Source organism: Pseudofrankia sp. EUN1h (assembly GCF_001854645.1).
In the GTDB taxonomy this organism is placed as follows: Bacteria; Actinomycetota; Actinomycetes; order Frankiales; family Frankiaceae; genus Pseudofrankia; species Pseudofrankia saprophytica.
Map to the genome: position 1 here is coordinate 1 of NZ_MBLN01000049.1, position 380,744 is coordinate 380,744.

Consider the following 380,744-nt stretch of genomic DNA (forward strand, 5'->3'; position numbering starts at 1 on the left):
TCATCCGGGTCCACGACGGGCTGCGCGACCAGTTGCGCCAGGCCGAGGGCCGCCGGCCGCGGCCGACCGCCGGGGTGATCGACTCCCAGTCCGTGAAGGGCGCCCAGACCGTCACCCACCCCAGCCGTGGCTACGACGCGGGCAAGAAGGTCAACGGCCGCAAGCGGTTCATCGTCGTCGACACGTTGGGCCTGCTGCTGGGGGTACTCGTGCTGCCCGCCAGCCGCCAGGACCGCGACGGCGCTCGCCAACTCCTGCTCGACCACTACTTCACCACCCCGACGTGTCGGCACCTGTTCGCCGACGGCGGCTTCGCCGGCAAGTTCGTCACCTGGGCCACCGACATTCTCAAGACCACCGTCGAGGTCGTCCGCAAGAAAGACGGACAGAAAGGCTTCACCGCCCTCCCGAAACGATGGGTCGTCGAGCGCACCCTGGCCTGGCTCACCGCGCACCGCCGCCTCGCCCGCGACTACGAACGAGACCCGGCAAGCTCGGTCGCCTTCATCCGCTGGGCCATGATCCGCACCATGGCCCGCCGCCTCGTCCGCGGCAAGCCCGTCGAACGCTGGACGGCCCGCGAGCAACCGAACACGGCGAGCTGATAGCCCTTCAAGATTCAGGACAGGCTCTGAGACAAAAGCAGCTTCAGCGAGACGGGACAGCGAGCCGCCCCTCGTCCCATCGGCCAGCACGCGCCCCTCCCGGGCACCYGGTAGGAACGGAAGGGAAAACCGGTGTTGCTGTCAAAGTTTTTGACGACCGAGGCCGGGTCCGCCAGGGTGTCGTAGGTGAGCGATGACCCGACGGTCGGTTTCCTGAAGGCGGATGTGGCGCGGTTCTGTGCCGGCCTGGACGATCTGGCGCCCGCGATCCGGTTGCGATTGGTTGTTGAGCTGCGGCGGGCGCTGGACGAGGTGACAGACACGGCGTTGGACAGCGGGATGGCGGCGGCGAGGGCGGAGGGGTGGGGGCTACGTCAGATCGGCGGTTTGGTGGGTCTGTCGCACGAGAAGGTCCGCTACCGGCTCGCTCGTGCGGCGGGCGAGCCGGCCGGGTCTTCTTAGTCCGAGGCGGTGGCGTCGGCGGGTTTGCGGGTGGACCGGAGCTGGCCGCCTACGACCTCGGCGGGCAGCGCGAAGCTGTAGCGGCCGTGGAAGTTAATGTGGGCGAACTTCAGGGGCGAGAGGCGGGCGATGTCCTCGTTGCGGACGTGGGTGCCCTCGGCGCGCATCTCGTCGATGATCTGCTGGAAGTAGACCGTGTTCCACAGGACGACGATGTTGAGGATCAGTCCCAGTGCGCCGAGCTGGTCTTCCTGTCCTTCGCGGTAGGACTGTCGTAGCTCGCCCTTCTGCCCGTGGAAGATCTTGCGGGCGAGGTTGTGGCGGGACTCCTGCCGGTTGAGCTGGGTGTTCACGCGCCGCCGGAGCAACTCGTCGGCGAAGTAGGTGGACAGGTAGGCGCTGCGGTCGAGCCGGCCGATCTCCATGATCGCCTTGCCGGTGGGGGTGGGCTTGCCGCCGGGTGCCAGCACGCGCAGCACCTCGGATGCCTTGATCGTGCCGGAGTGCAGGGAGCCGGCGACGCGCAGGACGTCGTCCCAGTTGGCCGCGATCTGCCCGAGGTTGATCCGGTCACGGGTCAGCGGGTTGAGGGGGCCGTAGTCAGCGCCAGGGTCGGCGCGGTAGAGGGTCGCGCTGCCGGCGTCGGCCAGGCGCGGGGAGAACTGGTAGCCCAGGAGGCGGAACAGGCCGAAGGTCATCTCTGAGGCGCCGTGGGTGTCCGAGGTGACCTCGACCGGCCGCAGGGCGGTCTCCTGTTCCAGCAGCCCGTCGAGGATGTAGAACGAGTCGCGCTGGGTGCCGGGGATCAGGATGCCGTGCAGGCCGCTGAACTGGTCGGACAGGAAGTTGTAGAACGTGGCTCCGTGGCGGCGGGTGCCGAAGTACTTCGGGTTGGGGCCGGAGTTGAGGGTGCGGACCGGGGTGAGGAACCGCAGGCCGTCGGCGGAGGCCAGCTCCCCGCCGCCCCACGCCTGGACGAGCGGCAGGAGCGTGTGGAAGGCGACGAGGCGGGCGTTGGCCCGGCTGAGGGTCTGGGAGCGTATGTAGTTCTGCTCGACCCAGAACAGCCGGTCGCGGCTAAGCACGGCGATGCCGTCGTGGACGATCGGTTCCATGCCGACGTTAGTGGCCTCCGCGGTGAGCACGGCGGCGACCGACAGCTCCAGGTCGTCCATCCGGGACTCGGCCTCGGAGACGTGGGTGAACTCGGCCAGGTAGGGCACCCAGGAGTTGACCTCCAGCACCATCTCGGGCAGGTCGACGGAGGGCAGGCGGGCGTCGACCTGCCGGTTGAGCTCGTCCAGGGACGGCGGGACCTCCAGGCGGTCGAGGCCGGTGAGGATGATGCGGTCGCGGCCGTCCTGGCGCTCGATCCGCACGGCGGGGTTGGCCGCCAGGCCGTCGACGAGCTCGCGGTGGGAGCGGTCCAGCCGATCGACCCAGCCGGCCAGCGTGGCGTCGGCGTCGGTGGCCAGGTCGAGTTCCTCGCAGACCCGGGGCCTGGCGGYCATCCAGGTGTCGTCGCTCAGCAGCCGCGCGTTGGGGTCGCCCCACCGGCGCAGGCCCGGGACGTAGATCTCGTGGYGGTGCAGGCTGGTGCGCAGGGCCTCGGCGGGGGCGACGACGTAGGCGCGCTTGTCCGCGATGCCTACCGGGGCCGGCTTGGGTGGGAAGACCCTGCGCAGCCAGGCGGCGGACAGGAACGTGGTGGGGGCTTCGCCGCTCTGGATGGGCCGGCGCCGGCCCTTGAGGGACGTGACGAAGGTGACGGCGTCCAGGACGTCCTGCCCGTCGGGCCCGGCGTGGAAGTCCAGATGCCGCAGTAGGTCGGGCAGGAACTTGGCGATGGTGTTGTACCGGGCTTCGAGCATCTGCTCGAAGCCGTCGTCGGGCTCCTGGGCGAGTTCCTTGACGATGTCGGCGGCCGCGTGGACCGGCGCGACGTCCATGGCGGCGAGCATCGCCCGGATGTCGCCCTCGGGGTCGGCGGCCGTGGTGGTCACCGCGAGCCAGGCCTGCCGCAGCAGGAGGGCGGCGGCGTCGAGGTCCTTGAGGGAACGCAGCCGTTTCTTGGTCATCTTCGTCGCCGAGTCGCGGATCACGTCGCCCATCACGAGGTCGAAGACCTCGATCGCCTCGTCGGCTGCGACTTGCGGCATCACCGCGGCGAACGCGACCAGGGTGGCGAGGCGCCGGTGGCCGCCGAGTTCGGCGACGGCCTGGGCGCGGGCGGCCCTGGCGAAGCGCACCAGCGCCTGGATGCGACCGGGCGGGATCGCGGACAGGTCCCAGGTCGGCCCGCCGAACGTCTTCAGCGCGTCGTACCGCTCCAGGGCCTTGACCACGCCGCGCGGAGAGATGTCGCGCGGGGAGCGCCGCAGTCGGTCGAGCTCCGAGATCCGCCGCCCGCCGGGGACGACGACCAGCTGCTGCAGCCGCTGCGCCTGCGGCGCGGTGGGCGCAGCCGCCAGCGTCGCCCATAAGCGCTTCTCGGCACGCTCGCGGATTCCCGAGACCAGGCGCTCCAGCGTGGTCACCCCGGGCAGCAGCACCTGGTGATCCAGCAGCCGTTTCGTGGCCAGGTCGAACAGCAGGGTCGGCCGTTCGGAGCCGATCCATGCCCGCTGGTACATCCAGCGGGCCAGGGAGAACCACTGGTCGAAGTCGAACTTCCGGTAGCCGTACGCCTCGCGGATCTGCTCCTGGTGGTCCCAGCGGTGCTCAGCCGTGCCATAGCCGGCGAGGGCCGCTGGCGGCAGACCCAGCTGTTCGGCGACATAGTCCACGACGACGGCGGGCACGTCGGCCGGGTCGTCCAGGAACGTGCCCAAATAGCGCAATGTCCCGAGCTGGATCGCCCAGCCGAGCCGGTTGCGCGGGCCCTTCGCGGTCGCGGCCCGCCGCCGCGCCGTCTGGTCGAGGAGGAACGACCCGGCGAGCTGGCCCTCGTCGGGGATGCCGGTGAACCGGCCGTAGCGCTTGCGCTGGTCCTCGGTCAGGAAGTTGGTGGGCACCGCTCGCTCCTTGACCGTCAGGGTGGCTCGCGCGCCATGCTCTCAAGGGATCTGTCGGCGCTTCGGTGGCCTTCCGTTCCGAGATCCTGGGACCTACGCGACAGGCTCCACTCACCGCTCTGGACGACCCGGACCTGCCAGAGGGTGCTGGCCGGGTTCGCTGCGGCCCACGCCGACGAGATGGGCTCGGACACCGCCAGAGGAGGAAGCCGGCGGCCGTGAACTCGGCGATCCAGTTCTGCAGGGGCTGCCGCCAGTAGCGGTGAGTTCGTGGGTTGAGTACTCGCCGAAGCAGCGGATGTGCTCGGTCAGGCACGGCCACCTATGAAACGCGTCCTGTCACGAGTGCCGGCGTGCTCATCTGACGGCAGTGCCGAACCACTTCGGCAGCTGGCTGAGCAGATCCTGCTGGTCTTCACCGACCCACGCCACGTGGCCGTCCGGACGCAGCAGCACGGCGGGCACGTCCAGTTCCTCGCCGACGTCGACGACATGGTCGACCAGATCCGCCCAGGCCGCTACCGAAAGCCGGCCGGTCTGGTCGAGCAGCAGCCCGCGGCCGCCACGCATCAGCCCGAAGAGACGCCCTCCCTTCAGCTCCACGTCCCGCAACCGCCGACCGAGCAGTTCATGCCCCTCTCCGAAGTCGTAGCGGACCCCGATCGCGGTGACCTTCTCGATCAGGTACCGGTTGACCTCCTCGAAGTCCATCAGTTCCGACAGCAGCCCGCGCACCGCCCGGGGCCCGGGCTCGGGGGAGAGCAGTTCGCTCTGCGCGCGGGTGTCGTCCAGCACGTCGGCGGCCACTGGGCGCCGCTCGGCGTGGTAGCTGTCCAGCAGCCCCTCCGGAGCCCAGCCGCCCACCTCGGCGGCCAGCTTCCAGCCGAGGTTGAACGCATCCTGGATGCCGAGGTTAAGGCCCTGCCCGCCCAGTGGCGGGTGGATGTGCGCCGCGTCGCCGGCCAGCAGCACCCGGCCGACCCGGTAGCGCTCCGCCAGCCGCGTTGCGTCGCCGAAGCGGGACAGGAACCGCGGTGAGTGCACCCCGAAGTCGGTGCCGGCGACCTCCCGCAGCCGCCCGGTGAACTCCTCGAAAGTCGGCGGGATCCTGCGGTCCTCCGCCACCTCCTTGGCGCGCACGACGAAGCGGAACACCCCGTCCTCGTGGGGTGCAGGGCCAAACCGCAGGCCCGCCGTGCCCAACTCGGCCGCCACGGCGTTGAGCGCCTCCTGCGGGAAGGCCACCTCCATCTCGCCCAGCAGCCACTCGATTTGGGCGGGCTCACCAGGGAAGCCGATGCCGAGCAGCTTGCGTACCGTGCTGCGGCCGCCGTCACAGCCGACGAGGTAACGCGCGCGCAGCCGGGTGCCGTCGGCCAGCTCGGCGTTCACCCCGTGCTCGTCCTGGCTCAGCCCGACCAGTTCGCAGCCGCGCCGGATCTCGGCGCCGAGTTCGGTGGCGTGGTCGATCAGCAGGCGCTCGGTGACGGTCTGCGGGATGCCGAGGATGTAGGGATGCGCGGTGTCCAGCCGCTCCGGCGCCGGCTTTCGGATGCCGGCGAACAGACCACCGATCGGGGGTACGTCCTGCCGTGTGCGAGAAACCGTCCCAGCAGGCCGCGTTGGTCCATCACCTCGATGCTGCGCACGTGCAGACCGAGCGCACGGACCTGCCTGGTCGGCTCCGCGTCCCTCTCCAGCACCAGCACCTGCACACCGTGCAGCCGCGGCTCGCCGGCCAGCATCAAGCCGCTCGGTCCGGCGCCGACCACGATCACGTCGATCATCAAATCCCTCATTCACCACGTTGTATTTCGGGCCGGTGAGGCTCCCCGCCGGCCGCTCCCCGGGGTACGGGTTCAGCGGCGCAGGGAGGTCTCCCGCTCCAGGCGTGACAACTTCTCGGGGTTGCGCACGAAGTACAGCCCGGTGATCAGGCCGTCCTCGGTCCGCACCGCTAGGACGCCCTCGACCTGGCCGCCGATCCGCATGATCAGTGCCGGGTGGCCATTGATCTGCGCCGACTGCACCGCTGCGGTGCCTGCGATCCTGCCCAGCCCCGCTGCCAGCAGGGCTGCGACCGGATCGGCGCCGACGACGGGCTCCAGCGCGGCCTGGACGACTCCGCCGCCATCGCTCAGGAAGACGACGTCTGGGGCGAGTTGGTCGAGCAGGCCCTGCAGGTCGCCGGTTTCGACTGCGCGTCGGAACGCCAGCAGAGCGGCGCGGTTCTCGGCCTGGGAGACAGATGTGCGCGGGCGCCGCGCGGTGACATGGTTGCGCGCCCGGTGCGCGATCTGCCGGACCGTGACCGGGGTCTTGTCGACGGCCTCGGCGATCTCGTCGTAGTCCAGGCCGAACACCTCCCGCAGCACGAACACCGCGCGCTCGGTGGGCGTCAGCGTCTCCATCACCAACAGCATCGCCATCGAGACGCCCTCGGCCAGTTCGACGTCCTCGGCCACATCGGGCGCGGTCAGCAGTGGCTCGGGCAGCCAGGGGCCGACGTAGGTCTCCTTGCGCCGGCGAAGCGAACGCAGCCGCATCAGTGCCTGCCGGGTGGTGACTCGGGTCAGATACGCGCGCGGATCGCGCACGACGCCTTGATCGACATCCATCCACCGCATCCAGGTCTCCTGCAGGACGTCCTCGGCGTCAGCCGCCGAGCCGAGCATCTCGTAGGCGACGGTGAACAAGAGGTTCCGGTGGGCGACGAAGGTCTCGGTGGCGTGATCCACGCGGTTGCCGCCGGTGGTCGGTTCGGTCCTCTGCATGGACCCGTCACTGCGCTCGCTCATCCCGGCTCCCACCCGTTCTGGATCTTCCTCGTGCCGCACACAGGATGCCGGTCCCGCCGGCTCCGTGACATTCGGCTTCGGTGACATAGGTCACATAAGCGTCGGTGTCACGCCGCTGGGGCCACCGGCATCTCCTGTTCGACCTCCGCCTGACGACGACGCACACGGAGCACACCATGACCGCTCGTTTGAGCCTGTTCGGCAACCCGGACGCGCCCGCGGCCAGGGCCGCCGGCCACTTCGGCACCGCGAGCAAGACGATCCTCCAGGACTCGACTCTGCCCGCCGCGCTGCAGAAGCTGGTGCTGCTGCGGGCCAGCCAGATCAACGGGGACGGCTACGCCACCGACGTGTGGGCCAAGAACGCCGCGGCCGCCGGAGAGAGCGCCACCCGCATCCACCTGGTCGCTGCCTGGCACGAGTCCACGGTGTTCACCGACGCCGAACGCGCGGCGCTGGCGCTGACCGAGCAGGGCACCMGCGTCGCCGACGCGGCCGGCGGCGTCGGCGACGAGGCCTGGACCGACGCCGCCAAGCACTACGACCAGGACCAGCTGGCCGATCTGGTGATGCTCATCGCCCTGATCAACGCGACCAACCGCATGAGCGTCATCGTCCGGCAGCGCGGCGGCGACTACGAGCCCGGCCGCCTCGGCTAGCCGGCGGTCGGTGTCCGCGATTCGCAATACGCCGCGTGAAGGATCCGCGCGGTACCCAGACCCACGAGGCAAGGACAAACACCATGGAACCCCGATTCGATCTGCTGGCCAACGACCTCGGCGCCAAGATCGCCAAGCGGATCTACAACGTCGCCCTAGCGATCGTCGACTCGCCGCTGCCCCAGGCCACCCAGAACCTGGTGATGCTGCGCGCCAGCCAGATCAACGGCTGCGGCTTCTGYGTCGACTACCACGCCAAGGACRCCACGGCCGCGGGCGAGACCGCGGTCCGCCTCAGCCTGGTCGCCGCCTGGCGCGAGTCCACGGTGTTCACCGACGCCGAACGTGCGGCGCTGGCGCTCACCGAGGAGGGCACCCGGATCGCCGACGCCCACAAGGCGGTGTCGGACGAGACCTGGGCCAAGGTGCGCGAGCACTACGACGACGACCAGATCGCCGCGCTGGTCTCCCTGATCGCCATGATCAACGCCAATAACCGGCTCAACGTGATCGTGCGCAACCCCGGAGGCTCCTACCAGCCCGGTCAGTTCGCTGGCATGGCCAACTGACCAGCACGCCGACCACCGCCCGGCCCGGGGTCACCCCCCGGGCCGGCATCAACGACTGCATCGAAGGAGGAGTCATGAACATCGCACTCTGGATCGCCGCCGGCCTGCTCGCCCTGGTCGCGCTCACTGGCGGCCTCACGAAGTCCTTCATCCTGAAGGCGAAGCTCGCCACCATCCACGGCGCCGAATGGACCACGGGATTCGGTGCCAACGCCATCAGAGCCCTAGGAGCCCTCGAACTCCTCGCCGCGGTCGGCCTGGTCCTGCCCAAGGCGCTCGGTATAGCACCGGTCATGGTCCCGGTKACCGCCGCTTGCTGGATCGCTCTGATGCTCGGCGCGATGGTCACCCACGGCCGCCTCGGCCAGTACAAGCTCGTGGCGGTCAACGTCATCTACCTCGCGGTCGCGGTCTTCATCGCTGTGGGACGCGTCTAGACGGTATGTAGGTGCCGGTCGTGGGCTTCGTTGTCCTCCCATCCGGTGTCACGATCGTCATCGAAGAGGTCGTTCACCTCATCCTCGGTGAGGAGTTCACGCGCGTCGTCCATGGCTCTCATGATGCCGACCCGGCCGGATGGCCCGCCGTCGGTGCGGGCGCCTCCGCCTCCATCGGGGTGCGTGGTCCCGGCAGCGCGAGCGCTGGCGTGAGGTCAAGCCGGTGATTCATGTCCAGCTCGAAGCGGCCGTAGGGGTTGATGTGCGTCCAGAGCAGCGGGGACAGGGCCCGCCGGTCGGCGTCGGTCAGGCGCTCGGCCCACTCGGGGTCGGCGAGGATCTGCTGAAGCAGCAGGGTGTTGACGTGGACCAGGGCTGACTGCAGGAGGTGCAGGGCGAGCATGGAAACCTCCTGTGACTCCTTGTCCTTGCCGGTCAGATCGCCGTCCTTGCCGTAGAACAGGTCCTTGTCCGCGCTGTTCCAGTTCTCCACCACCTGCAAGCCCTCGTGGATCTCCCGTCGCATCTCGGCATCGGCGAGGTAGTCGCAGATGAACGCCGTACGCACCGCCCGCCCCAGCTCCTCGATCGCCCGGCAGGTCGGGTGCTTGGGACCGCCGCGGGTGAAGCGCCGCAGCACCTGCTCAGCCTCCGCCGTCCCCAGACGCAGCGCGGTGGTGTACTTCACGATCTGGTCGTACTGCTGGCGGATCAGCTCCCAGTCGATAGTGCGGGTGGACAGCACCGGTGCCAGAGTGGGCCAGTTGTCGTCTTCCCTGGCGGCCGGCCGGTACAGCCGGGAGGAGCCGATGTTCTTCAGTCTCGGCATCAGCTTGAAGTCGAGCATGTGGGCGAAGGCGAACCCGACGATCGAGGCGCCGTGGGTGTCGGTGTACTGCCGGTCCACGACCATCTCGGTGCAGTGCCGCAGCACGCCCTCGATCATCGCGGCGACCTCGGAGGCCGAAGCGGAAATCCTCGAAGGTGCACGCATCGACACACCTTCCACCCCGTGCCGTCGCGGGCTCGGACCGCTACCCGCCCAGACGGTGAGCTCTGATCGCGTCCGCGAACGAACGTTCACGAGACGCATAGATTCGAAGCGCGTTTCCGCAGGTCGACGGTGTAACGCAAGCCGTGTACGCGCCCATGTCACGCGTTGGCCCGGTCGCGAGACGCACGTACTCGGGCCGGTCCGATCATGAATGCTGCGCCACCTCCCACGCTTTGTCCCGGTCTCGGACACCACCCCACCCGAACAGACCGTCACCCGGCTCGATGTCACCCTGGCCGGCTGAATGCCCGTCGTCGATGGAGGAACCGGCCCTGGCCTCGCCTGTACTTCGTCAGCGGCACCTGGGAGCGTGGCCCCGACATCCTGGTGGCGGCCAGCGATCAGACCGGCGGCAATGTCACGCAGGCGATCACAGCGTGGCGGTCCCACTCACGTTTGAGCCCTACATCCGCCGTGAGTCCCCGCAGTTCCTGCTCCAGGTCGAAGGACGACCCCAGCGGGACAGTCCCAGAACTTGACTTCAAGCGCTTGAGGTTCCTCACGATGACCTCATGTCGCTGGAGGAGGACGGGGTCGTGGAGAGTTTCGCGACCATTCAGGAGGTGTCCGCGCGGAGCGGCCTGCCAGCTCCGACGCTGCGCTACTACGAAGAGATCGGAGTGATCGACCCGGTTCCACGGGATCCCTCCAGCGGGCATCGGCGATACCCGGCGGCGGTCGTCGAGCTGGTCGAGGCGCTGGCGTGCCTGCGCTCGGCCGGCATGAATCTTCAGCAGATCCGGGCCTTCCGGGACGGGCTTTCCGGTGGCCGGGAGGACGCCGACCGCATGGTGCGCCTGTTCGAGGACCATGCGGCTCAGCTGCTGCGTCAGAGGGAGGCCATCGAGCGGCAACGGACCTACGCGGTCGCGAAGGCGGTGCTGTGGAGGTCACGCGCCGAGGGCGACCGGGAGGCCGAGCGTCGGGCAGTCGAGACCGTCCGCGAGCTCATGCCGACGCTCCGAGACGGTGGGGCCAACCGCTCCCTGGGAATCACGACAGGTGAAACAAGATGACGATCATCAGCATCCGTCGGACATTCCCGGCGGTGCCGGCCCGGGGCGGCGTCGCACTCATGGCGGTGGCGTCCTGAGCGGGGAAAGGGTACTCGTCACCGGCGGCACTGGGTACCTCGGAGTCCACACGATCGCCGCGCTCCTGCGCGCCGGATACGCCGTCCGCGCCAGTGTGCGGACGCTTGAACGCGAGGGCGAGATCCGCGGCGGGCTCGCAACGGCCGGGCTGGCGGAGGACTCCCCTCTCGAACTCGTCGTCGCGGAGCTGTCCGCGGACGACGGGTGGGCGCGGGCGGTCCAGGGCGCCCGGTTCGTGCTGCACGTCGCCTCGCCGTTCCCACCCGCGATGCCTGAGAGCGATGACGAGGTCATCGTCCCGGCACGCGACGGGGCGCTGCGGGTGCTTCGAGCCGCACGCGACGCCGGTGTCGCGCGTGTCGTGATGACGTCCTCGTTCGCCGCGGTCGGATACGGCCACCCGCCGAGGGAGCGTGCCTTCACCGAAGAGGACTGGACCAACATCGACGCGCCGCTGAGCGCCTACATCCGCTCCAAGGCCGTGGCCGAACGCGCTGCCTGGGACTTTATCGCCTCCGAGGGCGGTGGCCTCGAACTCGTGGTGGTCAACCCGGTGGGCATCTTCGGCCCTCCGCTGGTCCCGGACCTCTCGGCATCCACCGGTCTCGCACGCCAGATGATCACTGCGATGACCGCGGTTCCCCGCCTGTTCACGACCGTCGTCGACGTGCGCGATGTCGCCGACCTCCATCTGCGAGCGATGACCGACCCGGCTGCCGCGGGAGAACGTTTCCTCGCCTCGTCCGGGGAACCCATCCCCTTCACGGAGATGGCGAAGATCCTGCGGGAGGCCGCCGGTCTCCCGGACGCCGCACTCCCCCTGCTCGACGACGACACCGTGCGGGAGGCGGCCAAGACCGACCCCGGAATGGCCGGCATGGTCGGCGAGCTCGGCAAGGTCCGTCGCGTCTCCAGCGAGAAGGCAGGCACACGGCTCGGCTGGCGGCCGCGCTCGAACATCGAGACCCTCCAGGCGACCGCGACCGCTTTCCAGCAACTCGGCCTGCTCACCACCTGAACCGGTGGACCGGGCTCACCTCGGAGACCCACCGGCCGCATGCCGACGGGTACACGAAATGACCGAGAAGGAAGAATGACATGTCGAACGCAATGGTGATCACGGAATTTGGTTCCCCCGAAGCGCTGAAATGGCGCGAAGTCGACACGCCGAGTCCGGCGCGGGGCGAGGTACTCATCCGGGTGAAGGCTGCGGGCGTCGGGCCCACCGACCTGCACATCCGGGCCGGCCACCTGACAGCGGTCTTCCCCCAGGGACCGGGCGACGTGCTCGGTTTCGAGGCGGCCGGCGTCGTCGAGCAGCTCGGCGAGGCAGTGAGCGGCGTGGCCCTTGGYGATGAGGTTGCCGCATATCTGCCGCGGCAGGGCGGGTACGGCGAACTCGTCGCGACACCCGTCTGGTTCGCGAAGCCGGCCGAGGTGAGCTGGGATGCCGCGGCCGCTCTGCCGGCATCCGCCGAGGCGGCGGTCGGCACCCTGCGCGAGGTCCACGCGAAGAACGGCGAGACCATCGTCGTGCTGGGTGCCGCCGGATCGGTTGGGACGATCATCCTGCAGCTCGCGCGTGCGTGGGGAATACGGGCGATCGGCGCCACGGCGCAGCGGGATGCGGGCCTCGTCCGCGAACTCGGCGGCGAGTTCGTCGCCTACGGTGACGGGGTCTTCGACAGGGTCGGCGCGACCACCGATCGGGTGGACGCCGTCATCGACGCCGCCGGCCGCGGTGGATTGGCCGAGGCGGTGGCGGCCACTGGCGACGCCTCGCGGGTCGTCACTCTCGTCGGCGGTCCCGAAGTAGCACGCGTCGGTGCACTGATGTCACATCCCGGGCCCGATCGTGCGCCTGACGCGCTCCCCGTGACCATGCCGCTGCTTGCGAGCGGCGCTCTCCAACTCAAGCAGCGCCGTTCGTTGCCCATCACGAAGGCCGCCGAAGCCCACCGACTGCTCGAAGCGGGCGAGACTCGCGACAAGATCGTGCTGACGTTCGACTGAGTCGGTCGAGAGCAGTCCATGGCATAGGTCGGGGTCCTCCCGAGGAGAGGAGGCAAAGGCCGAACGGCCGCGCTGCACAGGCTGCGGCCGGCCGTACCGGCACAAGGACAGCCGCACGATCGTGCTGCGCTCCCTGTTCGGCGCCCACCTACTCCTGCAGGTCCGCACCCACGTCCTCAACGACGACCTCGCCACCGACTTTGCCCGCTGGTACCCCACCCGGCCGGCCCGAGAAGCCGCCGAACCGATCATGAACGTGGCGTAGCCTCCCACGGTTTGTCCCGGTCTCCCTCCCCCCCCCCGGATTCTGACGCGTGAGAAGTGAAGCTTATCGAGCGTTAGAAGTTTCGTCGCACGACTGGAAGCGTTTCGTTACGTCGTTGCGTTTCGTCTCTGCTACGTTCTGAACGAAACGTAATGGCGTGGCGGAGGGGCGGGCGGGCGTGGCGAGGACGAGGGTGGACACCGGGGCCGGCGAGGAGCTGCCAACGACCGGTGTGGTCGGCGCGGACGGCGGGGCTTACGCGCTCGCCGCGGGTGACGCGGATGACCCGGTCAGCGGGGCGGCGCTGGCGGCCGTGGTGCCGCACGCGCGGGTCGACCTCGACGTCGCCCTGTGCGGGTATCCGGGGTGCGGACGGCCGTGCGCGCCGGCGGAGGGGCCGGGACGGCCGCCGGCGTACTGCGACGACCCGGCGCACACCCGGCTGTCGGCCTACCGGCGCCGCCGGGAGCTCGCCGCCTCGACTGCCGCCGACGGTCCGGGCGGCAGTGGCGGCGGTACGGGCCGGGGCCAGCCGGCGGTTCCCGCGACGCGGGGAGCGCGGGCGGCGGGCCCGGCGGGGAACGAACTGACGCACCGGCCGGTGGCGTTGGCCCGACTGCGGGCGGACGAGCTCGCCGCGCATGTCGGCACGCTTGCCACGGACCTGGGCCGCACCCTCGACGCGTTCACCGTCACCCTGGGCCGCCTCGGGGACGTCGCCGCCGCGGAGGCGCAGGTCGAGGCCGCCGAGGCGGACGCGGCGCGGCGGGTCGCGGAGGCGACCGCCCGGGCCGTGCGCGCGGAGGCCGCGACCCGGGGCGAGGCGGCGGCCCACGAGGAGGCCGAGGTGGTCGCGGCGGAGGCGGCGACCGCGCTCGACGAGCTGGAGCGCCGGCTCGGCGAGGCGACGGCGCAGGCACGGGCCGCCCAGGCTGAGGCTGACGCGGTCCGCCAACGCGCCGCCGAGGAGACCAGCCAGGTCCGCGCGCAGGCCGCGGGCGCCGTGGACGCCGCCCGCGCCGAGGCCGACACGGCCCGGGCCGACGCCCGCGCCGAGGCGGCCGCGGCACGCCGGGACGCCGACGAGCGGGCCGAGGCGGCCCGGGCGGACGCCGCGGCCCGGCTCGCGACCATCCGGGCGACCGCCGAGCGGGAGATGGCGACGCTGCGCGGGCAGCTCGCGGCGGCTCGCGCGGAGCTCGCCACCGCCCACCGGGACGTGGAGGCCGCAGCGAGGACGATCATCGAGCTACGCGCCGAGCTCGTCTCCCTGCGGGAGTCGGCCGCCGCCGACCGGTCCGCCGCGGCGGCGGACCTCGACCGGGCCCGCGCCGCGGCCTCCGCCGAGGCCGACCGGTTGCGCCGCGAGGCCGCCGACGAGCTGGCCCGGGTACGGGCGGAGGCCGCGGCGACGCGGGAGACCGACCGGGCGGCGGCCGACGAACGGGCGTCCGTACTCGCCGAGGCCCGCGCCGACGCCCGCGTCCGCGCCGAACGGGCCGAACGCCAGGCCGACGACCTGGCCGCCCGGCTCGCCCAGCTGTCCGCCGTGCCCGACCACGTCTACGACGACGAACCGCCGGCCGGACGCGGCCGCTAGGAGCTCCCCGGAGATCCTGTTCGCCGCGTGCCCTTCCAGGCGGCCGCCGGCGGCCATACGTCTGGGGCCGCGCTCAGCCACGGGTCAGGTCCTGCAGGCCTACCACGCGCAGCAGTTCCAGCCGCTCGTAGGAGCTGCTGCCCGGGCGGGCGGTGTGGACGACCAGCCGTTGGTCGTGCTCAGGGCTGAGCAGCACCTCGCAGTCCAGCTCCAGCAGGCCGACGACCGGGTGCAGGAAGCGTTTGACGTCGGTTCGGCGCACGGCGACGTCGTGGGTGTCCCACAGCGCCGAGAACTCCTCGCTGCACGCGCGGAGCCGGCGTACGAGCGCTGCCAGCCGTGCGTCGTCCGGGCGGCGGGCGAAGGTGGCGCGCAGGTCCGCGACCGCGGCGCGGGCGCCGGGGTCACGGTCCTCGGCCGGGAAGAGCTCCCGCGCGGTCGGGTCCGTGAAGTAGCGCCAGGCGACGTTTCGCTCCGCCTCGGGGCGGGCCGACGCGTCGCCGTGCAGCGCCCTGGCCAGCGCGTTCTGCGCGAGGATGTCACCGCGGTCGCTGATCACCTGGGCGGGAATGTCGGTCAGCCGGTCGAGGACGAGAAGCAGGCCGGGGCGGACGTGCTGGGTGGTCGACCGGTCACGTGGGGGTTCCTCGCCGGCCAGGTGGAAGAGATGGTCGCGTTCGTCGTTGGTCAGCCGCAGGGCGCGGGCGACGGCGGCGAGCATCTGGCGGGATGGGCGCGAGCCCCGGGCCTGTTCCAGCCGCGTGTAGTGGTCCGTGGACATGGACGCGAGCTGCGCCACCTCCTCACGACGCAGTCCCGGCGTGCGCCGCCGCGTGCCCTGCGCCAACCCCACGTCGGCCGGGGTGAGTCGGGTACGGCAGTGGCGCAGGAAGTCGGCCAGCTCGGTTCTGTCCACACCTCCACCATGCCCCCGACACGTGGCGCAGCCAGGGACGGCCAGTCCCCGGATAGAGGCGTCTCTCCCGCCAGCACCCACACCGCCACACGCTGGAAACCGGCCCGGCGGATCTGCCGGCGCCACCAGCCACCTGGCCTTACGCGGAGAGGGACGATTTCGCATGCAGTACCGCACGCTTGGCCGCACCGGGATCAAGGTCAGCCCATACGGGCTCGGCGCACTCATGTTCGCCACGTCCGTCGGCAACCCCGACCCCGACGACTCGGCCCGCATCATCCACAAGGCACTGGACGCGGGAATCAACCTCATCGACACCGCCGACGCCTACGGCGACTCCGAGGAGATCGTCGGCAGGGCGCTCAGAGGGCGACGGGACGCCGTCGTCCTCGCGACCAAGGTGAGTCGCCCGATGGGCGACGATCCCAATCACCAGGGCGCCTCCCGACGCTGGATCATGACCGCGGTCGAGAACTCGCTGCGCCGCCTGCGGACCGACCACATCGACCTCTACCAGATCCACCGGCCGGACCCCGCCACGGACATCGAGGAGACGCTCTCCGCGCTCTCCGACCTGATCCACAGCGGGAAGGTCCGGGCGATCGGGACGTCCGGGATGCCGGCGTCCGACCTCGTCGAAGCCCAGTGGGTCGCCGAGCGGTGCGGCCTGGAACGGTTCCACACCGAGCAGCCGCCGTACTCGCTGCTCAACCGCGGCATCGAACGCGAGGTCCTGCCCGCCGCCCAGCGCCATGGCGTGGGCACGCTGGTCTGGGGCCCGCTCGGGCAGGGACTGCTCACGGGACGCGTCCGCAGGGGCCAGCAGAACGAGCTGCGCCGCGCCGGCCTGGTCAGGCACCTGGGCGACGAGCGCCGGCTCGACGCCGTCGAGCAGTTCGTCTCGCTCGCCGAGAAGGCGGGTGTGGCGCTGACCCACCTCGCGATGGCGTTCGCGATCGCGCATCCCGGCGTGACCAGCGCGCTCGTCGGGCCCCGCACGATGAGCCATCTCGACGACCTTCTCGCCGGCCTCGACGTGGCGCTCACCGACGACCTCCTCGACCAGATCGACGAGATCGTCCCGCCGGGCACCGACGTCGGCGCGCTCGACCAGGCATACGTGCCGCCGGCTCTCCAGCGGGAGAGCCTGCGGCGCCGGCCAGTCGGCGAACGCACCGCCGCCTGACGCCTCCCGCCATCGACGGCGGGACCGCCGGGGCGCCGAGCCGTCCGCTCGTCCGCCGGCCCCTACCGAGGTGGCCGGCGGACGAGCCCTCAGATCCTCGGACCGGAGGCGCGAACGGCGGTCAGGAACCGCCGCTCGTCGGCTGTGCCGCGCCAGATGCGCAGACGTAGGTGATGGACACGTAGCCGCCCCTGGCCACCCGGGTTCCCCCGGCGGGGCTCTGCGCCGTCACCGGGCCGTAGCCCCAGGGGCAGTTCCACTCACCGCCGTAGGTGACGTTGAAACCGGCGCTTTGTAGAGCGCTGTTCGCTTCGTCCGCCGGGGAGCCGACGACCGTGGGAACGGTGACGCACTCGCTGGCGACCTGGAGGGTGACGGTCGGCTGCCGTCCGGCCTGCGTGCCCGCGGCTGGCGACTGGGCGAGCACGACGCCGGCCGGGACGTTCGGGCTGGCGCAGTCCTTCGTCTGACTCACCGTGAAACCCGCGGCCTGCAGGGTTGCCGTAGCGGCGGCGGCGGTCTGGCCGACGACGTTGGGAACCGTGGACGCGGGCCGTGACGGCGGCTGGGTGCCCGCGGGCCGGGTGGACACCTCGGAGGTCGGCCTGGGCGCAGGCGCGGAGGCCGTGGGGGCCGGCCCGCCGGTCGCCGTCGCCCCGGGCGTCGGGCCGCCGGTCACGGCCGTGGGCGCCGCGACGGGCCGGGCCGACGTCGTCACGGGGGCGCGGCCGCCCGGACGCGCGCCGCCGGTGAGCACGACGACGATGGCGATGACCGCGGCCGCGGCGAACGCCGTGACGGTCACCGGCACCGCGGCGGCGAGACGGCGACGGCGGCGCGCCGCCGGGGCCGCGGCGAACGCGGCCGGGACCAGTCCGGGGGGCGGGGTGGCGCGTACCTCGCTCGCGGCGGCCCGGAGCCACTCGACGGTCGCCACGTCGGCGGGCTCGTCCCGGTCGGCCGCCTGGTGACGGGTGGACTTCACGGCGTCTCCATTCCGCGGGGCGCGGTCGACAGCGAGGCCCGTCCGCGCGCGCTGGGCTGGGCGGCGAGGGCGGGCGGGCTGAGGGCGGCCACGGCCGGGTCGGCGCGCAGCTTCGCCAGACCCTTCGACGCCTGGCTCTTGACCGTGCCTTTCGAGCAGCGCAGCAGCGCCGCGACAGCCTCCTCCGACATGTCCTCGCAGTAGCGCAGGATCACCACGGCCCGTTGCCTGGGCGGCAGGGCGGCCAGCGCGGCGGCGAGCCCGGCGCGGTCCTCGACGGCGGCGAGCTGCGCCGAGGCCTGCGCGGTCTCCGGTGGGCTCTCGACGAGGACATGGTGGACCCGGCGGCGACGGAACCGGCTCGTGTTGGCGTTGATCATCACCCGTCGGGCGTAGGCGTCGAGCCGGTCGTGGCCGGACACGCGGTGCCAAACGACGTAGACGTGGGTGAGCGTCGTCTGGGTCAGGTCCTCGGCCTCCTGCGTGTCCCCGGTGAGCAGGTAGGCGAACCGCAGCAGCCCCGCCGCGCGCGGTTCGAAGTAGGCGGCGAACCCGTCATCGCCGTCAGCTGATCGCATGTGACCTCCCGTCCTACAGAGGCGACCGCCGCGCCGCGAGGTTGCCCCACGCCCCGCGGGCATCCGCGGTCCGACCGATGAGTCACGTGCCCGAGCGGCGTCTACCGGGAAAGCCATCGAAGAGACGAGGCGAGATGACCGATGTGGACACGCGGACGGTACGGCGAGCGCGGACGTTCGCGCTGATCCCCGGGGCCGGGGGGGCGGCCGTCTACTGGCAACGGCTCGCGCCGCTGCTGCGCGAGGCCGGGCACGAGGCCGTCGCCGTCGACCTGCCAGGCGGCGACCCGGACGCGGGCCTGCCCGAGTACGCCGCGCTGGTCGCGGCCGCGGTGGACGGCCGGGACGACGTGGTACTGGTGGCGCAGTCTCTCGGCGGGTTCACCGCGCCGCTGGCGGCCGACCGGGTCCCGGTCAGCGCGATCGTGTTCGTGAACGCGATGATCCCCGTGCCGGGCGAGACACCAGGTGCCTGGTGGGACAACACCGGGCAGTCCCAGGCCCGCGTCGACGCCGCCGAACAGGGTGGCTACAGCGCCGAGTTCGACCTGGAGACCTACTTCCTGCATGACGTGTCCGCCGAGGACTTCGCCGCGATCCGGGAGGATCCTCGCCCCGAACACGACGTCGTGTTCGAGTCCACGTGCGCGTTCGACGCCTGGCCGCCGGTCCCGGTCCGGGTGGTCGCCGGCGCCGATGACCGGTTCTTCCCCGTCGAGTTCCAGCGGCGGGTCGCCCGGGAGCGCCTTGGCGTCGAGGCCGACGTGCTGCCGGGTGGCCACCTGGCAGCGCTGTCCCAGCCCGAGGCGCTCGCAAGGTACCTCGTCGACCTCTGACCCGCCCGGCGCAGGGGAGCCCGTGCGGACGACGCCGGCCCGGGTCAGCCGGCGTCGTCGAAGAGATCCTCCAGGTCCGCCGCCCCGGGGTCGTTCGACTCGTGGCCGGCCGTCCTCGGGGCGGCGTCGGACTCGTCGTCGAGGGCGGCGAGGCGTTCGGCGACCGCCTGGGCCAGCTCGGCCGACGCCGCCTCGCCCAGGTCGTCGAGACAGGTCGCCAGCGACTCCCACAACACCGGCTGGGTCGGCTGCAGCGAGATCGCCGGCACCATCGCGTCGAGCGCGCCCTGGCGCTGGCCGAGGCCGCGCAGGCACTGTGCGGCCTTCCAGTGGCCGACGTCGCACCACGGGAAGTCGTAGACCAGCCGCTGGGCGGCGACGGCACCGTCATGCCAGCTGCCGGCGTCGGCGAGCTCGGTGATCGTGGCCAGCGCGGCCATCACCTCGGCGACGTCGCGTTCCTGCGGTAGTCCGCCTGGATGGTCGGCGACGTCGCGGGGCGGGCCCGCACGCACGAACGGCGGTGCACCGCCGTTCCTGGTTCGCAGCGCGGCCGCGACCCGCCATGACGGGGTGAACCAGTGCGGGGGCGTCGGCCGGACCAGCAGCTCGTCGGGCACGAGCTGCCGCTCCGCGCGAAACCGCCGCCCGGCGGTGCTGGTGCCCAACCGCGCCGCGAGCGCCGCGGCCACGTCGTCCTCGTAGGCGAGGCAGGCGGGCAGCGACCCGCCGGCGAACGCGACCATCAGTGCGGCGACGTCGGCGCGCTGCTCCTCCAACTGGGCGAGGATCGCGCGGACGCTCACCGACGGGCGGGCGAGCGCCGTGGCGACGGCGGTCTGCGCGACGGCGACGAGCCGCGACAGGGTGTGCAGGCCGACCAGCCAGGTGTCGAGGTCGGGCGCGGCCAGGGTGTCGCGGCGGGCCGTGAGCACCGCCTCCAGGATCCGGGTGACGATCCGCGTGGCCGCCGGCGTCGCCACGTCCAGCGGGGTCAACCAGGCGGCCGGGACCGTGGCCGGTTGCCCGTCCTCGTCGGCGAGGTCGGCGGCCAGGGGGGCGCGCAGCTGCGCCGGGGTGGGCTCGGCCGCGGAGGCGATGACCAGGATGCCGGCGACGTCCCCGGCCGAGCGGGGGTCGAGCACGTGACCGCGGGCGACGAGCTCGAGAAGGTGGTCGATCGCGGCCGGGATCCCGCCGTCGGCCGCCGCGGGCAGCGCCACGGCGAACAGGTGCGCGGCCTCGGCGGCCGCCGGATCGTCGGCGGTGATGATCCAGCTCCGGATCCCCAGCAGGGTACCCGCGAGCCGGCCTGGCGTTACCGGACCGTTGTCACCCTGGCTCGCGTGGTCGCCGGGCGATGCGGCGCCGGCAGCGTGGTCGGTGGCGTGGGGCGGCGGTGCGTCGTCCTCGGCGTGCGGCCCGGTGCCGGCGTCCAACGCGTCGAGCGCCTCGGTGATCGCGAGGCCCCGGTCGAGGAGGTGGCCGGTCAGCGGCTCCGGGTCGTCCAGCCGGTCGACGACGGTGAACGTCGCGACCAGCTCCAGCTCGCGCAGCAGCTGCCCCGCCAGCAGGGAGAGCACCGGATGGAGGTCGCCCGCGGCGGCGCCCACCGTCAGACCACCAGGCCGGCGATGCTGACAAGGTCGGCGAACCGGGAACCGACCACCTGGTAGCCGCGGATGAGCCACTCGCGTAGGGAGAGGCGCCCCGTCCGCTCGTAGCGGATCTTCCGGGCCGCCAGGCGCGCGCCCAGCCGGGTGCCGAAGTCGTCGTCCGGCCCGTCGCGGCCCACCTCGTCGGCGAGCGCGAGAACCTCCCGCAGCCTCGCCGCCACGTCCGCAGGGCTGGCGAGCCCTGCGAGCCCGACGTACACCGCGTCGGGTTCCCGGCCATCGGGGTCGAGGGTCTGGAAGAACACGATCCCCGGCAGCGGCGGCACCGCCGCGTCGGCGAATAGCAGGCGGACCAGGTCGTACGACGGGTGGCCGCGGGCGTCGAAGTCTATCCAGCTGGTGAATGCGTCCGCGCCGAGCGGCACCGGCGCCGAGGCGGGGGCGTCGAGGGCGAACAGGACGAGCAGGTTCGGCCCGCTGTCCGCGGCGAGCGCGCCACCGCGGACATAGTCGGCGACCGCCTGGTCGGCACCCGGGTGGAACGCGAGGAACGCGGTGACCGGCGCGACCCGCGAGAGCGCCGCCAGGGTCGGCCGGTCCAGCAGCTTCGCCGCGTCCCTGACATCGCCGGCGAAGTTCTTGAGACCCGGGTCGGCGGTCAGCTCCTCCAGGACCGTCAGCAACGAGAGTGCCAGCATGTCCGTCCTCGCGGTGGGCCGAAGTGGGCCGAAGGTGACCAGGTCGGATGCTATCCGTGTCCGGCGGCCGAACGGGCCCGAGCCTGCGGTCGTCTGGTAGCCGTAGTCGACGTGCTGCCCGGCAGGCGGCCACCTGTGGCGCTGTCCCAGCCGGACGCGTCGGCGCGCCATCCGATCGGTCTGTGCATCGGCGGGCGAATGGTCACGGCGTGGGCGTAGCGTGCCGGTGCCAGGTGGGACCGGCCCACGCGGAAGTCCGGGAGGCGGGACGGCGATGTCCGAACAAGCCACGGCCGGGCAGGCGGCGATGTCCGAACAGAAGCGGCGGATGCTCGCTGGGGAGCTGTACCACGCGGGGGACGCGCAGCTGACCGYCGACCGGCTGCGCGCCGCTCGTCTGCGCGAGCGGTACAACGCCACCCGCGCGCACGAGCCGGAACTGCGCGCCGAGATCCTCGACGAGCTGCTGGGCACGGTCGGGGAAGGGGTGGAGATCCTCCCACCGCTGCACGTCGACTACGGCTACCAGACGACCGTGGGCCCGGGCACGTTCGTCAACACCGGTGCGGTGCTGCTCGACGTCGCCCGGATCAGTCTCGGCGCCGACGTCCAGATCGGCCCGGGCGTCCAGCTGCTCACGCCCACCCATCCGCTCGACCCGGTCCTGCGCCGCACCGGCCGCGAGGCCGGCGAGCCGATCACCATCGGCGACAACGTGTGGCTCGGCGGCGGCGTCATCGTGTGCCCCGGTGTGACCATCGGGCAGAACTCGGTCGTCGGCGCCGGCGCCGTCGTCACCCGCGACCTGCCGCCGAACGTGCTGGCCGTTGGCAATCCCGCCCGGGTGATCCGCGCCCTGTGACGCTGGGCCGCCGTCCGGCTCGGTGCCTCGCCGGGGGTCAGCGTGGACGGAACCGGCGGGTCAGGGCTTGGTGGCGCGCAACGAGTACAGGAGCGGGACCCGAGGGACACCGGGCGGGAAGCGGTAGAGGCCGTCGTCGCCGCGGACCAGGGTGTCGAACCGCTGGGACGGCGAGCAGTCGTGCTCGTGGAGGAACTCCAGCCGCAGCCCGGCGCCGATGACGGCGGTGACGATCGACCCGAGGGTGTGGTGGTACTCGACGGTCACGTTCGCGTCGGTCTCCGCGTCGGGGTCGGCGTAGCTGCCCTCCTCCTCCCAGACGACCGGGCCGATGTCGAAGTAGTCGAGGTCGAACGTCGATCCCGACTCGTCGTCGAGGACGTCCTGCACCGGATGGGTCTCGGCAAGGTAAAGGAAACCGCCGGGGGCGAGCAGCCGGGCGACGACCTCGGCCCAGCGGGCGACGTCCGGCAGCCAGTTGAGCGCGCCGATGCCGGTGTAGACGATGTCGAACGTCTCACCCGCGAGGACGGCAGGCGCGTCGTAGACGTCCGCGGCGACGAACCGGGCCGGCAGGTCCAGCTCCCTGGCCAGTGCCTGCGCCGCGTCGACCGCCGGGGCGGAGAAGTCCAGCCCCGTGACGGTCGCGCCGCGGTGCGACCAGGACAGCGTGTCCAGACCGATGTGGCACTGCAGGTGCAGCAGCCGGGCATCGGTGACGTCCCCGACCTCGGCGGTCTCGAAGTCGCGCAGCACGTCGGGCTCGGCGAGAAACTCGTCGAGGTCGTAGAAGTCGCTCGCGAGGTGGATCGGTACCCGCTCGTCCCACCAGGCCCGGTTGGCCACCGTTCCGTCGCCGGGCCCGGCCCGCTCACCCAGCTGCGTCACGCCGGTGACTGTAGCCCCTCGGCCCCGTTCCTTCTCTCGATTAATCCGCGACCCCGGGACCAGTTCACCTGCGCACACCCGAACAGTGGGTCAGGACCACCCGCGGACCACCGACTGGCGGGAACTCGGCGGTCGGTTAGATTCCAGCCATGACGACGTTCCTTGCGGCCCCGCCGGCGGTGGTGGGAACGGTGGGCCGGCATCTGGTGGCCGTGCTCGCGGTCGACGGGGTGGTGCCGTTCGACCTGGCGGTGCCGGTGGAGGTGTTCGGCCGGGCCCGGTTCGCGGACGGACGGCCCGCCTACCGGGTCGTCGTCTGCGCGGCCAGGCCGGGAGCCGACGTCGAGGCGGGGACGTTCACACTGCGGGCGCCTCACGGGCTGGAGGCGCTCGCCGAGGCCGACACGGTCGTCGTGCCCGGCACCGGTGACGTGGCCCTGCCCGTCGAGGCGGCCGTCGTCGACGCACTGCGGGCCGCCGCCGGCCGCGGGGCACGGCTGGCGTCGGTCTGTTCGGGCGCGTTCCTGCTCGCCGCGGCCGGGCTGCTCGACGGGCGGCGGGCGACGACGCACTGGCTGGGAACCGAGCAGCTCGCGGCCCGGTACCCGGCGGTGGACGTCGACCCGGGGGTGCTGTTCGTCGACAACGACGGGAAGGTGCTCACCTCCGCCGGCGCGGCGGCCGGGCTGGACCTGTGCCTGCACATGGTCCGGGCCGACTTCGGGTCGGCGGTGGCCGCCGACGCGGCGCGGCTCTCGGTCATGCCGCTGGAGCGGGCCGGCGGCCAGGCGCAGTTCATCGCGCACGAGCCGCCGGCGCCCGACGGGGTCTCGCTGGAGCCGCTGCTGCGCTGGCTCGCCGACCACCTCGACCGGGACCTGTCCCTCGACGACATCGCCCGCCAGGCGGCGCTGTCGACACGCACCCTGACGCGACGGTTCCGGGAGCAGACCGGCACCACCCCGGCCCAGTGGCTGACTCGCGCCCGGCTGCGCCACGCCCAGCAGCTGCTCGAGTCCACCGACCACCCGGTCGAGTGGATCGCCACCCAGGTCGGCTACGGCTCGCCGTCCACGTTCCGCGACCGTTTCCGCCGCCTCGTCGGCACCAGCCCCCAGTCCTACCGCCGCGCCTTCCGCGCCCCCGGCGTGGCCAGGGCGGCCTGAGCCGCACCGGCATCCGGCCCACGGGCCCGTCAGACCGTCAGACGCCGGTGGTCGAGCCAGGTCGGACGATCATGAGGACGACGACGGCCGCCCAGAGCAGGTTGAAGATGCCGGTGGTCATCGCGAGCCGCGCGGCCACGCGTGACAGGGGCGGCCGGGCGTCGGTCCCCGCCTGGACCGGGGACGTGACGGCGACCGGCCCGGCGGAGTCCGTCGCGACGATCGCGGCGTCCGACCCGGACACACCCTCGCCGGCGGCGGAGAAGGAGGGGGCGTAGGCGGGCTGCGCGGCCTCGGGCGGGACGGTGCCGGGCAGGGCGGCGAGCGCCCGGCGCTGGCCGGGGAGGATGACGGCGGCGAGCAGGGCGGCCGCGGCGGCGGTCAGCACGATGGAGATGATCACCCAGGTGTCGCCGAAGACGTGCAGCGGGCCGGCGGTGGCCAGGCCGAAGAACGGCACCGCGATCCCGAGCAGCGCGTAGACCCGGCAGGTCCGGTGCAGCGCCCTCGGCACGTTCGCCGCCGAACCGTCCACCGGTCCCGCCGCCGCGAGCCGCAGGTACCGGGGGAAGATGCTGGCGGCCACGGCCACCGGCCCGATCGCGAGGATCGCGGCGAGCACATGCAGGCTGAGCAGGATCTTGGCCACGGATCGGTCTTCTCTCCACGGGTCGTCGAGGTCGGTTCCCGACGCTACCGACGCGGCAGCCGGCCGAGCAGTGGCCAGAACGCCACATGCCGCCGGATTCCGGCCAGCCGTTCCGCCAGCCCGCCCGGTGGAACCGCCCTCGCCGTGGAACCACCTTTGCGCCGGGCCGATGGGCCTTAGGCTGTTGACCGTGACCTGGCGACATTGATCCCACCAGCGACAACCCGAACGGCGACGAAGCCCGGCGCGGCCCGAACGGGCGCTCGCGCGGCGGCTGTACCTCTACGCGTTCCTCGAGGAATGCGTGCCGTTCTACCCCCTCTACGCGCTGCTGTTCGCGGACAGCGGGGTGTCGACGGCGGGCATCTCGGCGCTGTTCGCGCTGTGGTCGGCCGCGACGTTCCTGCTCGAGATCCCGTCAGGGGTGTGGGCGGACGTCGTCTCCCGGCGTCGGCTGCTGACGTTCGCCCCCGCGCTGGACGCGGCGGGCTACGCGTTGTGGGTGGCCGTGCCGTCGTTCTGGTCGTTCGCGACGGGGTTCGTGCTGCTCGGCGCCGGAACCGCCCTGCGTTCCGGCGCGTTGCAGGCGCTCGTCTACACCGAGCTCGACCGGCTTGGCGCCACGGCGGCCTACCCCCGGCTGATCGGACGTTCCCAGGCGGCCGGCGGCACCGCCGGCCTGCTGGCCACCGTCCTGGCCGGCCCGCTGGTGGCCGCCGGCGGCTACACCGCCACCGGCGCGGTCAGCGTCACCGCGCTGCTCCTGTGCGCCGCCGCCGGTCGCGCCCTGCCGGAACAACCGGCGCCCCAGCCGCCGGGCGGCCAGGACCGGTCCCGTCGGGACGGCACCGGCGCACCGCCCGGCGACGACGACGACGCGATCCTGGGTGAGGAGCGGTCGGGGCTGGCGGTGCTCCGGTCGGGACTGGCCGCGGTGCGGCGGACGGCGGCGGTGCGCCGGGCGCTGCTGCTGTCGGCGATGCTGACCGTCGTCGGAGCACTCGACGAGTACGTGCCGCTGCTCGTCCGTGACACCGGCGCCGCGCCCACGGCCGTGCCGGTGTTGGTGGCGGTCGTGGTGGCCGGGTCGACGCTGGGCGGGCTGGTCGCGGGCCGCGGCGGCCGGTGGCTCATTCCTCTGCTGTTCGCCGCCGCGGTCCTGCTGGCCCTCGGCGCGGGCAGCGGGGCGCCGGTCGGCGTCATCGCCGTCGCCGTCGCGTTCGGGATCTTCTACTGGGCCCTGGCGCAGGCCGACGCACGGCTGCAGGACAGCCTCGACGACAGCTGCCGCGCCACCGTCACCTCCCTGTCCGGAGCCGGCATGGAGGCTGTCGCCATAGCCACCTTCGCCGCCTACGGCGCGGGCGCCGACGGGCTGGGTCTGCCGGCCCGCTGGCTGTTCGCCGCCGCCGCTGGCCCCTACCTCCTGCTCGCCCTGGCCGCCCGCCGCCGCGGTACCCGGCCGCGCGGCGTCAGGACCCGTCGCGGCCCGGCCTAGCCGGCAGCGGCAACCAGCCAGAAAGACCAGTGTGTCGCCGTGGCTGTGGAAGATCTGGCGCAAAGTCGATCACCATGGTTCACTGTCCGCACCGCGCCCGGAGCCGGACATCAATGTCGGAAACCGCGCCGCCTTCTTCCCCATATTCGACACATTCGACGGCTGGAGTGGGTCCTCATGGCAGAGCAGGCGCCGCCGCCGTGGGTCCTCGCCGCCGCCGCCGAGCGCGATCTCGGCGCCTTCGAGAGCGCTCATAGATCCATCCGCGTCCTACAGCTGATCGGACCCCTGGCCCTCCTGGCTCTGATAGTCGTGATCTTCAGCAGTTCCGCGGGTGCCGTCGTCGAGACACTGTCCATCGCCATCGTGGTCGTCATCCTGGCGGCCGTGCTCGCCATCGGGCTGCTGAACGGACGACGCCTGTACCTGTTCGCAGGCGGCATCGTCACCGATGGCCCCCGTGCGAAGCACCGGAACACACTCGCCTGGGCCGACGTCAGCCACATCGCGATCTACCTGTCGCGGGCACCGCTCTACCTGCTGGTACTCGCCAACGGCGGCACGGTCACGGTGGGATACTTCTTCCGGAATTCCAGCCAGGTCGTTCAGGCCGTCGAGGACCGGGTCTGCCCGCGGCTGCTGCAGGAGAGCCTCGCGGCCGTGGAGTCCACCGGGATCGCCGAGTTCGGCTCGCTGCGCGCGGAGCGGGCCGGGCTCGCGAGCGACACCGGCGAGCATCTGGTCGCCTGGCAGGACATCAGCAAGTTCCTGGTCGAGGACAACCAGCTCAAGGTCTACAGCGCGCAGAAGCGGTTGCTGCCCGTCGCGCTTGCATCGCTGCGCGAGCTCCGTGATCTCCCTGTCCTGATGAGCGTGATCACACACTTCACCCAGAAGGCGGGACCTCCGTTGCGCCGAGAAGGCCTCTGGGCACGGTGGTTCTCGACGGCGCGGTCCCGTCCGGCGTCGTGACCGGATGACCCGGCCGGCCGACGGCCGGCCGGGTCATCCGGTCACCTCCCCGCTCCGTCAGACCTCGGCGACGGCCTGGGCGAACTGCGCCTGGTAGAGGCGGGCGTAGGCGCCGTCGGCCGCCAGCAGTTCCTGGTGGGTGCCCTGCTCGACGATCGAGCCGTGCTCCATCACCAGGATCGTGTCGGCGTCGCGGATCGTGGACAGCCGGTGGGCGATGACGAACGCGGTCCGCCCGTCCCGCAGCTGCGACATGGCCCGCTGGATGAGCACCTCGGTGCGGGTGTCCACCGAGCTGGTCGCCTCGTCGAGGATAAGGATCTGCGGGTCGGCGAGGAACGCCCGGGCGATCGTGATGAGCTGCCGCTCGCCGCCGGACACGCCGGTGCCCTCGTCGTCGAGGACCGTGTCGTAGCCGTCGGGCAGGGTGCGGGCGAACCGGTCGACGTGGGCGGCCTTCGCCGCGGCGATGACCTGCTCGCGGGTGGCGCCGTCGGCGCCGTAGGCGATGTTGTCGGCGATCGTGCCGCCGAACAGCCAGGTGTCCTGCAGCACCATGCCGGTCGCCGCGCGCAGCTCGTCGCGGGTCATCGTCGCGATGTCCACGCCGTCCAGGGTGATCCGCCCGCCGGTGACCTCATAGAACCGCATCAGCAGGTTGATCAGCGTGGTCTTGCCGGCGCCGGTGGGGCCGACGATCGCGACCGTGTGGCCCGGCTCGGCGACGAGCGACAGGTCCTCGATGAGCGGCTTGTCCGGCTCGTAACGGAACGCGACGTGCTCGAACGCGACCCGGCCGCGCACCTCGGCGGGCCGGGCCGGCTCGGCCGGGTCCGGGTCCTGCTCGGGGGTGTCGAGCAGCTCGAACACCCGCTCGGCCGACGCCACCCCGGACTGCACCAGGTTCGCCATCGACGCGACCTGGGTGAGCGGCATCGAGAACTGCCGGGAGTACTGGATGAACGCCTGCACCGAGCCGATCGACAGGTCACCGGAGGCGACCCGCAGCCCGCCGACGACCGCGACGAAGACGTAGTTCAGGTTCCCGATGAACATCATCGCGGGCTGCATCAGACCGACGATCGCCTGCGCCCGCCAGCTCGCCTCATAGAGCTTCTGGTTCTGCTCGGCGAAGATCGCGGCGGACTCCTCCTGCCGGCCGAACGACCGCACCAGCATGTGCCCGGTGTACATCTCCTCGACGTGGGCGCCGAGCCGGCCGGTGGTCTTCCACTGGTTGACGAAGTGCGGCTGCGCGAACTTCCCGATCCGCGCCGCGAGCAGCATCGACAGCGGGACCGTGACGAGCGCGATCAGTGCCAGCAGCCAGGAGATCCAGAACATCACCGCGAGCACGCCGATGATCGTCAGGACGGACTGGACGAACTGCGCGATGCTCTGCTGCAGGCTCTGCCCGAGGTTGTCGATGTCGTTGGTGACCCGGGACAGCACCTCGCCGCGCTGCGCCCGGTCGAAGTAGCGCAACGGCAGGCGGGTGATCTTCTCCTGGACGTCGCTGCGCAGCTGGGACAGCATCCGCTGCAGCGCGGCGTTGGTGAGCCGCGCCTGCAGCACGGAGAAGACGCCGGCGAGCAGGTAGACGGCCAGCACCCAGCCGAGCACGGCGCCGATGGCGTGGAAGTCCATCCCGGCGCCGGGGGTGACGTTCAGCGAGTTGAGCAGATCGGCCTGGGTGCCGTGACCGGTGGCGCGCAGGTGGGCGACCGCCTCGGCCTTCGTCGTGCCCGCCGGCAGGTTCCTGGAGAAGACGCCGGTGAGTACCAGGTCGGTGGCGCGGCCGAGCAGCTTCGGGCCGCTGACGTTGAGGGCGACAGCGAGGGCGCACAGCACCAGCGAGGCGACGAGCAGCCGCCGCTGTGGGCGCAGCAGCCCGAGCAGGCGCCGCGTCGACCCTCTGAAGTCCGCGGACTTCTCGACGCCGCCGCCCATCATCATCCGTACTGCCGGGGGGCCGCCCCCCGCCGCCGGGCGCGGCGCCGGCGGCGCCCCGCCTGACCGGCCGTTGGGGCTCGTCATGCGGCCGCCTCCTGTTCGGTGAGCTGGGACAGCACGATCTCCCGGTAGGTCTCGTTGCCGGCCATCAGCTGGTGGTGGGTGCCGACGCCGACGACCCGGCCCTCGTCCAGGACGATGATCTGGTCGGCGTCGCGGATCGTCGCGACCCGCTGGGCGACGATCACGACCGTCGCGGCCGCGGTCTCGCGGGCGAGCGCAGCGCGCAGCGCCGCGTCGGTGGCGTAGTCGAGCGCGGAGAACGAGTCGTCGAACAGGTAGATCTCCGGGCGCCGCACCAGCGCGCGGGCGATCGCGAGCCGCTGGCGCTGCCCGCCGGAGACGTTCGTGCCGCCCTGCGAGATCGGTGTGGCCAGCCCGTCGGGCATCGCCTCGACGAAACCGCGGGCCTGGGCCGTCTCCAGGGCCTGCCAGAGGTCGTCGTCAGTGGCGTCCGGGTTGCCGTAACGCAGGTTGGAGGCCACGGTGCCGGTGAACAGGTAGGGCTTCTGCGGGACGACGGCGACGGTGGCGGCGAGCAGCGCCGGATCCAGCTCGCGGACGTCGACGCCGTCGACGAGCACCGCCCCCTCGGTGACGTCCATCAGCCGCGGGATCAGGGACAGCAGCGTCGACTTGCCCGACCCGGTCGACCCGATGATCGCGGTGACCTGGCCGGGGCGGGCGACCAGGCTGACGTCCCGCAGCACCGGCTCCTCCGCGCCCGGGTAGCGGAACCCGACGCCGCGCAGCTCCAGCTCGCCGTGCCGCGTCACCAGCATGACCGGCGCGGCGGGCGGCAGCAGGGTCGTCTCGGTGTCGAGAACCTCCCTGATCCGCTCCGCGCACACCTCGGCGCGGGGGATCATCATGAACATGAACGTCGCCATCATCACCGACATGAGGATCTGCATCAGGTAGCTGAGGAACGCGGTGAGGGCGCCGATCTGCATAGCCCCGGAGTCGATGCGGTGCGCGCCGAACCAGAGGACCGCGATGCTGGAGAGGTTCACCATGGTGAACACCAGCGGGAACATGAGCGCCATCAGCCGGCCGAACCGCAGTGAGGTGTCGGTCAACTCCGCGTTGGCGACCCCGAACCGGGTCCGCTCGTGGTCGTCGCGGACGAACGCCCGGATCACGCGCAGGCCGGTCAGCTGCTCGCGCAGCACCCGGTTGACCGTGTCGAGCCGTTCCTGCATCGCCCGGCCCAGCGGGCTCATCCTGCGGATGATCAGTGAGATGATGATCGCCAGCGCCGGTACGACGACGATCAGCAGCGTCGAGAGGCCCACGTCCTGGTGGATCGCCAGCGCGATCCCGCCGATGCACATGATCGGCGCCGAGATCATCATGGTGAAGCCCATGAGGACGAGCATCTGCACCTGTTGTACGTCGTTGGTTCCCCGGGTGATCAGCGAGGGGGACCCGAAGTGGGCGACCTCGCGGGCGGAGAACGACTGCACCCGGTCGAACACCGCGGCCCGCACGTCCCGGCCAAGCGCCATTGACGTGCGGGCGCTGAAGAACACGGCCCCGGCGGAGCACACGATCTGCCCGACCGTGATCGCCAGCATGATCCCGCCGACCCGCACGATGTAACCGGTGTCCCCGGTGATCACCCCGTGATCGATGATGTCGGCGTTCAGCGTCGGCAGGTAGAGCATCACGAGCGTCGCCGCGAACTGCAGCGCGACGAGCGCCGCGAGCTGCGGGCGGTAGGGCCCCAGATGGGCCCGCAGGAGTCKGATCAGCATGCGGTCGCGGTCCCTCTCTGCGACGGGGCGGGCGGTGACGACGCTCGCGCACGGGTGTGACAGCTGGTGGYCGCCGGGCGGCGCGGACTGGCCAGCGCGCGGGCGGCACGTTCGGACACTACGGACTCACCTCCAGGCGAGGTCAAAGACATTTCGACGCGTTCCCGCGCCGGACAACCGGCGGCCACCGGCGGCCAGGGTCCCCGACGGGTGGCCCCGCGTGACGGCCACGCCGGTCCTGACCGGCCGGCCGGTCAGTGGTCAGTTCATTGAAGCGGACGCGCTGCCGCGCCTCGCACCCGCGGTCTGGTGGGATCCGGCGGCCTCCTCCCTCCGACCGGGATCTGGCCGGAGGAGGGTGGCGTCCTCCTAGGGGGACGGGTCGCCGAGCTGGGTCCGGATGGCGGCGCGGTCGACGCCGAGCCGGTCGAGCAGCGTGGCGGCCGGGTCCGGTGGCTGGCGTTCCAGCAGTGCCAGCAGCAGGAGCTCCGGGGTGACCCGGCGGTCGGGGCTGGTGGGCGCGGCGACGACGGCCTCCGCCAGCACCGCGCGGGCGCCGGAGCTCAGCCCGGCACGCAGCTGGACGATCTGCGCGGGCGTCGGCCGGCGACCTTCCCGGCCGAAGAGAGCGGCGCGACCGTCCAGGTCCTCGGCCGGCCCGTCGCCCGCTCCCGGGCCGCAGCCCGCTGGCGGCCCGGGGGGCCACGGCTGCGCGTCGTCGTCGCCCGGCGCCCCGGCCGCCGTCGTGGCGACGGCGATGCCGAGCGCGGCCAGTGCGTCCCCGTCCAGCATGGCGAGCGCCCCGCGTGCCTCGGCCAGGCCCACGCCGAGCGCGCGCGCCGCGTCGGTGCCTGGATGACGCAGGACGCCGAGGAGCAGGTGCTCGGTGCCGATCCGTCGATCGCCGCGCAGCCGCGCCTCGGCCAGCGCGGCGCCGACGACCCCACGGGCACCGGGGGCGAAGCGAGTGGGCATCGGCCGTTGCCTCCTTCCTCGTACCGCTCGAATGCGTCCCGCTCGCATGGCGCGCCGGCCGGTCGCTAACTGGCCGCGCGACCGTGCTTGGCGTGCGCGGACTGCCGKGACACCCCCAGGGCGTCGCCGATCTGCTCCCACGACCAGCCGTGCTCCCGGGCCGTCGCGACGGCCTGTGTCTCGACCTGCTCGGCGAGTCGGTGCAGCGCCCCGACCGCCCGCAGGCCGAGGGCCGGGTCGCCGGCCCGTACCCGCGCCAGCAGATCGTCGACGTCCATGTCCGTCAGTTTGAACTGACATTCCGCCCCTTGTCAATTCAGACTGACAGGAGGATCCCGCCAGCGGGCCGGCCTTGCCGGCGCGCGGCGGGCGGGAGAACACTTCTCCCATGGCCACCGGACCCGAGCCAGCCGCCGACCGCGCCCCGCGGACGACCGCGACGACGTCGACGACCTCGCCGGTGGCCGGCCGGGCGGTGGGGAGGTCGTCCGGCTGCCCGCGAGGGGCGACGCCGAGCTGGCGCCGGCCGGCGACATGGAGCTGAGCACGGCGCTGGCCGACCGGGTGACCCAGTACGCCCGGGCCGCGCGGGCGACCTCGACCTGGCGGGCCTACGACACCGACCTGCGGCACTTCCGCGCCTGGTGCGCCGCCCAGCCGACGGCCCCGGCGGCGGTGCCGGCGGGCGCGCTGACCGTCGCCGGCTACCTCGCCGCCCTCGCGGACGCCGGTTACAAGCCGTCGACGATCCGCCGGCGCCTCGCCGCGATCTCGGTCGCCCATCAGCTCGCGAAGGCGCCCAACCCGGCGACGTCCCCGGAGGTCGCGACCGTGTGGGACGGCATCCGCCGGGTCCACGGCGCCCGCCCCGCCCGCAAGGAGGCACTGGAGACGTCACTGCTCACCCGCGTCCTCGCCGCGATCGACGAACCACCCGCCGATGCGGCGGCGGGTACCGACGCGCCGGCGGGGAACGTGGCACCAGACCCGGCGCCGGGCGCGGCGGCCGCCACCCTCGCCGCCGTCCGGGACCGGGCGTTGCTGCTCGTCGGATTCGCCGGCTGCCTGCGCCGTTCCGAGCTGGTCGGCCTCGACATGGCCGACATCGAGGTGACCCCCGACGGGCTGGTGCTGTCGGTCCGCTCGTCGAAGACCGACCAGGAGGGCCTCGGCGCGCTCGTCGGCCTCGCCTACGGCTCCTACCGGCCGACCTGCCCGGTACGCGCCTGGCAGGCATGGGCCGCCGCCGCGCGGCTCACGGCGGGTCCGGCGTTCCGCGGGATCAACCGGCACGGCCACGTCGGCGCCGGCCGGCTGCACCCGGGCTCGGTGGCCCGGATCGTGCAGCGGCGGGCCGCGGCCGCGGGCCTGGATCCGGCCGACTTCGCGGGCCACTCGCTGCGTTCCGGGTTCGCGACCGCCGCCGCCCGCGCCGGCGTCAACGACCGGGCGATCATGCGGCAGGGCCGGTGGCGCTCGGCGTCCTCCCTCGACAGCTACGTGCGCGCGGGGCGGCTCTTCGACCGCGACAACCCGTCCGGCCGCGTCGGTCTCTAGCGGCGTCCCGCGGGTCCACCTGGTGTGGGGCCGGCTGGGACGGACGGCGGGCCACGTGGGAGGCTCGCGGACGTGACAACGGGCAGCGTGACGGGCGGATCGGCGGCACCAGGCGGCGTCCGGTGGGACCTCGCGGTGAGTTTCGCCGAACCTGACCGCGGCTGGGCCGACTGGCTGGTCTGGCAGCTGCAGGACGCCGGCCGGCGGGCCACCGCCGAGCCGCTGCCCGCCGGCCGCCCGGGCACGCCGGCGGTGGCGGCCGCGCTGCGGACCGCCGCCGGGCACGCCGACCAGGTCATGGTCGTCCTGTCCGCCGCCTACCTCGCCGCCCTCGGTGACGACGAGGCACCCGACGCGCCCACCGGTGGCCAGGGCCAGGAGGCCGACCCGGGCGAGGCACCGGCCGTGGGGCTGATCGTGGCCCGGGTCGAGGACCTGCCGCGGCCCGCGCTGCTGCGCCGGGCCGTGTCGTTCGACCTGTTCGGCCTGGAGCCGCCGGTTGCCCGTGAGTGGCTGCGCCGCCAGCTCGCCGCCCTGCCCACCGCCACCGCCCGCGCCGGGGATCCCGCGCCGGCACCTTCGAGCGCAGCCCCGCCCGTTCCACCCGCCCCGGGGGCGCCCACCTCGGGCGCGGCGGCTCCCTCCGAGGCGCGGCCGGCGGAACCGGCAGCGCCGGAGGCCACGGAGACGGCGCCACGGATGCTCGCCGAGGTCCCGGGGCCGCACTCCCCGATGCGCGCCGTCGTGTTCCCGTCGACCGGGGGCATGCTGGTCAACGGCGCCCAGGACGGCAGGGTCCGGCTGTTCGACCTGGCGAACCCGAACCGGCCCACCCTGCTCACCGTGATCGAGTACGGCTCCCGGCTGAGCCAGGAGTGGGTCCGGGCACTCGCGGTCAGCGCCGACGGCACCCGCGTCGCCGTCGCCGGCGACGGGAGGCGGGTCGCGCTGTGGGACATCACCGATCCGTCCGCGCCGGAGGAGGTCTTCTCCGAGCACGGCCACCGTCACTACATCCGCGCGGTCGCGCTCAGCCCCGACGCCCACCTGATCGCATCCGGCGGCCAGGACAAGGTCGTCGCCCTGTGGGACACCCGCCGCTCCGGGCCGGACAGCCTCCTCGTCACGCTCACCGACCACCGCAAGGGGCTGCGGACCGTCGCGTTCAGCGTTGACGGGCGGCGCCTGGCCACCGGCGGCGACGACGACGTCGTCCTGCTCTGGGACCTGGCCGACCCGGCCAAGCCGACCCGGATGGCGACACTCGCCGCGCACCGCGACTCCGTGCACGCCGCGCTGTTCGTCCCCTCCGGGACCCTGCTGGCCACCGCCGGCGGCGACCGGGTCGCCCGGCTGTGGGACGTCGCGAGCCCCGCGCACCCGGAGCCGGTCGCCGACCTCTCCGGGCACCGCAAGGCCGTGACGGCGCTCGCGGTCACCGCCGACGGCCGCGGGCTCGCCACCGGCGGCGCCGACGGCGCCGTCCTGCTGTGGGACCTCACCGACCCGGCCCATCCGGCGCGGGTCGCGGCGTTCGCCGCCGGGCATGGCGGTATCAACGATTTGGCGTTCTCCCGCGACGGCGCCCTGCTCGCCGCCGCCTGCGCCGGCAAGGCCACCATCCTGTGGAGCACCGGCAGCCTGCTCGCCGCCGCGCGCCACTGATCCGAGGCTCGCTCAGTTCGAGGTCCGGCTCAGGGCCGGATGGGCCCTGCCTAGGCGTCCGAGTGGCGCTCGCCAGGGAAGCCATGGATCGCGGTGTGGTACTCGAGGACGCGGGTGAGCAGCCGCACCAGCTCGGCGCGCTCCGGGGCGTCCAGGGGAGCGAGGATCGCGTCCTGGAGGTCCGCGGCCACCACGTCGAACTCCGCCAGCCGTGACCGGCCGGCCGGGGTGATCGCGATGATGTTGCGGCGGCGGTCGGCCGGGTCCTGCGTGCGCTCGACGTGGCCGGCCTGGACCAGCTCGTTGGTCATGGCCGCGACGTCGCTGCGGTCGAAGCCGCAGCGACGGCCGAGGTCGGCCTGGCTCGACGAGCCGAACTCCTCCAGCGAGGCGAGCAGCGCGTAGTGGTAGCGGCGGCCGCCGACCGCGGTGAACGCCTCGGCGGTCAGCCGGTGCGAGTGCACCGCCGTCTTGTTCACCAGCCAGCCGGCGAGCCCGCGGACCCGGGCCGGCCAGAACGCGGCGAGCGTTCCGGCGACGGTCGACCCCGGGGGGCACGCGGCACCCGCCGCGGCCTCCTCGGTGCCGCCCGTGTCGGTACGACCCTCACCCACCCGGCTCCACCTCCACACTCGACGATTCCGCCACATATTTGTTGGCGCTACCCACGAATCTTGTTAGTGTTGGCAACACCAACGTTGGTAGTTCCCATGATAGTGCCGCCGGAGCCTGGCATCCCACACCTGGTTTCGGCGCTCGGCACCGAGACCCGCCACAGCGCGGGACGAGGGTGGAAACGCGATGAGCACCGACACGTCACCGACGCGGCCCGCCGCCCCGGCCGCCGCGCAGGCCAGCCCAGACCAGGACGACGGCGCGACCGACCCGCGGCGCTGGCGGGCGCTGGCCGCCGCGGCGCTCGGCCAGCTGATGGTCGCCGCCGACTTCACGATCATGAACATCGCGCTGCCATCCGCGCAGCGCTCGCTGCACATGTCCGACCCGAACCGGCAGTGGGTCATCACGATGTTCGCCCTCGGCTACGGCGGCTTCCTGCTGCTCGGCGGCCGGGTCGGCGAGCTGCTCGGCCGCCGCCGCGCGCTGCTGATCGGCCTGGCCGGCTTCGCCGCCGCCTCCGCTCTCGGCGGCGCCGCCGTGAACACCGAGATGCTGCTGGCCGCCCGCGGCCTGCAGGGCGTCTTCGGCGCCCTGTTCACCCCCGCCGCGCTGGCCCTGCTCGGCACCACGTTCACCGTCCCGGCCGAACGCGCCCGCGCCTTCGCCATCTTCGGCACGGTGATGGGCTCGAGCTCGGGAATCGGGCTGATCGCCGGCGGGCTGCTCACCGGCTACCTGTCCTGGCGCTACAGCCTGTTCATCTCCATCCCCCTGGCCATCCTCGCGAGCATCGTCACGATCAGCGCCGTGCCCGCCAAGGCCGCCCGGCCCGCCCGCGGCACCGCGGCGGCCGCGGCGGCCAACGCGGCGCGGCCGCGGCTCGACGTGCTGGGAGCGCTGCTCGCGACCGTCGGGCTGATGGCACTCGTCTTCGGGTTCTCCCGGGCCGAGACCCACGGGTGGGGCGCGACGACGACGGTCGTGTCGCTGGTCGCCGGTGTCGGGCTGCTGGCGCTGTTCGTGCTGGTCGAGTCGCGGACCGCGAGCCCGATCCTGCCGCTGCGGGTCATCGCGCACCGCGGCCGCGGCGGCTCCTACCTGGCGACGTTCAGCCTGGGCGTGGCCGTCTTCGCGGGGATGTTCTTCCTGACCTTCTACCTGCAGGAGGTGCTCGGCTACTCGCCGACCCGCACCGGCCTCGCCTTCCTGCCGCTGACCGCGGGGTTGATCATCGGGGCGCGCATCGTCGGCCGGCTGATCGTGCGGCTGCCGATCCGCAACCTGCTGGTCACGGGCCTGGTCAGCGCCGCGGTCGCGCTCGCGCTGATCGGCCTGCTGCGGCCGGACAGCTCCTACTGGACCGGCGCGCTGCCGTCGCTGGTCGTGCTCGGCTTCGGGATGGGCTGGGTGATGATGCCGGCGAACAGCATCGCCACCCTCGGCGCCGGCCGCGACGCGGGCGTCGCCGGCGGCGCGGTGATGACCTCCCAGCAGATCGGCGCGTCCCTCGGGCTCGCGCTGCTGGGCACCATCGCCGGCACCGCCACCTCCGGTTACCTGGGCTCCCACCCGGCGGCCAGCGGGATCGCGGCCCACGGGCTGCTGACCGCCGCGACCGTGCACGGCTTCAACGTGGCCAGCCTCGCCGGCGCGGCGTTCCTCGCGGCCTCGGCCGTCGCCGTCTTCCTGGTCGTCGGCGCCCGCGGGTCCACGGCCACCGGCGGCGCCACCGGGCGAGCCGCGGCCGCCGCGGCCGAGCCGGCGGCCGTCCCCGCCCAGGGCAGCGCCCCCGTGGCGACCCCGGCCCCGCTGGCCGCCCAGCCCGGCGGATGACCGATGACCGGCCTGCTACCGCGCGTCACCCGGCGCGCGGTGGCAGGCCGGTCGCGGCCAGGACGCGTTCACGACGTTCCGCCAGCCCAGCGGGCATGGCGGGCCGAGCCGTGGGATGATCCCCGCCGGCCGGGGTGCCCCAGGGTAGGCACGCGGGTGGCCGTGGGAGTGACGATGGTGGAGACGACGCCCGAGACAGCACCGGGGCAGCCCGCGCCGGGTGGCCTGAACCCGGCCGTGAGCCGGGGCGACGCCGGCGAGGCCGCGAACGCGGCGACCTGGCCGCAGGGTGCCGAGACCACCAGGCCGGGCGCCGGGCGCTCGATGGTCGGGCGGACCGTCGTCATCACCGGGGCGAGCGCGGGGATCGGCGCCGCCGCGGCCCGCCAGCTGCGCTCCCTCGGCGCCCGGCTCGTCGTCCTCGGCCGCTCGCCCCAGCGGACCGCCGCCGTCGCCGCCGAGACCGGCGCCCTGCCCGTCATCGCGGACTTCGCCCGCCTCGCCGACGTCCGCCGCGCCGCCGCCGAGATCACCGAGGCCTGCCCGCGCATCGACGTGCTCATGAACAACGCCGGTGGGCTGTTCCCCGGGCCGACCCTGACCGAGGACGGCAACGAACTGACGTTCCAGGTCAACCACCTGGCGCCGTTCCTGCTCACCTGCCTGCTGCTGCCGCGGCTGTCGGCCACCGCCGGCTCACGGGTGATCGTGACCAGCAGCGTCGTCAACGCCATCGGCCGTATCGACCTGACCGACCTGGACCGGGCCCGACGCGGCTACCAGCAGTTCAGCGTCTACTTCGACAGCAAGCTCGCGAACGTCGCCTTCGCCCGCGAGCTCGCCCGCCGGACCGCACCCGGCTGGCCGACGGCCACTGCCGTGCACCCGGGAGTCGTGGTGAGCAGCTTCGGGCGTGACACCTGGTTCGTGCACACCTTCTACCGGCCGCTGCGCCTGGTCGGCGCCCGCACCCCGGCCGGCGGCGCCCGCCCGCTGGTGGCGCTGGCGACCAGACCGGACCCGGAGACCGTCAACGGCGCCTACCTGCATCGCTACAAGGTGCGCGACCGTTTCTTCATCGGCCGCCAGGCCCGCGACGCGACGCTCGGCAGAGCGCTGTGGGAGTACTCGGCGGCCCGCGTCGGCCTGCCCGAATGACCTTGAGCGACACGGAACCCGCCCTGGCGGCCGCGCCAGCGGTGCGCCGCCGGCGCCCCCGGCCGCTCGCGGGGACGCATGGCGCGGTGATCGCCGTCGTCGCCGTCGGCGGGGTGGCCGGTTCCTGCCTGCGCTACGCCGCCACGCTCGGCTGGCCGACCCCGCCGGGGGCGTTCCCCTGGACGACGTGGGCGGTCAACACGGTGGGCTGCGCGGCGATCGGCGTGCTCATGGCGGTGGTCACCGCCCGCCCAGCGGTGCACCCGCTGGTCCGGCCGTTCCTCGGCACCGGGGTTCTCGGCGGTTTCACCACCTTCTCCGCCTATGCCGTCGACGCGCAGCGCCTCCTCGACGCCGGCCGGGTGGGCCTCGCGCTGGCCTACCTGGCGGGGACGGTGACGGCGGCGCTCGCGGCTGTCACCCTGGCCTCCGCCGCGACCAGGCTTACGCTGCGGGCGGGGCCGCGGGCGGCCCGCGCGCTGCTCGGGAGGCACCGATGACGAGGCTCGCCGGCCGGGCGCTGCGGCTGACCGTGTTCGTCGGGGAGAGCGACCAGTGGCACCACCGGCCGTTGTCGAGCGAGATCGTGCGCCGGGCCCGCGCCGCAGGCCTCGCTGGCGCAACCGTGTTCCGCGGCACCGAGGGCTACGGCGCCTCGTCCGTCATCCACACCACCCGGCTGCTGTCGCTGTCGGAGGACCTGCCGGTCACGGTCGTCCTCGTCGACGAGGAGCCTCGGGTGCGGGCGTTCCTCCCCGAGCTCGACGAGCTGGTCGGGGAAGGGCTGGTCGTGCTCGACGAGGTCGAGGTCGTCCGCTACACCGGCCGGCCGGCGACGCGGTGAGCTGGCTGCTCGTCGCCGCCGGCGCCGCGGTCGGCGCGCCGCTGCGCTACCTGGTGGACCGGGCGGTGCAGGCCCGCCACGGCACCGTGTGGCCATGGGGGACGCTGACCGTGAACGTGGCGGCGAGCCTGCTGCTGGGCCTGGTCACCGGGGCGGTCACAGCCGGCGCCACGTCGGGGCGGGTGGCCCTGCTGGTCGGGACGGGGCTGTGCGGGGCGCTGTCGACCTACTCCACGTTCTCCTACGAGACGCTGCGCCTGGCCGAGACCGGCTCCCGGCTGGCCGCGGCGGCGAACGTCCTCGTCACGGTGCTGTGCACCCTCGGGGCCGCTGCCCTCGGGGTCGCCGTCGCGAGCGCCGCCTGGGGCTGAGCGGCCCGGGGCTGGGAGGTGGGACGGCCGGCGGCCACGGCGCGCTGCCGGTCGGCGCGGCGGGCCAGCAGCCGCTCGGCGAGCGCGTCGGCGCGTTCGATGTCGTCGAGGGTCGCCCGCTGGCGGGAGTCCACCTCCAGGATCGCGGCGAGCAGCTCGGCCGACAGCCGGGTCCGCGCCGCGACGCGGGCGACGCTCGGCGGCAGGGCCGCCGGGGCCAGGAGGGGGACGCCCGGACCGGCCGCCCGGACCGTGGCGGCCGGTGGGCGACCGACGGTGGCGCGGTGCGCGAGGCCGGGTGCCGGGACGAGGCCCGGGGCCGCCACGGCGGCGCGGCGGGCCGCCTCGTCGGTGATTGTCTCGTCGCGGCGGAGCCGGTGCATCAGGGCCATGCACCCAGTGATACCTGCGGGCCGATCTCGTTCAACGCCTTGACATCCGGCCTGTTGGCGGGATCAGCCATGTCCCACAGGCGATCCCCAGCCCGTACCCCCTCGGTCCCCAGGGTGACCCCAGTTACCCACCGTGCTGTCGACAGGGTTATCCACATGTCGATCATCATGTGACGGATCTCACATTTACTGGATGGGAGGCCATTGTGGTCCGCGACGGGCGGGATGGGTCTCCAGCCGGCCCGCCGGCGGCGCCGAGGTGGCCGTGGTTCCACCACCCCTGTGGACGAACAGCGCCTTTCCACAGGGCCTGTTCGGCCCGCCTCGGCCGATCCACGCTCGGTCCCGCCCGGTGGCACGGCCCGGGCTCGCGGCCGGCGGTCATCCGCCGTGGCCGACGGCGGCTGACGAGGACGAGAGGCCTGGCATGGCGATGACAGTGCGGCGCGGCGGGGCCGCGCACGCGGGAGGCGGCGCCACGGCGCGGCGGCGACACCATCCGGCGCTCCCGACGGCGGGACGGGCGCTCGGGGGTGCCCGGTGAGTGGCGAGGCGGCCACGGCTCCGGTGAGCCTGGTCGCGCCCGGCCGGGCCAGCGGGGGGCCGGCTACCCGGGCCGCCGGCCCGGCGGACGTGCTGCACCTGCGGCTGGAGGCCGACGACGCCACGGCGGGGGTGTCGCTCGGTCAGGCCAGGGCGCTGCTCGTCGGGGTCGCCCGGCTGATGCAGGCCGCCGCGATGGCGGCCATCGGACCGGCGTCGCGGTTCGCCGGGCGGCGCCCGGACGTGGTGAAGGCGTTCGTCGAACGGGACGTCCGGTTCGTCCACGCCGAGGCGGACAGCCCGCTGCTGGCGGTCTTCACCCGGCTCGACGACGACCCTGTGCCCGGCGCTGCCCAGGGCACGGCCGCGTCCGTGCCCTGGGCAGCGGGCGCGGTGCGGCTGGCGCCGTTCCAGCGGCGGGTGGGCACGACGCTGGCGGGCGCGCTCGTCGAGGTCACCGACGCGGTCCGTGAGCACCGCGCGCCTCACCGCCTGGCGCTGGCAGCGCCGGCGGCCGGCGTCCCGGCGGCCGGCGGGACAGGCGGCGGCCCGGCCGACGCTGGAACGGCGCCGTCTGGGCTGGTGCTGCGCGGGGTGAGCGTCGACCTGTGCGACGCACTGCTCGGGATGGTGACCGCGCCGCGGGTGCACCTGCTGGAGCTGGCGTTCTACTGGGCGCCGCGCGCCGGGCTGGACACCCCGGCGGTGGTCCGGCTGGCGCTGCGCCGCCGCGACACCGAGGCGCTGCTGCGGCTGCGGGACACCCTCGCCGCCCTGTCCGAGCGGCCCAGGACGGCGGTGTACGGACAGGTCATCCGGCTCGACCGCGGCGAGGCCGACGACGGCGGGGTCGCCACGATCGACGGCGTCGTCGGCCGGTCGACCCCGCGCACCGTGCAGGTTCCCGTGTCCGGCGCGGAGTACGACGAGGCGATCCGCGCGTACCGGACCAGGGAACCGGTCATCGCCACCGGCCGGCTGCGCCGCCACGGCGGGGTGCACGTGCTCACCGGCCGGTTCGCCATGGCCAGCGCCGGCCCGTGACGCCGCCTCCGGCCCCGGGCAGGGCCGGGCCGGCGGCGGCGTTCCGGCTTAGTCGCGGGCCCAGGGGGAGCGGGGTCGGGTGGGCGCGGGTGGCTCCGTCGCCGCCCACACCTTGCGCCACCGGGCCGGCTCGCCGCCGCCGGGTGCCGGGACGGCCGCGCGGGAACCACCGGGCGGCGGTGCGGGCTGGCCGGGCCGGGGCAGGGAAGCCCACCAGGACGTCTCGTCCTCGGTGACGAGCCGGTCGACCTCGGCGGTCAGCCGGGCGGTGAAGCCGCGGACGTCGTCGTCCTCGCCAGCTCGCAGCGGCCGGCCGAACCGCACCGACACCTCGGGGCGGCCCGGCACCGGCCACGACCGGCCCCGCGGCATCGCCGCGAACGTGCCGCGCAGCCCGACGGGCACCACCGGCACCCCCGCGTTGATCGCCAGGAACGCGGCGCCGAGCTTGAAACGGCCCCGCGCCCCGTCCGGGGACCTGGTGCCCTCCGGGAAGATCACCAGGTTCCAGCCGTCACGCAGCAGGTCCACCGGCGTCGTCGACGGGGCGCCGCCGCTGCGGTCGATCKGCACCGTGCCGAACGCCAGCGCCGTCGACAGGCCCCGCCACGTCGACTCGAAGAAGTAGTCCGCCGCCGCGGTCACCACCGTGCGCTCCCGCACCGCCGCCGGCAGCGCGCACAGCAGCACCGTGGCGTCCAGGTGGCTCGCGTGGTTCGCCACGATCAGCGCCGGCTGCTCGCCCAGGTCGGCGAACACGTCGGCGCCCTCGACCGTCCACGTCAGCTGGGAGTGCAGCAGTGGGTCCATGATCCCACCGAGGAACGCCGCCCGGGCCGTCCGGGCCGCCGGGCCCCGCGCCCACGCCGTCGGGAACTCCCGGCCCGCCAGCGGCGGCCGGAACTCCTGCGCCGACGCGGGTACCAGCCGCTGCCCGCCGAGGCGGAACCCGCGGGTCGCCTGGCGCAGCCCCACCCCGGGGCTGCGCGACGAGGATGACGACGAGCCTGCCCGCACCGGCCGGCCCGACGCCCCGCTGACCCGGCTCACCGGACGTCCGCGATCGCGTGCGGCGGCGAGTGCAGGTAGGTGATCGACGGGTCCCGGCCGACCGTTCCCGACACCATCTCCAGCGCGTCCGCGAACGTCGAGGCCGCGCGGAACCCCATCCGGGCGCACGCCCTGCGGTCCCCGCCGACCCAGACGACGTCGCCGAGGTGGTCCATGCCGTGCGTCGCCCAGTACCACATGTAGAAGGGGTGGACACCGTGGTAGGCGTGCGAGGTCCGGTACAGGTGGATGTACCAGGGGTCGGTCGCGTACTGCTTCTCGAACTTCGCCTCGATCGTCGCCGGGTCCGTCGACTCGGCGAGGACCTCCTCGTAGAAGTCCACGTAGGAGGGGTGGTGCAGCTGGGTGAACTCGGGCGTCACCGGGTGGTACAGGATCATCGCGCCCTTGTGCCGGACCAGCGGCTTGCCCCGGTACATGTTGAAGAAGTAGCCGAGCCCCAGGCAGGTCGCGAGGATCGGGTTCATCACCGCGTCGGAGTTGTACGGCCYGATGTACGGCAGGCCGACGATCAGCACGTCGGACTGGCCGTCGACCTCGACGAGCTGCTGGCGGTGCACCGACTCCAGGGTCTTCTCGTGCACCGCCTCGGTCTCGCCGGCGTTCACGGCGGTGACCTGGTAGTCGGCGACGATGTTCTGGAACAGCCGGTGGCGCTGCCGGGCGGGCAGCTTCGGCAGCGCGGCGGTCATCCCGTAGGCCATCGCCTGGTCCTTGCGCGACCATTCCCACTCGCGCTTCGTCAGGAAGCCGTACTTCTCCGGGAACGCCTGGTTGTTCACCGTCGTCTCGACCGTGAAGATCTTGACGTGCTGGGCGAGGAGCCGGCCCATCCGCCACGCCGACGAGTGCATCGCCGAGCGGGTGTGGTCCATGAACGAGTTCGAGTGCAGCATCGTGTGGCTGTTGTGGTGATGGCGCAGACTGTTGTACGACGCCAGCCCGATCGGCACCGACTTGTGCCCGCCGTCCATCGCGACCAGGTTCACGTTCACGTACACGATCAGGTCCGACTCGGCGGCCCGCCGGTTGATCTCGACGTCCTCGCCGTGGTCGGTGACCCCGATGTGCAGCAGGTTGTCGCGGTCCTCCGCGTCGTGGTTGTACAGGTTGTCCGGCCAGAACGACCGGAACACCCGCTCCCCGACGACGTACTCGATCTCGGCGGCGGTCATCCGCCGGTGCAGTGCCGTCGCGACGATCAGATGGACGTCGTCGACCCCGGCCTCGGCGGCCAGCGTCAGCACCTGCTCGATCACCCGCTGGCGGATGTCCGGGCGGCGCATCCTCGGCAGCGGGATCGACAGGTCGTCGAACGCGATCGTCAGCTTCATCCCGGGGAACAGCAGCGCCTTCAGCGGCTCGCTGTTCTGCGGATGCTCGAGCGCGTCGGCGATCACCGCCTCCACGTCCGACACACCGGGCAGCGACTCCGGCGGGTACACCACGCGCGTCCCCAACGGGAACTGCTCCAGCAGCAGACCCTCACCCTGGTGCACCAGCAGCGGGGGAGTCCGCTCGTCGACCTCGAGCACGAACCCCGGTCTCACAGCCACGTTCCCCTCATCGCGGGCCCGCACGGCCGGCGCCTGCCGCCGTGTCGGGCTGTTCGGAAATCCACCCCGGCCGCGGGCCGGGCCGGTTGTGCGGCCGCGGCGGCCCGCGCCGCGGTGGTGTCTGCGGCATCGTCGGCGGCGCGCAGCCGGGTGTCCAGGTCGGTCATGCCGACATCGTCGGGTCGAACGCGACCTTCACCGCGCCGAGCCGGCCGGCGGACAGCGCATGGTCCAGTGCCTCCCGCCAGCGCGCCAGCGGGTAGACCGCCGAGACGACCCCGTCCAGCGGCGCGGACGCGGCCAGCTCGAACGCCCGGCCGAAGTCGGACCGGGCCCCTGCCGCGCCGTCCACCCCGGCCGCCGCGCCCGAGCCCGCCGTCTCCAGCTCCGGCCCGGCGCCGGTGGCCGCGTCCGCGGGCCGGCCGGTCCGGCCCGACGACGCGTAGGTGCCGACGAGCTCCAGCTCCCGGTACCACAGCGGCGTCAGGTCCACCGACCCCGACGGCACGCCCGACAGCACGACCCGCCCACCCGCGCGGGTCACCCGCAGCGCGGTCGACAGCGACGACGACGAGCCGGCGCAGTCGACGGCGACGTCGACCCCGCCGAGCAGGAACGGCCCGCCGAGCTCCGGCTCGGCGCGCAGCGCCCTGGTCGCGCGGCGCACCCCGCCGAGCGCGTCCGACGGGGACAGCACCTCGTCCGCGCCGAACCGCCGCGCGAGCTCCACCTGGCGGCGGTGCTTCGCGACCACGGTGATGTGCGCCGCCTGGGTGTACGCCCGCAGCGCCAGCAGCGTGAACAGGCCGACCGCCCCGGAACCGATCACCAGCACCCGGTCCCCGGGAGCCACCCTCGCCCGCCCGGCGGTGTGCACCGCGGTGGCCAGCGGCTCGACGAGCACGGCCCGCTCGTCGGTCAGGTCGCCCGGCACCGGGTGCAGCTGGCTGTGGTGGGCGACCAGCGCCCGCGCCCAGCCACCGCCGGTGTCCTTGCAGTACCCGGTCTGCAGCCCCGGCGACAGGTGCCCGACCGTCACCCGGTCGCAGCGGCTCGTCAGGCCCGCCGCGCAGTGCGCGCACGGTTCCAGGCCGCGGGCCGCGCAGCCGAGCACCGGGTCGATGACGACCCGGCTCCCGGCCTTGTAGACGGTGCCGTCGGGCAGCGCCGCGTCGGACTGCAACGTGCCGACGACCTCGTGGCCCGGCGTGAACGGCATCGACACCAGCGGCGAGAAGTAGAACGACGACTGGCCGGTGACGGTCGCCAGGTCCGACCCGCAGATCCCCGACAGCGTCGGTCGCACCGTCACCCAGCCGCTGCCTGGCAGTGCCGGGTCGCCCTTGTCGACCAGCCGCAGCGGCGCGGCCGACGTCGCCGCCGCCCCCGCCAGCGACGGGACCCTGCTCGAGAGGACCCGGGCCGCGGCGTAGCGCGGCATCGACCGGTACAGCTCCAGTCCGCGGCTCACCGCGCACCCCCGTCCCGCCCGGCGGCACCGGCACCGGTGCCGACGCCGGTGAGCGTGGCCGCGGCGGTGCGGGCCGCGTGGAACAGCGACCGTTCCCGCAGCGACGGGACGACCGCCCGCGGCTCCCCGGGCGTCGACGGCCACTCCTCGACCGCCCAGCCGTTCGCCTTCGCCAGGCGGAACAGTGCCAGGTCCGGGTTGACCGCCACCGGGTTGCCGACCGCCCGCAGCATCGGGATGTCCGACTGCGAGTCCCCGTAGGCCCACGACGACGACAGGTCCGCGCCGACCCGGCCCGCGAAGTGGTCGAGGAACGCCGCCCGGGCGTCCCCGACCAGCGGCGACGACGCCAGCTTCCCGGTCAGCAGCCCGTCCGCGCCGACCGTCAGCTTCGAGGCGACGACCTCGTCGAACAGCGGCGCCAGCGGCCGGACCAGGAAGTCCACCGACCCGGTCAGCAGCACCGTGCGATGCCCCGCCTGCCGGTGCGCCCGCACCCGGCGGATCGCCGCCGGCTTCACCCGCCGCAGCAGGATGTCACCCGCCACCTCGTCGATGATCCTCGCCAGCTCCTCCGGGTCCGCGCCCTTGTACCGGGCGTACACCGACCGGATCAGATGTCCCCGGTCGGTGCGCTCCGCCCGCAGGAAACGCGGCAGCACCGCCCCGAGCCCCGCCAGCTCCCGCGCCCGGCCCGCCGGCGCCTCGTCCGCGAGCCGCAGCCACAGGTACGACTCGATCACCGTCGAGGTGACCAGCGTCCCGTCGAGGTCGAACACCGCGAGCGCGTCCGGGTTCGCCGGCAGGTTCACGCCGCTGCGCTTGGGCGGCGCCGGGTCCCGCGGCCTGCGCAGGATCGCGGTGACCGCCGGGAAGTGCACCTCCTGCAGGTAGTGGTACCAGTCGTAGCAGGCCGGGTCGAAGTTGAAGTCGGCCTGGTCGGCCTCGTCGAGGCCGTCGAAGAGCGCCTTCGTCGCGTCGTCGACGTAGACCAGCTCGGCCTTCGTGTACGCCCGGTAGATGTCGGCGTAGCGGCGCAGGAACCCGACCCGTGACTCGAACCGGTCGAACTCCTGCGCCCAGCGGCGGACCTTCTCCGAGCGCGGGGCGTGCTCGAGCACCCGGCCGGCGACGGCCGCGACCCGCTCACCGTTGCGCAGCTTCGCCTCGGCCGCCCTCGCCCCGGCGAACGGCCACTCGGGCACCGCGATCGGTCCGCGGCCCCGCTTCGGCAGCGGATGCTCCTGGAAGTACTCGTGGACGTGCTCGAACAGCTCCCGGAACAGCAGCGGGTTACGGAACCCGGAGCACACCGTGTAGTACGCCGGCTCGGCCGCTGGCGGCGTCTGCGCGGCGGCGGCGAGGATCGCGTTGACGACCAGGTCCACCGGGATGATGTCGATCGTGGCGTCCGGGGACGCCGGGAAGTCGGGGAACTCGCCCCGGCCGTAGGCGAGGATCAGCGGCTCCGCCATCTTGAAGCCCTCGATCCACCCCGGGAACGGCCGCGCCAGCGCCGACTCGATGATCGAGGGCCGGACGATCGTCAGCGGCAGGTCGCCGTGGGAGTCCTCCAGGCAGCGCTCCGCGAGCGCCTTGGTGAACGTGTAGCAGTCCGTCCAGCCGAGTACCTGCGCCCGCTCCGCCCCGGAGCGGACCAGCCGGTCACGCACCCACTGGCGGCGGCGGTCCTCGGCGTCCCGCGACACCGACTGCGCCCCGGCGCGCAGGTGCTTGGCCTGCGCCTCCGCCAGGAACTGGGCCGAGCGCTCCGGCGTACGCGACGCGTCCTCCGCGRCCTGGCGGGTACGGCCGGCGGCGGCCTTCTCCGCCACCCAGTCGACGTCGTGCGCGAGCCGCCCCTCGGCGATGTGGCCCGAACGCAGCCCGGCCACGTACGCCGTCGACACGTGCACGATGTGTGGCGACGCGCCACCGGCGCGGGCCGCGCGCAGCAGCTCCTGCACGCCGCCGATGTTCGTCGTGAACCCCTCGTCGACCGGCGGGTCGAACGACACCTCACCGGCGCAGTGGATCACCAGGTCGACGTCGGCCGGGATGTCCGGCATCGACGCCAGGTCCCCGTCGACGACCTCGACCCGGGCCGCCAGCTTCTCGACGGCCCCCTCGCCCACCTTCTCCCGCAGTGCCTTGAACGCGGGCTTGCGCAGCTGGCGCCGCAGCCGCGACGCCCCGTCCTGCCCGCCGCGGGGCCGTACCAGCGCGACGACCCGGGTGTCCGGGAAGTCCGACAGCAGGCGCTCCAACAGCGCCTCACCGACGAATCCCGTCACCCCGGTCATGTACACGCGCCTACCCGCGAGCCGCTCGCGCAGCCCCACCCGTCACCTCGTCTCTGCTCCGCTTCGTCGTGCACGCGCTCCGGCGCCGTCGTCCATCCCCTCCGACGACACCTCCGCGCGCACTCCTTCGCTCCGTGACTACCGCACCGACTCATCCGCTGGGCAACGGTAGGCGGCGATGGACCCACAGGCGGTGTCCTGGCCGAATCATTCGCGCGCGCGTGCTGCCCGAGCCGGAGTATGACTGGTCAAACTACCGGCCCACCGACCTGGCGGCGCCGGCACCCGGCCGCCGCGCCGCCAGCCGCGCCGTCAGCCGCCCCGACGGACGCCCGGCCCGATGCCCGGCACCCGCAGTCTGTACCGCGGGCGCCCACCGATCCGGTAGGCCCGCGCCGACCGGGCCCAACATCGCCGCCCCGCCCATCTCGGCCGGCTCCTCTTGCCCCGGTGTGGGCGATATCTCCCGGCCCCGGGCGGTGGCCGCGCCGTCAGCCGGCGGCGGCGGTGGTCGCCAGGGCGCGGGCCAGCCTGGTCGCCGCGGACGTGAGGCCCCAGCGTTCGGCCAGGGCCAGCACCCGGTCCGGGTCGGCCGGGGCAGCGGGCAGCGCGGTGCGCAGCGGGGGCAGCTGCACGTCCGGCACGACCCGCACGACCACCTCGGCCCGGTCCAGGTAGTCGCGGGCGGCCTCCAGCCGTCGCCGGGCCCCGGCCGGGAAGCCGTCCTGCTGGCCGGCGTCCAGCGCGGCCAGCGCGCCGGCGAGCGACCCGAACCGGGTCAGCAGCGCCGCCGCCGTCTTCGCGCCGATTCCCGCCACCCCGGGCAGCCCGTCGGACGGGTCGCCGCGCAGCGCCGCGAAGTCGCCGTAGGCCCGGCCCGGCACGCCGTAGCGGGCGGCCACCGCCGCCTCGTCGACGAGGGCGAACTTCTCCACCGAGTAGCGGACCCGCACCGGCACGTCGTCGCGGATCAGCTGGAACAGGTCCCGGTCGCCGGTCAGCACGTCCACCGGCCCCGCCCAGCCCCCCGCCGGCGGCCCCTGCCCCGGCGCCGGGTCGCGGACGGCCCAGCCGTCGCCGCCGTAGGGGAACCGGGTCGCGAGCGTGCCGATGACGTCGTCGGCCTCGAACCCGTCGGCCTCGGCGCGGGCGATGCCGAACGCGTCGAGCATGTCGTCGATGACCGGCAGCTGCGGCGTCAGCTCGTCGGGCACCTCCTCGACCTGCACGCCACCGTCGCCACCCGCGCCGGCCTCGGCCCCGCCGCCGTCGACGACCGGGGCCACGGGGGCGACGGGTACAGCCGCCGGCGCCGCGGCCGGTTCGAGCACCTCGGCGACCCGGTGCGCCTTGTACGACGCGACCAGCTCGACGCGGAACGCCGGGCGCCAGTCCGCGTCGAAGCAGCAGACCAGGTGCCGCGGCCGAAGGTCCAGGATCTGGCGGGCGAGCACGTCGAGCAGCCCCCGCACCGCGTTCACCGGCGTCCCGTCCGGTGCCGTCACCGACCGCGGGACGCCGTAGAACGCCCGGAAGTACAGCGACGGCGTGTCCAGCAGCGCCAGCCCACCGCCCCGCTCTGTCCCATCCACACCGCCCACCCTGGCATGGCCCACCGACAACCCGACAGCCCCGCCCGGTACGGACACACCCAGGCGACGCCCCGACCTCTCAGCCAGACGCCGCGCCTTTACCACATCCCGCTGGTTGCGTCACCCCCGGTAGCCTTCCACGTCTCCACGCATGCCTCCCACTAGCCCATTGGTGCCATCGCGCGAGGCAACTTCCTGACAGCCGCGGGCGTGGTCCAACGGCCGGCCGCTGGACCACGCCGCACCCGGCGGATCACCGGTGAACGGGCCGTCCGGCCAGGCCCTACGCTGCCCCTCGTGCTGGAAGATCTCGACCGCCACATAGTGCGGCTGTTGTGCAACGACGGGCGGATGAGCTTCACCGACCTCGCCAGGACCACCGGGCTGTCCGTGTCCGCGGTCCACCAGCGCGTCCGCCGCCTGGAACAGCGCGGCGTGATCACCTCGTATGCCGCGCAGGTCGACGCGGCGCTCGTCGGCCTGCCGCTGACCGCGTTCATCTCGATCAAACCGATCGACCCGTCGCAGCCCGACGACGCCCCCGACCGGCTGCGCCACCTCACCGCCATCGAGGCCTGCCACTCCGTCGCCGGCGAGGAGAGCTACCTGCTCAAGGCCCGCGTCGCCGCCCCCGCCGACCTGGAGACCCTCCTGCAACAGGTCCGCGCCGCCGCGAACGTCTCCACCCGCACCCTCGTCGTCCTGTCCACCCCCTACGAGGGCCGCCCCCCGGCGCTGTAGCCAGCCCTCCAGGCCCCGACCGCCGGTGCCCGCCGGCAGTGCCGACGGGCCGGCGGGGGCGGCGGGCTCAGAACCCGGACGGGCAGGAGCGGAACACCTGGGCCATGCCCCCGCAGAAGCTCAGCTGGGTCACCTTCCAGCCGCTCGGAGTCAGCACGAACCGGACATCGTTCGCGACAGGCCCGTCCAGCCCCGGCTCGTCCGGATAGCTGATCTTCACCTCGGCGCCGGCGTCCCGCGGGCTGAGGAAGACGACAGGCCCGACGGCGACCACCCGGACCGTGGCACTGGCCGTCGGCTCCTCCGACAGCCCCTTGTCCACGGACAGCCGGGCCCGGCCGTCGGTGTCGTCGACGGCGTCGAGCATCGCCAGCCCCGTCGACCCGTCGAACGCCCGGCGCGCGGCGGCTTGGACCCCCGCCACCGCCGAGCCCGGATCGGCCGGACCGGGTGGCGGCGGGCCGAGCGTCAGGTTCCGCGCGATCCGCAGCACGACATCCAGGTCCGTGCCGTTGACGCCCACCTCGACACGCGCGTTCTCACCGTCGATACCGTCGAACCAGTGCACGCCCCACGCGAAGTCCGGCTGGGGCCCGGGGAGATGCACCAAGGTCGCTGGGTGACCCGCGACCGTCACGTCCTCGTAGGTCACCCCCGTCTTGGCCGTCGTGCGCCGCTGTTCCTCCGGGGAAGGCCGATGCACCTGGCCGCGGCTCACGCCGACCTGGTACTGCGGCCCGTCGAGCCGGACCTTGTCCGCGGCGCGCACGGCCGCGACGTCGGACTGCGTCGCGAACCTCGCCGTCTGTGAGGCGAAAGCTGGCACCACCCGCCCGCTGGAGTCCCGCACCTCGCCGCCACCCGCGCCGAAGATGTCGCCGGTCTTCACCATGCCGTCGGGCAGCCAGCCGATCGTCACCCCGAACACCGCGGCCGGCCCCGTCGGTCGCTCGCCGGGCACGGCCGAGGACGGCCGGGCCGTCGACGCGACGACCTCCTCCTGGCCCGTTCCGGCCCCGCATCCCGGCAGGGCGACCATGGCGACAGCGGCCGCCACGGTCACGCCAGCCCACGCCCGCCGACGAGTCCCGGCCAGCCGTTCGGCGCTCGGCCTCGCGCCCACATTCGGCATCTGTTCGTCCCCTTCCGCCGCCTTCCGTGCCCTCAAGACGCGGCCGGACCCGGCCACGCTGACACCCTTCGCCGCGCCCCGCCGGGCATGGCAGCGGAGGGCGCGCTCAGCAGGCCAGCGACAGGGCCGGGACCTGCAGGGAGGCGATGTTGTCGCAGTAGCTGGCCCGGGTGACCTGCCAGCCTTCGGTGCCGCGGGCCACCGTCACCCCGATGGGCAGTGCGTCGGTACCGAGCGCCGTCGGCACCGTCGGGTCGGTGAACGACAGCAGCACGCTGGCCTGGACCGTGTCGGCGTCGACCCGGGTCATCGTGTCGACCGTGGCCTTCAGGGTGCTGGCGAGGCCGGGGAACAGCCGGGCCGTCTTGGCCCGGACCGTGAGCAGGTCCGGGCCCTCCTGCAGCGCGGCGGCCCACCGGTCGTCCGGCGTGCCGGCGGTGTAGACGGCCTCGATCGCGGCGCGCGCACTGGCCGCCGTCGCGGCGTCGACCGGGACCGGCGCCGCGCCTGGCGGCGTGTAGCCCGCGAGCGTGGGCATCGTGCCCAGCACGATGCCGTCGGCGATCCGGTGCGCCACCGCCGTGTCGGGATAGCTCGGCCCGTTCAGTTCGACCGACAGCACGATGCCGGTCGCGTCGACCCATTCCAGCGCCGTCTGGTAGCGGCTGGCTGCCGGCGGCGAGGTCGGCTGGCCGGACGGCGGCGAGGCGAACTGGGCCTCGGTGGCCGTGTCATGGCGCAGGACGAGCGCCGGCCGGCCGGCGACGGTGTCCGGCGTGACGTCGACGTTCCCGCCGCCGCCCTCCACGAACGAGTCGACGCTCTGCCTCATCGTGTGCACGTTCGTGGTGGTCTGCGACCGCCAGGTCACGGTCACCCAGGCCGCCGACGGGTTGGCGTCGGACCGGGCGTCGGTGGTGGCGAACAGGCTCCCGAACGTCGTCGGGTCGGCCGCGACGACACGGCGGGTCAGGTTCCCGGGAAGGCTCCCGGCCTGGCCCGGCGGCAGACCGTGCCCTGCGCCATCGACGGGGCCGTAGGCGGCGGTGTTCAGCTTGTGGGTCAGCCCGTCGGGCAACCAGGTCACGGAGAAGCCGCCGAAGGAGAACACAGGGGTCCTGGCGGGGACGACGCTCGCGCCTGTCCGCCCGGAGCCGGCCAGCAGGCCGACGGGAACGCCCACGCCGACGGCGACGAGGACGGCGAGTGCCGCGGCACCGGCGACCCGTGCCCGGTTGCGGCGGCGGCGGGCGCCGGCGCGGACAGCGCCGGGGAACGCCGGGGCGAAGACGCGCTGGGGCAGCTCGGTGGGCAGGGCACGCAGCCGCGTCCGCAGATCGTGGTCGGTGATGCTCATCGCGTGTCCTCCTTCGTCGCCTGCGCGGCCGTCGCCACTGGCGCCGCCGTCTGGGAGCGGGGTTCGTTCGTCAGGATGTCCGGCGCGCCGGGCGGTGCCATGGCGCGTACACGGCCCGAGACCACCGCCGGGTCCAGGGCCCGCAGGTGCTCGCTGGCCCGCAGTTTCGCCAGGCCGCGGGAGGCCTGGCTGCGTACCGAGCCCAGTGAGCAGCCCAGGGCGGCGGCGACGTCGGCCTCGGCCAGGTCGTCGATGTAGCGCAGGACGACGACGGCGCGCTGCCGCGGGGGCAGGGCGCGCAGGGCGCCGACCAGGCTGTCACGCTGGGTCATCCGGTCGGCGTGGTCGGGGCCCGTCGAGGCCACGTCGGCGGTCCATTCGCCGTCGACGACCAGCGGCACCTCGCTGACCCGGGCCCGCAGCCGCCGCCAGCGGCTGGTGGCGCCGTTGACCACCGCGCGGCGCAGGTAGGCGTCCTCACGGCCGGCGCCGATCTTGTCCCAGCGCAGGTAGACCCGTTCGAACGCCCCCTGGACGAGGTCCTCGGCGGCCGCCCAGTCGCCGCCGGTCAGCAGAACCGCGCTCAGCAGCTGCCGGTTGGCCGTCCTGGCCACGAACTCCTCGAAAGCCCGCTCATCATCCGCACGCACCCTCGGCTCCCCGCCTGTGTCCGTTCTGTCGCAGTCCAGACGCGCCAGCCGCGGCCCACGATGAGCCAGGGCCTCCTGAGCCGCACACGGCGGACGAGCAGGGCGGACGGCGCGCGGTCTCAGCCGGTGCCGCACGCCGTGGACGACCAGACCCGGGCCAGGGCGTGGCAGTAGCTCACAGCTGTGATCTTCCAGCCGTCGGCGGTGTCGACGAACCGCGCCGCCTCGTCCAGCTGGCCGGTCTCCTCATCGCCGGGAGTGGTGATGACCGGCCGCCTCACCGCGGCCTCGGTGTCGTTGAGGAAAACCACGTCGGCGTCGTCGAACTCCGCTGACCGGACATTCCGCGCGCCATCCGGGTCCGCCGCGAGCGCCTTCTCCAGCGCCGGTCGCAGGCGTGCCCCGTCGGCCACAGCGGCCAGGGCCTTGGTTCCGGCCGGGCTGTCGAAGGCGGCCCGCGCCGCCGCGCGTATCTGGTCGACAGCGGCGGGCCGGTCGGCCGGCCCGGGCGGCGGGCCGACGACCGCCGCGCGCGCGATCCGCAGCACCGTGGCCTGATCCGCCCCGAGAACCTCCACCGAGGTTCGGTCGCCGCCCGGTCCGTCCACCACCCAGTACACGAGGTACCAGCCGTTCTCCGGGTAGGCGGCCAGCAGCGCGGGCCGGGGGCCCACTGTCGTGGATGTCACGACCGAGGACGGCGGGCCCGCCTCGACCGACCGGCGCAGCTCCTCCAGGCTGCGCAGCCGGTCACCGTCACCGGAGCGGGTGACCGTCACCGTCACGGTTTCGCGCGGATCCTGCGTCCCCTCCCCGGTCTCGGGCCTGGAGAACCCGGCCTGATACACCCACCACTGGCGGTACGGAAAGTCCTGCGAGGTGCGGGCATAGTCGCCGCGCTGAGAGATCACGCCGTCCGGCAGCCAGCCGAGGGACACCCCGTAGACGGTCGCCCGCACCCCCCGCGCCCCGCCCGCCGCCACCACCGACACACGGTCGTCGTCGCGCAGTACCCGGGGCAGTGCCGTCACGCCGGCGGCGACCAGTGCCACGGCCACCGCGACGGTGACCCCGGCCAGCACCCAGCGCCGCCGCGGCGCCGACCGGCCACCCCACCGATGCCGATGCCGCCCGGCGCCGGCGACGACCGCGGCGCCGGCGGTCGCCGGCAGCTGGATGCCGCGGGCGGCCGCGCCGAACCCGGCCCGCAGGTGACGCTCGAACTCGGCGACCTCCGCGGGATCGGCGCAGGCCGTCGGACTGTCCGTCCTGCTCACAGGGACACCCCCTTCATGGGCACGGGCCGCGCGGACGCGGGCTGGACGTGTCGCGCCGGCGCCGCCCCGGACGGCGGCGCGGGGGGCAGTGCCGCTCCGGCCTCCGGGCCGAGCAGCTCGCGCAGCCGGGCCAGCCCCCGGGCGGCGTGGGTCTTGACGGTGCCCGGGCCGCAACCGAGCTCCGCGGCGATCCGCGCCTCGGACAGGTCGTCGAAATAGCGCAGCACGATCACCGCCCGCTGCTTCGCGGGCAGCCGGCGCAGTGCGCCGAGCAGGTCGTGGCGGTCGGTGGCCTGGCCGGCCTCGTCCGCCGGACTGGCATGCTCGGCGCCGTCGCCGGGAACGGCCGACCAGTCGACCAGTTCCTCCCTGGCCCGGCCACGCCACCGGAACCTGCTCGTCGCGGCGTTCACCAGGGCACGGCGCAGGTAGCTCTCCGGCTCGTCGACGTCGTCCCAGCGCCGGTAGGCCCGCAGCAGGACGTCCTGCAGCAGGTCCTCCCCGGCGTACCGGTCACCGGTGAGGAACACCGCGGTGCGCAGCAGAGCCGTCCCGCGGTCGGCGACGAACAGTTCGAACGACCGGTCGTCGCGGCGCGGCCGGCCGCCACCGTCCGGCATGTGCGTCCCCTTTCGCCGTTCCATCCCTCCCTCAGACGCCGCCGAGGCCGCCGCGGTGGACACACCCGCCACTCGCCGTGGTCTCGTCCAGCGCAGCCGGCCACGGCGCGGGCCTCAACCGTCCGGTTCATGATCGGGTGGGTTCTTCGGCGTCGTAGCGCCGAAGAACCCACCCGATCATGGTTGTGCGGCGGGGTCGCCACGGCGGACGGTCCGGGCGGCGGGAGACTCGGGGGCGTGACCAGCCGACCCGCGCCGCGGACGCCGGCCCGGCCGGCGCCGACCCGGCCCTCGGCCCGCCAGGACGAGCCCGGGCGCGCCGTGCTCTACCGCGGCGGCCATGTGCACAGCCCGGCGCACCCAGCCGCGACCGCGCTGCTGACCGTCGGCGACGTCGTCACCTGGGTCGGCGCCGACCCCGACGAGATCGGCGCGCCGGGGCCCGGCAGCGGCGTCGACGCGGTCGTCGACCTCGACGGGGCGCTCGTCACCCCCGCGTTCGTCGACGCCCACATCCACGCCACCGCCACCGGGCTCGCCCTCGGCGGCCTCGCCCTCGCCGCCGCGCCCACCCTGACGGCGGCGCTCGACGCCGTCGCCGCCGCGGCCCGCGCCCAGCCGGGCGCGGCGCTACTCGGCACCGGCTGGGACGAGACCCGCTGGCCCGAGCGGCGTGCCCCCACCGCCACCGAGCTCGAGGCGGCCGCACCCGGCCGGCTCGTCTACCTCGCTCGCGTCGACGGCCACACCGCCGCCGTCTCCACCGCCCTGGCCGCGGCGTCCGGCGCCGCCGGCCTGCCCGGCTGGCTCGGCGCCGGCCTGGCCCGCGACGACGCCCACCACGCCGCCCGCGTCCACGCCTACGCCACCATCAGCCCGTCCCAGCGCGCCGGCGCCTGGCGGCGGCTGCGGACCACCGCGGCCCGCCTCGGGATCGCCGCGCTGCACGAGATGGCCGGACCCGAGGTGTCCTCCGCCGATGACCTCGCCGCCCTGCTCGCCCACGCCGCCGCCGAACCCGGCCCCGCCATCCACGGCTACTGGGCGGGTGACCCGGCCGTCCTCGCCGACCTCGACCCCGACGGGCGGCTGGCCGTCGGCCTCGGCGGGGACCTGTTCGTCGACGGGTCGCTCGGCTCGCACACCGCCGCCCTGCGCGCCCCCTACGCCGACCGCCCCGGCCACCGGCCCGGCCCGATGCTCGACGCCGCCGCCGTCCGCGACACCGTGCTCACCGCGGTCGCCGCCGGCCGCCAGCCCGGGTTCCACGCCATCGGCGACGGCGCGCTCGACGTCGTCCTCGCCGGCCTGGACGCCGCCGCCGAGACCGTCGGCCGCGGCCCGGTCGCGGCCAGCCGGCCCCGGGTCGAGCACTGTGAGCTCGCCCATCCCGACCAGATCGTCCGGCTCGCCCGCGTCGGCGCCGTCGCGGTCGTCCAGCCGGCGTTCGACGCCGCCTGGGGCGGACCGGACGGCATGTACGCCGCCCGGCTCGGCGCGGACCGGGCCGGCGCGATGAACCCGTTCGCCGCGCTCACCGCCGCCGGGGTCAGCCTCGCGCTGTCCTCCGACGCGCCCGTCACCCCGCTCGACCCGTGGGGCGCCGTCCGCGCCGCCGCCGGCCACCACACCCCGGCGGCCCGCCTCGACCCGGTCACCGCGCTGCGCGCCGCCACCCACGGCGGCTGGCACGCCGCCCGCGCCGACACCGACGGTTCCGGCACCCTCGCCCCCGGTCACCCCGCCACCCTCGCCGTCTGGCACCTCCCAGCCGGCCTGGCCGGCGCGGCCGAACCGGCGAAGCCGGCCAGGCCGCCGGTGGCCGACCTGACCGGCCCGGACCCGGTATGCGCCCGCACCGTCCTGGCCGGCGCCGTTCTGTTCGACCTGTTCGGCGCAGGCGCCGATGGCTGACCACCCCCGCGAGCCCCTCCGGGGCCGTCCCGGCGTCCCGACCACCGAACCCCCGTCCGGCGTGGATACGTTGGTCTCATGTTGTGACTCCGGTTGTCGTCCGGACCGGGCCGCCGCCGCGTCCTGAGAAGGGACCCAGCCGGCGGAAGGGGACAGGATGCCCGACGGTGGCGCGGCGCCGCGCCGCGACGACCGGTCGTTCGAGGACTACGTGGCCGACCGCGGCATGACCCTGCTGCGCACCGCCGTGTTCCTCACCGGCGACCGGCAGGCGGGCGAGGACCTGCTGCAGGACGTCCTGCTGCGCACCTACCGGCGCTGGCGGCACATCGACGACCCCGACAGCTACCTGCGCCGGTCGCTGGCGAACGCCGCCGTCAGCCGGGCCCGGCGCGGGCTGAGAACCCGGGAGAGACTCGTCGACTGGGACGACCCCGGCGTCGACGAGCCCGCCGGGACCGCCGACGAGGCCAGCCAGGTCACCGACCGCCATGACCTGCTGAGCGCGCTGCGCCAGCTCACTCCCCGCCAGCGGGCGGTGATCGTGCTGCGCTACTTCGGCGACCTGTCCGAGGCCCAGGTCGCCGCCGAGCTCGGCTGCGCGCCCAGCAGCGTCAAGACCCACAACGCCCGCGGCCTGCTGCGCCTGCGCGCCCTCCTCGGCGCCTCGGCGCCCCCCCTGACCCCGTTGCTCGCGCCGTCCCCGCACCCGTCCTCGAAGGGAGCGACCACATGAGGGCGCCCGAACCGGCCGGCCAGGCCCCCGGGCCGGCCGAGCCCGCCGGGATGGCCGGGATGGCCGGGTTCGAACACCGCCTGCGCGCCGAGTTCGACGCCGCGGCGGCCGGCATCATGCCGCCCGCGCCGACCGGCGCCGCCGTCATCACCCGCCGCCGCCACCAGCGCCGGGCCGTGACCGCCGTGATCGCCGTCGCCGCCGCCGTCGCGCTCGTCACCGGCGGCGTCACCGTCCTGACCGGCGCGACCCGCCACGCCGCCCCGGCGACCGTCCCCGCGCACACCCAGCCCGAGACCCGGGTCCGCCTGTACGGCGTGACATTCGGTTGGCTGCCCCCGGGGGTCGCCCGCTACGACGACACCGTCACCGTCCTCGGCCCGACCTCCAACCAGGCCGGCGCCAGCGTCCGGACGGGACCGACGATCCAGCAGGAGCTCGGACTCGCCCCCGTCGCCGAGGTCGACCAGGCGCTGGCCGGCGGCGACCCGCCCAGCCCCGCGACCACCTACACCGTCGCCGTGCTGCGCGTACAGCCCGATCCGGCGACCGGCACGTCCCCCGAACCGGGCATCGAGCTGAGCCGCCAGTGGGACCGCTTCGAGATGTTCTCCCGTGACTGGACGGCGACCGAGGTCTATTCCCCTGGCATACCCGCCCGGTCCACGGTGCTCATCCGCCGCAACGCCCGGCCGTCCGGCCCGTCCTCCAGCCCGTCCGGCGACATCCCACCCGTGTCCTACGCCCTGTACGTCCACGTCCCGGGCGCCCCCGCCGGAGTGATCGTCACCGGTCCGGACCCGGACACGATCGGGCGGATCGGAGTCGCCGCCACCGTCGACCCCCAGCCAGCCGTCGCGCCGGCACAACGCGCCTCGGCCCTCGCCGGGATCCGCCAGGCCGCACGCGCCGCGTTCGACGGCCCCACCGGCGCCGCGATGCTCACCGCCCTCACCGCCCCCGACCAGGCACGCCCCGCACTGACCGAGGCCCTGTCGAAGCGGGGACCGCGGATCCACGACCTGCGGCTCGTCGGGCTCGGCGAGGTGGGCGACGACCGGCTGGGCGACGACCGGCCCGACCCGCAGTTCCTCAGCCCCACCGAAGCCGAGGTGACGGCGAGAATCGACCTGCTCACCGCCGACGGTCAGCGGCACGCGGCCATACCCGTCGACCTGCGTCTCGTCCTCACCGGCGGCCGTTGGAAGGTCACGACGGCGAGCTACTGCGCCGCGCTGACCCCCGTGCTGCGCTGCCCGACCATCCCCTGAGGGGCCGGCAGCTCTGATCCGGCCCACGCGGTGCCACCCACGACCACAAGAACAAACATGTGTCACAGAACGTTACGAACACCACGGTGAGTGTTCACGAGGGCGGCCGGGTGGCGCGGGTCGCCACAGGGACAGGCGGATCCGGACAGCGGGGGAGCGGGCCGCAAGGGGCACGGGGATGGGCAGGACGGGCACTCCCGCCCACCAGATCCGTTCTGTCCAGCACACTGGGACCGTGACACCGCCGTCCGCCGCCTCCGCGCGCACCGGCCCGCCACCTCCGGTCGAGTCCCGCCCCGGCGGCCCCGCGACCAAGGGAACGGCATCCGGCGTCGCCACCGTCCCCGCCCGGCCCCGGCGGCGACGCCTCCGGCCACCCAGGGCCGCGACGCTCGCCCGCGCCGTGGCCGCGCTCGCCGCCGGGGCCGGCCTCTACCTGGCGTTCCCGCCGGTGGGTGCCTGGCCGCTCGCGCCCGTCGCCGTCGCCGCCCTCACCCTGCTGGTGCGCGGCCGGCGGCTGCCGTCCGCATACCGGATCGCCTTCCTGTTCGGCCTGGGTTTCTTCCTGCCGCTGCTGCGGTTCGTCTCGTTCGTCGGCGACGACGCCCTCTACGCCCTGGCGATCGGCGAGGCCGCGATCCTCGCCGTCGTCGGCCCCGCGACCGTGCTCGCCCTGCGGCTGCGCGCCGGCTACGCCTGGGCCGCCGTCGCCTGCGTCTGGGTCGGCCAGGAGGCGCTGCGCGGCCGCGCGCCCTTCGGTGGCTTCCCCTGGGGCCGGCTCGCGTTCAGCCAGCCCGACGGGCCCTACACCCCGCTCGCCGCCGTCGCCGGCGCCCCGGCGATGACGTTCGCCGTCGCCGCCACCGGCGCGCTGCTCGCGCTCACCCTGCACACCCTCGTCACCACCGGCCGCGCCGCGCTGGCCGCCCACCTGCGCGTCCCCGACGTCACCACGCCCCCCACGGCCGTCCCCGTCGCCGTGCCCACCCAGCGACCCGGCGACGGCGACACCGACCGCCTCCCGGCCGCCGGCCGGCACCGCCGGGCGCTCGCCCTCGGCGCCGCGCTGCCCGCCGCCGGCATCGCGGCACTCGCCGCCGCCGGCCTCGCCGTCCCGCTGCCCACCGCGCCCCAGGACGGAACCCTGCGGGTCGCCGCGATCCAGGGCGACGTCCCCGAACCCGGCGGCCTCGACGCCCTCGGCGAGAAGTTCCAGGTCACCCGCAACCACGTCGACGAGACGCTGCGCCTCGCCGCCGACGTCGCCGCCGGTCGCACCCCCCGGCCGGACCTGGTCGTCTGGCCGGAGAACTCCTCCGACGTCGACCCGTTCGTCGACCGCCGCGCCGCGGCGCTGCTCGACGAGGCCGCCCGCGCGATCGGCGTCCCGGTCATGCTCGGCGCCGTCCTCGACGGCCCCGGCGCCGGCCACGTCCGCAACGCAGGCCTCGTCTGGACCGCCGACGGCTGGGCCGGCCAGCTCTACGTCAAGCACAACCCCGTCCCGTTCGCCGAGTACCTCCCCGGCCGGGCCATCCTGCAGAAGGTCATCACCCGGTTCGCGACCGAGATGCCCAGCGACTTCGTCCACGGCACCGGCCCCGCCGTGCTGCCCGCCGCCGGCACCACCATCGGCGACGTCATCTGCTTCGAGGTCGCCTACGACGGCAACGTCCGCGCCTCCGTCGACCAGGGCGCCCGCCTGATCGTCGTCCAGACGAACAACGCGTCCTTCGGCCGCAAGGGCGAAAGCCAGCAGCAGCTCGCGATGACCCGGATCCGTGCCGTCGAACACGGCCGGGCCACCATCCAGGTCTCCACCAGCGGACAAAGCGCCATCATCACCCCCGACGGCACCGTGCTCGCCCAGACTGGCCTGTACGAACCCGGGATACTCTCCGCCGAGCTGCCACTGCGCACCGGCCGCACTCTGGCCGACCGGGTCGGGGCCATCCCGGAGGCGGTCGCGACCGCCCTGGCGGCGGCGGCCATTATGACTGGGATCGCTACCGGGCGCCGGCGCCCACGGCCCGCCGGCCAAATCCCTTCCGGCGCAGGGCACCCCGGCCCCGGCGCCACCCCGCGGGACACCCCCGCCCCGCGGGCAGGCCACCGGCCCGACGGCYGTGGACCAGAAAGGAGCGGCGTGGACGCCCACCGGGTAGTCGTCTGCGTGCCGACGTACAACGAACGGGAGAACCTGACCCGCACCGCGCTGCGGCTCCGCGAGGCGAACCCGACCGTCGACCTGCTCGTCATCGACGACAACAGCCCCGACGGCACCGGCCAGATCGCCGACGAGCTCGCCCGCGAGGACGCGCAGATCCACGTCCTGCACCGCGCCGGCAAGTCCGGTCTCGGCTCCGCCTACGTCGCCGGTTTCTCCTGGGCGCTGCGCCACGGCTACGACGTCATCGTCGAGATGGACGCCGACGGCTCCCACCAGCCCGAGGAGCTGCCCCGCCTGCTGGCCCGGCTGAACACCGCCGACCTGGTCATCGGCTCCCGATGGGTCCGCGGCGGACAGGTCCGCAACTGGCCACGCAGCCGGCTCGTCCTGTCCCGCGGCGCGAACCTCTACGTCCGCGCCGCTCTCGGTATCCCGACGCGTGACGCCACCGCCGGCTACCGGGCCTACCGGGCCGAGGTGCTGCGGGCCCGTGACCTCGACGCGATCCAGTCGCAGGGCTACTGCTTCCAGGTCGACCTCGCCTGGACCGCCTGGCGCGGCGGTTTCCGCGTCGCCGAGGTGCCCATCACCTTCGTCGAACGCGAACGCGGCGCGTCCAAGATGAGCCGTTCGATCATCATCGAGGCGTTCTGGCGCACCGCGCTGTGGGCGCTCGTCTCCGGCCGCCGCGGCCCGGCGCCCCGCCCGGTACCCGCCACACCGGTCAGCGTCCCCGCGCCCGCCACCGAGCCGGCGCTCGTCGCGGCGACCGCCGCCACCCCGCCCACGCAGCCGACCAAGCCCACGATCGCCACGGGCGGCATCGCGATCAACGGTTCGGCCGCCAGCCCGGCGCCAGCCTCGGCCGCCACCGGCGGCGCCACGACGAACGCGGCGACACTGCCCGCTCGGGACGATCCCAGCCTGGCGCCCTGACCGGGCCGCGCCCCGCGGACAGCGGGCGGACCCGTCGCACCGGACAGCAAAAGGGGCGTGGCCTCAGCGCCACGCCCCTTGCTGCCGCGGCCGCCGCGTCGCGTCCGCTACTACCTGATGCACACTTACGTACTTACTCGCTCGCTCCGCTGACCCCTGCACAGGGCCGTGCCCGACGAAGAAGCCCCGAGGGTCACCCCCCGGGGCAGTCAGCTGGCCCGACCCGCCGGGCAGCCACCCCAAGGGATGGCCGACCACGGACGGCCTCGCTACCCGTCAGCTGGCCTGGCGGCTGTCCCCACGCAGGACGGCCAGCCGCTCCGCCAGGACCTCCTCCAGATCCGCCGTCGTCCGGCGCTCCATCAGCATGTCCCAGTGGGTACGCGGCGGCTTGGCCTTCTTCGGCTCCGGCCGCTCCCCGTCGAYGATCACCGACGCCTCGCCGCACACCCGGCACTCCCAGACCGAGGGCACCTCGGCCTCGGCCGCGAACGGCATGGTGAACTGGTGGCCGTTCGGACAGTCGTACGAAGCTGTCTGGCGCGGAGCAAGCTCCGTGCTGCGGTCGGTCTCGTAGGACACCGCGCCGAGACGGCTGCCCCGCAGAACGCGCTCGCCCATAGAACCCCTCCGAGCGTTGATTACCGGTGTCTCACTTCTCCGAACGTCGGAGCCAGCCGAGACGTTCCCACAACGGAAGGGTCGGTAACGAGACCGTGGCCACACTGCGTGTTCGCACGCTCACATCGATTGCACCGCAAGCCGGCAGCAGGACGCATCTCGGCCTACTCGCCCTCGGCCGCTGCGCCATCGGCGCCGCCGCGCTCACCCGCCCCGTCACCGCCCTGCGCGCCACCGGCGTCGACCGGGTGACCGCCGAGAGCACCGCCTGGGCCGCCCGCCTCCTCGGCGGCCGCGACCTCGCCCTCGGCGGCGGCCTCCTGCACGCCCTCGCCCGCCGCCACCCCACCAGCGGCTGGGTCTGGGCCGGCGCCCTGTCCGACACCGTCGACGCCGTCGTGCTGACCACCGCCGCCGCCCGCCGCCAGGTCTCCCCGGCCGCCGGCGCCCTCGCCGCCCTGCTCGGCGCCGGCGCCGTCGCCTGGGCCGCACCCGCCCTCACCGCCACCCCGGACGAGCCAGCCACAGCGGTCATCGACTAGCCCCACCGGGCTCACGGCTGGCCCGGCAGTGCCCCCGCGCCCTGGCTTGGCCATGGGCTTGATCGTCGGTCGTGTACCGGAATCCGAACGAGCGCGAGCTCGGAACTCGGATCGAGGTACACATGTGGCGATCTTCGTGCCAGTCACCAGGGGAACGTCACTGTGATCGGCACCAGGCACGCGGCACCGGCGCTCGTCGGACGTCGGACGTCGGACTAGGGAACCCCCCACAGCCACACCGTGCCGTTCTCCTCCCCGGTCGCGACGACGTTCCCTGGCTTCAGATCACGGTGGATCACCCCGGCCGCATGGATCGCCGTCAGCGCCGACGCGACCGCGAGCCGCTTGTGAGCTCCGCCGGCGGCAACGGCCCGTCCGTGCGCACGGCGGCGAACAGCGTCGGCCCGTCGATGAACTCCGTCACCAGATACGGCCGACACCCCGCAGAGCTGACGTCGATCACCTCGGCCGTGCGGAACCTGGCCACCCGCTGCGCCGACCGCGCCTCCGCAGGAACCGCTCCCGGAACTCGGGGATACGCGCCAGATCCGGCCGGATCACCTTCAACGCCACCAGCGGACCCACGCCGTCCAGCGCACCGCCCACGCCGGCGGCCTCGCCGGAACCGTCGGCGGCCCGGCGGCGTGCCAGCTACACGCTGCCCATGCCGCCGTCACCCAATCGGCCCAGCAGGTCATACGGACCCACCGACCTCGGGTCGTCCTCGTCCAACGGCAGGCCCGACACCACCGGCGAACCTCAACCCCCCGGGCCGCGAACGGCCCCGCCCTCGCGAACCGCCCACACGGCCACATCCGCACTTGATCACAAGAAGACCGACACCGGCCGTCCTGCGTGCTACCACTGACCTTCACCACCGACCCGGCGCCCTCACGAGGACCCAACCGCCCCCGACCCGGATCCGCGTCGGCGACGCCACACCACGGGAATGCCAGTAATGGCGGGACCGCTGCACCATGTGACGGTCGACGACCACGCCAGACACGCACTGGAGCAGTCCCGCCAGGACATCCGCGACCGTCAGCTACCGCCCGCCAGCCAAGGCCAGAAGATGGAGAAGCCGCGACGACGGCGCACCGCGCCGACACCCCGCGGGTACCCACAAACGGCAGGGCCACGGCAACCCGTCCCGACGACCGACGCGACGTCGTCCACCGACAGGAGCACCATGACCGACAGCCAGAGCAGCACCCCGCGCGCCGCCGACGAGAAGGTCGTACGCGACGACACCGAGTGGCGCGCCCTGCTCGACCCGTCCCGCTACGCCATCCTGCGCCAGGCCGCCACCGAGCGGCCCTTCACCGGCGCCTACACCTACTCCAAGGACACCGGCACCTACCTGTGCGGCGGCTGCGGCAACCCGCTGTTCACCTCCGACACCAAGTACGACTCCGGCTGCGGCTGGCCCAGCTTCTACCAGCCGATCACCGAGGGCGCCGTCGAGTACATCGAAGACCGCACCCACGGCATGCTGCGCACCGAGGTCCGCTGCGGCCGCTGCGGCTCCCACCTCGGCCACGTCTTCGACGACGGCCCAGCCCCCACCGGCCAGCGCTACTGCATGAACAGCCTCGCGCTCGACCTCGACACCACGACCAACACCACCTGAGCCCAGCCGCCCAACCACAGCAGCCCCTACACCAGCCTCGGCCCGGCGTCGCGCCCTTCGCCACCAGCACCCGGATCTGTGGACGGCCCGCCGGCATCCACAGCGGGGCTCGCCGGCACCGGCCCACCTCCACGCCAGTCCGTAGCGTGACCCACCGGAGGACCACACAGGCGCACCGACCCATCACCCGGCTCCCAGGACCCCGGAGCCGCGACCCGCCAGCCCGGCAACCCCGCCCGGCCGGCAACGCAGGGGGCGTTCCACCGCACAGCGGGAGACGCCAATGAGCAAGCACCGCGGCCCCCGGACCCGGCCGCGCAGCACCCTCACCATCACCCACGCCACCACCGGCCACACCCACGCCGCCAGAACCCACAACGCCACCCCGGCCGTCGGCCCCAACCGGCTCATCAACACCGAACACGAACTGGACCGCCTCTGCGACCAGTTCGAGCAGCGCTACACCGCCGTCCTGGACGCCACCATCGCCGAACACGGCTGGGCCCTCCAAGGAGTCGGCGACGACCCGTGCCTGCCGCGCCACGTCTACACCATTGGCCTGACCGGCTACGACCATCCCGAACTCGTCGTCGTGGGCCTGCGCACCCACCCCGCCGCGCACCTGCTCAACACCCTCGGCGAACAGGTCCGCGCCGGCACCCGCCTCACCGGCCGCCGCCAGTGCGCCGACTTCCCCGGCTGGCCACGCCTCGCCCTCCTCGACGTCGACCCGGGAGCCTCCGCCGACCTCCTCACGTTCGCYAACCGCCGCTACCAGCCCCCCGACGGCCCACCCGTCGACGCCCTGCAGATCGTGTGGTGCGACGCCACCGGCCAGTTCCCCTGGGAACCCGGCTGGGTCCTGCCCCACGACACCCAGCCAATCCTGTACTACCCCCTCGATCCCTTCGCCGCCCTCGACGACGAGGACGAGGACCGTCACCCCGCCACCGGCTGACCACCCTCGACCCCAGCGAACCGGTCTCCCGGACAAGGCGGCCCATCCCGCCGGGGGACCGGTCCCTACAGTGGCCGCCATGCCACGGACCGAGGCGACCCGCCTGCCCGAGCTGATGTCCCACGACCGCGCCGACCTCGACCGGCTGCTCGCCTCCACCGTCGTCGGCCACGTCGGGTTCATCGACGACGGCCACCCCGTCGTCCTACCCACCGCGGTCGTCTACTGGGACGACCAGATCGTCATCCACGGCTCGACGGGCTCCCGCTGGCTGCGCGCGATCGCCGCCGGCTGCCCCGTGTCGGTCTCCATCGCCGCCATCAACGGCGTGCTCATCGCCCGCTCCGCCTTCGAGTCGGCGCTCCTCTACCGCGGCGCCGTCCTGTTCGGCGCCTTCACACCCCTCACCGGCACCGACAAGGAAACCGCCCTCGACGTGCTCACCGACCGGATCATCCCCGGCCGCGTCGCCGAGCTACGCCGCCCCACCGCCAAAGAACTCGCCGCCACGCTGCTGCTCGCCATGCCGATCCGGCAGTGGTCGATGCGCATCCTCGACGACTGGCCCGACGACCCCGCCGACGACGTCACCGGACCCGCCTGGGCCGGCCAGGTCCGCTTCGGCGCGCCACCCCTCACCGTCCTCGACGCCCCCGACCTGCGCCCCGGCATCCCCGCACCCAGCTCCGCCATCGCCATCACCGGCATCCACTGACCCCCGGACCAGCAGACCACCAGCTCGCCGCGACCACCCAACGGCTCCGTATCCCCAAGCGGCTCCGCACCGGAACCCCGCCCGAGGTATCCCGCACATCGACGGGGGAGCGGCAGACCCGCCGGGGGACTATCGAACCGCCACACACCCGGATGTACGACCATCTCGCCGAAGGGGACACAGTGACCGACGACCCCTGGCACACCGAACGCCTCGACCTCGACGCCTACCTCACCCGCATAGGCGTCCCAGCCAGGCCACCGGCACGCGCCGCCCTCGACGAACTCCACGAGGCCCACGTCCGTACCTTCACGTTCGACAACATCGACGTGCTCCTCGACCAGCACCCCGGCATCGACCTCGACGCCGTCCAGGACAAGTTCGTCCGCCGAGGCCGCGGCGGCTACTGCTTCGAACACGCCACCCTGCTCGCCGCCGCCCTGGACCGCCTCGGCTACCACGTCGAGCGCCGCCTCGGCCGCGTCGGCGACCCCACCGCGCCCCGCACCCACTGCGTCCTCGTCATCCACGACCTCAACGACACACCACTGCTCGCCGACCCGGGCTTCGGACTGAGCCTGCTGCGCCCACTCCCACTCACCGACGGCGCCACCGACGACGACCACGCCGGCCTCGCCTACCAGCTCCGCCAGGTACCCATCGGCGACGGCCACGGCTGGGCACTGCACCGCTGGCGCGACGGCGACTGGGAACTCATGCACACCCACGACGAGCTCCCCGTCCACCCCACCGACCTACAGATCGGCCACCACTACACCAGCACCCACCCCACCAGCCACTTCCGCCACGGCCTCATGCTCACCCGACACGGCGACGGCCAGCACACCGCCATCACCCACAGCACCATCACCGTCCGCCGCCCCGGCCAGCCCACCGAACACCGCGACATCGACACCGCCGAGCTACGCGACCTACTCCGCCACCMCGCTGTCCCCCTCACCGACGACGAGGAACAGCGCCTCCTCGACCGCATCGCCGAACTGCGCGCCGCATCCCGCCCCTGACAGTCCGCAGACCGCCACAGACCGCCCGCTGGCCCAGGCTGACCGAAGCCGAAACTCCAGAACCCGGACCTGTGTCCCACCTCCAGGTCCCGACCCACGCCAGCTACTTGCAATCTTGGAAAGCACTTCTGCGCCCGACCCCGGCGAGGCCTCGGCGGCACTGGACGAGGCACTGCGGTCCCAGGCCAGGCTCACCGCCAACCTCCGACTCCCCAGCTGGTTCTTCGGATCCATCGCAGTGGCCATCGCCGGCCAGATCCTCACCACCGCGACCGGCCTCGTCATCGACTCCACACAGGCCCGAGCCGCCCTCGCAGCCGGGCTCCTGCTCTTCGCCCTCGTCGCCACAACCCAGGTCGCCCGGTTCCGCCGCACCAACGGCGTCTGGATACACGGCCTCGTCAGCCGCGTCGTCCTCGGCAGCGCCACCACCACGTCACTGATCTACGCAGCCGCCCTGGCAGGCTCGCTCTGGGCCGGCTACGCCGGCCACTGGTGGCTCAGCGCCGTGTGCGCCGCCGCCGGAGGCGCCGGCTACGCCGCCAGCGGGACACACTGGCTACGCCTCTACAGGACAGACCCGCAAACCAACACCCGGGCCGAGTCGCTGCGCTGGGCCGTCGCCGCGATCATCCTCGCGGTCACCGGGCTGCTTCTCCTCATCCTGGGAAGCTGATGCTCGGCCTCGACCCCCACCTACAGGCACCCGCACGCCTCAAACTCATGAGCCTGCTCGCCGCCGTATCCGAAATGGAGTTCTCCACCCTCCGCGACGAACTCGACGTCAGCGACTCCGTCCTGTCCAAGCACGTCACCGCACTCGTCCACGCCGACTACGCCCGCAGCCGAAAGGGCATCCACCTCGGCCGGCGCACAACCTGGATCTCCACCACACACACGGGCCGGGCCGCCCTCGGCGAACACGTCACCGCCCTGCGCGCCATCATCGCCGGCATCGACTGAGCCCCCGCCGACCCCGCGCCCCGCCGGAAGTGGGCGACCGTGCGGCATCCAGGCCGGGAACCCCACCCCCCGACCGTCGCCGCACCCGACGGGAGACCAAGACCCACCGGCGCCAGGGCCACGCCAACRGGGGAGCCAGTGCCGCCGTAGTCAGGTGGCCGCACTACCCACCCAACGCCACAGCAGGGCCTGAGACCGACACACCCCCGTCCACCGGAATGTCCACGGCCAGGACACCCGGACGGCCCAGGTCCTGGCCCTGATGGACCGTCACCCTCGCCGGCGGGGACACCAACCCCAACGCACGCAGATAGCCACCCAACGCCGCCGCCGCGGCACCCGTCGCCGGGTCCTCGACAACCCCACCCGGCGGGAACGGGTCACGGGCATGAAACGTCACCTCGTCCGCCCGCCACACAAGCTGCACCGTCGTCCAGCCCTCCACCGCCATCAGCTCCGCCAACCGGTCGAAGTCGTAGTCCAACGCCGCCAGCCGCCCCCGCGAACCCGCCGCAACGATCGGATGGAACGCCCCCGCATAACCGACCCGCGGTGGCAGTGCCGGATCGAGATCCTCCGGCGCCCAGCCCAACGCCGCCAGCAGCTCCGCCAACGACCCGGCCGACACCGGCGCCACCCGCGGCGGCACGCTCGTCAACGTCGCGACCACCCCCGCGTCCGTCACGGCCGTACCGACCTGCACCAGCCCCGCCGCCGTGTCGAAGACCAACCCACCCGTTCCGTGCCGATCCGCGTAGGCCACCGCCGACGCGATCGTCGCGTGCCCGCAGAACGGCACCTCCGCCTGCGGGCTGAAATACCGCACGTCGAACCGGCCGCCGCCCCGCCCGACCAGGAACGCCGTCTCCGAATAGCCGACCTCCGCCGCGATCCGCAGCATCTCCGCGTCGGACAACCCGACCGCGTCCAACACCACCCCCGCCGGATTCCCACCCTCCGGCGACGACGTGAATGCCGCGTACCGCAACACCTCGACGCCCGCGACGCCCGCCACCAGTACCAACTCCCATCCGCTCACGAGCTCCAACGACCAGATCCGGCCACCGCGCACGTCACCGAACACCACGCCGACGCCCGAACACGGTGCCACCAGTCGCACCCCGACAACAGCCAGCCAGCACCACTTCTCATCCCCGAACCCACCCCGAGCCGCATTCCGGTGCCCCCACAGTCCCGCGCCAGCGGCGACCACGGGTGAGAGCCCGAGCCGTCGGCGCGCCGCCAGACCGCCAGACCGACGCCCGTTCCCAACCGCGGAAAAAACCCCACGCCACCAGCGGTTTCGCCACTCTCCCCCAAGCGCCGATAAGGAACATTATGTCAAGTACAGGGGAGTAGAGCCGGACCCTCGCCACCCCGCCAGACAGACCGCCCGCGAGCAGCCCGCCCCGCAGGCCGTCCTCGAAACAGACCGGTCACGCAGCCCGACCACCAGAAGATGATCCAGAACCAGAAGATGATCAAGCCGCTCCCCCGGTCGATGCGGATTTCTTGATCACCAAGATCAAGTGCGCCGATGCCTGCTCGTCAACAGTGTTGATTATCTTGTCGGGGGACGCCGCCACGCTTGCCCGGGTCCGGAATCCCGGCGCGGCCACCGGTGACGACCGCACCTCGTTTCGATGTCGCGTCGTTTCGATGTTTCGATCCGCCGTATGCGGCCGGCCTGACACCGGCCGATGTCGCCGACGTACGGGGGGAGGGAAACACCCAGCAGTTACCGACCGTCAATACCGGCGTAACCGAATTCCGGACGGCCGACCGGTGAAGAAACCCACTGACGGCCGGGTTGGCCTCCCCGCGGCGGCTGGGCGGCGACCATCCGGACGCGGCGAATCCGGTCCCCCGGACAGTCACCCGCGGGGCGCACGAGGAAACGTGAGGAAACGCCTGCCCGAGAACTCGAGAATTCTCCCGGACGCCCGGCCGCGCCCGCCTACTCTGATGGAGGTACGGCGAGCCTGGGAGCGGCTCCTCCCGATGGCCGCCCCACCGGCGCCGACAGAGGCTGGCTTCCCGTCGCCGCCCGGCCCCGAACGGACGCTCCGGACGCTCTCGAGGAGTCAGCATGGTCGAACCCGCCACGGACGAGTTCCCCGGCGTCGACGGCCTTGACGGCCTTGACGGCCTTCCCCGGCAGGCCAGGCGGACCCCGCGAAACCCTCAGGAAACCGAGCCCAGAACGGGCCGCGGAATACAGGTATCCCGCCGCCACACGACCCCGGACGCGCATCCCTACGACGAGGTGACCTGGGAGCAGCGGGACGTGGTTCTGACCGGCCGGGACGGCACGGCCTATTTCGTCGAGCGCGGCGTGGAGTTCCCGGACTTCTGGTCCACACACGCCTCCGACATCGCGACCAGCCGGTACTTCCGGGGCGTCCCCGGCACCCCCGGCCGCGAGCGGTCGCTGCGCCAGCTCGTCGACCGGGTGGTCGGCGCTCACACCGCAGCGGGACGGTCCGCCGGCTACTTCGCCTCCGACGAGGACGCGCTGGCGTTCGAGCACGAGCTGACCTGGCTGCTCGTGCACCAGGTCTTCAGCTTCAACAGCCCGGTCTGGTTCAACGTCGGCACGCCGGCTCCCCAGCAGGTGGCGTCCTGCTTCATCCTCTCGGTCGACGACTCCCTCGAATCGATCATGGACTGGTACCGGGCGGAGACGCTGCTGTTCCGCGGCGGCGCCGGGGTCGGAGTGAACGTGTCCCGGCTGCGGTCGTCACGGGAGCTGCTGTCCTCGGGCCGCCCCGCGGCGGGCCCGGTGAGCTTCGTGCGCGGCGCGGACGCCACCGCCGGCGCCATCCGGACCGGCAACGCCACCCGGCCCGCGGCGAAGATGGTCGTCCTGGACGTCGACCATCCCGACATCGTCGACTTCGTCGAGTGCAAGGCCCGCGAGGAGACCAAGATCCGGGTACTTCGGGACGCCGGGTTCGACCTGGGCGTGGGCGGGCGCGACCTGGGCTCGGTCCAGTTCCAGAACGCCAACAACTCCGTGCGGGTCAGCGACGCGTTCATGCGGGCCGTCCTCGACGACGCCCCGTTCGCGTTGCGGGCGCGCCGGGACGGCCGGACCGTCGAGACGGTGCGCGCCCGTGAGCTGTTCCGGGCGATCGCGCGGGCGGCCTGGGAGTGCGCCGACCCAGGGCTGCACTACGCCGACACGATCGACGGCTGGCACACCTGCCCGCAGTCCGGGCCGATCTCGGCGAGCAACTCGTGCAGCGAGTACATGCACCTGGACGACTCGGCCGCCACGCTCGCGTCGCTGAACCTGATGCGCTTCCTGCGAGCCGACGGCGGCTTCGACGTCGACGGGTTCGTCGCCGCCGTCGAGCTCGTCCTGCTGGCGCTGGACATCGCCGTCGGATTCGGCGAGCTCCCGACACCGCGGATCACCCAGGTGACCCGTGACCATCGGCAGGTGGGCGTCGGGTACGCCAACCTCGGCGCGCTGCTGATGGCGATGGGGTACGCCTACGACTCGACGGAGGGCCGGGCAACGGCGGCGGCCGTCACCTCGCTGATGACGGCGGTCGCCTACCGGCGCTCCGCGCAGCTCGCCGCCGCGCTCGGCGCGTACGAGGGCTTCGCCCGCAACGCGGCCGCACACCGCCACGTCGTCGGCCGCCACGCCGAGGCCAGCGCCCAGGCCTGTCCCGCGGGTCCGGCCGACGCCGCGATCCTGGACGTGGCGGCCGCCGAGTGGGAGCGGGCCCGGGCGCTCGGCGCGCGCCACGGCTGGCGCAACGCCCATGTCAGCCTGATCGCGCCCACCGGGACGATCGGCCTGGTCATGGACTGCGACACGATGGGCATCGAACCCGATCTCGCCCTGGTCAAGACCAAGAACAGCGCGACCGGTTCCGTCATGCGCCTCGTGAACCGGACCGTGGCCCGGGCGCTGCGGGCGCTCGGGCACGGCGAGACGGCCGTCGCCGCGATCGTCGCGCACGTCGCCGAGCACGGCCATGTCGCCGGCGCCCCCGGCCTCGCGCCCGAGCACCTGACCGTGTTCGACTGCGCGGTCGGCGCGCGGTCGATCGCACCGTTGGGACATGTGCGGATGATGGCGGCCGTCCAGCCGTTCCTGTCCGGGGCGATCTCGAAGACGGTGAACCTGCCCGCGTCGGCGACGGTGGACGACGTCGAGCGGATCTACCTGGAAGGCTGGCGGCTGGGGCTGAAGGCGCTCGCGGTCTACCGGGACGGCTGCAAGGTCGGCCAGCCCCTGTCCGCCTCGACCTCGACGACGGGCTGACGGCCCGGGGCGCCAGCCCGCGGTGGACGGTCACCGCGCGGGCGCCGCCGCATGCCGGGCGAACTGTCGGTGGCCTGTGGCACATTGCGGACATGCCGGAGCGCCCACCCGTACCGCGCGAGATGGTCAGCCGCCTTGGCGCCCTGCTGACCGGGTTCCCCGACTGCGTCGAGGAGGACGCCTGGACCGGCGTGCGCTGGCGCGTCGGGCAGGCCACGGTGGCACACGTGTTCGGCGGGGAGGACCAGCTCCTCAGGATCGTCTTCCGGGCCGAGCTCGGCGAGGTGATGGCGTTCGAGCGCCTCGGCGCGCCGTACTTCAAGGCGTCGTGGGGCGAGAACGTGGTCGGCCTGCTCCTGGATGACCACACTGACTGGGAAGAGCTGAGCGAGCTCCTCACCGACTCCTACTGCCTCCAGGCACCGTCCCAGCTCGCCGAACGGGTGCCACGCCCGGACCTGACCGGCCAGCTCGACGGCGCCTAGGCTTCGCACTCCGGAGGCCGAATCCCCTCCCCCTGGATAGATCAACTACGTCTGACCAGATCAACTACGTCGCGGCCGGAGCGTCAACACCGTTGACTATCTTGTGAGTCTCCGGCCCAGCGACGGCGCGGCGGCGCTCAGCGGGTGCTCGGGGCGACGACGGTGCTGCCGGCCCGTTTCGCCGACCATGACCGACTCTGGCTGGCCATGCCCTCGGATCGCGCCGGTCTGGATCAGATCTCGGCCGGGAGCGTGGGCATGTTGTTACCGTGCCGGCATGAGGCTTCTGGACGGACGGGCGATGGCGGCCGAGATCGGCCGGGGCGTCGTCGACGAGGTGGCGCACCTGGCCGGGACAGGAGTGACACCGACGCTGGCGGTGGTGGTGCCGGGCGACGACCCGGCGGCCCTGTCCTACGTCCGCGTTCTCGAGCGCACCGCCGGCCGAGTGGGCGTCGCCTTCCAGCGCCACCAGCTGACCGACGATCCGGCGGAGCTGGTCGCGACGCTGGACCGGCTCGCCGCCGACCCGTCCGTGCACGGCATCGTCGCGCAGACGCCGCTGCCGGCCGGGCTGACCGCGGGCGAGGTGGGCGACCGCATCCCACCGGGCAAGGACGTCGACGGGATGAACCCGGTCAGCCTCGGCCGCCTCGCGCTCGGGCTGGCGGCGTTTGCCCCGGCGACGGCCGCGGCGGTGGTCGAGGTGCTGCGCCGAGGCGAGGTGGTGATGGCCGGCGCGCGGGCCTGCGTGATCGGGCGCAGCGCGGTCGTCGGGAAGCCCGCCGCGCTGTTGCTGCTCGCCGAGAACGCCACGGTGACCGTCTGCCACTCGCGGACGACGGAGCTGGCGACGGTCGCGCACGAGGCGGACATCGTGGTCGCCGCCGTCGGCCGGCCGAAGCTGGTCGGCGCGGGTTTCGTCCGCCCGGGCGCCGCGGTCATCGACGTCGGCACGAACGTCACCGACACCGGCCTGGTCGGCGACGTCGACGCGGACGCGATCGCCGGCGTCGCCGGCGTCCTCACCCCTGTTCCGGGCGGTGTCGGACCGGTCACGACGATGATCCTTCTTCGCCACACCGTCCAGGCGGCCCTGCACGCCGCTCGCTGACCGTCCGGCGCACTCCCCCGTCTCCGATCCCCCATCGACCCCGAAGATCATCGTCGTCGACGCGAGGCTGTCAACACCGTGGACAACACCGTTTCATCGTGACGCGATGCCCCGGCCGCCCGCGGTGGTTATGGGCGGTCCCGGCGGCCAGCTCGTGGCGGGAGGCTGTCCCCTAGTCGGCCTGGGTGACCTGGGTGGGGACGGAGCAGGCGCCGTCCTGGACCGGCGGCCCGTCCACGGCGGCCTGCGCGGCGGGCACCGTGGCGCCCGCCGGGTCGGCGAGGGCGAGGTGGACACGGTCGCGGCCGGCGGCCTTGGCGCGGTACAGGGCGGCGTCGGCGCGCCCAAGCGCGGAGGCAAGGCCGGCCCCCGGCTCGCAGGCCGCCGCGCCGACCGAAACGGTGACACCCACCGCCTCCCCGTCACCGTCGTCGCCCACGCCGGGACCGAGAGGGGACGGGGCGTCGAGCGGGCAGCGGACGGCGGCGACCTGGCGGCGGATCCGCTCGGCGACGTCGGCGGCGGTGGGCAGGTCGACGTCCGTGAGCAGCACGACGAACTCCTCGCCGCCGAACCGGCCGACCAGGTCCCACGGCCGGGTCGCCGCCCGCAGCGCGTCGGCCACGGCGACCAGCACCGTGTCACCGAACAGGTGACCGTGGCGGTCGTTGACCCGTTTGAAGTGGTCGATGTCGACGAGCAGCACCGACAGCGGCCGGCCGGCACGCAGGCTCCTGGCAAGCTCGGCCTCGGCGACCTCGCGCCACCACACCGCGTTGGCGAGCCCGGTCTTCGGGTCGGTGCGGGCGGCGGCCAGCAGCTCGTCGGGCGGGAGGCTGCTGGCGAGCAACAGCGCGGGTGGGACCGCGGCGAGCATGAGCAGCGGGTTCGCCGCCCACAGCGCGGCGATCGCCACCCCGGAACACAGCTCGGCGACCGCCATGCCCACGGCGGGCCGGCGCGCACCGGGCCAGTGCCCACCCAGGCCCATCCCGTCGGCGGGTGCCGGCCCGCGCCACCAGCCCAGCCAGGGCGTGCCCGCGCTCCAGGCCTCCCCGCGGAGCCCGTCCCCGGCCGGCACCGGCGCGCCACCCTGGCTGGGGACCCGGCTGGCGGCCAGCTCCCGTCCGCCAGCCGGGCCGGCCGTGGCATCGGTGGTCACGCCGGAGCCCGGGCTGGCCCGTCGGCCGCGCCGGCCCGTCGGCCGCGGCGAGCCGAGCAGGAGGCGGCGCACCAGGGCATAGCCGAGTGCGGCGGCGGCCACCGCCGCGAGCCGTCCCGGCGAGCCGACGAAGCTGTGCGCCGTGTAGGGCTCGCCCGCGGGCACCAGCAGGCCGTGCAGCCAGGACGCAGCCGCCCCGGCCACCCCGAGCGCCACCGCCACGCGGACCCGCCGGTGCCCGTGGCGCGCCGGCCCCGGCGCCGCCGTCGGCGGGGGCACGGCCCGCTCCCCCACGCGCCGGGCCGCGGCCCGGCCGGGCCGGCCGGTCGCGAGCAGGCAGAGCGGCAGATGCGTGACCAGGGCGTAGACCGGCGGGAGCAGGAGGGCGACCGGCAGGGTCCAGATCTCCAGCAGGTCGTCGCGAAAGCGCACGCCAGGACGGCGCGAGGCCGTCAGCGCTAGCGCTGCGAGCGCGAGCAGCGTCCCGAAGGTGAGCACGTCCACCAGCCGGAACAGCGGATCGATCAGCCAGCTCGCGGCCAGTCCCAGCCAGACCGCCCCCAGCGCCGCCGTCCGCCAGCCCGGCCACGCCGCTCTCGGGCCGCGGCGCGGCCGCCGGGGCGGCGGCACCAGACCAGGCGAGGCCGCGGCGGGTGCCGTCAGCGGCCGACGGCCAGTCGGCGCGGCGGCCGGCGGGCCTGGCTCCCGCCAGCCGTCGACGCCGGTCGGCAGCCAGCGCGCGGATGCGCCGACGACGGCGGCGGCCGGCGGGCGCGGCCGCTTGCCAGGTGGGCGGGAGACGCCCGGCGCGCCGGGCAGGCCCTGCCCGGGGGGCGCGTCCGTCGCGCCGGCGGGCGCCGGGATCGTCGGCAGCCCGGTCGGCGGCGTGTCGACGACCCAGCCGCCGTCCGCCAGGACGTCGAGGACCGGGACGGGCGGGCGTGCCCGCCGCGGCGGGCGCGGGGGGCCCGCCGGTCGTGTCATCATGGCGTTGTCCGGACCGATGGCCGTGTCGAGCCGTAAGGGCGCGGGCTCACTCGTCCGCCGCCACGAGTCCGGCCAGCACGCGCGCAGCGCGGCGCCCACCCGGTCGCGGCGTCGGCCCGGGACGACGTTCTCCACGGCGCTGCCCCGTCCGCGGCGCTCGCCGTGGGACGCGGCGGCTTCGGTCGCTGTGGCCATGGGGCATCGGCCTTCCTCGTCCAAGGTCCAGGCGGGAATCGCCGGTCTAGGGCCCCCCTGGGGTATAGCTACTCCCTGTGCTCTGCTGAGAACAAAGAGTACGAAGGTCGGGCGGGCATCGGCAACTACTTCGCCGATGTCGGTCATCTGTCGCCTTAGGTAACCACCGTCTCCGATCTATATACACACAGCAACATAGTGACCACCTCGCCTCGGCGCTGACCTGCGCGAACGCCCACTCCCCACCCCGTACCCCCCGGCTCCCGCGGCACCGACCCGGCCCGCGGGAGCACTGTGGCCTCCCCCCCAGAAGGTCACGGCACGTCCACACCGCGCCCCACCGGCCGGCCGCGGGACCGCGCGCCATGGCACCTCCGGGCGGATCGGCCCAGCTAGCCCCCGCTGGCTCGGCGCCAGCCCGGGCTACCCGGCGCGTACCGGGATCACGCGGTCGGGCTCCCGTGGCGGGTTCCGGCGACGTCGTCGGCCGACCGACGGTGGTGGTGGCCGGTGGTCATCCCGAGGTACGGGCGACGGCCTCGACCATGGCGGACGTCACCGTGGCGACATCCGCGGTCGAGGTGATGAAGGGCGGCATGGTGTAGACGAGGCGGCCGAAGGGGCGGATCCAGACGCCCAGATCGACCAGCAGGGGCTGGATGACGGCCATGTCGACCGGCTCGCGGGTCTCGATGACACCGACGGCGCCCAGGGTGCGGACCTCCGCCACGCCTGGCAGGTCGGCGGCCGGCGCGAGGCCGGCGGCGAGCTCGGCCTCGATGCGCCGCACGGTCTCGCGCCACGGGGACGACAGCAGCAGGCCGAGGTTGGCGTTCGCGACCGCCGCGGCCAGCGGGTTCGCCATGAACGTCGGGCCGTGCATGAACGCGCCCGCCGGCGGCGCGCACACCCCGTCGGCGACCTCCTCGGTGCACAGCGTCGCCGCCATCGTCAGGTAGCCACCGGTCAGCGCCTTGCCGACGCACATGATGTCCGGGCTGATCCCGGCATGGTCGCAGCCGAACAGCTCTCCCGTCCGGCCGAACCCGGTGGCGATCTCGTCGGCGACGAGCAGCACGCCGTGCTCGTCGCACAGCTCGCGGACCCGGGCGAGCCAGCCGGGGGCGTAGGCACGCATCGCGCCCGTGCCCTGCAGCACCGGCTCGAGGATCACGGCGGCGACCTCGTGGGCGTGGGCCGCGAGCAGGGCCGCGAACGGCTCGGCGTCGGCGTCCTCGAACGGCTCGGCGAACCCGCGCGCCGGCGGCGGGGCGAACAGGTGCCGCGGGAGCAGCCCGGCGAACAGGTGGTGCATGCCGGTGTCCGGGTCACAGACGGCCATCGCGCCGGAGGTGTCGCCGTGGTAGCCGCGCCGGATCGTCAGCAGCCTGGTCCGCTCCGGCCGGCCCCGCCCGGCCTGGTACTGCAGCGCCATCTTGATGGCGACCTCGACGGAGACGGACCCCGAGTCGCACAGGAACACCCGGCGCAACGGCTTCGGGGTGATCGCCACCAGGGTCTCGGCGAGGGCCACCGCCGGCTCGTGGGTGAGCCCGCCGAACATGACGTGCGCCATCGTGTCGATCTGGGCGTGCGCCGCGGCGTCGAGGACAGGGTGACGGTAGCCGTGGATCGCCGCCCACCACGACGACATCCCGTCGACGAGCTCACGCCCGTCGGTGAGCGTGAGCCGCACGCCCGCGGCGGACGCGACCGGGAACAGCGGCCCGCGGGCATCCGGCCCGACCGCGGCGTACGGGTGCCACACCACGGCCCGGTCCCGCTCGACCAGCCGCCGCGCCGCGCCGGCCCCGGCGCCGCCGCTGGTCGTTCCGTCCCGGCCGCCCATCAACGGCTCGCTCAGCAGGTCCACATCCMCACTCTGCCCGACCTGCCCCGGCCTGGCGCCCGCCGTCCGCCCCGTGCGCGCCGCGTCACGCCCCCGCGCCGCGCGGTGCCCGCCGCAGCAGGACGAGGACGGTGAGAGCCAGCAGGCCCACGACGGCGACGAAGATCAGTCCCGCGGTCCGCAGCGTGGTCAGCGTCGCGAGCACGCCGATACCGACGACCGGCACCGACAGAGCGATGTAGGCGACGACGAAGAACGCCGACGAGGTCTGCGCCCTGGCCGCCGGGGCGGCGGCGGCCAGCAGCGCGCCGAGGCCGGCGGCGAAGCTCAACCCCTGCCCGACGCCCGCGGTCACCCCGCCGACGACCAGCAGCGCGAGCGAGCCGAACACCAGCGCCAGCGCGACCAACCCCACCCCGACGACCAGCACGACGCAGCCGAGCGGCAGGCCCAGGACTGGCCCGGTCCGGCGGGCGACGAGCTGGCCGGCCGCCGACGCCCCGAACACCGCGCCGACCACCAGCCCGGTGACCAGCGGGTTGTGCACGCCCAGCTCCTCGCCGAGGAACGCCGGGCAGACGGCGGTGAACATGCCGAGCACCGCGAACCCGGCGAACCCGGCCAGCGCGGCCCGCACGAACACCGGCCGCGCCGCCGCCGCGACCCGCGGCCGGGCCACCAGCCGCCCGCTCGCCCGCGCCGCCGCCCGCGCGGCCGGCGTCACCGTCTCCGGCAGCAGCAGCACCCCGAGCGCCGCCAGGACGAGCAGCGCGAGGTCGACGACGAACGTCAGCCGCAGCGGGTGCTCACCGAACCGGGCGACCAGGCCGGCCACCACCGGCCCGCAGCCCAGACCACCGATGTTCGCGACCGTGGCGACCAGCGCGGCGCGCCCGGCCCTCCCCGGCGCGGCGAGGTCGACGATGGTGGCGGTCGCGGTGCCGGTGAAGATCCCGGCGGACAGGCCGGACAGCAGCCGGCCGGCGAGCAGCTCCGGCAGCCCGCCCGCGAGCAGGAACACCACCGCGCTCGCCGCCGAGGCCACCAGGCCCGGCAGCAGCACCGCGCGGCGCCCGACCCGGTCGGACAGCCGGCCGAACAGCAACAGCGCCGCGATCACCCCTATCGCGTAGGTGGCGAAGATGACCGTCACCATCAGCTGCGAGAAGCCGAACTCGGCCCGGTAGGCGGGGTACAGCGGCGTCGGCAGCGTGGTGCCCGCCATCGTCACCACGAACGCGTAGGCCGCCACGGCGAGCCCGGCCGCCCGGCCCAGTGCCACCCGCCGGTCTCCACCGCCGACCGCCCGCCAGGCGGACGCCCGCCCGTCGGTCAGCACGGACGGGGACGGGGACGGCACATTGCTGGCGGCGCGCACCTCACGGACAATGCCCGCTCACCGCTCCCCCGTTCCCCGCCCACGCCGTGACGACCACCACCATGGAACCGGCGAGCCCAGGCGCTGACCGGCCGCGGCCGCCCTGCGCCCAGGTCCCTCCCGGACCGGGGCCGATCCCCGGCACCGGACGGCGGGACGTGTCGGGACGTTGTGACGCGCCCCCGTGGCGCCGGGGTGAACGGCGCCCGGCAGGATGTCGGGCGTGGTCATCCCCATCCACGACATCAACCCGCTCAGCCGCCGGCCTGTCATCACCTGGCTGCTCATCGCGGTCAACGTGCTGGTCTTCGTGCTGCTCACCCCCGTCGCCACCGCGGTGATGGGGCTGCACCGGGACGGGCAGGCCGCCAGCGTCTGCGAGCAGCGCCGGTTCTTCGAGGAGTGGGGGGCCATCCCGAAGGAGCTGCTGGGCGGCAGGCAGCTGCCGGCGGCCGACACCGGTGACCTGCAGCTGCGGCCCGACGGGACCACCGGCTGCCAGATCGCCAGCCCACCGCCGTTCCACAAGAACCCGGTGCTGTCCGTGCTGACGTCGATGTTCCTGCACGGAAGCTGGCTGCACCTGCTTGGCAACATGCTGTTCCTCGGGGTGTTCGGCAACAACATCGAGGACCGGATGGGCAGGCTTACCTACCTGCTCTTCTACCTGGCCTGCGGGTTTGTCGCCGCCTACGGCTTCTCCCTCGCCCAACCCGACTCGCAGAACACGCTTATCGGCGCTTCCGGCGCTATCGCCGGCGTGCTCGGCGCCTACCTGGTGCTGTTCCCCCAGGCCCGGGTGATCGGCCTGATACCGGTCCTGTTCTTCATCCCGTTCTGGCTACCGGCCTGGATCGTGCTCGGGTTCTGGTTCGTACTTCAGTACCTGTACTTCACCGGAATCGGCGTCTCCTCCGGCGGCGGGGTCGCCTACGGCGCGCACGTGGTCGGCTTCGTGTTCGGCGCGCTGGCCGTGCTGCCGTTCGTCCGCCGGCTGCGCGCCGCCGGGCCACACCCCCGCCGGCACGCGCCGCGCGCCCGCTGGGTTCGCGACACCGGCTGGTGACCCCCAGGCCGGCCCTGTCCGGCCCGCCGCGGTGTGAGGGGGCTCGCCGGTAATCCGATGGCTTCCGCGCCGCCGGTCAGGCAGGGTGGGACCGGCCAGGGGACCACGCGACGGGCGGCGCATGCCCGTCGGTCCGCGCCCCGGCAGCCGGGCGTGCGCCGCGGGGTCAGCCGCGGGCGGTCGCCGGCAGCTGTTGGCGGTGTTGGCGGCTCGGGAGTCCTCTGTTGGCCAGTGTMTACCGGCAGGCGTTCGCGACCCCGGGCGCCGCCCGCTTCGTGCCCGCCGCGTTCGTCGGCCGGCTGCCGATCTCCATGGTCGGGATCGGGATCGTCCTCTACGTCCAGCATGTGACCGGCTCCTACGGCGTCGGCGGCACGGTCGTCGCCGCCGGCACGATCGGCGAGGCGGTGCTCGCCGCCCGGCTCGGGCGCGCGCTCGACCGGTTCGGCCAGGCCCGGGTGCTGCTGTGGTGCCTGGCCGGCCATCTGGTGGGCCTGGTCGGTCTGCTCCTCAGCGTCGGCCTCGGCGCGCCCCGCCCGCTCTGGTACGTCGCCGGGGCGCTGACCGGCGGCCTGTTCCCGCCGCTGGGCGCCTGCGTGCGGACCCGCTGGAGCCACCGGCTGGGCGGCTCGCGGTTGCTGGGGACCGCGTTCGCGCTGGAGGCCGCGCTCGACGAGGTGATCTTCATCTGTGGGCCGGTGCTCGTCACCTGGCTGGTGACCGGGGTGACGCCGGCGTCGGGGCTTGCCGTCTCCGGCGTGCTGGTGACGGTCGGGACGCTGGCGCTGGCCGCGCAGCGCGGCAGCGATCCCGGGCCACGGCCGAGCGCGGCCGGCCTGCCCAGGCCGCGGGTGTTCCGCGACCCCGCGGTGCGGGCGCTGCTCCTCGTCACCTTCTCCGTCGGGGTGTCCTTCGGCGGGGTCGACCTCTCCTCGGTCGCGTACGGCCGGGCGGCCGGGCTCGGTGCCCTGTCCGGTTTCACCCTCGCGCTGTTCGCGTTCGGCTCGGGCCTGAGCTCGCTGCTGTACGGGGCCCGGGCGAGCGCGAGTGGCCCGACCCGGCGCTTCCTGGTCGCCGCCGCGCTGATGTCGGTGGCGATGTGGCTGCCGCTCGCCGCGCCGAACCCGGCGGTGCTGCTGCCGTTGCTGGTGCTCGCCGGCGCCACCGCCTCGCCGACGCTGATCAGCGCCAACGCGCTGATGGAGCGGCTCATGCCGCCGGAGGCGCGGACCGAGGGCTTCGCCTGGCTGCAGGTCGCGCTGGTGGCCGGCATCTCCGCCGGGGCGCCCCTGGCCGGCGCCCTCATCGACCGGCACGGCCCGAGAGCCGGGTTCGCCGTCGTCGCCGGCGCGGGCGTGATGATCGGCCTGGCGGTGCTGAGCGCCCGCCGGGCCCTGCCGGGCAGCGCGGTGACGCCGTCCGCCGGCCCGCCGAGCACCGCGGCGGGACTGGCGCCGGCCGGGGAGACCGTCGAGGAGCCGGGCGGCCCGCCCGCCACCGAGGCGGCCGCGGCCGACCGGGGGTAACGGGTGCCGGCCAGGCTCGCCGGCAGGTCGCCCAGAAGATACACATAGGACATGCACCAACCCTGGCATCGCGGTGCGCGAGCGGCGGTTCTCCACTGCCGGTATGCGACGGGAGGCCAAGAGCCAGCGAATCGGCGAGGACGTCGCACAGTGCCGTCGAATAATCACCCGGGACGAATTACCTGACCTCACGGGCCCTTGCGTGCCAGTAGGCATCCCTGCTGGCGGCCCGGTCGGTCCAGGTCAGTGAACTCCCGCGTTATACTCTCGCTGCATCACGTGACACAGCGCGTGACACAGAGAGTCTTCAACGACAGCGGGTCTGGCGGGGTCAACGGTGTCAGAGGTATCAGCGGACATTCCCGCATCGGCGAGTGCCCGGAGCAAAGCCGCGGACTTTCCCGCGGGTCTGACCGGGGCACCGGCGGTGGCCACCGGCGAGCCCGCACCGCCTCCCGGCCGCACGATCCGTATTTTCCTGCTCGACGACCATGAGGTCGTCCGGCGCGGCCTGCGGGACCTGCTGTCCGAGGAGCCGGACATCGAGATCGTCGGCGAGGCCGGCCGCGCCGACGAGGCCCTTGAGCAGATCATGGCGCTTCGTCCGGACGTCGCCGTCCTCGACGCCCGGCTGCAGGACGGCAGCGGCATCGAGGTCTGCCGCCAGGTCCGCTCCAACGACTCCACCATCGCCTGCCTGATCCTGACGTCGTTCGACGACGAGGACGCCCTGTTCACCGCGATCATGGCCGGCGCCGCCGGGTACGTGCTCAAGCAGATCCGCGGCGCGGCGCTCGTCGACGCCGTCCGCCGCGTCGCCGCCGGCCAGTCGCTGCTCGACCCCGAGGTCACCCCCCGGGTCCTCTACCGGCTGCGGCAGGGCCCGGCCGAGGACGAACGCCTCGCGGGCCTCACCGACCAGGAACGGCGCATTCTCGCCCTCATCGCCGAGGGACTCACCAACCGTCAGATCGCCAACCGCATGTACCTCGCGGAGAAGACGGTCAAGAACTACGTCTCGAGCATGCTGTCCAAGCTCGGCCTCGAGAGCCGCACCCAGGCCGCCGTCTTCGCCACCAAGCTGGGAACGTAGGGCACTCGGGACACAGGCCGGCCGTCCCGCGCGGGCGCTACGGGCGGGGAAGGCTCGGCGGGGTGGGGGCGGCGGCCCAGTCGGGCGGTGACTCCCGGCCCAGCGTGGGGACCTGCCAGCGGACCCGGGTCCCGACACCACCCAGACCAGGGCCGAAGTCCAGGTGACCGCCCAGGTCCATGGCCCGGCGGCGCAGGTTCGCCAGGCCGCTGGTGACGGTCGCGCCGCCAGGCCCGACGCCGTCGTCCTGGACCTCGACCACCACGAGGTCGTCGCCGGCCCGGACCAGCACCCGCACCCGGGTCGCCCGCGAGTGCCGGGCGATGTTCGACAGCGCCTCGCGCAACGCCGCGAGCAGATGCGGATGGATCACGACCGGCACCCGCTCGACCGGCCCCTCGACCCGCACCGCCGGGCGCAGCCCGAGCGAGTGCTCGGCCTGGCCGACGATCCGGTCGATCTCGGCCCGCAGGTGGGCGCCGTCCGGGGTCGGCGAGGTCAGCGAGAAGATCGTGTGCCGCAGCTCCGAGATGGTCTGGTCGAGCTCGGCGACCGCGCCGGCGACCCGGGCGGCGACCGGCGGCGGCACCGAGCGCGCTAGCCCCTGCAGCGACAGGCCGGTGGCGAACAGCCGCTGGATGACGACGTCGTGCAGGTCGCGGGCGATGCGGTCGCGGTCCTCGAAGACGGCCAGGCGCTCCCGGTCACGCTGCAGCCGGGTCAGCTCCAGGGTGAGCGCCGCCTGCCCGGCGAAGGCGGTCGCCATCTCCAGGTCCAGCGCGCTGAACGGCGCGACGCCGCCCACCCGGCCCAGCGGCGCACCCACCGAGGCCGACACCCCGGGGGCCGCGCCCGCCGACGCCTGGACGCCGAGCAGCAGGCCGCCGACCGGCCGGCCCGCCGCGGCCATCGGTACCACCATCACGCACGACAGCGCGAGCCCGTCGGCCGCGTCCCCGAGCAGGTCACCAAGGTCGTCGGCGCACACGACCTGGGCGTGACCGGCCCGCATCGCCTCGACCAGCTGGCTGCGGTCCATCGGCAGCGACCGGCCGCGCAGCGCCTGCGCCCCCGGCCCGTCGGCGTTCGTCACCACGAACCCGGTCCTGGCGTCCGGCAGCACGATCGCCGCCAGACACGCCGAGGTGACCTGGCGGGCGCGGCGGGCGACCAGGTCGAGCGCGGCCCACGGCTCGTCGACCGACACCAGCGCCGCGGAGATCTCACCGCTGGCCGTGTGCCAGGCCTGCTGGCGGCGGGCCTCGTCGCGCAGCCGGGCGTTCTCGACCGCGATCCCGACCGCCGCCGCCAGCGCCGTCACCAGCTCCTCGTCCGCCCGCGTGAACGAGCCGCCGCCGCGCTTGCCACCGAGGAAGAAACCGCCGAACGCGACCCCGCGCACGGCGATCTGCACGCCCAGGAACGTGTCGAACGCCGGATCGTCCGTCGCGAGCCCCATCGCCTCGGGCCTGCGGGCGACATCGTCGACCCGCAGCGTCCAGGTCTCCCGCAGCGCCTTGCCGAGCAGCTCGTGCCCGGCCGGCAGGCAGCCGATGCTGGCCGCGTCCTGCGACTCGACGCCCGCCTGCACGAGGTCGGTGATCCGCCCGTCAGCCCCGAGGACGCCGATCGCGCCGTACTCGGCGTCGGCGAGCCGGCAGGCGGCCTCGACGGCGCGGCGCAGCGTCGCCGGCAGGCTCGGCTCCTGGGCGGCGGCGACGACCACGTCGACCAGGCCCCGCATCCGCCCCTGCCCGGCGAGCGCGTCGTCGACCCGGTCGCCGAGCCGGGACAGCATCCGCTCTATCCGCTCCTCGAGCGGGGCGCCCGGCTCGGCGTGGACCGCCTGGCCGGTCCGCGGCGGCGGGGCGGCGGCCTCACCGACGCCCGGCGAGGTGGCGGGGACGGCCGGGCCGGGGGGCGACGCGGCGTCGCGCGCCGCGGCCTCAGGCCTGTCCTGGGTGGGCAGCGACGACCGCGCCGCGCCGAGCGGCCGCGTCGCGGCGGACGACGCCGACGGTGGAACCCGCGCATGGCCGGCCTCACTGGTCACCGCCAGCACCTCCTACCGCCTCGCCGGCCCGCGCCCGTGCCGGCGAACCGCTTTCGCGGTGACGACGATCAGCCGCCCCGAGCTGCACAATACGACGCCCGCCCGGGTCGAAAGTCCCGCCCACCACGACAGACCGCTACCAACGCGTTCCCTAGGGCCGCGATGCCACTTCTGACCTACCCGAAAGGGGCAAAGCGTGGCGGAAAGGTGACGAACAGCCGGCACGACAGTGATCTGCCCGGTTCCGCCGGTCCGGACGGCGCAACAGGGTCGTCAGCGCGGAGCAGGGTCGTCAGCATCGTTGACTATCTTGCGGGGCGCGGTCCAGATCGGCGACGGCGGGCGGCCGGGGCGGATACCATCGGCGCATGGCAGTCGTCCTCCTGCTGCACAGCGACCGCGTCACCGATCTGGGTCGGCTGGCGAGCGGCATGTGTACCGAGGCGGCCGTCCCCGCCCGCTGACCTCCGGTCGGCTTCCGGACAGCCGACGGCGTCCGCCTGGAGGGGCGAGCCGCGCACCGACGACCCGGCCGTCCGCCGCCGGCAGCCGGGTGAACGGCTCACGCACCGCGCGCCCCCGCGCCCTGCCGGCCTTCGGCCTCGCCTCAGCCCGTGCCGCGAGCGCCGGTGAGAGCCATCGGAGCATCGCCGCCGCGGTGCGACCGGACCCGGCCCGGACGGGAGCGCACGCCTCGCGATCTTCCAGCGGCACGCCGCGCGCCATTTCCCATCTTCCCGATCGGAAATAGCTGACAACCGGGAGTGCCCGCCAGGGCCCGGACGCGCCGACGCCGCCGGCGCGTCGCTCCCGGCGCCGGCCCAGGTGGCTCGCCGCCAGCCGTTCCCGCCGCCCACCCGACTCTCCTGACCCACGCGCGCGTCGCGCGCGCCGCACCCGCTGGAGTCTCACGTGCCACTCGTCCATCCCGCGATCCTCGGCCTGACGACGGCGTCCGCGACCCGCGAGACCGACCATCCCTGGCAGACCGGGCCCGCGCCGGCCACCGCCCGACCACGACGGGACTGGACGGCGCCCGGCGATCCGTCCGCGGACCTGCTACCGGCCGGTCTCCTGCCGGCGGGCCTCGGCGCCGCCGTGCTGCGCGACGACGACACGCCGCTCGGCCACGCCGCGCTGGGTGACCTCGCCGGGCGCCTCGCCGCCGCGAGCTGGCTGTGGCGGCCGATCGTGCGCCACGACCCTCAGCGGCGCTGGTACACCCGGCTGCTGCTGACCGGCGCCGTCGAGGTGTGGCTGATCGGGTGGGCACCCGGCCAGCACACCGCCGTGCACGACCACGGCGGTGCGCTGGGCGCGCTCGCGGTTGCCGACGGCGCCGTCGAGGAGGACATCCACGACCTGCGCCGGGAGTCCTGGCACCGGCGCGAGACCCACCGCTACACCCGCGGCCAGGTCGTCAGGTTCGGCGCCGACCACGTCCACCAGATCGTCAACCGCGGCGACGTCGCGGCCACCACCGTGCACGCCTACTCCCCACCGGAGCTTCCGCTGCGCTACGAGCCCGCCGGCTCCACCCGGATCCCGACCTCCGCCCTGCTCCAGCCGGCCGTGGCGGCCGTCGCCGCGGCGGCGGTGGCCCCGTGACCGCCGCCGCGGCCGGCCACGGCACCGGCCACGGCAGCCGGGTCGACGCCATGCTGGCCCGCGCCCGCGCGCAGCTGCGCCGGCTCGACCCGCCCGCCGCCGCGGCGGCCGTCGCCGACGGGGCGCTGCTCGTCGACATCCGTCCCGCCGCGCAGCGCGCCGCCGAGGGCGAGATCCCCGCCGCCCTCGTCATCGAGCGCAACGTGCTCGAATGGCGGCTCGACCCGACGAGCGACGCCCGGCTGCCCGTCGCCACCGGAGACGACCTGCGCGTGATCGTGATCTGCTCGGAGGGCTACACCTCGAGCCTGGCCGCGGCCTCGCTGCGGGAGCTGGGCCTGCACCGCGCCACCGACGTCGTCGGCGGCTACCACGCCTGGGCCGCCGCCGGCCTGCCCACCGTCGCGCCGGCCGAGCCCGGCTGACCGACCGGCCCGCCGGCCGGCTCGACGCCGGTCACGGCGAGCCGCACGCCACCGGCGAACCGCGCCGCCCACCGACGCCCGGACAGCGGCTGGACACCGTCCGGCGGCCGCCTCGCCCTGCCTCGTCCGTACTCTGGCCGCCTCGGCGACCGGCTCCGGACACGTCCCCGAAACGAGCCTGCTAGCGGGCCTGGCCCGCAGTACGGCACCGGATGCCATTATCCGGAATGGGGGGTGATTTCAAGGGGGCTCGGACCGCTGTGGTACTACGCACACTTCGATGCGGCGGGCGGCCTCCGCCGGGCCGGTGACCGCGCGCACCGAGCACGAAACACGGCGGCGCTCGCCCGCCGAACATCCCCCGCGGCCGGCCCGCGCTCCGGGTACCACCCCGCGCACCGACGCCTCGGCCGTGCGCGGTCGCCGCGCCGAAGTGCCTGCACAGCAGGGGTTTCAGCACCCGAGACGGAGTCGGTGCAGCGGCCGGGCGAGGGGGTCTGACCCTCGTTCGCCGGGGGACCACCCGTCCATCCGGAGGGGTGCGATCCGGGCCCGCAAGGCCCGACAGACGAACATCAAGAGGCCTCTCGGGTATTCGGACGTCCGCGTTCCGGAACCCTTGCTATCCGGTCGAGAGACGTCTACGTTTCCCCGTTAACGAGACGAGACGGGTTCGTTTCCACGCAGCGGGGCACCGGTCATAGACCGGGCCAMACACCCCGGACCTGCACGGATCGCCCGGGGGCTACTCGGCTCACCCTGGTCGGACCGTCCATTGGCGCGCCCTTTTCGGGCAGCTTCGACGGTCCCCCGSACGCCTGTCCGCATTGCACTCGCAGGAGACGGTATGCCCAGTCAGCCCACCGTGCTACTCATCAGTAACCCGGTTGTCCTGCCCCGCACGGAGTGCGTCCTTCCGGAGGGAGCCCGATGAGCGCCGGCGTCCCTGTCCTTCCCGGTCGTGACCTGCCGCCCCAGCCGTTCGGCCCGGGCTGGCCCGCCTACTGGCGGCAGGACGCCGCCTGCCGCGACGGCGACCCGGACGCGTTCTTCCCGCCGGACGGCCGCAACACCAAGGCCCGCGCCGCCGCCGAGACCCGCGCCCGCAAGATCTGCTCGACCTGTGCCGTACGCCGGCCGTGCCTGGCCACCGCCATCTTCCGCCAGGAGGAGCACGGCGTGTGGGGCGGGCTGACCTCGGACCAGCGCGCCAACCTCATCCCCCGCGGCCGGATCTCCGCCGAGGAGGCCCTCGTGATCGCCGACCGGCTGCTGCCCGTGGTCACCGTCGCCGGCTGACCGCTCGACACCCTCGGCGCGACGACCGTCGGCACGAGGACCAGCACCACGCCACCATCAGCACCACCGCTCGCTGGCCCGGCGGCTGCAACCAGCCGGCAMCCCCAGACCCCCGGAGGCGATGCCCCGGGAGGTAGGACCGGCCACGCCGCGACATGGCGGGCCAGCCGGCGGCACCGCACCTCGCGTCGTCACCAGGCGGGGTATCCGCGCCCACCGGCGTGGGTACCCCGCTTTCGTGTCCTGCGCGTTCGGAATAGCCTTGTCTGGGCCGAACGCACTCGTCCGCCGGGTCGGCGGCCCCCGTGGCGACGGCGTCCACGGCAATGATCCGTCACCACGCGCGAGGAGGACCCGTGTCCGGTGACGCCCCGGGCGTCCCCAGCCGCTCCCCTCGCCAGGCATTGCGCTTGGCCGGTGGACCGGTGGCCAGGTGGTGACCGGCGGCCGGCGGCTGATGCTGCTGCGCCACGCCAAGTCCGACTGGGCCGACGCGGAGACCGCCGACGCCGAGCGGCCGCTGTCCCGCGACGGCCGGGAGGCCTGCAAGCTCGTCGCCGAGCACGTCAGCGTCGAGCGGCTCGCCCCCGACCTGATCCTGTGCTCGTCGGCGCTGCGCACCCGCCAGACCCTGCAGCGGCTGGCGTCCGCTCTCCCGCCCGAGGTTCCCGTCCTCACCGAGGACCGGCTCTACCTCGCCGGGCCGGACGAGCTGCTCGCCCGGCTGCGCGAGGTCGACGACGGCGTGCCGAGCCTCCTGCTCGTCGGGCACAACCCGGGTATCCACGCGCTGGCCGTGGGCCTGCTCCCGCCGGCCGACCGGGTGAAGATCCCCACCTTCCCGACCGGCGCCCTGGCCGTGCTGGACCTGGGCACCCGGCGGTGGGCCGAGCTCGGCCCGGCCAGCACTCGCTTCGACTCCTTCGTCACCCCGCGCAGCCTGCGCCACGCCCTCTAGCCGCCCACGGCCGCCGTCCCCGCCTCCTCGCCGGGCCCTGAGCCCGCGGCCGTCAGTACGCCTGGTCCGTTCAGTAGGCCTGGTCCATGATGCGGGAGGCGAGGGCGATGGCCCCGCCCGCGACCAGCGCCACCCCGGTCACGATCCACAGCGCCATCGAGTGGCTCGCCAGCGCGAACACGCCCACCGCGAACCCGACGATGATCAGTGAGACGGCGATCCAGGAACCGATGTTGGCCCGGTGATGCCCAGCCCGGCCGCCGGCCCGCCGGCCCGCCGGCCGGTCCTCCTGGCGTGTCGCCGGACCCGCCTGCTCCTCGGTACCCCGCATCGTTCCCACCATCGCCACCGACCCCCAAGTCACCTGAGACCTGCCAACCGGCCACCGCCGGGCGACCCGCGCTCCAGGTCATGGTTCCCCACTCGCCGTCCGCTGGCACCTGCCCGGCGGTCGCAGCCGCCCTGTCCTTCCGACCCGACCCGACCGCGCCGGACCAGGCAGGACAGGCGGACGGGCCCAACGGACGGACCGGGGCAGGGACGTACCGCCGGATGCGCGCCCCCGGTCCGGGCGAGACCGGGGGCGCGCACGGGCGGGGGCGGATCAGGCGAAGCCGGCGACGCGGCGCAGGTCGGTGAGCTGGTCGCTCAGCCAGCGCGCCACGTCGTGGGTGCGGACCTGCTCCGCCGCCGCCGCCAGCCGGCGGTGACGCTCCTCCAGCGGCATGGTCAGCGCCGTGTAGAAGGCGTCGGCCATCTGCTGGATGTCGAACGGGTGCAGGGTCACGGCGAACTCGCCGAGCTCCTCGTGCGCGCCCGCCGTCTCCGACAGCGCCAGCACCCCGCCACGCCGGTTGACGACAGCCACCTCCTTCGCGACCAGGTTCATCCCGTCCGCGATCGCGTTGACGACCAGCACGTCGCAGATCGAGTACGCGGCGACCGCGAGCGGGAAGTCCTCCACCATCCGCAGGTCGATCGGCTGGCGGCCTTCCTTGGTGTACTTCGCGTTGATCTCGGCGACGACCCCGCCGATCAGCGCGATGTAGTCGGCGTACTCGGGCACGTCGGTGCGGCTCGGTTGCAACAGCGCCAGGAAGCTGACCTTGCCGACCAGCTCCGGGTGCTGCTCGAGAAGCGTGCCGAACGCGAGGAAACCGCGCACCACGTTCTTGCTCGGGTCCGTCCGGTCGACCCGCAGCATCAGCTGCCGGTCCTCGTCGAGGAAGATGTAGCGCAACATGGCCACATGGGCGTTGACCTGCTCGCTGGCGAGCGTCGCGTCCAGCGCCGCCGGGTCCACCGAGATCGGGTAGTAGCGGGCACGCACCGTCCGGTCACCAACAGTGATCGTCAGGGCGTCGAGGTCGGCCGGCAGGCCGAGAAGTTCACTCGCGCACAGCACGAAGTTGCGGGCGTAACGGCGGGTGTGGAAGCCGACTACGTCGCTGCCGAGCAGGCCCGTCAGCAGCCGTTCCCGGATGCCCGCGGGCAGCACCCGCCACTCGTCCGGCCCCGGCCACGGGATGTGCACGAAATGGGTGAGCACGACGTCGGGGCACTGCTGGCGGACGTGCTCGGCCACCAGGTAGAAGTGGTAGTCCTGCAGCAGTACGAGCGCCTTGCCGCCACGGGCTCGCACCTCGTCGGCGACCGCGTCGGCGTAGACCCGGTTGACGGCGGCGTAACCGTTCTCGAAGGCGTCGTGCTCCGCCTGCGTCAGCACCGGGGACAGTGAGCGGCCGTAGAGGCCGTGCTGGACGAACCACAGGATCGGGTTCGACCAGACCGAGTAGAAGTCCGCGTAGGCGGCCGGGTCGGTGACGACCACCCGCACCTTTATCGCCGGGCCGTCGGGCTCGCCCTCCCCGAGGCGGGGATCGAGCAGGTGCGGGATGGGGTGGGTCTGCACGACCAGCGCCTGGCCGGCCGACTCCCTGGCGACCGCGACGTCCTCGTCGGTCGCCGCCCCGCAGACCCAGACCGCGTCCTCGAGATGTTCGGCGAGGCCCGCCAGCGCGGAGACCAGTCCGCCCGCGCCCCGGTTGACGGTACGGCCTGAGGCGTCCCGGTCGAAGGTGACCGGGCCTCGGTTCGACAACAGCACCAGCGGCAGGTCAAGCACATCGATGTGCGCCACGTAAGGAGGCCCTCCTGGTGGTCTCTGTTCAGTTCCGCTTCTTCGGCATGAGGGAGCACGGTGGTTCCTGCCCGTGCCCCGGCGGCCCTCGGGTGGCGGTCCCGCCTGCCCTGGGCCTCGAAAAATCCCGGATATGCCGAAAGAGGCGCGATCTGGTTGGTCGCGCCCCGGACGCCTTCCCGGGAGCCCCGGCCGGGAAAGGCCGTGTCCTGTCAGGTACCCGTCCTTCCTCCCTCCGGTGAGTGACCTCGCCGCGCGCTCGCGCTGCCCAGGCGTCAGGCCTCGTCCGGTGCCGCGCGAGGTACTCGGTGTCAGGTCCACACGACCCGGGACCGACGGACGGCCCGGGCATGTTCGTACGACGAACACTCGACCGCACGGGTGTCGATTCGGACTGTAGCCAGATCCCGGCGTGGGGTGCACCGGGTTGCGACCCCGCTAGCCGGTTGTTACCCAACCCTTCACGCGGTTACTACCACCGTCCGACCCCCACCCCGCGATCCCCTGTGGCACAGGCGACATTCGGGTGCGCCACGCGCCGGCGGGCGTGTCGGACCGGATGGGGCGCTCGGCGCGACCGCGCCTAGAGGCTGTCGCGATAGTCGCGCACTTCCTGGACGGCGGAGCCGAGCGCGGCGAGCGAGTTCGCCAGCGTGTCCCGGGTGTCGACTAGGGCGCTGGTGAGCAGCTCGACCGCGTGGTGCTCACTGCCGTCCGTCGCGGCGATCACCATCGCCTGGKCCTCCTCGAGCAGCGTCAGCGCGCCCTCGAGCTGGCCTGCGACCTCCTCCGCCCGCCGGAACGCCTCGTCCAGCTGCGCCTTGACCTCAGCGATCGAGCCTGACACCCCATGCCCCGTTCCTCCCGGCCCCCGCCTGCCTGTCCCCCGCCCAGCCGTCGGGCAGGCCGGTCACCGACGCTCCCCGCCGCGGCGCCGGCCAACTCCGCGTCGGCTAGCGGCGCCGCCCCGCGCCCCCGCCGGGGGCCGGCTGCTCGGGCTTCGACGCTCCGAAACCCAGACCGAACCGGACCGCCGCGGCCAGCGACGCGAGCGACAAAATGATCGACGCGGGCGCGGTCGGCGCCACCCGCGCCGTCGCCAGAACCACCGCGCCGGCGACCCCGGCCGACAGCAGCGCCGAGCGCACCGCCGCCTTCGCCCCGCCGTCGGTCGACACGCTCACGAGCGCGGCGCCGGCGATGATCCCCGCCGCCAGGCAGGGCAGCCCGTCCGTGTCGAGGAACAGCCGCGCCGCGGCGGCGAGCAGGCCGACCAGCACGCACGTCCCCGCGGTCACCAGACCCACGGACAGGCTCGAGGAGGCGCGCTGCACGCCGCGCAGCTCCGCGGCCGTGGCCAGCGCCCGCATCCACAGCCGGCGGGCCTGCTCGACCTCGGCGGCGACGTCCAGGCGCCCGTCCTCGTCCTCGCCGCCCGTCGGCACGGATGTCGCCGCCATGCCGCTGCCCGCGGAGCCGCCGCGCCGGCCTGGCTGGGGCGCGGGCGGGCGGGCGCGGCGGTCCAGGCCATGGCGGGCGCCCCGCGACGATGACGAGCGCCGGCCGTCCCCCTCGTCGCCGAGACCGATGCCGGGAAGCGCCCCGGCCGCAGGAAGCGCCCCGGTGGCCGGTGAGCTGGCACGCACCTGGTCCAGATCGTCGACGCCGAACGGCGCGAGCGACTCGGCGACCTGCCCCCACACCCTGCGGACCTGGACACGGATGCCGGCCGCGGCGTCCCGGTAGCTCTCGGCGAGGGCCCCCACCTCCTCCTGGCCTGCCCGCAGCAGCGCCTCCCGCTCCCCGCGGGCGCGGTCCTCGTCGGCGAGCAGGTCGGCGAACCGGCGGGCCGCGACCCGCGGGTCGAGCAGCTCCTGCCCGCCACCGCCGCCCGGCCAGCCGGCCGGGCCAGCCGGACCGGTGGGCTGGCCCTGGTAGGACGCCGCCGGGCCGGCGGGGGCCGCCACCGGCCGCGGGACCGCGGGCAGAGCCGGCAGCAGCGCTCCCGAACCGCCGGCCGGCTGGTCGCCCGTTCCAGTGGGCACGGCGTGTCCCGCCCCCGCGCCACGCCCCTCGTCGCCGCCGATGGAGGCGGCCGCGGCGGCGTCGACGAGACCGTGGCCCGCGAGGCTGTAGTCGAGGTCGGCCGGGTCGAGGTCGGCCGCGGCCGGGCGGCGGCGGGCGCCCAGCGGGCGAGCGGGCGAGCGGGGCGCACGGGCGGCGGGGGCAGCGTCGTCGAGGTCGACGTCGGGGAACCACGGGACGATCCGGTCATGGTCAGCCACTGGCCCCGCTCCCTCCTAGCTCGCCCGCCGCGCCGAACGCGCCCGCCGGGTCCTTCGCCGCGCCGAACGCGCGGGCAGCGTCGTCGCCATCCCCCACATCCAGCGGGGCAAACGGGACGACGGTGAGCGGCTCGGCGCGCGCGTGCCGATCGAACAGCACCCCCCGGTTCGCCGCCGTCCCCGCGGCGACCGAGCGGTGCCCGGCCAGGGCGAACAGGTCGCTGCCCGGAACCCCGACCGCCACCCAGGCGGCGACGTCGTCACGGTGGCCGGGTCCCAGGTCGTCGAGCAGTCGCGACGGGCCCCGCCACCAGCCGAGCACGTGAACGCGCACCGACGGGCCGCGCCGGGTCACCAGCCGCAGATCGTCGAGCCCGGTGCGCCGCCCGGAGCCGCTGGACGCCTCCAGCGCCGCCCGGGCGGCGTCCGCCGCGAACAGGACCAGCAGCCGCAGCGGGTAGCCGCCACGCGCCTCGTCGGCAAGTCCCGAGCCCTCGCGGCGGGCCACCTCGGCGGCGGTCTCGGTGACGACGCCGGCGAGCCCCGTCATCCCGGTCACGGTCACCGCCGTCCCGGCGGCGCGCAGCACCGCGGCCAGGTCGTCGACCGCCCCGAGGGCCTCGTGGCTCGCCGCGACCAGGTCGACGCGCAGCCCGCCGGGACCCGCCTGGGCGGCGACGCTGCGCACCGCGGCCTGCAGCACGCCGACCGCCTCCCGGCGCAGCGGGCCGAGAACCGCGAGGTTGCGGCCCGGCTGGGCCGACAGCCGCACCCCGACGGCCGGGGGCGCCAGGTCCAGCGGGGCACCCACGAGCGCCACCGGGTCGGCCGGCGCCGCCGGGCCCAGTGCCGGGGCCGGGGCGCGCAGCGCGGCGAACGCCGGGTTCGCGTCCAGCAGCGCGGGGGCGTGGCCGACGAAGACCCGCGGCGGGCGCGGCTCGTCGACGGTCGCGGCGAGCGCCTTCGCCAGCCGCGGGCGAAGCACGGCGAGCGTGTCGACGTCGGGCCGCGCCACCCGGATCAGCTCGTTGCCGGCCGGATGCCCGTTGCGCCGGTTGACGACCGCCTGGCCGACGCCGGACAACGCGCCAGCGGCCTCGTTGCTCGTCGACAGCAGCACCCGAGACTCGCTGATCGAGGTGCGCAGCGCCACCCGCAACGCGAACTGGCCGAAGATCGACCCGCGCTTGCCGGCGGTCGCGTCCAGCGCGTCGATACCCGACAGCGTCTGGCTGGCCAGCAACAGGTGGATGCCATAGGCGCGGCCCTGGCGGGCGATCGCTTCGAGGTGCGCGATCGCCTCACGCGCGACGGCGTCCAGTGGGGTGAGCATCACCTGGAACTCGTCGACGACGACGAGGAGCCGCGGCCAGGCGCCCCGGCCGGGGGGAGTGCGAAAATCTCCTTCCTTCGCACTCCCCCCGGCCGCTGAGGGCTGCCGGTCGTTCGCGCGCAGGCCGCGCAGGTCCCGGGCACCGGCGGCGCGCATCGCCACCGCCCGCCGGGACATCTCGCCGCGGACGTGGCGCAGCACCGCGACGCCGAATTCCCGGTCGCTGTCCATCCCGACCGTCTCGGCGTGCGGAAGGAAGAACGGATCCCGCTCGCGCGGCCCGAACTGGGCGAACTCCAGACCCTCCTTGAAGTCCAGCAGGTGCATGCGCAGCTGGTCCGGGCCATAGCGGGCGGCCAGCCCGTAGATGATCGTGAGCAGCAGGGTGGACTTACCCGCGCCCGCCTGCCCGCCTACCAGGCCGTGCACGGTGTCGTCGTCGAAGCCAAGCAGGCAGGGGCCGTCGGCGCCGAACCCGACCGGCACCGAGATCCCCGCCGCACTGTCGTGCTCCCACAGCCCGTCGGGCAGCAGCGCGCCGAGCCCGGGCGCCCGGGCGGCCGCGTCGGCGGCCGCCGCGGCGACCGAGCCCGCGACCGCGGCGACCACGTCGGCCGGCGGCGCGGCGTCGAGCGCGCAGTCCAGGCCGGGCGCGAGCGAGCAGCGCCACCGCGCGGGGGCGGCCGCGAGCAGCGCCACCTCGTTCGGCAGCGGGCCGGCGGCCGGCCGGCCGGTGGGGGCCGCGTCGGGCTCGTCCGGCTCGGTCACCGCGACCACGTGCACGCCGCACGCCGGCCCCTGCGCGGCAAGGCCCAGCAGCGACCGGGACGCCTCGTCGGGCAGCGACGGCCAGGCCAGCAGCACCAGCACCCGCCACGGCTCGGACCGCGGCAGCCCGGCGTCCTCCCGCTCGCGCAGCGTCGCGAACGAGCCGCCGAGCCGGTCGACGGTCACCCGCCCGACGTGGCCGGACAGGTCGGCCAGCGCCGCCTCCAGCGCGGAACGGGTGGTCAGCGTCGGGCCGACGACGCCGGCCGCGCGCAGCGGCGCGAACCCGGCGATCCCGGCACCCAGCTCGAACGGGTCGTAGACGGTGAGCTCCACCCGCCCCGGCGGCACCGACGCCAGCACCCGGGTCAGCAGCCCGCGCACCAGGTCGACCGCCTCGGCGCGCCGCGCCCGGGGAGCGGTGATCCGCAGGTTGCCGGCGTCGAGCAGCGGCACCGCCAACGGCACGGCCCGGGTCCCCGCCGGCGCCAGCACCCGCCCGACCCGCCACAGCCCCGGCCGGAACCGCCCCGCGGCGCCGGCCGCCGGGTCCCGGGAACCCTCGGCGGCGGGGGTGCTGAAGGCCGACCACGCCGAGGTGCCCCAGCCCGCGCTCGCCAGACCTCGGGCCTGCGCGTACACCAGCTCGGTCGCCTCGGTGAACACCGCCCCGAGCCCCGTCCGGTCACCTGCGCCCTCGGCCCCGGCGCCGCCCGCGGGTGCGCCGGCGAGCCGGTCGGCCTGCCGGTCCAACCGGTCGGCGACGGCAAGCGCCCCGGCCAGCGAGGACTGGACGGCCTCCGCGAGCGTGCGTGCCCGCCGGCTGCCCGACACCGCAAACCTCCCCGCTCCGCCGATGGCGTGACGTAGACGACGCGGCGCCGGTGCCGACTCGGACGGCAGCCGCCATAGTGGCTACCAACGTCAACACTCACGCTAGCCCACAAAGGCCGGACGTCCGTGACCCTTTGCCGGACTCCGGCCGTGACTCCTTTGCCGGACAGCGCGGCCGGCGCCGTCTGGACCGTATCGAAAAGCGCCGCGATGTGACCGAGCGGCCGCCCCCTTCCCCGTGTCCCAGCGTCTACCTCTCCCGTCGGGGACGAGGCACCCCCGGGGCCGAGGGGCGGGGGCGCAACCGGCCAGTATGGAACGAACAAGACGGGCGTGCGGGCGGCGGCACCCGGTGCCGGCAGGGCCACCGGGCCGGTGGCCGGGCCTGTGAAGGAGGACGGGCGTGGACGAGGCGGGCGAGGCCGGCGACGCGGGCGCGGAGCGGCCGGTCGCGGTGATCGACGTGGACGGTGTGGTCGCCGACGTCCGGCACCGGCTCGGCTTCCTGCGCCAACGCCCGGGCGACTGGAACGCGTTCTTCGCCGCCGCGACGGCCGACCCCCCACTGCCGCAGGGCGTCGAACTGGTCCTGGGTCTCGCCGCCGACCACGACGTGGTGTGGCTCACCGGCCGGCCGGAGCGGTCGCGCGCCGACACCGAAAGCTGGCTCGCCGCCCACGGACTGCCGATCGCGACGTTGCGGATGCGCCCCGACAACGACCGCCGCTCGGCCCGGGTCTTCAAGCGCGCCGAGCTGCGCCGCCTCGCGCGGACCCGCCGCGTCGCCGTGGTCGTCGACGACGACCCGGCCGTGGTCACCCTCCTGCTGGACGACGGCTGGCCCGTCGTCCACGCCGACTGGCTGCCCTACGAGGACACCCTCAAGAACGCCCAGGAGGTCGAGGGCCGCACCTAGGCGCCCGCACCCATCCGCCCCTTTGGTGCTCCCGGGGACCACGGCCTCCGGGCGTGCGAAGGAAGATCATTTTCGCACGCCCTTTGGCTCTCTAGGCGGAGCTGCGGCGGGCCCGGCGGCCGGCGAGCTCGTCGCCAGGGTGGCTGGCCGGGGGCTGGCCGGGACGCTCGCAGGGCAGCGAGGCGAGCTGGCCGCGCATGTCCTGCACCGCCCGGCCGACGGCGRTCGCGAACACCCCCTGGCCGCCGCGGACCAGGTCGACGACCTGATCGTCGGAGGTGCACTCGTAGACCGTCGAGCCGTCGCTGATGAGCGTCAGCTCGGCGAGGTCGTCGACGCCGCGGGTGCGGACGTGCTCGGCGGCGGAGCGGATGTTCTGCAGGGACACGCCGGCCTCGAGCAGCTTGCGCACCACCCGAAGAACGAGGATGTCGCGGAACGAGTAGAGGCGCTGGCTGCCGGACCCGGTCGCGCCGCGCACGCTCGGCACCACCAGCCCGGTCCTCGCCCAGTAGTCCAGCTGCCGGTAGGTGATGCCGGCAGCGGCGCAGGCGGTCGGGCCCCGGTAGCCGACGTCGTCACCGGGCGGCCCGGGCAGCTCGTCCGGGAAGAGCTCACCCTGCTCGATCATTGCCGTCCCGTTCCCGGTCGCCACGCCCCCGACCTCTCACTCGTGCCTCCAGTGGGAACCGGACGGCCACACGGCCGGCGGACGTCGCCGCGACGGCGCCGAAGGTGGCGGGCCAGGTACATGTCCGCGCCTCCTCTGGCCGCCAGCCCTCGGCGGGCGCCGGCCGCTCTCGGCGCGCCTGGCCGGCGCACCGCCTGAGTGACCCGGCCTCCCCCGCGGCGCGGTCACCTCGTCCCGGCCGCCAGACCGGTCCCCCCAATCGGACAGGCGGCACCCGAGCTCGGCGCGGACCTCCCGACCGTAGGAGCGCCGCGCCGTCCCTTCAACGATCCAGTTCGGCGTGTCTCCCGTCCAGCCGACAGAACTCACCTACCGGACGGGCCAACCACAAACGCCCACCATCTGCCGCGCAAACCATCGCAAGCGGCGCACAACGCCTTCAGCCTCGCCCAAGCTTCTCCCAACCGGATTTTCAGACTACGCCAGCAATCCGCTCGGCACCGCCCAAACGCGGTCGACCCCCACCCGCCGATGGCCGGCAGACCGGACGGCGGTGGCGGAACCGGCCCCGGACATGCGTCGGCCCCGGCCGCGATCGACGCGGCCGGGGCCGACGGAGACGACGGAGACGACGAACGTCCCGCTCCGAACCGGAGCAGCCGGGCTAGGAACCAGGGCTGTTGAAGTCCTCCGGGGAGATCGTGTCGAGGAACTCGCGGAACTTCTCGAGCTCGCTCTCCTGCTCCTGTTCCTGCTCTTCGGGCACGGTGATCCCAGCCTCGGCGAGCACCGCCTCGACGCCGTAGACCGGCGCGCCCATCCGCATCGCCAGCGCGATCGCGTCCGACGGACGGGCGGAGACCTCGACGCCGTTGGCGAACCGCAGGGTGGCGAAGAACACGCCGTCCTGCAGGTCGGTGATGGTCACCTGGGAGAGCTCCGTCTGCAGCGCCCGCAGCACGTCCCGCATCAGGTCGTGGGTCATCGGGCGCGCGGTCGTGATCCCCTCCTGGGCGAAGGCGATCGCCGTCGCCTCGACAGCACCGATCCAGATCGGCAGATACCGCTCACCGCCGACCTCCTTGAGCAGGACGATCGGCTGCTTCGAAGGAAGCTCGACTCGCACGCCGACGATGTCCAGCCGATGCACCGATCTACCTCCTCGCGCGGGTGACCCCGGGAGACACCCCGTCGACCCCGCCTCGCCCGGACGGCCACCCCACCGCTGGGCCCCGACCATCCACCTCAGAGCAGTGAGCCTGAACAGCGCCGGGCCCGGAAACCCCACTCTGGAGACAGTATCTCCGCGGCGACCCACCCGTCAGCGCGCCCGTGAGTTCCATGGGTCCCGAAGGGGCCGCGACCACCCCCGCCGGTCGCGCCTCTGTCAGCTGCGGGAGCCGAGGCGGGCGCGCAGGAGGGCGGCGTGCAGCCGGACCAGGAGCAGGGCGAGCTCGTCGACAGAGTCGCGGGGCAGGTCGTCGGCGTCCGGAGCGGCTCCGGCGCTACGCGGAGCGCGCAGGGGCGCGACGGCGGCCTCGATGAGGCCGGCCTCCCGGTCGGCGGCGGCGCGGGCGGCCCGCAGATGGCGGGCCTGCACGCCGTGCGCGGCGAGCAGGCCGACGGTGCGGGCGACGACCAGCGCGTCCGCGTCGTAGTAACCGCCGCCGGAGACGGCCCGCAGCAGGCCGTGCCGCTCGAGCTCGGCCAGTGCCTCCTCGTCGAGACCGCTGGCGGCGAGCAGCTCGCGGCGCGACATCCGGACCCGCTCGGCGCCGAGCAGCACGTCCAGGCCGGTCGCCGGCGGCGTCGCGGGAACCGCGCGCGGGCCTGGCGGCGGCGCGGTCGGCACCTCGCCGCGGTCCATCGCCGCCAGCTCGTCCTTGATCACCCGGAGCGGCAGGTAGCGCTCACGCTGGGCGTGCAGGACGTACCCGAGCCGGGCGACGTCGGCGGCCGAGTACTTGCGGTAGTTCGAGCTGGTCCTGGCCGGCTCGACCAGGCCCTCGGCCTCGAGATAGCGGATCTTGGACAGGGTGATGTCCGGATAGTCGACCCGCAGCCGGTCAAGCACCTCGCCGATGTTGAGGACCTTGGCGCTGTGCCGGGCATCCGCCTCGGCGTCGGGCACCGGGCGGCCAGAATGGCGCCCGGGCCGGCCAACGCGGGACTGGCCTGGGCCGAGGCTGCCCGGAGCCGGCGCCGCGATCGCGGCCGCCGCCGACAGTCGCGCGCTCACCGCGGTCCCCCCGCCCTCACAACGGACCACCCCCCGAGTAGGGGGACCCGGTCAGGAACACCAGCCGGAACTTGCCGATCTGCACCTCGTCCCCGCTGGTGAGGTCGGCGGAGTCGATCCGCTCCCGGTTCAGGTAGGTGCCGTTGAGACTGCCGACGTCACGGACCGTGAAGCCCTTGGTGTACGGCGAGCGCAGGAACTCCGCGTGCCGGCGGGAGACGGTCACGTCGTCGAGGAAGATGTCGCTCTCCGGGTGCCGGCCGGCCGTGGTCAGGTCCGCGTCCAGCAGGAAGCGGCTGCCCGCGTTCGGGCCCCGTTTGACGACGAGGAGCGCAGAGCCGGGCGGTAGCGCGTCCACCGCGGCCACCGCGTCCCGTTCGTTGGCCTCGTCGGAGTGGTCGCCGTCGACGCGGTGCAGGGCGGCGGTCGCCAGGTTCAGGCTGGACGTCTGGTCCCCCGGTCGCTCAGGCGCCACCGGCTCGCCCGGGCGTACCAGGGGTGACCCGCACCGCGCGCAATAAAGCGCGTCGGGCGGGTTGTGCTGTCCGCACTTCGTGCAGAACACCGTCGCGTCCGCCTCCTGCCGACGCCCGCGGGCACGGGCCACCGGCCGCTCGGGCCACCGACCTGGTGGCGAGAACGTCGTCTTCCCAATCCGCGGGGGTCGCCGAACCAAGCCGCCCACCCCCACACACGTCACCCCGGGCCTGGTCACCGCCCGCGCCAACCGCGGGTGGCGCCACCACCGCCAACTGATGCAACCGAGGCTAGTGCATCAGGGGCAGGCTCGTGAAAAGGGTGCGACAACAGCTACCGGCGTGGCGCCCCGAAAATGGCCCGTCGAGGGCCTCGGCGGCGAGAGTATCGTACCGCCACCTCTACGGACCGCCACGGCATCATCCACAACGAGCTGCCGGGCCACCACCAGCCGCACCGAGGCCCTCCGGACGCATGCACCGCGCCGCCGTGTGGTCGGACTGTCGCCCATCCGACAGTCCGTCACCCGGCCCAGCGCGCCGACGGTCTCTCCGGCGCGCGACCACTACCCAGACCCCGCCCACACCAGGCCAGCCCGGTCGCCGGGGTCCCCGCCGATTCCGCCCCCGACCCGGAAAGAGACCGAACCTCCGGAACCGGCCGAACCGGAATCGGCGGGGAGCGTCAGTGGCTCTTCACGTGCTCCTGGTAGGCGGCGGCGTCCAGCAGCTCGTCGAGGGCCGACAGGTCCGCGACCGCGACCTCGATGAGCCAGCCGTCACCGTACGGGTCGGAGTTGAGCAGCTCGGGCGAGCCGTCGAGCGCGTCGTTGCGGGCGACCACCTCGCCGGACGCCGGCGCGTACACGTCCGACACGCTCTTGGTCGACTCCACCTCGCCGAACGGCTCGCCGGCCGAGACCTGGCCCCCGACCTCCGGCAGCGACACGTACACGATGTCGCCGAGCGCCTCCTGGGCGTACGAGGTGATCCCGACACGCATCGTCGCGCCGGCCACCCGGACCCACTCGTGCTCACGCGAGTACTTCAGGTCCTCCGGATACACCGAGTCGCCTTCCATGAGCCCAACCCCTCCCGCCAGTCCAGCGACGCGGCCCGGTCGCGCCGCGTCGTCTCACCTCACCGCGCGGATCTCGACCCGGCCGGGCTCGGTGACCCGCGCCGTGGCGCCCTCACGGGTTGCCACCGTATCGAGCACCCCGCCGGGGAACCGCATCGCCTCCGCCAAGGTGTGCGGATCACCGATCGCCCGCACCGTGTAGGGCGCGGCCACGGCCGTTCCGTCGACGGTCAGCCCGCCGCCTCGCCGGTTGACGATGTAGCTCTCAGCGGCCAGGCGCACCCCGGACAGCTCGATCGCCTCGGCCCCCGCGTCGCGCAGCTCCTGGAGAAGGTCGACGAAGACGTCGGCGCCGATGTTGCCGCGAGGGTCGGTGACGGTCAGYTCGACGCCTGGCCCGGCGACCGGCACCGTGCCGGCGAGCACCGCAAGGGCGTCGGCGCGGGCGCTGGCGGCGGCGAGGGTCACCCTGTCCGGGGTGGCGGAGGCCAGCGCGGTCCGTTCCCGCTCGAGCCGGTCGATCTCGGTGGCCAGCCGCCTGCCGTCGGCGCCGAGCGCGCCGACCTGGTCGACGAGGCGAGCCGTGCCCGTGCCGGCGGGCGCCGTGTCCCGGGCCGCCGAGACCGTCACCGGAATCGCGAACCCGGCCACGGCCAGCAGCGCCGCCACGGCGGCCCTCGCGGCCCGCGGGCGCGAGGGCGGGCGCGGCGCGGGCACGGACGGCTCGGCGGGCGGGACGGGCGCTTCGTCGGGCACGGCTACACCCCGAACAGGTGGCGGCGCAGCGCCGTGGCGTTGGTGAAGATCCGGATTCCGAACACGATGACGACGGCGGTGGTGAGCGCGCCGCCGACGCCGAGCCGGTCACCGACCAGCACGAGCAGCACGGCGACCGTCGTGTTCGTCAGGAACGACGCGACGAAGACCACATCGTCGAAGACCCGTTCCAGGGCGGCGCGCAGCCCGCCCACCAGGGCGTCCAGCGCGGCCACCACGGCGACCGGCAGGTAGGGCGCGAGCCAGCCCGGCGCCGACGGCAGCAGCAGGAACCCGGCGACCAGCCCCGCGACGAGCGCCAGCGCCGGCGCCGCCCCGCCCGCCACCGCCCACCGGCGGTCCGGAGGCGGGCCGTCGGCCACCTCCCCACCGGCGTCGCCGACGTCGCCGCCTGCCCCGCCGGCTCGCCCGGCGCCCGGCGGCAGCGCTCCGTCAGGAACGTCATCCTCGGGAGCGCCGTGCTTGGGGGTCTCGTCCTCGGGGGTATCCGGCAGGTCCGGTGCGTCGGGGCGGGTCACGGCGCCATCACTGGCTCTGCCTCCTCGCGAGTCTGGGCGGCGTCACCAGCGCGGCGGGCACGGTGAGGTCGCGCATCGTGGTCGTGGCGCGCAGCCGGGCGCCGGTCAGGTGGCCTGCGGCGAGCCGGCGCCCGGTGTCCGAGCCGAGGAGGGCCGCGAGCAGCCGTGCCGGGTCGCCGACGGCATCGATGCGGTACGGCGAAGCGACCGGCTGGAAGCCGACGAGGATCGCCTGTCCCGCGGTGCGGATCGCGCTGGTCGGCGCCAGTCGCACCCCGCCGACGGCGATCGCGCTGGCGTGGCCGCTCCACAGGGCGTTGACGAGCTCGGCCAGGTCGCGGTCGGTGAGCCGCCCGGCGCCGCCCTCGCCCGCCGGCCCGGTACCGGGCTGGCCCGGCGTGGCGTCGACGATCTCGACGCGCAGGCCGGGGCCGTTGGCGGGGCGGGCGGCCGCCGCGGGCTCGAGCACTCCGAGCGCCGAGGCGACGGCGCGCTGCTCCCCCTCGGCCAGGGCGAGCGCGGCCCTGGCCGCGTCGACGTCGGCGCTCAGCGTCCGCGCCCGGCCGGTCAGCGTGACGACGTCAGCCGCACGCAGGTCCCGCTCGACGGCCAGTGCCGCGTCGACGTGCTCCCTGGAGGCGTCCCCGGCGCGCCACGTGCCGGCCGCGCCGGCCAGCAGCAGCCCGACGGTGGCGGCCAGCGCGACGGTGGCCAGCCGCGCCGGCCGGCGGCGGACCGCGGCGGCGCGGGCCAGGCCAGAAGCGCGGAAAGCGCCGGAAGCGCGGCCGGCCCCGGCTGGGGCGGCGGCCTCGGCCCGGCGCGCGGCGGCCGCGGCGCGGTATGCCGGGTCCAGCGCGCCCGCCGCCACGGCGGCGAGCGGGGACAACCCCCGAAGGCCCGGAGACGCTGGGAGGTTCTCGCGGGCCCGGCCGCCCGGTCCGGGGGTCAGAGTGGATCCGGGCGCGCGCACACCGGGCATTCTCACTGACACCGAAGCCCCTGGCGCGCAGCGCACCCGCCCCGGCGCCCCGCCGTGTCGGCGCTCTCACCGCCGGGGCCCTCGCCACACCAACGCCAGCCCGACCGCCGAGGCCCGGCGATTCCTCCCCCGACCATCAGCCACCACCAACCAAGACCCCGCGCGCCACGCCAGCCCGACTGCCGGGGTCAGCGTCGATTCCTCCCCCGAGCCGGAACCAGGCCGAACCTCCGCCTCCGGAACTAGCCGAAGGGAATCGGCGGGGAGGCCTCGACGACGGCGGCCCAGCGGCGCAGCAGGGCGCGGGCCTCGTCCCGGTCCCCGGCCTCTGCCCACAGGTGCGTGACCGCCTCGGCCGGGTCGGGCAGCACCAGCACCCACGCCCCGTCCGGGCGTACCACCCGCACCCCGTCAGTCGTGTCGATGACGTGTCCGGCGGCCACGTCGACCGACTCGACCACCCGACGCATCACGGTCCCCTTGGCCGCCCACGGCGTCGGCACCGCGCGGCGCACGACCGCGACCGGCGGGATCCGCGCGTCGATCGCGGACAGGGTCAGCCGGGTCCGCGCCACCAGCGAGAGCAGCCGGACGAACGCCGCCAGCCCGTCGAGCGCCGCGCCGAACTCGGGCACGACGAACCCGCCCCGCCCGTCGGCGGCGAACACCACCCGCGGGTCCCGCGCCACCCGGGGCAGGTCGGCGGCCGACAGCGAGGTTCGCCGCACCGTCAGCCCGTGGAACTGGGTGACCTGGTCGGCGACGAGCGTCGTCGTCACCGGCACGGCCACCTCCATGCCCCGGTTCTCGGCGGCGACCAGGTCGAGGAAGACCAGCAGCGCCCGGTCGTCGTCGATCAGGTCGCCCCGCTCGTCGACGATGGTGATCCGCTCCCCCACCTGGTCGAAGCGGACCCCGAAGGCCGCCCGCGAGCTCGCCACCAGCTCGCCGAGCCGCTCGACGGCCCGGCGGCGCTGCGCCTCGGAGTGGGTGGTGACGGTGTCGTCGAGGCGGTTGTTGACGGTCAGCACGTCGACGCCGAGCCGGCCGAGCAGGGTCGGGAGCACCAGCGAGGCGGCGCCACCCGACGGGTCCAGGACGACCTTCAGGTCGGCCTCGGTGACGCCGGAGGTGTCGACCTGGTCGAGCAGGTCCTGGGTGTAGCGGTCGGCGGTGCGCGCCGGCAGCCGCAGGTCACCGATCTCGCCGGCGAAGGCGCGGCGGAACTCCTGGCGGGAGAACACCCGGTCCACCTTGCGCTGCATGGCGGGCGACAGGTCGTCCCCGTCGGCGTCGAGGAAGACGATGTCGATGCGCTCGGGGTCGCCCTCGGTGGTGCGCAGCATGATCCCGCCGGCCGCGTCGGAGGTGCGCACGTCGAACCGGGCGACCGGCATCGCCGCGACCTCCAGGTCACGGACGTTGATCGCGCTGGTGGTGAGCGCGCTGATCACCGCACGCTTGAGCGCCCGGGCGGCCCGGGAGCCGTCGCGGGCGGTGGTGACGGTCGCGCCCTTGCGCAGCGTGGTCGCGTATGCGGCGGCGAGCCGGACGGCCAGCTCCGGGGTGATCTCGGCGTTGATCAGGCCGGAGACGCCGCGGGGGCCGAACAGCGACCGCTGACCGCGTGACTCCCAGATGACCGAGGTGTTGACGACGGCGCCGGCCTCGATCGTCTTGTACGGGTACACCCGTACGTCGTGGGAGATGAACGCCTCCTCCTCCACGACGCAGGCCTCGGCGACGACGGCGCCCTCCTCGACCCGGGCGGCACGGCGCACGTCGGTGCCCTTCCCGATGACGCAGCCGCGCAGGTTGGTCCGGGGGCCGATGAGCGCGTTGTCGCCGACGATCGCGCGATGCAGGAAGGCACCCTGCTTGATGACGACGTTGCTGCCGACGACGGTGAACTCGCGCAGCTCCGCGCCGGCCTCGACCTTGGAGTAGTCGCCGACGACGAGCGGTCCCTTGAGCACCGCGTCCGGATGGACGTCGGCGTCCTCGCCGACCCACACCCCGGGTGACACCTCGAACCCGCCGATCTCGACGTCGACCTGCTGGTTGAGCACGTCGGCCTGGACACGCTGGAAGCTCGCGATCGTGCCGACGTCCTCCCAGTAGCCGGACACGACGTGCCCGAACACGGGAGCGCCGGCGGCGACCAGGCGGGGGAAGACGTCGGCGGACCAGTCGACCGGCTCGCCGGCCGGGACGTGGTCGAACACCTCTGGCTCCATGACGTAGATGCCGGTGTTGACGGTGTCGGAGAACACCTGGCCCCAGGTCGGCTTCTCCAGGAAACGGGAGATCCGGCCGTCCTCACCGGCGATGACGATGCCGAACTCCAGTGGGTTGGGCACCGACTTGAGGGCGACGGTGACCAGGGCGCCGTTCTTGCGGTGCTCGGCGACGAGCTCGGTCAGGTCGATGTCGGTCAGCGCGTCGCCACTGATCACCAGGAACTGCTCGTCGCGCAGCGCCGCCTCGGCGTTCTTGACGCTGCCCGCCGTCCCCAGCGGCGTCGACTCGGTGGCGTACGACAGGTGCATGCCGAGCTCGTCGCCGTCGCCGAAGTAGGTGCGCACCATGGCGGCGAGGAACTGGACGGTCACCACCGTCTCGTCGAAGCCGTGCCGCTTGAGCAGCCGAAGGACGTGCTCCATGATCGGCCGGTTGACGACCGGGAGCAGCGGCTTGGGCGCGTTCGCGGTCAGCGGCCGCAGCCGGGTGCCCTCCCCGCCAGCCATCACCACGGCTCTCACGGCGAGCCCCCCGCCGGGGCCGGCCGCCCCCGGGCGGCCTGCCGGCGGGCCCGCGCGATACCGGCGACCTGGAAGGCGTAGAGCAGCCCGGCCCACCAGTACAGCGCCACCCCCCAGATCGCGAACGCCCAGCCGAGCGGGCGGACCACGGTCGACACCGCCCCGTGGCCGTCGGAGAGCAGCAGCAGCGGGAACGCGTAGAGCAGGTTGAAGGTGGCCGCCTTGCCCAGGTAGTGCACCGGCAGCGCGGTACCCAGGCCCAGCCGGCGCATCGGGATGAGCAGCAGGGTGATGAACACGTCGCGGCCGACGATCGCCGCGAACAGCCACCAGGGAATGATCCCCCGGACGGCGAGGGCGACGATGGTGGCGAGGATGTAGAGCCGGTCGGCGAGTGGGTCGAGCAGGATGCCGAGGCGGCTGGTCTGACCCAGGGCCCGCGCGAGCCGGCCGTCGAGATAGTCGCTGATGCCGGCGAAGACCAGGATGCCCAGCGCCACCCAGTCGGCGTGCGGGCCGAGCACGAGCCACAGGAAGACGGGTACGCCGAGCAGGCGCAGCGCTGACAGCAGGTTCGGGATCGTCCAGATCCGGTCGCTGGGGGCGGCGGCGCTCGTCATGCGGCATTTCCTCCCCTCAGCGGCGGCCTGCCAGCAAGATTACGGGCACTTGGCGACGCGGAAACGTCCTGCCCGGGTCGGGCACGCGCGTACCGCGGCGCGGCCTTCAGGACCGGCGCATCCCCTGAAAGCAAGACGCTAGTCGATGACCATGCGCCTGAGCGCGGCGAGGGCGGACGAGGGGCGGGCCTGGCCGCCGACGGAAACGGAACATGAAGAACCCCGGTCCAGGCGGACCGGGGTCGAGTCGTCCGGCGGACGGCGGCGCGGCCAGGCCCGGAGCGCCTGCCGCACCTTCGTCACATGACCCGGCCGACGAGGTACGTCGAGCTGTAGATCGGGCGCAGGGAAACCACACCACCGGTCTGCGGAGCGGCCCACATGTAGCCGTTACCGGCGTAGATGCCGACGTGGTAGATGTTGCCCGGGCTGCCGTAGAAGATCAGGTCGCCGGGCTGCTTGCCCGACTGGGCGACGTGCGACGTGGCCCAGTACTGCGCCTCGGCGGTCCGCGGCAGGTTGCGGCCCAGCTGCTTGAAGACGTACTGGACGAGGCCGGAGCAGTCGAACGAGTACGGGCCCTCGGAGCCGTAGACGTACGGCTTGCCCTTCTGCAGCGAGGCGAGGTAGACGGCCTTCTCGCCGATGGAGCTGCCCGGGATGACGGACGGGACGCCCGTGTCGAGGTAGTCCGAGGCCCTGCGCTGCTGGATCGTGATCGTGGTCGCGCCGGCCACCGAGGGCCGCAGCGAGCTGCCGCCGTCGAACACGGCGGTGAGCGTGGTGGTCGACAGCAGCCGGGCGGTGATGCTCGCCTGGCCCTGGTCGTCGGTGGTGAGAGTGGTGGTGGCCTGCCACTTCGGCCCGTCCACCACGACGATCTTCACCTTCTGGCGGGCCAGCGGCGAGCCGTCGAGCGCCTCCGTCGCCTTGACGGTCAGTACGACCGGGGCGTTGGGCTGGACGGTGGTGTGGTCCGCGGTGAGCGCCAGGTTCGTGAAGACCGGGCCGGAGTCGGCCAGCGCCCCGGCGAGACCGCCGGAGCCGGAACCTCCGGCCAGGGCGCTGCCCAGGCCGCCGGAGCCGCCCTCGCCGTCCCCGCCCCCGAGCGCCGCGCCCAGGGCACTCGCCTCGTAGGTGGTGCTGTTGCTCTGCGGGTTCGTGTCGACCGTCGAGGGCGAATCCTGGGACGGGACCGTCGCGGCGAACGCGGCGGTGGACACGGCGAGCGTGCCGGTCGTGAACGCGGCGATCGTGCTGACCCGGCGGGGCTGGTTGCCGTTGCGCCGGCGGGCCCCGCTGGGAGCGCCGTCCGTGCGATGCCGACCGCGCACCAGCTCGTCCCAGTCGTCCGGGAGCCAGGCCATGCCACGACGGGACAACGCGCGTCCTTCCCTGACGCCTGCGAGGTCAGCTGTCGGGTTCGGGCAGGGTTCACGCTGCCCGGCCGCCTTGCGGCCGCTTCACCCCGAGGGCGCGGCCGAATGTCGGCGTTGCCCGGTGGACGTTGGGTCCCCCGCTCCTGCCCCGGCGTGTCGGAGGGGACGTCAGACCAGGGGCAGGACTCGGCGTTTGGCCTGGCGGTTTGTTGCCTTAGGTGAAGAATGTTGCACCGCTGACCATAGTCGATCCCCCAGCGGGGCCTCCAACCACCATAAACACAACAATTGGACACCCGGCCGCGCGTTTCGATGAGATGTCCACCTCGTTCCGGTCTGTTCTGCACATGCRCCCTGGCCAGGAGTAACCGGYGTCGGCACGGCGCGAAGACCGGCGACTCCACGCCAGCGCGGGCGCAGTGGTTGATGTCTCGTTGCGTCGACTGAGAGAAATCGACCATCAGGCGACGCCCAGCCCAGGGCCGCCGGGACTTTAGTCCCGATGCGCGCTAGAGACCAAAGTCCCTAGCGGGCGAGCGGGGCGAAACAGACGTGCGCCGCCGCGACATCGCCACACCCCGCGATCACCCCGTGGGGGCAGGCTCTTCCCCACACGCCCTACACCAAAGAGCCGCCGCCCGACGAAGATCACCAAGCCGGGGTCGGCGCGTCAACAGCGTTGACTATCTTGTCTACCGGTGCGACCGGCCGCCGCGACCGCGGCATCACGATCAGCCCGACACCGGCGGACAGGCAGCGGACGACCGACGCGGACGGCGGACAGGCCGGCGAAGAACGAAGGAGGCGCGGCGGGGGCGGCGCCGTCAGCCGGATGGGCGCGGCGTGACGGCGGCGGACGGCCCGACGGACGCGGACGAGGCCGGCGGGGGCAGCGCCGTCCCGGCCGGCGGGGATCCGCCCGCCGCGCTCGTGGACGCGGTGGGCGCCACGGCCGCGGAGGTGGTCGCTGGCGGCGTGGGCGGGCCCCCAGGGGGCGACGCGGCCGACGGGACGCCCGTGGGCGGCGGCACGGCCGCGGGAGCGACACCGAGCGGCGCGGCCGGGGAACCCTGGGCGGGTGGGGCGACCGGCGCGGGTGGGGCGACCGGCGTGGGGATGGCGTGGCCGTACACGACGAGGTTGTCCAGATAGTGGTGCGTGTGCTCGTCGAAGCCGCCGTCGCAGGTGATGATCCGGATCTCCGGGCGGGTGACCGGGCCGTAGACCCGCTGCGTCGGGAACGTCGCCTTGGACACGGTCTCCGCCCGGTCGACGACGAACGTGACGCTCGCCCCGGAACCGCCGACGACGGTCATCTGGTCCCCCGGCAGCAGACTGCGCAGCCGGTAGAAGACGGCCGGCCCCTTCTTCGAGTCGTAGTGGCCGACGAGCACCGCCGGGCCCACCGCGCCCGGGGCGACTCCCGGGTCGTACCAGCCCACATCGCCCCACTGGGTCGGCACGTCGATGGCACCCTGCGGGGTCAGCCCGAGGCCGACGACGGGCGCGTCCACCGCGATCGCCGGGATCCGCAGCCGCACCGGGTCGGCCACCACCGGCGGCGCAACCATCGGCACCGGACTCGCCGTGGCCGGCGGCGGCCCGGAGACCGTCGCGCCGCTCGTCGCGACGACCGGGGCCGGCAGCACCCGGCCCGCCGCCGGCGCCTCGACAGCCGACAACTCGGGCGCGGCCAGCCGGTACCCGCTGAGAACCACCAGCGCCAGCCCGGCCATCACCAGCGGCCAGGTCAGCCTGGCCCTGCGCCCGGAACGGCCCGAAGGCCCCGCCGGCGGCCCGGTGGCCGGCGCGGCGGTGGGCCCCGCGAACGGCGCGGCGGGCGAGGAGCCGCCACGGCGGCCGGCACGAACGGTTGGCCTGGGCCCGGCCGGGCCCAGGCGGGCGGGCTCGGCCGGGCCCTCGAGCGACTCCAGCCCGTCCGCGCGGCCGACGGCGGGTTCCTGCCGGCCGCGCGCGGTGCCGGGTGCCCCCGCCCGCCCGCCCTCGCCCGCGGAGACGCGCTGGTTCGGCTGGTTCCGCTGGTTCGGCGGAAGCCCGGAGCCGGCCGCCGGCTCGCGCCTCGCGCCGCGGCCAGCTGGCTGGAGACCTGCCCGTCCGGGCGTACCGCCCGCCGCGACCGTCCGCGAACCAGCTGACCGTCCGCCGCGCTTTGACGCACCGCCCACGACGCCCGCACCCTCCCGCACGACCGGAACCCGACGGCCGGGATGCTAAGGCGCCGAAGCCGGTTCTCCGTGCTACTGACGCCGTATCCGGATGTGAATCAACGGCGCGCCGGACGCTACCGGAAAATGGGACAGCCGGCCCGGGGGCGACAATCTGGGCCAACGCCGTGGTCCCGAATTCCGGAGAAGCCGGCCGGGATCGCGAGAAATGCTTCGGAGTAAACCGGCGGGAACGTGACGGACCCCGGCGCCGCAGGCAACTACCGCCAGCGGCCCGAACCTCGCGTTCATTCTGGGGACCAGTCACCTGAGACCCACCACGCCCATGCGGGCTGCTCAGGATTCGGCCACGGAGTAGCTATGGTGGCGCTCGCAGTCATGTGACGGTCACAATCTGCGAGAGAGGGGACCTGATGAAGGGCCTGGGACGTAGTGCGGCCTTGCTGGGATTGTCCGGCGCCGCGAGCCTCATCCTCACTATCGGTGGGCCCGGCCTCGGGATCGCGCAGGCCTTGGACGACGGCAACGGCGATAAGAAGGACAACGGAATCCTGAACGACAAGGACAAGGACAACAGGGACTGCATCGGGAGGGACGGGAAAGACGGCAAGGACGGGAAGGACGGCGGCATCCTTGGCGACAGGGACAAGGATGACGACTGGTTCAAGGACGGCATCCTTGACGACAAGGACAGGGACCGCTGCGCGGTCGGCGTCGGGGTCGTCGGGGTGGGAGTCGGGGGCGGCGGCGGCGCTGGCGCCGGCGGCGTCGCCGCGGGTGGCGGCGGCATGGCCGCCAACTCCACCCCCGTCCTCCCGCTGGCCGGCGCCGGCCTTGGCGCCATCCTGCTGACCGTCGGCGTCGCGAACCGTCGCCGCAACCAGGGCACCATCTGACCCAGCCGTCCACAGCGGCCCCGCTGAGGCGCCGCCCGACGGTAGACGTCGGCTGTCCCGGCCGATCCGGCCCTAGTGGTCCGGACCGCCGCGGGACAGACCGCCGCGCGCGCCGGTTCCGGCCTGGCGAACGCCCACTCCGCCTGGCCGGACCGGTACCGCGCGGCCCACGGTGACCACCGTCGGTGGGCGCCCCGACCTTGTCGGGGCGCCCACCGCCACGGACCCGAACCGCCGGGCTCCACGGGCCCCCGTGAACCACAGAGCCCGCAGATCAGGTAAGGTGTTCCTCGTCGCCGGAACGGTTTCCGGGCCGGCGGCGGTGCACTCGGGACGTGGCGCAGTTTGGTAGCGCACTAGACTGGGGGTCTAGGGGTCGCAGGTTCAAATCCTGTCGTCCCGACGGGCTGGGGAACGCTGTTCGCTGCTCTTCGAGCAGCTTCCCGTAGGCCGCGATGTTGCTCCGGGGGGTGACCCCCGGGCCCCGATGTCGGGGCTTGCGCCCCCACCTTTGGGGTCGGATGAGATGTGCAGGGCCGTTGGTCTGTGGACCAGCGGCCCTCACTGTTTTGCGTGGTTGGGGCGGTCGCTGCCCTTCGGGCTCGCTTCCCGGAAGGCGCGATGGTGATCCGGGGCGAGCCGCTGAGCCCCAGCGTCGGGCCGGGACTCCCGCCCATGAGCCGACAACATGGGTAGGGCCGCTGGTCGGCCGACCAGCGGCCCTTGCCGTTTCTGTTGGAAATCAGTGGCTTCCCACGGCGTGGTGACTGGGGGCGGAGCTCCGGCTGGGGTCAGCGGTCGCGGTTGCGGTCGCCGCGTTCGCGGACTCGGACGGAGACCTCTACCGGGGAGCCGACGAAACCGAAGTCCTCGCGGAGGCGGCGCTCCAGGAAGCGGCGGTAGCCGGGCTCCAGGAAGGCGGTGGAGAAGACGACGAAGCGCGGGGGGCGCACGCCGGCCTGGGTGGCGAAGAGAATCTTGGGGATCCGGCCGCCGCGGGGGGGCGGCGGGGTGGCGGCGACGACCTCACCGAGCCACGCGTTGAGCCGGCCAGTCGGGATGCGGGTGCCCCAGCTCTCCAGCGAGGTGCGCAGCGCGGGAGCGAGCCTGTCAGTCGCCCGGCCGGTGCGCGCGGAGATGTTCACCCGGGGCGCCCAGGAAACCCGGGCCAGGTCGCGGGTGATCTCCTTCTCGAGGGTGAGCCGGCGGTCCTCGTCGATCAGGTCCCACTTGTTGAAGGCGAGCACGACGGCCCGGCCGGCGTCGACGACCATCTGGACGACCCGCTGGTCCTGCTCGGTCAGCGGCTCGTCCGCGGCGAGCAGGACGATCGCGACCTCGGCGGCCTCGATCGCGGCGGCGGTGCGCAGCGACGAGTAGTACTCGGCGCCACTGGCGTGGCCGACCCGGCGGCGCAGGCCGGCCGTGTCGATGAACAGCCACGGCTGCCCGGCGACGCTCACGACCTCGTCCACCGGATCCCGGGTGGTGCCGGCGACATCGTGCACCAGCGAGCGCTCCTCGCCGGCGAGCCTGTTGAGCAGGCTGGACTTGCCGACGTTGGGCCGGCCGACGAGCGCCACCCGGCGCGGGCCGTCCTCCTCCTCGAACCGCTCCGGCGGCGCCTCGGGCAGGGCGACGAGCACAGCGTCGAGCAGGTCGCCGCTGCCCCGGCCGTGCAGCGCCGACACGGGATACGGCTCCCCCAGCCCCAGGCTCCACAGGGCAGCGGTGTCGGACTCCAGCCGCTGGTCGTCGACCTTGTTCGCGGCGAGCACCACCGGATGCCCGGAACGCTGCAGCACGCGGGCGACGGCCTCGTCCGCGTCGGTCGCGCCCACGACGGCGTCGACCACGAACAGCACCGCGTCCGCGGTCGCGAGCGCGGACTGCGCCTGGGCCGAGACCCGGGCCGCCAGACCCTTCGCGTCCGGCTCCCAGCCGCCGGTGTCGACGATCGTGAACCGGCGGCCCGACCAGGTCGCGTCGTAGGCGACCCGGTCGCGGGTGACGCCGGGGACGTCCTCGACGACGGCCGCCCGCCGGCCGAGAATGCGGTTCACCAGCGTCGACTTGCCGACGTTGGGCCGGCCGACGACGGCGAGCACCGGCTGCCCCCCGGAAGCGGTGCCCGGGGCGGGGCTGTCCTGGCTCGGGTCGTCCTGTGTCGTCACCGTCGTACTGCTTCCTGTAGTTCCCGCGTCGTCCGTCCCGTGCCGCCTCGTCTACTCAGCCGGCTGCCCGGCCTCCGTGTTCCCGGCGGCGATCTCCTGCTCCCCGGCGCCGGCGCGGGCGGCAGCCAGATGGTCGGCCAGCCGCACCCGGATGTCCTCCGCGACGGCGGCCAGCGCCTTGCGCGACCGCGGGTTCGCCGGGATCTCCACGGCGAACGGCTCACCGAAGACCACCCGCACCCGCGCCGACCGCTTCGGCCAGCGCGCGCCCTTCGGCAGCGCGTCGCTGGTGCCGAGGCAGGCCACCGGCAGCACCCGGCAGCGGCCGTGCACCGCCAGGTAGGCGATGCCGTGCTGCACGGCAGCCATCTCGCCGCTGCCGCGGGTGCCCTCGGGGAAGACCCCAATGACGTTGCCGCGGGCAAGCTCGTCGAGCGCCGTGTGCAGCGCGACCCGGTCCGCCTTGCCACGGTCGATCGGGATCTGCCCGACGAGGCGCAGCAGCCAGCCGACGATGCCCTTGTACATCTCGACCTTCGTCAGGCACCGGACCGTGCGCGGCGACTCGATGACGACCAGCGGCCCGTCGAGCCAGCTCGAGTGGTTCCCCGCGAGGATCAGCGGCTCACCCTTCGGGACGTTGGCCACGCCCTCCAGGCGGATCCGCATCACCACGTGGTTGAGTACCCAGCGTACCGGCGGCTTGAGCAGCCGGTGGAGGATGTCGTTGTACCGCGGCGACTCGGCGCCCCGATGCGCTGGCTTCGCCGTGGCGAGAGCGGGCGCCTTCCCGGTCGTCAGCCGGCTCTCGCCGGCCGACGGCGGCAGGACCGCCGGCACCGGCTCCACCGCGACCGCCACCTGGCTGGCCGGGACGTTCGCCGGCGCTATGGCGCCGGCGCGTGACGGCTCGGTGCCGGCCGCCGGGAGCGCCGTCTGCTCCGCGGTCTCGGTGACGAAGGTGGGCGCCGGATCGGCGGGCACGCCGTCGTCGTCGGTGCTCATGACGCCGCTCCGGGCGTGCCGGCGACCGTGGGCACGACGAAGCCCGCCTCGTCGCAGCGGTGCAGCACCTCGACGACGACCTGGTCGATGGACATGCCGGTCGAGTCGAGCACGATGGCGTCCGGGGCGACCAGCAAGGGGTCGACCGTGCGGGTGCTGTCCAGCGCGTCGCGCCGACCGAGTTCGGCGAGCGTGCGGGCGACGTCGTCGACGCCCTTCTCCCCCAGCTCACGCGAACGGCGCAGCGCCCGCACCTCGGTGGACGCCGTCAGGTACACCTTCACCGGCGCGTCCGTGGCCACGACCGTGCCGATGTCCCGGCCCTCGACGACGATGCCGCCGGCGGCCTCGACCGCGTCGGCGATGATCTGCCGCTGCTGGGCGACGAGCTTGCGGCGCACCGCCGCGACCGCGCTGACGGCGCTGACGGCGTTGGTCACCGCCCGGGTGCGGATCTCCGCGTCGACCGGGACCTGGTTGACCGCGATCGTCGGGCCGTCGGGGTCGGTACCCGGGGTGATCGTAGCCCGCTCGGCGAGCTGGCCGACGGCCTCGGTGTCCTCAAGGTCGGCGCGCTGCTCGAGCGCGAGCTGGGTCACCGCCCGGTACATCGCGCCGGTGTCGAGGTAGCGCAGGCCGAGCCGACGGGCGACCGCCTTGGCCACGGTGGACTTCCCCGAGCCGCCGGGGCCGTCGACCGCGATCACCAACCCTGGGCCACGCCCGGCCGCCGCCGCCTTGCCGCCTGCTGGCGAACCGGATTCGTGGTCGTGCTCCACCCCGTGCCCTCCGTCCGGACGTCCCTCGCGCATCTGCGCCCACGCCCGCCGGTACCGCCTTACCCGCCGATACTCGCCGTGGCCGGGATCAGGCTACTCGGCCTGGCCGGATCATGACCGGCGGCACGTCCCGAGGCGGCGTGCCGGTGACAAGACCCACGCCGCCGCCACGCCTCCCGGAGAAGGCCCAGGAGCCGGGGGTTCGCGGGTCGGGGGTTCACCGGGCCGGGCTGGCTCAGGAGCGGCGATAGGCCGCCCAGCCGGCCGCGGTGAGGCGGTCGACCAGCTCGCCAGCCTCGTCGGGCGCGACCGCGAGCTCGACGACGCCGGCGGGCGCCTCGAGGCTGTGCTCGAACGGGGCGACGTCCTCGAGGTTGACCCCCCAGCCGCCGACCGCGGTGAGCAACGCGGCCAGCTGCCCCGGCCGGTCGTCGAGCACGACGCCGACCCAGCCCCACGGCCGCCCCGCGCGCCCGCCCGCCTTGCTCGGCAGCTGCGCCCGCCCGGTCCGGCCGCGTTCCATGATGTCGGTCACGACCTTGGTCACACTGGCCTCGGAGGCGTGGTCGAGGGCGTCGGCCAGCGCGCCGAGCTCGGCGGCGAGCCGGCGGGCGTGCGCCGAGACCGGCCCGCGGTTGCCCTCCAGGATCGACGACCACAGCGCCGGGTCCGACTCGGCGAGCCGGGTCGTGTCCCGGAACCCCTGACCGGCCAGCGCCATCTCGCCGGGCGCCAGCCGCGGGGTGGCGGCGGCGAGCAGGCTCGCGACCACCTGCGGCAGGTGGGACAGCGTGGCCATCGCCTCGTCGTGCCGGTCCGGGGTGGCACGCACCGGCAGCGCGCCGCAGGCCCGGGCGAGCGCCTCCGTCGCGGCGACGGCCGCCGCCGAGGTGTGCGGGATCGGGCAGAGCACCCAGGTCCGCTCGGCGAACAGGTCCGCCTGCGCGGAGGCGGCGCCGCCTCGCTCCCGGCCGGCGATCGGGTGCGCCGGGCACCACGTCGTCAGGTCCACGCCGGCGACGACCGCCTCCGCGATCGGCCGGCTCTTGACACTCGCGACGTCGCTGAGGGTGACGGCGAGGCCGGCCTGCTGGACGGCGCGCAGCTCGGGAGCTATCGCGTGCGGCGGCACCGCGATGACGGCGTGGTCGACGTGCTCGCCCTGCCAGAGAGTGCCCGCGCCCATCGCGTCCGCGAGCTTGACCTGTTCGGGGTCGGTGTCCCGCAGCAGCACCTCCACGCCGACACGGCGCAGCGCGAGCCCGATGCTGGCGCCGATCAGGCCGGACCCGACGATGCCGACGCGGCGCGGCAGCTCCGCCGCGGCGACGCCGGTCGCGCGTGGCTTCGCCGCCGTCGCCCGGCCGGCGACCGGCTCGCCGGGCACAGCTGGCTCGGCGGGCACAGCGGGACCACCGGTCACCGCTACAGGCCGACGGCGCTGTGCAGGGCGCCGACCTCGAAGCGGGTGAGGTGACGGGCACGGCCCGAGCGCAGGTTGCCGAGATGGACCACGCCGAACTCGGTACGCAGCAGGCGTTGCACCGGATGGCCGACCTCGTCCATCAACCTGCGCACGACCCGGTTGCGGCCCTCGTGCAGCACCAGCTCGATGAGCACCCGGGAACCGGCCTGGTCGATGACGCGCACGTTGTCCGCCCGCACCGGCCCGTCGGAGAGCTGCACGCCCATCCGCAGCCAGCGCAGCGTCTCCTTGCGGAGGGGGCCGTTCACCTCGACCTGGTAGGTCTTGGGCACGCCGTAGGACGGATGGGTGAGCCGGTGCGCCAGGTCGCCGTTGTTGGTGACCAGCAGCAGGCCCTCACTCTCGGCGTCGAGCCGGCCCACGTGGAACAGGCCGGCCTGTGACCCGAACTCGGTCAGCAGGTCGGCGACCGTCGGGCGCCCCTGGTCGTCGGACATGGTCGACAGCACGCCGCGCGGCTTGTTCAACGCCAGATGGATCAGCCCGGTCCTGGTGACGACCCGCTGGCCGTCGACCTCGATGACCGCCGTCTCCGGGTCGACGCGGCGGCCCTGCTCACGGACGACCTTCCCGTCGACGCGGACCCGGCCGGCGTCGATCAGCTCCTCGTTGTGCCGGCGCGAGCCGACCCCGGCCGCCGCCAGCACCTTCTGCAGCCGGATCCCCTCGGGCTTGTCCGTCTCGACCACCGTCGCCACCGCTTCCACTTCCACCACAGTCCTTCACCGCGCCCGCCGGCCTCGTCGCCCGCGGGTCACCCCTTCCAGTTCATCACGGCGTTCCCCATAGCTGGCGCCCCGCCCACCGATGGGGTGATGGATGTCAGGGGGCGATGATGTCCTCGAGGTCGTCGATGCCGGGCAGCAGCGGGGCCAGCGGCGGGAGCTCGTCCAGCGAGCGCAGGCCCATCCGCTCCAGGAAGTAGTCGGTCGTCCGGTAGAGGATCGCGCCGGTCTCCGGGTCGGTGGTGGCCTCCTCGACCAGCCCCCGAGCGGTGAGCGTCCGGATCACGCCGTCGGCGGAGACGCCGCGCACCGCCGAGATCCGGCCGCGACTGACGGGCTGCTGGTAGGCGACGACCGCGAGGGTCTCGAGCGCGGCCTGCGACAGCCGTGACATCTGCCCCGCGAGCACGAACTTCTCCACCCACGGCGCGCAGTCCTCCGCCGTGTAGAAGCGCCAGCCGCCGCCGACGTGGCGCAGGTCGAAGCCCCTCCCGTCGCGGCGGTACTCGCCGGCGAGCTCGGCGAGCACCTGCTCGACGTCCAGCGCAGGCGCCGCCAGGCCGGTCGCGAGCTCGGCTACACCGACCGGCTTCTCAGCGACCATCAGGACCGCCTCGACGAGCATCCGCAGCGGCGGTCGGCCAGCCGCGTCGAGGTCGTCCGCGATGCCCGCCGCGTCCGTGACGTCCGTGACGTCCGTAGCCGGAGCCTCGCCTGCCGCCTCCACCGAGCCGGAGACCGGCGGGTCGACCGCGGCCGGCGTGTCGGCCGTCACCTCCTCGACACCGTCCGGCGCATCGGCGGTGCCGGCGGGCTCGGCAGTGCCGACGCCGCTGCCGGTGCCTGCTACGTCGGCTGACGGCTCGGGGAGCTCCTCAGAAGTGATCCGCGGCCGAGGGATGCCGTCCTCGGTCTCGCCGGTGCCCTCGGTCAACGTCCCTCCTCGTCGTCCACGCGATCCTCGTCCGCGTTGTCCTCGTCCTCGTCGAAGCTGCTACGGGCGACCAGCTCCGCGACCGGGGCCAGACCGCCGCCCACATCTGGATTTTCCGGCTGCTGCTCGGACCAGCGCACCAGCAGTTCTCCGAGCGGCGTGTCCTGCTCGAAGGAGATCCGACCCTCCCGGAACAGCTCCAGCAGCGCCAGGAACCGGGCGACGACCTCGATCGTCTCCTGGCAGCCGACACACAGCGTCCGGAACGACGCGACGCCCAGCTCCCGCAGCCGCTGGATGACGACCAGCATGTGCTCGCGGACGCTCACCCGTGGGGCGTGCACGTGGTCGGTGGCGACCAGCGGCGGCAGCACCGGCTCCCGCAGCTTCGCCGCCAGCGCCGCCAGCTCCGACGGGCCGATGGTGATCTGTACCTCGGGCAGCGCCGCGGCGTAGCGCTGCTCCAGCTGCACCGCCCGCGGGGTGTACCGCGCCTCCAGCGTCATCAACGTCTGGAAGATCGCCGCGGCCTCCTTGTAGGCCTTGTACTGGAGCAGGCGGGCGAACAGCAGGTCACGTGCCTCGAGCAGGGCCAGATCCTCGTCGTCTGTCTCACTGCCCGACGAAGGCAGCAGCCGGGACGCCTTCAGGTCCAGCAGGGTCGCGGCGATCACCAGGAACTCGGTGGCCTGCCCGAGGTCGAACCGGTCGCCGAGCCGGCGGATGTGCGCCACGAACTCGTCGGTGACCTGAGCCAGCGCCACCTCGGTGACGTCCATCTTGTGCTTGGCGATGAGCGAGAGCAGCAGGTCGAACGGGCCGCTGAAGTTCTCCAGCTCGACGACGAACGCGTCGGAGCGGCCACTGCGACCGGTGAGCAGCCCGTCCGGGGCACGACCAGACGCCCCGCCAGCGGTGGCCGGCGCGTCCTGCTCTGAGATTCCGTCGCCGGGTGGCACGGTGCTGGCCATCTCGCCGGCCTCATCGCCTCGGCCAGCGTCGTCAGGTACAGCACGCAGCACGGCACCCGCGGAGATGGGTGCGCGGCCGGACGTCACAGCGCCACGCTACCGCCGATCACCCGCCATCCGTCGACACGCCCGACCGGCCAAGGACCTCGGCGGACCTGGTGGGACGTTCCGACAACGCTGTGGGCGATCCATCGCAATGCGTCGACGCACCGGTTCAACGCACATGACCGTAGATCTCCCGAGTCCCATCCATGCGCGTTTAACCGCGACTCTGCCGCGACATTTCATCTCACCTAGCGACACGATGTGCGACACTTCGTGACACAGCCGCCCGTTCCATCAGTACTGCCTGTCATCAGGCTCACGTCGAGAGAGCGGCGGCGCCCACATCTCGGGCCAAGGCCTGCGAAAGGAGCCGGCTGTGGCTGTGGTGGACGACGTCGTCACGTCAGACATCCCTGACCTCACGCAGCTGTCGTTGACCGAGCTTCGCGAGTACGACGACGAGGCCTTGCGTGCCGGGCTCACCCGCATCACGAGACGGATCAGGACAACGGACGACCGGCTGAGCACGGCAAGCCGGCGGCTCGACTGACGATGGTCGAACCGTCGCCAGCCCCGCCACTCTCTCAGGGGCGTGCCGTCGTAGGGCTTCAGGTGCCCTGGGCGATGGTCGACCAGATTGCGGCGGGCCGGCCGGACGCGGTATCCGGCGCGCTGCTGCGGGCTGCCGAGCGCAACCACCGGGCCGTCCTGCTGCGCGCCGCGCTGGACGAGGCGCGGGCCAACGGCGAGACGGCGGCCGGCCCACTGCTCGGCGTCGATGAGGCCTGGGATGTCCTGACAGCGGCGGAACAGGCGGATTCGGACCAGGTCGCCTTCGTCATCGAGCGCCCTCAGGTCGGCGCCTGGGCCGCGTATGTGCTGCGCCGGTTGCGACTCGGGTTCCCCGCCGATGCCCCGTTGTGGGCCGACGTTGGGTATCTCCACGCGATCGCCGCCGCGGCGGCCGTGCGGGCGGGTATTCACGCGCGGCTGGCGGTTCCCGCCTGGTTGGGGCACGTGCCGCTGCCGACGCTCGGCTGCGCCCGCGGTCCCTATCGCGATGTGTGGGAACCGGTGGTGGTCGGAACCGAGAACGGGGCGTTCTGGGTCGCCGCACCGCGGTGGCGCGCCGGCCCCACCACTGGTCGGAAGGCACCGCCGAACGACTCGGGCGGAGCGACCTGGCGGTCGACGTCGTGGCTGCGGCTCGGTCCGCCGACGGACAGACTGTTGATCGATCTCGACGACTCCAGTCCGCATCGCATGTTGGCCGGCGTTCGTGCCCGCCCGGCGCCCACGCCGCGCAGGACGCTGGGACGCTGGGAGTCGCTGCTCGACGAGGCGTGGGAGCTGCTGCGCGCGACCGACCCAGCTCAGGCGAGCGCGTTGGCGGCAGCGACCATGACGATCGTTCCGCTCCCCGGGGAGGGACAGTTCCGGTCGTTCAGCGCGTCCTCGGGCGACGCGTTCGGTGCCGTGGTGGTATCCGAGCCGGACGATGCCGAGGCGCTCGCCGCCACGCTGGTGCACGAGTTCCACCACGCCCAGCTCGGCGTCCTCATGCACCTGGCGGACCTGGTCGACGCGGACGCGGACTCCCTCGACGACCAGGTGTTCTACGCGCCCTGGCGGGACGATCCGCGGCCACTGGTCAGCCTCGCCCAGGGCACCTTCGCCTTCTACGGTGTCGCTGGATTCTGGCGCCGGCGGGCCCACCAGGAAACGGGGGTGCAGGCAGCCAGGGCGTACTTCGAATTCGCGCTGTGCCGGCGCCGGGTCCACTCGGCGCTTCGCCGGCTGCGCGCGGACGGCCGGATCGCGTCGTTTGGCGCGCGATTCTTCGACGGCGTGGCGGCAACGGTGGCCGGCTGGCTGCATGAGCCCGTTCCCCACGACCTGGAAAAGCTTGCCGTCGCAGCCGCGCGCGACCACCACGACCGCTGGCGGATCCACCACCTGCTTCCGCCGGGCGAGCTCGTCGCGGAGCTGGCCGACGCCTGGAGGGCGGGAGTTCCAGCACCGCTGCGACCATACGCGGCGAGCCGCGGCACGTGGTACGCGCCGCAGGCGACTACGCCCGATCCGACGGCGCGTGATCTCGATGGCCTCGCCGCGGCCACGCGGATCTGGCTGACCGACCGCGAGCGGTTGCGCTCGTTGGCCGCGCGGAAACCCCCAGGCGTGCCCGGCGCCGCCGCGGCCGACCTCGCGCTGCTCGCCGGCTGGCGCGGCCAGGCCCACGCCGCCTACCTGGCCGAGCTCGCCCACCGGCGCCCCCGGGCCGGCGCCTGGACCGGTTTGGCGCGGGTGCTGGGCTCTGTGCGAGGCGATGAGGACGCGGCTGCCGGCGCGCAAGCACTGCGGGAGCGGCCGGAGGTGGTGGCCGCGGTGGCAAGAGTCATCGCCACCGATGGCGCCCCGGCCCCCCCGCCGGTGGCTCTCGCAGCGTGGATCGGCCGACAGTTGTCCTGATCAAGTCGAGCTTCGTGCGCCGACCGCGCACGGAGACCAGGCGCGACTCTCGTGGAATCGAGTCGCGCCTCTGGCCCTACAAAGGCAGCGGCTCGATGTCGCAGTCGCTACGTATTGCGCTCGCGGCGCCCCGGGTCGCGGGATGATCGGTGCCCAGCGCCCGGCCCAGCGCGAGAACCGTGCGCCCGGCCAGGTCCTCGCCCTCCTCGGATCGGCCCACCGCGCGCAGGTCCATGGYCAGGTTCGCCCCGAGCACCAGCGTCGCCGGATGCTCGTCACCCAGCACCCGGCGCGAGCGCTCGAACGTGTCGACGTCCTTCACCTGCGCCTGCGTGAAATCGCCCAGCGCGAACAGGTCGCTGGCCAGGTTGGTGGCCGCTGTCAGCGTGTAGGGATGGTCGGGTCCCAGCCGGGCCTCGAGCGCGGCGAGTGCGGCGACGTCGAGCTCATGGGCCTTTTCGGGCCGGCCCGAAAGCCGGAAGATGATCGCGAGGCCGAGCGTCGCCGCGCTCGTGAACGGGTGAGCCTCACCGAAAGCACGCTCGTAGCGGCGGTGCGCGGCCTCGCACATTTCCTGCGCCGCGGCCAGTTCGCCTGCATGGCGAAGGTCCACCGACAGGGCGAGCGAGGCGGCGATCGTGCGCGGATGGTCCTTGCCATAGCGACGGTTCAGACGGAACTGGACATCTTCGGCGAGCTCGAGCGCTTCACTATGACGGCCGGCCTTGCGGCGCGCCACCGCCAGCAGGGCCTGTGCCAGCAGCACCTGGTAGTGATCCTGTCGGCCCTCGACGGCCTGGATGAGCAGATCTACGTGCTCCTCGTGACGGTGCAACGCCCCGAGGTAGTTCCCCAGCTCACGCTCGTTTACCGCGAGGGACGACAGCGTAAGCAGCGTGTCGAGATGATATTCGCCGAGCAGCCGGACGCGGCGATCCCAGGTGACCTGGTCGAGTCGCCGCGCCTCCTCCGGCCTCCCGACGTACCGCAGTGCGACGCCCCTGTCGTGCGCCGCTTTCAGGGTTTCCTCATTGTCTTCACCGTATGCCCGCATCGCGCGGGCCATCCGGTCCTCAGCCAGCCGAAGCGCGTCGCCGAAGTCACCGGACACCAACCGGTCGACGACGCCGTTTCCCATCACGAGCAGAGTCTCGACATGGTCGTTGCCGTGCACCTCGGTGCAGAGCGCCAGTTGGCGTGTGTTGGTGCGTGCGGCGTCCTCGTAGTGCCCGAGAACGAAGTACATCCAGCCGAGCCAGCCGGCGAGGCGCAAGGTCTCCGGCGCCTTCTCGCCCAGCGTGGTCACCCAGGTGTCATGAACCTTCTGGGCGAGTTCCAGGCTGCGCTCGTGGTCACCCCACTTGTAGAGGTAAATGACCTCGTTGATGAGCAGGTCGTGCGTCCATGGATCGGTGCTTTCGGCCGCGTTGCTGGCAATGAGGTGCGGATACAACTCGGCGTAGTCCCGCCAACTCCGCGGGTCGCCCGGCTCGCCGGGGTCGTTCACGGCCAACAGCAGGTGCGCCGCGCGACGCATCATCGCCTGCTCGTCGGACGTCATCCTGCTCTGCACGACGCGCTGAACCAGGCGATGCATCTGGATGGTGTTCCGCTGCGGATCAAGCAGCGCAAGCGCGTACTTGTTGATCTGGCGGATGGCTTCGTTCAGCCTGATGGGATCGCGCAGCGCGGCGTCCAGGTCGGGCACGGTCGTCACGGCACGGCCGCCMCGGAAGATCTGCCGKGGTATCTGCTCCGGGGCGAAGAAGGACCACACCTGCAGCAGCCTCATCGCCGAAGGATTGGTCTCGGCGAGCCGGTCGAGGGACACGTCCCAGGCCACCTGGACCGGCAGGTCGTACCCGGCCGGCGGCGAGGTGCTGAGCAGCTCGGCGCGCTTTTCCTCGAACAGCCGGAGGTACTCCTGCGCGGGCATCCCGGTCTCGGCCAGCCAGGACGCGGCCTGCGCGACGGCCAGCGGCAGGTCGCCGAGCGCGGCGGCCAGCTTGTCCGCGTCCTCGTCGGTCAGCTCGCGAATGCGCTTGCGCAACAGCTCGACGCTCTCGGCGCGGTCGAACACGTCGACCCGCAGCGGGCGTGCCGCCTCGTCCCAGTTCGGGTTGCGGGAGGTGACCAGGATCCGTCCGGTCTCGCTCTCCGGGAAGAAGGACTGCACGACGCGCGGGTCCTCCGCGTTGTCGAAAATAAGCAGCCACCGTTCGTGCGGCTTCCCAAGCCGCAACGCGTCGAGCACGGCGGGCACCGCGGTGTTCTGTTCGTTGCTCACCGGCAGGTTCAGCCGCTGGGCGAGATCCACGAACGACGCACCGATCTGGGCGGCGTGCTCCGCGGCTATCCACCAGACCAGGTCGTACTCTCGGCCGTGCTTGTGTACGTATTCGAGAGCCAKGTGGGACTTGCCGACCCCGCCCATTCCGTGCAGGGCCTCCGGAAGCACCGCCGTCGTGCCCTCCGCCATCCGCGCCCGCAGGTTCTCCAGCAGCTCGACCCGACCCGTAAAATGCAGGTTGCGCGGCGGGACATTTCCCCAGATAATGGGCCTACGAGGCGTCCGCCGTTCAACCTGCGAGGGCGCGTGGGTGGTCGAGGTCAAGGATTCTCCTATGGTGGGGGCAGGTCTCGTGACAGAGACCGGGGTGTCCTCGGCGGCACCTGTACGCGGACGCGGCGGCGCGGACGCCTCATCGGGGCTCACCTGGGACAGGGTATGTGGTCTGGAGCCTGATGTCTTGATGCCCGCACCGTCGGCGTGGGCATACCGCAGCAGCGCCAGCCGCAGACGACGGTGGCGCGGCAGATAGGTCCCCGACAGGGCGCCGAGCGCGGCCGCCTCGACGGCAAGGAAATGCTCCGTCTCGGCGACCACATCCGGCAACGGCGCATCCTCGGGATTGTCCAGAGCCGCGTCCAGGTGACGCACCGCCGGCACCCGTGCGCCCAGATGTTCCCCGACGGCACGCATCACCAGCATCGTGTCCGACCGGCGCAGGAACGACAGCAGGCTCTCCCGCAGGCCGGGAAGGAAATCATAGGCGACGACCCACTCGTCGCCGCCGAGACCCTCGACGGGCCGAAGTAGCCCGTGCGCGAACAGCTCGGCCAGCGTCGCCAGCGCCGAGCGATGGGACTGTCCCGCTCGGCGCAGCAGCAGTCCGAGCATCGACCGGGTGATGGGCGTGGCGGCCAAGTGCGTGGCGAGGTCGAAGGCCGCCGGGCTGGCCGTCGCGCGAAACCGCTCCACCCGGCGGCGCGCGAGTGACCCGTTCCGGGTGGCCGGAGTCTCGTTCTCGCCGTCCCAGCCGTCGAAGCCGCGGTCGTCACGATCCTCAGCCACCGGACCGACGACTACGACAGGCAGGTCGTCCCGTTCCGGATCGCCCCGGTACGTATCCGTCAGCCGGGTGGCCCAGCGCCGGATCGATCCGGGATCGGCGTCCAGCAGCGGCACCGCCTCGGCGGTAGACCGGGGAAGATCCTGATACTCCTCGAGCTGGCACACCTCCAGCCAGCCATGACGCAACGTCGAGCGAGGGAGCACCGACAACACGGCCGTCGGCTGCCGACGCGCCCAGGCCCACAGGACCGGGTCCACGACACCGCGCCGCCAGGCTGTTCCCAGGCCGTCGGTGAGCAACCAGATGATCCGACGACCGGACGGGTCGTGCAGACGAGCCGGGGAGAAACCAGGCTCGCCTGCGCTCCCGGCGGTGCCGCGCAACCGCAGAGCTGATCCCTCGGCGACGTCCGTGTCGAGGTAGTAGACGCCGACGTCGCGGAAGACCGCCAGCCGCTCCAGCATCGCCAGCTGACGGCGGATCTGGTCGCGCCAGATCGCCATCGTCCAGTTGTCGTCGACCACCAGGGCAAGCTCGTAGCGCAGTTCCGGCACCGGTCGGTACACCGGCCGGGGTCTGCCCCTGGCCAGCCACTCTGCGGTGGCCTCGTCGTCCACCTCGGCGTCGTGCGCCGATGCCACCATCCGGCGCAGACCGCCGAGTGCCCGGCGCAGACCGCGCCACTGCCCGGTGAGCTCGGTCAGAGCCGGATAAACCGCAGGCGACCATACGGTTTCTCTCCGCACGGGACCACCGGTCGGTGATCGGCTGACCCGGTCGGCCGCCGGGCCGATTCGGCCAGCCGACCATGCGTCGAGCAGATCGTCATCGGCGCCACGGGAACCACGGTGGGCACGGCCTCTGGCTCCACTCGACGCATCCGGAGTGTCAGCGGCTGTGCCAGCGGTGTCCGCGCCGACCTCCCCGGGGTCCGGGCCTCGTTCCGTGACTGCCCAGGCAAGTCCGCCCAACCCGCCCGTGGCGTCCGGAGAGCGCCGGCTGCCCGGACCGCCGGAACCATCGGGGGCGACCGAACCGCCGGGGACGTCTCCCACGACGGCAAGATCGGCGACGTGGTCCGCGCCCGGCTTCGGCACGGCGGGCGTCCGGCCGACCGGGCCCGGTCTGGCCGGCCGGGTCCGGTCGGAAACCGGCCGGGCGGCCGCGCGACGGGACGGCACCGGATCCAGATAGGACGCGAGCCACACGGCATCCGCCAGCTCCCGCGGATCCACCGAGCGCCGCGGCTGGTCGCCGGCCGGATCAAACCCGGTCATTCCGCGTCGGCCACGGGATCGAGGCGCCGCCAGATTGCGGCCAACAGTTCCTTGCGCAGGTTCTCGTCACCGTCGAGAGCGCCGGCGTCGAGCAGGTGCGCCGCATTGAGCAACTGATCCGACGCGAGCAGGCCCTGCCGGCGACGGGCGACGAACTCGTCGATGATCTGCTGGTAGGCCTCCGACCCGCGTGGGAAATGAGCCGCGACCAGATCCGCGAGCGCCTCAGTATCCGGAATGTCGAATTCCAACCGCAGGCAGCGCCGCAGGAACGCCTCCGGAAACTCCCGCTCGTCGTTGCTGGTGATGACCACGACCGGGAACTCGCGCGCGCGCACGATGCCGCCGTGAACGGGGGCGGTCTCGCCCCGGTCGGCGGTGTAGACCTGCGCCTCCGGCTCGGCGTCACGCACCCGGACAAGCTCCGGGATGTCGAACTCGCCGTCTTCGAAGATGGTGAGGAGATCGTTCGGAAGATCGTAGTCGCTCTTGTCGAACTCGTCGACCAGCAACACCCGGGGCGTCGTGTTCGGCAGCAGCGAGGTCCCGACTGGCCCCAGGGTGACGAATCGACCCACCGGCGGCGGCACGACCGGACCAGCCGCGGACGGGCGCAGTTTGCGGCGTACCGCCGGGACGGCATCCTTGGCCAGATGGGTACCGTCCCGAGGCCCCGCGCTGGGCGAGACCAGCTCGTGGCCGGCCTGCGCGATCGCCTCCGCCCGTCCGATGGCGTCATAGTCGTACAGACCGGCGCGCACCGTGGTGCGGCTGGTCACCGGCCAGCGCAGCACCGGCCCAAGCCCCAACTCCAGCGCGATCAGATAGGCCAGACTGGACTTCCCCGCACCCGGCCTGCCGGTGACCAGAAGGGGCCGGCGCAGGTAGATCGCCGCATTAATGACGGACAGCTGGGCGGCCGTTAGCTGACGAGCGGCGACCGTGCCGAGACGGCRCCTGCTCTCCACCGGGTCGGCCGGGGGAGTCTTCACATCCGGACCGCCGCCGAACGCCCGCCACGGTGGCGGCTTCGGCCACCGCCGTGTGCGCTCGGCCGCGGAAAGGGGCTCGCCGGTGCCCTGGAACAACCACCACCGAGGTGGGTTCTGCCCGGAAACGGACGTCGGTCGCTCGGTCAACTACCTACCCGCCTCCGCTCCACAAGAATGGCCGTCACCACACCCGCTCTGGCTGCCGGTCGGGATCATCCCATATCAGCGCGAGGTGCCAGCCCAGATCCTGACTCGCGGCGGAGATCCGATAGGCCCGCGCCCGCAGCCGCTGAGCCCGGTCGCGCAGGTCAGTGAGCTGACTGACGGCCGGCCGGACCCCTACGACGCCGGCGATGTCGGGCCGTTCATCCAGGTCAGCCGGCGCAACGGCGACACCGCCGTGGCCCACGTGGACGATCGGTTCGCCCTCGATGCCGTCGAGGAAGGCACGTAGTGCTGTGGAGGCAGCGTGGGTCGGCTCGCCGCGGTGCCACATGATGATCGGCACACCGCACTGCAAGGCGATGTTCAGCTCCCGTCCGGTCCGGCCGCCACGTCTTCTCGGCGGACCGGAAAGAGCCACCGCGACGGTGTTCTCGTCCTCGATGGTAGACGCGTACAACTTAGACAGATCTCCACCAGCGTTGTCGGCGTCCCAGTGCACGCCGTGTCCGTCCCCCTCGGCCAGCCGCCGCCAGCGACGGCGCCACCGGCGGTGCCAACTCGTTCTGCGCTGTCTCTCCAGCGAGCGCAACGCAAGTGGGTAGCCGAGCCCGATCGCGCTGGGCAGTCGGTCGTCGTACTCCATCTGCCAGTGTTCCACCGGCAGATGGAGTAGCTCGTGAGACAGGATGAACTCGATCATGATCAAGTCCTCGGCGTCCCGGAGCTCTTCCTCCAGTCCCACGACCGCCTCGCTGGTCAGCCGCGGCAGTTCGCCTGCCGTGCACACCGTCGCCGCGACCCGCTCGAAGCGTTCCGACCTGGGCCACTGCCGCCAGCAAGCCACCTCGATCTCTTGCGATCGGGTCATCGGCTGCCCGGCAGCATGGTCGGCCGCCCGGCGCAGCTCGAACTGAAAGATCAGGTGGACTACGCCAGGTTCACGTGTCTGTGGGTCGCGGCGTAGGCGGATTTCGTCCAGTTGTCGGACCAGGCCGGCGTCCCGGGCACGTCGACGGTTCCACGCGTCGACCTGGCCCGCCGTCGCGGGGCTCAGTGCGTCCTTTACGGCCTCGAGGAAGGTCATTGACGGCGGCAGCGACGGGGCCGGCAAGGTGGGCATGCCCGGTCCCGCGACCGAGTCCGACGCGGGGTCGGGCGGCGAGGCGTTCTGGCAGAAAAGCCAGAGCAGCGCGGCCCAAGCCGTGTCGCAATAGGCCGGCACTGTGCGGGCACTATCGCCGGCGGTGTGGCGGTAGGCGCCGCTGACGTCGACTGGTGTGAGAAGCCGCAGCTCAACCTCCAGTTGATGCAACACCCCGTCCGGAACGTCGCCCAGCTCGCCGTAGGCCTCCCAACGATCAGCGAGACGCGCGAGAGCGTCCACGGTCGGTTGTTCCACACGCAGGTCCTCGACAGCACATGCCAGCTCCGCGAAGCCGCCCAGCGCACGCTGACACACTCCGATGAGCCCCAGGAACCAGATGGCGTCCGTCGCCGCTGCCGGTACCGACAACGAGACACCCCCACGCCGCAGTAGTCGACCGACCAGCACGTGATGGGCGACCTCGCCTTGCAGCGACGGGCAGTCACGGAGAACGTCGGCGATTTCACGCTCGACCTCCGCACGCCGCCGCGTCGTACGTCTGTCCTGTTCGTTCAACACACGATCCAGAGCGAGCGCGCAGGCCCGTTACATTCGGTGAACACGCCAGGTCCACCCACAGCCATGGGCAAGCAGGACACCACGCTCACCTGCCTCCGGTCCCCGTCCCGGCCCGCAGTGACCCTCAGGGTCACACTATCAACCCTCGATCACCTTATCTGCGCCAATGCCCGCAGTCCTGACTACCAACCGGATCAGGGGCGCCGATCGGTGCTCAGCCATCGAGCCTGCCCTCGCCACCCGACCGCGACCAAACAGTACTTTTGGGACACCATGGCCGCCTGTGAGGACCAGACGTCGCCTCCGACCGGCCGAGTGGGCGTGGCCACATCACGTGCCGCTGGAGGCGACACAGTCGAGCGGTAGTCTCACCGCCTAGCCGGGACCGAGGCTGCCACCTCGTCGGAGCGCACCATGCGCTCGCGCTCGACAGGTCCCCAGGAAGGAGCCAGGCGTGCCCGCGCTGGACGCCGTTATCCAGTCCGATCTCCCCGACATCGCTGACATTCCGCTGGCGGAGCTCAGGACCAACGACGACGATGCGCTGCGGGCGGGCATCGAGCGCATACTCGCGCGGGCTATCGATCGTGACGACCGGCTAGGTTCCGCAAGTCGACGCCTTGACTGATGCCGATCAGCCGGCGTCGCCATCCGGCAGTCGGCAGCTGGAACGTCTCGCGCTGTCCTGGTCGACTGTCGACCAGATCGCTGCAGGTAAGGCCGATGCCGCAACGGGGGCCGCTCTCCTCGACGCCGAGCGGAGTCACCGTRCCGTCTTGCTGCGGGCCGTCCTTGATGTCGCGCGCGCGGCGGGCGCTCAGGCCACAGGCCCCCTGGAGGATGTCGACGTCGCGTGGGATCYTTTGGTCGACGCGCAGCGAGTAAACGCTCGCCAGACCAGCGTGGTCCTTACCCTGCCAGAGACCGGAGCATGGGCCGCGCACGTCCTGCGACGACTGCGCTCAGGTCGTCCCGATGACCCACAAACCTGGCGCGAGCCGCYGTGGGTCGATGTCGGCTACCTACACGCGATTGCCGCCTCAGTGGCAGCACGGGCGAATGTTCGAGCGCGGCTGCGAGTTCCCGCACGATGCGGCGAGGTTACGCTACCGACTGTCGGCTGGGCGCGGGGGCCGTACTCCGAACCCTGGGAGCCGGCGGTCGTGGCGACCGGCGATGGAACCGTCAGTGTCAGGGCGAATGGTTGGCTCACTGGGCCGGATCGCGATCCGGGTGGGCTCTCCGCGGACACGACCGCGACCTGGCGTAAGCATACCTGGGTTCGAGTCGGCCCACCAAAGGCGCAGCTCATCGTCGACCTAGATGACACCAACCCCTACCGCATGCTACTCGGAACCGCTTCACCGGGCAGACTGAGCAACAGCGCCACGCGGCGTTGGGAAAATGCCCTGGACGAGGCTTGGGGCATCTTGCGTGAGACAGATGCCAACCAGGCCGACGCGCTCGCGCTGGCAACCTCGACCGTCGTTCCGCTACCCGCCGACGAATCAACCAGAATCTTTAGCGCCTCTGCGGGGGATGCGTTCGGCAAGGTCCTAATCTCCGAGCCTCGCGATGGCGAGCAACTCGCTGCGACCCTTGTACACGAATTTTACCATGCCCAGCTCGGGGTGCTCATGCACCTTACCGACATCGTCCTCGCCAGCGAAGCCGGGGACGAGCGATGCTTCTACTCACCCTGGCGAGATGATCCTCGTCCCCTACGCGGACTGATGCAGGGTACCTTCGCGTTCTTCGGAGTGGCCGGCTTCTGGAGGAGCCGAGCCAGACTGGCAGGGGCCGAGGCGGGAGCTTCTTCCTTCTTCGAATTCGCCCTGTGGCGGCGGCGAGTACACAGTGCGCTGCGGCGAGTGCGTGGTAGGCCCGAATTGACGGCGGTCGGAGCACGTTTCTTCGTCGGCGTCTCCGCTGTCATCGACGAGTGGATGCATGAGCCGGTGCCGGACGCGGTCGAGGAGCTGGCGCGCCTGGCGGCCGCTGACCACTACGGCCGATGGCGGCTGCACCATCTGCACCCGCCGACGACGGTTGTCGCCGCCTTGGCCAAGGCATGGCGGCCTGAGGCGCCACCGCCCGTTCTCGACCTCACGGAGACAGTCGTCAAGCCGGACCCGTCGGCCAGACATCTGGACGCGATCGCCTTTGCCACACGTGGGTGGCTCGGTCGCCGTGTGAGCGCGACCGAGATGGCAGACGCACTGATACCACATTCGATACCGGGGGCCGAGAAGGCCGACCTGTTGCTTGTCGCCCGTCGATACGACGAGGCACGCGCAGTCTACCTTGATGAGCTTGCGACTGAACCAGGCCGAGCCGGCGCCTGGACCGGCCTCGGACGAGCGCTGGCGGCAACCGGAGAACCGGTGGCGGCCCAGGCCCTCCTCACCCGGCCCGAACTCGTACGGGCGATCGCCACCACCGTCGCGGCAAGGAGCGACCACCGCCCCACACCGGTCGAACTCGCCACCTGGATCGGTCATGGGCTCAGCRCCGATGCCGGCTAGTGGTTGCACCGCATTCGGGCGCTGAGAACTTTAGAGAGGTTGCGGGTTGATGTCGATGTCGACCCGCCGGCGCTCGCCAACACTCCTGGCCAGCGGATGATGGGCACCTAATACGCGATATAGGCTCTGCATCGTCCTCTCCAGCATCCGCTCGCTCTCCTCCAGCCGACCGAGCTCACGGACGTCCATCGCGAGGTTTGCACCCGCCAACAGGGTCGACGGATGATTGTCCCCCAGGGCACGGCGCGACCGGTCATATGTATCGGCGTCCAGTTCGTGAGCGAGGACAATCCGCCCGAGCGCATGGCGATCGCTGGCCAGGTTGGTCGCCGCCGCCAACACCCAAGGATGATTTTCGCCGAGCCGCCGCCGAAGGCCTGTATGCGCGGCCGTGTCCCAGTCGAGCGCACTCTCCGGATCGCCGGACCGTCGGGTGACAATGGCCAGCTGCACACTCGCCGCCAACGTGTACGGCTGGTCCCCACCGAAAACACGTACGTAACGCCGCCACGCCGCTTCGGATATTTCTCGCGCTTCGTCCAACATTCCGGCATCCCGCAGGTCGATGGCGAAGGCAACCGCTGCGGCAATCGCACGCGGATGATTTTCACCGTAGCGTCGCTCCGAAGCTACGGTGACCTGCCTACTAGACGCAAGCGCGTCCGCATATCTTCCGGATTTCCGTAGAACCACAGCTCGCAGCCCCCGCGTCTGCAACAGCTGGAAATGGTCAGGTCGCCTGTCGACGGCTCGCTCAAGAAGTCGGACCAGCTCTTCGCACCGGGTGAGAGCACCGTGGTAGTCACCCAACGCCTCTTGGTCCAGCGCGAGACTGAGCAAGGTACGCAGCGTCTCCAGGTTTCCCTCGCCGAAAAGTTCGGCCTTGCGGCGCCAGGTCACCTCGTCGAGCGCTCGGGCATCGGCAAATCTACCGACGAGCCGCAGGCCCACCGCCACGTCATGCGCGGCCAGCATCGTGTCGCCGTCATCGGGCCCATGGGCGCGCTCGGCCCGGCGGAGACGCTCCCGCGCGATCTCCAGGGCGGCCTCGAAATCCCCGGCGACGATCCGGTCGGTGATGCAGTTCCCCATCGTGAGCAGGGTCTCGGCGTGATCGGCGCCGTTCACCTGGGTGGACAGCTCCAGTACGCGGGCATTGGTACGCGCCGCATCGGCGTACCGGCCGACGATGAAATAGAGCCAGCCGAGCCAGCCGGCGACCTGGAGAGTGGACGGAGCCGCCTCGCCCGAGGCGACCGTCCATGTCTGGTGGGCGCGTTCCGCGAGCTCGAGGCCGCTTCGGTGGTCACCGAACCTGTACAGGTAGATGATCTCGTCGACGACCAGCGCCCGAACCCCGGCCGCGTCACTGTCCACCGCGCTGCTGGAGATCACGTGCGGATAGAGCTGGGCGTACGCGGGCCAGGTCGCCGGGTCGTCGGGCACTCCGGGATCGTGCGCCGCCAGCAGGTTGAGCACCTCGCCGTGGATGGCCGCGTCCTCGTCCGGCGTCATCCGGGTGCGGACAACGTCTTGCGCGAGGCTGTGCACCACGATCGTGTCGGCGGAGCGGTCGATCCGGGCGAGCGCGTACTGGGAGATCTGGCGCAGCGCCATGTCGAGCTCGGTCGGGTCACGCAGTACGGCGTCGAGCTCCGGCGTCGTCCCAGTGGCCCGGCCGCCTCGAAGAATCCTCATGGGAATCGGCGTCGCGGCCAGAAACGCAAACAGCTGCAGTAGGCGCAGCGCGCCCGGATGGGTACTCCCGAGCCGGTCGAGAGAGACGTTCCACGCCGCCAGGATGGGCAGCTCATCCTCGGCCGGCGATCCGGCATCGAGCAGCTCCTCCTTCTTCTCCCGGAGCAGTCGCAGGTAGCTCTCGACCGCCATTCCCGTGGCGACGAGCCAGGCCGCCGCATGTTCGACCGCGAGCGGCAGGTTCCCAAGCACCTCGGCCAGGCTGTCGCCGTCCCGTGCCGTCAGCTCGGGCCTGCGTCGTCGTAGCAGCTCGATGCTCGCCGCCCGCGTGAACACGCCGATCTCGAGTGACCGCGCCACCGCTGCCCAGTCAGAGTTACGTGTCGTGACGAGCACACGCCCCAAGTCACTGGGCACGATGTAGTCGCGCACCACCTGCGGATCATCGGCGTTGTCGAACACGAGTAGCCATTTCGCGTACGGCTGCCCGAGGCGCAGCGCCTCCAGCACCGCCGGAACCGCGGAGTTCACCTCCGTACTGACCGGCAGGTCCAGGCGCTGCGCCAGCTCGACCAGCGAGCTGCTGATCTGCGCCGAGTGCTCGGCGGGCACCCACCAGACCAGATCGAACTCGCGTCCGTACCGGTGCACATACTCGACGGCCACCTGCGACTTCCCGACCCCGCCCATGCCATGCAGCGCCTCGGGCAGCATCGCGGAGCCGCCCTCCGCCAGCCGGTTGCGGAGGGTATCCAGCAGCGCCTCCCGGTCGACGAATCTGGGGTTCCTCGGCGGGACATTGCCAAGGATGTAGGGGCGGGTGGTTCCGTGCCCCGAGGCCGGACCCCGCCGAAGAGCTGCCTGGAGGCGACGGGCACGGGCGAGGTAGCGGCCGGACAGGGCGGCGAGGGCCGTCGCCTCGACGGTGAGGTAGTCGACGCTCGCGGCCGTGACGGCCGGTAGGGGCGTGTCGTCTGGGTCGGTCAGTGCCCGGCTCAGGTGACGCACCGCCTCGATTCGGCCGCCCAGCTCGGCGTCCACAATCCGTAGCACTCGCAGGGTCTCCGCCCTGCTGCCATACGAGAGAAGGTGCTCGCGCAGCCCTGGCGCGAAGTCATAGGCGATGGCTCCGTCGTCCGTCGGCCAGTCGGCGACTGGATGAAGCACGCCATGCGCGAACAGCTCCGCGAGCGCGGCCGAGGACGTCCCCACCGGCCCTTCGATGGTGGCCATGAGCCGCTGCATCGTGGAACGGGTGATCGGCGCGGCGGCCAGCCGGGTCGCCAGCCGGAACGCGGCGGGGCTCGTAGCCGAGCGCAGGCGGGCAACCAGGGTGCGCGGCGGCTCAGGCCGGTCGAGAACGTCCGCGCCTTCCGCGTCGCGGTCGGCTTCGGGCGCCATGTCGGGTGCATCGGCGGGTGCCTGCCGTCGTGGCCCGACGTGCAGAGCCGGTAGCACGGGCAGCCAGGGCTCCCCGACGTCCTGGCCAGCGAGATGGTCGGCCCAGCGGCCGATCGAGACCGGATGCGCCAACAGCACCGGTACCGCCACGGCCTCCGTCTCCGCAGGGTTGTCCTGGTACTGGTCGATTCCGGTATGGCGCAACGTGGATCGCGGCACCGTGGACAGCAGCGCGACCTGCAGCGACCGCGCCCACGACCACAGCACGGGTTCCATCAGCCCTCGTCGCCAGGCCGCGCCCATGCCGTCGGTCAGCACCCAGATGATCCGGCGGCCGGGCGACTCCAGGAGCTGGGCCGGCGAGAACCCGGCGGCGCGGCGGCGACTGCCACGCAGCCTCAGCGCCCGGGTCGCCGCCACGTCGGTGTCGAGGTAGCACACCCGGACGTCGCGGAACACTCCGAGCCGTTCGAGCGCGCCGACGAGCCGCGGCACCAGCGCCGACCAGATCGTCATCGTCCAGTTGTCGTCGACGACCAGGGTCAGGGCATAGCGGCGCTCCAGAACCGGCTGGTACTCGGGCCGCCAGCGCCCGTCCGCCAGGTGCTCGGCCGTCGCCTCGTCGTCCAGCACGGTCTCGCCCGCAGAGGGGACCAGCTGGCGAATGGGCTCCAGAGCCTGGCGTAGCCCGCGTGGCTGTTCGAGCAGGGCGGTCAGGGTCGCGGGCCGAGGGGCCAGCCAGGACCGGCCGCGGCGCCGGGGCCGGCTGCTGGCGACCGGCCGGTCCCAGCCAGTGACGCCCGACCCGCCTACGGCGGCCTCCCCCGTTACCGAATCGCCGGTATCCAGTGGCTCGCCGGAGGACGGCGGCAGATGCGACGAGCGCGGACCGCCACCGTCGACCCCAGCCGGTTCGCCGGACTCTTCGCGCGGGTTGGGCGGCTGACGAGGCGCCGCCAGGTCGGCCAGGGATTCCTCGTCCAGAGGGTCGCTGTCCGCCCGGGGCAGCCCGGCGGCCCGGTCTGGCAGGTCGTCGGCGAACAGCGCCAGCCAGACGGTGTCCGCGAGGTCCATGGGATCCGTCGACCAGCTGGTGTGACCGTCGGGTCCGACCCCGGCCGTCATCCCCCGTCACCCCCTGGGTCGAGACGGCGCCACACTGTGGCCAGCAGCTCGCCTCGGTCCCGCTCGTCGCCGTCGAGAACGCCGGACATGACCAGGTGCGCGGCGTTGAGCAGCTGGTCGGCGGCGAGCATGCCGTGGCGGCGGCGGGCCACGAACTCCTCGACGACGCTCTGGTAGCCGGCTTCGCTGGCCTCCGGGAAGTGCGCGGCGACCATGTTCGTGAGCGCGTCAGAGTCGGGGTCGGGTACGTCGAGACGGACGCAGCGGCGGAGGAAGGCCGCGGGGAACTCGCGCTCACCGTTGCTGGTCACGACGATGATGGGAAAGGCATGCACCCGGACCACCCCTCCCCGGATCACGGCGGTGGCGCCGCGGTCCGCGGTGTAGACCGTGACCTCGGGCTGCAGGTTGCGCACCCGAACAAGCTCGGGCAGGTCGAACTCGCCGTCTTCGAAGATCGTTAACAGGTCGTTGGGCAGGTCGTAGTCACTCTTGTCGAGCTCGTCGATGAGCAGCACCCGTGGGAAGGCGTACGGCAACATCGCCGTACCCAGTGGCCCCAGGTGCACGAAGTCGCCGATGGGCGCGGCGCGCGAGCTCCGCCCGGCCGTTCTGACCCTGCCGTGCCTCGCCTGCCGATGGATGCCTGCGGAACCATCCGCGCCGGACTCGACGACCGCCTGGGCCCGGCCGATCGCGTCGTACTCGTACAGACCGGCACGCACGGTGGTGCGGCTGGTGATCGGCCAGCGAAGTACCCGGCCGAGGCCCAGCTCTCGGGCGATCAGGTAGGCGAGGCTCGACTTCCCGGAGCCGGGCCCTCCGGTCACGAGCAGCGGACGGCGCAGGTAGATCGCCGTGTTGATCACCGACAGCTGCCGGTGGCTCAGCTGACGGGTGGCGCCCCCGACGAGCCGGCGACCGAGCCGGCGACGGGCTTCGTGCTCGTCGTCCGGCGGGGGCGGCAGGTCAGGCCCACCGTCGAAGTCCCGCCAGGGCGGCACCGGCGGCCAGCGGCGGTCGCGCTCCTCGACCAGCAGAGGCTCCCCCGTCCCACGGAACAGCCACCAGACCGGTCGGGACATGTCGCGGACAGGCATACCCCCGTCCGCCAGATCGGCGCCGGGTTGCTGGAGGCCGGGGTGCTCGGGGCCAGATTGCTCGGGCCCAGGCGCATGAGGTTCGGTCACCGTCATCGCCTCCTGGCCATCGGCGCGGCGATCTCGGGCCCCTGCTCCGGCTGACGGTCGGGGTCCTCCCACATCAGCGCGAGATGCCGGCCCAGGTCCGGCCAATCAGGTCTGGCGAGGTGGGCGTCCACCCGCAGGCGCCGAGCCCGTTCCCGCAGGTCCGTCAGGCCGGCACCGCCGGTCGCGGACCCCAGGAACGCCTGGATGGCGGCGGCGATCGCGTCCTCGGTTCGGCTACCTCGATGCCACACCACGACCGGAACCCCGCAGTTCAGCGCGATGTCCAGCTCGGAGGCGGCCAGGTCCTCCCTCGGCGGGCCGCTCAGCACGAGCGCGACCATGGCGTCCTCCCGAAGAAACCTCGTCTGTAGACGGTCGTGGTCATGTTCGCCGCCGCCCACCCCGAACGCGTCACAGTGCGCAAACCCCGTCGCCCCCTTCGTCAGCGCCCGCCAGCGCAGCCGCCACTCCCGCTGCCCGCGTCGGCGTCGCTGGCGCTCGAGGCTGCGCAGCACGACGGGGTAGCGCAGCCCGATGGGGCGGGGCAGCGTGGTGTCGTTCTCGGTACGCCAGTGCTCGACCGGCAGGTCCAGCAGCGGGCGCGGCAGGATGAACTCCAACGCCACCAGCTGCTCGCCCTCGGCGAGCAGCTCCTCCAGCTCCCCGATCGCGTCCTCGGCCATCGCCTCCAGGTCGTCGTTGGAGCCGAGCCGCGTCCCACATGGCTCGAATCCCTCGATTCCCGGCCATTGACGCCAGCAGGTCATCTCGACCTGGCCATCGACGAGTTCGCTGCGCTCGAACTGCAGGATGAGGTGGACGAGGCCGACCTGGGCGGTGCGTCGGCCATGAGCGTCCGCGAGCTGGTCGGCCAGGCCGGCACCATTCACCTGCCTGCGGAGGAACCGGCCGACCTGGTTCGTGATCGCTGGAGTGAGCAGAACACCCACCTGGTCGAGGAACGCCAGATACGGGGGCAGCGCGCCGAGTGGGGCATTGCGACCGGCCAGGTGGAGCAGCACCGCCCAGGCCGTGTCGCAGTGCGTCGGCGGGCTGACCGCCAACCCGCCGAGAGCCAGGYGGTAGGCGTGCGCGACGGTGGCGGGCGCCGTCGTGGTCAGCGCGGTCTCGAGCCGGGCCAGGAGGTCGTCGGACGCGTCGGCCAGTGCCTCGCTGGCCTCCCAGCGGTCGGCCAGGCGGGACAGTTCGGCGAGGGTCGCGTCGGCGAGGCCGAGGTCGCCCGCGGCGGCGGGTAGATGGGCCAACCCGACGAGGGAGCTGTCGCAGACCGAGACCAGCCCGAGGAACCACTGCCGGCCGGTCGGGTAGTCGGACACGTCGAGCCGCGTTTCGGACCGTTGGGAGAGCCTGCTGAGCAACAGGCGACGGCTCTGCTCACCGTGCAGCACCGGAGCCGTGGCCAGCAGCTCGGCGATCGCCATCTCCGCCGAGGCACGCCTACGGCGCACCACACCCTCCGCCGTCCGGAGAGGTCGCGCGGGCACGGTCATGCGCCGCCCCGCGTCGCCACCATGCTCACCTGATCCGGTCCCCCGTGCCGGCGCGCCGCTGTGCGCTCGCGGAGCGCACGGAAAGTGACAAAGTCACCCTAGCCGCGAAAGATGGTGCGCCAACGGCGAATGGAGCAACGAGCCCGAGCCGGTCCAGCCCGCGCCTCGTCTGCTAACCCACGGTGGTACCGGTTGGCCCTCAGCCAGACAGCCGGAAGCGACGAGGCATGTGATCGATGCGTCGAAAGCGCGGCGGCCCTGCCGGGACGGATGGCCGTCGAACCGCTAGAGGCTGATCCCGACGATGTTGCCCAGTCCCCGCAGGAGCGGTGGCGCGAGCTGGCCGACGATCGACGGGAGGCTCGGAATCAGGATGGGGACGAGGAGGATCACCAGCAGCAGGATGACGCCGAGGTGGGTCTCGGTGAGCTTGTAGTTCGCGTTGCGCCAGCCGGGTGACTGTGGCCCGAGCAGGAAGAGCACCCGGCCGCCATCGGTCGGCGGGATGGGGATCAGGCTCAGGATGAACATCGCGGCGAAGGTGACGGCCATCGCGAGCAGCAGCTCCGCCGGGAAGCTGTCGATGCTGTCGTACTCGATGGTCCGGTCGCCGATGACCAGCGTGGCCGGGTCGGACAGGCCCGCGACTCCCGCCACCGCCCCGAAGGCGAGCAACAGGTAGGCGAGTGGTCCGGCGAGGATGGCCGCGCTGACGTGGAACCGGCGCTTGCGCCAGACCTCGTTCATCCCGATCGGTTCGGTCCAGCCGTTGCCGGCGATCAGCATCGCGACCGCGCTGAAGGGGCTGACCCGGGTCGGTAGCGGTCGAGCCTTCAGCCGCCCCGACCGCAGCGGTGTCGGGTCACGCGCCAGCCGCGCGGCGAAGATCTGGGCAGTGTCATGGGCGTAGACCCCGATGACCAGGGCAAGGAAGATCCCGAGCAGCGCCGCGGGCTCGGCCAGGTGGAACAGCACGAGAGGTCGTCCGCCTCCAGTTCGTCCGTCTCCGTCGTCCCTACAACGCCGCAGTAGGCGCCGATTCTCCCACTGTCGAATCGAACTTCCGTCGGCAGGGGCGGCCCGGGCCCGCGAGGCGTGCGGGGAGCGCTACCCGACGGCCGGCGGCGTTCCCCGGCGGGTGATGAGCTCGCGGGCGAGGCGGCGGTAACCGGCCGCGCCGACGGAGGTCGGGGCGTAGGTGGTGATCGGCTCGCCGGCGACGGTCGTCTCGGGGAAACGGACCGTCCGGTTGATCACCGTGTGGAACACCTCGTCGGGGAAACGCTCGACGACCCGGGCGAGCACCTCGCGGGCGTGCAGGGTGCGGGCGTCGTACATGGTCGCGAGGATCCCGGCCAGGTCGAGGCGGGAGTTGAGCCGGTCCCGGACCTTGTCGATCGTCTGCAGCAGCAGCGCGACACCCCGCAGCGCGAAGTACTCGCACTCCAGCGGGATGATCACGGCGTCGGCCGCCGTCAGCGCGTTCACCGTGAGCAGGCCGAGCGACGGCTGGCAGTCGACCAGGATGACGTCGTAGTCGTCGAGGACCGGCTTCAGGGTGCGCGTCAGGCTGTGCTCGCGGCCGACCTCGCTGACGAGCAGCACCTCGCCGGCGGACAGGTCGATGTTGCTGGGCAGCAGGTCCAGGTTCTCGACCTGGGTTTCGATGATCACATCGTCGATGTCCGTGTCACCGCCGCCCAGCAGCAGGTCGTGCACGGTCAGTTCGAACTGGTTGGGGTTGATGCCCAGGCCGACGGAGAGCGCGCCCTGCGGGTCGAAGTCGACGAGCAGCACGCGGCGGCCGTACTCGGCGAGCGCGGCGCCCAGGTTGATGGTGCTGGTGGTCTTGCCGACGCCGCCCTTCTGGTTGCACATGGCGAGCACCCAGGCGGGACCGTGCGACGTCAGGGGCTCGGGCACCGGGAACAGCGGCATCGGCCGTCCCGTCGGACCCGTCTGGCCGACCTTGTCGTCGGCGGGGGCCAGCTCGAGGCGGCCCTCCTCGGGGATACGCGGCTTCTCGATGGTGACCTCACCGAAGGGCACCCGGGAAGCGCCGCCCGCCGAGGGCGCGTCGGAGAAACCAGCCACGAATGAACCTGCCATTTCCGCGAGGGGCGGCACGGCCGGTGGCACAGCACCAGCCGCTGGTCCAGCAGCAGACCTTGGCCGCGATTGGAGCGTACCGACAAGACGGGCCGTAAGCGGCTATGGGTGGCCCCGTCACGGCGTGTCGCACGCATCCGTCAATTCCGCTTACCACCTGCCCCGCCGGCCGTCGACCCGGCCTCGGCACGCGGCGTCCCCACGCCGCTTCCAGGCCGCCGCCCGCGGCGGCGGCGGGCGACGCCAGATCGGCCCGCGATGACGGTGACCGCGAAGGCCAGGGCACGGGCGTGCTACGGGTTGACGGGGTAGTCCGGGACGCTGACCAGGCCCGGGTCGCGAACGATCGCCTCGAGCTCCTCGGCCCGGCCGTGCTCGGCGAAGTGTTCCAGGCCGACCTGGACGAACAGGGCGCGGGCCCGGACCGCGACCGGACCGTCGGGGGCGCCGAGGCATCCTTCGGCGCTCGCGTACAGCTTGCGCCCAGCGACCCCGTCGGCCCGAGACCGCAGGTGAAGCGTCGTGCCGACCGGCACCGGCCGCCGGAAGTCGGTCTCGAGCCGAGCGGTGACACAGCTCATCCGGGTCAGATGGCCGAGCATGCCGAGGATCTCGTCGAGAGCCGACGCCAGCAGGCCGCCGTGCGCCAGCCCCGGGGCGCCCTGATGGTGCTCGGTGACCTCCAGGGTCGCCGTCAGTTCGACACCCTCGCCGGCCACGATCGTCAGGTGCAGGCCGTGCTCCTCGGCGGGCCCGCAACCGAAGCAGTGCGCGTAGTGCGCGGGCAGGACGGTTCCCGGCGCCGGCGCGTCCGGATGCCGCGCCGGCACCGCCGCGCCGGCCGGAAGATCGGTTCGAGACGCCGTCACGAGCCGGACGATATCCAACCCGTCACCGTCATCAGGCCGTTCGCGACCCAGCTCTCATTTGGTCCGACCTCGGTCCGGCCCGCCCGAGGCCGCCTGCGGCCGCCCGAGACCGCCGGGCGGGGCGGGCCTGGCCGGCGAGGCGTGCGGAGCGGGTCGGTCAGCCCTCGAGGCGGCGCTTGGCGGCTCGCAGCTTGCGGCGCACGGGGATCTGCGTGATGAGACCGATCAACAGACCGACGACCAGCCCGGCGGCCGCGGCGATGCTCAGCGCTCCGGCCACCGACATGTACTTGCGCGTGCCGAACAGCCAGATCGTGACCTTCTGGTCGTTCTGGGCGACGAACAGCACGACCATGATCGCGAGGACGAGCACGAGGACGGTCACGGCATAGACCACCCAGCTGACCCCGCCGCCACGCTGGCGCCTCCCCGGCAGCCGGCGTCTGGTCCCCCCGGGCTGCGTCGGTGGTACGGGGGCGCCCGGCGCCACGGGGCCTCGCGGCGCCGTCGGCGCCACGGGGCCCGACGGAGGTGGAACCGGTGCTCCGCCCGTCGACCCCGGTGGCGCGTAGTTGAAACTCCCGGTCGGCTGCCCTGGCGCGGTCATCAGCGTCCCTCTCCCCTATGGCACCCCAAGCTCCCGCAAGTGTAGATCCACCCGACCCCGTTCCGGCAGCTCAGAGCAAGTCTGGACGCGGGCTCCGGCATCCGGCATCGTTCCGCCTACTCCGGAAGGGCGGACGGTTCACCACCGCTGACGAACGCGTCCCGAGGGTGCTGCACGGCCGCGAGCGAGAGGGCGTCGCGGCCGAACAGCGCGGCGGTCAGCCAGATCACGAAGACCCGCGCCTTGCGCTCCCAGCTCGGCACGGCCAGCACGTGATAGCCACGGTGCATGAGCCACGCCGGCAGCCCCGTGACGACGATGCGCCGGTACTGGAAGATGCCGTGGCCGAGGCCGAGGGTCGCGACGGCGCCGAGGCTGTGGTGCACGTACTTCTTCGGCTCCCGGCCCCGCAGGGTGGCGATGAGGTTGTGGGCCAGCAGCTTTCCCTGCCGATAGGCGTGCTGGGCGTTGGGCACGGTGCGCGCACCCGGGACAGGCGACGCGAGGTCGGGCACGGCGGCGTCGTCGCCGGCCGCCCAGGCGTCGGGCACGGGATGGCTCTCGGTGCCGACCCGCAGGTCCGGCCGGACGACGACCAGGCCGCGTTCGTCGACCGGGAGGTCCGTGTGCCTGCCGATGACGGGGTTCCCGCCGTTGCCCACGGTCCAGATGATCAGCTCCGAGTCGAACTCCGCGCCGGTGGAGAGCACCACGTGCCCGTCGACGGCGGAGGTCACCTGGGTGTTCAGGTGGACGTGCGCGCCGCGGCGTTCCAGCGAGCGCACCACCCAGCGTCCCGGCCGGTCGGTGACCTCGGGCAGGATGCGGCCCGAGGCCTCGACCAGGTGGAACCCCAGCTCGTCGCGGCGCAGCTCCGGGTAGCGCTTGAACAGCGCGGTCGCCAGCGACAGCAGCTCGCCGAAGCCCTCCACCCCGGAGAAGCCGCCGCCGACGAAGGTGACCGTGAGCAGCTTGCGCCGCCGCGGACCGGGCGGGAGCGCGGCGGCCCGGTCGAACGCGGTCAGCAGCTGGTCCCGGATGGCGACGGCCTCCTCGACGTGCTTGAGGCCGATCGCCCGCTCGGCGATGCCGGGCACGGGGATCTTCCGCGTGACCGCGCCGGCGGTGACGACGATCAGGTCGTAGCCGAGCTCGAACGTGTCCGCGTCGGCGGGCTGGACGGTGGCCACCCGGTTGGCATGGTCGATCGCGGTCACTGTCGCGGCGATGACCCGGGTGCGGCGTAGGTGACGGCGCAGCGACACCGCGGCGTGCCGCGCCTCGACCGAGCCGGCCACGACCTCGGGCAGGAACGGCTGGTAGGTCATGTACGGGCGGGGGTCGACGAGGGTGACCTCGGCCTCGCCCGAACGGAGCTTCCGCTCCAGCTTCCAGGCCGCGTAGAAGCCGGCGTAGCCGCCGCCGACGATCAGGATCCTGCGCATGGCGCCCCCTGTTCGATCTGTTCCGTCTCCACACTGTCTAGACGGCGCGGCGCTCGCAGATGTGAAAACCCCCGGCGTACGCGGTATCGCGGACAGGGGCGGCATCTGGGACAGGGGCGGGGCGACCGGGTCAGCGCGACCGCAGCCAGTCGCGGTAGTGCGTGGCCGCGATGTGGGCACCCTCTGACGTGGTGAGCACGTCGCCCTTGACCGCGGCGAACATGCCCGCCGTCTCGTCGGTGACGACCCGGCGCCCGTCGCCGGTCGCGGCCAGGGTGACGCGGCCCAGCTCGTCGAGCGGGAAGACCTCGGGCCCGCCGACCTCGCGCGTGCCAGCCAGCGGGGCGCCGGCCGCGACCTCGGCGACGGCGTCGGCGACCTCCGCGGCGGCGATCGGCTGGATCGGYGTGGCCGGCAGGCGTACGACGTCGCCGTCGGTGGTCCAGGCCAGCACCGCCGGGACGAACTCCATGAACTGGGTCGCGCGAACGATCGAGTACGGGAGGGGACCGGCCTTGACCAGGTCCTCCTGCAGCGTCTTGGCCCGGTAGTAGACCAGGTCGGGCACCTGGTCTACGCCGACGATCGACAGCGCGACGACATGGCTGGCGCCAGCCCCGGAGGCGGCGGCCAGGAGGTTGGTGACCGACGTCCGGAAGAAGTCCACCGACGCCTCGTCGAAGGTCGGGGAGTTGGTCAGGTCCACGACGACCTGGGCGCCGCGTACCGCCTCGTCGAGCCCCGCGCCGGTGAGCAGGTCGACGCCGGTGGCGCGCGAGTGCGCGCCGACCTCGTGGCCGGCCGCCGCGAGCTTGCGCGCGACCTGGGATCCGATGAGGCCCGTGCCGATGACCGCGATCTTCATGGTGTCAGCCTTTCATAACTCGGATTCATCATGTCCGAGTTACACCTTACCCAGACACATGTTGTCCGAGTCAAGTCGCCGTCTATACGCTGAACCCGTGCGGTTGTCCGGTGGGGTCGAGGCGGCGTTGCACTGCTGCGTGGTGCTGACCGCGGCGAGCGAACCGGTCCCCGCGGCCCGTTTGGCGCAGCTGCACGGGGTCTCGGCGACGTACCTGGCCAAGCACCTGCAGGCGCTGTCCCGCGCGGAGCTGGTGCGGTCGGTGCAGGGCAAGTCCGGCGGATACGTGCTGACCCGCCCACCGGAGGAGATCACGGCGCTCGACGTGGTCGAGGCCGTCGAGGGACCGCAGCCGACGTTCGTGTGCGCGGAGATCCGGCAGCGGGGCCCACTGGCCGCCCCGCCGGAGGCGTGCACCGCGCCCTGCGCCATCACCCGCACGATGCTCGCCGCCGACCACGCCTGGCGCGCGGCCCTGCGCGAGGTATCGATCGCCGACCTGAGCCGTTCGGTGGCCCACGACTACGAGTCCGACGTCCTCGGCCAGATCGGCGCCTGGCTGACCCCGGCGGAGCACTGACCAGCGCGACGGCGACCGGCGGTGTGGAGCGGCGGATCAGAGGGTCGCTCGCGGGCGCGGTGGGCAGGCGCGCAACGCCGGCAATGGCGCCCCTGCCCCCGACCGCCCTGGATGTCACGCATCATGGGCCCTACCTGTCACACACCACATTCCCGTCTGGGAGCTGGTAGCAGCTGGCAACGATCTGACTCTGCCTCCCGCCTTCGGGTGGAAACTCCACGGAGTCAAGAGCCAGCACCACAGCCGCGGCCAGCAGGAGGAATACAGCCAGACAGAACCAGCCGATCCCGGAGATCGAACGAGAAGGCATCGGTATCCCCACTCCATCGACAACAGAGGTGCCGATTACAGTTCCCAATCCTCAGGTAAGTACGCAACCGAATGACCGGCCATCTGCCGGACGCCGCGATATGACGCGAACCGCGACATCGGGACCGACCTGCCGCCGACCCCGGCCGAGGACATATCGCGTCAATATCTTCGGCATCGGCACCCACGACCCAGAATGCCCAGGCTGGAACACCTGCGACCGGCTCGGCGTATATTGGACCTGGCAGCAGCAGGCATACCAAACACACCTCGCCATCTCCCAGATACAAGGCCGGGAACTTACGCCGGGGTTGACCGGGTGCGCACCCTATCCCTGCACGACTCGATAGTCGTAGTGTTTTATGTCATCGAGTCGCAACGACTCGGCACCACAGTCACCGAAGGTCCATCGCGCTCGCCAGTCATCACAGACAAGGACTGCGGCGAATTGATTCTGAAGATTGCCGCCGCCCTTCGGGTGATACACAAGCAGGACGGAAAACGTCTGATCTCCGTCCTTCGACACATGGACGATATCAGGCGGCGTCTCGTTCTGCCAAAATTCTCTGAACTTCGGATACGTAATCCCCACATATCGACGGTAGTTCGTCGTCGTCATCGTGTTCCAGGCATCTCTCACCTTCGCCGGATCAGCGGCGTCGCGGTGAAAGTTCTCAAGGAGTGTGCTCGCCGCGCTCAGGGTTATTGTCGGCCGGACGGTCATCGCTGCCACTATCCAGGTTCCCAGCAGGGCTACTACTGCACCTGTGGCCAGTGTGAGGCTCCAGAATCTAAGACCGCGCCCGGCGCCGGAGCCACCTTCAGGTGATTTTCCCATGTCGTCAGACCTCCATGAAAAGAAGTCAAACCGATGGCGAGGTCACGTTGCACGATGCTCGCGGGTCAGCGGGAACAACGTGAGGTCCTGCGTAAATTCTCATGTCAGACGACACGCTCGCGAAGATACATAAGAATATCGGCGGCCTTCAACCGCAGAAATTCGTCCGCCGAGGGGTCGGCCTCGGTAGCGCGCATCGCGCCGACGAGCTTCGACCTGACGAGACGCGAGAACACCGGCCAAGCCTCGGTGGTCCCCTGAAGGTTTGTACCGATCCGGCGATCGGGGCCCGATGTGATGTTCTTTGCCGCAAGCTCCTCGAACTCGGTCATCGCCGCCAGACGGATATCCGCCCCCTCCTCCGGATTGGTCGCGAGTGGAATGAGAACGGAGACGCTTTCAGGACCGCCGATGTCGCCGAGTGAGTCTATTGCTGCCAGGCGTATTTCTTGGTCGGCGCTCTCGCATTGGGCGGCAAGGTCCGCGACGAAGGTCTCATCGCCGAGGTCACCAGCGGCAACTATTGCGTCAAGCCGAACCGAGCGGTCAGTGGCGTAAATTGCCGAACGAAGGGAGTCCAGGTCACCCAGGGTCATTTCTCCGTTAGCCGGGTGATCTAGTGACCCCCTTTTTTCGAGGCTTCTTCTCCTCGCGAACGCCAACTCTCGCAGGCGCTTGGCCGCAACGCGCCTCTGCGTATTGTCCGTCTGCTCCCGGAGCTCGCTCGCCAGCCTGCCGAGTTCGTCCGTCATCCGATCTCCTTTTCCGCGCGCCACTCTTCGAGGAAATGACGGAAGGGGAGCCACGGGGTCTTCACCTCGTAGGGCGTGCTCACTCGTGTCCGCTGCCACATCTCATTCGCGACAAGGGGCGCCCGCGCGGTGATCTCGCGCTCGACCCTGGGCCAACCGCCGGCCGGCTCCGGCACCTTCGGGCGGATGAACCTCATGACGACATTGCTGGCGAACGGAGTCATGGTGAGTTTGGTGGGCCAGACAGTCAGGACGTTGTCGAACCCGAGCGGATCGATGTACATGTCAGTCATGTGCTGTCCGACTCCGAAGCTGCGCTCGGAGGTAAGGCCTGTGTAGACGGAAACCTCCAATTTGCTGGAGTCGTCGTCCACGAACAGTCCCGGAGCGACCGATGACAGCGATATCAGCATGCGCTTCACCCACTCCTGAGACGGGAAGGCGCTCGTCTGGGGCGTCCCGTCGGATCCCATGGGAAACGGCACACTGTTGTGATCGGAAACGAGCCAGACAGGCCTCCCGGTCTCCGGGTCCTCACGGGAGCAGAGGAAGACGCCCTGGAGCCCACCGCGGATTGGAAAAACCGCGGTCATGAGCGGCAGATGGTCACCGCGCAGGACCATCATCTGGTTCTTACGCTGCGCCTGAACGAATGTTTCTCCTGCGCTCGGGTTCCGATTGGCTCCGATTCTTCCCAGCAGGCCGCAGTTCCCGATCCCGGCGGCGATGACCACGAACTTCGGCCTGAGCTCGACCTGCGTACCCGAGAGCGAAGCCTCCACACTGCTGATGGACTTCCCGTCGTGAATAAATCGGATAGCATCGTCGCCCTCATCCAGCTTGTATGTCGCATGGTCGACATCGCGAGAAAGGCCCTTCACCACCTCACTCGCGTCAAGCGAAAACTCATCCGTCTCGAAGAGATGCTTTACCTTGCCCCCCAGCAGAGCCTCGGGCCACTCCGGACATTCGTCAAAATTTAGACCGGCCGTGCTCCAAAAATATGTGTGTCGCTGAACCGCCGTTCCCGGCCCGAAACCGGCAAGCGCCCGGGACTTGTTTAGCTTGGCAATGCCCTTCTCATCTACAAATGCCTCCCAGAACTGCGCGGCCGCATTAAGAATTATCATCATGTCCGTGTCGTCGTAGTAATGACCCCGATGTATGAGGCCATGCGAGTGACATGTCTGGCCGCCGCCCAGTTCGCCACGCTCGAGGAGCACCGTCCTGTACTGACGCTTGCTCAGATCGTTCAGGAGCCAGAGGCCCTGCGCGCCGCCTCCGATAACAAGCACGTCGAGATCTATCATTTGACAGGCTTCTCCTCTCCAGTTGGCGCCTTCGTAGTAGTCCGTCAGGTACCCATACCGGGCTGGCTCCTATGCCACCTCGTTGCCGTTGATGTGAGTGTTGCTTCTTCCATCCTTCCCGGTTGCGGTCGTGGTGTCCGAACTGCCCGTCTTCTTTCCGTCGCCGTCATATTTGTCGGTGTGGGACTTGGAGGTCTTGCCATCCTTCGAAGTGGACGTCACGGAATCGGAGCTACCGCCTTCCTACCAGCCCCGCCATATTTATCCGTATGCGTGTAGTCCTTTCCGTTCTTGTGTTCGGTCACCGAGTCGGATCTCTTTTCGACGTTGCCTTCCTTGTTTCTGACCTCGGTCTCGATCCTCGACCTCCCGTCCGGATCCTTGCTCGCGTACGAGTCAGCGCTCCCCGACCTCTCGCCATGACCGTCATTTTTCGTGAAGTTGGTGCGAGCATGGATGGTCCTGTCTGCGGACTCGTACTCCTTCCGTTCTCGATCGCTGAAGTGGGAGCGGTCGCGTCCGCCAGCGGACTCACCTCGATCGCTGGCTCCGGCGCGCGGCGAGTCCGATCGCCTCTCCTCGGACTGCGATCGCCGATCACTCGGCATCTCACCCATTACTTCCCCTCCACAGCTCCACCCCACGGACACCCGAAATCTCGATCCGTCGGAGACCGAGACATCTTCGCCGAACTCGCTCCACAAATTTCGGCTTCATCAGACGCCGACCAGGCGAGATCGTCAAAATGCGGTCAGGCAGGACCTGCGAAAATGGTCATCACGTCGCATCGCGTACGGAACGGCGCTGACCGGCAATCATCGGACGCATCGGCGACGCGATACTCGGCCCCGGATTCGCCGACCTGCGTAAAAATGGGGGCAGCCATAAAATTGGCACATGGTCGGTGTCCGAGCATGCGTCCGTTGTGGGGCGGCGCCGGCAGCGGGTGACCGGGTGTGCGGCCACTGCGRCCAGCCGTTCTCTGCGGCCCCACCCCCGCCGGTGACGCCACCGTCCGTCCGGTCGGGGCCTCTAGACTCCCCCGAAAGGCAGTCCTGGCCCTCGGGAGCATCTGGGGACGACATCCTGCCGCCGGGTCCGCCCTCGGATCGGAGTGCTCGCCCAGGCGACGGCGGTTGGCGGCCACGTGGCAACCGGCAGGGCGGGCCGACCTCGGAGACACGGGGCCCGGAGGCTCGGAGCGGCGGCACCTTCAGCGCCCCGACGGCAACGGGCCTCGATCGCCCTGACTTCCGGCGCGTCGCCGGCGTGACCCCAGCAGTGGGCAGTACGACCGCCGTCGACGGTCAAGTGCGCGGGGCGCAGGTGCGCTCGGAGTTCCACGGCGAGAACCAGTACGAGAACGATCTGGAGCTTCCGCGTGGAGCGCTACGACAGCGCCGGGGAACGGACCCTGCTCGAGGAGATCGTGCCTGGGCTCGGGTACGAGGAGAAGGTGACCGGCGACCTGCGCGTGGCCCTGCGCACCCGGCTTGACGGCCTGCGCACGGGAGGCAAGGGACGCATGCTCGACACGCGCGGCTCACTGCCGATGTCCACGCTGCTCGGGCAGCCGACCGTGCTCGAACTTGAAGGCATGGGCGATGACGACGACAAGGCATTCATGATGGGCCTGCTGATGATCCGGCTGGTCGAGCAGCGCCGAACCGAGGGCGACATCGAGAAGCTGCGGCATCTCCTTATCGTGGAGGAGGCCCACAGACTGCTCGCCGACACCGGCGCCGRCAAGGACCGCTCGGAGGCGGAGGCCGACGCCATGGGCAAGGCCGTGGAGACGTTCACCGGCCTGCTTTCGGAGATCCGCGCCTATGGGCAGGGCGTGGTCGTGGTGGACCAGATACCCACCTAGGTCGCGCGGGACGTGCTGAAGAACACCAACCTGAAGGTGGCCCACCGCATCGTGGCCGGGGACGACCGTGACGTGCTCGGTGACACCATGGTGATGACCACCCGTCAGGACGTGGCCATGGCGAGCCTGCCGGCAGGTCGAGCCGCGGTGTTCGCGGACGGCGAGGACGCGCCGTTACTGGTCCAAATCCCGCAGGTCAAGGGCGGTTCCGGCAGTTGGCCCACCGACGCCGAGGTACGTGAGCACGCCCGCGTCCAGGGGGTGGGGCCGATGCTCGCGTCCGGTGACTGCGACGAGGGCTGCCTGGCCGATCCGGTGGCCTGCGCGGCCGCCCGCCGTCTCGTCGACGACCCGGCGGTGCGACGCAAGTTCGCGCGGACCGTGCTGTCAGCGGTGCTGACGCCGGGCGCGCTGGTACGCACCTGGCCAGACGTGCTCGCGTGGTCGCACCCCGGCTTTCCGCACGGGGCGGACGGCCCTTCCAGGACTGCGCCCGCATCTGGGGGGAGCGCCCGGGGCCGTGCCTGTGCCGCTGGCCGGTTGGCGACCTCGTCGCGTCGGGCGACTTCACGCAGGTGTGGGCGCAGGCACGCGACGCGGACCGCGCCTCGGCCACCGGAGGCCGTCATACGCTGTGGGACGTCTGCAAGGACGCCGCCTACCAGTTGGTGGAGTTTCCGGAGGAGGAGACGACCGAGACGGCCGCGCGCCTGCGCGACATCGTCGACCGCCTGGCGCTGTGCTTCGGTCAGCAGATGCTGACAGCCGAGAGCTGGTCGCATCCGGCAACGGTGCGCAGAGCGGTTTCGGGCCTACTGGCCGAGCTGGAGACGGACGTCTCGCCCGCGGACGACGCACGGCTGCTCGGCAGGTCGGCCGCAGAACACCTCGGTGAGCTGCTGCCGGAGTGATGGTGGACACCCCGGCCCACGCACGCCAACATTGCCAACTTCCTCCCATGAGGTCGGGCGCTGTAGGGGTCTTGGGGACGAGTCGGCCTGTAAGCCGGATTCTGTGACCGGCGCGTGGCCGGTCGGCGATCATCTCTCTAGGGCCGCCGTTGCCGACGGCCTCGTGCGGTCTACCCGCGGACTCGGGCGGGCCGCCCTCGAACGTCCGCGCAGTGGATGCCCTTGCGGCCACCCACCTTTTGACCTTGCTCCGGGTGGGGTTTACCAAGCCGCCCGGGTCACCCCGGGCGCTGGTGCGCTCTTACCGCACCGTTTCACCCTTACCGGTGCCCGACGCCTCGCGGCGCCGGTACCGGCGGTCTGTTTTCTGTGGCACTGTCCCGCGGGTCACCCCGGGTGGGCGTTACCCACCACCCTGCCCTGTGGAGTCCGGACTTTCCTCGGCGGGTGCCGGCTCACGCCGGCCCCGACGCGACCGCCCGGCCGACTCGTCCGTACTGAACTCTACCCGGCGGACGGATCTTGCTCAAACGGGCGGTCGGCCCGGGGCGGACGGCCGAGGTGGATTCAGACAGTCGGCGGGACGATGGCGGCGCTGATGTCGGCTTCGCGCTCGACCAGCTCGTGGCCGTAGACGGTCGCCGCGTCGACCCGCAGGATCAGGCAGAACGACGGCCTGTTGGAGAACTCGGCGGTGAGTTCGTCGGCACGGCTGCGCAGGTAGTACGCGGCGGCGAGGTTCGCCGTCGCGGTCTGCCCGGCGAGGATGAACAGCGGCCGGCGGGCCGGGCCGGCGGCCACCCGGGCCAGCAGCGCGAACTCGTGCTCGCCCGGCCGGCCGGCGAACTCCCTGGCCGCCTTGTCCGCGCCGTCGCCCTTCTCGCCGCGCAGCCGCCGGCCCTCCCGCCCGCTCGGGACGGTGACCGCGATGACCCGGCTCTCCCGCGGTGGGCGAGCGGGCACGATCATCGGGCCCGACAGGTTGGTCGTGTCCTGCGCCGCCCCGTTGGGGGCGCCCTCGGCGGAGGCGCCGACGGTGGCCAGCGCCGGGGCCGCCGACGGCGGAGCGGGCGGCGTGGGCGGGGAGAAGGTCACCCCGGGCAGGTAGCGGGACAGGTGGGCCGCCATCCGCGGGTTCGAGCGCGGGTCGCCGATGCAGAACTCGGTGCGCCGGCCGATGCTGTCCTGCACCGCTCCGCCTGGGGTGACCCTGGGCCGCGCGTCCGCTCCGTAGATGACCGAGGAGATCTCCGAGACCGCGAGCACGTCGTCACGGGCGATCATCCCGTTCGGCGCGAGCGAGGCGACCGCGACGAGGATCTCGTCGTCGGCCGCGAGCCCGAACAGCGTCGACTGGCGGGGCCTCGACATGGGCGCGCCGCCGGGCCGTTCCCACAGCCGGATGGCCAGCGCCCCGAGCGCGCCCGCCGCAAGCGAGATCGCGACCGTGAGCAGGATGTCCGGCAACACGTCCACCTGGTGTTCCTCCGTCTGTCAGATCTCGTGTCCGCGCGCGGTGCCCGGTCGGTCGGTGCGCCCGCGTCGGCCGCGAGGCCGGTGCCGGGCGGGGACAGCCCGCCGCCGGGGACGACTCCGGTCGACTCGCCCGGGGCGATCCTAGGCGGGACCAACCTGGGCAGATCCACGGGGTTCACCATCGCAGCCCACCACGAGCCCACCCGACCACGGTCCGCTCCGGGGCGTGCCGCCTGGGTCACTGCCGCCAGGCCGCGGGGCGCGGGGCGCCTACCAATGCCACGTCGGACGCACCGACCAGGGCGGGAGTTGCGTGGTCGTCGCTCCCGCGAAATGCCCAGACGTCCTAGCCACCAGGCGGAAGCGCCGCCTCGGAAGGGCCAGCGAGCCCCGCGCCGGGAAGGCTCGCGCGCCGGGATCGCCGCGGCCGCCGGTCTCCCGGCTGGCCCGCCGGGCGAGCAGGGCCAGCCGGGTCGAGATTTCCGTCACTCGGCCAGGTCGGCCCGGCGAAGGGTCAGCCGAGCAGCAGGAGGCGCGTTGGGTCGGCCAGGACGGCGGCGATCTCTCCGAGGTAGCGGGAGGCCGCCTCGCCGTCCAGGATCCGGTGGTCGAACGACACCGAGATGGTCATCACCCGGCGGATCTGGATCTGGCCTTCCCATACGGCCGGGGTCTCCCGGATGGCGCCGAGCACGACGAGCGCCGCCTCGCCCTCGCGGACCAGCCCGGCGGCCGCGTCGACCCCGAAGACGCCGACGTTGGACACGGTGATCGTGGCGCCGAGCATCCGGGCTGGCGGGGTCCGGCCGGCGCGGGCCTGGGTGACGAGCTCGGTGAGCTCGCCCGCCAGCGCGGGCAGCGACAGCCGGTCGGCGTCCGGGACGACCGGCACGATCAGCCCGCGGTCGGCGGCGACGGCCACCCCCAGGTTGACGCCCGCGAACACCTCGATCTCGCTGGACCCGTCAACGGACGTCAGCCAGCGCGCGTTCGCCAGCGGGTGCGCCGCGAGCGCCGCGACGACGGCACGCGCGATGAACGCCAACGACGTCACCCGCGGCGGCGCCGCGGCGCCGGGACGCGCCGCCGCCTCGTTCTGGGCGCGCCAGCGGGCGACCAGCGCCAGCATCGCGGTGACGTCGACGGCGCGGTGCACCGTCGCCTGCGGGACCGTGAAGGCGCTGCGTTCCATGGCGAGCGCCATCTGCCGGGCGACGCCGCGCACGGGGATCCGCTCACCCGGCCGGGCCGCGGGCCGCTCGGCGCCGGCCGCGGACGGCTCGACACCAGACGGCTCGACACCAGACGGCCCGTCCCCGGCCACGGGCCCGCCGGCCCCGCCACCGACCGGCCGGGACGGCGGCGCGCCGGCGGCCAGGCGGCCAGGCGGCGTGCCGAGCTGGGCCGCCGCGGTGACGTCGGCGCGGGCGATCGTCCCGCCGGGGCCGGTCGGCTCGACGGCGGCGAGGTCGACGCCGAGGTCACGGGCGAGCTTGCGGACGGGTGGGGTGGCCAGCACCCGAGCCCGCGCCGGGCCCGCCGACCCGTTCGACCCCGAACGGGTCGCCCCTGAACGGTTCGCCGCCGACCCGGCCGCCAGCGCGGCCGCGGGCACGGCCCTCACCAGCGGCGCGAGCGCCAGCGACGCGGCGACGGGCCGGGGCGCCGTCTGGCCCAGCGGGCGGCGCGGGCGGCGGCGCGGCGGCTCCCCACCGGCGGTCTCGACCGGCGCGTGGCCGACGACCAGGGCGGGCGGCGCCTCCTCGGCCTGGGCCCTGGCCACGGTGAGCAGCGCCGAGCCGACCGGCACGAGGTCACCCTCGGCGCAGTGCAGGGCATGGACGACACCCGCGAACGGCGACGGGATCTCGACCGCGGCCTTGGCCGTCTCCACCTCGACGAGCGGCTGGTTGAGCTCCACGGTCTGCCCTGGCTGTACCAGCCAGTGCACGATCTCCGCCTCGGCGAGGCCCTCGCCGAGGTCTGGCAGGTGGAACTGGTCGTACATCTGGCCTCTTTCCACCGGTCTGGCGGTCGGCCGTCCCGGCCGTGGCCTCGGCGCTCTCGGCGCCCTCGGCGCGGTCAGTACGTGCGGTCAGTACGTGTCAGTACGTGCGGTCAGTACGTGAAGGTGCGGTCCACGGCGTCGAGCACCCGGTCGAGGTCGGGCAGGTACTCCTGCTCGAGGCGCGCCGCCGGGTAGGGAGTGTGGTACCCGCCGACCCGGCCGACCGGCGCCTCCAGGTGGTGGAAGCAGTCCTCGGTCAGCCGCGCCGCAATCTCGGCGCCGAGCCCGGCCGTCACCACCGCCTCGTGCACGACGACGGCTCGGCCGGTGCGGCGCACCGAGTCGGCCAGCGTCGGCCAGTCCAGCGGGGCGAGCGAGCGCAGGTCGACGACCTCGACCGAGCGGCCGTCGGCCGCGGCGGCGCTCGCCGCGTCCAGGCAGGTGCGCACCGTCGGCCCGTAGGCGATGAGCGTGACGTCGGTGCCGGGCCGGGCCACCCGGGCGCGTTCCATCGGCGGCGCCGGGTCCTCGGGGACGGCGAGCGGGCCACGTTCCCAGTAGCGCCGCTTCGGCTCGAAGAAGATCACCGGGTCGTCGCAGGCGATCGCCTGGCGCAGCAACAGGTAGGCGTCGGCGGACGTCGACGGCGTCAGCAGCCGCAGCCCCGGGGTGTGCGCGAAATACGCCTCCGGGGACTCGCTGTGGTGCTCGACCGCGTGGATCCCGCCGCCGTAGGGGATCCTGATCGTCACAGCCATCCGCAGGTGACCGGCGGAGCGCTGGTGCAGCCGGGAGAGCTGGGTGACGATCTGGTCGAACGCGGGGTAGACGAAGCCGTCGAACTGGATCTCACAGACGGGCCGGTAACCGCGCATCGCGAGCCCGATCGCGGCGCCGACGATGCCGCTCTCCGACAGCGGGCTGTCGATCACCCGTGCCTCCCCGAACTGCTCCTGCAGCCCRTCGGTGACCCGGAAGACCCCGCCGAGGCGGCCGACGTCCTCCCCCAACAGCACCACCTTCGGATCGGCGGCCATCGCGTCGCGCAGCCCGGCGCCCAGCGCCCTGGCCATCGGGACGGCGGCCGGCGCGGGCTCGGTGGCGGCCCTGGCCTCGGGGACCAGGAGTGTGCCTGGTGGCGGTGTGCGTGTGCTCATACCTGGAACGACTCCCGGTACTCGCGGAAGCGGGCTCGCTGGACGCGGGCCTCCTCCGTCTCGGTCACCAGCACCTCGTCGAAGAACGCGTCCGGCGCAGGATCCGCCAGCGCGAGCGTCTCCGCCCGCAGCTCGGCGGCGGCCGCCTCGGCCTCGGCCCGCTGCCCGTCGAACCAGGCGGCGTCACAGACCGGCGCCAGCGCCCGCACGACCCGGTCGATCGGGTCGAGCGCCCGCCAGAGGTCGACCTCGCCGGCCGGCTGGTAGCGCGTCGGGTCGTCCGAGGTGGTGTGCGGTCCCATCCGGTAGGTATAGGCCTCGATCAGTGTCGGGCCTTCGCCCGCGCGTGCCCGGGCGAGCGCCGCCGACGTGACCGAATGCACGGCGACGACGTCGTTGCCGTCGACCCGCACCCCGGGGAACCCGAAACCCGCGGCCCGCGCGGCCAGCGGCACCCGCGACTGGCGCGCCGCCGGCGTCGAGATCGCCCACTGGTTGTTCTGGCAGAAGAACACCACCGGGGCCTTGAAGCTCGCCGCCCACACGAACGCCTCGTTGGCGTCGCCCTGGCTCATCGCGCCGTCACCCAGGTAGGCGAGGACCGCCGCCGGCTCCTGCCCGCCCGCCACGCCGGCCTGGGCTTCCAGCCGAGGGCCGAGCTGGGCGTCGAGCTGGAGACCGAGGGCGTAGCCGACGGCGTGCAGCGTCTGCGAGGCGAGCACGAGCGCGTAGTTGGCCAGGTTGTGCGCGGCCGGGTCCCAGCCACCATGGGTGATCCCGCGCAGCAGCCGCATCACCTCGACCGCGGGCAGGCCCCGGTCCCAGGCGACGGCGTGCTCCCGGTAGCTCGGGAAGATGAAGTCCGCCGGTGCGGCCGCGCGCACGGAGCCGATCTGGGCCGCCTCCTGGCCACGCAGCGGGATCCACAGCGCGAGCTCACCCTGACGCTGCAACGCCGTCGCCGCCTCGTCGAGATGACGCGCCCGCAGCATCGCCCCATAGCAGCCCTTCAGCTCCTCGACACCCAGCAGCGGGCGAAAGTCCACATGCTCGACCGCCGACCCGTCCGGATTCAGCAGCCGCACGCCGTAGTCGTCGGACGATTCACCCGAACTCACGTAGCGCACTCCCCCTCTGAGCTGGCCGTGACCACCACAAATACAGACTCACCATATTTCGACCACTTTCGGTAATCGAATACCGATGTAGTTGTACGCCCGACAACTACCGTAGGAGTCCACCTGGATGCGTTACGTTATTACCGGGAGGTCACCACCGGTGGGAGGCATGCGGTCGCCCGCGGCGACGCGCTCGGTGAAGCCGAGGTCGGCGACCTGGTCGCACCGCCCCTGCGCGTCCTCGGCCACCAGCCGCCGCGAGCACACGAGCGGCCCGCCCGATGGCACCCCGGCACGCCCTCCGAACTCATCGCGTGTCGACAGGTAGCCGTTGCCAGCCCGACCGCCGGCCATTTCCGGTATCACCGGATCCGCGAGGACAGCTCCATGGGCGATGGGCATACGCGAGATAACGGGCATCGCCGCCGGACCCGGAAGCCGGCGACGCACGAAAGAGGGGCGGTGCCTCGACAGGAGGCACCGCCCCAGCCCATCAGGACCTCCGGAGCATCAGCCGTTCCGGATGGTCACGACAGGAGCCGACCGGCCGGTCCAGCAGCGACGACTACCAGCCCCAATCCCAGTCGTCCTTACGGTCCTTGCCCCAGCCATCCTTACGGTCCTTGCCCCAGCCGTCCTTACCCCAACCGTCCTTACGGTCCTTGCCCCAGCCGTCCTTGCCGTCCTTACCCCAACCGTCCTTGCCATCCTTGCCCCACTCGTCCTTGCCCTTGTCCCAGCCACCGTCCTTCTTGTCGCCCCAGCCCCAGTCGCAGGCCTGCGCGGCAGCGACGCCCGGGCCGAATCCAAGAACCACGGCGACGGCGCCGGTCACGGCAATGGTGGCCGCGCGTCGACCAATCGACTTCTTCATCTAACCGGTCCCCCATATCACCTGATGGCCTGCGGCCCGGCGGGATCTCTCTCGCGCGGACGTCGGCCGGCCGCCGCTGAATGCGACGTCGGAATGACTTCGCGACGCAGCGTAACCGGATTTCGCCCAGCCGAAAAAAGGATCAGGGAGCGTCTTGCCATTTCGGCTTATACGTTCCCGTCCCGGCCTTCGCGCCGGTTCCGGTCATACCAGCTCCAAAGCCAGGCAGGGCGCCGACGATATCCGCGTATTCCATCGATTCCGGCGACGGAAATGGGCCGGAAGAAAACGGCCTAGAAGACCGGTGGAGCCATCACGGAACCGACCGGTGCCGGTGCTTGACAGTATTCCCGGGAACAAGTGCCCGACCTCCCACGGCCGTCCGCCATGCCGGCGGGCACCATCGGTCAGGTCATCCCCGCCCGGGCTCCGGGGCGTCGGTACCCGGCCGCGGGCATGGTCACGAGTCCGGCCCGCGGCCCGGCCTGGCTGAGTCGGCACGGGACAAGACCGGGCCGTTCGGCCGGGATGCGCGCAGCGGCAGTCAGCCGCGACCGGTGGCGTCGACGATCGGGGTGGCGACCCGGCCGACCCGCTCGATCTCGACCTCCACCCAGTCCCCGGGCACCAGGTAGCGGGGCGGCCTGCGGATGTAGCCGACGCCCGCGGGGGTGCCGGTCACCAGCAGGTCGCCGGGGTACAGGGTCATCGTCTGGCTGATGAAGGACAGCACCTGACCGACGCTGAAGATCATGTCGCTGGTGTCGCCGTCCTGGACGACCTCCTCGACCTGAGAGCCGTCGTCCGCCCGGGTGCGCACGCGGGTGACGACGCGCAGCCCGTCGGCGGGGTCGCCGACCTCGTCGGCGGTGACCACCGGGCCGAGCGGCCCGCTTCGGTCGGAGTTCTTGCCGAGGGTCCACTGCGGCGAACGCCCCTGGGCCCGCCTGGCCGACAGGTCGTTGAACGCGGCATAGCCGAGCACCCCGGCCAGGGCCGTCGCCTCGTCGGCGTCGGCGAGCGTCGCGCCGAGGACGACACCCAGCTCGCCCTCCCAGTCCAGCCCGCGTTCCCCCGCCGGGACGGGCGCCGGCGTCCCGTCGACGGTCAGCGACACCGTCCACCGCCCGAAGATCGCCGGGTATTTCGGCAGCGGGAGACCGGTCTCGGCCGCGTGCGCCCGGTAGTTCAGCCCGACACACAGCACCCGCGCCGCCGGCGGGACCGGCGCGACGATCGTCAGCTCGCTGACGGGCCGCGCCGCGGTCCCCGGCAGCGCCAGCGCCTCGGCGGCGCGGTCACGCCAGCGGGGCACGTCGGCATAGAACTCCTCGACCGGCGCGAGCCCGATCACCCCGGGCCCGGCCGGCATCGACCCGGCCGCCGTCGCCGCCCCCGGCGCGCCACCACCGGCCCGGGTCAGGACGCCGACCACCGACCTGCCGCGTTCCCGGAACCCCACGAACCGCATCGCGCCCCCTTCCCAAGCCCCACGACAACCCGACCGACGCGACGGCGACCGCCCAAACCGTGGTCGGTGAGCGTGTCCCCGCGGTCGATCATCGACCACGATCCACGACCGGAAGGCGAAACGTGGCCRATGGTCGTGTCCCCACGATCGCTGGTCGGCCACGGTTCACGGCTCACGGCCGTCGGTCAGTCAGGCAGGCGGACAGGCGGGGCCGTGCGGCGCAGCCACCACAGGCCGAGCGCCGGCAGCACGACCGGCAGGAAGAAGTAGCCCTGGCCATAGACCGACCAGACCGCCTCGTCGGGGAACAGGTCCCGGTCGACGACGCTGAGCGTGCCGACGGTGAGCACCCCGGCGAGCTCGGCGGCGCAGGCGGCGGTCGCCAGCCGCCGGCCGCCGGCCGAGGACCGGGTGAGCCCGATCGTCGCCAGGATGTACACGACGCCCGCGAACGCGGACAGCAGGTAGGCGACCGGCGCCTCGTCGAACTTCGTGATGATCTGTACGAGCGCGCGCGACGTCGCCGCGACCGCGAACACCGCGTAGACGGCGACCAGCAGCCGTCCCGGCCCGCTCGACGTCCGCCGCGCGCCCGGTACCGGCGCCGCCGTGTCCTCCGGAGGCGTACCGCCCACCGTGGCCGGCTCCCCCGCCGTCTCGGTCGTCATCCCGTCCTCCCGCCGTCCCTGTCTGGCTCACCCCGGCTCCGGCCGAAGGCCCCGGTGGTGGCCAAGCCGCGCACGCCCCGGAGTCCCGGAGCCTCGGGGCAGGTCCGGGCGTCGACCCCCGTCACGACCAGGTCTGCTGCAGGCGCTGCACCATGACCGCCACCACGAGGGCCGCGACCCCGAGCACCGCCGTCCCCGACCGGGACCGCTCCCCTACCGCCCACCATGCCCCGATGGGCAGCGCCACGACGGACGCGACCAGGTAGAGCACGAACGTCAGCGGCTCGTCGGCGTGCTCGCCCCGGGCGACCAGCACGATCGCGCCGACCACTTGGGCGAGGATCAGCGCCTCGACGACCCCGGCCCCGGCGAGCACCGACTGCCCGATCGGCCGGTTGCGCCAGGCGAGGAAGAACACCCAGGCCGCGAGCAGCAGCGCCGCGACCGCCACCGCGACGGCAATGACCCTGACCATCTCTCGCGCCCACCTCTACTACATGCCGTAGAACCCGATCCTAGCCGGCCGACCGCGAGGTTCCGTTCGGCGGGCGGACGAAGAACCAGACGATCTCCATGAGGACGGCCGTGGCCGCGGCGATGCCGAGAGCGACGAGCGGGCCGGTGGTCCCGACCAGGGAGAGCTGGAAGAAGTCCTGCAGGTAGGGGACGACCAGCACCACGGCGAACAGCGCGCCCATCGCGGCGACCAGCAGGACCCGCCACCAGGTGTACGGCCGGGCGATCATGGCGAGCGCCCACATCGAGGCCAGGAACAGCGTGAACGTCGACAGGGACGTCTCGGCCTTCAGGTCGTGGTCGTAGAAGACCTCGCGCGCCAGGAAGTACGTGGCCACGGTCGCCAGGCCCGCCAGGACGCCGGCGGGGATGGCGAAGCGCAGCACCCGGGAGACGAAGCCCGGCCGGGCCCGCTCGTGGTTCGGCGCGAGCGCGAGGAAGAACGACGGGATGCCGATCGTCAGCGAGCTGATCAGCGTCAGGTGCCGGGGCAGGAACGGGTACGGGACCTGCGCGGCGACCACGACGATCGCCAGCAGCACCGAGTAGACCGTCTTGGTCAGGAAGATGTTCGCGACCCGCTCGATGTTGCCGATGACGCGGCGGCCCTCGGCGACGACGAACGGAAGCGCCGCGAAGCTGTTGTCCAGCAGCACGATCTGCGCGACGGCCCGGGTCGCCGGGCTGCCGGATCCCATCGCGACCCCGATGTCGGCGTCCTTGAGGGCGAGCACGTCGTTGACGCCGTCGCCGGTCATCGCGACGGCGTGGCCACGGGCCTGCAACGCGCCGACCATCTCCCGTTTCTGGTGCGGGGTGACCCGGCCGAAGATCGTGTGCGTCTCGAGCTCGACGCCGAGCTCGGCCCGGTCCTCGGGCAGCGAGCGGGCGTCGACGGGGTTGTCGGCGCCGGCGAGGCCGAGCTCGCGGGCGACCGCGCCGACCGACAGGGCGTTGTCGCCGGAGATGACCTTGGTAGCGACGCTCTGCTCGGCGAAGTAGCGCAGCGTGTCCGGGGCGTCGGCGCGCAGCCGCTGAGCGATGACGACCAGCGCCGCCGGCTCCACCGCGCCGTCCACGCCGCCCGCGAGCGCGTCCGCCAGCGACCGGTCGGAGCGGGCGAGCAGCAGCACCCGCAGGCCGCGCTCGCCGAACGCGTCGGCGTCCGCGAGCGCCGGGTGGCCGCGGTCGAGCAGCACGTCGGGGGCGCCGAGCAGCCAGGTCGACTCCGCGCCGTCCGGCTCGGCGAGTCGAGCCCCGGACCACTTGCGGGCCGACGAGAACGGCGCGGCGTCCACCGGCCGCCAGCCGTCCGGCGCCGGGTATGCGTCGATGATGGCCTGCAGGCTCGCGTTCGGCCGCCGGTCGGCCGCGCCGAGCGCGCCGAGCACCGCGGCCACCCGCCCGTCCGTACCGGCCCCGCCACCGTCCGCGGGCGCATCACCGTCGCCGGACGCGTCGTCGGCGTATCGCCCCAGGGGGCGGACCTCGAGGACGTCCATGGCCGGCTCGGTCAGGGTGCCGGTCTTGTCCAGGCAGACGACGCTGACCCTGGCGAGCCCCTCGATCGCGGGCAGCTCCTGGACCAGGCAGTTACGCGACCCGAGGCGCACGACGCCGGCCGCGAACGCCAGTGACGTGAGCAGCACCAGCCCCTCGGGCACCATGCTGACGAGGCCGGCGACCATCCGCCGGATCGCTTCGGCCAGGTCGTTGTCGTCGATCGTGAGCTGGCTGATGACCAGCGCGATCCCGGCCGGGATGATCAGGTAGGTGACGATCCGCAGGATCTTGTTGACGCCGTTGCGCAGCTCGGAGTTCACCAGCGTGAACCGGCTGGCCTCGGCGGCGAGGCGGGCGGCGTAGGCCTCGGTGCCGACCTTCGTCGCGACGAACGCGCCGGTGCCGGCGACGACGAAGCTCCCGGACATCATCGGGTCGCCGGGACGCTTGTGGACCGGGTCGGCCTCGCCGGTGAGCAGCGACTCGTCGACTTCCAGGCCGTCGGCCTCGCCGACCGTGCCGTCGACGACGATCTTGTCACCGAGCCCGACCTCGATCAGGTCGTCGAGGACGATCTCGCCCGGCGCGAGCTCCACGGCCTGACCGTCGCGGCGGACCGTCGGGCGGGCCTCGCCGATGACGGCGAGGCGGTCGAGGGTCCGCTTGGCGCGCAGCTCCTGGATGATACCGATCACCGAGTTCGCCACGATCACCGCGCCGAACAGGCCGTCCTGGATCGGCCCCACGACGCAGATCAGCGCGAAGAGGACGCCAATGATCAGGTTGATCCGGGTGAACACGTTCGCGGTGAGGATCTCGCGGACGGTCCGGCTGGACCTGGTCGGCACGTCGTTGACCTGGCCGGCGGCGACCCGGCTCGCGACCTCGGCGGCGGTCAGCCCGCCCGGGGAGAACACCAGGACGTCGCTCGCGGACCCGCCGTCGCTCCCGGCACCGTCCAGCCCGCCCACCAGGGCCGGCAGGGCGGGCGCGGCCGAGATGCCGTCCGCGTCGTCAGGAGCGGACGCCTCCCGTGGGACGGCCACGCCGCCACCACTGGCGGCCCTGGCGGACGCGCCGTCGGCCGGGGCGGCCGGGGCGGCGGGACCGGCCGGGGTGCTCGCGGGTGCGCCGTCGCCGGCCAGGCCGGGCGTGGCCGGGCCGGCGTCGACCCGCTGCTCCATGCTTCGGTTCCCCTCGCTCAGTCGGACGCGTGGCCGCGGCGCGGCGGAGCGACCGGCACTCTGCGCGTACATCGCCAACCTATGCGAGGAGTTCGACCAGCCGGTGACGGAACCCTGGCCCGCCGGGGTCGGCGTCCGGTGGGGGCCCACGGCCTGCCCGCCAGGCGCGCAATGGAAGGCGGCGGACGGGCAGACGCGCCGGGCGGGACGCGAGGCGCACCGGCGTCCGGCTATGAGGTAGGTCTCACGTGGGCGATTCCACGGACGCGGACTCACGCGCCGCCCACCGCTGGAACGGGCGCCCTTGCCGTCGTGGTTGCCGCGATCCCGGCCCGAACACGGCGCCACGAGCCGTTTGCCGGGTGCCGCTGCCCGCCGAGGCGGCACCATAGGACCATGGCAACCGAAGGGCTGGCCGCGGGCGCGACACCATTGGCCTACCGCGTCAGGCCGTTCACCCGTGCCGCGGCCCTCGGCCCACGCCCGGCGGACGTGCCGGTGATCAGGGACGCGGCGGCCGGAGTGATGGCCCTGCGGGAGGCCATCGCGGCCGCCGTCGGCGTCACGGCCGGCGGCGGCGTCGCCGTGCTGACGGGCGCCGGCATGTCGACCGAGTCCGGGATACCGGACTACCGCGGACCGAGCGGCGCGCTGCGGCGCAACCACGCGCCGATGACCTACCAGCAGTTCACCGGCGACCCGGCGGCCCGCCGGCGGTACTGGGCCCGCAGCCACGCTGGCTGGCGGCACATCGTCGACGCGCGGCCCAACTCCGGGCACACCGCGGTCGCCGCGCTGGAAGGTGCCGACCTGCTCACCGGCATCGTGACGCAGAACGTCGACGGTCTGCACCAGGCCGGCGGCGCGCGCTCGGTCGTCGAGCTGCATGGCAGCCTCGCCCGGGTGCTCTGCTCCGACTGCGGTGACGTCAGCCCACGCGCCGAGCTCGAGGCGCGCCTCGCCGCCGCCAACCCCGACTTCCGCCCCGAGGCGGTCGACGCCGGCGTGTCCGGCGCCGAGGAGCCCGGCCCGCCAGAGGAATGGGACGGCGGGGGCGGCCCGCCCGCGGCGGCCGGGGAGGGCGGCGGCGCGGCCGGCGCGGCGCCGCCGCCGGCCGGCCGGGTCAACCCGGACGGTGACGCCACGCTGGCCGAGGCCGAGATCACCCGGTTCGCCATGGTCGGCTGCGGGCGCTGCGGCGACGGCCGGCTCGAGCCCGACGTCGTCTTCTTCGGCGCGACGGTCCCACGCGACCGGGTGGCGGCCGCGATGGATGTCGTGGAGCGCTCCCGCCTCCTGCTGGTCCTTGGTTCGTCGCTTACCGTGATGTCTGGCTACCGGTTCGTGCTGCGGGCCGGCAAGCTCGGCATCCCGGTCGCCATCGTCAACCAGGGCCCCACCCGCGCCGACGCCCGTGCCGCCCTCCTCGTCGACGCTCCCCTCGGTGACATCCTCCCGGCCCTCGCCCACGAGCTCACCGTCACCTCCTGAGGCCGTCGCCCCACGGGCCGTCGGCGGCGGCCCGTCGACCACGGGCCGCCACGATCACCACCGCCGGTCCGAGCCCCGCCACCGGGCCAGACTCCGGCCACCACGCCAGGCCCCGGCCGCGAGCCGGGCCCCGGCCGCGAACTGGCGGGCGCTGCGAGGATGGGGGCGTGCGGACGAATGGAACGGCGGGGCGGGTGGACGCGCGGTTCCGGGCGGCGACGCTCGACGACGTGCCCGAGCTGCTGACGCTCATCACCTCGGCCTACCGGGGCGAGGCGAGCCGGGCGGGGTGGACGACCGAGGCGGACCTGCTCGGCGGCCAGCGCACCGATGCCCAGGCGATCGTCGAGATCGTGACCAGCGCCGACGGCATGATCCTGGTGGCGCAGGAGGCCGCGGGCGGTGCCGGGGCGGATGACGTCGAAGGCCGCGAGGACGGTGCCCGCGCCGCGGCGACGCCTGGGCGGCGGATCATCGCGTGCTGCCAGCTGGAGCGACACGGCTCGACGGGCTACTTCGGCATGTTCGCGGTTCGACCGACCAGGCAGGGTGGCGGGCTCGGCTCGGCGGTGCTCGCCGAGGCGGAGCGGCGGGCCCGCGAGGCATGGGGCGCCGACCGGATGGAGATGTACGTGATCTCCCAGCGCGCCGAGCTGATCGCCTGGTACGTCCGCCGCGGCTACCGGCCGACCGGCGACATCAGGCCGTTCCCGTACGGCGACGAGCGCTTCGGCCTCCCCCGGCGCGACGACCTCGCCTTCACCGTCCTGTCCAAGCCGCTCGTCGCCTCCCAGCCACGGTCCGCCGCCGGCGAGCCCGCCGCCGGCTGAGCCCGCGGGGCGGCCAGCCGGAGGCCGGCCTACGGTCGGGACGTTATCGGCGGCCAGGGCGGGCATCACCCGTTAGGGGTGACGGGAGTGGCCGAGTTCGCGTTCAACCATCTGGACATCGCGTGTCTGGACATCGCTCCGATGCCCCATGGGGCGAGCCCGACGCTGGTAGCCCGGCTGCGGATCGCCGAGACGACCGGGGCCTCGATCCAGGCGATCGCGCTGCGCTGCCAGATCCGGGTCGAGCCATCAGAGCGTGGCTACCGCGACGACGAGCGGGAGCAGCTCTGCGCCGTGTTCGGCGGCCCGGCCCGATGGTCGCGCTCGATGCGGTCGTTCCCGGTCGCGACGGTGTCGGCCATGGTCGGCCCGTTCGTCGGCAGTACCGGGGCCGAGCTGCACGTGCCGGTGAGCTATGACCTGGAGGTCGCCGCCGGGAAGTACTTCCACTCGCTGCGGGACGGGGTCGTCCCGCTGTCGTTGCTGTTCAGCGGCACCGTGTTCCGCTCGACGCTGTCGGGGCCGTGCGTCGAACCGGTTCCCTGGCACCTCCAGGCGAGCTACCGGCTGCCGGTGGAGGTCTGGGGTCAGCTGATGGACGCCTACTTCCCCGGCGAGGCCTGGATGCGGCTGCGCCGCGACACCGTCGACGCCGTCGCCCGCTACAAGGTGACGAAGGCCATCGCCTCGTGGGACGAAGCGATCCTCGCCCTGCTCGCCACCGCCGAGGTCACGGCGCCGGGATCCGCCGAACAGGTGATCGCCAACCGGACGGACTGGACGGACCGGGCGCCCGGTGGTGCCGGCCTCAGGAGCGCCCGGCCGGCTGCTCGCGAGGCCGCCCGCAACGCCGGCGGACCGTCGGCGACGGACCGTGGGACGGTGCGGTCATGAGCGGGCGGACCGGCGTCGAGACGGCCCGGGCGGTGGCCGATGCCGTGCTCTACGAGGGTTACCAGCCCTTCCCCTACCTCTCGGGCGGGCCGACCCAGGAGGCGCGCGAGGCGTGCGGCCAGGTCGGGGTGCTGGCGCCGCCCGCGTTCGCCGCCGGCGTCGGCGAGCACTCCTCCTGCCACGCTGAGTGCCTGTTCGAACACGAACCTGGCCGCGGTGCCGGCCTGGTCACGGACGTGGACCACCAGGCCGACCTCGGTGTGCTGCGGGTGCGGGTCCGGTTCCGGCGGCTCGTCGACCGGTCGGTGTGGGCGGGCCGCCGCGGCGGGCTCGCCCCGGTGGACGCCGTCCGCGACCCGCACGGCGAGCTGCGCGCCTGGCGGGAGTCCGCGCCGTGCGAGCAGGACGTGCTCGTCCCGCTGACCGACCTGCTCGGCACGCCCGGTGATCCGGACCCCGATCCGGCGCCGCGCACGATCCCGCTGGTGGCCCCGGCCGGCCGCGAGGTCCTGCTCACCGCCACCCCGTTCGCGGCGCCGCCACCCGGTGGCGCGTGGCACCCCGGCGCCGCGTCCCAGTCGTCCTCGGCCGGTGAGGCGCTGGTCGCGAGCGGCCGGGTGGTCCGCGCCTGGCATCGGCTGGACGCCGAGCTGTGCCTGTCCGCCCGCTGGCTCCCGGGCCCGTTCCGGGTGGCGCGCCTGTACGCCGAGCTGCGGAACACCTCACCTTGGTCGCCCGGCCCGACGACGGACGGCCTCGCCGCGCCGGGAGCGACCGAGCGCGCCGCCGCCCGCGACGAGGCACTGCGCCGGTCGCTGCTCGCCGCGCACCTGGTGCTGTACGCGCCCGGCTGGCGGTTCCTCTCCTTGACCGACCCGCCCTGGTGGGCCGTCACCTTCACCGCGTGCTGCCACAACGAGCGCGCCTGGCCGGTCCTGGTCAGCGGTGACGACCACTGCCACGACGACACGGTCCTGGCGGCCCCCGTCGTCCTCACCGACCACCCACGGGCCACTCCCGGCGTCGTCAGGTAAGGCCAAGGGCGGCGGCGAAGACGTTGCCGGTGCCGGATTCGGACTCGTGCTGACGGAGAATGGCGAAGCCGACCTCGTCGAAGTGGCCGGCGAACGCGCCGCCGGGCAGCAGCAGCTCGGCGAACGCGGCGGCGACGACGGCCGGGTCGTTGCCGAACGCGCCACAGCCCCAGGCGCCGAGGACGAGGCGGCGGTAGCCGTGGCGCGCGGCGACCGCGAGGACCTGCCGGCAGCGAGATTGGAAGGTCCGCGGAAGCAGCCACAGCAGGTGYGGCTCGTCGCGGGCGAGGCCCGTCGCGTACGGCGCCGCCGCGGTGAGGATGCCGACGTCCACCGGCTCCGGCAGCAGGCTGAAGTCCTCGTCCCGGAAGACCGGGACCGCCGGCGAGTGCAGCACCCGATCGCTGTAGAGCGACGTGCCCGCGGCGTTGTGCGGCCGGTAGTAGTCGTCGACGCCGACCAGGCAGGCGTACAGCGCCGACAGGCGGCACAGGTACTCCTCCTGCGCCCTGGCGCCGCTGAGGAAGCCGCCGCCAGGCCAGCGCGCCGAGGCGAAGTTCAACGCCGCCACCGGCCCGGGGCTGGCCGCGAGCATCCGGCGGGCGGCCGCGAAGGTGGTCTCCCCGGTCACCTCGAGGCGGGCCGGCCGCGGTGCCTGGCCCGGCGCCGCGGGGGCGGAGGCCCCGGGAGGGACGGTCGCGGGAGGGACGGCGTCGACCGGCTCGGGCCCGTACAGGACGGTGCCCTCGACGGCCCGGCGCACCCGCTCGGAGATGTCGACCCGTCGACCGTCGGGCGCTGTGTATCCGCCGGCGTCGACGATCCTGACCGTCTCCTCCGCGATCTTCCGCAGCCGCTCCTTCATGCGCCCCACCCCCGTCGCCCCGTCGGCCCCGTCCGTCCCTCCGGTCCGCCGACCGGCTGCCAGCCCGCCTGGTCGGTGGCCGTTGTCCGGGCTCGCACGATGAGATACGGATGCCGGAAGCTTAGATCGCCACCGCCGGTCAGGAACCGTGGGAATGACCGACCGACAGGGACGCTTCATAGTTGCACAAGCAACTATCTGGACCGGCTGAACCGGAGGACGGACCGGGAGACCGGGCAGGAAAGGAAGTCACCATGGCCGCTGCGACCGCGACCCGCGAGGCGAGTGTCGACATCCGGCGCGCACAGGACCGGTACGCGACCCGGATGTCGTGGCTGAACTCGAAGCACTCCTTCTCCTTCGGCCACCACTACAGGCCGGACAACACCCACCACGGCCTGCTGCTGGTGAACAACGACGACGTCGTCGACCCGGGCACCGGCTTCGAGACTCACCCACACCGGGACATGGAGATCGTCACCTGGGTGCTGGACGGCGCCCTCGTCCACCAGGACTCGACCGGGCACTCGGGCGTCATCTACCCGGGCCTGGCCCAGCGGATGAGCGCCGGCGCCGGGATCCTGCACTCGGAGAAGAACGACTCCTGGCGCCTGACCGGCGAGGGCGAGCACACCGACCCGGTGCACTTCGTCCAGATGTGGGTCGTCCCGGACACCACCGGGATCGAGCCGGGTTACGAGCAGCTGGAGATCGACGGCGAGCTGCTCGCCGGCGGGCTGGTGCCGGTGGCCTCCGGTATGGAACGGGACAAGGACGCCGCCGCCATCCGGATCAGCAACCGGTACGCCGCGCTGCACGCGGCCCGCCTGGAGCCCGGCCGGTCGGTCACCCTGCCCGACGCGCCGTACCTGCACCTGTTCGTGCCGCGCGGAGCGGTGACCCTGGAGGGCGCGGGGGCGCTGGACACCGGCGACGCGGTCCGCTTCACCGCCTCCGGTGGCCAGGAGATCACCGCCACCGAGCCCAGCGAGATCCTCGTCTGGGAGATGCACGCCACCGTCCGCGGCTGACCCTCCATGGCGGAAGCGTGGTCGATGGTCGACTTCCTACGGTCGACCATCGACCACGATCCATCGGCGGATGGTGGATCCGTGGTCGACTGTGGTGTCCCCGCGGTCGACCATCGACCACGGAAGGACGCGGTGGGGCCGCTGCCGGCGCCAGCGCCCCGGGGACGGGAGCGGGGGCGGGGGCGGGATTCGGCGGGGTCAGAAGTGGACCGCTGCTGGCGCGGGCTCACCCTCGGCGCCGTCGGCGCCCTCGCCGGGGGGGCGACGTGCGGCAGTGTCCGGCCGCCGGGCAGGACCAGGCCGCAGACGGCGGCGACGACGAGGCGGACCCCGCGGCGGGGCCCGCGCCTATGATCAGTACGTGACGGAGCAGGCGACGCGAGCGACGGCCGCCGACCGGCCGCTGCGGCGCGACGCCGAGCGCAACCGGCGACGGATCCTCGAGGGCGCGGCGGCGGCGTTCGCCGAGCAGGGTCTCGACGTCACCACCGACGAGATCGCCCGGCGTGCGGGCGTCGGCATCGGCACGTTCTACCGTCGGTTCCCGACCAAGGAACTGCTCATCGAAGCCCTGTTCGAGGACCGGATCGGCAAGCTGGCCGAGCTCGCCGAGGAGTGCCTGCGCGCCGAGGACCCGTGGCTGGGCCTCGTGTCCTTCCTCGACCAGGCGACCGCGCGCCAGGTCGCCGACCGGGGTCTGAAGGAGCTGGTCTTCAGCACCGCGCATGGCCGGGCCCGCATCGCGGCGGACCGCGACCGCATCGGCCCCCTGTTCATGGCGCTGGTGGAACGGGCGCAGCGGGCCGGCGCGCTGCGCCCCGACGTCGCCGGCACCGACCTCGCCCTGGTCCAGCTCATGCTGACCGCCGTCGCCGACTTCACCCGCGACGTGGCACCCGAGTCGTGGCGCCGTTTCCTCGCCCTCGTGCTCGACGGCCTGCGCACCGACCGCGCGGCCCCGAGCCCGCTGCCGCACCCCGCGCTCGCCCCGGGCGAGATCACGCGGGTCATGCAGTGCGACCGCCCGCACGGCCGCTGACCTTCCACACCCACCGCCCAAGGCCGGCCCGCCACCCGGCCTGCGGCACATTGCGGCCAGGATCTGGCCGCAATCCCGGGCATGCTGGTAGGCATGGCGAGCGACCCACCCGACGACGTCCTCGGCGACGCCTTCGACGAGGCCGAAGCCGAAGCCGAAGCCACGGCGGGCGGGCGCGGCGGGAACGCCGGTGACCGGACCTCGCCGAGCTCGCGGATGCTGCGGCTGCTCGGGCTGCTGCAGACCCACCGGTACTGGACGGGGGTGGAGCTGGCCGACCGGCTCGAGGTGAGCGCCCGGACGCTGCGCCGCGACGTCGACCGGCTGCGCGAGCTGGGCTATCCGGTACTCGCCAGCCGGGGCGTCGCCGGCGGCTACCAGCTGAAGGCCGGGGCCGCGGTGCCGCCGCTGCTGCTCGACGACGAGGAGGCGGTCGCGATCGTCGTCGGGCTGCGGGCCGCCGTGGCCGGTTCGGTGGCGGGGGTCGAGGAGGCCGCCGTGCGTGCGCTGGCCAAGGTGGCGCAGGTGATCCCTCGCAGGCTGCGGCACCGGGCGGACGCGCTCGGCGCCTACACCGTGCCGGTGCCGGTCGGCGGGCCGGCCGTCGACGCCGGGATGCTGACCGCGATCGCGCTGGCGGCACGGGCGGAGGAGCGGTTGCGCTTCGGCTACACCGACCGCGAGGGCGCCGCGACCCACCGCCACGTCGAGCCGCACCGGCTGGTGTCGCTCAGCGGGCGCTGGTACCTGGTCGGCTTCGACGTCGACCGGTCCGGCTGGCGGACGTTCCGGCTCGACCGGATCACCGAGCCGCTGACCACCGGCGGCCGGTTCCGCCCGCGCGAGCTTCCCGGCGGGGACGCGGCGGCGTTCGTCCGTGCCGCGGTCCGGTCCGCTCCGGCGCGCCGCCAGGCCGAGGTGCTGATCTGGGCGCCCGCCGACCAGGTCGCTCGGGTGGTCGGCCGCTGGGCCGCCGTCGAGCCCTGGGACCCCGCGAAGCGGGGCGACGCCACGAGGCCGGCGGGTACATCCGGGAAGACGGGTACCGCCGGGCGGGCCGGTACCGGGAGCGGCGGAGGAGGCGCCGGCGGGGAGCCGGGTGACAGGGGCCCGTGCCGGTTGCGGATGGGCGCCGACGACCCCGCCTGGGCGATGCTGCTGCTCGCCCGGGTCGGCGCGCCGTTCGAGGTGCTCGGCCCGCCGGAACTCGCCGAGCACATCCGCGCCGTCGGCCGCCTCTTCACCACCGCGGCGCCGCCCGGCTGACCGACGCGACGCCGCGCGGCTGGCCGCATCGCCCGCCGGCCGGTCTGCCGGGGCGATCGCGTCCCCGGGACCCAGATCCCGGATCCGGGAACGCCGGGAGAATTCGATGAATTCGCGTGTCCGCATTCACCAGACACAAGCCATCGGGCATTCGGGCATTCGGGCATTCGGGCGCGGAACACGGAACGACTCGTGACCGCGGGATCCGGAGTTCTCTCCCCGCTTCGCCCCGAACGGTTCCCTGTCGTCTCGACGACCTGCGTGGGACGGGCGCTTCGAGCGAGGTTTCCGTAATGTCAGAAGCGCGGAGGGCTCGACCTGCGGGCCTGCCTGGGGAGGGTCCGCACCGGTCTTCCTTTCGGGGGGATTGCATGGTCGGTGTGCCCGGTGTCGCGCCGCTGGACGACGACGATCCGCGGTCTCTGGGGCCGTACACGCTGCTGGGACGGCTCGGTGACGGTGGCATGGGCAGCGTCTACCTGGCCTGGCGAACCGACGGCCCCGCTGCGGGCGGTGAGCGGCGTTCGTCGCGGTGAAGATGGTCCGGGCCGACCTCGCCCGGATCCCCGAGTTCCGGGACCGGTTCCTGCGGGAGGCCCAGGCCGCGCGGCGCGTCGCCCGGTTCTGCACCGCCGAGGTCCTCGACGTCAACACCGCGGGCCGGCCCTACCTCGTCACCGAGTACATCGAGGGGCCGACGCTCGCGGCCGCGGTGCGGGACCGGGGACCCATGCCGGCCGCCGAGCTGGAACGGCTCGGGGTCGCGATCGCCTCGGCGCTGACCGCGATCCACGCCGCCGGCCTGGTCCACCGCGACCTGAAGCCGGCCAACATCCTGCTGTCGCCGTCGGGCGCCCGTGTCATCGACTTCGGCATCGCCCGTGCCTTCGACGCCACGACCGGGCTCACCCAGGGCAGCCTCGGCACCCCCGCCTACATGGCCCCCGAACAGGCACTGGCCTGGACGCCACCCAGGCCGCGGACATTCACGCCTGGGGCGCCGTCCTGCTGTTCGCCGCAACCGGCCGTTCCCCATTCGGGCAGGGTGCGACGCCCGTCGTGCTGCGCCGCGTCGTCGACGACGAACCCGACCTCGGCCGCATTCCCGAGGCGCTGCTGCCCGTCGTTTCCCGAGCACTGTCGAAGAACCCCGCCGAACGTCCCACGGCCGAGGAGCTGCTCCTTTTCCTGCATCACCTGCATGGCGCGGATGGCGCCATCTCACCCGCGCTCACCCGGCCACCCGACCCGCGTGGCGCCGCCACCCCCACGACGACCGGGGACACCGCGCCGTGGACCGGCGCCGCCCCGGGCTCCTACCCGCCAGCCCCGACCGATCCGGCAGGGGTGCCTCTGGTCGACCCGACCGGCGCGCCGTCGGGCGCCAGATGACTCCCATCGGGCAGCCGATCGAGAGCGGCGACAACATCTACTGCGTGACGCTCTCCCCCGACGGCACCGTTCTGGCCACCGCGAGCGCCGGCCACAACCTCGTCCGCCTCTACGACATCACCGACAAGTCGAGGCCGAGGCCCATCGGCCAGGGGCTCACGTTCCGCCTGTTCGTCAGGGCCGTGGCGATCTCTCCCGACGGCAACGTCCTCGCCGTCGGCGGCAACGACCAGACGATCAGCCTCTGGAGGCTGCGCTGACCCCGCCGGACCCGGCGACCGGCGGGCTGGCCCGGCTCCGGGGTGGTCCGGCTCCGGGGTGGTCCGGCTCCGGGGTGGTCCGCGGGATAGCCTGCCCTACGGGGAGATTCGTAACGCGGACCGCGGCGAGCCGGGAAGGCGCCGAGCTCTCGGGTAGGAGTGTGCGTGGTGGGCCTGCCGGACGTGGCGCCGCTCGGCCCGGACGACCCGGGCCAGGTCGGGCCGTACCGGGTGCTCGGCGTGCTCGGCAAGGGCGGCATGGGCACCGTCTACCTGGCCCGTCGCGTCGGCGGCGCCACGCCGGTCCTGAACGGCGCGGCCCACGGCCACGGCCCCAGTCATGGCCACGGCCACGGCGGCGCCGGTCGTGAGGCGGCGCCACTGGTCGCGGTGAAGGTCATCGACGAGGACCTGGCCAGCGTGCCGGCGTTCCGGGAACGGTTCCGCCGCGAGGCGCACGCTGCGCGCAAGGTCGCCCGGTTCTGCACCGCGGAGGTGCTCGACGTCGACGTCTCCGGCCCGCGCCCCTATCTGGTGACGGAGTTCATCGACGGCCCGACGCTCTCCACCGCCATCGTCGGGTGGGGGCCGCTTCCGCCCGCGGACCTGGAGCGGTTCGCCGTGGCGGTCGCCTCGGCGCTGACGGCGATCCACGCGGCCGGGGTCATCCACCGCGACCTCAAGCCGGGCAACATCATGCTCTCCTCGTCCGGGGCTCGGGTCATCGACTTCGGCGTCTGCCGGCCGCTGGAGGACGTCACCGCCATCACCATCGGCAAGCTCGGCACGCCGGTGTTCATGGCGCCCGAGCAGGCCCTCGACCAGCCGGCCACCACCGCCACCGACGTGCACGCCTGGGGTGGCAACGTCATCTACGCCGCCACCKGCCAGCTCCCGTTCGGCGAGCCGGGCATCACCGAGCTGCTGCGCCGGGTCGTGTGCGAGGCGCCCCACCTGGCCGGTTTGCCCGCCGCGCTGCGCCCGGTCGTCGCCCGGGCGATGGCGAAGAACCCGGCCGACCGTCCCACCGCCCGCGAGCTCCTTCTTCGGCTGACCGACGTCACCGCCCCCGACCCGACGGGCGAGGCCACGCTGCGCCTGCCGGCCGGCACCGCGCTCCTCCCGCTTCCCCCGACCCCGGTCCCGACCCCTCCCCCGGCAAGCGCCTACCCCGGGCCGCCGCCCCCCGGCTGGGCGGGTGCCCCGCCGCGCGCACCCCTACCCCCGCCCCGGCCGCCCGAGCCCGGCCCTCGGCCCTGGACCCGGCTGCTGCGCGGCCTCCGGTCGCCCAGGACCTGAGCCTGTCCGCGCCCACGCCGGCCCGCTTCCCGCGCCGGCGATCCACCGCGAGGGGCGTGCGCCTGTCGTAACGGTTACTCGGCCGCGTGTGCCAGCGAAGCGGCATATAAGGTCCGCGAAGAAGATCTCCCAGGCCTGTCGGGAAGACGGACACGGCCAGTCGTTCGGGCCGGAGGATGCCGTGGCCGTGGTGCCGGGGGTGGCGCCGCTCGACGAGACCGACCCGAGAACGGTCGGGCCCTACCGTCTGTTGGGACGGCTCGGTGACGGTGGCATGGGCAGCGTCTACCTCGCCCGCCGCCGGAGCGCCACGGGACCTGGCGCCGTCACCGGACCTGCCGGTGCCACCAGGCCCGCTGGCGACGCCGGGCATGGCCAGGGCCCAGGGCATGGCCAGGAGGCGCCGCTGGTCGCGCTGAAGGTGATCCGACCGGACCTGGCCCGGATTCCCCAGTTCCGCGACCGGTTCCTGCGGGAGGCGCAGGCGGCACGCCGGGTCGCCCAGTTCTGCACGGCCGAGGTCCTCGACGTCAGCACTGAGGGCTCGCGCCCGTACCTGGTCACCGAGTACATCGACGGGCCCACCCTCTGGGAGGCGGTCCGCGAACGCGGCCCGCTGCCGGCCACCGCGCTCGAGCGGCTCGCCGTCGCGGTCGCCTCCGCGCTGACGGCGATCCACGCCGCCGGCGTCGTGCACCGCGACCTCAAACCCGGCAACATCCTGCTCTCGTCATCCGGCGCCCGCGTCATCGACTTCGGCATCGCCCGCGCCCTCGACGCGACCACCATGCTCACCCACGGCAGCATCGGCACCCCCGGCTTCATGGCCCCCGAACAAGCCCTCGGCCGGCCTGTCACCGAGGCCGCCGACATCTACGCCTGGGGCGCGGTCGTGCTCTTCGCCGCCACCGGACGGCCCCCCTTCGGCGAGGGCCCGACCCCGGCCGTGCTGCACCGCGTCGTGACCGAGACGCCCGACTTCGCCGGTCTCCCCAGCGCCCTGCGTTCCACCGTCACGCGCGCGATGGCGAAGAACCCCGCCGAACGTCCCACCGCCGACGAGCTGCTCCTCCTCCTGCACCGCGTCCACACCGCCCCCAGGGCGCCCCGCGGCGCGCCATCGCCGCGGGGGTCCGACGACGCCACCGACCTGGTCAGCCTGGCCACCACCCCACTCCCGCCGCCCCGACGCGGATCGACCACGGCCGGCTGGGCGGCCCCGGCCACCGCCGCCACCACCGGCCGGCCGGCACGGCCGGGGTCCTTCGCCGACGCGCCTGGCGGGGCGCCCGGGAAACGCCGGGCGGGCCGCCGCCGGCTCGCCGTCGCCATCGCCGCGGCCGTCGTTGCCGCCGCGGCCGTGCCCGTGATCATCTTCGCCACCGCCGACCGGGACAAGGGGACGGACGCGGCGACGACGCCCTCCGGATCGGCCACGCTCGGCGCGTCGGCGTCGGCGGCGGCCCCGGCGCGCGTCACCACCGCGCAGACCCTGTCCAAGGTCCCGCCCAGTCCTTTCGCCGGGACGTTCACCGGCTCGGCGTTCAGCGTGGCGTACTCCCCGAACGGCCAGATACTGGCCACGAGCGGCGACGGCGTCGTCCGCTTCTGGGACGCCAGCAAGCCCGACACCCCCACTCTCCTCGGCCAGCCTCTCGACATCCACGAGGACTGGGCATCGCTCCACTTCCTCGACGACCGCACCCTGGCCGTCGAGGGACAGACGGTCCGGTTCTGGAACATCACCAAGATCGATAGCCCGACGCCCGTCGGCAAGCCGGTGCCCGCCGAGAACGCCACTGTCGCCTTCTCGGCTGACGGCCACACCCTGGCCGTCAGCAAGGAGGACGGCACCGTCCAGCTCTGGGACGTCACGTCGCCGGCCGCCGCCAAGGCTCTCGGCAAGCCGATCGGCCGCGCCGACGGCATCGTCGATCTCGCCTTCTCCCGCGACGGCCACCGCCTCGCCGTCGGCGGGGGCGACGGCACGGTCCAGCTCTGGGACATCACCAGCCTGACGAGCCCGACTCCCGTCGGTGACGCCGTCGACGCCAGCGGCGCCTGGCTGGTCGCCTTCTCCCCGAACGGCCGGACGCTGGTGGCCGTCGGCGTCGCGATCCGTTTCTGGGACCTCACCGCCCCGGCCGGACCCACTCCCCTCGGCCAGCCGATCTTCGACGTACCGAGCAACGGCGGGTTCGACATCGCCTTCTCCCCCGACGGCAGCACCCTCGTCAGCGCCGACGGTCTCGAGGGCAACGTCCGCTTCTGGGACGTCACCGACCCCGGGAAGGCCGCGGCGATCGGCTGGCCGCTGACCGGCGCCGCGTCCGGCAACGCCGGCGTGGCGTTCTCCCCCGACGGGCACGCCCTCGCCGTCCTCGTCCAGGCCGGGGACAGCTTCGCCGTCCGCCTCTGGAACCTGCACTGACCGCCGCCGATCGCGGTGCCGGCAGGTCGTGCAGCGGACACGGGTCGTGCTCGGATGGTGGCCTTAGGGCGATATAACCTCCTGCGGAGTTCCTCGCTCCGGCGCGGGTCGTCGGGATGGGGTCCGGGTCGCGTCGTGCGGCGGGGGGATGGGCGTGGCCGTGATGCCGCCGGGTGTGGAGCCACTGGACGAGACGGACCCGACCAGCCTCGGGCCCTACCAACTGCTCGGACGGCTGGGCGACGGCGGCATGGGCAGCGTCTACCTCGCCCGCCGCCAGAACGCCGCCGAGCCCATGCCCACTCGGGATGGCCAGCCGCTGGTCGCGGTGAAGATGATCCGGCCGGATCTGGCCCGGATCCCGCAGTTCCGGGAGAGGTTCCTGCGGGAGGCGCAGGCCGCCCGCCGGGTCGCGCGGTTCTGCACGGCCGAGGTTCTCGACGTCAGCACCGACGGCCGGCTGCCCTACCTGGTCACCGAGTACATCGACGGGCCCACCCTGGGCGAGGCCGTCCACGAGCGCGGCCCACTGGCCGCGACCGCGCTGGCGCGCCTGGCGGTCGCGGTCGCCTCCGCGCTCACCGCGATCCACGCCGCCGGCGTCGTGCACCGCGACCTCAAACCCGGCAACATCCTGCTCTCGTCATCCGGCGCCCGCGTCATCGACTTCGGCATCGCCCGCGCCCTCGACGCGACCACCATGCTCACCCACGGCACCATCGGCACCCCCGGCTTCATGGCCCCCGAACAGGCCCTCGGCCAACCCGCCGCCCCCGCCGCCGACATCTACGCCTGGGGCGCGGTCGTGCTCTTCGCCGCCACCGGACGGCCCCCCTTCGGGGAGGGGCCGACACCGGAGATCCTTCGCCGTGTGGTGAGGCAGACCGCCGATCTTTCCGGTGTCCCCGCCGATCTGCGTCCCCTCGTCGCGCGCGCGATGGCGAAGGATCCCGCGCGGCGGCCCGACGCGGACGAGCTCCTCCTCGCCCTGCACCACCTCCGAGCCGCTCCGAGGCCGGCGCCGACCTCCGGCGAGCGACCCACGGGCACGCCGTCCACCCCGCCGCCGGGCCTGGCGGGAGCTCAGACGAGGACCCGAACCGCCGGCATGTCGCCCGTGGCGGCCGGGCGGGAGGACGATGTGGCCGCCATCCGTCCCGCCATGGCGGCGGGATCGGCCGGGGCGGCGGCGGCGCCCGGGCGGCAGCGGGGTCGCTGGTCGTCGCGCCGCCCGCTGGCCCTCGCGCTCGCCCTGGCCGTCGCGGCGGTCGTGGCCATCACCGCGATCGTTCTCCGCACGTCCGACCGCGAAGGGGCGAGGGGCCCCGCTGCCTCGTCGGCGACCGGGACGCGGGCGGCGACGCCCCGAACGACGACCGCCGACCGGCTCGCCCGTACCCCGCCGCGCCTCGCCGGCTCACCGCTCACCGGTCACACCGGCGCGGTGAACGCCACCGTGTTCTCCCCCGACGGACACACGCTGGCTACCGCGAGCCAGGACGGCACGGTCCGCCTCTGGAACGTCACGAACCCCGCCGCTCCCACCGCGCTGGGCAAGCCGCTGACCGGCCACTCCGGCGGGGTGGAGAACGTGGCCTTCGCACCCGACGGCCGCCTGCTGGCGACCGTGGGCGAGGACCAGACGGTCCGCCTCTGGGACGTCACCCATCCGGCCTCACCCATCCCGCGGGGCTCGTCCCTCACCGGCCACACGGCCATCGTGTTCGGCGTGGCCTTCTCTCCCGACGGCCGCCTGCTCGCCACGGCCGCCAACGACGAGACCGTCCGCCTCTGGGACGTCGCGAACCCGGCGCGCCCCGCGGCCGTCGGCCAGCCCCTGCCCAACGAATCGGTCTACCTGGCGCGCGAAGGGGTCGCGTTCTCCCCCGACGGGCACATGCTCGTCACCGGGAGCCATCGATGGAACATCACCGACCCCGCCCGTCCCACCCGCCTCGACCCGCCTGGCGAGATCCCCGCCTACGACGGCGTGGTCCTCTCCCCCGGCGGGCGGACACTCGCCACCGCGGACAGCATGCCGGGGGTCATCCGGTTCTGGAACATCGCCAACCCCGTGGAGCCGGTTCCGCTCGGCCAACCCCTGTTCATCCTCGGCCCCGCGTACTTCGCCATGGCTTTCGCGCCCGACGGCAGCACGCTCGCCACGACAGGCGGCGAGGACGCCGACGTCCGGTTCTGGAACGTCACCGACCCGGCCCAGGCCAGGGAGATCGAGCAGGCGCGCATCACCCGCCCCGGCGAGTACACCGGGGATGTGGTCACCGCGGTGTTCTCCCCCGACGGCTCCGTCCTCGCCACCGGCGCGGCGGGCGACGTGAACGGCATCGAGCTCTGGACACTGCGATGATCACGCCGCGAGCCGTGGACGAGCGCCCTGACGGCGGACCCGTCGCGATCGGGCCGTACCGGCTGCTCCGACGGCTCGGGACCGGCGGAATGGGCACCGTCTACCTGGCCGACCGCCCCGGGGCCGCGGAAGGTGACCCGAGCCGGCATGTCGCCGTGAAGATCATCCACGCCCACCTGGCCGAGCTGCCCGACTTCCGGCGGCGTTTCGCGCGCGAGACGGCGGCCGCGCGGCGGGTTCCCCGGTTCTGTTCCGCCGAGGTCCTCGACGTGAACATGGACGGCCCCAGCCCGTACCTGGTCATGGAGTACATCGACGGCCCGACGCTGTCCGAGCGGGTCGAGCCGTACGGCCACGCTGAGCCATACGGCCGGGCCGAGCCGCGGCCCCTGCGGGCGGCGGAGCTGGAACGCCTGGCCATCGAGATCGCGGCGGCGCTGGTCGCGATCCACGCCGCCGGTGTCGTCCACCGGGACCTGAGCCCGCGCAACGTCATGCTGTCGGCGAAGGGCACGCGGGTCATCGACTTCGGCATCGCCCGCCCGCCGGACGCCACGACGCTGCTCAGCCAGCGGATCATCGGCACGCCCGCGTACATGGCCCCCGAGCAGGCGCGCAACGAGCGGGTCGGCGAGGCCGGGGACGTCCATGCCTGGGGCGCGGTCCTCGTCTACGCCGCGTCCGGCGAGCCCCCCTTCCTGGCGGCGTCGACTCCCCAGACGCTGCTGCGGATCGAGCGTGACCCGCCCGACCACCTCGACCGCCTGCCTCGCGCGCTGCGCCCGCTCGTCGAGTGGGCCATGGACAAGCACCCCGAGAACAGGCCCACCGCGGCGGAGCTGTTGAGCCTGCTGCTCGCCGGCGGCGCCGGCGCCGACCCCGCGCCCGTCGACCCCGCGCCCGTCGACGTCGCCGACCAAGGGGCCACGGGCGGCGGGTACGGGTGGGCGGGCAGGAGCCTCGACTCCACGGCGGTACTGCCCGGGCCGTGGTGGCGACGTGCGCTCGACCGGGCACGTCCGCCGCGGCACCTGGGAGGCCCTGCCGACGACGCGGCGCGGCGGGGGTGGCTGACGGTCCCGCTCACCGCGCTGGCGGCGGCGGTCGTCACGGCGGCGGTCGCCGTCCCGCTCACCGCGGCGCTCACCACGGGTCTCGGGTCGGGCGGGCGGGAGGACGCCGGGACTCGGCCATCGACCACCGCGACCCCCACCGCCACCGCCCCGGCGCGGCCCCAGTTCCTCGGCCGGCCGCTGACGGCGTTCACCGCCGGCGTCTACGAGGCCGCGTTCTCCCCGGACAGCGGGACGCTCGCCACCGCGAGCGCCGAAGGCACCGTCCGGCTCTGGGATCTCGCCGATCCGAAGCGCCCCACGCCGCTGGGCCAGCCGATCACCCGCCACGAGGACGGCTCGCTGCGTCCCGGGGACGGCGCCGCRCTCGCCGCGGTGTTCTCCCCCGACGGGACGACCCTCGCGGTCGCGGGCGACCATGGCTGGTGCGGCCTGTGGGACGTCACGGACCGGACGCGTCCCGTTCTCCTCACCGACGACCTGTCGGGCGGCCAGCGGGACGCCATCAAGGCGGTCGCCTTCGACCCCGGCCAGAACGTCCTGGCCACGGCCGGCGCCGACGGCACCATCCGCCTCTGGGACCTGAGCGACCGGATGTACCCCGTGCCCGTGCGCACGCTGCGCGGCCCGAAGACCGGCGCGGTGTGGACGCTGGCGTTCTCTCCCGACGGCGCCACCCTCGCGACCGGTGGCGGCGACGGCGCGGTCCGCCTCTGGGACGTCAGCCACCCCCGGGTGTCCAGGCTGCTCGCCGAGACGCCCGTGAGGCACACCGGCGACGTGCGGTCGGTCGTGTTCTCGCCGGACGGCGCGACGGTGGCGAGCGCGGGCTCCGACGGCGACATCCGGCTCTGGGACGTGCGCCGGCCCACCAGCCCGACCGCCCTGGGCGGGCCGGTGCGCGCAGCCGGCGGCACTGGCAGGACGGGCGCGGCCGACCACGACTCCGTCCTCGCCCTGTCCTTCTCCCCCGACGGCGGCACTCTCGCCAGCGGCGACCGCACGGGCACGGTCACCCTCTGGGATGTCACGGACCGGGGCCGGCCGCACTCCCGCGGCCAGCTCATCGGCCACACCGGCGCCGATCCCTGGGTCTACTCGGTCGCCTTCTCGCGCGACGGCGCGACTCTGGCCTCCGCCAGCCACGACCACACCGTCCGCCTGTGGCGCCTGCGCTGACCGCCGCCGGTCGCGGCGCCGGCAGGTCGTCCAGCGGACACGGGTCGTGCCCGGATGGTGGCGTTAGCGCGATATAACCTCCGTGGAGTTCCTCACTTCGGTCGACGTCACTGGGGTGGGGCCGGGTCGCGTCGTGCGGCGGGGGGATGGACGTGGCGGTGATGCCGCCGGGTGTGGCGCCACTGGACGAGATGGACCCGACCAGCCTCGGGCCCTACCAGCTGCTCGGCCGGCTCGGTGACGGCGGCATGGGCAGCGTCTACCTTGCCCGTCGCGCCGACGGGCCCGACGCCCGGCCACTCGTCGCGGTCAAGGTGATCCGGCCCGACCTGGCCCGGATCCCGCAGTTCCGGGAACGGTTCCTGCGGGAGGCCCAGGCAGCCCGCCGGGTCGCGCCGTTCTGCACCGCCGCCGTCCTCGACGTCGCCACCGACGGCGCACGCCCCTACCTGGTGACCGAGTACATCGACGGCCCGACCCTGGGGGTCGCGGTCCGGGAACGCGGGCCTCTGGCCACCGGCGAGCTCGACCGTCTCCTCATCAACATCGCCTCGGCACTGACCGCCATTCACGCCGCCGGCGTCGTCCACCGGGATCTCAAGCCCGGCAACATCCTGCTGTCGTCGTCCGGCGCCCGCGTCATCGACTTCGGCGTCGCCCGCGCGCTGGACAACGCCACCCTGACCCAGGGCTCGATCGGCACTCCCGGATTCATGGCTCCAGAACAGGCCCTCGGCCGTCCCGCCGCGACCCCGGCCGACATCTACGCCTGGGGCGCTGTCACCCTTTTCGCCGCCACCGGCCGCACCCCGTTCGGTAACGGGCCAACCCCGGTGATCCTGCACCGCGTCGTCCATGACACCCCGGACCTCACCGGCATCCCCGGCGCGCTGAGGCCGCTCGTCGCCCAGGCCATGGCCAAGAAACCCGCCGAACGCCCCAGCGCCGAGCAGCTCCTCCTCGCCCTCCACCATCTCCGCGGCGTCCTGGATCCAGACAGCTCCCGCGGCGCCGCACCACATCTCGCCAGCCTCGACACCGCCGAGACGGACGCGGCGTCCACCGGCCCGCTCCCGGTGCCGGCACCGGCCACGCCCCCGCCGACCTGGCCGGCCGGTGAGGCGGCACCGACCGCCCAGCAGGCAGACCACACATCGCCACGCCAGGACCCGGCCATCACCGCCCCGCCGACCCGGCGGCGGTCTGCCCGACGTCGACCGGGCAACGTCCTGATCGCCGCGCTCGCCACCGCGATAGTGGCCGCGGTCGCCATTCCCGCGATCATCCTCACGACAGGCGGCGGGGACGGGACTGGTGGCAGCCCGGGGACATCGCCGACGACGCCGGTGCGGACCGCCACGACGACGACCGCGGGGAGACTCGCCGCCACCGCGCCCAGCCCCTACAGTCGTCCTCTGCTCGGCGACGCCGCGGAGTTCCTGGGCAGCCGGACCGTCGCCGTTCGAGACGTCGCCGCCGCCGGGACCATTCACTTCTACAACGTCACGGACCCCGGAGATCCGGTCACCATCGGCGGGACCACCACGGACAGCTGGGGTTTCGCGTCGTCGTCCGACGGCCATATCCTCGCCGCCGAGGAGATCGGCGCCGCCGCCGACATCGACGTCGCAGACAACCAGGTCCGCCTCTGGAACGTCACGGATCTCGCCCACCCCGTACAGCTGGGCGAGGCCTTCACCGTCGCCCAGATCCAGAACACCGTCCACCTGGCGCTGTCGCCGGACGGCCACATCCTCGCCACGGCCGCGGACACGGTCCAGCTCTGGGACATCACCGAACCCACCAGGCCCTCGCGCATCGGCGGGCCGGTCGTCACCAAGGACGCCTACGGGCCGGTGGCGTTCTCCCCCGACGGCCGAACGCTCGCCACCACCGGAGCCGGCGCCTTCCAGCTCTGGAACGTCACCAACCCCGCGAGTCCCATACCGCTCACCGAACCGGTCGGCGCCGGGCATACCGCGCGGCTCCTGTTCGCCCGCGGCGGCCATCTCCTGGTCGTCCTCGGCGGCGACATCCGTATCTGGGACCTCGCCAAGCCCACCGCCCCCACCCCTGTCGGACCGCCCATCTCCGTCGGTGAGACGGTTGGCACGAATGACATCGCCCTGTCCCCCGATGGCACGACCCTCGCCTTCGCCGGCAGCGCGGACCAGACCGTCCGCTTCTGGGACGTCACCGATCCCGCCAAGCCCCACCCCGTCGGCCAGACACTGCCCACCTCGGGGAACTGGGTGCGGTTCTCACCCGACGGCCGCGTCCTCATCGCCGCCGAAAGCGGCGACAAGCTCCGTCTCTGGAACCTGCACTGACCTCCGCCGCGCGGGCGGGTCGTGCTCAGACCCCCGGCGAGGCGCGGTAGGCGGTGACGGTGCGCAGGTCGGCCTCGATGGCGGCGGCGGCCACGCGCAGCCGAGGCAGCAGCACACCGCGGGCGTGCTCGGGCGGGACCCGGCCGGCGGGCATGGACACGTTCGCCGCGGCGACCACCCGGCCGGCGCGGTCGCGCAGCGGCACGGCCAACGACTGCAGCCCCTCCTCGAGCTCGCCCGTCACCAACGCGTAGCCGTCGCGGGCGGCGTCGGCGACCAGGGCGCGCAGCCGCTCCGGATCGGTGACGGCGCGCGCCGTCGGGCCGGCCGCCGGCAGGCGGGAGAGCCGCTCAGCGAGGGCGGCAGGCGGCTGGTCGGCGAGCAGCACGCGGCCCATCGCCGTCGGGTACGCCGGGAACCGCGTTCCGATGGTGATCGCGACGCTCATGATCCGGCTCGCCGGGACGCGGGCGACATAACGGATCTCGTCCCCGGCCAGCACCGCCACCGACGCCGACTCGCGTACCGCGGCGACGAGCTCGGTCAGGTGCGGCTCGGCCAGGTCGGCGAGCGAGAGGCCGGTGACCGCCGCGTAGCCCAGCTCCAGCACCCGGGGTAGCAGCCGGAAACGGCGCCCGTCGCTGGCGACGTAGCCCAGGTGGCCGAAGGTCAGCAGCGAGCGGCGCACGGTCGCCCGGGGCAGTCCGGTGGCCCGCGCCAGGTCGGCGAGCGTCGGGGCCCGCGAGCCGGCGCCGAACGCGCCGAGCACCGCGAGGCCCCGGGCCATCGACTGCAGGTAGCCGGAACCGAGCTCTGCCTTGGTCTCGCGCAGCAGGTCCGCGTTTGGCCAGGCGTCCGACCCGGCGTTCGGGGCGGCCGCGTCGGCGGCGAGCGCCGCCTCCGCGTCGAGGGCGGCCGCGCGCAGCCGGGGCAGGACGTCGGCGGCGAGCGAGCTCGCGGTGTGCCGGCTGGTATGGCTGACGACACTGAGTGCGGCGATGACGTGGCCGGCGGTGGGCGAGCCGGGCCGGCGGTCGTGGATCGGGGTGGCGACGGCGATCAGCCCGGCCTCGACGAGCTGGTCGTCGACCGCGTGGCCGGCCCGGGCGGCCGCGGCGCTTCGGGCGGCGAAGCCGGTGACGGCGCCCGCCTCGGGTCCGGGGGCCGAGTCCTCTACGTCGCCGGGGCCCGCGATCGGAGTACCGGCCGGGTGGGACGCCGGTGACCACAGCGCGGGGAAGCCGGTGTAGCCGGGGTCGGTGTCGACCCGGGCGCGCCAGGCCGCCCAGCGCGCCGGCGCCCAGTCGGCGGCGAACAGCGCGCCGGGCGCGCACCGCTCGGCCGGCAGCAGGTCGCCGACCCGGAACACCGGCGACATGGCGCGCCGTCGGGTCACCTGCAGGACGAACCGGACGCCATCGCCGTCCGGCACCGCGACCGAGACCGACTCGTCGAACGTGTCCGCCAGGCGCGCCGCGGTCGCGGCGAGCACGTCCGGGATCCGGCACGAGGCGAGGTAGGCGTTGCCGAGGGCCGCGAGCCGCGGCGCGAGGGTGACCGTACGGCCGTCCTGGCGGACCAGGCCGTCGGCGGCCAGGGTGGCGGCCACCCGGTCGACGGTGGCGCGGGCGAGGCCGGTGGCGCGGGCGACCTCGGCCAGCGGGGCCGGGCGGGGCCCGACGGCCGGGCCGGAGTCGGCGCGGGCCGCGAGCCAGCGCAGCACGGCCAGGCCCCGCTCGAGCGGCCCGACGACGTCGCCACGGTCGGTGGCGGGGTCAGTGCCGCCGGCGGGGGCGTCACGATCGCCCGCGGATGCGGCGGGCGGACGGTTCCCGGTCGGGTACGTCGGCGTCGTGGCGGCCATAGGTCTCCTGATGCTGACACGCATGAGAAGACAACCGAAACTCGGGTCGACTACGAACGATGGTTCGACAGGCGAACCTCGGAGGTCTGGTCGCCGGGCCCCTGCCCGGGTACGGCCAGATCAGGCGAGGCCGACGCGGCAGGACCTCGGGTCTCTCGTGTCCGCGCGAGGCCGGGGGCCGGGTGGGTCAGCCGGAGGTCGCCGCGTCCGCGCCGGCATGGGCGTCGAGGTGGCCGGAGGCGATCAGGGCCAGCAGGAACACGCCGAGGGCGACGCGGTAGATCACGAACGGGGCGAAGCTCTTCGTCGAGATGTACCGCAGGAACCAGGCGATCGCCGAGTAGCCGACGACGAAGGCGATCACGGTGGCGAGGATCGTCGGCCCCCAGGCCACGTCGCCGTCGGAGCCGTCCGCGACCGACTTYAGCTCGAACAACCCGGAGGCGAGCACGGCCGGGATCGCGAGCAGGAACGAGTAGCGGGCCGCCGCTTCCCGGGTGTAGCCGAGGAAAAGGCCACCGCTGACCGTCGCGCCCGAGCGGGACACACCGGGTATCAGCGCGAGCGACTGGGCAAGCCCGTAGAGCACACCGTCCCGGGTGGTCAGGTCCTCGACGGTCTTGCGCCGGCGTGGGAACGCATGCCGGCCCTGCCTGCCCGCCTGCGCGGCGTACCAGTCCGCGGCGCCGAGGACGAGGCCGAGCACGATGAGCGTCGTCGCGATCAGCCGCAGGTCCCGGAACGGGCCCTCGATGGAGTCCTTGAGCGTCACGCCAAGGATGGAGATCGGGATCGACCCGATGATGATCAGCCAGCCCATCCGGGCTTCCTGGGATCCGCGGTACTTGGGGTTCACCAGGGACCGAGCCCAGCTGGAGACGATCTTGGCGATGTCCTTGCGGAAATAGAGGATGACGGCGGTCTCGGTGCCGATCTGGCTGACGGCCGTGAACGCGGCGCCCGGGTCCGGCCAACCCACCAGTGCCGGCAGGATGCGCAGGTGCGCGCTGGACGAGACCGGCAGGAACTCGGTGAGTCCCTGGACCAGGCCGAGGACACCACCCTGGAACCAGTTCACGCGGCCGCCACACGGGAGTGCCGGACGGCGCCCAGGCGGCCGGCCTCGCGGGTGGTCACCCCGCGGGCGGGCAGGGCGGAGGCGTCTCCGGGGGTGCCGACGTGGGTGGCGTCTACGGCAAGGGCGCCACGGCTCTCGGGCTGACCGCCCGGAGGAGTTCCGTACCTGGTCACGAGGCCTGACAGTAGCCGACGTCATCGCGCTGCCGGCAGTCAGCCCATGCCCGCCCACAGCGGGCACACCGGCCGGTCCGCTTTGCCGGCGATGAGTCTTTTTCCGGACCTGTTGGCCCGGCAGAGCTAGTCTGTCCTCGGACAGGACCGCCGGACGAGCCTCCGCCCGCGGGCCGGCCGCGGCCGTCATCGGGATCCGGCCGCCCGGCATCGCGCCTGGCGCCGTCGGCGGCTACCGTCTGAGGCGGGCCTTCAGACGCGGCACCGACTCTCGCCGTCGATGGTCCGTCGATGGTGGGGTCGCGGCCGGTGGTGGATGTCTGACCGATAGGACCTATGACTCTCGGTACGTTCAGGAAACTTGGACTGAACGGAGAGGAAACTCCGGTAGAACAGGCTGCGTGATGTGCGGACTCCACAAGGAACCTCTCCGGGGCGAGCGGTCCACCTTCCCACCCGTCGCCACCCCCAGCCCGCCCATCCGCCCGCGGCTGCTTCTCGTCCCGGCTCCGACGCCACCGGCCCTACCGGCCATCCRCCCGAGCACCGGCCGGTCGACGACCAACCGACGCCTCCGCACGCGGAGATTTCCCCCGTTCGGCACGCCCAACCCGTCCGGCGCGCCCAGCCCGTCCGGGTCCCGGCGCCCCGCGGCCCCGAGCCCGAGCCGGCTCGACCGCGGGCGACGGGTATGACCGCCTCGACCGCACGCCCAGGCGCATCGAACGCTCGGTACCGGGTCGCGCGCGAGACCGTCCTGTCGGTCACGGCGGCCCGTGACGGGCGCACCGAAGAGCTCGCCGTCGAGATCGTCGAGGCCGCGAGGCTGCTGTGGCGGGTCGTCGGTGCCGAGAAGCCGACCGCGACCCCGGCGGCGTTCGAGAAGCTGCGCCCGCGCCACATCCAGGTGCTGCGCCTGCTCGCCGGCCAGCCGGGCATGTCGGTGCGGCATGCCGCCGAGGCACTGTCGATGCGCCCGCACAATCTGAGCACCCTGATCACGGACCTGGTCGGCGCCGGCCTGATCGAGCGGCGCGGTGACCCACACGACCGCCGCGTCGCCCGCCTTTACCTGTCCCAGACGGCCCAGGCCGAGGTGGCGGGCGTCGAGCGAGATCTGCACTCCGCCGTCGTCGAGGTGCTCGCGCGGCTCACCGACGTCGACCAGGGCCGCCTCCGCGCCGCTCTCCCAGCACTGGGGCGCCTCGTCGCCGGTCTTGACGGTCCGACGCCGCCCGCGTCCGCGCGCTGACCCACAAGTCCCCGGCTCGGGTCCCGGCCTTCGGTCGCCGCCGCCCGGCCGAGGACGCCGCTCGCCGTCCGGGCGGGCTCTCGCGGAAAATCCCTTGAGATGACGCGGGCGCCGGGGCATTCTTGTTCCAGGCGCTCGAACGGAGCCCAGAACACCGAACAGCACGGCACAGAACAGAGCAGCGACGCACGGCGGCACGGTACCGAACGGCACGACACAGCACAGCACCCAGCAGCGCGACGCCGAGTGGCGGAGACGACCAGAGGAGGCCAGTGGCATGCGACCGACCTGCGAGCCCCTGCACCCTCAGGCCGATATCTTCCGAGGTCGGCTCTCATATCTGGCCGCGCCGATGTGGCTCACCGCCGCAAGCCCGGGGCTGACGTCCTGACCTGACAGGTCACTGGACTCAGACCGCCCCGGGAATCCACCCGCGAGGCGGTCTTCTCTTTTCCATGGGAATCGCCACCGGCGGATTATCCCCTAGGGATGTAGCTCAAAGGTAGAGCGGCGGTCTCCAAAACCGTTCGTTGGGGGTTCAAGTCCCTCCGTCCCTGCTCGCGCGCCCTTTTCGGGAAGCGCTCGCATGATTGACAACTCCACAGCGGACATGACACGCCAGGGCGCCATCCCTGGCACACCGGTGGCTGCGGGGCATCCTGCCCCACAGCCGCCGAGACGGGACGTGGGGTAGAGGTCGCCCACCTGATTTGGGATCAGGCCCACGTCGGTTCGAATCCGGCCGTCCCGACGACGCCGGCGCGCCCGAGGCCACCATCACGGTGACTCCGGCGCCCGGCGGCACACCCCTCTAGCTCAGAGGACAGAGCACCCGGCCGCGACCCGGGAGGCCACAGGTTCGACTCCTGTGAGGGGTACCAGCGGGGCGACCGGTCCCGCCGCACGCGGTCGTAGCTCAGTGGCAGAGCGAGTGCCTTCCAAGCATCAGACCGGAGTTCGATTCTCCGTGACCGCTCTCGGGAACCCCCGCGGTATGCCTCCGTAGCTCAGTTGGTAGAGCAGTCGCCTCGTAAGCGACAGGTCGGCGGTTCGAGCCCGCCCGGCGGCTCCGGGCCTGGAGGAGACGCGAAGGTACGCTTTTCGCGGCTCCTCCGGGTACTCCCGGTGGCATGGCGTGCCCTTGTAGCACAGTGGCAGTGCGTCCCCCCGGTACGGGGAAGATCGGCGGTTCGAATCCGCCCTTGGGCTCGGTTTCTCGTGTGGGCGTGGTGCAGTTGGCAGCACATCACCTTGCCATGGTGAAGGTCGCCGGTTCAAGCCCGGCCGCCCACTCCAGGGGTCTGTAGCTGAGAGGGATCAGCGCCCGCCTGAAAAGCGGGAGAGGAAGGCTCGGTACCTTCCGGACCCACGCGGTACCCGTGATGGGGTGTCGGCCAATGGCAGGCCGCCGGGCCCTGGACCCGGAAATAGAGGTTCGAGTCCTTTCACCTCAGCTCGCCCGGTCGTCTAGCTCATCAGGTCAGAGCACCCGTCTGATACGCGGGGGGCGCGAGGTTCAAGTCCTCGGGCGACCACTGTGACTGCTTTCCCACGCGCCGCGGCCCGCGGCGCCCCTGCACCCGCTCGCTACCGGCAGGCAGGGTTAAGGGCTAGGTACCAGCCCACGGGCCACCATGCCGCTCTAGCCCAACGGGCAGAGGCACCGCGCCGAGATCGCGGCCAGTGGAGGTTCGACTCCTCCGAGCGGCACTATGCTCCGTTGGAGTAAGAAGGTCAACTCGCCGGACTCTCAATCCGGAGACTGCGGGTTCAAGTCCCGCACGGAGCACTGGGCCGCGCCGCGGCCTTCTGGAAGATGAAGTCACCGTCGGGGTGGCCACCGTCCCGAAAACGGATGGGCGGCGCAGGCCGTTGGGGTTCGAGTCCTCCGTCTTCCGCGACCCGGCCCGCATGGCCCGCGACATGGCGGGCACGGACCGGCATTTGGCACCGCCACCTTGTAGTACCTGCCTACGTAGTACCTGCCCGTGTAGCTCAGTCGGCAGAGCAGCCGCCTCTTAAGCGGCATGGCGAAGGTTCGAGGCCTTCCACGGCTACGGCGGGGTAGAGGAGTTCGGCCGTCCTCACGGGGCTCATAATCCCGGAATCGTGGGTTCGAATCCCACCCCCGCTACCACGGACCGAGAGGTCCGACCGGCAGCGCTGGAAGAGCGCTGGAAGCTCGAGTTTCCACATGCCGGCCGGTCCAGGTCCGGAGCACATGGGGTCTTAGCTCATTAGGAAGAGCGTCTCCCTCGCACGGAGAAGGCACGGGGTTCGAATCCCCGAGGCTCCACTCGGCGCATGGTGACCGATGCCGAAGTGGTCGAGGCACCAGGTTGTGAACCTGGTACGAGAGGGTTCGAGTCCCTTCGGTCACCCCATTTTTGGGGCTGTAGCTCAGCGGTAGAGCGGCGGTTCGGCAGACCGTAGGTCGGGAGTTCGAGTCTCCCCAGTTCCACGATGCTGGTGTCGCCTAGCGGCCAGGGCACCTCCTTGTCAGGGAGGACAGCGGGGGTTCGAGTCCCCTCACCAGCGCGACGCCCGGGTAGCTCAGCAGGGAGAGCGGCTGCCTTACAAGCAGAAGGTCGGGGGTTCGAACCCCTCCCTGGGCACGCGCGCCGGCCACGACGGCCAGGCGCGACCGACCKCGCATAGTTCAACGGAGAGAACGCAGCCCTCCGACGGCTGAGGTTGTAGGTTCGAGTCCTACTGCGCGGACGAGGCCGGGGGGTTTCCACCCCGCGGTCACGTGGGACACATATGTCTCCGCGGGATCTCGCTGGCGCTGGGCACTGGTGAGCCCAACGGCCCGTAAAGCCGCCGCTTGCGCTGTGGGAGTTCAAATCTCTCCGCCAGCACCGAAGACTCGGACCGATGTCGCCGCCGGCGGCGCGCGCCGGGTGCACGCCCACGTAGCCCAACTGGAAGAGGCATCCGGTTCAGAGCCGGAATGTTGGGGGTTCGATTCCCTCCGTGGGTACCAGACGCCGAACGATGGAGGGTTGCCCGAGTCGGTAAGGGACGCGCCCGCTAAGCGCAGGTCGGGTTCTGCCCGCGGAGGTTCGAATCCTCCACCCTCCGCCAGGTCAGTCATGGCCAGCCGAGTCGTGTCCGCTGTGGAGATATCCCGTGCCACGTGTCGTGGGGCCCGCGCGTACGCACGCGGACCCCACGACCGCTGTCCTGGCTACCGAGTTCCCGGTTGCCGGGTCCAACCACCCCTGGCCTCAGAGCTACCCGGTTCGGCTACTGGGTTTCGGCCATCCCGGTTCAGGCGCCCAGCTGCGGGTCGCTCACCGACGGCTTGCCGTCCTCCAGATGCCCCGCGAAGGTACGCACCCACTTCGTGCCCGACACGGACACAGTGACGTCGTACCAGTTACCGAAGTCCTTGGTGTCAATCTTGACCTTGCGGTCCCCGGTGCCGCTCCCGCCCTGCTTGTCGTAGGCGCTGCGCACGTCGACGGTGACGTCCTTCGGCGCGTCGATGGACACCTGCAGGACAGGGGTGTTGGCCAACTGGCGCACTTCGACGTAGACCTTGTCCTTGCCCACGGTGCCCGCGAAGCGGCGGAAGAAGCCGTTGGGGCCGTGGATATGGACGTCATAGTCACCGGCGACCGGCCACGACGCCTTGAGCTTGGCGCCCGAGCCGACGGTGTAGCTGTGCGGCACGCCGACGGGCGCGAGCAGCCGGGCCTGGAAGTGCGCACCGAGGCGGCCGTCGTTCTCGAACTCGACCGCGAGGATGGCAGCGCCCACCTTCGAGGTCTCGTGGACGGAGAGGTCGTACGGCGTCGGCCGGGCCGGCTTCTGCCCCCGCTCCTGCTTCGGCATGGTGCCGGTCGCCGGCACGGCCGGGTTGTAGGTGGGGTGCCGGTCGCGGTCCTTCGGCGCCCACGAGCTGGTGTCGGGGAGCTTCGGCTTGTCAGTCCTGTCCTTCGAGAAGTCGAAGGCGGAGGTCAGGTCGCCACAGATCGCCCGCCGCCACGGGGTGATGTTTGGCTCCTTGACGCCGAAGCGCTTCTCCATGAACTGGATGATCGACGTGTGGTCGAACGTCTCCGAGGCCACCCAGCCGCCGACGCTCCACGGCGAGACGACGTACATCGGGACCCGCGGGCCGAGGCCGTAGTGGCCGTTGCCGAGCGGGCCGCGGTAGACCTCGTTGTCCGTCTTGACGGTGCTCGCGCCGGGAATCAGCTCGCTGTTCGGGTGCGGCGGGACGAGGTGGTCGAAGAAGCCGTCGTTCTCGTCGTAGGTGACGAGCAGGACGGTCTTGCTCCACACGTCGGGGTTGCTGGTCAGCGCGTCGAGGACCTTGGCGATGTACCAGGCGCCGTAGTTCGACGGCCAGTTCGAGTGCTCGCTGAACGCCTCGGGCGCGGTGACGTAGCTGATGCTGGGGAGCTTGTTCGCCTTGACGTCGGCGCGCAGCAGCTCGAAGTAGTCCTGGCCTGCCGCGGCCTTGGTGCCGACGCGCGCCTTCTCGTAGAGCGGGCTGCCAGGCTGGGCGTTGCGGTAGGTGTTGAAGTAGAGCAGCGACGTGTCGCCGTAGTTGCCGATGTAGGGGTCGCTGGTCCAGCCCCAGGAGCCGGCGGCGTCGAGTCCGGTGCCCTCGTCCTGGTAGACCTTCCAGCTGATCTTGGCGGCCTCAAGGCGCTCCGGGTAGGTCTTCCAGTCGTAGCCGAGCTCGTCGTTGTAGAGGACCGGGCCGCCGTCCTTGCCGTCGTTGCCGGTCCAGCCCGTCCACATGTAGTAGCGGTTCGGGTCGGTGTTGCCGACGAACGAGCAGTAGTACGCGTCACAGACGGTGAAGGCGTCCGCGAGCGCGTAGTGGAAGGCCGCGTCCTGGCGCTGCAGGTAAGCCATGGTGGCCGTGCCCTTGGCCGGCACCCACTGGTTGTAGACGCCGTTGTTGAGGGCCTGGTGGCCGTCGGTCCAGCTGTGCGGGAGGCCGGTGAGGAAGGCCGCGCCGAGGTCGGCGGCGTCCGGGTGGAACGGGAGCAGCTCGCCTGTGCCGTTGGGCTGGTTCCAGACCGGCTTGCCTCCGGGCAGGACCACCGGGTGCGGCTCGCCGAAGCCCCGGACGCCGCGCAGCGTGCCGAAGTAGTGATCGAAGGACCGGTTCTCCTGCATCAGGACGACGATGTGCTCGACGTCCTTGATGGTTCCGGTCCGGCGGTTGGCGGGGATCGCGGCGGCGCGCGCGATGCTCTGGTCGAGTGCGACCAGAGCGGCCGTCCCGCCGGCCAGGCTCAGGAACCTGCGGCGATCGATGTCGACCACGGATGCTCCTTGTCGAGGTTTGGGGGCCCCAGACTGGCGCGCCCTCCTCCACAACCGGCATCCGAGAGATGACGAACAAACGAAAAGCTGAGGTGCATCCGCCGCGGACCGGGGTGCGCCAACAGCCCCCCGGTCCGCGCTGGTCCGGACACCGACGACCAGATATCCGCCCGGTCAGGCGGGCGGATTGTCGGCGATGTGGTTGGCGGCGACGTAGCCGAAGGTCATCGCCGGGCCGATCGTGGCCCCCGAGCCGGTATAGCTGTGGCCCATCACAGCGGCGCTGGAGTTGCCCGCGGCATAGAGGCCCGGTATGACCGACCCGTTCGTCCGGAGCACCCGCGCCGACGCGTCGGTCACCATGCCGCCCTTGGTGCCGAGGTCACCTGGAACGATCTTGAATGCGTAGAACGGCGGCAGCCACAGCGCGGCCAGGCAGGAGTTCGGGACCACGCCGGGATCGGTGTAGTAATGATCGTAGGCGCTGTTGCCGCGGCCGAAGTCGGTGTCCTTTCCCCGCAGCGCGAAGCCGTTGAACCGGCTGACCGTGCTCGCCAGCGCGGAGCCAGGGACGCCGATCTTCGCGGCGAGGCCCTGGATCGTCGAGTCCTTGAACACCGCGCCGCTGTTGTACCAGGAGTCCGGGAACGGCAGCAGCGGCGCCACGTCCCTGAACAGGTAGCGGTTCCGGTAGTTCTGGTCGACGATCATCCAAGCCGGGATACACGGCGAGGTCGTGTTGCGTTGGTACATCACGTGGACGACGTCGCTGTACGGCGCCGCCTCGTTGACGAACCGCTGCCCGGCCTGGTTGACGATGATCGAACCTGGCAGCGTGCGCTCGGCCAGGCAGAAGTAGGACTGGTCGGGCAGGGGGATCGCCGGCCCCCACCAGGAGTCGTCCATCAGCGCCAGCGCGGCGCCGATCTCCTCCCCCGCCTCGATGCCGTCACCGGTGTTCTCCCGGGCGCCTACCGTCCAGCTCGTGCCGATCGGCTGTGCCTGGAACTCGGCGCGCATGCCGGCGTTGTGCTCGAAGCCGCCGGCCGCGACGACCACGCCACGCCGTGCCCGGATCGTGGTGTTGGTCCCGTTCAGCGTGGCGACCGCGCCGACCACCCGGCCGCCTTCCACGGCCAGGTCCACGAGCGGGGTGTTCAGCAGCACCGGGACGCTCGCCGCCGCCAGACCCGCCCGCAGGCCGCCGGCCAGCGCCTGGCCCATGGTGAGCGGCACCTGGCCGGCCAGTGACGCGGCGACTCCCCTGGCGGCGRCCTCGGCCGCGACCGCGACCCCACGCGCGTTCACGGCGGCGATGTTGAGCCACTTGTAGTCGGCGCTGTAGATCACCAGGCCGGCCGGCACCGGAATGTACGACGGATTGAGCCGGGCGAGCTCCGCGCCCAGCAGGTTGCCGTCGAACATGGCCGGTTCGAGGGACCGGCCGTTCGGCATCCCGCCGGGCAGCTCCGGATAATAGTCGGAATACCCTTCCATCCAGCGGAAACGCAGCGGGCTGTTGTTGAGGACGAACGTGATCATCGCCGGCCCGTTACTGAGGAAGGCGCTCTGCCGGGCGGCGGGCACATCGCCGCCGACCACCGCCGCCAGATAGGCCGCCGCCTTCGCCGGAGTGTCGGGCACTCCGGCCGCCAGGATCACCTGGTTGTTCGGGATCCAGATCCCTGCTCCTGACCGGGCCGCCGAACCACCGAAGGTCGGCGCCTTCTCGATGACGACTGCACTGAGGCCGCGCTTCGCGGCCCGCAGCGCCGCCGTCATCCCGGCGGCGCCGCAGCCGACGACCACGACGTCGTACTCGGTGGCGGCGAACGCGGGAGTCGCGAGGCCACTGAACAGGCCGGTGCTCAGCAGGCCGCCGGCCAGGGCCGCGCCGCGCAGCGCCGTGCGGCGGCTGAGTCCGGCGTGCTGGGCGGGGCGGGGAGCGTTCTGGGGCGACGGTAAGTCGGGATCCGAAACGGCATCCATCGACTGGTCCCTTCGGCGTCGGCGAAGTCTGCGCCGGTATCTCGGGTGGGCACGGCTTCGCGCGGGTGAGCAGGCAGAGATGACAGCTGCGCACAGGACGTGGGGGGCGAGCGGAACCGCCATGCGGAGAGTGGAAGGATCTTGACTCCCGATCGCGGAAACCAAGCATGCGCTTGCTTGTTTAGGTTGTCAACGCCGGATAGCGTTCGAAGTGTCGCTCACGGCGATCGCCGTTCCCCGCCGACCGGACCATCCCGAGCCGCCTATCTCACCTGAGCGGCCTTGCCGGCCGAGCCTGGCTCGCCCGGGCCCGCGGCCCCTCGACCAACCGCACGACGGCACGACGGCACGACGGCACGACGGCACGACGGCACGACGGCACGACGGCACGACGGCACCGGGATGCTCGGGTCGCGCCGTGCGCGCCGTCTCCTCAGGAGCGCACGAACCCCGCTTTGCCGGAGCCCGCCCGAGTGGCCGGGATGGACGGCTTGGGCAGCTTCCACTCCAGCTGCTCGACCATCCCCAGGATGCGGGTGAGGCGCAGCGAGCAGATCCGCCACTGGCCGTCATCGCATTTCCGGTACTCCTCGTGGTAATGCCCGTAGCCGTCCAGCTCCAGATCCCCCTCCGGGCCGGCGAACTTCACGTAGTCGTACATCGCCCAGATCCCACGCGCCTTCCCGGGACCTACGACCTCGATCTCCGGCATATGGCCGTGGTGAACGGTGACCGCGGCCCCGATCGCCCGCCGGATGAACGCGATGAACTCGTCGCGGCCGTTGAACTCCTCCTCGGGGACGTCACCGAGCCATCCACAGAAGTCATCGGTGAAGACGTCGGCCCACTCCTCCCACTTCTTCTCGTCCACCAGCCTCAGGTAACGAGCCTTGAGCTGCTTGATCTCCTCGATCTCGCCGAGAATAGAAATATCCACGGTTTCTCCCGCTCTAATCGATAGCGATCCCCGTGCGTGGGGTGTCCGTCGACGCCGGGCACGCCCGAGGCGAGCGGCCGAAACGAAGACCGAAGGCAGGCCCCAGCCATTCTCGAACCCGAACCGGGACATGGGGCCGGTGGTGAGGCGACAATGCCGCCATCCGAGGACACCTGGCGCTCTTCGCGCGAACCGATCTCGCTAAAGCTACCCGGCAGCCAACCTAGCCGTTGCCCGAGACACTCGCCAGGCCGGCCGACAAACCATCGAGGATAGGCTCCGGCCGGACGAAACAGACACCACCGCTCCGTCAGAACCTATTAGGCCGGCGTTGCGGTAGGCGCGTTCCACTGATCTCACTATAGAATCGCCGGGGTGCGAGTATTGATAACCGGAGCCACGGGCAAGGTCGGCGGCGCCGTGGCCAGGGCGGCACTTGCGGCTGGTCACGAGGTGCGCGCACTCGTCCGGGATGTCATCCGGGCAGGCGGGGCTCTTCCCCCCGAAGTGGAGCTGGCTCCCGGGGACGTTTCGAACCCGCCCTCGCTGACGGACGCCTGCGCCGGCCGTGAGATCGTGTACAACGCCATGGGCGTACCTGAACAATGGCTGGCCGACCCGTCGCTGTTCGAACGGGTCAATGTCCAGGGATCGGTGAATGTCGCCMGAGCCGCCGCGGCGGCCGGGGTGTCCCGCCTGGTGCACACCAGCACGATCAACGTGTTCGACGCGCCACGGGGTGGCCTCTTCGACGAGACGAACCTCGCCGTCACGGACAAGGGCACGCCCTACCAGGTGTCGAAGCAGCGGGCGGAGCAGGCCGTGCTCGCGGCGTCCGGCGCCGTGGAGGTCGTCTTCGCCAACTCGGCGACGGTGTACGGCCTCGGCCCGACCGGATACGCGTCGATGGAAACCCAGATGTTCCGACCGGTGCTCCGAGGGCTGCTCCCGGCCATCCCACCCGGCGGGTTTGGCGTCGTCTTCACCGAGGGCCTGGCGCAGGGCCACCTGCTCGCCGCCGAACACGGCAGGCCGGGCGAGCGGTACATCTTCTGCGATGAACACGCGACCGTGGCGCGCCTCACCCGGACCGTCGCCGAGGTCAGCGGCCGGGGCCGGGCGCCAAAGGTCACCATCCCGGCGCCGGTGATGACCGTGATGGCCGCGGCGGGTGAGGCGGCCGCACGGATCACCCGCAGGCCGCCGCCGATCGCCCGCTGCCAGCTTCAGTATCTGCTGTGGAATGCCACGCCCGACTCGTCCAAGGCGCAGAAGGAGCTCGGCTGGCTTCCCACCCCGCTGGCGGAGGGAATCCGCCGGACGATCGTCGAGACAGGCCTCTAGCTCGCCCGGCTCGCCCGGTTCATCGCATTCCCGGTTTCCCTGGCGTGGCTACCCGTTCAGGTACGGGTCAGCTCGTCCACTGCCCGACGCGGCGCCACCGGGCCGTCCTGGGACGTTCTCGTCGACGGTGAGCCCCGCCCACCCCACCCGTATTCGGCACGATGCGCGGGGTATGAGCGGGGACGCCCGTGGTAAAGCACGGACGTCACGACGGCGGCAAGGTATTCACAGGTTCCTCGGATCGCCCGTCGAACGGATTTTCCCACCGTTCCTCCAGACCGACCTGAAGCGCGCGCGGTTATCTTCCTCGGCAGGCTATCCGCCTCCCGCGGCGACCACCACCGCAGCCGCGATGACCACCACCGCAGCCCACCCGACGGTTTCAGGGGAATACGGCGAAGAAACGCCAGTCGAGGACGTCGCGCGCGGGAGCCCCCGGGGTCTCGGCATCGGCGCGGACCAGGCAGCGCAGCCGGGCCAGCCCACCGCCGGCCGGGAGCGCGGTGAGCGCGTCGACGGTGACCTCGCCGCGCAGGGTGTCGCCCTCGTGGACCGGCCCGGTGTGGTCACAGCCCTCCCAGCCGGCGACCGTGACCAGGGACGGCAGTGCGCGGGTGACCTGGGCGAACGCGAGGCCGATGGTGTGACCGCCGTAGACGAGGCGACGCCCGCCGGCGGCGGCGCTGTCGTGGTGCACCTGGGCGACGTTCAGGGTGAGCCGGGCCAGCTCCGGGGCGCTGGAGACGACGTCGCCGCCGCCGACGCGCCAGGCCTGCCCGACGGCGAGATCCGCGAACCGCGGGCCGGCGACGAGCCCGGCGAAGCGTTCCAGGTCCCAGCCGTCGACGACCGCGGCGAGCTCCGCCGGGGCCGGCCGGGTGCCGACGGTCTCGGTGTCGTCGCCGTGGCCGGTGGCCCGGTCGGGGTCACGCAGCGGCAGCATCGCGCAGCGCCAGAAGTCGAGCACACCGCGGCCGTGCTGGTCGACGGTCGTGATCCGCAGGACCGCGAGGCCCGTCGGGCGCCTGCCTTGACGTGGCTTGTTCTGCCGCAGCGCCACGACCTCGGTAGTGGTGCGCAGGGTGTCGCCGATCCGCGGCGTGCGCCGGAACACCAGCCCCCGGTAGAACAGGTTGGCCTTGACGTGATGGGTGACCACCGTCGACTGGCCGATGGCGACGTCCCAGACGACGTTCGGCGGGGCGAGCGGGGGCACCGCCGCGACGGTGGCGGTGACGTCCGCGCACAGCGCCGCGTCCAGCGTGAGCGCGAGCCGGCCGCCGACGATCGCCCGGTGCGCGTCGACCAGCCCGCTGGTCAGCGTCACGCCCGGGGCCGAGCGGAACACCTGACCGACCGCGAGCTCGTCGAAGTACGGCCCCTCGGCGACGAGGGAGTCCAGCGCCGCGCCGGTCGTCATCAGCCCTCCCCACCGTTCTTCGCCGCCCCGTCGGTCGCCGCGATGACGCCCCTCTGGGCGAGCCCGCCGATCTCCGCGTCGCTGAGCCCCAGCACCTCGGCGAGCACGGCCGCCGTGTCCGCGCCCAGCCGAGGCGCCTCGCCGGGGGCGCCGTAGGCCCCGTCCCAGCGCATCGGCGAGCGCGCGGTGATCGACGGCACGCCCTGCGAGGGCACCTCGCGCCGCGGCGCGTCGTCCGCCGGCACCAGCACGTGGGCGAGCACCGGGTGCACCCCGCGGGCGTGCGCGGCGACGACGTCCGTCATCCCCCGGTAGCGACCCCACAGCACCCGGGCCGCGTCGAGCTCGTCGGCGACCTGCTTGGAGTCCCGGGCGGCGAACCAGGGCCGCAGCACGGCGGCGATCGTCTCGCGCAGCCGGTAACGCTCGTCCTCCAGCGTCAGGTCGGCGTCCAGGGCCGTCTCCAGCGCGGAGAACACCGCGCCGGTGCCGGTGACGGAGCACAGCGCCGCCCACTGCCCCTCGGTGAGCGCCACGACCATGACCCGCTGGCCGTCGCGGCAGGCGAAGTCGACGCCGAAGCTGCCGTAGACGTGGTTGCCGTGCCGGGGCCGCTCGTGGCCGCTGGCCGCGGCCTCCGACAGCCAGCCCATGTTGGCGACGCCGGCGAGCGCGACGTCCGAGAGGGCCAGCTCGACGTAGGCGCCCTCGCCGGTGCGCGAGCGGGCGTGCAGCGCCGCGAGCACCCCGGTCGACACGGACAGGCCGGTGACGAGGTCCCAGGCGGGCAGCACGTGGTTCACCGGCGCGCCGCCCTCCTCGGTGCCGGTGATGCCGGGCAGGCCTACCTCGGCGTTGACGGTGTAGTCGACGGCCGGCTTGCCGTCCGGGTAGCCCTGGACACGCAGGTGGATCAGGTCCGGCCGGCGGGCGGTGAGGATGTCGCTCGCCATCCAGCGGCGGCCGACGACGTTGTCGATGAGGATGCCCCGGTCCGGCCCCGGCGCGGTGATCAGCGCGGTCACGAGCTCGCGGCCCTCGGCCGAGCGCATGTCCAGCGCGACAGAGCGTTTGCCCTTGTTGAGCGAGTGCCAGTAGTAGCTCTCCCCCGTCGGCGCCACCGGCCAGCGCCGGTAGTCGCTGCCGCCGCCGACGGGGTCGAGGCGGATGACGTCGGCGCCGAGCTGGGCGAGCGTCATCCCGCCGGTCGGCCCGGCGACGAAACTCGCGCACTCGATGACGTGCAGCCCCRCCAGCGGGCGGGCGCCCGCCGCCGCGATCACGCCGCCCGCCGAGGCCGGGCGGCGGCGCGGGAGGTCACCGCGGCGGCGATGGTCGGCGCGGTGACCGCCGCGGCGGTCACGACGGCTGTGACAGCGGCGGCGACTGCTGCTGGGCGGTCAGGTCTGGCGACGGCGGGCACGTCGGGCTCCTCAGCTCACGGAGGCGCCGTCCACCCCTGGCGATGACGGAACCGCTGGTGAACGGCCGGCGGGACGAATCGTATGTGCCCGTTCTGGCCACATGCCGCCACGGCGGCCGGTTGCCTCCCCCGACCCGCCCGACCCGCCCGACCCGCCGCCGTGGCTGGGGCGCGGCCGGTCGGGAACGGTTGTGCTGTGCCTGTTGACCACCCGTGGGTGACCGGCCGAGCGCGGGCCGGCTGCCGACGGGCATGTCGATCGCCCCGGCGTCGGGTGCGACAGGAGGACGGTTCATCCTGAGACGCGTGGACGACGACATTCGCGAACTGATCAAGGCCCCGCCGGCCTATTTGTTCGGATGGCCCGTCCCGCTCATCGACGAGATCGGCAACCTGTCACGCGCTGCCTACGACGGCCAGATCGACCTCGACGAGTGGCGCCGGCGCGACCGCGACCTGCGCTCCTCGATGCCGCCGCTGGCGAGCCCCGGCATGGTCACCGCCATGCACCGGCGGGTGACGGAGGCCTGGCGGGAGGCCCGGCGCGGCTCGTCGGACACGGCTGACGCCGAGACGCTGCTGACGATGATGGGCCGGCTGCGCTATCTGACCGAGACGGCGCCGACCGACGCCGAGCTGTTCCACGAGCTCGCCGGGCTCACCCGCCAGCTGCGCGAGTTCAGCCCGCACGACAACCTCAACCGCTCGCTCGGCCGGCGCGCCGAGCTGATCCGCGGCTGGCTCACCGCCTCCCCCGAGTACGACCTCGTGAGCGGGCTGGAGTGGTCGGTCGTCGGGCGCCACCGCTGGGTGAGCACCTCGCTCGGCGCGGTGCCGACCTACGTCGACGAGGCCCGCAGGCTCGCGCTGACCGACCCGGCGAACGCGGAGAAGGTAGCGGCGAGCGCCGCCATCCGCGGCCACGACGGCGTGGCGCCCGAGATCGCGGCGGCGGAGATCCGCCAGGTGATGCTGTACTCGTCGTTCGCCGTCCTGCTGGAGGAGACCTGGCGGCGCGAGGGCTACGAGGACCTCGGCGACGGCCTGGCGGAGCTGTGGAACCGGCCCGCCACCCGGAGGCTGCTGATGACGGTCACCGCCGACGGCTGGCCCAGGGGGCTCGCCACGTACGACCCCGGCCTGCCCAGCATCGCGACCAGCCCGACCGGCCGCACCGTGCGTGCGCCGTCGGCCACGCCGATCTTCCACGCCACCGAAAGCGACTTCTCCGCCTCCCCCGGGACCAGCTGAGCGCGCGCTGGCTGAGCGCGCTGGCCAGCCTGGTTCTAGGCGGGCTGGCCGGCACCGCCCCAGCCGTGCTGCTCGCACAGGGTGCGCCGGTCCGTCAGGCCCTGTGGGGTGCTGATGTCGCTGGTCATGGCGAGCCAGGCGTTGCGGAAGTCCACCGGCATCGCCTTCTTGGCCTCCACGCTGGCGGCGAACACCGCGTAGGCGAGGTTGATGTCGCCGACCTGCTTGCCGCCGTTGTTGAGCTCGCGGGCGTAGTCGAGCCAGAAGCAGGCGGCCTGGGCGTAGGCGTCGAGGCTCCGGTCAAGCGGCGCGTCGCCGTCGGCCGCCAGCTCGGCGGTGTGGTTGGGGCAGTAGTTCGGTACCGCGGCCCTGGCGAGGGTCACCGCGTCACCGACGGTCAGCTTGTCGTCGGAGACCTGCGCCGACGTGGTGGCCGCTCCGCGCAGCGTCATCCCGGCGTCGAACAGGGTGCAGGTCCAGGTCGCCTGGTCGATCTTCCACTGCTCGTCGGCGTTCAGGTCGGGCAGCGTCTGGGTGAGCTGCGCCAGGTAGGCCTTGTCACCAGGCGGCAGCGCGGCGCTCGCCGAGGGCCGCGGCGTCGCCGTGCCCCCCGCGCCGGTCGGTGTCGCCGGCGGCGCCGGRCTCGCGGTCAGCCCCGCGGGGATGTCGTCCTTCAGGCTCGGCGAGCAGCCGGCGACCGCCAGCGCCAGCATGCCGACGAGCACCCCGGTGGCGGTCCGCGCCACCAGCCCCAACGGCCGCATCGCCGTCCTTCCTGCAGCGCTCCGACGGACAGGACGGCCGCGGCCGGAAAGCTGAGGCCGCGCGGGCACCGGGCCGGGGAACGAATCGGGCATTGAACGCCACCCATCATGGACCCGACCGATCCTCGTCGCCGACCGGTGTCGGCTGAAGGACGCCACGGTTTCGCGGCTTCACCTGCCAGGCGGCCCTGGCCATGGTCGACTCGTCGGCGTCGTCACCCTGGGTGAGGATGCCGACGTGGACAGACACAACGGATCATCGTCCCGCCGACCCCGACGCGGGCCGGCGACCCGTGCGACGACCGCCGCCGCGGGCGTCGCGACCTGCGTGCTCGCGGCCGCGCTGGTGTCCGGATGTGGCGACAGCCAGCCGGGCGCCTCCGCCCAGACATTCGAGACGGGCGGTCCCGGCGTCTCGACGAGCCTGCTCCCCGGTGAGACGGGGACGGCCTCGCCCAGCGACACCGCCTCACCCACCGGCACGGGCTCTCCCTCCGGCACGGCAAGCCCCTCCGGCACAGCGAGCCCCTCCGGCACGGCGAGCCCGGGTGCCGGCGCGCTGACCGCCTCCAACGCGCCGTTCACCCTGCCCACCGCGGTCACCGAGGCCAGCGCCGTCGCGGACAACGGCAAGGTGCTGGTGATGGGCGGCAAGGACACCAACGGCAAGGCCGCCAACCAGGTGACCGCCATCGACCCGAGCGCGGGCACGGCGACCTCCGCCGGCACGCTGTCCAAGCCGGTGACGAACGCGGGCGCCGCGGTCGTGAACGGAACGCCGACCGTCTTCGGCGGCAACACCAGCGGTTCGGGGGCCGGCGGCGTCACCGACGTCGTCCAGACGTTCTCGAACGGCACCAGCCAGGAGGTCGGCAAGCTGCCGGCGCCACGGGAGAACCACGGCGTCGCGACGGCCAACGGCAAGACCTACCTGGTCGGCGGCGACGACGGCAGCAAGATCCAGAGCGACGTGCTGGCCACCAGCGACGGCAAGACGTTCCAGAACGTCGGCAAACTGGAGACCCCGGTGCGCAACGCGGCCGTCGCGACCACCGGCTCAGGCTCCAGCCAGAAGGTCACCGTCTTCGGCGGCGAGTCGGACAACGGCACGACGGACGCGATCCAGCAGTTCGACCCGGCGACCGGCAAGACCACGACCGTCGGCAAGCTGCCCCAGGATCTCAAGGGCGCCTCGGCCTTCACCGTCAACGGCACCACCTACCTGGCGGGCGGCCAGGCGAACGGTCAGGCCTCTCCGAAGATCTACAAGTTCGACCCGAGCGACAACTCGGTCACCGACGCCGGCGACCTGCCGGACGGCGTCCAGAACGCGGCGGCCGCGGCCACGGACAACAAGGCCTACCTCGCTGGCGGCGAGGTCAAGGGCAAGGTCGCCAACTCGGTCACCCAGCTCATGCCGAAGTGACCCGGCCGCGCCGGCGGCCGGCCGGCGCGGCTCCTCCCCGGCCGGCTCCCGCCGGCGCCGCCGACCCCCTCCCGCATCGGGAGGGGGCCTTCCCAGAAGCCGGCCGTCGGGACACGGCAGATGCGACTGTCGCATGCGCGAAAAGCCACGAATCCATCCTTCTCGCCACAGAAAATTACCGAATGCTTCGCCATGTAAGCACAAGGTAGCGAACGTCGGCGCGGACCGATCCGCCTCGGGCTCAGGGACTGTCAAAAAAGTGGCAGTTGGTGCCATCTGCCATTTCCTGTCATACGATCTCCTCAGACAAGGTGGCAGCCGTCCATCGGCGGCCACTGTCCAGGGGAGGACGCATGGCGACGGGTACGTCGAAAGGCACCGCTGCGCGTCGCCTGCTCGCCGGCCTGACCGCGCCGACCGCGGGCACCCCGGTGATCCGCCCGGTCGGGCGACACGGCGCCGCGGCACCCGCCGAGCGGGGGCAGCCCGCTGGCGGCGCGGCACTCCCCGGCGAGCCGGGGGGTGCCGGCGAGGCCGGGGACCTGGACGAGGCGGTACCGGGCGGGCTGCGGGAGCTCAAGAAGCAGCGCACCCGGCGCACGATCGTCGACACCGCGCACGCGCTGTTCGCCCAGTACGGCTACGACGCGACCACGATCGACGCGATCGCGGTCAGCGCCGAGGTCTCGGTGCGCACCTTCTTCCGGTACTTCGCCAACAAGGAGGAGGTCGCGCTCGCCCCGCTCGACGAGGTCGGCGAGCTGGCGCTCGCGGCGCTCGAGCGCCGCCCGGCCCACGAGCGGCCGCTGGCGGCGCTGCGCGCCGCCTCGCTGGACGCCTGGGCCGCGATGGGCCCGCGGCCGGCGGCGTTCCGTGGCTACGTCGAGCACCTGCTGATCGCCGACAGCGCGCCCGCGGTGAGCGCCGCGATGCTGCAGCGGATGATGCGCCTCGGCGACCGCCTCGCCGCCGCGATCACCCCCCGCTTCCCGCCACCGACCGGCCCCGCGCCGGGCCGTGGCGCCGACCTGCGCCCCACGCTGACCGCCGCGGCGTTCCTCGCCGCCGTGCAGGTCGGCGTGCGCTCCTGGTTCACCCAGGGCGGCCAGGACCTCGACGAGATGCTCGCGATGGTCGAGTACTGCATCGACCAGCTCGTCCCCGCCGACCAGGCCCATCCCACCTCCGAACGGCCGGAACCGGTGCGCCCGGCCCCGGCCGGCGCCGCCCGCTGCCCGACGCCGGTGCCGACCGCCGCCCAGCCGACCGGCCCACCGGCCGGCGCGCGCGCCGGCCGACCGCCGCGCGGCAATCCCGCCGAAGGCTAGGCGCAGCCCAGCCGCCGCGGTCCCGCACCATCGCCCTGCCCCTGCGCTCCCGGGGCCTCACAGCATGCCCGACCGCCCGACCGGCGATCGGGTAGCGGCCAGCGCGGCCGAACTCTGCCCGCCGCCGTCCCTTATTCCCGTTATGTCACGTAACCGCCAGTCGCGTGGGCCATGCCACGCACACGCGGAGAAAGGGCATTCTCGTGACCACCACTGACGAGACGACGCTCGCCGCCGGGTCGCCGACCACCACGTTCGCCCCCGCGCCGACCACCGCGTTCGCMCCGGCACCGCGTGGCGCCGCCGACGACGATCTCGGCCCCGGCCTGACCGCGACCGACGTCTCGACGGACCCGAGGGCCATCTCGGCCGCCACCGCCGTGCCCCGCGCCCGGACCGCGCCCGCCCGCGCCCGCCGGCCTGCCAACGGCGCGGCCAGCGCCCCGCCCGCCCCGCCCGCCGAGATCGAGGCCGCCCTCGCGGCCGTCCCGGCCCCCGTCGTGGCGACGTCCAAGGTCGTGACCGTCGCCGCGCCGGCCTCGGCCGCCCTGGTCGTGCCGACCATCGCCCCGCCCGACGCCGAGGGCCACGGTGACGTCCTCGACGACATGCTGGACCGCGCCGTGACGCACCTGCGCTCGCTGCAGGACGACGCCGGCTGGTGGAAGGGCGACCTGGAGAGCAACACCTCGATCGACGCCGAGGACCTGATGCTGCGCAAGTGGCTCGGCGTCTGGAACCAGGAGCAGGCCGAGCTCACCGCCAGGTTCATCCGGTCGCGGCAGATCGCCGACGGCTCCTGGCCCATCTACCACGGCGGGCCGGGCGACCTCGCGCCGACGGTGGAGTCCTACGTCGCGCTGCGCCTCGTCGGCGACAGCCCGGACGCGCCGCACATGCGCGCCGCCGCCGCGTGGACGCGCGCCCACGGCGGCGTGCCGGCGTCCCGGATCTTCACCCGCATCTGGCTGGCGCTGTTCGGCTGGTGGCGCTGGGAGGACCTGCCGGTACTGCCGCCGGAGCTGATGCTGCTGCCGGCGAAGGTGCCGCTGTCGATCTACAAGTTCGCCTCGTGGGGCCGGCAGACGATCGTCGCGATCACCGTGCTCATGGCCCACCGGCCGACGGGGATCCCGCCGTTCCCGATCGACGAGCTCTTCCCGGCTCCGGCACCGGCCGCGAAGTCCCGTCGGCGCGCCCGCGCCGCGGGTGCCTGGGTGGACACGACCATCGACGGCCTCTTCCACGTCGGTGACGCCGACCTGGACGGCGACGGCTCCCCGGCGGCCCAGCCGTCGGCGGTCGGCGCCCCGTCGGTGCCGGTCGACGCGCCGAAGCGCCGCCGCGGCCAGGACGCCGCGCCGGAGCCGCCGGACGTGGCCGGCCGGGCCAAGGACGGGGGCGGCCCCGGCATTCCGCTGCCCGACGGCCGCCTGCGCAGGGTCGGCGCCCGCGCCGCCCGTGGGATCAAGTCCGCCGCGTTCGAGCACCTTCCCTGGACCTGGATGTTCCACCGGATCGACAAGGCGCTGCACGTCTACCACCGGCACCCGGTCAGGCCGCTGCGCGCGCTCGCCCTCGGCATCGCCGAGCGGTGGATCGTGATCCGTCAGGAGGCCGACGGCTGCTTCGGCGGGATCCAGCCGCCGACCGCCTACTCGATCATCGCACTGCGCGTGCTCGGCTACCCCATGGACCATCCGGTCCTCACCGCCGCGCTGCGCTCGCTCGACGACTACAGCGTCATCCGCTCGGACGGCTCGCGGATGCAGGAGTCCTGCCAGTCGCCGGTCTGGGACACCTGCCTGGCGACGATCGCTCTGGCGGACGCCGGCCTCGCCACGAACGACCCGGCGCTGGTCCGCGCCGCCGACTGGCTGGTTGGCCAGGAGGTCACCGCCCGGCGCGGCGACTGGTCTGTTCCCATCCCCGACGTGCCGGTCGGCGGCTGGGCCTTCGAGTTCGAGAACGACACCTACCCGGACGTCGACGACTCCGCCGAGGTGATGCTGGCGCTGATGCGGGTCGCCCACCCGCGGCCGGAGAAGGTCATGGCCGCGACCTACCGGGGTCTGCAGTGGGTGTTCGGCATGCAGTGCGCCGACGGCGGCTGGGGCGCGTTCGACGTCGACAACGCCGGCCACCTCGTCTACAAGATCCCGTTCGCTGACTTCGGCATGCTCACCGACCCGCCGTCGGCGGACGTGACCGCCCACGTCGTCGAGCTGCTCGGCGAGCTGGGCCTGGGCGACGACCCCCGCACGAAGCGCGGGGTCGAGTGGCTCCTGCACTCCCAGGAGCCCGACGGCTCCTGGTACGGCCGCTGGGGCGTCAACCACATCTACGGCACCGGCGGCGTCGTCCCGGCGCTGCGCGCCGTGGGCCTGCCCGCCTCGCACCCGGCGATCCAGCGCGCCGCCGACTGGCTGGTCTCCCGGCAGAACCCCGACGGCGGCTGGGGCGAGGACTGCTACTCGTACAACGACATGTCGACGGCCGGCATGGGCGTCTCCACGGCGTCGCAGACGGCGTGGGCGCTGCTCGCCCTGATCGCCGCCGACCGGGTCGGCGACGGCGCGAAGGGCGAGGCCGCCGCCCGCGGCGTCGCGTGGCTCGCCGCCACCCAGACCGACGAGGGCAGCTGGGACGAGGACCACTACACCGGCACCGGATTCGCCGGCTACTTCTACATCAACTACAACCTGTACCGGCTGGTCTGGCCGGTCATGGCCCTCGGCCGCTACCGCCGGGCTCTCGCGGGCGACGCCCACTGAGCCCTGGTTCCCCGACGCACGGTTCACGGGCCCGCCGGCAACCGGCGGGCCCGCACCCGTCGATCCGTGGCTGAAGTAGTGAGGGAACCCCTCACGGGGCCTCGTTCACGCGAGCCTTGCTCACGGCGGCGCGGGCCATACGGGCGTACTCCTGCTCGACGACCTGGCGGGTGAGGGCCTCGTCGGAGACGTCGACGGCCTCCGGGCCGGCCGCGACGAGGTCGCTGCGGCGGGCGTAGGCGTCGAAGTCGGATCTCTTCGCGGCCAGGATCTGCACGAGACGCTGGTCGACGCTGTCGACGGTCAGCAGCCGGTGCACCCGCACGGTGCGGACCTGGCCCATGCGGTGCAGCCGGGCGACCGCCTGCTCCTCCAACGTCGGCTTGACCTGCGGTTCGCACAGGACGACCACCGAAGCCGCCTGCATGTTCAGCCCGGTGCCGCCGGCGACTATCTGGCTGAGCAGCACCGCCGGGGCGGGGCAGCGGCCGAACGCGTCCACCAGGCGTTGGCGGTCGTCGGGTGCCATCGCGCCCTTGATCGTGCCGAACACCTGACCGCAGTCGTCCTCGGCGCGCAGCCGCCGCTCGGCGAGGTCGAGGACGTCGTGGAAGAAAGAAAAAACGACCACCCGCTGCCCGTTGCCCGCCGCCTCCCGCGCGATCTCGACCAGCCGGCCGAGCTTGCGTGAGCGTTCCGGGTCGGCGGTGAACGCGACCCGGCGCATCGCCATGAACTGTCGGGACAGCACCGCGTCGCGGTACGCGGCCCGCTCGGCGGGCGAGTGCAGCTCCTCCCACTCGTCGGTCCAGACCCGCTCCGGCAGCTCGGACAGCACGTCGGCCGTGTTGCGCCGCAGGTAGGCGGGGGCGACCCGTTCCCGAAACTGGCGCGGGGACAGGGCCGCCGCGACGCCCGGCCAGCTCCCGGGCACGGCCACGGGCGCGGGATCGCCGGACCGCGGCCGTGGCGGGTCGAGCAGGCCGGGCTGCAGGTACCCGACCAGCGTCTGGAACTCGTCGAGGCGGTTCTCCATCGGCGTGCCCGTCAGGAACAGCACCCGGTCGACGAGCTCCGGCCGTTCGATGAGCGCCCGCAGCGCGTCCGCCCGCCTCGTGTCCGAGTTCTTCACATAGTGGGCCTCGTCGGCGACCAGCATCGCGATCCGCGGTCCGCGGGACCTGCCGGCCAGGGCAGCGGGGAGATCCAGCGAGGCCAGGGTGTCGAAGGTGGTGACGCCGACACCGCCCTGCGCCGTCCAGCGGGGCAGGGCCGTGGCGCGGTCCGCGCCGTGCAGCCGGTGCACCGTCAGCTTGCCGCGGTCGGTGATCTCGCGCATCCAGTTGACCAGCACCGAGGCGGGGCAGACGACCAGGAAGTGGGACTCGCCCTGCGCCCGCAGGTGCGCGATCGCGGCGATCGCCTGGATCGTCTTGCCCAGGCCCATCTCGTCGCCGAGGATCACCCGGCGCTGCACGAGTGCGAACTTCGCGCCGAACGCCTGGTAGCCGCGCAGCGACACCGTCCGGAGGGTGCCGTCGAGGGGCTGGTTGCGGACGCGGTCGACGATCTCGGTCGGCAGATGCCCGGTGGCGGAGCTGAGATCGCCGCGGTTGCCGACGATCTCCCCCAGCAGCCCGTAGTACTGGACCGCCTGCCGTTCGAAGTCGGTCCAGACGCCGGCCGCGCCGGGAGGGCGGTCGAGAAGCGCGACCGCGCTCGCGAGCTCGCGCGCCAGGCCCTGGCCGCCCTGGTCCGCGGCGTCCACGAGGATCTGGCTCACCTCGTCGAGCCCCCGCTGCGCCGCCGCCCGGCTCTGTGCGCCGGCGAAGAACATCCGGGTCCGGCTCCTGGCCGGCCTCGCGTCGGACAGCGCCCCGGGCAGGCTCCGCGCGACGGCGACCGTCCGCGCCCGGACGGGGCCGACAGCGTCCGCGAGCAGCACGGCGCGCCGAAGCCAGGTGAGCAGGTCGGTCGACCGGGCGTCCGCCGGATCCAGCTCGATCCGGATGCCGCGGCTGTCCTCCGCGGCCTCGGCGAGCGCCCCTGCCGCGGCGATCGCCGCCGTCGCGGTGCGCAGGCCGACGCCCGGCAGCCTGGACAGATCCGCCGGCGTGCGGTCGACGATGTCCCCGACGGTGCGGTACCCGGCCGTCTCCAGCGGTCGCAGCTGCAGCCGCTCCGGTGCCGTGTCCTTGAGTCGCGCGAGGTCCATCCGCCCGAGGTCGCGACGAACCACCCGCGCGCGCAGGTCCCGGAAATGTCGCCAGACCGCTGTCCGGGTCTCCCGCTCTCCGGCGAGCACCCGCTCGACGAGCGCGCGCAGGGCCTCGGCCTCGTCGAGCAGGTGACGGGCCTCGGAGGTGCCGGCCCGCGTCCGCGCCATGTCCGGTGTTGGGAGCTGCGACGCGGGGAGCTCGGGCACCCGCCCCGCCGCCGGCCTCGAGGCTGCCCGCGGAGTCGGGGATGCCGGTCTGGTCCGCGGAGCCGGCGACGCAGGCCGAGTCCGCTGTGCCGGCGGAGTCGGTGCGAACGTTCCCGCCCCGGGCCGCTGGTCCGGCACCGGCCGGTCGCCGGTGGGAGCCGGTGGCGCCTGTCCACGCGACGGCGCGCGTCGCCACGGCGGCCGAAAGGCCACTGTCACCCCTTCCCGGCGACACGCCGAACCGGGCAGGCCGCCCGGCGGGCACAGGCCCAGCATCGGTGTATCACGCCCACGACGGCCCGCTGGCCGGCCGGCGCCCGGACGTTGGCGCCGCCTCTGTCTGGGTTTGCCCGGTGACGCGGCATCAACACGGCAGATTGATCGCTGCCCACGTGTTGTCGCGGTCACGGATTCGGCGAAACCACGACCACCACGACACGCTCGCGACGATCACGAGCGATCGTCGACGGCGCCGACTTCCGCGGCCGCGGGCCAACCTCCGCGGCTACGGCATCAGCCGACCGGGGTCTGCGTGCCCAGGACGGTGAGGAGGGCGCCGAGATCATCGGCCGCCTCGCCCGGCTCGGCCCCGCCGGCCCCACCGGCGGCTACTTCTCCCCCGCCGGCCCGGTCCCCTGGTAGCGCCGGGCCCCGCGGCGGGCGGGCCGGCGCGCGGGCGCGCGGGCGCGCGCCAGATCGCGCTGGACGATCGCTAGACGACGTGGTCGGGGGCGGGGGCGGCGGCCATCAGGTCGCCGAGGCGGCGGGCCTGCTCGCCGGCGCCGCCGAGGGTGAACTCGAGCTGCTTGGCGTGCAGGAAGTAGCGGTGGACGAAGTACTCCTCGGCGATGCCCATGCCGCCGTGGACGTGGACGACGGCGCTCGCGACCCGGTGGCCGCCGTCGGCCGCCCAGAACTTGGCGGTGGCGACCGCGCTCGAGGCGTCCCATCCCTCGGCGAGCTGCCAGGCGGCCTGCCACATCGTCAGGCGGATCGCCTCGACGTCGATGTAGCAGTCGGCCAGCCGGTGCCCGACCGCCTGGAACGAGCCGATCGGGCGGCCGAACTGCTGCCGGTTGCTGGTGTACTCGGCGGCGGCGCGCATCGCCCGCTCGGTGACGCCGAGCTGCAGCGCGCACAGGCCCAGCGTTGCCCGGTCCCGCAGCGCCACCGCCACGGCGTCTCCCTCGGCCGCCGCCGGGCCACCGACGAGCGCGTCGTCGCCGACCACGACCCCCTCCAGCCGTAACAGGCCGGTGACCTCGCGGGCGGTGGTGAGCTGCCGCTCAACGGTGACCCCGGCGGCGGCCGGGTCGACGAGGAACACGCCAACGCCCGTCCCGGTGCGCGCCGGGACGAGCACCGCGTCCGCGACCGTCGCGAACGGCACGGCCGTCCTGACTCCGTCCAGCCGCCAGCCGGCGCCGACGCCGACGCCGACGCCGCCGTCGGGACCCACGCCGCCGGCAGAGCTGGAGCTGGAGCCGGAGCCGGCCAGTCTGGTCGCGGTCGTGGCCGGGGCCGCGGCGTCGGAGCCTCGCGGCTCGGCCAGCGCGACCGTGACGATCTTCTCGCCGCTGACGAGGCCGGGTAGCCAGCCGCGCCGCTGCGCCTCGGTGCCGTGGGCGGCGATCGCGCCGGCGCCGACGGTCGCGCAGGCCCAGAGCGGCACCGGCGCGAGCACCCGCCCGGCCTCCTCCAGTACGACGCACTCCTCGAGCACCCCGTAGCCCAGGCCGCCGTACTCGGCCGGCACGCCGATGCCGAGCAGGTTCGCCTTCGCGAGCTGCGCCCACAGCTCGCGGTCGAACCTCGGCTCACCGGTGCCGGCGAGGACATCCGCCTCCAGCGTGGCCAGGCGTTCGGGGGTGACTCGCTCCGTGAGGATCTGCCTGGCCAGCGCGGCCAGGTCGCGCTGTTCCTCGGTCTGGGCGAAGTCCATGCCGCGGCTCCTCGCGAGAAGGCTTGGTCGTCGGCGGACGCCCGGCGCGGACCGGTGGGCCGCGGGCGGGCGAGCACCCAATAACGAGAACTTGTTCTAGTACCGCGCTAGCATCGGGTCAACCGCGACCTGATGACCCGTCAGGTCGTGTCGGGTGCGCCGGGCCCACGGGACACGCCGTGGCGGCCGGCCGCGACAGGAGAGCGCCGATGCGAATCGCCTACACCGCGACGCAGGAGGACCTGCGCCGCGAGCTGCGCGAGTACTTCGCCGCGATGGTCACGCCCGAGCTCGGCGCCGAGCTCGCCGGCGGCGAGTCGACCCTGAAAGGCAAGGACGGCGCCTACTGCCGGGCCATCCGCCAGCTGGGCAAGGACGGCTGGCTCGGCATCGGCTGGCCGACCCAGTACGGCGGCCAGAACCGGTCGATGCTGGAGCAGCTGATCTTCGGCGACGAGGCGACGCTGGCCGGGGTGCCGATCCCGCTGCTGACCCTGAACAGCGTCGGGCCGGCGATCATGGAGTACGGCACCCAGGAGCAGCGGGACTTCTTCCTGCCGAAGATCCTCGCCGGTGAGCTGCACTTCTCCATCGGCTACTCGGAGCCGGGTGCCGGCACCGACCTCGCGAGCCTGCGCACCCGCGCCGACCGCGACGGCGACGGCTGGGTGATCAACGGCCAGAAGATGTGGACGTCGGTCATCCAGGTCGCCGACTACGTGTGGCTGGCCGCCCGCACCAACCCCGACCTGCCCCGCCACCGCGGCCTGTCGGTGTTCTGCGTCCCCGTCGACACACCGGGCTTCTCCTGGACGCCGGTGCCCACCATCTCCGGCGGCATCACCAGCCAGACCTTCTACACCGATGTCCACGTGCCGGCCGAGGCCCTGGTCGGCGAGGTGGACGGCGGCTGGAAACTGATCACCGGCCAGCTCAACCACGAGCGCGTCGCGCTGTGCTCGGCCGCCGGCATCCAGCAGCTGCTGCTGTGGACCCGGCGGTGGGCCGAGGCGACCGCGGCGCCCGAGGGCGGCCGGGTCATCGACCGCCCGCTGGTCCGGCGCAACCTCGGCACGGTGCACGCCAAGGTCGAGTTCCTCAAACTGATCAACTGGAAGATCGCCTGGGGAGTCGACCACGGTGCCCGGCTGGGGCCGGCCCAGGCCAGCGCGACGAAGATCTTCGGCACCGAGTTCGCCGTCGAGGCATACCGCCTGCTGATGGAGTGCCTGGAGGACGAGGCGATCCTCGTGTCGGGCTCGCCGGGCGCCGTGCTCGCCGGCCGGCTCGAGCGCGCCTACCGGCAGATCCTCATGCTCACCTTCGGCGGCGGCACCAACGAGATCCAGCGCGACATGATCGCGATGCTTGGCCTCGGCATGCCCCGCCCGCCGCGGTGAGGCCACCTCCGCCGGCGGCGGCCTCAACGTCGATCACTTTTGGTAGCGGTGTCGACACGGCCGAGCGGGCGCCTGAGACGCCGCTCAGGCATGCCCGGGGTGTCTGGCAGGGAGCGTCACTCCGGCCCGGGGGTGCCACCAGCCCGCCGCGCTCGCCCGAGCGCCGAATCGTGGCAGACCAGCGTGTCCATGAGCACAGCCATCCAACACACATCACTGATCCCGTTTTGGACCGTGGTGGATGGCCGTGCCTATAGGCACGGCCATCCACCACGGTCTGCGCGTCCGAGGAGAGCCCGCGTGACCGAGTCCGAGCCGCACGCGCTCGTCGCCCGCGACKGCCACGTCCTGGTCGTCACGATGAACCGCCCGCATGCCCGCAACGCGATCACCCCCGAGATGATCGGCCTCCTTGAGAAGGCCTGGGACGAGGTCAACGCCGACCCGGAGATCCGGGTCGCCGTCCTCACCGGCGCCGGCGGCGCGTTCAGCTCCGGAGCCGACCTCAAGCAGATGTCCGCGCGCCCGCCCGGCGAGGCGTTTCGCGGCGATGGGGACGGCACCCGCCTCGCGATGGACCTGTCCGTCATGAAATGGATCATGAAGCGGTTCGTCCTCACCAAGCCGCTCATCGCGGCCGTCGAGGGGCCGGCGATCGCCGGCGGCACCGAGATCCTGCAGGCGACCGACATCCGGGTCGCGGGCGAGTCCGCGAGGTTCGGCGTCTCCGAGGTCCGCTGGGGCCTGTTCCCGCTCGGCGGGTCCGCGGTGCGGCTGCGCCGCCAGGTCCCCTACGCGGTGGCCGCCGAGCTGCTGCTCACCGGCCGGCACCTGGGGGCGGCGGAGGCGAAGGAGATCGGCCTGGTCACCCACGTCGTCCCGGACGGGACCGCCCTGGAACGGGCCATGGAGATCGCGCGCGCGATCGCCGCGAACGGGCCGGTCGCCGTGCAGGCCGTGCTGCGGGTCCTGCGGGAGACCGAGTCGCTGCCCGAGGACGAGGCGTTCCGCGTCGAGTCCGAGATCGGCATGCGGGTCTACCTCAGCGACGACGCGAAGATCGGCCCGCGCTCGTTCGCCGCGAAGCAGACCCCTCGATTCACCGGGCGCTGACCCGGACACCGCCGCCCAGACGCAGTCGCCCAGCGGGAGACGTGATGCAGTTCAATCTTGCCGACCTGTTCGAGCACGCCGTCGACCGCTACCCCGACCGGGAGGCCGTCGTCGCCGGCCCCGGCCGGCGGACCTACACCGAGCTGGAGGAACGCGCCAACCGCATGGCGCACCACTTATCCAGCGCCGGGGTGGGACCCGGCGACCACGTCGCGATCTATGCCTACAACGTGATCGAATGGGTCGAGACGATGCTCGCGGCGTACAAGATCCGCGCCGTGTGCGTGAACGTCAACTTCCGGTATGTCGCCGAGGAGCTGGCGTACCTGCTTGGCAACGCCGCGCCGGTCGCGCTCGTCTTCCAGCKACAGTTCGCCGACCGGGTCGCCGACGTGGCCCCGAAGATCGCGAGCCTGCGGCACCTCGTGGTGATCGAGGACGGCACGGCCCTCGAAGCCGAGGACGACGCCGACAGCGGCAGCGGGCGCGGCAGCGGCAGCGGGCGCGGCCAGGAGCGGGGACAGGGGCAGGGCGGCGCCGAGGCACTGGGTGCCGTGCCCTACGAGGACGCGTTGGCCGCGTCCCGCCCGGACCGGGACTTCGAGCCGCGCACCGGCGACGACCACTACCTGCTCTACACCGGCGGGACCACCGGCATGCCGAAGGGCGTGCTGTGGCGGCAGGAGGACGTCATCTTCGCCCTCGGCGGCGGCCTCGACCTGATGACGGGCGAACGCGCCAGCCGCCCGGAGGAGCTCACCGAGAAGGGCGCTACCGGCGTCCTCACCGCGCTGCCGATCGCGCCGCTGATGCACGGCGCCACCCAGTGGTGCCTGCTGACCAACCTGAGCAAGGGCCAGCGCACCATCCTCGTCGACACGTTCGAGCCCGACGAGGTCTGGCGGCTCGTCGAGGCCGAACGGGTCAACATGGTCATGATCACGGGTGACGCGATGGCGCGCCCGTTGCTCGACACCCTCGACGCGTTGGAGCGCGCGGGCAGCCGGCCGGAGCTGTCGTCGCTGTACGCGCTGTCGTCGAGCGCCGCGCTGTTCTCCCCCGTGCTCAAGGAGTCGTTCATGCAGCGCCTGGGCGTCGTCGTCACGGACGGCGTCGGCGCCTCGGAGGCCGGCTCGCACGGCGTCGGCATCGCGGACAAGAGCCGGGTCCGAGGCGACGCCGGCGTGCGCATCCGGCCGATCGACGACGCGCTGGTCGTCGACGAGGACCTCACCCCGCTCGGGGTCGGCGAGATCGGCCGGCTCGCCCGCAGGGGCAACATCCCGATCGGCTATCTCGGCGACCCGGTCAAGACGGCCCAGGTGTTCCGCACCGGCCCGGACGGCGCGCGCTACTCCGTCCCCGGCGACTTCGCCCGGCTGGAGGAGGACGGCACCATCACCCTGCTCGGCCGCGGCTCGGCCACCATCAACTCGGGCGGGGAGAAGATCTTCCCCGAGGAGGTCGAGGGCGTGCTGAAGACCCATCCGGACATCTATGACGTCCTGGTCGTCGGCGTCCCGCACGAACGCTGGGGCCAGACCGTCGCCGCCGTCGTCGCGCCCCGGCCTGGCGCCACGCTCACCCTCGCCGACCTGCAGCGGCACTGCCGCGCCCACCTCGCCGGCTACAAGGTGCCCCGGGTGCTGAGCCTCGTCCAGACCGTCGTGCGTACCCCGAGCGGCAAGGCCGACCTCGCGTGGGCCCGGCAGGTGGCGACGAGGGCCGCCCAGGTCACCGAGAGTGCTCGCGACCTCGAGAACACCTAGCACCACGGAGATCCGCATGACCATGCCGCCCGCCACACCAGTGCTCGTCGGCGCGGCCGCCGCGGCGCGGCTGCCTGACGCGGTGGAGCTGATGGCCGCCGCCACCGAGGCGGCCGCCGCGGACGCCGCGGCGCCGGGCCTGCTCGCCGTCATCGACCGCGTGTACGTCGCGCGCGGCACCTGGGACCGCTCGGACCCGGGCCGCGAGGTCGCCGACCGGTTCGGCGCCCGGGCGGCCCGCACGGTCATCGCCGAGCTCGGCGTGCTGCAGCAGAGCCTCATCACCCGCGCCTGCCTCGACGTCGCCGCCGGCCGCGCCGACGTCGTCCTCGTGCTCGGCGCCGAGGCGGCCCACCGCGGGCGCGTCCGCCTCACCCCACGCCGCCACGCCGTCGGCGCAGGCGCAGCCGATGGCGATGGCGATGGTGGCGGCGACGCGGGCGCGGGCGGCCGTTCCGGGGACGGTCCCGACGAGATCCTCGCCCCCGAGGCGGACATCCTCGCGCCGTTGGAGATCCGTCGCGGAATCTACCTGCCGGTGCGGCAGTACGCGGTCCTCGAGTCGGCGCTGCGGGCGGCGGACGGGCTAGAACCCGCCGCGCATGCCGCCGAGGTCGCCGCGCTGTGGGCCGGGTTCTCCCAGGTTGCAGCCGGCAACGAGGATGCCTGGGCACGAGCCCCGGTCACCCCGGACGACCTGGCGCCGTCGCCGCGCAACCCGATGATGTCCTGGCCGTACACGCGGTCGCACTGTTCCCGGGCCGGCGTGGACCAGGGCGCGGCGCTGCTGGTCTGCTCCGCGGCCGCCGCCCGGCGCTTCGGCGTTCCGCCGGACCGGTGGGTCTTCCCGGTGGCCGCCGCCGAGTCCAACGTCATGACGCCGCTGGCCGCCCGTCCCGACCTCGCCCGCTCCCCTGGTTTCCGCGCAGTCGGGAAACGCCTCGCCGCCATCACCGGCGTCGCCGCGGCGGACGCCGACCACCTGGATCTTTACAGTTGCTTCCCGGCGGCGGTCCGCCTCCAGGTCCGGGAGCTCGGCCTGGCCGGGCGCTCCGACCTGACCGTCACGGGCGGCATGACGTTCGCGGGTGGCCCGCTGAACAACTACGTCTTCCAGTCCACGGTGGCCATGGCCCGGCGGCTGCGCGCCGCCGCGCCGGGTGCCCGTGGGCTCGTGACCTGCGTCTCCGGGATGGTCACCAAGCAGGCCGGCCTGCTGTGGAGCGCCAGCCCGCCGTCGACGGGTTTCCGCGCCGAGGACGTCTCGGCCGACGTCCGCGCCGCCGGGACCCCACTCCCCCTCGTCGACGGCCCGGCACGGGACGCCGTCACCGGTGTGGTGGCGGGCTTCACCGTCGCCTGCGAGCAGGGCGACCCGGTCCAGGCGCTCGCCGTGGTCACCCTCGGCGCCACCACCGACACCACCACCGGCGACGGCGCCACCCGCACCGTCGTGACCAGCGCCGACCCCGGCGTCATCGCCGCGATGACCGCCCAGGAGTGGGTCGGCCGCACTGTCAAGATCCGGGCTGGCACCCTGCTGCCCTGACGACCTCGACCTCGACCTCGACCACGACTCCGGCCACCTTCTACCCGGTGCCGGTCGTGGGTGGGGTTGTTGAGGTAGGTGATGACGGCGCGGACGCGGCGGTGCTCGTCGGCGGTGGGGAGCAGGCCGAGCTTGGTGAAGATGCTCGCGACGTGTGTCTCGACGGTGCGCGGGCTGACGACGAGCCGGGCCGCGAGCGTGGTGTTGGACAGGCCCTGTGCCATCAGGCTCAGGACGTCGCGCTCGCGGATCCCGCCGCCAGCACCCGCGACGCCCATGTCCGCCACGACCAGGCCGTAGCGTCGGACGGGTGGACGCCATTACTTCCCGCCCCGATGCGGATCAGATCTCGGCGGCGGCCGATGCCGGCAACGGCGATGGCAACCGGGCCGCCGGCACGGTCGTCGTACCGGCCCGGTTCAACGGGCCGCCCGGGAGCGCGAACGGCGGGTGGATCTCCGGAACCCTCGCCGGCTACCTCGCCGGCGCGAGCGCGGACGCCGAGGCCGGTAGGACGGCGGAGGCGGTGCTGCGCGCGCCGACCCCGCTGGAGGTGCCGCTGACGGTGGAACCCGCGGACGACGGCGGGGTGCGGCTCATCCACGGCGGAACGCTGCTCGTCGAGGCGCACCCGGCGAACGCCGCCGACCTCGGCGATCCGCCGCCGTTCGTCGAGCCCGGCGATGCCGAGCGCGCGGCCGCCGCGCTCGCCGCGACGTCGACACATCCGTTCCCGGGATGCTTCGGCTGCGGGACGGGACGGTCGCCGGGCGACGGCCTGCGGATCCTCCCCGGCCCGGTCGCCGGCGGGCCGGCGGGTCTCGTCGCCACGACCTGGACCGTCGACCGCTCCCTCGCCGAGGCGGACGGATCGGTCGGCCGACACATGCTCTGGTCGGCGCTGGACTGCCCGTCGTTCTGGGCGCACCAGGCGACGATGCCCACCGAGGACCTGGCCGCCCTGCTGGCCCGGCAGATCGTCTCCGCGACGGGCACGGTCACGCCCGGCGGGACATATGTCGTCGTCGCCCGTGCCGAGGCCGCCGAGGGCCGCAAACTGCGGGCCTCCTCCGCCCTCTACACCGTCGACGGCCACCTGCTGGCCGCCTCGACGTCCCTGTGGATTCGGATCCAGTCCGTACCCCGGCCGTGAATCGTCTCGTTGGGCGAGTGTTGGGCATTGATGCCGGAACCTTCTGGCGGTCGCACGCCTGATACCGGGTGTGAAGTCGACCAGACTCCCAGGAGCCGCCGACGAAGCGGCCCGGCCGGCGGACGACCTGACGGAGACACCCGTGTCCAGGACCCCGGCGCACGACTCGTTCGAGGCATTCGTCCGGGCGAGATCCGACGCCCTGTTCCGCACGGCCTTCGTCCTCACCGGGGAGCGCGCCGCCGCGGAGGACCTGGTCCAGGAGACTCTCGCGCGGGTCCTGCTGGTATGGCGTCGAGTCGCCGCGAACGGCGAGCCGGACGCCTATACCTACCGTGTGATGGTCAACACCCACCGGCGGTCGGGATGGAAGGTGCTGACGTGGGAACGGCCGACCGCTCGGCTGCCCGACAGGCCAGGACCTGACGAGTTCGCCCGCACCGAAAGCCTGGACCAGCTGTCCCGAATACTGACGCGGCTGCCGGCGCGGCAACGCTGCGCCGTGGTCCTGCGGCACTATCTGCAGTTTTCCGAGGCCGAGACGGCGACCGTGCTGGGCTGCCGGATCGGCACCGTCAAAAGCCTGACCTCCCGGGGGCTGGCGCAGCTGCGCGTCGCCATCGACGACCAGCGGCCCGATCGACGACCGCCGGCGGCCGAATCCCCATCCGAATCCGATCCCCCAACCGATCCGACACATCTGGATTCCACGAGGCAGAGGAACGATTCCCATGGCTGACCGCCTGGCCTCCGACCGCGACGAGGACATCCGCGCCGAGGACCTGGTCGAGCGGCGCCTCAAGGAGCTGGCGGACCTCGCCGGACCGGCCCCCGACCTGGTGGCCCGGGTCGCCCGGCGTTCGGCGGCGCTGCGGCGACGCCGAACATCCGTGATTGGCGCGGGCGTCGTCGGCGTCGTCGGAGTCGTCGCCGCGACGGTGACCGCCGTCGCGGCCGGTACCGCGATCCATGGTCCGGACGGCCGGGACGACGTCGTCACGATCCCGGCGGTGTCGAGGCCCATGACGGGGACACCCGTTCCGACGGCGCCCGCCAGCCCGGCCGCCTCGGCGACGTCGGTCCCGACGGCACCGGATTCGACGCGCCCCCCGACCGGCGGCGCCACGCCCAGCTCGCCGCCGCGGGACACGACGGCGCCACCGGCGCCCAGGTCGTCGCCGCCGGCCGGAACCACGGTCTCACCGGGTGTTCCCCTGTACTCGCCGCCGCCGGGGTACTACTCGCCTCCGGCGAACCCCGCCGGGACGATCACGATCGAGGGCTCGGCCGTCCGTCCGGCGACCTCGAGCTTCCAGATCGACGAATGGGTCAAGGTGTTGAACAACAATGACGTCGCGTGCACGTTCACGATGACCCGCGGTGGCTCGACCGCGATCTCCACCAGCCCGATCGAACCGGGCACCAGCCAAACGATGAGAATGCCGTCCACCGCCGGGACCTATTCCGTGGTCTGCACGCCGTATCCGAGCACGACGGACCGACCGGACGCGACGGGAACGGTGGTCGTGCAGCCGTGAGGTAAGCCTATGATCTTGGCCATGAACCCCGTGCGCCGGATGCTGCTCGGCGCGGGTCAGCTACCCGCGGATCTGCGCGCCTCGCTGGAATCCGAGGACCTCGTCCTGGTGGAGGAAGGCCTCACCGGCTCGATCACCTATCGCAACTACCGGGYACCCGGCCAGCGTTCCAGTTGGCGCAGGGAGGCGGTCTCCGGCGCGATCGCGATCAGCGCGGGGCGTCTCGTGGTCTGGGCCGGGCGCGGCAAGCACATCGACGTGCCGCGCGCCGGCGTGTTCCTGGCCGCGATCGACATCGGCGTCGAGCCCCCGGACCGGGTGCGCTTCGCCTATGACGCCGGCAAGTTCAACCCGACCAGGTCCGGCACCGTGGAGGTCCGTCTCCGGACCCCGCGCGCGGCCCACGTGGCCGAGCTGCTCACGCCCCGGGACTGAGCTGGCCGAGCCAGCCGAACCCGTCGAGCAGCCGGCATCCGCTCCGTCCGCTCCGGGTTCGCCGGGGCCGCGGCGCCCCGGGGCCGCCGGCGGGCCGTCCGGATGGGCGCGCGGGGTGCGCGCCCATCCGGACGGCAGTGGTGGACCCGGCCGGAGTGGACCCGGCCAGCGACGGCCGGTCGACCGTTCAGTCGAGGACGGCCACGACCGTGCCGGCGCCGACCGTTCGGCCGCCCTCGCGGATGGCGAAGCCGAGCCCGTCCTCCAGCGGTACCGGCTTGCCGAGCCGTACCGTCATCTCGGCGGTGTCTCCCGGCAGCGCGACGCCGACCTCACCCAGGTCGACCTCGCCGACCACGTCCGTCGTCCGCAGATAGAACTGCGGGCGGTAGCCGGACGCGATGGCGGTCCGCCGGCCCCCGGCGGCGGGCGCGAGCAGGTGGACCCGGGCGGCGAACCGCTGGTGCACCGTCACGCTCCCCGGCGCCGCGAGGACGTTGCCCCGCCGAAGCTGCGTTCGGTGCACGCCGCGCAGCAGCAGCGCGACGTTGTCACCGGCGAGGGCGGACTCCATCGGCTTGCCGAACGTCTCCAGCCCGGTGACCACGGTCGCGAGCCGCGTGCCCAGACCGCACACCTCCGCCCGGTCGCCCACGCGGACGGCGCCCCGCTCGATCGCCCCGGTCACCACCGTCCCACGACCGGTGATGGTCAGGACGTTCTCCACGGGAAGCAGGAACGGCGCCGTGGTGTAACGGTCGGGAACCGGCACGTACCTGTCGACGGCGGCCAGCAGCGCCTGGATCGAGCCCGTCCACTCCGGGTCTCCAGCCAGGGCGCGCAGCCCGGAGACGCGGACCACCGGTATCTCGTCGCCCGGGTAGCCGTGCCCCGTCAACAGCTCGCGGATCTCCAGCTCCACCAGGTCCGTGATCTCCGGGTCGGCGGCGTCCGCCTTGTTCAGCGCGACGACGACGTGCCGGACCCCGACGTGCCGGGCCAGCAGCACGTGCTCGGCCGTCTGCGGCATCACGCCGTCCTGGGCCGAGACCACCAGGATCGCCCCGTCGAGCTGAGCCGCACCCGTGATCATGTTCTTCACGTAGTCGGCGTGGCCCGGCATGTCGACGTGGGCGTAGTGCCGGCTGGCGGTCTCGTACTCGACGTGCGCGATGTTGATGGTGATGCCGCGGGCGATCTCCTCGGGGGCGCGGTCGATCCGGTCGAACGGGACGAACGAGCCGGAGCCCGTGTCGGCGAGAACCTTGGTGATCGCGGCGGTCAACGTCGTCTTCCCGTGGTCGACGTGACCCATCGTGCCGATGTTGAGGTGCGGTTTGGTGCGGACGTAGGCCTGCTTGGCCATCGTTCTTCCTCGGTGCTCGAAGCCGCGAGCCCCTGGGCCTACCGACCCTTTCCCTGCGGGGCTCCGGACGATCCGGGAAGGGTCAGCGTCGCGCGCCGCCGGGCAGCACGTCGGCGACCAGCGCCGAGAGGGGCAGCACGACAGCACCCGCGACCAGCGCGGGCGACCAGGTGTCGTGCCGGAACATGGCTCTCATGGTGGCCGGCCAAGGAAGGGCTGGCGAATGCTTTTCCGCGCGGCGCGGAGCGGCGCCGTCTGACGACGGTTGACCAGGCGACCAACCACTGCCCGCCCTGCCTGGGCACCGCTCCGTTCTGCGGTGACCGGTTTCTCCCTCCTGGTCATCCAGCGGACCACCGCGGACGAATAGGTGGTGCGGGCGAGCGAAAACGGGGCTCACCCGATCGCCGAAGTGACAATCTGTCGAGGGGAAGAGCATGTCAGTAACGGTGATCGTGAAGTTTGCTGTCGACCCGGCCAAGTTCGAGGCGGTCGTCCGGGAGCGGGCCGGGGACTTCGAGGCAGTCGCCACCGAGGGCAAGGCGGCGGGAGGGCTGCACCACCGGTTCGTCGTCGGAGACGGCGAGGTTCTGGCGATCGACGAATGGGAGAGCGTCGAGGCCTTCCAGGGGTTCTTCGCCAGTCAGGCAACAATCCCGGCGCTGATGGAGGCCGCCGGCGTGCAGGGGCCGCCGCAGGTCTCCGTCTACCAGTCCCTGGCCACTGTCGACGCGTTCTAACGGGCTAGGCCCACCCGCTGCCAGCGGCGGACAGCCTTCCGCCGCTGGCAGCGGCTCCGGCAAGCGGCACCGGCACCGGCACCGGCACCGGCACCGGCACCGGATGTTGACGGGAGCGTCCGGCATCGCGCCGGCCGCCGAACAACAACGGCCGATGTTCTCGTAGGCGGAGTCACGCCGGCTGGCCGCCGGGGTCGAGGGTGCTGTGGCTGGCCTGGGGCTGCAACAGCCGGAGGATCATCTCGACGGTGCGCTCGAGGGGGCGGCGCCTGGCGGTCACGGTGGCCAGCAGCGTGCGGGTCAGGATCGCGCCGAGGAGCATGTCGAAGACGTCGTCGGGGTCCACGGTCGGGTCGACGCTCCCGGGCGGCGCGGCACACAGGATGTCCTGGAACTGCGGGCGCGCCGAGACCCGCAGGTAGAACTCCGGCGGGCGCTGCCGGCTCGCGGTCTGATGGTGCGCGAGCAGGCCGGCCGCGGCCGCGCGGGACGCGGGCGCGTCGAACGCGGCCACGTAGGCACGGACGAAGCGGCGCAGGTCGCGGCGCAGGTCCCCCGTCGGTTGGACGCTGAGCGGGTTGAGGCCGGGGAACGTCGCCTCCTCGATCAGCTCGATCCGCGACCCCCAGCGGCGGTAGATGGCCGACGCGTGGACCCCGGAGTGCGCGGCGACCGCGTGGATCGTCGTCGCGTCGAAGCCACGCCGCACCAGCAGCTCGCGCGTGGCCGCGAGCGCTCGCTCGTCGATGCTCGCGTCACKGGGACGCCCCGGGCGGCGGCGGGGAGGCTCTGCCGGATCAGCGTCTGCCATGTCAGCGATCGTATGGGGCGCCGGCTCCCCACGACACCGCCTCGCCAAGTTTCAGGACAAGATCTTCTATAAAGTTTTAGGACGAACCCTTCTGTAACCAGCGGGTCGTCGCTACAGTCCCGTGACGGGGATGTGTCCTGGTCGCGAACGCGAGGAGAGGCCGATGCGAGCTGCGGTACTGCGGGGCGGGACGGTCGAGGCACGCGTCATCGACGACCCGGTCCCGGCGCGCGGGCAGATCCTGGTCCGGTCCCTGGCGTGCGGGATCTGCGCGTCGGACGTCCACTACATGGATCATCTGGAGTCGGGGGTCGACGACGACAGCGGGATGTCGACCTACGACCCCGACGTCGACATCGTCATGGGCCACGAGTACTGCGCCGAGGTCATCGACTACGGCCCGGATACCGAGCGGCGGATCCCCGTCGGGGCACGGGTGAGCTCACTGCCGGTGCTCGCCACCACCACCGGCCGCAAGATCATCGGGCAGAATCCCGAGTCGCCTGGCGGGTTCGGCGAGTACTTCCTGCTGGACGAGGCGATCACCCGGGTCGCGGTATCGGACCTCCCGAGCGAGGTCGTCTGCGTCGCCGACGCGATCTCGGTGGGATGGTCGGCCGCGTCCCGCGCCGCGGTGACGGCGAAGGAGGTGCCGCTCATCATCGGCTGCGGGGCGATCGCCCTGGCGGCGATCGCGCAGTTGCGGCGGTTGGGCGTGGGCCCGATCGTCGCGGTCGACTTCGTGGCGTCGCGGCGGGCGACGGCGCTGGCGATGGGCGCCGACGTGGTCGTCGATCCCGCCGAGATCTCGCCGTTCCAGGCGTGGCGGGACGTGGCCCACGGGTCGGCCGAGGCGACGAGGGAGATGCTGGCGCTGGCCAGCCTGCCGGGCTGCGTCGTGTTCGAGTGCGTCGGCGTCCCCGGCGTCCTCGACTCGATCATCAAGGGCTGCGAGCGGGGCACCCGGATCTTCTCCGTCGGCGGCCCGCCGGAGGGCGACCACCTGCACACCCTGACCGCCAAGCGGAAGGGCCTGAACATCCAGTTCGGCGGCGGCCCGTCGATGCAGCACTGGGACGAGGCCTTCGAGGCCGTGTGCTCGGGCAGCCTGGACGTCTCGCCGATGCTCGGCCAGGCCGTCGGGCTCGACGGGGTCGCCGACGCGCTCGCCGCGTCGCGCGACGCCCACGGGCCGGTCCGCATCATCGTCGTCCCATGAGCGAGATCGATGATCTTCGTGCCATGGTCGAGAAACTGGCGGCCAGGGTCCACGCGCTCGAGGACCAGGTCGAGATCATGCAGCTGGTCGCCCAGTACGGGCCCGCCGTCGACAGCGGTTCGGCGCAGGCCACGGCGGCACTCTGGACCGAGGACGGCACCTTCGACGCCGTCCCCCAGCTGCGGATGCGGGGCCGGGGCGACATCGTCGACATGGTCAACGGCGGCCACCAGAGCCTGATCCGCAACGGCTGCGGCCACGTGCTGACGGTGCCGCACATCGTGGTCGACGGCGACGAGGCGACCGGCCGCAGCTACGCCCTCAACATCCGCTGGGACGCCGACGCCGACCGGTTCTGGGTCGCCCGCGTCTCCGCGAACACCTGGCGCTGGGTACGAACTACGGAGGGCTGGCGCATCAGCGAGCGGGTCAACGCCAACCTCGACGGCACCCCCGAACACCGCGAGATGCTGGCACCACCCGCACCACCGGCGCCACCGGGCCCACCTGGGCCACCGCAACCGCCAGCCTCGGCCACGCCCGCCGCCGGCGGCCGGACGTCGGCCTGAGTCGGGGCCGCCCGGTGCCGACAGCACGATGCCTGGAGGATCAATGAAGATCGGATTCGTCGGGCCAGGCCGCATGGGCCGGCCGATACTCGACCGGCTGAGGGCGGCGGGCCACGACGTCACCGTCCTGGTCCGCCGCCCGGAGGCCAGGGCGGCGGCCGAGGCCGACGGGCTGACCTGGGCCGCGACGGTGCCGGCGACGGTCCGCGACGCCGACGCGGTGTTCGTCGTCGTGCTGACCGACGAGCAGGTCCGGTCGGTGTGCCTCGGCCCGCAGGGCGCCCTCGCGGCGATGAAGCCAGGTGCGACGCTCGTCCAGCACACGACCTCCGACCCCGCGACCGCCCGGCTGCTCGCCGAGGCGGGATCCGGCCACGGGGTCGGGGTGCTCGACGCCGCGCTCTCGGGCGGGCCGCACGACATCGCCGCGGGCAGGCTCACGCTCTGGGTCGGCGGCGACGAGGCCCTGCTGGACCGGATGCGCCCGGTGCTCGCCACGTACGCGTCGCCCGTCATGTTCGTCGGGCAGCTCGGCAACGGCCAGCGGGTGAAGCTCGTGAACAACGCGCTGTTCGTGGCGCAGGTGGGGCTCGCGATCGACGCGGTGCGCCTCGCGGGCTCGCTCGGGATCGAGGAGCAGGCGATCCTGGCGGCCCTGCAGCACGGCAGCGGAGCCAGCCGCGGCCTCGGTGTCGTCGCCAGCGGTGGCTCGGCCGACGCGGTCCCCGGCCGGATCGGGGACCTGATGCTCAAGGACATCACCGTGGTGCGCGAGGTCGCCCGCAGCGCCGGCGCGGACCTCGGGATCATCGGAACGGTCCTGTCGTCGGACGCCGTCGAGAAGAAGGTGCTCCGGCAGCCAGGCGCACCCGGCGGCACTCCCTGACCACGGCCGCGAGGATCGAGGTCGTCCCCAGGCGCGCAGCGGTCGGATGCCTCGGGGCGTCGAGAGCCACCACAAGGAGGGCACCGTGAAGGTTGGCTTCATCGGGCTAGGCAGCATGGGCCTGCCGATGGCGCAGCGGATCCAGGCCGAGGGCCACGACCTGACGCTTTATGCCCGGCGGTCGGCGTCGCTGGAGCCGTTCGCGGGCACCGGCGCCACCATCGCGGCGACACCGGCCGAGATGGGCGCGGCGGTCGAGGCCGTCGGCATCTGCGTCTTCGACGCGGCGGGTGTGGAAGAGGTGCTGTTCGGCCCGGACGGCCTCGCGGAGACACTCGAACCCGGATCGGTGGTGCTCGTGCACAGCACGGTGGCACCCGCGCAGATCCGGAAGATCGCCGAGCAGGCGGCGAAACACCGCCTGCGCGTCCTCGACGCGCCGGTGAGCGGCGGCGCCCCACGGGCGCTGACCGGCGAGCTGACCATCATGGTCGGCGGCGACGCCACGGCGCTGGCCGACGTCGCCGGCCTGATGTCGACACTGTCCAACCACGTCGTGCATCTCGGCGGGATCGGGGCCGGATCGCACGCGAAACTCATCAACAACACGCTGTTCTCGGCGCAGATCGCCCTCGCGGACGACGCGATGAGGGCGGGGGAATCGCTCGGCGTCGATCCGGCCGGCCTCGCGGCGGTCCTGGCGACGAGCAGCTCGGCGTGCGTGGCCTCCGGAGTGCGGCTGCGCGCCGGCTCCATCGCGGGCCTCGCGGCCTCGCCAGCCAACCTGACGCTCACCAAGGACGTCACGCTGATGGCGGACGTCCTCGGCGACGCCCCCGGAAGGGAACTCGTCGAGGTGGCGCGACGCTTCGTCGCCGCGATCCGGTCCGCCTGACCGCGAATCCACCTGACCGCGAACGGACACCGACAACGGCCGGACATCGCCTGGCTATGAGGTCTGATGGACACGGAACGCTTGGGAATAGAGCACCAGACCGTCTTCGGGCTGCCGCCGGTGGAGTTCGTCAACCTCACCGCCGACCTCGGCTGCCGTTACATAGCCGCCGTGCTCTCCGGGAACCCAGTCAACCCGCACGGCTATGCGTCATTCTCGCTGCGTGACGACCCGGCGCTGCGACGGCGGACGGCGGCCGCGCTGCGCGACCGCGACGTGTCGATCTCCCTCGCCGAGGGGTTCGTCGTCCGTCCCGGCAGCGACATGCGCGGTTACGCCGCCGATCTCGACCTGATGGCCGAGCTCGGCGTCGCGATGGTCAACACCGTGACGATGGACCCGGACCTCCCGCGCAGCCTGGACGAGTTCGGGGTGCTCGCCGAGCTGGCGGGCGAGCGAGGGATGCAGACGACGGTCGAGTTCGCCCCGTCACTGACAATCAAGGATCTTCCTGGCGCGTTGGCCGCGGTACGCCACGTCGCGCGCCCGAACTTCCGCCTGCTGATCGACACCATGCACCTGGTGCGTTCCGGGCACACTGCGGCGGACCTCGCGGCCGTCGACCCCGTGTTGATCGCCTATGCGCAGCTTAGCGATCACACGGTGCGCCAGCGCGGCTCGGTGTACCGCGAGGACTCGATCGACCGGATGGTGCCAGGTGAGGGCGAGCTGCCGCTGCGGGAGATCCTCGCCGCGCTCCCGCCGGGCATCGTGATCGGCCTCGAGGTTCCCATGCTGTCCCGAGCCCTGGCGGGCGAGTCGACCGAGGAACGGGCCCGCCGGTGTGTCGAGGGGGCGCGTGGCCTCCTGGCCCTGGCGTCCGCCGACCGAACCGCCGACCGCGGACCAATGCAGACCCACTGGGGCCGCTGGCCCCGAGAGACGAGGAGACACGATGGCTGACGCCGCGACGAACGACAGGTACGGGCCCTGGGGCATCGTGGCCGGCGGGTCCGACGGGATCGGGGCCGCGTTCGCCCACGAGATGGCCGCCAGAGGCCTGAACGTCGTGCTGGTCGCGCGGCGGGTCTCCGTGCTGGAGGCGTTCGCCGTCGAGGTCCGCGGGAAGCACGGTGTCGAGGTCCGCACCGTCGCGCTCGATCTCAGCGCCCCGGACGCCCTGGCGCGGCTCGCGACCGCGACGTCCGACGTCGAGGTGGGGCTGTTCGTCTACAACGCCGGCGGCGACGACTTCAGCATGCCCTTCCTCGACAAGGACCTCGACACCCACCTGAAGCTGATCCACCGCAACTGCGACAGCGTGCTCGAGGCCGCCTACCGCTTCGGCGGGCCGATGGTCGCGCGCGGGCGGGGAGGCGTCGTGCTCGTCACCTCGGGCGCGGCCTGGGCCGGCGGCGCCACGCTCGCCACCTACGGAGCCACCAAGGCGTTCGACCTCATCCTGGCCGAGGCGCTGTGGGCGGAATGGCGCTCTGGCGGGGTCGACGTCCTGAGCCTCGTGCTCGGCAAGACCGACACACCGTCGATGCGCCGGGTGTTCGACGCCAAGGGCGAGCCATACGGCGAGCTCGCCGACCCCGCGGACGTGGCCCGCCAGGCACTCGACCACCTCCCGGACGGGCCTACCTGGATCTTCGGCGCCCCCGAGCCGACCGGCGGCTCACCGTTCGGCGCGCTGCCTCGCCGCGACGCCGTGCTCGCGATGAGCCGCGGCGCCGCCACCGCCCACGCGGACGAGACGCACGCTTCGCCGGCGGCCGAAGACCGGCGTGGATGATCCGTACCGAGGCGAAGGTCGAGCAGGCGGCCCTCGGCACCCGAGGACGTCGCCTGGCCGCGGGCGCCGCCAGGCCGCGGTGGTGCCGCCGTCCCCCAGGTGGACCGTGCCGGTGAGGTAGTCGTGGTCCATCACGTGGCCGGATCGCTCAATGCGACCACTGTCGAACGCGGGCCACGGCGTAGACAGTGGTCGTCCGCGGGACGCTTCGTGTTCCTCCACCGCCGGCGAATGGGCCGGGGTCTCGCCGTCGCCCACAAACACCAGCTGGTTCGCGGCCCCGGGCCGCGTCGGGCCGGCAGGTGTTACCCCGCGGCTGGCGGCTCCCGCCGGCCGCGAATGGGCGGTCAAGCGCCCTGAAGGCGCGGGGGCTGGGATTCAGCGGACGTGTTCCGGCCAGCCTTCCCCGGTGCGCCATCATCGAAAGTTCGCACTCGGAACATTGACGGGCGCGTTCATGGAGGCGGCATCACCCGCTCAGCCCGGGGCCCATGTTCCGGTGATGGCACGACTGTCCCGGTGATGACACAACCACCGGTCGCCCGTCGCCGGCATCGACGCGTTGGGGCGAGTGGCCATCGTGGCAAAAGGTCCTCCCTGCGTCAAGCCAAAGGCAGTCACTGCTACATTGCGCTACCCGGATCCACCGCAAGCAGGGGCACAGCCGAGATCAAACGCCACCGGCCGCAACATCTCCATTCGCCCGGGTAACCCTACACTTACGTCAGGGTCAACCGGCGTTATGGGGCCGAACGCCTAAGGCAACCGTACATAGGTCAATGGCCCGACACCGACGCGGTTGGCCGGAGGCAAAGCCTTTCGTGTTAAATCCGGGGGGGACCTGAGCACGCGGTCACGGCTCTCATACCGAAGCCCGCCCGGGAGGCGTCATGGCAACACCGATGGTCCCTGGGTCCACGGACCGGGCTGACGTGTGGAAAGGCCAGGCCACCCCGGCTACGCCGGTGCCGCCACTGCATCCCGACGACCGGTTCGGCAACGTCATGGACCGGGTCCGCGCCGTCGCCGCGGCGTGCCCCGACCTGGTCGCCGTTCGCGACGAACACCGTGCCGTCACCTACACCCAGCTCGTCGCCTGGGCGGACGTCGTGGCGGACCGCGTCCTGCGGGAGCCCGCCGCGGCCGACCCCGACGCGCCGGTCGCTGTGCTCCTTCCCCACGACGCGAGCGGGATCGCCGCCGTCCTGGGTGTCATCGCGAGCGGCCGGCCCTGCGTGCCCCTCGACAGGATGCATCCCGCCGACCGCCTCGCCCAGATCGTGGGACTGGCTGGGGCCTCGGTGTGCGTCACCGGGCCGCCTGGCTCCGCCGAGGCGGGCACTGCCGCCGCGCTGACGGGGATCATGACCACCGTCGAGGTCGATGACAGTCCCGCCGCCGGTTGGTCCCCGGCGCTCGCCGACCGGGTGGCCTCGAGGGCGCCGCACCGGGCCGACACCGATCCGGCGGTGCTCATCTTCACCTCCGGGTCGACCGGAGTGCCGAAGGGTGTCCTGTGGCACCACCGCGCCCTGCTGGGTCAGCACTACGCCATTCAGGTGAAGGGCGTGATGCGGCCGGGTCCGGGCGACCGTCTGCCGCTCCTCCTGCCCTACTCCTTCATCTCGGGCATGAACCGCACGATCGGCCCGCTCGTCTTCGGCGCCACCATCGAGATGTACGACCCCCGGGTCCGCGGCGTCCGCGACCTGGCCGACTGGCTGCGCGCGATCCGGCCGGCCGGCCTCGTCRCCACCCCGGTACTGATCCGGACCGTGTTCGGCTGCCTCGATCCGGACGAGGTGCTCGACAGCATGCGGTTCGTCATGTCGGTCGGCGAGCCGATCTACGCCCGCGACATCGAACTGGCCCGCCACCACGTACCGACGACCGCGGCGTTCCTGGTCTCCTACGGCGCCTCGGAGCTCGGCACGACGACCTGCGACCCGATCTGGCCGGACGAGGTCCTCCCGGACGGCGTGATGCCGGCGGGGCGGCCGGTGGTCGACGTCCGCGTGCGGGTGGTCTCGCCGGACGGGGCCGAGATGCCGACGGGCGAGACGGGCGAGATCGTCGTGACAGGTCACTTCATCACGGGCAGCTACTGGCGTGCGCCTGAAGCGATCGCGTCGCGCTTCGGTGTCGGGCCGGACGGCACGCCGACCTACCGCACCGGGGACCTCGGACGCGTCGACGCCGGCGGTCAGCTCACCGTCGTCGGTCGCAACGACGCGGCTGTGAAGATCCGCGGTTACCTCGTCGAGCCGATCGAGATCGAGTCCGCCCTGCTGGCCAGCACGGACGTGCTCGAGGCCGTCGTCGTGGCCGACGCGGCCCAGGAGCGGACCCGCCTGGTCGCCTACGTCGTCCCGGCCGCGGGCGCCCGGGTCTCACCGGCGTCGATCAGGCGCCTGCTACGGGCCAAGCTGCCCTCCTACATGGTGCCGGCCACCGTCATGCTGGTCGCGGCGCTGCCGAGGACCGGTCGCGGCAAGGTCGACCGACTCAGCCTGCCCCCGGCCCCCGCCGGTCCGCGTCCGGGCCAGGACCCGCCCCGCGACCAGTGGGAGGAGGCCGTCGCCGGCGTGTGGGCCGTCGCCCTGCACCTCGACGACGTAGGCGTCCACGACGACTTCGTCGAGCTCGGCGGCGACTCCCTCATCGCCGAGGAGCTCCTGGCCAGGGTCACCGACGAGCTCGGGGTCCGGCTCCCCACCTCCACTGTCGCCGACGCCCCCACCGTCGCCGAATTCACCGCCCGGCTGCGCAACGTCGACACCGACACCCTGCGGCACCCCAGCGTCGTCCCGCTGCGCACCAGCGGCAGCGGCCGGCCGCTGTTCTGCTTCTGCGGCGCCGGTGGCCTCGCCGTCGGCATGCTCGGCTTCGCCCGCCACTTCGACGGCGACCGCCCCGTCTACGGAGTCCAGGCCCACGGCCTCGAGTACCGCGGCCTGCCTGACTGGTCGATCCAGGCGGCCGCCCGCCGCCACGCCCGCACCCTGCGCCTGCTACAGCCCACCGGCCCGTTCACCCTCGCGGGACACTCGTTCGGCGGGCTCGTCGCCTTCGAGACCGCGCGTCTGCTTACCGAGGCCGGCCAGGACGTCGACCTGCTCATCCTCATCGACAGCTTCCTGCCCGACACATCGGCCGGCGTCTTCGCGGGCGCAGTGCAGCCCTCGCGGCTTCCCGGCGGCCCGAGCACGGGCTCGCACCCCGCCCTGGCATCGGCATCGGACCAGGTCGAGGGTGCGGCCGCGGGCGGCCCGTCGCGCGCCGCGACGAGGGCCCGGGTCCTGCTCGACCGGGCCAGGCAGGCCGCCCAGCTCCCCCTGGCCGGCGTCGTCCAGTTMAAGGGCATGAACCAGTACGACGTCTTCTACAACCAGTCGCGGGTGCTGACCAGGTTGTACCGGCCCAGCCCCTGGAACGGGCGGGCTCTCGTCTACACGGCGGCCGCCTCGCCGCGGCGACGCACGGAGGCCTGGCGTCCGCTGCTGGCCAGCGACGCGACGTTCCGCACCGTCGGCGGCGACCACGACACCGTGCTGCGCGAACCCGTCGTGAGCGAGATCGCGGCCGACATCCGCGCGGTCCTCGCCAGCCTCGACAGCCTGGCCGGTTCCCCCGGGGCCTGAGCGGCCGCCTGCGGGGTGCCGCTCGAGTGACGACAATCCTGGCGACGGGGAGCACGCCATCCGTGACCAGCTGACCGCGAAAGGCCCGTGCTCGTGAGGATGCAGGACGCCATCAACGTCGAGGACTTCCGCGGGCTGGCGCGCCGCAGGCTTCCCCGGGCGGTGTTCGACGCCCTGGAGGGCGGAGCAGGCGACGAGGTGTCGCTGCGGCGCAATCGCGCCGCGTTCGACCGCATCGAGTTCCGCCCGCGGCCGCTCGCCGACGTCGCCAAGCGGGACCTGTCCACGACCGTGTTCGGCGAGCGACTGTCCATGCCGATCATGCTGGCGCCGACGGGCGCGAGCCGCCTCGCGCGGTCGGCCGCGGAGATCGCCGTCGCGCGGGCCGCGGCGCGGGCGGACGTCGTCTACATGCAGAGCACCGTCGCGGCCTTCCCCCTCGAGGACGTCGCCGCGAGCTCGACCGGTTCGCTCTGGTACCAGCTCTACCTGCCCCCCGACCGCGCCGAGCTCGGGGACCTCGTCCGGCGGATCGCGGCCGCGGGATACCGAGCCCTGGCCATCACCATCGACACGTCGATCCTGGGCAACCGCGAGCGGGACACACGCAACAGGCTCATGAGCCGGCCGCCGCGCCCCGGGATCGTGCTTCAGGGGGCCAGCAAGCCCGCCTGGACGGCCGACTTCCTGCGAGGCAAAGCCGACTACCTGCGCGGCAGGCTCGGTGCCGCCCGTTCCGACGGGCCGTCCCAGCTGAGCCTCGACCAGACCCGGAAGACGATCACGGCGGCGTCGGACTGCGTCACCTGGGAGGACGTCGAGCGGGTCCGGTCGCTGTGGAAGGGACCGCTCATCATCAAGGGCCTGATGCGCGGAGACGAGTGTGACCGGTTCGTCGAGCTGGGCGTGGACGGTGTCGTGGTCTCGAACCACGGCGGACGGCAGCTGGACGGCGTCCCCGCGACGATCGACATCCTGCCGGAGGTGGTCGACGCGGCGGCCGGCCGGCTCACGGTGTTCCTCGACGGAGGTGTCCGGCGCGGCAACGACGCGGCCAAGGCGCTGGCCCTGGGTGCCGCGGGCGTGTTCGTGGGCCGGCCGTACCTCTACGGCCTCGCCGCGGGCGGCGAGGCCGGCGTCGTGCGGATGATCGAGCTGCTGCGCGAGGAGCTTGACCGGGCAATGGCGCTGCTCGGCGCCGCGACCGTGGCGGACCTCGACCGCACCCTCGTCTCGGGCGCCCGCGTCCCCTTCCCGGTTGTCAGTTCGGCGGGCTGGTCGCCGTTGCCTTGAAGAAGGTGTAGTTGAAGGTGCCGTCGGGCTCGGTGGTGCGGTGCAGGGCACGTATGCCGGCCGCCCAGGTGGGGGCGTCGAGCAGTGCCTCGCCGACGGCCCGCTCGCCGACGCCCTCGACCATGGCGGTGAAGGTGCGCCGCGTGAAGCCGTCGACCAGGTGCGGGCGGCTGGCGTCGGCATAGACGACCCGCGGTGAGACCGCGACGTCGAGAAATCCAGCCTGGACCAGGAGCGGGTAGAGGCGCCGCCCGATCAGCCCGTCACCGCCGGCGCGCGCCTGCAGGTCGACCAGGCAGTCGATCGCCCGGCGCGCCGCCTCGCTGTCGGGGTGGAAGTAGGCCGAACCGTGGTCGCCCTCGATCACCGTGATCGAGCCGCCGGGGCGCAGCAGCCCGCACAGCGCCGCGAGCGCCCCGACCGGGTCCGCCAGGTGCTCCAGCACGAAGCAGACGAAGACGTGGTCGAACGACGCCCGCGGGAACGGCGCGTCGAACAGGTCGGCGCGCAGGAACCGCACGTTGGTCAGGCCCGCCCKGGTCACCCGTTCGCGGGCGACGGCGACCGACGTCGCCGAGATGTCGACGGACGTGAGGACGGCGTCCGGGCTGTTCGCCGCGAGGATGACCGTCTGCGCCCCGACCCCGCACCCGGCCTCCAGAACTCGACTTCCCGGCGGGTAGCGCGTGTCCGCGTGCAGCAGGTCGGTCAACGTCGCGGCCTGGTCGCCCAGCCGCGCGTGTTCCTGGTCCGAGTAGCCGTGGACGTACTCCATGGCCCGCACGATACGGCGCATCCGACGCCGGCCCCGAGCGTCTGACGGCCGGCCGACTCCCATCCGTCGCGCGGACCCAGGCGCCGTCTCGCCGCCGAGGCGCCGGGGCCGCGAGATTCCCGGTCAGACCAGTAGCGGGTGCCGATTCATCTAGATATCTTTTGCTCCGATGGCGGCGGCGGGGGCAAGCCGGCGGGGCAGCGGCGGAGGTGCGACGGGTATGACCGACAGTGATTGGTCCTTATCGGCGGTGCTCGACATCGTCACCGACGCCGCGCCCGGCCGGGAGATGCTGGTCTGGAACGACGTCCGGCGCACCTACGCCGAGGTGCGCGACCGCACCCGCCGGCTGGCCGCGTTCTTCCGGAAGCAGGGCCTCGACGCGCGGCGCGAGCGGTTCGAGCTGGGACGGTGGGAGTGCGGCCAGAGCCCCGTCGCGATCCTGCTGTCCAACTGCCCCGAGTACCTCGAGGCGATGATCGGGGCGTACCGGGCGCGGGCGGTGCCGTTCAACGTCAACCACCACTACAACGCCCGCGAGGTCGCCACGCTGCTCGACCAGGTCGGCGCCGAGGCGGTCGTCTACCACCGCCGGCTCGCGCCGCTGCTCGCCGCCGCCTCCGGTGCCGGTGCCGGTGCCGAGGGCATGGACGGCGCCGGTGCGGCGGCCGGCCGCCTGCTGGTCGACGTCGACGACGGCTCGGGAGTCGCGCCGCTGCCCGGTTCCATCCCCTTCGAGGCGGCCATCGCGGCCGCGGCCGACGCCGACCTCGACCAGCTGCCGATACCCTCACCCGACGATCTCTACCTGGTCTGCACCGGCGGCACCACCGGCCGGCCCAAGGGCGTGCTGTGGCGGCAGGCCGACGTCTACGTCGCCGCGATGGGCGGTTTCGAGGGCGCGACCGCCACCCGGATCTCGGCCATCGCCGCGTCCGGCCGAGGCGGCGTCTGGTTCGCGGCGCCACCGCTCATGCACGGCGCCGCGCAGTGGACCGCGTTCGCCGCGCTCGTCCTCGGCGCGACGCTGGTCCTGCACGACGACAGCGCGCCGTTCGACGCCCGAGCGATCCTCACCGTAGCCGAGCGCGAACGGGTCAGCCTGATGTCGATCGTCGGTGACGCCTACGCCCGCCCGCTGGTCGACGAGCTGCGCGCCCGGCCGTACGACCTGTCGGCGTTCGCGCGCCTGGCGACCGGCGGCGCGACGACCAGCGCCGCGCTCAAGCACACCTTGCTCGACCTGGTCCCGCACCTCACCGTGGTCGACGGCTACGGAGCGTCCGAGACCGGCGGGATGGCCTTCGGCAGTTCGACCAAGGACACCGAGACCCGCAAGTTCACCCTGTCGGCCGGCGGCGCGGTCCTGTCCTCGGACAGGACGCGGTTCCTCACGCCCGACGAGCCGGAGGTCGGGTGGACGGCGCGGGTCGGCCGGGTGCCGCTGGGCTACCTGGGCGACCCGGCCAGGACCGAGGAGACCTTTCCCGTCATCGACGGCGTCCGCGTCACCGTCCCCGGCGATCGGGCGCACTACGAGCCGGACGGCTCGGGCCGGATCGTCATGCTCGGCCGAGACGCGATGGTCGTCAACACCGGCGGCGAGAAGGTGTTCGTCGAGGAGGTCGAGGAGGCATTGCGCCTCCATCCCGGCATCCTCGACGCCCTGGTCGTCGGCCGGCCAAGCGTTCGGTTCGGCGAGGAGGTCGTCGCGCTCGTCCAGCCCCGCCCCGGCGTCGCGCTGTCCCCCAGCGAGGTCCGCGAGTACGCCGCCCGCTCCGTGGCCCGGTTCAAGGCCCCGCGCGCCGTCCTGCTGTGCGACCACATCGGCCGGCACCCGACCGGCAAGGCCGACTACACCTGGGCCCGCGAGGCCGCCCTCGGCGCCGAGCCGGCGACCTGACCCTCCCGTTCCACGCCCCCGCCGTTCTGGAACGGGGCAGGAAGGATGGGACGATGGCTCCTAGCCGACGAGGGCGTTCAACGCCCAGAAGACGGGCATGCCGGCGAGGATCGCGGCGTAGGGACGGCCGGTGCGATGGGCCGCCAGCGCCGCGGCGGCGACGGCCGCGAGCGGCGGGAGCAGCCCCGCGAGGTTCGCCTCGACCTGCCCGGCGAGGCTGGTGGCGGCGAGCGCCGCGAACGCGACCGGGACGACGAACGGTTTGGAACGCTCCAGCACCRCCGGGGTCCCGACCCGGCCGAGCAGGACCACCATGCTGATCCGCAGCAGGTAGCTGCCCACTCCGGCCGCCACGACGACGAGCCAGACGGTCATCGCCCCTCCTCCGTCCAGGCGCCGGCCGGCGCGAGCGCCGGCGCGGGCCGCGAGTCGGGAACGGACCCGGGATCGGGAACGGACCCGGGATCGGGAACGGACCCGGGAAGCGAGTCGGGAGCAGACGCGGGAACCGGGTCGGGCACGGACGCGGGAGCCCGGTCGGTGTCGCCGGACGCGCGCAGGCCGACCGCGACACCGACGAGGATCGCGAGCACGATGCCGGTCTGCGCCGGAGCCGGGCGGGCGGCGAGCGCGACGGTCGCCGCCGCCAGCGCCGCCCAGGCCGCGGCCCGCGCGGACAGCCGCGGCACCAGGTCGCCGATCAGGAACAGCGGGACGACGAACTCCAGGTGCAGCCCGGCCGGTACCCGCGTGCCGACGAGCTGGCCCAAGGCGATCGTCACGAGCCAGCCGGCCCACAGGACCAGCCCGCCGCTCAGGTAGTAGACGTGGGCCGCCCGCAGGTCGTCGGGCGACGACCGGCGGTAGCGGTCGAGCCCGACCGCGAGCGACGGCTCGACGATCAGGTAGGCGGCCAGCGCTCGCCACCAGCGGGGCGAGGCGCGCCAGTACGGGGCCAGTGCCGCCGAGTAGAGGACCAGCCGCGCGTTGATCGCGAGCACGGTCACGACGACGACCACGCCGGCAGCGCCGGCGCCGAGCAGTGCCAGCGCGGCTACCTGGGCGCTGCCGGCGAAGATGAGCGGGCCGGTCAGCCAGGCCGCCAGCGGCGGGATGCCGGCGCGGGCCGCGCTGACACCGATGACAAATCCGAACGGTCCGATGCCGGCCAGCCACGGCAGCATCGCGCGTGCACCAGCTCGGGCCTCGGCACGGGCCTCGGGGCCATGCCAGGCGCTGTTCACGTTCTCCCCTTCTTCTGAGCGTCGTCTTCTCCCGAGCGTCGTTCCCTCGGGGTGTCGTTCTCTCCGGTCCCGGCCTGTCGGCCTGGCCGTTCGGGTTCTCGTCCGGTCCGGTCAGGCGGACAGGCCGAGGACGGCGGCACGCAGGGTGAGGGCGTCCTCGCAGGGGGCGACGCCGAGCTCGCGGCGCAGCACCGCGGCCAGCCGGTCGAACTGGCGCAGCACTTCGACCCGCTCGCCGCGGGCCGCGTGCCGGCGCATGATCGCCAGGTGGGCGCGCTCGTCGGCCGGGTCCTCGAGCAGCAGCCGCTCCCAGCGCCCGGCCGCCCGCAGCATGCGCAGGTAGAGCTGCCGCAGCTGCTCGCGCTCCGGCTCGGTCCATGGCTCGTAGACGTCCTCGGGCAGCAGCGGCCCACCGTAGGTGTCGGCGGCACGCGCGGCGAGCGCCTTGTCGACCCAGCGGTCCAGGCTCACGACCCGGCCGGAGAGGCTGCCCGCCCACCCCGCGCCCCCACCGTCGCCGGACGCCGCGACGCCGGGCCCGCCCGCGCCGGGACCGGGGCCGGCGAGCCCGGCCAGCGCGCGCATGCCGGCGCGCCGGAACTCCTCGGCGTCCACGGTCACGTCCCAGTCGGGGCACAGGGCGACGACGTTGCCGCGCAGCACGACGGCGTCGGCGCCGCCGAGGGCCCGGCGGGCGTAGTGCGCGCACTTGTGCAGCCGTGGCACCGCCTCGGCCAGCGCCAGCTCGGGCCACAGCGCGTCGAGGACCACCTCCCGGTGCAGCCGCCGCGTCGGGGCGAGAGCCAGCAGCTTCACCAGCGACATCGCGTGCCGCCGGCACCAGGCCGTCTCCGGCACCGGCACGAACCCGCCCGGCCGGGCACGACCGTGCGCGCCGGCCGCGGCCGGCCACGGCTCCCCCGGCGGGGCGGCCATCCCCGGCCTCCCCGCGGCGGGCGCGGCACCTACCAGGACGGCGAACTCCCCGAGCAGCCGGATCTCGACGGGCCGCGCCGGGGCCGCCCGTCCCCGGGACGCGACGCCCGGGTCGGGCCAGGCCGTCGCCCTCGTCACCATCGTCTGTCCTCCGCCTCGGTCCGGGTCCCCGCCGGCGCCCCCGCTCGCCGCTCGCCGTCAGGACCCAAGACTCCAGCCACCGGGCGGCCCGCGACCAGTACGGCTCCTGTACCCGGGGTGTCGCGTGCGCGTCAGCGCATCAGCGAGCCGGCCCACGCCGACCAGAAGTCAGCGCAACCGCCAGAGGCGGATGGTGTTGTCGATTCCCACCGTGGCCAGGGTGTTCCCGTCCGGGGAGAACGTCGCGCCCCACTGGTCCGCGAGGGGCTGGCCGAGCGGGGCCGCGTGGGCCGGGTCGGCGACGTTCCAGAGGTGGACGACGTTGTCCGGCCCGTGGCTGGCGAGCACCGTGCCGTCGGGCGAGAACCTGACAGCCAGCACTCCGCCCGCGTGGCCGGTGAGCGGCGGGCCGAGCGGCCGTGGACGGGCGGGGTCGCTGACGTCCCAGAGGCGGATGGTCCGGTCCCCGCCGGCGGTCGCGAGGGTCTTCCCGTCGGGCGAGAAGGCGACGTTCCACACGCCGCTGACGTGGCCGGTCAGCGGCTGGCCCAGCGCCGCCGGGTGGGCGCGGTCGGAGATGTTCCACAGGCGGACCAGGCTGTCCGAGCTCGCCACCGCGAGGGTGCGGCCGTCGGGCGAGAAGTCGATGCCGAGCACCTGCTGCGCGCCGCCGCCGCCGAACGGCTCGCTGGTGGGCTTCGGGTTGGCACGGTCGCTGACGTTCCACAGCCGCAGCGCCCCGTCCGGGGTGGCGATCGCGAGGAGGTCGCCGTCGGGCGAGAAGAGGGCGCGGTGGCCCACGCCGGGATGGTGAGCGAACGGCTCGCTGAGGGCGGTCGTGCGGGCGGGGTCGTGGATGTCCAGGAGCACGACGTCGGAGATGCCCACCGCGACCGTCCTGAGGTCGGGAGCGAAGGCGACGCCCCACCAGTCGGGCCGAGCGATCGTCGACCGGCCGATCTCGGCCGGGGTGGCGCCGCCGCCCTTCATCTCCCACTGGCGAAGGGCCGCCTGGCCGGTGTAGTCGGCGGTCGTGCCGCCATCGGCGACGGCGAGGCGCTTGCCGTCGGCGGAGAACGCGAACGAGTACACCGTCCGGGACCTGTCCGGGTCGGCGGGAAGCTGCGCGACCAGGGACGGCGGGGTGGTGATGAGCGCCTGCGCGGTCGTCGGCCCCTTCCCGTCGCGGGTGGCCAGGATGGTGATGCCGGTCGCGGCGGCGCCGAGCACGACGCACACGGCGAGGACTACCACGATGAACCCCCAGCGGCCGAACCGCCGCCGGGACGACCGCGCCGCGGGCCCGCCCGGTGCCGCGGGATAGCCCGGGGAAGTGGGGTAGCCCGCCGACCCGGGATAGCCGGGCGGGACGGGCTGGCCGGGCTGGCCGGGCTGTACGTACCCGGCGGGGTTGGACTGGTTCCGCCACGGCTCGGGCCCGGTACTGGCCCAGCCGTAGGGCGCCGGCGTCGGCGCGGGCGGACCGTGCGGAGCGGGCGCGGGGGTCGGCAGTGGCGCGACCGCCGGCCAGCCGCCCGGGGCGGGGGCGGGCGTGTTCCACGGGTGGTCCGGCGCCAGGCGGGCCGTCGACTCCTCAGGCGCGGCGAACGGACCGTGCGCCCCAGTCCCGGCGAACGAGCCACCCGGGCGGATCGTCGCCTCCTCGGACGACCCCGAGGGCTCCGGCCGCTCCCCCGGCGCGGACTGGACCAATGTCTCGTCCGCGTGGATCGTCGGCTCCTCGGGCGGGCCGAACGGGCCGGGCGTCCCAGGCGCGGACGCTGGTCGAACGATCGTCTCGTCCGGGTCGAAGGGCGTGCTCGCGGGCGTGTCGGCCATCAGCTCTTCTCCCCTGGTACGGGCCGGCCGGGCCAGGTGTCCCCCGCGCGACGCATGGTCATTTCGGAGCGACCGTACCGCAAAGCCCGGGCGGGATCACACGGTCTGGGACCGATTCGGGCGTTCGGTCCGAATCCGCTACCGGCCGCCGCCGCGGCCCGCCGACCCGATCCACGACATCGCCGTGGCGACCATCTCGAGGCCATGGCCCCAGGCGGTCGTCCGCCCGTCGACGAAGACTCCCGACGGCAGCCGGTCGGCGATGAGCCGCGCGGCGGTGGCCGGGTGCAGCCGGTCGCGGGACGCCCCGATCACCAGGCAGGGGCAGCGGATCGCCGCCAGCACGTCCAGGTCGAGCCCCGGGTAGGCCTGCCAGGTGAGCAGCGACTGTCGCAGCTTGCCCGGGTCGGCGGTCCGCAGGACCCGGTAGAAGCCGCCCAGCCCGCTCGCCGCCCGCCGGCGGTGCACATACCCCGCGCCCGGCAGCAGCACCCAGCGCAGGATCTCCAGCACCGACGGCGGGCACGGCCACAGCACACGCGCCGCGGCCGGTACCGGCGCGGTGACGTGCGGCAGCAGCAGGATGATCCAGGCCGGCGGTGGGTCGAGCAGCGGATGGGCGTGCAGGGCCAGGACCGCGCCGGTCGAGGCGGCGATGACGCCGTAGCGGCCGGCGGGGGCGACCGTCTGGCTGGCCAGCTCTGCGACGTCCGCGGCCATGTCCGCGACGGTCAGCCGGTCACCGGGGCGCAGCCGGGACGACGCCTTCTCCCGCGTCTCGACGTACCAGGTCCGGTGGCGCGCCGCGAGCGCCGGCAGGGTCTTGCGCCAGCTGTACGGCGTCGAGGACCAGCCGGGCACGAACAGGACCGGGTCGCCCGCGGCGCCCGACGCGCCGCCGAACAGCAACGCTCGCAGGAGCGCGTCCGGCGTGCGTACCGCGCGGACGCCGTCGCGCCAGGGCAGCAGCGGATCCGGGACGTCGCGCCGCCCCCACTCGGCCTCCCGGACGCGCCAGCCCCAGGGAAGGTCCCGGCACTGCTGGTCCCACCACGCCGCGTCCACGCCCGAACCACGTGCCAGCCGTTCCCGGGCCTCGTCCCCGCCCATGCCCGCATCCCTCCCCGACCGCGGCGCGTCGCCACGTCGAGACCGCCTCCGACGGTCAAGGAGACCCAGTGTCGGCGGGAAAGGAGAAGAGGCAGGCACCCACGCTGGTCACTGTCAGGAATACCCGGGTGCCAGCAGGAGAAGGCAGTCGGCGCGCGACAGCGGAGAGTCGCCGCGAGGCGGCGGCGCCGTTCAGCCGCCGGGGTACCGGGCGACCCATTCGGTGGTGGCGCCACCCCAGGGGTCGGCGACGTCGGCGCTGCCTGTTACCTCGCGGACCAGGTCGTCGGCGACCTCGCGGACCAGGCTGTGGCCTTCCAGCTCGTCGAGCCAGTCGGCGGGCAGCGCGTCCTCGCCGAGGGCGGCGCCGACGAGGTTGCCGCAGATCGCGCCGGTCGAGTCGCTGTCGCCGGAGTGGTTCACCGCGGCGAGCAGCGCGACGCGCGGGTCGTCCGCCGCGGTGACGGCGCAGAAGACCGCGATGGCCAGCGCCTCCTCCGCCACCCAGCCCGCGCCGAGCGTCTCCACCCGTCCCGCCATGAGCTCGGGCGAGGCGAGCCCGCCCGCCCCCGGGCCGTCGGCCGCGATCTCCCCGGCCGCGCCGAGGGCCGCCCGCAACGCACGCGCGACCTCATGCCCCACCGGCTCGTCCTCCGCCCGGCGCAGCGCCGACGTCGCCGCCGCGAGCACCGACGCGCCCTCCAGCACCTCGGCGACGATCCAGGCGAACGCGCCGGCGGCGAGGTAGCCGGACGGGTGGCCGTGGGTGAGCACCGCGCACTCGACCGCCAGCGACCAGGCGTCCTCCGGCTCTCGGCGCAGCAGGCCGAACGGCGCCGAGCGCATCACCGTGCCGCAGCCCTTGCTGTCCGGGTTGGCCGGGCTCTCAGGGGTGCCCATCTTCGGCGCCGACAGGCCGGACAGGCAGGCGTTGCCCGGCGCCCGGCGGGCGTAGAGCACCGGCTGGGCCGCGAGCCAGCCGCTCACCTCGGCCGGAGGCTCGTTCATCCGCTGCGTCACCAGCCACCGCTGGTAGGCCTGCCACAGCACGGTGGGCGGGTGGCAGATCCCGCGGGAGCGGCCGCGTACCGAGGCGCGGATCAGGCCCTCGGCGGTGAACAGCGTCATCTGGGTGTCGTCGGTGATCGGCGCGAACACGCCGTACGCCTCCGTCAGCCCGGTGACCCCGTCCGGCCCGTACGCGCGCCGGATCTCGTCCAGCGACAGGAACTCGATGCCGGCGCCGAGGGCGTCGCCCAACGCGCCGCCGAGCAGGCAGCCCCTCACCCGGTCCCGGTAGGACAACACCGCGATTCCCCCTCCACCACCCCTGCGCCCGGGCACGTGCGCATTCGCGCGCCCGACGCGGCCGGCCAGCCGGCCCAGGCCGGACCCGCGGTCGCGCGTGATCCAAGCGTAGGTAACGTCACCGGTGATCGTGCCCCTCGGCGCCCGCGAGACCACGCCAAGCTCCCCGTCCCCGCGGCATCCGCACCCGAGGGTCACGGCGATAACCTCGATGTGGCGCGACAAATCAACCACGGAGCCCACACGTTGCGAGCCTGCCGATGAGCGCGGCCGAGCCCCCCGCCCCGGCTGGCGCGGCGCGGGCGCGCCCCCGGGTGGTACTCGCCGACGACGCGCCCTTCTTCCGTGAGGCGATCGCGGGGCTGCTGCAACGGTCCGGGCTCGACGTCGTCGGTGAGGCCGGCGACCCGGTGGCGCTGCGGGCGGCGGTCGCCCGACTGCGCCCGGACGTCGCCGTCATCGACATCCGGATGCCGCCGACCCGCCGGTTGGAGGGCCTGGAGGCCGCGCTCGCGATCCGCCGCGACCAGCCTCGCGTCGGCGTCCTGCTGCTGTCCCAGTACCTCGAGTCGCACTACCTGCCGACGCTGTTCGGCGCGGCCATCGCCCCGCCTCGGCCGACCGCCGGCGACACCGGTCCCCGCTCCGGCGGCGCGGCTGGCGGCGCGGGCGGCGGCCGGGGCGGGGTCGGCTACCTGCTCAAGGAGCGGGTCGGYGGGGTGTCGGTCTTCGTCGACGCCGTCCGGCGCGTCGCCGCCGGCGGCTGCGTGCTCGACCCGGAGGTCGTCGCGCTGCTGCTCGACGGCCGCCGCCGTCGCGACGTGTTGGCGCGGCTGTCCGCCCGCGAACGTGAGGTGCTCGGCCTGATGGCCGAGGGCAGGTCCAACCGGGCGATCGGCGACAAGCTGGTGCTGACCCCGCGCACCGTCGAGTCGCACGTCCGCAACATCTTCGCCCGCCTCGGCCTGGAACCCGAGGCGGACGACAACCGCCGCGTCCTCGCCGTCCTCGCCTACCTGCGCGCCGAGGGCCGCTGACCAACCTTCCGTAGATCTTCGGTGGCCGGAAACGAGCGCGCGCCAGCGGCGCCGGCGCCGCCGCACCCAACCCCCCAGCCCTCGCCACGACCGCCCCGGGCCGACCACCGTCGGACGAACCGTGGCAGATGGCCGCGCCTATAAGCCTGCTCATCCAACACACATCAAGAGCAGTGCCGCGAAGTGTGTTGGATGAGGGTGTCTGTAGGCACGGCCATCTGCCACGGTCGGTGTTCGTGGGGAGGTGGTCGCGCCGCTTGGGAGGCCGGGCGGCGGGACGAGGGCGGGATGAGTACGAAGGGTTATCGCGCGTGTACGGCTGAGGCGGTCGCTGGCGGCCGATCACGTGAGCACTGGAGGAGTTCTTCCTCCAGTGCTCACGACCGGCGCGCCCGATGCCCGGTTCCCGGGCCGCGCCGGGCGGCCAATCCGCGGTAGTCCAGCCTGTCCGTGGACGGCCGCAGCCACAGATCGACGGACCGGACGCTGGCCATGACGCCATGCCGGCGCAGGCCTGCTAGGCGTTTGACAGCTTCCGCGGGCTCGCGCATGATCACGCAGTGCAGGTCCACGGGGACGCCCGCGCGGCAGCCGTTCCCGTGCAGCCTGGCGCACTCCCCGGTCCTCCGGACGCGATCCCCGCCAGCCGCCCGGCCGCCCCTCCAGCACCACGCCCGGACGTCGAGGGCATCGCCGAGCCGCCGACAGGCGCGAGTGCCGCGCAGGACGGCGTCGGGCCGCGAACCGTCGACGCGGGTGACCACCCCCCACCGCCTGCGGCCGGGCCGGCGCCGCGCGCGACGGTGCCGGCGCGCCGGACCGGGCTGCCCTGGCCGTCGACGCTGGTCGTGGTCGCCGGTGTCGTGCTGGGGGCCGGGCTCGGCGTGTGCTCGCTGGTACTCAAGGCCGAGGACGGCTCGCACCCGCTTCCCCAGACGATCGCCGGGGTCGTCGGCGGATATCTCTTTCTCGCCGCCGGGGCGGTCGCGTATGCCCGCGGCCCCACCAACCGGGTCGGGCCGCTCATGGTCCTCGCCGGGGTCGCCTACTTCGCCGAGGACGTGCAACTGGCCAGGACCGCCTGGTTGTTCGGGGTCGGACTGCTGCTGGGGCAGGCGTCGACCGGGCCGCTCACCCACCTGCTGCTGGCCTTCCCCGACGGGCGCCTCACCTCGCGCGCGCAGCGGGTGCTCGCCGGCGTGACCTACGCCGTCGTCCTGGGGATAAGCCCGCTGTTCACCCCGTTCAACGACACCAGCCAGCTTCCCGCCGGGCGGGTCAACCCCCTCTACATCTGGGGTCCCCGGTCGATGATCGAGACGTGGAGCCGGATCAACGCGGCGATCGGCGCCGTGATCGGGGCCGGGGTGCTCGCCGTGCTGACGCACCGCTGGCTGACGGCGAGCGGGCCGCGGCGGCGGGTGCTCGCGCCGGTGTTCGTCACCGGCCTCGTCGGCGCCGCCGCGACCGTCGCCAGCGGGCTCGGCCCAAGCACCAGCCCGTTGCGGCCCGCGCTGCTGTGGGTCTACCTCGTCGCCTTCGCGCTGCTGCCGCTGGGGTTCCTGGCCGGGATCCCGCGGCTGCGATTCGGCCGTACCAGGTTCGCCACGCTGCTCGCCCAGCTCGCCACCCCGCTACCGCCCGCCGAGCTGCGCGCCCTGCTCGCCAGCGCCCTAGGCGACCCGTCACTGCGGATCGCCTACTGGCGCCCGGAGACGGCGAGCTTCGTCGACGCGGACGGCCAGCCCCTCGACGTGGCGGCCACCGGTGAGGGCCCGGACCGACGAACGGGCCAGCGCCCGTGGCTCGGCCCGGTGGTCAGGCTCGTCGAACGGGACGGGCGGCGGGTCGCCGCGCTGCTGCACGACCCGGCGTTGCGCGAGGACCCGCGCCGCCTGGAGGCGGTCGTGGCCGCGGCGGGGCTCACGCTGGACAACCAGCGGCTCGCCGCGGAGGTACGCGCCCAGCTGGCCGAGGTACGCGCCTCGCGTGGCCGGATCGTCGAGGCGGCCGACGCGGAGCGCCGCCGCATCGAGCGCGACCTGCACGACGGCGCCCAGCAGCGCCTCATCACCGCCCGTCTCGCTGTCCGGATGGCGCAGGACCAGCTTCCCGGCCCCGAACTCGCCATCCTGCTCACGCGCGCCGCGGACGGGCTGGACCTGGCGATACGGGAGCTGCGCGAGCTCGCCCGCGGCATCCACCCGGAGATCCTCACGGAGGCCGGGCTGGTGGCCGCCGTCGAGTCACTCGTCGATCGGGCGCCGTTCGACGTCCGGGTCGTGGCGGCCGACGTGCCGCGGCTGCCGGCCGCGGTCGAGGCGACGGCGTACTTCGTCGTCGCCGAGGCGGTCACGAACGTCCTCCACCACGCCGTGGCGACGCGGGTCACGATCGAGATCGGCCATCGCGGCGGGCGGTTGCACCTCGCCGTCACCGACGACGGGACCGGCGGGGCCGACCTCGCCGCCGGGACCGGCCTGCTCGGCCTGCGCGACCGCGTGTCGGCGCTGGACGGCACGCTCACCGTCCACAGTCCGCCCGGTCGCGGTACGACCGTCCGCGCCGACCTGCCCGCCGCCAACGACTGAGCGGCAGAACGAGCGGCAGAACGGCGGAACTGCGGAAAACAGGCCATCGGCCGCATGTGGGACCGCCTCTCGTCGAAACGCTGAATCTCCGGTCGACTGGTTGACTGTGGGTGTCCGGGGGAGGTCAACGAGTGACCGCACCCATCGGAGCGACGGACCGACCAGCCCTCAGCGCGGCGGCAGTGGCGGCCCGAGGAGAGGTGGTGGCCATGGGTTGGCGCGAGTTCCTGGGACTGCGCGAGCCGCGGCACCCGCACGAACAGGACTACGACCAGCACGACCGCGGACGGGAGCGGTCCGATGACGACCGCGGCCGCCGCGAGGACCACGCCCCGCCGGAGGAGCCCGCCCATGAGGGAGGAGGCGGTTACTCGGAGAACGATGTCCGCGTGCCCGGGCGCGATGTCCGCGTCGAGGACAGTGAATACCCGGGCGAACGCGAACATCTGGGCGAACTCGAGTACCGGGACGAACGCGAACTCCAGGACGAACGCGGGTTTCAGGACCAACGCGGACTCGAGAACGCGACGGATGTCGAGTTCCCGCGCACGCGACCCCTGGAGTCCGGGCAGGACCTTCCGGCTGGCTTCGAGGTGTTCGAGGCTCCCGTCGAACGCCTCGGCGACTTCGGCGGCGCCGACCAGGTCAGCGACACCGAGGTCAGAGCCACCGAGGTCAGCGACTCTGAGGTCAGCGTCATCGGCGTCGGGAACGCCGAGCAGGCGGTCGACCAGTGGCCCACCGGCGACCAGCCGCCTGCCGGCCTGGCCGGCCGGGCCAGCGACCTGGGGCGGGAGCGCGGCGAGCGGTACGCGGTCCACCGGGACCGGTACCAGGAGTTCCTGGCGGCCGAGGCGGAACGTGAGGAGGCGGCCCGCGCCGAGGCGAGCCGGCCCGCCAGCCCCGCCGCGCGGCCGGCCCGGCCAGCTCCCGGCGCCAAGCCGGCCGGCAAGCGCCGGGAGCCCCGGCCCGCCGCCGGCCAAGGCCCCACCCCCACAGATCGCCGCGACGCGCGGTCCGCCCGCGACGTCGGCCGGGAGGGCGACGGCCAGGCCCGGTTAGCCAGTGGTGGCGGCAGCCCCGCCAGCCACCCTGACGACGGCGCGTTCGGGGCGAAGCCGGGTCAGGAGCTGAGCTGGCGGTTCCCGCCCCAGCAGGTGGTCGCGTCGTACCAGACCCACGACCAGGCCGAGCGCGCGGTCGACTACCTGGCCGACGCGCGCTTCCCGGTCGAACGGTCGGCGATCGTCGGCCGCAACCTGACCAACGTGGAGACGATCGGGCGGATGTCGTGGTGGGACTCCACGCTGCGCCTGGTCGGGGGCTGGGCGGTGGCCGGCGCTCTGGTCGGCTGGATCTTCGGGCTGCTGGACTGGGTCTCACCGCTGCGGACGGCCTTCTCGCTGGCGCTGTGGGGCCTGCTGTTCGGCGCCGTTCTCGGCCTCTTCGCCGGCCTGCTGTCGCGCGCGCTCGCCGGCGGACGCCGACAACGGGTGACGCATAGCCACGTCTACCGGGCGGACAGCTACGACCTGCTCGTCGACTCGGAGCTCGCCGAACGGGCCAGGAGCACCCTGGTCCTCGGCGGCTTCCCCGTGACCGGCGCCGTCCGCAAGGACGCGATCTCGTTCCACCACCGCTGACCTCAGCCCCGTCCGTCCCGGAGCGCCCGGCGATCCCGGTGGTCCTGGTGGTCCCGGCCGCGCCCGCTGGGTCCCGCCGCGTGGTCCGCTTTCGGGTGCCCGTCAGTGAGGGCGTCTGATAAGCACGTTCTCGCCGGGCGGATATCGGTGACGCGGCTGAGGCGGTGCTCTGTGGGTGCTGGGACGTGGTGTGTTGTGGGACGCGATGAGTGACGTGACCCGGTGGGAGACGCTGGACGTCTCGGTCGACGGACGCGTCGCCTGGGTGCGGTTCAACCGGCCCGACCGGCGTAACGGTGTCACCACCGCCATGGCGGTCGAGATGTACGGGGCACTGTCGGAGCTCGCGGCGCTGGACACGGTCAGCGTGCTGGTGCTGACCGGCAACGGGGACGCGTTCTGCCCCGGCGCGGACCTGCGTGCCGCCGCCGAGGACGCCGAAGCCGCGCGCCGGCTGCCCGACCCGGAGACGTACCACTCGGCGCGGCTGCTGCACGAGATGCCGGCGCTGACGGTCGCCGCCATCAACGGTGCCTGCGCGGGAGCCGGGTTCGCCTGGGCGGCGGCCTGTGACGTGCGGGTCGCGTCGGCGTCGGCCCGGTTCGCCACGGCGTTCCTGGCGGTCGGGCTGCCGGGCGAGCTGGGCCTGGCCTGGACGCTGCCGCGCAGCGTCGGCGCGGCGCGCGCCCGGGAGCTGCTGTTCCTCGCCCCGAAGATCGACGCGGAGCAGGCTCGGGAGTATGGCTTCGTCAGCCGCGTCTGGCCGGCCCACGAGTTCCGGCGGGAGCTGGACGGCCTGGTCACCCAGCTCGCGGGCCGGCGGCCCGAGGCGATCCGCGAGATGAAGCGCAACCTCGTCGAGGCCGAGCGCCTCCCCCTCGGCGACTACATCACCGGCGAGTCGGCCCGCTACCTGGCCCTGCTCACCGGCGACGGTGCCGACGGCGTCCGCGACCGCATGGCCCAGCGCCGCGACCAGATCCAGGCCGACCACCCCGAGTAACCGGGCCCGGCCGCGCACGGCGGCGAAGCGGGGCCAGCTGGCGGGCGGGCGGCGACGGCCGCGACGGCGACGGTCAGGCGATCGAGCCGCCGTCGATGAGGTACTCGCCGCCGGTGATGGCGCGGGACGCGTCACTGACCAGGAACAGGACGAGGTCCGCCACGTCCGTCGGCTCGGCGGCGAAGCCGAGCGGGATGTGGGAGAGCGCCTCCCGCTCGTGGTAGCGCAGCAGGTCGGCGGACATCTCGGTGCGGACCAGGCCGGGGCACACGCAGTTGACCCGGATCTGGTCCCGCCCGAGCTCCAGCGCGRCCGCCCGGGACAGGCCGCGCAGGCCGAACTTGGACGCGACGTAGGCCGAGCCGTTCGGCATCGCCTTGAGCCCCGCGGCGGACGCGGTGTTGACGATCGCGCCGCCGCCGCGGGCCCGCATCGCCGGTACCACCGCGCGGATCCCCAGGAAGGCGCCGACCAGGTTCGTGTCCAGCACGTCGCGGAAGGTCGCCTCGTCGGTGTCGACCAGGCCGCGGCTGACCATGACACCCGCGTTGTTCACCAGGATGTCGAGGCCGCCGAACTCGCCGGTGGCGGTGTCCACGGCCTGTGCCCAGGTCTGCTCGGACGCGACGTCGCCGGACACGAAGCGGGCGGCGGGGCCGAGCCCGTCCGCGGCGGCCTTCCCCTGCTCGTCGAGCCGGTCGACGAGCACGACGCTCGCCCCCTCGGCGACGAACCGGGTCGCCTCCGCGAGCCCCTGCCCGCGCGCCGCCCCGGTGACGATGGCGACCTTGCCGTCCAGCACTCCCACGCCCGTCCGCCCTTCCCGGCATCCGCGCCGGTCGCCGGTCGCCCGCGCCGCCACGCCCGGGCGCGGCGGTCGACCGGGACGCCCACGAGGACGTGCCTACCAGACGAACCGTCCGGCACGCAGCCGATAGCACCGCGCCGACCCGACCGCGGCGGCCCTGCCCGACGGATCCCGCGGGTCCAGCGCGGCCGCATGCCCGCCGGACCCGCCGGACCCGCCGGTCGGGCGGTTCCCGCGGGCCTGACGCGGTGTCAGGTGGGCGACCCACGGGTGGAAGGTCCGGGGAAGGCGCCGTTCCTAGCTTCTTCCTCATCACGAGCACACCGGCCGGCCCGGCCGAGGCCTCCGGCCCACGTGCTCCCACCGCGTCAACGAACCACCAGACCCGGCCGCGCCGCTTGCCTCCCGGCGTGGCCGCCCTGGCGCCGGTCAGGCCCCCGTGCATGACGCCGCCCCCCGGCCGGGGGCCTGACCGGCGCCGCCCCGACACGGCGTCCGTCCGAGGCGGTGGAGATCCGAGTCGGTGGAGAAAGGACATGAGCCCCATGGAGACCATCGACACGGTGGTGATCGGCGCAGGGCAGGCCGGCCTCGCCGTCAGCAGGTGCCTCACCTCCGCCGGTCGGGAGCACCTCGTGCTGGACCGGGGAGCGGTCGGCCAGCGCTGGCGGGACCGGTGGCAGGCCCAGCGGCTGCTCACCCCGAACTGGATGAGCCGGCTGCCGTTCTGGTCCTACCAGGGCGACGACCCGGACGGTTTCCGGGGCTTCCCCGAGCTCGTCGGCTACCTCGAGGACTACGCGGCGTCGTTCGACGCGCCCGTCCAGGCGGGCACGGCCGTCGAGTCCGTCACCCTCGCGCCCGGCGCGCCCGCCCGCCACACAGCCGGTACGGCCGGCGCCCACCGCGCGGCCCGTGCTCGCCGCGGAGGCCGAGGCGGCGCTGGCGCGGCGCGGCCCGGACCGCCCTCCCGGTTCGTGGTGTCCACCGACCAGGGCGGCTTCCAGGCCCGCAACGTCGTCGTCGCGGCGGGTGCGTGCGACGAGCCCGTGATACCGGCGGGGCTCGCCGGCGCGCTCCGCGGCGTCCATCAGCTCCACGCCGCCGACTACCGCGGCGCGAGCGGCCTACCCGCTGGCGGGGTGCTCGTCGTGGGCGCTTCGTCGTCCGGGCTGCAGGTCGCCGAGGACGCGGTCCGGGCCGGCCGGCCGGTCACGATCAGCGTCGGCGAGCACCGCCGACTGCCCCGCGCCTACCGCGGCATGGACATCTGGTGGTGGCTGGACAGGCTCGGCATCCTCGACCGGAGCGTGGAGGACCTGCCGCCCGACGAGCAGGGACACCGCGAGCCGTCGCTGCAGCTCGTCGCCGGGCGTGACCTCGACCTGGCTCTGCTCGCCGACGCCGGCGTTCGCCTGGTCGGGCGGCTGCGCGCGGCGAGCGGTTACCGCGTCGAGTTCTGCGACGACCTCGCGGGCACGACCCGGGCCGCCGACGCGCGGATGCGCCGGATCCTCGACCGGATCGAGGCGAACGTGCGTGGCAGCGGTTTCGCCGCCGAGCTCGACGACCCGGAGCCGTTCCGCCCGGTCGACGCGGCGCCGGCGCCGACGCACCTCGACCTGAAGGCGGCCGGCATCGGCACCGTCGTCTGGGCCACCGGCTACCGCCACACCTATCCGTGGCTCCAGGTCCCGGGCGTGCGCGATGCGACGGGGCGGATCCGCCAGAGCGGCGGCGTCACGGCCCGGCCCGGGCTCTACGTCGTCGGCCTGCCGTTCCTGACCCGACGCAACTCGCATTTCCTCGACGGCGTCCGCCACGACGCCCGCGCGGTGGTGACCCACCTCTGCCTCGGCCAGATCCCCTGGCCGCGCGCGGGCAGATCCGTCGACGGGGCGACCCGTCGATGACAGCGTTGGCGGCGCCGTCGTCATTACCGTCGCCACCGACGCCAGCGGCGACGACGGCGACCCGGGTGGCCGGCCGCGAACAACGATCCCACCTGGCGGCCAAGCGGCCATGTGACGTCGTGGTGGTGGGAGCCCGTTGCGCGGGGGCGGCGACGGCGATGCTGCTCGCGCGCGCCGGCCTGCGCGTCCTGCTGCTCGACCGCGCCGCCGAAGGCGCGGACACGGTCTCCACCCATGCCCTGATGCGCGGCGGCGTGCTGCAGCTGCACCGCTGGGGACTGCTGGAGGCGATCGTCGCGGCCGGCACCCCGCCGGTGCGTTCCACCGTCCTCCACCACCCCGACGAGACGGTGCGGGTGGCGTTGCGGCCGGTGCCTGGCGCGGCCGAGCTCGACGCGCTGTACGCGCCGCGCCGGACGGTGCTCGACGCGGTCCTGGTCGACGCCGCCCGCCGTGCCGGCGCCGAGGTCCGCTTCGGGACGCCGGTCACCCGGCTACTGACCGACGGCTCCGGGCGGGTCGTCGGCGTCGCCGCCCAACCCACATCGGGCGGCGGGGCCGGGCGGGAGGTGCTGGTGCGGGCCGCGCTGACGGTCGGCGCGGACGGGCTCGGCTCGACGGTCGCCCGCGCGGTGGCCGCGCCGGTCGCCCAGGTCGGCCGGTCCGCCGGGTCCTACCTGTACGGCTACTGGCGCGGGCTGCCCACCGATGGCTACGAGTGGTTCTTCGGGCCGGGCGCGTCGGCGGGGCTGATCCCGACCAACGATGGTCTGACCTGCGCGTTCGTCGGGCACGCACCCAGGCGGATGCGCTCCGTCCGTGCCGGGACTCGTGACGCCCGCGCCGCGTTCGACGCGGTGCTCGCCGCGGCCGCCCCGAACCTGCCGGACCGCCTGGCCGCCGCCGAGCTCGCCGGGCGCCTGACCGGGTTCGGCGGCCACCGCGGCCACCTGCGCCACCCCTTCGGACCCGGCTGGGCCCTCGCCGGCGACGCCGGGTTCTTCCACGACCCGCTGAGCGCCCACGGGATCTCCGACGCGCTACGGGACGCGGAGCTGCTCGCCCGCGCCGTCCTCGATGCGGGCCCCGCGCCCGGGCCGGACCTCGACGCGGCCCTGGCCCGCTACCAGCGAGCCCGCGACCGCCTGGCGCTGCCGCTGCTGGCCGCTACGGACAGGCTCGCCTCCCACGCCTGGGACGGGACATCGCTGCGCCCGACACTGCGCGCCCTCAACGTCGCCATGAGCGCCGGGGCCGAGACCCTGCTCGCCCTCCCGCCGCTGCCGGCCGGCCACCCGGTGGCGGCCCGCTCAGGGGCCAGACGAATCACCCCGAGGACTTCGCCACCGTCGGGAGTTGCGATGCCTGAGCGGTGGTCTGGCGACTGGCTCGGTAACGGCCCGGGGTCGTTCCGATGATGTTGGTGAACGCCGCGATGAAGCCGCTGGGGCTGGCCCATCCGCAGGCGTAGGCGGTGTGGGTGGTGTCGTGGCCGTCGGCGAGCAGCACGAGCGCGTGGTAGATGCGTAGCTGCGTGCGCCATTCATAGAAGGTCATGCCGAGTTCGTCGCGGAACAGTCGGCTGAGGGTGCGGGTGCTGGCTCCGACCGCCTTCCCGAGTTCGGCCAGCGTGGCGTTGTCCGCCGGCGTCTCGTGCAGCATCCGGGCGATGGCCTGCAGTCGGTCGTCCCGTGGCTCCGGCAGGTGCAGTGGCTGTTCGTGTGCTTCGCGGAGTTCATCGACGAGGACTCGCAGAAGGCGAGCGCGTGCTGCGCGGTTGTAGTGAGGCGCGGCGGCGTCGTAGTTGCGGGGGCCGGTCAGGGCGAGCAGGACCTCGCGGGCGAGGTTGGAGGCCAGGAACACGGCTGGATGGCCTGGTATGAGCCGGGCGAGGGCTGGCGAGAGAAAGACGATCCGCATATCGGTGTCGCCGTGGGCGCGGTGATAGTGCGTGAACTCGGCGGGGGTCCAGGCGACCCGGTTGGCGGGAACGATCGACGTTCCGCGCTCGGTGTGCACCGCCAGGACGCCGCTGGCGGCGTACACCAGGTGTCCCCTGGCATGCGACTGCACCGCGCTTGTTTCGCCGGATGGCCGGAGGTGGCGACCGCCAGACGGCCACACATGCGACGTCACGCCGGCGACCAGGGAAGGTTGGCGGCGAACAGGCATCGATTGGCATCCTACCGGTAGCAAGCCACACCTCGAGCTGGTGAGACTGCCTCATGCGGAGTGGTCCGCAGCCGCGCAGAGCGCCTGGCTGAACCACCTGTCATCGAGGCAGCGTGCCTCGATGCCGCAAGCCTGAAAGAGGGAGAAGCGCATGGCGACGTTCGTCCTCGTACCCGGCGGCTGGAAGGGCTCCTGGTCGTTCGAGGCGGTGGTTCCGCTGCTGGAGCGTGCCGGCCATGCCGTTCACGCCCTGACCCTGACCGGTCTGCGGCCAGACGACGACGACGCGACGGTCGCGACCGCCAACCTCGCCACGCACGCCGACGACGTACTGCGGCTCCTTGATCGCACCCACCTCACCAACGCGACGCTGGTCGGCCACAGCTACGGCGGGATGGTGATCGCCGCCGCCGCCGATCGCGCCGACGGCCGGATCTCACGACTGGTGCATCTCGACGCCTACGTACCGCGCGACGGCGAGTCGTGCTGGTCGTCAACGAACGAGCACTTCCGGGAAGTGTTCGCTGCCGGCGCCGCGACCACCGGCTACGCCGTCCGACCGCCGGACGGCGGCAGCGGCGATCCCCGCCGCCGCCCCCATCCCCTCGCCTCGTTCCTGCAGACGATCCGGCTCACAGGCACGCTCGCCCACATTCCCCGTCGGGAGTTCATCTACTGCTCGGGATGGGAGGACCGGACGCCGTTCGCTGAACTGCGCACCCGACTCCAAGCCGATCCCGAGTGGCAGGTCCATGACCTCCCGACCGGCCACGACGCGATGCATGAGGCTCCGGAGGCGGTCGCCGCACTACTGCTCGGCGAATGCGTCGCGGATGCGTCGACGCACGGACGACAGGCCTGCCGTTGAGGGCACACAGGCCAGGGCCGGTCGGACGACGCCAGAAACTGGCTCGCCGGCCGGCGGCGGCCGTGCGCAGGATGCCGCCATGGAAAGCGGGTTCCTGCCGGGCGTGGAGCTGGCCCGGCGGTTCTACGAAGAGGCCGTGAATCCGTTGCTACGCGGGCAGTTCCCACGGCTGACGCACAGTGCGGCCCTCATCGGTTCGGGATCGGAGGTGCTCGGGTTCGACACGGCCCGGTCGATGGATCACGACTGGGGACCACGGCTGCAGATCTTCGTGCGTACCGACGACCTGGCCGCGCACGGCGGCGCGGTGGACCGGCTGCTCGCCGAGCGGCTGCCCGCCATGGTTGCCGGCTTTCCGACGAACCTGGAGCCGGCCGGAAACGCGGCACGCGGCACGCGGCATATGCGGCCGACCCGCGGGCCGGTCCGTCACGGGGTCGTCGTCGCCGGGCTCACGGAGTGGCTGACCGGCCACCTCGGGTTCGACCCGCTGACCGGCGTCACGACGCTCGACTGGCTGGCCACGCCGACGCAGACCCTGACCGAGGTCACCAGCGGGGCGGTCTTCCACGACGGGCTCCGCCAGCTGCAGCAGGCCCGCCAGGCGCTGGCCTGGTACCCGGACGACGTATGGCGCCATGTGCTGGCCTGCCAGTGGCGGCGGATCAGCCAGGAGGAGGCGTTCGTCGGCCGCTGCGGCGAGGTGGGTGACGACCTCGGCTCGGCGATCGTCACCGCCCGGCTGACCCGCGACCTGGTCCGCCTATGCCTGCTGATGAACCGGGTCTATCCCCCGTACAGCAAGTGGCTCGGCAGCGCGTTCGCCCGCCTGCCTCGCGCCGCCGTCCTGACCCCGGTACTGACCGCGGCCCTGGTAGCTACCGACTGGCACGACCGCGAGCACCACCTCACCCGCGCCTACGAGACCATCGCCGACCTGCACAACGAGCTCGGCCTCACCGACTGGGTCGATCCCACGGTTCGGCCCTTCCACGACCGGCCGTTCCAGGTCCTCGATGCTGACCGCTTCGCCACCGCCCTGGCCGGCACGATCACCGATCCCAGGCTCCGCGCCCGTCCGCTCACCGGCGCCCTGGACCAAGTCGTCGACAACACCGACGCCCTGGGCGACCGCATCCGCCGCCGGGCACTCGCCAACGCCCTCGACGTCGCCGACCTGCCGGACCTGGCGGGACCGGAAGCGGGTCTGCCTGAGCGGTAGGAGGTGCCTCGCCAGACACTCAGCGATCCGAAGGCGATTAGTCGGGCGACGACGGCCTCCGCCTGAAAGATTTCCCGGTCTCGCGAGCATCAGAACACGGGCGGCCTGGACGCCGACTTCTCCTACGCCGCGGGCTTCGCCGCAGGCGTGGATCGCGCCCGGACATTCATTCGGGCAGGCCGCCACGACGAGGCGTTCGCGGAGATCCTCGCCGCGCTCCCGCTGTGGAAACCGCTCTCGTCGCTCCACGTGGCACCGATGGGCCTTCTCTGGGACCGAGAACTCGGGCCCATCATGACCAACGAACGACGCCAGCGCCTGCTGGGCTCACCACGAACATCGTGAACCACCGCAACCCGTCCCGGACCACAGGGCATGGGTTGGTTCGGGACGGTTTCAAGACCGGCCACGCTCACGAGGTCGAGGATGCTGGCTCGGTCAGCGACAGGTCTGACTCGCGGCCGCGGACGTCGTCGAGCAGGAGCCACCGTCGGCCCCGGATCGTCGGCTCAGCTCTCGGCGGGCGGAATGTTGGGGTTGAGCCGGAAACGGTTCTCCGGGTCATAGCTGCGCTTGATCCGCCGGAGGCGTTCGACGTTGCGTCCCCAGGCCCGCGCCCGGTCGGCGTCGTCAAGATCGGCGTCACCGCCGAAGTTGAGGTAGGTGCCCGACGCGGCCCGGAGCGCCACGGCCTTGTCGTAGGCACCGCGCACCCAGCGGATGTTCGCCTCGTCGTCGGCCTTGTCCGGCCAGTTACCGTCAAGGCTCAGCATGTACCCGGCGCTGCGATCACCGAACGCGGTCTCCGCCGCCCCGACGCGCGACATGGCGCCGCCGAGAAGAGGCACGTGCACCAAGGTCCGCGGGTGTGGGCGCCGCTGCCCGACACCAGTCACGAACGTGACCGCCTCGTCGTCGAACTGGTCCAGGTAGACGGACTTCCAGTAGCTCTGCAGCTCACCCTTGGGGAACAGGGGATCGATGGCGGACTGCGCGGCCCGGAACGGCAGGGCCTGGCTCATGTCGGCGAGCGGCTCGCCGAACTGGGCGAGCGCGCGGCACGCCCGCTGCCCCTCGTCCGGGTCACCGGCATACACGGCAGCCGTGATGAGCACGTCACGGTTGTGCACGGCGGGCGGGAATGCCGGCGCCGCCGGCAGCGACCACAGCATGGCGCGGCTGGTGACCTCGTCGGGGACGGTGGACGTCCAGTCCCGCCACCGGGGGAGCACATCGCCGGCGGCGTCGATCGGGTAGACGACCAGGCTGTTCCAGACCACCGGACCGACCGGATAGGCCTCGAACTCGAAGGACACCACCACGCCGAAGTTGCCGCCGCCGCCGCGCAACGCCCAGAACAGGTCCTCGTTCTCGGACGCGCTGCACCGCACGATCTCGCCACGAGCCGTGACGACCTCGGCCGCGCGCAGCGCGTCGCAGGCCAGCCCGTACTTGCGGTGCAGCCAGCCGATTCCGCCGCCGAGCGTCAGGCCAGCCACACCTGTGGTCGACACCACCCCACCAGGTACCGCGAGCCCGTGGACCTGCGCCTCACGATCGACGTCCCCCCAGGTCGCCCCGCCCGCCACCCGCACGCGCCGGTGTTCCGGGTCCACCCAGACGCTCCGCATCGCCGACAGGTCGATCATCAGGCCGTCGTCGGTCGTGGAGGTCCCGGCGATGCTGTGGCCCCCGCCCCGGACGGCGACGAGCAGGTCTCGCCCGCTGGCGAGGTTGACGGCGTCGACGACGTCCGCGGTTCCGCTGCACCGAATGATCAGACCCGGTCGACGGTCGAGCATGGCGTTCTGGATGACTCGTACCTCGTCGTACCCGGCGTCGGCCGAGGTCAGAACCTGTCCACGGAAGACCGCGCGTATCTCCTCGACCGTTTCGTCAGAGAGTGTCTGCCGCTCTCCGCCCAGAGTGAGCAGATGTGTCGACATGAGACGCTCCTCCCCTGGCGCTCGCCGGTGTCACCGGTGGGCACCGCTCCGCGCCACTCGCCTTACAGGGTCGCGCGACCGCCGGGTCGTCGCAAAGCGTGCCGATACGGCAACCAGGCGTTGTACACGGGATGCGGCGAATTGGTAGCGGAGTTCCGCCGGGACGGACCGCCGCGCGGGATCAGGGGACGACGGTCACCGGCCAGTTGCCGGTACGGACGAGGCGGGTGGCGAGGGAGCCGACGATGCGGTGGCCGGCGCTCTCCGAGGCGCCGACGACGACCATGTCGGCCCGTACCTCGTCCGCGGTGCGACGCAGGGCGACGAGCGGGTCGCCGTACCGGACGACGAAGGTCGTCGACAGGCCCAGCTCCTCGGCACGGCGCGCGACGACGTCGCGGATCTCGGCGGCGACGTCGGCGGACGCCTGCTGGACCGCGCCGACCGCCATCGGGGCCATCGCCTCCCACGCGGGCGTCGTCTCGACGTAGACGACGACCAGCCGGGCTCGCTGGCGGCGGGCGACCCCGGCCGCGTACGAGGCCGCCCGCAGCGCGGTCCGCGACCCGTCGACGCCGACCACCACGGTGCCCGGCCCGTCGGTGCCCAGCTCGAACGGGCCGGGATTCCACACCGGCCCGAACCGTTCTACCGACAGGACCCCGGTGCCGTCCGTGACGTCCATATGCCCAGTCTGCTCCGCCGGATCGGCGAACGGTGGCGCCCGCCGTCGGCGGCTGACCGTCAGCTGCCGTCGTCGATGTGGTCCGGTTCGAGGCCGGCGGTGAGCCAGTCGTCGTAGGGCAGCCCGGTGACCTCCTCGAGCAACGCGATGTCGTCGACGAAGTAGGGCAGCACCGCCTTGCGCTCGGTGGGGGTCAGCGGGCGGCGCCCGCCCTTCTGGCGCTGCAGCGCGGTGAGCAGCGGGCCGCGGAACACCTGCCGGACCGGGGCGKGGAAATGGTGGCCGATCTGTCCGCCGGTGCGCAGGGCCGCCCGCAGCGCCGCGTTCACCGGCGTGTCGGCGACGAACGGGGTGACGTTCTGCGACGGCACCGCGTCAAGCAGCCCGGTCCGCACCCCGAGGAAGTCGCAGACCCGGTCCAGTGTGGGGACTGGGTCCTCGCGCAGGTCGCGATAGCGCAGCAGCAGCACCCGATCGCGGGAGAACAGGCCGAACAGGTGGGCGAGCTGCGCTCCGTAGAGGCCCTGGGAGACGTAGTGCCAGAAGTGCGCCCAGCCGGCCTCGCGCCGGGACTCCTCCAGCGCGCAGGCACGGACGAAGTCGTGCTCGGGCTCGAGGCCGGCGGCCCACAGATGAGTCCAGTTCGAGTGCGCCCGGTCTACCGGGTTGCGCAGCAGCACGACCAGGCGGGCCTTCGGCAACAGCCGCTTGATCCGGTTCTGGGCGTCCAGGTCGTACAGGTAGAAGGGTGTCGCCTCGCCGCGCAGCGCGTGCGCCGGCGCGGGGTCGAACAGCGCCTCGTAGTCGGCGGGCCGCCAGACGTGCTCCTGGTAGGTCTGGGCGTCACCCGGGCCGCCCCGCGCCGGCGGCGGGCCGGCCGAGAGGAAGAACTTCGGCTCCTTCACCGCGGGCAGGAACAGGTCGGGGTGCTGGGCCAGTGCCGCGTGCAGCGCGGTGGTCCCGGCCTTGGGCACGCCGATCACGAGGAAGTCGGGAAGGGGCATGGTCGGTCTCGCTCCTGACGCGGTGCCGGGCGACGGCGAGTCGCGGCGGACCCGGCCGGCGAGGACGGTGGCGACCGGTGCGCCCGCATCGCTGGCCGGGACGGTGGGTGCCGGCCGGACGGATGCGGTGTAGCCGCAGGATAGCCGCCAGGGCACTTTCCCGACCGGGAAGCTAATGAACAGGTAACACGCCGGTAGAGTACGACGGGTGTCGATCACCTCCCCGGTTCGCGACCAGACGCCGACGCTCCCGCTTCCCCACTGGGAGCCGGCGGTCACCGTGGTGGCCCCCGAAGGGGGCGGGCCGGGAAACTGGGCGGGCGCGCCGAGCGCGCTGCTCGTGGATGGCACGTACTACCTGGCCTACCGGCTGCGCCGCCCGGTGGGCGAGGGGCGCGGCTTCGGCGTCGTGATCGCCTCATCCGCGGATGGTGAGCGGTTCACCGAGATCGCGCGCATCAGCCGCGAACCGTTCGGTGCCGAGTCGCTGGAACGCCCCGCCMTCGTCCACACGCCCGAGGGTCGCTGGCGCCTGTACGTCAGTTGTGCCACCCCCGGCAGCCCGCACTGGTGGGTGGACCTGCTGGAGGCCGACGATCCAGCCCGTTTCGACCCGACCGAGCGGCGCACCGTGCTGCCCGGCGACGAGCACACCGCCGTCAAGGACCCGGTGGTGCTCTGGCACGACGGTCGCTGGCACCTGTGGGCCTCCTGCCACTTCCTCGACGACCCAGGCGCCACCGACCGGATGGAGAGCCGGTACGCGACCAGCGCGGACGGCGTGACCTGGACGTGGCATGGCGTCGCCCTCGCGCCCCGGCCCGGCCGCTGGGACGCCCGCGGCGTGCGCATCACCGCGGTGCTGGCCGGACACACCCCGCCCGTCGCCTTCTACGACGGTCGGGCGAGCGCCGCCGAGAACTGGTACGAGCGCACCGGCGTCGCCACCGCCGCCCCGGCGGAGGCCGGCTTCGCCCGGTTCGACGCGGTCGGGGCGGCGGCGCACGCGAGCGCCCCGCACGGCGACGGGGCGCTGCGCTACCTCACCGTCGTCGACCTGCCCGACGGCTCCCACCGGATCTACTACGAGGCGAGCCGGCCCGACGGGGCGCACGAGCTGCGCACCGAGCTCCTCGACGCGACCGGCCTGGCCGCGAGCGCCGGCTAGCGCCAGGCCTGGCCCTGGCAGGTCAACGCCAGCGCCGCACGAGCAAAGGCCACATCTCTGCGACCCTCGCGTCACAACCGGGCCACATCACCGTCGCATTCCCATATCTTCACCGACTTAGTTGACAATGCTGGTGGCGGTCCCTAGCGTCGCCAACATGCCCGCCCGCCTCCCACTGTTGGTGAGCCGCGCCCACATCGACCTGCGGCGCGTCGCCAGCGCACTGTGTCGGCCCGGCCGCTGACGGCCCGGCGTCCCCATCCGCGCGAGTGCCTCCCTGGCCTCGCGCCGACCGGCCACGACGGCGAGGAAACCCCGACACGCCCCTCCCCCGCGTGTCGACTCCCGCCAGCCGATGGGCCCGCCTGACCGCGCGACCTACGCGGAACCCCGCGACTCCCGCCGCCCAGGAGGTCCTCCCGTGCCCACGCATTCCCCGGCTCGCCTGTCGCCCGCGGGTCAGCATCGACCCGATCCCCGCCGTGAGGCCGTCCGGGTCTCGACGGTGGACGCCACCGCGCTAGCCGAGGCCGACCCGGCACGCTCCGGTGGCTCGGCGGCGGCCGTACTGCGCGCCGTCCTAGACCACGGCCCGCTCGCCCGCGCCACCATCGGGCAGGCGACCGGGCTCAGCTCGGCCGCCGTGTCCCGCCAGACCGCCGACCTGATCTCGCTGGGCCTGCTGCGGGAGCTGCCCGGCGCCCAGCAGGCCGCGCCCAGGGCCGGACGCCCGCACGTCCCGGTCGACGTCGACACCGCGAGCCACCTCGTCTGCGGCGTGCACATCGCGGTGCCGATGCTGACCTTCGGCCTGGTCGACCTGCGCGGCCGGGTGGTGGCCCAGGAGGAGGTCGACCATGACGGCGACCCTGCTCGGGTGCTCGCCCTGATCAGCCGGCACCTGCCGGACTTCGTCCGCCGCCACCAGGCGGCTCACCCGGGTGCCGGCACCCGTGCCACCGGCGGCGCGGCGCGGCAGGGCGGCGGTGGCGGTCTGCTGGGCGTGGGCGTCGTCAGCGGCGGCCTGGTCGACGCACGCGGCGGGACCATTCTCGAGCACGCGCCGCTCGGCTGGCGCGACGTGCCGGTCGCCGCCCAGCTGCGCGCGGCGACCGGCCTGCCGGTGCACGTCGAGGGCCACGCCCGCGCGCTCGCCCAGGCCGAGATCCTCTTCGGCGACCCGCGGGCGCGCCTCGGCCTCGTCCACCTGTTCGCGGGCCATGTCGTCGATGCCGCGATCGCGCTCGAGGGCACCGTGCTGCGCGGTCAGCGCTCGGCGGCCGGCGGGGTGGCGCACCTGCGCATCCCCGGCGCCACCGAGCGGTGCGCCTGCGGCGGGACGGGATGCGCCCAGGCCACGCTGTCCGAGCGGGTGTGGCTGGCGAGGGCGGTCGCCGAAGGGATGATCTCCCGGCCCGACATCCGCCTGCTGGCCGCGGCCGTCGCCGCGCGGGAGCCCGCCGCCCTGACGCTGGTGCGCGCCCGGCTGCGCCTCATCGGCCGGCTCGCGGCGCTGTTGATCGACATGATCGACCCGGAGGTGCTCGTCGTCACGGAGCTCGCGACGCTGCAGTGGCCGGAGCTGATCGCCGACGTGCACGCCGAGGTCGCGGCCCACTCGCGAGCCCGCTGCGCGCCGGAGCGGGTGGTGCGGCCGAGCAGCTTCGGGCCGGGTGTCCTCGCCGTCGCCGCGGCCGCCGGCATCCTCGGCGCGGTGCACCGCAGCCCGCGCAGCGTACGCGCGCCGCTGGCGCGAACGGCCCCGACGCAGGGCGTGGACGCCGGCCTGGGCCACGGCGCGCCGGCCCGCCCGACGAGAGGCGCGCTGTCCGTCGTCGCGGCCGGCCGGTGACGCGCAAAGGCGACGGCCACAGCGGCGGTATTTCTTCCATCTAGTCGGAAAACATTGACCCACTCACCCGCCGCGCGGGACGATTAATCCGCCGGTCACGACGACCGCGAGAGTTCACAGGGCTATTAGAATGGCGGTGGTTCCCATGGCCGGTCTCCGGCCGGAATCGTTCCTCCGCCCGGCGGCGGCAGCACGGACGACCGGGTGCGCCCAGCGGCCGCCACGATGTTGTCCCAGGCCGTTCGCGGCCTGACGCCTGACGGTCGCCAGCCAGAATCCCCGGTCTCGGGCTGTGGTGCGCGGCCGTGACCAGCGGCGCCACTGAAACCCTGCACCAGGCGGGCACGCCGATTGCCCCGAGCCCTGGGCCGCCCGCGGACGGTGCCGGCCGTATTTTCTCCAGGCAGGGCACTCCTGTCTGGCGCGCCGTCGCGTAGCCAATTCTCGCGCGCCTTCCCGCCCGCGGTCGGACGTCTTTTCACAAAGCGACCATCCGTGTGCGTTTCTTTCTCATTGGGGAACGCGGGCGACATCTCCGCCGGCGAGACCTCTCGCCGGCTGTCCCGGCGCCGCCATCCGGTGGCACCACATCGTCTCGAAGGGAAGCCAGCAGACCATGACAAGCCCGACAACGAGCGCGCCCACCGACCTGGGCATCGACGTCCGGCCGGTCGCCGGGAACATCGGTGCCGAGATCCACGGCGTCGACCTGCGCGAGGATCTCGACGACGCCGCCGTAGCCGAGATCCGGGCGGCGCTGCACCGCTGGAAGGTCGTGTTCTTCCGCGACCAGCACATCGACCACGCCCAGCAGGTCGCGTTCGGCCGGCGGTTCGGCCAGCTCACCCCGGCGCACCCGCACGAGGACGCTCCGCCCGAGGGCTTCCCGGAGATCCTGCCGATCGACAGCCGCCGCTACAACAAGCTGTTCGGCTCCCTGGACGCCGAGAGCGCCAAGGACGCGAAGAAGAAGTTCAAGGTCACCTACGACAACGGCTGGCACACCGACGTCACGGCGCTGGTGAACCCGCCGGCGGGCTCCATCCTGCGCGCCGAGATCGTGCCGCCCTACGGCGGCGACACGCAGTGGACCAACCTCGTCGCCGCCTACGAGGGGCTGCCTGAGCCGCTCCAGCGGCTCGCCGACGGGCTGCGCGCGAAGCACAGCTTCGGCCAGCCGGTCTTCGACGGTAGCGAGTTCGGCAAGAAGATCAAGGAGAACCCGCTGGTGGCGATCCACCCGGTCGTGCGGGTGCACCCGGAGACGGGCGAGCGGGCGCTGTTCGTCAGCCCGAGCTTCACCAGCCGCGACAACGAGATCATCGGCTTCGGCCCACGCCAGAGCCGCGCGATCCTGGACCTCTTCTACGAGCAGATCTCCCGCCCGGAGTACACCGTCCGGTTCCGCTGGAATCCGGGTGACATCGCGTTCTGGGACAACCGGGCGACCGCCCACCTCGGCCCGTCCGACGTGGACATCACCGAGTTCGACCGGGTGCTCTACCGGGTGACGCTCGAGGGCGACGTCCCGGTCGGCGTCGACGGCCGCTCCTCCGAGCTGGTCGCCGGCCAGCCGTTCCTCGCCGGCTGAACCGCGGCGGGTAGCCGCGTTTCCCGAGCCACTTCGAACCACTTCAAACACTTCGAACCGCCTCCCCGGACCGGGCCGTGACCCGGCCGGGAAAGACGGCGCCGCGCGCGTCCACTCCTCAGGCGCGCGCGGCGCCGCCGCATGCCGTTGTCCAGTCGTCCTGTGGATGGAGAATCCGATGCAGCACCGAAGGCCGCGTAGACGGCTGTACTCCCTCGCCGCCATCGCGGCCGTGCTGGCGGTGGGCGTCGCCGCCTGCGGTGGCGGTGGGGAATCGTCGTCCTCGTCCCCGTCGTCCCCCGGCGGTAAAACCACGCTGCGGGTCGGCGACCAGGGCAAGACCCTCGAGCTGCAGCTGACCCTGTCCGGGCAGGACAAGGGCGCCCCGTTCGGCCTCGACTACAGCACGTTCGCCGACGGGCCGCACATGAACGCCGCGTTCAGCGCGAACCGGCTCGACGTCGGTTTCATGGGCGACACGCCCGTGCTTTTCGCCAACGCCTCGGCCGCCGGCATCACGGCGGTGGCCGTCGCCAAGTCGACCAGGAACTCGCAGACGATCTACGTGAGCAAGGACTCCGGCATCCATACGCCGGCCGACCTCAAGGGCAAGAAGGTCGCCGTCACCGTCGGCACGTCGCTGCACGGCTACCTGCTCCAGCAGCTGGACTCGGCCGGGCTCACCGAGAAGGACGTCACGCTGGTGAACGTCCCGGCCACGAGCCTCGTCTCGACGTTCACGTCCGGCCAGGTGGACGCCGTCGTCTGGGTCAGCCAGTACGGTGCCGCGCTCACCGGTACCGGCGCCCAGGAGATCGAGACGGCGCCGCTGCCGCAGTACTCCGTCATCCTCGCCTCGAAGTCAGCGTTGAAGGACCCGACGAGGCGCACGGCCATCGAGGACTTCCTCGTGCGGCTCTCCCGCGCCTCCACCTGGCCGAAGGCGCACCCGGACGCGTGGGTGCAGGCGTACTACGTCCAGCTGCTCAAGCAGGACCCGGCCACCAGCCGGACGTTCTTCGACAGCCTGCCGGCCACCCAGTACGCACCGGTCACCGACGACTTCGCGCAGTTCCAGCAGAAGCAGGCCGACCTGCTGATCGACGCCGGCCAGCTTCCGAAGACTCTCACGGTCGGCGACGAGATCGACGCCGCCTTCAACGCCGAACTCACCGGGAAGTTCGCCGCCGCCGGGCTGACGACATGACGGAGGTCGGCTACCTGCCCACGATCGTCCCACCGCCGGGGGCCGATCCCCGCGGCCTTCCCGCGTCGCCGGCCGGCGGCGCCGCGGCCGGGAGGCGCGCGAACGCCGCGCCCGCGGCGACCACGCCCACCCTCGAGGACCCCACCGGCGGCCGGCGCTCCCACGGGACCCGGCTGTCGGCTCCCGGCTGGATCCGCCGGCTCACGGGCCCGGCGGTGCTGCTCGCGGTCTGGTGGGCGATCACCGGTACGGGTCTGGTCGGCGGCAGGGTACTCGCCTCGCCACTGGCCGTCGCCCGCGCCTTCGGGGATCTGGCCGGCGACGGAGAGCTCTGGGACAACCTGTCGGTGTCGCTCGTCCGGGTCGGCTGGGGCGTGCTGTTCGGCGTGGCGGCCGGCCTAGTCCTCGCCGTCCTCGCCGGGTTCTTCCGCGCCGGCGAGCACGTCGTCGACTCGTCGATGAACTTCCTGCGGACGATCCCCATCATCGCCCTGCTGCCACTGATCATTGTCTGGATCGGCATCGGCGAGTCGGCCAAGATCTTCCTGATCTCGGCCGGCGTCGTCTTCCCGGTCTACATGAACACGTTCGCCGGCATCCGCGGCGTCGACGTCAAGCTCGTGGAGGCCGGCCGCACGTTCGGGCTCGGCCGCCTCGGGCTCATCCGCCGCGTCATCGTTCCCGGCGCACTGCCCGGATTCCTCATCGGGCTGCGCTGGTCGCTCGGCGTCGCCTGGCTGCTGCTGGTCTTCGCCGAGCAGGTCAACACCGACCGCGGCATCGGCTACCTGCTCACCAGCGCCCAGGGCTGGAACCGCACCGACATCATCATTCTCTGCCTGGTGATCTACGGTGTGCTCGGCCTGCTCTGCGACGGCATCGTCCGCGTTCTCGAAGGGAGTCTGCTGTCATGGCGACGCGGCTTCAGCGGCACCTGAGCACCCCGGCGCCCACTGGCACCCCGGATGAGGCCAGCCAGGCCCCCGGCCTGACCGRCCTGACCGACCGCACCGCTTCTGCCGCCGGATCGGCCGGACCGACCGGGGGCGACACCGACGGCGTGGCGGTGCGGGTGCGCGGCCTGCGCCGGGCCTTCGGCGAGCGGGTCGTGCTCGACGGCCTGGACCTGACGATCGCCGCCGGCGAGTTCGTCGCGCTGCTCGGGCGCAGCGGATCGGGCAAGAGCACGCTGCTGCGCATCCTCGGCGGGTTCGACACCGCCATCGAGGGCGACGTGCTCGCGGCGACGCGACGCTCGGTCGTCTTCCAGGAGGCACGGCTGCTGCCGTGGACCCGGGCGCTCGGCAACGTCACTCTCGGCCTGCCCGGTAAGGACGTCGCGGCCCGCGGCCGGGCGGCGCTCGCCGAGGTCGGGCTCGGGGGCCGGGAACGGGCCTGGCCGGTGACGCTGTCCGGCGGCGAGGCACAGCGGGTGGCACTCGCCCGGGCGCTGGTGCGCGAGCCGGACCTGGTGATGCTCGACGAGCCGTTCGGCGCGCTCGACGCCCTGACCCGCATCCGGATGCACGCCCTGCTGCGGGAGCTGTGCCGCCGCCACCGCCCCGCCGTCCTGTTCGTCACCCACGACGTCGACGAGGCGATCCTGCTGGCTGACCGCGTGCTGGTCCTCACCGACGGCCGGCTGTCCCTCGACGTCCCTGTGGACGTCGCGCCGCCGCGGCTACGCTCCGACCCCGCGTTCGCCGCGCTGCGCTCCTGCCTGCTGGCCGAGCTGGGCGTCGACGACATCGCCGAAGGCACCTACTGACCGTGCCCGAGGGGAGTCCGCCAGCCTCTCCCCTGGCCGACTCCCCTCGGCGTTCCGCGGCAGCGCGAACGGGGTCGTCAGGAGAAGGAGCCCGGCGGCCGCGATCGCGACGCGGGCCCCCGTGAGGCTGGCGAGCACGCCCCACAGGGCGGTCAGGGCCGCGGTCCCGGCCCTGCTGGTGATCGACCAGGCCGCCAGGGTCCTGGCGACACGCTGGGGATCGGTGTGGTCGAGCCGGTAGGTGGCGAACACGGGGTTGAACACTCCCACGCAGGTGACCAGGCCGAGCTGGACGGCGATGACGAGCACGATCCCGGCCGTGCCGGGGCAGACGAAGGCCAGTCCGAGTGACCAGCAGGCGCGCGCCGCACCCGCGACGCGCATCACCCGTCGCGATCCGTATCGCGCGACCAACGGTCGCGAAAGGCGGGAGCCGACGAGACCACCGACGCAGGGCGCCCCAAACGCGAGGCCGTACTGCCAGGGTTCGAAACCAAGGCGGCCGAGCATGAGGACGGCGAGCAGCGGCGACGTCGCCATGATCAGCCCATTGACCATGATCGTATTGGCGAACAACGGGCGCAGCGCGGGATCGGTGAGGATGTACCGCCATCCTTCGAGGAGATCGCGGGCTCGCAACTGAGGCCGGTCGGACCGCGCCTGGGCTGGCTGCGGCTCCCGTCCGCCCATGGCGCGGATACCCAGCGCCGAGAGCAGGTAGCTGACGGCGTCGGCCACCACGGTCGTCACGGGCCCGAAAAGACCGATCATGGCTCCGCCGAGCGGCGGTCCGAGCACGGTGGCGGTCCAGGTCGTGGACTCGAGGCGGGCGTTCGCGACGAGCAGGTCGTCTCCCCGCAGGATGCCCTTCAGGCACGCGCCACTGGCGGCGACGAAGGCGATGTCGGCCGCCGCGACGATGACCGACACGACCAGGAGCTGGGCGAAGCTGAGCGAACCCACCGCGAACGCCGCGGGGACGCTCAGCACCGCGGCGAACCGCGTGAGGTCCATCGCCACCATCACCGGCCGCTTGCGGCGGAACTCCACCCAGGGGCCCAGCGGCACCGCCACGGCCACCCCCACCGCCAGCCCGGCCGCCGCCAGCTCCGAGACCTCGATCGGCCCGGCATGCAGCACCAGGATCGCGATCAGAGGAAACGCGTCGAACGCGAGCCGTGTGCCCGCCGTGCTGACCGTGAAGGCCGCCCAGAGCCATCCGAACTGCCGGCCCAGCGATCGCCCACCCCGCACACCCAACGCGGCCCTCCAAGGCACTCCAACAACGTGGCGTTGACCGGGCCATCAAAGCGGGTGCCGGAAATCCGGATCAAACAACTGCTTTGCCGGCGAGCCACAACCATGCGTTGTACGGCTAACGTTGACGGCCGTGGACATCGAGGCCGTGCGCACCTTCGTCGCCGCCGCGGACGCGGGCCAGTTCCAGGAGGCCGCCGCGGATCTGTCGGTCACGCAGCAGGCCGTGTCCAAGCGCGTCGCGTCGCTGGAGCGGGACCTCGGTGCGCGGCTGTTCACCCGCACCGCGCGTGGCGTCCAGCTCACCATCGACGGGCAGGCGTTCCTGCCGCACGCCCGTGACCTTCTCCGGGCCGAGGAGCGGGCGGCCGCCTCGGTGCGTCCCGGCCGTCGTGCGCTGCGCGTCGACGTGATCAGCCGGCGGGTCGCGCCGGCGGCGCTGCTGCGCGACTTTCACCGCGCGCATCCCGGCACCGAGCTCGACGTCGTGACCCTGTTCGACGCCGACGCCGCCATCGCCGCCGTCCAGTCCGGAATGATCGACGCGTCGTTCCGCGCGGTCACCGTGCCCGCGCGGCACCTCCCCGACGGCATCAGGACGGCTCGGGTCCTCGACGAGCCCCACCAGCTGCTCACCGGACCGCGCCACGAGCTGGCCGCCGCGCACGCGGTCACGCCCGCCCAGCTCGTCGGGCACCGGATCTGGATACCCGGAATCGCCCCCGGGACCGAGTGGGCCACCTACTACGACGACCTCGCCGCCGCGTTCGGCCTCACCATCGACGCGATCGGCCCCCACTTCGGCACCGAGCATCTCCTGGACGTGCTCGCGGACTCCGCGGAACTGGCCAGCCTCGTCGGCCAGCAGACCCGGTTCCTCTGGCCCGACTACTACGACCTGCGCCGCGTCGACCTGAAGGACCCGACGCCGGTCTACCCGCATTCACTGATCTGGCATCACGAGAATCCGCACCCCGCGCTCGCCACGTTCCGCGACTATTTCCGCTCCCGGTTCACCGCTCCCGAGCCCGACGACGCCGGAACCTGGTCCCCGACGTGGGCAACGCGGCCGGCGAAGCCGTGATGAGGGAGCCGACAGCCACAACCACCGAGCGAAAACCACGCGGCAGCTCGGTGGTTCTGGATTCCACTCCAGCGGCCAGGCATCGACCGGCATCCGTCCGATAAGTAGGTTGTGCGGGCATGGCCCTTGGAAAGGCGAGACCGACGTTCCGCTGCGACGACTGCGGCCAGCAATCGAGCGGTGCGAGCACGACGACCGTGACCGGCCGGCGGTTGTGTGCCAGCTGCGCCGACCAGCTGACCGGCGCGGCCGCGGGACTCATCGCCAACCAGGGCGATGGCCCCGCCGTCGGTGCGGCCATCGCCACCGCCGGTTGGTTCGCCGCGCTGCGCGCCCGGCGCCGCGCTCGTCGCCCGTCCGGCGACGAGGCATAGTGCTGCGGCAGTCGGCGTTGGCCCGCCACGGCGCGAGTTCTGGAGATCAGTCAGACGCTACGCGTTACTGACAACGGTTGGTCGGCCTCGGAGTTCGCGAGTCGAACGGGGTCGAGTCCGTCTCAGCTGGCCGATGAGAGCTCGGCGGGCGACCGGGCCCAAAGGCGCCCCTTGTGGGTGATCGCTCGCGCTGTCCAGAGCCGCAGAGCCCATGACATCCCGGGACAGTGCGTTTGAGCGATCGTGTGAGCAGTACCGAACTCCGCCTGCTGCGGTATCAGTTCGACGACGTTCGCGGCGACCCATACGACGACAACTGGCTAGTCGTCGGTGGAACGGTGACGACTCCCGACGGCACCTGGTCCTTTGCCGATCCGTGCCTGCTGACCCATGAAGCCCATGAGGTGTCCGCCTGGCTGCGCGCAGTGGCCGAGGGAGCAGCGGTTGTAACCGGACCTGATGCCGAAGGTCGGTTGTCTCCGGATACGTGGTTCGTCGAGCCGGTCCTGGCCGTCAGTCTCGCAGGTCGAAGCGGGGGTTCGGCGGTGATTCGCTTTCACCTGTCCCTGGAGGCGGCACCTCCATGGCGGCAGAACGATGATGAGGCGGACATTTACCAGCACGTCGTGGAGGTGCGGGTGGATGCAGCTGCGTTGCTTCACGCAGCTGACCAATGGGAGCTTGCTCTGACTTCCTTCCCGACGCGCTGAGCAGCGGTGCCCTTCTCCGGGATGTCAGTCGGATCGTTGTGGCGGGCCGAGGTCGGTCAGCAGCTCCTCGATGCGGCTGGCAGCGCAATGGCGGCGTTCGAGCCCCCGGACCCAGCCGCAGCTGGCGGCGTCGACCTCGAGATCGTCGACCTCGAGATCGCTGTCACGGAAATCTGTACGACGTAAATCTGCACAACCTTCAAGGCGCGGCCTCCGGCCGCGCGCCGTGCCGCCGGCAACCAGGGGTGGCTGCCTGCCGGACCCCTCGCCCCGGAGGATCGCTAGTCCTCCACGCCATCGGCTCAGTGTCGTCGCACGATGGTCGAAACATCTAGGTTGCCCGTTTGGGAGGTACGTTTGAACCTCGACCAAGTTCTGAACCGCGCCATCGACGTCCGTAACCGCTACGGCGATCTCAATCGGCATGAGGGTCGGCGGGAATGGTGCTTGCAGGACTACATGCTGGGCTTCGTCGGCGACGTCGGCGACCTCGCCAAGTTGGTCATGGCTCAGGACGGCGCCCGCGACGTCCAAGATCTGCGGGGCGCCATCGAGCATGAGCTGTCCGACTGTCTCTGGTCGGTTGTCATTCTTGCCGATCGTCTCCATGTGGATCTAGGAGACGCGTTCTCTCGCACGATGGACGATCTTGAGTGTCGGATAGCCGCACAGCTCGACGGCGGCGGTTGATGTACTTCACTCCGGCCACCGTGGTGGGTGCGTCGTGCGCGCCGCCGGCGGGGTCCGTCAGCCCCGGGCGTGCCGGGTCTGCCACCCACCCGAATCAGACGTCAGGGCCACGACCAGCAGTGTTTCGCGCCCCTGACGTCTGACAGGATTCCCCGTGACGTCGCGCAGGCTGAGCGCGCGGCCGACTCCTGGACGCTGGTGGCGATCAAGACCAGTTCGCACCGCCTGCGGTGGAACAGAAAGCGCCCGTCCCCCGAGAAAGGGGACGGGCGCTTTCTTACCGCGGGAGGGTGTTACGGGACATCCACCACGGGGCTGCCGGGAAGGCAGCGGTCGGGCAGCGGCGAACCCCCACACCCCGTCAGAATTCGAAGGATCTGCGGGTCGTGGTCGCTGGTCTGGTCGGAGAACTCGGCGTTGATGTGCACCACGCCGTACCCGTAGCCCTTGATGGTCGGGCTGATCAGGATGTGGTCCAGCACCTGCGAGTTGCCGTCGAACACGTAGCTGTACTGCTCGTTCGCGGGCAGGTCGTTGATCAGCGTCCTCAGCAGCGTGCCGTTGTCGGTCAGCGTCGCCAGGGTCGGGCTGAACTGGTAGTCGTTGAGGTCACCCAGGACGACCACCCGGGCGGTGTTGCCGCTCTTGGCGGCCAGGTCGGCGACGAAGTTGCGAACCTCGGTCGCCTGGGCACCGCGCTGGGTCTCGGAGACCCGGTTCGGCGGCTGCACCGCGGCGGTGAGCGGGTAGTCGCCACCCTTGCTGTTGAAGTGGTTGGCGATGACGAACAGCTGCTTGTCGCCGTCGTAGTTGAACTCGCCGACCAGGGGCTTGCGGCTGGCGTTCCAGGCGGAGCTGGTCGGGTTGATGCGGCCGGGAGAGGCCGACAGGAAGATCTGGTTGCTGGTCGGGCGCTCCTTCTGCACGGTCACGGCCGTGTTGGYGTCGCCGCCGGGACGGTCGACGAAGGTCACCCGGGCCGGGTTGAACAGGAACACCTGGCGGATGTTGCCGCCGGGCGCGCCGCCGTCGGTGCCGTTGTTGGGGTTGATCGAACGCCAGGCGTAGGTCGGGCCACCGGCCGCCACGATCGCCGCGATGAACTTGTTGACGGTCTGATCGGCGGCGACGGTGCCGTCGTCGACGGTGCCGTTGTTGTCCTGGATTTCCTCCAGGGCGATGATGTCCGGCTTGCCGAGGTTCACGACGACGGCCTGGGCCAGCCGCGCGAACTTGGTGTCGGGGTCGCCGGCGGCGAGGTTCTCGACGTTGTAGGTGACGATGGAAAGGTCGCCACTCTTCTTCGGTGGGTTGACCTTCTGCGGCTTGAGCCCGCCCTCGGTGATGGCGCCGAGATCGGTGGTCTGGATGACGTATCCACCGAACGACTGGTAGTCAACGACGCCGATCGAGCCGCCCGCGAGGGTGGAGCCGACGTTGGCGGCGGGGGCGCCGTTCAGGGCAGCGAGCATCAGACGCCCGCTGTTGGGATCAGCGTAGGAGGAGTACACCGTGCCGCCGCGCGGGGTGGGGTTCTGGTTCGGCTTCAGGGTGACCCAGAGCTCACCGAACTCGGTGTTGACCGGGCTGACGAGGCGGGTGTCCTGGGCAACGGCGACCCGCATGCCCTCGTGGACCTCCAGCCAGTCGAGCACGTACGAGTTCGGCTCGAGGGGCTGGGCCTCGAGGCTGCCCGTCTTGGTGAAGGCGTCGGCGAAGGTGACGGGGACCGGCGCGGGCAGCGCGTTGCCGCTCGTCAGCTTGACGGTGTTGATCGAGCCGCCGAGCTCGGTCAGCGACTGCGCACCGGTGGCGGGGCGGAACTCGCTGACCCGGCCGGTGGTCAGCACCGAGTCGCCGCTGACGACGGCGGGGCTGGTCGTGCCCGTGAAGACGAAGATGCCTTCGCTGGTCAGCGGGTCGGCGTCGGCCGACGGGTCCTGCATCCAGTAACCGCGGGAGTTGCCCGTGGTGCGAACGGCGGTCACGATGCCCGGCACGTTGGTGACGTTCTGACCGACGATCGGGGAGATCCGGCCGGCCCCCTGGATGTCGTGGATCCGGGTGGTGCCGGGGGTCGGGTCGGTCGGGCCACCAGGGTTGTCGGTGGCGGTCACGGTGGTGCCAGCCGTGTTGGTGGCCTTGGGCACGCCCGAGGTGAAGTCGACCGAGTTGTTGTCGGTGTCGGTCAGGGCACCGCCGCGGGCGTCCGCCGTACTGTTGGTCAGCCCGGGCGCGGCGAGGGTCTCGACGTTGGCGGTGGCGCCGTAGCCGACGAGGTCCTTGACGTTCGGCGCGGTGGAGCAGGAGATGCCGCAGCCGACCAGCGGGATGGCGGCGGTGCTTAGGGCGACGACGCCGGAGGTGGCCGACATCGGGACACTGCCCGTGGCGTCGGGGGCCGGCAGGTCGAGCGTGCCGGCCGCGCCGGCGGCTTGCTGGACCAGGTAGCGGCCGTTCGCCGGGATCGAGCCGTGCAGGGCCGTCATCTGGAAGACGGCACCCGCCGCCGAGGCGTACTGAACGCTCCAGCCCTCGACGCTGATCGGGCTGGCCGTGAGGTTCGCCAGCTCGATGAAGTCGTTCTTGAAGGCTGCTCCCGAGTTGCCGCCGCCGCCGTAGACGGCCGAGATGACGACGTCGGTCGACAGCGCGTTCGCGGGGGCCGGGATCGTCGTCAGGGTAGCCGCGACCACGAACGGCAGACTCGCCGCCATGATCCAGCGGCGCGCTCTGAGTTTTGGCACAGGTGTCCTACTCCTAAAGGGAAGGTTCTCCCCAGGAGCATGGTGCTCGCCGTGATCTGGTGGAAGTACCTATTCCGGTGAACTGTCGTGATGACTCTAGGTGTTCCTCGTCTATTTCCATCGCGTTTCGCTGCCGGTGGGGACGGCGTCGAGGTAGGCGGGTCGATGGGCGCCTCGGCATGACGGTGACCAGCCAGAAGTCGGCCGCCACCGCCGGCGCGCGGGTAGTCGCCGGCTCGTCCGGCCGACCAGCCGGCGCCGCTCGACGAAAGGTGGGATGGATGCGGACATTTCGACCGCCTTTGCCGGGCTCGAAACACTGACCGGGCACGAACGAAGACGCGACCGGCCGCTTGGTCCGGTAACGGACGGTGTGCGGGTGCCCGTCGTTCCCATCCTGCGGCTACCGACCGGCGGCGGCGCGCAGGGGGCCGGCGCACCAGCGGTCGACGTCGGCGCGGCCGCGCAGGCGGACGATCGGGAGCTCGGGACGCCGCTCGCGCAGGGCGGCGATCCGTCGCGAGCTCTTGTGATGGGTCGACCATGCCCAGCGCACGATGTGCTCGCGGTCGGTGAGGATCGTGCGCAGCGGCGGCTCGATGTTGCCGTTCCAGAGGACCTCGCGGCGCAATCGGCGGCGCAGGGTACGGCGGATGACCTGGCGCATGACCGTTCGGCGGGGCAGGTCGAGCCAGACCATCAGGTCGGCCCGGTCGGCAAGCAGGTCGCGCGCTTCCCGGTACTGCCACTCCGTGACCCAGGCGGACCCGCCGCTGAACGCCTCGACGTCCGCCAGGAACGACTCCCGGCGCGTCCAGCCGGGACCGTGGAACAGCCCGTCGATGTCGACGTGCGGAATTCCCAGCGTCTCCCCCACTCGCCGGGCCAACGTCGTCTTTCCCGACCCCGACGTCCCCGCCACCACCACCCGCCGCGGTCGCCCCGGCAATGGATCCGTGTCCGCCAACATCACCACTTCGCCGAGGATAGCGATCGCCACGACCGCGACCGTTGCGGCGAGCTGGTGAGGACCGGTGAGGAGAACCGAGGAGAGGTGAGAAAGGTGAGGAGTGGCCGCAGGGCGAGGCCGCGGACCCGGCGCCAGGTCAGCCGCCTCTCACGCTCGGCCCGGGAAAGCCGAGGCGGCGGGCGAGGTCCGGGGCGGCCGCCAACAGCGCGGGCGGGCCGAACACGGCCACCGCGAGTGCCCTCTCGTCCGGCCCGCCACCCGTCCTGAGCTCGGCACGGTCCGCGCGCAGCTGCGCCACGAGCCGGTCACCCGCCGGGGTCCGGGGACTTGACACCGCGATCACGACGAGCGCGGCGACGATCGTCACCACCAGCTCGAAGATGAGGAACCCCAGCGAGGAGTGCCGCGCGTGGCCGGACACCACGCGTCGGAGACCGACGGCGAACAGCGGGACGAACACCAGGGCCGCCAGCCGGACCGCCCGGACCTGCTCCGGGGACGGGGACAGGTGCTGGCGGACCAGGTGCGCACGCAACGCCGCCAACGCCGGGTCCGCCGCCAGGTAGCCGGCCAGCCGGGCCGGTTGGCCGGTGCCCGTCGCGCCGATCCTGGCGCGCACCGCCGACTCGGCGGGGCTGAGCAGCCAGGGCAGGCCGGTCAGCGTCAGCGCGCCCGCCGTCGGCCCGGTGGCCACCAGTTCCCGCGCGTGCAGATGCACTACGGCCGTCTCCACGACCCGCTGTGGGCCGCCCGTCAGGTAGGCGACCTCGTCCCGGGTCAGGGCGTTCGGACTGACCGTCGGGGCCTCCCTCGGCCCACGTGCCCACCGGACGAGGAACGCCGCCACGACCATCAGGGCGAGCAGCGTCAGGGCGTAGCCGATCACGAAGTCCGGGCCGCTGGCGCCCCAGTCGACATCGCCGCCCGAGCCGCCGGAAAGGCCGCCGCCCGCCTGAACCGCCCCAGCCATGGCTACGCCGCGCCGCGCCGCGCCGAGCTGGGCTAGGGCTTGCGGCCGACGCCGCAGTGGCCGTCGACCGGAGCGGGCAATGCGCCGTCCGGGGTGGGGTCCGGCCGCCAGTGGGTGTGCGGCACGACTCCCGGGTCGACCAGCTCCAGGCCCTCGAAGCGTTCGGCGAACCGTTCCGGCGTGCGCAGGATGTAGGGAAGCGCCCCCGACTCGTTGTAGTCGTCCTGCGCGTCGCCGAACCCGCTGTCGCCGGCCGGCTGGGTCCCGTCATAGCTGGCCAGGTAGCTGCCCGAAGGCAATGCGTCCAGGTACTGCTTCACGATGGATCGCAGCTCAGCGTCGTCGGGGATATGACCGAGGACACCCATCAGCATCAGAGCTACAGGCCTGGTGAAGTCCAGGGTCCCGGACGCGGCGGCCAGGACGCTCTTCGGGTCGCGCAGGTCGGCGTCGAGGTAGTCGGTGACGCCCTCGGGAGTGGTCGCCAGCAGCGCGCGGGCGTGCGTCAGAACCAGCGGGTCGTTGTCGACATAGACGATCCGGCATTCCGGGGCGACGCGTTGGGCTACCTCGTGCGTGTTGTCGGCGGTGGGCAGGCCGGTTCCGATGTCGAGGAACTGGCGGATCCCGGCCTCGCCGGCCAGGTAACGCACCGAGCGGACGAGGAAACCGCGGGAGGCACGCGCGAGCTCCCCGATGCCGGGGAACACCTTCAGGTATTCCTCGCCCGCCGTCCGGTCGACTGGATAGCAGTCCTTGCCGCCAAGCCAGTAGTTCCAGATACGTGCGGAATGCGGCACCGACGTGTCTATCGAGTCCGACAAGGCGACGACCTGGTCGGAGCCCTGCGCGCTGGTTGCCGACGGTTCTCCGACCATGTGGGTGGTCTCCGCGTGGTATAGGACGGCCAGTTCGCCCACCCTATCGCCGACCGTACCGGACCTACCACCCCCCGCAGCCCCGATGTTCTACCCGCCGGAGCGCCCCGGCATTGTTCGCAAGCAAGAAGGAGGCGCCCCGGCGGAGGAACGGTCAGGCGGGGTCGTAGGCGAGGTTGGGGCGCAGCCACCGCTCCACGTCGGCGACGTCCTTGCCCTGCCGGGCGGCGTAGTCCTTGACCTGCTCCCGGGAGATGCGGCCGACGGTGAAGTAGCGGGCCGCGGGGTTGGCGAAGATCAGGCCGCTGACGGCGGCAGCGGGAGTCATGGCGTAGGACGACGTCAGGCGCATTCCCAGCTGCTCGGCACCGAGGATGTCGAACAGGGCGCGCTTCTCGGTGTGGTCGGGGCAGGCTGGGTAGCCGAGGGCGGGACGGATGCCGCGGAAGCGCTCGGCATGCAGGTCCGCCAGCGCCGGCTCGGCCTCGGGCTCGAACCAGGCGCGGCGGGCCTCGAGGTGGATGTACTCGGCGAACGCCTCGGCGAGGCGGTCGGCGAGCGACTTGGCCATGATCGACCGGTAGTCGTCCTGGGCGGCCTCGAAGCCGGCGGACAGCGCCTCGGCGCCCTGGATGGAGACCGCGAACGCGCCCATGTGGTCTCCCCCGCCGGCCGGGGCCACATAGTCGGCCAGGCAGCGGTTCGCCCGGCCGGCCGGCTTCTCGGTCTGCTGGCGCAGCATCGGGAAACGGACCTCACCACCCCCGGCGCCGGCAGCAGCACCGGCACCGGTTCCACCGGCGCCGGCCACGTCGAAGACGAGGTCGTCGACGTCGGCGTGGGCCGGCCAGAAGCCGTAGACCCCGTGGGCGGTGAACGACCCATCGGCGATGATCTGGTCGAGGAGGGCGTTGGCCTCGTCGAACAGCTCCCGCGCCACGGGCTCGTCCAGGATCGCCGGGTAGGTGCCCTTCAGCTCCCAGGCGAGGAAGAAGAACCGCCAGTCGATGAACTCGCGCAACTCCGCGATGGTGGGCGTCACCGTCCGCGTCCCGGTGAAAGCCGGCGTCGGGAGGCCCTCGAAGCTGACCTGCTCGCGGTTGGCCCTGGCCTTCGCGAGCGAGAGCAGCGGGCGCTGCTGGCGGTTCTCGTGCTGCTCGCGCAACGTCGCCTGCTCCTCGCGGTTGCGCACGTCCAGCGCCGCGGCCCGGTCGGAGTCGAGCAGGTCGGAGACGACCCCGACGACGCGGGACGCGTCGAGGACATGCACCGTCGTCCCCTCGTAGGCGGGGGCGATGCGCACCGCGGTGTGCTGGCGCGACGTCGTCGCGCCGCCGATGAGCAGCGGCAGCTTCAGCCCGCGCCGCTCCATCTCGGCCGCGACGCTGACCATCTCGTCCAGCGACGGGGTGATCAGCCCGGACAGGCCGACCGCGTCGGCGCCCTCCGCGACCGCCGTGTCGAGGATCTTCGTCGCCGGCACCATCACCCCGAGGTCGATGACCTCGTAGTTGTTGCAGCCGAGGACGACGCCGACGATGTTCTTGCCGATGTCATGGACGTCGCCCTTGACGGTCGCCAGCACGACCTTGCCGGCACCGCGGCCCGGGTCGATGCGGCCCTCAGCGAGGGCCTTCACCTTCTCGGCCTCCATGTACGGCTCGAGGTAAGCGACGGACCGCTTCATCACCCGGGCGGACTTCACGACCTGCGGCAGGAACATCTTGCCCGCGCCGAACAGGTCACCGACGACCTTCATGCCGTCCATCAGCGGGCCCTCGATGACCTCGAGCGGCCGCGCGACCTGCTGCCGCGCCTCCTCCGTGTCCGCCTCGATGAAGTCCACGATGCCGTGCACGAGGGCGTGCGAGAGCCGCTCGCGCACCGGCGCCTCCCGCCAGGACAGGTCGGCGCCGCGGCGCGGCCCGGTGGCGCCGCCGCCRGACGCGCGCAGCTCCTCGGCGTAGGTGACGAGCCGGTCGGTGGCGTCCTCGCGGCGGTCGAACAGCACGTCCTCGACGAGTTCGAGCAGGTCGGCCGGGATGTCCTGGTAGACGGTCAGCTGGCCGGCGTTGACGATGCCCATGTCCAGCCCGGCCTGCACGGCGTAGTACAGGAACGCCGAGTGCATCGCCTCGCGGACGACGTCGTTGCCGCGGAACGAGAACGACAGGTTCGAGATGCCGCCGCTGGTCCGGACGCCCGGGCAGCGCTCCTTGATGATCGGCAGGGCGTCGATGAAGGCCTTGGCGTAGCCGTTGTGCTCGGCGATGCCGGTGGCGACGGCGAGCACGGCCGGGTCGAAGATGATGTCCTCGGCCGGGAAGCCGACCTCCGGGGACGTCAGCAGCTTGTAGGCCCGCTCGCAGATCTCGACCTTGCGCTCGGTGCTGTCGGCCTGGCCCTGCTCGTCGAAGGCCATGACGACGACGCCCGCGCCGTAGGAGCGGATCAGCCGGGCGTGCTCCAGGAAGGGCTCCTCGCCCTCCTTGAGGCTGATCGAGTTGACCACGCCCTTGCCCTGCACGCAGCGCAGCCCCGCCTCGAGCACGGTCCACTTGGAGCTGTCGATCATGATCGGGATGCGGGCGACCTCGGGCTCGGTCGCGATCAGGTTGAGGAACGTCGTCATGGCCTGCTCGCCGTCGAGCAGGTCGGCGTCCATGTTGACGTCGAGGATGTTCGCCCCGCCGCGGACCTGCTCGAGGGCGACGTCGACGGCGCCCTGGTGGTTGTCGGCCTCGATGAGGCGGCGGAACTTGGCCGAGCCGGTGACGTTCGTCCGCTCACCGATCATGACGAAGCCGGTGTCGGGACCGATCTCGAACGTCTCCAGGCCGCTGAACCGGGTGCGCTCGGGTGGCCCGGCCACCGGCCGTGGCGTGACGCCGTGGACGGCCGCGGCCACCGCGGCGATGTGTCCCGGAGTCGTGCCGCAGCACCCGCCGACGATGTTGACGAGACCCGAGGTCGCGAACTCGCCGAGCAGCTGCCCGGCCTCGTCGGGGGTCTGGTCGTAGCCGCCGAACGCGTTGGGCAGGCCGGCGTTCGGGTAGCTGGCGACGTGCGTACCGGCCAGACGCGCGAGCTCGGCGACGTAGGGGCGCATCTCGGCGGCGCCGAGCGAGCAGTTCAGGCCGACGACCAGCGGGTTCGCGTGCGCGATGGACGTCCAGAAGGCCTCGACCGTCTGCCCGGACAGCGTCCGCCCGGACATGTCGACGATCGTGACGGAGATCCACAGCGGCAGGTCGGGCGCGGTCTCCTGGGCGGCGGCGATCGCGGCCTTCGCGTTGAGCGTGTCGAAGATGGTCTCGATGAGCAGCAGGTCGACGCCGCCGTCGGCGAGCGCGGCGATCTGCTCGGAGTAGGAGGCCTTGACCTCGTCGAACGTGACGGCTCGGTAGGCGGGCTCGTCGACGCGCGGTGACAGCGACAGCGTGACGTTGAGCGGGCCGATGGAGCCGGCGACGAACCGGGGGCTACCCGTCTCCGCCGCGACCTCGTCGGCGGCCTCGCGGGCCAGCCGCGCGCCGGCCAGGTTCATCTCCCGGACCAGCGGCTGCAGGCCGTAGTCGCCCTGGCCGATGCTGGTCGCGGTGAACGTGTTCGTCGTGACGACGTCCGCGCCCGCGGTCAGGTACTGGCGGTGGACGTCCTGGATGACGTCCGGGCGGGTGAGGTTGAGCAGGTCCGGGTCGCCGGTGACGTCACGCGGATGGTCGGCGGGGACGAAGCCGCCGAGCCGGTAGTCGGCCGGGGTCAGGCCCACGCCCTGCAGCATCGTTCCGTAGGCGCCGTCAAGGATGACCACCCGTTGGGCGAGCAGATCCTTGAGCGCCTGGATCCGTCGCGCCCGCTCGTCCTCGCGAACCTGGTTGACGGCGACGACCACCTGGCTACCTCCCGCACACGTTGTGGGAGGCGCCCTTGGGGATGCTGAAACCAGCCGAGCGTGGCGGGCCCACTCAGTGACTCAGCAGGCAATCCAGCATCCGTGGCCCGTCGCAGCGCCTCTCGACCTGCCTACGACCTTACTAAGTCGCGCCGCCATGTCACACGTGGGCCTCGCCGCCTCGCGACGCTCTGCCGCGCCCTGTCACGGATTCCCGGGCCAGGAGCCGGCAACGTCAGGGCCACACCCACCAGCCGCACGGACCACACCCTCAGTCGCTTCCTTCGCCAGACCACGCGTGAACAGGCGGAGAACGCTGAGAGACAGGGAATGAGTGGCCGGCGTCACAGATGAGTGGTTGGCATCACATCAGTCTTTGCTGGGACTAAACCAGTTGACGGGCGGATTTGTCCTCGGCAAGGCTCCTTTAAATCCACCTTCAGGTGGGAGCGACCGCGCCTGCCCGTCGTCGAGCTCCGAGGAGGTCCAGGTGGCCGTCGCGACGAACGACGCCCAGGGCCCGGCCCAGCCCGGGCCGCGGCGCGGACGCGACCACGGGCCCGGCAGGGATCCGGAGAGGGAGCCAGGCCCGGAGTCCCACCCGACCACCGCCCGCGCCACGGCGGCGGGCGCGGCGGGCAACGGGCTGCCGCGCTGGTGGCAGGAGATCCTCGGCATCGCGCTCCTCTACGGCGCGTACACCGGCGTGCGGGGCCTCAAGAGCGACGACCTCGCCAGGGCGGACGACATCGGCCGCGAGGTGCTGCGCCTGGAGAACGTCTGGCACCTCAACCCCGAGCACAGCCTCAACGACTTCCTGGCGCACGTGCCGGCGCTGGCGGTGCCCGCCTGCTACTTCTACGCGACGCTGCACTACGTCCTCACGCCCGCCGTGCTGATCTGGATGTACCGGCGCAACCCAGGCCACTACCGGGTCGCGCGCAGCACGATCCTGCTGACGACGGTCATCGGGCTGGTCGGGTTCTGGCTGCTGCCGACGACCCCGCCGCGGCTGCTGGTCGGCGCCGGGTTCCACGACACCATGGCCGCCGTCTCGGGCTGGGGCTGGTGGGGAGGCGACGCGAGCGCGCCGCGCGGGCTGGGCGGGCTCACCAACCAGTACGCGGCGATGCCGTCGCTGCACTGCGGCTGGGCGCTGTGGTGCGGCTATCTCCTGGCCCGGTTCGCCCGCCGCCGGGCCGTCCGAGTGATCGGGGCGTGCTACCCGGTCATGACGACTCTCGTCGTCATGTCGACCGGCAACCACTATCTGCTCGACGCCGTCGCTGGCTTCGTCGACCTGCTGCTCGCCGTCGCGATCGTTCTCCTGGTCCGCCGGGCGCTGCCCCGCCGGCGCCGGCCCACCCCCACGGGGGCCGAGGACACGGGCGAGCAGATCCGTCAGCGGACGGCGGTGAGGAACGGGCTCGGGGTGCCGCTCCAGGACACGTAGAGCTGCTCGCGGGCGCGGGTGCAGGCGACGAACAGCGCGCAGCGTTCCTGCAGGAGGTCCACGGCGTGCGCGTAGGGGTCCTCGTCGACGGATGCCACCGAGCCGAGGGCAGGCACGAGCCCGTCGGACACGCCGACCACGGCCAGGCAGCGGAACTCCAGTCCTTTCATCCCATGCATCGACCCGACGGCGACGGGGCTTGCCGGGGCGACGCCCCGGCGGCCCTTCAGCTTCGGCTTGCTGAGCGCCCTGGCGATGATCCCCGCGTCGGTCAGCGCCGTGACCACCTCGTCGACGAGGGTGTTCCTGCGGGCCGCCACGCCGATCTCGGCCGGCTCGACGCCCGCGTCCAGCCAGCCACGGATCACCTCGACGAGGCCCTTGAGCTCGTCGGTCGGGGTCAGCGCGCCGACGAGCACCGGACGGCGGCCGTGCAGTTCGGAGCGGTATCCCGCGATCCGGTCGAGCCCACCGTCGAGGTCGTCGATCCGCTCGTCGCGCAGCATGCCGAGGCTCCACCCGAGGATCTCGGCGGTCGTGCGGTAGTTGATGGTCAGCCGGCTGGCCCGGCCGGCGACGTCGATGCCATGGTCCCGAAGAGTGACCCGGTGCCCGTAGATCCGCTGGTGGGCGTCGCCGGCGAGGAACAGGTCGTTCTGGTCGGGGCCGGCCGCGGCTCGCAGCAGCCGCCACTGGACGGGGCTGAGGTCCTGCGCCTCGTCGATGACGACGTGGCGGAACGGCCGGCGGCCGCCGGCCGGGACCGGGACGCCCGGCGCATGCGCGCCGAACAGGTCGGCGGGGACGGCGCCGGCCTCCAACAGCCGGGTCGCCTCGGCACAGACCATCGCGTAGGTGAGCGCGCCCAGCTCCCGCAGCCGAGCCTGGAAGGCCTCGACCGCGGCCCAGACCCGGGCGCGCTGCGCGGCGGCCAGCGCCCGGCCGCGCCCGGCGCGGGACGCTGCCTGGTACCCGGCCAGGTCGGTGATCCCGTGCCCGAGAATGACCTGGCGCCATTCGTCGGCGACGAACCGGTCGCCCAGCGCCAGCCCGTGCTCGGCGACGGTCTCCTGCCAGAGCACGGCCTCGTCGGAGCCGGCGAGCAGCGGCGGGTTGCCGTGGGCCGTCCGGTAGATCCGGTTCGCGACCTGGTCGACGGTGAGGACCGTGATCCGGTCGCGGATCTCGGCCTTCTCCTCCAGCAGGGCCAGGTTCGCCTCGATCGCCGAGGTCAGCGTCTTGGTGAAGGTGGTCAGCAGTACCGGGCCCTCACCGCCGGCGGCGAGGTGGCGGGCGCGGTGCAGCGCGACGACGGTCTTGCCGGTGCCCGGGCCACCGGTGACCCGGGCCGGGCCGCGGTAGTGGCCGAGAGCGACCTTGTTCTGGACGGGGTGCAGGAAGATCCGCCACAGGTTGAACGGGTGGCTCAGCATGTCCAGTAGCGCGGCGGGGCCGGAGACGAGCACCACCCGGTCCTGGCTGCGTTCGACGGCGGCCGTGACGTCGTCCGGGTCGAAGCGGGCTCGATCTGCCGTGACTCCGTCAGCGGCCACAGGCCGGGGCGCATCGCCGGTAAGGCCGGTGGCATCGGCCGCGATGTCCGCCCAGACCTCTTCGGGCGACATCCCGGCGGCCAGGCCGTAGAGCACCGACCACTGGCTGTCCGGCAGGAACGCCCTGGCCGTCTCGAGCTGGGCGACGTCGGTCAGGGCGCGGGCGAAGGCGAGCGTCTGGTCGTCGACGCCCAGCCGCCGCAGCGTCGCGTCGTCCACGTCCGCGAGCAGCCGCCGGTACCCGTCGACGCGGCTCGCCCAGCGGGTCAGCTCCGGCAGGGTCGCGTCGATCGCGACGCTGTCGCGGATCTCGATCCGGCCGGTGGCCGCGTTCACCGAGACCCGATGCCGCTGAGCCCAGGTGTAGGCCTCGTCGTGGGGCAGGACCTTGAGCAGGGTGAAGGAGTCGCCGCTGTCCGGGGCGAGGACGACGCCGCGCCAGAACTGGTCGATCCGGATCGTGCGCAGCCGACCGTCGCGCGCGTTACTGATCTTCTCGAGATGCAGGCCGGTGTGGGTGGCGTGCTCGAACTTCGCGAACGTGTCGGTGACCTTCTCCTGGACGGGCTTATCCAGCCGTGCGAAGTCCCGCAAGAAGTCCTTGTCGATACCCAGCCGAGCCACCGGAGCGTCCCCTCCCGTCCCACACCATGCGCACCCAGGCAACGGCTCGGCCATGCCGGGACATCGCTCCCTGCGCCGACCCGGGCGCGCCCCTTGAGACCATACGAGCGGTTCAGCCGCTATCCGTACGGCTCGCGCCATTTCTGTTGCTGTTGCACCGAGTCCTGTCTCACCGAGCGAGTCGCCACGGTCCGGCATCGAGGCACCCACCGATGCCTCTCGCCGCCCTCATCCGCTATCAGCGTGTGAGCTTAGGTCACTCCGCGCGATTGTTCGAACACTAGTTCGACCGTGTCGCCCTCCGGAGCCGGGGCCCGTCGCAGGTTCCTTCGTCGATCTAGCAATTCCCGGCGATCTAGCACTTCCCTGGCAATTGCTAGGTACAGAACGCACCAGCCTCGGATGGATCTCCTATCTGGCCCAGGGGACGACAGCCGTCCGATAGTCGAGGACGCCGGGGACCGCGCGCAGACTCTCGATCGTCACCCGCAGAGTCTCCATCGTCGCGGCAGAAGATCTTGGGACTACGGCCAACCGACTCATCATCTTCGCGTCTGGCGCGCCTGCCGCCGGGAAGGCCACGCTGGCCAGTGCCTCGACCTTCCCCGGATCTGCAAGGACGACATCAAGGAGACGCTGGTCGACGCTGGCGCCCGGCGAGTCCGGATCGGCTTGACCTCAAGTGCGGTTGAGGTTGCAACCTAAGACCTATGACCGCTACCGACGTCCCCGCCGCCGTCGCGCCTGGCTCCGAGGTGTTCAGCGACCGCGAACTGAGCTACCTCGCCGGCCAGCGGCTTGGCCGGCTCGCCACCGTCGCGCCCGACAGCAGCCCGCAGAACTCGCCGGTCGGCTTTCAGGTCCGCCCGGACGGCATCGTCGAGATCTACGGCTACAACCTCGGCGCCTCCCGGAAGTTCCGCAATGTCGCGGCGACCGGCGTCGTCTCGCTGGTTGTCGACGACATCGCTTCGGTCGACCCGTGGAAGGTGCGGGGAGTCGAGATTCGGGGCACCGCCGAGGCGCTGACGGACATCGACCCGCCCCAGACGTGGCTGAGCCGCGAGGTCATCCAGATCCACCCGCGACGGATCTTGTCCTGGGGGCTCGACCCAGACCTCGAAGGCATGCAGGCCCGCACCATACCGACCGCCACCTGAACGGCGACTTGAGGTCGGGCGCCAGACGAATCTGAAGGTCATCTGAAGCGCGCCCCGGGCGACGTGATCTCGAATCGACGCCGTCAACCACAAAACAAGCCAGCCTGCCGCACACCAACCCGCGCCTCGCGGCGACGGCCAAAGGTGAGGATGCCCGGCAGATGATGCGCCCGCTCGACAGGCATAGCTGGTCGTGCCTCCACGTCCGGTCACAGCGGGTCTGCGGACCCCCATCGGGAGCTCCCGCCGCCCCGGCGGTACCGGGACTGCTGGCGATCGGCCGGTGAGATAGTGCCCACGAGGACCCGAGATGTGGTGACGGGGGCGGGGCTGGTGGCCGATTACACGATCGCGAACCCGGAGGACTGGGCGGCGCTGCGGCCAGAGGTGATCGTGGACCCGCTCATCTACCGGCTCGGCGAGCTCTTCCTCCAGGGCGGGCAGGGAGACTGGATCTGGGAACACGTCTCCCGGGACCTCGGCGGGCTCGTCTCCTTCTTCGACCTTCTGGTGCTGCACGATCGCCTGCCCGCGTTCAACTACGCAGTGACGTTTCCCGGCGGCTTCGACCGGGGAGACCCGGTGTTCGACGTCGTTAACCGGCGGGTCCCGATCATCGACCAGGTCAACGTCGGCTTCGCGGCATACACGGTCTCGAAGTCGGCCGCGCTCGACGTCCTGCGGGAGCGGGCGGACCGCGGGCACGGCGAGCTTCTTCCCACCCCGCTCGCCGTCGACCTGGCGCCGGAACTGTCCCGGATCGACTACAGCTGGTACCCGAGCCTCGGCGACCTGGCTGACCGGTACGCGGGACCGGCGCGGGTCGCCGCCTCGTTCCTTCTGGGTACGCTCCTGTTCTCCACCTATGCACAGCAGACCGGCGCGCCGCACGTCATGTCCGCGAAGCGCGGCAGGCTCTTCGCCGCAAGCGCCCTGGCAGCGCCGCGCGGTCGGTCCGACGCCGAAGACGCGATATTCGACGAGCTGCGCCGACGCTTCCAGCTCGCTGGCGAGGGGTGGCGCGACCGGGATCTGCCGTGGACGCCGTCGTTCCTGCCCTGGCTGGTCCAGAACGTCGATCCTGTCCGGACCCGGCCCACCGATGTCCTCGACAAAGCGCTGGAGCTGCGGGACCGGCGGGTAGTACGCGAGTACCGGACGGTCCGGGCGAACGCTCTGTCCGGCGACGACGACGCGCTCGCCGAGCTCAGGAAGCTCGCGGCGGCGATGGCCCAGGAACTACGGGTGGAACAGGATGGTTCCGGCGGCGCAAAGGCCATGCTCATCGAGGTGGGGCCGCGCGCGTTCGGCGCCGTGGCGGCGCCACCGCCGGCGGACTGTCCGGGCCGCTCGGCGTCGCGCTGGGCGCGCTGGCGGGTCTCGGAGCCGAGGAGATCCTCCGCCAGGTAGGCGAACGGGTCTGGGGTCTCGTATTCGCCCAGTTGCCCTTCGTCAGCTCCCGGAAGCTGCTCACCCGCGCCGTCCGCGCGGACTGGGAAACGCACGCCACCCTCGACCGCACCCTGCGCACGATCTGGGAGACCCCCGCGGCTCCCTGACGCATCCAGGTTGCGGTTGAACGTCGCCGACGCTGCCAGTCCTCGCCGAGATGTCGCGCCTTCCCCGGCCGCGGAGTGCTCCACGATGCGAGCATCGACGACGGTGATGTGTGTTGGGATTCCACCGCTGACGCAGATCAGTGGGCATACCCGACACCCTGCCGCACAGTCCGAGACCGCCCGGCCCCGCCTGACGCCGCTATCGCGGTGGTCTCGCGGCATGGCCGAGCCCATCCGCGACCGTCTCGACCCTCTCACGGACGAACTCGACAGCCTTCCCACCCTGATCAACTACGAGCAGCGTCAGCAGGCCCTCGCGACGTGGACCATCCCGGCAGACGACTGGGAAGAGCTGACCGCCGACCTCAGGCGCGGGCCCATCGCTCGCCGATACTCGACACACAAGATCCATTTGGGAGATCGAAAACGGCGAACCGCTTCCGTGCCCACCTGGATGCTGATCACAGAAGGTGACTACAAGCTGTCACCACTCATCCAGGAAGACCGCAGAACCAGCGGCGACACGATGCTCACCCTCGACGTCCAGCAAGCCGTCTATCAGCGCAGATTCCCGGACAAGCACCACTACCGCAAGCTCACGTCGCTACTCGAGCCCTACGCACAGCGCGCTCGCCGCGTGATCGATCAGGGTGGCGTCCCGCCGACGCAACACCGACCTCCGGTTTAGTTCAGGCCGTGACCCGCATACCGCCAGCCTTCACGGCGCTGACAGCGCCCGCGAGGGCGACGCGGGCCGCCGCTGGCTCGAACAACTTCCCGCCCTCGTCGCCGACCTGCTCACAGATTGGCGCCTTGAGCCGGCCGGCGACCCGATGCACGGCCAGGTCGCCCTTGTGCTGCCCGTCCGGCGGCACACCGGCGAAAACTGCACGCTGAAAGTCTCCTGGCCCGACGAGGAAACCCGCCACGAACCAGCCGCACTCCAGGCATGGGCGGGCCACGGCGCGGTCCTGCTTCTGGCTGTCGACCACCGACGAGGCGCCATGCTCCTCGAACGCCTCGACTCCTCCATGACCCTGCAAGAACAGCCGATCGCCCGCGCGCTCGACGTCGCGGCGTCGGTCCTGCGCGAGCTGCACGTCCCTGCACCGGCGGGCCTGCCGACGACCACCGCGACCGCCGAGCGGTGGCACCACACGCTCGCCCACGAATGGCGCCGACTCGGCGAACCGGGACCCGCCCGCCTCATCGACGCCGCCACCATGACCTGCGGCCACCTCTCGCACGACCCCACACCCCCGGTCCTGCTACACGGCGACTTTCACTTCGCCAACGTGCTCGCCGGCACCCGCCAGCCCTGGAACGCCATCGACCCCAAACCGCTCACCGGCAACCCTGAATACGACCTGCTACCGCTGCTACGCAACCGCTGGGACGACATCACCGCCAGCCCCCAGCCCGCCCAGGCAGTCCGCCAGAGGATCGACACCCTCGTGGAAGCCACCGGACTCGACCGGACAAAAGCCCACGCCTGGGCCTTCATCCGCAGCGTCGACGACGCACTCTGGGGCCACGCCCAACACGACACCCAGTTCGAAGCGATCGCCTGGGAGATCGCACACGCCCTATCCACATGATCCAGCTCGCCCGGCCGTCCTGAGCGCGGCCTGGTTCCGCCAAAACCATGCCGAGAACTGTCGTGCCTGCCACGGCGATGAGGAGGAGACCATCGGGGGCGGCGAGCTTGGCCCGCACTCTGGCGACCCGCTGAGCGCCAGGAGGTCGTCCGCGGGCGGTATTGGCTTCCTGCCAGACACCCAGGGCGGCCGGAAGATCGTCGCCGCGCGCGAGACGGATCTCCACCGGCGCTGGGGCCAGTACAGGTTCCATGGTCCGCTGATCGCCCGCTACCGCTCCCTGACCGCTTTCAGTGGGGAGTTACGGCCGCGCTATCCGGCAGGGGGTACCAGGACCTGCGAGAAACGGCCCGGGCGGTTAGAGAAGGTCCTCAAGTCGGGTGGCGACCTGGCGGTAGCGGCTGACCGGGACGAGGTGCACACCGGCGAAGGCGCCGCTGTCGCGCAGCCGTAGCACCTGGTCGCAGGCCGCTTCGACCCCGGCCGCTTGGTCCCGTTCGACTGCTTGGACGAGGTCGTCGGGGATGTCGATGTCGGGGATGGTCGCGGCGAGGCGGCGGGCCATCCCGGCGCTCGCGAGGACCATGACGCCGGCGTAGATCGGCAGTTCGACCGGATGGGCGTCGCGCCAGCGCAGCAGGGCGTCCACCGAGTAGCTGACCTGTACGAACAGGAAGTCGGCCGCTCGTTTCCATGTGGGCAGTGGACGTAGGCCGGCCGCGGCGCCGACCCGGAACGCCGGCATGTCCGCGAAGACCGGATCCTCGCTGGCCGCGCGGGCCTCGTCCATCATCGCGCGCACGGTCAGGTCGCTGGTCCGGTTCCCGGCGGTGGGTTTGTCGCCGTGGACGAACAGGAATTCCTCGACGCCGTAGGCCGCGGCGGTGAGCAGGTCGCGGCGGAAGCCGAGCAGGTTACGGTCGCGGGAGTTCACGCAGGCGATGCTGCGTCCCCCCATCGTCTGCACCTCGTGGGCGACGGCGATGCTCGACACCGTCGCGCGTCCGATGTGGTTGTCGGGGATCAGGAACGCGTCGGTGACGGGGCTCAGGACGCCGATCTGGTGGCGGGCGTKGGTCAGGTCCGGCCGGGTCGGCGGCTCGATCTCGCAGATCAGCTCGAAGCTGCGCACCGGACGTTCGTGACCCGCCGTGGATTCCTGCATCCGGACAGGATAGGACGCCACGATCCACCGACCACAGCCACACCGCACGGGTGCGCTGCACCGCTTTAGCACACCGTAGGAACAGCCTGGGTAGGAAACCCCGACTGCGAAATGTCCGGCTGCGCCAGCAGGGCTCCGGCACGTTCGCGTTATGACCGGCCTGTCCGAGGATCGTCCGCGTGACGATCTGTCCGGCCTGTTCTTGCCCCGTTCGGCGATCTCCAGCCAGGGCAGCTTCGGCACCGCGCTGTCCAGTGCCGCCAGCTCGGCGCGCGTCTCCCGAGCACCCGCCATGTCCACCAAGCTCTTCGAACACCTGTTTGATAAGGTGATCTCATGGTGGGAGCACCATTCCAGGCATCACTGCTCGACACGGATCTGTTCGACCCGGACCTGCTCGGTACCGCCCCGCTCGACGCTGTCCCGCTCGACACCGGCCCCACCGGCGTAGGCGGGCGGGGCGCCGGATCGGCGGTGCGGGACGCACCACTGGGCGCCGGGCTTCGACGGCAGTGGCTCGCCGGCGGGGCGTGGGTCGACGTGCGGCGGCGCTGGATCGCGGGGGCGGACTCGCTGTTCGAGCGGCTGCGCGCCGAGGTCCCCTGGCGGGCCGAGCGGCGGCCGATGTATGACCGAACCGTCGACATACCCCGGCTCCTCAGGTTCTACGGCGAGGGCGAACCGCTTCCCGACCCGGCGCTGGACGCGGCCAGGCTGGCCCTCGACGAGCACTACGCGGCCGAGCTCGGCGAGCCGTTCGCGACCGTCGGGCTGGCCTTCTACCGCGACGGCCGCGACAGCGTCGCCTGGCACGGCGACCGGACCGGCCGTAGCGCCACCGAGGACACGATGGTCGCGATCCTGGTCCTCGGCGCCCCCCGAGCCCTCGTGCTACGCCCCCGCGCCGGCGGTCCCGCCGCTCCCCGCCGGGCCACCCACCCAGGCGGCGCGCTCGCCGGTGCCGATGGCCGCGTCGGCGCTGACGCCGCGGCGGGCGGGCACGCCGGCAGCGTCGGGGCCGGCGGCCCGACGACGATCCGGCACGAGCTCGGCCACGGCGACCTGCTCGTCATGGGCGGCAGCTGCCAGCGCACCTGGGAGCACGCCGTCCCCAAGACGGCTCGGCCCGTCGGCCCCCGCATCAGCGTCCAGTTCCGCCCCCGCGGCGTCCGCTAGCCGGTCCAGGGGCACCATCGTCCCCATGACCAGCCTTCTCCTCGGACCCCTGCACCGGTATGCCGACGCCAGCCGGGCGTCCGTGTGGGTGGAGACCGATGTCCCCTGCGAGGTCGAGGTACGGGCCGGGGAGGCTCCAAGGGCGAGCACGCCGACCTTCACCGTCGGCGGGCACCATTTCGCGCTCGTGACGGTGGACGGGCTGGAGGCGGGTCGGGCCTACCCCTACGAGGTGTGGCTCACTCCGGCCGGGGAGCCGCCCGGCCCGGCGGTGCGCGTCTGGCCCGAACCCGGGACGGCCGGGCCGCCGAGCCTGCTGCGGCCGGTCGGCGAGGGCCGGCCGGTCAGGCTGGTGTTCGGGTCCTGCCGGGTGACGGCGCCGCAGGCGAAGCCGTACACCCTCAACTCCACGGACGACCCGCTCGGGCTGGGCACGGACGCGCTGCACGCGCTCGCGCTGCGCATGGCCGAGACGGATCCAGGAACCTGGCCGGACGCGCTCCTGCTGCTCGGCGATCAGGTCTACGCCGACCACGTGTCGCCGACGACGGCCGAACGCATCCGCGAGCGACGCGACGTCACCGCGCCGCCCGGCGAGGAGATCGCCGACTTCACCGAGTACTGCTGGCTCTACCAGGAGGCCTGGTCGCAGCCGGAGATCCGCTGGCTGCTGTCGACCGTCCCGACCGCGATGATCGCCGATGACCACGACATCCGGGACGACTGGAACATCTCGGCCGCCTGGCGTTCCTGGGTCCAGGCCCAGCCGTGGTGGGACACCCGCGTCACCGGCGGGATCATGGCCTACTGGCTCTACCAGCACGTGGGCAACCTGAGCCCCGAGGCCCGCGCCGCCGACCCGACCTGGCGCGCGGTGACGGTGCCGACCAGCGGCGACGGCCTCGACCGGGTGGACGGCGAAGGTGTGCTGCGCGCCGTGGCCCGCCGGGCCGACCAGATGGCGGACCTCGTCGCGCCGGCGGCGAACGACCCCGACGGGGACGGGAGCTCGGGGGGCCTTCCGGCGCCGCGCTGGAGCTACCGCTGGGATCTGGGCCGCACCCGGCTCGTCGTCATCGACTCCCGGCTGGGCCGGGTCGTCGCCCCCGACGGGACGCGGGCGATGGTGCGCGACACCGAGTGGGCCTGGGTCGAGGGCCAGACCCGGCACGCGGGCGAGGTCGACCATCTCCTGCTCGCCACGTCCGTGCCCTACCTGCTCACGCCAATGATCCACAACGTCGAGGCCGCCAGCGAGCGGGTGGCCTCCGGCCGGTTCGGGCGGGTCCTGGCGGCCCGGGCCGAACGCGCCCGGCAGGCCCTCGACCTCGAGCACTGGGCCGCGTTCGGCCACTCGTTCCGGCAGATGTCACGGCTGCTGTGCACGGTCGCCACCGGCGGGCACGGCCCGGCGCCGGCGAGCGTGGTCGTCCTGTCCGGCGACGTCCACCACGCCTACCTGGCCCGGGCGCATCCGGCGGGCGGAGCCGCGGCGTCCCCTGTCTGGCAGGCGGTGTGCTCGCCGTTCCGCAACCCGCTCGGTCCGGGCATCCGGCGGATGGACGCGCTGTCCCGGCTCAGGGTCTCGGCCGGCGTCTCCCGTCTGCTGGGCCGCCTGCTGGGTGCCGAGAAGCCCGAGTTCGGCTGGACGGTGACCGAGGGGCCGTGGTTCGACAGCCAGCTCGCCACCCTCCTGCTCGATGGCCGCGCGGCGACGCTGCTCCTGGAGAAGACCGAGCCGGACGGCGAACCCGGAGGCCTCGACGAGGTCCTGCGCACCCCGCTGACCTGAGCGGCGCCGGATTCCGACCGGCTGGCCATGCCGGCGTGGTGCGGCATCAGACACAGCTGATAGCCGACCCGCCTACTGAGGCTGCACGACGGCCTCAACGGTGGCCGCGGTGAACGCACGCCGATGCCAGAGGTCGAGCACCTCCAGATCCTCGCAGGCGAGGATCTGCTCACGGACGGCGTCAGGAACGAGCATGCCGCGCTCGGCAAGCCCAGTCAGCACCGAGCGCCTCCGCTCCTCCACACGACCCTCCGCACGGCCTTCCGCACGGCCTTCCGCCCGCAACTTCGCGTCGAGTGCGCGGTAGTGGTCGCTGTAGAACCTGTGGCCCACGGTCTTGACCATGAATGCCTCCCAACGTGCCCGGGCGTCCGGGGGCAGCCCGGCGCAGACAATGTCATCATACGAGATTGCCGTCTCGAGGTTGACCGTTCCCAGCGCGGCCACCAGGGCGGGGAAGATCTCGTCGACGTCGGCGTCCCGGCCGTGGCAGATCACCGAGAATACCGCGAATGCCGGGTCCGCCTTGGCGTCGTCGACGTCGACGACCCGCGGTACGTCGAGGGGCGAGAAGATAATCGGCCGCAGAGGCACGAAGCGGTCCTCGGGGTCGAACAACTTCCGGTAACGCTCGGCCACCGCGGGGTCAGAACAGTAGACGAGCAGTACGGTTCTGACCCGCAGTCTGACCGTCATATGTGCCACGTAAAGCAGCCAGGTCCACTGCTTCTCGGGGTCCCAGCGACGCTGCACCTCCAGCACGACACCCAGCTCCGCGCGGCCGCCCGCACGGCGGAACAGCTGCGCCCCGTCGGCGTGGTACGTGCGGGGCGCCATCATCCGCATCGCCGTACTCGGCTCGACGACGTCCCGAAACTCGGGGGCCGGGTGCCCAAGCCTCGGCAGCAGCCTTGTCACCACCTCCGGGCCCATCGTCAGTATCTCGATCGGCGCTTCATGCTCCCCGCTCGGCATGCCGCCAACCGTACGAAACTCCGCCGGATACGACAAATAGGCCGCCGTTTTCATCGATCCAAACGACCTTCCGACGAAAATTCTCCGGATGAGACTCTCACAGCCGCACAGAGGGAGAAAGTCCCGAGATGATTGTCCCCTTACGCTCAAAAGCGAAGACGAGCGCTCGAAAACGCGAGAAGAGCGCTCGTCGAGCGCTCTTCTCGCGTTTCGGCGCCGACCCAACACCGATGACTGACCATCTGGCGCCGCGACGCTGTTCGCACGGTTCCAGCCCGACGCGGCGCGCCCGCCCATGCTCGGACGGTGGCCCGGCTGGTGCTACCAGGGGACGGGACCAGACCGGTCGAAGAAGAGCGCGGGAGCCGTCGCCGCAGTGCAGGCCTGGACGATGGCGTCGGTGCCCTCGGTGACGGTCTGGGGACCGCTGAAACCGTTGAGCGCGGTCGCGGTGTAGCCGGGGTCGACGACGCGGACGTCGACGTCGGGCAGCGACTTCGCGTACATCGTCGCGACCATGTTCAGCGCGGCCTTGGACGACGGGTAGACGAGCCCGTGCAGGGTCGACTCGAGCCGGTTCGGGTCCGTCGTGACCCCGAACGAGCCCATACCGCTGGACACCATGACCAGCCGGGGTGCCGGCGACTCGCGCAGCAGCGGCAGGAACGCGTGCGTCATCCGGACCGGGCCGAGCAGGTTGACGCCGAAGACGGCGAGGAAGTCGGCCGCCACCGTGTCAGCCGGCTGCTTGCGGGTGCCGGAGATACCGGCGTTGTTGACCAGCACGTCCAGCCCGGTACCCGCGGCACGGACGGCCGCGAGGGCTGCGGCCACGGAGTCGTCGCTGGTGACGTCGAGCGGCACGACCCGAAGGTCGGCGCCAGGATGCTCGGCGGCGATCGACGCCGCGGCCTTCTCGCCGAGGTCGGCGTCGCGGGAGCCGAGCCAGATGGTCCAGCCGAGGGCGGCGAGGCGGCTGGTGGCCTCCAGGCCGAGGCCCTTGTTGGCCCCGGTGATCAGCACGGTTGTCATGGGCCCAGCATCCGGCGACGGCGCGCGGTCCCGGGAGGGCCACGCGGTCGTGGGACCCGCGGTACCACCCTCGTCCCGCCCGCGGGTGGGACCATCGACCTCATGCGGGCGCATGCTGGACGCATGGCTGTCGACCGGGTGGGACTCGCGGAGGCGATCCGTCGCGCCAGGGAGCGGATCAGGCCCGAGGACGTCGGGCTGCCCGCCGGTCCGCGCACGGCCCGGCGGGTCGCGGGGTTGCGCCGCGAGGAGCTCGCCCTGCTCGCCGGGATCAGCGTCGACTACCTCGTCCGGCTGGAGCAGGGACGCGGGCCGCGGCCATCCATGCAGGTCCTGCAGGCGCTCGCGCGGGCGCTGCGCCTCGACACCGCGGGCCGCGACCAGCTGTTCCACCTGGCCGGGTGGGCACCACCCACGCCGGGGACGATCGAGCTGCATGTCCGACCGAGCGTGTTGCGCCTCATCGACCGGTTCGTCGACCTGCCGGCGGTGCTCCTGAGCGCCAAGAGTGACGTGCTGGCCTGGAACGCCATGTCCAGCGCGCTGCACGGCGACTGGTCGGCCGTCCCGCCGGAACGGCGCAACCTCAACCTTCTGCGGTTCCTGCCCGACCCGGACCTCGACGCCCACCGCAGCCGGGTCGGGGAGACGGACGACGAGCGGGATGCCACCGCCACCCAGGCCGTCGCCGCGCTGCGCTCCGCCGCCGCCCGCTACCCCAGGGATCAGGGCCTGACGGAGCTGCTCGCGCGGCTGCGCGCCGGCTCGGCCGAGTTCCGTCGTCTCTGGGCCGGCGGCCAGGCCGGCGGCTGGCGCAGCCACCGCAAGACCATCGTCCACCCGTCGCTCGGCCCGCTGACGTTGGACTGCGACGCCCTGCACGTCCCCGACGTCGACCAGTCCGTGGTCGTCTACTCCGCGCCGCCCGGCACCCCCGAGGCCGAGGCCCTCGCCCTCCTGCGCGTCGTCGGCACCCAACGGCTCACCGTGGATGCGCAGCCACTGCTTACCCAGCGAAAGGACGGGAGGTAGATGGGGACGACCGGTGCCTGGCTGTCCGCCGCTCTGCCTGTTCTCGATCTGGCCACCCTCTCGGTGGAGGCGGTTCGGGCGGCCGCCGTCCGCGCCGGGGTGACGGGCCCGATCGTCACCGCCGCGCTCGATCCCGAGCGCGTCGCCGCCGCGTTTTGCAGTGAGCGCCTTTTCCGGGACGGCGAGGCGGGCGCCAGTGCTTTCGCGCCGCTTTCCGGCTTCTTCCGGGCCGATGACGGGTTCGTCCGGACGCACGCCAACTATCCGCACCACCGCGACCGGCTCCTGCGAATCCTCGGTCTGGTCGAAGCCGACCGGGAGACCGCCGCCAAGGCAATCGCCTCGCGATCCGCCGCCGAGCTCGAGGACCTGGCGGTCGAGGCCGGCGCGATCGCCGTGCGCGTCCGGACCGAGGCCGAATGGCGTGCCAGCGCCCCCGGGGCGGCCGCGGCCGTGGGACCGCTCCTGCACACGACGGAACGCGACGACACCGCGGCCCTCGCCCTGCCCGGCGGCGCGCTTCCCCTGGCGGGGGTGCGGGTGCTCGACCTGACCCGGGTGCTCGCCGGCCCGGTCTGCGGCCGGACGCTGGCCCTGCTCGGCGCGGACGTCCTGCGCCTCGACCCACCGGTCCTCGCCGAGATCGGCTGGCAGCACCTCGACACGGGCCAGGGCAAGCGGTCGGCTCTCCTCGACCTGCGCACCGACCTTCCCCGCGCCCAGGAACTCCTCGACCGCGCCGACGTGCTGGTGACCGGCTACCGGCCTGGCGCCATCGAGGCCTTCGGCCTGCGGACACCCCCGGGGCTGATCCGCGCCCGGATCAACGCCTGGGGCGACACCGGGCCGTGGGCGGGCCGGCGCGGGTTCGACTCCATCGTCCAGGCGGCGTCGGGCATCTCGATGGCCGAGAGCAAGGACGGCACCACGCCAGGGGCGCTTCCCGCGCAGGCGATCGACCACGGCACGGGCTACCTCCTCGCGGCGGCGATCATCGACGCGCTGGTGGCGAGGGCCGCGGACGGCCGGGGCCGCGAGGTCTCCGCCGCCCTCGCGCGCACCGCGACCTGGCTGCTGGACGCCCCTGGCCGCGACCCGAGCCCTCCGCCGGCCGACACGCCCGGGGCGCGGGGCGCGGTCACGCATGGCCGGATCACGACGGCACGCCCGGCAGTCCCCGGCTTTGACGACTATCCCCATCCCGCTCACCCCTGGGGCGCCGACCCGGCCGCCTTCCTCTCCTGAGCCGACGGGCAGCCGGCCACGGGGGCGTGGGCTCCCGGTGGGCCATTGCCGGCGGAACAAAAACACCTAGCCGGCGGAAACGGACGCCCCTGCTAGGTTGCCGACCATGGCTCCCCCGTCACGGCACTCCCCCGCCGCCGGGCCGGCCCTCGGACCCACCATCGCCGGTCTGCGCGAGGCCGTCTCCAGCGCGACCTACGCCCGGGGCTCGTCGTACGCGCTGCACGGCAACGTCGTCGACATCCGCTGGGACGAGGCCGCCGGTGAGCTGCTCGGCCGGGTACACGGCACCGAGCCGAAGCCCTACTCGACGATCGTCCGGTTCAGCGGCAACGGGGCGTCGCGCCGCTTCGGCACGGGTCTCTGCTCCTGTCCGGTGGGTTTCGACTGCAAGCACGTCGTCGCCCTGGTTCTGGCCGCCGCCGACGACCAGGCCGACAACCGGGCCCATGGCGGACCGGCCGCGTCGGCATCCACCATGGCGCGGGCGGCCACGCAGGCGCTGGAGGCGCTGGCCGCGACCGCGCGGCGGGCGGGTGCGGTCTCCGTAGGCCTGAACGCCGCGCGGCCGGGCACCGCCAGGAAAGGGACGTCCGCCCGGCGGGCTCCGGCGCAGCCGGCCTGGGAGCAGTCGCTCGGCGAGCTCCTCGAGCTGGAGGCCGACGACGATCCCCTCGCATGGCACCCCGGCGGGTCGACCCCGACGCTTGGCGGAGCCACGCCGCTCGCCGTCGAGCTGAGCCTCGTCGCGGACGCCGGCGCGGAACCTCGGGTGACCGCACGGCTCGTCAAGCAGGGCAGGACCGGGTGGGTGAACGCGGTCAGCTGGGACCAGCTGACCGCCTGGCACCATGTCACCGAGTACCTCCCGGCCCACCTCCAGGTGCTGCGGGAGCTGTTCGCGCTGTCCAGAGCGCGGCAGTCGTCGTACCGCTACAGCCACCACCACGTCGATGGCAGACGGCTGGACCTGTCGACGTTCGACAGCCGGGCGCTGTGGGCGCTGCTCGACGAGGCCGAGAAGGTCGGGCTGCGGCTCGTCCATGGCCGCAGGAAGCTGGGCGACGTCGCGCCCTACCGGCACGGCGAGCTGGTCCTCGACGTCACCCACGAGCCCGTCGGCGAGAACGACGGCGACGGTGGCCGCGATGGAGGTCGAGGTGGCGGTGGCGGTGAGCCGGGGGCGCTGACGATCGCGCCGGTGCTGCGCCTCGACGGCCAGCTCGCCCCCGAGCTGGCGCCGTTCTCCTTCATCGGCGAGAACGGGCACGGGGTCGTCTGTGTCGACCGGGCGGAGACCGGCGCGTCCGCCGACCGCCGCGACTGGCACATCCGCCTCGCCCGCCTCGCCGAGCCCGTCCCCGCGCCGCTACGGCAGATGACGCTCACGGGCCGGCGGCTCGCCGTCCCGGCGGCCGGGCAGGGACGGTTCCGCGCCGAGTTCTACCCGCGGCTGCGCCGGCTGGCGCCCGTCGTGTCCAGCGACGGCTCCTTCGACGTCCCCGAGGTGTCCCCGCCCACGTTGGTGCTGCGGGCGGCCTACAGCGAGGACCACGACCTCGACCTGTCCTGGGAATGGGCGTACGACCTCGACGGCGAGCAGGTCCGCGCTCCGCTGCTGCCGGGTGGCCCGCCCGGCGGCCGGACGCCGGGGGGCGACCTGGCCGCGGGGGCGCTCGCCGGGCCACGGGACGTCCGGGCCGAGCAGCGGGTGCTCGCCGCGCTCGACCTGCCGCCCGCCGCCGCCGAGCTGCTGGCCGCGGCCAGGGAGACCGCCGAGGCGGAACGGTTCCTGGCCGCGTCCCCCGTGGCCGGCATAGCCGGCGGCGGGCCCGGCGGGCCCGGCCAGCCACCGCTGCCGGCGCCAGCGGCCGCGCGGCTTCGCGGGGCCGAGACGATGCGGGTGACGACGGAGCTGCTCCCGCTGCTGGCGGGGCGGCCGGGGCTGCGGGTCGAGGTCGACGGCGAGCCGGCCGACTACCGCGAGGTCGGCGACAGCCTGCGCATCGCGCTGTCCGTCGACGACGTCGAGGGTGACAACGACTGGTTCGACCTGGGCATCACCGTCACCGTCGAAGGCCGCCAGATCGGCTTCCGGGACCTGTTCGTCGCGCTGGACCGGGGTGACGAGTACCTGCTGCTGCCCGGCGGCGCCTACTTCAGCCTGCGGAAGCCGGAGCTCGCTGCCCTGCGCCGGCTCATCGAGGAGGCCAGGGCGCTCGGGGACCGGTCGGGCGACAGCCCGCGGATCAGCCGTTTCCAGGCGGGTCTGTGGGAGGAGCTGGCCACGCTCGGCGTCGTCGAGCGGCAGGCGGCCGCCTGGCGCGAGCAGGTCGGCGGGCTGCTCTCGGCCACGGCACCGCGCGCGGACCTGGCTGCTCCCGCGGCGCTCGCGGCGACGCTGCGCCCCTACCAGCTCGACGGCTTCCGGTGGCTGGCGTTCCTCTGGGAGAACCGGCTGGGCGGGATCCTGGCCGACGACATGGGCCTCGGCAAGACCCTGCAGACCCTCGCCCTCATCTGTCACGCCCGCGAGACCGCCCCCGGGGCGGCCGGGGCGTTCGCGCCGTTCCTCGTCGTCGCGCCGACGAGCGTCGTCGCCAACTGGGCGGCGGAGGCCAGCCGGTTCGCGCCGAGCCTGCGGGCCGTCACCATCGTCGACACGGCGAAGCGCCGCGGCGGCGCGCTGCGCGACGTCGCCGCCGGCGCGGACCTGGTCGTCACGTCGTACACCCTGTTCCGCCTCGAGATCGACGACTACGCGGCGCTCGACTGGTCCGCCCTGGTGCTCGACGAGGCGCAGATGGTGAAGAACCACCAGTCCAAGGCCTACCAGTGCGCCCGGCTGCTGCCCGCGCCCTTCAAGCTCGCGATCACCGGCACTCCGATGGAGAACAACCTCATGGAGTTGTGGTCGTTGCTGTCGATCGCCGCTCCCGGCCTGTTCCCGAACCCGGCCCGGTTTCGCGACTACTACGCCCAGCCGATCGAGCGCCGGCACGACCCGGAGCTGCTCGCCCGGCTGCGTGGACGGATCCGGCCGCTCATGCTGCGCCGCACGAAGGAACAGGCCGCCCCCGAGCTCCCGCCCAAGCAGGAGCAGGTGCTCGAGGTCGACCTGCATCCCCGCCACCGGCGGCTCTACCAGACCCACCTGCAACGGGAGCGGCAGAAGGTCCTCGGCCTGGTCGGCGACCTGGGCCGCAACCGGTTCACGATCCTGCGCTCGCTCACCCTGCTGCGCCAGCTGAGCCTGCACGCCGGCCTCGTCGACGACGACCACGCCGACCTGCCGTCCGCCAAGATCGAGACCCTGTTCGAGCAGCTCACCGACGTCGTCGGGGGCGGGCACCGCGCGCTCGTGTTCAGCCAGTTCACCGGCTTCCTCGGCAAGGTCCGTGACCGGCTCGCCGCCGCCGGTGTCGAACACTGCTATCTCGACGGCAAGACCCGCGACCGGGCAGCGGTGCTGGAGCGGTTCAAGTCCGGGTCGGCGAGCGTCTTCCTCGTCAGCCTCAAGGCCGGTGGCTTCGGCCTGAACCTCACCGAGGCCGACTACTGCTTCCTGCTCGACCCGTGGTGGAACCCGGCCACCGAGGCGCAGGCCGTCGACCGCACGCACCGCATCGGCCAGACCCGCAACGTCATGGTCTACCGGCTGGTCGCCCGCGACACCATCGAGGACAAGGTGATGGCGTTGGCGGCCCGCAAGGCGCACCTGTTCAGCAGCGTCATCGACGACGGCGACGCGTTCGGCACCAGCCTCACCGAGGACGACGTTCGCCACCTTTTCACCTGAACGGCCCGTGCTGGCCCCGCGACGACGGCGACAGGAACAAAGCGGACCCGCCAGACAAGGTTACGCTCCGGTAACATCATCATGGTCTGCTCTCCCGATGCGCAGTCGCGAGGGGCGTTCACCAGGCGTTCTGACGTCATCTGGACCTGGCCGACGGACGGCGGCCACCGCCGACGCAGGGTGGCATCGGCGCGACGCGCGCGACCAGCGTCTCGGCCGCCCGGCCAGGGGCGTCCGGTGAGCGGCGACGTCGAGTCGACCCGGCTGCTTGGATCCGCGCCCATCCCGATCGTCGCCCCCGACGGGCCGCTCGATCGGATACTCGACGACATCCACGCCCGCTTCGGCGCGACGACGGATGGCGCGGTCGCGAGCTACATCCCTGAGCTGGCCGGCGCCGATCCCAGCCTCTTCGGGCTCGCGCTCACGACGATGGACGGGCACGGATACACGTCCGGCGCCACGTCGACGGCCTTCACCATCCAGTCGGTCTCCAAGCCGTTCGTCTACGCCCTCGCGCTGGCGGACCGCGGCGTGGACGAGGTGACGCGCAGAGTCGGTGTAGAGCCCTCCGGCGACGCCTTCAACGCGATCACCCTCGAGCCGGGCACCGGGCGCCCACTCAACCCCATGATCAACGCCGGGGCGATCATGGCTTCCAGTCTTGTCGACGGCGCGAGCGCGGCCGCACGATTCGAGCGGATCCGCGCCTGGTTGTCGGCGTTCGCCGGGCGCGAGCTCGACGTCGACGAGAAGGTCTTTCATTCCGAGCGGCTCACCGGCGACCGCAACCGGGCCATCGCCTACCTCATGCGCAACGCCGGTGCGTTGACCGGAGACGTCGACGAAATCTGCTCCACCTATTTCCGGCAGTGCGCCGTCAACGTCACCTGCGAGGATCTGTCGGTGATGGCGGCGACGCTCGCGCACGGCGGGGTGAACCCGGTCACTCACCGCCGCGTTCTCGCCGAGGAACTGGTCAGCCGGGTTCTGACCGTCATGACGACCTGCGGGATGTACGACAACGCCGGGATGTGGATGCTACGCGTCGGAATACCCGCCAAGAGCGGCGTTGCCGGCGGCATCTGCGCCGTCCTCCCGGGCCAGCTTGGTATCGGCAGCTTCAGCCCGCCGCTCGACGCCGCCGGCAACAGCGTTCGCGGCGTACTTGCCTGTAAAGAGCTGTCCGAACGGTTCGGCCTACATCTGTTGCGCGCACCCGGCCTGCCGGCCCATCCCGTGCGGTCGACCTACCGGTCCGATGCCTTCAGCTCGAAACGCGTGCGCTCACTCCGGGAGCGCCTCGCGCTCGCCGAGCACGGCGCCGAGATCATCATCCACGAGCTTCAGGGCGAGCTGGAGTTCGCCAGCGCGGAGCGGCTCGCGCGCACCGTCCGATCGAACCTCGACGGCGTCCGCTGGGTCGTCCTCGACCTGCGCCGGGTGGGACGCATCGACGAGACCGCCATGCCGCTGCTGATCGGGCTCGTCGACGAGCTCACCGGCCGCCGCGTCACCACGATCTTCGCGGACCCGAACGGGCTCGCGGGCACCAACCGCCTGCTGCGGGACGGCTGGAACACCMAGCGGGTCCGCGACACCGAGACCGCGCTGGAGTGGGCCGAGGAGGCGTTGCTCAACGCGCGGGACATGCAAACCCTGTCGCCGTCGGTCCGAGTGCCGCTCGGGGTGCAGGAGCTGCTCGCCGAGGTGAGCAGAGAACAGGGGGCGCGGCTGCGCGCGCTGACGCAGACCCGCCTCTACGCCAAGGGCGACATCGTGTTCAAGGAGGGCGACCCCGCCGACGCCCTCTACTTCGTCACGCGGGGCCTCGTGAGCGTCGACACGAGAACCGCCGGCGGCCGGCGTCGCTTTCGCCTCAGCACCGTGCCGGCGGGCAGCGCGTTCGGCGAGCTGGCACTGGTCGACGGCGGCGCCCGGTCCTCGCGGATCGTCGCCGTCGAACCGACGGAGTGCCAGGTTCTGACCGTCTCGATCTTCGAAAAACTGCGCCAGCAGGACCCATCCCTGTGCGACGCCCTGTTCCGCGCGATCGCCCGCTCGCTGTCAGCCCGACTCCGGCAGGCCACCCAGGAGATCCAGAGCCTGGAGGCCTGACGGGAACACCGGGCGTCCCCGTCGGCGACGGCGCGAGCGGGTGGCTCAGACCGTCGCCATCGGCATGCGGGCGACGGGCATGCCGGCAGGGGTCGAGGCGTCCAGGGGCCAGCCGATGAGGTCGGCGTACTCGAGCAGGCGCGCGCCGGCGTTGGCGCTGACCGCGCCGACGACCACGCCCTGGCGGGTGTAGACGGCGACGAACTCCAGGGCCTTGGTCGAACCTTCCGCCAGGCAGCAGGCGTCGGCCAGGCCGGGGCGCCCGACGCCCTGCAGGCGGACGCCGAACTGCTCGGTCCAGAACCGCGGCGTCGGGGTGAACGCGGCCGCCTGGTCGGGGCCGAGCAGCAGCGCGTCGGCGGCCGCCTGGCCGTGCTCGGACGCCGTGATCCAGTGCTCGACCCGCCGGGGCGTCCAGTCGAACAGCAGGTTGGGCCAGCGGGCGACGTCACCGGCGGCCACGACCGACGGCGTGAGCGCCGGGGTCGTGCCGTCCATGAGGACCGCGTGGGTGGTCGGCCCGGTGAGCACACCGTCGGTGATGTCCAGCCCGGATCCCTGCAGCCAGCGCGTCGCCGGCAGCGCGCCGACCGCGACCACGGCGACGTCCGCGTCGACGCGGCCGCCATCGTCCAGCCAGATGCTGACGCCAGCACCGGACCGCGGCCGCTCCGTCAGCGAGTCCGCGGTCGCCCACCGCACCGGGTTGCGCCCGAGCATCAGGGTGACCTGGTTGGTCCGGTGCAGGCGCGTCATCAGGCCGCCGACCTGCTTGCCGATGGCCGACGACATCAGCGCGCTGCCTCTGCCGATGACGGTGACGTCCAGGCCGCGGCCGCGGAGGCTGGAGGCGATCTCACAGCCGATGAAGCCGGTGCCGATCACGGCGATGTGCCGGGCACCGTCGGCCAGCCGCCGGCTCAGGCCCCGAGCGTCGGCCATGTCGCGCAGCGTCCAGACGTGGTCGGACCAGACCGGCGCGCCCGGGAGGTGCCGGGCCTCGACCCCGGTGGCGATCACCAGGCCGTCGTACTCGACCTCCTCGCCGCGGGCCAGCAGCAGCCGGTTGCTGGCGACGTCCAGGCCGAGCGCCCTGGTGCCGAGCCGCCAGACCGCGTCCAGGTCTCGGAAGACGGGCAGCTTCAGGTCACCGAGACGGCCTGTCCTGGCCAGCAGCTGCTTGGAGAGCGGGGTTCGGTTGTAGGGCTTGTGCGGCTCCTCGCCGATGAACACGATCTGCCCGTCGAAACCGCGCTCGCGCAGGCGTTCCGCGGCGCGCAGACCGGCGATGCCCGCGCCCGCGATGACGACGACGTGGGGCCGCGGTTGGTGCTCGATCCTGGCCCAGCCGACGCGGGCCAGCGCGTGCGCGATGTCCGGCCTGGGACGAGGCCGGGTCATCGCGCGTCGCCGTCGAGGGTGATCGCCTGCATGGGGCACAGGCGGGCCGCCTGCCGGACGCTCGCCATCTGGTGCGACGGCGGCGACGCGTCGTAGTAAAGCCGGTGGTCCTCGGCCAGCAGGAAGCTGGCCGGCGCCTCCTGTTGGCAGATGGCGTAGAGGTGGCAGCGGTTGTTGTCGACGCTCACCACCGCCGGCTCAGACCGGCGCCGCGGGCCGCCGGGCCGGCGCCGCACGCTGGGCTGAAACGCGGCCCGGCCGCTCTGCCGGTTCAGGCCCGAGCCACCGAGCGGGGCCAGCGGCGCCACGTCCAGCGGACCGGTGCCCATCGCGGGCCGCGGGCCGGTCCCCGACCTGGCCACGAGCGGGCCGGTGCGCTCCGCGGGCACCGGGAGCGAGGCGCTCGGCATGACGACACCGGACCCGGTCTCCGCCCTGGCCGGGCCAAGGCTCGGCGCCGGGCCGACGGTCGGCATCGGGCCGGTGGCCATGGGACTGGTGGGCATCGGACCGGTCGGCATCGGACCGGCCAGCTGCGCCGGGTCGACGCGCGGGTCCTGGCCCACGAAGGCAGACTGCGGACCGGTGGCCGAGGCAGGCCTCGGGCCGGAGCCGGCGATGGGAACCGGACCGGTGGGCGGCACCGCGGCGATCGCGTCGCGCGGCCAGGATGGATGCGACCCGTCGAAGGGTGGCGGCGGCGGGGAGGGCACCATGCGCCAGTCCTCCGGCGGCGCCGAGGGAACGTACCCCTCCCCCGGCGGCGGCACCGACGGCGGTGTCGGCGGCCAGGCCCAGTGCGGCCCGGACGGTCCGGACGACTCCGACGGCTCCGGCCGCCTGGACCCCGGCGGCAAGGCCTGCCGCGGCAGCGGTGGTACCGGCGCAGGCGAGGACGCGGCCGGCCACTCCCCCGGCGGAGGCACCGAGGGCGTCGACCAGGCCGGGCCGGTCACCGTGAAGCCCGGGTCGGGCGGTGTGCGCGGCCGAGGCCGGTGAGCGTCCTCGGCGGAGTACTGGGGCGGCATCGACGGCGAATCCCAGGCAGGCTGCCGAAAATCGTACGGCTGGCTGTCGTCACCGACGATAGATGCCATCTTCGAATGCCTCCACGACGTCGAACCAGGGGTCGGGCTCGTCCCGACGCCCGGCTGGCGACAACGCGCGCAGCACGAACAGCGCCAGGGGAACGAACATCGCGGCCGCCATTGCCGCCCAGATAATGCTGAAGTGCTGCTCCCGCGACGCCCAGGCGCTGTGCACCGTGATCAGCACGAATCCTGGGTACGCGAACCAGTGGAACCGGTGCCAGCGCCGATAGCCGACGCGACGCTGGAACCAGATCGACAAAGCGACCAGCAGGAGGATCTCCAGGCCGAGGATGCCAGGCAGGACGTCCGCCTTGGCTCCGCCCCAGACCAGCCAGATCTTGCTCTCGGTGTAGTACGCGTCGTGCCGGAAGTAGTGCACCTGGGCGTGCACGACGGACGCGGCGAGCGCCAGCAACGCCAACATCATGTGGCCGCCATACAGCGTCTGCCTGCGGATGTGCCGCTCCGGCAGCCGGGTGATGAGAAACAGGCCCCAGATGACGGTGGCCGCCATGAAGAAAAACGCGGTGTAACCGAATATGCCAGCGATGTGGCCCAGGGTCGCATCGGTGGTGACGCCTGGCCGGACCGCCGGGCTCGCGGCTGGATGAACCGTTATAGTTCGCACGCTATGTGGCACTGCCACATCGAGCATCAACGTCGCACGCGGCAAGGTGGCCTCCGGGTTCTTTCTCCCCCCCGGCAGTACCTCTTCTTCTCCGTCGCCTTGTCGCGAAGTGTAGCAGAGCGGTTCAACACCACCCGTATCCGACTCCCCGGCACGCACCACCCGCCGGCTTCGCCGCCGAGTTCGTTGCAGAATGCACCGATAGGCGCCGGCGGCCGAGCCGCGGGAATCCAGGTCAGGCGCCGGTCCGGTAGCGGAGAACCGTTTCGCCGTCACGGTACGTGGAGACGTTCAGGCCGCTGATCTCGCGGCGGCGAGAACGACGGGGTGAGTGCCCAGGCCTGGCCAGTCGCGGCCCGGAGTCGGTATCCGGGCCGCGTTCGCGGTGTTCGGCGCGAGAGGTGCTCAGGCCTCGGTGGCGGGCGCGGATGGTGTGACGGGCGCGGGCGGTACGGCGGACACGGATGGCACGGCGGGTTTCGCCCAGGTGGGTGTAGGTGGCTCGTCCGTCCGCGGCTCGTCCGTCCGCGGCTCGTCCGTCCGCGGCTCGTCCGGGGGCGCGGTCTTCGGCGTCGGCGTGGTGTCACGCAGCTTGCCCTTGGCGATGTGCAGCCGCCGCTGCGCCCGGGCCGCGACCTGGGAGTCGTGGGTGACGATCACCAGGGTGAGGCCCTGGTCCCGCCACAGACCCTCAAGCAGTGCGATGATCTCGTCGCGGGTCTCCTCGTCGAGGTTCCCGGTCGGCTCGTCGGCGAGCAGCACCTTCGGGTCCTTCACCAGGGCACGGGCGATCGCCACCCGCTGCTGCTGGCCGCCGGACAGCTCGGCGGGCCGGTGACTGGTCCGGTCCCCGAGTCCCACCGAGGTGAGCGCCGCGGTGGCGCGGTCGCGGCGCTCGGCCCTGGGCACCCCCAGCGGTACCAGCGCGGACTCGACGTTCTCCAGCGCCGTCAGCGTCGCGATGAGGTTGAAGCTCTGGAACACGATGCCCACGTTGCCGGCCCGCAGCTTCGTCAGCCGCGAGTCGGACGCCTTCGCCAGGTCCTCGTCGCCGAGCAGGACAGAGCCGGAGGACGGCCGGTCCAGCGCGCCGAGCATCTGCAGCAGCGTCGACTTGCCGCCGCCCGTCGGGCCCTGGATCGCGACCATCTGCCCGTCGGGGATGGTCAGGTCGACGCCCTGCAGCGCGTTGACCGCCTTCTTGCCGTTCGAGTACGTCTTCGTGACGCCGGTGAGCGTGTACATGGTCGTCTGGTCGTCTCTTCCGTCGCGCCGAGTGAAGTGGTCGAGGCCGGGCTGGTCGAGGTCGTCGCCGGTCGGGGCGGTCGTCAGGTCAGGCCGCCGTCAGTCGAGGCTGCGCAACGCGGCCGCTGGACGCAGGCGGGCGGCCCGCCAGCCGCCGAACACTCCGGCGAGCAGGCCGCCAACGAGCGCCAGGCCGATGCCGAGCCCGATGACCGACCAGTGCACCGGCGCGTGCAGCAGGACGTCGACGGTGCTGCTCGCGGTCCGCTGGGCACCGCCGCCGCCACCCGCGTTGCCCCCGGCCGCCGCGCCACCACCGCCGCCGTAGCCGCCGAAGGCGCCGAACGGGCCGCCCTCCGCCCCGCCGCCGGGCGCGCCGCCCTGGAAGGCCGCTCCCCGGGCGGCGGACGCGCCCGAGCTGGTCGTGCCGGCGAGTTTGATGTGGGACGAGTTGATCGCCCAGATCCCGATCAGGCCGGCGCCGAGGCCGGCGAGGCCGCCGATCGCGCCCTGCACGAGGGACTCGACGCCGACCTGGCGGACGATCCGGCCGTTGCTCCAGCCGATCGCCTTCAGGGTGCCGAAGTCCCGGGTGCGCCGGGTGACCCCGGAGATGGTGAACAGGATGGCGAGCACGAACGCGGCCGCGAGAACGGCGATCGACAGCCACTTGCCGAGTTTGCTCACCAGCGACGACGCGCTCGACAGCGAGCCGGAGATGCCGTTGGCCAGGTCGGACTGGGTCTGGACGGTGGCGTCCGGCAGCACCTTCTTGATCGCGGCGGCGGCGCTGTCGACGGAGTCGGAGGAGCTCGCCTGAACGTAGAGGTTGGTCACCTGGCCGGACAGGTCCGCGAGGCTCTGGGCGACGCCGAGGGGCAGGTAGACGTTGGACAGCGACGTGCCGGACGTGCCCGCGTCGAGCAGGCCGACGATCTTCATCGCGGTGCCCTTGACGGTCACGGTGCCACCCACGGCGAGCTTGTTCGTGTCCGCGTAGCTCTTGGACAGCAGCGCGACGTCGGCCTTCGCGTCCGCGGCGGTGAAGGCGCGCCCGCCGACGACCTCGGCGCCGGAAAGCGGCCCGAGGGCACTGGCTCCGGGCTGGACGCCCTCGACGGTCAGGCTGTTGACGTTGAAGTTGCCGCCGCCGAACCCGGTGAAGCCCTGCGGGCCGCTGACGCCGCCGCCGCGCTGGGCCCGGAACTGCTGGCGCAGGTCGTCGAGGTTCTGCCCCGAGACCTGGCCGCTGAAGTTGGTCTGGCGCAGCATCAGCGTCGCGGTCACGTCGGCCACGCCCCGCGTGGAGCGCACGGCGTTGACCGAGGCGTCCTTGATCGCGGCCGAGCCGGGGGCGAGGCGCAGGTTGTCCGAGGAGACGTTGGTGTTCGCGTCGGAGGAGGTGCTGCCAGGGGCCTGCCCCCCGAACGTGAACTGCTCGCCGCCGCCCTGCCCTGGCTGCGCGGACTGGGTGACCGTGATGTCGGTGCCGACGCCGTAGATCGAGCCGAGCACGCTCGACTGCGCGCTGCGCACCCCCGAGGAGGCGGCGGTGACGGCGAGGATGAGGGCGACGGCGAGGGCGAGGCCGACCGCCACGATCGCGGTCTGCCGGAGCCGCCCCCTGAGCTCGCGGCGGACGTACGTCAACAGCATGGGTCTCCCTGCGGTCCAGGTAAGGGTCCGGGTCGGGTCATGGCCGGACCCGCGGGGATCGCGGAACGGGTCGGGCGCGTGAGCCGAGCGGGACACTAGGAAGGCCGGCTGTGTGACGGCTTAAGCACGGCTCATCCCCCCTTAAGGGGAGTCAGCGTTGCCGGTCGGTTGTGTCCCCGGCGCGCTGCCGGACGTCGGGGCTCCCAGCCGTGTCGCTGCGCCGCCATAGCGGCTACGCCGAGCTACGACTCGACGGTGATCCACCGGATGCGGGCATCGCTGGCCGGCGCCCCGTCGCCGCCGCTGCCCTCCACGCCGGGGGCGACGAGTCCGTCGAGGACGTCGAGCCCGTCGATGACGTGGCCGACGACGGTGTAGCGGTCCGCCATCTCCTCCCGGCCTTCGTTGGTCGGGTCGGCGTAGCTGATGACGAACTGGCCACCGTTGCGCCCGGAGGAGCCTCGGACGACCGCGATCACGCCCCGGCGGAAGTCGCTGGGCGGGTGCTCGGCCTCGTAGGCGAAGCCCGGCGCGCCCGACCCGGTTCCCGTCGGGTCGCCGCACTGGAGGATGTAGTAGGCCTCGTTCGGCCCGTCCGTCTGGCGAGGGCAGAGGCTGTCGTCGTAGTAGCCGACGCCGGCGAGGTGGCGCAGCGCGTAGACCGCGCACGGGGCCAGTGCCGCGTCCAGCTCCGCGGTGATCACGCCGCCGCTGGTCTGGATGACCATCATCGCGGTGCCGGACGGCACGCGCTCCAGCGACGGCGGGGCCGGCGCGACGGGGCCGCGGGCCTCGGCGGCGAGGTACCGGCACTRCCCCGCCACGCTCACCACGGCGCYGGTGCCGCCCGTGCTCTTGGGCCCGGTCTGCGGCGTCGTGCTGCCGCCCGGAGAGACCGGATGCGTGCCCACTGGCGTCGTCGCCGCCGGCTGCGTGTGTGTGGAGGCGGGCGCCCCTTCGTCGTCGCCGTGGGTGACGAGCCGGACCACCACCAGGGAGACGGCGACCAGCACCAGCACCACCGCGATGGCCACGACCGCGACGAAGCCCGCGCCGACCGGGCCGTGGCGGGGACGTCGCCAGCCGTCGTCCGGGGCCGGCGGCCCTCCCGGCCCGCGCCCGCCTGTCGACGGGCGGGCCGGCCCGGGAGGAGCACCGGTCGGCCCATGGCCGCCCTGGCCGAGCGCCAGCGGGGATGACGGCGGGCCGGACGACTGCGGTGGCGGTCCCAGCGGCCCCCGCGCGCCGGCTGGCATCCCCGGCGGCAGCGACATCCCCGGGTGTCCGGGTGGCGCCGACTGCGGCGGAACGCCCGTCGGCGGCGGAGCACCGGTCGGCATCGGCCCCGCCGACGGCAGTGGAGCCGCGGGCCGGCCGAGGACCGGCAGCGGACCAACCGGGGGGCCGGCCGGCGGCGGCCACTGGCGGGCGGGCCACGGCGCGAGACCGGGGGCCTGACCGGGGCCAGGTCCGGGGCCGGTCGCGGGGCGAGGGGCGGGGGCGTGGACGGGCCCCGGCGGCGCGGCGGGCGCCATCGGGGGAGCAGGAGCCATCGGGGCCGGCTGCGGCGCCGCGCCCGTGGGCGCCGACACGGCCGCCGGCGGCAGGTAGGCGCGGATCGGCCACTGGCGGTCGAGCACGAGCAGCACACCGCGCGCCAGGTCCGCGTCCGTCTCGGGCGTCCAGCCCCGCTCCCCCTCGCCCCCGGCCGCCGGGTCCGGGAAGCCGTCCTGGGTGGCCGGCGCGCTTCTGCCGGTGGCACTGGCTCCGGCCCAGTCGGGGCCGAGGACGAGTGCCAGCAGCCTGCGCAGCAGCTCCGCCGCGTCCGGCCGGGCCGCGGCGTCCTTGCGCAGCGTCTCGCCCACCAGCCCCGCGAGGTCCTCCGGGATGCCGGCCAGGTTCGGCGGGTCGTGGCGCACCCGGAACAGCACCGCGTCGGTGGGGCCGGCGCCGAAGGGGGTCCGCCCGGTCGCCGCGTAGGCCACGGTGCAGCCCCAGGCGAACACGTCCGCGGGTGGCCCGACGACGTCGATGCCGTTGAGTTGCTCGGGGCTCATGTAGCCGGGGGTGCCGACCGGGGTGCCCACCCGGGTGAGGACGGTGACGTCGGTGGCGAGCGCGATCCCGAAGTCGACGACCTTGGGACCGGACTGGGTGAGCAGCACGTTGCCCGGCTTGAGGTCGCGGTGCACGACGCCGGCGCGGTGCACGGCCAGCAGCGCCTCGGCGAGCCCGACCGCCAGCGTCCGCAGCGACGGCCCGGTGACCGCCCCGTTGCGCAGGATCCAGTCGGCGAGCGTGGGCCCGGCGAGGAACTCGGTGGCGAGGTAGGGCGGATACCAGTCGGGGTCGGCGGCATACACCCGGGCGGTGCACACGCCCCGCACCCGGCGCATCAGCTCGATCTCGCGGCGGAACCGGGCACGGAACTCCGGCGCGTCGGCCAGCTCCGCGCGGATCACCTTCACCGCCACCGGCGTCTGCCCGAGCACGCCGTAGTAGACGATGCCCATGCCGCCGGCGCCGATCCGCGCCATCAGCGTCGTCGGCCCCAGCCGCACCGGCAACGCGATATCCTGCACGCCGACCGCTCTCCGATGCTGTCTAGACCCGTCGCTGTCCCGACCGTCGCGCCGCGCCGGCACGGCGCGACCACCGCGCCGCGCGACGCCCTGCCTGTCGGCGCCGTGCCTTCCCCGTCGTGCCCGGCCCCGTTCCGCGCTGTTCGTGGTCACATTACCGCCGGGGCGTCGGCGTGAACTGCCCTGGAGCGCACCCGGTCCGACACCGCAGGCGTCTCCCCGTTGGCGGCCGTTCGCGACTTCTGGCTCGTGAGCCTGGCGGGCCACCCGGTGGGACGAAACCGGGCCGCGGCGCCGTGCCTGGCGCCGCTGTCGGGCATTCGAAAACCGCCCTGGCCGGGCGGGATGTCAACCGGTGGATATCGAACTGCCGACGGTCCGAAACAGTCGACGGCTATCGTCGCGCCGCACGTGCGCGTACCGAAGGTCGGGGGCCGATGGTCCGGCCGGACGGCGCCGACGCGGTCTCGCGCCCGCCGGCCCGTCCCGAGCGGAAGGACGGGCGAGATGCGGATGCCACGGCCGAGCGCGGCCTGGGTCGGGACGCTGAACACCGACGCGCGGGGATGCGGCTCCGTCCGCGAGGTGATCCTGCGCGAGGTCAAGAGGGTCGTCCTGGACGGCGCGGCGGCACCGGGCTCCCCCGTCCCCGTCGACGAGGTCGCCGCGCACTACCAGGTGAGCCGGATACCCGTCCGCGAGGCCTTGATGAGCCTGGTCGGCGAGGGGCTGGTCGTGCACCGCGCCCGCGGCGGTTACACGGTCGCGGCGCTCACGCCGGCGGAGATGCGCGAGTTCTACGTCGTGCGGGAGGTGCTGGAGGCCGCGGCGCTGACGGCGGCGGTGCGGCGGGCGACGGCCGAGGACGACGCGAGGGCGCTTGCCGCCCATGAGGCGATGGCGCGGGCGGTCGAGACGGGCGACTCGCGCGGCCACCACCGGGAGAGCCGCCGTTTCCACCTCGCGCTGGTCGGTCCCGCCGGGATGGCCCGGCTGGAGCACATGTACATCTCGGCCTGGAACGTCACCGAGCCCGTCCGGCCGATGGACTACGCGTCCCGGGATGCCGTCGAGGCGCTGGTCACCGACCACGAGCGAATGCTGCGGGCCTTCGTCGACCGCGATGTCGACACATTGTTGGCCGCGTCACGTGCGCATCATTCCCGCCTGCAGACCGTCGTCGCGGCGCTGCCCGAGGAGTCAGCCCGATTCCCCGCCTGAACCGCGCGCGGCCGGCATCCCAGCGCCGGCGCGCACGAGCACGAGCACGAGCACAGATATATCTCGCCGTTGACGGTGGTGAAACAGCAAGATCCTAGCCTGACTCCAGGCACGCCGGCCGCCTCGCCCGACCATCGCACACGCCCAAGCACCGGTCCCGAAGCCGATTTCCGCGCGTCTTTCCCTGTCCTGTCCGCCGCCGCGGAAATCCGTGCGTGGGTGGATTCTCCGCGCGCCCACACGCGGAGAATCCACCCGCGCGCGGCCAGGTGGCGGCCGGAGAAGACGCGGGAGATCCGCGGCGGGAACGCCGCCAGAGCGCCACCCGCCAGAGCGCCACCAGAGCCAAGTAAGGAAGTGAGCGAGAATGAGCGAGCTCGCCGCGGTTCCCGGCCCGCCGGGCGTGACCGCCGGACACGACGACATGGTAGAGGCCGCGGGCATGCCCATCGGCGCGGGCCTTCTCAAGCCGGGGTATGACCCACGGCTGGCAAACGAGGACCTGGCCCCGCTGCGCAAGCAGACCTGGTCCTGGTACAACATCTTCGCATTCTGGATGTCCGACGTGCACAGCGTCGGCGGGTACGTGACCGCCGGCAGCCTCTTCGCCCTTGGCCTCGCCGGCTGGCAGGTGCTCGTCGCGCTGGTCGTCGGCATCACGATCGTGAACTTCTTCTGCAACCTCGTCGCGCGGCCGAGCCAGCAGGCGGCCGTCCCCTACCCGGTGATCTGCCGAGCACCGTTCGGCGTGCTGGGCGCGAACGTCCCGGCCATCATCCGCGGCCTCATCGCGGTCGCCTGGTACGGGATCCAGACCTACCTCGCCTCGGCCGCCCTCAACGTGGTGCTGATCAAGCTGTGGTCGGGCCTCACCCCGTACGCCGACGTCGACCAGCACGGCTTCCTCGGCCTGTCGACGCTCGGCTGGATCACCTACGCGGTGCTGTGGGTCCTGCAGGCGGCGGTGTTCTGGACCGGCATGGAGACGATCCGCCGGTTCATCGACTTCTGTGGCCCGGCGGTCTACGTCGTCATGTTCGCGCTCACCGGCTACCTCATCTACAAGGCCGGCTGGAGCGAGCTGTCACTGAACCTCGGCGGCGAGCGGTCCGGCAACGCCTCGACGTTCTCCCTGATGGCCGGCGCGATCGCGCTCGTCGTCTCCTACTTCTCGGGCCCGATGCTCAACTTCGGCGACTTCTCCCGCTACGGGAAGAACTTCGGCTCGGTGCGCACCGGCAACTTCCTCGGCCTGCCGGTGAACTTCCTGCTGTTCTCCCTCCTCGTCGTCTTCACCGCCTCGCTGACCGTCCCGGTATACGGCGAGCTCATCACCGACCCGGTCGAGACCGTCGCCCGCATCGACTCGACGACCGCGATCGTCCTCGGCGCGCTGACCTTCACCATCGCCACCATCGGCATCAACATCGTGGCGAACTTCATCTCCCCCGCGTTCGACTTCTCGAACGTCAGCCCGCAGCGGATCAGCTGGCGCGCCGGTGGCATGATCGCCGCGGTCGGCTCGTTCCTCATCACGCCGTGGAACCTGTACAACAACCCCGACGTCATCCACTACACGCTGGAGACGCTGGGCGCCTTCATCGGCCCGCTGTTCGGCGTGCTTATCTGCGACTTCTACCTGATCCGCAAGAAGGTGGTCGTCGTCGACGACCTGTTCACCCTCAGCCCGCGCGGCACCTACTTCTACCGCAAGGGCGTGAACCCGCCGGCCGTCATCGCGACCGCCGTCGGCGCCGTCATCGCCGTCATCCCGGTGGTGGTTCCCGACTCGGCCGTCGGCTGGATGGACACCGCCGCCCAGTACAGCTGGTTCATCGGGATGGGCCTGGGCTTCGCCGTCTACTACCTGCTCGCCAGCCGCTCGGCGGTCACCGCGACGTCGCTGCGGCCGGCCGGCGACCCAGCCAGCGACCCGGCCGCCGCGGCCACGGCCGCGGCGAGCATCCCGGCGCAGCCGACGCCGAACCCGGCGCCGGTCGCGCCCGAGGCATAGCCGCCCCCGATGCCCACGACGCAGGAAGAGCGGCCCGCCCTGACCCCGGGGGCCGCTCCCGCGGCCGAGGCGCACCCCGCGACCGCGGCGGGCCCTGAAGGCTCCTCGACCGCCCCGACCGGGCCGTTGATCAGGGTCATCAACCCGAACACCTCCCGCGCGATGACCGAGCTGATCGGCACCAGTGCCCGGCAGGTGGCCCAGCCCGGCACCCGGATCGAGGCGACCAGCCCCGCGATGGGGCCGGCGTCGATCGAGAGCCACTACGACGAGGCGCTCGCCGTGCCCGGCGTGCTGGCCGAGATCGCGCGCGGCGAGGAGGCCGGGGCGGCCGGCTACGTGATCGCCTGCTTCGGCGACCCTGGTCTCGACGCGGCCAGGGAGCTGGCCCGCGGCCCGGTCATCGGGATAGCCGAGGCGGCGATGCGCGCGGCGAGCTTCCTCGGCCGGTCGTTCGGCGTGGTGACCACCCTCGGCCGCACCCGCGGCCGGACGTGGGACCTGGCCGACCGGTACGGCCTGCGGGTGCTGTGCTGCGGCGTCCGGGCCTGCGAGGTGCCCGTGCTGGAGCTGGAGACGGACCCGCTGGCGAGGGCGAAGGTCCTCGCGGAGTGCCGCGCGGCGGTGGCCGACGACGAGGCGGAGGTGATCGTTCTCGGCTGCGCAGGCATGGYCGACCTGTGCCAGGCGCTCACGGCCGAGCTCGGCGTCCCGGTCGTCGACGGCGTGGCCGCCGCGACCGTCCTCGTCGAGGGCCTGATCCGCCTTGGCCTGGCCACCAGCCAGCGCGGCGAGTACGCCGCGCCGCCGCCCAAGCCCTACACCGGCCTGCTCGCGCCGTTCGGAGGCGCCGGCCAGTCGTCTCACTGACCCCGCGCCGCCATGCCCTTCGCCGTGTGACCCACCGGACGGACGCCGGTTGAGGTCGGGCCGCCCGTCCGTGGACGGCGGCCAGGCGTCACGCGCCGGCCTGTCCGACCAGGTCAGGGCTGGAGGTGACGGGTTCGGCGGGAGCGGCCAGCTCGGCGGACCCCGCGAGCTCTGCGGACCCCGCAAGCTCGGCGGACTCAGTGGCGCTGGCGGAAGCGGCGGGGGCGGCAAGGTCGGCGGACCCGGCAGGTTGAGCGGGAGAGCCGGGCTCGACGGACCCGTCGGACGCAGCGGCCCCGGCAGACTCGGCGGGAGTGGCGGGAGCAACGGACGGGTTGTCGACGAGGACGGGCGCGTCGACGATCCAGGCGCGCAGGTGGGCCATCTCCTCGACGGACAGCTCCATCCGGGCGTTCTGGCAGAGCACGACGGCATTGTCTGCGAACGCGCAGGCCAGCGTGCCCGCGTCGTCGCCCGGGCGCGGCGGCCGGCCGGCGTACAGGAGGCCGTTGAGGACGAAGTTCACCGCGCCCCGGCCGACGTGCTCGCCGCGCTGGGCGCACCGGTCGCGGACGGCGCGTGAGGTGCCGGTCCGACTGAACCCGTGCCCGCCGACCTCGGCGGCGAGCTCCTCGAACAGCGTCCGGAACTCGCGCGAGGACAGCCGCGGGATGTCGGTGACCTGAGAGATCCGGTTGACGAGGTCGGCGCGCGGGCCGTCCTGGTCGGACTGGCCCGTGCCGGACGCCTGGCCACTGGGCGGTGGGCTGTGCCTGCGCGGATCGTAGATGTACTCCGGCGCGGCGGAGATCGCGAGCCCCGGCAGGTCGGCCTGGGCTAGCAGCTTCTTGAACGAGCCGGTGCCCGCCCAGCCGTCGGTGACATCCTGGCCGAGGTCCGCGCGTACCAGCTGGGCGGCCGAGGCCAGCGTGATCGGCCGGTCGGACGCGACGACCAGTTCGTGGACCCTGGCGGCGATGACCCGGCGCAGCTGGCTGTCGTACTGGCCGTTCGGCGGGGCCGGGATCGGAACGAACCCAGGGGCGGGCGGGTGCGTCGGCACCGGGGAGAGCAGGGGGGACAGCGCGGGCGACGCGGCCGGGGGCCGTGGCGAAGCGAGGGGACGCCCAGACGCCGATAAGTGTCCCGGGGTGAGGTCCGTGGAAGCCGATAAGGACCGCGGCGGGCCCTCGGTGTGTGATCCCCACCGCCCGTCGGCCACCGCTCCGGCGGCGGCCGGGTCCCCGGGCGCCGGGCCGCTCGCCGGACGGCTCGCGCCGGACGAGTCCCGGTGCGCATCGGAGGTCACCTGGCCGGCGTGGACGAGCGCGGCCGGCTCGCCCGGATGCGCCCCGGCCCCCGACAGCGCGGCGACCTGGCCGGCCGCGTGACCGATCCCGTTCAACGCCGGGGCGGTGTCGTGGGCGTGGGCATATCCGTGCGCGCCGGCGTAGCCATGAGATCCGCCGTAGACCTGCGCGCCGGCGTTGCCGACCAGCGGCCGGGACTCGGCGGACAGCGCCTCGTCGATGAACGCGTCCTCACCGACGACGTGGTCGCAGGCAGCGCGGAACGCCCTGGCCGACGGCCCGCTGGTAATGATCACCGTTCGGCGGTCGTGGGCGCGTAACCGAAGCATGACCGGGGTGTAATCCGCATCGGCCGACAGCAGAATGACCTCGTCGAAACGGGTCGGATGGACGAGGATGTCCAGAACATCGATGACGATGTGAATGTCGGCCGAGTTCTTCCCCGCGGCGGTGAGCGGCGGACAGTCGACGACGTGGAAGCCCGCTCGCGTGAAATACGCCCGGTAGCGTGCGGAGCTCACCGGGTTCAGATAGCAGTACCGGATGAGAAGGTCCCTGCGGAAGTCATCCGTCGCGAGCGCTGGATAGCCGAGCTTCTCCAGCCAGCCGAGCCAGCCCTGCGGATTAACCGCGAACCGGTTGGCGGCGGCGGGATCCAGCCGCTGCAGCCCCATGTGGATGTTCTCGAAGTCGACGAACAGGGCGCTGCGGACCCGTAACGGGACCTGCTGCCCCTCACCCACCGCGTTCATGTCGGCCATCGTGCCGGATCGAGCCGCGCCAACCAAGTCTCGCGCGCGCCAATCGAAGGAGCCGTTCACCCAACATCGACATAACGTGACTAATTGGACGCTCCACGTTCCGATCTGACCCCTCGGCCGCCAGAAGACCCTTCCGGTTCTGCCGATGGTAACGAGGAGGACACACCCGAAGGACTCGGCGGTCATCCAGCCGCCGACGGTGGGGCCTCCGGCTCACCGGCCCCGCCGACCGACGTGCGGGCTCCGCCCCGACCGGACCCCCTCCGAGCGAACCCCTGCTGACCGGCCCCTGCCCGGCCGGGCCCTCGCGCGCCGCGTGGCTCACCGCTCCGGCGCCGACCGCCGCGGTACCACCCACGGTCACCCGGTCGCGCCGTGCGGGTGGTGCGGCCCACCTGTCCAGCGCGGTTCTCGCGGACCGCGCGCAAACGGCGTCGGTCGTGGGCCATTTGCCGGTTTCCCCGCCGCGGACTATCGTCGCCTCCGCGCCGCTCACCGGGGCACCCGTGACAACCGATGGCCATATCCGGCGCGATGGTTGTCCGGCACCCGACCGCCAGGCGCTATTCCCACCATCGGACGCTCACTAAATCGCGCGGCGCGCGGGAACACCATCCTTACCGCCTCGTCTGTCACCCGGCATCGCGCCGCTGGACGATTTCCGGCTTCACCCAGCGATTTTTCCCGGCCGCCCAAGCTCCGCCGACGTGCCCGAGGCAAACCACGTTGCCTCGGCTCGCCGGCACCTGGCGGCGGCCGTCCGTCCCCACCAGCGTCGAGCGGGACCTCTCGGACCGCTCGGCGGCTCCAGCTGCCAGGTTCCGGTCAGGTCCCCCGAGGAGTCGCGATGACCAACATCCGTGCCCGCGTCCAGGGGCCGGGCGGCACACAGCTGCTCTGGCTGCTCGCCGTCGCCGCCGGCTGCCTCCTGACCTGGGCGGCCTGCGCCGGCGTCGGCTCCCCGTCCTACCGCACCTGCGCCGCCGCTGCCGCCGTCGCCGCCCAGCCAGCGACCGCCGGGTCGGCGTCCGCCGGGGTGGCGACGCCCGACACACCCGACACACCCGCCGGCCAACCCGCCAGCGCCTGCGGCCCCGCCAGCTGACGCCGTCCGTGGCGCCTCCACGAAGCCGCTCGGCGGACGCCCGTCCTCAGCGTTCCGGGGACCGGCGGCGGCTCGCGAGGGAGCGGCCCGCGTGGGCACGGGCGACGAAGCGGCCGTCGAGGCGCGCGACCCGGATCGGGTGGCCGAAGCAGTCGCTTACCCGGTCGGTGGTCAGCACCTCGTCGATGTCACCGGACGCGACCACCTCGCCGCCCCGCAGCAGCAAGGCGTGCGTGGAGCTGACCGGGATCTCCTCGAGGTGGTGGGTGACGAGGACGCTCGCCAGGTCGGGATGCTCGGCGCGCAGCTCGTCGAGCCCGGTGAGCAGCTGCTCACGGGCGGCCACGTCGAGTCCGGTCGTCGGCTCGTCGAGCAGCAGCAGCCGGGGGCGGGGCATCAGCGCGCGGGCGACCAGCGCCCGCCCGCGCTCGCCCTGCGACAGGTCGGGCCAGCGCGCCTCACGGATGCCGTCGATGCCGAGGAGGTCGATCAGCTCGTCCGCGTCGCGTTCCTGCTCGGCGGACGGCCGCCAGCGCGGAACCAGGTCGATCGTGCTGGTCGCGCCGGTGAGGACGACCTCGCGCACGGTCAGCGGCGACAGCAGCGGGTGGCGCGGGTTGACGTGCCCGATGTCGGCGCGCAGTGCCCGGACGTCGACCTTGCCGAGCTGGCGGCCCAGCACCCGCACCGTGCCGCGCGTCGGGTGGGTCACGGCGCCGAGCAGGCCGAGCAGGGTGCTCTTGCCCGCTCCGTTCGGCCCGAGCAGCGTCCAGTGCTCCCCGGCCCGCACGGTCAGGTCGACCCCGCGCAGCAGGTACCGCCCGCCCCGGGCCAGGTCGACCTTCTCGGCCCGCAGCACCTCCGCCGGCGCCGAGCCCGCCCCGTCCAGCATCGCCGCCGCCTTCCCGCCGCACGCAACCTCGGCCCTCGACCCTATCCAGCTCCGCGGCCGCCGACGCCGCCCGCGCTGTCCAGCGTCCGACACGCACCGTGGTGATTCCCGCGCCGAGCCGGGTGGTGTCAGAGCCTGACCGCGTGGCGTTCCAGGTGGGCCAGCACGGCCTGGTTCGCGGCCCAGCCGTCGGGGAAGCGGACCGGCTCGTGCAGGTGGACGGGCCCGCCGGACGGGTGGGTGTCGAGCAGGTCACGGATGCCGGCCCGGGCGACGACGACGCACGCCTGCCGGTGCCGCGACGCCAGCACGCACAGCCGGCCGGCCTCCAGGTGGAACGCCGTCGCGTCCCGGCGGCCCGACAGCGGGTGCAGCACCACGGTCACGTCGTACTCCCGGCCCTGCAGCCGATTGGCGGTGTCGACCACGACCCCCGGCAGGTCCTCGCCGAGCGCGGCGCGGACCGCGGCCGCCTGGTCACGGTGGGCGGTGCCGATCGCGATCCGGCTCGCCGTCACCGGGTGTGCCTCGCCGCCGCGGTCGAGCGAGCGGGCCACGGCGCCGCGGGCCGCCAGCCGGCGGGCGACGTCGGCGACCGCGCGCACCGCTTCGGCATCGGTCCGTGGTGTGTGCCGGGCGGGCAGCTCCAGCAGCCCCCACCCGGTCGCCGCGGCCACGTCCAGCACGTCGTCGACGGCTCCGGCCGCGGTGCCACCCCGAGCCACGTTCGAGCCGGTGGGCCTGGCGCTGGCCGAGCCGGGGCCGGGCGTGCCGGTGAAGGTGAGGAGGCGGTCGCCCGGGCCGTTGCCGGTCCGGAAGCCGGTGAACGGGTAGAAGGCGTCGGCGACGACCCGTTCGGCGCTGCGCGGCAGCCGCCACGAGACCGGCAGCCGGTGCACAGGCAGCTCCGGGTTGCTGCGCAGCAGAACCGCGACGGCACTCTGCATCGGGTCCCAGGTCAGCCCGCGCCAGCGGTCGTTGTCGACGGTGGAGAACGGGTCGAGCTGGCCCGGGTCGCCGACGAACAGCGCCTGCTCGAACAGCCGGGCGATCGCGAGCAGCGCGTCCGAGCGCATCTGGTAGGCCTCGTCGACGATCGCCCACCGCCAGGCCCGGTCCTTCACATAGGCCCACTTGGCCGCCGTGGCGATCACGACCTGCGGGTCCCCCATCGTCCGCAGGTCGCTGCCGACGGCGACGTTCGGCAGCCCGTCGATCCGCGGCGGCGCGACGTAGCCGGCACGGCCGAGCCGGCCGACCCGTGCCTCGGGCGCCCGGTCGGCGAGGTCCGCGGCGAGCCGCTCGACGAGGTCGTCGACCTGCTCGTTCGTCTGCGCGACGATCATCAGCGGCTCGTCAGCGAGCGCGAACTCGGCCGCGGCCCGGACCACCAACGTCGACTTGCCCGCCCCCGGCGGCGAGTCGACGACCACTCCCCTGTGCCGCCCCGAGCGCAGATCCGCCAGGATCGCGTCGGTCACCCCCGCGGCAAGCCTGCCTGGGTTCTCGCCCGGAGCCTCGCCGACGCCCCCCGGCTCGGGCGTCATGCCCACATCTCCTTCGCGTCGCCCTCGGTGGGCTCGTAGGACGTCGGCGGGCCGCCGTGGGTCCATGGGGTGTCCTCGGGCGCGGGCAGGGCGGCGGAGAACGCGCCGTCCGGCAGCACGCTGGTGTAACCGATCGCCTCGCCCACCTCCGGGACGCTGCCCGGCGGCGGCACCTTGGCCCGGCCCATCCCGCCGCTGAGCTCCAGCGACACCAGCAGCCCGCCCGCCGCCGGCTCCAGCGACATGATCACCCCGACCTGGCCTGGCCGGGTGGGCGAGCAGACCTTCGTACCGAGCGCAAGCCGGACCGGGTCCACCGTGAGCACCTCGACGACGGGCCTGGTGACCAGCGATCCGCGCTCGTTCGCGATCCGGCGGTCCCGTTCGGCGGCGACCACCGTGCCCACGAACGCCTCGCCGGTCACCCGGTAGTTCGCGAACACCAACGGGTCGTCGAAGGCCTGGTCGGCCTCGTAAGCGGCAAGCTCTCGTTCCAGCATGGCGAGCCGGCGGGCCGCGGCGACCGCGCCGTCGCGGCGGGCCTGCGGCAGGCCGCCGTCCTCGTCCCGCAGGTAGGTGTAGTACGAGCTGAACCGCGCCCGGTCCCGCTCCCAGCGCCGTGGCACGGAGGCTGCCTCCGGCAGCTCACGCAGCCGCCGGACGGCCCGCCACATCAGCCCCCACGTCGGCTCGACCTGCCCGCGCACCGCCCGCGCGATCTCGTCCCGGGCGCGCAGCCACGCCTCGACCGCCGCGCCGGGGGCACCGGGGGCACCGCGCCACGACGGCGCGACACCGCGGCGGCTGTCGATGACGTCCGGCCCCGCGCCGAACGGGTCGGGAGCCCCGGCGGCCCCGGCCTGCGCCCGCATCAGCGCGACCGCCTCGTCGTAGGCCGCGATGGCGGGCGCGAGCACCCGGTTGTCGAACTGGGGGTCGGTCGTCGGGCCTGCCGGTGGCCAGGCCAGCGGGTCCTCGGCCAGCCGGGCGGCCTCCGGGCCGGCAAGGGCGGCCGGCGGGTCGATCCAGGCCAGCAGCGCGGCGAGGTTCGCGTCCTCCAGGGCGCTCTGCCCGGTCGCCCAGTGCAGCGCCAGCGCCTCCGTCATCGCGACCAGCGCCGACGAGCCCGGGTGCTCGGCCCGCTGGGCGAGAAAGGTCAGCCAGCGGCCGAGCAGCGGCACCCCGGCCGGAACGGCGTACTCCCCGGCCGCCGAGCGAAACCGGGTCGACCGGCCGAACAGCCGGATGAACTCGACGCCGGCCCGGTTGGGCACCAACACCTGCGGCGCGGCGAGGAACCGCTCCGGCCCGGCGGCCTCCGCCGCGGCCAGCGCGTCCTCGTCCGCGCGCAGGTCTCCGGCGGCGCCGCCGAGGGTTCCGGGGGCGGCACCGGAGCCGGCCAGTGCCGTCGCCTTGCCGGCACCACCCGGCGAGGACCTGTCAGCGGACGGCTTCGGCACCCGCGGGGCGCCCACCGGCTCGCTGCCCGCGGCCGCGCACCGCTCCACGTGGTCGAGGAGAAGGTCCCCGAGCAGGCCGGCGAACGCGAACCGCAGGTCACGGTCGCGTGGCTGCGGGACGACGAGCAACGTCGCGTCGAGCTCGTCCGTGCCGATCATCGCCGCGAGCGGCGCGTTCGCCTCGCCGGCCATCGTCAACGGCACGAGCACCAGCGGGGCCTGGGCGAGATGGACGTGCCGCACCGATGCGACCGGCTGGGCGAACCCCGTCTGGACCGCCAGCGCCCGCGCATACGCGCCGATCACGCTCATTCAGCGTCCCCGCCGGCTTCGGCCAGGTCACCGGCCCCCGCCTCGCCACCGGGCGTGCCGGGTGCGCCCGGCACGCGCGGCATGCCCGGCACCGACCCAAGCGCCTCGGCGTACACCCGCGCGGTGGTCCGCAGCATCGCCGCCGACTCGGCCAGGTCGTCGTCGGGCGTCGCCGTCCCGTGCGCGAGCCCGAGCGCCTCGTCGACGGTCTCCACCCCGCCCAGCTCCTCCCGGACGCCGACCCCGAGCGCGGCCGTGCGCCCGGAGGCCTCCCGCCGGCAGAAGAAGGCCAGCTCGCACGTCGACAGGCACCCGGGCGCGTAGCGCGCCGTCACCTGGCCAAGCGCCGCCGTCAACGCACCCGCCGCCATGACCGGCGCCCCGGCGCCGTCGTGTCCGAGATCGAGCGCCAGGTCGTCCGGCAGGGCGTCGAGCAGGGTGTCGATCCGGGTCAGCCGGGCGAGCTGATGCTCCAGCACGATCAACTGCCGACGGACGTCGAGGCGCACCGCGACCGGAACGTTGGAGAAATCCTTCGGGCAGACGAGCACCACCTCGTGTGAGACGGCGTCGTCGCGGCCGAGCAGCCGGCGCAGCGCCAGCACGTAGACGGCGGACTGGACCGCCGCCGCCGCGACCTTCTCCCCGTCCGCCTGCCCGTCGATCACCGGGAACGACTTGATCTCGACGACGTGGAACGCCCCGCCGTGCTGGAACGCCACCAGGTCCGGCTCCAGATAGACGTCCTGCCCGGCCACCTCGAGCCGCAGCAGCGGATGGTCGAACAACGCCCCGTACACGCCGCCCTCGTCGCCCGGTGCATCAGCCAGCCGCTCCCTCGCGGCGACGTGTCGCGCGGCCAGGCCGTCCGCGGAATCCGCCGCGCCGAGGTCGGTGTACGCCGCGTCGCGCAGGTCCAGGCCGAGCACGTCCTGAAGCAACCGCAGCAGCTCGGCGCAGCCGTCCGCCTTGACCTGCCGCTCGAACGCGTTGCCCCGCACGATGGCGAACCGTGACTGYCCGAACGCCGCCGGGAAGTCGACCCGCTCCGCGAGCCGCTCCTTATCGACCCCGGCCGCGTCCAGTACCGCCCGTCGCGCGCACCCCGGGTTGCTGGTCAGCGCCGCGATCGTCCGGGCATTGTGCCGCCGCGGCGGCTCGGACCCCCGGATGCGCCCCAGCCGGGCCTCGGTCTTGCCCTCGTGCCGCACTCGCCGCCTCCACCTCCCCGGCACTGTCGCGGCGGTGATCGCCGTCCCTGCGCCTGGCCCGTCACCTGGACCGACTCTGGTGGATCAAGCGTCTCAGACRCCGCCCGAGCGCACGCACCCGCCACCGCCTGTACCCTGCAATCGGCTTCTATTGACGCCGACGTCAGAATCAAGTATTCACATGCAGCACCATGTTTCGACCGCTCGGTCCAAACAACCTAGTTCCATCGACGAACCATCGGCGAACCCGTAGCGAGTCGTACCCGAACGAACAGGTGTCCGGGAGGCCCTGCCCAGCGGCCAGTTACGCCTCGCGCACGAGTCTGGCGATCTTCGCGATGACAACGTCCAAGGTGGGAAACATGTCGTATCCCTGGAGGTCGGCCAGCGGGCGAACGCCCGAGCAGCCGCTCCGGCCCGTCGCCTCCACGCAGTCGTCCACCCGCCCGACCGCGTTAAGGCTGACTGGCGTCGCCGTCCTGGCCGCGAGCCTGGCCTTCGTGTCGGCCTGCGGCGGCGGCTCCGACGACAAGGGCGACTCCACCCCAGCGGCCAGCGCCTCCGCCGGGGCGGACGACATTCTCGGCCCGGTGGCGAAGGCCACCGGCGCGGCCGTCAAGATCGGCGTGATCACGGACGGGGCCAGCCCGACCGCCGACCACACCAACGACAACAAGGTCGTCGAGGCCACCACCAAGTACCTCAACGAGCACAAGTCCGGGATCGCCGGCAGGCCGATCGAGGTCACGATCTGTGAGACCCTCGGCGACCTGTCGAAGGCTGGCGACTGCGGCAACCAGATGGTCGAGAAGGGCGTCTCCGCCGTCCTCATCGGCACCTCCGGCGTCGTCGAGGCCGCCTGGAAGCCCCTGAACGACGCCAAGATCCCCGTCATGCTCTACGGCTCCAGCGACCCCGCCCTGCTCGCCAGCACGACGACCTTCTCCCTGGGTGACCCGGAGTTCCCCGTCATCGACCTGCCGATCCAGGTCGCGAAGGACAAGGGCAACAAGAAGGTCTCCGCCATCGTCATCGATKTGCCGGCCGCGCTGCACTCCGCGCAGGACATCGCCCCGCCGCTGTTCCAGAAGGCCGGCATCGGCTACAACCTGGTCCGCGTGGCACCGGGCACGGCCGACATGACGCCGCAGATGYAGCAGATCGTCTCGAACAAGTCCGATGAGGTCTTCATCATCGGCAACGACTCGTTCTGCATCAGCGCCATCAACGGCCTCAAGGCCGTCGGCTTCACCGGCACCATCAGCGCCATCTCCCAGTGCATCACCGACTCCACCCGCAAGGCGGTACCGGGCGCCACGCTCAAGGGCATGGTCGTCAGCGCCACCGCCCCGCTCGGCCCGGACAGCCCGTCGATGCAGCTCTACACCAAGGTCGCCGAGACCTACGGCAAGGACGTCGACCTCAGCTTCCAGGACAGCATGATCATGTTTATGATCATGTCCGGCTTCCAGGCATCTCTGGACGGCCTCTCGGGTGACGTCACTCCGGCGACCATCACGGCGGCCATCAAGGCGATGAAGGAGACCGAGGTTCCCGGCGGCGCGGGTCTGAAGTTCCGCTGCAACGGCAAGGCCTATCCCGCCACTCCGGCCGTCTGCGTCCGGGGCGGCCTGACGACGACCCTGGACAGCAAGGGCAAGCCCGCCGAGTACAAGGTCCTCGGCAACACCCCGATCGAGGGCTAGCACGCCCCGCCCGACATCGATCCACCATCAGACCGGCACACCTGCCGGACGGGACTCGTCAGCGTCCCGCCCGGCAGGTGTCCCGTCCCGAACGGCCCCGTCGCGTGCGACGGGGCCGTTTCGCGTTGCGCCAACCCCGAAAGGCTCAAGTCGTCAACCCCTGGAGGTTCAGGTCGTCGGGCCAGCGGCGATAACGATCATGTGCCTCGACGGCCCGCGTGGGTGGCRCAAGATCGGGCCGCCGGTCCCCCGACCGCCTGGCCACCGCCGGGAAAACGTGCAGGTCGCGGCCCCTTTCACGCGTCGGCGAGCCGTCATCTGTTGACGCCGACGTCGGAATCGAGTATTCACTTGCAGCACCACACTGCGACCATTTGGTCGCTGCACGCGCAACTCCATTGGCGAACCATCGGTGAACCCGCAGCGAGTCGTACCCGAACGAACAGGTGCCCGGGAGGCCTTGCCCCGCTAGCCAGTTACGCCTCGCATCCGGGTTTGGCGATCTTCGCAGTCACCCGACGTCCGACGACAAGGTGGAAAACATGTCGCATCTCTGGCGACTGGCCAGCCGGCGAACCCCCGAGCAGCCGCTCCAGCCCGTTGCATCCGCGCAGTCGTCCACCCGCCCGGCCAGGTTACGGTTGGCTGGCGTCGCCGTTTTGGCCGCGAGCCTGGCCTTCGTTTCGGCCTGTGGCGGCGGCTCTGGCGACAAGGACAACGCCACCCCCCCGGCCAGCGGCTCCGCCGGGGGCGCGGACGTTCTCGGCCCGGTCGACAAGGCAGCCGGCGCGGCCGTCAAGCTCGGTGTGATCACGGACGGGGCCAGCCCGACCGCCGACCACACCAACGACAACAAGGTCGCCGAGGCCACCGCCAAGTACCTCAACGAACACAAGGGCGGGATCGGCGGCCGGCCCATCGAGATCACCATCTGCGAGACCCTCGGCGACCTGTCCAAGGCCGGCGACTGCGGCAACCAGATGGTCGAGAAGGGCGTCTCCGCCGTCCTCATCGGCACGTCCGGCGTCGTCGAGGCCGCCTGGAAGCCGCTGAACGACGCCAAGATCCCGGTCATGCTCTACGGCTCGAGCGACCCCGGCCTGCTCGCCAGCCCGACGACCTTCTCGCTGGGCAACCCGACATTCCCGGTCATCGACTTCCCGATCCAGCTCGCCAAGGACGAGGGCAACAAGAAGGTCACGTCGATCGTCATCGACGTCCCAGCCGCCCTGCACTCCGCCCAGGACATCGCCCCGCCGCTGTTCGCGAAGGCCGGCATCGGCTACGAGCTCGTCCGCGTCGCCCCCGGCACCGCCGACATGACCCCGCAGATGCAGCAGATCGTCTCGAACAAGTCCGATGAGGTCTTCATCATCGGCAACGACTCGTTCTGCATCAGCGCCATCAACGGCCTCAAGGCCGTCGGCTTCACCGGCACCATCAGCGGCATCTCCCAGTGCATCACCGACTCCACCCGCAAGTCCGTCCCCGGCGCCACCCTCAAGGGCATGGTCATCAGCGCCACCGTGCCCCTCGGCCCGCCCAGCCCCTCGATGGACCTCTACACCAAGGTCTCCGAGACCTACGGCAAGGACATCGACCTCAGCTTCCAGGACGGCATGATCATGTTCACGATCATGTCCGGCTTCCAGGCGGCCACCCAGGGCATCACCGGCGACATCACCCCGGCGACCATCACCTCCACCATCAAGGCGATGAAGGAGACCGAGCTGCCCGGCGGCGGCGGCATCAAGTTCCGCTGCAACGGCAAGGCGGTCGCGGGCCTCGCAGCCCCCTGCGTCGTCGGCGGCCTGTCGACCACCCTGGACGACAAGGGCCAGCCCGCCGCGTACAAGGTCCTCGGCAACACCCCGATCGCCGGCTAGCACGCCACTCCGGCAACCGGGTCCAGCGGATCCAACAACCGCACCAGCGTGCCGGGCGGACGGCCTCGCCGAGACCCGCCCGGCACGTCCCCTCCCAGAACGGCCCCGTCCTGCGCGGCGGGGCCGTTCTGTGTCCCACCGCCTCCGCACGACCCCCGGCCAGGTCGCGGGCGTGTTGCCCCCTCCCCGGCGCGCCGCCGTCTGTTGACGCCGACGTCGGAATCGAGTAAGCACTGAACACACAATCGTGGCGGACATCACAGCCCGTCCTGCCACGCGACGCACACCACGTACAGCTAGGCCGGGACGTGCCACCCGGCCGGTGCCCACCGCCCCCATGGGCCGACGTGTTCCTCGTATTCACGCAACGTCCGACGACAAGGTAGGGGACATGCCACTCATTCGTGGACTGACCGGTCGACCAGCATCGGAACGGCCGCACCCGCGCGCCGATGTCACGCCATCGCACGCCCACCCCGCCGCGGCCTTACGGTTACGAGTCGGCGGCGTCGCGGTCCTGGCCGCGGCCCTCGCCTTCGTCTCGGCCTGCGGCGGCGGCTCCGACGACAAGAAGGACGACCCCACGCCGGCGGCCAGCGGCTCGGCGGCCGCGGGAGACATCCTCGGCGCGGTCAACAAGGCGACCGGCGCGCCCGTCAAGCTCGGTGTGATCACGGACGGGGCCAGCCCGACCGCCGACCACACCAACGACAACAAGGTCGCCGAGGCCACGATCAAGTGGCTCAACGAGCGCAAGGGCGGGATCGGCGGCCGGCCGATCGAGATGACCCTCTGCGAGACCCTCGGCGACCTGTCCAAGGCCACCGACTGTGGCAACCAGATGGTCGAGAAGGGCGTCTCCGTCGTCGCCATCGGCACGTCCGGCGTGGTAGAGGCCGCGTGGAAGCCGCTGAACGACGCGAAGATCCCGGTGATGGTGTACGGCTCCAGCGATCCCGGCCTGCTCGCCAGCCCGACCACGTTCGCCCTCGGCAACCCGACCTTCCCGGTCATCGACTTCCCGATCCAGCTCGCCAAGGACGAGGGCAACAAGAAGGTCACGTCGATCGTCATCGACGTCCCAGCCGCCCTGCACTCCGCCCAGGACATCGCCCCGCCGCTGTTCGCGAAGGCCGGCATCGGCTACGAGCTCGTCCGCGTCGCCCCCGGCACCGCCGACATGACCCCGCAGATGCAGCAGATCGTCTCGAACAAGTCCGATGAGGTCTTCATCATCGGCAACGACTCGTTCTGCATCAGCGCCATCAACGGCCTCAAGGCCGTCGGCTTCACCGGCACCATCAGCGGCATCTCCCAGTGCATCACCGACTCCACCCGCAAGTCCGTCCCCGGCGCCACCCTCAAGGGCATGGTCATCAGCGCCACCGTGCCCCTCGGCCCGCCCAGCCCCTCGATGGACCTCTACACCAAGGTCTCCGAGACCTACGGCAAGGGCATCGACCTCAGCTTCCAGGACGGCATGATCATGTTCACGATCATCTCCGCCATCCAGACCGCCACGCAGGGCATCACCGGGGACGTCACCCCGGCGACCATCACCTCGACTATGCGGTCGATGAAGGAGACCGAGCTGGTCGGCGGCGGCGGGATCAAGTTCCGCTGCAATGGCAAGGCCATCCCGGGCTCCCTGGCCACCTGCGTCCTCGGCGGCCTTTCGACGACCCTCGACGACAAGGGCCAGCCGAGCGCCTACAAGGTCCTCGGCAACAGCCCGATCGCGGACTAGCGCACAACTTCAACAGCTGAACTGGCCTGCCGGGCGGAGTCTCCCCAAAACCCCGCCCGGCGGGTCCCCTCCCTGAACGGCCCGTCGCTCGCGGCGGGCCGTTCGGTGTCCCTGCTCCCGGCGAAGGCTCTTCCAGGTCATGGTGGCTGGGGGCGATGACGATCGCGTCCCGCGGCCGACCCAGATCGTGGTGGGATCAGATCACCGGGACCGCCGACGCGAAGCGCCAGCTCAGCGTCCCTCCGCGACTCGGCGAGTCACCGTCTGTTGACGCCGACGTCGGAGCCGAGTAAGCACTTACTCCATCGCATTTCGACCACGCAATCGTGGCGGACCGCCTCAAGGCTGTCGCGACACCAACAAACACCACGTACAGGTAGGCCGGAGCGGTACCTCCCGGCCGCTGCCCACTGCCCCCATGGGCCGACCTGTTCCTGGTATCCGCGCAATGTCTGAAGACAAGGTAGGGGACATGCCACTCCGTGGACTGACCGGTCGACCAGCATTGGAGCGACCGCACCCGCTTGCCGCGGCGACGCCATCGCACACCCACGCCACCGCCACCTTACGGTTACGGGTAGCCGGCGTCGCCGTCCTCGCCGCCAGCCTGGCCTTCGTCTCGGCATGCGGCGGTGGCTCCGATGACAAGGGCGACTCCACGCCCCCATCGGCGAGCGGCTCAGCAGGCGCCGCCGACCCTCTGGGCCCGGTGGACAAGGCGTCCGGCGCACCGGTCAAGATCGGTGTGATCACGGACGGGGCCAGCCCGACCGCCGACCACACCAACGACAACAAGGTCGCCGAGGCCACCACCAAGTACCTCAACGAGCACAAGGGCGGGATCGGCGGCCGGCCGATCGAGATCACCATCTGCGAGACCCTGGGCGACCCGGCCAAGGCCTCCGACTGCGGCAACCAGATGGTCGAGAAGGGCGTCTCCGCGGCCATCATCGGTACGTCGGCCGTCCTCGAGCCCGCGTGGAAGCCGATGAGCGACGCCAAGATCCCCGTGGTGATCTACGGATCGGGCGAACCCGACGTGCTGGCCAGCCCGACGACGTTCGTCCTGGCTGACCCGACCTTCGGCATCATCCAACTGCCGATCCAGGTCGCCAAGGACGAGGGCAACAAGAAGGTCACCACCGTCGTCATCGATGTCCCCTCCGCGCTGCACTCCGCGCAGGAGGTCGCCCCGCCCCTGTTCCAGAAGGCCGGCATCGGCTACAACCTCATCCGCGTCGCCCCCGGCACCGCCGACATGACGCCCCAGATGCAGGGGGTTGTCGACAACGGCTCCGACGAGGTCTTCATCATCGGTAACGACTCGTTCTGCATCAGCGCCATGAACGGCCTCAAGGCCGTCGGCTTCACCGGCACCATCAGCGCCATCGCCCAGTGCATCACCGACTCCACCCGCAAGTCGGTCCCAGGCGCGACGCTGAAGGACATGGTCATCAGCGCCAACGTGCCACTCGGCACGGACAACCCGTCGATGAACCTCTATACCAAGGTCGCCGAAACCTACGGCAAGGGTATCGACCTCAGCTTCCAGGACGGCATGATCATGTTCACGCTGGTCTCCGCCCTGCAGGCGGCGACGCAGGGCATCACCGGAGACATCACCMCGGCGACCCTCACCTCCACCATCAAGGGCATGAAGGAGACCGAGCTGCCCGGCGCCGGCGGGATGAAGTTCCGCTGCAACGGCAAGGCCGTGGCCGACTCTCCGGCGTCCTGCGTCCGCGGTGGACTGGCGTCCACTCTGGACGACAAGGGCCAGYCCGCCGAGTACAAGATCCTCGGCACCAGCCCGATCGAGGACTAGCACACAGGTCCAACATCAGTACCTGAACCGGCCCGCCGGGCGGGGCCTCGACGAGATCCGCCCGGCGTGTCCCCTCCCTGAACGGCCCCGTCGCTCGCGGCGGGGCCGTTCAGCGTCGCGCGCCGCTCGCCGCCGAGGTGCTCCCGGTCCACGGCACCCGGAACCCCGGTGAAGGGCTGCCGGAGGGGCGGCATTGCCGAACGGGGCCGACAGTGTCAGACCTCCCAGTGGTCAATCGGTGGGAAGGCCGCGACGATGCCCGACGTGACCAATCCGCCGCGGCCCAGCCCGCCCGCCGAGCCCGAGGCGCCCGAGGCGCCGGTCCCGCTGCTCGTGGTCGGGGCGCACATGGCCGGCTTCCCGGCGCACGCGCGGATCAGCCGGCACGGCGCCGTCCCACTCGGCCGCGTGCGGACCACACCGGGCTACCGACTGCACGACCTCGGCGGCGACCCGCCGCGGCCCGGCCTGGTCCGCGACCCGGCCGTCGCCACCAGCGCGACCGGCGAGCTGTGGCTGCTCCCCCGCCCCGCGATCGCCGAGCTGCTGCTGGAGACCCCGCCCCCGCTCGGGTTCGGCTGGGTCGACCTCGCCGACGGCCGCCGCGTCCTCGGCTATCTCTGCGAGGCCGCCGCCACGGATGGCCGCCCCCTCGTGCCCGACGGCGACTGGCGCCGGCGCCTCCCCTGACGGACCGGGCGTCAGGAGCCGAGCCGCTGCCGGGCCGTGACTCCCGGCACCCGGTCCCCCGGCCGCGCGTCAGCGGGCCGCGGCGAGGCTGGTGACCTTGAGCTGGTGGACGGACGGGCTCTTGCAGGCCTGGCGGCCCTGCGGAACCGGGACGAGCAGGGCGACGGTGTTGTCGGGCGGGTAGATCCGAAGGTTCGCGGCACTGGTGAAGCTGCCCTCGGTGTCGCAGCCCGGAAGCACACCGGGCTGCGTGACCTGCACCGTGAACTGGGCCTTGCCGCCGCCCGCGAGGACCACCGCCGACCCGGCCTCCCCGGTCCGGTCGGCGGGGGCGCCAAGCTGGTTGCCGGCCGTGTCGACGAACGACACCCCGGGGTAGCCGCGCAGCGTGCAGCGCGCCGAGGAGTTGTTCGTCAGCGTGAGCTGGGTGTAGATCGTGCCGGCCGCGCCGTCGCTGCCGACGATCGCCGCGGCCAGCACCGACGCCGCACAGATGGGTACCGCTGGCGCGGTCGTCGCGGGCTTCGTCGTGCCCCCGCCGGACCCGTGCGAGGCCGACGCCGTCGGACCTGTCGAACCGCCTGCGCCCGGCGTCGCGGACTCGCTCGCCGGAACCGTCGGCGTGCCCACGGGCGGCTCGGCGGCGGAACCACCGTCGTTGCTGCAGGCTGTCACCATCACCGTCATCGTCACCGCGAGCACGGCGCCCAACGCCGCCAGCACCACCCGCCCGCCGGTCCGGTGCCCGCCGACGCGCCGTCCGACGCCCGTTCCCGTCCTGCCGCCCGCGTTCATCGAGTGCTCCATCCGCCGTAGTGCCCCCATGCTGCGCCACAACGGGACGTTCCCGCTTCGGTCAGACGACTCGGGCACACCCCCGCAAAGTCCCAGCGGTGACTGTCCCTCGCCAGCACCGCCGACGGCCGCGCGCGGGCGAGCAGAATGGGGGCCATGTCCGCCACCCTTGTCGCCTCCGAGTTGTCCGTCGTACGAGGGGGGCAGGTCGTGCTGGACGGCGTCTCGCTCACCGTCGCGCCGGGCGACCGGATCGGGGTCGTCGGGCCCAACGGCGTCGGCAAGTCCACGCTGCTGCGCGCGCTCGCCGGCCAGGTCGCGCTCGACACCGGCCGGGTCGAGCTCTCACCCCCGTCGGCGAACGTCGGCCTGCTGCCACAGGAGCCCGACCGCCGCCCCGGCGAGACGCTGCGCGCGTTCCTGGAACGGCGCACCGGTGTCGCCGCCGCCCAGGCGGCGCTCGACGAGGCGACCGAGGCGCTCACCGCCGCCCGCCCCGGCGCGGACGACGCCTACGCGGAGGCGCTGGAGCGCTGGCTAGCGATCGGCGGCGCCGACCTGGACGTGCGCGCCGAGCAGGTCTGCGCCGAGCTCGGCCTGCCGGCGGACGCGCTGGACGCGCCGACGACGGCGCTGTCCGGTGGGCAGGCGGCCCGCGGCTCGCTCGCCGCGGTGCTGCTGTCCCGCTTCGACATCACCCTGCTCGACGAGCCGACGAACGACCTCGACTTCGACGGCCTGGAGCGGTTGGAGCGCTTCGTCGCCGGGATCTCCGGCGCTCTCGTCGTCGTCAGCCACGACCGGGCGTTCCTCGACCGGACGATCACCAGCGTCGCCGAGATCGACCAGCACCGCCGCGACGTCACCGAGTACGCGGGCGGCTGGTCGACCTACCTGGAGGCGCGCGAACTCGCCCGTCGGCACGCCCGCGAGCACTATGACGAGTTCGCCGACACCCGCGCGAACCTCGTCTCCCAGGTGCAGCGCCAGCGCGAGCAGTCGGTGCGCGGGGCGATCCGGGCGAAGCGCAAGGTCCCGGACAACGACCGGTCGGTGCGCAGTTACAAGATCGAGGCGGCGACGAAGAGCGCGTCGCGCGTCCGCAATCTGGAGACCAAGCTGGGCCGGCTGGAGGAGGTCGAGGAGCCGCGCAAGGAGTGGCAGCTACGGATGACGATCGCCGCCGCGCCCCGTTCCGGCGACGTCGTCGCGGCGCTCGCCGGCGCCGTCGTCGCCTACCCGCCGGCGCCGGCACCGGCGGCGTCCGGCGACGAAGCGGCGAGCGGCGCGGGCGGGTTCCGGCTCGGCCCCGTCGATCTCACCATCTCCTGGGCGGACCGGATCGTGATCACCGGGCCGAACGGCGGCGGGAAGTCGACGCTGCTCGCGGCGCTGCTCGGCCGGGTGCCGCTCGCCACCGGTAAGGCGACGCTCGGCTCCGGGGTGCGCCTCGGCGAGGTCGACCAGGCGCGCGACCGCTTCCGCGGCGAGGAGAGCACGCTCGCGGTCGCCGAGCGCGCCACCGGCTGGGCGATGGCGGAGGTCCGCACCCTGTTCGCCAAGTTCGGCCTCAGCGCCGACCAGATGACCCGCCCCGCCGGGGCCCTGTCGCCTGGCGAGCGGACCCGGGCCGGTCTCGCGCTGCTGCAGGCGGTCGGCGTGAACTGCCTGGTCCTCGACGAGCCCACCAACCATCTGGACCTGCCCGCGATCGAGCAGTTGGAGTCCGCCCTCGACACCTACCCCGGCACCCTGCTGCTGGTCACCCACGACCGCCGCATGCTCGACGCCGTCCACGTCACCCGCCGCCTGGTCGTCGAGGACGGCAAGGTCACCGAGTCGACTGTCTGATGATCACCAGGTCGCCGGGTCGATGCCACGGGCCAGTTTGGCCACGTCGCGGCACACCCGTCCGTCAGCGAGCGGCCTGACCCAGGCCCAGGTCAGCCCAGGGTCGAACGGCCGGCCCGACAGGGAGCCGAAGCCGAGCCGTCCGTGTCGCGCCGGGGTGGCCTCCGAGCTTGAACTGTGGCATTTKGGCAGGTCCATAGGCAGGCCTATCCGACACAGTTCGCCCCGACCCCGTCGATGTGTGTCAGATAGGCGAGCCCAGAGACTGGCTGATCCGACACGATTCGCGTTTGCGCCCGCGCCTCGGCGGACAACCACCTCGTCCCGTCGCGCGTGGAGCTGGGCCAGGCTACCCACCCAGGCCGCGCGCGGCCTTCCACGGCCATTTCAGCCGTGTGCATCTGAACACCCTCTGCGATCATGCCGGGGAGGTCGACCGTGACCTGGACCGACTCGACGGGCGACGCTGCGAGCACCTCGTCCTTGCCGCGGTCCGCGACCGCACGGGCCACCTCGAGGACCGACTCGCAACGAACACAAGACCGACTGAGGTTCAGCCCGGACAGCGCGGGGTGTCGCTCGCGCTCGATCAGCCGCGCGTAGCCCGACCTGGTGGTCCATTCGTTCACCGCGCCCCAGCTCATGTGCACGGCGACGAAGTCGTCGCCGACAAGTGAGGACGCCCCGGCGGACAGCACAGGTTTCACGCCGTCGAGGCGACCCTGGCTGTCGCGGACCGCGGCGTTGCGCTCGTCGCCGGGCGGCTCGCCGTGCGCGGCGAGCACCGAGCCGAGCGTGACGCCGTGGGAGTGCTCCTCGTGGTTCCAGACAGTGAGGAACGTGGTGGTCCGTGAGTCGGGCCGCTGTCAGCGCCGGGCCAGCAGGGCGAGGGCGTCGGCGGCGGGGGTGCCGGGGTCGGCGTGGTAGAGGACCATGCGGTGGCTGCTCCCGGGCAGCGGCATCGCCTCGTAGGTGAGGTCGAGGCGCCCGACCAGCGGGTGCTGGAACTTCTTCACGCCGTGGCCGCAGTCCAGGACGGGGTGCCTGGCCCACAGGGCGGCGAACTGGTCGCTGCGCTGGACGAGCTCGCCGACCAGGCAGCTCAGATCGTGGTCGTCGGGGTGCAGCCCAGAGGAGTAGCGCAGGAAACCAACCAGCTGCCGGGCCATGTTGTCCGGCTCGGCGTAAAGATCGCGCCCGCCCCGCGCCAGGAAGAACATCCGGGCGAAGTTCGGCCGGTCGCGGATGTCGTCCGGTGCCTCGAACGGGTAGCCGAGGCCGAGAAGCCGGTGGCCTAGAGCGTTCCAGGCGAGCACGTCGTTGCGGTGGTCGACGAGGAGCGCGGGCCCCGGTGCGGCGTGGACGAGCCCGAGCGCCGCGGGCCGCGGCCGCTCGACGCGGCGGCGGCGGACCGGCCGGGGCTCGGGGCGGGCCAGCCGGCGCAGGTGCTCGTGCTCCGCGTCGGTCAGCGTCAGCACCCGGGCGAGCGCGTCGAGGACGCTGTCGGAGACGTTGTGGTGGTCGGACTGCTCCAGGCGCGTGTAGTACGTCGGGCTCACGCCGGCCAGGTGGGCGAGCTCCTCGCGGCGCAGGCCGGGGACGCGCCGCGCGCCGTAGGAGACGAGCCCGACGTCCGTGGGGCTGACCGCGGCCCGCCGGGTGCGCAGGAAGTCGCCTAGCTCGGTCGCCATGACCTCCATCGTGCCGGACCGCGGGGAACGCTGGGTATCCCTGCCGGTGGTAGTCACGCCGAGGGGTGGCGGCGCAGGGCGGTCGCTGGCATCGGCCGGCGGACGCACCGTGGGCAGCGTGACCACACTGACCTCCACCGCGACCACCGACCAGGCGCACCCGGCCGGCACGGCCACCCCGGCCGCCCCGGCCACCGCCCGCATGAGCCGCGGCCAGGCGCTCGTGCTGGTGCTGCTGCTGGCCTCCCAGTTCACGCTCTGTGTCGACTTCTCGGTCCTGAACGTGGCGCTGCCGACGGTCGGGGCGAACCTCGGGTTCTCCGACGCGAACGCGCAGTGGATCGCGACGGCGTTCGCGCTGTGCGCCGCCGGCTTCACGCTCCTGTTCGGCCGCATCGGCGACTACGTCGGCAAGCTGCGCGTCTTCCTCGTCGGCATGGCGGCGCTGGGCCTCGCCTCGCTGCTCGGCGGCCTCGCCACCAGTCCCGCGCTCCTGCTCACGGCCCGCGCCGCGCAGGGCCTGGCGACGGCGGCGGTCACCCCGGCCGCGTTGTCGCTGCTGACCACGACCTTCCCGGAGGGCCCGGCCCGCCAGCGCGCGCTCGGGCTGAACAGCGTGATGATGTCCACCGGGTTCACCTGCGGCGCGATTCTCGGCGGCGTCCTGACCGACGTGGCGAGCTGGCGCTGGGCGTTCCTCATCAACGTGCCGATCGCCGCGGTCGTCGTCGCGGTCGCGCCGTTCGTGCTGGCCGACCCGGCAGCCAGGGTGCGGACCCGGCTGGACCTTCCGGGGGCGGCGCTCGTGACGTCAGGCCTGCTCGCGCTCGTCTACGGCGCGACCCGGCTGGGCGAGCACGGTGCCGACGACCCGTGGGCCATCGGTTGCGTCCTGGCCGCCGTGGCCCTGCTCGCCGGGTTCTGGGCCGCCGAGCGGCACCACTCCCATCCGCTCGTGCCGGTCACGATCCTGACGCGGCGCACGGTGGGCTGGGGCAACGTGGCCGGGTTCGTCACGTTCTCGATGGAGCCGGCGCTGGTGTTCCTCCTGACGATGTACCTGCAGCACGTGCTCGGCCTGAACCCGCTCCAGACGGGCCTGATGCTGGTCGCGATGGGAGCCGGCGCGATCCTCGGCGGTGTGGTCGGGCCCCGGGTGACCGCCGCGTTCGGGGTGCGCCGCGCCGTCGTCGGCGGGCTCGCCGTCCAGTCGGTGCTGACCGGTCTGCTCGTGTTCGTGGGAGACACGGACGGCTCGCTGTGGCTGGTGGCCGCGACGACCTTCGTCGGCGCGATCGGGCACGTGTGCGCGATCGTCGGCTTCATGGTGGCGGCGACGTCCGGGCTGCCCGACCACGAGCAGGGCCTGGCCACCGGCGTCGCGACGATGACCCAGCAGGTCGCCATCGCGCTGGGGGTGCCGGTCATGAGCGCCGTCGCCATCGCCGCCGGCGGCCTGGACTCCCTGACCGCCCTGCGCCTGGCCATCGGCGTCGACGCCGCGGTGGTGCTCGCCGGCGCACTGCTCATCGCCCGCGGCCTGCGAGCGCCGCGCCCAGCCCCCGCGATGGCGGCCGAGGCCGGCTGACGCTCGCCGCGAGGTTGAGGGGAACGCCGGGGCCGGGCTTCGGCCGGTCGGTCAGGCCGGGCACATCCAGTCGGTCCGGCCGGCGCTCGGGCCGGCCACGGGCTGGTCCGGCGGGGGGAAGTGATTGCGCAGGCTGAAGGCCCGGGGGGTGGGGCCGTGGGCGCGCAGGTGGCGGACGCGGTCCTCGGCGTCGGCGGTGGAAGGCCACTGGCCGGCGGGGACCCACCACAGGGCCGCGTAGGCCTCGGCCATCGCCTCGAACCACTCCCGGCGGCGGCGCAGCACCTCGCGGTGCAGCCCTGAGAAGGCGAAGGCGGCCAGCGCCTCCACCGACTCCCAGACGGTGAGGTTGACGATCACTCCGGCGCTGCTCCCGGTGTCCCACTCGAACGCGATGACCGCGGTGGCGTCGCCGTCCTCGGTCTGCAGCCGCCAGCGGAACCCGGGGGCGGCGTCCGCCAGCGCGTTGACCGGGTCGAGCGCGGCGACGAAGTCAGCCAGCCGCGGACTGTCCAGCGGCTCCCGCAGCCGGGCGATGTTGACCTGCGCCAGCTCCCACCGCGGCTGCTCCTGTCCCACACCGGGCACAGTAGCAACGATCTACCCGCCCCACGCCGCCTTCGCTGCTTCCGGTGGCACGGCCGTCTCCGGCAGCACGGCCGCGGCCGGACACCCGCCTGGCGACGACGCCCGCCAGCGCCCACCATCGGTCTCGGGGACGGATGGCGGGCACCGGCGGGCGCTGGTCAGCCGGGTGGGCCGATGAGGCTCACCGGTCGGCTCAGACGAGGGCGCGGGCCTTGATGCTCTCGGTCGCGGCGGCGCGGGACGCGTGGAAGACGTCGGTGAACTGGGCCAGCGCCGGGTTGACCACGGACAGCGTCATCTCGACGTTGACGAACTCGACGTTGTCCGCGCCGAGGGCCTCCAGCACGTGCTCGAGGTACGGGGAGACGTGGTCCCAGCCCTCCTTCGGAGCCCCCGGCGAGTAGGAGCCGCCCTGCGTGGTGACGACGGTGACCTTCTTGCCGTTGAACAGGCCCGGGTTCTCCGCGTCCGCCAGCGTGACCCCAGGGATGATCAGCTGGTCGATCCAGGACTTCAGGGTCGTCGGCAGCGACCAGTTGTACATCGGAGCGGTGATCACGACCTCGTCGGCCGCGGTGACCTCGCCGATGTAGCCGTGGCGGGCCTTGAGCGCCTCGGTCTGCTCCGGCGTCCGCTGCTCCTCCGGGGTCATGCCGGCGGAGACGATGGTCCAGTCCAGGTGAGCCGGCGGAGCGGCGGCCAGGTCGCGGTGGGTCACCGCGCCGCCGGGGTTCCTCTCCTGCCAGGCCGCGACGTACTCGCGCGCCACGGCGCGTGAGACCGAGTTGTCGCCGGCGATGCTCGAGTCGAGGTGCAGCAGGTGGGACATCGGGCTCTCCTCGTGAGGGCGTCGTGGGACCGGAGGTCCGGTCGGTTACCAGACAGATCATCTACAGGCAGATCGTCTGCATCCAGATCGTCTCTCAAGTAGATTAACTGCTGTGGCGCTCATCTTAAACACAGACGATCGGGTTGTGTTCCGGGGTATGGTGATCCGGTGACGCAGCTGACGGGAGCCCAGCCGGACGCGCCGCGCCCGGACGCGCCTGGCGCTCTCGAAGAGCCCTGTGTCCCAGCGGACCTCTCGGCCTGCGACGCGGCCGACGACGACGACATCACGAAGGACGTCGGCTGGCTGGTCGGTCAGATCCAGCACGGGTACCTGATCACCGCCTCGGCCGCCATCGACTCGCTGCCTGGCGGCCTGCGCGGCCTGCGCGTCCTCGGCGACGCGGTCCATGGCAAGGCGCCGAACCAGATCGAGGTCGCCCGCCGGTTCGGCATCGACCGGACGGTCATGGTCCGCCTCGTCGACGACATGGAGAAGGCGGGCCTCGTCGAGCGCCAGCCGGACCCCGCCGACCGCCGGGCCCGCAGGATCGTCGGCACCGAGCGCGGCCGCGCCGCCTACGAGGACGCGCAGACCCGGCTACGCCTCGTCGAGGACCACGTGCTCGCCCCGCTGTCCGCCGACGAGCGGGCGGCCTTCACCGCGATGGCCCGCCGGGTCGTCGCGCACCTCGTCGTCCTCGACCCGACCCAGGTCGAGTCCGCCTGCCAGGCCGCCACCCGTCAGCTCGACCAGAACGACCCCCTGCCAGGCGCGGCCGGCTAGCCCTTCCGGCGGAACCGGCAGGACCGGCAGGACGTGCAGGACCGGCCCGATCGCGCGGGAGTCTCCGCTTCGGAAGCCGGGTCAGCCGAGGCCGGCGGTGCCGCCGGCGTCCTGGGTGCCGTCGCCCGGCTCATCCTGGACTTTCGGACCAGGGCTGGTGGCGAGGGCGACGACGTCCTCCAGGCTCATGCCGTCGCCGAGGTGGTCGAAGCAGGCAACGATCAGCGCGAGGGCCGCGGTGCCGAGCAGCGAGGTGCGCTTCTCGTGGTCGATGACGCCGTCGTCCGGTTCGACCATGAGGCGAAGCTGCATTCCCTCGGCGGTCGCGGTCATGATGAAGTTGATGTCCTCGAGGGTCAGCCCGGGGCGGATGCGCAGGCCGCGGACCGCGACCGTCTTCTCGTACGCCTCGAGCCACGCCTGGGTGCTGATCCGGTACATTTCCTGCAGCGTCGTGCGGGCGATCTCGTCGCGCTCGGCCATCGCGGCGCCGATCAGCTGGGCGCGCAGCGCGGGGGTGCGCCGGGTGGCGGTCAGGTCGTCGTAGCCGGCGTCGTGGACGGCGCGGACCGCGTCCTCGGCGTCGGCGAGCCGGTTGCGGGCGTTCTCGGTGCTGTCCAGGAAGCCCCGCCAGTGCGCGCCGCGCAGGCTGTACGCGAGCACATCGCGGATGTAGTCGGGCTGGTAGGGCCAGCGGTCACGGAAGCTGCCCTCCGAGCCGCGCAGCCGGCCTCCCTGGCTGACCTCGTCGATGACCGCGCGCTGCGACAGCCAGCGGAACAGCGGCCGGTCCTCGGAATCAGCGCCGTCGCCGGGACCGAGCTGCGTGTCGATCAACCTCAGCCCGGCTTCCAGGTACTCACGGGTCAGCCCGTCGTTGGCGAGCGCCTGCCGGCCGGCGTCGGTCTTGCGCCGGGCAGCGCGCATGAGGCCGGACAGGAGCGTGGACAGGTCCTCGGCTGGCACATCCGTCAAGGTCGTACCCCTTGCGCGAGACGCTGGCGGTACCACAGAGATCCACAGCGTAGCAAGAGATCCGACCGCGCACGCCGGAACATCCTCGAACGTGCGAGGTCGGCCCTTCGAGGTCGAACGGGGGAGGACCAATCTCCGAGGCTGGCGACGCCGATCGGACTAGTCCAGGCTTGGGCTTCGGCACCGGGCCAAGGAGGGCACTGGGGGCCTTTGCCTGGTGACCTGAGGGATGGGGGCACCCTCAAGGAAGGCTGTCGAGGACGTCGTCTCGGACCTCAGCGGGGGGAGGTCCGAGACGACGTCCTCGCCGGCCCGACAAGCGCAAGCGCCCCACGAGCCCCGGGTCGACGCAGCGTACGTACTGGTCGACGAAACGCCCCGGACCGCTGTCGAGTCAGAACCGCAACAGCGCGGCCTCCGTCGTCAGACCAGGCCCGAAGGCGATCAGGATGGCTAGGTCGCCGGGTACCGGCCTCTCCCCCTCATCGCCCGTCAGCAGCCGGCGCAATGCGAGCAGCACCGTCACCGACGAGCAGTTGCCATAGTCGCGCAGCGTTTCCCGGGACGGCCGCAGCTGCGCGTCCGACAGCCCGAACGCCGCGCCCACCTTGTCGACGATCTTCGGGCCGCCCGGGTGCAGCACCCAGTGCCGGATGTCGCCGACACCAACGCCGGTCCCGGCGAGCAGGCGTTCCACGAAGCCCGGGGTGCTCTCGCGCAGCAGCGACGGGATGGCCGGCGACAGCCGCAGATGAAAGGCGTCCTCACGCACCCGGATCGACATCTGGTCGGCCGTACCGGGTGCCACCTCGGTGCGGGTCGCCAGCACCCGCGCGCCGATCGGCACCGCGGCATCCCCAGGATCCGCCGCGGCGGGCGCCGGTATCCCGGAAAGAGGATGGGGCGGAAGCGTCGGCGGGGCGGCACCGTCGGGGACCGCACCGAGAAGCACGCTCGCGCACGCGTCGCCGAACAGGCCGTGCGTCACCGCCTGCTCGCGGGTCGGCTCCGAGCGGAAGTGGGCCGAGATGACCTCGACGCACGTCAGCAGTACCAACTCGTCCGGGCGGGCCGCGAGGGCGTCGATCGCGGCCCGAAGTCCGACCAGCGCCGCGTAGCAGCCCATGTGGCCGATGGACACCCGCCGTATGTCCTGGCGCAGACCGAGCTCCGCGACCAGCTGGGAGTCCGGGCCTGGGCACGCGTAGCCGCTGGTGCTCACCATCACGAAGGTGCCGACCTTGGCGCGGTCCTGGCCAGCGAGGACGGCGGGCAGCGTGCGCCGGCCGAGCTCGACGGCACACCGCTCCCAGGCGTCCACCCGCGCGCCGACCGCGGGGAAGCCGTCGCGGAACGCGGTCCTCGGGTCCCAGTTCAGATGTCGGCGCGCGACGGTGTTCGTCTCGACGAACAACCGGCGCGCATCCGGGACGGCGTCGAAGACCGGGGCGTAGAAGTCGTCCCAGATGTCGGTCTGGGCGATCGGTTCACCGGGCGCGGCGGCACTCACGGCGAGCATCACGGGAGAAATTCCGGCGGGCATCTCGTCTCCGGGTGGGCGTGACCTGACGGTTGCCGTGGTGAAGATCTGCTGGACACGGAGGAGGCACGATGCCCGGCGGTGCCACGGCCAGGTACGTCGCCGGTGCGAGCTTCATCGGCGCAGGAAGGCGGACCAATACGGCGCAGTCGCCGTATGGCCTCACGGAAGATGGATAGAGAACGAAAGGGAGAGGAAGAGGGAACCGGAATACCCGAGAAAGGAAAGAGCGCGCCGCAGTGGCGCGGCACGTGATGCCACCGCCGACTACCCGATGGTGGCGTGGCGAAATTACCCCCTGTTTGGCCTACAAAAGCGTAAGACGCGCGAACAGCCCTTCGCCGGTGTTCCGGGTGCATTCGACCGCCAATGTGACCCAGCTCTCAGGCACCACCCGGGCCGCACGCCATTCCACGGCCACCGCCCCGGCGACCAGCGCACGGCGCGGGGAGGTCGCCAGGCGGGGAGGTCGCCGGGCCGGCGTCGCCGAAGCGGCGCCGGGCGCGACCCGCCAGACGACGTCGAATCAAATTTTTCTGGCGGATGGTCTAAAAGCCACGCAAGGGGCACACGGAGAGAGGCGGGGCGCGCCAACGGCGACGCGCCCCGCCTTCGCGCTCAGTCGCGGCACCCCTACGCCCGCCCTCGCGCCCAGTCGCGTACCCCCACGCTCGATCGCGCCGCCCGGCGACGGCACCCCGATCACCCGATCGCGACACCCGATCAAGGTGCCCAGTAGCGACATCCGGTCCCCTTCACCCAAAGGGACCGACAATTTCGAACAGGCATTCGAAGGCAGACGCGCGCGCCCGGCGACAACCACTCCCCTTGGGGTCGATAGACCACAGCCATTCACAAACACAGGCAAACGAGAACTCATTGCCGTACTCTCACCTGTGACCCAAGGTGAGGGGGCAGTGACGTGCTTTCGCGTGAGCAGCCAGCGGCCTTCCTCACCGCCGCCACCCCCGCCACCCCCGCGCCGACCGCCGGCCTGGCTGGCCCCGACGCGCCGCCGATCCGAGACGTCGACCCGCCCGCGCGGCCGTCGGCCTTCGGCCAGGCCGTCCAGCTCGGCCTGGAGATCGACGGTGTCCAGCGGCAGATCCAGCAGCTGACGGACGTGCTGCGCCAGCTACGTCGGCACCGACAGCGCTGGGAGGCCGGCGGCCGGGCCGAGCAGAGCGTCGTCCGGGTGCTGATCGGCATGGACGACTCCGGGTGGCATGTGCTGCCGGACCGGCAGTGGCCTGGAACCCGCCGGGCCAACATCGACGCCATCGTCGTCGGCTCCGGCGGCGTCTTCGTGCTCGACGTGAAGAACTGGCGGGACGTCACCGTCGAAGGCGGCCGGCTGTTCCGAGGAGAGGCCGACGCCGCCGACGACCTGCGCAAGCTGGAGGACCAGACCGTCGCCGTGGAAGAGGTGCTCGCGAACGCGGGCCTGCCACCGACCGAGGTGGTTCCGCTGCTGGTGCTGGCCGGGCGTCGGAACGTACGGGCGCAGCTCGACCGGGTGACGGTCATCGGTGAGGGGGACCTGGCCCTCCACCTGGGCCGCCGGGGTGCCCGGCTGGCCTCGGGCCTGGTCGAACGCCTGCTGAGCTGCCTGGCGGACGGCTGCCCGCCGATGCCTCGCTCCGCGGTCGCCGCGGGGCCGCCCGCCCGGCCTGCCCGCCACCCGGTCGCGCGCCGGACCGGCCCGACCGAGCCGCCGCCGGTTCCGCCAGCTCGCGCGGTCCCGCACGGCGCCAGGTCAGCCGGGACGACGGGAGCGGCCGGGGCGGCCGGTACGGCCAGTCCTGAGATCACGGCGGGTGGCGAGCCGGAGCAGGGCGCTCTGCTGAGCCGCGAGCAGCTGTGGCGGGAGCTCCTCGACGCCGCCGCCCGGGAGCCGATCGAGACCTGGATGACCTGGCTGCATCCGACGCAGGCCCGCCTCTCCGGCCGGCACTGGTCGGGTCCGGCCCGCGTGCGCGGCGCGGCCGGCACCGGCAAGACAGTCGTCGCGTTGCACCGCGCCAAGTACCTGGCGGCCCGCGGGGAACGGGTGCTGCTCACCTCGCTGGTGCGCACGTTGGGGCCGGTCTACCGTGCCCTGCTCACCCGGATGGCCCCCGAGCAGGTCGACCGGATCGAGTTCGCCACGGTCCACGCCGTCGCCGCGCGTTGTCTTCGTGAGCATGGCCTCGCGGACCGCCACCAGCAGGAGGTCGCAGAAACCTGCTTCTGGCGCGCCTGGGCGCAGGTCGGGCAGTTCTCCGTGCTTCCCGGGCTCGGCCTGACCCACAAGTACTGGCAGGACGAGATCGCGACAGTCATCAAGGGCCGAGGCCTGACCACCTTCGGGCAGTACGCCAGGCTGGCGCGCGTCGGGCGCAGCACTCCCCTGCAGCCAGGCCACCGCCGGGCCGTGTGGGAGCTGTACGAGCGGTATGAGCAGCTCCGGACCGAGCGCGGCGTCCTCGACCGGGACGACGCGCTGCTGCTGGCCCGGGACCTGGTGCGCGGCAGCTCCGAGCGCCGGTACGACGCGGTGATCGTCGACGAGGTGCAGGACCTGACGTGCGTCGGCCTGCAGCTCCTGCACGCGTTCGTCGGCGACCGGCCGGACGGGCTTCTCGTGGTCGGCGACGGCCAGCAGTCCATCTATCCCGGTGGCTTCACCCTCGCCGAGGCCGGCGTCTCCGTCGTCGGACGCTCCACCGTGCTCACCCGCAACTACCGCAACGGCGAGAAGATCCTGCGCTACGCCCAGGCGGTCGTCGTCGACGACAGTTTCGACGACCTCGACGGCATACCGGAACAGGGACGGCGCGAGGTCGACGTCGACCGGCCTGGAGGCGAGGTCCACGAGGTCACGGTCGCCGACGCCGTCGCGCAGGACGCGGCGCTCTGCGAGCACCTCGCCCAGTTCCACGACGACCGGAACGTGCGTTTCGGCGACATGGCGGTGCTCGTGCCGACCAACGCGGCGGCCGCGCACTGGCTTCGCGTCCTTGCCGAGCGGAAGATTCCGGCCGTCTCCCTCCGGGATTACGACGGAGCCAGCCACGAGGCGGTCAAGGTTGGCACGTACCACCGGGTGAAGAGCCTCGACTTCGCCCACGTCTGCATTCCCGACCGCAACCTCTTCCCGGGCCCGCGACGGCCGTCCGAGTCCGCCGACGCCTTCCGCGAGCGCAGCCAGCTGGAGCGCCGGCAGCTGTACGTCGCCATCACGAGGGCGCGCGACAGCGTCTGGGCTGGTATCCGCGAGGTCCCGGCGCGCGAGGCACTTTCCAGCTGACGCGGCCGAGACGGCTGTTCGGGATCTCCCCGCGAGCCGGCTCCCGTGGTGGGCCGCGGGGCGCGGCAGCGGCGGGCGTTGACGGGCATTCGGGCGGGTGTGATGCTCGAAGCGGCTCGGTCGTCGAGACGGCGGTGGAGCGCTGGGATGTGAGTCACCGGTCTGGAAACAGCATTGTTGCGTCCAGGCCGGTGGTTGACACCACATCGTTGCGCCGCTCGACCGTGCCGAGCCATGTCCGCATGGCTCTGCTGAAAGGTCGAAAAGCAATGAACATCGCTTTTGTAGGCGACGTCCACGGGTGTGTGCAGCATGCGCTGGGGGCGGCGATACTGCTCCAGGAACGCCGGGGGATCCGGCTCGACGCCGTCGTCCAGGTCGGGGACCTGGGGGCGTACCCGTCGGAGGAGCGGTACGACGAGCCAACCCGCAGGTTCGGGCGTGATCATCCCGCCCAGGGTGACTTCCTGCGGCTTCTTGACCCGTCGCCCTCGTTCGCCGGCGGCATCCGTCTCGCCCTCGGCCGGATCCCGTCCGCGCTGTTCGTGAGCGGCAACCACGAGGACCACGACTGGCTGGAGACCCTGCACGCCGCGGCCGCGGGCGCCGAGATCGTGCCGGTGGACCCGCTCGGCGCCTTCCGGCATGTCTCCTGCGGGAGCATCGTCGAGGTGGCCGGCCAGCGCACGGCGTTCCTCGGGCTCATCGAGGCCGCCGGGTACATGGACCTCGATGAGACCGCCTACGGCCGCCTGATGGCGCTCGATCCGGGCGCGGTGGACCTCCTCGTCACCCACGACGGCCCGTACGGKATGTCCCGCAACTACCGCGGCGACGTGCAGGGCTCGACGAAGCTGACCCGGCTGCTGGAACACCTGCAGCCGCGCCTGCACATCAGCGGCCACTACCACCACCCCAACGGCCCCCGGGTCTACGGCCGGACKACCTCGTACGCGCTCGCCCAGCTCGTACGCCCCAGGGTCACCCGCGGCGAGTCGACGCCGCCGAACCCCGAGCAGCGGGTGACGGCCGGCAGCATCGGCCTGCTCGACACCGACACCGACGCCTTCGCCTACCTCGACGACGACTGGCTGGCCGAGGTGCACGGCGACGCCCTCGACCTCGCCGCCCTGGTCGCCGCGCGCTGACGCCGCTACTCGGTAGCGGGCCTGCGGGTGCGACGCAAGGATGGGGCAATGGCAGTCCCTCCGTTCATGCACCCGTTCGTTCTCGACGTCGCGCCGGTGGAACGGCAGCGCCTGGGCATCATCGACGTGCACGCGGACCGGCTGGACGCCGCGGCGCCGCGGCCCGCCGTCGTGTTCGTCCACGGCGGTCCGGTGCCGCCCGAGGCGCACCCCAGGCCGCGGGACTGGCCGACGTTCCTCGGCTACGGGGCACTGGCTGCCGCGTATGGCCTGGCGGGCGTGACCGTCGAGCATCGGCTGCACAGAGTGGCGGACTACCCTGCCGCCGCGCAGGATGTCGCCTCAGCCGTCGAGCAGGCCCGCGGCGTGCCGGGCGTCGACCCCGACCGCGTCGCGCTGTGGTTCTTCTCCGGCGGCGGCCCGCTCGCGACGCGCTGGCTCGCGGCCCCGCCGCCGTGGCTGCGCTGCATTGCCCTGACCTACCCGCTGCTCGTCCCGCCGCCAGGGTGGGCGGACGGCGCGGCGGACGGCTCGGCCGGCACCGTGGCCGAGCCGCCGGCCGCGGCGAGACTGCCGATCCTGCTGACCCGGGTCGGGCGCGAGTACCCGGAGGCCGCCCGCACCCAGGACGTGTTTCTCGCCGCCGCGCGGGCGGCCCGCGTCGCGGTGGACCTCATCGAGGTCCCCGGCGGGCAGCACAGCTTCGACAACCTCGACCACACCGACGAGTCCCGCGCCGCCGTGACCCAGGCCATGACCTGGGTCAGCGGCCGCCTAGCCGGAGGGGAAGCGTCGTCAGCGAGCGGATCGTCGTCGTGAACCCGGGCTCGAAACCGTCCGGCACCCGGTAGTCCGGGATGCGCGCGTGCCATTCCCGCAGGGCGATGCGCAGCTCCAGACGGGCCAGGTGGGAGCCCAGGCAGCGATGCGGCCCGCGCCCGAACGCGATGTGCCGGTTCGGGTCGCGGTCGAAGCGGACGACGCCCGGGTCGGGTAGCTCCTGCTCGTCGGTGTTCGCCGAGCCGAGCAGGCCGGTGACCACCTGGCCCTTTCGGACCGGGCAGCCGCCGATCTCCGTGTCGCGGGTCGCGAAACGCGCCACCATCATCACCGGCGACTCCCACCGCAGCAGCTCCTCGACGGCACCCGGGATCAGCGCCGGGTCGGCCACGAGCGACGCGCGCCGGTCAGGGTGCTGCGCGAGGTGCAGCATCATGCAGTCGAGCGAGGCCGAGACGGTGTCGAGCCCGGCGACGAGGAACAGGAAGCAGATGTCGAGGATGTCCTCGTGGCTGAGGCGGGCGCCCTCGACCTCGGTTTCCAGGAAGCGGCTCACGATGTCGTCGCCGGGAGCGGCCCGCCGGTCGGCGATGACGGCGTCGAAGTACTCGTAGACGGCCGACGCGGTCTTCTTCAGCAGCGCGACGGAGTCCTCGTGGTCGCGCGGCTGCCCGGTGATGGACTCCGGCCGGATGAAGCCGTCCTTCATCTCCAGGAAGGTGGGCAGCTCGTCGAGCGGCAGCCCGAGCAGCGTGAGGAAGACCTGCGACGGGAACCGCAGGGAGAACTGCTGGACGAAGTCCACCTCGTCCTCGGCGGCGATCGCGTCGACGAGGCGGCGGGCGAGCTGGGTGATCGGCCCGTCCATCTCCTTCATCCGCTGCGGCGAGAACAGCGGGTCGAGGATCTTGCGGTACTCGCGGTGCTTCGGCGGGTCGATCTGCAGCGGGATCAGCGGCCGCTCGGTGCCCGTCTGCGTGGTCGCCATGCCGGAGGAGAAGACCTCGGGGTTGGTGAGCAGGGCGGCGATGTCGGCGCCGCGGGTCAGCAGCACGCCCCGGTCGCCCAGCGGCAGCGCGCCCCTGGCCCGTAACCCCGGGAAGATCGCCTGCGGGGCGGCCAGGAACGCCGGGTTCTCCATGGGATTGCCGGCCGCGGGGGCCGCGCTCGACGACGCGCTGTCAACCGACATCTCATCTCCTTGTCGCTGCCTGGCGCGCAATTTATACCAGGTACAAAATCCAGGCAACCTGGTCCGGCCGCTCGTTCGTCCCGCCGTTCCACCGGTTCCACGTTGAGGACGAACGGGTGTGCGCGGCGGGATCGCCATGGCCCCGTCCTGCCACCAGTCCGCCTGGCGAACGCCATACCCGAGCGGCGTCCAGGGTGGAGCGCCGGTCAGGACCGGAGCACTGGTCAGGACCGTGGCTGATCCGTTGGCGGGTCGAGGATCAGCGAAAGCTGGCGGGCCAGCGACCGGGTGAAGATCGTGTCCGCGTCCGCCGGCGGCGTGCCCGCGCCGCTGGTCAACGCGGCGGCGAGATGCGGGTAGCGACCGGTGGCGATCACCGTGCCCAGGTAGGCGACCAGGTCGACCTGCCACTGCTCGGCGGCCTGGCCCGCCGCGGTGCGCTCCCATTCCGCGAACTGGGTGATGAAACCGCTGAGCAGCGCGAACATCTCCATCTTGGTGGCGCCGTCCAGCGGTGAGCCGGCCAGGGCGCCGAGGAAGAACTCGACGCAGCGCAGGGCGTTCGGCCCCATCGAGGGGCGGGTGGCCGTCAGGCCGGGCACCCAGGGGTGCCGGCGCATCACGGCCAGCGTCTCGCGGGCCAGCCGGGTCAGGTCGGCGCGCGGGTCGCCGCACGGCTCGTCGGGGAGCATGATCTCGCCCGCGGCCGCGTCGAGCATCAGATCGAACAGATGCTCCTTCTTCGGCACGTAGTTGTAGAGCGACATCGTGCCAGCGCCGATGGCCGCGGCGACCTTGCGCATGGACACCGACTCGAGGCCGGCGGCATCCGCCAGGCCGATCGCGGCGGCGGCGATCTCGGCCCGGCTGTGGACCGGCTCCGGCCCACGGCCGCTGCGTTCCGGGCGAAGCCAGATCATCCCCGGCGCGACCTTCGCCGGAGCGGTCCGATCGGACCCGGCGGGGCCGGACGAGCCGGACGGCATCTGTGATCACCTCGGGTTCGGACTCCTGGCGCCGTACAGCGTACGCCGTCGCCCGTGGTACCTTGAGCGCCTCTTCTACGTACGCTGTACCTAGAAAGGTGTGCCCATGAGCCCACCCAGCAGCTCTTCCGGCCCCCCGGCCATCGAGGTCCAGGGCATCCACAAGCGCTTCGGTGACACGCTCGCACTCAGTGGCCTGGACCTGGCCGTTCCTGCCGGCACCGTGTGCGGGCTGCTCGGGCCCAACGGCGCGGGCAAGACCACCGCGGTGCGGATCCTGGCGACCCTGACCCGCCCGGACGCCGGCCGCGCCCACGTCGCCGGGTTCGACGTCGTCCGCCATCCCGACGAGGTACGCCGGCGGATCGGGTTCGCCGGCCAGCACGCGGCGCTGGAGGAGGGCATCACCGGCCGGGAGAACCTGCGCCTGATCGGGCGGCTGCACCATCTCGGTGCCCGCCCGGCCCGCCGGCGGGCCGACGAGCTGCTGGAACGCTTCGGGCTGGCCGACGCGGCCGACCGGCTGGTCCGCGCCTACTCCGGCGGCATGCGGCGGCGTCTCGACGTGGTCGCGAGCCTGGTCGTCCGCCCCGCCGTGCTGTTCCTGGACGAGCCCACCACCGGGCTGGACCCACGCAGCCGGAACGACATCTGGACGATCGTGCGGGAGCTCGTCGCGGACGGCACCACGGTGCTGCTCACCACGCAGTACCTCGACGAGGCCGACCGCCTCGCCGACGACGTCGCCGTGCTCGACCACGGCCGCCTCATCGCCTCCGGCTCGCCGGGCGCGCTCAAGGCCGCGATCGGCACCAGAGTCGAGGTGACCCTGGCGGACGCCACCCAGCTGGACGCGGCCGCGGCGGTACTCGCCGCGCTCACCGGCGGCGAGCCCGCGCGCTACGAGACCGAGCGCCGGGTCGTCGCGGTCAGCGGTCCTGGCCACCCGGTCGTGCTGCCCGCGCTCGTCCGGGACCTCGACGCCGCCGGCGTCCAGGTTCTCGACGTCGCGCTGGGACATCCGTCGCTGGATGACGTCTTCCTMGCCCTGACCGGGCGAACCGGGCCCGAAGAGCCTGCCGCCGGTCTCGACCTCGCCGCGGCGGTGACACCGTGAGCACCCTCGTCCCGAGCGGCCGGAGCCTTCCCGGCGAGGCGGACGGCCTGGGCGCCCCGGCGTCCGGTCCCGGGGGCACGCCCGCAGGCAGCCTCCCCCCAGCCTCCCTGACCGGACGGGTGAGGTTCGCGATCTCCGACGCGTGGACCCTCGCGCTGCGCGTGCTGCTCTACTACCGGCACTCGCCGGGGCTGATCGTGGCCTCGCTGCTGGCGCCCCTGACGATGCTCGTCGTGTTCGGCTACATCTTCGGCAGCGCCATCCGGGTGCCCGGCGACGCGGGTTACCGCGAGTACCTGATGCCTGGCCTGTTCACGCTGATCGCCGCGAACGGCATCATGCCGAGCATGACCGGGGCCGCCCGCGACGCGGGGCGCGGCGTCACCGACCGGCTGCGGACGATGCCCATCTCCCGCTCCGCCACGCTGTTCGGGCAGACCGCGGCCGACCTGGTGGTCAGCGCCGCCGTCCTGGTCATGCTGCTCGGGCTCGCGCTCGCTCTCGGGTGGCGCGCGCACGACGGCCTGTCCCACGCGGCGGCCGGGGTGGCGCTGCTCCTGCTCTTCCGGTTCGTGACGAACTGGATCGGCGTCGGTTTCGGGCTGGCCATCGGCCGGGAGGACACCGCCGCGCAGCTGTCCGTGCTGGTCTTCCCGCTTGCCATGGTCACCAACGTGTTCGTGCCGACGACCGGGATGCCGGCGTGGCTACGGGTCATCGCCGAGTGGAACCCGATCAGCGCCGTCGCCGCGGCGGCCCGCGACCTGTTCGGCAACGAGGCGCCCGGGGCCTCCTCCGCCGCCTGGCCGCTGGCGCATCCGGTCGTCGCGGCGCTGGCCTGGTCCGCCCTGCTGCTCGCGGTCTTCATCCCGCTGGCGGTGCGCGCGTTCGCGACGCACGGCCGCTGAGCCGGGCGCAACTCCCCACCGTCCGCCGGGAACCTTGCGGGCAACCTGCGACCTACTGACCTGGCCTGTCGTACATTCGGCGATACGCGCCGGCCGCAGGTGGCGCGGAGGGGGCGAACCGTGCGGACGACCGCCGACGGCTCGGCACCCGACGCCGCGGTTCCAGCCGGCGTCGGTGACCGAGACCTGACGAGCGCGCAGGACGGACTGCGCGTCAACGTGCTCGGTGACCTGACCGTCACGCGTGACGGCGGTGTCCTGGACCTCGGTGGACGGCGCCAGCGCGCGGTGCTCGGTCTGCTCGTGCTGGCCCGCGGCGACGCCGTTCCCGCCGACCGGCTGGTCGACCTGCTGTGGGGGGACCAGCCGCCGCCTGGCGCGAGTGGCGCCCTGCAGTCGTATGTGTCCCACCTGCGGCGGCGGCTCGAGCCGGATCGCCACGCCCGGTCCCGTGGCTCCGTGATCGCCAGGATGGGCCCGGGCTACGCGCTGACGGTCGGCCCCGACGCCGTGGACGCCTGGCGGTTCGAAACGCTGGTGCGCCGGGCCGGCACGAGCACGGAGACGGGCACGGGCACGGGCACCGACCCGGCCGGCACCGTCGCCGCGCTGGCGGGCGCGTTGGCGCTGTGGCGGGGGCCCGCGCTCGCCGAGTACCGGGACGAGCCGTGGGCACTGGCGGAGGTGGCGCGGCTGACCGAACTGCGGGAGGTGGCCCGCGAGCAGCTGCTCGCGGCCCGCCTCGCCTGCGGCGAGACCGCGGTGGTGGTGCCGGAGGTCGAGGCGCTGGTCGCGGAGCAGCCACTGCGGGAGGAGCGGTGGCGGCTGCTCGTGCTGGCGCTCTACCGTTCGCATCGCCAGGGCGACGCGCTGCGGGCACTGCGCCGGGCCCGGGAGGTCCTCGCGGAGGAGCTCGGGGTCGATCCGGGGCCGGCGCTGCGTGCCCTGGAGGTCGAGGTGCTCAGCCAGTCCCCCGCCCTGCAGCCACCGTCGACACCACGCCCGCCGTCAGCGGGTCACCCACCGTCGCCGGGCCGTCTCACGCCGTCGACCTCGGCGGCGATGCCCGCACCGGCGCCCGCGCCCGCGACATCAGGAGCAGCGACGGGGGCTACGACGACGCTCGGCCCGCCGCCCGAGCGGCGGCCGCCGGCGCCCGACGACCTGGTCGACCGCGACCGCGAGGTCGCCGAGCTGGCCGGTTGCGTGGCCGAGGCGTGCGCCGGCCAGGCGCGGGTGGTGGTCATCGAGGGCCCCGCCGGGATCGGCAAGACCCGACTGCTGGCGGAGGCCCGCCGCCTCGCCGCCGCGCGGGCGGCGCGGATCTTCACCGCGCGCGGGAGCCAGCTGGAGAAGGAGTACGGCTTCGGCACCGTGCGCCAGCTTTTCGAGGCGTCCGTGGCCGCGCCGGCGGCTGGCCAGGATGCCCTGGCCGGGGCGGCCGCGCGGGCGGCGACGGTGTTCGACGTCGACCAGGCCGCGCCGGCCGAGGCCGCCACCCCGCCCCTGTCCGCGGGTGGACCGGCGGGCGAACCGGCGCAGCGCGCCGACGGATCGATGGCGGTGTTGCACGGGCTGTACTGGCTGACCGTCCACCTGACCTCGAACGGCCCGGTGGTGCTCGCCATCGACGACCTGCAGTGGTGTGACAGCGCGTCGCTGCGGTTCTTCTCCTACCTGGTACGCCGGGCGGAAGGCCTGCCCCTGCTCGTCGTCGCCACCCTGCGCACCGGTGAGCCGCACGACGACGAGGGCCTGCTCGCCGAGCTGACCCATGATCCCGCCACGGTGTGGATCCGCCCCGCCCCGCTCACCGTGGACGGCGTCGCGGACCTGGTCCGCGACCGGCTCGGTGACTCCGCGGAGGACGGGTTCGTGGCCGCCTGCCACCGGACCACCGCCGGCAACCCGCTGTTGCTGCGGCAGTTGCTGCGGGCGCTGCAGGCCGAGGGAGTCCGGCCCGACACCACCCACACCGACACCGTCACCGCGATCGGCTCGCGGGCCGTGTCGAGCCTGGTCCTGATGCGGCTGGCCCGGCTGCCCCGCGACAGCACGGTCGTCGCCAGGTGGATCGCGATCCTGGGCAGCGGGGCGGCGTTGCCCATCGTCGCCACCCTGGCCGGCCTGTCCGAGGCCGCGGCCGCGGCCGCCGTCGGCGCGCTGGCGCGAGCCGAGGTCCTGCGCGACGAGTACCCGCTGAGCTTCGTCCACCCCCTCGTCGCCGACGCGGTCTACCGCGACATCCCGCCCGGCGAGCGGCAGCTGCACCATGACCGGGCCGCCCGGGCGCTGCACCAGGCCGGCGCGGCCCCCGAGCAGCTCGCGGCGCACCTGCTCCAGGTCCCGCACCGCGACGACCCATGGGTGGTCGACGTCCTACGGCAGGCCGCGGCCAGAGCGACCGACCGTGGAGCCCCCGACGCCGCGGCCGCCTACCTGGCCCGTGCACTGCAGGAACAGCCGGAGCCGGCCGTGCGGGCGCTCCTGCTCCTCGATCTCGGCCGGGTGGAGGTGCTCAGCAACGGGGTCGCGGCGGTGACCCACCTGACCGAGGCCTACGAGGCGCTCGACCTCRCCCCGCAGCGCGCGCAGGTGGCGCAGATGCTGGCCAGGGCAATGATCTTCGCGGGGACGCCAGGAGAGGCGACCCGGTTCGCCTACCGGGTCGCGGCCGAGCTGCCGGCCGAGCTCGACGACGACCGGCAGGGCCTGCTCGGCCTCGCCCGGATCGGTGGCTACATGCATGACGTCGACCCGGCGGTCTGGCGGCGCAGCCCCGAGCCGGCCGTRGTCGGGGACGGTCCGGGCGCCCGGATGCTGGCCTCGGCGCTCGCGTGGGAGGCCGCGCTCGACGGGGTGGACCGGGCGAGGGCGGTCGAGCTGGCCCGCTTCGCCAGCGCCGACGGCGTGCTCACCCGGGTGGACGTCGGGCTGCTGTGGGCGGTGGCCGGCGTGACGCTGCACCTCGCCGGCGAGGAGACCGAGGCGTTGTGGGAGGACGGGCTGTCCCACGCGTACCAGCGCGGCGCCGTGTTCGGCGCGCTCGCGACCAACCTGTGGCGTGGCTTCCTCGAGTGGGAGCGGGGCGACCTGCGCGAGGCGTACCAGTCGTTCCAGACCGTCAGCGAGCAGTCGGTGGCCTGGGGCGTGAGTTTCGGTTCGGCGTACAGCGACTCGTACTCGATCGGGACGCTGCTTGATCAGGGCGACCTTGCGGCGGCCCGCAGCCTGGTGGACCGCATTCGCCACCAGCCCCGGTTCGCGGAGGGTGCGCGGCTGTTCGGGGAGATGCATGCCCGTGTCCTGACCGCCGAGGGCCACCACGCGGAGGCGTTGGCGAGCCTGGATGAGGTCCGCTCGCTGATGCCCTGTGGCCGTAACCCAGGCTGGCGGCCGTGGCGGTCGCTGCGGGCGCAGGCGCTGGCCGGACTCGGCCGGCGCGCCGAGGCGATCTCCCTGGTCGAGCAGGAGCTGGCCCTGGCCCGGGCCTGGGGCGCGCCGAGCCTCGTCGGCCGCACGCTGCGGCTGCTGGGTGAACTGCGCGGCGTGGATGGGGTCAACGAACTGCGGGAGGCGGCGGCGCTGCTGGAGCCGACGTGGGCCCGCCTGGAACAGGCTCGCGCGCTGCACGCGCTGGCGATGCACAGCGCGCCGGCGCAGGGCGTGCCGATGCTCGTCCGCGCCGCCGACCTGGCATGGCGGTGCGGCGCGGCCGGGCTCTACCGGCAGATCGCGGGCCACCTCGCGGACGCCGGCGAGCCGCTCGCGGCTCGGGCGCCCGCCGCCACCAGCCTCACCACCCTGGAACGCCAGATCGTGGCCAGGCACGTCGCCGGCGCCGGCGAAAGCGAGATCGCCGAGGCGCTGTTCCTCACGCCGCGCACGGTCCGACTCACCCTGGCGGCAGCCAGGGAACGGCTGGGCGCGACCTCCGTGGCCGACCTGCGTCGCGCGGTCGCGGGCGGGCCCGCCTGAACGGTGAACCACGGGCGGTCGACGCCGCCCGGGGCCCTGCCGGCAACGGCCGGACGGGTGGCACGGGCACACCGAGCGTCACCCGTTCGCCCTGGCCGCGTCGACGAAGGCGTCTTGGGCGCGCGGCATCCGGGATGTCGTGCCCGACCCGGGTGAATTGGCGGGTAGACGGTGACGATCACGGCTACCTTTGCCATCACACCGACAGGTTCGCTGGAGGACTGGTGGCCGAAGACATCGATCGAGCCCCCCACGATTCCGCCCGCTTCATCCTCGACCTCCGCGACGCGGCGACAGCCGTGGGCGCTCGATTTGACGAGTCGAAGGTCCGCCGGTCCATCGAGACCTTCGACTCGGAGATAGGTTCCTCGGTCGTCCAGCTCAAGACGACCAGCAGGGCGGGAGACGGGCTGTACTACCGCTTCTTCCACAGTAGTGAGCAGGACCCGCTGGACACCGCGCGTCGACACGGCCTGCTCCGGTCCTGCGACTCTCCGATCGGGATGTTGCAGCGCGAGATCCTTCTGCGGCTCCCGGGCGCGGCGCGGGCGGGCCTGGATTTCGACACGGGCTATGGCCTGGCCAAGTGCTGGACGTTCACAGGGCTACGGCCGATTTCAGACCTGTTCATGTTGGAGACGATCCCCGAGGCGGTGCCGGCGCACGCGGAATTCTTCGAGCGTCACGCGATGCCACGAGCGTTCTTCGTCGCATCGGACTTCCAGCATCAGACAATGAACGTCTACACCGTCGTTGAGCCGGGTACCGCCACCGCGGACTGGCTACGCCGGCTGGTCGGCGAGACCGGCGGTGCGACCGAGGACGTGCCCGACCAGGCGCGGATGCTTGCCGCGCTTTCGGCTGCTGCCTGCCTGGGAATGACCTTCAGCTGGAACAGCCCAGGCATGCACCGCTGGTCGCTCTACGGACTTAACGTACCCTACCTCGACCCGCAGGCCGGTCGCAGCCTGCCCGCCCTGCCTGAACGACTGCGGATCTTCTTGAAGCAGTCGCCGACGTTGAGTACCGATCCCCAGGTCAACGTCGCATGGTCCTTTGGCGCCGCCGCTCCCTACACGAAGCTTGAGAAGAGCTACGCACGGGCGCTGCCAGCGGCCCGAGCGCGCGGAAGCATCTTATACCTGCCGAGTTAGTACAAATACCCCCAGAGGGACCGAGAGGCCGGCACCGACGGGTCGCGCGGGTCGCCCGCTCCAGGCCGGCGATCCGCCGGGGCCATTCCGCGCGGGACCGAGCACGCCGGTCAGCCGAGTTGACGGCAGCCTTCCGTCGATCCTTCGATGCGCTACGCGTAGGGCACCACGCGGACGCCCGAACACTTCGTCCCAGAAGGGCCTTGACCTGCGCCTATTCGCCGCTAAGGGAGTACCGGCGGCCATGAGTCCCAGTCCGAAGAAACGCCCTGAGGCAGCTTGACGGGTATTCTCCACCGAGTTACCCTTCATCACACTCGGTGTCGTAATTTCCATGAACGGGGCCAGCAGCGATGGGAAGCAGCCAGGCGCAGGACAAAATGCCGCTCGTCGACATCTCCGACGTCGCTCTAGCCGAGCTGGACGCGACGGACGACTCGGCGCTTCTGCAGGCGCTTCGGCGGCTGTCCCGCGAGTCGGGCATGAAGTCGGATGGCATCAGCGCCCACACCAGCACCACCCACAACAGCTCCTTCTCGCAGGGTACCTGGTAGCGGAACTCGAAGGTTGGTCGGGGTTCGGGCCGGCCGCTATCCTCTGGCGAACCTTTCGAAAGACTCCGCCCCTTCGCCAGCACCGCGTTCCTTCATTCTTCGACGCGTTCGCGAAGGACCCGCCAGTGGACCGTGTCCAGCTACCTCTCGTCAGCCGCGGATCCGGTGCTCATTCCTGGCCCGGGCCGTCGGACCTAGACTTCGACGATCTCGTCTCGTCGGGTTGGCGACCAGAGCCGTTCCGCCTGTTCCTTTGCAAGATCCATACTCGCTGCAACCTGAACTGCGACTACTGCTACGTGTACAACCTCGCCGACCAGTCGTGGCGGGAGAAGCCGAGACTGATGGACGAGCCGGTAATCCACCGCCTCGCGGAACGCATTCGCGACCACGTGCGGACGCACGATCTCGAGAAGATAAACATCGTGCTGCACGGCGGCGAGCCGCTCCTGGCCGGTCTGGACTATATCCGCAGATTCGTCAGCATCATGCAGGCGGCGCTGGGCGATCTCACGGAGATCGTTTTCCTGATGCAGTCCAACGGCACGCTGCTGGACGAGGCCACGTGCCAGCTGCTGGCGGAGCTGGACATCCGGCTGGGTATCAGCCTGGACGGAGAGCGCCGCACGAACGATGTCCATCGCCCGTTCCGCAACGGCCAGCCCAGCTACAACCATGTAGAACGCGCGCTKAGACTGCTGGAGCAGCCGGAGTACCGGAAGGTGTTCGGCGCCATCCTGTGCGTCATAGACATCGAAGAGGACCCACTTGCCACCTACAACCAGTTACTGTCCTTCAACCCACCCGGAATCGATTTCCTCTTTCGCCTGGGGGACGCAGACAGACGTCCGCCGGGCAAGGAGGACCTCACCCTGACGCCATATGCTGACTGGCTCATCCAGATTTTCGACCACTGGTATCTGAGCAGGAAGCCTCCGACACAGATCAGAATCTTCCAGGAGATCATGCATCTCATCCTGGGCGGGACGACCGGATTCGAGTCGATTGGCCTCAGCCCGGTGACACTCATTACGATCGACACGGGCGGCGAGCTTGAGGGCGTCGACTCGCTCAAGGCGGTCTTCGACGGGGCTCCTTCACTGGCTATGAACGTCTTCACCCACTCGTTCGACGACGCACTGCGTCACCCGTCCGTGATCGCTCGCCAGGTCGGTGTCGATGCACTCCATCACACCTGCCTGGCCTGCGAGGTCCGCGATGTCTGCGGAGGAGGCTACTATCCGCACAGGTTCCGAGCGGAGTCCGGTTTCCGGAACCCCTCGGTGTACTGTGCCGACCTGCTGAAGCTGATACTCCACATCGCCGGGCGTATGCGAGTCGATGTCGGCGTGTTGAGAACGGCGAACCCGCGGCACGAAATTATCGGTGCATGAAAGACCAGCTAGTGCTGAGTTCCGGCGCGGTGCGGGACTTCGTCGGTCCAGGCACCAGCTCCGACCTCCTGAACGGCCTGTACCGGGCGCAGGTCCGGAAACGGATACTGCAGCTCGCGTTCGTCGCTCGCCGCCTGAGATCCGACGCACCCGAGCTCGCCGAGCGCTCGGGTTTCCTTGCCGCCTACGAGATGCTGAAGGAATGCCCGGCCGAGCAGGTCAGCCTGGCCGCCGGCTATCCATCCTTTGGCCGCTGGTGCGATCTGGCGGAGACGTTCGTCATCAGCCGATCCCATGTGAATCTTCCTGACGGGCAGGTAGCGTCGCACCTAAGGCTACTGGGATCGTTCGCCCTTTCTGCGACGGCGCGTCATCGCGGTGGCCGACTGACGCTGGCGTTTGACCACGACGGACGAATATGCCTCCCGGGGCTGGGCATCGTGGTCGAGGCGCCCCGCGAGTACGCCGGCTCGAAGGTCACCTGCTCGGTCAGTCCGGGTGGACGCTTCGATGTGGAGCTGCCCGACGGCCCGGCCATCTCCGTCGAATCACCCCGTGACACGATGGCCGGCCCGCGGCCCGCAGGGGTCTGTGTTCGCGAGTTAGAACGTCTGGCGGGGCGCCTAGAGCTCAACGACGTCGATCCGCTCCTACGCACCGGTTTTCCCTCGCACGACTTCGAGCGGCTGACCGACGAGGCAGCGCGCCGATGGCTGTCGGCCGCAGGGGACGCCGTCGCGCTACTGCATCGGGTGCTCCCGGCCGGCGCGGCCGAGGTGAGCGAGTACATCCAGGTACTGGTACCGCTGGTGAGCCAGTCGCCGACCATCCACCGCAGCGCCGCCACGGCAGAAACATTCGGTATGGTGCAGATGTCTTGGAGCGGCGCACCTTTCCAGCTTGCCGAGGCTTTGCTGCACGAGTACTACCACAACAAGCTCAACGCTCTTCTCGACATTGACCCGCTTGTTGTCGGTCAGGCTGAGCATTCCCGGTGCTATTCACCCTGGCGGGACGACGCGAGGCCTCTCCACGGTCTACTTCATGCGGTGTTTTCCTTCTACAGCGTCGTCGTCTTCTGGGCGGCGTGCGCCGCGGTGGACCCCAGCGCCGCCGGCCAGGACCGCGCCGTCCGGGAGTTCGCCCGTCGGCGGGAGCAGGTACGGACCGGCGTCGACCAACTTCTTGAGCACGCCCAGCTCACGGAGGTCGGGAAGACGCTTCTCGGCGAGCTGCTGACGCGTCTGGACGATCTTCCCGAGATCACTGTGCCACCCGAGGTCGCGCGGGCGGTCCGCGGCGAGCTGCTCGAGCACAGAGCGCGGTGGCTGGAACGACACGATCAGCCGCGGCACGAGACAGACAGCCGCCTGGGACGGCTCGCCCAGCGCTGGGCGCATGCCGGCGGAAAGCGTCGGCCAAGCTCCGGCGCCTGTCCGTCCGCTCTCCAGGACTCGCTGGTCCTGGCTGGCCTGCCCGCCCCCACCCAACCGATGACGTCAGCCGACAAGGTAGCCCTGGAGGCGTGCCAGCTGCTTGGTCTGCCTACCGTCATACCGACCAATCGGCTGGCCGACCACGCGGGTCGCCGTGACCCGACGCTCGACCTGCTCGGCCGCCTGAGCGTCGTCGAACCCGCCGAGTTCGCCCGGCTGGCGAGCAGCCTGCGAGAAGCCGACGGTGAGGACGGCGTGATCTGGCTTCTCACCGGACACCTCGCCTACGTCGAACGACGGTACGCGCATGCGGCAGAGCGGTACGCACGCTGCCTGGACGGCGCGCCGGACAACGTCGACCTCTGGCGTGACCTCGCCTTTGCGCTACGCCACCTCGGATTCCGGGAGGAGGCCGACACCGCGTTGTTCAACCTGGCTCTCGTCGTCGCGTTCACCTCGGCGCACGTTACGGACCGTTCGACCCTTGCCGGGCTCGGTGTCCGAAGGAGCCCGGACGACGACGCCCTCGGCAATGAGTCCGTGGCCACGTACCTGCTCCTGCTGCGCTGGATCGGGTGCGAGACGCGATGAACGGCCTTCCCTCGGCACCCGACGCCCTGTCGCCCGTTCCGCTTCCGGATCCCCTGCGCGAGTATGTCTCGCTGCGGCGGGGACCCGGTCAGCTTGTTGCCTTCGTCGCGTTGCTGGCCGGCGCCAAGCCTGTACTGGACGACTGGGTCGACGCGCGCGATCTGGACACGTTCATGGCCTTCGCCCGGAGACTGGGCCTGTTCGCCGTGGTGAACGCTTATTTCGGGTTCATCGCTGATCCGGCGGAGACGGACGAGATCATCGGTGGCAGCCAGCTGAACACCACGCGGGCGCGCGGATATCCGCCCTGGCATGCCCCGACCGGTGCAGCCCACGTGTTCCTCGCCCGCGACCAGCGTGGGCTCGACGCGGCCGTGGCCCATGGCTGGTACCCGTTGGCGATCGACGGCCGCGTCGTCGACAAGCCGTGGATCGACCATTTTCACTTCGGGCACCATCTGGGGTACCCCGAGTGCTGCCGACGCTTCTTCGCCCGACACAATGATTGGAACCACGACAACAATCTCTACCAGGCGTTCCGCCGCACGAAATCGGCGTCCTACCTCTGCAACAGCCTCCTCAAACACAGCGGTCTAAGCTATTCCGTGCACCTGCCGTGTTCCTTCGACTGTCCCGCGAGCCTGGAACGGGCACGGGCGGTGCGAGACGCGGTCATCGAGGTGTGCCCTGATCTCGCCGCCTATGTCGACGAACAGCTACGTCGTCCGTATGTCGTTCTGTCCGAGTGGGACGCCTTCCGGCTCGACGGCACGGTCACCCCTGCGGGTCGCGTCAACTACAGTGCAGCGCGCGCCGTTCCCAGCAATCGTCCTAACAAGCGCCTGGGGGCGGACCTGAGCTCGGGTGACGGTGTCGAGATCGAGGGGGATGTCGTGCGGATCTACCAGGGCAGTTCTGTGATCAGCACCTACCAAGCCGTCAGCGACCGTTACGGCCCGGAGGTACCGTTCGTGGTCGACTTCGCTGGCTGACCAGGACCGTCGTGGTGTCGCGAGGCGTCAGTCCGCCCTTCCGTCCGAATCTCGGCCGAACGTCGCCGACCAGACACGCTCGGAAACGGAGCATTTCTGGTGACACCTGAGGCAGCGACATGCAGGCCGCCGGCACACGATGCCGCGGACCTGGCCGTCATCTTCCCTCCGCACTGGTACTACCCCCATGCGCCACACGAGCTGGCGAGCCTGACCGCGTCGATGCGGGCGCGGGGCCTGCGGACCCGGGCGTACGATCTCAACCTCGGCTCAACCCTCTACTTCCTGTCAGTTCCGTACCTGAGAAGAACGCGGGAACGGCTCCTGCTCGAGTGGGCGGACCTRGGAGCGAGGCCAAACCTGGCGGYGCCTCAGCGACGGCGTGTGCTTGCTCTCGCCGACGCGCTGGCGTCCGGCGAGCACACTCTCTCCGGTATAGCCGACGCGTTGGACTGCATACGCTCGGACGCCTTCTACGACATCGCCAGGCATCGCCGCGCTGTCCGGACGATGAACCGGGCATGGGACCTGATCTCGCTCGCGCACGCTCCCACCGAGATCGGGCTTCAGCGTTTCCGCCCGGCTCACGACCAGACCTCGCTCGACGAGTGCATCGCGGCCGCTACCGACGCGGGCACCAATCCCTACGTCGACTATGTCGCCTCCGCCRCGCTGCCCGAGATCGTTTCGTGCCGGCCCACGTGCATCGCGATGGTGTACGTCCACCCGGACCAGATGATCCCGCTGGTCACGCTCCTGGTCGCGCTGCGCTCCGCCGGCTTCGACGGTCACGTCACGGTCCTGGGAAACCTGGAGGACCAGGTCACTTTTGCACGCTATCTCAGGCACGAGCGACACCCGGACTATCCTCGGTTGTTCGAGCTGGTCGACAGCGTCATCTACCACGACTCGGAGGCCGCGCTCGACCAGGTGACGCGGCTCGCACGGTCACGACGCGACATCGACGAGAGACCAGCCAATGTCGCCACATACCGCGACGAGCACCTGGCCGCTCCCACCAGATTCGATGTCACCGACCTCGACAGCCTCCCGACCCCCGACTACCGGGACCTCGAGCTGAATCGGTATCTCTTCCCCGAGCCGGTCATCTCCCTTCTCACCTCCCGTGGCTGTTATTGGGGCAAGTGCACCTTCTGCGCGATCACCACGAACCACCTGAGCTTCCGCGGCCGCGCGACGGCGCGCGTCGTCGATGATCTTCAGGAACTCCGGAGGAGGCACGGAGCGCGCTGGTTCCACTTCCGGGACATGCTGTTTTCGCCAGCACACGCGCGGAGCCTGAGCACGGAGATCCTGCGGCGCGGCGAGCGGTTTCGGTGGCTCTGCCGAGCCCGGTTCGAGCCGGCCTTCACACGCGAGCTTCTCGACCTTATGGCCAGGGCCGGCTGCGTACAGATCTGGTTCGGCCTCGAAAGCGCGAGCCAGCGTGTGCTCGACCTGATGGACAAGGGAACCAGACTGGACACCGTCGAACGCGTCATCGCGGACTGCGCCCGGGCGGGAATCGGCGTACATGCACTCGTGATACACGGCTTCCCCACCGAGACGTCGACCGAGGCGCAGGCCACGGCCCGTTTTCTCGAACAACATTCCGCTGCGATCGACGCGGTGACCTACACCGACTTCGTCCTGTTCGACGGCACCCCGGTGTTCGAGCGCTCCGCCGACTTCGGCGTCACCGTCCACGACGGGCAAGGCGAGATATTCCGGCACAGCTTCGAGCACCGTTCGGACCGTCCATCCGAAGAACGAGGTCGGGCATACGTCGCCTCGAAGTCCCGGCTGGACGAGACGCTGGAGATGCCCCTGGCGCACGTGGCGCACGTCTCCCTGTTCCGCGAGCGGCATGGCGCCGGCTCCTGGCGGGCCCGGACCCCGCGGGCCGAGCCACGCGCCGACACCGACACCAGCGCAGGCACCAGCGTCCTCGAACGGGACGATCGACTGTCCTGGCGCCACCCCGCTGCCTGGCTTGGAGCCTCCTGGGACGTGGCGGGCATCGCACGAGGAGAGGTCGAGGCCCGGTCGCGAGCCTGCCTGCTCGTCAGTCAGGCCGGTCGCGACGGCTTCGTCCAGGTTGACGCCCTCCTCGCGGGAGCGCTCGAGTCTCTGGATTCGGATCGGGTGGCCGTCCTCATCGGCGTGGTGGCCAGCAGGTTCGGGATGGACGAGCGGGAGGTCGAGCCGGCGGTCCTGCGCGGACTGACAGCCCTGGTGTCGGCTGGGTTCGTCGACGTGACGCGCACCGAGCGCCAGGACACGGGAAAAGGCCTGACATGCTGGTCCTAGGAATCAGCGGGGTGTTCGGCCACGACGCGGCCGCCTGCCTGCTACGGGACGGCAGGCTGATCGCGATGATGGAGGAGGAACGCGGAGTTCGTACGCCGCACGCTCCGGGCACGCTCCCGCTGCTGTCGACCATGTTCTGCCTGGCTGAGGCAGGCGTGCGGCTGGGCGACCTGGATCACGTCGCCGCCTCGTGGGACCCGGCACGGGATCCGTCAGCCCGGTACCTTAAGCATTTCGTCGACCGATATCTCGGCCACGAGATGTGGCGTGGCGAGCCGAGACCTCCCGTCGAGTACGTCGACCACCACCTCGCGCACGCCGCCTCGACCTACTACGGTTCAGGGCTTCCCGAAGCCGCCGTCGTCGTCGTCGACGGCAACGGCGAGGACGTCTCGACCAGCATCGGCTACGGGCATGGAGGTTCTCTGCGGCTTGACCAACGTTTCGGGATAGGCCACTCGCTTGGCCAGTTCTACACCTGTGTCACGAGCTATTTGGGTCTCGGCGGCCACGCCGAGGGGAAGACAATGGGGCTCGCGGCATACGGCAGGGCGAACGATCCGGTCGAACCCATCCAGGTGGAGCCGGACGGCTACCGGGTGGACCTGCCCAATGTCGATGGCCTGGACGCCGGTGAGCGTTTCTCGACCCTGACATCGCACTGGTTCCGCTGGCTGGAGGACCGTTTCGGGCCGCCCAGACCACCTCGCCACTTCTGGGACGTCGGAGCAGGGCTCCCCCGCCGGCAGCCAGCGTTCTCACCGCATCAGGCCGATATCGCGGCCAGTGCGCAGACACGCCTGACCTTCGTGATGCTGCACCTCGCCCGCGTCGCGACCACCCGCTACGACACGCGGCGTCTGGTCATCGCCGGAGGGGTTGGCCTCAACTGCAGCGCCAACGGCGCGATCGCGCTCAGCGGCCTCGTTGACGATCTTTACGTGGTGCCCGCGGCGCACGATGGCGGCGGCGCGCTCGGCGCGGCCATGTGGCTGACCGCGGCCGCCGGAACCGATGTCGAGCCGCTGGAACACCCATATCACGGACCGGCCGTCGACCAGACTCTGGTCGCGGACCGGCTGCGTGAACTGCGTCTGCCATTCACCGAGCCGCCCGACCCCTTCGCCTATACCGCCGACTTGCTGGCCCAAGGCCAGGTGATAGGTTGGATGCAGGGCCGCGGTGAGATCGGCCCGCGCGCGTTGGGTAATCGATCAATTCTCGCCTTGCCTGCCAGTATTGGCATGCGAGACCGAGTGAACGCCCTCAAGGGCCGGGAGAGTTGGCGTCCGCTCGCTCCGGCGATTCTCGACCGCGGCGCGCCCGAGCTCATCGGACGTACGAACTCGCCCTACATGCTGCTTGCACTCCCCACGACCGACGTCGCCCGGGAAGCGATACCCGCGGCGGTTCATGTCGACGGCACCACGCGGGCACAGGTCGTGTCGCACCGGATGAATCCCCGTTTCCACCATCTGTTGGAGGCCGTCGAGGAGCGCACCGGGCGTGGGGCACTCCTCAACACGTCCTTCAACCTGTCCGGCGAGTCGATTGTGAACAACGTCGGCGACGCGATCCGCAGCTTCGCGTCCAGCGCGCTGGACGCGCTGGTCGTCGAAGGACTCGTCATCCAGAAGAGGAGCGCCCTCACCGGACGCACATGACCATAAGGAGCAGAACGTGTTCCCTGACCAAGCCGCGCAACCGACGCCGAGCGGCGAGACCCAGGCGCGGCTCATGGCTGAGCTGAACTCCGTGCGGGCGGACTTCCACGAACTCGTCGCGACGATCCGAGAGAAGGACTGGGAGCGTCGGCCACCCGGCTCGGAATGGACCGTTCGTCAGATCATGTACCACCTGGCCATGGGTCAGGAGCTGTTCGCGTCTGGCTTGGGCGGAGCACGCAGGAGCCTCAGTTTCACACCCCCAGTCACGGTGGGAAACCGGATAAACAACGTCATGACCGTGTGGGGGGCACGTCGGGCCGACGGCGCTTCAATCCGCCGAAAGTTCGACCGCGGACACCACCGACTCGCCTCGATCCTGTCGACCGTGCAGGCTGAAGAATGGGGAAACAGAGGAGTCCAGAACTTCCGTGGCCGGGAAACCGTCGAATCGACCTATGGTGTCGTCCGCGCTCATTTCGAAGAGCACGCGGCCGACGTCCGAGTGGTACTCGCGGAGCACTGATGCACACCGCCAGATGGCGCCGCGGAGGCCGCGCGCTCTTCAACACGAACCGGATGGCGGGATTTCAGGACTTTCTGGCCAGCTGGGAGGAGCCCGGGCATCCACGCAACCTGGAGGCGGTCTCGCTCCAGGAAAGCCGGTTCGGCAACATAAGCGAGACCGGCGAGCTGGGAAACTATCGCGGGCACGCGCTGTCGCGGTGGCACCCGAAGTTCCGTGCCGCGCTCGAACCGGGTATCCGGCCGCTGGTGGTAATCCTCGCCGAGCGGCTGGGTTACATCACGTACACGAGCTGCGAAGGTCACAGCTACCCTGAGACGGTCCTGGCGCCGGTCGAGCGCCATATCGGCCTCTATCCACGCGACGGTGCCGAGCGACAGGCTATCGTCGCGTTGCTGAGCGACCTGAGCCGGGCAGTGAACCAGGTGCATCGGAGCGAACCCGTCCGGATCAGTGTCGTCGAGCACCGGCTCGAGACCGAACTCGACACGCGCGAGGTGGTCTCCTGGTTCTTCGCCCGCGCGCGCCGTGCGCCCTGGCCGAGCTACTTCGCGGCACTACGGTCCATCACGGAACAGCTTCAGTCCGAGCTCGACGCGCGGTCATGGCCGGTCGACGCGGCCATCACCAGCCCGCCGGTCTGACGCCTGCCATGACCGACCTCGACCGGCTGTGCGACGACCAGATCAAAGCGCTGGCCGACGCGTTCCCGGATCGGGAGTCAGCCTGCCTCCTGCTCACCAAGGCGGGCCTCTCGCCGGGGCTGCACCCGGCGTGGTCTGCAACTAGTGGCTGGCAGTTCTGGTCCGCGGTCTCCGAGCTGTTCGCCAACGGGATCCTGGCCGACGGCCCGACCCGCCTGCTGGCGGCCGCGTGCAGCGACTTCCCGGACAACTCCGTGTTCTGTGCCCGCTCGGGCAAGAACGGGCCGCGCGACTGGCCCCTGGTGTGGAACGTGCCGCCGTGCCCGGTCCGGCTCGTCGGGCGGGACTCACTGCTCGCCGCCGTCCACGAGTCGCTGCGTGCGTCGAATCTGGTCGCGCTGGTGGCCCTCGAGGGGATGGGCGGCGTCGGCAAGACGGCGCTAGCCATCAGGTACGCCTACCGGTACCAGTCCGAGTTCGAGGTCGTGTGGTGGGTCGCCGCCGACCAGGCCGACGCGGTCGCCACCAACATCTCCGCGCTGGCTGCACCGCTCGGTCTCACGCCGGACTCCGACGCCGCGTCCGTCTGGTCGGTGCTGTCCCGCCGCCAGTCGTGGCTGGTGATCTTCGACAACGTCGAGGACCTCGACGCGGTCGCGAGGTTTCGCCCATCCGGAGGCGGTCAGGTCCTGCTGACCTCGCGCAGAACCGGAATGGACGCACTCGGCGTCGCGCTGACGGTTCCGACGCTGGCCCGATCGGACGCCGCTCGGCTGCTGGCACTGCGCGTCCGCGACATCGAGCCGGATCTGGCCGAGCGGATCGTGGCGCTGCTTGGTGACCTGCCGCTGGCGGTCGAACAGGCGGCTGGATACCTGACCACGACCAGAACACCTCCGGCCGAGTACCTCAAGCTCCTGGAGAAATATTTTAACCGGATGATCGCGAAAGGGCGGGTCGCGGGCCTGTGGGAAATATCGGTGGACCGTCTGCGCAAGGAGAATCCCGCGTCGGTGGAACTCCTCGAACTGGCCGCGCTGTGCGACGCCGCGCCGATCCCTCTCGATCTTTTCTCTCCTTCTCGCGGACGCCTCGGCGGCTCGCCCTTGGCGGACGTGGCCGAGGACCCGGTGGCGTGGGCCGACACGGTCGGCGCACTCGTCGGATACAGCCTGGCTCGGCGGGAGGGCGGCTCGATCGCCGTGCACCGGCTGATCGGCGCCGTGACGCGACTGGCCATGACCAACGGGCTACGGGCACGGCTTCTGGAGACGCTCGTCGGCCTGTTCCGCGACGCGATGCCGGTGGATCTCGTGCGGAACCCGCCCTCGTGGCCGCCAGCTCGGCGGATTCTGCCGCATCTCGTGGCCACGCTTGGCTACCTCGGCGAGACCCCGGAACATCTCGCGGCTGACGTCTCGTGGTGCCGCGTCCAGGCGGCGGCCTACCTTATGGAGCACGGCCAGGTTCCGACCGCTGTTCCCCTGTTGCGACGGGCCGCGGACGATCGTGAGACGTTTCTCGGCCCCGACCATCCCGACACTCTCGCCTCCCGGCACCACCTCGCGGACGCGTACCGGCGGTCGGGGCGGCTCGACGACGCCATCAGCCTGTTCGAGGCGAACCTCGCCGACCGGTCACGGGTCCTGGGCACCGATCACCGCGACACCATCGACTCCCGGCACCACGTCGGGATCGTCTACCAGCAGTCGAGGCGAGTTCACGAAGCGGTCCGGATCTACGAGCGCACGTTGGCTCAGGCGGAGCGGATCCTCGGCGTCGACGACCCCGTGTCCCTTTCGACGAGAAACAGCCTGGCGTACGGATACACGTGGATCGGCCGGCTGGACGAGGCGATCGAACTTTACGAGTCCACTTTGACCGACGCGGAACGGACGCTCGGCGCGGACCACCCGGACTCGCTGCGCTGGCGGAACAACCTCGCCCACGTCTATCAGGTCGCGGGCCGCCTCGATGAGTCGCTCCCGCTGTTCGACGCGGTGCTGAGGGACCGCCGGCGAGTGCTCGGCGAGGACCATCCGGAGACATTGCGCTCGTCGAACAACCTTGCCTCCGCCCACCAGGCCGCGGGCCACCTGGATGAGGCGACCCGGATCTTCGGGGCGACCCTGGCGGCGCATAGTCGGGTGCTGGGCGAGGACCATCTTGAGACGTTGATCTCGCAGAACAACCTCGCCCACGTCCATCAGACCGCCGGACGGCTGGACAGCGCGATCCCCCTCTTCGAGGCGACGCTGRCCGGCCGGCGACGGATTCTGGGAAACGATCATCCCGACACGATCGCCTCACATAGCAACGTCGGTAGGGCGTACGAGCTCGCCGGCCGCCCGACGGAAGCCATGGAGATATACGAGAAGTCTCTGGAACAAGGGACCAGGGTGCTCGATAAAGATCATCCGCTGCTCGCCGTGCTGCGTGACAACATCGCTTCGGCCCGCCGGCCGCAGGTCGGAGGCTGAGCGGCGAGGCCATGCCGTCGGAGAACCGAGTGCGAAGCATCGAAGGTCGCCTGGTGGAAACCATTGATCYCGACGGCCGAGAGCGTTCACAGTGGAACGGTGAAGGTCCGGATAGGTCTCAGCTTCGCATCGGTCCGTGGTCCCCAGCTACCGTCCCTGGTGGATAAGGTGGCAAGCTGTGCTGTCGACTCCCTGTGGTTCTCCGAACAGCTGACGACCCCGTCCATCGAGCCGATGACGGGAATGGCATACGCATTGGCGCGCACCGATCGACTCAAGGTCGGAGCGGGGTTGGCCGTGTTACCCGGCCGCAATCCGGTCCTGTTCGCCAAGCAGCTGGCGTCCCTCTCATCCCTCGCGCCGCGCCGGGTCCTGCCGGTGGTCGGTGTCCGTCCGTACCGTCGCTCCGAGTGGGACGCTTTCCCCGTCCCGGCGGGGCTCCGCGGCGCCGTGTTCGATGAGGCCCTGTTGCTTCTACGGCGGCTGCTTTCCGAACCGAACGTCACTTTCCAGGGAGAGTTCTTCACCGTCCGCGAGTTCGGGCTCGGCGAGCTCCCCGCCAGCCCGCTCGACATCTGGCTTGGCGGCGCCTCACCCGCGGCGCTGCGCCGGATAGCACGTCTAGGCGACGGCTGGCTTGGCGGAATGATCACACCCGAAGAAGCCGCCGCCGGTATCGAGATCATCAATGAAGAGGCCGACCTAGCCGGCCGACGAATCGATCCAGAACATTTCGGCCTTATGCTGCAGATGTCTCTGGACGGGCTCGCACCCAGTCAGGTCGAGGCGCTGCGCGCCTATCGACCGGACGTCGATCCAGCCGAACTCATGCCGGTCGGATGGGACGCCGCCCGGGACGCGATTGAGGATTTCGTGAAGGTCGGAATCAGTAAGTTCGTCGTGTATCCGGCCGTTCCGCCGGCTTCCGCCGGACTCTTTGTCGATGCCTTCGCAAGAGAGCTGATGCCTCTGCAGACATGAAGCCGCAGTGACGGGCCGGCAATTCCTATCAGGGCCCGGCCCGCCACGCCGCCGACGTCATGCCGGACGTTCTCGGCCTTCGCCGTGGAACGGGCCGAAGGCCGTCAGAGGTCGCGCGACATTCCGTACGGGCCGTCGTGGGTGATGAGCAGGTCCACGTCCCCCGGTTCGATGCCCGTCAGCCGCGAGTAGGCGCTCTCGTCCAGGTCCGTGCTCCCGGCGAGCACCGGCGCTGGTCGTCGATGGTGGACTTGCCTCAGTTGCCGATGTCATGGTCGCCGGCCTCGACGAGTCCGCTCTCGTAGGCGAAGACCACTACCTGGGCACGGTCACGGAGGCCGAGCTTGGTGAGAACGCTCGACATGTGCGACTTGACGGTGGCCGGTCCGATGAACAGCTCCCTGGCGATCTCCGAGTTGCTGGACCCTCGCGCGACGGCGACCACCACGTCGCGTTCCCGGTCGGTCAGGCGTTCCACCCGGCGCGAGACGGCGGGACCGACGGTCCGGCGCTCGGTGAACCGCCCGATGAGGCGCCGGGTGATCGACGGCGCCAGCAGCGCGCCGCCGTCGGCCACGGTGCGCACGGCGCCGGCGAGCTGGTCGGCGGGGATGTCCTTGAGCACGAAGCCGCTCGCGCCGGCACGTAGTGCCTCGTAGACGTATTCGTCCGGGTCGAACGTGGTCAGGATGAGCACCCGAACATCCCAGTCGGCCTCGGCCAGAATCCTCGACGTCGCCTCAAGGCCATCCATCTCCGGCATCCGGATGTCCATGAGAATCACGTCGGGGCGAGACCGGCGGGTCGCCTCGATCGCCTCGAGTCCGGTTCCGGCCTCGGCCACGACGTCGATGTCGTGGTGTACCCGCAGGACCATGGCCAGGCCCCCGCGGACCAGTGCCTGGTCGTCGACGATGAGGACGCGGATGCTCACGCGGGCTCTCCTTCGATCGGCAGATGAGCCACCACTCGGAACCCCCCGTCCGCACGCGGCCCCGCCTCGAGGCTCCCGCCCAGCAGCAGCGCCCGCTCCCGCATCCCGATGATGCCGTGACCTCCCGGACCGGGCGGCGCGGCCTGGCCCGTGGCCGCGCCAGCGGTGCCGCGCCCCTCGTCGTGGATCTCGATGGCGATCCCGTTCCGCTCCGCGCACAGGCGGACTTGGGCCGGGGCACCGGGACCGGCGTGCTTGAGCACGTTGGTCAGCGCCTCCTGGATGATGCGGTATGCGAAGAGGTCGGTACGGACCGGCAGGTCGACCGGCAGGCCGTCGGACGCCAGCGTCACGTCGGCGCCGGCCTCGCGGACCTGCTCGATGAGCCGAGGCAGGTCCGCGAGGCTCGGCTGCGGCCGCAGGTCATCCAGGTCGGACTCCGGCCGCAGCACACCGAGCAGATGGCGAAGCTCGTCCAGCGCCTGGCGCCCTGCCTCCTCCACGGCGCTCATCGCCCGCAGCGCGGCCGGCAGGTCCTCGGTGGCGATCGCCCGGGCCCCGCTCGCCTGGATCGTCATGAGGCTGACCCGGTGGGCGACGACGTCATGCAGCTCCCGGGCGATGCGGGTGCGCTCCTCGGCGACGATCCGGCGGGCCTGGTCGACCTCGTCCCTGGCCTGGCGGGCCAGGCGCTCCCGCCGCAGCCGCAGCCGGCGCCCCACGTACCAGGCGCCGCCCATGACGACGGTGGCGAGCACGGGCACCTGCCACCACGGGCCCGGGTCGTCGAGGCCGTCGACGGTGGACAGGACGACACCCGCGGTGACGCCCGCCGGACCGTGCCAGTCCGGCTCGGCGTAGCGGCCCATCGCGTAGAGGGAGAAGATCGTCGGCCAGCCGAGCGTCGCGTCGTGGCCGGCGAGCAGCACGCACCAGCCGGCCAGGGAGACGCACAGCGCGACCAGCGGCACGCGCCGGCGCCAGTACAGCGCCGGGACGACCGCGGTGACGACGACCAGGACGAGCACCGGCACGTCGGCGACGGACCGCAGCGAGCTGCTGTCGCCCGGGCCGTCCACGACGAACACCGTCATGAAGTAGGCGAGGAGCGCGAGCGCGATGTCCGCGGTCCGCGGCCAGCGGGCGAAGGGGCCCCGAAACCTTCTCGGCGCGGCCACGGGCGGCCCCCACGAGGGCGGCTGGTTCGTCATCGCTTCTCAGTGACCGGCACGGCGGTCTGCCGCGCATTCGCAGGCGAGCACCGGCCCACGGTATGCGAGCGGGAATGCGCGGTCGCCCGTCTTCGGGCCTATTCCCCTCTCCCCCGCGAGGCGGAGAGCGACCCCGGATTCGGGCCCGCGCAACCGCCCCGCGGCGGACCGCCCAGACCCTCCGCCGGCGGAAGACGACACCTGGTCGCGGCGAGCACAGTCAGGCCACGGTTCGCATTCGTACGCACGTTCAGGAGAACGCAGCCATGAAGCAGCTCACGCGCCGCATCGGAGACGCGAGCGCGTCCAGACCCAGGCTCACGATCGCCGCCTGGATGCTCGTCGCCGCCCTGTTGCTGGCCCTGGCGGGCACGGTCGGCGGCTCCTTCGTCGACGATCTGGTCGCGCCCGGCAGCCAGAGCGAGCAGGCACAGGAGCTGCTCGAGGAACGCTTCCCCGCCGCGGCCGGTGGCAGCGCCCTGGCGGTGTTCGCCGTGCCCGCGGGCCAGCGCCTCGACGCCGGGCGGCCGGCCGTCGCCGCCGCGGTCACCCGCGTCGGGCAGGTCGAGCACGTCGCGGCCGTGACCGATCCCTTCGCCGTGGGCGCGGTCTCCCCCGACCGGCGGATCGCCTTCGCCGAGATCACCTTTGACCTGCCGGCGCAGGCGGTCGACCCGTCAACGCTGACGGCGGTCACCGCGGCGATGGCGCCGGCGCGGGACGCCGGCGTCGTGACGGAGCTCGGCGGAGACGCCGCGTTCATCAACGCCGAGTCTGGGACGTCCAGCACCGAGGCGATCGGCCTGCTGGTCGCGCTGGTCGTGCTGGTCGCCGCGTTCGGCACGGTCGTGGCCGCGCTGGTCCCGATCGCGCTGGCCCTGGTGACCGTCGCCGCGGGCCTCGGCGGCGTGGCGCTGCTGGCGAACCTTCTGGACGTCTCCGGGGCGGCGCCGACGATCGGCGCGATGATCGGCCTGGGCGTCGGGATCGACTACGCCCTGTTCGTCGTCGCCCGGTACCGGGAGAACCGCGGTCGCGGCCAGGACAACCGCGCCGCCCTGTCGAACGCGATGGCGTCGTCGGGCATGGCCGTGCTGCTCGCCGGCGGCACCGTCGTCGTCGCGATGGCCGCGCTGACACTGACCGGCCTCGGGTTTCTCACGTCGATCGGGCTCAGCACGTCGCTTGTGGTCCTGTTCGCCGTGGCCAGCGCCCTGACCCTGCTGCCGGCGCTGCTCACGCTGCTCGGCGACCGCATCGACGCCGGCCGGCTGGCACGCCGCGGCCGGCGCGCCCGGGGCGCGGCCCGGCGCGCCGAGGACACCGTCTGGTGGCGCTTCGCGCACCGCGTCTCCCGCCGGCCGCTGCCGTACCTGCTCGGCGCGGTGGCCCTGCTGCTCGCGCTGGCCGCGCCGGCACTGTCGATGCAGACCGGCTTCCCGGACGCGGGCGACGACGCGACCAGCACCTCCCACCGGCGTGCCTACGACCTGCTGGCCGAGGGCTTCGGCCCGGGCGTCAACGGCCCGCTGCTGCTCGTCGCCGACCTGCGCGAGCCGGGCGCGCGGCTCGCCGACCTGCCCGCGCTCGCCGCCCAGGTCGCCGCCGACCCGGGAATCGTCACCGTCGACGAGCCGTGGGTGTCGGCCGCGGGGGACACGGCCGTCCTGCGCGCGCTGCCGACGACGGAGCCCGCCGACGCGGCGACGTCCGCGACCCTCGCCCGCGTCCGTGGCCTCGTCCCCGACAACGTCGCCGTGTCCGGCCTGACCGCCATGACCGACGACCTGACCACCCAGCTCGCCGACACCCTGCCGATCTTCATCGCGGCGATCCTCATCGCGTCGTTCCTGCTGCTCATGGTGGTGTTCCGGTCGTTGGTGCTGCCGTTGAAGGCCGCCGTCCTGAACCTGCTGTCGATCGGCGGCTCCTACGGCGTCCTCGTCGCCGTGTTCCAGTGGGGGTGGCTCGGGAGCCTCTTCGGCCTGCACGAGACCTACCTGATCGCGTCGCCGATGCCGACGATCTTCTTCGCGGTGCTGTTCGGGCTGTCCATCGACTACGAGGTCTTCCTGCTCTCGCGCATCCGGGAGGAGTACGACGCCACCGGCGACAACGCCGAGGCGGTGGCACGCGGGATGGCGGGCACCGGCCGCGTGATCACGTCGGCGGCGCTGATCATGACGGTGGTGTTCCTCGGTTTCGTCGTGGACCCGTCGCCGCTGGTCAAGATGCTGGGGCTGGGGCTGGCGGTGGCGATCGTGCTCGACGCGACGGTCGTGCGCATGGTGCTCGTCCCGGCGGCCATGGCCCTGCTCGGGCGCGCGAACTGGTGGCTACCCCGATGGCTCGACCGCCGGCTGCCGCGGGTGCGCCCACGGCGCCGACGTACCTCGGCAACGCGCACCGATCGCGGTCCACACACCGGTGGCGGACGCCGGGCCGGAGGCGGACGCCGGGCCGGTGGCAGCAGACGCGGCGAAGCGCGCCGGCTGACGTGCCGGCTGACGAGGCCGACCCGCGGCGCGGCCGGGTGCCGCGCCGCGGTAATTAAACCAAGTCAAACTATGGTCCCGCCGGCCGCGACCTCCTAGCATGCCGGCATGCGCTTCGGCCTGCACTTCGACTTCCGCAACCCGGAGTTCGCCCAGACCTCGACGGCGGACCGCTACGCCGCCGCCCTCGACATGGCGCAGTGGGCGGACCGGCTGGGCTGCACCACCATCACCGTCGCGGAGCACCACGGATCGGCGGACGGCTACCTACCGAGCCCTGTCCCGATGCTCGCCGCGATGGCGGCACGCACGACGGACGTCCGCTTCAGCATCACGGCACTCATCGCGTCGTTCCACGACCCGCTGCGGCTGGCCGAGGACCTGATCGTGCTCGACAACCTGAGCAGAGGACGGGTCGACCTCATCGTGGCCGCCGGCTACGTGCGCGAGGAGTTCGCGCTCTTCGACGTGCCGATGAAGGAACGTCCCCGCCGGGTCACCGAGGTGGTCTCGACACTCAAGGCGGCCTTCACCGGCCAGCCCTTCGAGTACCGCGGACGCCGCGTGCACCTCACGCCCGCGCCCTTCCGCCCCGGCGGCCCCTCGATCTCGCTCGGGGGCAGCAGCGAGGGCGCGGCGCGGCGGGCGGCACGGATCGCCGACGGTTTCGTCCCCACGGACCCGCGGGTCTGGGAGTTCTACCGTGACGAGGTCCAGCGGCTCGGGCGTCCGGACCCGGGACCCGGTTCGACGGGCGCGACCGGGACCGTGGCACTCGCGAAGGACCCCGAAGAGGGCTGGCGGCAGTTGGCGCCCTTCTTCCTGCACCACACGAACGCGTACGGCGCCTGGCAGGCCCAGGACGACATCGCGACTCCCTACCGCGTGCTGTCGGACGCCGACGCGTTGCGGTCGGCCGGCCGGTTCCGCGTGCTGACGCCTGATCAGTACGTCGAGGAGCTGAAGGCCACGCCGGCGCCTTTCGCCCACTTTCATCCGTTCTGCGGGGGGATTCCGGTCGAGCTGGCCTGGTCGAGCCTGCGGCTGTTTGAGCACGAGGTACTACCGGCGTTCGCCTAGGAGCCCAGTCGCCCGAGCAGGGCTACCGTCACGGCGGCTTCGCCAGGGTGTCCGTCCCGTTCCGGCCGGCGCGGTATCGTGTGGATCATGAATGGTCCGCGGGTGTTCCTCCTGGATGATCACGAGATCGTTCGGCGTGGTATCCGGGAGATGCTCGAGGACGCGGGTGATCTGCGGGTGGTGGGTGAGGCGT

293 protein-coding genes, 24 tRNA genes, 1 other RNA gene, 6 pseudogenes and 1 riboswitch are annotated in these 380,744 nt (G+C 72.7%); of the genes and pseudogenes, 182 read left to right on the forward strand and 142 right to left on the reverse strand.

Features of this window, described 5'->3' with window-relative positions; all coding sequences use genetic code 11:
- Both BCD49_RS14845 and BCD49_RS14850 read left to right on the forward strand, forming a co-directional pair.
- On the forward strand, positions 1 to 605 hold a 605-nt coding region (locus tag BCD49_RS14845), incomplete at its 5' end, for an IS5 family transposase (RefSeq protein WP_116439398.1).
- Positions 606 to 791: 186 nt separating this feature from the next.
- Positions 792 to 1,067 carry a hypothetical protein gene (locus BCD49_RS14850; protein WP_007517808.1) on the forward strand — a complete coding sequence of 92 codons (276 nt, stop codon included), beginning with the start codon at positions 792 to 794 and terminating at the stop codon, positions 1,065 to 1,067.
- Here the strand turns inward: BCD49_RS14850 and BCD49_RS14855 are convergent.
- The 3 genes and pseudogenes from BCD49_RS14855 to BCD49_RS14865 all read right to left on the reverse strand — a co-directional run bounded on the left by BCD49_RS14855 (position 1,064) and on the right by BCD49_RS14865 (position 6,879).
- Positions 1,064 to 4,081 (reverse strand): Tn3 family transposase, encoded by a 3,018-nt coding sequence (locus tag BCD49_RS14855; protein ID WP_071041595.1) that lies wholly within the window; start codon positions 4,079 to 4,081, stop codon positions 1,064 to 1,066. The two genes, BCD49_RS14850 and BCD49_RS14855, sit on opposite strands and share 4 nt — an antisense overlap.
- Positions 4,082 to 4,438: 357 nt before the next feature.
- Positions 4,439 to 5,868 (reverse strand): annotated as a pseudogene (gene rox / locus BCD49_RS14860) (rifampin monooxygenase).
- A 72-nt stretch (positions 5,869 to 5,940) separates the two neighbouring features.
- Complete coding sequence (locus tag BCD49_RS14865; RefSeq protein WP_007517814.1) at positions 5,941 to 6,879, reverse strand: RNA polymerase sigma-70 factor; 939 nt, start codon at positions 6,877 to 6,879, stop codon at positions 5,941 to 5,943.
- 176 nt (positions 6,880 to 7,055) lie between these two features.
- Between BCD49_RS14865 and BCD49_RS14870 the strand changes: the two genes are divergently transcribed.
- The 3 genes from BCD49_RS14870 (at position 7,056) to BCD49_RS14880 (ending at position 8,544) form a co-directional block, all read left to right on the forward strand.
- Positions 7,056 to 7,538: a carboxymuconolactone decarboxylase family protein gene (locus tag BCD49_RS14870; RefSeq protein ID WP_071041633.1), complete on the forward strand. Its 483-nt coding sequence runs from the start codon at positions 7,056 to 7,058 to the stop codon at positions 7,536 to 7,538.
- Between the two features lie 83 nt (positions 7,539 to 7,621).
- On the forward strand, positions 7,622 to 8,107 hold the full coding sequence (locus tag BCD49_RS14875; protein WP_071041596.1) for a carboxymuconolactone decarboxylase family protein: 486 nt from the start codon (positions 7,622 to 7,624) through the stop codon (positions 8,105 to 8,107).
- Between the two features lie 74 nt (positions 8,108 to 8,181).
- On the forward strand, positions 8,182 to 8,544 hold the full coding sequence (locus BCD49_RS14880) for a DoxX family protein (protein WP_007517820.1): 363 nt from the start codon (positions 8,182 to 8,184) through the stop codon (positions 8,542 to 8,544).
- Positions 8,545 to 8,662: 118 nt separating this feature from the next.
- Here the strand turns inward: BCD49_RS14880 and BCD49_RS14885 are convergent.
- A pseudogene (locus tag BCD49_RS14885) lies at positions 8,663 to 9,517 on the reverse strand (Tn3 family transposase); the annotation flags it as partial.
- A gap of 593 nt (positions 9,518 to 10,110) precedes the next feature.
- On the opposite strand from BCD49_RS14885, the gene BCD49_RS14890 reads away from it, so the two are divergent.
- The 5 genes from BCD49_RS14890 (at position 10,111) to BCD49_RS43540 (ending at position 14,570) form a co-directional block, all read left to right on the forward strand.
- Positions 10,111 to 10,614, forward strand: coding sequence for a MerR family transcriptional regulator (locus tag BCD49_RS14890; RefSeq protein WP_007517826.1), 504 nt, complete (start codon positions 10,111 to 10,113; stop codon positions 10,612 to 10,614).
- A complete protein-coding gene (locus BCD49_RS14895; RefSeq protein ID WP_007517827.1) occupies positions 10,601 to 11,710 on the forward strand; it encodes an NAD-dependent epimerase/dehydratase family protein in 1,110 nt (369 codons plus the stop codon). The genes BCD49_RS14890 and BCD49_RS14895 overlap by 14 nt, the downstream gene beginning before the upstream one ends.
- 80 nt (positions 11,711 to 11,790) lie before the next feature.
- Complete coding sequence (locus tag BCD49_RS14900) at positions 11,791 to 12,705, forward strand: NADP-dependent oxidoreductase (RefSeq protein ID WP_007517830.1); 915 nt, start codon at positions 11,791 to 11,793, stop codon at positions 12,703 to 12,705.
- Positions 12,706 to 12,826: 121 nt separating this feature from the next.
- Positions 12,827 to 12,970, forward strand: coding sequence for a hypothetical protein (locus BCD49_RS43535; RefSeq protein WP_007517832.1), 144 nt, complete (start codon positions 12,827 to 12,829; stop codon positions 12,968 to 12,970).
- 193 nt (positions 12,971 to 13,163) lie between these two features.
- Positions 13,164 to 14,570, forward strand: coding sequence for a hypothetical protein (locus BCD49_RS43540; RefSeq protein WP_083401464.1), 1,407 nt, complete (start codon positions 13,164 to 13,166; stop codon positions 14,568 to 14,570).
- A gap of 73 nt (positions 14,571 to 14,643) precedes the next feature.
- On the opposite strand, the gene BCD49_RS14910 is transcribed toward BCD49_RS43540, so the two are convergent.
- Positions 14,644 to 15,486 carry a helix-turn-helix transcriptional regulator gene (locus BCD49_RS14910; protein WP_007520666.1) on the reverse strand — a complete coding sequence of 281 codons (843 nt, stop codon included), beginning with the start codon at positions 15,484 to 15,486 and terminating at the stop codon, positions 14,644 to 14,646.
- 163 nt (positions 15,487 to 15,649) lie between these two features.
- Between BCD49_RS14910 and BCD49_RS14915 the strand changes: the two genes are divergently transcribed.
- Positions 15,650 to 16,672, forward strand: coding sequence for an aldo/keto reductase (locus tag BCD49_RS14915; protein ID WP_007520664.1), 1,023 nt, complete (start codon positions 15,650 to 15,652; stop codon positions 16,670 to 16,672).
- A gap of 121 nt (positions 16,673 to 16,793) precedes the next feature.
- Here the strand turns inward: BCD49_RS14915 and BCD49_RS14920 are convergent, their stop codons facing one another.
- Together BCD49_RS14920 and BCD49_RS14925 are read right to left on the reverse strand one after the other, a co-directional pair.
- Complete coding sequence (locus tag BCD49_RS14920; protein WP_071041597.1) at positions 16,794 to 17,657, reverse strand: PASTA domain-containing protein; 864 nt, start codon at positions 17,655 to 17,657, stop codon at positions 16,794 to 16,796.
- Positions 17,654 to 18,235, reverse strand: a complete 582-nt coding sequence (locus BCD49_RS14925; RefSeq protein ID WP_007518960.1) for a SigE family RNA polymerase sigma factor — start codon at positions 18,233 to 18,235, stop codon at positions 17,654 to 17,656. The genes BCD49_RS14920 and BCD49_RS14925 overlap by 4 nt, the downstream gene beginning before the upstream one ends.
- 134 nt (positions 18,236 to 18,369) lie before the next feature.
- On the opposite strand from BCD49_RS14925, the gene BCD49_RS14930 reads away from it, so the two are divergent.
- Positions 18,370 to 19,071 (forward strand): alpha/beta fold hydrolase, encoded by a 702-nt coding sequence (locus tag BCD49_RS14930; protein ID WP_007518961.1) that lies wholly within the window; start codon positions 18,370 to 18,372, stop codon positions 19,069 to 19,071.
- A 44-nt stretch (positions 19,072 to 19,115) separates the two neighbouring features.
- Here BCD49_RS14930 and BCD49_RS14935 read toward each other — a convergent pair whose 3' ends face one another.
- Positions 19,116 to 20,684, reverse strand: a complete 1,569-nt coding sequence (locus BCD49_RS14935; RefSeq protein WP_007518962.1) for a hypothetical protein — start codon at positions 20,682 to 20,684, stop codon at positions 19,116 to 19,118.
- A 2-nt stretch (positions 20,685 to 20,686) separates the two neighbouring features.
- Positions 20,687 to 21,385, reverse strand: a complete 699-nt coding sequence (locus tag BCD49_RS14940; RefSeq protein ID WP_007518963.1) for a hypothetical protein — start codon at positions 21,383 to 21,385, stop codon at positions 20,687 to 20,689.
- A gap of 274 nt (positions 21,386 to 21,659) precedes the next feature.
- Here BCD49_RS14940 and BCD49_RS14945 point away from each other — a divergent pair, with 274 nt between their 5' ends.
- Positions 21,660 to 22,247, forward strand: coding sequence for a sugar O-acetyltransferase (locus BCD49_RS14945; protein ID WP_241832329.1), 588 nt, complete (start codon positions 21,660 to 21,662; stop codon positions 22,245 to 22,247).
- A gap of 60 nt (positions 22,248 to 22,307) precedes the next feature.
- Here BCD49_RS14945 and BCD49_RS14950 read toward each other — a convergent pair whose 3' ends face one another.
- Positions 22,308 to 23,135, reverse strand: a complete 828-nt coding sequence (locus BCD49_RS14950; protein ID WP_007518967.1) for a class I SAM-dependent methyltransferase — start codon at positions 23,133 to 23,135, stop codon at positions 22,308 to 22,310.
- Between the two features lie 149 nt (positions 23,136 to 23,284).
- Here BCD49_RS14950 and BCD49_RS14955 point away from each other — a divergent pair, with 149 nt between their 5' ends.
- Complete coding sequence (locus BCD49_RS14955; RefSeq protein ID WP_007518969.1) at positions 23,285 to 24,301, forward strand: GlxA family transcriptional regulator; 1,017 nt, start codon at positions 23,285 to 23,287, stop codon at positions 24,299 to 24,301.
- Positions 24,302 to 24,338: 37 nt separating this feature from the next.
- Here the strand turns inward: BCD49_RS14955 and BCD49_RS14960 are convergent, their stop codons facing one another.
- Positions 24,339 to 24,950: a hypothetical protein gene (locus tag BCD49_RS14960; protein WP_007518971.1), complete on the reverse strand. Its 612-nt coding sequence runs from the start codon at positions 24,948 to 24,950 to the stop codon at positions 24,339 to 24,341.
- Between the two features lie 304 nt (positions 24,951 to 25,254).
- On the opposite strand from BCD49_RS14960, the gene BCD49_RS14965 reads away from it, so the two are divergent.
- On the forward strand, positions 25,255 to 26,448 hold the full coding sequence (locus BCD49_RS14965) for an MFS transporter (protein WP_007518973.1): 1,194 nt from the start codon (positions 25,255 to 25,257) through the stop codon (positions 26,446 to 26,448).
- A gap of 177 nt (positions 26,449 to 26,625) precedes the next feature.
- On the forward strand, positions 26,626 to 27,420 hold the full coding sequence (locus BCD49_RS14970) for a DUF6585 family protein (RefSeq protein WP_007518975.1): 795 nt from the start codon (positions 26,626 to 26,628) through the stop codon (positions 27,418 to 27,420).
- 57 nt (positions 27,421 to 27,477) lie between these two features.
- On the opposite strand, the gene BCD49_RS14975 is transcribed toward BCD49_RS14970, so the two are convergent.
- The 4 genes from BCD49_RS14975 to BCD49_RS14990 all read right to left on the reverse strand — a co-directional run bounded on the left by BCD49_RS14975 (position 27,478) and on the right by BCD49_RS14990 (position 32,443).
- Entirely contained in the window at positions 27,478 to 29,457 is a 1,980-nt protein-coding gene (locus tag BCD49_RS14975; protein ID WP_007518977.1) for an ABC transporter ATP-binding protein, read from the reverse strand.
- On the reverse strand, positions 29,454 to 31,190 hold the full coding sequence (locus BCD49_RS14980) for an ABC transporter ATP-binding protein (protein ID WP_007518979.1): 1,737 nt from the start codon (positions 31,188 to 31,190) through the stop codon (positions 29,454 to 29,456). The genes BCD49_RS14975 and BCD49_RS14980 overlap by 4 nt, the downstream gene beginning before the upstream one ends.
- A gap of 369 nt (positions 31,191 to 31,559) precedes the next feature.
- Positions 31,560 to 32,165: a Clp protease N-terminal domain-containing protein gene (locus BCD49_RS14985; RefSeq protein ID WP_007518981.1), complete on the reverse strand. Its 606-nt coding sequence runs from the start codon at positions 32,163 to 32,165 to the stop codon at positions 31,560 to 31,562.
- Positions 32,166 to 32,230: 65 nt separating this feature from the next.
- Positions 32,231 to 32,443: a hypothetical protein gene (locus tag BCD49_RS14990; RefSeq protein WP_007518982.1), complete on the reverse strand. Its 213-nt coding sequence runs from the start codon at positions 32,441 to 32,443 to the stop codon at positions 32,231 to 32,233.
- A gap of 256 nt (positions 32,444 to 32,699) precedes the next feature.
- On the opposite strand from BCD49_RS14990, the gene BCD49_RS14995 reads away from it, so the two are divergent.
- Both BCD49_RS14995 and BCD49_RS45850 read left to right on the forward strand, forming a co-directional pair.
- Positions 32,700 to 33,722 (forward strand): tyrosine-type recombinase/integrase, encoded by a 1,023-nt coding sequence (locus BCD49_RS14995; RefSeq protein WP_007518984.1) that lies wholly within the window; start codon positions 32,700 to 32,702, stop codon positions 33,720 to 33,722.
- A gap of 72 nt (positions 33,723 to 33,794) precedes the next feature.
- The gene (locus BCD49_RS45850; RefSeq protein ID WP_007518986.1) at positions 33,795 to 35,387 is read left to right on the forward strand and encodes a toll/interleukin-1 receptor domain-containing protein; all 1,593 of its coding nucleotides are present in this window, start codon (positions 33,795 to 33,797) and stop codon (positions 35,385 to 35,387) included.
- Positions 35,388 to 35,437: 50 nt separating this feature from the next.
- Here BCD49_RS45850 and BCD49_RS15005 read toward each other — a convergent pair whose 3' ends face one another.
- A complete protein-coding gene (locus BCD49_RS15005; RefSeq protein ID WP_007518987.1) occupies positions 35,438 to 36,001 on the reverse strand; it encodes a MarR family winged helix-turn-helix transcriptional regulator in 564 nt (187 codons plus the stop codon).
- 187 nt (positions 36,002 to 36,188) lie between these two features.
- Here BCD49_RS15005 and BCD49_RS15010 point away from each other — a divergent pair, with 187 nt between their 5' ends.
- The 6 genes from BCD49_RS15010 to BCD49_RS15040 all read left to right on the forward strand — a co-directional run bounded on the left by BCD49_RS15010 (position 36,189) and on the right by BCD49_RS15040 (position 42,190).
- Complete coding sequence (locus BCD49_RS15010; RefSeq protein ID WP_071041598.1) at positions 36,189 to 37,838, forward strand: MFS transporter; 1,650 nt, start codon at positions 36,189 to 36,191, stop codon at positions 37,836 to 37,838.
- A gap of 174 nt (positions 37,839 to 38,012) precedes the next feature.
- Complete coding sequence (locus tag BCD49_RS15015) at positions 38,013 to 38,996, forward strand: SDR family NAD(P)-dependent oxidoreductase (RefSeq protein WP_007518753.1); 984 nt, start codon at positions 38,013 to 38,015, stop codon at positions 38,994 to 38,996.
- Positions 38,993 to 39,496: a fluoride efflux transporter CrcB gene (gene crcB / locus BCD49_RS15020; protein WP_007518755.1), complete on the forward strand. Its 504-nt coding sequence runs from the start codon at positions 38,993 to 38,995 to the stop codon at positions 39,494 to 39,496. The genes BCD49_RS15015 and crcB overlap by 4 nt, the downstream gene beginning before the upstream one ends.
- Entirely contained in the window at positions 39,493 to 39,840 is a 348-nt protein-coding gene (locus tag BCD49_RS15025) for a DUF190 domain-containing protein (RefSeq protein WP_007518757.1), read from the forward strand. The genes crcB and BCD49_RS15025 overlap by 4 nt, the downstream gene beginning before the upstream one ends.
- On the forward strand, positions 39,837 to 40,211 hold the full coding sequence (locus BCD49_RS15030) for a fluoride efflux transporter FluC (protein WP_007518759.1): 375 nt from the start codon (positions 39,837 to 39,839) through the stop codon (positions 40,209 to 40,211). Before BCD49_RS15025 ends, BCD49_RS15030 begins: the two co-directional genes overlap by 4 nt.
- A 932-nt stretch (positions 40,212 to 41,143) precedes the next feature.
- Entirely contained in the window at positions 41,144 to 42,190 is a 1,047-nt protein-coding gene (locus BCD49_RS15040; RefSeq protein WP_007518766.1) for a hypothetical protein, read from the forward strand.
- A 48-nt stretch (positions 42,191 to 42,238) separates the two neighbouring features.
- On the opposite strand, the gene BCD49_RS15045 is transcribed toward BCD49_RS15040, so the two are convergent.
- From BCD49_RS15045 to BCD49_RS15065, 5 genes are all read right to left on the reverse strand, one after another.
- Complete coding sequence (locus BCD49_RS15045) at positions 42,239 to 43,240, reverse strand: lysophospholipid acyltransferase family protein (RefSeq protein WP_083401467.1); 1,002 nt, start codon at positions 43,238 to 43,240, stop codon at positions 42,239 to 42,241.
- The gene (locus BCD49_RS15050) at positions 43,237 to 44,817 is read right to left on the reverse strand and encodes a lactate racemase domain-containing protein (protein WP_071041601.1); all 1,581 of its coding nucleotides are present in this window, start codon (positions 44,815 to 44,817) and stop codon (positions 43,237 to 43,239) included. Before BCD49_RS15050 ends, BCD49_RS15045 begins: the two co-directional genes overlap by 4 nt.
- A 163-nt stretch (positions 44,818 to 44,980) precedes the next feature.
- On the reverse strand, positions 44,981 to 46,288 hold the full coding sequence (locus BCD49_RS15055) for a zinc-dependent alcohol dehydrogenase (RefSeq protein WP_007518774.1): 1,308 nt from the start codon (positions 46,286 to 46,288) through the stop codon (positions 44,981 to 44,983).
- Entirely contained in the window at positions 46,285 to 48,630 is a 2,346-nt protein-coding gene (locus BCD49_RS15060; RefSeq protein WP_071041602.1) for an HAD-IB family hydrolase, read from the reverse strand. The genes BCD49_RS15055 and BCD49_RS15060 overlap by 4 nt, the downstream gene beginning before the upstream one ends.
- A gap of 452 nt (positions 48,631 to 49,082) precedes the next feature.
- Positions 49,083 to 50,183 (reverse strand): 5'-3' exonuclease, encoded by a 1,101-nt coding sequence (locus BCD49_RS15065; protein ID WP_007518780.1) that lies wholly within the window; start codon positions 50,181 to 50,183, stop codon positions 49,083 to 49,085.
- A 300-nt stretch (positions 50,184 to 50,483) separates the two neighbouring features.
- Here BCD49_RS15065 and BCD49_RS15070 point away from each other — a divergent pair, with 300 nt between their 5' ends.
- Entirely contained in the window at positions 50,484 to 50,924 is a 441-nt protein-coding gene (locus BCD49_RS15070) for an Lrp/AsnC family transcriptional regulator (RefSeq protein WP_198536141.1), read from the forward strand.
- A gap of 67 nt (positions 50,925 to 50,991) precedes the next feature.
- Here BCD49_RS15070 and BCD49_RS15075 read toward each other — a convergent pair whose 3' ends face one another.
- The 5 genes from BCD49_RS15075 to BCD49_RS15095 all read right to left on the reverse strand — a co-directional run bounded on the left by BCD49_RS15075 (position 50,992) and on the right by BCD49_RS15095 (position 55,960).
- Positions 50,992 to 52,056, reverse strand: coding sequence for a hypothetical protein (locus tag BCD49_RS15075; RefSeq protein WP_007518785.1), 1,065 nt, complete (start codon positions 52,054 to 52,056; stop codon positions 50,992 to 50,994).
- Between the two features lie 106 nt (positions 52,057 to 52,162).
- A complete protein-coding gene (locus BCD49_RS15080) occupies positions 52,163 to 53,413 on the reverse strand; it encodes a hypothetical protein (protein ID WP_007518787.1) in 1,251 nt (416 codons plus the stop codon).
- Positions 53,410 to 54,063, reverse strand: coding sequence for a SigE family RNA polymerase sigma factor (locus BCD49_RS15085; protein ID WP_007518789.1), 654 nt, complete (start codon positions 54,061 to 54,063; stop codon positions 53,410 to 53,412). The genes BCD49_RS15080 and BCD49_RS15085 overlap by 4 nt, the downstream gene beginning before the upstream one ends.
- Before the next feature lie 119 nt (positions 54,064 to 54,182).
- Positions 54,183 to 55,340 carry a hypothetical protein gene (locus tag BCD49_RS15090; RefSeq protein WP_007518791.1) on the reverse strand — a complete coding sequence of 386 codons (1,158 nt, stop codon included), beginning with the start codon at positions 55,338 to 55,340 and terminating at the stop codon, positions 54,183 to 54,185.
- Positions 55,337 to 55,960 (reverse strand): SigE family RNA polymerase sigma factor, encoded by a 624-nt coding sequence (locus BCD49_RS15095; protein WP_051466301.1) that lies wholly within the window; start codon positions 55,958 to 55,960, stop codon positions 55,337 to 55,339. Before BCD49_RS15095 ends, BCD49_RS15090 begins: the two co-directional genes overlap by 4 nt.
- A gap of 237 nt (positions 55,961 to 56,197) precedes the next feature.
- Here BCD49_RS15095 and BCD49_RS15100 point away from each other — a divergent pair, with 237 nt between their 5' ends.
- The 4 genes from BCD49_RS15100 to lnt all read left to right on the forward strand — a co-directional run bounded on the left by BCD49_RS15100 (position 56,198) and on the right by lnt (position 62,987).
- A complete protein-coding gene (locus tag BCD49_RS15100) occupies positions 56,198 to 57,874 on the forward strand; it encodes an amidohydrolase (protein WP_007518795.1) in 1,677 nt (558 codons plus the stop codon).
- Positions 57,875 to 58,031: 157 nt separating this feature from the next.
- Positions 58,032 to 58,610 carry a SigE family RNA polymerase sigma factor gene (locus tag BCD49_RS15105; RefSeq protein ID WP_007518797.1) on the forward strand — a complete coding sequence of 193 codons (579 nt, stop codon included), beginning with the start codon at positions 58,032 to 58,034 and terminating at the stop codon, positions 58,608 to 58,610.
- A complete protein-coding gene (locus BCD49_RS15110) occupies positions 58,607 to 59,881 on the forward strand; it encodes a hypothetical protein (RefSeq protein ID WP_007518798.1) in 1,275 nt (424 codons plus the stop codon). The genes BCD49_RS15105 and BCD49_RS15110 overlap by 4 nt, the downstream gene beginning before the upstream one ends.
- A gap of 178 nt (positions 59,882 to 60,059) precedes the next feature.
- Positions 60,060 to 62,987 carry an apolipoprotein N-acyltransferase gene (gene lnt / locus BCD49_RS15115; protein WP_241832330.1) on the forward strand — a complete coding sequence of 976 codons (2,928 nt, stop codon included), beginning with the start codon at positions 60,060 to 60,062 and terminating at the stop codon, positions 62,985 to 62,987.
- A gap of 276 nt (positions 62,988 to 63,263) precedes the next feature.
- On the opposite strand, the gene BCD49_RS15120 is transcribed toward lnt, so the two are convergent.
- Entirely contained in the window at positions 63,264 to 63,608 is a 345-nt protein-coding gene (locus BCD49_RS15120) for an RNA polymerase-binding protein RbpA (protein WP_071041603.1), read from the reverse strand.
- A 95-nt stretch (positions 63,609 to 63,703) separates the two neighbouring features.
- Here BCD49_RS15120 and BCD49_RS15125 point away from each other — a divergent pair, with 95 nt between their 5' ends.
- The 7 genes from BCD49_RS15125 to BCD49_RS15155 all read left to right on the forward strand — a co-directional run bounded on the left by BCD49_RS15125 (position 63,704) and on the right by BCD49_RS15155 (position 69,441).
- Positions 63,704 to 64,150: a hypothetical protein gene (locus BCD49_RS15125; RefSeq protein WP_232794076.1), complete on the forward strand. Its 447-nt coding sequence runs from the start codon at positions 63,704 to 63,706 to the stop codon at positions 64,148 to 64,150.
- 1,189 nt (positions 64,151 to 65,339) lie between these two features.
- Positions 65,340 to 65,780 carry a peptide-methionine (R)-S-oxide reductase MsrB gene (msrB, locus tag BCD49_RS15130; RefSeq protein ID WP_007519382.1) on the forward strand — a complete coding sequence of 147 codons (441 nt, stop codon included), beginning with the start codon at positions 65,340 to 65,342 and terminating at the stop codon, positions 65,778 to 65,780.
- A 283-nt stretch (positions 65,781 to 66,063) separates the two neighbouring features.
- On the forward strand, positions 66,064 to 66,738 hold the full coding sequence (locus BCD49_RS15135) for a DUF4262 domain-containing protein (RefSeq protein WP_007519383.1): 675 nt from the start codon (positions 66,064 to 66,066) through the stop codon (positions 66,736 to 66,738).
- Between the two features lie 79 nt (positions 66,739 to 66,817).
- On the forward strand, positions 66,818 to 67,453 hold the full coding sequence (locus BCD49_RS15140) for a pyridoxamine 5'-phosphate oxidase family protein (protein WP_007519385.1): 636 nt from the start codon (positions 66,818 to 66,820) through the stop codon (positions 67,451 to 67,453).
- A 182-nt stretch (positions 67,454 to 67,635) separates the two neighbouring features.
- Positions 67,636 to 68,478 carry an arylamine N-acetyltransferase family protein gene (locus BCD49_RS15145; RefSeq protein WP_241832331.1) on the forward strand — a complete coding sequence of 281 codons (843 nt, stop codon included), beginning with the start codon at positions 67,636 to 67,638 and terminating at the stop codon, positions 68,476 to 68,478.
- Between the two features lie 115 nt (positions 68,479 to 68,593).
- Positions 68,594 to 69,154: a hypothetical protein gene (locus BCD49_RS15150; RefSeq protein ID WP_007519388.1), complete on the forward strand. Its 561-nt coding sequence runs from the start codon at positions 68,594 to 68,596 to the stop codon at positions 69,152 to 69,154.
- Complete coding sequence (locus BCD49_RS15155; RefSeq protein ID WP_007519390.1) at positions 69,154 to 69,441, forward strand: transcriptional regulator; 288 nt, start codon at positions 69,154 to 69,156, stop codon at positions 69,439 to 69,441. The genes BCD49_RS15150 and BCD49_RS15155 overlap by 1 nt, the downstream gene beginning before the upstream one ends.
- A gap of 163 nt (positions 69,442 to 69,604) precedes the next feature.
- Here the strand turns inward: BCD49_RS15155 and BCD49_RS15160 are convergent, their stop codons facing one another.
- Positions 69,605 to 70,480, reverse strand: coding sequence for a PhzF family phenazine biosynthesis protein (locus BCD49_RS15160; RefSeq protein ID WP_425343345.1), 876 nt, complete (start codon positions 70,478 to 70,480; stop codon positions 69,605 to 69,607).
- A 1,050-nt stretch (positions 70,481 to 71,530) separates the two neighbouring features.
- Between BCD49_RS15160 and BCD49_RS15165 the strand changes: the two are divergent.
- From BCD49_RS15165 to BCD49_RS15175, 3 genes and pseudogenes are all read left to right on the forward strand, one after another.
- Positions 71,531 to 73,699, forward strand: a pseudogene (locus BCD49_RS15165) (vitamin B12-dependent ribonucleotide reductase); the annotation flags it as partial.
- 116 nt (positions 73,700 to 73,815) lie between these two features.
- The gene (locus tag BCD49_RS15170; RefSeq protein WP_035924907.1) at positions 73,816 to 74,208 is read left to right on the forward strand and encodes an MmcQ/YjbR family DNA-binding protein; all 393 of its coding nucleotides are present in this window, start codon (positions 73,816 to 73,818) and stop codon (positions 74,206 to 74,208) included.
- Positions 74,209 to 74,485: 277 nt separating this feature from the next.
- Complete coding sequence (locus BCD49_RS15175) at positions 74,486 to 75,322, forward strand: bifunctional 5,10-methylenetetrahydrofolate dehydrogenase/5,10-methenyltetrahydrofolate cyclohydrolase (RefSeq protein WP_027140722.1); 837 nt, start codon at positions 74,486 to 74,488, stop codon at positions 75,320 to 75,322.
- Positions 75,323 to 75,494: 172 nt separating this feature from the next.
- Here the strand turns inward: BCD49_RS15175 and BCD49_RS44100 are convergent, their stop codons facing one another.
- The 3 genes from BCD49_RS44100 to BCD49_RS15190 all read right to left on the reverse strand — a co-directional run bounded on the left by BCD49_RS44100 (position 75,495) and on the right by BCD49_RS15190 (position 80,893).
- Complete coding sequence (locus BCD49_RS44100; protein ID WP_071041605.1) at positions 75,495 to 77,666, reverse strand: sensor domain-containing diguanylate cyclase; 2,172 nt, start codon at positions 77,664 to 77,666, stop codon at positions 75,495 to 75,497.
- Between the two features lie 514 nt (positions 77,667 to 78,180).
- A complete protein-coding gene (locus BCD49_RS15185) occupies positions 78,181 to 79,515 on the reverse strand; it encodes an adenosylmethionine--8-amino-7-oxononanoate transaminase (RefSeq protein ID WP_051466954.1) in 1,335 nt (444 codons plus the stop codon).
- Positions 79,516 to 79,600: 85 nt separating this feature from the next.
- The gene (locus tag BCD49_RS15190) at positions 79,601 to 80,893 is read right to left on the reverse strand and encodes an MFS transporter (RefSeq protein WP_241832332.1); all 1,293 of its coding nucleotides are present in this window, start codon (positions 80,891 to 80,893) and stop codon (positions 79,601 to 79,603) included.
- Between the two features lie 223 nt (positions 80,894 to 81,116).
- Between BCD49_RS15190 and BCD49_RS15195 the strand changes: the two genes are divergently transcribed.
- The 3 genes from BCD49_RS15195 to BCD49_RS15205 all read left to right on the forward strand — a co-directional run bounded on the left by BCD49_RS15195 (position 81,117) and on the right by BCD49_RS15205 (position 84,578).
- The gene (locus tag BCD49_RS15195; protein ID WP_007520346.1) at positions 81,117 to 81,959 is read left to right on the forward strand and encodes a rhomboid family intramembrane serine protease; all 843 of its coding nucleotides are present in this window, start codon (positions 81,117 to 81,119) and stop codon (positions 81,957 to 81,959) included.
- Positions 81,960 to 82,183: 224 nt separating this feature from the next.
- Positions 82,184 to 83,485 carry an MFS transporter gene (locus BCD49_RS15200; protein WP_007520347.1) on the forward strand — a complete coding sequence of 434 codons (1,302 nt, stop codon included), beginning with the start codon at positions 82,184 to 82,186 and terminating at the stop codon, positions 83,483 to 83,485.
- A gap of 427 nt (positions 83,486 to 83,912) precedes the next feature.
- Positions 83,913 to 84,578, forward strand: a complete 666-nt coding sequence (locus BCD49_RS15205; RefSeq protein WP_051466299.1) for a response regulator — start codon at positions 83,913 to 83,915, stop codon at positions 84,576 to 84,578.
- A gap of 37 nt (positions 84,579 to 84,615) precedes the next feature.
- On the opposite strand, the gene BCD49_RS15210 is transcribed toward BCD49_RS15205, so the two are convergent.
- Positions 84,616 to 86,631 (reverse strand): GAF domain-containing sensor histidine kinase, encoded by a 2,016-nt coding sequence (locus BCD49_RS15210; protein WP_027140719.1) that lies wholly within the window; start codon positions 86,629 to 86,631, stop codon positions 84,616 to 84,618.
- Positions 86,632 to 87,543: 912 nt separating this feature from the next.
- Between BCD49_RS15210 and BCD49_RS15215 the strand changes: the two genes are divergently transcribed.
- The 4 genes from BCD49_RS15215 to BCD49_RS15230 all read left to right on the forward strand — a co-directional run bounded on the left by BCD49_RS15215 (position 87,544) and on the right by BCD49_RS15230 (position 90,921).
- On the forward strand, positions 87,544 to 88,239 hold the full coding sequence (locus tag BCD49_RS15215; protein WP_007520034.1) for a cysteine dioxygenase: 696 nt from the start codon (positions 87,544 to 87,546) through the stop codon (positions 88,237 to 88,239).
- A gap of 50 nt (positions 88,240 to 88,289) precedes the next feature.
- The gene (locus tag BCD49_RS15220) at positions 88,290 to 88,664 is read left to right on the forward strand and encodes a rhodanese-like domain-containing protein (RefSeq protein WP_027140718.1); all 375 of its coding nucleotides are present in this window, start codon (positions 88,290 to 88,292) and stop codon (positions 88,662 to 88,664) included.
- 930 nt (positions 88,665 to 89,594) lie between these two features.
- A complete protein-coding gene (locus BCD49_RS15225) occupies positions 89,595 to 89,963 on the forward strand; it encodes a WhiB family transcriptional regulator (protein WP_007520038.1) in 369 nt (122 codons plus the stop codon).
- A 457-nt stretch (positions 89,964 to 90,420) separates the two neighbouring features.
- Positions 90,421 to 90,921, forward strand: coding sequence for a SixA phosphatase family protein (locus BCD49_RS15230; RefSeq protein WP_035928443.1), 501 nt, complete (start codon positions 90,421 to 90,423; stop codon positions 90,919 to 90,921).
- Positions 90,922 to 90,991: 70 nt separating this feature from the next.
- Here the strand turns inward: BCD49_RS15230 and BCD49_RS15235 are convergent, their stop codons facing one another.
- The 5 genes from BCD49_RS15235 to BCD49_RS15255 all read right to left on the reverse strand — a co-directional run bounded on the left by BCD49_RS15235 (position 90,992) and on the right by BCD49_RS15255 (position 98,281).
- Positions 90,992 to 91,252 (reverse strand): hypothetical protein, encoded by a 261-nt coding sequence (locus tag BCD49_RS15235; protein ID WP_035924904.1) that lies wholly within the window; start codon positions 91,250 to 91,252, stop codon positions 90,992 to 90,994.
- Between the two features lie 273 nt (positions 91,253 to 91,525).
- On the reverse strand, positions 91,526 to 93,061 hold the full coding sequence (locus tag BCD49_RS15240) for an alpha,alpha-trehalose-phosphate synthase (UDP-forming) (RefSeq protein ID WP_007520044.1): 1,536 nt from the start codon (positions 93,059 to 93,061) through the stop codon (positions 91,526 to 91,528).
- Between the two features lie 583 nt (positions 93,062 to 93,644).
- Positions 93,645 to 93,908 carry a hypothetical protein gene (locus tag BCD49_RS15245; protein ID WP_071041606.1) on the reverse strand — a complete coding sequence of 88 codons (264 nt, stop codon included), beginning with the start codon at positions 93,906 to 93,908 and terminating at the stop codon, positions 93,645 to 93,647.
- Positions 93,909 to 94,014: 106 nt separating this feature from the next.
- On the reverse strand, positions 94,015 to 95,346 hold the full coding sequence (locus tag BCD49_RS15250; protein WP_007520047.1) for a hypothetical protein: 1,332 nt from the start codon (positions 95,344 to 95,346) through the stop codon (positions 94,015 to 94,017).
- Positions 95,339 to 98,281 (reverse strand): FtsK/SpoIIIE domain-containing protein, encoded by a 2,943-nt coding sequence (locus tag BCD49_RS15255; protein ID WP_083401468.1) that lies wholly within the window; start codon positions 98,279 to 98,281, stop codon positions 95,339 to 95,341. Before BCD49_RS15255 ends, BCD49_RS15250 begins: the two co-directional genes overlap by 8 nt.
- 403 nt (positions 98,282 to 98,684) lie before the next feature.
- Between BCD49_RS15255 and BCD49_RS15260 the strand changes: the two genes are divergently transcribed.
- Complete coding sequence (locus BCD49_RS15260; protein ID WP_007520281.1) at positions 98,685 to 99,197, forward strand: phosphatase domain-containing protein; 513 nt, start codon at positions 98,685 to 98,687, stop codon at positions 99,195 to 99,197.
- 91 nt (positions 99,198 to 99,288) lie between these two features.
- On the opposite strand, the gene BCD49_RS15265 is transcribed toward BCD49_RS15260, so the two are convergent.
- The 12 genes from BCD49_RS15265 to BCD49_RS15320 form a co-directional block, all read right to left on the reverse strand.
- Positions 99,289 to 99,828, reverse strand: a complete 540-nt coding sequence (locus BCD49_RS15265; protein WP_071041607.1) for a MerR family transcriptional regulator — start codon at positions 99,826 to 99,828, stop codon at positions 99,289 to 99,291.
- Positions 99,829 to 100,492: 664 nt separating this feature from the next.
- Positions 100,493 to 100,978 carry a bifunctional nuclease family protein gene (locus BCD49_RS15270; RefSeq protein WP_007520277.1) on the reverse strand — a complete coding sequence of 162 codons (486 nt, stop codon included), beginning with the start codon at positions 100,976 to 100,978 and terminating at the stop codon, positions 100,493 to 100,495.
- A gap of 237 nt (positions 100,979 to 101,215) precedes the next feature.
- The gene (gene ftsR / locus BCD49_RS15275) at positions 101,216 to 102,067 is read right to left on the reverse strand and encodes a transcriptional regulator FtsR (RefSeq protein ID WP_007520275.1); all 852 of its coding nucleotides are present in this window, start codon (positions 102,065 to 102,067) and stop codon (positions 101,216 to 101,218) included.
- 16 nt (positions 102,068 to 102,083) lie between these two features.
- Positions 102,084 to 102,632 (reverse strand): FHA domain-containing protein, encoded by a 549-nt coding sequence (locus tag BCD49_RS15280; protein WP_007520273.1) that lies wholly within the window; start codon positions 102,630 to 102,632, stop codon positions 102,084 to 102,086.
- 596 nt (positions 102,633 to 103,228) lie between these two features.
- The gene (gene gcvH, locus BCD49_RS15285) at positions 103,229 to 103,624 is read right to left on the reverse strand and encodes a glycine cleavage system protein GcvH (protein ID WP_007520271.1); all 396 of its coding nucleotides are present in this window, start codon (positions 103,622 to 103,624) and stop codon (positions 103,229 to 103,231) included.
- A gap of 54 nt (positions 103,625 to 103,678) precedes the next feature.
- On the reverse strand, positions 103,679 to 104,380 hold the full coding sequence (locus BCD49_RS15290; RefSeq protein WP_232794075.1) for a DUF881 domain-containing protein: 702 nt from the start codon (positions 104,378 to 104,380) through the stop codon (positions 103,679 to 103,681).
- 2 nt (positions 104,381 to 104,382) lie between these two features.
- Positions 104,383 to 104,727, reverse strand: coding sequence for a small basic family protein (locus tag BCD49_RS42225; protein ID WP_027140716.1), 345 nt, complete (start codon positions 104,725 to 104,727; stop codon positions 104,383 to 104,385).
- A gap of 199 nt (positions 104,728 to 104,926) precedes the next feature.
- Positions 104,927 to 105,889: a DUF881 domain-containing protein gene (locus BCD49_RS45855; protein WP_269799830.1), complete on the reverse strand. Its 963-nt coding sequence runs from the start codon at positions 105,887 to 105,889 to the stop codon at positions 104,927 to 104,929.
- A 251-nt stretch (positions 105,890 to 106,140) separates the two neighbouring features.
- The gene (locus BCD49_RS15305) at positions 106,141 to 108,645 is read right to left on the reverse strand and encodes a mannose-1-phosphate guanyltransferase (protein WP_007516470.1); all 2,505 of its coding nucleotides are present in this window, start codon (positions 108,643 to 108,645) and stop codon (positions 106,141 to 106,143) included.
- An 11-nt stretch (positions 108,646 to 108,656) separates the two neighbouring features.
- The gene (locus tag BCD49_RS15310) at positions 108,657 to 109,280 is read right to left on the reverse strand and encodes a CDP-alcohol phosphatidyltransferase family protein (protein WP_007516472.1); all 624 of its coding nucleotides are present in this window, start codon (positions 109,278 to 109,280) and stop codon (positions 108,657 to 108,659) included.
- Positions 109,281 to 109,579: 299 nt separating this feature from the next.
- Entirely contained in the window at positions 109,580 to 110,662 is a 1,083-nt protein-coding gene (locus BCD49_RS15315) for a C40 family peptidase (RefSeq protein WP_027140714.1), read from the reverse strand.
- A gap of 3 nt (positions 110,663 to 110,665) precedes the next feature.
- Positions 110,666 to 110,861: riboswitch (cyclic di-AMP (ydaO/yuaA leader) on the reverse strand.
- Between the two features lie 622 nt (positions 110,862 to 111,483).
- Positions 111,484 to 112,845 carry a class F sortase gene (locus BCD49_RS15320; RefSeq protein WP_007516476.1) on the reverse strand — a complete coding sequence of 454 codons (1,362 nt, stop codon included), beginning with the start codon at positions 112,843 to 112,845 and terminating at the stop codon, positions 111,484 to 111,486.
- Positions 112,846 to 113,258: 413 nt separating this feature from the next.
- Between BCD49_RS15320 and BCD49_RS15325 the strand changes: the two genes are divergently transcribed.
- Both BCD49_RS15325 and BCD49_RS15330 read left to right on the forward strand, forming a co-directional pair.
- Positions 113,259 to 113,741, forward strand: a complete 483-nt coding sequence (locus BCD49_RS15325) for a hypothetical protein (RefSeq protein ID WP_007516478.1) — start codon at positions 113,259 to 113,261, stop codon at positions 113,739 to 113,741.
- A 329-nt stretch (positions 113,742 to 114,070) separates the two neighbouring features.
- Positions 114,071 to 114,144: transfer RNA gene (locus BCD49_RS15330), tRNA-Pro, on the forward strand.
- Between the two features lie 388 nt (positions 114,145 to 114,532).
- On the opposite strand, the gene der is transcribed toward BCD49_RS15330, so the two are convergent.
- The 7 genes from der to BCD49_RS15365 all read right to left on the reverse strand — a co-directional run bounded on the left by der (position 114,533) and on the right by BCD49_RS15365 (position 121,815).
- Positions 114,533 to 115,915 (reverse strand): ribosome biogenesis GTPase Der, encoded by a 1,383-nt coding sequence (gene der, locus BCD49_RS15335; protein ID WP_007516480.1) that lies wholly within the window; start codon positions 115,913 to 115,915, stop codon positions 114,533 to 114,535.
- A gap of 51 nt (positions 115,916 to 115,966) precedes the next feature.
- Positions 115,967 to 116,920, reverse strand: coding sequence for a lysophospholipid acyltransferase family protein (locus BCD49_RS15340; RefSeq protein WP_007516482.1), 954 nt, complete (start codon positions 116,918 to 116,920; stop codon positions 115,967 to 115,969).
- On the reverse strand, positions 116,917 to 117,699 hold the full coding sequence (cmk, locus tag BCD49_RS15345; RefSeq protein WP_007516484.1) for a (d)CMP kinase: 783 nt from the start codon (positions 117,697 to 117,699) through the stop codon (positions 116,917 to 116,919). The genes BCD49_RS15340 and cmk overlap by 4 nt, the downstream gene beginning before the upstream one ends.
- Before the next feature lie 235 nt (positions 117,700 to 117,934).
- Positions 117,935 to 119,086 carry a prephenate dehydrogenase gene (locus tag BCD49_RS15350; protein ID WP_007516485.1) on the reverse strand — a complete coding sequence of 384 codons (1,152 nt, stop codon included), beginning with the start codon at positions 119,084 to 119,086 and terminating at the stop codon, positions 117,935 to 117,937.
- Between the two features lie 38 nt (positions 119,087 to 119,124).
- The gene (locus BCD49_RS15355; RefSeq protein ID WP_007516486.1) at positions 119,125 to 119,898 is read right to left on the reverse strand and encodes a pseudouridine synthase; all 774 of its coding nucleotides are present in this window, start codon (positions 119,896 to 119,898) and stop codon (positions 119,125 to 119,127) included.
- Positions 119,899 to 120,007: 109 nt separating this feature from the next.
- A complete protein-coding gene (gene scpB, locus BCD49_RS42230; RefSeq protein WP_007516487.1) occupies positions 120,008 to 120,844 on the reverse strand; it encodes an SMC-Scp complex subunit ScpB in 837 nt (278 codons plus the stop codon).
- Positions 120,841 to 121,815, reverse strand: a complete 975-nt coding sequence (locus BCD49_RS15365; protein WP_007516488.1) for a segregation and condensation protein A — start codon at positions 121,813 to 121,815, stop codon at positions 120,841 to 120,843. Before BCD49_RS15365 ends, scpB begins: the two co-directional genes overlap by 4 nt.
- A gap of 421 nt (positions 121,816 to 122,236) precedes the next feature.
- On the opposite strand from BCD49_RS15365, the gene BCD49_RS44105 reads away from it, so the two are divergent.
- Both BCD49_RS44105 and BCD49_RS15370 read left to right on the forward strand, forming a co-directional pair.
- Positions 122,237 to 122,410 carry a hypothetical protein gene (locus BCD49_RS44105; RefSeq protein WP_007516489.1) on the forward strand — a complete coding sequence of 58 codons (174 nt, stop codon included), beginning with the start codon at positions 122,237 to 122,239 and terminating at the stop codon, positions 122,408 to 122,410.
- A 74-nt stretch (positions 122,411 to 122,484) separates the two neighbouring features.
- Positions 122,485 to 124,332, forward strand: coding sequence for an HEXXH motif domain-containing protein (locus BCD49_RS15370; RefSeq protein ID WP_007516490.1), 1,848 nt, complete (start codon positions 122,485 to 122,487; stop codon positions 124,330 to 124,332).
- 76 nt (positions 124,333 to 124,408) lie between these two features.
- On the opposite strand, the gene fxsT (BCD49_RS15375) is transcribed toward BCD49_RS15370, so the two are convergent.
- Genes fxsT (BCD49_RS15375) through BCD49_RS15385 form a run of 3 tightly spaced genes read right to left on the reverse strand, consistent with a single transcriptional unit; the run spans position 124,409 to position 131,782 of the window.
- The gene (gene fxsT / locus BCD49_RS15375; RefSeq protein ID WP_083401471.1) at positions 124,409 to 128,965 is read right to left on the reverse strand and encodes an FxSxx-COOH system tetratricopeptide repeat protein; all 4,557 of its coding nucleotides are present in this window, start codon (positions 128,963 to 128,965) and stop codon (positions 124,409 to 124,411) included.
- A complete protein-coding gene (locus BCD49_RS15380; RefSeq protein WP_071041608.1) occupies positions 128,962 to 130,104 on the reverse strand; it encodes an AAA family ATPase in 1,143 nt (380 codons plus the stop codon). The genes fxsT (BCD49_RS15375) and BCD49_RS15380 overlap by 4 nt, the downstream gene beginning before the upstream one ends.
- Before the next feature lie 34 nt (positions 130,105 to 130,138).
- A complete protein-coding gene (locus tag BCD49_RS15385; RefSeq protein WP_131803462.1) occupies positions 130,139 to 131,782 on the reverse strand; it encodes a VMAP-C domain-containing protein in 1,644 nt (547 codons plus the stop codon).
- 457 nt (positions 131,783 to 132,239) lie between these two features.
- Between BCD49_RS15385 and BCD49_RS44110 the strand changes: the two genes are divergently transcribed.
- Positions 132,240 to 132,413 (forward strand): hypothetical protein, encoded by a 174-nt coding sequence (locus BCD49_RS44110; protein ID WP_007516494.1) that lies wholly within the window; start codon positions 132,240 to 132,242, stop codon positions 132,411 to 132,413.
- A gap of 535 nt (positions 132,414 to 132,948) precedes the next feature.
- A complete protein-coding gene (locus tag BCD49_RS40640; RefSeq protein WP_241832335.1) occupies positions 132,949 to 134,310 on the forward strand; it encodes an aKG-HExxH-type peptide beta-hydroxylase in 1,362 nt (453 codons plus the stop codon).
- A 30-nt stretch (positions 134,311 to 134,340) separates the two neighbouring features.
- Here BCD49_RS40640 and fxsT (BCD49_RS15395) read toward each other — a convergent pair whose 3' ends face one another.
- The 9 genes from fxsT (BCD49_RS15395) to BCD49_RS15435 form a co-directional block, all read right to left on the reverse strand.
- A complete protein-coding gene (fxsT, locus tag BCD49_RS15395) occupies positions 134,341 to 138,534 on the reverse strand; it encodes an FxSxx-COOH system tetratricopeptide repeat protein (RefSeq protein ID WP_007516496.1) in 4,194 nt (1,397 codons plus the stop codon).
- Positions 138,531 to 139,634, reverse strand: a complete 1,104-nt coding sequence (locus BCD49_RS15400) for an AAA family ATPase (RefSeq protein WP_035924895.1) — start codon at positions 139,632 to 139,634, stop codon at positions 138,531 to 138,533. Before BCD49_RS15400 ends, fxsT (BCD49_RS15395) begins: the two co-directional genes overlap by 4 nt.
- A 92-nt stretch (positions 139,635 to 139,726) precedes the next feature.
- On the reverse strand, positions 139,727 to 141,193 hold the full coding sequence (locus BCD49_RS15405) for a VMAP-C domain-containing protein (protein ID WP_083401494.1): 1,467 nt from the start codon (positions 141,191 to 141,193) through the stop codon (positions 139,727 to 139,729).
- Positions 141,194 to 141,520: 327 nt separating this feature from the next.
- Entirely contained in the window at positions 141,521 to 142,210 is a 690-nt protein-coding gene (locus tag BCD49_RS15410) for a M50 family metallopeptidase (RefSeq protein ID WP_007516499.1), read from the reverse strand.
- Positions 142,211 to 142,342: 132 nt separating this feature from the next.
- Positions 142,343 to 143,329, reverse strand: coding sequence for a ParA family protein (locus tag BCD49_RS15415; RefSeq protein ID WP_007516500.1), 987 nt, complete (start codon positions 143,327 to 143,329; stop codon positions 142,343 to 142,345).
- A 308-nt stretch (positions 143,330 to 143,637) separates the two neighbouring features.
- Positions 143,638 to 144,213 carry a PaaI family thioesterase gene (locus BCD49_RS15420; RefSeq protein WP_035928415.1) on the reverse strand — a complete coding sequence of 192 codons (576 nt, stop codon included), beginning with the start codon at positions 144,211 to 144,213 and terminating at the stop codon, positions 143,638 to 143,640.
- Positions 144,214 to 144,370: 157 nt separating this feature from the next.
- Positions 144,371 to 144,610 (reverse strand): lipopolysaccharide assembly protein LapA domain-containing protein, encoded by a 240-nt coding sequence (locus BCD49_RS46145; RefSeq protein WP_335341693.1) that lies wholly within the window; start codon positions 144,608 to 144,610, stop codon positions 144,371 to 144,373.
- A gap of 326 nt (positions 144,611 to 144,936) precedes the next feature.
- Positions 144,937 to 146,265 carry an NAD(P)/FAD-dependent oxidoreductase gene (locus BCD49_RS15430; RefSeq protein WP_007516506.1) on the reverse strand — a complete coding sequence of 443 codons (1,329 nt, stop codon included), beginning with the start codon at positions 146,263 to 146,265 and terminating at the stop codon, positions 144,937 to 144,939.
- A gap of 130 nt (positions 146,266 to 146,395) precedes the next feature.
- Positions 146,396 to 147,130: an SDR family oxidoreductase gene (locus tag BCD49_RS15435; RefSeq protein ID WP_007516507.1), complete on the reverse strand. Its 735-nt coding sequence runs from the start codon at positions 147,128 to 147,130 to the stop codon at positions 146,396 to 146,398.
- A gap of 58 nt (positions 147,131 to 147,188) precedes the next feature.
- Here BCD49_RS15435 and BCD49_RS15440 point away from each other — a divergent pair, with 58 nt between their 5' ends.
- A complete protein-coding gene (locus BCD49_RS15440) occupies positions 147,189 to 147,710 on the forward strand; it encodes an RrF2 family transcriptional regulator (protein ID WP_007516508.1) in 522 nt (173 codons plus the stop codon).
- Between the two features lie 637 nt (positions 147,711 to 148,347).
- On the opposite strand, the gene BCD49_RS43135 is transcribed toward BCD49_RS15440, so the two are convergent.
- The 3 genes from BCD49_RS43135 to BCD49_RS15455 form a co-directional block, all read right to left on the reverse strand.
- Positions 148,348 to 148,857, reverse strand: a complete 510-nt coding sequence (locus BCD49_RS43135) for a hypothetical protein (RefSeq protein ID WP_007516510.1) — start codon at positions 148,855 to 148,857, stop codon at positions 148,348 to 148,350.
- 104 nt (positions 148,858 to 148,961) lie between these two features.
- On the reverse strand, positions 148,962 to 149,609 hold the full coding sequence (locus BCD49_RS15450) for a HEAT repeat domain-containing protein (RefSeq protein WP_007516511.1): 648 nt from the start codon (positions 149,607 to 149,609) through the stop codon (positions 148,962 to 148,964).
- Positions 149,606 to 150,919: an FAD-dependent oxidoreductase gene (locus BCD49_RS15455; RefSeq protein ID WP_007516512.1), complete on the reverse strand. Its 1,314-nt coding sequence runs from the start codon at positions 150,917 to 150,919 to the stop codon at positions 149,606 to 149,608. Before BCD49_RS15455 ends, BCD49_RS15450 begins: the two co-directional genes overlap by 4 nt.
- A gap of 1,381 nt (positions 150,920 to 152,300) precedes the next feature.
- Between BCD49_RS15455 and BCD49_RS15460 the strand changes: the two genes are divergently transcribed.
- Both BCD49_RS15460 and BCD49_RS15465 read left to right on the forward strand, forming a co-directional pair.
- Positions 152,301 to 152,789 carry a hypothetical protein gene (locus tag BCD49_RS15460; protein ID WP_071041611.1) on the forward strand — a complete coding sequence of 163 codons (489 nt, stop codon included), beginning with the start codon at positions 152,301 to 152,303 and terminating at the stop codon, positions 152,787 to 152,789.
- Between the two features lie 440 nt (positions 152,790 to 153,229).
- Positions 153,230 to 153,700 (forward strand): hypothetical protein, encoded by a 471-nt coding sequence (locus BCD49_RS15465; protein WP_007516516.1) that lies wholly within the window; start codon positions 153,230 to 153,232, stop codon positions 153,698 to 153,700.
- A 74-nt stretch (positions 153,701 to 153,774) separates the two neighbouring features.
- Here the strand turns inward: BCD49_RS15465 and rnpB are convergent.
- The 11 genes from rnpB to BCD49_RS15520 form a co-directional block, all read right to left on the reverse strand.
- An RNA gene (gene rnpB / locus BCD49_RS15470) (RNase P RNA component class A) lies at positions 153,775 to 154,191 on the reverse strand.
- 76 nt (positions 154,192 to 154,267) lie between these two features.
- Positions 154,268 to 155,176 carry a hypothetical protein gene (locus BCD49_RS15475; RefSeq protein ID WP_007516517.1) on the reverse strand — a complete coding sequence of 303 codons (909 nt, stop codon included), beginning with the start codon at positions 155,174 to 155,176 and terminating at the stop codon, positions 154,268 to 154,270.
- Between the two features lie 514 nt (positions 155,177 to 155,690).
- The gene (locus BCD49_RS15480; RefSeq protein WP_071041612.1) at positions 155,691 to 157,184 is read right to left on the reverse strand and encodes a dihydrolipoamide acetyltransferase family protein; all 1,494 of its coding nucleotides are present in this window, start codon (positions 157,182 to 157,184) and stop codon (positions 155,691 to 155,693) included.
- A 110-nt stretch (positions 157,185 to 157,294) separates the two neighbouring features.
- The gene (locus BCD49_RS15485) at positions 157,295 to 158,257 is read right to left on the reverse strand and encodes an alpha-ketoacid dehydrogenase subunit beta (RefSeq protein ID WP_027140703.1); all 963 of its coding nucleotides are present in this window, start codon (positions 158,255 to 158,257) and stop codon (positions 157,295 to 157,297) included.
- Positions 158,258 to 158,337: 80 nt separating this feature from the next.
- Positions 158,338 to 159,459 carry a thiamine pyrophosphate-dependent enzyme gene (locus BCD49_RS15490; protein ID WP_007520149.1) on the reverse strand — a complete coding sequence of 374 codons (1,122 nt, stop codon included), beginning with the start codon at positions 159,457 to 159,459 and terminating at the stop codon, positions 158,338 to 158,340.
- Between the two features lie 132 nt (positions 159,460 to 159,591).
- Positions 159,592 to 159,813 (reverse strand): hypothetical protein, encoded by a 222-nt coding sequence (locus BCD49_RS15495; RefSeq protein ID WP_027140702.1) that lies wholly within the window; start codon positions 159,811 to 159,813, stop codon positions 159,592 to 159,594.
- A gap of 211 nt (positions 159,814 to 160,024) precedes the next feature.
- Positions 160,025 to 160,333, reverse strand: coding sequence for a hypothetical protein (locus BCD49_RS15500; protein WP_007520151.1), 309 nt, complete (start codon positions 160,331 to 160,333; stop codon positions 160,025 to 160,027).
- A gap of 544 nt (positions 160,334 to 160,877) precedes the next feature.
- Positions 160,878 to 161,804 carry a fumarylacetoacetate hydrolase family protein gene (locus tag BCD49_RS15505; RefSeq protein ID WP_007520152.1) on the reverse strand — a complete coding sequence of 309 codons (927 nt, stop codon included), beginning with the start codon at positions 161,802 to 161,804 and terminating at the stop codon, positions 160,878 to 160,880.
- A gap of 185 nt (positions 161,805 to 161,989) precedes the next feature.
- The gene (locus BCD49_RS15510; RefSeq protein ID WP_007520153.1) at positions 161,990 to 162,472 is read right to left on the reverse strand and encodes a hypothetical protein; all 483 of its coding nucleotides are present in this window, start codon (positions 162,470 to 162,472) and stop codon (positions 161,990 to 161,992) included.
- Between the two features lie 121 nt (positions 162,473 to 162,593).
- A complete protein-coding gene (locus BCD49_RS15515) occupies positions 162,594 to 162,947 on the reverse strand; it encodes a hypothetical protein (protein WP_007520154.1) in 354 nt (117 codons plus the stop codon).
- A gap of 40 nt (positions 162,948 to 162,987) precedes the next feature.
- Positions 162,988 to 165,675 (reverse strand): cation-translocating P-type ATPase, encoded by a 2,688-nt coding sequence (locus tag BCD49_RS15520; protein WP_007520155.1) that lies wholly within the window; start codon positions 165,673 to 165,675, stop codon positions 162,988 to 162,990.
- Positions 165,676 to 166,200: 525 nt separating this feature from the next.
- Here BCD49_RS15520 and BCD49_RS15525 point away from each other — a divergent pair.
- The 4 genes from BCD49_RS15525 to BCD49_RS15540 all read left to right on the forward strand — a co-directional run bounded on the left by BCD49_RS15525 (position 166,201) and on the right by BCD49_RS15540 (position 169,924).
- Positions 166,201 to 167,166 carry a Sir2 family NAD-dependent protein deacetylase gene (locus BCD49_RS15525; RefSeq protein WP_035928400.1) on the forward strand — a complete coding sequence of 322 codons (966 nt, stop codon included), beginning with the start codon at positions 166,201 to 166,203 and terminating at the stop codon, positions 167,164 to 167,166.
- 167 nt (positions 167,167 to 167,333) lie between these two features.
- The gene (locus tag BCD49_RS15530) at positions 167,334 to 167,996 is read left to right on the forward strand and encodes a GNAT family N-acetyltransferase (RefSeq protein ID WP_007517109.1); all 663 of its coding nucleotides are present in this window, start codon (positions 167,334 to 167,336) and stop codon (positions 167,994 to 167,996) included.
- A gap of 87 nt (positions 167,997 to 168,083) precedes the next feature.
- On the forward strand, positions 168,084 to 168,890 hold the full coding sequence (locus BCD49_RS15535; RefSeq protein ID WP_007517108.1) for a DUF6084 family protein: 807 nt from the start codon (positions 168,084 to 168,086) through the stop codon (positions 168,888 to 168,890).
- Positions 168,887 to 169,924, forward strand: coding sequence for a hypothetical protein (locus BCD49_RS15540; protein ID WP_007517107.1), 1,038 nt, complete (start codon positions 168,887 to 168,889; stop codon positions 169,922 to 169,924). The genes BCD49_RS15535 and BCD49_RS15540 overlap by 4 nt, the downstream gene beginning before the upstream one ends.
- Here BCD49_RS15540 and BCD49_RS15545 read toward each other — a convergent pair.
- On the reverse strand, positions 169,917 to 170,789 hold the full coding sequence (locus tag BCD49_RS15545; RefSeq protein ID WP_007517106.1) for a TIGR02452 family protein: 873 nt from the start codon (positions 170,787 to 170,789) through the stop codon (positions 169,917 to 169,919). The two genes, BCD49_RS15540 and BCD49_RS15545, sit on opposite strands and share 8 nt — an antisense overlap.
- Before the next feature lie 254 nt (positions 170,790 to 171,043).
- Between BCD49_RS15545 and BCD49_RS15550 the strand changes: the two genes are divergently transcribed.
- The 12 genes and pseudogenes from BCD49_RS15550 to BCD49_RS15600 all read left to right on the forward strand — a co-directional run bounded on the left by BCD49_RS15550 (position 171,044) and on the right by BCD49_RS15600 (position 186,457).
- Complete coding sequence (locus BCD49_RS15550) at positions 171,044 to 171,820, forward strand: pirin family protein (RefSeq protein WP_007517105.1); 777 nt, start codon at positions 171,044 to 171,046, stop codon at positions 171,818 to 171,820.
- A gap of 361 nt (positions 171,821 to 172,181) precedes the next feature.
- Positions 172,182 to 172,859 carry a TetR/AcrR family transcriptional regulator gene (locus BCD49_RS15555; RefSeq protein WP_007517104.1) on the forward strand — a complete coding sequence of 226 codons (678 nt, stop codon included), beginning with the start codon at positions 172,182 to 172,184 and terminating at the stop codon, positions 172,857 to 172,859.
- A 216-nt stretch (positions 172,860 to 173,075) separates the two neighbouring features.
- A complete protein-coding gene (locus BCD49_RS15560; protein WP_035928396.1) occupies positions 173,076 to 174,125 on the forward strand; it encodes a helix-turn-helix transcriptional regulator in 1,050 nt (349 codons plus the stop codon).
- A 371-nt stretch (positions 174,126 to 174,496) separates the two neighbouring features.
- The gene (locus BCD49_RS45030) at positions 174,497 to 174,661 is read left to right on the forward strand and encodes a hypothetical protein (RefSeq protein WP_007517102.1); all 165 of its coding nucleotides are present in this window, start codon (positions 174,497 to 174,499) and stop codon (positions 174,659 to 174,661) included.
- Between the two features lie 2 nt (positions 174,662 to 174,663).
- Positions 174,664 to 175,017 (forward strand): annotated as a pseudogene (locus BCD49_RS45035) (protein kinase domain-containing protein); the annotation flags it as partial.
- A 167-nt stretch (positions 175,018 to 175,184) separates the two neighbouring features.
- Entirely contained in the window at positions 175,185 to 175,517 is a 333-nt protein-coding gene (locus BCD49_RS45040; protein WP_007517100.1) for a hypothetical protein, read from the forward strand.
- The gene (locus tag BCD49_RS15575) at positions 175,514 to 175,777 is read left to right on the forward strand and encodes a WD40 repeat domain-containing protein (RefSeq protein ID WP_007517099.1); all 264 of its coding nucleotides are present in this window, start codon (positions 175,514 to 175,516) and stop codon (positions 175,775 to 175,777) included. Before BCD49_RS45040 ends, BCD49_RS15575 begins: the two co-directional genes overlap by 4 nt.
- A gap of 165 nt (positions 175,778 to 175,942) precedes the next feature.
- A complete protein-coding gene (locus tag BCD49_RS15580) occupies positions 175,943 to 177,076 on the forward strand; it encodes a serine/threonine-protein kinase (protein ID WP_083401495.1) in 1,134 nt (377 codons plus the stop codon).
- Positions 177,077 to 177,266: 190 nt separating this feature from the next.
- Positions 177,267 to 179,507, forward strand: a complete 2,241-nt coding sequence (locus BCD49_RS43545) for a WD40 repeat domain-containing serine/threonine protein kinase (protein ID WP_442960495.1) — start codon at positions 177,267 to 177,269, stop codon at positions 179,505 to 179,507.
- Between the two features lie 148 nt (positions 179,508 to 179,655).
- Entirely contained in the window at positions 179,656 to 181,875 is a 2,220-nt protein-coding gene (locus BCD49_RS15590) for a WD40 repeat domain-containing serine/threonine protein kinase (protein WP_007517093.1), read from the forward strand.
- The gene (locus BCD49_RS15595; RefSeq protein ID WP_007517091.1) at positions 181,872 to 184,127 is read left to right on the forward strand and encodes a WD40 repeat domain-containing serine/threonine protein kinase; all 2,256 of its coding nucleotides are present in this window, start codon (positions 181,872 to 181,874) and stop codon (positions 184,125 to 184,127) included. The genes BCD49_RS15590 and BCD49_RS15595 overlap by 4 nt, the downstream gene beginning before the upstream one ends.
- Positions 184,128 to 184,273: 146 nt before the next feature.
- Positions 184,274 to 186,457 (forward strand): WD40 repeat domain-containing serine/threonine protein kinase, encoded by a 2,184-nt coding sequence (locus tag BCD49_RS15600; protein WP_007517090.1) that lies wholly within the window; start codon positions 184,274 to 184,276, stop codon positions 186,455 to 186,457.
- Between the two features lie 25 nt (positions 186,458 to 186,482).
- Here the strand turns inward: BCD49_RS15600 and BCD49_RS15605 are convergent, their stop codons facing one another.
- Together BCD49_RS15605 and BCD49_RS15610 are read right to left on the reverse strand one after the other, a co-directional pair.
- Positions 186,483 to 188,321, reverse strand: coding sequence for an IclR family transcriptional regulator domain-containing protein (locus BCD49_RS15605; RefSeq protein WP_083401474.1), 1,839 nt, complete (start codon positions 188,319 to 188,321; stop codon positions 186,483 to 186,485).
- A gap of 187 nt (positions 188,322 to 188,508) precedes the next feature.
- Positions 188,509 to 189,399 (reverse strand): undecaprenyl-diphosphate phosphatase, encoded by an 891-nt coding sequence (locus BCD49_RS15610; RefSeq protein WP_007517088.1) that lies wholly within the window; start codon positions 189,397 to 189,399, stop codon positions 188,509 to 188,511.
- An 864-nt stretch (positions 189,400 to 190,263) separates the two neighbouring features.
- Between BCD49_RS15610 and BCD49_RS15615 the strand changes: the two genes are divergently transcribed.
- The 24 genes from BCD49_RS15615 (at position 190,264) to BCD49_RS15725 (ending at position 193,911) form a co-directional block, all read left to right on the forward strand.
- Positions 190,264 to 190,824 (forward strand): MarR family winged helix-turn-helix transcriptional regulator, encoded by a 561-nt coding sequence (locus tag BCD49_RS15615; RefSeq protein ID WP_007517087.1) that lies wholly within the window; start codon positions 190,264 to 190,266, stop codon positions 190,822 to 190,824.
- A 485-nt stretch (positions 190,825 to 191,309) separates the two neighbouring features.
- Positions 191,310 to 191,381 (forward strand) — tRNA-Trp (locus tag BCD49_RS15620).
- 122 nt (positions 191,382 to 191,503) lie between these two features.
- Positions 191,504 to 191,575, forward strand: a tRNA-Pro gene (locus tag BCD49_RS15625).
- A gap of 54 nt (positions 191,576 to 191,629) precedes the next feature.
- Positions 191,630 to 191,705: transfer RNA gene (locus BCD49_RS15630), tRNA-Arg, on the forward strand.
- 24 nt (positions 191,706 to 191,729) lie between these two features.
- Positions 191,730 to 191,800, forward strand: a tRNA-Gly gene (locus BCD49_RS15635).
- Between the two features lie 20 nt (positions 191,801 to 191,820).
- Positions 191,821 to 191,893: transfer RNA gene (locus BCD49_RS15640), tRNA-Thr, on the forward strand.
- A gap of 68 nt (positions 191,894 to 191,961) precedes the next feature.
- A tRNA-Thr gene (locus BCD49_RS15645) sits at positions 191,962 to 192,033 on the forward strand.
- Between the two features lie 11 nt (positions 192,034 to 192,044).
- Positions 192,045 to 192,120: transfer RNA gene (locus BCD49_RS15650), tRNA-Gly, on the forward strand.
- Position 192,121: 1 nt separating this feature from the next.
- Positions 192,122 to 192,193: transfer RNA gene (locus BCD49_RS15655), tRNA-Phe, on the forward strand.
- 14 nt (positions 192,194 to 192,207) lie between these two features.
- A tRNA-Gln gene (locus BCD49_RS15660) sits at positions 192,208 to 192,278 on the forward strand.
- A 7-nt stretch (positions 192,279 to 192,285) separates the two neighbouring features.
- A tRNA-Ile gene (locus tag BCD49_RS15665) sits at positions 192,286 to 192,359 on the forward strand.
- A gap of 101 nt (positions 192,360 to 192,460) precedes the next feature.
- A tRNA-Leu gene (locus tag BCD49_RS15670) sits at positions 192,461 to 192,534 on the forward strand.
- A gap of 4 nt (positions 192,535 to 192,538) precedes the next feature.
- Positions 192,539 to 192,613: transfer RNA gene (locus BCD49_RS15675), tRNA-Glu, on the forward strand.
- A 197-nt stretch (positions 192,614 to 192,810) separates the two neighbouring features.
- Positions 192,811 to 192,881, forward strand: a tRNA-Lys gene (locus tag BCD49_RS15680).
- A 1-nt stretch (position 192,882) separates the two neighbouring features.
- Positions 192,883 to 192,961, forward strand: a tRNA-Met gene (locus BCD49_RS15685).
- 86 nt (positions 192,962 to 193,047) lie between these two features.
- Positions 193,048 to 193,120 (forward strand) — tRNA-Ala (locus tag BCD49_RS15690).
- A gap of 11 nt (positions 193,121 to 193,131) precedes the next feature.
- Positions 193,132 to 193,208 (forward strand) — tRNA-His (locus BCD49_RS15695).
- A gap of 5 nt (positions 193,209 to 193,213) precedes the next feature.
- A tRNA-Ala gene (locus BCD49_RS15700) sits at positions 193,214 to 193,285 on the forward strand.
- A 4-nt stretch (positions 193,286 to 193,289) separates the two neighbouring features.
- Positions 193,290 to 193,362 (forward strand) — tRNA-Asp (locus tag BCD49_RS15705).
- A gap of 4 nt (positions 193,363 to 193,366) precedes the next feature.
- Positions 193,367 to 193,439, forward strand: a tRNA-Val gene (locus BCD49_RS15710).
- 33 nt (positions 193,440 to 193,472) lie between these two features.
- Positions 193,473 to 193,545 (forward strand) — tRNA-Arg (locus BCD49_RS15715).
- 60 nt (positions 193,546 to 193,605) lie between these two features.
- A tRNA-Tyr gene (locus BCD49_RS43550) sits at positions 193,606 to 193,685 on the forward strand.
- Between the two features lie 48 nt (positions 193,686 to 193,733).
- Positions 193,734 to 193,810: transfer RNA gene (locus tag BCD49_RS15720), tRNA-Leu, on the forward strand.
- Positions 193,811 to 193,823: 13 nt separating this feature from the next.
- A tRNA-Ser gene (locus tag BCD49_RS15725) sits at positions 193,824 to 193,911 on the forward strand.
- 186 nt (positions 193,912 to 194,097) lie between these two features.
- Here the strand turns inward: BCD49_RS15725 and BCD49_RS15730 are convergent.
- From BCD49_RS15730 to BCD49_RS15740, 3 genes are all read right to left on the reverse strand, one after another.
- Positions 194,098 to 196,116 carry a phosphocholine-specific phospholipase C gene (locus BCD49_RS15730; protein ID WP_007517085.1) on the reverse strand — a complete coding sequence of 673 codons (2,019 nt, stop codon included), beginning with the start codon at positions 196,114 to 196,116 and terminating at the stop codon, positions 194,098 to 194,100.
- Between the two features lie 174 nt (positions 196,117 to 196,290).
- Complete coding sequence (kstD, locus tag BCD49_RS15735) at positions 196,291 to 198,105, reverse strand: 3-oxosteroid 1-dehydrogenase (RefSeq protein ID WP_198939439.1); 1,815 nt, start codon at positions 198,103 to 198,105, stop codon at positions 196,291 to 196,293.
- 433 nt (positions 198,106 to 198,538) lie between these two features.
- The gene (locus BCD49_RS15740) at positions 198,539 to 199,042 is read right to left on the reverse strand and encodes a nuclear transport factor 2 family protein (RefSeq protein ID WP_007517083.1); all 504 of its coding nucleotides are present in this window, start codon (positions 199,040 to 199,042) and stop codon (positions 198,539 to 198,541) included.
- A gap of 375 nt (positions 199,043 to 199,417) precedes the next feature.
- On the opposite strand from BCD49_RS15740, the gene BCD49_RS15745 reads away from it, so the two are divergent.
- Complete coding sequence (locus tag BCD49_RS15745; RefSeq protein ID WP_027140698.1) at positions 199,418 to 200,386, forward strand: NAD-dependent epimerase/dehydratase family protein; 969 nt, start codon at positions 199,418 to 199,420, stop codon at positions 200,384 to 200,386.
- Between the two features lie 382 nt (positions 200,387 to 200,768).
- Here BCD49_RS15745 and BCD49_RS15750 read toward each other — a convergent pair whose 3' ends face one another.
- Genes BCD49_RS15750 through BCD49_RS43555 form a run of 3 tightly spaced genes read right to left on the reverse strand, consistent with a single transcriptional unit; the run spans position 200,769 to position 203,229 of the window.
- The gene (locus BCD49_RS15750) at positions 200,769 to 201,806 is read right to left on the reverse strand and encodes a MaoC family dehydratase (protein WP_007517081.1); all 1,038 of its coding nucleotides are present in this window, start codon (positions 201,804 to 201,806) and stop codon (positions 200,769 to 200,771) included.
- On the reverse strand, positions 201,806 to 203,089 hold the full coding sequence (locus BCD49_RS15755) for a CoA transferase (protein ID WP_071041614.1): 1,284 nt from the start codon (positions 203,087 to 203,089) through the stop codon (positions 201,806 to 201,808). The genes BCD49_RS15750 and BCD49_RS15755 overlap by 1 nt, the downstream gene beginning before the upstream one ends.
- Positions 203,086 to 203,229 carry a hypothetical protein gene (locus tag BCD49_RS43555; protein WP_157845229.1) on the reverse strand — a complete coding sequence of 48 codons (144 nt, stop codon included), beginning with the start codon at positions 203,227 to 203,229 and terminating at the stop codon, positions 203,086 to 203,088. The genes BCD49_RS15755 and BCD49_RS43555 overlap by 4 nt, the downstream gene beginning before the upstream one ends.
- A gap of 306 nt (positions 203,230 to 203,535) precedes the next feature.
- On the opposite strand from BCD49_RS43555, the gene BCD49_RS15760 reads away from it, so the two are divergent.
- Complete coding sequence (locus BCD49_RS15760) at positions 203,536 to 204,480, forward strand: hypothetical protein (protein ID WP_035928378.1); 945 nt, start codon at positions 203,536 to 203,538, stop codon at positions 204,478 to 204,480.
- Between the two features lie 35 nt (positions 204,481 to 204,515).
- Here BCD49_RS15760 and BCD49_RS15765 read toward each other — a convergent pair whose 3' ends face one another.
- A complete protein-coding gene (locus BCD49_RS15765) occupies positions 204,516 to 205,244 on the reverse strand; it encodes a DUF732 domain-containing protein (protein ID WP_007517077.1) in 729 nt (242 codons plus the stop codon).
- 238 nt (positions 205,245 to 205,482) lie between these two features.
- Between BCD49_RS15765 and BCD49_RS15770 the strand changes: the two genes are divergently transcribed.
- From BCD49_RS15770 to shc, 3 genes are all read left to right on the forward strand, one after another.
- Entirely contained in the window at positions 205,483 to 206,670 is a 1,188-nt protein-coding gene (locus BCD49_RS15770; RefSeq protein ID WP_007517076.1) for a Kelch repeat-containing protein, read from the forward strand.
- Positions 206,671 to 207,023: 353 nt separating this feature from the next.
- A complete protein-coding gene (locus BCD49_RS15775; protein WP_071041615.1) occupies positions 207,024 to 207,998 on the forward strand; it encodes a TetR/AcrR family transcriptional regulator in 975 nt (324 codons plus the stop codon).
- Positions 207,999 to 208,201: 203 nt separating this feature from the next.
- Positions 208,202 to 210,772, forward strand: a complete 2,571-nt coding sequence (shc, locus tag BCD49_RS45045; protein WP_071041616.1) for a squalene--hopene cyclase — start codon at positions 208,202 to 208,204, stop codon at positions 210,770 to 210,772.
- Between the two features lie 91 nt (positions 210,773 to 210,863).
- Here shc and BCD49_RS15785 read toward each other — a convergent pair whose 3' ends face one another.
- Positions 210,864 to 213,197, reverse strand: coding sequence for a DEAD/DEAH box helicase (locus tag BCD49_RS15785; RefSeq protein ID WP_007517940.1), 2,334 nt, complete (start codon positions 213,195 to 213,197; stop codon positions 210,864 to 210,866).
- A gap of 712 nt (positions 213,198 to 213,909) precedes the next feature.
- On the reverse strand, positions 213,910 to 215,139 hold the full coding sequence (locus tag BCD49_RS15790; RefSeq protein WP_007517942.1) for an acyl-CoA dehydrogenase family protein: 1,230 nt from the start codon (positions 215,137 to 215,139) through the stop codon (positions 213,910 to 213,912).
- Positions 215,140 to 215,348: 209 nt separating this feature from the next.
- Between BCD49_RS15790 and BCD49_RS15795 the strand changes: the two genes are divergently transcribed.
- The 4 genes from BCD49_RS15795 (at position 215,349) to BCD49_RS15810 (ending at position 220,970) form a co-directional block, all read left to right on the forward strand.
- Positions 215,349 to 216,539: an acyl-CoA dehydrogenase family protein gene (locus tag BCD49_RS15795; RefSeq protein ID WP_007517944.1), complete on the forward strand. Its 1,191-nt coding sequence runs from the start codon at positions 215,349 to 215,351 to the stop codon at positions 216,537 to 216,539.
- A 300-nt stretch (positions 216,540 to 216,839) separates the two neighbouring features.
- Positions 216,840 to 217,652 carry a crotonase/enoyl-CoA hydratase family protein gene (locus tag BCD49_RS15800; protein WP_083401475.1) on the forward strand — a complete coding sequence of 271 codons (813 nt, stop codon included), beginning with the start codon at positions 216,840 to 216,842 and terminating at the stop codon, positions 217,650 to 217,652.
- 44 nt (positions 217,653 to 217,696) lie between these two features.
- Positions 217,697 to 219,421 (forward strand): acyl-CoA synthetase, encoded by a 1,725-nt coding sequence (locus BCD49_RS15805; protein ID WP_071041617.1) that lies wholly within the window; start codon positions 217,697 to 217,699, stop codon positions 219,419 to 219,421.
- A gap of 16 nt (positions 219,422 to 219,437) precedes the next feature.
- The gene (locus BCD49_RS15810) at positions 219,438 to 220,970 is read left to right on the forward strand and encodes a hypothetical protein (RefSeq protein ID WP_007517949.1); all 1,533 of its coding nucleotides are present in this window, start codon (positions 219,438 to 219,440) and stop codon (positions 220,968 to 220,970) included.
- 68 nt (positions 220,971 to 221,038) lie between these two features.
- Here BCD49_RS15810 and BCD49_RS46390 read toward each other — a convergent pair.
- Positions 221,039 to 221,218 (reverse strand): annotated as a pseudogene (locus BCD49_RS46390) (response regulator transcription factor); the annotation flags it as partial.
- 62 nt (positions 221,219 to 221,280) lie between these two features.
- Here BCD49_RS46390 and BCD49_RS15820 point away from each other — a divergent pair.
- The 4 genes from BCD49_RS15820 to BCD49_RS15835 all read left to right on the forward strand — a co-directional run bounded on the left by BCD49_RS15820 (position 221,281) and on the right by BCD49_RS15835 (position 224,096).
- Entirely contained in the window at positions 221,281 to 222,123 is an 843-nt protein-coding gene (locus tag BCD49_RS15820) for a hypothetical protein (RefSeq protein ID WP_007517950.1), read from the forward strand.
- Positions 222,124 to 222,265: 142 nt separating this feature from the next.
- Positions 222,266 to 222,862, forward strand: coding sequence for a SigE family RNA polymerase sigma factor (locus tag BCD49_RS15825; RefSeq protein ID WP_007517952.1), 597 nt, complete (start codon positions 222,266 to 222,268; stop codon positions 222,860 to 222,862).
- Complete coding sequence (locus BCD49_RS15830) at positions 222,855 to 223,661, forward strand: cupredoxin domain-containing protein (RefSeq protein WP_007517953.1); 807 nt, start codon at positions 222,855 to 222,857, stop codon at positions 223,659 to 223,661. Before BCD49_RS15825 ends, BCD49_RS15830 begins: the two co-directional genes overlap by 8 nt.
- A 9-nt stretch (positions 223,662 to 223,670) precedes the next feature.
- Positions 223,671 to 224,096 (forward strand): hypothetical protein, encoded by a 426-nt coding sequence (locus BCD49_RS15835; protein WP_083401476.1) that lies wholly within the window; start codon positions 223,671 to 223,673, stop codon positions 224,094 to 224,096.
- 187 nt (positions 224,097 to 224,283) lie between these two features.
- Here BCD49_RS15835 and tuf read toward each other — a convergent pair whose 3' ends face one another.
- The gene (gene tuf / locus BCD49_RS15840; RefSeq protein ID WP_007517957.1) at positions 224,284 to 225,462 is read right to left on the reverse strand and encodes an elongation factor Tu; all 1,179 of its coding nucleotides are present in this window, start codon (positions 225,460 to 225,462) and stop codon (positions 224,284 to 224,286) included.
- A gap of 437 nt (positions 225,463 to 225,899) precedes the next feature.
- On the opposite strand from tuf, the gene BCD49_RS40660 reads away from it, so the two are divergent.
- Positions 225,900 to 226,202 (forward strand): antibiotic biosynthesis monooxygenase, encoded by a 303-nt coding sequence (locus BCD49_RS40660; RefSeq protein ID WP_007517959.1) that lies wholly within the window; start codon positions 225,900 to 225,902, stop codon positions 226,200 to 226,202.
- A gap of 172 nt (positions 226,203 to 226,374) precedes the next feature.
- Here the strand turns inward: BCD49_RS40660 and BCD49_RS15850 are convergent, their stop codons facing one another.
- Positions 226,375 to 227,013 (reverse strand): TetR/AcrR family transcriptional regulator, encoded by a 639-nt coding sequence (locus BCD49_RS15850; protein ID WP_071041619.1) that lies wholly within the window; start codon positions 227,011 to 227,013, stop codon positions 226,375 to 226,377.
- A gap of 163 nt (positions 227,014 to 227,176) precedes the next feature.
- On the opposite strand from BCD49_RS15850, the gene BCD49_RS15855 reads away from it, so the two are divergent.
- The 8 genes from BCD49_RS15855 (at position 227,177) to BCD49_RS15890 (ending at position 237,314) form a co-directional block, all read left to right on the forward strand.
- Complete coding sequence (locus BCD49_RS15855; protein ID WP_007517963.1) at positions 227,177 to 228,232, forward strand: zinc-binding dehydrogenase; 1,056 nt, start codon at positions 227,177 to 227,179, stop codon at positions 228,230 to 228,232.
- A complete protein-coding gene (locus BCD49_RS15860; protein WP_007517965.1) occupies positions 228,229 to 228,801 on the forward strand; it encodes a nuclear transport factor 2 family protein in 573 nt (190 codons plus the stop codon). Before BCD49_RS15855 ends, BCD49_RS15860 begins: the two co-directional genes overlap by 4 nt.
- Before the next feature lie 43 nt (positions 228,802 to 228,844).
- Positions 228,845 to 229,687: an NAD(P)-dependent oxidoreductase gene (locus BCD49_RS15865; protein ID WP_007517967.1), complete on the forward strand. Its 843-nt coding sequence runs from the start codon at positions 228,845 to 228,847 to the stop codon at positions 229,685 to 229,687.
- 85 nt (positions 229,688 to 229,772) lie between these two features.
- The gene (locus tag BCD49_RS15870; protein ID WP_007517969.1) at positions 229,773 to 230,582 is read left to right on the forward strand and encodes an NAD(P)-dependent oxidoreductase; all 810 of its coding nucleotides are present in this window, start codon (positions 229,773 to 229,775) and stop codon (positions 230,580 to 230,582) included.
- Positions 230,583 to 230,648: 66 nt separating this feature from the next.
- Positions 230,649 to 231,545 (forward strand): sugar phosphate isomerase/epimerase family protein, encoded by an 897-nt coding sequence (locus tag BCD49_RS15875; protein WP_007517971.1) that lies wholly within the window; start codon positions 230,649 to 230,651, stop codon positions 231,543 to 231,545.
- Positions 231,538 to 232,380, forward strand: coding sequence for an SDR family NAD(P)-dependent oxidoreductase (locus BCD49_RS15880; RefSeq protein WP_007517972.1), 843 nt, complete (start codon positions 231,538 to 231,540; stop codon positions 232,378 to 232,380). Before BCD49_RS15875 ends, BCD49_RS15880 begins: the two co-directional genes overlap by 8 nt.
- Before the next feature lie 890 nt (positions 232,381 to 233,270).
- Complete coding sequence (locus BCD49_RS15885; RefSeq protein WP_083401477.1) at positions 233,271 to 236,021, forward strand: AMP-binding protein; 2,751 nt, start codon at positions 233,271 to 233,273, stop codon at positions 236,019 to 236,021.
- A 99-nt stretch (positions 236,022 to 236,120) separates the two neighbouring features.
- The gene (locus BCD49_RS15890) at positions 236,121 to 237,314 is read left to right on the forward strand and encodes an alpha-hydroxy acid oxidase (RefSeq protein WP_232794297.1); all 1,194 of its coding nucleotides are present in this window, start codon (positions 236,121 to 236,123) and stop codon (positions 237,312 to 237,314) included.
- Here BCD49_RS15890 and BCD49_RS15895 read toward each other — a convergent pair.
- Positions 237,283 to 238,089, reverse strand: a complete 807-nt coding sequence (locus BCD49_RS15895; RefSeq protein ID WP_035928355.1) for a methyltransferase domain-containing protein — start codon at positions 238,087 to 238,089, stop codon at positions 237,283 to 237,285. The genes BCD49_RS15890 and BCD49_RS15895 overlap by 32 nt on opposite strands.
- Before the next feature lie 220 nt (positions 238,090 to 238,309).
- Between BCD49_RS15895 and BCD49_RS15900 the strand changes: the two genes are divergently transcribed.
- The gene (locus BCD49_RS15900; protein WP_007517979.1) at positions 238,310 to 239,992 is read left to right on the forward strand and encodes an AMP-binding protein; all 1,683 of its coding nucleotides are present in this window, start codon (positions 238,310 to 238,312) and stop codon (positions 239,990 to 239,992) included.
- Between the two features lie 60 nt (positions 239,993 to 240,052).
- Here the strand turns inward: BCD49_RS15900 and BCD49_RS15905 are convergent, their stop codons facing one another.
- The 6 genes from BCD49_RS15905 to BCD49_RS15930 all read right to left on the reverse strand — a co-directional run bounded on the left by BCD49_RS15905 (position 240,053) and on the right by BCD49_RS15930 (position 246,570).
- Positions 240,053 to 240,367: an AzlD domain-containing protein gene (locus BCD49_RS15905; RefSeq protein ID WP_071041621.1), complete on the reverse strand. Its 315-nt coding sequence runs from the start codon at positions 240,365 to 240,367 to the stop codon at positions 240,053 to 240,055.
- A complete protein-coding gene (locus tag BCD49_RS15910; RefSeq protein ID WP_007517982.1) occupies positions 240,364 to 241,236 on the reverse strand; it encodes an AzlC family ABC transporter permease in 873 nt (290 codons plus the stop codon). Before BCD49_RS15910 ends, BCD49_RS15905 begins: the two co-directional genes overlap by 4 nt.
- A 111-nt stretch (positions 241,237 to 241,347) precedes the next feature.
- Positions 241,348 to 242,313: an AfsR/SARP family transcriptional regulator gene (locus tag BCD49_RS15915; protein ID WP_071041622.1), complete on the reverse strand. Its 966-nt coding sequence runs from the start codon at positions 242,311 to 242,313 to the stop codon at positions 241,348 to 241,350.
- A 168-nt stretch (positions 242,314 to 242,481) separates the two neighbouring features.
- Complete coding sequence (locus tag BCD49_RS15920) at positions 242,482 to 244,152, reverse strand: WD40 repeat domain-containing protein (protein WP_007515318.1); 1,671 nt, start codon at positions 244,150 to 244,152, stop codon at positions 242,482 to 242,484.
- 138 nt (positions 244,153 to 244,290) lie between these two features.
- Positions 244,291 to 245,262 carry an alpha/beta fold hydrolase gene (locus BCD49_RS15925; RefSeq protein ID WP_007515319.1) on the reverse strand — a complete coding sequence of 324 codons (972 nt, stop codon included), beginning with the start codon at positions 245,260 to 245,262 and terminating at the stop codon, positions 244,291 to 244,293.
- A gap of 192 nt (positions 245,263 to 245,454) precedes the next feature.
- Entirely contained in the window at positions 245,455 to 246,570 is a 1,116-nt protein-coding gene (locus tag BCD49_RS15930) for an ADP-ribosylglycohydrolase family protein (protein ID WP_035924881.1), read from the reverse strand.
- A gap of 260 nt (positions 246,571 to 246,830) precedes the next feature.
- On the opposite strand from BCD49_RS15930, the gene BCD49_RS15935 reads away from it, so the two are divergent.
- From BCD49_RS15935 to BCD49_RS15955, 4 genes are all read left to right on the forward strand, one after another.
- Entirely contained in the window at positions 246,831 to 247,607 is a 777-nt protein-coding gene (locus tag BCD49_RS15935) for a response regulator transcription factor (RefSeq protein WP_007515321.1), read from the forward strand.
- 560 nt (positions 247,608 to 248,167) lie between these two features.
- Entirely contained in the window at positions 248,168 to 250,198 is a 2,031-nt protein-coding gene (locus BCD49_RS15945; protein WP_232794072.1) for a sensor histidine kinase, read from the forward strand.
- A 209-nt stretch (positions 250,199 to 250,407) separates the two neighbouring features.
- Complete coding sequence (locus BCD49_RS44120; RefSeq protein ID WP_198939440.1) at positions 250,408 to 251,841, forward strand: general stress protein; 1,434 nt, start codon at positions 250,408 to 250,410, stop codon at positions 251,839 to 251,841.
- 205 nt (positions 251,842 to 252,046) lie between these two features.
- A complete protein-coding gene (locus tag BCD49_RS15955) occupies positions 252,047 to 252,844 on the forward strand; it encodes an enoyl-CoA hydratase/isomerase family protein (protein ID WP_035924878.1) in 798 nt (265 codons plus the stop codon).
- Positions 252,845 to 252,917: 73 nt separating this feature from the next.
- Here BCD49_RS15955 and BCD49_RS15960 read toward each other — a convergent pair whose 3' ends face one another.
- The gene (locus tag BCD49_RS15960; protein ID WP_071041624.1) at positions 252,918 to 253,652 is read right to left on the reverse strand and encodes an SDR family NAD(P)-dependent oxidoreductase; all 735 of its coding nucleotides are present in this window, start codon (positions 253,650 to 253,652) and stop codon (positions 252,918 to 252,920) included.
- A 536-nt stretch (positions 253,653 to 254,188) separates the two neighbouring features.
- Between BCD49_RS15960 and BCD49_RS15965 the strand changes: the two genes are divergently transcribed.
- The gene (locus BCD49_RS15965) at positions 254,189 to 255,565 is read left to right on the forward strand and encodes a flavin-containing monooxygenase (protein ID WP_198535994.1); all 1,377 of its coding nucleotides are present in this window, start codon (positions 254,189 to 254,191) and stop codon (positions 255,563 to 255,565) included.
- 119 nt (positions 255,566 to 255,684) lie between these two features.
- Positions 255,685 to 256,983, forward strand: coding sequence for an NAD(P)/FAD-dependent oxidoreductase (locus tag BCD49_RS15970; RefSeq protein ID WP_198535993.1), 1,299 nt, complete (start codon positions 255,685 to 255,687; stop codon positions 256,981 to 256,983).
- On the opposite strand, the gene BCD49_RS15975 is transcribed toward BCD49_RS15970, so the two are convergent.
- The gene (locus BCD49_RS15975) at positions 256,892 to 257,737 is read right to left on the reverse strand and encodes an AraC family transcriptional regulator (protein WP_007515330.1); all 846 of its coding nucleotides are present in this window, start codon (positions 257,735 to 257,737) and stop codon (positions 256,892 to 256,894) included. The two genes, BCD49_RS15970 and BCD49_RS15975, sit on opposite strands and share 92 nt — an antisense overlap.
- A gap of 151 nt (positions 257,738 to 257,888) precedes the next feature.
- Here BCD49_RS15975 and BCD49_RS15980 point away from each other — a divergent pair, with 151 nt between their 5' ends.
- Both BCD49_RS15980 and BCD49_RS15985 read left to right on the forward strand, forming a co-directional pair.
- Positions 257,889 to 258,605, forward strand: coding sequence for an alpha/beta fold hydrolase (locus BCD49_RS15980; protein ID WP_007515331.1), 717 nt, complete (start codon positions 257,889 to 257,891; stop codon positions 258,603 to 258,605).
- 79 nt (positions 258,606 to 258,684) lie between these two features.
- Complete coding sequence (locus BCD49_RS15985; protein WP_007515332.1) at positions 258,685 to 259,827, forward strand: DUF4037 domain-containing protein; 1,143 nt, start codon at positions 258,685 to 258,687, stop codon at positions 259,825 to 259,827.
- 509 nt (positions 259,828 to 260,336) lie between these two features.
- Here the strand turns inward: BCD49_RS15985 and BCD49_RS15995 are convergent.
- The 3 genes from BCD49_RS15995 to BCD49_RS16005 form a co-directional block, all read right to left on the reverse strand.
- The gene (locus tag BCD49_RS15995) at positions 260,337 to 261,773 is read right to left on the reverse strand and encodes an FAD-binding oxidoreductase (protein ID WP_007515333.1); all 1,437 of its coding nucleotides are present in this window, start codon (positions 261,771 to 261,773) and stop codon (positions 260,337 to 260,339) included.
- Positions 261,774 to 261,954: 181 nt separating this feature from the next.
- On the reverse strand, positions 261,955 to 262,458 hold the full coding sequence (locus BCD49_RS16000; protein WP_007515334.1) for a universal stress protein: 504 nt from the start codon (positions 262,456 to 262,458) through the stop codon (positions 261,955 to 261,957).
- Between the two features lie 59 nt (positions 262,459 to 262,517).
- A complete protein-coding gene (locus BCD49_RS16005; RefSeq protein WP_071041642.1) occupies positions 262,518 to 263,462 on the reverse strand; it encodes a sulfotransferase family protein in 945 nt (314 codons plus the stop codon).
- A gap of 208 nt (positions 263,463 to 263,670) precedes the next feature.
- On the opposite strand from BCD49_RS16005, the gene BCD49_RS16010 reads away from it, so the two are divergent.
- The 7 genes from BCD49_RS16010 (at position 263,671) to BCD49_RS16035 (ending at position 271,048) form a co-directional block, all read left to right on the forward strand.
- A complete protein-coding gene (locus BCD49_RS16010; protein WP_083401479.1) occupies positions 263,671 to 264,630 on the forward strand; it encodes a hypothetical protein in 960 nt (319 codons plus the stop codon).
- A gap of 157 nt (positions 264,631 to 264,787) precedes the next feature.
- Positions 264,788 to 264,874 (forward strand): putative leader peptide, encoded by an 87-nt coding sequence (locus BCD49_RS46395; protein WP_442960496.1) that lies wholly within the window; start codon positions 264,788 to 264,790, stop codon positions 264,872 to 264,874.
- 177 nt (positions 264,875 to 265,051) lie between these two features.
- The gene (locus BCD49_RS16015) at positions 265,052 to 266,482 is read left to right on the forward strand and encodes an ROK family transcriptional regulator (protein ID WP_007515337.1); all 1,431 of its coding nucleotides are present in this window, start codon (positions 265,052 to 265,054) and stop codon (positions 266,480 to 266,482) included.
- 616 nt (positions 266,483 to 267,098) lie between these two features.
- Complete coding sequence (locus BCD49_RS16020; RefSeq protein ID WP_007515338.1) at positions 267,099 to 268,073, forward strand: TauD/TfdA dioxygenase family protein; 975 nt, start codon at positions 267,099 to 267,101, stop codon at positions 268,071 to 268,073.
- A gap of 178 nt (positions 268,074 to 268,251) precedes the next feature.
- On the forward strand, positions 268,252 to 269,280 hold the full coding sequence (locus BCD49_RS16025; protein ID WP_007515339.1) for an ABC transporter substrate-binding protein: 1,029 nt from the start codon (positions 268,252 to 268,254) through the stop codon (positions 269,278 to 269,280).
- Complete coding sequence (locus tag BCD49_RS16030; RefSeq protein ID WP_007515341.1) at positions 269,277 to 270,218, forward strand: ABC transporter permease; 942 nt, start codon at positions 269,277 to 269,279, stop codon at positions 270,216 to 270,218. Before BCD49_RS16025 ends, BCD49_RS16030 begins: the two co-directional genes overlap by 4 nt.
- The gene (locus BCD49_RS16035) at positions 270,191 to 271,048 is read left to right on the forward strand and encodes an ABC transporter ATP-binding protein (RefSeq protein ID WP_071041625.1); all 858 of its coding nucleotides are present in this window, start codon (positions 270,191 to 270,193) and stop codon (positions 271,046 to 271,048) included. The genes BCD49_RS16030 and BCD49_RS16035 overlap by 28 nt, the downstream gene beginning before the upstream one ends.
- On the opposite strand, the gene BCD49_RS16040 is transcribed toward BCD49_RS16035, so the two are convergent.
- Entirely contained in the window at positions 270,962 to 272,302 is a 1,341-nt protein-coding gene (locus BCD49_RS16040) for an MFS transporter (protein ID WP_007515343.1), read from the reverse strand. The genes BCD49_RS16035 and BCD49_RS16040 overlap by 87 nt on opposite strands.
- A 136-nt stretch (positions 272,303 to 272,438) precedes the next feature.
- Here BCD49_RS16040 and BCD49_RS16045 point away from each other — a divergent pair, with 136 nt between their 5' ends.
- From BCD49_RS16045 to BCD49_RS16060, 4 genes are all read left to right on the forward strand, one after another.
- Positions 272,439 to 273,389: a LysR family transcriptional regulator gene (locus tag BCD49_RS16045; protein WP_027140690.1), complete on the forward strand. Its 951-nt coding sequence runs from the start codon at positions 272,439 to 272,441 to the stop codon at positions 273,387 to 273,389.
- 119 nt (positions 273,390 to 273,508) lie between these two features.
- Positions 273,509 to 273,763: a hypothetical protein gene (locus BCD49_RS16050; RefSeq protein WP_007515345.1), complete on the forward strand. Its 255-nt coding sequence runs from the start codon at positions 273,509 to 273,511 to the stop codon at positions 273,761 to 273,763.
- A gap of 227 nt (positions 273,764 to 273,990) precedes the next feature.
- Positions 273,991 to 274,473, forward strand: a complete 483-nt coding sequence (locus BCD49_RS40665; RefSeq protein ID WP_083401480.1) for a WapI family immunity protein — start codon at positions 273,991 to 273,993, stop codon at positions 274,471 to 274,473.
- Between the two features lie 357 nt (positions 274,474 to 274,830).
- Positions 274,831 to 275,163, forward strand: coding sequence for a MazG nucleotide pyrophosphohydrolase domain-containing protein (locus BCD49_RS16060; protein WP_007515346.1), 333 nt, complete (start codon positions 274,831 to 274,833; stop codon positions 275,161 to 275,163).
- 293 nt (positions 275,164 to 275,456) lie between these two features.
- Here BCD49_RS16060 and BCD49_RS16065 read toward each other — a convergent pair whose 3' ends face one another.
- The 5 genes from BCD49_RS16065 to metH all read right to left on the reverse strand — a co-directional run bounded on the left by BCD49_RS16065 (position 275,457) and on the right by metH (position 284,623).
- Positions 275,457 to 277,910 (reverse strand): endonuclease/exonuclease/phosphatase family protein, encoded by a 2,454-nt coding sequence (locus BCD49_RS16065; protein ID WP_116439400.1) that lies wholly within the window; start codon positions 277,908 to 277,910, stop codon positions 275,457 to 275,459.
- 403 nt (positions 277,911 to 278,313) lie between these two features.
- Complete coding sequence (locus BCD49_RS16070) at positions 278,314 to 278,880, reverse strand: ATPase AAA (protein WP_035928324.1); 567 nt, start codon at positions 278,878 to 278,880, stop codon at positions 278,314 to 278,316.
- Positions 278,881 to 279,016: 136 nt separating this feature from the next.
- Positions 279,017 to 279,850: a TIGR04222 domain-containing membrane protein gene (locus BCD49_RS16075; protein ID WP_007515349.1), complete on the reverse strand. Its 834-nt coding sequence runs from the start codon at positions 279,848 to 279,850 to the stop codon at positions 279,017 to 279,019.
- Between the two features lie 32 nt (positions 279,851 to 279,882).
- Complete coding sequence (locus tag BCD49_RS16080; RefSeq protein ID WP_007515351.1) at positions 279,883 to 280,728, reverse strand: SAM-dependent methyltransferase; 846 nt, start codon at positions 280,726 to 280,728, stop codon at positions 279,883 to 279,885.
- A gap of 154 nt (positions 280,729 to 280,882) precedes the next feature.
- A complete protein-coding gene (gene metH, locus BCD49_RS16085; protein ID WP_007515353.1) occupies positions 280,883 to 284,623 on the reverse strand; it encodes a methionine synthase in 3,741 nt (1,246 codons plus the stop codon).
- A gap of 490 nt (positions 284,624 to 285,113) precedes the next feature.
- Between metH and BCD49_RS16090 the strand changes: the two genes are divergently transcribed.
- Complete coding sequence (locus BCD49_RS16090) at positions 285,114 to 286,076, forward strand: phosphatase PAP2 family protein (protein WP_007515356.1); 963 nt, start codon at positions 285,114 to 285,116, stop codon at positions 286,074 to 286,076.
- Here BCD49_RS16090 and BCD49_RS16095 read toward each other — a convergent pair.
- Entirely contained in the window at positions 286,025 to 288,253 is a 2,229-nt protein-coding gene (locus BCD49_RS16095; protein WP_007515357.1) for a UvrD-helicase domain-containing protein, read from the reverse strand. The genes BCD49_RS16090 and BCD49_RS16095 overlap by 52 nt on opposite strands.
- A gap of 710 nt (positions 288,254 to 288,963) precedes the next feature.
- Here BCD49_RS16095 and BCD49_RS16100 point away from each other — a divergent pair.
- The 4 genes from BCD49_RS16100 (at position 288,964) to BCD49_RS16115 (ending at position 292,570) form a co-directional block, all read left to right on the forward strand.
- Positions 288,964 to 289,413: a PPOX class F420-dependent oxidoreductase gene (locus BCD49_RS16100; RefSeq protein WP_007515358.1), complete on the forward strand. Its 450-nt coding sequence runs from the start codon at positions 288,964 to 288,966 to the stop codon at positions 289,411 to 289,413.
- A 312-nt stretch (positions 289,414 to 289,725) separates the two neighbouring features.
- Positions 289,726 to 290,823, forward strand: coding sequence for a hypothetical protein (locus BCD49_RS16105; protein ID WP_007515359.1), 1,098 nt, complete (start codon positions 289,726 to 289,728; stop codon positions 290,821 to 290,823).
- 369 nt (positions 290,824 to 291,192) lie between these two features.
- A complete protein-coding gene (locus BCD49_RS16110; protein ID WP_007515360.1) occupies positions 291,193 to 291,660 on the forward strand; it encodes a hypothetical protein in 468 nt (155 codons plus the stop codon).
- 145 nt (positions 291,661 to 291,805) lie between these two features.
- Entirely contained in the window at positions 291,806 to 292,570 is a 765-nt protein-coding gene (locus BCD49_RS16115) for an aminoglycoside phosphotransferase family protein (RefSeq protein WP_241832342.1), read from the forward strand.
- A gap of 358 nt (positions 292,571 to 292,928) precedes the next feature.
- Here the strand turns inward: BCD49_RS16115 and BCD49_RS16120 are convergent, their stop codons facing one another.
- On the reverse strand, positions 292,929 to 293,735 hold the full coding sequence (locus tag BCD49_RS16120) for a methylenetetrahydrofolate reductase (RefSeq protein WP_071041627.1): 807 nt from the start codon (positions 293,733 to 293,735) through the stop codon (positions 292,929 to 292,931).
- A gap of 336 nt (positions 293,736 to 294,071) precedes the next feature.
- Here BCD49_RS16120 and BCD49_RS16125 point away from each other — a divergent pair, with 336 nt between their 5' ends.
- Both BCD49_RS16125 and BCD49_RS16130 read left to right on the forward strand, forming a co-directional pair.
- The gene (locus BCD49_RS16125; protein WP_007515366.1) at positions 294,072 to 294,911 is read left to right on the forward strand and encodes an alpha-ketoglutarate-dependent dioxygenase AlkB; all 840 of its coding nucleotides are present in this window, start codon (positions 294,072 to 294,074) and stop codon (positions 294,909 to 294,911) included.
- Positions 294,912 to 294,936: 25 nt separating this feature from the next.
- The gene (locus tag BCD49_RS16130; protein ID WP_007515367.1) at positions 294,937 to 296,703 is read left to right on the forward strand and encodes an alkaline phosphatase D family protein; all 1,767 of its coding nucleotides are present in this window, start codon (positions 294,937 to 294,939) and stop codon (positions 296,701 to 296,703) included.
- Between the two features lie 72 nt (positions 296,704 to 296,775).
- Here the strand turns inward: BCD49_RS16130 and BCD49_RS16135 are convergent, their stop codons facing one another.
- Entirely contained in the window at positions 296,776 to 297,732 is a 957-nt protein-coding gene (locus BCD49_RS16135) for a hypothetical protein (RefSeq protein WP_007515368.1), read from the reverse strand.
- Between the two features lie 267 nt (positions 297,733 to 297,999).
- Positions 298,000 to 298,710: an SDR family NAD(P)-dependent oxidoreductase gene (locus BCD49_RS16140; protein ID WP_007515369.1), complete on the reverse strand. Its 711-nt coding sequence runs from the start codon at positions 298,708 to 298,710 to the stop codon at positions 298,000 to 298,002.
- Between the two features lie 123 nt (positions 298,711 to 298,833).
- Here BCD49_RS16140 and BCD49_RS16145 point away from each other — a divergent pair, with 123 nt between their 5' ends.
- From BCD49_RS16145 to glsA, 4 genes are all read left to right on the forward strand, one after another.
- On the forward strand, positions 298,834 to 299,742 hold the full coding sequence (locus BCD49_RS16145; RefSeq protein WP_035924870.1) for a helix-turn-helix domain-containing protein: 909 nt from the start codon (positions 298,834 to 298,836) through the stop codon (positions 299,740 to 299,742).
- Positions 299,743 to 300,987, forward strand: a complete 1,245-nt coding sequence (locus BCD49_RS16150; protein WP_007515372.1) for a CoA transferase — start codon at positions 299,743 to 299,745, stop codon at positions 300,985 to 300,987.
- A gap of 106 nt (positions 300,988 to 301,093) precedes the next feature.
- Positions 301,094 to 304,786, forward strand: coding sequence for a DEAD/DEAH box helicase (locus tag BCD49_RS16155; protein WP_007515373.1), 3,693 nt, complete (start codon positions 301,094 to 301,096; stop codon positions 304,784 to 304,786).
- A 237-nt stretch (positions 304,787 to 305,023) separates the two neighbouring features.
- Positions 305,024 to 306,904, forward strand: coding sequence for a glutaminase A (gene glsA, locus BCD49_RS16160; RefSeq protein WP_083401482.1), 1,881 nt, complete (start codon positions 305,024 to 305,026; stop codon positions 306,902 to 306,904).
- A gap of 45 nt (positions 306,905 to 306,949) precedes the next feature.
- Here the strand turns inward: glsA and BCD49_RS16165 are convergent, their stop codons facing one another.
- Both BCD49_RS16165 and BCD49_RS43565 read right to left on the reverse strand, forming a co-directional pair.
- Positions 306,950 to 308,305 carry an NAD(P)/FAD-dependent oxidoreductase gene (locus BCD49_RS16165; protein WP_007515375.1) on the reverse strand — a complete coding sequence of 452 codons (1,356 nt, stop codon included), beginning with the start codon at positions 308,303 to 308,305 and terminating at the stop codon, positions 306,950 to 306,952.
- Positions 308,302 to 308,715, reverse strand: a complete 414-nt coding sequence (locus BCD49_RS43565) for a ferredoxin (protein WP_157845228.1) — start codon at positions 308,713 to 308,715, stop codon at positions 308,302 to 308,304. Before BCD49_RS43565 ends, BCD49_RS16165 begins: the two co-directional genes overlap by 4 nt.
- On the opposite strand from BCD49_RS43565, the gene BCD49_RS43570 reads away from it, so the two are divergent.
- Complete coding sequence (locus tag BCD49_RS43570; protein WP_157845227.1) at positions 308,714 to 309,304, forward strand: hypothetical protein; 591 nt, start codon at positions 308,714 to 308,716, stop codon at positions 309,302 to 309,304. The genes BCD49_RS43565 and BCD49_RS43570 overlap by 2 nt on opposite strands.
- Before the next feature lie 78 nt (positions 309,305 to 309,382).
- Here the strand turns inward: BCD49_RS43570 and BCD49_RS16180 are convergent, their stop codons facing one another.
- From BCD49_RS16180 to BCD49_RS16195, 4 genes are all read right to left on the reverse strand, one after another.
- Positions 309,383 to 310,186: an iron reductase gene (locus tag BCD49_RS16180; protein ID WP_241832336.1), complete on the reverse strand. Its 804-nt coding sequence runs from the start codon at positions 310,184 to 310,186 to the stop codon at positions 309,383 to 309,385.
- Positions 310,187 to 310,429: 243 nt separating this feature from the next.
- The gene (locus BCD49_RS16185; RefSeq protein WP_007515379.1) at positions 310,430 to 311,269 is read right to left on the reverse strand and encodes an ABC transporter ATP-binding protein; all 840 of its coding nucleotides are present in this window, start codon (positions 311,267 to 311,269) and stop codon (positions 310,430 to 310,432) included.
- 99 nt (positions 311,270 to 311,368) lie between these two features.
- Entirely contained in the window at positions 311,369 to 312,925 is a 1,557-nt protein-coding gene (locus BCD49_RS16190; protein WP_007515380.1) for an ABC transporter permease, read from the reverse strand.
- Between the two features lie 242 nt (positions 312,926 to 313,167).
- Positions 313,168 to 315,486 carry a protein kinase domain-containing protein gene (locus BCD49_RS16195; RefSeq protein WP_241832343.1) on the reverse strand — a complete coding sequence of 773 codons (2,319 nt, stop codon included), beginning with the start codon at positions 315,484 to 315,486 and terminating at the stop codon, positions 313,168 to 313,170.
- A 528-nt stretch (positions 315,487 to 316,014) separates the two neighbouring features.
- On the opposite strand from BCD49_RS16195, the gene BCD49_RS16200 reads away from it, so the two are divergent.
- From BCD49_RS16200 to BCD49_RS16210, 3 genes are all read left to right on the forward strand, one after another.
- Positions 316,015 to 316,728 (forward strand): GntR family transcriptional regulator, encoded by a 714-nt coding sequence (locus BCD49_RS16200; RefSeq protein WP_007519320.1) that lies wholly within the window; start codon positions 316,015 to 316,017, stop codon positions 316,726 to 316,728.
- Positions 316,729 to 317,095: 367 nt separating this feature from the next.
- A complete protein-coding gene (locus BCD49_RS16205) occupies positions 317,096 to 318,742 on the forward strand; it encodes an NCS1 family nucleobase:cation symporter-1 (protein WP_007519322.1) in 1,647 nt (548 codons plus the stop codon).
- 9 nt (positions 318,743 to 318,751) lie between these two features.
- Positions 318,752 to 319,612, forward strand: coding sequence for an aspartate/glutamate racemase family protein (locus tag BCD49_RS16210; protein ID WP_241832337.1), 861 nt, complete (start codon positions 318,752 to 318,754; stop codon positions 319,610 to 319,612).
- A gap of 88 nt (positions 319,613 to 319,700) precedes the next feature.
- Here the strand turns inward: BCD49_RS16210 and BCD49_RS45860 are convergent, their stop codons facing one another.
- Positions 319,701 to 321,674, reverse strand: coding sequence for an NYN domain-containing protein (locus BCD49_RS45860; RefSeq protein ID WP_063630159.1), 1,974 nt, complete (start codon positions 321,672 to 321,674; stop codon positions 319,701 to 319,703).
- A gap of 856 nt (positions 321,675 to 322,530) precedes the next feature.
- Here BCD49_RS45860 and BCD49_RS16220 point away from each other — a divergent pair.
- Positions 322,531 to 322,788, forward strand: coding sequence for a hypothetical protein (locus BCD49_RS16220; protein WP_007519328.1), 258 nt, complete (start codon positions 322,531 to 322,533; stop codon positions 322,786 to 322,788).
- Between the two features lie 46 nt (positions 322,789 to 322,834).
- Here BCD49_RS16220 and BCD49_RS16225 read toward each other — a convergent pair whose 3' ends face one another.
- The 4 genes from BCD49_RS16225 to BCD49_RS16240 form a co-directional block, all read right to left on the reverse strand.
- Complete coding sequence (locus BCD49_RS16225) at positions 322,835 to 323,680, reverse strand: ABC transporter ATP-binding protein (RefSeq protein WP_007519330.1); 846 nt, start codon at positions 323,678 to 323,680, stop codon at positions 322,835 to 322,837.
- 128 nt (positions 323,681 to 323,808) lie between these two features.
- On the reverse strand, positions 323,809 to 325,227 hold the full coding sequence (locus BCD49_RS16230) for an AAA domain-containing protein (protein ID WP_007519332.1): 1,419 nt from the start codon (positions 325,225 to 325,227) through the stop codon (positions 323,809 to 323,811).
- Positions 325,224 to 326,999, reverse strand: coding sequence for a hypothetical protein (locus BCD49_RS16235; protein WP_007519333.1), 1,776 nt, complete (start codon positions 326,997 to 326,999; stop codon positions 325,224 to 325,226). The genes BCD49_RS16230 and BCD49_RS16235 overlap by 4 nt, the downstream gene beginning before the upstream one ends.
- Positions 326,996 to 328,210: a hypothetical protein gene (locus BCD49_RS16240; protein WP_007519334.1), complete on the reverse strand. Its 1,215-nt coding sequence runs from the start codon at positions 328,208 to 328,210 to the stop codon at positions 326,996 to 326,998. The genes BCD49_RS16235 and BCD49_RS16240 overlap by 4 nt, the downstream gene beginning before the upstream one ends.
- Positions 328,211 to 328,572: 362 nt before the next feature.
- Between BCD49_RS16240 and BCD49_RS16245 the strand changes: the two genes are divergently transcribed.
- The 5 genes from BCD49_RS16245 to BCD49_RS16265 all read left to right on the forward strand — a co-directional run bounded on the left by BCD49_RS16245 (position 328,573) and on the right by BCD49_RS16265 (position 336,064).
- On the forward strand, positions 328,573 to 329,916 hold the full coding sequence (locus tag BCD49_RS16245) for an ABC transporter substrate-binding protein (RefSeq protein WP_083401485.1): 1,344 nt from the start codon (positions 328,573 to 328,575) through the stop codon (positions 329,914 to 329,916).
- A gap of 542 nt (positions 329,917 to 330,458) precedes the next feature.
- Complete coding sequence (locus BCD49_RS16250; RefSeq protein WP_027140679.1) at positions 330,459 to 331,802, forward strand: ABC transporter substrate-binding protein; 1,344 nt, start codon at positions 330,459 to 330,461, stop codon at positions 331,800 to 331,802.
- 391 nt (positions 331,803 to 332,193) lie between these two features.
- Positions 332,194 to 333,549, forward strand: coding sequence for an ABC transporter substrate-binding protein (locus tag BCD49_RS16255; protein WP_007516402.1), 1,356 nt, complete (start codon positions 332,194 to 332,196; stop codon positions 333,547 to 333,549).
- A 472-nt stretch (positions 333,550 to 334,021) separates the two neighbouring features.
- Entirely contained in the window at positions 334,022 to 335,374 is a 1,353-nt protein-coding gene (locus BCD49_RS16260) for an ABC transporter substrate-binding protein (protein ID WP_083401486.1), read from the forward strand.
- 264 nt (positions 335,375 to 335,638) lie between these two features.
- Complete coding sequence (locus BCD49_RS16265) at positions 335,639 to 336,064, forward strand: allophanate hydrolase-related protein (RefSeq protein ID WP_131803466.1); 426 nt, start codon at positions 335,639 to 335,641, stop codon at positions 336,062 to 336,064.
- A gap of 69 nt (positions 336,065 to 336,133) precedes the next feature.
- On the opposite strand, the gene BCD49_RS16270 is transcribed toward BCD49_RS16265, so the two are convergent.
- On the reverse strand, positions 336,134 to 336,859 hold the full coding sequence (locus tag BCD49_RS16270; RefSeq protein ID WP_007516405.1) for a DUF4232 domain-containing protein: 726 nt from the start codon (positions 336,857 to 336,859) through the stop codon (positions 336,134 to 336,136).
- 156 nt (positions 336,860 to 337,015) lie between these two features.
- Between BCD49_RS16270 and BCD49_RS16275 the strand changes: the two genes are divergently transcribed.
- On the forward strand, positions 337,016 to 338,710 hold the full coding sequence (locus BCD49_RS16275; RefSeq protein ID WP_007516406.1) for an ABC-F family ATP-binding cassette domain-containing protein: 1,695 nt from the start codon (positions 337,016 to 337,018) through the stop codon (positions 338,708 to 338,710).
- 206 nt (positions 338,711 to 338,916) lie between these two features.
- Here the strand turns inward: BCD49_RS16275 and BCD49_RS44125 are convergent, their stop codons facing one another.
- Both BCD49_RS44125 and BCD49_RS16290 read right to left on the reverse strand, forming a co-directional pair.
- On the reverse strand, positions 338,917 to 339,495 hold the full coding sequence (locus tag BCD49_RS44125; RefSeq protein WP_007516408.1) for a hypothetical protein: 579 nt from the start codon (positions 339,493 to 339,495) through the stop codon (positions 338,917 to 338,919).
- An 81-nt stretch (positions 339,496 to 339,576) separates the two neighbouring features.
- Positions 339,577 to 340,401, reverse strand: coding sequence for a helix-turn-helix transcriptional regulator (locus BCD49_RS16290; protein ID WP_051466929.1), 825 nt, complete (start codon positions 340,399 to 340,401; stop codon positions 339,577 to 339,579).
- 109 nt (positions 340,402 to 340,510) lie between these two features.
- On the opposite strand from BCD49_RS16290, the gene BCD49_RS16295 reads away from it, so the two are divergent.
- Positions 340,511 to 341,989 (forward strand): MFS transporter, encoded by a 1,479-nt coding sequence (locus tag BCD49_RS16295; RefSeq protein ID WP_007516410.1) that lies wholly within the window; start codon positions 340,511 to 340,513, stop codon positions 341,987 to 341,989.
- A gap of 51 nt (positions 341,990 to 342,040) precedes the next feature.
- Here the strand turns inward: BCD49_RS16295 and BCD49_RS16300 are convergent, their stop codons facing one another.
- Positions 342,041 to 342,568 carry a DUF3291 domain-containing protein gene (locus BCD49_RS16300; protein ID WP_035924864.1) on the reverse strand — a complete coding sequence of 176 codons (528 nt, stop codon included), beginning with the start codon at positions 342,566 to 342,568 and terminating at the stop codon, positions 342,041 to 342,043.
- 202 nt (positions 342,569 to 342,770) lie between these two features.
- A complete protein-coding gene (locus BCD49_RS16305) occupies positions 342,771 to 343,406 on the reverse strand; it encodes an FMN-dependent NADH-azoreductase (protein ID WP_007516412.1) in 636 nt (211 codons plus the stop codon).
- A gap of 168 nt (positions 343,407 to 343,574) precedes the next feature.
- Here BCD49_RS16305 and BCD49_RS16310 point away from each other — a divergent pair, with 168 nt between their 5' ends.
- Positions 343,575 to 344,192 (forward strand): MarR family winged helix-turn-helix transcriptional regulator, encoded by a 618-nt coding sequence (locus BCD49_RS16310; RefSeq protein WP_007516413.1) that lies wholly within the window; start codon positions 343,575 to 343,577, stop codon positions 344,190 to 344,192.
- An 81-nt stretch (positions 344,193 to 344,273) separates the two neighbouring features.
- On the opposite strand, the gene BCD49_RS16315 is transcribed toward BCD49_RS16310, so the two are convergent.
- Complete coding sequence (locus tag BCD49_RS16315; RefSeq protein WP_007516414.1) at positions 344,274 to 345,158, reverse strand: hypothetical protein; 885 nt, start codon at positions 345,156 to 345,158, stop codon at positions 344,274 to 344,276.
- Between the two features lie 403 nt (positions 345,159 to 345,561).
- Positions 345,562 to 346,710: a type III polyketide synthase gene (locus tag BCD49_RS16320; RefSeq protein ID WP_007516415.1), complete on the reverse strand. Its 1,149-nt coding sequence runs from the start codon at positions 346,708 to 346,710 to the stop codon at positions 345,562 to 345,564.
- Positions 346,711 to 347,629: 919 nt separating this feature from the next.
- Here BCD49_RS16320 and BCD49_RS16325 point away from each other — a divergent pair.
- From BCD49_RS16325 to BCD49_RS16335, 3 genes are all read left to right on the forward strand, one after another.
- On the forward strand, positions 347,630 to 349,996 hold the full coding sequence (locus BCD49_RS16325; RefSeq protein WP_007516417.1) for a nuclease-related domain-containing DEAD/DEAH box helicase: 2,367 nt from the start codon (positions 347,630 to 347,632) through the stop codon (positions 349,994 to 349,996).
- A gap of 269 nt (positions 349,997 to 350,265) precedes the next feature.
- The gene (locus tag BCD49_RS16330) at positions 350,266 to 351,144 is read left to right on the forward strand and encodes a metallophosphoesterase family protein (protein WP_007516418.1); all 879 of its coding nucleotides are present in this window, start codon (positions 350,266 to 350,268) and stop codon (positions 351,142 to 351,144) included.
- Positions 351,145 to 351,192: 48 nt separating this feature from the next.
- Complete coding sequence (locus BCD49_RS16335; protein ID WP_007516419.1) at positions 351,193 to 351,963, forward strand: alpha/beta hydrolase; 771 nt, start codon at positions 351,193 to 351,195, stop codon at positions 351,961 to 351,963.
- Here the strand turns inward: BCD49_RS16335 and BCD49_RS16340 are convergent.
- Together BCD49_RS16340 and BCD49_RS16345 are read right to left on the reverse strand one after the other, a co-directional pair.
- Positions 351,908 to 353,065, reverse strand: coding sequence for a cytochrome P450 (locus BCD49_RS16340; protein WP_027140675.1), 1,158 nt, complete (start codon positions 353,063 to 353,065; stop codon positions 351,908 to 351,910). The genes BCD49_RS16335 and BCD49_RS16340 overlap by 56 nt on opposite strands.
- Before the next feature lie 275 nt (positions 353,066 to 353,340).
- Complete coding sequence (locus BCD49_RS16345) at positions 353,341 to 354,102, reverse strand: TetR/AcrR family transcriptional regulator (protein WP_007516421.1); 762 nt, start codon at positions 354,100 to 354,102, stop codon at positions 353,341 to 353,343.
- Between the two features lie 106 nt (positions 354,103 to 354,208).
- Between BCD49_RS16345 and BCD49_RS16350 the strand changes: the two genes are divergently transcribed.
- The 14 genes from BCD49_RS16350 (at position 354,209) to BCD49_RS16415 (ending at position 374,831) form a co-directional block, all read left to right on the forward strand.
- Positions 354,209 to 355,219, forward strand: a complete 1,011-nt coding sequence (locus BCD49_RS16350) for a daunorubicin resistance protein DrrA family ABC transporter ATP-binding protein (RefSeq protein ID WP_007516423.1) — start codon at positions 354,209 to 354,211, stop codon at positions 355,217 to 355,219.
- Complete coding sequence (locus tag BCD49_RS16355) at positions 355,216 to 356,127, forward strand: ABC transporter permease (RefSeq protein ID WP_007516425.1); 912 nt, start codon at positions 355,216 to 355,218, stop codon at positions 356,125 to 356,127. The genes BCD49_RS16350 and BCD49_RS16355 overlap by 4 nt, the downstream gene beginning before the upstream one ends.
- A 120-nt stretch (positions 356,128 to 356,247) precedes the next feature.
- Positions 356,248 to 360,105: a BTAD domain-containing putative transcriptional regulator gene (locus BCD49_RS16360; RefSeq protein ID WP_071041630.1), complete on the forward strand. Its 3,858-nt coding sequence runs from the start codon at positions 356,248 to 356,250 to the stop codon at positions 360,103 to 360,105.
- A 224-nt stretch (positions 360,106 to 360,329) separates the two neighbouring features.
- Complete coding sequence (locus tag BCD49_RS16365) at positions 360,330 to 361,259, forward strand: aromatic prenyltransferase (protein ID WP_007516428.1); 930 nt, start codon at positions 360,330 to 360,332, stop codon at positions 361,257 to 361,259.
- A 353-nt stretch (positions 361,260 to 361,612) separates the two neighbouring features.
- Positions 361,613 to 361,813, forward strand: a complete 201-nt coding sequence (fxsA, locus tag BCD49_RS16370) for an FxSxx-COOH cyclophane-containing RiPP peptide (RefSeq protein WP_027140673.1) — start codon at positions 361,613 to 361,615, stop codon at positions 361,811 to 361,813.
- 125 nt (positions 361,814 to 361,938) lie between these two features.
- Complete coding sequence (locus BCD49_RS16375) at positions 361,939 to 363,207, forward strand: FxsB family cyclophane-forming radical SAM/SPASM peptide maturase (RefSeq protein ID WP_007516433.1); 1,269 nt, start codon at positions 361,939 to 361,941, stop codon at positions 363,205 to 363,207.
- Positions 363,204 to 365,234, forward strand: a complete 2,031-nt coding sequence (locus BCD49_RS16380) for an HEXXH motif domain-containing protein (protein WP_007516435.1) — start codon at positions 363,204 to 363,206, stop codon at positions 365,232 to 365,234. The genes BCD49_RS16375 and BCD49_RS16380 overlap by 4 nt, the downstream gene beginning before the upstream one ends.
- Complete coding sequence (locus BCD49_RS16385; protein ID WP_007516437.1) at positions 365,231 to 366,226, forward strand: hypothetical protein; 996 nt, start codon at positions 365,231 to 365,233, stop codon at positions 366,224 to 366,226. Before BCD49_RS16380 ends, BCD49_RS16385 begins: the two co-directional genes overlap by 4 nt.
- A 99-nt stretch (positions 366,227 to 366,325) precedes the next feature.
- Positions 366,326 to 368,536 (forward strand): B12-binding domain-containing radical SAM protein, encoded by a 2,211-nt coding sequence (locus BCD49_RS16390; RefSeq protein ID WP_083401490.1) that lies wholly within the window; start codon positions 366,326 to 366,328, stop codon positions 368,534 to 368,536.
- A gap of 11 nt (positions 368,537 to 368,547) precedes the next feature.
- Positions 368,548 to 370,200, forward strand: a complete 1,653-nt coding sequence (locus tag BCD49_RS16395) for a carbamoyltransferase family protein (protein ID WP_158072946.1) — start codon at positions 368,548 to 368,550, stop codon at positions 370,198 to 370,200.
- Between the two features lie 16 nt (positions 370,201 to 370,216).
- Positions 370,217 to 370,726: a maleylpyruvate isomerase N-terminal domain-containing protein gene (locus BCD49_RS40685; RefSeq protein ID WP_007516443.1), complete on the forward strand. Its 510-nt coding sequence runs from the start codon at positions 370,217 to 370,219 to the stop codon at positions 370,724 to 370,726.
- Positions 370,726 to 371,370: a hypothetical protein gene (locus BCD49_RS16405; protein ID WP_007516445.1), complete on the forward strand. Its 645-nt coding sequence runs from the start codon at positions 370,726 to 370,728 to the stop codon at positions 371,368 to 371,370. The genes BCD49_RS40685 and BCD49_RS16405 overlap by 1 nt, the downstream gene beginning before the upstream one ends.
- Positions 371,371 to 371,378: 8 nt before the next feature.
- Positions 371,379 to 373,850 carry a tetratricopeptide repeat protein gene (locus BCD49_RS16410; protein ID WP_158072947.1) on the forward strand — a complete coding sequence of 824 codons (2,472 nt, stop codon included), beginning with the start codon at positions 371,379 to 371,381 and terminating at the stop codon, positions 373,848 to 373,850.
- 99 nt (positions 373,851 to 373,949) lie between these two features.
- Positions 373,950 to 374,831 (forward strand): TIGR03854 family LLM class F420-dependent oxidoreductase, encoded by an 882-nt coding sequence (locus tag BCD49_RS16415; protein WP_027140669.1) that lies wholly within the window; start codon positions 373,950 to 373,952, stop codon positions 374,829 to 374,831.
- 104 nt (positions 374,832 to 374,935) lie between these two features.
- Here the strand turns inward: BCD49_RS16415 and BCD49_RS45865 are convergent, their stop codons facing one another.
- From BCD49_RS45865 to BCD49_RS16425, 3 genes are read right to left on the reverse strand one after another with little or no spacing between them, the layout of a single operon-like run.
- Positions 374,936 to 375,058: a hypothetical protein gene (locus BCD49_RS45865; protein ID WP_007516450.1), complete on the reverse strand. Its 123-nt coding sequence runs from the start codon at positions 375,056 to 375,058 to the stop codon at positions 374,936 to 374,938.
- A gap of 29 nt (positions 375,059 to 375,087) precedes the next feature.
- Entirely contained in the window at positions 375,088 to 375,765 is a 678-nt protein-coding gene (locus BCD49_RS16420; protein WP_007516451.1) for a response regulator, read from the reverse strand.
- Positions 375,762 to 376,976, reverse strand: coding sequence for a sensor histidine kinase (locus BCD49_RS16425; RefSeq protein ID WP_007516453.1), 1,215 nt, complete (start codon positions 376,974 to 376,976; stop codon positions 375,762 to 375,764). Before BCD49_RS16425 ends, BCD49_RS16420 begins: the two co-directional genes overlap by 4 nt.
- 266 nt (positions 376,977 to 377,242) lie before the next feature.
- Here BCD49_RS16425 and BCD49_RS16430 point away from each other — a divergent pair, with 266 nt between their 5' ends.
- From BCD49_RS16430 to BCD49_RS45060, 3 genes and pseudogenes are all read left to right on the forward strand, one after another.
- The gene (locus BCD49_RS16430; RefSeq protein ID WP_007516455.1) at positions 377,243 to 379,570 is read left to right on the forward strand and encodes an MMPL family transporter; all 2,328 of its coding nucleotides are present in this window, start codon (positions 377,243 to 377,245) and stop codon (positions 379,568 to 379,570) included.
- 9 nt (positions 379,571 to 379,579) lie between these two features.
- Entirely contained in the window at positions 379,580 to 380,551 is a 972-nt protein-coding gene (locus BCD49_RS16435) for an LLM class flavin-dependent oxidoreductase (protein WP_007516457.1), read from the forward strand.
- 87 nt (positions 380,552 to 380,638) lie between these two features.
- A pseudogene (locus BCD49_RS45060) lies at positions 380,639 to 380,744 on the forward strand (DNA-binding response regulator); the annotation flags it as partial.

Coding starts and splice junctions, on each gene's coding strand:
- BCD49_RS16115 (WP_241832342.1), top strand. CDS start 291,806: ATGCACGGCCAGGTCGCCCTTGTGCTGCCCGTCCGGCGGCACACCGGC.
- BCD49_RS15140 (WP_007519385.1), top strand. CDS start 66,818: ATGCCACGGACCGAGGCGACCCGCCTGCCCGAGCTGATGTCCCACGAC.
- BCD49_RS15075 (WP_007518785.1), bottom strand. CDS start 52,056: ATGCCGAATGTGGGCGCGAGGCCGAGCGCCGAACGGCTGGCCGGGACT.
- BCD49_RS16125 (WP_007515366.1), top strand. CDS start 294,072: ATGGTGGGAGCACCATTCCAGGCATCACTGCTCGACACGGATCTGTTC.
- BCD49_RS15105 (WP_007518797.1), top strand. CDS start 58,032: ATGCCCGACGGTGGCGCGGCGCCGCGCCGCGACGACCGGTCGTTCGAG.
- BCD49_RS15175 (WP_027140722.1), top strand. CDS start 74,486: ATGAGGCTTCTGGACGGACGGGCGATGGCGGCCGAGATCGGCCGGGGC.
- BCD49_RS16275 (WP_007516406.1), top strand. CDS start 337,016: ATGTCCGCCACCCTTGTCGCCTCCGAGTTGTCCGTCGTACGAGGGGGG.
- msrB (WP_007519382.1), top strand. CDS start 65,340: ATGACCGACAGCCAGAGCAGCACCCCGCGCGCCGCCGACGAGAAGGTC.
- BCD49_RS15615 (WP_007517087.1), top strand. CDS start 190,264: ATGACCGCCTCGACCGCACGCCCAGGCGCATCGAACGCTCGGTACCGG.
- BCD49_RS16165 (WP_007515375.1), bottom strand. CDS start 308,305: ATGACCCGGCCTCGTCCCAGGCCGGACATCGCGCACGCGCTGGCCCGC.
- BCD49_RS15965 (WP_198535994.1), top strand. CDS start 254,189: ATGAGCCCCATGGAGACCATCGACACGGTGGTGATCGGCGCAGGGCAG.
- BCD49_RS16220 (WP_007519328.1), top strand. CDS start 322,531: ATGACCAACATCCGTGCCCGCGTCCAGGGGCCGGGCGGCACACAGCTG.
- BCD49_RS44120 (WP_198939440.1), top strand. CDS start 250,408: ATGGGTTGGCGCGAGTTCCTGGGACTGCGCGAGCCGCGGCACCCGCAC.
- BCD49_RS15235 (WP_035924904.1), bottom strand. CDS start 91,252: ATGCGGGGTACCGAGGAGCAGGCGGGTCCGGCGACACGCCAGGAGGAC.
- BCD49_RS45030 (WP_007517102.1), top strand. CDS start 174,497: ATGGTCGGTGTGCCCGGTGTCGCGCCGCTGGACGACGACGATCCGCGG.
- BCD49_RS15985 (WP_007515332.1), top strand. CDS start 258,685: ATGGAAAGCGGGTTCCTGCCGGGCGTGGAGCTGGCCCGGCGGTTCTAC.
- BCD49_RS16070 (WP_035928324.1), bottom strand. CDS start 278,880: ATGTTGGCGGACACGGATCCATTGCCGGGGCGACCGCGGCGGGTGGTG.
- BCD49_RS15540 (WP_007517107.1), top strand. CDS start 168,887: ATGAGCGGGCGGACCGGCGTCGAGACGGCCCGGGCGGTGGCCGATGCC.
- BCD49_RS15560 (WP_035928396.1), top strand. CDS start 173,076: ATGCTGCGGCTGCTCGGGCTGCTGCAGACCCACCGGTACTGGACGGGG.
- BCD49_RS15170 (WP_035924907.1), top strand. CDS start 73,816: ATGCCGGAGCGCCCACCCGTACCGCGCGAGATGGTCAGCCGCCTTGGC.
- BCD49_RS16230 (WP_007519332.1), bottom strand. CDS start 325,227: ATGACGCCCGAGCCGGGGGGCGTCGGCGAGGCTCCGGGCGAGAACCCA.
- BCD49_RS15860 (WP_007517965.1), top strand. CDS start 228,229: ATGAGCGAGATCGATGATCTTCGTGCCATGGTCGAGAAACTGGCGGCC.
- BCD49_RS16190 (WP_007515380.1), bottom strand. CDS start 312,925: ATGCTGTTGACGTACGTCCGCCGCGAGCTCAGGGGGCGGCTCCGGCAG.
- BCD49_RS15185 (WP_051466954.1), bottom strand. CDS start 79,515: ATGGGCGGCCGGGACGGAACGACCAGCGGCGGCGCCGGGGCCGGCGCG.
- BCD49_RS15080 (WP_007518787.1), bottom strand. CDS start 53,413: ATGAGCATCACCGACCACGATCTGCGGACGCGGCTGCGTGCCCTGCCC.
- BCD49_RS16345 (WP_007516421.1), bottom strand. CDS start 354,102: ATGCCGTCCGGCTCGTCCGGCCCCGCCGGGTCCGATCGGACCGCTCCG.
- crcB (WP_007518755.1), top strand. CDS start 38,993: ATGACCTTGAGCGACACGGAACCCGCCCTGGCGGCCGCGCCAGCGGTG.
- BCD49_RS15890 (WP_232794297.1), top strand. CDS start 236,121: ATGCAGGACGCCATCAACGTCGAGGACTTCCGCGGGCTGGCGCGCCGC.
- BCD49_RS15880 (WP_007517972.1), top strand. CDS start 231,538: ATGGCTGACGCCGCGACGAACGACAGGTACGGGCCCTGGGGCATCGTG.
- BCD49_RS16290 (WP_051466929.1), bottom strand. CDS start 340,401: ATGGCGACCGAGCTAGGCGACTTCCTGCGCACCCGGCGGGCCGCGGTC.
- BCD49_RS15225 (WP_007520038.1), top strand. CDS start 89,595: ATGAGCGCCGGCGTCCCTGTCCTTCCCGGTCGTGACCTGCCGCCCCAG.
- gcvH (WP_007520271.1), bottom strand. CDS start 103,624: ATGGAAGGCGACTCGGTGTATCCGGAGGACCTGAAGTACTCGCGTGAG.
- BCD49_RS15810 (WP_007517949.1), top strand. CDS start 219,438: ATGACCATGCCGCCCGCCACACCAGTGCTCGTCGGCGCGGCCGCCGCG.
- BCD49_RS16080 (WP_007515351.1), bottom strand. CDS start 280,728: ATGGTCGGAGAACCGTCGGCAACCAGCGCGCAGGGCTCCGACCAGGTC.
- BCD49_RS16200 (WP_007519320.1), top strand. CDS start 316,015: ATGCGGATGCCACGGCCGAGCGCGGCCTGGGTCGGGACGCTGAACACC.
- BCD49_RS15455 (WP_007516512.1), bottom strand. CDS start 150,919: ATGATAGATCTCGACGTGCTTGTTATCGGAGGCGGCGCGCAGGGCCTC.
- BCD49_RS16250 (WP_027140679.1), top strand. CDS start 330,459: ATGTCGCATCTCTGGCGACTGGCCAGCCGGCGAACCCCCGAGCAGCCG.
- BCD49_RS15980 (WP_007515331.1), top strand. CDS start 257,889: ATGGCGACGTTCGTCCTCGTACCCGGCGGCTGGAAGGGCTCCTGGTCG.
- BCD49_RS15310 (WP_007516472.1), bottom strand. CDS start 109,280: ATGACGAGCGCCGCCGCCCCCAGCGACCGGATCTGGACGATCCCGAAC.
- BCD49_RS16155 (WP_007515373.1), top strand. CDS start 301,094: ATGGCTCCCCCGTCACGGCACTCCCCCGCCGCCGGGCCGGCCCTCGGA.
- BCD49_RS16100 (WP_007515358.1), top strand. CDS start 288,964: ATGACCGCTACCGACGTCCCCGCCGCCGTCGCGCCTGGCTCCGAGGTG.
- BCD49_RS15865 (WP_007517967.1), top strand. CDS start 228,845: ATGAAGATCGGATTCGTCGGGCCAGGCCGCATGGGCCGGCCGATACTC.
- BCD49_RS14940 (WP_007518963.1), bottom strand. CDS start 21,385: ATGCTGGCACTCTCGTTGCTGACGGTCCTGGAGGAGCTGACCGCCGAC.
- BCD49_RS16030 (WP_007515341.1), top strand. CDS start 269,277: ATGACGGAGGTCGGCTACCTGCCCACGATCGTCCCACCGCCGGGGGCC.
- BCD49_RS15155 (WP_007519390.1), top strand. CDS start 69,154: ATGCTCGGCCTCGACCCCCACCTACAGGCACCCGCACGCCTCAAACTC.
- BCD49_RS15430 (WP_007516506.1), bottom strand. CDS start 146,265: ATGCGCAGGATCCTGATCGTCGGCGGCGGCTACGCCGGCTTCTACGCG.
- BCD49_RS16225 (WP_007519330.1), bottom strand. CDS start 323,680: ATGCTGGACGGGGCGGGCTCGGCGCCGGCGGAGGTGCTGCGGGCCGAG.
- BCD49_RS16425 (WP_007516453.1), bottom strand. CDS start 376,976: ATGACGAACCAGCCGCCCTCGTGGGGGCCGCCCGTGGCCGCGCCGAGA.
- BCD49_RS14915 (WP_007520664.1), top strand. CDS start 15,650: ATGCAGTACCGCACGCTTGGCCGCACCGGGATCAAGGTCAGCCCATAC.
- BCD49_RS16140 (WP_007515369.1), bottom strand. CDS start 298,710: ATGACAACCGTGCTGATCACCGGGGCCAACAAGGGCCTCGGCCTGGAG.
- BCD49_RS15230 (WP_035928443.1), top strand. CDS start 90,421: ATGCTGCTGCGCCACGCCAAGTCCGACTGGGCCGACGCGGAGACCGCC.
- BCD49_RS15440 (WP_007516508.1), top strand. CDS start 147,189: ATGTTGTCCGAGTCAAGTCGCCGTCTATACGCTGAACCCGTGCGGTTG.
- BCD49_RS15955 (WP_035924878.1), top strand. CDS start 252,047: ATGAGTGACGTGACCCGGTGGGAGACGCTGGACGTCTCGGTCGACGGA.
- BCD49_RS15015 (WP_007518753.1), top strand. CDS start 38,013: ATGGTGGAGACGACGCCCGAGACAGCACCGGGGCAGCCCGCGCCGGGT.
- BCD49_RS15370 (WP_007516490.1), top strand. CDS start 122,485: ATGGTCGACCAGATTGCGGCGGGCCGGCCGGACGCGGTATCCGGCGCG.
- BCD49_RS15995 (WP_007515333.1), bottom strand. CDS start 261,773: ATGTCGACACATCTGCTCACTCTGGGCGGAGAGCGGCAGACACTCTCT.
- BCD49_RS16380 (WP_007516435.1), top strand. CDS start 363,204: ATGAAAGACCAGCTAGTGCTGAGTTCCGGCGCGGTGCGGGACTTCGTC.
- BCD49_RS15900 (WP_007517979.1), top strand. CDS start 238,310: ATGACCGACAGTGATTGGTCCTTATCGGCGGTGCTCGACATCGTCACC.
- BCD49_RS15495 (WP_027140702.1), bottom strand. CDS start 159,813: ATGGCCGGCGGTCGGGCTGGCAACGGCTACCTGTCGACACGCGATGAG.
- BCD49_RS14985 (WP_007518981.1), bottom strand. CDS start 32,165: ATGCCCACTCGCTTCGCCCCCGGTGCCCGTGGGGTCGTCGGCGCCGCG.
- BCD49_RS16145 (WP_035924870.1), top strand. CDS start 298,834: ATGGCTGTCGACCGGGTGGGACTCGCGGAGGCGATCCGTCGCGCCAGG.
- BCD49_RS15590 (WP_007517093.1), top strand. CDS start 179,656: ATGGGCGTGGCCGTGATGCCGCCGGGTGTGGAGCCACTGGACGAGACG.
- BCD49_RS16235 (WP_007519333.1), bottom strand. CDS start 326,999: ATGAGCGTGATCGGCGCGTATGCGCGGGCGCTGGCGGTCCAGACGGGG.
- fxsT (WP_007516496.1), bottom strand. CDS start 138,534: ATGACGGCCGGGGTCGGACCCGACGGTCACACCAGCTGGTCGACGGAT.
- BCD49_RS15830 (WP_007517953.1), top strand. CDS start 222,855: ATGGCTGACCGCCTGGCCTCCGACCGCGACGAGGACATCCGCGCCGAG.
- BCD49_RS43135 (WP_007516510.1), bottom strand. CDS start 148,857: ATGGGAAAATCACCTGAAGGTGGCTCCGGCGCCGGGCGCGGTCTTAGA.
- BCD49_RS15325 (WP_007516478.1), top strand. CDS start 113,259: ATGAAGGGCCTGGGACGTAGTGCGGCCTTGCTGGGATTGTCCGGCGCC.
- BCD49_RS16150 (WP_007515372.1), top strand. CDS start 299,743: ATGGGGACGACCGGTGCCTGGCTGTCCGCCGCTCTGCCTGTTCTCGAT.
- BCD49_RS15110 (WP_007518798.1), top strand. CDS start 58,607: ATGAGGGCGCCCGAACCGGCCGGCCAGGCCCCCGGGCCGGCCGAGCCC.
- BCD49_RS16185 (WP_007515379.1), bottom strand. CDS start 311,269: ATGTACACGCTCACCGGCGTCACGAAGACGTACTCGAACGGCAAGAAG.
- BCD49_RS15600 (WP_007517090.1), top strand. CDS start 184,274: ATGGACGTGGCGGTGATGCCGCCGGGTGTGGCGCCACTGGACGAGATG.
- BCD49_RS14925 (WP_007518960.1), bottom strand. CDS start 18,235: ATGCGATCAGCTGACGGCGATGACGGGTTCGCCGCCTACTTCGAACCG.
- BCD49_RS15790 (WP_007517942.1), bottom strand. CDS start 215,139: ATGGACTTCGCCCAGACCGAGGAACAGCGCGACCTGGCCGCGCTGGCC.
- BCD49_RS16320 (WP_007516415.1), bottom strand. CDS start 346,710: ATGCCCGCCGGAATTTCTCCCGTGATGCTCGCCGTGAGTGCCGCCGCG.
- BCD49_RS15605 (WP_083401474.1), bottom strand. CDS start 188,321: ATGGCCGCCACGACGCCGACGTACCCGACCGGGAACCGTCCGCCCGCC.
- BCD49_RS15575 (WP_007517099.1), top strand. CDS start 175,514: ATGACTCCCATCGGGCAGCCGATCGAGAGCGGCGACAACATCTACTGC.
- BCD49_RS16205 (WP_007519322.1), top strand. CDS start 317,096: ATGAGCGAGCTCGCCGCGGTTCCCGGCCCGCCGGGCGTGACCGCCGGA.
- BCD49_RS15365 (WP_007516488.1), bottom strand. CDS start 121,815: ATGGCCAGCACCGTGCCACCCGGCGACGGAATCTCAGAGCAGGACGCG.
- BCD49_RS15400 (WP_035924895.1), bottom strand. CDS start 139,634: ATGCCTGTCCGCGACATGTCCCGACCGGTCTGGTGGCTGTTCCGTGGG.
- BCD49_RS15920 (WP_007515318.1), bottom strand. CDS start 244,152: ATGGCCGACACGCCCGCGAGCACGCCCTTCGACCCGGACGAGACGATC.
- BCD49_RS16050 (WP_007515345.1), top strand. CDS start 273,509: ATGGCCCTTGGAAAGGCGAGACCGACGTTCCGCTGCGACGACTGCGGC.
- BCD49_RS43565 (WP_157845228.1), bottom strand. CDS start 308,715: ATGCCGAGCGCCTCGCTCCCGGTGCCCGCGGAGCGCACCGGCCCGCTC.
- BCD49_RS16135 (WP_007515368.1), bottom strand. CDS start 297,732: ATGAAAACGGCGGCCTATTTGTCGTATCCGGCGGAGTTTCGTACGGTT.
- BCD49_RS40660 (WP_007517959.1), top strand. CDS start 225,900: ATGTCAGTAACGGTGATCGTGAAGTTTGCTGTCGACCCGGCCAAGTTC.
- BCD49_RS16435 (WP_007516457.1), top strand. CDS start 379,580: ATGCGCTTCGGCCTGCACTTCGACTTCCGCAACCCGGAGTTCGCCCAG.
- BCD49_RS15520 (WP_007520155.1), bottom strand. CDS start 165,675: ATGGAGCAGCGGGTCGACGCCGGCCCGGCCACGCCCGGCCTGGCCGGC.
- BCD49_RS15450 (WP_007516511.1), bottom strand. CDS start 149,609: ATGACGGACGAACTCGGCAGGCTGGCGAGCGAGCTCCGGGAGCAGACG.
- BCD49_RS15340 (WP_007516482.1), bottom strand. CDS start 116,920: ATGAGCACCGACGACGACGGCGTGCCCGCCGATCCGGCGCCCACCTTC.
- BCD49_RS14930 (WP_007518961.1), top strand. CDS start 18,370: ATGACCGATGTGGACACGCGGACGGTACGGCGAGCGCGGACGTTCGCG.
- BCD49_RS15010 (WP_071041598.1), top strand. CDS start 36,189: ATGAGCACCGACACGTCACCGACGCGGCCCGCCGCCCCGGCCGCCGCG.
- BCD49_RS16305 (WP_007516412.1), bottom strand. CDS start 343,406: ATGTCCCACCTGCTGCACCTCGACTCGAGCATCGCCGGCGACAACTCG.
- BCD49_RS16405 (WP_007516445.1), top strand. CDS start 370,726: ATGCACACCGCCAGATGGCGCCGCGGAGGCCGCGCGCTCTTCAACACG.
- BCD49_RS15975 (WP_007515330.1), bottom strand. CDS start 257,737: ATGCCTGTTCGCCGCCAACCTTCCCTGGTCGCCGGCGTGACGTCGCAT.
- BCD49_RS15795 (WP_007517944.1), top strand. CDS start 215,349: ATGCGAATCGCCTACACCGCGACGCAGGAGGACCTGCGCCGCGAGCTG.
- BCD49_RS46395 (WP_442960496.1), top strand. CDS start 264,788: ATGCCCGCCCGCCTCCCACTGTTGGTGAGCCGCGCCCACATCGACCTG.
- BCD49_RS15875 (WP_007517971.1), top strand. CDS start 230,649: ATGGACACGGAACGCTTGGGAATAGAGCACCAGACCGTCTTCGGGCTG.
- BCD49_RS16255 (WP_007516402.1), top strand. CDS start 332,194: ATGCCACTCATTCGTGGACTGACCGGTCGACCAGCATCGGAACGGCCG.
- BCD49_RS15515 (WP_007520154.1), bottom strand. CDS start 162,947: ATGGTCAGGGTCATTGCCGTCGCGGTGGCGGTCGCGGCGCTGCTGCTC.
- BCD49_RS16335 (WP_007516419.1), top strand. CDS start 351,193: ATGGCAGTCCCTCCGTTCATGCACCCGTTCGTTCTCGACGTCGCGCCG.
- BCD49_RS15550 (WP_007517105.1), top strand. CDS start 171,044: ATGGCCGCTGCGACCGCGACCCGCGAGGCGAGTGTCGACATCCGGCGC.
- BCD49_RS16385 (WP_007516437.1), top strand. CDS start 365,231: ATGAACGGCCTTCCCTCGGCACCCGACGCCCTGTCGCCCGTTCCGCTT.
- BCD49_RS14970 (WP_007518975.1), top strand. CDS start 26,626: ATGGCAGAGCAGGCGCCGCCGCCGTGGGTCCTCGCCGCCGCCGCCGAG.
- BCD49_RS15525 (WP_035928400.1), top strand. CDS start 166,201: ATGGCCCTGCGGGAGGCCATCGCGGCCGCCGTCGGCGTCACGGCCGGC.
- BCD49_RS14975 (WP_007518977.1), bottom strand. CDS start 29,457: ATGACGAGCCCCAACGGCCGGTCAGGCGGGGCGCCGCCGGCGCCGCGC.
- BCD49_RS15500 (WP_007520151.1), bottom strand. CDS start 160,333: ATGAAGAAGTCGATTGGTCGACGCGCGGCCACCATTGCCGTGACCGGC.
- BCD49_RS15915 (WP_071041622.1), bottom strand. CDS start 242,313: ATGGTGACGAGGGCGACGGCCTGGCCCGACCCGGGCGTCGCGTCCCGG.
- fxsA (WP_027140673.1), top strand. CDS start 361,613: ATGGGAAGCAGCCAGGCGCAGGACAAAATGCCGCTCGTCGACATCTCC.
- BCD49_RS15480 (WP_071041612.1), bottom strand. CDS start 157,184: ATGTACGACCAGTTCCACCTGCCAGACCTCGGCGAGGGCCTCGCCGAG.
- BCD49_RS14865 (WP_007517814.1), bottom strand. CDS start 6,879: ATGAGCGAGCGCAGTGACGGGTCCATGCAGAGGACCGAACCGACCACC.
- BCD49_RS45860 (WP_063630159.1), bottom strand. CDS start 321,674: ATGAACGCGGTGGGTGAGGGGCAGCAGGTCCCGTTACGGGTCCGCAGC.
- BCD49_RS15220 (WP_027140718.1), top strand. CDS start 88,290: ATGCTGGCCCGCGCCCGCGCGCAGCTGCGCCGGCTCGACCCGCCCGCC.
- BCD49_RS16020 (WP_007515338.1), top strand. CDS start 267,099: ATGACAAGCCCGACAACGAGCGCGCCCACCGACCTGGGCATCGACGTC.
- BCD49_RS16075 (WP_007515349.1), bottom strand. CDS start 279,850: ATGGCTGGGGCGGTTCAGGCGGGCGGCGGCCTTTCCGGCGGCTCGGGC.
- BCD49_RS16110 (WP_007515360.1), top strand. CDS start 291,193: ATGGCCGAGCCCATCCGCGACCGTCTCGACCCTCTCACGGACGAACTC.
- BCD49_RS14995 (WP_007518984.1), top strand. CDS start 32,700: ATGGAGCTGAGCACGGCGCTGGCCGACCGGGTGACCCAGTACGCCCGG.
- BCD49_RS15025 (WP_007518757.1), top strand. CDS start 39,493: ATGACGAGGCTCGCCGGCCGGGCGCTGCGGCTGACCGTGTTCGTCGGG.
- BCD49_RS15510 (WP_007520153.1), bottom strand. CDS start 162,472: ATGACGACCGAGACGGCGGGGGAGCCGGCCACGGTGGGCGGTACGCCT.
- BCD49_RS15505 (WP_007520152.1), bottom strand. CDS start 161,804: ATGCGGTTCGTGGGGTTCCGGGAACGCGGCAGGTCGGTGGTCGGCGTC.
- BCD49_RS16430 (WP_007516455.1), top strand. CDS start 377,243: ATGAAGCAGCTCACGCGCCGCATCGGAGACGCGAGCGCGTCCAGACCC.
- BCD49_RS14955 (WP_007518969.1), top strand. CDS start 23,285: ATGACGACGTTCCTTGCGGCCCCGCCGGCGGTGGTGGGAACGGTGGGC.
- BCD49_RS44100 (WP_071041605.1), bottom strand. CDS start 77,666: ATGGCCACAGCGACCGAAGCCGCCGCGTCCCACGGCGAGCGCCGCGGA.
- tuf (WP_007517957.1), bottom strand. CDS start 225,462: ATGGCCAAGCAGGCCTACGTCCGCACCAAACCGCACCTCAACATCGGC.
- BCD49_RS16340 (WP_027140675.1), bottom strand. CDS start 353,065: ATGGAGAACCCGGCGTTCCTGGCCGCCCCGCAGGCGATCTTCCCGGGG.
- BCD49_RS15925 (WP_007515319.1), bottom strand. CDS start 245,262: ATGGGCGGGGACGAGGCCCGGGAACGGCTGGCACGTGGTTCGGGCGTG.
- BCD49_RS15750 (WP_007517081.1), bottom strand. CDS start 201,806: ATGACGACCGGCGCGGCGCTGGACTCCCTCGTCGCCGAGGGGCCGTAC.
- BCD49_RS15775 (WP_071041615.1), top strand. CDS start 207,024: ATGGCGACGGGTACGTCGAAAGGCACCGCTGCGCGTCGCCTGCTCGCC.
- BCD49_RS15305 (WP_007516470.1), bottom strand. CDS start 108,645: ATGGCTGGCGGGGAGGGCACCCGGCTGCGGCCGCTGACCGCGAACGCG.
- BCD49_RS16000 (WP_007515334.1), bottom strand. CDS start 262,458: ATGGACGTCACGGACGGCACCGGGGTCCTGTCGGTAGAACGGTTCGGG.
- BCD49_RS14890 (WP_007517826.1), top strand. CDS start 10,111: ATGTCGCTGGAGGAGGACGGGGTCGTGGAGAGTTTCGCGACCATTCAG.
- BCD49_RS16025 (WP_007515339.1), top strand. CDS start 268,252: ATGCAGCACCGAAGGCCGCGTAGACGGCTGTACTCCCTCGCCGCCATC.
- BCD49_RS16270 (WP_007516405.1), bottom strand. CDS start 336,859: ATGAACGCGGGCGGCAGGACGGGAACGGGCGTCGGACGGCGCGTCGGC.
- BCD49_RS43570 (WP_157845227.1), top strand. CDS start 308,714: ATGACGACACCGGACCCGGTCTCCGCCCTGGCCGGGCCAAGGCTCGGC.
- BCD49_RS16130 (WP_007515367.1), top strand. CDS start 294,937: ATGACCAGCCTTCTCCTCGGACCCCTGCACCGGTATGCCGACGCCAGC.
- BCD49_RS15095 (WP_051466301.1), bottom strand. CDS start 55,960: ATGCCGGACGGTGGCGGCCGGCCGCGCCGCGACGACCGGTCGTTCGAA.
- BCD49_RS15855 (WP_007517963.1), top strand. CDS start 227,177: ATGCGAGCTGCGGTACTGCGGGGCGGGACGGTCGAGGCACGCGTCATC.